This window comes from Fibrivirga algicola (assembly GCF_011742925.1).
Lineage (GTDB): Bacteria > Bacteroidota > Bacteroidia > Cytophagales > Spirosomataceae > Fibrella > Fibrella algicola.
Genome location: NZ_WAEL01000001.1, coordinates 288,358 through 749,730, shown reverse-complemented (window position 1 = coordinate 749,730; position 461,373 = coordinate 288,358). Strand labels below are relative to the sequence as shown.

370 protein-coding genes, 3 tRNA genes and 2 pseudogenes (2 of these 375 cut by a window edge) are annotated in these 461,373 nt (G+C 51.2%); 190 read left to right on the top strand and 185 right to left on the bottom strand.

Going from position 1 to position 461,373, the window contains the following annotated elements:
* Together F7231_RS03005 and F7231_RS03000 are read right to left on the bottom strand one after the other, a co-directional pair.
* Positions 1-308 carry the 5' portion of a T9SS type A sorting domain-containing protein gene (locus F7231_RS03005; protein ID WP_166690847.1) on the bottom strand. Its footprint begins 337 nt before the window's first position, so only the first 308 of its 645 coding nucleotides appear in the window; it begins with the start codon at positions 306-308; its stop codon lies off the left edge, out of view.
* Positions 309-410: 102 nt separating this feature from the next.
* Positions 411-2,288 (bottom strand): OstA-like protein, encoded by a 1,878-nt coding sequence (locus tag F7231_RS03000; RefSeq protein ID WP_310589273.1) that lies wholly within the window; start codon positions 2,286-2,288, stop codon positions 411-413.
* 71 nt (positions 2,289-2,359) lie between these two features.
* Here F7231_RS03000 and tilS point away from each other — a divergent pair, with 71 nt between their 5' ends.
* The 3 genes from tilS (at position 2,360) to rho (ending at position 9,050) form a co-directional block, all read left to right on the top strand.
* Complete coding sequence (tilS, locus tag F7231_RS02995; RefSeq protein ID WP_166690846.1) at positions 2,360-3,766, top strand: tRNA lysidine(34) synthetase TilS; 1,407 nt, start codon at positions 2,360-2,362, stop codon at positions 3,764-3,766.
* A 117-nt stretch (positions 3,767-3,883) separates the two neighbouring features.
* The gene (locus tag F7231_RS02990; RefSeq protein ID WP_166690845.1) at positions 3,884-6,175 is read left to right on the top strand and encodes an OmpA family protein; all 2,292 of its coding nucleotides are present in this window, start codon (positions 3,884-3,886) and stop codon (positions 6,173-6,175) included.
* A gap of 499 nt (positions 6,176-6,674) precedes the next feature.
* The gene (rho, locus tag F7231_RS02985; protein WP_166690844.1) at positions 6,675-9,050 is read left to right on the top strand and encodes a transcription termination factor Rho; all 2,376 of its coding nucleotides are present in this window, start codon (positions 6,675-6,677) and stop codon (positions 9,048-9,050) included.
* 116 nt (positions 9,051-9,166) lie between these two features.
* On the opposite strand, the gene ftsH is transcribed toward rho, so the two are convergent.
* Together ftsH and rsfS are read right to left on the bottom strand one after the other, a co-directional pair.
* Positions 9,167-11,200: an ATP-dependent zinc metalloprotease FtsH gene (gene ftsH, locus F7231_RS02980; protein ID WP_085414764.1), complete on the bottom strand. Its 2,034-nt coding sequence runs from the start codon at positions 11,198-11,200 to the stop codon at positions 9,167-9,169.
* A gap of 106 nt (positions 11,201-11,306) precedes the next feature.
* The gene (rsfS, locus tag F7231_RS02975) at positions 11,307-11,717 is read right to left on the bottom strand and encodes a ribosome silencing factor (protein WP_085414765.1); all 411 of its coding nucleotides are present in this window, start codon (positions 11,715-11,717) and stop codon (positions 11,307-11,309) included.
* A 114-nt stretch (positions 11,718-11,831) separates the two neighbouring features.
* On the opposite strand from rsfS, the gene F7231_RS02970 reads away from it, so the two are divergent.
* The gene (locus F7231_RS02970; RefSeq protein ID WP_166690843.1) at positions 11,832-12,602 is read left to right on the top strand and encodes a biotin--[acetyl-CoA-carboxylase] ligase; all 771 of its coding nucleotides are present in this window, start codon (positions 11,832-11,834) and stop codon (positions 12,600-12,602) included.
* A 70-nt stretch (positions 12,603-12,672) separates the two neighbouring features.
* On the opposite strand, the gene pafA is transcribed toward F7231_RS02970, so the two are convergent.
* Entirely contained in the window at positions 12,673-14,376 is a 1,704-nt protein-coding gene (gene pafA, locus F7231_RS02965; protein WP_166690842.1) for an alkaline phosphatase PafA, read from the bottom strand.
* A gap of 108 nt (positions 14,377-14,484) precedes the next feature.
* Between pafA and F7231_RS02960 the strand changes: the two genes are divergently transcribed.
* Positions 14,485-15,228, top strand: coding sequence for a fatty acid desaturase (locus tag F7231_RS02960; protein WP_229369551.1), 744 nt, complete (start codon positions 14,485-14,487; stop codon positions 15,226-15,228).
* 28 nt (positions 15,229-15,256) lie between these two features.
* Here F7231_RS02960 and F7231_RS02955 read toward each other — a convergent pair whose 3' ends face one another.
* Complete coding sequence (locus tag F7231_RS02955) at positions 15,257-16,231, bottom strand: polyprenyl synthetase family protein (protein WP_166691176.1); 975 nt, start codon at positions 16,229-16,231, stop codon at positions 15,257-15,259.
* Between the two features lie 205 nt (positions 16,232-16,436).
* Between F7231_RS02955 and F7231_RS02950 the strand changes: the two genes are divergently transcribed.
* Positions 16,437-17,411: a patatin-like phospholipase family protein gene (locus tag F7231_RS02950; protein WP_166690841.1), complete on the top strand. Its 975-nt coding sequence runs from the start codon at positions 16,437-16,439 to the stop codon at positions 17,409-17,411.
* A gap of 94 nt (positions 17,412-17,505) precedes the next feature.
* Here the strand turns inward: F7231_RS02950 and F7231_RS02945 are convergent, their stop codons facing one another.
* The gene (locus F7231_RS02945; protein WP_085414771.1) at positions 17,506-20,892 is read right to left on the bottom strand and encodes a TonB-dependent receptor; all 3,387 of its coding nucleotides are present in this window, start codon (positions 20,890-20,892) and stop codon (positions 17,506-17,508) included.
* 266 nt (positions 20,893-21,158) lie between these two features.
* Between F7231_RS02945 and selD the strand changes: the two genes are divergently transcribed.
* Both selD and F7231_RS02935 read left to right on the top strand, forming a co-directional pair.
* Positions 21,159-22,226 carry a selenide, water dikinase SelD gene (selD, locus tag F7231_RS02940; protein ID WP_085414772.1) on the top strand — a complete coding sequence of 356 codons (1,068 nt, stop codon included), beginning with the start codon at positions 21,159-21,161 and terminating at the stop codon, positions 22,224-22,226.
* A gap of 95 nt (positions 22,227-22,321) precedes the next feature.
* Positions 22,322-23,107 carry an alpha/beta fold hydrolase gene (locus F7231_RS02935; RefSeq protein WP_085414773.1) on the top strand — a complete coding sequence of 262 codons (786 nt, stop codon included), beginning with the start codon at positions 22,322-22,324 and terminating at the stop codon, positions 23,105-23,107.
* Positions 23,108-23,198: 91 nt separating this feature from the next.
* On the opposite strand, the gene F7231_RS02930 is transcribed toward F7231_RS02935, so the two are convergent.
* Positions 23,199-23,978 (bottom strand): glucose 1-dehydrogenase, encoded by a 780-nt coding sequence (locus F7231_RS02930; RefSeq protein ID WP_166690840.1) that lies wholly within the window; start codon positions 23,976-23,978, stop codon positions 23,199-23,201.
* Positions 23,979-24,314: 336 nt separating this feature from the next.
* Here F7231_RS02930 and F7231_RS02925 point away from each other — a divergent pair, with 336 nt between their 5' ends.
* The 5 genes from F7231_RS02925 (at position 24,315) to F7231_RS02905 (ending at position 31,433) form a co-directional block, all read left to right on the top strand.
* Positions 24,315-26,027, top strand: a complete 1,713-nt coding sequence (locus F7231_RS02925; protein WP_166690839.1) for a sodium:solute symporter family protein — start codon at positions 24,315-24,317, stop codon at positions 26,025-26,027.
* Between the two features lie 135 nt (positions 26,028-26,162).
* Positions 26,163-26,861 (top strand): hypothetical protein, encoded by a 699-nt coding sequence (locus F7231_RS02920; RefSeq protein WP_166690838.1) that lies wholly within the window; start codon positions 26,163-26,165, stop codon positions 26,859-26,861.
* A 302-nt stretch (positions 26,862-27,163) separates the two neighbouring features.
* Positions 27,164-29,746 (top strand): type I DNA topoisomerase, encoded by a 2,583-nt coding sequence (topA, locus tag F7231_RS02915; RefSeq protein ID WP_166690837.1) that lies wholly within the window; start codon positions 27,164-27,166, stop codon positions 29,744-29,746.
* A gap of 169 nt (positions 29,747-29,915) precedes the next feature.
* The gene (locus F7231_RS02910; RefSeq protein ID WP_166690836.1) at positions 29,916-30,638 is read left to right on the top strand and encodes an SIR2 family NAD-dependent protein deacylase; all 723 of its coding nucleotides are present in this window, start codon (positions 29,916-29,918) and stop codon (positions 30,636-30,638) included.
* A gap of 90 nt (positions 30,639-30,728) precedes the next feature.
* Positions 30,729-31,433: an endonuclease III domain-containing protein gene (locus F7231_RS02905; protein ID WP_166690835.1), complete on the top strand. Its 705-nt coding sequence runs from the start codon at positions 30,729-30,731 to the stop codon at positions 31,431-31,433.
* A gap of 17 nt (positions 31,434-31,450) precedes the next feature.
* On the opposite strand, the gene F7231_RS02900 is transcribed toward F7231_RS02905, so the two are convergent.
* The 5 genes from F7231_RS02900 to F7231_RS02880 all read right to left on the bottom strand — a co-directional run bounded on the left by F7231_RS02900 (position 31,451) and on the right by F7231_RS02880 (position 35,382).
* Positions 31,451-31,843: a hypothetical protein gene (locus F7231_RS02900; protein WP_166690834.1), complete on the bottom strand. Its 393-nt coding sequence runs from the start codon at positions 31,841-31,843 to the stop codon at positions 31,451-31,453.
* Positions 31,844-32,091: 248 nt separating this feature from the next.
* Entirely contained in the window at positions 32,092-32,808 is a 717-nt protein-coding gene (locus tag F7231_RS02895) for a helix-hairpin-helix domain-containing protein (RefSeq protein ID WP_166690833.1), read from the bottom strand.
* A 12-nt stretch (positions 32,809-32,820) separates the two neighbouring features.
* Positions 32,821-33,312, bottom strand: coding sequence for a helix-hairpin-helix domain-containing protein (locus tag F7231_RS02890; protein ID WP_166690832.1), 492 nt, complete (start codon positions 33,310-33,312; stop codon positions 32,821-32,823).
* Between the two features lie 19 nt (positions 33,313-33,331).
* Complete coding sequence (locus tag F7231_RS02885) at positions 33,332-34,297, bottom strand: OmpA family protein (protein WP_166690831.1); 966 nt, start codon at positions 34,295-34,297, stop codon at positions 33,332-33,334.
* Positions 34,298-34,608: 311 nt separating this feature from the next.
* A complete protein-coding gene (locus F7231_RS02880; RefSeq protein WP_085414784.1) occupies positions 34,609-35,382 on the bottom strand; it encodes a hypothetical protein in 774 nt (257 codons plus the stop codon).
* Positions 35,383-35,505: 123 nt separating this feature from the next.
* Between F7231_RS02880 and F7231_RS02875 the strand changes: the two genes are divergently transcribed.
* A complete protein-coding gene (locus F7231_RS02875; protein ID WP_166690830.1) occupies positions 35,506-36,294 on the top strand; it encodes a UDP-2,3-diacylglucosamine diphosphatase in 789 nt (262 codons plus the stop codon).
* Between the two features lie 180 nt (positions 36,295-36,474).
* On the opposite strand, the gene F7231_RS02870 is transcribed toward F7231_RS02875, so the two are convergent.
* The 3 genes from F7231_RS02870 to F7231_RS02860 all read right to left on the bottom strand — a co-directional run bounded on the left by F7231_RS02870 (position 36,475) and on the right by F7231_RS02860 (position 38,839).
* Positions 36,475-37,389, bottom strand: coding sequence for an SDR family oxidoreductase (locus tag F7231_RS02870; protein ID WP_229369549.1), 915 nt, complete (start codon positions 37,387-37,389; stop codon positions 36,475-36,477).
* 91 nt (positions 37,390-37,480) lie between these two features.
* Positions 37,481-38,320, bottom strand: coding sequence for a crotonase/enoyl-CoA hydratase family protein (locus F7231_RS02865; RefSeq protein WP_166690829.1), 840 nt, complete (start codon positions 38,318-38,320; stop codon positions 37,481-37,483).
* A gap of 72 nt (positions 38,321-38,392) precedes the next feature.
* Positions 38,393-38,839 carry a type I restriction enzyme HsdR N-terminal domain-containing protein gene (locus F7231_RS02860; protein ID WP_085414787.1) on the bottom strand — a complete coding sequence of 149 codons (447 nt, stop codon included), beginning with the start codon at positions 38,837-38,839 and terminating at the stop codon, positions 38,393-38,395.
* Between the two features lie 100 nt (positions 38,840-38,939).
* Here F7231_RS02860 and F7231_RS02855 point away from each other — a divergent pair, with 100 nt between their 5' ends.
* Positions 38,940-39,713 carry an AMP nucleosidase gene (locus F7231_RS02855; RefSeq protein WP_085414788.1) on the top strand — a complete coding sequence of 258 codons (774 nt, stop codon included), beginning with the start codon at positions 38,940-38,942 and terminating at the stop codon, positions 39,711-39,713.
* A gap of 116 nt (positions 39,714-39,829) precedes the next feature.
* Here F7231_RS02855 and F7231_RS02850 read toward each other — a convergent pair whose 3' ends face one another.
* Positions 39,830-41,164: a tetratricopeptide repeat protein gene (locus F7231_RS02850; RefSeq protein ID WP_166691174.1), complete on the bottom strand. Its 1,335-nt coding sequence runs from the start codon at positions 41,162-41,164 to the stop codon at positions 39,830-39,832.
* Positions 41,165-41,442: 278 nt separating this feature from the next.
* Here F7231_RS02850 and F7231_RS02845 point away from each other — a divergent pair, with 278 nt between their 5' ends.
* Positions 41,443-41,877 (top strand): Hsp20/alpha crystallin family protein, encoded by a 435-nt coding sequence (locus F7231_RS02845; protein WP_166690828.1) that lies wholly within the window; start codon positions 41,443-41,445, stop codon positions 41,875-41,877.
* A 58-nt stretch (positions 41,878-41,935) separates the two neighbouring features.
* Here F7231_RS02845 and pyrR read toward each other — a convergent pair whose 3' ends face one another.
* Positions 41,936-42,496, bottom strand: coding sequence for a bifunctional pyr operon transcriptional regulator/uracil phosphoribosyltransferase PyrR (gene pyrR, locus F7231_RS02840; protein ID WP_085414790.1), 561 nt, complete (start codon positions 42,494-42,496; stop codon positions 41,936-41,938).
* 108 nt (positions 42,497-42,604) lie between these two features.
* Here pyrR and pth point away from each other — a divergent pair, with 108 nt between their 5' ends.
* From pth to F7231_RS02820, 4 genes are all read left to right on the top strand, one after another.
* On the top strand, positions 42,605-43,165 hold the full coding sequence (gene pth / locus F7231_RS02835; protein WP_166690827.1) for an aminoacyl-tRNA hydrolase: 561 nt from the start codon (positions 42,605-42,607) through the stop codon (positions 43,163-43,165).
* Between the two features lie 240 nt (positions 43,166-43,405).
* Positions 43,406-43,840, top strand: coding sequence for a hypothetical protein (locus tag F7231_RS02830; protein ID WP_085414792.1), 435 nt, complete (start codon positions 43,406-43,408; stop codon positions 43,838-43,840).
* 338 nt (positions 43,841-44,178) lie between these two features.
* Entirely contained in the window at positions 44,179-45,108 is a 930-nt protein-coding gene (locus tag F7231_RS02825; RefSeq protein ID WP_166690826.1) for a helix-turn-helix domain-containing protein, read from the top strand.
* 108 nt (positions 45,109-45,216) lie between these two features.
* On the top strand, positions 45,217-46,098 hold the full coding sequence (locus tag F7231_RS02820; RefSeq protein WP_166690825.1) for an SDR family oxidoreductase: 882 nt from the start codon (positions 45,217-45,219) through the stop codon (positions 46,096-46,098).
* A 120-nt stretch (positions 46,099-46,218) separates the two neighbouring features.
* Here the strand turns inward: F7231_RS02820 and F7231_RS02815 are convergent, their stop codons facing one another.
* From F7231_RS02815 to F7231_RS02760, 12 genes are all read right to left on the bottom strand, one after another.
* Positions 46,219-48,486, bottom strand: coding sequence for an NADP-dependent malic enzyme (locus tag F7231_RS02815; RefSeq protein ID WP_166690824.1), 2,268 nt, complete (start codon positions 48,484-48,486; stop codon positions 46,219-46,221).
* Between the two features lie 120 nt (positions 48,487-48,606).
* Positions 48,607-49,902 carry a cation:dicarboxylate symporter family transporter gene (locus tag F7231_RS02810; protein ID WP_166690823.1) on the bottom strand — a complete coding sequence of 432 codons (1,296 nt, stop codon included), beginning with the start codon at positions 49,900-49,902 and terminating at the stop codon, positions 48,607-48,609.
* Positions 49,903-50,071: 169 nt separating this feature from the next.
* Positions 50,072-51,175 carry a hypothetical protein gene (locus F7231_RS02805; protein WP_166690822.1) on the bottom strand — a complete coding sequence of 368 codons (1,104 nt, stop codon included), beginning with the start codon at positions 51,173-51,175 and terminating at the stop codon, positions 50,072-50,074.
* A 25-nt stretch (positions 51,176-51,200) separates the two neighbouring features.
* Complete coding sequence (locus tag F7231_RS02800) at positions 51,201-51,854, bottom strand: endonuclease III domain-containing protein (protein ID WP_157510820.1); 654 nt, start codon at positions 51,852-51,854, stop codon at positions 51,201-51,203.
* 118 nt (positions 51,855-51,972) lie between these two features.
* Positions 51,973-53,178, bottom strand: a complete 1,206-nt coding sequence (locus F7231_RS02795; protein WP_229364985.1) for an OmpA family protein — start codon at positions 53,176-53,178, stop codon at positions 51,973-51,975.
* Positions 53,179-53,461: 283 nt separating this feature from the next.
* Positions 53,462-54,805 (bottom strand): RagB/SusD family nutrient uptake outer membrane protein, encoded by a 1,344-nt coding sequence (locus F7231_RS02790; RefSeq protein WP_166690821.1) that lies wholly within the window; start codon positions 54,803-54,805, stop codon positions 53,462-53,464.
* A 27-nt stretch (positions 54,806-54,832) separates the two neighbouring features.
* Complete coding sequence (locus F7231_RS02785; RefSeq protein ID WP_085414800.1) at positions 54,833-57,913, bottom strand: SusC/RagA family TonB-linked outer membrane protein; 3,081 nt, start codon at positions 57,911-57,913, stop codon at positions 54,833-54,835.
* 403 nt (positions 57,914-58,316) lie between these two features.
* The gene (locus F7231_RS02780) at positions 58,317-58,892 is read right to left on the bottom strand and encodes a hypothetical protein (RefSeq protein ID WP_085414801.1); all 576 of its coding nucleotides are present in this window, start codon (positions 58,890-58,892) and stop codon (positions 58,317-58,319) included.
* A gap of 45 nt (positions 58,893-58,937) precedes the next feature.
* Complete coding sequence (locus F7231_RS02775) at positions 58,938-60,584, bottom strand: SusD/RagB family nutrient-binding outer membrane lipoprotein (RefSeq protein ID WP_085414802.1); 1,647 nt, start codon at positions 60,582-60,584, stop codon at positions 58,938-58,940.
* 81 nt (positions 60,585-60,665) lie between these two features.
* Positions 60,666-63,860, bottom strand: a complete 3,195-nt coding sequence (locus F7231_RS02770; protein ID WP_166690820.1) for a SusC/RagA family TonB-linked outer membrane protein — start codon at positions 63,858-63,860, stop codon at positions 60,666-60,668.
* Positions 63,861-64,167: 307 nt separating this feature from the next.
* On the bottom strand, positions 64,168-64,929 hold the full coding sequence (locus F7231_RS02765) for a patatin-like phospholipase family protein (protein ID WP_085414804.1): 762 nt from the start codon (positions 64,927-64,929) through the stop codon (positions 64,168-64,170).
* A gap of 63 nt (positions 64,930-64,992) precedes the next feature.
* Positions 64,993-65,832 carry an MBL fold metallo-hydrolase gene (locus F7231_RS02760; RefSeq protein ID WP_166690819.1) on the bottom strand — a complete coding sequence of 280 codons (840 nt, stop codon included), beginning with the start codon at positions 65,830-65,832 and terminating at the stop codon, positions 64,993-64,995.
* Positions 65,833-65,994: 162 nt separating this feature from the next.
* On the opposite strand from F7231_RS02760, the gene F7231_RS02755 reads away from it, so the two are divergent.
* On the top strand, positions 65,995-68,034 hold the full coding sequence (locus F7231_RS02755) for a M13 family metallopeptidase (RefSeq protein WP_166690818.1): 2,040 nt from the start codon (positions 65,995-65,997) through the stop codon (positions 68,032-68,034).
* A 151-nt stretch (positions 68,035-68,185) separates the two neighbouring features.
* Positions 68,186-68,605 (top strand): response regulator, encoded by a 420-nt coding sequence (locus F7231_RS02750; protein WP_085414807.1) that lies wholly within the window; start codon positions 68,186-68,188, stop codon positions 68,603-68,605.
* Positions 68,606-68,673: 68 nt separating this feature from the next.
* On the opposite strand, the gene F7231_RS02745 is transcribed toward F7231_RS02750, so the two are convergent.
* The 4 genes from F7231_RS02745 to F7231_RS02730 all read right to left on the bottom strand — a co-directional run bounded on the left by F7231_RS02745 (position 68,674) and on the right by F7231_RS02730 (position 70,707).
* Positions 68,674-69,201 (bottom strand): hypothetical protein, encoded by a 528-nt coding sequence (locus tag F7231_RS02745; RefSeq protein WP_085414808.1) that lies wholly within the window; start codon positions 69,199-69,201, stop codon positions 68,674-68,676.
* 353 nt (positions 69,202-69,554) lie between these two features.
* Positions 69,555-69,983 carry a LytTR family DNA-binding domain-containing protein gene (locus tag F7231_RS02740; RefSeq protein WP_166690817.1) on the bottom strand — a complete coding sequence of 143 codons (429 nt, stop codon included), beginning with the start codon at positions 69,981-69,983 and terminating at the stop codon, positions 69,555-69,557.
* 45 nt (positions 69,984-70,028) lie between these two features.
* On the bottom strand, positions 70,029-70,238 hold the full coding sequence (locus F7231_RS02735) for a hypothetical protein (protein WP_085414810.1): 210 nt from the start codon (positions 70,236-70,238) through the stop codon (positions 70,029-70,031).
* Between the two features lie 142 nt (positions 70,239-70,380).
* Positions 70,381-70,707: a hypothetical protein gene (locus F7231_RS02730; protein WP_166690816.1), complete on the bottom strand. Its 327-nt coding sequence runs from the start codon at positions 70,705-70,707 to the stop codon at positions 70,381-70,383.
* Positions 70,708-71,238: 531 nt separating this feature from the next.
* On the opposite strand from F7231_RS02730, the gene F7231_RS02725 reads away from it, so the two are divergent.
* Both F7231_RS02725 and F7231_RS02720 read left to right on the top strand, forming a co-directional pair.
* Positions 71,239-71,700, top strand: a complete 462-nt coding sequence (locus F7231_RS02725; RefSeq protein ID WP_310589279.1) for a recombinase family protein — start codon at positions 71,239-71,241, stop codon at positions 71,698-71,700.
* Between the two features lie 31 nt (positions 71,701-71,731).
* Entirely contained in the window at positions 71,732-72,655 is a 924-nt protein-coding gene (locus F7231_RS02720) for a hypothetical protein (protein ID WP_166690815.1), read from the top strand.
* A gap of 58 nt (positions 72,656-72,713) precedes the next feature.
* Here F7231_RS02720 and F7231_RS27810 read toward each other — a convergent pair whose 3' ends face one another.
* Together F7231_RS27810 and F7231_RS02710 are read right to left on the bottom strand one after the other, a co-directional pair.
* Positions 72,714-72,911: a tyrosine-type recombinase/integrase gene (locus F7231_RS27810; RefSeq protein WP_374757367.1), complete on the bottom strand. Its 198-nt coding sequence runs from the start codon at positions 72,909-72,911 to the stop codon at positions 72,714-72,716.
* Positions 72,912-73,082: 171 nt separating this feature from the next.
* A tRNA-Ile gene (locus F7231_RS02710) sits at positions 73,083-73,156 on the bottom strand.
* Positions 73,157-73,272: 116 nt separating this feature from the next.
* Between F7231_RS02710 and F7231_RS02705 the strand changes: the two genes are divergently transcribed.
* The 13 genes from F7231_RS02705 to F7231_RS02645 all read left to right on the top strand — a co-directional run bounded on the left by F7231_RS02705 (position 73,273) and on the right by F7231_RS02645 (position 89,701).
* Positions 73,273-74,514: an HD domain-containing protein gene (locus tag F7231_RS02705; protein ID WP_085414816.1), complete on the top strand. Its 1,242-nt coding sequence runs from the start codon at positions 73,273-73,275 to the stop codon at positions 74,512-74,514.
* A 226-nt stretch (positions 74,515-74,740) separates the two neighbouring features.
* Positions 74,741-75,763: a UDP-3-O-(3-hydroxymyristoyl)glucosamine N-acyltransferase gene (lpxD, locus tag F7231_RS02700; protein ID WP_085414817.1), complete on the top strand. Its 1,023-nt coding sequence runs from the start codon at positions 74,741-74,743 to the stop codon at positions 75,761-75,763.
* A gap of 105 nt (positions 75,764-75,868) precedes the next feature.
* Positions 75,869-77,263, top strand: coding sequence for a bifunctional UDP-3-O-[3-hydroxymyristoyl] N-acetylglucosamine deacetylase/3-hydroxyacyl-ACP dehydratase (locus F7231_RS02695; RefSeq protein WP_085414818.1), 1,395 nt, complete (start codon positions 75,869-75,871; stop codon positions 77,261-77,263).
* Positions 77,260-78,051 (top strand): acyl-ACP--UDP-N-acetylglucosamine O-acyltransferase, encoded by a 792-nt coding sequence (gene lpxA, locus F7231_RS02690; protein ID WP_085414819.1) that lies wholly within the window; start codon positions 77,260-77,262, stop codon positions 78,049-78,051. The genes F7231_RS02695 and lpxA overlap by 4 nt, the downstream gene beginning before the upstream one ends.
* Before the next feature lie 133 nt (positions 78,052-78,184).
* Entirely contained in the window at positions 78,185-78,820 is a 636-nt protein-coding gene (locus tag F7231_RS02685; RefSeq protein WP_166690814.1) for an ABC transporter ATP-binding protein, read from the top strand.
* Positions 78,821-78,938: 118 nt separating this feature from the next.
* Positions 78,939-82,220, top strand: coding sequence for a DUF7948 domain-containing protein (locus tag F7231_RS02680; protein ID WP_166690813.1), 3,282 nt, complete (start codon positions 78,939-78,941; stop codon positions 82,218-82,220).
* A gap of 112 nt (positions 82,221-82,332) precedes the next feature.
* The gene (locus tag F7231_RS02675; protein WP_085414822.1) at positions 82,333-82,782 is read left to right on the top strand and encodes a DUF4920 domain-containing protein; all 450 of its coding nucleotides are present in this window, start codon (positions 82,333-82,335) and stop codon (positions 82,780-82,782) included.
* A 105-nt stretch (positions 82,783-82,887) separates the two neighbouring features.
* Positions 82,888-83,322 (top strand): hypothetical protein, encoded by a 435-nt coding sequence (locus F7231_RS02670; protein ID WP_166690812.1) that lies wholly within the window; start codon positions 82,888-82,890, stop codon positions 83,320-83,322.
* Between the two features lie 39 nt (positions 83,323-83,361).
* Positions 83,362-83,787 carry a hypothetical protein gene (locus F7231_RS02665; protein WP_166690811.1) on the top strand — a complete coding sequence of 142 codons (426 nt, stop codon included), beginning with the start codon at positions 83,362-83,364 and terminating at the stop codon, positions 83,785-83,787.
* Positions 83,788-83,869: 82 nt separating this feature from the next.
* On the top strand, positions 83,870-85,177 hold the full coding sequence (locus F7231_RS02660; RefSeq protein ID WP_085414825.1) for a metal-dependent hydrolase family protein: 1,308 nt from the start codon (positions 83,870-83,872) through the stop codon (positions 85,175-85,177).
* A 33-nt stretch (positions 85,178-85,210) separates the two neighbouring features.
* The gene (locus tag F7231_RS02655; protein ID WP_166690810.1) at positions 85,211-86,569 is read left to right on the top strand and encodes a hypothetical protein; all 1,359 of its coding nucleotides are present in this window, start codon (positions 85,211-85,213) and stop codon (positions 86,567-86,569) included.
* A 134-nt stretch (positions 86,570-86,703) separates the two neighbouring features.
* Positions 86,704-88,050, top strand: coding sequence for an MFS transporter (locus F7231_RS02650; RefSeq protein WP_085414827.1), 1,347 nt, complete (start codon positions 86,704-86,706; stop codon positions 88,048-88,050).
* A 133-nt stretch (positions 88,051-88,183) separates the two neighbouring features.
* Positions 88,184-89,701 carry a tagaturonate reductase gene (locus tag F7231_RS02645; RefSeq protein WP_166690809.1) on the top strand — a complete coding sequence of 506 codons (1,518 nt, stop codon included), beginning with the start codon at positions 88,184-88,186 and terminating at the stop codon, positions 89,699-89,701.
* 46 nt (positions 89,702-89,747) lie between these two features.
* Here the strand turns inward: F7231_RS02645 and F7231_RS02640 are convergent, their stop codons facing one another.
* The 3 genes from F7231_RS02640 to F7231_RS02630 all read right to left on the bottom strand — a co-directional run bounded on the left by F7231_RS02640 (position 89,748) and on the right by F7231_RS02630 (position 94,791).
* Positions 89,748-90,137: a thiol-disulfide oxidoreductase DCC family protein gene (locus F7231_RS02640; protein ID WP_166690808.1), complete on the bottom strand. Its 390-nt coding sequence runs from the start codon at positions 90,135-90,137 to the stop codon at positions 89,748-89,750.
* Positions 90,138-90,161: 24 nt separating this feature from the next.
* Positions 90,162-92,078, bottom strand: coding sequence for a DNA polymerase III subunit gamma/tau (locus F7231_RS02635; protein WP_166690807.1), 1,917 nt, complete (start codon positions 92,076-92,078; stop codon positions 90,162-90,164).
* Positions 92,079-92,160: 82 nt separating this feature from the next.
* Positions 92,161-94,791, bottom strand: a complete 2,631-nt coding sequence (locus F7231_RS02630; protein ID WP_157510824.1) for a PAS domain-containing sensor histidine kinase — start codon at positions 94,789-94,791, stop codon at positions 92,161-92,163.
* Positions 94,792-95,020: 229 nt separating this feature from the next.
* Here F7231_RS02630 and F7231_RS02625 point away from each other — a divergent pair, with 229 nt between their 5' ends.
* Positions 95,021-97,861 (top strand): alpha-amylase family glycosyl hydrolase, encoded by a 2,841-nt coding sequence (locus F7231_RS02625; RefSeq protein ID WP_166690806.1) that lies wholly within the window; start codon positions 95,021-95,023, stop codon positions 97,859-97,861.
* Between the two features lie 60 nt (positions 97,862-97,921).
* On the opposite strand, the gene fdhD is transcribed toward F7231_RS02625, so the two are convergent.
* Positions 97,922-98,782, bottom strand: a complete 861-nt coding sequence (gene fdhD, locus F7231_RS02620) for a formate dehydrogenase accessory sulfurtransferase FdhD (RefSeq protein WP_166690805.1) — start codon at positions 98,780-98,782, stop codon at positions 97,922-97,924.
* Positions 98,783-98,904: 122 nt separating this feature from the next.
* Here fdhD and F7231_RS02615 point away from each other — a divergent pair, with 122 nt between their 5' ends.
* The 4 genes from F7231_RS02615 to F7231_RS02600 all read left to right on the top strand — a co-directional run bounded on the left by F7231_RS02615 (position 98,905) and on the right by F7231_RS02600 (position 102,788).
* Positions 98,905-99,423, top strand: coding sequence for a GNAT family N-acetyltransferase (locus tag F7231_RS02615; RefSeq protein WP_166690804.1), 519 nt, complete (start codon positions 98,905-98,907; stop codon positions 99,421-99,423).
* Positions 99,424-99,494: 71 nt separating this feature from the next.
* Entirely contained in the window at positions 99,495-101,453 is a 1,959-nt protein-coding gene (locus tag F7231_RS02610; protein ID WP_208295515.1) for a BamA/TamA family outer membrane protein, read from the top strand.
* 203 nt (positions 101,454-101,656) lie between these two features.
* Positions 101,657-102,121: a MarR family winged helix-turn-helix transcriptional regulator gene (locus F7231_RS02605; RefSeq protein WP_085415282.1), complete on the top strand. Its 465-nt coding sequence runs from the start codon at positions 101,657-101,659 to the stop codon at positions 102,119-102,121.
* Between the two features lie 40 nt (positions 102,122-102,161).
* The gene (locus F7231_RS02600; protein ID WP_085414836.1) at positions 102,162-102,788 is read left to right on the top strand and encodes a YceI family protein; all 627 of its coding nucleotides are present in this window, start codon (positions 102,162-102,164) and stop codon (positions 102,786-102,788) included.
* Positions 102,789-103,026: 238 nt separating this feature from the next.
* Here F7231_RS02600 and F7231_RS02595 read toward each other — a convergent pair whose 3' ends face one another.
* Positions 103,027-104,208 carry a neutral zinc metallopeptidase gene (locus F7231_RS02595; protein ID WP_166690803.1) on the bottom strand — a complete coding sequence of 394 codons (1,182 nt, stop codon included), beginning with the start codon at positions 104,206-104,208 and terminating at the stop codon, positions 103,027-103,029.
* Between the two features lie 777 nt (positions 104,209-104,985).
* On the opposite strand from F7231_RS02595, the gene F7231_RS02590 reads away from it, so the two are divergent.
* Entirely contained in the window at positions 104,986-106,104 is a 1,119-nt protein-coding gene (locus F7231_RS02590; RefSeq protein WP_166690802.1) for a trans-sulfuration enzyme family protein, read from the top strand.
* 69 nt (positions 106,105-106,173) lie between these two features.
* Here the strand turns inward: F7231_RS02590 and F7231_RS02585 are convergent, their stop codons facing one another.
* Together F7231_RS02585 and F7231_RS02580 are read right to left on the bottom strand one after the other, a co-directional pair.
* Positions 106,174-106,611 carry a protease inhibitor I42 family protein gene (locus F7231_RS02585; protein ID WP_166690801.1) on the bottom strand — a complete coding sequence of 146 codons (438 nt, stop codon included), beginning with the start codon at positions 106,609-106,611 and terminating at the stop codon, positions 106,174-106,176.
* 130 nt (positions 106,612-106,741) lie between these two features.
* Positions 106,742-107,794: a methyltransferase gene (locus tag F7231_RS02580; RefSeq protein WP_166690800.1), complete on the bottom strand. Its 1,053-nt coding sequence runs from the start codon at positions 107,792-107,794 to the stop codon at positions 106,742-106,744.
* 242 nt (positions 107,795-108,036) lie between these two features.
* Here F7231_RS02580 and F7231_RS02575 point away from each other — a divergent pair, with 242 nt between their 5' ends.
* Positions 108,037-109,350: a M20/M25/M40 family metallo-hydrolase gene (locus F7231_RS02575; RefSeq protein ID WP_166690799.1), complete on the top strand. Its 1,314-nt coding sequence runs from the start codon at positions 108,037-108,039 to the stop codon at positions 109,348-109,350.
* Positions 109,351-109,395: 45 nt separating this feature from the next.
* Positions 109,396-109,863, top strand: coding sequence for a RidA family protein (locus F7231_RS02570; protein WP_085414842.1), 468 nt, complete (start codon positions 109,396-109,398; stop codon positions 109,861-109,863).
* 95 nt (positions 109,864-109,958) lie between these two features.
* Here F7231_RS02570 and F7231_RS02565 read toward each other — a convergent pair whose 3' ends face one another.
* Together F7231_RS02565 and F7231_RS02560 are read right to left on the bottom strand one after the other, a co-directional pair.
* Positions 109,959-110,762, bottom strand: coding sequence for a toxin-antitoxin system YwqK family antitoxin (locus F7231_RS02565; protein WP_166690798.1), 804 nt, complete (start codon positions 110,760-110,762; stop codon positions 109,959-109,961).
* 191 nt (positions 110,763-110,953) lie between these two features.
* Positions 110,954-111,796, bottom strand: a complete 843-nt coding sequence (locus tag F7231_RS02560; protein WP_085414844.1) for an SDR family oxidoreductase — start codon at positions 111,794-111,796, stop codon at positions 110,954-110,956.
* A gap of 109 nt (positions 111,797-111,905) precedes the next feature.
* Between F7231_RS02560 and F7231_RS02555 the strand changes: the two genes are divergently transcribed.
* Complete coding sequence (locus F7231_RS02555; protein WP_166690797.1) at positions 111,906-112,505, top strand: NAD(P)H-dependent oxidoreductase; 600 nt, start codon at positions 111,906-111,908, stop codon at positions 112,503-112,505.
* A 164-nt stretch (positions 112,506-112,669) separates the two neighbouring features.
* A complete protein-coding gene (locus F7231_RS02550) occupies positions 112,670-113,170 on the top strand; it encodes a hypothetical protein (RefSeq protein WP_085414846.1) in 501 nt (166 codons plus the stop codon).
* Here F7231_RS02550 and F7231_RS02545 read toward each other — a convergent pair.
* The 3 genes from F7231_RS02545 to F7231_RS02535 form a co-directional block, all read right to left on the bottom strand.
* The gene (locus F7231_RS02545) at positions 113,167-114,318 is read right to left on the bottom strand and encodes a cysteine desulfurase family protein (RefSeq protein WP_166690796.1); all 1,152 of its coding nucleotides are present in this window, start codon (positions 114,316-114,318) and stop codon (positions 113,167-113,169) included. The two genes, F7231_RS02550 and F7231_RS02545, sit on opposite strands and share 4 nt — an antisense overlap.
* A 136-nt stretch (positions 114,319-114,454) precedes the next feature.
* Positions 114,455-116,530, bottom strand: coding sequence for a tetratricopeptide repeat protein (locus F7231_RS02540; RefSeq protein ID WP_166690795.1), 2,076 nt, complete (start codon positions 116,528-116,530; stop codon positions 114,455-114,457).
* A 110-nt stretch (positions 116,531-116,640) separates the two neighbouring features.
* Positions 116,641-118,551 carry a S9 family peptidase gene (locus F7231_RS02535; protein ID WP_166690794.1) on the bottom strand — a complete coding sequence of 637 codons (1,911 nt, stop codon included), beginning with the start codon at positions 118,549-118,551 and terminating at the stop codon, positions 116,641-116,643.
* 198 nt (positions 118,552-118,749) lie between these two features.
* Between F7231_RS02535 and F7231_RS02530 the strand changes: the two genes are divergently transcribed.
* Genes F7231_RS02530 through F7231_RS02520 form a run of 3 tightly spaced genes read left to right on the top strand, consistent with a single transcriptional unit; the run spans position 118,750 to position 120,467 of the window.
* Positions 118,750-119,217, top strand: coding sequence for a hypothetical protein (locus F7231_RS02530; RefSeq protein WP_166690793.1), 468 nt, complete (start codon positions 118,750-118,752; stop codon positions 119,215-119,217).
* The gene (locus F7231_RS02525) at positions 119,193-119,840 is read left to right on the top strand and encodes a hypothetical protein (RefSeq protein ID WP_166690792.1); all 648 of its coding nucleotides are present in this window, start codon (positions 119,193-119,195) and stop codon (positions 119,838-119,840) included. Before F7231_RS02530 ends, F7231_RS02525 begins: the two co-directional genes overlap by 25 nt.
* A 54-nt stretch (positions 119,841-119,894) precedes the next feature.
* Positions 119,895-120,467 (top strand): pentapeptide repeat-containing protein, encoded by a 573-nt coding sequence (locus F7231_RS02520; protein ID WP_166690791.1) that lies wholly within the window; start codon positions 119,895-119,897, stop codon positions 120,465-120,467.
* Positions 120,468-120,537: 70 nt separating this feature from the next.
* Here F7231_RS02520 and F7231_RS02515 read toward each other — a convergent pair whose 3' ends face one another.
* From F7231_RS02515 to F7231_RS02485, 7 genes are all read right to left on the bottom strand, one after another.
* Entirely contained in the window at positions 120,538-121,956 is a 1,419-nt protein-coding gene (locus F7231_RS02515) for a DUF418 domain-containing protein (RefSeq protein ID WP_166690790.1), read from the bottom strand.
* Positions 121,957-121,970: 14 nt separating this feature from the next.
* A complete protein-coding gene (locus F7231_RS02510; RefSeq protein WP_166690789.1) occupies positions 121,971-123,368 on the bottom strand; it encodes a DUF418 domain-containing protein in 1,398 nt (465 codons plus the stop codon).
* Positions 123,369-123,494: 126 nt separating this feature from the next.
* Positions 123,495-124,427 carry an alpha/beta hydrolase gene (locus F7231_RS02505; RefSeq protein ID WP_166690788.1) on the bottom strand — a complete coding sequence of 311 codons (933 nt, stop codon included), beginning with the start codon at positions 124,425-124,427 and terminating at the stop codon, positions 123,495-123,497.
* 8 nt (positions 124,428-124,435) lie between these two features.
* On the bottom strand, positions 124,436-124,996 hold the full coding sequence (locus F7231_RS02500; RefSeq protein ID WP_166690787.1) for a hypothetical protein: 561 nt from the start codon (positions 124,994-124,996) through the stop codon (positions 124,436-124,438).
* Between the two features lie 101 nt (positions 124,997-125,097).
* Complete coding sequence (locus F7231_RS02495; RefSeq protein ID WP_166690786.1) at positions 125,098-126,240, bottom strand: hypothetical protein; 1,143 nt, start codon at positions 126,238-126,240, stop codon at positions 125,098-125,100.
* Between the two features lie 38 nt (positions 126,241-126,278).
* A complete protein-coding gene (locus F7231_RS02490; protein WP_166690785.1) occupies positions 126,279-126,932 on the bottom strand; it encodes a hypothetical protein in 654 nt (217 codons plus the stop codon).
* Between the two features lie 116 nt (positions 126,933-127,048).
* Positions 127,049-127,243 (bottom strand): hypothetical protein, encoded by a 195-nt coding sequence (locus F7231_RS02485; RefSeq protein ID WP_166690784.1) that lies wholly within the window; start codon positions 127,241-127,243, stop codon positions 127,049-127,051.
* A 105-nt stretch (positions 127,244-127,348) separates the two neighbouring features.
* Between F7231_RS02485 and F7231_RS02480 the strand changes: the two genes are divergently transcribed.
* The 3 genes from F7231_RS02480 to F7231_RS02470 all read left to right on the top strand — a co-directional run bounded on the left by F7231_RS02480 (position 127,349) and on the right by F7231_RS02470 (position 131,824).
* Positions 127,349-129,331, top strand: coding sequence for a pseudouridine synthase (locus F7231_RS02480; protein ID WP_166690783.1), 1,983 nt, complete (start codon positions 127,349-127,351; stop codon positions 129,329-129,331).
* 168 nt (positions 129,332-129,499) lie between these two features.
* Positions 129,500-129,901: a BlaI/MecI/CopY family transcriptional regulator gene (locus F7231_RS02475; RefSeq protein ID WP_166691172.1), complete on the top strand. Its 402-nt coding sequence runs from the start codon at positions 129,500-129,502 to the stop codon at positions 129,899-129,901.
* A 27-nt stretch (positions 129,902-129,928) separates the two neighbouring features.
* Complete coding sequence (locus F7231_RS02470) at positions 129,929-131,824, top strand: M56 family metallopeptidase (RefSeq protein WP_166690782.1); 1,896 nt, start codon at positions 129,929-129,931, stop codon at positions 131,822-131,824.
* Positions 131,825-132,012: 188 nt separating this feature from the next.
* On the opposite strand, the gene F7231_RS02465 is transcribed toward F7231_RS02470, so the two are convergent.
* The gene (locus tag F7231_RS02465; protein WP_166690781.1) at positions 132,013-133,395 is read right to left on the bottom strand and encodes a sensor histidine kinase; all 1,383 of its coding nucleotides are present in this window, start codon (positions 133,393-133,395) and stop codon (positions 132,013-132,015) included.
* Positions 133,396-133,529: 134 nt separating this feature from the next.
* Here F7231_RS02465 and F7231_RS02460 point away from each other — a divergent pair, with 134 nt between their 5' ends.
* From F7231_RS02460 to F7231_RS02445, 4 genes are all read left to right on the top strand, one after another.
* A complete protein-coding gene (locus tag F7231_RS02460) occupies positions 133,530-134,861 on the top strand; it encodes a glycosyltransferase (RefSeq protein WP_166690780.1) in 1,332 nt (443 codons plus the stop codon).
* Between the two features lie 442 nt (positions 134,862-135,303).
* Positions 135,304-136,227, top strand: a complete 924-nt coding sequence (locus F7231_RS02455) for a porin family protein (protein ID WP_166690779.1) — start codon at positions 135,304-135,306, stop codon at positions 136,225-136,227.
* A 48-nt stretch (positions 136,228-136,275) separates the two neighbouring features.
* The gene (locus F7231_RS02450) at positions 136,276-136,740 is read left to right on the top strand and encodes an SRPBCC family protein (RefSeq protein WP_166690778.1); all 465 of its coding nucleotides are present in this window, start codon (positions 136,276-136,278) and stop codon (positions 136,738-136,740) included.
* Positions 136,741-136,892: 152 nt separating this feature from the next.
* Complete coding sequence (locus F7231_RS02445; RefSeq protein ID WP_166690777.1) at positions 136,893-137,528, top strand: HAD-IA family hydrolase; 636 nt, start codon at positions 136,893-136,895, stop codon at positions 137,526-137,528.
* A 57-nt stretch (positions 137,529-137,585) separates the two neighbouring features.
* Here the strand turns inward: F7231_RS02445 and F7231_RS02440 are convergent, their stop codons facing one another.
* On the bottom strand, positions 137,586-139,220 hold the full coding sequence (locus F7231_RS02440) for a hypothetical protein (protein WP_166690776.1): 1,635 nt from the start codon (positions 139,218-139,220) through the stop codon (positions 137,586-137,588).
* Between the two features lie 732 nt (positions 139,221-139,952).
* On the opposite strand from F7231_RS02440, the gene F7231_RS02435 reads away from it, so the two are divergent.
* Together F7231_RS02435 and F7231_RS02430 are read left to right on the top strand one after the other, a co-directional pair.
* Positions 139,953-140,399: an energy transducer TonB gene (locus tag F7231_RS02435; RefSeq protein WP_166690775.1), complete on the top strand. Its 447-nt coding sequence runs from the start codon at positions 139,953-139,955 to the stop codon at positions 140,397-140,399.
* 23 nt (positions 140,400-140,422) lie between these two features.
* The gene (locus tag F7231_RS02430) at positions 140,423-140,815 is read left to right on the top strand and encodes a hypothetical protein (RefSeq protein ID WP_166690774.1); all 393 of its coding nucleotides are present in this window, start codon (positions 140,423-140,425) and stop codon (positions 140,813-140,815) included.
* Positions 140,816-140,840: 25 nt separating this feature from the next.
* On the opposite strand, the gene F7231_RS02425 is transcribed toward F7231_RS02430, so the two are convergent.
* The 5 genes from F7231_RS02425 to F7231_RS02405 all read right to left on the bottom strand — a co-directional run bounded on the left by F7231_RS02425 (position 140,841) and on the right by F7231_RS02405 (position 148,729).
* Entirely contained in the window at positions 140,841-141,866 is a 1,026-nt protein-coding gene (locus F7231_RS02425) for a bile acid:sodium symporter family protein (RefSeq protein WP_166690773.1), read from the bottom strand.
* A 156-nt stretch (positions 141,867-142,022) separates the two neighbouring features.
* Positions 142,023-144,041: a M13 family metallopeptidase gene (locus tag F7231_RS02420; RefSeq protein WP_166690772.1), complete on the bottom strand. Its 2,019-nt coding sequence runs from the start codon at positions 144,039-144,041 to the stop codon at positions 142,023-142,025.
* A 276-nt stretch (positions 144,042-144,317) separates the two neighbouring features.
* Complete coding sequence (locus F7231_RS02415; RefSeq protein ID WP_166690771.1) at positions 144,318-147,635, bottom strand: M4 family metallopeptidase; 3,318 nt, start codon at positions 147,633-147,635, stop codon at positions 144,318-144,320.
* A 30-nt stretch (positions 147,636-147,665) separates the two neighbouring features.
* On the bottom strand, positions 147,666-148,202 hold the full coding sequence (locus tag F7231_RS02410) for a hypothetical protein (RefSeq protein WP_085414870.1): 537 nt from the start codon (positions 148,200-148,202) through the stop codon (positions 147,666-147,668).
* Between the two features lie 32 nt (positions 148,203-148,234).
* The gene (locus F7231_RS02405) at positions 148,235-148,729 is read right to left on the bottom strand and encodes a SixA phosphatase family protein (protein WP_166690770.1); all 495 of its coding nucleotides are present in this window, start codon (positions 148,727-148,729) and stop codon (positions 148,235-148,237) included.
* 227 nt (positions 148,730-148,956) lie between these two features.
* On the opposite strand from F7231_RS02405, the gene F7231_RS02400 reads away from it, so the two are divergent.
* Together F7231_RS02400 and F7231_RS02395 are read left to right on the top strand one after the other, a co-directional pair.
* Positions 148,957-149,208 (top strand): YtxH domain-containing protein, encoded by a 252-nt coding sequence (locus tag F7231_RS02400; RefSeq protein ID WP_085414871.1) that lies wholly within the window; start codon positions 148,957-148,959, stop codon positions 149,206-149,208.
* 33 nt (positions 149,209-149,241) lie between these two features.
* Positions 149,242-149,670, top strand: a complete 429-nt coding sequence (locus F7231_RS02395) for a YtxH domain-containing protein (RefSeq protein WP_085414872.1) — start codon at positions 149,242-149,244, stop codon at positions 149,668-149,670.
* Positions 149,671-149,770: 100 nt separating this feature from the next.
* On the opposite strand, the gene F7231_RS02390 is transcribed toward F7231_RS02395, so the two are convergent.
* Positions 149,771-150,967, bottom strand: a complete 1,197-nt coding sequence (locus F7231_RS02390) for an alpha/beta hydrolase family protein (RefSeq protein WP_166690769.1) — start codon at positions 150,965-150,967, stop codon at positions 149,771-149,773.
* A gap of 167 nt (positions 150,968-151,134) precedes the next feature.
* Between F7231_RS02390 and F7231_RS02385 the strand changes: the two genes are divergently transcribed.
* A complete protein-coding gene (locus F7231_RS02385) occupies positions 151,135-152,010 on the top strand; it encodes an AraC family transcriptional regulator (protein ID WP_166690768.1) in 876 nt (291 codons plus the stop codon).
* Between the two features lie 23 nt (positions 152,011-152,033).
* Here F7231_RS02385 and F7231_RS02380 read toward each other — a convergent pair whose 3' ends face one another.
* Positions 152,034-152,417, bottom strand: coding sequence for a DUF983 domain-containing protein (locus tag F7231_RS02380; protein ID WP_166690767.1), 384 nt, complete (start codon positions 152,415-152,417; stop codon positions 152,034-152,036).
* 301 nt (positions 152,418-152,718) lie between these two features.
* Between F7231_RS02380 and F7231_RS02375 the strand changes: the two genes are divergently transcribed.
* Positions 152,719-154,038, top strand: coding sequence for a sensor histidine kinase (locus F7231_RS02375; RefSeq protein WP_166690766.1), 1,320 nt, complete (start codon positions 152,719-152,721; stop codon positions 154,036-154,038).
* A gap of 368 nt (positions 154,039-154,406) precedes the next feature.
* Positions 154,407-154,820 carry a response regulator gene (locus F7231_RS02370; RefSeq protein WP_085414877.1) on the top strand — a complete coding sequence of 138 codons (414 nt, stop codon included), beginning with the start codon at positions 154,407-154,409 and terminating at the stop codon, positions 154,818-154,820.
* 14 nt (positions 154,821-154,834) lie between these two features.
* Here F7231_RS02370 and F7231_RS02365 read toward each other — a convergent pair whose 3' ends face one another.
* The 4 genes and pseudogenes from F7231_RS02365 to F7231_RS02350 form a co-directional block, all read right to left on the bottom strand.
* On the bottom strand, positions 154,835-155,440 hold the full coding sequence (locus F7231_RS02365) for a hypothetical protein (RefSeq protein ID WP_166690765.1): 606 nt from the start codon (positions 155,438-155,440) through the stop codon (positions 154,835-154,837).
* A gap of 209 nt (positions 155,441-155,649) precedes the next feature.
* Positions 155,650-156,042, bottom strand: a complete 393-nt coding sequence (locus tag F7231_RS02360) for a hypothetical protein (protein ID WP_310589267.1) — start codon at positions 156,040-156,042, stop codon at positions 155,650-155,652.
* Between the two features lie 93 nt (positions 156,043-156,135).
* A pseudogene (locus F7231_RS27285) lies at positions 156,136-156,306 on the bottom strand (glutathione-dependent formaldehyde dehydrogenase); the annotation flags it as partial.
* 197 nt (positions 156,307-156,503) lie between these two features.
* Positions 156,504-157,229 (bottom strand): NUDIX hydrolase, encoded by a 726-nt coding sequence (locus F7231_RS02350; protein WP_085415286.1) that lies wholly within the window; start codon positions 157,227-157,229, stop codon positions 156,504-156,506.
* 127 nt (positions 157,230-157,356) lie between these two features.
* On the opposite strand from F7231_RS02350, the gene F7231_RS02345 reads away from it, so the two are divergent.
* The 5 genes from F7231_RS02345 to F7231_RS02325 all read left to right on the top strand — a co-directional run bounded on the left by F7231_RS02345 (position 157,357) and on the right by F7231_RS02325 (position 163,536).
* Positions 157,357-158,232, top strand: coding sequence for an alpha/beta hydrolase (locus F7231_RS02345; RefSeq protein ID WP_166690764.1), 876 nt, complete (start codon positions 157,357-157,359; stop codon positions 158,230-158,232).
* A gap of 13 nt (positions 158,233-158,245) precedes the next feature.
* Entirely contained in the window at positions 158,246-159,121 is an 876-nt protein-coding gene (locus F7231_RS02340; RefSeq protein ID WP_166690763.1) for an alpha/beta hydrolase, read from the top strand.
* 83 nt (positions 159,122-159,204) lie between these two features.
* Entirely contained in the window at positions 159,205-160,767 is a 1,563-nt protein-coding gene (locus tag F7231_RS02335; protein WP_166690762.1) for a carboxylesterase/lipase family protein, read from the top strand.
* A gap of 106 nt (positions 160,768-160,873) precedes the next feature.
* Positions 160,874-162,493: a carboxylesterase/lipase family protein gene (locus F7231_RS02330; RefSeq protein ID WP_166690761.1), complete on the top strand. Its 1,620-nt coding sequence runs from the start codon at positions 160,874-160,876 to the stop codon at positions 162,491-162,493.
* 26 nt (positions 162,494-162,519) lie between these two features.
* The gene (locus F7231_RS02325; protein ID WP_166690760.1) at positions 162,520-163,536 is read left to right on the top strand and encodes an alpha/beta hydrolase; all 1,017 of its coding nucleotides are present in this window, start codon (positions 162,520-162,522) and stop codon (positions 163,534-163,536) included.
* 129 nt (positions 163,537-163,665) lie between these two features.
* On the opposite strand, the gene F7231_RS02320 is transcribed toward F7231_RS02325, so the two are convergent.
* Positions 163,666-164,118 (bottom strand): DsrE family protein, encoded by a 453-nt coding sequence (locus F7231_RS02320; protein WP_085414884.1) that lies wholly within the window; start codon positions 164,116-164,118, stop codon positions 163,666-163,668.
* 203 nt (positions 164,119-164,321) lie between these two features.
* Between F7231_RS02320 and F7231_RS02315 the strand changes: the two genes are divergently transcribed.
* Positions 164,322-167,249: a S9 family peptidase gene (locus F7231_RS02315; RefSeq protein WP_166690759.1), complete on the top strand. Its 2,928-nt coding sequence runs from the start codon at positions 164,322-164,324 to the stop codon at positions 167,247-167,249.
* A gap of 82 nt (positions 167,250-167,331) precedes the next feature.
* Here the strand turns inward: F7231_RS02315 and F7231_RS02310 are convergent, their stop codons facing one another.
* Positions 167,332-167,628, bottom strand: a complete 297-nt coding sequence (locus F7231_RS02310) for an antibiotic biosynthesis monooxygenase family protein (protein WP_085414886.1) — start codon at positions 167,626-167,628, stop codon at positions 167,332-167,334.
* Positions 167,629-167,828: 200 nt separating this feature from the next.
* Here F7231_RS02310 and F7231_RS02305 point away from each other — a divergent pair, with 200 nt between their 5' ends.
* Positions 167,829-168,047, top strand: a complete 219-nt coding sequence (locus F7231_RS02305; RefSeq protein WP_310589278.1) for a glutaminyl-peptide cyclotransferase — start codon at positions 167,829-167,831, stop codon at positions 168,045-168,047.
* Between the two features lie 40 nt (positions 168,048-168,087).
* Here F7231_RS02305 and F7231_RS02300 read toward each other — a convergent pair whose 3' ends face one another.
* Positions 168,088-168,957 (bottom strand): CE1 family esterase, encoded by an 870-nt coding sequence (locus F7231_RS02300; protein ID WP_166690758.1) that lies wholly within the window; start codon positions 168,955-168,957, stop codon positions 168,088-168,090.
* Between the two features lie 160 nt (positions 168,958-169,117).
* On the opposite strand from F7231_RS02300, the gene F7231_RS02295 reads away from it, so the two are divergent.
* Positions 169,118-169,432 carry a thioredoxin family protein gene (locus F7231_RS02295; protein WP_085414889.1) on the top strand — a complete coding sequence of 105 codons (315 nt, stop codon included), beginning with the start codon at positions 169,118-169,120 and terminating at the stop codon, positions 169,430-169,432.
* A 42-nt stretch (positions 169,433-169,474) separates the two neighbouring features.
* Here the strand turns inward: F7231_RS02295 and F7231_RS02290 are convergent, their stop codons facing one another.
* The 4 genes from F7231_RS02290 to rpsT all read right to left on the bottom strand — a co-directional run bounded on the left by F7231_RS02290 (position 169,475) and on the right by rpsT (position 172,493).
* Complete coding sequence (locus tag F7231_RS02290) at positions 169,475-170,620, bottom strand: site-2 protease family protein (protein WP_085414890.1); 1,146 nt, start codon at positions 170,618-170,620, stop codon at positions 169,475-169,477.
* Positions 170,621-170,629: 9 nt separating this feature from the next.
* Positions 170,630-171,262 (bottom strand): HAD family hydrolase, encoded by a 633-nt coding sequence (locus F7231_RS02285; protein ID WP_085414891.1) that lies wholly within the window; start codon positions 171,260-171,262, stop codon positions 170,630-170,632.
* A gap of 101 nt (positions 171,263-171,363) precedes the next feature.
* Positions 171,364-172,062 (bottom strand): RadC family protein, encoded by a 699-nt coding sequence (gene radC, locus F7231_RS02280; RefSeq protein ID WP_085414892.1) that lies wholly within the window; start codon positions 172,060-172,062, stop codon positions 171,364-171,366.
* Positions 172,063-172,223: 161 nt separating this feature from the next.
* Positions 172,224-172,493 carry a 30S ribosomal protein S20 gene (gene rpsT / locus F7231_RS02275; protein ID WP_085414893.1) on the bottom strand — a complete coding sequence of 90 codons (270 nt, stop codon included), beginning with the start codon at positions 172,491-172,493 and terminating at the stop codon, positions 172,224-172,226.
* 239 nt (positions 172,494-172,732) lie between these two features.
* Here rpsT and F7231_RS02270 point away from each other — a divergent pair, with 239 nt between their 5' ends.
* Positions 172,733-173,128 (top strand): hypothetical protein, encoded by a 396-nt coding sequence (locus F7231_RS02270; protein WP_085414894.1) that lies wholly within the window; start codon positions 172,733-172,735, stop codon positions 173,126-173,128.
* A 143-nt stretch (positions 173,129-173,271) separates the two neighbouring features.
* Complete coding sequence (locus tag F7231_RS02265) at positions 173,272-174,195, top strand: LEA/WHy family protein (protein ID WP_166690757.1); 924 nt, start codon at positions 173,272-173,274, stop codon at positions 174,193-174,195.
* Between the two features lie 94 nt (positions 174,196-174,289).
* Here the strand turns inward: F7231_RS02265 and F7231_RS02260 are convergent, their stop codons facing one another.
* Positions 174,290-175,081, bottom strand: a complete 792-nt coding sequence (locus tag F7231_RS02260; protein ID WP_166690756.1) for a DUF3050 domain-containing protein — start codon at positions 175,079-175,081, stop codon at positions 174,290-174,292.
* A gap of 218 nt (positions 175,082-175,299) precedes the next feature.
* Here F7231_RS02260 and F7231_RS02255 point away from each other — a divergent pair, with 218 nt between their 5' ends.
* The 12 genes from F7231_RS02255 (at position 175,300) to F7231_RS02200 (ending at position 191,697) form a co-directional block, all read left to right on the top strand.
* Positions 175,300-179,256, top strand: a complete 3,957-nt coding sequence (locus F7231_RS02255) for an Ig-like domain-containing protein (protein ID WP_166690755.1) — start codon at positions 175,300-175,302, stop codon at positions 179,254-179,256.
* Between the two features lie 311 nt (positions 179,257-179,567).
* The gene (locus F7231_RS02250; RefSeq protein ID WP_166690754.1) at positions 179,568-181,880 is read left to right on the top strand and encodes a T9SS type A sorting domain-containing protein; all 2,313 of its coding nucleotides are present in this window, start codon (positions 179,568-179,570) and stop codon (positions 181,878-181,880) included.
* A 122-nt stretch (positions 181,881-182,002) separates the two neighbouring features.
* Positions 182,003-182,311 (top strand): DUF3761 domain-containing protein, encoded by a 309-nt coding sequence (locus F7231_RS02245; protein ID WP_166690753.1) that lies wholly within the window; start codon positions 182,003-182,005, stop codon positions 182,309-182,311.
* Between the two features lie 159 nt (positions 182,312-182,470).
* A complete protein-coding gene (locus tag F7231_RS02240) occupies positions 182,471-183,733 on the top strand; it encodes an AGE family epimerase/isomerase (RefSeq protein WP_166690752.1) in 1,263 nt (420 codons plus the stop codon).
* 45 nt (positions 183,734-183,778) lie between these two features.
* Positions 183,779-184,066: a YciI family protein gene (locus tag F7231_RS02235; RefSeq protein WP_085414899.1), complete on the top strand. Its 288-nt coding sequence runs from the start codon at positions 183,779-183,781 to the stop codon at positions 184,064-184,066.
* A complete protein-coding gene (locus F7231_RS02230) occupies positions 184,063-184,812 on the top strand; it encodes a hypothetical protein (protein ID WP_166690751.1) in 750 nt (249 codons plus the stop codon). The genes F7231_RS02235 and F7231_RS02230 overlap by 4 nt, the downstream gene beginning before the upstream one ends.
* Positions 184,809-185,633, top strand: a complete 825-nt coding sequence (locus F7231_RS02225; RefSeq protein WP_166690750.1) for a PhzF family protein — start codon at positions 184,809-184,811, stop codon at positions 185,631-185,633. The genes F7231_RS02230 and F7231_RS02225 overlap by 4 nt, the downstream gene beginning before the upstream one ends.
* A gap of 293 nt (positions 185,634-185,926) precedes the next feature.
* Positions 185,927-187,468 (top strand): alginate export family protein, encoded by a 1,542-nt coding sequence (locus tag F7231_RS02220; protein ID WP_166690749.1) that lies wholly within the window; start codon positions 185,927-185,929, stop codon positions 187,466-187,468.
* Between the two features lie 89 nt (positions 187,469-187,557).
* Positions 187,558-188,763: a CmpA/NrtA family ABC transporter substrate-binding protein gene (locus tag F7231_RS02215; RefSeq protein ID WP_166690748.1), complete on the top strand. Its 1,206-nt coding sequence runs from the start codon at positions 187,558-187,560 to the stop codon at positions 188,761-188,763.
* Between the two features lie 56 nt (positions 188,764-188,819).
* Positions 188,820-189,596, top strand: coding sequence for a nitrate ABC transporter permease (gene ntrB, locus F7231_RS02210; RefSeq protein WP_085414904.1), 777 nt, complete (start codon positions 188,820-188,822; stop codon positions 189,594-189,596).
* Between the two features lie 79 nt (positions 189,597-189,675).
* A complete protein-coding gene (locus tag F7231_RS02205) occupies positions 189,676-190,527 on the top strand; it encodes an ABC transporter ATP-binding protein (protein ID WP_166690747.1) in 852 nt (283 codons plus the stop codon).
* 141 nt (positions 190,528-190,668) lie between these two features.
* Positions 190,669-191,697 (top strand): zinc metalloprotease, encoded by a 1,029-nt coding sequence (locus F7231_RS02200; protein WP_166690746.1) that lies wholly within the window; start codon positions 190,669-190,671, stop codon positions 191,695-191,697.
* A gap of 92 nt (positions 191,698-191,789) precedes the next feature.
* Here F7231_RS02200 and F7231_RS02195 read toward each other — a convergent pair whose 3' ends face one another.
* The 7 genes from F7231_RS02195 to F7231_RS02165 all read right to left on the bottom strand — a co-directional run bounded on the left by F7231_RS02195 (position 191,790) and on the right by F7231_RS02165 (position 199,104).
* A complete protein-coding gene (locus tag F7231_RS02195; protein WP_166690745.1) occupies positions 191,790-192,614 on the bottom strand; it encodes an SGNH/GDSL hydrolase family protein in 825 nt (274 codons plus the stop codon).
* 81 nt (positions 192,615-192,695) lie between these two features.
* Positions 192,696-194,057 (bottom strand): DUF58 domain-containing protein, encoded by a 1,362-nt coding sequence (locus F7231_RS02190; protein WP_166690744.1) that lies wholly within the window; start codon positions 194,055-194,057, stop codon positions 192,696-192,698.
* A 37-nt stretch (positions 194,058-194,094) separates the two neighbouring features.
* Positions 194,095-195,072 (bottom strand): AAA family ATPase, encoded by a 978-nt coding sequence (locus F7231_RS02185; protein ID WP_085414908.1) that lies wholly within the window; start codon positions 195,070-195,072, stop codon positions 194,095-194,097.
* A 50-nt stretch (positions 195,073-195,122) separates the two neighbouring features.
* Entirely contained in the window at positions 195,123-196,319 is a 1,197-nt protein-coding gene (locus F7231_RS02180) for a DUF4350 domain-containing protein (RefSeq protein WP_166690743.1), read from the bottom strand.
* Between the two features lie 17 nt (positions 196,320-196,336).
* Positions 196,337-197,155, bottom strand: coding sequence for a DUF4129 domain-containing protein (locus F7231_RS02175; RefSeq protein WP_166690742.1), 819 nt, complete (start codon positions 197,153-197,155; stop codon positions 196,337-196,339).
* A 77-nt stretch (positions 197,156-197,232) separates the two neighbouring features.
* Positions 197,233-198,138: a DUF7847 domain-containing protein gene (locus F7231_RS02170; protein WP_166690741.1), complete on the bottom strand. Its 906-nt coding sequence runs from the start codon at positions 198,136-198,138 to the stop codon at positions 197,233-197,235.
* 18 nt (positions 198,139-198,156) lie between these two features.
* Entirely contained in the window at positions 198,157-199,104 is a 948-nt protein-coding gene (locus F7231_RS02165) for a stage II sporulation protein M (protein ID WP_166690740.1), read from the bottom strand.
* 257 nt (positions 199,105-199,361) lie between these two features.
* Between F7231_RS02165 and F7231_RS02160 the strand changes: the two genes are divergently transcribed.
* Both F7231_RS02160 and F7231_RS02155 read left to right on the top strand, forming a co-directional pair.
* Positions 199,362-200,069 (top strand): RDD family protein, encoded by a 708-nt coding sequence (locus tag F7231_RS02160; RefSeq protein WP_085414913.1) that lies wholly within the window; start codon positions 199,362-199,364, stop codon positions 200,067-200,069.
* 81 nt (positions 200,070-200,150) lie between these two features.
* Positions 200,151-201,353 (top strand): M20 metallopeptidase family protein, encoded by a 1,203-nt coding sequence (locus F7231_RS02155; protein WP_166690739.1) that lies wholly within the window; start codon positions 200,151-200,153, stop codon positions 201,351-201,353.
* Positions 201,354-201,409: 56 nt separating this feature from the next.
* Here F7231_RS02155 and F7231_RS02150 read toward each other — a convergent pair whose 3' ends face one another.
* Entirely contained in the window at positions 201,410-201,805 is a 396-nt protein-coding gene (locus F7231_RS02150) for a response regulator (protein ID WP_166690738.1), read from the bottom strand.
* 193 nt (positions 201,806-201,998) lie between these two features.
* On the opposite strand from F7231_RS02150, the gene rhaT reads away from it, so the two are divergent.
* Positions 201,999-203,036: an L-rhamnose/proton symporter RhaT gene (gene rhaT / locus F7231_RS02145; RefSeq protein ID WP_166691171.1), complete on the top strand. Its 1,038-nt coding sequence runs from the start codon at positions 201,999-202,001 to the stop codon at positions 203,034-203,036.
* Between the two features lie 201 nt (positions 203,037-203,237).
* Here rhaT and infB read toward each other — a convergent pair whose 3' ends face one another.
* The 3 genes from infB to rimP all read right to left on the bottom strand — a co-directional run bounded on the left by infB (position 203,238) and on the right by rimP (position 208,597).
* The gene (gene infB, locus F7231_RS02140) at positions 203,238-206,588 is read right to left on the bottom strand and encodes a translation initiation factor IF-2 (RefSeq protein ID WP_166690737.1); all 3,351 of its coding nucleotides are present in this window, start codon (positions 206,586-206,588) and stop codon (positions 203,238-203,240) included.
* A gap of 184 nt (positions 206,589-206,772) precedes the next feature.
* On the bottom strand, positions 206,773-208,017 hold the full coding sequence (gene nusA, locus F7231_RS02135) for a transcription termination factor NusA (protein WP_085414918.1): 1,245 nt from the start codon (positions 208,015-208,017) through the stop codon (positions 206,773-206,775).
* A gap of 70 nt (positions 208,018-208,087) precedes the next feature.
* Complete coding sequence (rimP, locus tag F7231_RS02130; RefSeq protein ID WP_208295512.1) at positions 208,088-208,597, bottom strand: ribosome maturation factor RimP; 510 nt, start codon at positions 208,595-208,597, stop codon at positions 208,088-208,090.
* A 150-nt stretch (positions 208,598-208,747) separates the two neighbouring features.
* Between rimP and F7231_RS02125 the strand changes: the two genes are divergently transcribed.
* On the top strand, positions 208,748-209,857 hold the full coding sequence (locus F7231_RS02125; protein ID WP_085414919.1) for an endonuclease/exonuclease/phosphatase family protein: 1,110 nt from the start codon (positions 208,748-208,750) through the stop codon (positions 209,855-209,857).
* A gap of 81 nt (positions 209,858-209,938) precedes the next feature.
* Here F7231_RS02125 and F7231_RS02120 read toward each other — a convergent pair whose 3' ends face one another.
* The 6 genes from F7231_RS02120 to F7231_RS02095 form a co-directional block, all read right to left on the bottom strand.
* Positions 209,939-210,349 (bottom strand): molybdenum cofactor biosynthesis protein MoaE, encoded by a 411-nt coding sequence (locus F7231_RS02120; protein ID WP_085414920.1) that lies wholly within the window; start codon positions 210,347-210,349, stop codon positions 209,939-209,941.
* A 120-nt stretch (positions 210,350-210,469) separates the two neighbouring features.
* Positions 210,470-210,718, bottom strand: a complete 249-nt coding sequence (gene moaD, locus F7231_RS02115) for a molybdopterin converting factor subunit 1 (protein ID WP_085415291.1) — start codon at positions 210,716-210,718, stop codon at positions 210,470-210,472.
* Positions 210,719-210,857: 139 nt separating this feature from the next.
* Positions 210,858-211,139 carry a hypothetical protein gene (locus F7231_RS02110; protein ID WP_166690736.1) on the bottom strand — a complete coding sequence of 94 codons (282 nt, stop codon included), beginning with the start codon at positions 211,137-211,139 and terminating at the stop codon, positions 210,858-210,860.
* A gap of 115 nt (positions 211,140-211,254) precedes the next feature.
* Positions 211,255-213,804 carry a prolyl oligopeptidase family serine peptidase gene (locus F7231_RS02105; protein ID WP_166690735.1) on the bottom strand — a complete coding sequence of 850 codons (2,550 nt, stop codon included), beginning with the start codon at positions 213,802-213,804 and terminating at the stop codon, positions 211,255-211,257.
* A gap of 83 nt (positions 213,805-213,887) precedes the next feature.
* Positions 213,888-215,321, bottom strand: coding sequence for a TlpA family protein disulfide reductase (locus F7231_RS02100; protein ID WP_166690734.1), 1,434 nt, complete (start codon positions 215,319-215,321; stop codon positions 213,888-213,890).
* Positions 215,322-215,407: 86 nt separating this feature from the next.
* Entirely contained in the window at positions 215,408-216,871 is a 1,464-nt protein-coding gene (locus tag F7231_RS02095; RefSeq protein WP_166690733.1) for a DUF4369 domain-containing protein, read from the bottom strand.
* Positions 216,872-216,942: 71 nt separating this feature from the next.
* On the opposite strand from F7231_RS02095, the gene F7231_RS02090 reads away from it, so the two are divergent.
* Both F7231_RS02090 and F7231_RS02085 read left to right on the top strand, forming a co-directional pair.
* Positions 216,943-217,731 carry a YdcF family protein gene (locus tag F7231_RS02090; RefSeq protein WP_166690732.1) on the top strand — a complete coding sequence of 263 codons (789 nt, stop codon included), beginning with the start codon at positions 216,943-216,945 and terminating at the stop codon, positions 217,729-217,731.
* Positions 217,732-217,867: 136 nt separating this feature from the next.
* Complete coding sequence (locus tag F7231_RS02085) at positions 217,868-218,383, top strand: hypothetical protein (protein WP_085414926.1); 516 nt, start codon at positions 217,868-217,870, stop codon at positions 218,381-218,383.
* Positions 218,384-218,493: 110 nt separating this feature from the next.
* Here the strand turns inward: F7231_RS02085 and F7231_RS02080 are convergent, their stop codons facing one another.
* From F7231_RS02080 to F7231_RS02070, 3 genes are all read right to left on the bottom strand, one after another.
* Positions 218,494-219,357: a glycerophosphodiester phosphodiesterase family protein gene (locus tag F7231_RS02080; protein WP_166690731.1), complete on the bottom strand. Its 864-nt coding sequence runs from the start codon at positions 219,355-219,357 to the stop codon at positions 218,494-218,496.
* 26 nt (positions 219,358-219,383) lie between these two features.
* Complete coding sequence (locus tag F7231_RS02075; protein WP_166690730.1) at positions 219,384-222,578, bottom strand: TonB-dependent receptor; 3,195 nt, start codon at positions 222,576-222,578, stop codon at positions 219,384-219,386.
* A 174-nt stretch (positions 222,579-222,752) separates the two neighbouring features.
* Positions 222,753-226,658 (bottom strand): PAS domain S-box protein, encoded by a 3,906-nt coding sequence (locus F7231_RS02070; RefSeq protein ID WP_166690729.1) that lies wholly within the window; start codon positions 226,656-226,658, stop codon positions 222,753-222,755.
* A gap of 503 nt (positions 226,659-227,161) precedes the next feature.
* On the opposite strand from F7231_RS02070, the gene F7231_RS02065 reads away from it, so the two are divergent.
* Together F7231_RS02065 and F7231_RS02060 are read left to right on the top strand one after the other, a co-directional pair.
* Entirely contained in the window at positions 227,162-227,350 is a 189-nt protein-coding gene (locus tag F7231_RS02065; RefSeq protein ID WP_166690728.1) for a hypothetical protein, read from the top strand.
* A gap of 159 nt (positions 227,351-227,509) precedes the next feature.
* Entirely contained in the window at positions 227,510-228,409 is a 900-nt protein-coding gene (locus F7231_RS02060) for a helix-turn-helix transcriptional regulator (protein ID WP_166690727.1), read from the top strand.
* Positions 228,410-228,434: 25 nt separating this feature from the next.
* Here the strand turns inward: F7231_RS02060 and F7231_RS02055 are convergent, their stop codons facing one another.
* The 3 genes from F7231_RS02055 to F7231_RS02045 form a co-directional block, all read right to left on the bottom strand.
* Complete coding sequence (locus tag F7231_RS02055; protein WP_166690726.1) at positions 228,435-230,285, bottom strand: cytochrome c peroxidase; 1,851 nt, start codon at positions 230,283-230,285, stop codon at positions 228,435-228,437.
* A 201-nt stretch (positions 230,286-230,486) separates the two neighbouring features.
* Positions 230,487-231,410 carry an SMP-30/gluconolactonase/LRE family protein gene (locus F7231_RS02050; protein WP_166690725.1) on the bottom strand — a complete coding sequence of 308 codons (924 nt, stop codon included), beginning with the start codon at positions 231,408-231,410 and terminating at the stop codon, positions 230,487-230,489.
* A 55-nt stretch (positions 231,411-231,465) separates the two neighbouring features.
* Positions 231,466-232,857 carry a Gfo/Idh/MocA family protein gene (locus tag F7231_RS02045; RefSeq protein WP_166690724.1) on the bottom strand — a complete coding sequence of 464 codons (1,392 nt, stop codon included), beginning with the start codon at positions 232,855-232,857 and terminating at the stop codon, positions 231,466-231,468.
* Between the two features lie 179 nt (positions 232,858-233,036).
* Between F7231_RS02045 and F7231_RS02040 the strand changes: the two genes are divergently transcribed.
* Positions 233,037-234,161, top strand: a complete 1,125-nt coding sequence (locus F7231_RS02040; RefSeq protein WP_166690723.1) for an aldose epimerase family protein — start codon at positions 233,037-233,039, stop codon at positions 234,159-234,161.
* A gap of 38 nt (positions 234,162-234,199) precedes the next feature.
* Here the strand turns inward: F7231_RS02040 and F7231_RS02035 are convergent, their stop codons facing one another.
* A complete protein-coding gene (locus tag F7231_RS02035; protein ID WP_166690722.1) occupies positions 234,200-235,036 on the bottom strand; it encodes a helix-turn-helix domain-containing protein in 837 nt (278 codons plus the stop codon).
* Between the two features lie 118 nt (positions 235,037-235,154).
* Between F7231_RS02035 and F7231_RS02030 the strand changes: the two genes are divergently transcribed.
* Positions 235,155-236,024 (top strand): 3-keto-disaccharide hydrolase, encoded by an 870-nt coding sequence (locus F7231_RS02030; RefSeq protein ID WP_166690721.1) that lies wholly within the window; start codon positions 235,155-235,157, stop codon positions 236,022-236,024.
* A gap of 306 nt (positions 236,025-236,330) precedes the next feature.
* Here F7231_RS02030 and F7231_RS02025 read toward each other — a convergent pair whose 3' ends face one another.
* Positions 236,331-236,969, bottom strand: coding sequence for a leucine-rich repeat domain-containing protein (locus F7231_RS02025; RefSeq protein WP_166690720.1), 639 nt, complete (start codon positions 236,967-236,969; stop codon positions 236,331-236,333).
* Between the two features lie 496 nt (positions 236,970-237,465).
* On the opposite strand from F7231_RS02025, the gene F7231_RS02020 reads away from it, so the two are divergent.
* Positions 237,466-239,964, top strand: coding sequence for an HD domain-containing protein (locus F7231_RS02020; protein ID WP_166690719.1), 2,499 nt, complete (start codon positions 237,466-237,468; stop codon positions 239,962-239,964).
* On the opposite strand, the gene F7231_RS02015 is transcribed toward F7231_RS02020, so the two are convergent.
* Positions 239,961-240,398, bottom strand: coding sequence for a helix-turn-helix domain-containing protein (locus F7231_RS02015; protein ID WP_166690718.1), 438 nt, complete (start codon positions 240,396-240,398; stop codon positions 239,961-239,963). The genes F7231_RS02020 and F7231_RS02015 overlap by 4 nt on opposite strands.
* Before the next feature lie 411 nt (positions 240,399-240,809).
* On the opposite strand from F7231_RS02015, the gene F7231_RS02010 reads away from it, so the two are divergent.
* From F7231_RS02010 to F7231_RS02000, 3 genes are all read left to right on the top strand, one after another.
* Positions 240,810-242,048, top strand: coding sequence for a site-specific integrase (locus F7231_RS02010; RefSeq protein ID WP_166690717.1), 1,239 nt, complete (start codon positions 240,810-240,812; stop codon positions 242,046-242,048).
* Between the two features lie 108 nt (positions 242,049-242,156).
* Positions 242,157-243,383 carry a VapE domain-containing protein gene (locus F7231_RS02005; RefSeq protein WP_166690716.1) on the top strand — a complete coding sequence of 409 codons (1,227 nt, stop codon included), beginning with the start codon at positions 242,157-242,159 and terminating at the stop codon, positions 243,381-243,383.
* Positions 243,384-243,652: 269 nt separating this feature from the next.
* Positions 243,653-244,528 carry a DUF8464 domain-containing protein gene (locus tag F7231_RS02000; RefSeq protein ID WP_166690715.1) on the top strand — a complete coding sequence of 292 codons (876 nt, stop codon included), beginning with the start codon at positions 243,653-243,655 and terminating at the stop codon, positions 244,526-244,528.
* Here F7231_RS02000 and F7231_RS01995 read toward each other — a convergent pair.
* On the bottom strand, positions 244,515-244,916 hold the full coding sequence (locus F7231_RS01995) for a hypothetical protein (RefSeq protein WP_166690714.1): 402 nt from the start codon (positions 244,914-244,916) through the stop codon (positions 244,515-244,517). The genes F7231_RS02000 and F7231_RS01995 overlap by 14 nt on opposite strands.
* Positions 244,917-245,047: 131 nt before the next feature.
* Here F7231_RS01995 and F7231_RS01990 point away from each other — a divergent pair, with 131 nt between their 5' ends.
* Positions 245,048-246,154, top strand: coding sequence for a hypothetical protein (locus tag F7231_RS01990; protein ID WP_166690713.1), 1,107 nt, complete (start codon positions 245,048-245,050; stop codon positions 246,152-246,154).
* Positions 246,155-246,159: 5 nt separating this feature from the next.
* Here the strand turns inward: F7231_RS01990 and F7231_RS01985 are convergent, their stop codons facing one another.
* Together F7231_RS01985 and F7231_RS01980 are read right to left on the bottom strand one after the other, a co-directional pair.
* Positions 246,160-247,689: a reverse transcriptase domain-containing protein gene (locus F7231_RS01985; protein ID WP_166690712.1), complete on the bottom strand. Its 1,530-nt coding sequence runs from the start codon at positions 247,687-247,689 to the stop codon at positions 246,160-246,162.
* A gap of 226 nt (positions 247,690-247,915) precedes the next feature.
* Positions 247,916-247,990 (bottom strand) — tRNA-Val (locus F7231_RS01980).
* 147 nt (positions 247,991-248,137) lie between these two features.
* Between F7231_RS01980 and F7231_RS01975 the strand changes: the two genes are divergently transcribed.
* Positions 248,138-249,517 carry a site-specific integrase gene (locus tag F7231_RS01975; protein ID WP_166690711.1) on the top strand — a complete coding sequence of 460 codons (1,380 nt, stop codon included), beginning with the start codon at positions 248,138-248,140 and terminating at the stop codon, positions 249,515-249,517.
* 150 nt (positions 249,518-249,667) lie between these two features.
* On the opposite strand, the gene F7231_RS01970 is transcribed toward F7231_RS01975, so the two are convergent.
* Entirely contained in the window at positions 249,668-254,461 is a 4,794-nt protein-coding gene (locus F7231_RS01970; protein WP_166690710.1) for a protein NO VEIN domain-containing protein, read from the bottom strand.
* Positions 254,462-256,308: 1,847 nt separating this feature from the next.
* On the opposite strand from F7231_RS01970, the gene F7231_RS01965 reads away from it, so the two are divergent.
* Entirely contained in the window at positions 256,309-257,880 is a 1,572-nt protein-coding gene (locus F7231_RS01965) for a hypothetical protein (protein ID WP_166690709.1), read from the top strand.
* Positions 257,881-258,795: 915 nt separating this feature from the next.
* Here F7231_RS01965 and F7231_RS27885 read toward each other — a convergent pair.
* The 7 genes and pseudogenes from F7231_RS27885 to ubiE form a co-directional block, all read right to left on the bottom strand.
* Positions 258,796-259,305: pseudogene (locus F7231_RS27885) on the bottom strand (DUF7149 domain-containing protein).
* Between the two features lie 945 nt (positions 259,306-260,250).
* On the bottom strand, positions 260,251-262,182 hold the full coding sequence (locus F7231_RS01960; RefSeq protein ID WP_166690708.1) for a hypothetical protein: 1,932 nt from the start codon (positions 262,180-262,182) through the stop codon (positions 260,251-260,253).
* A gap of 1,103 nt (positions 262,183-263,285) precedes the next feature.
* A complete protein-coding gene (locus F7231_RS01955; protein WP_166690707.1) occupies positions 263,286-263,981 on the bottom strand; it encodes an FRG domain-containing protein in 696 nt (231 codons plus the stop codon).
* A gap of 90 nt (positions 263,982-264,071) precedes the next feature.
* Positions 264,072-264,911: an abortive infection family protein gene (locus F7231_RS01950; protein ID WP_166690706.1), complete on the bottom strand. Its 840-nt coding sequence runs from the start codon at positions 264,909-264,911 to the stop codon at positions 264,072-264,074.
* 943 nt (positions 264,912-265,854) lie between these two features.
* A tRNA-Val gene (locus tag F7231_RS01945) sits at positions 265,855-265,929 on the bottom strand.
* 139 nt (positions 265,930-266,068) lie between these two features.
* Positions 266,069-266,824, bottom strand: coding sequence for a type IX secretion/gliding motility protein PorT/SprT (gene porT, locus F7231_RS01940; RefSeq protein ID WP_166690705.1), 756 nt, complete (start codon positions 266,822-266,824; stop codon positions 266,069-266,071).
* Positions 266,752-267,495: a bifunctional demethylmenaquinone methyltransferase/2-methoxy-6-polyprenyl-1,4-benzoquinol methylase UbiE gene (gene ubiE, locus F7231_RS01935; RefSeq protein WP_085410210.1), complete on the bottom strand. Its 744-nt coding sequence runs from the start codon at positions 267,493-267,495 to the stop codon at positions 266,752-266,754. The genes porT and ubiE overlap by 73 nt, the downstream gene beginning before the upstream one ends.
* Before the next feature lie 167 nt (positions 267,496-267,662).
* Between ubiE and F7231_RS01930 the strand changes: the two genes are divergently transcribed.
* Entirely contained in the window at positions 267,663-268,862 is a 1,200-nt protein-coding gene (locus F7231_RS01930; RefSeq protein WP_166690704.1) for a dipeptidase, read from the top strand.
* Positions 268,863-268,928: 66 nt separating this feature from the next.
* Here F7231_RS01930 and F7231_RS01925 read toward each other — a convergent pair whose 3' ends face one another.
* Entirely contained in the window at positions 268,929-270,272 is a 1,344-nt protein-coding gene (locus tag F7231_RS01925; RefSeq protein WP_310589266.1) for an MBOAT family O-acyltransferase, read from the bottom strand.
* A gap of 163 nt (positions 270,273-270,435) precedes the next feature.
* Complete coding sequence (locus tag F7231_RS01920; protein ID WP_166690702.1) at positions 270,436-271,368, bottom strand: hypothetical protein; 933 nt, start codon at positions 271,366-271,368, stop codon at positions 270,436-270,438.
* 336 nt (positions 271,369-271,704) lie between these two features.
* On the opposite strand from F7231_RS01920, the gene F7231_RS01915 reads away from it, so the two are divergent.
* From F7231_RS01915 to F7231_RS01900, 4 genes are all read left to right on the top strand, one after another.
* On the top strand, positions 271,705-273,084 hold the full coding sequence (locus tag F7231_RS01915) for a lipopolysaccharide biosynthesis protein (protein WP_085410214.1): 1,380 nt from the start codon (positions 271,705-271,707) through the stop codon (positions 273,082-273,084).
* A 128-nt stretch (positions 273,085-273,212) separates the two neighbouring features.
* The gene (locus F7231_RS01910) at positions 273,213-273,602 is read left to right on the top strand and encodes a hypothetical protein (protein ID WP_085410215.1); all 390 of its coding nucleotides are present in this window, start codon (positions 273,213-273,215) and stop codon (positions 273,600-273,602) included.
* Between the two features lie 195 nt (positions 273,603-273,797).
* Complete coding sequence (locus F7231_RS01905) at positions 273,798-278,261, top strand: CusA/CzcA family heavy metal efflux RND transporter (protein ID WP_166690701.1); 4,464 nt, start codon at positions 273,798-273,800, stop codon at positions 278,259-278,261.
* Between the two features lie 8 nt (positions 278,262-278,269).
* Positions 278,270-279,508 (top strand): efflux RND transporter periplasmic adaptor subunit, encoded by a 1,239-nt coding sequence (locus F7231_RS01900; protein WP_166690700.1) that lies wholly within the window; start codon positions 278,270-278,272, stop codon positions 279,506-279,508.
* A 70-nt stretch (positions 279,509-279,578) separates the two neighbouring features.
* On the opposite strand, the gene F7231_RS01895 is transcribed toward F7231_RS01900, so the two are convergent.
* From F7231_RS01895 to F7231_RS01860, 8 genes are all read right to left on the bottom strand, one after another.
* A complete protein-coding gene (locus tag F7231_RS01895) occupies positions 279,579-280,586 on the bottom strand; it encodes a S1C family serine protease (RefSeq protein ID WP_310589265.1) in 1,008 nt (335 codons plus the stop codon).
* Positions 280,579-281,166 (bottom strand): RNA polymerase sigma factor, encoded by a 588-nt coding sequence (locus F7231_RS01890; protein ID WP_166690699.1) that lies wholly within the window; start codon positions 281,164-281,166, stop codon positions 280,579-280,581. Before F7231_RS01890 ends, F7231_RS01895 begins: the two co-directional genes overlap by 8 nt.
* Positions 281,167-281,646: 480 nt before the next feature.
* On the bottom strand, positions 281,647-283,743 hold the full coding sequence (locus tag F7231_RS01885; RefSeq protein ID WP_166690698.1) for a carboxy terminal-processing peptidase: 2,097 nt from the start codon (positions 283,741-283,743) through the stop codon (positions 281,647-281,649).
* Positions 283,744-283,840: 97 nt separating this feature from the next.
* Positions 283,841-284,620, bottom strand: coding sequence for a BamJ family beta-barrel-assembly machinery protein (gene bamJ / locus F7231_RS01880; RefSeq protein WP_166690697.1), 780 nt, complete (start codon positions 284,618-284,620; stop codon positions 283,841-283,843).
* 217 nt (positions 284,621-284,837) lie between these two features.
* The gene (locus F7231_RS01875) at positions 284,838-285,071 is read right to left on the bottom strand and encodes a DUF4834 domain-containing protein (protein WP_085410222.1); all 234 of its coding nucleotides are present in this window, start codon (positions 285,069-285,071) and stop codon (positions 284,838-284,840) included.
* Positions 285,072-285,119: 48 nt separating this feature from the next.
* The gene (locus F7231_RS01870; protein ID WP_229369539.1) at positions 285,120-286,676 is read right to left on the bottom strand and encodes a M28 family peptidase; all 1,557 of its coding nucleotides are present in this window, start codon (positions 286,674-286,676) and stop codon (positions 285,120-285,122) included.
* Between the two features lie 25 nt (positions 286,677-286,701).
* Positions 286,702-286,956 (bottom strand): hypothetical protein, encoded by a 255-nt coding sequence (locus tag F7231_RS01865; protein WP_085410224.1) that lies wholly within the window; start codon positions 286,954-286,956, stop codon positions 286,702-286,704.
* Entirely contained in the window at positions 286,931-287,530 is a 600-nt protein-coding gene (locus F7231_RS01860) for an RNA polymerase sigma factor (RefSeq protein WP_085410225.1), read from the bottom strand. Before F7231_RS01860 ends, F7231_RS01865 begins: the two co-directional genes overlap by 26 nt.
* Positions 287,531-287,853: 323 nt before the next feature.
* Here F7231_RS01860 and F7231_RS01855 point away from each other — a divergent pair, with 323 nt between their 5' ends.
* The 4 genes from F7231_RS01855 (at position 287,854) to F7231_RS01840 (ending at position 291,812) form a co-directional block, all read left to right on the top strand.
* The gene (locus F7231_RS01855) at positions 287,854-288,159 is read left to right on the top strand and encodes a (2Fe-2S) ferredoxin domain-containing protein (RefSeq protein ID WP_085410226.1); all 306 of its coding nucleotides are present in this window, start codon (positions 287,854-287,856) and stop codon (positions 288,157-288,159) included.
* A gap of 86 nt (positions 288,160-288,245) precedes the next feature.
* Positions 288,246-288,935 carry a YjjG family noncanonical pyrimidine nucleotidase gene (locus F7231_RS01850; RefSeq protein ID WP_166690695.1) on the top strand — a complete coding sequence of 230 codons (690 nt, stop codon included), beginning with the start codon at positions 288,246-288,248 and terminating at the stop codon, positions 288,933-288,935.
* Between the two features lie 64 nt (positions 288,936-288,999).
* A complete protein-coding gene (locus F7231_RS01845; protein WP_166690694.1) occupies positions 289,000-291,018 on the top strand; it encodes an FAD-dependent oxidoreductase in 2,019 nt (672 codons plus the stop codon).
* Between the two features lie 14 nt (positions 291,019-291,032).
* Complete coding sequence (locus F7231_RS01840; protein ID WP_166690693.1) at positions 291,033-291,812, top strand: 3-hydroxyacyl-CoA dehydrogenase; 780 nt, start codon at positions 291,033-291,035, stop codon at positions 291,810-291,812.
* A gap of 103 nt (positions 291,813-291,915) precedes the next feature.
* Here F7231_RS01840 and F7231_RS01835 read toward each other — a convergent pair whose 3' ends face one another.
* Positions 291,916-292,818, bottom strand: coding sequence for an AraC family transcriptional regulator (locus F7231_RS01835; protein ID WP_085410230.1), 903 nt, complete (start codon positions 292,816-292,818; stop codon positions 291,916-291,918).
* A 173-nt stretch (positions 292,819-292,991) separates the two neighbouring features.
* Between F7231_RS01835 and F7231_RS01830 the strand changes: the two genes are divergently transcribed.
* The 4 genes from F7231_RS01830 to F7231_RS01815 all read left to right on the top strand — a co-directional run bounded on the left by F7231_RS01830 (position 292,992) and on the right by F7231_RS01815 (position 300,220).
* Positions 292,992-293,888 carry a sugar phosphate isomerase/epimerase family protein gene (locus F7231_RS01830; RefSeq protein WP_166690692.1) on the top strand — a complete coding sequence of 299 codons (897 nt, stop codon included), beginning with the start codon at positions 292,992-292,994 and terminating at the stop codon, positions 293,886-293,888.
* Between the two features lie 70 nt (positions 293,889-293,958).
* Positions 293,959-295,068, top strand: coding sequence for a Gfo/Idh/MocA family protein (locus tag F7231_RS01825; RefSeq protein WP_166690691.1), 1,110 nt, complete (start codon positions 293,959-293,961; stop codon positions 295,066-295,068).
* Between the two features lie 131 nt (positions 295,069-295,199).
* A complete protein-coding gene (locus F7231_RS01820; RefSeq protein WP_085410233.1) occupies positions 295,200-299,093 on the top strand; it encodes a PVC-type heme-binding CxxCH protein in 3,894 nt (1,297 codons plus the stop codon).
* Between the two features lie 194 nt (positions 299,094-299,287).
* A complete protein-coding gene (locus F7231_RS01815; protein WP_085410234.1) occupies positions 299,288-300,220 on the top strand; it encodes an alpha/beta fold hydrolase in 933 nt (310 codons plus the stop codon).
* Between the two features lie 83 nt (positions 300,221-300,303).
* On the opposite strand, the gene F7231_RS01810 is transcribed toward F7231_RS01815, so the two are convergent.
* The 3 genes from F7231_RS01810 to F7231_RS01800 all read right to left on the bottom strand — a co-directional run bounded on the left by F7231_RS01810 (position 300,304) and on the right by F7231_RS01800 (position 302,494).
* A complete protein-coding gene (locus F7231_RS01810) occupies positions 300,304-301,197 on the bottom strand; it encodes a sensor histidine kinase (RefSeq protein WP_085410235.1) in 894 nt (297 codons plus the stop codon).
* Between the two features lie 179 nt (positions 301,198-301,376).
* Positions 301,377-301,889, bottom strand: a complete 513-nt coding sequence (locus F7231_RS01805) for a hypothetical protein (protein ID WP_085414950.1) — start codon at positions 301,887-301,889, stop codon at positions 301,377-301,379.
* Between the two features lie 62 nt (positions 301,890-301,951).
* Positions 301,952-302,494, bottom strand: a complete 543-nt coding sequence (locus F7231_RS01800; RefSeq protein WP_166690690.1) for an RNA methyltransferase — start codon at positions 302,492-302,494, stop codon at positions 301,952-301,954.
* Positions 302,495-302,649: 155 nt separating this feature from the next.
* Here F7231_RS01800 and mutS point away from each other — a divergent pair, with 155 nt between their 5' ends.
* The 3 genes from mutS to F7231_RS01785 all read left to right on the top strand — a co-directional run bounded on the left by mutS (position 302,650) and on the right by F7231_RS01785 (position 306,563).
* A complete protein-coding gene (gene mutS / locus F7231_RS01795) occupies positions 302,650-305,313 on the top strand; it encodes a DNA mismatch repair protein MutS (protein WP_085410237.1) in 2,664 nt (887 codons plus the stop codon).
* A 163-nt stretch (positions 305,314-305,476) separates the two neighbouring features.
* Entirely contained in the window at positions 305,477-306,028 is a 552-nt protein-coding gene (locus tag F7231_RS01790; protein WP_085410238.1) for a YMGG-like glycine zipper-containing protein, read from the top strand.
* A 79-nt stretch (positions 306,029-306,107) separates the two neighbouring features.
* Positions 306,108-306,563: a YybH family protein gene (locus F7231_RS01785; RefSeq protein ID WP_166690689.1), complete on the top strand. Its 456-nt coding sequence runs from the start codon at positions 306,108-306,110 to the stop codon at positions 306,561-306,563.
* Positions 306,564-306,668: 105 nt separating this feature from the next.
* On the opposite strand, the gene F7231_RS01780 is transcribed toward F7231_RS01785, so the two are convergent.
* The 4 genes from F7231_RS01780 to F7231_RS01765 form a co-directional block, all read right to left on the bottom strand.
* The gene (locus F7231_RS01780) at positions 306,669-307,490 is read right to left on the bottom strand and encodes a lytic transglycosylase domain-containing protein (RefSeq protein ID WP_229369538.1); all 822 of its coding nucleotides are present in this window, start codon (positions 307,488-307,490) and stop codon (positions 306,669-306,671) included.
* A 37-nt stretch (positions 307,491-307,527) separates the two neighbouring features.
* Positions 307,528-308,058 (bottom strand): hypothetical protein, encoded by a 531-nt coding sequence (locus F7231_RS27205; RefSeq protein ID WP_208295511.1) that lies wholly within the window; start codon positions 308,056-308,058, stop codon positions 307,528-307,530.
* A gap of 133 nt (positions 308,059-308,191) precedes the next feature.
* On the bottom strand, positions 308,192-309,238 hold the full coding sequence (locus F7231_RS01770) for an aminotransferase class I/II-fold pyridoxal phosphate-dependent enzyme (RefSeq protein ID WP_166690688.1): 1,047 nt from the start codon (positions 309,236-309,238) through the stop codon (positions 308,192-308,194).
* A gap of 37 nt (positions 309,239-309,275) precedes the next feature.
* Positions 309,276-310,331: a dipeptide epimerase gene (locus tag F7231_RS01765; RefSeq protein WP_166690687.1), complete on the bottom strand. Its 1,056-nt coding sequence runs from the start codon at positions 310,329-310,331 to the stop codon at positions 309,276-309,278.
* A gap of 37 nt (positions 310,332-310,368) precedes the next feature.
* On the opposite strand from F7231_RS01765, the gene F7231_RS01760 reads away from it, so the two are divergent.
* A complete protein-coding gene (locus F7231_RS01760) occupies positions 310,369-311,544 on the top strand; it encodes a cation:proton antiporter (RefSeq protein WP_166690686.1) in 1,176 nt (391 codons plus the stop codon).
* A gap of 60 nt (positions 311,545-311,604) precedes the next feature.
* On the opposite strand, the gene F7231_RS01755 is transcribed toward F7231_RS01760, so the two are convergent.
* Both F7231_RS01755 and F7231_RS01750 read right to left on the bottom strand, forming a co-directional pair.
* The gene (locus F7231_RS01755) at positions 311,605-312,789 is read right to left on the bottom strand and encodes a DUF748 domain-containing protein (RefSeq protein ID WP_085410245.1); all 1,185 of its coding nucleotides are present in this window, start codon (positions 312,787-312,789) and stop codon (positions 311,605-311,607) included.
* 76 nt (positions 312,790-312,865) lie between these two features.
* The gene (locus tag F7231_RS01750) at positions 312,866-313,135 is read right to left on the bottom strand and encodes a hypothetical protein (RefSeq protein WP_085414951.1); all 270 of its coding nucleotides are present in this window, start codon (positions 313,133-313,135) and stop codon (positions 312,866-312,868) included.
* A 191-nt stretch (positions 313,136-313,326) separates the two neighbouring features.
* Here F7231_RS01750 and nhaD point away from each other — a divergent pair, with 191 nt between their 5' ends.
* The 7 genes from nhaD (at position 313,327) to F7231_RS01715 (ending at position 322,503) form a co-directional block, all read left to right on the top strand.
* Entirely contained in the window at positions 313,327-314,625 is a 1,299-nt protein-coding gene (nhaD, locus tag F7231_RS01745; RefSeq protein WP_085410246.1) for a sodium:proton antiporter NhaD, read from the top strand.
* A 148-nt stretch (positions 314,626-314,773) separates the two neighbouring features.
* Positions 314,774-316,195 carry a M16 family metallopeptidase gene (locus tag F7231_RS01740; protein WP_229369537.1) on the top strand — a complete coding sequence of 474 codons (1,422 nt, stop codon included), beginning with the start codon at positions 314,774-314,776 and terminating at the stop codon, positions 316,193-316,195.
* Positions 316,196-316,347: 152 nt separating this feature from the next.
* Positions 316,348-318,423 carry an insulinase family protein gene (locus tag F7231_RS01735; RefSeq protein WP_166690685.1) on the top strand — a complete coding sequence of 692 codons (2,076 nt, stop codon included), beginning with the start codon at positions 316,348-316,350 and terminating at the stop codon, positions 318,421-318,423.
* 85 nt (positions 318,424-318,508) lie between these two features.
* Entirely contained in the window at positions 318,509-319,750 is a 1,242-nt protein-coding gene (locus F7231_RS01730) for an N-acetylmuramoyl-L-alanine amidase family protein (RefSeq protein WP_166690684.1), read from the top strand.
* 229 nt (positions 319,751-319,979) lie between these two features.
* Positions 319,980-321,119 (top strand): molybdopterin-synthase adenylyltransferase MoeB, encoded by a 1,140-nt coding sequence (moeB, locus tag F7231_RS01725; protein WP_085410250.1) that lies wholly within the window; start codon positions 319,980-319,982, stop codon positions 321,117-321,119.
* Between the two features lie 165 nt (positions 321,120-321,284).
* Positions 321,285-321,923 (top strand): ribosome biogenesis GTP-binding protein YihA/YsxC, encoded by a 639-nt coding sequence (gene yihA / locus F7231_RS01720; protein WP_085410251.1) that lies wholly within the window; start codon positions 321,285-321,287, stop codon positions 321,921-321,923.
* A 94-nt stretch (positions 321,924-322,017) separates the two neighbouring features.
* The gene (locus tag F7231_RS01715) at positions 322,018-322,503 is read left to right on the top strand and encodes a DUF5606 family protein (RefSeq protein ID WP_085410252.1); all 486 of its coding nucleotides are present in this window, start codon (positions 322,018-322,020) and stop codon (positions 322,501-322,503) included.
* A 128-nt stretch (positions 322,504-322,631) separates the two neighbouring features.
* Here F7231_RS01715 and pfkA read toward each other — a convergent pair whose 3' ends face one another.
* The 4 genes from pfkA to F7231_RS01695 form a co-directional block, all read right to left on the bottom strand.
* Positions 322,632-323,609, bottom strand: a complete 978-nt coding sequence (gene pfkA, locus F7231_RS01710; protein ID WP_085410253.1) for a 6-phosphofructokinase — start codon at positions 323,607-323,609, stop codon at positions 322,632-322,634.
* A gap of 276 nt (positions 323,610-323,885) precedes the next feature.
* Positions 323,886-325,394, bottom strand: coding sequence for a choice-of-anchor I family protein (locus tag F7231_RS01705; RefSeq protein ID WP_166690683.1), 1,509 nt, complete (start codon positions 325,392-325,394; stop codon positions 323,886-323,888).
* A gap of 289 nt (positions 325,395-325,683) precedes the next feature.
* The gene (locus F7231_RS01700; RefSeq protein WP_166690682.1) at positions 325,684-328,491 is read right to left on the bottom strand and encodes a S8 family peptidase; all 2,808 of its coding nucleotides are present in this window, start codon (positions 328,489-328,491) and stop codon (positions 325,684-325,686) included.
* A gap of 15 nt (positions 328,492-328,506) precedes the next feature.
* Complete coding sequence (locus F7231_RS01695) at positions 328,507-332,571, bottom strand: S8 family serine peptidase (RefSeq protein WP_166690681.1); 4,065 nt, start codon at positions 332,569-332,571, stop codon at positions 328,507-328,509.
* A 176-nt stretch (positions 332,572-332,747) separates the two neighbouring features.
* Between F7231_RS01695 and F7231_RS01690 the strand changes: the two genes are divergently transcribed.
* The 5 genes from F7231_RS01690 to rsmA all read left to right on the top strand — a co-directional run bounded on the left by F7231_RS01690 (position 332,748) and on the right by rsmA (position 337,406).
* Positions 332,748-332,912 carry a hypothetical protein gene (locus F7231_RS01690; protein ID WP_166690680.1) on the top strand — a complete coding sequence of 55 codons (165 nt, stop codon included), beginning with the start codon at positions 332,748-332,750 and terminating at the stop codon, positions 332,910-332,912.
* Between the two features lie 101 nt (positions 332,913-333,013).
* The gene (gene hemW / locus F7231_RS01685) at positions 333,014-334,129 is read left to right on the top strand and encodes a radical SAM family heme chaperone HemW (protein ID WP_166690679.1); all 1,116 of its coding nucleotides are present in this window, start codon (positions 333,014-333,016) and stop codon (positions 334,127-334,129) included.
* Between the two features lie 12 nt (positions 334,130-334,141).
* On the top strand, positions 334,142-335,059 hold the full coding sequence (gene mtgA / locus F7231_RS01680; protein ID WP_198172141.1) for a monofunctional biosynthetic peptidoglycan transglycosylase: 918 nt from the start codon (positions 334,142-334,144) through the stop codon (positions 335,057-335,059).
* A gap of 136 nt (positions 335,060-335,195) precedes the next feature.
* Positions 335,196-336,533, top strand: a complete 1,338-nt coding sequence (locus tag F7231_RS01675) for a vanadium-dependent haloperoxidase (protein WP_166690678.1) — start codon at positions 335,196-335,198, stop codon at positions 336,531-336,533.
* Between the two features lie 51 nt (positions 336,534-336,584).
* Positions 336,585-337,406: a 16S rRNA (adenine(1518)-N(6)/adenine(1519)-N(6))-dimethyltransferase RsmA gene (gene rsmA, locus F7231_RS01670; RefSeq protein ID WP_166690677.1), complete on the top strand. Its 822-nt coding sequence runs from the start codon at positions 336,585-336,587 to the stop codon at positions 337,404-337,406.
* Positions 337,407-337,590: 184 nt separating this feature from the next.
* On the opposite strand, the gene metG is transcribed toward rsmA, so the two are convergent.
* Positions 337,591-339,720: a methionine--tRNA ligase gene (gene metG, locus F7231_RS01665; protein ID WP_166690676.1), complete on the bottom strand. Its 2,130-nt coding sequence runs from the start codon at positions 339,718-339,720 to the stop codon at positions 337,591-337,593.
* A gap of 213 nt (positions 339,721-339,933) precedes the next feature.
* On the opposite strand from metG, the gene F7231_RS01660 reads away from it, so the two are divergent.
* The 4 genes from F7231_RS01660 (at position 339,934) to F7231_RS01645 (ending at position 344,206) form a co-directional block, all read left to right on the top strand.
* On the top strand, positions 339,934-340,956 hold the full coding sequence (locus F7231_RS01660; protein WP_166690675.1) for an NAD-dependent epimerase/dehydratase family protein: 1,023 nt from the start codon (positions 339,934-339,936) through the stop codon (positions 340,954-340,956).
* Between the two features lie 160 nt (positions 340,957-341,116).
* Positions 341,117-342,526 carry a tetratricopeptide repeat protein gene (locus F7231_RS01655; protein ID WP_085410262.1) on the top strand — a complete coding sequence of 470 codons (1,410 nt, stop codon included), beginning with the start codon at positions 341,117-341,119 and terminating at the stop codon, positions 342,524-342,526.
* Positions 342,527-342,767: 241 nt separating this feature from the next.
* Entirely contained in the window at positions 342,768-343,352 is a 585-nt protein-coding gene (locus tag F7231_RS01650) for a hypothetical protein (RefSeq protein ID WP_085410263.1), read from the top strand.
* 278 nt (positions 343,353-343,630) lie between these two features.
* Positions 343,631-344,206, top strand: coding sequence for a porin family protein (locus F7231_RS01645; protein WP_166690674.1), 576 nt, complete (start codon positions 343,631-343,633; stop codon positions 344,204-344,206).
* A gap of 140 nt (positions 344,207-344,346) precedes the next feature.
* Here the strand turns inward: F7231_RS01645 and F7231_RS01640 are convergent, their stop codons facing one another.
* Positions 344,347-344,781 carry a Dabb family protein gene (locus tag F7231_RS01640; RefSeq protein ID WP_085410265.1) on the bottom strand — a complete coding sequence of 145 codons (435 nt, stop codon included), beginning with the start codon at positions 344,779-344,781 and terminating at the stop codon, positions 344,347-344,349.
* 87 nt (positions 344,782-344,868) lie between these two features.
* Complete coding sequence (locus tag F7231_RS01635; RefSeq protein WP_085410266.1) at positions 344,869-346,086, bottom strand: NADP-dependent isocitrate dehydrogenase; 1,218 nt, start codon at positions 346,084-346,086, stop codon at positions 344,869-344,871.
* A 229-nt stretch (positions 346,087-346,315) separates the two neighbouring features.
* Between F7231_RS01635 and F7231_RS01630 the strand changes: the two genes are divergently transcribed.
* Positions 346,316-347,488, top strand: coding sequence for an outer membrane beta-barrel protein (locus F7231_RS01630; RefSeq protein ID WP_166690673.1), 1,173 nt, complete (start codon positions 346,316-346,318; stop codon positions 347,486-347,488).
* A gap of 25 nt (positions 347,489-347,513) precedes the next feature.
* Here the strand turns inward: F7231_RS01630 and F7231_RS01625 are convergent, their stop codons facing one another.
* A complete protein-coding gene (locus F7231_RS01625) occupies positions 347,514-347,945 on the bottom strand; it encodes a hypothetical protein (protein ID WP_157510493.1) in 432 nt (143 codons plus the stop codon).
* Between the two features lie 104 nt (positions 347,946-348,049).
* Between F7231_RS01625 and F7231_RS01620 the strand changes: the two genes are divergently transcribed.
* A complete protein-coding gene (locus F7231_RS01620; protein WP_085410269.1) occupies positions 348,050-349,699 on the top strand; it encodes an amidohydrolase in 1,650 nt (549 codons plus the stop codon).
* Positions 349,700-349,772: 73 nt separating this feature from the next.
* On the opposite strand, the gene F7231_RS01615 is transcribed toward F7231_RS01620, so the two are convergent.
* Together F7231_RS01615 and F7231_RS01610 are read right to left on the bottom strand one after the other, a co-directional pair.
* A complete protein-coding gene (locus tag F7231_RS01615) occupies positions 349,773-350,696 on the bottom strand; it encodes a DUF58 domain-containing protein (protein WP_085414953.1) in 924 nt (307 codons plus the stop codon).
* Positions 350,697-350,989: 293 nt separating this feature from the next.
* A complete protein-coding gene (locus tag F7231_RS01610; RefSeq protein ID WP_085410270.1) occupies positions 350,990-351,436 on the bottom strand; it encodes a septal ring lytic transglycosylase RlpA family protein in 447 nt (148 codons plus the stop codon).
* Between the two features lie 269 nt (positions 351,437-351,705).
* Here F7231_RS01610 and F7231_RS01605 point away from each other — a divergent pair, with 269 nt between their 5' ends.
* The 3 genes from F7231_RS01605 to F7231_RS01595 all read left to right on the top strand — a co-directional run bounded on the left by F7231_RS01605 (position 351,706) and on the right by F7231_RS01595 (position 354,008).
* A complete protein-coding gene (locus F7231_RS01605; RefSeq protein ID WP_085410271.1) occupies positions 351,706-352,029 on the top strand; it encodes a DUF3276 family protein in 324 nt (107 codons plus the stop codon).
* Between the two features lie 201 nt (positions 352,030-352,230).
* Complete coding sequence (gene ychF, locus F7231_RS01600) at positions 352,231-353,331, top strand: redox-regulated ATPase YchF (RefSeq protein WP_085410272.1); 1,101 nt, start codon at positions 352,231-352,233, stop codon at positions 353,329-353,331.
* Positions 353,332-353,426: 95 nt separating this feature from the next.
* Positions 353,427-354,008: a TetR/AcrR family transcriptional regulator gene (locus tag F7231_RS01595; protein ID WP_085410273.1), complete on the top strand. Its 582-nt coding sequence runs from the start codon at positions 353,427-353,429 to the stop codon at positions 354,006-354,008.
* A gap of 72 nt (positions 354,009-354,080) precedes the next feature.
* Here the strand turns inward: F7231_RS01595 and F7231_RS01590 are convergent, their stop codons facing one another.
* Together F7231_RS01590 and F7231_RS01585 are read right to left on the bottom strand one after the other, a co-directional pair.
* Entirely contained in the window at positions 354,081-354,791 is a 711-nt protein-coding gene (locus F7231_RS01590) for a porin family protein (protein WP_085410274.1), read from the bottom strand.
* A 108-nt stretch (positions 354,792-354,899) separates the two neighbouring features.
* A complete protein-coding gene (locus F7231_RS01585; protein ID WP_085410275.1) occupies positions 354,900-355,619 on the bottom strand; it encodes a porin family protein in 720 nt (239 codons plus the stop codon).
* A 318-nt stretch (positions 355,620-355,937) separates the two neighbouring features.
* On the opposite strand from F7231_RS01585, the gene F7231_RS01580 reads away from it, so the two are divergent.
* The gene (locus F7231_RS01580) at positions 355,938-357,113 is read left to right on the top strand and encodes an acyl-CoA dehydrogenase family protein (protein WP_166690672.1); all 1,176 of its coding nucleotides are present in this window, start codon (positions 355,938-355,940) and stop codon (positions 357,111-357,113) included.
* 59 nt (positions 357,114-357,172) lie between these two features.
* Here the strand turns inward: F7231_RS01580 and F7231_RS01575 are convergent, their stop codons facing one another.
* The 3 genes from F7231_RS01575 to F7231_RS01565 all read right to left on the bottom strand — a co-directional run bounded on the left by F7231_RS01575 (position 357,173) and on the right by F7231_RS01565 (position 361,762).
* On the bottom strand, positions 357,173-357,874 hold the full coding sequence (locus tag F7231_RS01575) for a hypothetical protein (RefSeq protein WP_166690671.1): 702 nt from the start codon (positions 357,872-357,874) through the stop codon (positions 357,173-357,175).
* Positions 357,871-358,473 carry an RNA polymerase sigma factor gene (locus tag F7231_RS01570; RefSeq protein WP_085410278.1) on the bottom strand — a complete coding sequence of 201 codons (603 nt, stop codon included), beginning with the start codon at positions 358,471-358,473 and terminating at the stop codon, positions 357,871-357,873. Before F7231_RS01570 ends, F7231_RS01575 begins: the two co-directional genes overlap by 4 nt.
* Before the next feature lie 262 nt (positions 358,474-358,735).
* Positions 358,736-361,762, bottom strand: coding sequence for a serine hydrolase domain-containing protein (locus F7231_RS01565; protein WP_166690670.1), 3,027 nt, complete (start codon positions 361,760-361,762; stop codon positions 358,736-358,738).
* Between the two features lie 873 nt (positions 361,763-362,635).
* Between F7231_RS01565 and F7231_RS01560 the strand changes: the two genes are divergently transcribed.
* From F7231_RS01560 to F7231_RS01545, 4 genes are all read left to right on the top strand, one after another.
* The gene (locus F7231_RS01560) at positions 362,636-362,962 is read left to right on the top strand and encodes a DMT family transporter (protein ID WP_166690669.1); all 327 of its coding nucleotides are present in this window, start codon (positions 362,636-362,638) and stop codon (positions 362,960-362,962) included.
* A 352-nt stretch (positions 362,963-363,314) separates the two neighbouring features.
* The gene (locus tag F7231_RS01555) at positions 363,315-365,846 is read left to right on the top strand and encodes a cellulase N-terminal Ig-like domain-containing protein (protein ID WP_166690668.1); all 2,532 of its coding nucleotides are present in this window, start codon (positions 363,315-363,317) and stop codon (positions 365,844-365,846) included.
* Positions 365,847-365,973: 127 nt separating this feature from the next.
* A complete protein-coding gene (locus F7231_RS01550; RefSeq protein ID WP_166690667.1) occupies positions 365,974-366,357 on the top strand; it encodes an MGMT family protein in 384 nt (127 codons plus the stop codon).
* 12 nt (positions 366,358-366,369) lie between these two features.
* The gene (locus F7231_RS01545) at positions 366,370-370,071 is read left to right on the top strand and encodes a PAS domain S-box protein (protein WP_166690666.1); all 3,702 of its coding nucleotides are present in this window, start codon (positions 366,370-366,372) and stop codon (positions 370,069-370,071) included.
* Between the two features lie 164 nt (positions 370,072-370,235).
* Here F7231_RS01545 and F7231_RS01540 read toward each other — a convergent pair whose 3' ends face one another.
* On the bottom strand, positions 370,236-370,676 hold the full coding sequence (locus F7231_RS01540; RefSeq protein WP_085410285.1) for a WapI family immunity protein: 441 nt from the start codon (positions 370,674-370,676) through the stop codon (positions 370,236-370,238).
* 230 nt (positions 370,677-370,906) lie between these two features.
* Here F7231_RS01540 and F7231_RS01535 point away from each other — a divergent pair, with 230 nt between their 5' ends.
* From F7231_RS01535 to F7231_RS01510, 6 genes are all read left to right on the top strand, one after another.
* On the top strand, positions 370,907-371,287 hold the full coding sequence (locus tag F7231_RS01535) for a response regulator (protein ID WP_085410286.1): 381 nt from the start codon (positions 370,907-370,909) through the stop codon (positions 371,285-371,287).
* A 107-nt stretch (positions 371,288-371,394) separates the two neighbouring features.
* Positions 371,395-372,156, top strand: coding sequence for an MBL fold metallo-hydrolase (locus tag F7231_RS01530; protein ID WP_085410287.1), 762 nt, complete (start codon positions 371,395-371,397; stop codon positions 372,154-372,156).
* A 78-nt stretch (positions 372,157-372,234) separates the two neighbouring features.
* Positions 372,235-373,245 carry an oxygenase MpaB family protein gene (locus F7231_RS01525; protein WP_166690665.1) on the top strand — a complete coding sequence of 337 codons (1,011 nt, stop codon included), beginning with the start codon at positions 372,235-372,237 and terminating at the stop codon, positions 373,243-373,245.
* Positions 373,246-373,345: 100 nt separating this feature from the next.
* Positions 373,346-374,773, top strand: coding sequence for a tRNA uridine-5-carboxymethylaminomethyl(34) synthesis GTPase MnmE (mnmE, locus tag F7231_RS01520; RefSeq protein ID WP_166691166.1), 1,428 nt, complete (start codon positions 373,346-373,348; stop codon positions 374,771-374,773).
* Positions 374,774-375,108: 335 nt separating this feature from the next.
* Positions 375,109-375,402, top strand: a complete 294-nt coding sequence (locus F7231_RS27805; RefSeq protein ID WP_166690664.1) for a helix-turn-helix domain-containing protein — start codon at positions 375,109-375,111, stop codon at positions 375,400-375,402.
* A 159-nt stretch (positions 375,403-375,561) separates the two neighbouring features.
* Positions 375,562-376,488: a hypothetical protein gene (locus F7231_RS01510; RefSeq protein WP_166690663.1), complete on the top strand. Its 927-nt coding sequence runs from the start codon at positions 375,562-375,564 to the stop codon at positions 376,486-376,488.
* Between the two features lie 268 nt (positions 376,489-376,756).
* Here the strand turns inward: F7231_RS01510 and F7231_RS27800 are convergent, their stop codons facing one another.
* A complete protein-coding gene (locus tag F7231_RS27800; protein WP_374757366.1) occupies positions 376,757-377,164 on the bottom strand; it encodes a hypothetical protein in 408 nt (135 codons plus the stop codon).
* Between the two features lie 1,253 nt (positions 377,165-378,417).
* Between F7231_RS27800 and F7231_RS01500 the strand changes: the two genes are divergently transcribed.
* Positions 378,418-379,509 carry a hypothetical protein gene (locus tag F7231_RS01500; protein ID WP_166690661.1) on the top strand — a complete coding sequence of 364 codons (1,092 nt, stop codon included), beginning with the start codon at positions 378,418-378,420 and terminating at the stop codon, positions 379,507-379,509.
* A 1,371-nt stretch (positions 379,510-380,880) separates the two neighbouring features.
* Positions 380,881-382,353: an IMP dehydrogenase gene (gene guaB, locus F7231_RS01495; protein ID WP_085410289.1), complete on the top strand. Its 1,473-nt coding sequence runs from the start codon at positions 380,881-380,883 to the stop codon at positions 382,351-382,353.
* A gap of 88 nt (positions 382,354-382,441) precedes the next feature.
* Here guaB and F7231_RS01490 read toward each other — a convergent pair whose 3' ends face one another.
* Together F7231_RS01490 and F7231_RS01485 are read right to left on the bottom strand one after the other, a co-directional pair.
* Positions 382,442-383,173, bottom strand: coding sequence for a metallophosphoesterase family protein (locus F7231_RS01490; protein ID WP_166690660.1), 732 nt, complete (start codon positions 383,171-383,173; stop codon positions 382,442-382,444).
* A gap of 54 nt (positions 383,174-383,227) precedes the next feature.
* Complete coding sequence (locus tag F7231_RS01485) at positions 383,228-383,929, bottom strand: DUF2306 domain-containing protein (protein WP_166690659.1); 702 nt, start codon at positions 383,927-383,929, stop codon at positions 383,228-383,230.
* Positions 383,930-384,082: 153 nt separating this feature from the next.
* Here F7231_RS01485 and F7231_RS01480 point away from each other — a divergent pair, with 153 nt between their 5' ends.
* On the top strand, positions 384,083-384,991 hold the full coding sequence (locus tag F7231_RS01480) for a glycoside hydrolase family 16 protein (protein WP_166690658.1): 909 nt from the start codon (positions 384,083-384,085) through the stop codon (positions 384,989-384,991).
* A 69-nt stretch (positions 384,992-385,060) separates the two neighbouring features.
* Here the strand turns inward: F7231_RS01480 and F7231_RS27680 are convergent, their stop codons facing one another.
* From F7231_RS27680 to F7231_RS01465, 3 genes are all read right to left on the bottom strand, one after another.
* On the bottom strand, positions 385,061-388,840 hold the full coding sequence (locus F7231_RS27680; RefSeq protein WP_166690657.1) for a T9SS type A sorting domain-containing protein: 3,780 nt from the start codon (positions 388,838-388,840) through the stop codon (positions 385,061-385,063).
* Between the two features lie 161 nt (positions 388,841-389,001).
* Positions 389,002-390,300: a UDP-N-acetylglucosamine 1-carboxyvinyltransferase gene (murA, locus tag F7231_RS01470; RefSeq protein ID WP_085410294.1), complete on the bottom strand. Its 1,299-nt coding sequence runs from the start codon at positions 390,298-390,300 to the stop codon at positions 389,002-389,004.
* A gap of 136 nt (positions 390,301-390,436) precedes the next feature.
* Positions 390,437-391,270 carry a DUF4290 domain-containing protein gene (locus F7231_RS01465; protein WP_085410295.1) on the bottom strand — a complete coding sequence of 278 codons (834 nt, stop codon included), beginning with the start codon at positions 391,268-391,270 and terminating at the stop codon, positions 390,437-390,439.
* 65 nt (positions 391,271-391,335) lie between these two features.
* Here F7231_RS01465 and F7231_RS01460 point away from each other — a divergent pair, with 65 nt between their 5' ends.
* Positions 391,336-392,670: an MATE family efflux transporter gene (locus F7231_RS01460; RefSeq protein ID WP_166690656.1), complete on the top strand. Its 1,335-nt coding sequence runs from the start codon at positions 391,336-391,338 to the stop codon at positions 392,668-392,670.
* 121 nt (positions 392,671-392,791) lie between these two features.
* The gene (locus F7231_RS01455; protein WP_166690655.1) at positions 392,792-393,166 is read left to right on the top strand and encodes a hypothetical protein; all 375 of its coding nucleotides are present in this window, start codon (positions 392,792-392,794) and stop codon (positions 393,164-393,166) included.
* A gap of 11 nt (positions 393,167-393,177) precedes the next feature.
* On the opposite strand, the gene F7231_RS01450 is transcribed toward F7231_RS01455, so the two are convergent.
* The 7 genes from F7231_RS01450 to galE form a co-directional block, all read right to left on the bottom strand.
* Positions 393,178-393,417 carry a hypothetical protein gene (locus F7231_RS01450; protein WP_166690654.1) on the bottom strand — a complete coding sequence of 80 codons (240 nt, stop codon included), beginning with the start codon at positions 393,415-393,417 and terminating at the stop codon, positions 393,178-393,180.
* Positions 393,418-393,446: 29 nt separating this feature from the next.
* Positions 393,447-394,034, bottom strand: coding sequence for an acyl-CoA thioesterase (locus tag F7231_RS01445; protein ID WP_166690653.1), 588 nt, complete (start codon positions 394,032-394,034; stop codon positions 393,447-393,449).
* A 158-nt stretch (positions 394,035-394,192) separates the two neighbouring features.
* Positions 394,193-394,870 (bottom strand): hypothetical protein, encoded by a 678-nt coding sequence (locus F7231_RS01440; RefSeq protein ID WP_166690652.1) that lies wholly within the window; start codon positions 394,868-394,870, stop codon positions 394,193-394,195.
* 4 nt (positions 394,871-394,874) lie between these two features.
* Positions 394,875-395,285 carry a hypothetical protein gene (locus F7231_RS01435; RefSeq protein ID WP_166690651.1) on the bottom strand — a complete coding sequence of 137 codons (411 nt, stop codon included), beginning with the start codon at positions 395,283-395,285 and terminating at the stop codon, positions 394,875-394,877.
* A 381-nt stretch (positions 395,286-395,666) separates the two neighbouring features.
* Positions 395,667-396,524: a glucose-1-phosphate thymidylyltransferase RfbA gene (rfbA, locus tag F7231_RS01430; RefSeq protein ID WP_085410380.1), complete on the bottom strand. Its 858-nt coding sequence runs from the start codon at positions 396,522-396,524 to the stop codon at positions 395,667-395,669.
* A gap of 126 nt (positions 396,525-396,650) precedes the next feature.
* The gene (gene rfbB / locus F7231_RS01425; protein WP_166690650.1) at positions 396,651-397,730 is read right to left on the bottom strand and encodes a dTDP-glucose 4,6-dehydratase; all 1,080 of its coding nucleotides are present in this window, start codon (positions 397,728-397,730) and stop codon (positions 396,651-396,653) included.
* A gap of 94 nt (positions 397,731-397,824) precedes the next feature.
* Positions 397,825-398,859, bottom strand: a complete 1,035-nt coding sequence (gene galE / locus F7231_RS01420) for a UDP-glucose 4-epimerase GalE (protein ID WP_166690649.1) — start codon at positions 398,857-398,859, stop codon at positions 397,825-397,827.
* A gap of 144 nt (positions 398,860-399,003) precedes the next feature.
* On the opposite strand from galE, the gene F7231_RS01415 reads away from it, so the two are divergent.
* Positions 399,004-399,879 carry a transglutaminase-like domain-containing protein gene (locus tag F7231_RS01415; RefSeq protein WP_166690648.1) on the top strand — a complete coding sequence of 292 codons (876 nt, stop codon included), beginning with the start codon at positions 399,004-399,006 and terminating at the stop codon, positions 399,877-399,879.
* 72 nt (positions 399,880-399,951) lie between these two features.
* On the opposite strand, the gene F7231_RS01410 is transcribed toward F7231_RS01415, so the two are convergent.
* Entirely contained in the window at positions 399,952-400,566 is a 615-nt protein-coding gene (locus tag F7231_RS01410; protein ID WP_157510511.1) for an SGNH/GDSL hydrolase family protein, read from the bottom strand.
* Between the two features lie 211 nt (positions 400,567-400,777).
* Here F7231_RS01410 and F7231_RS01405 point away from each other — a divergent pair, with 211 nt between their 5' ends.
* Positions 400,778-401,329 (top strand): hypothetical protein, encoded by a 552-nt coding sequence (locus tag F7231_RS01405; protein ID WP_166690647.1) that lies wholly within the window; start codon positions 400,778-400,780, stop codon positions 401,327-401,329.
* Positions 401,330-401,827: 498 nt separating this feature from the next.
* Here the strand turns inward: F7231_RS01405 and F7231_RS01400 are convergent, their stop codons facing one another.
* A complete protein-coding gene (locus F7231_RS01400; protein WP_166690646.1) occupies positions 401,828-402,184 on the bottom strand; it encodes a hypothetical protein in 357 nt (118 codons plus the stop codon).
* 808 nt (positions 402,185-402,992) lie between these two features.
* On the opposite strand from F7231_RS01400, the gene F7231_RS01395 reads away from it, so the two are divergent.
* Positions 402,993-404,576, top strand: coding sequence for a tetratricopeptide repeat protein (locus F7231_RS01395; protein WP_166690645.1), 1,584 nt, complete (start codon positions 402,993-402,995; stop codon positions 404,574-404,576).
* Between the two features lie 258 nt (positions 404,577-404,834).
* Positions 404,835-405,542, top strand: a complete 708-nt coding sequence (locus F7231_RS01390; protein WP_085410387.1) for a hypothetical protein — start codon at positions 404,835-404,837, stop codon at positions 405,540-405,542.
* Positions 405,543-405,972: 430 nt separating this feature from the next.
* On the opposite strand, the gene F7231_RS01385 is transcribed toward F7231_RS01390, so the two are convergent.
* Positions 405,973-406,677: a hypothetical protein gene (locus tag F7231_RS01385; protein WP_166690644.1), complete on the bottom strand. Its 705-nt coding sequence runs from the start codon at positions 406,675-406,677 to the stop codon at positions 405,973-405,975.
* A gap of 269 nt (positions 406,678-406,946) precedes the next feature.
* Between F7231_RS01385 and F7231_RS01380 the strand changes: the two genes are divergently transcribed.
* Positions 406,947-407,225 (top strand): co-chaperone GroES, encoded by a 279-nt coding sequence (locus F7231_RS01380; RefSeq protein ID WP_198172210.1) that lies wholly within the window; start codon positions 406,947-406,949, stop codon positions 407,223-407,225.
* 112 nt (positions 407,226-407,337) lie between these two features.
* The gene (gene groL / locus F7231_RS01375) at positions 407,338-408,975 is read left to right on the top strand and encodes a chaperonin GroEL (RefSeq protein WP_085410390.1); all 1,638 of its coding nucleotides are present in this window, start codon (positions 407,338-407,340) and stop codon (positions 408,973-408,975) included.
* A gap of 85 nt (positions 408,976-409,060) precedes the next feature.
* On the opposite strand, the gene F7231_RS01370 is transcribed toward groL, so the two are convergent.
* On the bottom strand, positions 409,061-409,471 hold the full coding sequence (locus tag F7231_RS01370; protein WP_085414957.1) for a hypothetical protein: 411 nt from the start codon (positions 409,469-409,471) through the stop codon (positions 409,061-409,063).
* A gap of 697 nt (positions 409,472-410,168) precedes the next feature.
* Between F7231_RS01370 and F7231_RS01365 the strand changes: the two genes are divergently transcribed.
* The 4 genes from F7231_RS01365 to F7231_RS01350 all read left to right on the top strand — a co-directional run bounded on the left by F7231_RS01365 (position 410,169) and on the right by F7231_RS01350 (position 415,931).
* On the top strand, positions 410,169-413,267 hold the full coding sequence (locus F7231_RS01365; RefSeq protein ID WP_166690643.1) for a CLIPPER-2 domain-containing protein: 3,099 nt from the start codon (positions 410,169-410,171) through the stop codon (positions 413,265-413,267).
* A gap of 105 nt (positions 413,268-413,372) precedes the next feature.
* Positions 413,373-413,630 carry a hypothetical protein gene (locus F7231_RS01360; RefSeq protein WP_166690642.1) on the top strand — a complete coding sequence of 86 codons (258 nt, stop codon included), beginning with the start codon at positions 413,373-413,375 and terminating at the stop codon, positions 413,628-413,630.
* 312 nt (positions 413,631-413,942) lie between these two features.
* Complete coding sequence (locus F7231_RS01355) at positions 413,943-415,049, top strand: Nif3-like dinuclear metal center hexameric protein (protein ID WP_166690641.1); 1,107 nt, start codon at positions 413,943-413,945, stop codon at positions 415,047-415,049.
* Between the two features lie 126 nt (positions 415,050-415,175).
* On the top strand, positions 415,176-415,931 hold the full coding sequence (locus tag F7231_RS01350; RefSeq protein ID WP_085410394.1) for a zinc ribbon domain-containing protein: 756 nt from the start codon (positions 415,176-415,178) through the stop codon (positions 415,929-415,931).
* 73 nt (positions 415,932-416,004) lie between these two features.
* Here F7231_RS01350 and F7231_RS01345 read toward each other — a convergent pair whose 3' ends face one another.
* Both F7231_RS01345 and F7231_RS01340 read right to left on the bottom strand, forming a co-directional pair.
* On the bottom strand, positions 416,005-416,661 hold the full coding sequence (locus F7231_RS01345; RefSeq protein ID WP_085410395.1) for a hypothetical protein: 657 nt from the start codon (positions 416,659-416,661) through the stop codon (positions 416,005-416,007).
* Positions 416,662-416,738: 77 nt separating this feature from the next.
* Positions 416,739-417,347 carry an SGNH/GDSL hydrolase family protein gene (locus tag F7231_RS01340; protein ID WP_166690640.1) on the bottom strand — a complete coding sequence of 203 codons (609 nt, stop codon included), beginning with the start codon at positions 417,345-417,347 and terminating at the stop codon, positions 416,739-416,741.
* Between the two features lie 233 nt (positions 417,348-417,580).
* On the opposite strand from F7231_RS01340, the gene F7231_RS01335 reads away from it, so the two are divergent.
* The 6 genes from F7231_RS01335 to F7231_RS01310 all read left to right on the top strand — a co-directional run bounded on the left by F7231_RS01335 (position 417,581) and on the right by F7231_RS01310 (position 423,434).
* Complete coding sequence (locus tag F7231_RS01335) at positions 417,581-418,189, top strand: RNA polymerase sigma factor (RefSeq protein WP_085410397.1); 609 nt, start codon at positions 417,581-417,583, stop codon at positions 418,187-418,189.
* Positions 418,179-419,945, top strand: coding sequence for a hypothetical protein (locus F7231_RS01330; protein ID WP_085410398.1), 1,767 nt, complete (start codon positions 418,179-418,181; stop codon positions 419,943-419,945). The genes F7231_RS01335 and F7231_RS01330 overlap by 11 nt, the downstream gene beginning before the upstream one ends.
* 69 nt (positions 419,946-420,014) lie before the next feature.
* Positions 420,015-420,185: a hypothetical protein gene (locus tag F7231_RS01325; protein ID WP_157510514.1), complete on the top strand. Its 171-nt coding sequence runs from the start codon at positions 420,015-420,017 to the stop codon at positions 420,183-420,185.
* Between the two features lie 173 nt (positions 420,186-420,358).
* Positions 420,359-420,988 (top strand): leucyl/phenylalanyl-tRNA--protein transferase, encoded by a 630-nt coding sequence (aat, locus tag F7231_RS01320; RefSeq protein ID WP_166690639.1) that lies wholly within the window; start codon positions 420,359-420,361, stop codon positions 420,986-420,988.
* Between the two features lie 117 nt (positions 420,989-421,105).
* Positions 421,106-422,140, top strand: a complete 1,035-nt coding sequence (proB, locus tag F7231_RS01315; RefSeq protein WP_166690638.1) for a glutamate 5-kinase — start codon at positions 421,106-421,108, stop codon at positions 422,138-422,140.
* Positions 422,141-422,183: 43 nt separating this feature from the next.
* Entirely contained in the window at positions 422,184-423,434 is a 1,251-nt protein-coding gene (locus tag F7231_RS01310; RefSeq protein ID WP_166690637.1) for a glutamate-5-semialdehyde dehydrogenase, read from the top strand.
* A gap of 31 nt (positions 423,435-423,465) precedes the next feature.
* Here F7231_RS01310 and F7231_RS01305 read toward each other — a convergent pair whose 3' ends face one another.
* From F7231_RS01305 to F7231_RS01290, 4 genes are all read right to left on the bottom strand, one after another.
* Positions 423,466-424,365 (bottom strand): LytR/AlgR family response regulator transcription factor, encoded by a 900-nt coding sequence (locus F7231_RS01305; protein ID WP_166690636.1) that lies wholly within the window; start codon positions 424,363-424,365, stop codon positions 423,466-423,468.
* A gap of 21 nt (positions 424,366-424,386) precedes the next feature.
* Positions 424,387-425,010: a rhomboid family intramembrane serine protease gene (locus tag F7231_RS01300; RefSeq protein WP_085410403.1), complete on the bottom strand. Its 624-nt coding sequence runs from the start codon at positions 425,008-425,010 to the stop codon at positions 424,387-424,389.
* Positions 425,011-425,028: 18 nt separating this feature from the next.
* Positions 425,029-426,000, bottom strand: coding sequence for a polyprenyl synthetase family protein (locus F7231_RS01295; protein ID WP_166690635.1), 972 nt, complete (start codon positions 425,998-426,000; stop codon positions 425,029-425,031).
* A 179-nt stretch (positions 426,001-426,179) separates the two neighbouring features.
* Complete coding sequence (locus tag F7231_RS01290) at positions 426,180-427,661, bottom strand: xylulokinase (RefSeq protein ID WP_166690634.1); 1,482 nt, start codon at positions 427,659-427,661, stop codon at positions 426,180-426,182.
* A gap of 96 nt (positions 427,662-427,757) precedes the next feature.
* Here F7231_RS01290 and F7231_RS01285 point away from each other — a divergent pair, with 96 nt between their 5' ends.
* From F7231_RS01285 to F7231_RS01265, 5 genes are all read left to right on the top strand, one after another.
* Entirely contained in the window at positions 427,758-428,510 is a 753-nt protein-coding gene (locus F7231_RS01285) for a metallophosphoesterase (RefSeq protein ID WP_166690633.1), read from the top strand.
* A gap of 25 nt (positions 428,511-428,535) precedes the next feature.
* Positions 428,536-429,558 (top strand): hypothetical protein, encoded by a 1,023-nt coding sequence (locus tag F7231_RS01280; RefSeq protein ID WP_166690632.1) that lies wholly within the window; start codon positions 428,536-428,538, stop codon positions 429,556-429,558.
* 77 nt (positions 429,559-429,635) lie between these two features.
* Entirely contained in the window at positions 429,636-430,457 is an 822-nt protein-coding gene (locus F7231_RS01275; RefSeq protein ID WP_085410408.1) for a thymidylate synthase, read from the top strand.
* Positions 430,458-430,471: 14 nt separating this feature from the next.
* Positions 430,472-431,224, top strand: coding sequence for a hypothetical protein (locus F7231_RS01270; protein WP_085410409.1), 753 nt, complete (start codon positions 430,472-430,474; stop codon positions 431,222-431,224).
* Positions 431,225-431,263: 39 nt separating this feature from the next.
* Positions 431,264-432,685 (top strand): leucyl aminopeptidase family protein, encoded by a 1,422-nt coding sequence (locus F7231_RS01265; protein WP_166690631.1) that lies wholly within the window; start codon positions 431,264-431,266, stop codon positions 432,683-432,685.
* Positions 432,686-432,806: 121 nt separating this feature from the next.
* On the opposite strand, the gene F7231_RS01260 is transcribed toward F7231_RS01265, so the two are convergent.
* Positions 432,807-433,790 (bottom strand): glycosyltransferase family 2 protein, encoded by a 984-nt coding sequence (locus F7231_RS01260; RefSeq protein WP_166690630.1) that lies wholly within the window; start codon positions 433,788-433,790, stop codon positions 432,807-432,809.
* A gap of 451 nt (positions 433,791-434,241) precedes the next feature.
* Between F7231_RS01260 and F7231_RS01255 the strand changes: the two genes are divergently transcribed.
* The 4 genes from F7231_RS01255 to F7231_RS01240 all read left to right on the top strand — a co-directional run bounded on the left by F7231_RS01255 (position 434,242) and on the right by F7231_RS01240 (position 437,826).
* Entirely contained in the window at positions 434,242-435,171 is a 930-nt protein-coding gene (locus F7231_RS01255; protein WP_085410412.1) for a glycosyltransferase family 2 protein, read from the top strand.
* Positions 435,134-435,724: a WcaF family extracellular polysaccharide biosynthesis acetyltransferase gene (locus F7231_RS01250; protein ID WP_085410413.1), complete on the top strand. Its 591-nt coding sequence runs from the start codon at positions 435,134-435,136 to the stop codon at positions 435,722-435,724. Before F7231_RS01255 ends, F7231_RS01250 begins: the two co-directional genes overlap by 38 nt.
* The gene (locus F7231_RS01245) at positions 435,721-436,476 is read left to right on the top strand and encodes a glycosyltransferase family 2 protein (RefSeq protein ID WP_166690629.1); all 756 of its coding nucleotides are present in this window, start codon (positions 435,721-435,723) and stop codon (positions 436,474-436,476) included. Before F7231_RS01250 ends, F7231_RS01245 begins: the two co-directional genes overlap by 4 nt.
* Before the next feature lie 129 nt (positions 436,477-436,605).
* Positions 436,606-437,826 carry a glycosyltransferase family 4 protein gene (locus tag F7231_RS01240; RefSeq protein ID WP_166690628.1) on the top strand — a complete coding sequence of 407 codons (1,221 nt, stop codon included), beginning with the start codon at positions 436,606-436,608 and terminating at the stop codon, positions 437,824-437,826.
* A 78-nt stretch (positions 437,827-437,904) separates the two neighbouring features.
* Here F7231_RS01240 and F7231_RS01235 read toward each other — a convergent pair whose 3' ends face one another.
* The 4 genes from F7231_RS01235 to F7231_RS01220 form a co-directional block, all read right to left on the bottom strand.
* The gene (locus tag F7231_RS01235) at positions 437,905-439,614 is read right to left on the bottom strand and encodes a pyruvate dehydrogenase complex dihydrolipoamide acetyltransferase (RefSeq protein WP_166690627.1); all 1,710 of its coding nucleotides are present in this window, start codon (positions 439,612-439,614) and stop codon (positions 437,905-437,907) included.
* A 177-nt stretch (positions 439,615-439,791) separates the two neighbouring features.
* Positions 439,792-440,916 carry a lytic transglycosylase domain-containing protein gene (locus F7231_RS01230; protein WP_085410417.1) on the bottom strand — a complete coding sequence of 375 codons (1,125 nt, stop codon included), beginning with the start codon at positions 440,914-440,916 and terminating at the stop codon, positions 439,792-439,794.
* Between the two features lie 272 nt (positions 440,917-441,188).
* Entirely contained in the window at positions 441,189-441,425 is a 237-nt protein-coding gene (locus F7231_RS01225) for a hypothetical protein (RefSeq protein ID WP_166690626.1), read from the bottom strand.
* Between the two features lie 75 nt (positions 441,426-441,500).
* On the bottom strand, positions 441,501-442,136 hold the full coding sequence (locus F7231_RS01220; RefSeq protein ID WP_166690625.1) for a DUF4126 domain-containing protein: 636 nt from the start codon (positions 442,134-442,136) through the stop codon (positions 441,501-441,503).
* Positions 442,137-442,316: 180 nt separating this feature from the next.
* Here F7231_RS01220 and F7231_RS01215 point away from each other — a divergent pair, with 180 nt between their 5' ends.
* The 3 genes from F7231_RS01215 (at position 442,317) to F7231_RS01205 (ending at position 446,522) form a co-directional block, all read left to right on the top strand.
* Positions 442,317-444,050 carry an ABC transporter ATP-binding protein gene (locus tag F7231_RS01215; RefSeq protein WP_229369596.1) on the top strand — a complete coding sequence of 578 codons (1,734 nt, stop codon included), beginning with the start codon at positions 442,317-442,319 and terminating at the stop codon, positions 444,048-444,050.
* 51 nt (positions 444,051-444,101) lie between these two features.
* Positions 444,102-445,235, top strand: a complete 1,134-nt coding sequence (locus F7231_RS01210; protein WP_166690623.1) for an acyltransferase family protein — start codon at positions 444,102-444,104, stop codon at positions 445,233-445,235.
* A 153-nt stretch (positions 445,236-445,388) separates the two neighbouring features.
* Positions 445,389-446,522: an acyltransferase family protein gene (locus F7231_RS01205; RefSeq protein WP_166690622.1), complete on the top strand. Its 1,134-nt coding sequence runs from the start codon at positions 445,389-445,391 to the stop codon at positions 446,520-446,522.
* On the opposite strand, the gene F7231_RS01200 is transcribed toward F7231_RS01205, so the two are convergent.
* The 6 genes from F7231_RS01200 to F7231_RS01175 all read right to left on the bottom strand — a co-directional run bounded on the left by F7231_RS01200 (position 446,519) and on the right by F7231_RS01175 (position 451,732).
* Positions 446,519-446,869: a hypothetical protein gene (locus F7231_RS01200; protein ID WP_166690621.1), complete on the bottom strand. Its 351-nt coding sequence runs from the start codon at positions 446,867-446,869 to the stop codon at positions 446,519-446,521. The genes F7231_RS01205 and F7231_RS01200 overlap by 4 nt on opposite strands.
* Before the next feature lie 103 nt (positions 446,870-446,972).
* Positions 446,973-449,525, bottom strand: a complete 2,553-nt coding sequence (locus F7231_RS01195; RefSeq protein ID WP_166690620.1) for a penicillin-binding protein 1A — start codon at positions 449,523-449,525, stop codon at positions 446,973-446,975.
* Between the two features lie 204 nt (positions 449,526-449,729).
* Positions 449,730-450,242: a peptide-methionine (R)-S-oxide reductase MsrB gene (gene msrB / locus F7231_RS01190; RefSeq protein WP_166690619.1), complete on the bottom strand. Its 513-nt coding sequence runs from the start codon at positions 450,240-450,242 to the stop codon at positions 449,730-449,732.
* 47 nt (positions 450,243-450,289) lie between these two features.
* A complete protein-coding gene (locus tag F7231_RS01185) occupies positions 450,290-450,733 on the bottom strand; it encodes a DMT family transporter (RefSeq protein ID WP_085410423.1) in 444 nt (147 codons plus the stop codon).
* Positions 450,734-450,825: 92 nt separating this feature from the next.
* The gene (locus F7231_RS01180) at positions 450,826-451,335 is read right to left on the bottom strand and encodes a GNAT family N-acetyltransferase (protein ID WP_166690618.1); all 510 of its coding nucleotides are present in this window, start codon (positions 451,333-451,335) and stop codon (positions 450,826-450,828) included.
* 4 nt (positions 451,336-451,339) lie between these two features.
* Complete coding sequence (locus tag F7231_RS01175) at positions 451,340-451,732, bottom strand: nuclear transport factor 2 family protein (protein ID WP_166690617.1); 393 nt, start codon at positions 451,730-451,732, stop codon at positions 451,340-451,342.
* Positions 451,733-451,786: 54 nt separating this feature from the next.
* On the opposite strand from F7231_RS01175, the gene F7231_RS01170 reads away from it, so the two are divergent.
* Positions 451,787-452,809 (top strand): hypothetical protein, encoded by a 1,023-nt coding sequence (locus F7231_RS01170; protein WP_166690616.1) that lies wholly within the window; start codon positions 451,787-451,789, stop codon positions 452,807-452,809.
* 139 nt (positions 452,810-452,948) lie between these two features.
* On the top strand, positions 452,949-454,241 hold the full coding sequence (locus F7231_RS01165) for a 3-deoxy-D-manno-octulosonic acid transferase (RefSeq protein WP_166690615.1): 1,293 nt from the start codon (positions 452,949-452,951) through the stop codon (positions 454,239-454,241).
* Here the strand turns inward: F7231_RS01165 and F7231_RS01160 are convergent.
* Complete coding sequence (locus tag F7231_RS01160; RefSeq protein ID WP_166690614.1) at positions 454,186-456,759, bottom strand: glutaminase family protein; 2,574 nt, start codon at positions 456,757-456,759, stop codon at positions 454,186-454,188. The genes F7231_RS01165 and F7231_RS01160 overlap by 56 nt on opposite strands.
* A gap of 250 nt (positions 456,760-457,009) precedes the next feature.
* On the opposite strand from F7231_RS01160, the gene hslV reads away from it, so the two are divergent.
* Together hslV and F7231_RS01150 are read left to right on the top strand one after the other, a co-directional pair.
* The gene (gene hslV, locus F7231_RS01155) at positions 457,010-457,558 is read left to right on the top strand and encodes an ATP-dependent protease subunit HslV (RefSeq protein WP_085414961.1); all 549 of its coding nucleotides are present in this window, start codon (positions 457,010-457,012) and stop codon (positions 457,556-457,558) included.
* A 98-nt stretch (positions 457,559-457,656) separates the two neighbouring features.
* Complete coding sequence (locus F7231_RS01150) at positions 457,657-459,099, top strand: sensor histidine kinase (RefSeq protein ID WP_310589261.1); 1,443 nt, start codon at positions 457,657-457,659, stop codon at positions 459,097-459,099.
* Between the two features lie 15 nt (positions 459,100-459,114).
* On the opposite strand, the gene dacB is transcribed toward F7231_RS01150, so the two are convergent.
* A complete protein-coding gene (gene dacB / locus F7231_RS01145; RefSeq protein WP_166690612.1) occupies positions 459,115-460,650 on the bottom strand; it encodes a D-alanyl-D-alanine carboxypeptidase/D-alanyl-D-alanine endopeptidase in 1,536 nt (511 codons plus the stop codon).
* Positions 460,651-460,857: 207 nt separating this feature from the next.
* On the opposite strand from dacB, the gene F7231_RS01140 reads away from it, so the two are divergent.
* Positions 460,858-461,373: the 5' portion of an MBL fold metallo-hydrolase RNA specificity domain-containing protein gene (locus F7231_RS01140; protein ID WP_085410430.1), read on the top strand. The gene runs 915 nt beyond the window's last position; 516 of the gene's 1,431 nt are visible here — the first part of the coding sequence; the start codon lies at positions 460,858-460,860; its stop codon lies beyond the right edge, outside the window.

Below are 461,373 nucleotides of genomic sequence, written 5' to 3'. Positions count from 1 at the left end.
CCGTCTGCCTGCGTTGTGCTACGGCCAGCAGCACTTCTTGAACTGGATGTTGGCGCGGCAATCAGTAAAGCCCGGTAGTAATCCTGCATGGCTGAGTTTTTCCCCTGCGTCAGCAAATGATCCATCGTAGACATAGGTCGCGACAAAGGCAGCAATACCCGATGAGGTTTTGCCGAGGCTACTGTCGGTGCGGTTAGGGCAGCTTTTCGACCAAGCTCAAGCCGACTCCGGCCAGGCACTTGCGCCTGCACAGAAGTGGCCAACAGCAGGCCAATCAAACACCCATATATACGTAGTCGTTTTTCCATTCCTGAAAATCAATGCGTTGATCAAAGCTAACACAAACGTAAGTCGATGAAAAGACAAAGTCAACGTGATAAAAAGTAAAAAATTGTTAATCCCAGTGCTATTTACTTCTTCTGACCCGCTTTCGTTGGCAATGGTTTAAAATTAGCGTCAAATTTAATGCCGCTTTTATCCACCGGAGTACTTATCCCTTTCGGTAAAGGCTGCACCTTACCGGTTGCTGATGTAGCGGAAGGATTTGTTGCTGATGTACCCTGACTGGCGATTGGCTCTGTGGCCTTATTACCAGTCGTTTTTTGTCCACCTAAAACCTGTTCTTTCGTAGGCTTCTCGTCAATGCGCCACCGAAAATTATCCAGTTTTTTCTTATCCTCTGTAAGCAGCTTAGGGGGTGTGAGTGCTCCATCGGGACTGCCATAAAACCGAATAGTACCCACCCGCCCTTTCTTAAAATCAATGGTCATTTTACTACAATCAACGCGGTTCATTCCCGTGAAAACGTTCTTATCATCTACTACGTAATAAATGCTCTGACCGTTGCCCTCAACCACTACCCGATTTAATATTGTCTTGTCTTCAATCGCAAGAGGGGCAGCGACAGCAGTGGCAGGGCGTGGCTGCGTGACCACCTTCGGTGGGGCTTTCTGGCCAGCTTTCGGGCGCACACGGGCTGTAGCTACCGGTTTCGGGCGAATCGTATCCCGCACATTTTTGAACGAAGCCGTAATGGATCGGCCTTTTATCTGATTGAAATATTGCAGCGAATCCTGCGAAATAACAAAAGATCGCCCCCGTAGAAGCAGCGTGTTGATCCGGTTATTTTTTAGCTTGGCCGTCAGTGAATCAGCTTCCATCTGGTACGAATCGCTCCAGACAATCGGCTTTTTATAAAAGTAAATTGTTGAATCAGACACAGCATAGACCAGCGAATCGCATCGGCTCTGTAAATCCGATTTATAAACCAGTACATTTTTTTGTCCAACCAGTTTGCGTGGTTTTTTCTCTTTACTCCCGCTCGGCGTATCATACGAAAAAAGCGTGTCGGCCCGCATATATAGTGTGTCCTTGTTGACGACCGAACGCACTACGGCATTTCCCGTTACCCGCGAAATCCCCGCCTTCCCGTTGTACCGCCCCTGGTCACCCGTAATGATGGTATTATTTTCCTTGCCAACCAGCACCACATTACCCCGCGCGATGCCTAACTCGGTCTGATTGTCAAAATCCAGCGTATCACCGGTCAGCGTGTATTTTTCGGTGTACGCCGTGGCCCGTTTTCTGAAGTTAGAGATTCTGGTTACGGTATTGTAGGTGCCTTCGCGGGCAATCAGCGTCCCGTCCTTATTCACAATCTTTGTTGGCCCCTGAAACGTGGCCAGTTTGGTGCCACTGTTGTAGAGAAGCGAATCGGCCGTCAGCGTCGTTTTCGGGTTGACGAGTTTTACATTCCGGATAAACGTGAATTGCTTGATTCTGGTGTCGTAGTAGCCCTCTTCGCTGGTCAGCACGTTGTCTTTGTCGACAATGCGCCCTTTGTTGGGGTAATGGGCAATGCCGTTAGCCATGTCGTAATCAAGGCGGGAAGTGGTCAGGGTCATCTTGGTGTCCCGCAGCGATACCCGGCTCAGCAACGTCGACGAACGCGTGTTGCCATAGTAGTACATGGTATCACCCTTAACGGTAATCGTGTCACCCTGCAAAATCCGGACATTACCATACGCCTCTACCACGTTGGCCGACGAATTCTGGATGGCCAGGTCACAAAACATCAGCGCCCCTTTATGCCGAAGGCGAACATTGCCAACCAGCCGACGAGTTGCACTACCGGGGGCCTGACTCACGTCCAGTGTATCGGCATGCAAAATTTGAACTTGCTCAGGTGCCCCAGACGACGTACCTGGTGCCGCTGGACGGCCAACTTGCGCCCAACCAGACGTACCCAGCAGCATGATCGCCGCCAGACAAGCAAAAAAAACGGCCAATGGCCGCAAAAGACTATATGTTTGTGTACCCAAGTTCATGTAACTTCAACATGCAAATCTAACGTACCTGCGTGCTACCCGACCGCTTTTTAGCTTTTATTAACGAACACCGGCTATTCAATCGATCAGACCGCGTTCTGGTGGCGGTAAGTGGAGGACTCGATTCAATGGTGCTGGCCCACCTATTGCAGCAGGGCGGTTTTTCGTTTGGCGTGGCGCATGTCAATTTCGGGCTTCGGAAAGCGGACTCCGATACTGATGCAGCCTTTGTGGAGAACATGGCACGTACCTACGGGGTTCCGTTTCACCTGACCCGGTTCGATACGCTGGCTGAATCAGCCCAACGCGGTGAATCGACCCAGGTCACAGCCCGGCAGCTTCGATATGCCTGGTTCCGTACCCTGCAACTTCAGCATGGGTACGTTGCCGTTGCTACGGCTCACCACCTCAACGACGTACTCGAAACCATGCTGCTGAACCTTACCCGGGGTACGGGTCTGGCCGGACTACGGGGTATGCCTATTCAGGCCGACCTGTCTCCAACGGCACCTCGCCTGGTTCGACCGCTCTGGTTTGCCCCGCGCAAGGCCATAGATACCTACGCCCAGCAGCACAAAATAGCCTGGCGCGAAGATTCGTCGAACGCATCGACTACCTACAGCCGAAATAAAATTCGGCATCGGGTTATTCCGGTGTTGGAACAGATTAATCCGGGGTTGTTGCAGGCGCTTCCCCGTTCACTAACCCAGTTACGGGCCGCTGAGACAGTGCTGCAGGAAGCACTCACTGCCTCGTTCAACCAATGCGCCCAGCCCACCACTGATGGACTTGTGATTGATGTGGCGGCGTTGGCCCGATTGTCTGAGCCCCTTTTCCGACTGGGTGACTGGTTGCGACCCTATGGTTTCACGACGGATGTGCTAGCTCAGTGCTGGCAGGCAATTGACCCGGCCAGATACGTACCTGACCAGAACGGACAGGTCTTCATGGCTCCTGGTCACCGGCTGTTGCACGACCGTGGACAACTCTGGCTGCAACCGCTTTCCAGCACATCATCAGTACCCATACTGATTCAGGATTGGCCTACTACTCCCATTGAGTTTGGTATAGACGGTCAGTTGATTGTTGAGCGTATAGCGCGCACTGATTGGGATGAACAGTGGCCGATTGGCCAGCCTATCGCTTTATTCGACGCCGATACGCTGCCGTTCCCATGGCGACTGCGTACCTGGCAGAAGGGTGATCGATTTACACCACTAGGCATGAACGGCAGCCAGCTGATTAGTGACTTTCTGGCCGATCGTAAGATTCCCCTGCCCGAGAGGGAGCATGTTTGGGTGCTTGAGAGCGATAGCCAAATACGATGGGTAGTCGGATATCGAACCGCTCAAAACGCCCGACTGACAGCGAACACACGTTGGATTGTCAGGGTGCAATGGCAGATCAACCAACACCGGTTGAAAACGATTAATAAATAGATCCGCCTCATTTAGTCTGATAGATCAAGTTGGTTACTGGAATGTGCGTTGTATGTACTTTGGCACTTATTTTGTTAAGTGAATGGGGGGAGACCCATAGTTAAAACAGATTACCTCATGAACCGATCAACACGGGTTCTGCTATTGATAGCGGGGCTGCTGATAACGTCGCTGACGCTGCATGCGCAAAGCGGGCGACTGAAGGCCGCGAATAAGCAGTACGACAATTATAGCTACCTATCGGCCGTACGCCTTTATGAAGAGTTCCTTCGTGGTAAGCCGGGCGATGCTGCCGAAGCCCGCGAAGCCATGACCAAGCTTGGTTTTAGTTACCGCAAGTTGCAGGACACCCGCAACGCAGAACGTGTATATGGCGAACTGATTGCCAGTTACCCCGATCTGGAAAGCGAGGTCTATCTCTATTATGCCCAGGCGCTGGCTCAAAACGGAAAAAGCCGCGAAGCACAGAAAATGTATAGCCAGTATGGCCAGCGGCAAAGCAATGACCTGCGTGGCCGTACCGGTACCATCACCTATATGGACCTCAGTCGCTTTTACCTCGACTCGTCATCCTATCGCATCCAGAACCTACCGATCAACTCGCGTCAGGCCGATTTTAGCCCGATGTATTACAAAAAAGGACTGGTCTTTGTGTCGTCGCGCGACGAGGGCGGGGTTATCAAGCGGGTTTTCTCCTGGAACCAGACACCTTTTCTGGATCTATACGCCTTTCCCGACACTAACCAACTACGCATTCCGGGCTTTGATCCGGTAGTACGACCAGCTGCCACGGCGGTGCTTGGTGGTGGTGGCCCGGCAGCTGATCAGTCGATCGAAGTAGAGGCGGAGAACAAGCCTATTTCGAAGTCGGAGAAGTTTAGCCGCACCCTGAACACGAAATACCACGAAGGGCCGGTCACGTTTACACAGGATCAAAATTTCATCGTGTTCACGCGCAACAACGGCAGCAAAGGAAAATCGGCGAAGAGCAGCGAAGGTGTTCGGAAGCTAAAACTGTACTCGGCCGTATTCCGGGGAAACAAGTGGCACGACGTCACCGAACTGCCTTTCAACAGCAGCGAATATTCAGTAGGTCATCCCGCGTTTTCTCCCGACGATCAGCGGTTATATTTCGTCTCTGACATGCCAGGCGGCTATGGTGGCACCGACCTCTACGTAGTTGAGTTCAGAAACGGCGAATGGGGCACACCCGTCAATATGGGTAAAGAGTTGAATACGGAAGGAAATGAAATGTTCCCCTACGTTGACTCAGCTGGCAACCTGTATTTTGCTTCCGACGGACATGCTGGGCTAGGTGGCCTAGACGTATTCTATGCCGAATTGAAAGACGGTGTTCCTTACCGTGACGTGCAGAATGTAGGGTACCCGATTAACTCTGAGAAAGATGATTTTGGCCTGATAACCGATAAAGCACGTACCTCAGGCTACTTCAGCAGCAACCGCCGTAAAGGCGTCAGCGACGATGATATTTATTCGTTTCGTCGCTCGTGCAAGCAGTTGAACATCCTGGTATTTGATGCCAAAAGCGGAGCCCCAATCAGCGCTGCCGATGTACGCATTGTTCGGAATGGATCGAATCAGGATTTGAAAGTGACCAATACTGACGGCAAAACAGATCTGTGCCTCGATGTCAATACGGAGTACGAATTCAAAGCGGTAAAGGACGGCTACGCGCCCAACAGCATCCGCTTCTCGACCCTGACGCAGTCGAACAAACCGCAGATGAATGTATCGATCTACCTGGAGAAGAGTGAAAACACGATCATTCGGGGTATTGTAAAAACGGAGGTCAACCAGAAGCCAGCCGAGGGTGTAATGGTGACGCTTCGTAACGAAAAAGACAAATCGGAAAAATCGGTGGTAACTGGGCCCGACGGTGGCTATGAGTTTGCGGTGAAACCTAATGCGCCATTTACCATCACTGCCCAGAAAGATCGGTACGCAACCAAACGCACTACGAGTAAGGTCATCAAGGGCAAGCGGCCTCAAACGGGCGTTGTCGATTCGCTGGGTCTCTACGGCGAAGGCGACGTATTCCAGCTCAAAAATATCTATTACGATCTGAACAAGTTTTTTATCCGACCCGACGCGGCCCGCGAACTTGATCATGTAGTAGCGATCCTGAAAGAGTATCCAACTATGAAAATTGAACTCCGGTCGCACACGGATGCGCGTTCGGGCGACGCCTACAATATGCGTCTGTCTGAAAGCCGGGCCCGTGCCGCCATGGATTACATTGCCTCGCGGGGCATCAGCCCAGGTCGGTTAACGGCCCGCGGATATGGCGAAAGTGAAATTGTGAATGGTTGTACTGACGGCGTAGACTGCGCCGAGAGTGAACACCAACAAAACCGACGGACTGAATTCAAGATTCTGGCCGTCAAGTAAGCCCTTGTGTTGTGAGGTAAATTGGGAAGGCGTAGGTTCATAACCTGCGCTTTTCCTGTTTATACACGGCAGAATTACCAGCATCGCCAGTGGATAAGCCAGCGCACCGAATTCAGTAGGCATCCATCCACTGTCATCTGCTACGGGTCAACCAATCCGCCTGCCCGACCTGTTGGCCGAAAAAGCGGAAACCTTTTCACTTTTTTCTTGTTTCGTAATTAATCTGACGGATTGTTTTATATTTGTGTGCCTATGAGTCAGAGGGGTTGCTGTATTCTTCACCCTGTTCATAGCCTGCAAGCCACTACATATTCGTTGCAGATTTAACCGCCTGAGCATCGTTTTGGGCGCGGTCATCCAGACCAGTTTATTTCTCTATTTCCTGTCGTATATCCTTCAGCGTACATCATTTGTTAGCTGGTCTTAGCGGCCACTTTCCCAATTCTTCCTGTGCGTGCTCACTTTGCTCCCCGACAGCAGTCTGCGCTAACCCTTACTTATGTATACTATTGACGACTTAACGTCCAAGCTCCTCACGGAGTTACGTGGCCTTGCCGATCAGTTCGGCATCTCAGACGCCACCAAGTACCCTAAAAAAGACCTTGTTTATAAAATTTTGGATCAACAATCGCGGCAACCTGGCGACACATCGCCCGTACTAACATCGTCGGATGTAGCTACGCCCCCCAAGCGAGTAGCACGTGGCCGCAAAGCCCAGACCGATACCGACGGCACCTCTGCTATCGTAGAAGCAACTCCTGTAGCTACTGAACAGGCCGCAGTGGAAGCAACACCCAAAGCCCGGCCACAACGCGCCCGACGGACTGTAGAGTCTCCAGAGCCAGCAATGGCTGAAGCCCCAGAAGTAGCTCCGGCAACCACCCCGCGCGAGCAGTCGGCTGAAGTAGCTGTTGTTGCTGCCGATCCGGCGCCGCAGGAACCCACTGCCCAGGGCGATGCAGCCGCAGAAGGGACAGATACCCGGCGCGAACCACGCCAGCGAATGGACGGTCCACGTCAGAATGACAATCGCCAGGGCCGGCAAGATGACCGCCGTAACCAACCAGACGGCTACCGAACCGATAACCCACGTCAGGGTCGGTCGGACCAGAACCGACCCGACGGCTTGAATAGAAACCGCCCAGATCAGAGCCGCCCTGATCAAGGCGATATGCCCCGCAGAGACGAGTCGCCACGTCGGATGGACGAACGGCGCAACCAGGCGGATCGCCCACGCGATAACAGCTACGGTCGCCCGGATTCAGCAAGACCCGATTCGTCGCGCTTCGACAACGGCCGCTCAGGTCAGCCTCAGCAGCGCAATGATCGGTTTAGTAATCAGCAGCGTCCCGGTCGGCCCGATCAAGACGCTAACCGTAGCCAGCAAACCCGCCGCGAGTTGCGCGATTCGTACCGAAGTGATGCAAACCGCCAGAACCCGAATCAGTCCGTTCCCTCCTACCAGCAGCCCGTTCAGAATCGCCGACCGACCGTTCGCGACGACAATGCAACCAATTTCCAGCAGGAAACGGAAGAAGAGTTTCAAACGCCCGCCGTTGTTTCGGAAGAAGCAACCAGCTTAGCCAACGTACCTGTCGAGCAGGCCGACCAACAGGAAGCTTCTTCAGAGGCGCAACCAGTAGATGGTGAAAACACGGGGCCTGACGGACAACGTACCCAGTCGCCGCAACCCACCCGCGAGCAAGCCGAATATGCCAGCCGTATTCGTCGTCAATACAACCAGCACGTTCGGGAGTTCGACGGTATCATCGACAACGAGGGCGTTCTGGAAATCATGTCGGATGGTGGCTACGGATTCATGCGATCGGCAGGTTACAATTACCTCGCTAGCCCCGATGACATTTACGTATCGCCGTCGCAGATCAAGCTGTTTGGCCTGAAAACCGGCGATACCATCAACGGATCGATTCGCCCACCGAAAGAAGGCGAGAAGTACTTCGCCCTGCTGAAAGTAACGACCGTAAACGGCAAAACGACCGAAGAAATTCGCGACCGTATTCCCTTCGAATACCTTACGCCTCTCTTCCCGGAAGAACAGCTAAAACTCAGCACCCGGCCAGAGATATACTCCACCCGCGTACTCGACCTGTTTGCGCCTATAGGCAAAGGGCAGCGCGGCATGATTGTGGCCCAACCTAAAACGGGTAAGACGGTGCTGCTGAAAGAAATTGCCAACGCCATCACCAAAAACCACCCTGAAGTATACCTGCTGATTCTGCTGATCGACGAACGTCCGGAAGAAGTAACGGATATGGCTCGTAGCGTAAACGCCGAAGTCATTTCGTCGACCTTCGATGAGCAGGCCGACCGCCATGTAAAAGTGGCCAGCATGGTACTTGAAAAAGCCAAGCGAATGGTTGAATGTGGTCACGACGTAGTGATCCTTCTCGACTCGATTACGCGTCTGGCACGTGCTTATAACACGGTTGTCCCATCGTCGGGCAAAATCCTGTCGGGTGGTGTCGATGCCAACGCCTTGCACAAGCCCAAGCGGTTTTTCGGCGCGGCACGTAACGTAGAGCATGGCGGTTCGCTGACGATCATTGCTACGGCCCTGATTGATACGGGGTCGAAGATGGATGAGGTAATATTCGAAGAATTCAAAGGCACAGGTAACATGGAACTCCAGCTAGACCGCCGCCTCGCCAATAAGCGTGTGTACCCTGCCGTTGATGTAATGGCCTCGGGCACCCGGAAAGAAGATCTGCTGCTCGACCGTGAAACGCTGCAACGCGTCTGGATTCTGCGCAAGCACATGTCTGACATGAACCCCGTTGAATCAATGGACTTCCTCCTAGATCGGATGCGTGGCACCCGCAACAACGAAGAATTTTTGATCTCGATGAACCGGTAACGTACCGGATATAATTCGTAAAAAGCTTTACGTTGGAGCGCGAAGCTTTATACAGCCAGCACAAAAAAAGCCCAACCAGTGATGGTTGGGCTTTTTTGCTGTGTCCAGGTACGTTATCAGATACCTTCCAACGTCTCTTGAGGCTTAACAGCATCGGGAATCGACTCGGTGCCAATTTCTTCCTTAACCTCTTCTGCAATTCCCCGCTTTTTGTAGGCCTGATATACGGTGTCACGCTCAAATGGACGCTTACCGATCAGACGAACCAAGTCATCCTGATACAGAATCTCTTTTTTGAGCAGTTCCTGCGCAATGATTTCCAACGCCTCGCGGTGGTCGGTCAGCATTGTTTTGGTACGCTCATACGCGCCTTCGATGATCTTCCGAACTTCCTCGTCGATCTGACGGGCAGTTTCTTCTGAATAGGGCTTGTTGAACGAATACTCTGACTGTTTCGAATCGTAGAACGATACGTTACCAATCTTATCATTCATACCGTACATGGTCACCATGCTGTAGGCCAGCTTTGTAATCCGTTCCAGATCGCTCAAGGCGCCAGTCGAAATCTTGTCGAAAACCAGGTCTTCAGCAGCACGACCACCTAACGCCATGCACATTTCGTCCATAAGTTGCTCCGTGCGGTACAGATACTGCTCACGGGGTAGGTATTGGGCGTAACCCAATGCCGCCACACCACGCGGTACGATCGACACCTTCACCAGCGGATCTGCAAATTCGAGGAACCAGCCAGCCAGGGCGTGACCAGCTTCATGATAGGCAACGATCTCCTTTTCTTCGGGCGAAATAAGCTTGTTCTTCTTCTCCAGACCACCAATTACGCGGTCCATCGCATCCTGAAAATCGCTCATGTCAACAGACTCTTTATCACGACGGGCGGCAATCAGAGCGGCTTCGTTACAAACGTTGGCTATTTCAGCACCCGCAAAACCAGGTGTCTGAGCGGCCAATTCTTTCGGCTCAACGTCGGCCGACAACTTAATGGGCTTCAAGTGAACTTTGAAGATTGCTTCACGACCAATAATATCCGGCTTGTCAATGCTGATTTGACGGTCAAAACGACCGGGGCGTTGCAAAGCAGAGTCTAGTACGTCGGGACGGTTGGTAGCGGCCAGAATAATGATACCTGAGTCGGTAGCAAAACCGTCCATTTCTACCAACAGTGAGTTCAGCGTATTTTCGCGCTCGTCATTAGCACCTGGCATCGAGCCACGGCCACGTGAACGACCCACAGCATCGATCTCATCGATGAAGATGATACAGGGCGCTTTTTCTTTGGCTTGCTTGAAAAGGTCACGTACCCGAGCAGCACCTACACCCACAAACATTTCAACGAAATCGGAACCTGACAGCGAGAAGAACGGAACACCCGCCTCACCCGCTACAGCTTTCGCCAGTAAGGTTTTACCCGTGCCCGGAGGGCCGATTAACAAAGCACCTTTCGGAATCTTGGCGCCAAGCTTCGTAAACTTTGATGGGTTCTTGAGATAATCAACGATCTCTTTGATCTCTTCTTTTGCTTCGTCCAGACCCGCTACGTCGTTAAACGTGATCTTCACTTTGCTATCGGCATCGAACAGCGCTGCTTTCGATTTACCAATATTGAAGATCTGGCCACCCGGACCGCCACCGCCCGACATGCGCCCCAAAATGAAGTACATAGCCAGAATCATAGCGATAAAGAAACCATAGGTTGCCAGCTGGCTGGCGAAATCAGTACGCGTTTCTACGTTGTAATCGATTCGCTGGTTATCGGGCTTATCTTTTTCGATACGTTCCAAATCCCGCTTCAGCGACTCGGCCGAGGGTACTTCAAATTGGTAGTGAGGGCCTGCGCCACCACCGAAGTAGGGCTTTTCACCGTTGATGTTGCGGTACTCTGGTTTTTGCAGGGCCTGCTGCGTCAACGTTACTTCAGCATATTTATCGTTTACCACGACTACTTTCTGAACGTCATTGTTACGGGCCATACGCTCAAACTGCCGGGCCGAGGTGGCACGTACCGATGCGCTTTTACTCAGGAATGCGATGCCCAGAATGGCGGCAATCAGCAGAACCACAATCCAGCCCTGGAAATTCGGCTTTCGGGGCAACCGGGGCAATGGATTTTTATTGTTGTTGTTATCAGACATTTCGACAGGTTATACAGAAATCGGTTAATAGGGAAACACAGTACAATAGTGAATGTTTTTGCCAGTGTACTGTGAATAGGAAGACAACCAGCCAGTGCGAAACAGCTTAACGCTGCACAAACACGTCGGTTTCATTGTCAACCCAAGTCATCTCGGCATCCCCCCAGAGTTGTTCGAGATCGTAAAACGCCCGGCGATCCTTCTTGAACACGTGCACAACAACGTCCATGTAATCCAGCAGGATCCACTCACGGTTCATTTTGCCTTCACGGTTCGTTGGAAACACCCGGCTTATTTTCAATATTTCTTCTTCGATAGAGCCAGCAATGGCATCGATTTGGGTGTCGGAGCTACCAGAACAGATTACGAAATAATCAGTAATGGCATTTTTCACATTACGCAGATCCATCACTACGATGTCCTGCGCTTTTTTCTCCTGCATTCCTTTTACGACCAGATCACGGAGTTGTTCGGTCGTTAATTCAGTTAGTTTGGCTGAAACAGCGTTTTGAATCATGCTTTGCTTGTAAACTTGTGAGCGCAAACAGGTAGCGGGTACGTCGCCAAGTCAAGGAAGCCACTGCTTCTACGCACCATACGTTATTTGACTAATCTATAATCGTAACAATCATTGTACAAAATTTATCCCAAAACCCTCTTCGTTGGGCAAAAAATCGTTTATCTGCCAAGCTGTCAGTCCACCAACGATGAGGCAGCCCGGCTATTGAGCCAGGAAGACCTGCCCGAGGGCACCATTGTAGTGACTGATCAACAAACGCAGGGTCGTGGGCAACGTGAGAATCAGTGGGAAGCCCAGCCGGGCCAAAACCTAACCTTCTCGCTGATACTGACACCCTCGTTTCTAAGCGCCGCCGAACAATTCTGGCTCAACATGGCCGTTTCACTAGCCATTCAGGATACGCTGTCGCCGTTGCTTTCCGGTAGACGATTAACGATAAAATGGCCCAATGACGTCTATGTCGAAGACCGAAAATTAGGGGGTGTCCTGATCGAGAATACCCTTCAGGGCTATGTGTTGGGTCATTCGGTGGTGGGGATCGGTTTAAACGTGAACCAGGTTGGCTTCAACGTACCCACGGCTACATCGCTGTTGCTCGAGTCGCCCATAGCAGATGGGTACACCCTGCCAAGCCTACTGACGGTGTTGGCTGAACAACTCGAAAAAAGATACCTTCAATTGCGGGCGGGCCACCGAAATGTCTTGCGGGCAACGTACCTGCAACACTTATACCGGTATCAGACGCCACATACATACATGGCAGATGAGGTCCTTTTTACCGGGACGATCGTCGACCTGGACCCAACCGGACGTCTTGGCATTATGACAAAAGAGGTAATTCGCTATTTCGCCTTCAAGGAAGTCACTTTCCTGACGAACTGAGTGAATTTGAAATTGGGTATTGCTGCTGACGCAGATACGTTAGGGTGTCAGCAGCAATACCAAAGACGGTTTATTTCAGCGCGTCTTCTACAGGGTTCCCAATACAGCCGTTAGGCTCCAGAATACCCAGCAGCGCACAAACAGTAGGCGCAATATCAGCAATCTGGGTCCGGTGGAACGTTTGGCCATGTTGTACCCCCCATCCATAGATCAGAAAGGGCACATGCGTATCGTAGGGATACACGGTACCATGAGTAGTGCCCCGGTTGCGACCTTCAAACCAACTAGCCTGTAACATCACATAGATATCGCCGCTCCGGTTAGGATGGTACACATTTCGTAACATCGTTAGCTGGTTCTCAGGGAGTGGCGTGTTACCCAAATCGTGCAGATTAATCACGTTGATCACCCCCCGTTGCGCCAGCAGTGTAACCCTGATCAGCGCGTGCACTTCCTGGATCGGAATTTTTTTCTCAGCAAGCAGGGCTGTGTTGAGGTACACCTGCTGGTTGAAATACGTGAGCATCCATTGGCCGGGCCCATATGCCTTGGCCAGCGCCGCTTTCACCGATTCTCCAACCTCGCCCGCCGACTTTATATCAGCTGGAATACGGTACGACCGCGAAAACGCCGGAATATCAGCCGCACCGTGGTCGGCTGACAGGAACGCGAGCCACTCTCCTTTGCCTACTTTTGCGTCTAGCTGGTTGAAGAAATCCTGTAGTTGTAAGTCCAAACGCAGGTATTCGTCTTCAGTTTCAACGGCATGTGTACCAAAGGCGTGACCCACGTAATCGGGTGTTGAGAAGCTGACGGCCAGCAAATCCGTAATGTTGTCTTTGCCAAGTTGCTCGCCATCCAGCGCCGCCAGGGCGAATTCTTTGGTAAGCTGATCACCATATGGGGTTGCCCGCAACACTTCGTACCGGCTCTGACCTGCAACGGCAACAAACTCATGCGGAAACACCGATTTAGTATCACCCGGCAGCGACGCTTCGTAGGGTTGGTCGTCCGGTGTACTCTCTACATATTGGTCGAGCGGTAGCAGCGGCGTCCATTTCTGTTTCATGAACTGATCGGGCAATCGACGGCTGTTGTAGGCCTGCACCCAGTTCGGGAGTTCTTTGCGGTAAAACGTGCTGGTGATCCAGTTGCCATCTTTTGAGTCGAACCAGTAAGCACCGTCAGCGGCATGGCCGGCGGGCAAAATCGAGCCGCGGTCTTTTAGCGCAATACCAATGACTTTAGCCCGATTGTCAGTTGCCAGTTTTAGTTGGTCACCAATGGTCGTTACCAGCATGTTCCGGGGCGACATCTGTCCGGCTGAACCCGTGTTACCCACCGTTTGAACCGTGGTATCCTCGGCACAATACATAATCCGGCCCAGTTTACGGTCGTAGAACTCGTTGCCTACAATTCCATTAAAGGCCGGAGCCGATCCGGTGTAAATTGCCGCGTGACCGGGACCAGTGTACGTTGCCGCGTAGTGGTAGTGATTGTTCCGGCAGTTGTATCCTTGTTCGATCAGTCGACGAAACCCGCCACCAGTGGTCAATGAACTGTATTTTTCGTAATACCGATACAAGTAATCGTACCGCATCTGATCAATGACGATACCAACGACCAGCTTGGGGCGGGCCGATGTATTGGAGTTACCGGGACTCGTTGTCGGTGTGATGGATTTATTTGGAGGGGTGGCCGTTTTCGACTGTCCTACAGCCGTTGAAGCACTGAGTAAAGCAAGTAGTAATAGTGATAAAGCGGATCGTATCATGAAGTAAACCGTCGAAACTAGCTAGATATGGGTGCAAAGGTAACGAACATTTCGGCGCTGGCTACCGTTGGATAAGGTACCGAACAACAAAGCTACCGGCCTGTTTTTATGCAGCAACGAATGTCATTTAGCCCCAGTCAGATTGGCAACAAGGGCATTTGGATTGCCCTTACCATACTAACTGCCTGGGTTTGCCTGCTCGCTTATCTACTCACGTACCGTAGCCCGGAGCCATCGCTGGCGGGCATTGGTCTGAGCTGGAGCGATCCGCTGGTGTATCTATTTATCCTGGCCCAAACCCATTTGTACACGGGCGTTTTTATTACTGCCCACGATGCCATTCACGGTGTTGTAGCTCCTGACAGCAAACGACTGAATAACGCGATTGGTTGGGTAGCCACTACCCTATTTGCTTATAACAGCTACAGTAAGCTCTCCGCCGGTCATCACCTGCATCATCGACACGCTGCCACCGAACACGATCCTGATTACCACCGGGGTAATGCCAATATGCTGCTCTGGTTCACCGATTTTGCCCGCAGCTACGTGTCCATCTGGCAAATTTTGGCCATGGCCATCACGTACAATGTGCTGAAGCTGTGGTTCCCAATGGAGAATCTGATTGTTTTCTGGATGGTGCCAGCTTTTTTGAGCACGTTTCAGTTGTTCACGTTCGGCACGTACCTACCCCATCGTGGTGACCACGACAACCCACCGCACAACGCGCGTAGCCAGGGGTTGAATCACGCCTGGGCTTTCATTTCCTGCTATTATTTCGGCTACCACTTCGAGCACCATAATCAACCATACCTCCCCTGGTGGAAACTGGCAGAAGCGAGGGAAAACAGTTAGCGGAAATTATTTACGCCTGGTTAACTGCTTATTTGCTCCGTTCGATGGTGTATTGAATAAGGCCTTCCAGCGAGTTGCGGTAGGTGGATGTCGGCAGTTTGTAGAGGAGATCTTTAGCTTGCTGCACGTACTGCTGCATAGCCGTGGTGGCGTATTCGATACCGCCCGAGTTTTTCACAAACGCAATGACCTCATTTACCTGCTTTGGTTCATCGCTGTGATTCTTGATGATGTTGATCACCCGGCGCTTATCACTCCGTGCCGCTTTATTCAAGGCATAAATTAGTGGCAGGGTCATCTTCTTCTCTTTGATATCGATACCAAGGGGCTTGCCCACCTCGGCCGTTCCGTAATCAAACAGGTCATCTTTTATTTGAAACGCAATACCTACCTTTTCACCGAAAAGACGGGCAATTTCGATCATCTCGGCCGACGCGTTGACCGAACGGGCACCCATTGCGCAACAGGCAGCGATCAGCGAGGCTGTCTTTTGACGGATAATTTCGTAGTACACATCCTCGTTAATATCGAGTCGGCGGGCTTTTTCAAGCTGAAGCAGTTCGCCTTCCGACAAGTCGCGTACCGCCTGTGAGCCGATACCAAGCAGATCGACATCCCCGTTCTCGATGGAAAGCAACAAGCCGCGCGAGAGTAGATAGTCGCCCACTAGAACAGCGATTTTATTTTTCCAGAGCGCATTGATTGAGAAAAACCCACGCCGGTAGTTCGAATCATCCACCACATCGTCGTGAACCAGCGAAGCCGTATGCAACAGTTCGATCAGGGCCGCCCCCCGGTAAGTAGACTCATTGATGGTTCCACAAACACCCGCCGTCAGAAAGACGAACATCGGACGGAGTTGCTTGCCTTTACGCCGAACAATGTAGTTCGTGATCTGGTCGAGCAGCATGACGTCGCTCTTCATCAAATCCTTGAAAGTCTGTTCGAACCGGTTCATCTCGGCGGCAATCGGGGCCTGGATGTCGGCGATGGTAAGGGCCATTTCGTTAACTGTAGGGGCAATTACAACGGTTGCCCGACTGAGTGGGCTCGTGGTCGCCCGCGATACGCCAATTAGTAATGAGTGAATGGGCAAAAGTAGCTATGAATTGACGAAGTGTTGGTAAAAATTACAATCTTCGACGCCGCGCTTTAAGAATCCAGTTACCTGCTCCCCCACCCCACTGTTAACGAGGATATACGTACTTATGCCTGACCAACCAACTATTTCAGCCATTGAAGTTCATTCAAATCCGTTACCCACTTCCTGCGGACGTACCCTGGTGCTGGGGGGCGGCTCGCTTAAAGGCGCATTCCAGTGTGGTGCTATCATGGCCATTTTCGAGAATGGGTTCAAGCCCGAAGCGATCTATGGTATCTCGGTGGGTAGTTTAAACGCGTCATTCCTTGTGCACGAAGCCAACCGGCAGCACACCCAAACGGGCACAATCGACTGGCCAAAGGCTGGCCGGGCTCTGCTCGAATTCTGGATTAAAAACATTACCAGACCCGACGATGTAGCCGTGATTCGTTCGCGCTTTCTGACGGGCTACAACACGCTTTTCAGCCGGTTCGACGGCTTTCTGGATAACACACCACTGCGGAACCTGATTCGGGAGCATATCGACGTGACGGTGCTCCAGCAAGGCCCGATCAAGCTGAAAGTTGGGGCGGTAAACGTCATCGAAGGTGATATGGTCTACGCTTCTCCCAGCACGGAACATTTTCTCGACTATGTTTTTGCCAGCAGTTCGCTTCCCTTTCTAATGCCAGCGGTACCCATAGGTGGCGATCATCGAAAAGCCCTGCTCGATGGGGGCTTGCGCGAAGTGGCTCCGCTCCGTGAAGCACTCGACGATGGAGCTACTGAATTAGTGTGCGTTGCCTGCCACGCCAAGCGAATCTTCAACGAATCGTTTAACTACCGCAACCTGTTGAATCTGATGGAGCGTGTAAAGGATATTACCGTCAATCAGATTGTGAACAATGACATTGCCTGGGCCGAACGCTTCGTTGACCGGGAAAAGCTACGCGGGCACACATTCAGCCTCACCGTCATTCGGCCAACGGAACCCCTCAACTTAAACCTGCAAAAATTCACCTCCGACGATATTGGCAAGCTCATCGTTCAGGGGTATAAAGCTGGAATTGACGTACTAAAAAAGGCCCCGGTAACTTCCTAAACTACACGCTGTCTCAAGAGCTTGTTTGCGTCGCGCACAAAAAAACCCCGACCAGAGACGGCCGGGGTTTTGTATATCAGGTACGTTACGCTTCTTAGTTGAAGATATAACGCAGACCAAACTGAGCCTGCCATACGGCGTTCAGCGATACGTTTGGCGCATATGAATCGCGCAGGAGAATAGTTTTTGACACACCTCCTTCGGTAACCTGCTGCGTAGCTAGACGGTAAGTTAATGCACCGTTTGTTGCAACTGTTGCTGAAAGCGGGTTGAACGACGTTGATACGTTACCTACGCCCCATGAATCGTTGAGCAAATTACCTACGTTCAGGATATCGGCACGAAGCTGGATCGTGTTACGCTTGCCTTTCGCACCAACGTTGAAGTAAAACTCCTGGATGAATGTAAAATCAACCCGAGTCAACCAGGGGAATGCACCACCGTTGCGCTCAGCGTACTGACCGCGACGAGTCTTCAGGTAATCGTTACCGTCAATGTAGGCGTCAAGCGCAGTCTGCTGCTGGGCGGCCGTGTATGTAACAGACGAGGCAGGCGTGTTAGTTGTTGCAGCCGTGGTCACTACCAGTGGCAGGAATGTCAGATCAGATGCTTTGTTTGGTACAAAGATCAGGTCATTCGAGTTCTGTCCGTCGCCGTTTACATCCTGACCATACGTGTATGATACTTTCGAGCCGCTGTTTGATACAAGTCCTAAAGTGAAAGTAGACGAGCCACCCACTTTACCACCGTAGTTCAGACGATAATTCAGCAAGCCAACGATGCGGTGACGCAGATCGTTGTCCGAATACGTCAGGGGCAGATAGTTCTGGCCAAGAGTTGTAGGTACGTTGGCTTGAACCGTGCTACCAACGAAGGCGATATCACGAGCTTCACCATACGTATAGGAAACAAAGCCACCAAATCCTCTCACGGCTGGCTTCTCCAGTTTGATCGTCGCAATGTACGAATCACCCTGATTCGTGTTTTTCAACACGAAGGCGTTGCCAATCGTCGGGTTGATAAACCGGGCATTGGTAGCTGCTGTGCCCGTCAGACCCAGAGCTGGAAAACGTGGACGTCCATCGGGCGTTGTACCAGTTGGCGCATTAAGATTCGCGTCGATATAGCGCAAACCGTTCAACGTTTTGTTGTAAATAAATTCGACCGTACCAACCAAACCTAAAGGCAAACGCTGGTCAACAGCAATGTTCGTCTTCCAGATCTGTGGATATTTCAACTCCTGGTCTGAAGCATTAATCGCATAACCTGTCAGGCTCTGTGGGCTTGTAGCAGCAGGCAAAATACCAGCTGGCAGTTTGCTTGGATCTGTTACAAATGGAACCCGTGAATTTGTCAGGTTGAACACAGCGGTATTGATACCGTTGTTACCCAACTGATTCGAAATCAACACTTCGGGGATACGTGATACGAAGAAACCGCTACCGCCACGAATTTGCGTGGTTTTGTCACCTTTTACATCCCAGTTGAAGCCAACACGGGGTGATACCAACAAACGAGCCTTAGGGAATGAACCCGTCGTGATTTTGTAGGGGCTCCCGCTCTCGTCGCGAAATGTCAAATCGGCAACGCGTTGGTTATTAAAGGAAGCTGCGTTTGCATCATCGTAAGCATAAACATCACCACGAACGCCCAACGTCAACTTGAAGTTTGGCGTAGCCTGATACTCGTCCTGAACATAGGCACTGTACAGGTCACGATCCAGCCGCTGAAGTGGTTCTGCACCACCGTCGATCAACGAGTAACGGAGGTTATAACGGTTTACGGAAACTGGTGACGTTGTGCTGTTAGGGTTAGTGATCGAAGCCAGCGCGGCAGCCTTAAAGTCAGCAATCGAGTTGTATACATACACACCATTCGATGATGGGAAGAATACGTTGTTCGAAGTAAAATGCTCGTAAACAATACCAGCCGTCAGCGTGTGTTTACCAGCATAATAGCTGAAGTTGTCGGTGATGTTGAATGTCGAGTAGTTCAGCTTGTTATTTGGCGTAAACGGATCGAATCCAATTGACGTCAGCGTAGTACCACCTGGTGCATTCAGAATATCGATTGTTGGGAACAAGCTTGTTTTGTACGTCCGGTCTTCAACTTGCTTGTTGTAGGTAACGATCAGATCGTTCGACATTTTGCTGCTCAATGTCGACGTTAATTCAACAGCGATAGACCGTGTATTGTCAGCAATGATGTAGCCTGAACTCTCGGGCGACAATGCGTCCCGCGAGTTAGTCCGGTTACCATTACCCGCCGTGTTGCTACTGTTGCTGTTGCTAATGGGTACGTCTGACTCTGAATTATGATGCGAATAGCGCAGCGACAATTTGTGATTGTCGTTGATGTTATAGTCCAGACGAGCCAGCCCTTTGATACTCTTAACCTGGTTGTTGAAGCCGTCGAATGGCCCTAAATCCCGGTTGAAGTTAGTCTTCATAAAGCTTGTCAAGTCATCGGCTTCTTCTTTCGTCAAACGCGACGTGTTACCTCCACTCTGACCCCGGTTCAGTGACCAGGTAAGGGCAGGCGTACTGCTGTCGAACTGCTCACCATTTACGAAGAAGAACAATTTGTTCTTGATGATTGGCCCACCCAACCGGAAACCATACGTGGTTTCGCTGAGGTTTGGCGCTGGCGTGTAGGTTACACCCCCTACTGTTTTACCAACGAATTTATCAGAGCGGAATAGCGTGTAAGCCGAACCCGAGAATTCGTTTGTACCTGAACGCGTAACGGCGTTGATACCAGCACCAGTGAAACCTGACTGACGAACGTCGAACGGCGCTACGTTCACCTGAACCTGATCAAGGGCGTCAAGCGATACGGCCGTAGTACCCGTACGGCCACCAGCTTGAGCCGAACCACCTAAACCGAAGCCATTATTAAATACGGCACCATCAATGGTAATGTTGTTGAAGCGGCTATCCTGACCAGCAAATGACTGACCATTACCATACGGGTTGTATTTGGTAATGTCGTTGATGGTACGGCCAATCGTTGGCGTTGTGTTGATCGCTTCACGACCGAACGAAGAGGCGGCACCTGTGCGGTCTGAACTGAAGATGTCTGACCGGTTGGTTGTAATAACCACTTCATTCAGGCTGGTGCCTTCGTCTGTCATCCGGAAATTGGCGTCAGCAGCTGTACCCAGGTTGACAAAAACATTGTTTGTTGTCTGTTCTTTATACCCTACGAACGTAACCTTGATCGTGTATGGTCCACCTACGCGTACAGTTGGTAAGGTGTACCGTCCAGATACGTTACACGTAGTACCGTAACGGGTTCCCGACGGCTCGTGGGTAGCAACAACTGTTGCACCTGGAAGCCCTTCTCCCTTAGAATCGGTAACGATGCCATTAATAGCACCAGTTGTTACCTGTGCCATGGCTCCGCTCCCGAAGAGTACGGTCAGCAACATGCCGCTGAGCAGCATGAAAGCTGCCCGAAAGCGCAGTAGCTTTTTAAACATAGAAGTGTTTGGTTTGATTGTTAATGCAGTCAGGCCCATACGGTTGGACACAGAGATGTTTTCGGCCGCAAAGGTCAGACAAGTTTTCGTGATCAACAAGAGTACTATCTACAAAAAATGCTATAATTCGCTTATTGAATGGCATTTTTCTTTAAAATCTCCATATTTTCCAGTTTGTCAGCCTGGTAGCCTCATGTTATGTTTTTGTTAAGCCAACCCTAAGGCAAGATTTAGCGTTAGTCTACTTAATTAATCCTCAATTTTCGATGACTTCTATCTCAGAACCAACCGAGCCAATCAAACTCACTCAGTATAGTCACGGGGCCGGTTGCGGCTGTAAAATCGCGCCTAAAGTCCTCGACCGAATTCTTCATGGGCAAGCCAGCGGGCCAACGTCACCCGCTAATCTGTTTGCCACCCTGCTTGTTGGCAACGACGCTCGTGACGATGCAGCCGTTATGGACCTTGGCAACGGGGAAGCAATCATCAGTACGACCGATTTCTTCATGCCCATTGTTGATAGTGCATTCGATTTCGGACGAATTGCCTCCGCCAACGCCATCAGCGACGTCTATGCGATGGGCGGACAACCCATCATGGCCATCGCGATTCTTGGCTGGCCGATCGATAAGCTATCGCCCGAGATTGCGGGTGAGGTCATTGCCGGTAGCCGTGCTATCTGCGCCGAAGCAGGTATCCCGCTGGCGGGTGGTCATAGTATCGACTGCCCTGAGCCTGTCTTCGGGCTGGCCGTAACGGGGCGGGTACGGATCAACGACCTAAAACAGAACAATACTGCCACCGAGGGCTGTAACCTGTACCTGACCAAGCCGCTGGGCGTAGGAATTCTCACCACCGCCCAGAAAAAAGGCATCTTGTTGCCCGAACACGCTGATCTGGCTCCGCGTCAAATGGCGCAATTAAATTCGTTTGGCGCGGTGTTGGGGCATTTGCCCTACGTGAAAGCCCTGACCGACGTTACCGGTTTTGGCCTGCTCGGTCACCTTACCGAAATGGCTGAAGGCAGCGGACTCAGCGCCGAAATCAATTTCGACGACGTACCCACTCTCGACGTGATCGACACGTACCTGGCCCAAAACAGCATCCCCGGTGGTACACATCGCAACTGGGACAGCTACGGCCATAAAATTGCCGACCTTACCGACAACCAGCGCTTCGTACTGGCCGATCCGCAAACGTCGGGCGGCTTGCTGATTGCCGTAGAACCGCATTGCACCGACGAGTTTGAACGGATGGCGAAGGAAAACGGCTTTACATTGAAGTCATTCGGCACGCTGGTGGCGAAGAAAGAAAAAGTTGTTTATGTGAACTAGGGTGTCGACACGGAGATGCAGGGCATCCAGCGCATGCTTATTTCAGAGACAAGCCAGCTCTACGCCTCTGTGTCGACGCTATTTTACCCGATAGCATGAAATTGTATTACCGCGAGGTGGGCGAACCCACCGCTACCCCACTCCTCATTGTACACGGCATTTTCGGTTCGTCAGACAACTGGCTGACTATTAGTAAGACCATTGCCGCTCAGGGTTACCGGGTTATTCTGCCCGATCAGCGCAATCATGGCCAGTCGCCCCGGAGCGATGAGTTTTCGTACGTCGATATGGCCGCCGATATACACGAGCTAATCACCGATCTTAAACTTGACAAGCCTATTCTCGTTGGGCACTCGATGGGTGGCAAGACCATGATGCAGTATGTATTCACGTACCCAGGCACGTTTAGCAGCCTCGTTGTTGTCGACATTGCCCCTAAGTTCTATCCGGTCCACCATAGCGAGATTTTGCGGGGTCTGGCTGCCATCAACCTGAAAGACGTAAGCACTCGTGCCGAAGCTGACGCCGCGTTGGCTCCCTATGAGCCATCCCCGACGGTGCGGCAGTTTCTACTCAAGAATTTGTATCGGGAAGAAGTAGCGCCGGGCACGTCTCAGTTCGCCTGGCGATTGAATCTGCCCGTCATCACGCGCGAGATTCACGGGGTCGGCGAAGAATTGACACACCCACATCCCATTACTGAACCGACTCTATTTATACGTGGACGGCGATCGCCCTACATTCTCGACAGCGACTGGCCGGGCATCCTGCGCCTGTTCCCTAGCGCTCAACTAGCCACTATTGAAGACGCCGGCCACTGGGTGCAAGCCGAAAAGCCTGCCGAATTTGTGGCGGTGTTGATGGGTTTCCTGAAAGGATAGAGCGGGTAAGATAGACTACAGCACAGAGTTACACAGCATTCATTTGTCTTGTTAAAAAGTAGACCTCTGTGTAACTCTGTGTTATAATCATTTAGATGACCGTTCCCCCATCAGCATAGAATAAGCTGCCGGTCGAATACGACGAAGCAGACGAGGCCAGGAAAAGAGCCAGCGGGCTAATCTCGTCGGTGGTGCCCATGCGGGCAATAGGTAAGCGTTTGGTAAAGTGAGCCAGGGTTTTATCGTCCTGCCAAAGAGCCTGACTAAATTTGGTTTTGATCAGGCCGGGGCAGATCGCATTCACCCGAATACCATCGGGGCCCCATTCCTTTGCCAACACCTTCGTCAGCATATTCATGGCTGCTTTGCTAACGCTGTACAGCCCCAGACCTGGGTCGGGCGTGTGACCGGCAATGCTGCTGACCATAATGATGCTTCCACCACCACGCGCTTTCATGCTCGGGTAGCAAAGCTTGCTCAATTCGAACGGAGCCTTTACGTTGGCCTGCATGATCTTGTCGAAGGCCCCACCATCGGCATCCAGCGAGGGGCCAAATACGGGGTTAGAAGCGGCATTGTTTACCAGAATATCGACTCCACCATAAACGGCAATGGTCTGTTCAACCAATTGTGCCAGTTGGTCCATGTCGCCTACATGGGCCGCAATGCCGGTCGCCTCACCACCAGTGGCTTTAATATCGGCCGCCAGTGCATCGCAGGCATCCTGTTTCCGACTACTGACAACCACTTTTGCCCCAAAACGAGCATACAGGCGGGCAATGTCTTCGCCAATGCCTTTGCTGGCACCGGTAATAATAGCGACCTTACCGGTAAGGTCGAACAGGGCTTTTTCAGTTTGAGCTATACTCATTTTTGTTTGTTGATTAGCGATGATCCGGGACAACGGTGGGGTAGAACCGCTTCCTGACCACGTACCTGTATAAAGCCACGTACCTATTCATTTACCCAGACTCTCAACGTACCTACTAACTGGTAAAAATAAGGGGTGGCATCATTTATGCGTTACAGGTTCACACGCCCGAACTGACGGTTGCTGGTTCATGCGTACATTTACGCCAATCTTTCTTCCTATGCCCGCCTCATCTGATTCACCCCTGTTCGGCTCCTGGCCGCGTGCATATGCCGTGGTTATAACCGCCTTACTGCTCGAAATTGCTTTCTTCTACGGATTAATGCGCTGGTTCGCATGAGCAGTCTGGATTGGTGGGTACTTAGCAGTACACTAATTATTTTAATCGGCTACGGCCTGTACCAGAGTCGGGGGAAGCAGAATTTTGATGACTTCAGTCGGGCCGGGCAGTCACTGCCGTGGTATCATGTCGGGCTGTCGGTGATGGCCACGCAAGCCAGTGCCATTACGTTTCTATCTGCACCGGGACAGGGGTTTGCAGATGGCATGCGCTTCGTACAGTTTTACTTCGGTTTGCCCCTGGCCATGATCGTGCTCTCTATCACCTTCGTGCCCATCTTTCACAAACTCAACGTATATACAGCCTACGAATTTCTGGAAAAGCGCTTCGATGGCCGGGTACGTTCCCTTACGGCTGGGCTCTTTCTACTTCAACGGGGCCTATCAACGGGCTTATCGATCTACGCGCCCGCCATTATTCTGTCAACTATTCTTGGCTGGAATATTTACCTGACCAACCTGATCATGGGCGGGCTGGTGCTGATTTATACGGTGACGGGTGGTACCAAAGCTATTTCACACACACACCTGACGCAAATGCTGATTGTGACGGTTGTGATGGTGGTGGCGGGTTGGCTCACAGTTCGGCTACTACCTGAAAGTATGGGGCTGACAGACGCGCTACGCGTAGCCGGAAAAGCCGGGCGCCTCAACCTGATCGACACCAAGTTTGACCTGCAAAACCGATATAACCTTTGGTCGGGGCTTATCGGGGGCTTTTTTCTGCAACTCTCTTATTTCGGCACTGATCAATCGCAGGTGGGGCGTTACCTCACGGGGCAGTCGATCACGCAAAGCCGGGTGGGGCTGCTGATGAACGGGCTACTGAAAGTACCCATGCAATTTCTGATTCTGCTGGTGGGCGTACTGGTTTTTGTCTTCTATCAATTCAATGAGTCACCCCTGTTTTTCAACCAGCAGGAAACCGACCGGCTCCGCTCAGGACCATTAGCGGCCGAATTTCAGTTGCTTGACAGTAAACACCAGGCCCTGACCGCCACCCGCCGCGAGGCTGTAGCCGAGCTGGAAGTGGCCATACAGGCCAATGATGACAAGGCCGTAAGTGTAGCCGGTGAGCAGATCCGGCAAAGCGACGGAGAACTGACTAAACTGCGTAAGGATGTCGCTACGCTGGTTCAGCGCAACAACCCTACCGCCGATACCAATGATGTCAACTATGTCTTTCTACGGTTCGTGCTCGACCATCTCCCCCACGGCCTCATTGGCTTGTTGATTGCGGCGCTGTTCATTGCCTCGATGGGGTCGATTGCTTCGGCCTACAGTTCCCTGTCGTCAACTACGGTGGTCGATGTGTACAATCGAATTGTACCAGCGTCCAGCCAAACCCTTAGCGAAGTAGCCTTGTCGCGCTGGCTCACGCTGGGCTGGGGCGTGTTCTGCATCATTGTCGCGCAATTCGCTAATCTCATTGGGGGTAGCATGATCGAGATTGTGAACGTGTTGGGTTCATTGTTCTATGGCGTCATTCTGGGCATTTTCTGTGTCGCTTTTTACCTCAAATCAGTTGGTGGGCGAGCTACCTTCTGGGCAGCGGTGCTGGCCGAGGCTATCGTGGTGGGTTGCTACCAGTTCGACCTGATGGCCTTTCTCTGGCTCAACGTGGTGGGGTGCCTATTGGTCATGCTTTTCGCCCTGATCCTGAATCGGCTGCTACCCGACCGAACAGACATGGCTGTTAAAATCTCTTAACGTACCGGATCTGAATCCGCCTCCACTGATGATTCTGGGCTATTTTGCCCTTCGGGAAGGTGACGTACCCAGCGGCAGTTATACCGGAATAACTTGCCAAACCGTTATTTTTGCGCTATCCTGTTTCTACCGTCCATGCGCCTGTTTTTTACCCTACTGCTGTTAGTGCCCGCTTTATGTCAGGCCCAGACACCCCGATTTATTATTGGTAAGGTGCTGGATCAGGAGAACGGCGTAGGAGTAAATAACGCAACGGTCATCAACCCGCGCACCCAGGCCATCGGCCGTACAAATACAACTGGCGCTTTTTACCTCGACGTGAAGCCCGGCGATTCGGTCATTGTTACCAGTCCCAGCCATGGGCGGGCGGGTCTGAAGTGGGACGGCGTTACGAAAGAACCGAAACTGGTCATGAAACGGCAACTCTCCGACGACGTCATCAACCTACCGACTCTGACGGTACGGGGAAAACGAGAAGCAGAGGTTCGGAAAGAACTCGAGCAACTACTGCGAGAACCCGAAGCGCGTAAGAATCTGTCGAGCGAGCAGATTTTTAACCTGGCCCAGTCGCCGGTAACGTTGCTATATGAGTTGTTTAGTAAACAGGCCAAGGCAAGCCGAAAAGCGGCGGTTATCAGTCAGCAACACCGTAAGCGGATGCTGGCGAATTACCGGGTCGAACTCATCACCCAACGCGCCACTGACTTGCAGGGCGAGACGATCGAGACCTTCCGCGACTACTGCAATTTTAACGACGACTTCGTTCTACAAGCCTCTGAATACGACCTTACGTTCGCTGTTTTGCAGCGCTATCGGCAATATTCAAGACATTAATTAACCGGTTGCTCCTTCCTGTCTGTCTGCTGGCAAACGCGTTATACCATACCATTTACCGGCCAACGCCTCCATATATAACCTATTGATTATTAGCTATATAATAAATAATAATAAGTTAATTTGGCCGAACGTTCAACGGCACGAACGTGTTTAATAGATAGACCATTCTCCTCCCTTACAACTAGTTTTGGCCATCACGCAGTTTGCATGATATCCTAGGTTTGCGTCTATATTTGACCCGAACCGCTATATCTGGCACACAACGTGAAAGGGCTATATCATCAACTGCAGGACACTTTATGTCAAAGAACTTAGTCATTGTCGAATCGCCCGCGAAGGCGAAAACAATTGAAGGCTACCTCGGTCGCGACTTCACCGTCCGGTCTAGTTTCGGCCATATTCGCGACCTGCCTAAAGACGGTCTGGCCGTTGATGTGAAGAACGGTTTCACGCCGGATTACCAGATATCGCCCGACAAGAAGCAGCTGGTTAGTGAGCTTAAAAAGCTGGCTAAAGACGCTGATGAAGTATGGCTGGCGACGGATGATGACCGCGAGGGGGAAGCCATTTCGTGGCACCTGAAAGAAGCACTTGGCCTCAAGGCCGACACCAAGCGGATCGTGTTCCGGGAGATTACCAAGAACGCAATTCTGAATGCGATCCAGATTCCGCGTACCATTGACCTTGACCTGGTCAATGCCCAGCAAGCCCGCCGCGTGCTCGATCGGCTGGTGGGTTATGAACTTTCGCCGGTACTATGGCGGAAGATCAAAGGAGGTAGCACCGGCTTGTCGGCAGGTCGTGTGCAATCGGTAGCCCTACGGCTGGTGGTTGAGCGCGAACGCGAAATTGATAAACACAATGCCAAGTCGAGCTTCAAGGTAACAGCCCAGTTTATTGTCGATGGAGGCAAGATTCTGAATGCCGAACTGCCGAAGAACTTCGCCACGGTAGCTGAGGCCCGCAGCTTTTTAGAGCAGTGTATTGGGGCCACTTTCACGATCAAAAGTCTGGACGTGAAGCCCGCGAAAAAATCGCCCGCTCCACCGTTTACAACGTCTACCCTGCAACAGGAAGCGTCGCGTAAACTTGGCTATTCGGTAGACCGTACCATGCGCATCGCCCAGAACCTGTACGAAGCGGGTAAGATATCGTACATGCGTACCGACTCACTGAACCTCTCAACGGAAGCAGTTGACAAGGCCACGGCCGAAATTATGTCGGCCTTCGATGAGCGTTATATTCAGAAGCGGCATTTCAAAAACAAAAACGAATCAGCTCAAGAAGCGCACGAAGCCATCCGGCCAACCAATTTCGGTGATCATAGCGCCGGTGGTGACCGCGACCAGAAGCGCTTATACGAACTGATCTGGAAACGGGCTATTGCCTCGCAAATGGCCGATGCACAACTCGAGCGCACGACTGTAGCTATCAATATTCGCACGACCGGGGTGCCGACCGAAGGCTTCCCGACGGAATTGGTAGCGCAGGGTGAGGTGATCAAGTTCGACGGCTTCCTGAAAGTGTATCTGGAATCGAAAGACGACGAAGACGACGAAGACGCCAAAGGCATGCTGCCCCCCCTCACGGTTGGGCAGGAGCTTGACCTGAGCCAGATGAAGGCGTCGGAGAAATTTACCCGCCCCCAGCCCCGCTATGCAGAAGCATCGTTGGTGAAGAAGCTGGAAGAGATGGGTATCGGTCGCCCATCGACGTATGCGCCTACCATTTCGACGATCATCAACCGTGGGTACGTTACTAAGCAGGACAAACCCGGCCAGGAGCGCACCTTTCTAGAGTATACGTTGCAGGGTGAGAAAATCACTGAAACGAGTGGCAAGGAAACCTTTGGCTCTGAAAAGGCGAAGCTGTTCCCGACTAACACCGGCGTAGTCGTCTGCGACTTCCTGATGGAGTATTTCCCTGGCATTGTGGACTATAAATTCACGGCCAATGTGGAGCAGGAGTTTGACGAGATTGCCGGGGGGAAACTGGAATGGCAAACCATGCTTCAGGATTTCTACGGCGATTTCCATAAGAATATCGAAGACATTCAGGGAGCTGCTGCCGGCGTAACGTTTAAAACTGGTGCCAAAGAACTGGGTATCGACCCTAAAACCGGCAAGCGGGTATCGGCGCGCCTCGGCAAGTACGGTGCCTATGTACAGATCGGCGAATCGACCGATGAGGAAAAGCCACAATACGCCAACCTTCGGGACGGCCAGTTGATCGAATCGATTTCACTGGAAGATGCGCTGAGCCTGTTTGGTCTGCCCCGCGAAGTTGGTTTCTTTGAAGACCAGGCCATGACCATCGGCGTTGGTAAGTTCGGCCCCTATGTGAAGCATGACGGTAAGTATGTGTCGCTGGGTAAAGAAGATGATCCTTACACGATCACGGCAGAGCGGGCTACCGAACTGATTCAACAAAAACGGACGGAGTCGGCCAGCGAAGCCATTGGTGAATTTGAGGGCAAGTCTGTTACCACCGGTAAAGGTCGCTTTGGCCCTTATGTGAAATACGAAGACAAGTATATCTCGCTGGCTAAAGGCGAACAACTGGCTGGGCTTACACTGGAACGTGCCATTGAGCTGATCCAGCAGAAGCGTAGTGCCGAGGCGAACAAGTACATCAAGGAATTTCCGGAACGTCCCGAAATAAAGGTGGTTAACGGCATGTATGGTCCTTATCTGGCGGTTGGCAAGCGGAATGTGCGCCTGCCAAAAGATATTGACCCAGCGGAGTTAACGCTGGAGCGCTGCCTTGAACTGGCGGGCGAGGATCCAAAAGGCGAGCCGAAGAAAGCCCCGGCCAAGAAGGCAACGGCAACTAAAACAGCCGCCAAAGCCCCGGCTAAAAAAGCAGTAGCTAAGAAGAAATAGTACCATCACCTGGTGGTCATTGCGCAAAGCCTCGCCTGTTGGTGGGGCTTTGTTTTTTTATGTCAGGTACGTTGCCAAGGCCATAGCCATGCAATCGCTGATCGCCATAGTTCCGTAAGTTCACCGGAATGGCCTTCCAAAGCTGCGGTGAATGTTGTATCTTACTACTATGGAAAATCGTCAGAAAATCGTCGTCTTAACGGGCGCAGGCATTAGCGCAGAGAGCGGGATCGCCACGTTCCGCGATTCGAACGGCCTCTGGGAAAACCACCGGATTGAAGATGTGGCCACTCCGCAGGGCTGGCAGAAAGATCGCCTGCTGGTACTGGATTTTTATAACCAACGGCGCAAGCAGGCCTTATCAGTAATGCCCAATGCCGGACACTACGCGCTGGCCAGATTGGAGGAATTTTACGATGTTACGATCATTACGCAGAATGTAGACGGCCTGCATGAAAAAGCCGGATCGACTCATGTGCTACACTTGCATGGTGAGTTAGCCAAGTCGCGGAGCTCGATCGACGAATCGCTGGTTTATGACATTGATGGCTGGGAGATCAAACTGGGCGACCAGTGCGAAAAAGGATCACAACTTCGGCCGCATATCGTCTGGTTTGGTGAATCGGTGCCGATGATGGAAGAAGCCATTGATGTGGCGCTGACGGCTGATATATTCATTGTAGTGGGTACGTCGCTGGTCGTATATCCGGCAGCGGGTCTGGTCGACTTTGTACCCAAAACGGTTCCAATTTATGTCGTTGATCCTAACCTACCGGAACTCAAGCCACGTCCTAACCTAACGCTTATTGGCGAACCAGCCAGCGTTGGCATGACCCAACTGGCCGATCAACTACTTGCTAATGCTAAATCAGGTAAGGCAGCCATGAGCTAACCAAACTAGCTGCTCGCCCTGGCAGGTACGTTGCCTGGGCCAGTGAACAGAAATAACCGACCTCTTTTATGTTGGGCAGGTTTTACCTGTATGACACTTGTGGAGAAAACCCTCCTGGCACATCAGCTGCTCAACGACCAGTACGGTATTCAGGCCATTTACGGCTACAAAGATCCCATGCATGAGCTGGTCGGGACCATTCTGTCGCACCGAACCACGCACGACAATGAAGTGACCGCTTACCGCACGATGCGCGAACGGTTCCCTACATGGGAGGCCGTCCGCGATGCACCTTTACCCGATCTGATCGATGCAATTAAAACAGCCAATTATCCGGAAGTAAAGGCGCCTTACATTCAGCAATTGCTAACGGTGCTGATTGCTGAGCGCGGCGAAGCGAACATCGACTTTCTGGCCGATTTGTCAACAGAAGAGGCGATGCAGTGGCTGAATCGGTTACCCGGAATCGGGCCAAAGACATCGACGTTGCTGCTGCTTTTTTCCTTCCACAAGCCGGTACTGCCCGTTGACACTCACGTGTACCGGGTTACCCAGCGTATTGGGGTCATCGGCCCCAAAGTGAGCGCCGGCAAAGCGCACGATTTATTACTGGCCGCCCTTCCGGCAGATGCCGTTGAGTTGTTCAATTTTCACAAACATTTCTACTGGCATGGGCAACGTACCTGTACCTGGTATACACCAAAATGCAGTGAATGCGTACTTGCTCCCCACTGTGATTACCTCAAATCGGGTAAAACGCTGATCCTGAGCAGTACACCTTCGCGAAAGAAATAGGGCAAACGGGTATTCCGTTAAAGCGCTTTTCCCTTCTGCATTCGTTTCAGTCTGTCCTTGTGGACATCTGTCTCAGAGGCATCCGTTTGGCCAGCCAACAACAACGATTTTTCCTGTAATTGAACAGCTTGCTGCTTTCGACCCATCTGGTAGAGTAAACAGGCGCAGACACCCGTAGCATTGGCCGTTTCGGTCAGTTGGTTGGACTGTTTTACGTAGTCAGTCATGGCTTGCAGACGGGTTTCGTTCTTAACGCCGGCGATAAACGACCAGCCAATAGTGCAGAGTTTGGCATAATCCAGCCAGAAAGCGGTTGAGTCCTTTGTCTTTGCTTCAGTTGTCAGCCTAGGCAACAGGTACGTTTTTACGTATGTCTCAGCCTCCGAGGCATATCGGTCCCATTCTTTCATCGTTTGATAAAACTGAGTCTGGCATTCTGCCTTTTGCTCATCAAACCGCTCATCCTCAATTTTTTATACAGTCTTCACCAACAACGATAGGCGGGCCTCCTAGTGCCAGGAGGTATAACGTTAGCCGTCTCATACAGCGCTGTATTGTTTAGCTAGTATACGGAATCAAGTAAATCAGTTAAACAAAAATTGGGTTATCAGCATCGAAAACTGACACCAATAACCCAAGTCAACACCGATACCGGATCTTACTCAGCTACTTTTCCACCATACTTCCGCTCATAGAACGCCTGCGATTGGCTCACCCAGTTATCTCGCTCGATTCGGCCGGGGAAAAACTCGATGATCTCGTTTACCTTGTTGATGTCTTCTTTCGTGAAATTACCAACCTGCCGGAACGTGTAGATGCCAAGGCTGTGCAGCTTACGCTCTAAGAACGGCCCGACACCTACAATATCTTTCAGATCATCGGCCTCGGCGGCGGTAGCCCGGCCAATCCGGTCGAAGTTGATTTCATTGGCTCTTGCCGCAATTCGGGTCAGGACCGCATCTTCTGAGTTGGCAACCGGCATGGCGGGCGCTACAGATGCACCGACTGGCGCAGGAGCTAATTGAGTTGCCTCAGCAACGGTCGGCACTACCGTAGATACCAGCACAGGTGGTAATTCAACAGGCACCTCGAGTACTGGGGCCGCCATAGCGGGCACCACCAGGGGCTCGCTCACTACCGGCGGCACGATCGTTTCAGTACGAATCGTGTTTGCCTGTAGCCGGGGCGCTGTTGCTTTAGACCGGCGGCAATTCTCCAGTTCCGCTTCCTTTTCAGCGATGGCCGTTTGCAACGCGCCAACGCGACTATTCAAAATAAGGCGGGCGATTAACCAACCTACAAACGCTGCCAGAGCGAGCAAAAGCAGCATTTCGACACTAGCGACTAAGCGGCTAAAGGGATCTAATCCAAACATGGGTGTAAGGGGTTAAGCGTTACGTTTCTTGCGTTCAAACTCAGCCGACTGGCCTACCCAGTCGTCGCGCTCGATACGGCCCGGAAAAAACTCAATGATATCATTCACTTTGGCTACGTCTTCGCGGGTGAGGTTAGCTACCTGCCGGAACGTAAAGATGCCAATGGCATGAAGTTTCTTTTCCAGAAATGGGCCAACGCCAACAATATCCTTTAGGTCATCAGCCTCGGCGATGGTGGCCCGGCCAATACGCGCAAAATCGAGCTCACTTGCTCGGGCACGTACCCGGTTCAGAATCAACGCTTCCTGGTCTTCCGGTGCCGAGGGCACTCGCTGGCAGTCAGCCAATTCGCGTTCAGTGCTGGCCAGATCGCCTTCCAATTGCGCAATCATGCCCTTGCGGGAAATGTAGCCGATAATAAAGCCCAGCGTACCAGCAACCAGCAGCATAATCCAGTGCTGCAGGGGGACATCGGGCAAATTCAGGGGATTCATGGTAAACATAGTGCTTCAGCGGTTTCGGTTATTGAACAACAACAGTGACACGACGATTGGCCTTACGGCCTGCCTGGGTTGCATTCGACTCTTTAGGTTGCGATTCACCTTTGGCATCGACCATAATTTGTTCGCTATCGATACCAGACTTTTTCAGGCGGCTTTTCACCGTGCCCGCCCGAGATTTCGATAGCTCCAGATTTACGGCTTCAGGCCCCGAATCGTCGGTATGACCGGTTAGCACCAACTTTTTGTCTTTGTTGGCTTTCAGGTACGTTGCTGCTTCGGCAAAAAATGCCTTCGTTGACTCAGTTTGGATATAATTCGATTGGCCCATTTTGAAGTACAGGTCAATCGGTTTAAATACCGACGTGAACTTTTGAGACTCGGCCAGTGCTTCTTCGGTTTTGGGAATTGCCGTAGGGGCGCTTTCTGTTGCCGGGGTAGCTGCCGTTGCTGGTGCGGCAGCATCTTTAAACGCGAATGCTAAACCGCCATACAGCGAATCGCCGGCTGCATTGTAGGCCATTACACTTGCCTTGTTTGTATCGACCAGCACGCCGTTTGTTGCTAATTGACCAGCCGGAACCCCTAGCTTCACTAACTGCGCCTTACTATCCTCGGCTCTGGCAACGCCCAGGTTCGGGTACGTCGACGGATTCTGCTCGTCGGCGTGGTAATAGCCGTTTATGTCGAGCTGTCGACCGGGATTTGCTTTCAGGTAGTCGGCCAGCGACTGAAGCGTCTTTCCAACGGCCGACGCATTGGCTACTGCGCCTGACTTAGCAAAGCTGAAGTTTCCGGGTACGTTCAGATTCAGCTTGTCGGCATCGACGATTACCAACGAAGGAGCAGTTACGCCAGAGGCAGCAACGGTGGTAGCAGAAGCAGGATCGTCGCCACAGAGTTGCTTGATTTTACAGACGTGCCACCACGTCGAGCCGCCCATCCATAAGAGGAGAAGGACAATCCAGGGGGTTTTGTTAGTGAACATAAATGGAGGGTAATTAGAAAGCCTACCCAGCTGGTTAAGTGTAGGAAGTCAGTTAGACGAACAAGGTCGTAAATGGTCATCCAAAAATAGGTTTGTCTACCATAATTGCAACAATATCAGGGTTTTTCAGTCAGTAACGGCAACAATCACCGCTAGCCTTACCAACTAGACTTACTGGATTTAGCACCCTGATCCGGTAGTACTCTACTACGCTGAACAGATCAGACCCGGCCCGTTTCATCCCAGGTCCATACCTATAAAAAAAGCCTCCTCTGGTTGAGGAAGCTTTTACAAAAGGGAATGAAGTATGCCTAGTTATTAAGCACCTCGGAAAGCATAACATTGGCAAGAATTGCCGCACGCTCCCGGGACACAGTCATGTTGTCGCTGGTATTTACCCGCACGTTGAGAATGTGGTTATTCAGCAGCACGTGCATCGTCCGGGTCGACATATCCCAAACGGCCTTGTCGCCCAAGCCCGCGTAAGCAGCGAACCGGCTTGTATTAACCGCTGGCTTTACCAATTGAGTAGCGGCTGGGGTTACCCGAGACACGGTAGTGGCGGTGTCATTTTTGGCCGATGTATCACGCTTGGCAATCGAACCGGTCGCTGATTCAGCCGGCATTTCAGCAGCAGTACCTTCAGGAGCTGGACCGCTCAATGGCTCTTTCTCTGCCATATCCGAATCAGCAGCAGGCATGCTCATTGTAGCCGCGCCTTTACCCTGGTACATCCGGTCGAAGGCGTACTCAGCATGGTATATAGACTGATAAGGACGGGCCGTAGCGAAGGAAACGTCTACTTCGTTTTTACCCCACATAAATTTGCCGCCCTGTGCCTCATCAATGACTTCTACTTCAGTGTCGCCACCAAGCTTAAACGTACCCCGCACCAGATCTTCAGCCAGCAATGTGCTTGCTTTATCATAGAGAGCATCGTTAGAAAGCATACGGACGCCTACAACCTGGCGTGCCAGATGGGGGCTGGCTGTTCCACCAGCGTCGTTCGCATCGTCGGTATTACCGGGACGGCACGATACCATACCCAGAAGCGCAAAAGAAAATAAAATAGCTGATTGTTTCATGAGTCAATATATGTCTACCCCTTCAACCCAATTTTTTGTCAGATTGTTGCGGAACGTAGCTTAAAACAGCATGACGGATTGAACGAGCGTCACCTGCGGTTTCTGACGTATTTTTGCCCCCACATGGATGCTATTGATCGTATTGCCTTACCACCGGGACGTCAGGTGTATTTTGCTTCTGATTTTCACCTGGGTACCCCCTCCCCCGCCCACAGTCGCGAGCGTGAAGCCGCCGTTGTTCGCTGGTTAACTACGGTTGAAACCGATGCCGCGGCCATTTTTCTGGTGGGTGATGTATTTGATTTCTGGTTCGAATACAAACACGCTATTCCAAAAGGCTTTGCCCGTTTGCAGGGGAAACTGGCCGAACTGGCCGATGGTGGCTTGCCAATCACGCTCTTTACCGGTAACCATGATATGTGGATGCGCCATTATTTCACCGATGAACTGGGTATTCCGGTCTACCGTCAGCCCCGCTCCTACCAGCTAGGCGACAAGCAGGTGTTTATTGGGCACGGCGATGGTCTGGGGCCCGGCGACCATGTCTATAAACGACTAAAAAAAGTCTTTGAGAGCGAACTAGCCCAGCAAGCTTTCAAATGGCTGCATCCCGACCTGGGTATCGGTCTGGCCCAGGCTTGGTCGCGCCGCAGCCGGATCAGCAATATGAAAAAAGGCGAAGAGGTGTTTCGGGGCGAAGAACACGAATGGCTCTGGCATTATTGCCGAGAAGTAGAAGCCCAAATGCACCACGATTTCTACGTGTTCGGTCATCGCCACATTCCGCTCGACCTTGCCGTTTCGCCAACCAGCCGTTACATCAACCTGGGCGAGTGGGTTCACGCCCGCACCTATGGCGTCTTCAACGGCGACAGCCTGCGGCTGGAAACATGGAATGAAAATAAGCATTGAACGTCAGTAAACGACGAATTATAGTCCCGTAGGAACGTCTTTTAGAAACCAATGTGCATTTCTATCGGACGTTCCTACGGAATTCCACTTCCCCTGATTGGCATCGGGGGCTAGTGTATCGGTCATTCCCGCATGGTTATGACTATTTTTTTGCGACGCCAAACGCCGACTTCGTGACGCTTACTGTCCCTGTTGGCCTTCCTTCTTGCTTTCGCGGTTGGCTTGTTTGATCGACTGCCCGATCATATCCCACTGATCGTCAGTTACTTTTTCGAGGTGGCTGAATTCGCCTGCGGCCAGTACTTCGCCCCCATCGATGGTGATGCATTCGCCGGTAACGTACCCGGAAAAATCCGACAGCAGGTAAGCGGCCAGATTAGCCAGTTCATGGTGCTCACCCACGCGTTTCAGCGGAATTCGGCTGGTAGGGTCCATCATGCTGGCTAGTGGCTCGGGGAAAAGCCGATCCCATGCGCCTTTGGTTGGGAACGGACCGGGCGCAATGGCATTCAGGCGGATACCGTACTTGCCCCACTCGGCCGCCAGCGATTTGGTCATAATTAGCGCACCACCTTTAGCCACCGCCGAGGGCACAACGTACCCGGAACCGGTTGTGGCGTAGGTAGTTGAGATATTTAGCACCGTGCCTTTTATCTTATTCTCAATCCAGTATTTACCTACGGCCAGCGTAAAATAGTAAGTTCCGCGCAGCACAATATCGACAACCACATCAAATGCTTTGTACGAAAGGCGTTCTGTTGGGCTAATGAAGTTACCGGCGGAGTTGTTGAGCAGCCCATTTACTTCACCGAACCGCTCCACTGTATCGGCAATGACCTTCTCAATGGCCAGCGGATCGCGCACGTCGCAGGCAATTGCCAGAATTTGCCCGGCACCCGGCTGGTCTTTCAATTCATCGGTCAGCTCCTGCGCCGTTTGATCGAGTACCGCCTGGCGGCGGCTACAGATCGTTACGTTGGCGCCAAGTTGCAAAAAATAACGGGCCATCGACTTACCGAGGCCCGTGCCGCCACCTGTTACAATAATTGTTTTACCCTTCAGTGCGTCATCGCGCAGCATGCCTGTATTTGTCATATGAACTGGGTGAATGAGTGGCTGTGGTAGGCCGCCCGGAGCAAGGTATTTACTAACTCGCTTCGGGCGGCCTACCGCAACCACTCATTTTTTAGTAGCCTCTATTGATTTTTTTGTTGAAAGCAGCTTGTCGACGTTCAGCCGTCGCATCCATTGCTTCGGAAAAATCCATCGATTGCAGTTGCGAAGAATTCCAAACGGCTACGTACTGCAACCCGGCTTCAATCGATTTATCCATGCCGTAGTTCAGAACAGCCTTGGCCCCCTGAACGGCCAAATGCGCGTTATCGGCAATTTGCTGCGCCAGTTCATCAGCCTTGGCAAACAACTCCTCGGGCGTGTCGAGCAAATGATTCACCAGCCCCGTTCGCAGCGCAAAGGCGGCATCATAATCACCGGCCGTAAATGCCATTTCGCGGGTAATGCCTTCGCCTACAATGCGCGGTAACCACTGCAAACCGCCAATATCGGGCGTAATAGCCAGTTTGGCCTCGCGAAGGCTGAATTTAGCCGTAGCTGAGCAAAGCCGAATGTCGGCCGCTGCAATCATATTGAGCCCGCCTCCTATGCACCAGCCATGCACCGCCGCAATAAAGGGCTTAGGCGACTCGTGCATTTTCTGGAAACCAGACTGCATCTGCCGAATCATATCCATCAATTCGCGCCGACGGTCAGCCAGTTGGTTGCCGCCCACCATAGCGGCAAGTTTGGGCATCATCTGGGGCAAGTCAAGGCCATAGGAAAAGTGGTCGCCACTCCCCCGCACTACCACCGCCCGCACATCGTCCATGCCGTTGATCTCATCAATAGCCTGTGGAAATTCGGCCCAAAAATCCGGACCCATCGCGTTGCCTTTACCGGGGCCCAGCAAGGTCAACGTCAGTACGCCGTTCTGCGTGGTCGTTGAAAGTGATTGATACGTCTCTGCCATAGCAAGTAGTATGCGTGCATACTATTTTTGGTATAGGGCAAAGGTATTAATTCCCCGAAAAAGACAAGACCGCTACCCGTTAAATACCGGAAAATCGTCGAGGAAAGTGATGTTGGTGGTCTGGTGGCACACTTCACAGCAGTAGTGTGTGAGGCCATTGGTGATCACCAGATACGGTGCCTGATGCACATGGTTGTAGCGGGCTGCCTGATCGAACACCGCCTGCGTAAGGGTTACGTGCGGGGCCTTGCACTCGACAATTAGAAATGGTTTTCCTTCACGCGTAAACGCCAGCAGGTCAGTACGTTTCTGCGTCGCATTCAGCACCACCCCACCCTCCGACCGGATCAGCGATTTGGGATACTGATACTGATTGATCAAGAGATTGACCACGTGCTGACGTACCCACTCTTCGGGCGTGAGCCGGACATGCTTGCGGCGTAACAAATCGAAGATATACGGTTTGCCATTGATCTCCGTAAGTTTGTAGTCGAATTCAGGCAGATTCAGCGCATCCATACACGAAGATACTGAGCAGATGAGTGAATTGTGACTGAGCGATTAGCTCAAATCACGAAAATAACCATCGCCTCATTCAGCTGCCCTCTGATATACACACATGAAAACGAAAGAAGAGATTGTACAGAATTGGCTACCCCGCTACACCGGTACGCCTATTGATCAGTTTGGCGAGTATATCCTGCTCACTAATTTTATCAACTATGTGGAAATGTTTGCCAAAGACCACGACGTTGAGATTTACGGCATTGGCCGGGCTATGCAAACGGCAACCGCCAATAACATTACGATCATCAACTTTGGCATGGGCAGCGCCATGGCCGCAACCGTAATGGACTTATTGTCGGCCATTTCGCCCAAAGCCGTACTCTTCCTGGGCAAGTGCGGTGGCCTGAAGCGCCGCACGTTAATCGGTGATCTAATTCTGCCAATCGCAGCCATTCGGGGCGAAGGCACCAGCAACGATTATATGCGCCCCGAGATTCCGGCCCTGCCTTCCTTTCGCTTGCAGCGAGCCGTTTCGTCGACCATCAAGAAACACGAGCTCGACTACTGGACAGGCACCGTGTACACGACCAACCGGCGTATCTGGGAGCACGATGAAACGTTCAAAGAATACCTCCGCGAGATCCGTGCAATGGCCATTGATATGGAAACGGCGACGATTTTCTCGGTAGGCTTCATCAACGCCATCCCGCACGGCGCTCTCCTGCTGGTGTCAGACAATCCGATGGTTCCGGAGGGGGTGAAAACCGAAGAAAGCGACAAAATCGTGACGACGAACTTCGTTAACAAGCACCTTCAAATCGGTATCGACTCGTTGCTTGAGCTGGCTACTTCCGGCGAATCGGTGAAGCACCTGCGGTTCGAATAAGTTTAGTCTAAACCAGGATCTATTTGCTTGAACAGATTAACAGGAAACCAGGCCTTGCTAAAGGTTGATCCTAACCAAAGCCTCCTGTTAATCCGTTTAATCAAGTGAATCTTGGTCTAATTACAATAATCGCTGATCACTTTGTAGGCTGGCGTGTAACCCAGTTCACCAGACTTGGATAAATCCAGGCAACCGCCGTTTTCATCGCCTAGTCCATGACGGATAATTCCCCGCACATAGAATGCTTCGGCATAGCGCGGATTCAGTTTGATGGCGCTGTTGCAATCGAGGATAGCCCCCTTCTGATCATTCTGCGCCGACTTGATCATGCCCCGGCTGAAGTAGGCCTCGGCATAGGTAGGATTCAGTTCTATCGCTTTGTTCAGATCAACGATGGCTGCTTTCGAATCTCCCTGTTTGTTTTTGCTGACTGCCCGGCTGAAATACGCTTCTGACCGTTCAGATGATAGCTCGTTCAGTTTATTCCGCTCCTGTACCACGTTCAACAAGCTACCGAGCGTAGCACGACTGATACGTCCGTTGAACAGCACCTTTGAATCTGTATTTGTATTGTTCAGTTCGATCGCCTGGTTGAAATCCTGCACGGCCCCTTTCTGGTCGCCCAATTTGCTCCGGCAAAAACCACGGCCGTAGTACCCTTTATAGTTCGTTGCATCGAGCACGATGGCCCGGTCGTAGTCACTGTTAGCCCCCTTAAAATCGTCTAGTTTTCCTTTGGCGAAACCCCGATTCAGGAATGATTCGGCGTCATCCGGACTCAGCTCTATCGCTTTATTCAAGTCAGTGATGGCACCGGCAAAGTCATTCAGCTCAAGGCGAGACGCCCCCCGGGCTGCATACGGCTGCGATTTCTTAGGGTTTAAGTCGATCAGCTTCGTAAAGTCAGCAAGGCTACCCGAGTATTCATCGAGTTTCTGTTTGGTTAGCCCCCGCGCATACAGCGCCGCCTGGTTGGTTGGCTCCAATTCCAGTGTGCGGTTGAAATCCTGCAACGCCCCCCGATACTGTTCTAGTTTATTGCGGCTGGTGCCCCGGTTATAATAAGCCTGCGGGTCTTCCGGACTTAATTCAATGGCGCGGCCAAAATCGAGCAGAGCCGACCGGTGATCATCCTGTTTGCTTTTGCTCACACCCCGGCTCAGGTACGCCAGTGCGTCTTTCGGGTTCAGCTCAATGGCCCGATCATAATCCAGAATAGCCCCCCGGTGATCTTTCAGGTTCGCTTTGGCCAGGCCCCGGTTATAATAGCTGGGGGCATTCTCGGGATTCATGGTGATGGCCATGCTGAAGGCTTGCAGCGCACCGGTAAAATCGCCGGTCCGGCTTTTGGTTACACCGCTCTCAAAATAGTCAACGGCCGTTTGTTGAGCCAGCAGTGGTGTATGAGTAAAGCTGCCCAGCAGCGCGAATAGTAATAACGTACGACGTATCACAAATGGCGAAGTTTTATTACGGAAGTATATTTGACTAAAGAACTTTAAAATTACTCTGTGGTGGTGGGCACAACAAATTAAGTTTACTAGCGATCACTTCCACTGTCAGTATTTCCCCTTGTCTGGTATACTACCACGCTCTATTCGGCCATTATGTCATATTATTTATAGATATCAATGAATTTTCGGACAAATTGTCTTACATAGGCGGTTGGTATCAGATTTGACTAGAGATAGGTATCCTGCTTATAAATGCAGTTAAACGATAAACAACCATGAACACCATAGCACGCGTAAACTCAATGCCAACCTTGTTCGACACCTTCTTTGGTCCCTCAGTGGCAGCTCGTCCTTACATTACCCGTTATACTAAACCGGCGGTATCTACACCAGCGGTGAACGTGAAAGATACTGAGTCAGCTTTCCTGCTCGAAGTAGCTGCTCCCGGTGTAAAGAAGGAGAACTTCGGCTTATCAGTAAATCAGCAAGTGCTTACGCTGACATTTAAGAACGAGCAAACGACGGAAGAAAATAAAGACGCCTACGTACGTCAGGAGTTCAGCTTCCAGTCATTTGAGCGTAGCTTCCGCCTCCCTAAAACAGTCAATGTCGACGGTATCAAAGCTACTTACACGGATGGCATTCTGACTGTAGAACTGCCTAAAGCAGAAGAGCAGAAGCCTGAAGTAAAGCAAATCGAAATTGCTTAATTAATTATCCTCGCTTAACCAGAAACGGCAACCTTTCCTACAGGTTGCCGTTTTCGTTTTATTCCGGGTCGACGAGCCAGATCCGATCCTGCTCGGCCCCTTGCTCAGTCCACTCAACCAGCACCCGCTGCGTGTCGAGTGTATGCACACGCTGACCTACGTAATCAGGATTAATGGGCAGGTCGCGGTTGTAGAGCCGATCGATCAATACCAGCAATTCGACTTTACGTGGGCGACCAAATGCCGTCATGGCGTCCATAGCGGCCCGAACCATCCGGCCAGTCGCCATCACGTCATCGATCAGAATGACACGCTTATTCTCCAGCAAAAAAGGAACATTCGTTGTATTGGGCCGAAGCGGCGAATCCCGACGGCGAAAATCATCGCGGTAGAACGTAGCATCCAGATAACCGAGCGGCACGGTCACCCCCGGATTGGTACCCGCTAAAGTTCGGTTCAGTTCACGCACTACCCGTTCGGCGAAGTAAATGCCGCGCGGCTGCAGGCCAAGCACCACCGAATTGGCAAAATCGTTGTGGTTTTCAATCAATTCCTGACTCAGGCGGCTGATGACGATTTCCAGCAGCGGGCTGGACAACACGAGACGTTTTTGATTCATGCCTTAAAAGTAGGTTTCCGGCGGTAGTTTCTGGCTTTCAGCGGGCAATTTTATGACCTTTGCACCGGAATAATCTCTCTTCCAACGCACAGCATCCAGTTAGAACCAATGAAATTTTTGATTGTAGGTCTCGGCAATATCGGTCCCGAATACGCACTTACCCGCCATAACGCGGGCTTCATGGTGCTTGACCGCCTGGCCGCTCAACACGGTTTTTCCTTTACCATGAACCGGCTGGCCTACACGGCTACGTGGTCGCATAAAGGCCGACAGTTTGTGTTTATCAAGCCGACCACGTTTATGAATCTGAGCGGCAAGGCGGTCTCCTACTACATGAAGCAAGAGCACATTCCAATCGAAAACGTGCTGATACTAACCGACGACAAAGACATTGCCTTTGGTAAACTACGGCTGAAGCCCAAAGGCTCTCCCGGCGGGCATAACGGGTTACGCAGTATCGATGAGTTGTTAGGTACCCAGGAATACGCCCGATTGCGCATTGGCATCGGCAATGATTTCTCGCGCGGAAGGCAGGTCGATTTTGTTTTAGGGCAGTTTCCGGAAGACGAATTAATTCAATTACCGGACTTTCTGGACCGGGCAGGCAATGCAGTGGTCAGTTTTTGTACTATGGGCATACAACACACCATGAATAATTACAACCAATGATATAACTTTTTGAAGAACTTTTGAATTATATCAAGAGTGACAAAATAGAGGCAACCAAGTTTAGACACCAAATACTATTCTGTTTTTAGCCGATAAAGAGGACTAAATTTTGATATAAATCCCAAAACAGGAGAAAAATTCAAAATAAAATTCCGATACGACTCTAGTAACTACCTGACAAATATAAACTTACTGGAGAGCGGCTGTGTTCTATCACTGAACACAAAATAGAATAAAACAATGAAAACGCGTGTTATCTTTGCATCGTTGATTCTTGGATTAAGCATCACAGCAACATCTAACGCCGCTACCACCATAAACGATGATAGCCCGGTTGCTGGTAAGCCTGCCGGAACAATGCTGATTAATGGTTCAGAAAAGAAATTCAGCGCTTATGCTGATCTGAAGATGAGCCGCCTGACCCGTCAGCCTGAATGGCAGACGTGCATGGATGTTGTAACGAAATACAACGAGAACCCCGTTTCTGTGCTGAGTCTCTCAGCGGCCGAACGTGACAATTTTAAACAAGCCTCGTCAGTAGTGACGAAGCAGTTGGCTAAGCAGAAAGACGGCAATGCCAGCCTGTGGTTAAACCAGGTGAACAACACCGTCCGAATGATATCATACTTCTGGGTAGTAAGCCAGGAAGTACCGCAAATGCCTGACAATGAGTAGTTGTTAATTCTACCAATTTAGTTGGGTTATTGGAACAAGAACTAGTTTAAGTTAGTTTTTCAAGTAGAAAAGGTTAAGGGTTTAGGAATAGTCAGTAAAGGGCCGGGTCATTGATCCGGCCCTTTCTTTTTAATTAATCGGCCAGATTTAGTCTTGAAGTTAATCCGGCAAACCAGGCCATAGCTTTATTTCATGCAGCGGGTATTTGTCAACGTTTACCACCAGGTTGTGCTTCTGATGCGCTATTCCCTATCGAATCGAATTGCTTTTTGCTTATAATCGAACCGTTTATTTCCGCTAGAGGGGCTGTTATCTTTGTTTTCTACAACTCCCTACTCATGGAAAACAAGGCGCTCGACGAACTATATAGCAAATTGGCCCCTGTCAACACTGACATTCCAGGTACGTTGCTACCTACAGCTAGGCAGCAAGAGGTTGGTCATTTCAACGTCTTTAACGTAGAAGACCTGATGCGCGGTAACCGGGACAAGCCGCCAATGACGTTTGACCGTCGGGCATTCTACAAGATCAGTTTAATTCGCGGACGAAGCCGAGTTGAATATGCCGACCAGGTAATTGACGTCGATCAAAGTGCCCTGTGGTTCGCTACGTCACGGGTACCCTACCGTTGGCTACCGCAAGATTCTGAACAGATTGGCTATTTCTGCATTTTTACCGATGAGTTTTTACTACCTGCTAAAGGCGGTATGCCGTTGGACGAACTGCCAATTTTCCAACCGGGTAGTTGCCCAATCTGGTCTGTGACGAACGACGAGTACAGGGTGATTGAGGCTATTTTTCTAAAAATGAGCCAGGAAATTACATCTACGTTTTCGTACAAGTATGACCTGCTTCGCGCCTACTTGATGGAGTTAATTCTCCTTGGCCAGAAAATGCAACCTGCTTCGGCGCTGGTTCCCGCTCATAATGCCTCGGCACGGGTAGCAGCTCAGTTCACTGCTCTGCTAGAACGGCAGTTTCCTCTCGATAGTCCACAGCAGCAGCTACGGCTACGCAGGGCAAAAGATTATGCGGACCAGCTAGCCGTCCACGTTAACCACCTGAATCGGGTTCTTAAGGAAACAACGGGCCATACAACTACCAAACTGATTAGTAGCCGGGTCACTCAGGAGGCTAAAATCTTACTGAAGCAAACGAACTGGACCGTTTCAGAAATAGCCGACAGCCTTGGTTTTACAGATGTGGCGCATTTCTGTAACTTCTTCAAACGTCAGACAGGTCTTGCGCCAAGTGCTCTGCGAGCCTAACATGGTTATTTGAATTATACAGTAGATGGTTTGGCCTGCGCAACACCGCGGCTGGTCATCTGGTAGACCTTTGTAGCCTAATCAGCAATCAAACACAACCAGACAACTATGCGCGTTTTCGTTACCGGCGCAACGGGCTTTATTGGCTCAGCGGTCGTCCAAGAATTAATCGGGGTAGGCCATCAGGTTATTGGCCTTGCCCGTTCAGAGAAAGCAGTACAGGAATTGACTACTGCCGGAGCCCAAGCCCATATGGGTTCCCTTGATGACCTCGATAGTCTCAAGCACGGTGCAGCAATCTCAGATGGAGTCATTCACCTGGCCTTTATTCATGACTTTGCCAATTATGCTGCGGCAGGCGAGTCGGACCGCCGTGCGATTAATGCACTAGGTAGTGTGCTAGCCGGATCAAATCGCCCTCTTATCGTAACGGCCGGACTCGCGGGCTTTTCATTAGGCCGCCCCGCGACTGAGAACGACGTACCCACCGCCTCACCCCGCATGTCGGAACAGACGGCAATGGAACTCGCAGTACAAGGCGTTCATGCATCGGTTGTACGATTGTCACCATCGGTACACGATACCGGTGACTACGGATTCATACCTACCCTCATCGACATTGCCCGTCAGAAAGGCGAGGCAGCCTATGTAGGCGACGGATCGAATCGGTGGTCCGCCGTACATCGGCTCGATGCGGCCCATCTCTTTCGACTAGCTCTGGAAAAAAGGGCAGTGGGCGCTACATATCACGGAGTTGCCGACGAGGGCGTACCGATGCGCGACATTGCGGCTGTAGTTGGACGCCACCTGAACGTACCTGTCATTGCTAAATCACCCGCAGAGGCGATTGGCCATTTCGGCTGGATAGCGCGTTTCGCAGGAATGGACGCTTCGGCCTCTAGCATACTTACGCAACAGCAGTTGAACTGGCATCCTACTCATCCATCGCTTGTAGCCGATCTGGAGATGGGGCATTATTTTCACCACTAACAAAGCCACTACGGGTCGACCCTATTGAAAAAGTAAGAAGTTCTTCACCGTATGAACCTATTACATAAAACGCCCCGCATGTAGGTACCTGCGGGGCGTTTTATAAACAATACTACGCACCTAATCTGCTACGGCAATAGCCACCATGTTGACGATCTCACGCACTGAACTACCCAGTTGCAATACGTGCACAGGCTTGCGAAGGCCCATCAGCACCGGACCGATCTTTTCAATGCGGCCGATTTCCTTCAGCAGGTTATAGGCAATATTGGAAGCGGCCAGGCTGGGGAAGATAAGCACGTTGGCGGGCTGGTCGGCCAGTGGCGAGAAACTGTACGATTCGCGCATCAGCTCCTGATTGAACGGTAAGTGCGCCTGCATTTCCCCATCGACAATCCAGTCGGGGTGGCGGGCCTGCAACATGGCAGTGGCCTCCTGCATTTTTTCCGCGTCTTCGCCGGTAGCGCTGCCAAACGTAGAGTACGACAACAGCGCAATACGTGGCTCGATGCCGAGCCGACGTACCGCGTAAGCCGTCGTTTCGGCAATCTCGACAATCTCGGCGGTGTTGGGGTTCATATTCACCGTGGTGTCTGACAGGAAAATAGGGCCAAATCTTGACATCAGCACGTACATACCCGACACTTTGCGAATACCGGGCTGGCGACCGATAACCTGTAGGGCGGGGCGCAGTGTTTGCGGGTAGTTTCGGGTCAAACCCGAAATGAGCACATCAGCCTCGCCCGTTTCCAGCAGCACCGACCCGAAATAGTTGCGGTCGCGCATCAGGTTTTGCGCTTCGCTCAGGGTCATTCCTTTCCGCTTCCGCTTTTCGTACAACACCTGCGCAAAGGTCTCCCGCATTCGATCCTGCCGGGGGGCGCGGTGGTCGATGATGCGCGTATCGCCCAGGTCCAGGTTGTGCTCTTTAAGCGTAGCGTGAATACTGTCGGGATTACCGAGCAGGATGGGCACGGCCATTTTCTGATCGCGCACCTCCGCTACCGCCCGCAGCACCGAGAGGTTTTCGCCATCGGTAAACACCACCCGCTTTGGCGATTGCTGCGCTAGCCGCACCAGGTTACGAATAAACGAGTTATCCTGTCCCTGTCGCTGCGATAGGCGCAAATCATACTCGGCCCAGTCGCGAATAGCTGTACGGGCTACGCCTGAGTCCATAGCGGCCTTAGCCACGGCAGGGGCTACCATGGTCAGCAGGCGCGGATCCGACGGTTTGGGTAGAATGTAGGTACGTCCGAATACCAGTCCGTTGATGCCGTAGCTTCGGCTAACCGCTTCGGGAACAGGCCGACGGGCCAGTAACGCCAGCGCACGAACGGCGGCCAGCTTCATTTCTTCGTTGATTTCGGTAGCCCGCACGTCAAGCGCCCCCCGGAAGATATACGGGAAACCCAATACGTTATTGACCTGATTCGGGAAGTCGGACCGGCCCGTTGCCATGATAATGTCCGGACGCGCCGCCGTAGCTTCTTCGTAGGTAATCTCCGGATTTGGGTTCGCCATCGCAAACACGATTGGGTCGGGTGCCATGCTCCGAATCATGTCCTGGGTGACCACGCCGCCTACCGATAAACCCAAGAATACGTCGGCACCTACCATAGCGTCGGCCAGAACGTACCCGGCTGGGTGGCGGTCAGTCGTGTATTTATACTGGTTACCCACCAGATTTGTCCGGTCTTTGGTAAGTAGTCCGTCTTTGTCAAACACGGTAATACGGTCGGGCGATACCCCCAGGTGCACGTACAGATCAAGGCAGGCAATGGCCGCCGCACCGGCTCCATTGACAACCAAATTAATGTCGTCGATCTGCTTACCGGCCAGTTCAAGCGCATTCAGCAGGGCAGCGCCAGAGGTGATTGCCGTGCCATGCTGATCGTCGTGCATGACCGGAATATTCAACTCCTGCCGTAACCGCCGCTCGATCTCGAAACATTCAGGCGCTTTGATATCCTCCAGATTGACCCCGCCAAACGTTGGTTCCAGGATCTTCACCGTCCGGATAAACTCCTCGACGTTGGTGGTATCCAGCTCAATATCGAAAGCGTCAATGTCGGCGTAAATCTTAAACAGGAGGCTCTTCCCTTCCATAACGGGTTTAGAAGCTACGGCCCCAATGTTGCCCAGCCCCAGCACCGCTGTTCCGTTCGAGATCACAGCCACAAGGTTGCCTTTGGCGGTGTAGTCGTACGCTAGTTCGGGATTATCGGCAATAGCCAGACAGGGTTCAGCGACGCCAGGCGAATAGGCAAGCGATAAGTCCCGCTGATTCTCAGTTTCCTTGGTGGGTGTAATTTCAATTTTTCCGGGACGGCCCTTGGCATGATAATGCAGGGCGTCTTCGCGGAGTTTTTGTGATGAAGTGCTCATATTTTTCTAAATCAACACAGCGGCGCAGCGGGCACAGCCATATCCTGTTTCAACTGGTGCTGGTGTGCGTTGCTTCTTTGTATTGACGTTAATCAGCGTCAAAATTACATTGATCCTGCCTCAAACCTTGATTTTTTCCGAGTCCTCTACGTTTCCGAAGGCCAGTTCCATCTTGTTTCGGTCGAACGCTTTTTCATGATTCGCCAGCCAGACCGTAGCTACCCCGTTGCCGATGAAGTTAGTAATGCTGCGGGCTTCCGACATGAACCGGTCGACACCCAGCAAGAGAGCCAGCCCCTCAACCGGAATCACGTTAATGGCCGTGAGCGTACTCGCCAGCACCACAAAGCCGCTGCCGGTAACACCCGCCGCCCCTTTCGAGGTAACCATGAGAATACCCACAATGGTGAGCAACTGACTCCCGCTGAGGTGCACGTTAAAGACCTGCGCTAGAAAAATCGTAGCCATGGACAGATAGATCGTGGTGCCATCCAGGTTGAATGAATAGCCAGCCGGCACCACCAGACCCACCACCGATTTGGCACAACCCATCCGCTCCAGTTTCTCCATCAGCGAGGGCAGTCCGGCTTCTGACGAGGACGTACCCAGCACGATCAGCAGTTCTTCGCGGATATAGCGCAGGAACTTCAGAATGGGCACTCGACAGGTGTACAGAATAGCACCCAGTACGCCGAAGATGAACAGCGCCATAGTGGTATATACAGTGATCATCAGCTTGGCCAGGGGCAGCAACGTACCCAGCCCGTACTTACCAATGGTGTAAGCCATGCCGCCAAACGCGCCAATCGGCGCGAGCAGCATCACCTTATGCAACCCCGAAAAAATTACTTTCGACACCCGGTTCATCACTGCTACGATCCGATCACGGCCTTCATACCGGGTCAGCAACGTGCCAGTGAGGATTGCGGCCAGAAGCACCTGCAACGTCACGTTGTCGAGAAAAAATTGCCACCAACTAAAGGCAGAAGCCGTTTTTGTGAACTTCGAAATATCCCCCCCACCGAGCGCCGACGTCACTACGCCATCGCCCGGCCGAATTACGTTGGCAACTACCACGCCGATCAGCAAGGCAACCGTGGTAACGACTTCAAAATACAGCAGCGCTTTCGCTCCCACCTTACCAACTTTCTTCAAGTCACCCATGCTGACAATGCCGAGCGTAATGGTCAGAAAAATAATCGGGCTGATGAACAGCTTGACGGCACTAATGAAAATACCGCTCAGAAACTCACTGAAGGTGGCGCCGATGGTCAGTTCCTGCCCCATAAATCGGCCTTTCAATGGCGCATCAAGGATGGGGAGCAGGACAAGATCGGGTCGGAGGTGGCCGATCAGAATGCCCAGTGAAATGGCGGTGAGTACCCAAAACGTAAGATTCGTTAGCAGTTTTTTCATGCGTTACAGACAGTGATACAGCCACACCAGGCCACAAAAGAGAAAGAGGCAAGCCGGGGAGTTACCAGCAAGTTATACTTCAATTTAGTCAGTAGGGCTATTTGGGTTGCGTTTGGCAGGCTAGTTCACCGATTAGCGGCCAGTCTCGCTGATGATAGCCCCGCCGGGGTTAGTAGTCCCCCGCCTTGTGGTACGACTTGAGCCAGGCCCGTAGCTGTGCCGCATCAGTCAGCACAGAGAGGTCGAATTTGAGCGCTTTCACGGCCTGTTTCATGGCTTTTACGTCGGCATTGATGGCGTAGTCGAGCCCTTTTGCCGTGCCAAAGGGGGAGTTGTTACCACCAACGAGGCCGGTCAACTCCGTCTGAAGCTTCGCCAGTTTTCCATCAAGTTCCTCTACCTGCTGGCTCAGAATTTTATTGTAGTACTGCAATTGGGTGTCGGCCAGTTTTTCCAGATGCGCCTGATCAATGCGGTCGAATTCGAGCTGCAACCGAAACAACCCAAGCAAATCGCTTTTCTCATAAGCCTCCGTGACACGCTGCATAATGGCGGTCTTCCGAATTTTCTCGTCTTCGTCGAGTTCCCTGTCGGGGTGAAAGGCCTTTACCAGATCCATATACAGGGCCCGCACCGCTTTTGTCGTGTTCTGTACCTCGGCCAGCTTTTTTGCCAGGCGCGCCTGCTGCTTGTCTGATTTTGGTTGGCTAGCCTGGCGTTCGGCGGCTTCCTGCTGCTCGGCCTGGGTCCGTTGCTGCAACTGCTCGTTTATGTAGGCCTGGACCGCCTTAGGGTCGGCCAGGTCCACCGACGCATCGAACTTGATACCGTACATCAGTTCGGCCATGCGTTTCAGGGATTGAGCGCGCTGGTCGTCCGATTCGGCCAGCACGGCATCGATGCCGGTTTCGTTGTAGCGATCGTGTACCTCAACCAGGTCGTTATAGCCTTTCTGAATCAGTTCAGACGAGATGTCGGTGATGAGTTGCGTTAGTTTTCGCTGCTCGGCCCGGGTAAAGTCATGGCGCGTGTTCATCCGGTCGAACAGCCGGACCATTTCCCCGCGCAGCTTATCGAACTGCGTGTAGAGCGGAGCCAGATCGGTCTGAATCCGCAGCCGCCCTCTTTCCAGAGCAACCGTCAGGTCGGCAATCAGCTTTTCCTGATCAGCAATGCGGGCGGTAAGGCGGTTAAAATTTTTCTGATTTTTGGAAAGCGGCGTAGTCTGTTCGGCAATGGCAATCCGAACGACCTGTTGCGGGGGCTGATTCATCGGCATAAAGGTACAGTCGCTCGCCTTATCGGTGCCGTTCCACGCCCACCTGTTCGCAGTACGCCAGCACGGGGCAGGTAGAACAGTGCGGCAACGTACCCGTACAGATATGTTTCCCAAAAGGCATCAGCAGGCGGTTTATGTTGATCCACTGCGCCACAGGTACCTGCTTTTCCAGCACGGCCAGCGTTTGCTCGGGTGTCTTGGTTTTTACATACCCCCAGCGGTTGGTAACCCGGTGCACGTGTATATCCACACTAATCGCCGCCTGACCAGTTGCCACGCCAAGCGCCAGATTCGCACACTTAGGTCCAACTCCCTTCAGCGATGTCAGCACGTCAAAGTCGGCAGGTAAGGTACCGCCAAACTCGGTCATGATACGCTGGGCAATACCAATGATGGTATACGCTTTCTGATCGGGATACGTAGTGCCGTACAGCAATGGAATCAACTCTTCGGGCGACAAAGCAGCCACCTCAGCGGGAGTGCGCGCCACGTCGAACAGGCGTAACGACACGGGAATAGTTGTTTCGTCGAGGGTCCGGATGGAGACAATGCACGAGATGAGCTGTTCGAACAAGCTGTTGTATCCCTGCTCGAACAAATCGAACATGGCTGCTTTGGGGTACGTGGCGATGGCAGGCTCAATGGCAGCCAAAACGGTATCGAGGGGTAACATCGAGTTCATAAGTTGAGGTCTGATGCTTGTGGTTGCATTGCTAACTCGATCCACCCGGAATGGGCCTGATTGGTAGCAGCGCAACCACAAACGACAACCATCAAACTAACCCCAAAACCTAGGCGCTGGTTATCACCATCTCGACCCGTCGGTTTTCGGGATGGGGCTTTCCGGGGGTGCTCACAATAGGACGTGAGTGGCCATAGCCAACCGTTTCAACGCGGGTAGCGCTGATGCCCTTGCTGGTCAGGTAGTTCTTAACCGACTGCACCCGGCTACGCGAAAGCTCAAGGTTTTTATCGAAATCACCAATGATGTCAGTGTGGCCCTCCAGCCTGATAGTCATTGTCGGGTTCTCGCGCATGACGGCAACCAGCCGGTCCAGTTCAGGAAACGATTCGGTTTGCAGCTCAAACTTCGATTGGGCAAAGTAGATGTTTTTCAGCGTAATCTTCGCCCCGGCCACAATCGGCACCAGTTCGAAATTGACCGTTTTCTCTGTCAGGTTGATGCTGATGGTATCGCGCTGCCCAAAATACCCTTTGGCCGACACCGCCACATCCCACACGGTCAGGGCATCGCCGGGAATCTGGTAAGCACCGTCCTGCGGGTTGGCGCGTATTGAGTCGGGCGCGGCCGTACCCAGCGATTCAGCCCCTGAGAGCATACGGTAGGTCAATGTAGCGACTACCGGTTTCCCCGTTTTGGCGTCGCGCACTATTCCCTTGATCGCCAGCGTTGGCGTCACCTGCGCTTGCGGCTCGGGGGTAACTACAGGATCAGGGACGGGCTTGGGCTGTGGTCTTGCCGGGGCTGACCGAGGGGGCTGACGTTGCGCAACCGGCGGCTGGGTACGTTGCCGCTTCAACGGATTGATCACATGCACGCCCCAAAAGTTGAAACACGTAATACCCGGCCTGTTCCGGTCTGAGCATTCAAACAAGTCGAATGTTTTAACACCGGGATCGAGCCGTTCAAAATAGACGGCGAAATCAACTTGCTCGCCGGGATACACACTTCGACTTTTCAGACCAACCGGAATGTTATCGGCTTTAATAAACTTATACGAGCGCGCTCCACCATCGGCATACAGTCTGGAAGTAGGCACAAACTCAATGCTACTTCCCTCACGAGAGCGTTCCCGAAAATGCATGTACAAAATCGTATACTGTGCCGTCAGGTCAATACGGCTAATGTACACTGCCCGCCCGTTGGCATCATCGACCCGGGGGTTGGGTGTGCTGTATTCGACTGCCTGTGCCTGCGCGAACAGTGAAGCACAAACGCCCAAAAAGACTAAAAAACGCGTCAACATAGTGTTCATAGGCTACGTGAATACCGTAGTCAAAACGTTAGAGTCGCGATTGTAGTTTACGTTTAATGGTGAATAAAGACGCTGGCCGACATATGGTTCCACACCGGTTCATTTCCGGTTTATGGACATTACTCCCCGCCCCACTAAAGAATTAAGCAGGAATCGCCTGGTCAATTCCCCCGTGATTATGTTGGCCCTTCGGATCACAGTTTAGCACTTCCCAGCCACCCTCTTGACCCAAAAAAAGGCGAACTACCGAAGTAGCCCGCCTTTTTCGCCAGTATCAGCAGGGTTAGTAACCTGGATTCTGAATCAAGCTTTTATTGGTATCAATCTCACGCTGTGGAATAGGCAGCACCAGGTTGTTTGCGTTGTAAGGCGTAGTACCAACGCTACGGGCCGTACGCTTCAGGTCGGCAATCTGCTGACCTTCGAATGCCAGTTCAAGACGACGCTCCAGCAGGATGCCCGATAGGTCGACCGTTGTAAGGGCCGGAGCCCCGGCACGTAACCGAACCGTGTTTACATCGGCCAGCGGCGTTGCACCAATGGCGGTGCCCAGGCGGCTGTTGGCCTCGGCCCGAACCAGGTACATTTCGGCCAGCCGAATGATGGGTACGTCGCCAAAGCGGTCATTAAACTTGTTAGTAAACACGTTGTTGTTCACCGTCGTGAAGAACTGCCCCCGTGGATCGGCCGGATCATACAACTGACGGAATTTAGCCTGCACCCGAATATCGCCCCGGCCAGATACCCGCGTTGAGCCGTAGTAGGTGTTCAGCCCGTTAGCCCCGTCCTGATCGGTTACTACGATCTTGAAAATCGTTTCGGGCGACGCATCGGTGAAAGCATTGGCGAATGAACTAGCCAGTGAGAACGTACCTGACGTAATGACCCGGTTGGCCGCGTCGCGAGCCGCCGCGTAATTCTGCTGCTGCAGATAAACGCGCGCCAGCATTGCCTGGGCAGCGCCTTTGTTGGCAAAGCCTGTGCCTCCCGACTGGGTGGCTGGCAGCAATTGCTCTGCTTTTGTCAGGTCATCGAGCACCTGCGTATACACCTCGGCCACGCTGTTCCGCGTCCGATTGTCGCTTTCACTGATACTATTGGTTGGGGTCAGCACGAGGGGCACACCGGGATTCGCAGCTGGCGTACCGTCGTTGAAGCTTTTCCCGTACAGTTTCACCAGCTCGAAGTACATAGCCCCCCGAATAAAGCGCGCCTGTCCTTCGATGTTATTCTTATTAGCCGCGCTTACCTTATCGGTATTGGCCAGCACGTTATTGGCCCGGTTAATGGCGTTGTAGCCATCTAGCCAGGTGTCCCGAACGTCGGTGTTGCTGGTAGTAATCGTTTTGCGCCAGAGTTCGTCCAGTGTGGTAAACGTACCACCAAACACTACGTCGCGGTTATCGCCAAGTAATTCACCCGTATACAAAATACCGCCGCCATACAGGTTACCATCGCTAATACCATCGTAGGCACCGGTTAACGTAATACGAACGTCCTGTTCTGTAGCCAGAGCCTGAATAGCATCGATACTCTGCGTTGGCTGTACGTTCAGTCGGTTATCGCAGGCGGTAAGCACCAGGGCGCCAAAACCAACCAGCAGTCCGTTTTTGATGTATGTATTCATTATGTAAAGTTCCGTTTGTCGATTTGCTTAAAAACCAATATTGATACCGCCTGTGATGGTACGTGCCTGTGGTGCCGTGTAGAAATCGTAGCCTTGGGCAATGTTACCAACAACATCATCGGCGTTCACCTCTGGATCCCAACCAGCATACTTAGTGAACGTCAGCAGGTTCACACCCGTCACAAACACACGTACCGAATTCAGCTTAACCCGGCTGATCACTGATTTAGGCAGGTTATAGGCCAGTGTAGCATTCCGCAAACGAACGAATGATCCGTCGAGAATAAAGCGCGTAGATGGCTGCGCACCGTTGTTGAAGAACAAACGCGCCTCAGGCACGGTCGTGTTTGGGTTCTGTGGCGTCCAGGCAGCTAGCTGATCAACGGTCTGGTTGTCTTCAAAGCGACCATTAGCCGATGAGAAGCGACCTACCCCGTAGAAGTTCACTTTGTTACCCAGTACGGCATTGAACGAGAAGCTCAGGCTCAACCCTTTGTAGCTGAACGTGTTGGTAACACCACCGGTAAACTTCGGCTGTGGGTTGCCCGACACAACGCGTTGTGCCTGGTTATAGGTGCTCGTTGTTGTCCGGTCAATCGATCCATCGGCGTTTGTCGCGTTTTTATACCAGAGCGCGTTACCATTGGCAGGATCAACACCGGCATATTCTGGGGTGAAGTAAACGCCCAGCGGCTGCCCTTCAACCGCGCGGCTCATCGAGCTCAGACCACCTTCGATCACCTGACCCTGCAGATTCTTGATCTTGTTACGGTTAAAGGCACCATTCAGGCTGGTTGTCCAACGCAGGGCACCTGTGGTATTCTCGGTATTCAGTACAATCTCAAAACCGGTGTTCTCCAGGCTACCAACATTGCGGAACTGAGTGGCAAAACCAGACGTACCCGGTACGTTTACGTTCAGCAGCAGTCCGGTTGTCTGCTTGTTGTAGTAGTCGATTTCACCGTTGATGCGGTTGTTCAGGAAACCGAAGTCAAGACCAATGTCGGCCTGGTCGGTCGTTTCCCATTTCAGGTTGGGGTTCGCCAGTTGCGAAGGCCGCTGACCAGGCAGTCCGGCATAGCCGGCATCACCCGTAAACAGACCCAACTGCGGGAAGTTGTTGATCTCGGCGTTACCAGTCCGGCCGTAGCTGGCCCGCAGTTTCAGGAAGCTAACCGGACCAACGTTTTTCAGGAAGTTCTCTTCGGTAAGTACCCAACCTGCCGATACGGCGGGGAAGAAACCATAACGGCTGTCGGCACCAAAGCGCGACGATCCGTCGAGGCGGGCACTAACGCCTAACAGGTACCGATCAGCAAATTTGTAGTTGGCCCGGGCAAAGTAAGACAGGAACCGGTAGTCTGTTGCCGATGAACTGGCGTTGGTTTTACGGGCTGCACTAGCAATCTGCCGGTAGGCATCCGATGGAAAATCTTGTCCTTCAGCCAGGTTCGCGCGCGTCTGAGCCTGCTGGTACGACATACCTGCTACCCCGTCGATCACGTGCCGACTGCTGATCGTGGTGTTATACGTGAAGAAGTTGTTGGTCGTGTAGTTCTCAACCCGAACGTAACGGTTAGTAGCTTCGCCCAGTGGCGAACCGGAGTTACGCTGCGTTTTGCTGTTGTAGTACAGTTCTTCCTGCTGGTTCAGCACGTCGAGACCAAACTCCGTGCGGAACGAGAGGCCCTTCGTGATACCTAGTTGACCATATACATTACTGATGTTACGGTAGACCGTCGTGTTGAACAGCGAGTTGCCAATGTTTACAATCGGGTTGTAGTAATACGGAATGCTGATATCACCAGGAGGTGTACCGGCAGGCAACCCCGTAGCTGGATCTGTCGATGGCGTCATTGGCGGCAGGGCCACCATCTGCATCGGGTTATCAAACTGGCGATCGCCCGATAAACGTTCGTTGAGCGTGCGCGACATACCTGTATTGAAACCAATCCGGAACCGATCCGAGATTTTGTGATCGAGGTTGATACGACCCGAGTACCGCTTCAGCGCGTTACCGATCAGGATACCTTTCTGATCCAGAATCTGACCCGACACGTAGAATGTCGTTTTGTCATTACCTCCGTTGATGTTCATATCGTACTGCTGGTACGGCGCTTTCTGGTAAGCCAGATCGCCCCAGTTGGTGCTCGCTTCGTTTGCCGTGCCGAACGTACCCAGGCCCTGCGTTTTGAAGAAGTCCTCCATGTACGACGTGTATGAATCAGGATCTTTAGGATCAATCTGATCAATACGGTCCGAGTTAGCAGCCGCAATGCGGTAGAAATCAACGTATTGCTTCGTGTTCAGGAATTGCACTTTCCGCGTTGGCTCACTGCTGCCCGTTTGCGCACCGAACGTGACGTTTGTGCGGCCTGACTTACCTTTTTTGGTGGTAATCAGCACCACACCGTTCGCCGCACGCGATCCGTAGATAGCACCTGCCGACGCATCTTTCAGGATTTCGATACTCTCGATGTCCTGCGGGTTAATATCTGACAATGGGTTGGTAGCCGATGCGTTGGCCGACAGGTTATCAGTCGTTACGGGTGTTCCGTCAACCACATACAACGGCTGGTTCGATGCCGATACCGACGACGTACCCCGAATGTTCACCTGGATACCCTGACCCAGTTTACCGCTACCGGCGTTTACCTGCACACCAGCCGCTTTACCCTGAATAGCCTGATCGAAACTGGTCACGGGCTGGTCCTGGATATCGGCGGGTCGAATCTTGGCAATGTTACCCGTCAGGTCACGCTTGATCTGCTGGCCGTAGCCGGTAACCACGATTTCAGACAGTTGACGTGATTCATTTACCAGCGTAACATTGATCACCGACTGATTGCCAACAGCTACTTCCTGAGACGTTGATCCGATGAAACTGTACACCAGCGTGACATTGCCGGTTGGTATAGAAATCGAATAGTTGCCCTCAGCATCGGTTGCGGTACCCCGCGTAGTTCCTTTCACGAGTACTGAAGCACCAGGTATGGCACCCCCATCCTCCGAGGACACGATTCGTCCAGTTATGGTTCTGTTCTGCCCTAAACAGGTTGTCCAGGCAGAGCAAATGAACAATAAGCTCACAAGTAATAATTGCCTCATAAGTTTTCAATTTTTAGTAAGTTGAATTACGCTAACTAGTTTGTAACAAAACTAAGAGGCAAAATGTCTGCACACAACAACCTATTTCAACGATGCCAATTTTTCTTTTGACAAAACACATAATATCAAAATTATATTTTTACATTATACTAATCTAAGAAACATCAGCTATAAATAAGTACATAGCAGACATGAGTAGCTTACTCCTATAATTTACTCAGCACAAGTCCATTGCTGTTGTCGAATCAACTTGCCGTTATAACGAGTGAGCTAAGTATCCTGGAACTCAGCGTTAAGCTACCTGAGCACTGCCTTGCCAAACAGGTATAAAAAAGGTCTTTCCAGGTACGCCGGACAAATAGACGTACCTGGAAAGACCTGTGTTCACACATACCGAGTCTGCCTATTTAACTACATTAATTCGGTAGAAAAATGGTGAACTGTAAAACGCGCCACCCGTTATGTCGGCGGCAGTGTTAGCGGCGGTGAACGTTTTACCATCGGTGAGCTTCATGGTAGCCGTCACCTCGAACCGATCACCAATCGACACATCGTTGGCAGTTAGCTTAGTGGCCGTCAGTGCTTCTGCGCCAGTCACCGAAATAGTTGCCCGTGGGTAACCCGTAATCGGGTCTTTCGTGTAGGCCGACGCAGGAATCGACTTCAGGCTCACAATACTGGTCGTTAGAGTACCGTTGGCTGGTGTTGCATCAACGAACCGGATCGACAGGTCGTAGCTGGCGAAATTAGCCCCGCCATTTGGCGTAACCGCCTCAGCAACAAACTCCATTTTAGTACCGCCCATATTTTCTTTACTGACGGCAAACGTAGCGGCCAACACCGGGTAAGGCGTTACTGTACGCATATACCCGCCCTGCTCCAGATTGAAATCGTCCAGTTTATCAATCATCTGCGTTTTGCAGGATACCGCCAGCACCACCGTCATCAGCAGTAAGGCCAGGTTGTTGACATATTTCATGAGTACTTGATTGAAGATCAAAAATCGTAGAACATCGATTAACCATTATTTCACAAATCCCGCAGGATTGGTATCCCAGAACACAGGAACGGCCATACTCGCTTTCTGCTTCGCGTTGGCGTTGCGGGCGATAAACGAGGTTGGATAATAGAACGAACGGACAAACTGACCCGGATTTACTTCCAGCGCAGGCTGCTGATTAGCGGGCTTGCCTGTGCGGCGATACAGGTTGTACGCTTCAACGCCGTTTCCGTGCAAAGCCAGCCAGTATTCGGTGCCAATAATGTTCATTTTAGCGTCGTCGGTAGTGGCGGCATCGTAATTGGCAAGCACTTTATTGACATACTTCGTCACCTCATCGGCCCAGACGATCTTCTTGTCGGCTTCAAACGTGGCAATCTTGCCCGCCTCGCCGGTGCCGAGTGCCAGTGTACGCACATCAGCCATTGATTTTTCGATACCTGATTTCAAGAGGGCTCTGGGGTTACCCGACACACCCAGTTGCAGAGCGGCTTCGGCCAACATGAAATCGACGAATGAGCGCATCATGATCGGATGAATACCCGCCCCGCCAGCACCGGCACCCAGTGTCACCGGCTTACCCGCGTCGTCGTCGAACGAACCACCGGCGGGGTATACGCCCCAGGCCGTACGCTTCAGACCATCTGGTGGAATACCCTCGTTGCTTAGATGGTCGCGGCCCCAGTAGCCTACTGACGTGGGCAGACAGAAGTAGTCATTGTTGCCATAGTGTGCGGGTTTCTGGTTGGTAATGCACCGCAGTTCGTTTACGTCTTTCGTGTTTACGACCACCTGGCGATAGAAGTAAAAGCGCATTCGTGGGTCCGGGGCACCCTTGCTCTCATACATCGTTCCCATGTACGAGTTAGACTGGTAATCGCCACCCCCCGTAGGCGAATACTGACCAGCGTAACGCGGGTGTCGGGTATCGGGGTTGGTCAGGTTGGTGCCGTATTTGAATACGAAGTTTTGTGCCGCTGTCGAGATCAGTTTGTCGGCAGTCACCAGCGCACTAATGCCCGCCGTAGACCCTGCTTTATCGATTAATCGACGGTTCAGCAGCAGTTTCAGCTTCATAGTGTTGGCGGTACGTATCCAGCTATCAATCGTACCGGCAAAATACAGATCGCCCGGGGCTCCCGCTTTCGACTTGGCATTGAAGTTTTCGATCGCCTTATCCAGATCGGCCAGCGCGGCAGTATAAATGGTGGCACCGCTCTCCACTTTCGGGTTGAAGTTATCGGCGTTCAACGCTTCTGAATAGGGCACATCGCCGAACACATCGACCATATTGGCCAGCACCGAAGCGCGGAGCGTACGGGCAATGCCCGCATGCACAAACAACTCGTTTCCTTCGGCCAGCGGCACAATCGTTTTTATGTCGTTCAGAATGCCTGCATAGGCCGTAGACCAGGTTCCATCCTGACTACCGGGCGACACGGCGTTATCATAAATAGCCGCTCCCTGATTGAGCATCCGGGTCAGCCGCATACCCGGATCGCTCACCTGGTTGAAATGCCCGGCGTAGCTTAGTTCAATCTGGCTAAGCAGGTAATTAATATCCGTGTTTTTGGTGGTCACTGCATTTGGATTGTCCAGCAAATCCAGTTTACAGGAGCTGACAAACACAGCACACAGGGCCATTATTGACAGTTTGACTATCTTTTTCATCGTATTGCGAGAGAACAAATGAGAGATGGTTGTCATGCGCGATGCCCGGTATAATGGGCAAAGCACGGTACACCGATAAGGTTAGAAAGTCAGTTTCAGCGTGCCACCAACCCGACGGGCACTTGGACCAGTCAGGAATTCAAAACCTAGTCCGTTACCAACCCCGAGGCCCAGATTATCTGTATCGAAGTTCAGGCCCTTGGGCATGTTTATAGCTCTGTACCACAGGTTGTTGCCCGAGAACGAGAGCGAAGCTGCTTTGATAAAGGCTTTACCCAATAGGGCTTTTGGCAGTTGGTACGACAACGACACTTCCTGCAACCGGATGGTAGAGCCGTCGAAAATCCGGCCTTCGTCACCAAAGAAATACACGTTGTTGAAGGCTACGTCTGAGGCCGTTACCTGAGTGGTATTCGGTGTTCCGTCTGCTTTCACACCGGGGAAAATGAAGGTTTGCGCCCGGTCATAACCCGCTTCCAGGGAATTGTCGATCGTCAGACCACGGCCCAGCAGGGCTCCAGCCGATGACGAGTACATCACGCCACCGTGCCGGTACGACATCATCACGCTCAGCGACAATCCTTTATAACTAAAGTCATTGATCAAACTGGTGGTGAACGCAGGGTTGGGGTCACCCAGCACCACGGGCGACGTAGTGGCCTGTAGATAGCCGTTGTTGCCGATCAGCAGTTGGCCCTGTTCGTTCCGACGGAAGCCCGTGCCCTTGATGATGTTGAACGGCTGCCCAACAATAGCGTAGTTTCCCAGCGACGATCCAAAGCCGGTCACCTGTACCTCCTGTAACGTACCTCCGAGGTCGAGCACAATCGGTTCGTTGCGCGAGTAGTTCGCCGTCAGGTCCCAGCCCAGCGCACGACCACGCAGGATGGCCGCGTTCAGGCTAAGTTCAATCCCCTGGTTCCGGATCTTACCAATGTTGATCGTTGTTTGGGTAAAACCGGTAGCGGCATCGAGTGGCGAGTTGGTGATCAGGTCACGGGTAATGCGCCGGTAAGCCGTAAGGTCGAACCCAATGCGGCTGTTGAACAGCTTCCCTTCCAGGCCAAATTCCACTTCGCTATGCAGTTCGGGCTTCAAATTTGGGTTACCCAGCGTGTTGTCCACCGAGTGCGTTTGCACAGGCGTCCCCCCGTTAAGCCATCCTCTGGCACTCTGGTTCAGAATGTTGCGCGTGCTGTATGGGTTAGGAAAACCCGCCGACGTACCCACACCCGCCCGGAGTTTCAGAAAGCTCAGCGTCGATGAGCTTAATCCCTGAAACGCCGTGGTAGGGATAAACGAGATACTGCCCGAGGGATAGAATATCTGGCGATTCTCTTTCTCGACGGTTGACGTCCAGTCGCTCCGACCGGCAAAATTCAGAAACAGAAAGTTGTTGTAATCAGCCGTTAACTCCCCGAAAATACCCATCCGGGTTTGCTCCGAGGTAAAGTTCGACGCCACATTATCAATGAAATTTGAGTGACGGAACAGGTTTCTGGCCAATTGGTTCTGGCTCGTAATATTGTACTGGCTGAACCGGTCGTTCCGCAGGTTGCCGCCTACCTTCCCCGACAGGGCCAGCTTATCGTTCAACGATTTTGAGTACGACAGAATGAGGCTGTTATCCCAGATCGTGTTCTTGAAATTCAGGGTGTTGTAAAAGCCGTTTACGAACTGAACACCGCCTTTGTTGAGCTTAAACTCCTGCGTTTCGTCATACGTATCCAGACCTACTTTGTACAACAGCATCAGATCTTTCCCAAAATCGTACGTAGCGGTGGTGGCGGCAAATACCCGGTTGACCACGCCCGTTGTTTTGTAGTTTTCAAGCACCCAGCGTGGGTTCGGAATGTCGTTGCCGCTGCGGAAATAGACGGAGCTGCCATCGGTGGGGTTTTCATATGGCCAACCCATTAGATCGACCTGCCGGGGCGTGTACATTACGTTGGCCAGCACCGACGGAAAATCGTTGGCGTTGTTGCCCTGACCGGCACTGAGTGGCGGTGCAAACTGGTCGGTATTAGCAAAGTTGATAGACGTCTGCACGGTGAGCCGCTTGCTCATCTGCGCGTTGATACCCAGACCGAGGTTTAGCCGTTTCAGACCGTTGTTGGGAATATAACCACCCTCATCGTTGTAACCGGCCGACGCGTTATAGCTCACTTTTTCGCCACCCCCCGAGATGTTAAGCGAGGTGTTCGATATTTGACCTGTCCGGAAAAAATCGCTGATGTTGTTCGGAAACACCTGCATTTTGTAGGGACTCACCGACGCCACATAATCAGCCAAAGCAGCTCTTGTTGACGCCACCGACAGAAACGCGTACGGGTGATTGGTCAGCGCTGTGTTTGTGTTTTGCGACGGATAAATGGCCGCTTCTGCGAGAGTTGGGCCCCAATTGCTGAAGAAGTAGCCTAAGTTCTGCTGAAACCCACCGACATATTCATTCTGGTAAACAGGCAGGTGAGCTTTGTTGGTAAAGAACGATTGGGTTAAGGTAAACTCCGTTTTACGCGCCTTCTTGCTGCCGTTTTTCGTCGTCACCAGAATAACGCCATTCCGGCCCTGGTCGCCGTAGGTTACTGTTGCTGCCAGCCCTTTCAGGACCACGATATTCTCTACATTGTTAGGATCGAGGTCCAGGAAACGGCTCGACGATGACTGACCGCCACCGGTAAATCCGCCCCGCGTATTAGTGTTGGAGTTGAACGGAACGCCATCGACTACAAACAGAGGCTGGTTTGACCCCGTAATTGACGAATAACCACGAATGGTGATGTTGGTCCCTGTGCCCGACACCCCCGATGTAGCGGTGATGTTTACGCCGGGCACTTTCCCCTGTAATACCCGCCCTACGTCGGCAATTGGACGATCTTCAATTGATTTTTTATCGACGGCCGTAACAGCGTACCCCAATGCCCTTTTTTCGCGTACTACACCCTGAGCTGTTACTACTACTTCGCCCAGTTGCTTACTGTCACTCTCCAGACTTACGTTAATAGTGGCCTGGTTGGTCACCTCAATCTCCTGCGGGGTTGATCCAACAAAGCTGAACACCAGTTTCGCGCCCCGAGCCGGTACGCTGATCGAGTACGATCCACTTGCATCGGCGTTGACTCCGCGTGTAGTTCCCTTGATGACAATGGATACGCCAGGCATAGCTGCACCATCATCCGCCGAGGTCACTTTACCCGTTACGATTCTGTCCTGCGCCAAACTCATGGAACAGACCGAGCAAACCAATAGGAAGCTCATAAGTAGTAATTTCCTCATGTAGACTAGCTTTCGATTAAGTGTAAATACGTCAATTACTGAATCAGCAAATCTACTAATCGACAATTCACAAACAAGGGATTTAATCTACTTCGACAATCTTTTATTTTGACCTTTTGATATTATCCAAAATAATCTTCTAACTATACCTGTTATGTCTAATTATATAAATATATCTCCTGATGCTATGAAACTGAATATAATGTATATATATCACCAAAAAATCCCTATTTAATAAACACAAAAGGCAATATAAGTCCTTATGTCAGCTGAAAAGCTGATTTTTACCCGTAAAATACTTAAGTAGTTAGAGCGCGCTGGAAATAGCGTCGGCTACACGCAAAGTACGGGCATGCCGGTAACCCGCCTGAAATATTTCGCGGGCATGACGAATGTCTGAAACGCTGTAGTTGACCAGTGAGGGCGGCTCAATGACATAGTTACACAGGGCCAACCGCTCAGTGGTTTTGCTCCGCACGGATAATACCAAACTGCGCTCAATAACGCCCCGCGCCGTGCGGATGGGCTTATTGGCCGGAAACGGATTGCAGTGAGACCCGATAATATAATCGACTTTACCCAGCAACGGCTCAATGGGCAGGTTATTCAGCGCTCCACCGTCGATATACTGCTTCTTATTGATCAGCATGGGCTCGAAAATACCCGGTAAACAGCAGGAGGCAAGTACCGGGCGGATGAGTTCGCCCTCTTCAAAAATGATCAGTTCCCCCGCATTGAGGTCTACCGCCGCCACATGAAGCGGAATGGCCAGCGCCTCGAAACTATCTTTTGGAATGTACTTCCGGTACAGGTCGATGGCGGTATCGATACGCAACAGACCCATACGGGTCCAGGCGGGGCGTAGGTGGCGCACAAACGACGACGACTCAATAATTTTCAGCGATTCATCGGGCAGGTACCCTGTTGCCGTCAGCGCACCTGTGATGGCACCGGCACTTGTTCCCGACAGTCGGCAAACATCAATACCCTGCTCCTGAAGGGCTTTAATGACGCCGAGGTGGGCAATGCCCCGGGCACCCCCGCCCGATAAAACCAAGCCAATCTTCATTGAGTTACAGCTATTTCTACTACGATACTCGTCTTTCGCAAACGTACTGTACAGGCTGAAAGTTTAGCCCAGCAACTCCGCTAACGTACCCCGCTCACGCAGTTTAACACCCCGGTCGGTTTGCTCCACGGTAGCCACTTCCGTTGCTGCGTCGTGCTCGAAGACCAGTATCCAGTTATTTTCGGCAGCAGCAGTGAGCAATTGCTCCTTTTCGGTCATTGTTAGTAACGGCCGCACATCATAACTCATTACATACGGCAGCGGTATGTGCGCCGACGATGGAATAAGGTCCGCACAATAGAGCAGTGTGCGGTCACCAACGGTCAGCTTAGGCAACGCCATCTTCTCCGTATGGCCGTCCACGTAAATCAGCTCCAGTCCCGGTATGTTCAGGTACGTGTCGCCGAAAAACTGCAGTTGCCCGCTCTCCTGCAACGGCACAATGTTCTCCCGCAAAAACGAAGCTTTCTCACGGGGGTTCGGGCGAATGGCCCAGTCGAGATGTGCCGGGTGTGTCCAGTAAACGGCCTTGGAAAACGTTGGGCTAAGGCGATCCCCTACCCGCTCAACAGCCCCACCGACGTGGTCGAAGTGCAGGTGGGTCAGTAACACGTCTGTCACCTCGTTCAGCGAATAGCCCGCCATATGGATCGAGGTCGCCAGCGTGGCGTCACCGTTCAGGGCGTAATGACCAAAAAACTTTTCGTCCTGCTTCGTACCAATACCCGTGTCGACCAGCACCAGCCGGTTACCAGCCTCGATCAGCAGGCAGCGCATGGCCCAGTTGCAGCGGTTCTGCTCATCGGCAGGCACGCTTTTCTGCCAGAGTGCCTTAGGCACTACGCCAAACATGGCGCCGCCATCGAGTTTAAAAAAGCCGGTATCGATCGGTTGTACAGTCATGTTCGTCGTTGATAAGTGAGGGGCGAACTTACGGATAATTCGGCGACCGTGCCCCCGCGCCAGTTCGAAACGTACTTGTGTATCCGTTGATTTTTAGACGCCGCCCGCTTACAGAGCAGCATAGTTCCTACATTCGTTTGATTCATTAGCTAAACTCGATACATGACACCCTTGAAACACCACTTATTGCTCGGGCTTGGTCTGCTGCTGGCAGGCTGCCAGAAAAAAGAGCAGGAAACGGTCAGCCGGTCTTCATTCTTCGACAAATCGGGCATGGACACCACCGTGAGTCCGGGCAACGATTTCTTTACGTATGCCAATGGCGGCTGGGTCAAGAAAACCAAGATTCCAGGCGACCAAACCGGTTGGGGGTCGTTTTACCAGTTGTACAATGAGAACCAGCTCAAAACAAAGTCGATTCTGGAAGAAGTGGCGGGCAGCAATGCTAACGGCGGCAGTGCCGCGCAGCAGGTTGGCGATCTGTACGCCAGCGGTATGGACACGGTCACGATCGATAAGCTTGGCTACGAACCGGTAAAGGCAGAACTGGCGAAGATTGCCGCCCTCACCGACTACAAAAGCGTATTAACCTACGTGGCCACCGATGAAACCGATGCGGGAGGAAAATTCTTTGGTGTGTACGTTGGTGCCGATGACCGCCAGAGCAGCATTAATCGCATCAGCTTTAGCCAGGCAGGTACGTCGCTGCCCGAGAAAGAGTACTACGCCAAAAATGACGAAGCCACCCGCAAGGTCAGGGCCGCCTTTCTGACCTATGTGACTAAACTGTTTACGCTGGTTGGTGCCGATTCGGTGTCGGCCAGGGCCCGGGCTACGGCCATTCTACAGGTCGAAACCACACTGGCCAAGTCGCACAAAGCCCCGGCAGACCTGCGCGATCCGGTAGCCAACTACAACAAGCTGGCCGTCGCCGACTTGACTAAGCAGATGCCCGCCCTCAACTGGCGGGAGTTACTGAATACCATGAAGCTGGCAAAAGTAGACACAGTGCTGGTGGGACAACCCGGCTATTATCAGGCCCTGAACAAGCTGCTGCCAACCATCCCCATCGCCGTATTGAAGGACATTCTTGTGTTCGATCTGCTCGACGGCCATGCTGCGTTACTAAGTCGGGACTTCGAGCAGGCTAATTTCAATTTCCGGAATAAAACCCTGTACGGTCAACCCGAAATGCAGCCCCGCTGGAAACGCATCTCGGGCCGGGTCGATGAAGCACTGGGTGAAGCACTGGGCCAGTTGTGGGTCAAGAAGTTTTTTCCGCCCGAAGCCAAGGAGCGCATGCTGAAGCTGGTCGACAACCTGCAGACCGTGTACCGGGAGCGCATTAACAAGCTCGACTGGATGGCCCCCGAAACCAAGAAAATTGCCCTGGAGAAGCTCGACAAATTCGTTAAAAAGATTGGGTACCCCGACAAGTGGAAAGAGTATTCAGACGTTACCATCAAGCGCGACGATTACTTTGGCAACGTACGGCGGGCGTGGGCACACCACCAGCGCGAACAGTTCGCCAAAATCAATAAGCCCGTCGACCGGGCGGAGTGGTTCATGACGCCTCCGACGGTTAATGCCTACGCTAACCCGACCAACAACGAGATTGTCTTTCCGGCCGGCATCCTGCAATTTCCCTTCTTCGATAAAGACGCCGACGATGCCATCAACTATGGAGGTATCGGGATGGTGATTGGCCACGAAATGACCCACCTCTTCGACGATCAGGGCCGACAATATGATGCCGCCGGTAACCTCCGCGACTGGTGGACAAAAAGCGATGCCGAGCGGTTTACGGCCAAAACCCAGGCAGTTGTTGACCAGTACAATACCTATACGGTACTGGATAAGCTTCACCTCAACGGCCGCCTCACGTTGGGCGAAAACCTGGCCGACCTTGGCGGCATTACCCTGGCCTATCAGGCCTTTAAACTGACCAAGCAGGCACAGGGCACCGACAAGATCGACGGCTTTACCCCCGATCAGCGGTTCTTCCTGGGCTTTGCTCAGGTATGGCGCATCAAGGTACGCGACGAGAGCGAGCGGGTTGGCGTCGCCACTGATCCCCACTCACCGGCTAAGTTTCGGGTGAACGGCCCACTCACCAATTTTGCCCCATTCTACACTGCTTACGGCGTAAAACCAGGTCAGAAACTCTACAAGCCCGAAACTCAGCAAGCGCAGGTTTGGTAACAACGCGGTAGCAACCGTAGCGTAGCCCATAACCAGTCGTCAGCAGGCTGGCGCAAGTACCAGCCTGCTGACCTTAAATCGAGAAATGGCCGGATTTCAAACTAACGGACATCAATCCCGTTTCTGAATTCTGTATACCTATCTAGATGACATGAGCTTACAGGGCCCGATTATTCTCATCGTTGATGACGATGACTTATTGCTGTTTGAGAACGTCTTGAAAAAGATCAACCTGCCAAACCCAATTATCTATTTTAGTCATGGCCAACAAGTACTGGATCATCTGAGAGGCGAGCACAAGCCTCCGTTTCTGATTCTCTGCGATACCAGTTTACCCGGCATGACCGGCCTTCAGCTCAGGCACGAGATTGAAAGTGACGCCAACCTTAAGAGGCAGGCAATTCCCTTTCTCTTTATGGCGCATCCGGCCGACCGTACATTGGTAGAAGAGGCTTACGAGATGACGATACAGGGCATGTTTGAGATTCCGACAAAGTATGGCGAACTCGAAACGCAGTTCCGGGCGATTGTAGCCTACTGGTCGCTCTGTCTGCACCCCAACCGATATTGACCACGCTGCCACACATGAGCGATGCCGATCACAAGATGCCTCAGCCAGGTATGTGTGCTTGATAGCGCTCATTGATTGGCTCCTAGTTGGCGTAGTCGCTGGCTTAGCTGGTGGTGAATCACGTAGGCGTTGACCAGCCGGGTGTCGTAGCTATCGATGATGGATTTATAGTGATCGATAAACCCGGAACCTCGTTGCCTGGATTCAGCCAGATTGTGCGCCCGTTCCACCAATGCCGTTAGTCTGGTAATAGTCAGCTTGTAGCTTGCGATGAGTTTATCGCATTGAGCCAGTTTCTGTTGTACCCGTTGAATGTGGGCCTGATGAGCTACGCTGGCCCGACTGACAGGTTCATTCAGGATCGTTTTCCACTCCTCCTCGATCTGCTGTAGCGCCGTTGAAAAGGGAACTCCATCGAAGGCTTCTACTGGCAGTTGAGTGAAGTTGTTCTCGTCCAGGATGCGTGCTTTCAACAAAATGTAACCCTGAGCTACCAGATCGCTCAGGAAATCAAGTCCATTCTCCAGCTTGTCGAGATGGCAGGTAAACTCTCGTATCTCGCACGCTTCGTCAATTGCCGTTAGTAAGAAGACCATATAGCGAGTAGTTCTAAAGCTACATGACTATAAGTTGACGATTTCCGTTAAAAAATAGGTCAATTGTGAGATAGCGGTGCCTTTTGGCTCCTTATGAGCTAACTAATCGAGCTTTCAGGTACGTGCCGGCCGAATCGGGCTGAAAGAAAGTGTGGCCTACTAACGTCTGGCCGACTTTTCGACTGCCCTGATTTCGGTCAAACTACTGATTTATATGCTACCTCCCGGCAAATGCCTGGTAGTTGACCTCACAAACAAGCGAAGCATAAGCCGGTGAAACAAAGGCCCGGATTTGCTATCGATAGTATCGGAGTAGCATCCTCCTGGCCTCTGACCAGGCCCCACAAGCCTTTCTACGCTGGTTTGCCCTGCCTGGCGGCCACACCCTCCTGGTAGAGGGTGAATTTGTCGGTGGTCTCCAGAATCCGCCGGCGCGACCCATTCAGGATGGTTCCGTCCAGCATGTGTACTTGCATCGACCGGCCTTTGACCGCAACGATTTTATCCATGTAGAGCGGATTGACCAACAGGCTCTTGCTGATACGGATGAAGTGAGGCAATTGCTCCTCGAAATACTTCAACGTTCTGGTCACCATCAGCGGAGCATTATGGGTCGTCAGCAGAAATGTTGTGGCGTTGACTAAAAGAGGCCGCTCAAGCTTTGTTAAATGAAGCAGGGCGTAATTGTTGGCCCCCTCGCAGTGAGCGATGAGGGCTGCGTCCTGAAGGTAGCGGTAACCGGGTACTACCAAATCTGTTAGTGGTTTACTTGACTGAGACATAAAACTACAACTGCGCTTAGAAACCAACCAGCCACCCGACGTACGTCAAGGTAACTTGATCTTGCTTTTGGCGAAACGAATACCAGAATACGTGTAAAGCAGAATGGCTCCCGTCTCCATAGAGGCCTCTCCCAGCTCTCGCCCGTAGAGGCCGCTCTGATAATCCTGTACCCAGTCGATCAGTGCTGCGCAGTAGCCAAGAAAGCACATAAAACTGGCCATAAGCAATAGCAGTAGTTTTGTTTGAGGAGTCATAAGTCGTTCAGGAGGAGCACCCACCAACACGTTGAGTTATTGGACAAGAATTGAGCCACACAGTTTAGTATCTCTATTAATTTAATAGATCTTTAAAAGGACAAGGCCAGCTCACTTACACTTATCAGTACACTTACTTTATTCACATGAGCTCTTTAATCGCCCCCCACCGGGTTGGTTGGTTCAGATCGTTCATCTCGTGCTGTTGACGTTCCCGGATAGTTTGATAGATAGCCATTTTTCGACGTTGCCAACAAAGTATGTTTTGTGTTTGCTGAGCCAGCAGAGATGCCTGTTCGAGAGGGGCTGAATTAATAAGTTCTGCCCGTTGTTGATCATGAACAAGCACTAAGGCTTGCCAGGTTTTCCTCTGCTGACTGTAATACTGAGCCCACTCCAAATGGTGCTGTCGGATAAGCAGGAGTTGTTGACTAGGGCACTGGGGGGCTTCAAGCAAATCGGTGATCATATGAATAGGATAGTAGTTGGATAGATGAAGTTATAGACCCTGTGTTTATGGGAGTTAATAAGTATTAGCTACAGTCGTCAACAATTATTTTCCGGTCTTATTCTGTCTACCACTTTGATACCAGTAGCATTGTATAAATTATAGTCGGGTAGCACTTAATTCGCTGAAAGAAACGGCCGTTAACATACCTCATGGGTATACTTACCGTCTTTCACTCCACCATGATTCGTTCATGTCAAGACCACATAATGGGTTAAACTTCCTCTTGGTATTTCTTAGCCCATAAGCTAGAAAGTTATACCTTTCCCGACCAACCCATTTCGGCAGACTTCGCCGCAGGTATAGCCCGAAAAGGCAGGCCAACAAGTAGGGCCACTAAGTTTAGGTCGTCTAACTTAGTGGCCTTAACTTTTGGGACCCAATGAACCACGTTGTTTTCGGCTAAGCCCGTGTGTCGATTACTGATCAGAACCTTGATAACAAACTCGATGCTCTCCAGCGCGCGGGTGTCGATTAGCTTTTCAGGATAAAATCACCGTCATCAGCACAAATCGTCCGGCGCTCGACCGGATGCTGACCAAACTCCGACTTGGTGACACGGTGATGGTAGCTCGCTTCACCCGGCTCGGCCGAAGCCGGGATTACCTGATCACACTGATGCGTGACTTTGTGCAGCAGGGTATTCGATTTCAGGCGCTGGATCTGGGCGTTGACTCCAGCACACCGGCAGGCAAACTGGTGCTCGACATCTTTGCCGCCCTGGCCGAGTATGATCGGGAGAGCATCAATGAACGTACCCGCGCAGGTAGGGAGCTGGCCAAAGAGAAAGGTACGCACATGGGCAGGCCCGCCGGCATTGATCCGGTGAAGCTCTTGAAGGTGCGTAGAGCGATGCAGGCTGGGTTGTCGGTGGCCGAGACGGTGAACCTGACCGAGATCAGTGAAACGTCGGTGAAGCGGTACAGGAAGTTGATTCTACAGAGTCAACAGTAAAATGGAATTTTAAACCGTAAATAACCGGGCAATGGATATAGTTTTTCAATCAGGAGAGTTTATTGCGAAAGAAAATGGCTGGATTGACTTTCTCCAGCAATTAACAGGGGCATTAATTGGTGCAGGCGTTGCTCTATTTACTTTTTATGAACAACTACAATTGAATAAAAAGGCAGAAGCAGCCAAAAGAGCGCAATTTGAAGAAGACAAGTTGAAATATCTTTCTGCATTACTCAATCAAGTAGTCGCTAATACAATTGATAATGTAAGGCATTTAGACAAATTCTTACATGAACTTTCTAAAGAACCTGTATACCTTCCTGATTTTGGTTTTGTTCCCAATCATCTCGTAGAAAGACTTCTCAAGACAGCCCATCACGAGGAATATTACCACGCCTACGTTAATGCTACAAGGGAAAAAGCCGACACCGACCCGGCTCATAAATTCATTGACATATTCGAAGCATTGAGTAATTATGAAGTAGGGATGAATAATATAATAACCTCTGTTTTGAAAGCGGCTGATAGAAATAATGAGCAGCAAAAAACGTATCAACAACAAGTAGTTGAGGTTGCCAAGTCATTAAGTGAGCTGGAAATAAGATTAGCTTCGGAAAATAGATTGGCGTTACGTGATTCTATAAGGGCACTTAAAAACGAATATTTCGAATTAAGAAGCGACGATTCGAATCTTTCTAAGTTTCCAGAAGTCTTCCTGGATCCAATACGTTCTATACTGGCTATTCCTGAGCATTATGAAGACCAAGAGATAATCGAAATTGTCCAAAAAGTTAATACAGCGAAAGGCACATATAACTCAATAATAAGTGCTGCTAACCAGTTGTCACACTACATTGAGTTTCATAAAAGCGAATTACACATAGCCACACAAAAAATCGTAGTGTCGGGTCGGGTCCTTAAAAACTACGGATTTCATGCTAGTGTGCGCGAGTAACTGTAGATGAAACCAAGTATTGAAATTTTTCGGGGCAGGTATTCCACTAAAAGTTGGTTTACGCATTGAAGTAATCAAACACATTGATCTGCTCGCGTCTCCTCCGCTCGCTGAGGTGCACGTACTGCATGGTGGTCTGAATCTTGGAATGGCCCATGTAGCCCTGAAGCGTCACCACATCGCCGCCCAGTTCGATGAAGTTGGTACCGAAGGTGTGCCGGGCGGTATGCGTACTGACTTTAGTGGTCCACCCCAGATGCTCGGCAATCTTTCGCAGTAGCCGATTGGTGTACTGCTCGGTGTATGTTTCGCAGATTTAGCCAGCGGTGGTAGTCACAAAGCGAATGGCAAGAGACACGTACCTGGCGAAAATCAAAAATGCCCCGCGAACAAACTGTCAGTGACAATTGGCTGCGGGGCATTCTTGTGGGCCAGCCTGGGCTCGAACCAGGGACTTACTGATTATGAGTCAGGCACTCTAACCAACTGAGTTACAAGCCCTTGTCAGAATAATCATTTATTCATGACGGTACAAAAATACAGCTTTCGACCGAAATAATGCCCACAGGGCTTAATTTTTCGTTTTTAAGGCAGTAACGACCTGTTACCTTTAGCCTATGGCCAACAAGAAGAAAATCCTTAACGACCCGGTCTACGGCTTCATCAGTATTCAATCGCCGTTACTCTTCGACCTGGTCGAACATCCACACTTTCAACGGCTTCGGCGTATCAAACAGCTCGGCCTATCCGAGTACGTGTATCCTGGTGCGTTACACACGCGCTTCCACCACGCGCTGGGAGCCATGCACCTGATGGGTCAGGCAACGAGTACCCTGTGCAGCAAAGGCAACCAGTTGTCGGAGGCCGAATGCGAGGCGGCGCAGATTGCCATTCTGCTCCACGACATTGGCCACGGGCCTTTTTCGCACGTACTGGAATGCTGCATCCTGGAAGACGTACCCCACGAAGCCATCTCCCTAATGCTGATGCACGACCTGAACCGACAGTTTGGCGGGGCCTTGTCGCTGGCAATCGAAATGTTTGAAGGCACGTACCACCGCCCTTTCTTCCACCAGCTCATCTCCAGTCAGTTAGATATGGATCGGATGGACTACCTCAACCGCGACTGTTTTTATACGGGCGTGGCCGAAGGAGCCATTGGCGCGGAACGCATCATTAAGATGCTCGACCTGGCCGACGACCAACTCGTGGTTGAGGATAAAGGCATTCTGAGCGTCGAGAATTTTCTGAACGCCCGACGGCTCATGTACTGGCAGGTTTACCTGCATAAAACGTCGATCTGCTGCGAGTCGATGCTCGTGCAGATCCTGCGGCGGGCGCGGTTCCTAGTCCGAAATGGAGAGCGGATCGATGCCCTGCCTGACTTTCTGATGTTCCTGCGCGAAAGCATCTCTTTCGATGAATTTCAGGCCAACCCCGCCTACTTGCAGGCCTTTACCCGGATTGATGACTACGATGTCTGGGCGTGCGTAAAAGCCTGGGCCACCCACCCCGACCTGGTACTGTCGAATTTGTGCCGCATGCTGCTCGACCGTCGTCTATTCAAAATCATTTTATCGACTGAGCCATTCCAGCCCGTTCTGGTAGAGGAGATGACGCAGCAGCTTCGACGCAAGGGGCTATCAGACGATGAGTTGTCTTACTTTTTGGTGGAAGGACAGGCCACCAATTCCGCCTACCTGCCAACGGGCGACTCGATCCGGATCAAATTCAAGAATGGGCTTGTCCGCGATATCGCCGACGCCTCTGATTTAGCCAATATCGGAGCGCTATCGACCATTGTCAGGCGGCACTACGTTTGCTGGGCCCGCGAACTGGATTGGGCACTTGCTAAGTGAGTTTACTGCTTACGATTTGCCGTTTCAGGTTGCGCTGCTACACGCCGGGATGGTGCGTAGACAGTGCAACCTGAAACGGCAAACCACAAACATCAAACTCATTTGCATACGGGAAACAATAAATTGAATTAAATGACCATTTATACGAATAGTGCAATTTGTTGGCTACCTTGCGGCCCTAAGGTCTACGTAGACGAAATCCTATTCCCCGGACTATATAACGCATATGGAGTTCACAGTCAGGCAAATAGCCGCTCTGCTTAACGGTGACGTTAGCGGCAATGACACGTTAATAGTCAGCCAGTTAGCTAAGATCGAAGAGGCATCAACAGGCAGTATTTCCTTTCTTTCCAACCTCAAATACGAGTCATTCCTCTACACTACGCAGGCGTCAGCCGTGATTGTAGACCGCTCGTTTACACCTCGTGAGCCTGTTTCTGCCACGCTTATTAAGGTCGAAAACTCGTATCTGGCATTTACCCAATTATTAGAAGAATACCATCGGCTCATCAGCTATGCGCGGGTTGGTATCGAGCAGCCATCCTTTATCCACGAGAGTAGCCAGATGGGTGAGCGGGGGTATCTGGGTGCGTTTGCCTACGTGGGAAAACAGTGCCGGATTGGGCAGAATGTGAAGATTTATCCGCACACCTACATTGGCGACAATGTTACCATCGGCGATAATTCGATCATTCATTCAGGCGCCAAACTGATTGATAATACGGTAGTTGGCAAAAATTGCATCATCCACCCCAACGCGGTCATTGGCTCAGACGGATTCGGATTTGCCCCTCAGGCCGACGGTACCTACAAGACCATTCCGCAGTTGGGCAATGTGATACTGGAAGACTACGTGAGTGTTGGCTCAAATACAACCATCGATTGCGCAACGATGGGGTCGACGGTCATCAGGCAGGGCGCTAAGCTCGACAACCTGATTCAGATTGGCCACAACGTAGAGATTGGCCGGAACACGGTCATCGCTGCCCAGACAGGCATTTCGGGCTCAACCCGCATCGGCGATAATTGCGTGATAGCAGGCCAGGTTGGCTTTGCCGGTCACCTCACCATCGCCAACGGCACCAAGGTAGGCGCTCAGTCGGGCGTTGGCAAGAACATTACCGAGGAAGGTATTTCGCTGAATGGATCGCACGCATTCCTGCTGCGCGACAACATGCGTTCGCAGGCTATTTTCCGCCGCCTGCCCGAATTGGAACGGCGGGTTAGTGACTTAGAAAAAAAAATTTAGTTTCAGGTGTCATGTTCCAGGTGTCAAGTGGCGCTGCTACATGAGCAATAAGTTGATTAGCGCAGCTTCTTGACACCTGACACCTGACAGCTGAAACTTTCAACTATGAATATTAAACAGCAGACCATTCAGAAAGCCGTTTCGGTATCGGGTGTCGGGTTGCATACAGGCGTATCGGCAACGATGACCTTTATGCCCGCACCAGCCAACCACGGGTATAAGTTTCAGCGTGTTGACCTGCCCGGTCAGCCAACTGTAGACGCCGACGTCGATTTCGTTGTCGACCTGTCGCGCGGTACTACGCTGGAACAAAACGGAGCGCGTATTCACACCGTTGAACACACCCTGGCTGCCCTTGTTGGCCTTCAGATCGACAATGTGCTGATCCAGCTCGATGGCCCGGAGCCACCGATCATGGACGGTTCGTCGATCAAGTTTGTGGAGGCCCTGCAATTTGCCGGTATCGAAGAACAGAACGCCGACCGCAAGTACTTCGAGATCACGGAGTTTGTGCATCACCGCAACCCCGAAAAAGACATCGAGATTGCGGCCCTGCCCCTAAACGACTACCGCCTGACGGTGATGGTCGATTACAATTCGCAGGTGATCAACAGCCAGCATGCGTCGCTTAACGACCTGACGCTGTTTTCACAGGAGATTGCATCGTGCCGTACGTTTGTATTTCTGCACGAACTGGAAGCCCTGTACAAGCAGAACCTGATTAAAGGCGGCGACCTGAGCAACGCCATTGTCATTGTAGACCGTGACGTAGATGAGGGCGAACTCGACCACCTGGCCGAGTTGCTCAATAAGCCACGGGTGGGTATCAACCGGCAGGCGGGCATACTGAACAACCTGCAGTTGCACTACCCCAACGAGATGGCCCGTCACAAGCTGCTCGATATGATTGGTGACCTGGCCCTGATTGGCCGGCCCATCAAAGCGCAGATTCTGGCCGCCCGTCCTGGCCATGCGGCCAACGTTGCCTTTGCCAAGAAGATCAAGGGGCTGATTCAGAAAAACGCGCAGAATCAGGTTCCTCAATACGACCCGAAGCAGCCACCCGTGCTCGACATCAACCGCATCACGCAGTTGCTGCCCCACCGGTACCCGTTCCAGATGATCGACAAAATCGTTGCCCTCGATGAGAACAGCGTGGTTGGCATCAAGAACGTGACTATGAACGAGCCGTATTTCCAGGGTCACTTTCCGGGCAATCCGGTCATGCCCGGTGTATTGCAGTTAGAAGCCATGGCGCAAACGGGTGGTATTCTGGTGCTGAGCACCGTACCCGACCCTGAGAACTACTGGCCTTACCTGATTGGCATTGAAAACTGCCGGTTCCGCCGCAACGTATTGCCCGGAGACACCGTAATCTTCCGTTGTGAGTTCAGCTCACCTATGAAGCGCGGTATTGTTAAGATGCAGGGACGTGGGTACGTGAATAATCAACTCGTTTGCGAAGCCGACATGATCGCGAGCCTAGTCAAGAAAAAATGATCCAACCATTAGCCTACGTCCACCCCGAAGCCAAAATTGCCCAAAATGTAGTCATCGAGCCTTTCGCTATTATTCATAAGGACGTTGAGATCAAAGAAGGCACTTGGATTGGCTCACACGCGGTGATCAATTCGGGGTCGCGAATCGGTCGTAACTGCAAGATCTATTCGGGCGCCGTTATTGCCGGTGTGCCGCAGGATCTGAAGTTCAACGGCGAAATAACTCAGGCCATCATCGGTGATAACACCACCATTCGCGAATACGCCACCATTAGCCGGGGAACAGAAGAGCACTGGCGCACCGAAATTGGCGCCAACTGCCTGATTATGGCCTACGCACACGTAGCCCACGATTGCCGGATTGGCGATCATTGCATCATTGTCAACAACGTGCAGATGGGCGGGCACGTCCACATGGGCGACTGGGCCATCATCGGTGGGTCAAGCTCAGTGCATCAGTTCGTAAAAGTTGGCCCCCACGCCATGGTATCGGGTGGGTCGCTGGTTCGGAAAGACGTTCCACCGTTTACCAAAGCCGCCCGCGAACCCCTTTCCTATGCTGGGATCAACTCAATTGGCCTACGCCGTCGGGGATACACCAACGAGCAGATCAACGAGATTCAGGAGATTTACAGGTACGTGTTCCTGCGTGGCTTCAACAATGCCGAAGCGATGAACCGCATCGAACTCGATATTCCAGCTACCGCCGAACGCGACGAAGTACTCAATTTCATCCGCAATTCAGAACGCGGCATTATGAAAGGCCCCAGCAGTGGAAGCGGGGAATAAGCCCGGCCCTCAGAGGTAGGCTGCGGGATTTTGAATCGGGGATTGGCGTCGTTGCTGAGGTGATACTTGACCTGGCGGAGCAGCCCCCGATTCGAAATCCGAGATGCCAAACCCGCCCACATCCGACCTATACATGACCATCAACGCTGAACAGATTGGGAAGAAATACCGCCGGGAATGGATTTTCCGCGGTGTTGACCTTACGCTGTCGGCGGGTTCGAGCTACACCTTCGTCGGCCCTAACGGAAGCGGTAAATCAACTTTATTACAAGTGCTGGCGGGCATGCAGCCGGCATCGGCGGGTAAGCTAACGTACCTGCTGAATGACAAGGCGCTTGACGAAGATGACTGGTTCCGGCACATCGTGCTGGCCGCCCCCTACCTCGAACTCATTGAAGAACTGACGCTGACGGAACTCCTCGACTTCCACCGTCGCTTCAAACCGTTCAGAAACGGAGCCACTTCGCTGGACCTAATCGAGCAGATGCAACTCAGCCACGCCCGCAACAAAGAGATCAAATTCTTCTCGTCGGGTATGAAGCAACGCGTAAAACTGGGCCTCGCGTTTTTCTCCGAAGCGCGAATCGTCCTTCTCGACGAGCCCACCTCCAACCTCGACCGACAGGGGGCAGCCTGGTATCATGAGCACGTCACCCAGCTCATTGCCCCGCCCACGCAACCACCCGTACTTCTGCTGATTGGCTCCAATCAACCCACTGAGTACGATTTCTGCCCCAATGTGCTGGACGTGATGCAGTGGAAACGGTAGCGCTGGCCGTGTTATTCCAGTCAATTGTTTCTGGCACTCCGAATCCGATCGCCACGTGTTGTGCAGGCTCGGAATAGTTTTTGTAGCTTTAGGTAAGGCTTTCCCCTACCCTGCCGCTATGCGTTTTCTTCTACTCTTCCTAGTCGTTCTGGCAACGTACCTGCCCGCTAGATCGGCTCCCGCTGGCTTGTTTTCGGGCGAATCCACCGAAACGTCGGCCCGGCCGGGTGCATCCACGCCGGGTATCGTGTTTGTAGAGAACAGGGGGCAATGGGCGACCGATATTCTGTTTAGGGCAGATCTGCCGGGCGGATTCCTGTTCCTGAAAAAGAGCGGCCTGCACTACGTTTTTTACGAGGCAAAAGAGATTGCCCGCCGCCATGCAGCCCCCATTGCTACGGCGCCGGTATTACCCACCGTTCGGGCACACGGCGTTGGTGTAACCATGCTGCATCCTAATGGAGCCAGTCGGATAGAAGGCATCAACCCGGTAGGTACGTCGTTTAGTTACTTTACCGGTTCAAATCCGGCTCAGTGGGCGGGTGGCGTTCGGGGGTTTCCGGAAGTGATGTACCACGACGTATACCCGGGCATCAATTTCAGGATTTACGCCTACTACCAGACATTGAAATACGAATTTGTGGTGCAGCCGGGGGCCAATCCCGCCCTGATTCAACTGGCCTACTCGGGAGCCGATCAACTGTCGCTGACAGAAAACCGACTTCTTGTTCAAACATCGGTCAACGAGTTTCGTGAAAATGCCCCTTTCAGCTTTGTTACCCGAGCCGATAAAGCCACCGAAGTAGTTACCCGCTGGGCGCTAACTGGCCAGGTAGCCCACTTCGATTTTCCGAACGGATACGACAACACCCAGCCCCTTACGATTGATCCCGAACTGGTTTTTACCACCTTTTCCGGTTCACAGGCCGACAATTTTGGGCATACCGCCACCTATGATGGGGAGGGGAATACCTACGTAGCCGGGTCGGTTTGGGGCACAGGTTTCCCGGCCACGACGGGGGCTTTTCAGGTTAATTATGCCGGGCAAACAGACATCGGTATCATGAAATTTTCGGCCGATGGGTCTCGGCTGATCTATGCCGTGAACCTGGGGGGCAACGGAGCCGACCTGCCGCATAGCGCCGTGGTAAACAGCAAAGGTGAACTGGTTGTGATGGGCAGTACAGCCTCAGCTGATTTTCCGACGTCGGCGGGGGCATACCAGCGTACCCTCACCTCTGTGCGTGGGGGTGGTGCCTCTGTCTACGGCGGGTACCTCGACTATTTCCTCGCCAGTGACCTGTGTATCATCCGGCTCGGCGCAGACGGTAAAACACTGGTCAGCGGTACGTACCTGGGTGGCTCGGGCAACGACGGCCTCAACCTGTTTACGCCCCCGTCGGCGCATATCCGCAACTACTCCGACGAGTTCCGGGGTGAAGTCATCGTGGATGCGGCCGACGATATTTATGTAGCCAGCACCAGTCAGTCGGCCGATTTTCCCGTGACTGATGGCTCCCGGCTGGCCGGTTATTCCGACGGCGTGGTCTGTCGCCTCTCGGCCGACCTCGCTCAACTCCGCTGGTCGACCCGCATTGCCGGTAACGATGTCGACGAAGCACACGGGCTACGCCTGTCGCCCGACGGTACGATCTATGTCTGTGGCAGCACATACAGCAGTAATCTGGGCACAACCGGCAGCCTGCAACCCCGCCTCGCTGGCCTGAACGACGGTTACCTGGCCCGGCTGACCAATGGCCGTATCACGGCCCTAACGTACCTAGGTACGTCCTTCTCCGACGTAGCCGACCTGGTCGATATTGGCCCCGATAACATCCCGCACGTGCTGGGGCTTACCCGCGGGCCCTACCCGGTATCGGCGGCGGTGTACAGTAATGCGCGAAGCGGTCAGTTTGTCCATGCTCTTTCGCCCGATCTGAGCCAAACCATTTTTTCGACTGTGATCGGTACAGGGCGGGCGTTGCAGGCCAACGGATCGGTAACCGGCCCCGACATTGCCCCAACGGCCTTTCTGGTCAACTCCTGCGGAAACATTTACATTGCGGGCTGGGGCGGCGTGGTCAACTACCGCAATAACTACAACGCGTTCAGCACCACGGCAGGCATGCCCGTTACGCCCGACGCTTACCAGTCGGTCACCAGCGCCAGTAATTTCTGGATCGGTGTGCTGGAGCGAGGGGCCAAATCGCTGCTCTATGGCACTTTTATGGGTGATACCCGGCCTGCCAATGCCGTCACAAACGATGGCGATCACGTTGACGGCGGTACCTGCCGATTCGATAAAGACGGCACCATTTATCACGCCGCCTGCAGTTGCCGCACCAATCTGTTTCCGGCTACATCTACAGCCTGGTCGAAAACGCGCGGGAATTCGAGCTGCAACAACATCGCCTTCAAATTTGACACCGATAAACTGAAAGCGACGTTCGACACTTACGCAGGCACCCGCAAGAACGTTGTTGAAGGCTGCGCTCCCCTGACACTGAACTTCCAGAATACCAGCATCGGCGGGCGGCAGTACGACTGGCAGATCGTGGGCAAAGTACAATCAACCGACCCGCGGGCAACGACGTATACCTTTGATAAGCCCGGCGATTATGTGGTTCGGCTTCGGGCCTACAATCCACTGAACTGCAAACTGGTCGACTCCACACAGCAGGTGATAAAGGTCTATCCGTCGAATTTCCGGGTTAGTAAAGATACTATGCTTTGTGCCGACCGGCCCGTATCGCTCACGGCGCAGGGGGGCGTTACGTACCTGTGGTCGCCAGCCGCAGGATTAACCAACCCCGCCTCGGCCAGCATTCTGGTAGCGACTAAAACCACCACGACGTACAGCGTCTCGATTACGAATGAATATGGCTGCTCAGTAAACCGAACCGTAACGGTTAGCGCTGATAACACGTTTATCCCCACCATTCAGGTAGACGCCTCGCCCGACTGCGGCAAGCCTACCCGGCTGACATTCACCAACGCAACCGTGGGGGCCAACCAGTTTTTGTGGGTTATGGGCAACGGCGATACGCTCCGCACGCGGGTGCCGGAGAATTACCGGTATCCGCGCTCAGGTACGTATGAAATCAAAGTAACTGCCATCAAAAACGACTGTTCGTTGTCGCTGAACTACCCGATCATCTACGAGGACTTCAGCCAGATTCCGAATACGATCACAGCCAACGAAGACGGCAAAAATGATGTATTCGACGTAGGCTTTCCGGGGGCTAAACTGGCTATTTATAACCGCTGGGGGCAACTGCTCTACAAATCAGACAATTACGGCAATGACTGGGGCCGCAAAACGCCCCACGGCACTTATTTTTACCTACTCACCACACCCGGCGGCAGTCAGTGTAAAGGCTGGATAGAGGTGTTGGAGTAGGTTTCAGGTTTCAAGTGCGCTGCCAATCAACCTGATGATGACTAAGCAACATAATCGAAACTTGGAACCTGAAACTTGACCTTATATTTGTATGATAAACACACAAACACGTATGAAACTCGTTGCAACACTGGCCCTTATGCTGGGTCTTGCCATCGGCGCATCAGCGCAGGATTCCTTTCACGGCAAAAAAATAACGGAGAAAGGTGCGGTTCCAGCGGCGCAGCTAGCCGCCAAAATGGCTGACAAAAAAGAGATGCCGGCCAAGGTTGAAGGCACCGTTGAATCAGTCTGCAAAGTGAAAGGCTGCTGGATGAAGGTCAACACCGCCGACGGACAGACTATGCGCGTATCCTTCAAAGACTACGGCTTCTTTGTTCCGAAAGACATCGTTGGTAAGACGGTAGTCATGCAGGGCACTGCTGTACAAAGCATTACACCTGTCGATGAGCTTCGTCACTACGCTGAAGATGCCGGTAAGAGCAAGGAAGAAATCGCGAAAATCACCGAACCCGAAAAGGCGCTCACGTTTGTGGCCGACGGCGTGATTGTTAAAAAATAATAAACCGGTTCCAACGACCATTTCGGGGTTCGGGTCATGTAAAGCGTAGTCCATGAAGCCACTGGCGGCATCGGCTGCGCTTTTTTAGTGCTAATCCCGAATGTTATGAACCACTCACGCAAGTCAATCGCTGCCTTTCTTGTAGCAGCCTTACCGCTGGCCTATGCCTGCAAAACAGCCGACGTATCTCCAACCAACCGCATAACCTTACAAGCGTATCAATCAGGCCGCGTTCAGAATGACATTACCGTCCGCGCCGACTCGGTGAACGACAGCCGCTGTCCGGAAGGAGTTGTCTGTATTTGGGGCGGTAACGCAGTAGTACGGGCAACGCTCTCAAAAGCGGCGGAACAAAAGCAGGTACGTCTGGTGCTTGGTCCTGATCCAACGGTGGGTTACCCGCAACGGGCCGATTCAACGGGTGTTGTTTTCGCGGGTACTACATACAAAGTAATCCTGCGCGATGTTACCCCGTACCCATCGTTTACGAAGCCAAGCCAGTCGCCGACGCAGGCCATCATCGAAGTATCAAAATTATAATCGCGTTGTCGCCTGTCATTTCTGCTTCTATCGCACACCATGAAACTCACTTCGGCCTTTCTGCTTGTCATTCTCACCATAGCCTACGCCTGCAAACAGGCCGATTCGGTAGCGCCGTTGCCTGCCGGTTTTGTGGCCTTACAACCAGGTCGTCAGGTGATGACGCCAGCAGGGCCAACCGTCATTGCCGACACGGTCTATATATCGATTTGTCCCAAGGATGCAGCCTGTTTCGTTGCGGATAACGTAATGGCGTCAGTGCGAGTAATCCAGAATCAGGAAAGTAAGTCGGTGTGGTTATTTGCCGGGTTTGGCGCCTGGTCCGGGCGTACCGGCAACCGGAGCGATTCAACGAGTGTCCGGTTAGGCGACCAACTCTACAAGGTAATTTTGAGGGGGCAATACACGGGCGAAACTGACAAAGGTGTTACGGGTAGGGCTATCCTTCAAGTTGCTCCCCTCTGACGACAGAAGGATTTACATTATTCCCTATCTTCAAGGCCGTAACCCATTGGGTTGCGGTTTTTTGTACCCACAAATCAACTTCATGAGCCGTCATTACTTGTCTCTACTGCTGGGGCTTTACCTTGGCACGTCTACATTAGTCGCACAACCTACCGCTACAACAAACGCGCCGACCCGTACCCTGCTTCATTGCGGTACGCTGTTTGCCGGCACCGGCAATGATCTGCAACGCGAAATGACGATTGTGGTAGAAGGCAACAAAATCGCCGCCGTTCAGCGGGGCTATGCTACCCCAACCAGCCAGGATCGGGTAATTGATCTGAAAAACAAAACGGTACTGCCCGGCCTCATCGATATGCACGTGCATATGGAAACCGAAACCCGGCGCGGTGGTGCCAGTGACCGCTTCACCCAGAACGTACCTGATATGGCCTTCCAGGCTGCTAAATACGCCAAAACAACGTTGATGGCCGGTTTTACAACCGTACGGGATCTGGGAGGCACAGGCATCAACGTTGCCCTGCGCAACGCCATCAACCGGGGTATTACCGACGGACCACGTATTCTGACGGTCGGCAAATCGATTGCCACTACCGGTGGCCATGCCGATCCAACAAACGGTTTTCGCCGCGATCTCATGGGCGATCCGGGTCCGATGGACGGCGTGATCAACGGGCCCGATGAAGCGCGAAAGGCCGTACGCCAGCGGTACAAAGAAGGGGCTGACCTGATCAAAATCACGGCTACCGGCGGGGTACTCAGCAACGCCAAAGACGGCCAGGGGCCACAGTTCAACGATGAAGAGCTGAAAGCCATTGTAGAAACCGCGAAAGATTATGGCTACGCCGTTGCCGCCCACGCCCACGGTGCTGAAGGCATCAAGCGCGCCATTCGAGCCGGGGTGCAAACAATCGAACATGGCACTTACATGGACGACGAAGCCATTGCCCTCTTCAAAAAGTATGGCACCTATTTCGTGCCCACTATCATTGCGGGAAAAACCGTAGCCGACTCAGCCCGGATGTTTGGCTATTACCCCGCCCTGGTAACCCCCAAAGCCCTGGCCATTGGCCCGAAGATCCAGGCCACCTTTGCCAAAGCCTACAAGGCCGGCGTGAATATCGCCTTCGGTACCGACGCGGGCGTGTATGTGCACGGCTACAACGCCAAAGAGTTTGAATACATGGTTGAGGCGGGTATGCCACCAGTCGAAGCCATCCGTACGGCGCTGATGACAAATGCCAAACTGCTGGGGATGGATACGCAGATCGGCTCGATCGAAGCGGGTAAATTCGCCGATATCATCGCCGTTGATGAGAACCCCATTCAAAATATCAAGACCCTGCAAAGCGTCCGCTTCGTAATGAAAGACGGCAAACAATACAAATAGTCAGTTGCTCTGCTTCCATCAAGCTCCGCCGCCATGACCGAAAACTCTACCCTGCAGCCCGATGAACAGGAAAAGCTCCGGGAACTGACTACTCAAAGCTGGAACCTCGAACTGGCTATTTCGGGCGTTGCCATGTTTGCCATCCTGCAGCTACCCGACCTGCTCGATTCGGCCTTTGCTAGTCTGCGATACAATTTTCTGCTCAATGCCAAGGGATTAGCCAGTTTACTACCACCGTTGGCCTACAGTATGATCCGAACGGCTCTGAACATCCTGTTTGTGGCGTTTTTGGTCAACTTCGTCATGCGGGCGTTTTGGGTGGGGCTGGTCGGGTTGCTGGCCGTGTACCCGTCGGGTATACACTACGACCGCATGCCGTTCTCCACTCCCGAGATTCAGCAACGTATGGCCAACGAACTGGGGCCCCTCGACCGGTATATTCTCTGGCTCGACAAGCGGTGCAACATCGTATTCGCCCTTGCCTTTCAGTTTGTTTTTTTTCTGATCGTGGTTAGTCTGCTCTACGTACTAAGTCTGGCATTTTACTTGATTGTGCAGCCCAACGTACCTCCGGCTGTTTGGCAAAACATCAAAATTGGTATAGGCGTTGTGGTGGGCCTATTCTACGTTGCCATTATTGTGCTGAATCTGAAAAAGGTAAAAGAATCGCCGACAGGTGCCCGCTTGTATTACCTGCTGACAAGAACCACTCAGTTCTTCATGAAGATCCTCATGATGGGTATGTACCGGCACTCGTCTTACGTGACGAATACCTTCTACAGCCACATTCCTCAGAAACGCTTTACCCGTACGGCTCTCTTCTTCATGCTGGCGTTTTTCGTCGCGTTTTTCATCGAATACATCTCTGATCAAAGCCGCAACGACCCACGTATTTCCTTATTCAACAGCCGTCACCTCTACAGCGCCCGCGTAGATAGCCTGTTTGTAGATCCTGGTGCCTACGACAATCAGCGCCCTGAAGGTGAGTACGTTAATGTAGCGTCTATTCAGGCTGACGTAATCCGAGAACCGTATCTACGGCTGTTTATTGCGTACCCTAAAGCCCTCGACACACTGCTGATGGCCCTGGCCAAAGAACCCGTCGGGCTCGATACATTACCAAGGCTGGAGCGACGCCAGCAGCGCGGAATCTGGAGCAGTCAGCAGATTAATCAGTTCATCCAGCTAACTGTCAACGACTCGGTGATTCCCCGGCCCGGTCTATTATTTGGGCAGGCGGGTACGTTGCAGCAACGCGGGTGGCAAACGGTATTAGTGCCGGGTAATCTCGTTACGGGCCGTAACCTGCTTCGGGTTGGCATAAAACGCCCGAAGCAGGCGAACGCCGACGAATTAATCGCCATTCCATTCTGGTACGTACCTGAGCAGTAGCTGTATGTGCCAAGTCTCATGTGCTCCGCTAACCAGCCAGTGAGCGCCCCAGCGAAGCACATGAACCCTAAACCGCAGCGGCAGACCGCTCGATACGTCATAGTAAATCCACTGGTAACACTGCTTTCGACGGCATGAATATCATTTCCCCCGGTACATTCCGCTGGCGAATGGTTGCGCTTCTTTTTATCGCAACAACCATTAATTACATCGACAGACAGGTTTTGTCCTTTACCATGACCGACGAGCTTTTTCGAAAGCAAATGCTCGGACTAGGCCCAACGGATATCCTGACCCAGGAACGCATCGACGAATTTCGCGTAGAATACAGCAAAGTCGATTCAGCGTTTAAGTTTGCCTATGCCATTGGCCTGTTGGCAATGGGTTGGCTGATCGACCGCATTGGCACCCGGCGTGGCTTTTCGCTCGGCATTCTGGTCTGGAGCGTGGCCGCCGCCGGTACGTCGCTGATTCAGAGCCTATCGGGGCTCACGCTGGCGCGTGTCACACTTGGGCTTGGTGAAGCGGCCAACTTTCCGGCGGCCATCAAAACGGTATCGGAGTGGTTTCCCCGGCGCGAGCGCTCCTACGCAAATGGCATTTTCAACGCTGGCACCAACGTAGGCATTATTCTTACCGCCCTAGTTGTGCCTTCCCTGATTCTGAATTTTGGCTGGCGTAGTTCGTTTTTAGTTACGGGGCTCCTGGGATTCGGTCTGCTGATTTTATGGTGGTTCACTTACAGCAAACCGCAAAAAAACAACCGGGTTACGCCGGCAGAACTAGCTTATATTCAGAGCGATGCCGCTAACGAACCGCCCCTACGGGTGTCGTGGCTCCGGTTACTGTCGTTTAAGCAAACCTGGGCCTACGCCATTGGCAAATTCCTGGCCGATCCCATCTGGTGGTTCTACATGGCCTGGCTGCCCGACTTTTTCAATTCAAACGACGCACTCGATCAGCAACTCGACCTTAAATCTTTCGGCGTTCCTTTCCTGATCATCTACGTAGTTTCCGACGCGGGCAGCATTTTCTTTGGCTGGTTGGGTACCCAACTCATGAATTCGGGCTGGTCGGCCAACCGGGCCCGCAAGACGACCATGCTTATCTGTGCGCTCTGCGTAGTACCAATCGTATACGCCTCTGAGACAAACAGCCTGGTAGTTGCCATTGCGCTCATCTCCCTGGCCACGGCAGCCCATCAGGGTTGGTCAGCCAACATGTATACGTTTGCATCAGACTTATTTCCGAAGAACGTAACGGCGTCGGTGACCAGTATTGGCAGCATGTTTGGGGCCGTGGGCGGTATTCTGCTGGCCCGTTACTCAGGCGATATAATTAACACTGTTGGGTATCAACCGTTATTCATTATGGCAGGTTGTACGTACCTGCTGGCCCTACTGCTGATTCACCTCGTACTGCCTCGCCTGGAGCCTGTTTCAGACGAAGAACTCGCCCCTGATTTTACAATGGCGCGATAACTTAGCCTGTTTTTCTACTCAATTTACAAGTAATCAATCACCTATAGGCGCATATATGCGCCGTAGACTTAATTTTAGCTTATTATTAACAGACCTGTTGAACAGGCATGTCTGCTGCCCCTTATTTTGCCCCATGAATCAACTCCCATCGTCTGTCATCACCGCCGTCGGCACACCCGCCGCAGCACTCCCCGAACGAGTTCTTCAATTTGGTACAGGCGTATTGCTACGCGGTCTGGTCGATTTCCTGATCGACAAAGCCAACAAACAGAACGTATTTAATGGCTCGGTAGTCGTTGTAAAATCGACCGGAAATGATGTCAGTGAATTTGCCCAGCAAGACAACCGCTATTCTGTGTGGGTACGTGGTGTTCAGAACGGGCAAACGGTGGAAGAACAAACGGTTGTAACGGCGATCAGCCGGGTGCTGGCCGCCCAAACGCAGTGGGAAGACGTGCTGGCGCTGGCTCGTAAACCATCGCTTCAGGTAGTGGTGTCCAATACAACCGAAGTAGGCCTGCAGTATGTGGAAGAAAGCATTTTTCAGACACCACCGAAGTCATTTCCGGCGAAGCTGACGGCTTTTCTGTACGAGCGATTCAAAGGGGCGGGTGGCTCGCGCAAGATGGGTTTGGTAGTTGTGCCAACCGAACTGTTACCTGACAATGGGCTGCGCCTGCGGGATGCCGTTGAACGCACCGCCCAACACAATGAGTTGGGTAAGCTCTTCATGAAATGGCTTAAATTCCACGTCCGTTTTTGTAACTCGCTGGTCGACCGGATTGTGACGGGCAAACCGGACGAAGAAGCAACGGCCCTATTCGAGCAAAAAGCAGGCTATACCGACACCCTCCTGACGGCCACCGAGCCTTACTATTTCTGGGCCATTGAAGGAGACGACCGGGTACGGAAAGTGCTCTCTTTTGCTGAGGTTAGCCCAACGCACCTGGTTATCGACGAAGATATCAGTTTCTACCGCGAGCGTAAACTTCGGCTCCTTAATGGTGCCCACACGTTTATGACGCCACTCAGCTATTTATTGGGCAACGTAACGGTAGAAGATTCGATGAACCACCCGCTGATGGGGCCGCTCGTGACAGACCTGATGCTGAAAGACATTGCCCCCAGCGTACCCACCGATCTGGCTGGCGATGATGGTGCCGCCGCCGTCATGCAATTTGGTCAGGAGGTGCTTGATCGGTTTAGAAATCCGTTCAACGAGCACTTTCTGTTGAATATCACCTTACAGCAATCGGCCAAGATGCAGGTACGTAACGTACCCACGCTGCAGCGACTGGCCGAGGCTGGTGCGATTCCAGACCGGATGGCGCTTTGCTTCGCCGCTTTTTTGCTCTTTATGCGCGCTAACCGCCAAACCGAGGACGGTGAGTATATTGGTGAAATTCTGGTACCCGGTGGCGAACTCGTGTACCCGATTCGCGATGCACAGGCAGCTTATTTTTACGAAAAGTGGCAAGCCGTAAAATCAGGTGACAGCCAATCGGTTGCCGATTTTGTGCAGACCATTTTGGCCGACAAGAACGTATGGCAAGCCGACCTGACCACGTTGCCCGGCTTTGCCGATAAGGTGACAACGTACCTAACCACAATGCTCACGAAGGGAGTTGAGGCAGCCGTGAAACTGGTTTAAATCCGAACTGGCTGCTTGCTTGCGCAACGTTATGCGCAAGCAACACTTACGTCAGAAAGCGGCTTTTCAGCTCAGGCGTCGGCAGCATACAGGCATCTTGCCGACCAAAGAAGCGATACCGGTTTTGGGCAATAAGCGTATAGACGGCGTCGCGGACAACTCTCGGAAAGAACACCAGTGGGTAAAGCAGTTGCCAGCCCCCGCCAAGATCGCGCATGACCAGCAACCCCGCCGTTGATTTGGTATAGGCTGTCTTGTTCCGGATGTAAACGAACGTATCGAAATCGTGGGTACGTAGCCCATGCGCTTTAAGCAAGGCCTGACCGCTGGCTGACTGTAAGGCGGCAAACGTGAACCGCACCGCCGGATCGTGGCGGATTACAAATTGCACCAGGCCGTTACAGAGGTTACAAACGCCATCGAAGAGGACTGTCATTGATCAACAAGCGTTTGCTGGTGCCTAATAGTCAACTTCTAGGCCTAATGCCTGCCGGAGCTTATGTAGCGCCGGGTTCTTTTCAGCCAGGTAGTTGAATTTATCTTGGGGGGAATAGATCAGCTTCTTTACCTCAACCATCACTACCGCGTGCTCAATCTGAAGTTGCCAGTTCTGAAGGGTCTGTCGCAGGTAAGCCAGCAGATCGGGCAGCATACCGGCAAAGAGGTCTTCCTGAATGTGATTGTCGAGGTTCAGGGTGATAGTGGTGCCATCCAGCGTAAAATCGCGGTTCAGAATGATTTGTTCGCTGGCATTGTCGGTCTGTTGGCGACGTTGAGCGGCAAACGTTTTCCAGGCAGTCTGTAGGGCCACCATTGTAAATGGCTGGCTGGGGCGCTCACCGGCAGCAATCGTCACTTCGGTTTCCACAGCCTGTGGCTTGGCGCCAATACCCACTGTCGACCGTAGCCGACTTGTGGCCGGTAACGGCGTTCCGGCGGCGGGAGCCGCCGTACGGGGCGGAAGCGGCAGCACTGCCGGACGAGCCGCCGCTGCACGGGCCGCTGGCTGCGGCTGGTAATTTGCAGGCGGCTCGCTGGTAAACGTCGGCAGTTCAGCAGCTACCGGAGTTGGTGCAGGCGTTTCAGGTACGTCGGTCGGAGCAGACGTGCCTTGCTCAGGCTGCGGATTGGTCGCTAGGCCGTTACCCGACTGAGGCTGGCCGTTTTTTTTTTCGGCGATCTGTTCAGTACTGATCGCAATGCCATTGGTAGCCGAACCTGATGCCCGGTTCATACCTGTCGGCTCAGCTACTAATTCGGGCATCGCCTCCCAATTCAACAGGTCGCGCAGGCTGGCGAGCTTCATCAGGCACAGTTCAACGTGGAGGCGCTGATCTTTGGCCTGCTTGAAATTCATATCGCACTGCCCACCAATGCTCAGTCCCGACAACAGGAACGACAAGGGCGACTGGGCTGCCTGCGTCAGGTACAACTGCTGCACCCGCTCGGTTACCTGAAGCAACTGCACCGTGGCGGCGTCTTTGCAGACCAGCAGATCGCGGAAATGGCGATTCAGGCCAACTACAAACTGGTGCGCATCAAATCCTTTGCGCAGAATTTCGTCGAGCACCAGTAGCGTCTGCGGCAGGTTACCCTGCAACAGTAGATCGGTGAGCCGGAAGTAATAATCATAGTCAAGAATGTGCAGGTTGTCGAGTACTTCCCGGTAACGTAGCGTTCTGTCGGTCGAGAACGTCACATTCAGGTCAAACATCGACAGCGCATCACGCAGGCCACCATCGGCTTTTTGAGCGATCAGCTCCAGCGATTCGCCATCGGCCGTAACGCCTTCTTTCCGGGCAATGTCGGCCAAGTGCGCGGCCATGTCGGCGGTCTTGATCCGGTTGAAATCGAAGATCTGACAGCGCGACAAAATCGTGGGCAGGATCTTGTGCTTCTCAGTCGTTGCCAGAATGAAAATGGCGTACGTAGGCGGTTCTTCCAGCGTTTTCAGAAACGCATTGAAAGCCGCCGCCGAGAGCATGTGCACCTCATCAATAATATAAATCTTGTATTTCCCCGACTGCGGCGGATAACGTACCTGATCGATCAGGTTACGGATGTCATCTACCGAGTTGTTGGAGGCCGCATCGAGTTCGTGAATATTGAACGAAGCGTTCTGATTAAAGCTAACGCACGACTCGCACTGATCGCAGGCTTCTGAATCAGGCGTTAGATTGGTGCAGTTGATTGTTTTCGCGAGAATCCGGGCGCAGGTGGTTTTACCAACGCCCCGCGGCCCGCAAAACAAAAACGCCGAGGCCAACTGATTGGTCCTGATCGCGTTCTTGAGTGTGGTGGTAATATGCCCCTGACCAACAACGGTGTCGAACGTTGCGGGGCGGTATTTCCGGGCCGAAACCACAAAATTATCCATACTCAAAGATAGGGGAAAGCCCCCTAACCCCAAAGCCTAATCTATCCCCCACCCGTCAGTTCGGTTCTCTTTCAGCGTATGGCTACACCGCCGGCAGGTAGATCGTAAAGACGGCCCCCTGCCCCTGTTGGCTGCTGGCCGTTACGGCGCCGCCGTGATTCTCAACCACTTTCTGCACAATAGCCAGGCCAATACCCGTACCCTCATATTGACTACGCCCGTGCAGACGCTGAAACACCTGAAAAATGCGGTCTGTATATTTCTGGTCAAACCCGATTCCGTTGTCGACCAATGTAATGCACTCGTAAAAAGCTGCTTTTTGAACAGGTAGTACATCGTCGGGCAGATTAGCTGCGGCTACCCGATGTCCCGACAAACTGATGACGGGTAATCGCTCGTTTGACCTGAACTTGAGCGCATTGGAAAGTAAATTTTGAAGCAATTGACGGAGTTGCATTTCATCGCCATATACCGTTGGCAACTCACCCACCTGCACCACGGCCTCAGTTTCCTGAATTGTCAGGTCCAGGTCGTCGAGCACTCGCGTAGCTACCGCCTGTATCGACACCAGTTGAGCATCATCGCGCCGCGAGGCTAACCGTGAGTAAGCCAGGATGTCACGAATCAGCCCCGACATTCGGTTGGCGGCGATCTGCATTCTTACAATCAGGTCAATACCGTCGAGTCCTACCAGGCTGCCATACCGGGTTTGCAGCACATCACCGAACGACTGAATCTTGCGTAGCGGCTCCTGCAAATCATGGCTGGCTACGTAAGCAAACTGCTCGAGATTGGCGTTAGAGCGTTTCAGATCGGCAATCGTGTTTTCGAGCTGTTGCTGAAGCTGCTTCAGGGCGGTATAATCCGTGAATGTCACCAGCACCGCGTCGTTCATTTTGGTTACCATCAGATCGAGCCACACATCGATACCATCACCTTCATAGTGGAAATCGAAGCGCTTGGTTACGCCCGTCAGATAGGCTTCCCTGTAATGTGCGAATAGCCCGTTTGTCAGGTAATCAGGTAACCAACGGCTGGCCAGGTCCCCAATAATCGTAGCGGACTCCTGACCCACATAGGCGCCTAGTTGCTTGTTGGCTACTTTGAATCGAAAATCGACCAGTTCTCCCGTTTCATTCAGTACGGGTGACATGAGGGATATTCCCGTTTGTGAGGTGTCGATAACCGTACTTAGCTCTTCAGAAGCCGCCTCAACCGCCTTGGTGGCCCGTTTGAGGGCTGAGATATCTGAGAACGTCACCACGAAGCCATCGCCCAGTTTCTGGGTCGAGATACTAAGCCAGAAATCCAGGCCATCGTGGTTATAGTATACTTCAGTGCTCCCCGGCTGGCCAGATTCAGTCGTTTGCACATACAGGTCAAACAGACCGGTTTCCCAATTCCCCGGAAACATATCGTACAGTCGTTTGCCCAGCAGAGACTCAACCGGTAAACCTATAATTGACTCGCAGGCCTTGTTGACCACTACAAAGCGGAAGTCGACGATTGCCTGCTGCCGGGCCGGGTCCCGAATTGCTTCGAAAGCCATAATACCACTCTCTGACCCGTCGAGTACACTGTTGAGCAATTCCGTTTGCTGACGGGTCTTCACGGCCTGTTGTTCAACCACTTGTTGCGCCTGCTTAAGCAACGTGTAGTCGGTAAACGTAACCAGCACATCATTCTCGACGCGTCGGCTTTGCACATCGAACCAGACATCGAAACCGTCAACGTTGTAGTTGATATCCGCCCGAAGTTCTTCACCAGTCAGGTACGTCCGCCGGTACTGATCGAAGAGACCGGTTTCGCGGTAGCTGGTAAACCAGTCAGAAGCTACGGCTCCCGTTAGCGTTTCCGGTGTTTGTCCCACCAGGGCGGCCACCATCCGGTTGATCGTTTTGAAGCGAAAATCGATGATCTCATCCCCTGCCTCATTGAGGATCGGGCTGAAAACGAAGATGCCCGTTTGCGCATGATCGATGACCGACTGCAGGTTTCGGGCAGCTTCTTCAATTGTTTCGCGGGCCAGCCGGGCTTCAGTCGTATTGGTCGAAGTAATGACCAGGTAGCTCTCATGCCGGGAAACTGACAATTCAAACCATCCCCGCCGATCGGAATCGCCGTAGTACACCTCACTTTTGCGGGGTATCCCATCGGCCAGGGTAGCGCAGTACAGGTCGAACACACCGGCGCGCTTGTATTCAGGGTACACCTCGCCCAGGCTCTGACCAATGACCGCTTTCACATTCACGTTTGTCAGGTCGCCGAAGGCCTGATTAGCGGCAACAATCACATAGTCGTTGGGCTGTTGATCAGCCGTGTAAACCGGCTGAATTAGGAGCGTACCATTCTGCGACCCTTCGAGCATCGCCTGCATCTGAGTAGCCTGTTCCTGGATGGCTTTAGCCGCTTGAATCTGGTCCGACACATCGCGGGCTACACTTAAGATACCCCCGTTCATGGACTGGTGCGTAATTGTGTACCAGCCATTCAAGACGTCGTTGAACTGCGTATAAGTCTGAGAGACACCCGTCTCCAGCACTTCGGCCAGCAGCCAGAAGTGTTTCGCAAAGTAAGCTGGCCGCACCTGAGTGTCGTCGAGGAACAGCGCACCCGGTTCAAGCTTGTAGTTCGTTAGTGTCGACTGGGTACGAATAACCCCATTGACGTAAATAAACTGAAAGTTGACCAGCTCGCCACTGGGACTGTACATGGGCTTTAACCAGGAGATTCCTTCTGGCAAAACATCCAACAGTGCCGCTAAAGACAGATCGTTGGTTTGATCAGTGAGCATCAATAAAAAGTAACAAACTATGAATGGTGTAGCACACCTACAAAGGTAAGTAGGCCTGGTATAACCCGACCAATTGTGGCCTGTCCGTCATCGATATTTTAAACGCTGGTATGGGTTCGCTACCTTTGATAATCCAAAAATACAACGTATGCGTACCAAACTTTATCAACTCACAACGAGTGTTCTGCTATTTATTTTAGTGCTTGGCAGTTTTACTCCCACTCTTGCTCAACTTGTTACCACCCAGCCTGCCTTTCCGACTGCTGACCGTGAGGTAACCATAATCATTGATCTGAAACAGGCTAAAGATGGTCGGGCAGCGGGTTTGCTCGGAAAAACAACCGACATCTACTTCTGGTCGGGCGCTGGCCGTACCGAAACAGGCAACGCGTTTGAGTTCACCCCTACAGGACAAACGAATTTTAATGCGCCCTTCGCACCGGGCACCATGACCTCGCTGGGTAATGACCGCTGGCAGATCAAGATTGTGCCGCGCACGTACTACAACGTACCTGTCGGCACTCCCATTCGGCGGCTGGGTATGGTAATCAAAAATGGCGCGGGCACCGCCCAGACCGAAGATTTTTTTACGCCAATTTATGACGCCAAACTAACGGTATCGTTTGCCCGCCCCACAGCCCGATTCCTGCTGGTAGAGCCTAACGCCACCGTTCCTGTGCGGGCCAACGTGTCGGAGAAAGCTACACTTACGCTGCGGGTAAATGGCACAACCGTAGCCTCGGCGACCAATGCCGACTCGGTGGTTGCCAACGTATCAACGGGAACAGCCAACAACGTGATCCGGAAGGTGGTGGCTACGGCCCAGACGGCAACCGAAACGGCTTCCGACTCATTTTTGCTATACGTTAAGCCAACCCCAACTGTGGCGGCACTGCCCGCCGGGCTGCGCGATGGCATCAGTTACAGCGCCACCGACCCAACCAGCGCAACGCTGGTGTTGTATGCGCCCAAAAAATCGTTTGTGCTGGTACTGAGTGAGCAAAACGACTGGACACCAGACCCGGCTTCGCTGATGAACAAAACACCCGACGGTGAACGGTACTGGCTCGCCCTGACGGGGCTGCGGTCGGGTCAGGAAATGGCCTTTCAGTACCTTGTGGACGGGCAGATTCCGACCGGTGATCCGTACTGCGATAAGATTCTGGATCGGAACAACGACTCCTTCCTGACCACGACCTATGCCGGATTGAAGGCATTCCCGACCAAAGCGCAGGGGCAGATTGTGTCGGTGCTGCAAACCGGCCAAACTGCCTACCCCTGGAAAGTAGCTAACTTCACCCGCCCCGATGCCAGAAACATGGTGGTGTACGAGTTGCTGGTGCGCGACTTTACGGCATCACGTCAGTACAAAAACGTGGGCGATTCACTGACGTACCTGAAAAAACTGGGCATCAACGCCATCGAGATCATGCCGGTGATGGAGTTTTCGGGCAACGACTCATGGGGCTATAACCCCATCTATTATTTCGCCCCCGATAAAGCCTACGGCTCGAAAAACGACCTGAAAGCGTTTATCGATAAGTGCCACGAAAATGGTATTGCCGTGATTCTGGATATGGTACTGAACCAGGCCGACTACGAGTTTCCGTACGTGAAAATGTACTGGGCGGGCGACAAACCATCGGCCGACAGTCCGTTTTTCAACCAGACTGCCACGCACCCGTTCAGCGTCTTTTTCGATTTCAACCACGAGAGCCCGGCCACGCAGGCCCTCGTACAGCGGGTAAATCAATATTGGCTGCAGGAGTACAAAATGGATGGTTTCCGGTTCGATTTATCGAAGGGATTCACCCAGAAGAGCAATCCAACCAACGTGGGTGCCTGGGGCAACTACGACGCCAGCCGCGTAGCCATCTGGAAGCGCATTTACGATCAGATTCGGGTGTATGATAAATCGGCCTATGTGATTCTGGAACACTTTGCCGACAACGACGAAGAGAAAGAACTCGCCAATTATGGCATGCTGTTCTGGGGGAACCATAACTACAACTACCGCTATGCCGCCCGGGGTGTAGTGAATGGACGCGACGATAACTTCGACTGGATTTCGTACAAACTCCGTGGTTGGAACAACCCGAATATTCTGGGTTACATGGAAAGCCACGACGAAGAACGAATGGTGTATGACCTGGTGCAAAACGGGTCGTCATCAGGTACGTATACCACCAAAGACATAACTACGGCACTGGAACGCGCCAAGCTAGCCGCTGCGCTGTTTATCCCTGTTCCCGGCCCGAAACTTATCTGGCAATTTGGCGAACTGGGCTACGACGTGTCGATTGAGCAGAATGGCCGCACCGGAGCCAAGCCCATCCGCTGGGAATACGCCACCGACCCCAACCGGGCCAAGCTGCTCCGCGTGTACCAGGAGCTGATCAAGTTAAAACTATCACAACCTGCATTTCAGACTACCGACTACTCGTTTGTGGCCAACCAGCCGGTGAAGCGCCTGGTGCTGAACAACGCCACGCAGCCCGTGGTCATCATCGGCAACTTTGATGTACAGTCGAACGCCGTAGTGCTCGACCTGCCTAAAACAGGTACGTGGTACGACTACTTTACCGGTCAGTCAATTAACGCCACGGCTGCTTCAGCCTTGACCATGCAACCCGGTCAATGGCATATTCTGACCACGACTAAGCTACCCACGCCTGAGCCCAATATTGTGCCCTGGAACTTGGTTCCGCCCGCCCCGGTGGTGCTGGCAACCGAACCGCTGTTCGGCCTGTCGGTATCGCCGAACCCCACCGCCGACATGGCTGTGCTGGATTGGGAAAGTGCCTATCGCGGCCCCGTTACGGTGTCTGTCAGTGGTGTATCAGGGCGGGCGTTGCAAACGCTGACCGTACAGAAAACGGCGCAAACCCTTCGCCAGCCGGTGAGTTTGAAAGCACTCCCTGCCGGGATGTATTTCCTGAACGTGCAAACCAACGATGGCACGCAGGTACGCAAGCTGTTGAAAGAGTAGTAGTTCGTCCAGTTGCGCCTTATCTTGACGATATAGCGTAACTGGCCTTGTTTGTGTATTTCACAAAGCCCCGGCCATAGTCGGGGCTTTTTCGATGATGCGCTCCGGGTACGTATAGAGGGTGAAGCGGTCAGCTTTCAGGAAACCAACCAGCGTAATACCCGCCTCACGGGCCAGCTCAACGGCCAGGCTCGACGGAGCGCCCAGCGCAATGAGCATCGGTACGCCCGCCATCCAGCTTTTCTGCACCAGTTCGAAGCCAATGCGGCCGCTGACCAGCACAGCCTGGTTGTGCATGGGTACGTTCCCATTCCAGAACGCAATGCCCAGCAGTTTATCAAGGGCATTATGACGACCGATATCTTCGCGTACCGCCCCCAGTTGCCCATCGCGGCCAATAAGCGCCGAGGCGTGCAGTCCACCCGTATGCGCAAACGCCTGCTGCCGGGTACGTAGTTGGTCGGGCAGGGTCATTAACGTAGCGGCGTCGAGGAGGAACGTACCTGACACCGGGGCGGGGCACGATGTACGGATGGCATCGATCGATGTTTTTCCACACACGCCGCAGTTCGACGCCGTGATGCCGTGTCGGTCGAGTTTAGCCCAGTCAAGTTGCACATCGGGGTGCAGTTCAACGCGAATTACATTTCCTTTTTCTACCTCTTCCTGCGAACAATGCCGGGCCGAGAGAATCTCCGTTCGCGACTGCACGATGCCTTCGGTGAACAGAAAACCCAGCGCCAGTTCAACATCGTGGCCGGGTGTTCGCATGGTGACAGCCAGCGGCCGTTGCTGCCGGTCATTGGCCGGGCCAAACCCCAGCCGTATTTCCAAAGGCTCTTCTACAGCCAGCAGATCGGGGCTTTCGGAGAACCCTCCATTTGCAAATCGATGAACGGCAGTGGGGGCAACAAGCGGCATACACGTAGTTGGTTGAGGCAATTTATACTCGTCAATACTTCCTGCTACTATAAGATCATCTGGCCCCTATAGGTTTTACGCTAACCAAACTTTGTACTTTAGACCACTCATTCCGCCAATCCATGATCATTCGCCAGGCAACGACAGCCGATCTCGACACCCTTGTTGCATTAGCCCAACGCACCATCTACGATGCTTTTAGTCCTGACAAATACCCCGGTAACCCGGTTCAGGCCTATATCGACGAAGCTGTGACAGCGCCCGTCTACGCCAGGGAATTTACTGACCGCCGCGCCACCTTCTGGCTGGCCGAAACAGCCGAAGGTGAGGCCATTGGCTTCCTGAAACTACGCCGGCACGCACCGCCCCGACGGCTGCCGATCCGGAATGCTCTCGAAATCGTTCGTATCTACCTGCTCGATGGCCATATTGGGCAAGGGTATGGTCGACAGTTGGTGCAACACAGCATCGAGTACGCTCGTATGCAGGGTTGCGCCGCGGTTTGGCTGGGAGTTTGGGAACACAATGCTCCCGCACTTGTTTTTTATGAGAAGATGGGCTTCACTAAATTTGGCTGGCACGCTTTTCTCTTCGGTGGTGAACGTCAGCGTGACTTTTGGCTGTGGAAGAGCGTACACTAAATTAAACGTCAGGCCCGTTTCGTGGTCTATATAACGCTGTTCACCTTACTCGGCAATTCTCTATACGTCCATTGATACGCATCAACACTTTGTTTCACCTGTTTACCGGCGCCCTGCTTGTTATGCTTGCCGGAACGGGTTGCGTATGGGCACAACAAACGACCGACTCGACCAAAGCCGAGACCCCTTCTTCGTCAACAACGGCCGTTGTAGCGCGGGAATTACCCATCGATTCGCTGATTACCCCCTACGGCCTTATGTTGGCCGACAGCGCCGAGCGGGCGCGTGATAGTGTGCGCTACTCCCGCCTGAAACAACGTATGTCGAAAGGGAAGCTAACACGTGAGTTGTATAACGTTCTGTTCCGCGATGTGTACAACATTCGATCGTCGGGAGAGGTAAATCAGATCGAAGTAAACCCGTACAAGGTATATGAAGGCCGGGTCATTGGCACCATTTTCATTAAGCGGCTCGGCGTGTTCGGGTCCAGTGTATATGACACCACGCGCAACTCGGCCAACTGGGTTGAGAAAGTAGCCAATAGTTTGCACGTCAACACGCGGGAGAATGTAATTCGGCGATCCTACCTGCAATTTCAGGAGGGTGATCTGGTTAACCCTACCGTACTGCGCGACAATGAGCGACTATTGCGGAATGTGGGCTTATTCATCGACGTTCGGATTCTGGTGGTTCCCCGCCTTGGCAGTCGCCAGTTTGTTGATGTGTACGTTATTACGCAGGATGTCTGGTCGCTGCTGCCCGACGGGGGTTTCAGCGGATTCAACAATTTTCAGTTTGGGCTCGATCAGCGGAATTTTCGGGGACTCGGTCATCAGTTGTTCAACCGGATCAGCTACAACGCCACGCTGCCAGGTCAGAAAACGGAGTACCAGGGGAAATATGTAATTCCTTACATCGGCAAAACCTTTCTGACCGGGCAAGCCGATCTGGTGCTCCTTCGTGACCAGAAATTCATCTCGGCCAAGATATACCGTCCTTTTCTGAACCCCGACACCAAATGGGCGGGACAGCTCGAATTGGGCCGGTACTGGCTCAACAACCGGGTATTCGATCGCCGTGACAGCCTGCTCAGCTTTCCGCTCAATTATTACTACAGCGACATCTGGATCGGGCGGTCGTTTCCGTCGCCATTTCGGGTCAGAAACCCCGAGGATCGAGCCCGTATTGTGGTAGCCGGACGCCTCACCGCCTACGATTATACGCGTCGCCCCGAAGTAACGGCTGATAGCAACCAGTTATACCAGAATCGGCGAACGACTATTTTCAGCCTGGGGTATTCGCAGCGCAGGTACGTTCGCGACGTGCTCATCTACGGCTTCGGGCGTACTGAAGATGTACCTTACGGTAGCCTGATGTCATTAGTTGGCGGGTTTGAAGAAGCTGAACTGGGCCTGCGGAACTACGTGGGCGTCAGCTTTTCGCGGGGACAATACATCCATAAGATTGGGTACCTGTATGGCCTGCTGAATACGGGTTCCTACTTTAGAAAAGGCCGACGCGAGCAATCGGTGCTCAATCTGGAAACAAATTATTTCAGCCCCCTTCACAAGATTAAGTGGGGACAGATGCGGCATTTCTTTAATGCGCGTGTGACAGTAGGCGCCGACCGATTTAACAATGAATCGATCAACCTGAATAATAACAACAGCTTTGGGGCCGGGAGCGACGGGTTATTTGGCACCAAACGGCTCCTTGTAGGCTACGAAAACCTACTCTTTTCGCGGGTCAATATTGCCGGGTTCCGGGTGGCCTTTCTCACCTTTGCCAACCTGGGCCTTGTAAGCTACCCCGAGCGGTCGTTACTGGCCGGGCCACTCTATCAGGGCTATGGCCTGGGCTTCCGACTGCGCAACGAGAACCTAACCTTCAACAGCCTGCAGATCCGGTTCACCTACTACCCGAACCTCCCCAATAACGCCTCAGCACTGCGGTATGCGTTTGAAGGCGTGCCGGTTCTTCGTCTCCGCGATTTTGATATCAACTCGCCTCAGGTTACAGTGTTTCAATAATTTCTCCCAAGCTTTTTTCAAACGCTGCCGAACTTAATTCTTTAAATTACTATTGTATATAATGTATCGACATTATATTTGCATCAACATCTGTGAACAACAAACTCCAAACCATCTGGCTCAACGAGTTAGACGACGAGGCAGCCGCTTTAACAGATTGCGACTTTGTTGATTCAACCCTTACGCAAGCGACACCTACACGCATGAAAATTGAAGAAGAGATTAAGCAAACTCAGTTCAAATCGCCGCTTCACCGGTTGATCGTGAACCTGATGTACACGAATAACTGGCTGTGCGATAGCCAAATGCGTCTTCTGAAACCTTTCGGCCTCACGGTTCCGCAGTATAACGTGCTTCGCATTTTGCGGGGTCAGCACCCACAGCCAGTTCGTATCAATGACATCACCGAACGGATGATGGATAAGATGTCGAATGCCTCGCGGCTGGTTGATAAACTGGTGCTTAAAAAGCTGGTTGTCCGCACCGAATGCCCCAGCGACCGTCGCGCTGTTGACGTGCTGATTGCCGAAAAAGGATTGACCCTCCTGAAAAAAATCGATGAGGTACAGGATGACTGGGAAATTCAGTTCAAGGCCTATGAAGGCGAGCGCGCCGACGAACTCAACGCCCTGTTGAATGAGTTTCGAAGCGCAGCCACCGACAAATAATTACCATTTTTTAAATTCTCTACATAATATCAGAAGTACCATGAAAAACAACCTGATTCTGGCGGGTTTCGCCGCTCTTGCCCTGACTGCAACAACTGCTTTCACGGGTCCAGGTAAAACAACTAAAATTGTTGCGGCAAAAGCCGCTACGTACAAAATCGATGCCGCCAAAAGCACGCTGACCTGGAACGGTAAGAAAGTGACTGGCGAGCACACAGGTAACATCAATGTGAAAGACGGCGCCTTTGTTGTTGACGGCAATAAAGTAACGGGTGGCCAGTTTACGTTCGACATGAACAGCATTACCTGCACCGACCTGACCGACAAAGAATACAACGGCAAGTTCATTGGCCATATGAAGTCGGAAGATTTCTTCAACACGGCGAAATACCCAACATCTACGTTCAAGATCACGAAGGTGACGCCTAAAGGAGGTGACCAGTACGACATCGCGGGTAACATGACCATTAAAGGTATCACCAACGCTGTGAGCTTCCCTGCTACCGTGAAAATGGCCGGCAACCAGATTACGGCTACTGGTAAAGCCACGCTCGATCGTACGAAATACGACATCCGGTACGGGTCAAAATCGTTCTTCGAGAACATCGGTGACAAAGCCATCTACGACGACTTTACGGTCGACATGAAACTGGCGGCCAATAAGTAACAGACCTTATGATCTATCCGGCGGTTTAGCGCAAGATAGGTATATAAAGCCCCGGCAAGCGTCGGGGCTTTTTTTGTCTGCCTTGATTGCCCAAAATGGCTGGCTTATACATAGCCTTTAGGCAGCTACAGTTCAGCACGCTCTATACAATGAAGCAGGTCTCTTCGTAATCAGCCTGGTTTGCCGATTACAAAGAGACCTGCCAGTTCGTCAACAGACGGTTAGGGTGACTGATCCGTTATGGGGCAACCAGTTCTGGCAGCTTCGCGTCGAACATGGTAGCAAATAGCTGACTACTCATAATCACGCCCTGCTTCTTGGCACCATCGGCCGTTTCATAGCCCCAGGTTGCAGCTGCCATGCGTTGTAGTGGTGTACCGTGATGATTTGGACTGGCGAATCCACAATCGCCGATGGCAAAGAATACATCAAGGAACCGTTGCACCCGTTTCCACTGCATCGCTGCTCCACGGGCATGCGACAGGTAGTAGGCAGCATACGCATCGGCCATTAACTCTGTCCGCCGAGTTGCCTCCGCCGTATACTCGTCGCTAAACAGATCGAGCTGAAACTGAATATGATGCCCAAATTCATGAGCTAACACGGCTTGTGAAGCCACATCGACGTAGCCGAGGTCATTATACGCATCAATGATTCCATCGCCCATAATTATTTTGGCAGGAATTACACCGTACGGGCTAAAATTAAATGAAGATTGTGCAAAAGCATTCAGCGTAAAGATGGGATGATCGCCACGTCTATACTGAGGCACAATGTCCAGCAACAAAAGGATAATATCGGCATACTGCTCAGCAACCTGCTGACTATCGCCGTACAAAATTTTGTCAATTCGAATCACTCGTTCCCGATCCAACAGCATATTCCCATGCATGGCGGCGAGTACAATTCCGTTTGATTGAATATCCCAAAACCGCTGTAGATCTTTGAATCCCTTTACTGTTGCCTGAGAGTACTCACCATGTATGCCAAAATATTGGTTGTTTGATGAGTTTTCAAATAGCAACGCATCGTAAGTAGGAAAGTCCAACATACCAGTAACAACAGCATAAAAGAAAAGCTCAGCGTCCCAGTCAGCTAATTCTCCATCAAGCCAGGTGTCAAACGCTGTAGGGCCACATTCAGTTGGCTGCACTACTTTCATAGCCCGTTTTATTGAGGCGGCATACTCCGGATGCGTCTTTGTCAAACGAGCTACGCTTTCGTCGAAACGCTTCTCATGACCCGCTGGTAATGAAGCACGTAACTGCTTCAGCTTTGCCTTTGCCTCAGCTGAAAGACGGGACGATTGTCCTGCTTTACTGTTACTTACGGCTGGGCTAAAGCGCTGCTCTTCTTTACAACCCAAAAGCACGAGCAGCGACATAGTAGCCACTGTAAAACATAGAATAAGGTTTTTCATGATACCTGTGATTAAATGGATGGTTTAGATAACAGGTATAATGTAGTCCTTTGACAAAAAATAGCTATAGTTTGATCTCTGAATATACAGTAAAAGGTAATCGTATTTACTACGTAATAAGTGACATGAATTTGATATCAATCAAGTCAACTTTAATGTTTATTTAATTGAATTACAGTGCAGTTACACTTTCAATATTAATGCCACTTTATTACCATCAATTTATCTCGCTTACATATCATACAACACCAAAATATTCATCAGTATCTAGCCATAAATTTACATATCAACATAAATTATTTTTACCTACACGGTATCAACTATCGTAACCAGAAATTATAGACGCTGGCAAAGTTATTTCTAAAAAAAACGTTGTGTAGCAGCCTGTATGGTTAGTTAATCTTACGACGTACGGTCTATTAAATAAAGACAAAAAATATATGAGGTTACTCGGCACGAATAACGCATGTCGTTACCTGTATTTATGATTCAGAACCGAACAGGATTGGAGTTATGGTTCCTCGTCGGGGCTTAGGAGCGCCCATGTCAGCCACCCTATCAGCAGCAGGCATAACATAAATACGATACCACCTAAAAGGCCAACTTGTATGTAGATGTTCATCTGTATACTCGATTGAGCATGCATACTAAATCACCGCCAGCAGATGCCCAGCGCCGTTCTCTCCTATTGTGAGAGAACGGCGCTACTTCCGTACAAACGGTCGTAAAGTGTAGCAGGCAGTCTGACAAACCGGGTTTTTCTGTTAGTTTGCAGCTATGAAGCCTGAAACCATTGCGCTGCTCTCAACGCACTACTATGACCGTAATGCTGGTGCCCTTGCCCCGCCTATCTACCTGTCGACCACTTACGAACGCGACGCTGACGGCACGTTCAAGCATGGCTACCTGTATGCCCGGAATTCGAACCCAAACCGTGACGCCCTTGAGCGCAGTCTGACGGCTCTGGAAGGCGGTTTTGGCACTACCACTTACGCTTCAGGACAGGCCGCCACCATGAACCTGTTTCTGGCCCTTGCTCCCGGTGACCATGTGCTGGTGCCCACTGATGCATACTATGGCACCCCGGCGCTGCTGGAAGAACTGATGCATCCGTGGGGTCTGACCTACACCCGCGTCGATATGACCGATCTGGATCAGGTATGTGCCGCCATGCACGAAAATACGCGGGTGATTTGGGTAGAGACGCCCTCGAATCCCCTCCTGAAAATCGTTGATATTCGCGCCCTGGCCGACATAGCTCACGCGGGTGGTGCCATCTGTGTATGCGACAATACATGGGCCACGCCTATTTTGCAACGCCCTCTCGACCTGGGCTGCGATGTGGTTATGCACGCCACCACCAAGTACTTCGGCGGGCATTCCGACGTGCTGGGTGGTGCTCTGATTTTTAAGGAAGACGGTACGCTGTATCAGCGCATCCGGCGACTTCAATCCGTTGGGGGGGCGGTACCGTCGCCGTTTGAGTGCTGGCTGGTCTTACGCGGGATAAAAACGCTGGCGGCACGGGTACGTCTGCAAACCGAGACCGCCGGCAAGGTGGCCGAATTTCTGTCGACCCACCCAAATGTGGAAGCCGTTCATTATCCCGGTTTACCCAACGACCCCGGCCATGAGCTCGCTAAAAAGCAGATGACCGGTTTCGGGGCGATGCTGTCTGTTCAGGTACGTGGTGGGGCTGAAGAAGCCATTCGCATGGCTGCCAAGGTGCAGGTCTTCACCCGAGCCACCAGCCTCGGTGGTGTAGAAAGCCTGATCGAGCATCGGGCCAGTGTGGAGGGGCCAAACAGCCAGACGCCCCCCAACCTGCTCCGCCTGTCGATTGGCCTGGAACATGCCGACGATCTCATTTTCGACCTAAAGCGGGCGTTAGACTAAAACAGACGTCACTACAGCAAGCGGGCGGCTCAACACCGGATAGTTGAGCCGCCCGCTTGCTGTAGTGACTTAGTTGCTGGTTACCGTGACCCGATACCGTTTCCTGATTGTCCCGGTACCGTCTGTCCCTGGTTGCTTTTCGGAAAAAACCACTTGCGCCGTACCGATCGTCACGCCTTTGAGTAGAAAAACAGCTGGTCCGGATGTCGGCATAGCGGTTACACTCCCCGTTGCCGCACTAGTCGGCTTTCGCGCCACATCAACCACCTCCTGATTGTCGGACGTGGCGGTCAGTTGCCAGGTCGTATCGGCGCGGGTAGCCAGATTTACTTCGCGAATCTCCCCCACTTTCAGCCGGACTGGTTGGCCTTTTGCTCCGGTGCGGTTAGCCGTGCAAGCACTGAACAGGACCACTAAACTACATAGCAAGGCCAGCGTATAGCCGTGCTGTAGCCAGACTGGTTGGTGGTTTGTAGAGATGGTTGAGCAATTGGGCGCGTTTTTCATACAGCAGTAACTCACGAGCCTGCGCAACAGTTTTACCCATCAGGCTGGCCGGACTTGCTCACAATCCCCACTTTTCGGCACATCGTTGCCACAACGGGTTCAGGTACGTTACCGGCGGGCACAATCGCCCTTATTTCTTCGCCCAGATCAGGCCATAATCCAGTTGGGTAGGCCGGGCATCGGGCATGGGCGTCAGGCCGGCCATAGCAAACCAGCTCTGGTATTCGGCCCGGCTGTAGCAACGGCCTTTGGTCACCCAGAAAAGTTGAGCCGAATAGTCGGTAGCGGCTAGTGGGCCATCCAGCGTGTCGTTCAGAAAGGTATCGTGCACCCAGAGTTCGCCACCTGGGCGTAGAGCATCGGCAAAACGGTGGGCTAGTTGCTGACAGGTAGGCGTAGGCCAGTCGTGAAACAGGCTTGCCGCCAGTAGCAGGTCGGTTTGGGGCAGTTCATCCGTCAGCATATCGCCCGGTAGCAACGTCACGCGGGCTTTCACGGTGTTGGCCCCCGCCCGGCCACTTTGCCCAAACTCATCGAGCAGTTCGGCGGCAACAGCCAGCACCGCCGGGCGGTCAAACAAGGTGGCTGTCGAGGTAGGATTAGCCAGCAGCCACTCGTAGGTATATAGGCCCGTGCCCCCGGCAACGTCGAGCAGGTGGCCTTCCCGTTTGGGCAGGTTAGCCGCGACAATGGGCGACAGGTGACGGGCGCGTCCAGCCAAACCGAGGGTAAACTTCCGGGCGAGAGCCGAGTCATCCATCGGCGACGGTCCATCGCCTTCTTTCACAAAGGATATGCCCGTTGGTGATTCCAAAGGTCCGTCGTGGCGCAGCAGTTGTGCCATTTCCACAACGCCGGAGTCGTCTTTTTCCAGTCCCGTATAGCCCGTCAGGTTAGGCGTTTGCCCGCTGGTCAGGTAACGGCCCAGGTCGGTCAGGCATAGCCGATTCTGTTCGTCGTAACGTAGCAGTTCCATCGCGCAGAGGGCCGGAAAAAGCACCATAGCCGGGCGCTCAGCCAGAGCAAGCTGGCTGCGCAGGTCGGTCAGTAAAAGTGGACCAGCACTCAGGACTTCGAACACGTTCAGGTGATGAATGGCCGCGAGTAACAGGCGCGACCCGTACATGGCCCGTAGGTGACGGGTGATGGGAGCCGGGTCGGGTTGTTGAGAGTAGAGGAGCATGAAACGGAAATCGGTAAAAGGTTTACGGGTAAAGATAAGGGCGCATTATCCCGCCGGAACCGCACTCCGCGGCTTATCTTTTCGAAGGCCGTACCCTGCCCAAACGATAAAGTGCTGGCTGCCGTTGGCAAAAAATAAATAGCTGGCTACTGGCACCGTTACGTGTGTCAGGACTACCTTATGCGCTAAATTGATCAACGAGCGAACTACGAAAAGTAACAGACTGACAACCAGCACCCACTATGAAAATTTGTACGATTACCTGCCTTCTCCTTAGCCTATGCCTGGGTTTTCCCAGCGTATATGCGCAGGATGTGGAGGCGGGCAGAGTTGGCAAAGTTGACGCCCGCTACCTCAACGAGGTGGGGCGACTGATAAAAACCCGGCAGTTGCAGCAGGCCTTTCAGTTCATCATCGCCCAAACCAAACGAAACCGCGATGACCTGATCAGGCTCACCGAAATTCCGGCGCCTCCCTTCATGGAAGCCAAACGCGGCGTCAGCTACGCGGCCATGCTAACCGAAGCCGGTGCCGACTCGGTCTGGACCGACAAGGTCGGCAACGTGATTGCACTGCGGAAAGGAAAACAACGCAAAGGTCGCGTGGCGCTCGACGGACACCTGGACACGGTATTTCCGCAAGGAACCGACGTGACGGTAAAAATGCGGGGCGACACGCTGTTTGCCCCCGGCATTGGCGACGATACGCAGGGACTGATCATTGTTGCGTCGGTACTGAGAGCGCTGGAGGCGGCAAACATCGAAACCCAGTCCGATGTCTTGTTTATTGGTTCGGTAGGCGAAGAAGGGCTCGGCGATCTGCGGGGAGTAAAGCACCTGTTCAGCGAGCAAAGTCCCCGCATCGATTCCTGGATTTCGGTCGACGGTGGAGAGGTAGGTACCATCTCGACTATGGGGCTGGGCTCGTACCGCTACCGGGTTACCTTCAAAGGACCCGGCGGGCATTCGTGGGGGGCGTTTGGCCTGGCCAATCCGCAGCACGCACTGGGTTCAGCCATTCATTACTTTTCAAAAGCGGCCGATAAGTTTACCCGCACCGGTGCCCGTACCAGCTACAACGTGGGTCGCATTGGCGGGGGTACGTCTGTCAATTCCATCGCTTTTGAGTCGTGGATGGAAGTGGATATGCGATCAGAAATCCCGGAAAATCTGAATCTGGTCGACTCGCTCCTGAAGGCTTCAGTTCAGCAGGCGCTAAACGAGCACAACGCCATGAAACGGATGGGCCCCGCCCTCACCGTCGACATCGCGAAGATTGGTGATCGCCCTTCAGGTGAACTGGCCGAGAGTGTTCCGTTGATTCAGCGGGCCATGGCGGCCATCACGCAGTTTGGCCTAACGCCGAAAACAGGCCGGGGCTCAACCAATTCAAACATCCCCATCTCAAAAGGAATCCCCGCCGTTACCGTTGGCCGGGGTGGTAAAGGCGGCAATGCACATGCTTTAAACGAATGGTGGTATGACCATGAAGGCTACAAAGCCATTCAGGTTACCCTGCTCACACTACTGGCCGAAGCCGGCATAGCCACTCCTTAAGCATCTGTTAACCAATACAATCAACGTCAATCAGTACCCAAAACTATGTCAACTGCAGATCAAAATTTCAACGCCCTCAACCTTGAACTCCCCCCTGCCCCACTGCCCAAAGGTGTGTACAAACCAGCGCTTATCGTAGGCAACTTCATCTATGTATCCGGTCACGGACCCTACAAACCAGACGATAGCCTGATGACAGGGCGTGTAGGCTCCGAAGTAGATATTGATTTTGGGATTGCTGCCGCTCAGCAAACCGGCCTTGCCATCCTGTCGACCCTCAAAGCGGCTCTTGGCAGCCTCGACCGGGTAAAACGGGTTGTGAAAATACTGGGTATGGTCAATGCTGTCGAGACTTTTCAGGAACACCCGAAAGTCATTAATGGCTGCAGCGAACTGTTTGCCAAAATCTGGGGGGAAGAGAACGGAATTGGTGTGCGGAGCGCCGTAGGCATGGGCTCGCTACCGGGCAACATTTCAGTGGAGATCGAAGCCATGTTCGAGCTAGTAGCCTAACCCAAATTGGATTGCCCTGGCGCCGTAGTGGTGCTGACGCGTCAGCACCACTACGGCGCCAGGGCAGGTACGTTCCTTTTCGGCCCCGGGCATTGCTAGGGTAGCGTAATACGCAACATACTTCTGTCGCGGTAGGCGTACATAACCCATGCTTCGGGAATAGGAATGCCATCCATGGTTGCGGGCTTCCAGTTGGTTTCGTTTTCGCGCAACATTGGCATATCCTGCACTACCTTCCGAATAGCAGCAACCAGCCGTGGATTATTTCGGCCAGCGGTAACTTTAGTGTCGATAACCTGCCCGATCTCATTCACGATGAGCTTAACGCTGATGTTGGCGACTTCTGTATCTGTCAGAATAGGCATCAGATTTTTCGCGAAGTAGGCCTTCAGTTCATCTGGGTTACCCTTAAACTTGAGTTGCTGGTAAAAAGCCTCACAGATTTGCTCATTTCCTTCGGCGTCGTAACACATGCTTTTCTTCAGCTTCCCGTTCCGGTACAACTCCCGCCGCTTCACTGAGCCGTCGGCGTGATACACGATAAAGGGGCCGTTCAGCACGTTCATGTTGTAATCGCAGGTCAGGTACAATCGGCCATCATTGTACAGCACCTTCGATGGCCCGTGCCGCACGGCAAACAGGCCAAAGTAATTACCCTGATCGATAACCCGGTAATTATCAGTACGATACAGTATACTGTCTTTAGAAAACGTGTCGACAATGTAATGGTCTTTACGTTTTCCGATGTAGGTTACCCGTTCGTAAAATTTGCCGTAGTCTTGGTACTCCGTTGAGGAAAAAGCAGACTGCTCCGACGATGGCTGTGCCTGAACACAAGATACAGCCATCAGCAGGCCCACCAGGAGCCACCCCACTTTAGTTTTGGCAGCGTACTTCATTCGTTCACAGTTGTCAATAGCCTAAAAGAGACTTGTACAAGTAACAGGCGGCCACCTAAAAATTACCGACTGTTGCTTGTTTCCCCAAGTTACGAGTTTAACCACCTCGGCCGACCAGGCAGGCCATTTTTGCTTGTCGATCTACCAGACAGCCAGCCGACGCGATCTGGGCGTGGCCAATAAATGGTTCTTTACAGTCCGGTCATTTCAGCGCTCATCTCCCATAACCGTTTGGCATAGAAGTTATTCTGCGCGTCTTTGGTTGGCGTTTTTGGTTTACAATCGTCGAAGTACAGGCCTGTCACATGGTCTACTTCCGGCGACGAGGCCAGGTATATACTTGTGGCAGCTCCTTGCTCCGGCGTTTTTAGAAAGGGGCGGGCCAGATTAAGTACAGCGCCGAAGATGGCCCCTGATTCAGCCGCAAAGTTGGTGCTTACCGTTCCCGGATGCAGGCTGTTCGACGTGATTCCATCGTCCATTAACCGCTCAGCCAACTCTTTTGCGAACAGTATGTTACAGAGTTTCGACTTTCCATATGCCCGCATGCTACCGTATGACGCCGGGCGCGCTAATTCATTAAGCTGAAACGTGCCGGCGAAGCGATGCGCCTCCGATGAGACCGTCACTACGCGGGCGTCCTGCCCCTTTCGCAGCAGATCGAGCAAGAGGTTGGTTAACAAAAATGCACCAAGGTGATTGGTGGCAAACGTAAGCTCATACCCATCAGGCGAGTACTGCTCTTTCTCGATGTAGAGCCCTGCGTTGTTGACCAGCACATCGATGTGGTCGTAACTGGCCTGTACCTGGTTAGCAGCAGCTCGTACCGAGGCCATACTGGCTACATCGCACTGAATCAGGTCGATTTTCACGGCTGGGTACGTTGCCTGCATGGCCAGTTGCACGGGAAGAGCCTTAGTAAGGTTGCGGCAAAGCATAACGATGTCGAAGCCTTTGCGGGCTAATTCCTGCGCCGTGATTTTACCAATTCCCGAGTTTGCTCCGGTAATAACGCAGATACGTGATGCTGCCATAGTCTATATAAGGTTAAACGATACCAGATAAACTATCTGGCAGATACCGTGGTTTTGCAAACGATAGCTTCCGGCTTTTCCGGGAACTGGCTGAACACATTATTCCACTATGAGAATTGCCATCATTTCAACCTCACCGAGGGCCAACAGTAATACACTCCGCTTCTGTAAATTCGTTCAGAACGTACTGGAAGAGAGCGGCCAACATGAGGTAACTGTTGTCGACTTTGCCGAGTATGACCTCCCCTATGTTGGCACCGTCTGGATGAAGCCCGACACGCTGACCACGTTTCAAGACGCGTTTATTAGTGCCTGGGGCGAAGCTGACCTGGTCTTCTTTGCTTCTCCTGAATATAACTGGACTGCCACCCCGCAGATTCTGAATGCGTTTCACTCACTGGGTGGGCCAGCCTTTAAGCACCTGTTCGAGAACAAAGTATTTGCCATGGCCGGTATCTCAAACGGCCGCGGTGGTCGCCAGCCGGCTTTAGATATGACCACCGTGTTGAATAAGGTGATCAGTTTCACCAATAGCTTCTCCATCATTTCGCCAAAACTCTACGAATCGCACGAAACCGATAAGAACCTGGACGCAGATGGGCAGTTTGTGGGACACGAAGTATATGATCGCACAGCCCGCGCATTTATTGAGTACACGCTCACCGTTGCCCAGCGCTGGAATTGCGCCCCGGTAGCAGTAGAAGCCTGATACTAGCCGGAGTAACCTACCAAATGGGGTGTTGATCAACTTGGCTATCTAGTTGTTTATCAACACCCCATTTGTATACCTACCTGTTAGACAGGCCATTAAAACTCAGCTTAAAATCTGGTAATCCGTTAACTACGTAGATATTATATACTAGATTTGGGTATATGAAATGGCTGTCTACGCTCCTGGTCCGATTTGAACACCTCGATAGAGGGCTCAATCAATGGTTGGTAACGAATTACCGCACGCTTCTACGTCTGTTTACGGGTCTTGCCTTTCTGGAATTTGGCATCGTAAAATACCTGTCCGGGTCGGGGCCCCTCGATGAACTGACGGAGCAGGTTACCTATACTATTACTGCTGGTTGGTTATCCAGCAGCACAACCACCGCAATCACAGCTACGCTGGAGTGCGTTACAGGTATTTGTTTTCTCAGCAACCGCTTTCTTCAGTTAGGCATTTGGATCTTGACCGTTCAACTGCTAAGCGGTATGGCTCCTCTACTGCTGTTTTCGAGCGAGCGACTGATGGGACTTTCTTATGCGCCGTCGCTGGTAGCGCAGTATCTCATCACCGAAGTGATCTTAGTGGCCGTTGGTATTTTCATGGCTGCTTCCTGGACCAAAAAACAACTGGTTGCAGAAACGGAGCCAATTAGGGCTTAAGCTTTAACCATATACATTTCGGCCACTTTCGACACGGCGAAATCAACCTCGTCCGGCGTGTTGTACTTGCCAAACGAGAACCGAATATTACCCCGATCCGGATTTAAACCGGGCAAAGCGCCCAGTACATGTGAGCCCATATCCGATCCACTCGAACAGGCTGACCCGCCCGATACTGAGATGCCGGCAATATCGAGGTTAAAAAGTAACATATCACTCATATCGGTCGCGGGCAAACTTACACTCAGCACCGTATAGAGGCTCTTATCCAGATCGGCCGAATCTCCGTTGAAACGCACATCGTTGATCGAGGTCCGTAGTTGGTCGATCATCCGCTGTTTCAATCCCTCGATATGGTGGCGGTGTGCATCCATTTCGGCGTAGGCAATCTCAAGTGCTCTCGCCAATCCCACAATACCATACACGTTTTCGGTGCCTCCACGCCGGTTGCGCTCCTGGGAACCCCCGTGAATGAATGGGTGAATAGCAGCCCGATCAGTTGGGCGGGCGTATAAGAAGCCGACCCCTTTTGGACCGTGAAACTTATGCGCTGCGCCCACCAGGAAATCAGCCTTCAGTTGCTGCACATCGTGGCGGTAGTGGCCCATTGTCTGCACGGTATCAGAATGCCATACGGCTCCATACGCCTGGCACAATTCCCCTACCTGGTCCATATCCAGCAAGTTGCCGATTTCGTTGTTACCATGCATCAGCGATACCAGCGAAGTAGGATTCGCTTTCAGCAACGTACCTAGCTGGTCATAATCGAGCCGACCGTGTTCATCTACATTCAGCAGGCTCAGCTTAATCTTCCCGGATTTAGCCAGGTATTCCAGTGTGTGCAAAACAGCATGGTGTTCCAGCGGCGACGTAACGGCATGGGTGATGCCATAGGTGTCGATACTACCGCAGATTGCCGTATTATCGGCTTCGGTTCCACCCGATGTAAAGAAGATCTCAGCGGGCGCAGCGTTTAACAGCGATGCTACGGTTTTGCGGGCCTTTTCGATCGCCGAACGAACCACACGGCCATGACCGTGAATCGACGATGGGTTACCAAAATTGTCCTGCATCAAGGGCAGCATAACTTCCAGAACAGCGGGATCAAGCCGGGTGGTGGCGGCATTATCAAAATATACGCGTTGCATAGGTTGTAAGTCAGTCGTTGGGCAAAAGTACGAATACCCTACCGACTAACCGAAAAATCGGCTAACCGGGTTCAGGCGACGCTACCCATAAGTGTTGGAGCCAAACCGATTCGAACTGCCTCCGGCCTGATCTGGCTCACTCCATAGCCGGGTTGCGCAACGTAGGCAGCTTACCCGTTTCTGCTTTGCGCAACAACACCAGGTGCTGAGCCAGAAGTTTCTTCATGTCGTCGTCGGGGCAATACCTGTGGGCTAGTCCAAACGCATGCAGCGCCTTTTGCCGGTCGCCTCGTTGGGCGTACAGATTACCTAATTCCAGGTCTATCACAAAAATTTTGGGGTTCAGGCGTACCGCTTCTGCGATGTACCGAATGGCTTTTTCCGGGTTAGGCTTTGCATCGATATACAACGCCTTATATCCCTGCCCCCCCAACCACGATGCCCGTAGGTTGGGCAGGCGGAACGTACCCTGAAATACGAGCAGATTGCCCATGCGGGCCACCGGTTTGGCTTTTTGAAACACCAGATAATCGTCCTGATACAGGTTCGGGGCCAGCGCCTGTGTTGAGGTGAGCACCGTTCCGGTTAGGTGTTCCGACTGAAAGAGAAGGCTATCCTGTTCCGGTTTTTCACCAACCCAGTGTAACTGATACCGTTGTTTTTCAGACCTCGGAACTCCATACCAGATGAATGGCACTTGACCACTGGGCTGAATGTGCGTCTTGTAATACTCCACCAGTTCTTTCGACCGTTGATTCAGGTCGACGCCCTCATCGTTGAAATACCGGTAACTAGTGGCCGGGCCACCGACCAGCTCATTGAAGTATTCCCAGGGCCGCACTACGGGCCCAGCCAACAGCAGGGCCGCCGCCAGAGCCACGAGCACACCGCCCCGCAACCACCTCGATTGGCTGTCGATGGCCGCCGCCACAACCAGCCCACCCAGCACTGCCAGCAACGGCAGAACCGACAGAGCATGCCGAACGCCGCCGTAGGTCGATCCCTTCGCCAGCGCCAGCCAGAAAAAACCCGCCAATAAGGCCAGCGCGGCCAGGGGTAGCCGGGCCGCTTGAGGTAACCGTTTCAGCAGCCACAGGCCCAGCCCGCCCAGTGTCAGCAGCAACAGACCCAAGGGGAGCTTAACGGCCCAAATGCCCGGCGTGTAATAAAACGGAGCGCGACTGTAGTATAGCTTACCAAATGCGAAAGCCGAATTAGCCCGGCCCTCTACACCCGCCCTGATCGTATCGGCTAGCCCCCAGAGGTACGAAGCGGGCAACAGCTGCCAGTCGGCCAGGCGATGCAGCACGTCTTTGTACAACGGTGATCGGATGTCGTCGATCTTAGTGGCCAGCGGTCGATTGAAAAACTCGCCTACCTCCACACTGTCGCGGTACCGGAATCCGTAGAAACCCCACAGCACCACCAGCGCGCCAACCAGTACCAGGGCCACCAGCCCAAGCCGCCGAAGACGGTCGGCCAGCGTACCCCGCCCGGCCAGGGCCAGCACTCCACCCAGCAAGGCTACAGCCATGACCGTGAGCACCGCCGAATGTTTAGACGCCAGTGTAACACCTACACACAGCGACAGCAACGCCAGATCAGCCACCCGCCACGACCGAAACGCCACCACCGCCGCCAGCATCGACGTACCTGACAGCAGCGCCACTGGCAGGTCGGTCATCACCACGGGCAAGTGAGCCGCCACGGTGGGGTCAATGACCAGATACGCCAGTGTGGCCAGCGCAACAACTGGCCCCAGCACTCGGCGCAGCAGCAGCGTAAACCCCAGTAGCAACAGGCTATTCAGGGCAAACATCGCCGCGCGAGCCTGTTGCTGAATAGCGTCCGGATCATTTTTCAGGTACACACCTTCCTCGGCAAACCGGCGCTCATCCACTTTATCCTGCAAGGGACGGAAGGGCGCCAGATTGTAGCCGTTCATAAGCACAACCGTGCCTACCCAACGCTTGGTCAGCGGCGGATGCTCGGGGTTGATACGATACGAACCGGTTTTCGCATACGACACCCCCGCCATGATGTGATACGCTTCGTCGAGCGTGAAACTATCGAGGCGGGTAGCCCAGTTCGACCGCACGATGCCTGCCGCCAGCAGCGCCAGCATGATCAGCCAGAATACCCGTTGTTTACGCCCGGCTGACAGGTACGTAGGCGAGGTAATCACCTCCCCTTGTGGTAGCACTAACGACATAGTAGTTAAGCCTTTAGCTGAATGAAGGCCAAACCTACTTTTGTTTTTTAAGCACCTGCCAACCTAATTGAGCGATCGGTTTACCGTACACATAAGTTCCTGATTCACGCCTATCGCAAGGCCGTGTCTTTCCCCAGCAGGTACTTGTCCAGAAACGCCCGAATGGCTTTGTAGGCGGTGATTTCGTTTTCTTTCTTGACAAAACCATGCCCCTCGTCGGCGAAGGTGACGTACTCGACAGGTACGCCGTTCTTCTGCACGTTCGCCACTATCTCATCCGACTCGATCTTCAGCACGCGCGGGTCGTTGGCCCCCTGAATCACGATCAGCGGTTTCTTGATCCGCTGCGTGTGGAATAGCGGCGATTTGTTGTATAGGGCCAGCGAATCAGTTTCCGGATGCCCGATTTCCTTAAACATGGCATCGCGCTGTGGCCCCCACCAGGCTGGCATGGATTTGAGTGTACGCAGCCAGTTAGCCACCCCGAAAATATCGACACCAACGGCAAAGTCGTCGGGCGTAAAGGTTAGTCCGGCCAGCGTCATGTAGCCACCGTACGAGCCGCCCATGATGCCAATCTTGTCGGGAATAACGTACCCCGTAGCCGCCAGAAATTTCTTCGATTCCACGCAGTCGCGCAGGTCGGCATCGCCGTGTTTACGGTCATCAGCCGCGTAGAATGTTTTGCCGTAGCCTGATGACCCCCGGTTGTTTACCGCCAGCACCACGTACCCATTGTTGACCAGATACTGTACCAGCGGCGAGTAGTTCAGGCGCGTTTGTCCACCCGGCCCACCGTGAATAGACAGAATAGCCGGGCGTTTGTTGGTGGTCGACGCATCTTTGGGTTTATACAGCAGCGCCGGAATGTCCATGCCATCAAACGACTTGTAGCGGATCACTTCACCCGTGACCAGATCGGCCGGATCAATCTCGGGGTTCAGACCCTGCACCAGCGGTGTGGCCTTTCTGGTGCCAAAATCGTAGCTGAACAGCGTAGATGGCGTATTGGAGCTGTTTACAAAAAACAGCATACGCTGCTCGCTATCGCCGATATTTACGCCGCTCACATCACCGGCAGGCAAGCCCGCCAGGGCCACAGCCTGCCCGTTTCGCGTATCAATCAGCTTCAATTCCGTTCGCGCGTCGTTATTGACCGACACTACCCGATAACGCCCTTTGTAGGAATAATAATCGGCCGAAATATCCCAACTGGCTTTGTCGAGCGGCTCCAGTTTACCGGTTTTCAGGTCGTAGGCCGTTACGTACGCGAATTCACTGCCCGCATCGGTGCGAATGAGCAGCTTTTTTCCGTCGGGGCTGAACCCTTCCGGAGCAGCAGCGACCTCCCCGACATGGGCAGTCAGCACCTTAGTTTCTTTGGTTTGCGCATCGTACAGGCAGGCATCGCTGTTAGTGGTAGTCACTATTTTGTTGAGGGCAACGTACCTACGATCGGGCGACACATCACCGGGGAAATAGCCGCCCGGATTTTCATAGATTAACCGGGGCTTCAACGTCGCCAGGTCCATCTCGTATACATCGAAGGCCGCCTTATTCCGCGCGTTCGACTGATAGAAAAACCCCTTGCGGTCATGGCTCAACCCGGCGTACTGGAACTTGGCGTTGGGGCCGGGAGTCAGGTCGGTTACGGCGCCGTCGCGCTCGCGCAGGTAGATATGTGTGAGTTCGTTGCCTCCCTGATCAGCGGCGTACAGGATGCGACCATCGGGCAGGTATTCGAGCGAAAACAGCGATTCTGCTTTCGAGAAAGTCAGCTGTTTAGGTTGCCCACCTGCAAACGGCACTTCGTACAGATTGAAAATCCCATCCTGATTCGAACTGAACAGCACCGTTTTCTCGTCAGGCGACAGAGCGGCTCCACCGAAGCGGATTGTCTTCATAAACTGCTCGATGGTGTATTGACGAACCGCTTTGACCGGCGGATCACCAACCGCCGTAGCGGGAACGTACCCGGCGCTCAGCAGCGCTATAACGGGTAAAAAAAGAAGCGACTTCATAGGGAACAGGAGTAGGGTGAACACGTTGGCGAACAGGCTGTAAGCTACTAAACGCTTCATTCACAAGCCATCCCAATTTCGTAAGCGGTTATCCCTCCTGTGCAGGCGGCAACAGAGCCTGTAGGTATGTATCTTAGGCGCTTTGCCGAGCCAAACCATCTGGCTGATTCGCGATCAAACTAGTTCAACACAGACCGAATGATGCATCGATTAATCATACTATTCGTTGTTTCCATGCTGGCAGCCAGTCAAAGCAAGGCAGGATCACGATATAAAGATTTTGTGGTAACTGACACAGTTATCTGGGGGCTGACTACGATCGGAACGTTACAATTATTTACGAAAGCTGATGGAAAACCAGCGGCAAAAGAGGTCGTTAACCAATCGAAAATTATTGCTATTGGAAAAGATAAAGCAGGCCATCTGGTAATTGCTGACAGCAGCAAAGCCATCAAATATTATGACGAAAAGCAACGTACCTGGCAACTCATAGCAAACTATACATTTACCCTTTACGGTTTGGTTTTCACTACGGACAATCGGTGCTTTGCCATTACAGATCAAGGCATTGAAGATGTAAAAACGCACAAATTATATTTTGCGGAAAAGAATGTCAACAACCAGATAAAACAACAAACTAAATGGCGACTGCCTGCCAGTACATAGACAGGCACGATAACATATGGATAGGCTTCGGCTTTGGCGAATGGGGCGGCGAGGTCTTTATTTTTGATACAGCGACTAAAACTTTTGTTGCACCTACGTCTAATTCTGATCAGCCTGATAGGCTAGCAGGTTTATCAGGTGTCAAATCGTTCTTTGAAGATTCTACCGCTGTCTATTTAACAGCAAGCACCCAGCATATGATGATGACAGGCGGGTCAATAGTGAAATTCGACAAGTTTAAGGCTACTACTTTATTGACCAGCAGATCGCGTTGGAGCGAGCCAAAACCTGACCAGGTAGCCGGAAAACTGATGCAATTGCAGCACATGATCGCTGGCGAATACATCGGCCCTGCCACTTATAACTGGTTCAACAACTCAATTTATTTTTATTCCCAACATGGCTTTTTTCGGGGAAACAAATCGAAAAATCTTTCAGATCTTAAAAACTGGGAGTTACTAGTAAAGCCAGAACTTCAATGGCAGTCTGGTCAGCCTGACGCCGTTGGCTCGCCAATGAATGTGTTGAAGATTGAGATTTTGGCAGAAAATACGTTTATATTCTTATCACAAAATGATGGCATTGGCTACGTCTATGGCAACACAATAAACATGCTAAATTAAGTCTGTTGCCAATAGGTAGTTCCTGATTCACAATAACCACAATCCTTCCGCAACATGGCCGACGTATTTAAAATCAATGAACAGTTCGATAACATCAATTACACCAAAACCTCGCTACCTATGGGCGAGTACGAACTGTGCCGATTCGTTGGTTGTGATTTCACTAAATCAAGCTTGGCGGGCAGCGTTTTCTATGATTGCGAATTCATCGATTGCCAACTAAGCGGGATCAAGTTGGCGAAAACAGCGTTTCGGGATGTTCGCTTCAGAAACTGCAAAGCCGAAGGGCTGCACTTCGACCATTGCAACGACTTCCTGTTTGCCGTTAGCTTCGACAACTGCGTACTGACCAAGTCCTCGTTCTATAAGCAGAAGATCAAGAATACAACCTTCAAAAAGTCGATTCTGCACGAAGTAGATTTCATGGGCGCCGACCTGACCGGTTCCGAATTCGACGAGTGCGACCTGCGCCGTGCCGCATTTGAGAATACGATTCTTGAAAAAGCTGACTTCAGAACCGCCTACAATTACACCCTCGACCCTGAATTGAACCGATTAAGCCACGCCCGGTTTTCGCTGGCGGGTGTAGCGGGATTGTTAGTCAAGTATGCTATTGATATTGACTAGCGTATCACTTCACCGGCTTTACATCCTACGTGCAAGGCTGGTGGAGTAACACGCTAGTCAAATAACGTACCTAGCCTACTGCTACATTACTCAGTTGCGGCTGAGTGTCGGCACGTCGCATGGGCTGCGGCGACCAGTATGTCAGACTGCGCCAGAGCCACTCAAACGGACCGAACCGAAAATAGGTGAGCCAGATTGGCGAGATGATGAGCTGAACTACCCAAATCGCGAACACCACATAGTAGAGTTGATGGTAGGCCAGCTTGCCGAAATTACCCAGCCCGTATCCGTAGAAGAACAACGAGCACACAATACTGTGAGTCAGGTAATTGGTAAACGCCATCTGACCAACTGCCGTTAATGCGCGCATGAGCCAGGGCACCAGCTGAGAGCGGTAGACCAGCAGAAGTAAACTGGCATGACCTAGGGCCAGCAGCACCCGTCGCACGTCGTAAAGTGTATTGGGCGATATCCGGTACGTGTCAATTACCTGGCCCGGATTCAGTAACATATTGGCCGAATTCTGCACATAGAACCAGCTAATGGGCAATCCAAGCCCGTAGCCTACCAGCAGCAGCGTAAGGTAGGTTTCGGTGGAAAGTTTGTTGCTGAAAAAGCCCAACCCTAATAATGCCATTCCCAGAAACATCATACCCAGCATATCGGTAAACCCGTGAAATACATACCAAACCTCACCACCCGCATTCTCTGGCAGCATGTGCGTAAACACCGACGCATAGTTACCCCGCATTTCGCTCAACGCTTTCTTATCGGCTTTCGGGTCGGGCTTCGTGCGCCCTTCTACCCGCTCCCAGTTCGCCTTTTGCTCGAGTAGTTTGGCCGATGGTTTCTTGCCGGCTTTTTCGATTTTTGTGGCTTGCAGATAGCCAGCCCTTGCCTCCCGCATCTGCCCCTGCCACCCTTCGTTTTTAACCATGCCGATTGCCATGCAGGCAACGGCCAACCCGATCAGCCAATTGGGGCTGAGTTTGCGGAACGGATAAAGCAGCATGCCCATCAGGCCGTACATAAATAGAATGTCGCCCCGCCACAGCAGAATGTACGCATCGAACAGGCCGAAGAGAACCAGCCACAGCAGCCTTCGGTAATAGTATTCAACCACCGTTGGCCCGTCGCCCAATTCAGGCTTATTGGTCGCAAAGAGCACCATACCCGCACCAAACAACATCGAAAACAGCGCGCGCATGGTGCCTTCAAAAGTGGTTCCAACAAAGGCATAGGCAAAATAATCGCGGCTTCCGGGATCTTTAACCACCGCGGGCAGGCCCGATTCCAGATAGCCGAAGACCGGAATGTTCATCATCAGGATACCCAGCAGTGCCATTCCCCGAACCAGGTCGACAGTTTGGATACGCTCGGCGGCGCTAACGGGCCGGGGTGTTTGTTGCAGGGCCGTCTGCGTTGTCGCCCCTGCATTTAGGTCAAAAGCCGTCTCACCGGCAGGGTACGTTGGTAATGTCGTATTCATCGGATGAGGTCGGTTTAAGAAGGAACAGCACTGGTATTGGGTAAGCGGATTGGCTCTTTGCGATTATACGTCAGCGATTTCCAGAGCCATTCGGCTGGGCCACTACTGAAGTTTCGTAACCACACGACACTGAACACAAGTTGGAAAAGCCAGATTTCGGCCACAACCACGTAGAGATATTGTAGTCGGATGCTCCCGAAGTAGCTCATGCCATACCCATAAAAGAAGAAGCTCAACAGTAGCGACTGCATCAGAAAATTGGTCAATGCCAGTTGCCCAACGGCGCCAAGCGCCCGGCTAAATAGGCCATTCGTCCCGATTTGATAAAGGCACATTATAGCCCCTGCCCAACCAACGGCGGCAAAAGCGCGTTCTAACGGCGGCAGTAATTCATACAGCGGTAACGTACCTGAGCTAATGAATTTAGCATAATCAACAATCGCGGATTCGTACGAGGGTATCGACACCCAGGCTAGCACTTGACTCACCAGCAGTCCCCCCACAGCAACGGCCAGATACTGCCCGGTGGTCAACCGGTTCGTAAAGAATCCCCAGCGGAACAAAGCCATTCCCAGTAGCATCAGCGAGGTAATTTCCCAGATTTTTCGCTGGTAAAACTGCCACGCCTGCTGGTTCTGAAACCGCGGTACCAGAAAATTCCAGGTTTCGCCATAGGATTCTGAGCGTGTAGTAGCAATGGCCGTTTTGTCTTTTTCCTGATCATACGCCATCCCTTTTACCGTCCCTTCCCAGGCCGATTTATCATCTTTCTGCTCGTCGGTCAGTTTCGCCTTTTTGTTCTTTTTTTCGAGTGCCGCTACCCGCTCATACTTCGTGTATTTCTCCCGCATGTCGCTGTAATTCCAGTAGCCTTTTCCGCTAAAGAATAAGCCGGTAAGCAGGGCCGCGATCAGAAATCCCCGTCCAGACAGCCGTTGCAACGGAAACAGGAAAACAGCCACAATGCCAATATGAAACAGCAGGTCATTGGGCGATAAAAAAACATACGCATTGAAGATACCCAGTGCAAGCAACCACAGGTTACCCCGAATGTATAATTCCGGCACAGCGAATCCGGCCGTTGCTTTGGGGCGGGTTAGAAACGGCAGGATACCGGCCCCAAAAAGCAGAAAGACCAACGCAGGCATCGCATTGTCGACCAGTAGATGTGTCCATTTCAGTAACTGATAGTTACCACCATGCGGACCGCGCCACACTTGGTAAATCTGCGCCTGGGTCAGGCCAGACAGGCGCATGGTAATTGGTAGTAAGCCCAATACGGCTACGCCCCAGAGCACGCGAGCGGTCGTGGTTTCTCGCCCAATGTCCGGCTGACCGGCGTGTTGGAGTTGGTCAGTTGGCTGTACCGTATTGGCATTGGGCTCGGCCGTAATAGTAAGTTGATTTTCCATGATTGGCAGCGTTAGAAGAAGTACGTAAACCTACCATAAAGCCATGTAAAACACATACTTACACATTGGTTGAGTATTCCTAATTAGTTATCGGTTAATCAGCTGATTCAACCCGCGTTTATGTACTCACTTCAACACCCTGGCGACGATGTCAGTAAAGGTGGTAGTCTGATTTTCCCTGTCTTTCGCATATACCGACGCACGTAGTGCAAGGCGGGTATACACGTGCAGCTCTGAATCAATCAGCTCAACATTGGTCAGGCTTCCGGCAGCGGTCTTTATACCCTGATAGATCAGAACGGCACTTACAGGATCGGCGGTCGGGTCTTTTTTCGACTTATACACTTTCAGGGTGCAGTTGGTGGGTAAGGTGATTCCCTTTTCCAGGTCTTTGCGTACAATCGTGAGCAGGTCCTGCAATTGCTGTAAGGTTTCCTGCGGCCGGAAATGGTAGTACACCTTGTCTTCTGTAGTCGGCTGTTTCGAGTCAATGTAGCCCAGCATTGGCCCCACCACGCCAATCAGCGACAGGGTTTTATCGGATGGAATCACGATCGGATCGACCAGCAGAATGTTGCGCGGTGCCAACCGACCGGCAAAATACCCGGACGCCACCAGTTCAAGCAGCAACGGGCCACTTGTCGACGAACCAAGCAAGCTGATGTGCTTATAACCGGCTTTTTGCAACGCATCGTATTCGGCTCTTATCGCTGCCTGCCAGTCGCGCCAGGTCGATGTCTTGAAGTCTTCGTAACTGCGTCCGTGTCCACCAAGCAGTACCTGCGACAGGTAGAAATCAGTTCGGCCACCGGCCCAGGTACGTAGTTCGTCCCATTCGAAGGTGGTGGCCGAGTACCCGTGACAGGCAATAATTACCGGCCGTTGCGCCTGCGCCGCCGTGGGGACGGGAATGGCCCTGGAGACTAAATAAAGCTCGGGTTTGTAGATAGACGGATCGAAAATAGTGCCTCCGTCGAGCATGTCTTTCGTAATGGCCGGTTCAGAAGAGCAGGCAACGGTCATGACCGCAATAACCAGCAAGGCAAGTATCGTTTTCATAACGGTTATCAGTTGTTAAGCAGGTTCCAGGTAATGCTTGTCTGCACAAAGACCGGATACAACGTACCCGGCCCTGTCATGCCGTTACCTGTCAGCAGATTGAAACCGACTGATGCGTTAATCTTTAGCGGGAAAGCAGGGCAATACGCAAAGCCAACTTCAGGGGAGGCTAATAGCGACGTATTGGGCAGCTCACTGAATACCTCAGCACCATAACTAGCCGCGAAGTAGCCCACGTTTGCCTTGATGACCGGGCGAATCTGCCGTTTCATCCAGAAATAATATGATGCCGACAGCAACACATTATCCTGCTTGATGGCATTGGAACCGAGCGCACTACCCAGTCGGGACGTCACATAGCTAAAACCTACATACAGCCGCTGGTGCGCCAGCTTCGGGTTCGTGTAGTGAGCCGTAATGCCGTTCTCAGCGTATAGATTGATAGATTGTTGCAGGCGAATACCCACATCCAGTACCGCCCCTGACGGTTGAAGCGACCGGGTTTGCCCGAACGCTGGCACTATGGGTACCCCGGCCAACAGCCAGATAAGTAAACCTGTTATCTTCATCGCGGAAGGTAGTTACTTACATCCCATTTAAGTATAGTTTTAAGTAATAAGCACTAAAATCAAGTTCCTATTTATTAACCGTTACAGCACTTCTCAATAGCCTACCGCAGACGAGCCAACTTCATAACAACGGTATCGCCATCAATCATACCTGATAGCTGTACCAATTTCTTGGTTCGTTCACTGATTGTAAGCCGAAGCGTATCATCAGGTGTAGCATCTGATCCCATGGGTACGTATTTCACGATTTGTAGATTGTTTTTCAGGCTATCAAACTCGTAGGTGCCTCTCAGGCTTTCGGATGCGTTGTACCGATACGGATTGGGGCTGAATGCACAGCCCTGCATGCCCGCGAAATATACCCGATTCCAGGCCGTTGTATCAGTTAGCCACGCCGACGCAGAGATCGTTTTACCGTTGCGGGTAAGCTGGTCAACGCGCCAGGTTCCTTTCAGCAGCGTGTCGCTTTTGTCAGTGTAGACAAACTGCGCAATGAACACAAATGCCAGCGCAATAGGCAATGCCCGCAGTGCATGCTTCACCCAGTTCTGGCCCAGCGTAACGGGGGGTAAGTGTTCGACCAGATCCCAGAAGGCGGCTTTGAGTTTGGGAACATTGAGCAGCAACAGGAAAATCAGGCCCAGGGTAAACATGACCGAGTTGAAAAAAGCCCCAAGCGAAATCTGATAAAACAGGTTGATCAGGACAATATTGATCATCACCGGCAATAGCACTAAGACGCCCAGCAAGGTAGTTCGTCGATAGAGCAACAGGACGGAGCCACCCACCTGAATCAGGCCGATGATGACCGACAACGTATAGGAGTACCCGAAATAATACCAGGTTAGCCCGAACCCGTTGACTTCGCCCAGCGGCGTATCGAGGCGAAAATCGGGCGATTGAAACTGCGTTTTAAGAATTTTGGCGAACCCGTAGGTTGCAATTGACAGCGCCAGCCAATACCGGATGATACCTTGCAACCAGGCATGACGCATACCGCTTTCAGGGTTGCCTGCCCGCTCGCGCCGATGCCAGAGCCAGCTATATGCAATGCTGCCAAGCACCGCTACGCCAACAATACCCAGCAGCAGATACTCAAGATACGACTCGTACTGAACCATGATCGCTCGTGGTAGCAGTTCGAGACCCATCATCAGGATGTTAAGCACCGCAATAGCGGCCAGGGCACATTCGCAGCATTTAAAAAACCAGGTGGTGCGCGCGTAAGTCGGGGAGGAAAGCATAGAACTAGAGGGGTGGTCTTTGCGGCGGAATGGCTGGTTTATTTGGTCTTATCAACCGTTACCAGGAATTCCATAAATGCCTCAGATTTATCACGAAACTGGTTGATTGAAGCGGGAAACGGCTTATTGAACGTGATCGGGTTGGCGATTTGAACATAGCGGATCGGCGCTATGATGGTGGCACCGCTTCCGGTTGAATAGTTTAACTGAAGGCTGAAATTGGCCTGGTTAGACCGTATTCCGGGACCAGGCACGGTCGGCGCAACGTCTACCCGCTTGCTCAGGGTCAGTTCAGAGGGCGTGATGGGACTGGTTACCCGGGCTGTGCTGATTGTATAGAATCCCAGACTTGGTAAGCCTTTGGATACCGGTTTAGGCGGAAAACTGGCCGTATTGATTCGTCGGAAAACGAGCGACGCATTATACATGAAGCTTTCACCACCCGTCCACGAAGTATGACTAACAGCCTTGCTTTTGGGGACTTTTACCGTGGTACTGCCAGGCGTGAGCGTACCCACCACTTCATTGTTCTTTCCCATTAGCCTGATAGCCGTTATGGTAAATTCGCAGGGATACGGGCGCGGCTGGCCGTTGCTCATCAGGCAGGGTGTTGGGGCATCGGGGTCAACCATGGGCAGAAGACGAACTGGCGTTAATCCCATAAGGAGCAGACTAAACAAGAGAAGTTTCATTGCGAAGACAGGCGATACGTTGAACGATACATAAATCTATTTATCAGCTATTTATATGGCGCATTTAGCTTCTTAAACGGCTTGTTATCAATCGATCGGTAGCTGCTGCTACCGATTTACTCTGACGCGATCTCCCCTTTTTCTGGATTGAAGAGGCGGCAACGTACCCATACAGGCTCAGATGAGCGCGACCCGCGCGGGTACGTTAGCGAGCGATGCACGAGCATTGTATTTTCGCGGCCAGACTTATCGAAGTCGAACTTATAAAAGCTGGTAACTGTACCCGGCTTAAATGCCGATGGATTGGACAAAAACCTGTATCTTTGCGTCCCCGCAAAAAGCTATACGCTCAATTAGGCGTTGATGGTCAGCGAGGTTAAGCACAAACAGGCAGTTTATACAGACTGCATTTTTCAATGAAACGAGATAAAGACAGTAACGACCGCCGGGATGGTAAAGGTCGTCCAGAAGGCCGTCGGGATGACGTCCGTGGTGGATTTAATAAAGGAGACAGCCGTCCATCATTTGGTGGACCACGTTCGGGAGGCGCAGACCGCCCAGCATACGGAGATAAAAAGCCATTCAACCGGAACGGAGGATCAGATCGGCCAGCTTACGGAGATCGGAAACCCTTCAACCGTGAGGGCGGTGACCGGCCTGCTTACGGAGATAGAAAGCCATTCGCTGGCGGAGACCGTCGCGAAGGGGGCGATCGCCCAGCCTATGGCGATCGGAAACCATTCAATCGTGAAGGTGGGTCAGACCGCCCAGAGCGCAAGCCGTTCAACCGTGATGGCGGTTCGGACCGGCCAGCTTACGGAGATAGAAAGCCATTCGCTGGCGGAGACCGTCGCGAGGGCGGCGACCGGCCAGCTTACGGAGATCGGAAACCATTCAGCCGCGATGGCGGTGACCGTCCAGCCTATGGTGATCGGAATGCCGGACCACGTAAGCCCTTTAACCGGGATGGTGGTTCAGACCGCCCAGCCTACGGAGACCGCAAGCCATTTACTGGCGGAGACCGTCGCGAGGGTGGCGACCGACCTGCATACGGAGACCGCAAGCCATTTACTGGCGGAGACCGTCGCGAAGGGGGCGATCGCCCAGCCTATGGTGACCGGAAGCCATTCACTGGCGGAGACCGTCGCGAAGGTGGTGATCGGCCAGCCTATGGCGATCGGAATGCCGAACCACGCAAACCCTTTAGCCGGGATGCCCGGTCATCAGGACCACGTGAAGGCGACAGCGCCCGTTTTGATCGCCGTGACCGCGAAGGATCTGATGAGCGTCCGGAACGCAAACCATTTGCACGCGATGACCGTCAGGGCGGTGGCGCAGAGCGGTCATTCGAGCGTAAGCCATACAGCCGCGATGATCGGAGTGATGACCGTCCCCGGTTTGATCGTCGGAATGAAGGCAGTGCAGAACGGCCCGAGCGGACAAAATTCGAACCCCGCGATCCAAACGGCCCCGCTCGCCCGCGCACTACCGGCAACCGGAATGACGGACCGCGCAAGCCATTTGATCGGGACCGCGATAACCGGAACGATGAAGGAGAGGAAAAATCAATCGAGCGCCGTACTGGCCGCTACGAAAAGGCCCCGAACTACAATCTGAGCAGCATGCGGGACAACCTGCCCCGCTCACGGAAAGTAGCCAAAAATCTGGAACGCGAGCGGACAACTGATCCGAACTCGATCCGGTTGAACCGCTACATCGCCAATGCCGGCGTTTGTTCGCGCCGCGAGGCCGACGAACTTATTGCCAAAGGCGACGTACAGGTAAACGGCAACGTTGTGACCGAAATGGGCTACCGCGTAAAGCCAAACGATGTGGTGAAGTACGGCAACAAGGTGCTGAACCCAGAGAAACTGGTTTATGTGTTACTCAATAAACCACGTGACATTATCACGACAACGGAAGATCCGGAAGAGCGTAGCACGGTGCTCGACCTGGTAGCCGATGCCGGTCCGTTCCGCCTCTACCCTGTTGGCCGCCTCGACCGCAACACTACGGGTCTGCTGCTGCTGACAAACGATGGCGAACTGGCGGGCAAGCTGACGCACCCATCAAACAACGTGAAGAAGGTGTATCAGGTTGAACTGGATAAGCCCATTACAGAAGAACACTTTGAAGCCATTCGGAACGGTCTCGACCTGGAAGACGGCCATATCAAACCAGATGACCTTGCCATTGTAACGCCTGATGCTCAGGTAGTTGGTGTTGAGATTCACTCGGGACGTAACCGCATCGTTCGTCGTATGTTCGAATCGCTGGGTTATGAAGTGACGAAGCTCGACCGCACCGTTTTTGCCGGCCTGACTAAGAAAGAATTGCCACGCGGTAAGTGGCGCTTCCTGGAGCCCAAAGAAGTAGTGAAGCTGAAGTATTTGATCTAGGCTATAGGGTTTGGTGTTTGTCGTTTGACGGTGCTCTGCTGATTAGCAGAGCACCGTCAAACGACAAACACCAAACCTTTTTTAATGAACATTATAACTACATTAATAGTTGTAAAACTAAGGCATTAGTATTACGTTTAACGTCGCATCCCTACACACCCCTGACAGATCACCATGAGAGAACTGACCAACGCCGAAGAGGACATCATGCGTGTGTTGTGGCGACTGGAAAAAGCCTTCGTAAAAGATATTCTGGCCGAACTACCGCCATTGGATTCAACCGGCGAAAAACCCGCCTACAATACCGTATCGACCATTATTCGGATCCTGGAAAAGAAGGGCGTAGTGGGGTACATTGCCTACGGTAAAACGCATGAGTACTACCCGCTTATCTCGGAAGATGCCTATCGCCGTTTCCAGACCGAGCAACTGATGACCAACTATTTCGATGGGTCCCTGCAAAAGCTGGTTTCCTTTTTCGTAAAAGAACGAAACGTCAGTCTGAACGAAGCCGACGAAATCATTCAAATGCTGAATAAACGCAGCGACAACAGCCCCCCAAGTAAGTAATCAGTCACTCCTAAACTCCAGAGAGCTATGACGCCGCTTGTTGATTACTGGCTGAAAGCCAATCTATTCCTGATCCTGTTCTACGGTTGTTACGCCCTGCTGCTCCGGCGTCATACGTTCCTGGTCCTGAACCGAACGTACCTGATGGGGTCGCTGCTGCTGGCGTTTGTGCTACCGCTGGTTCATATTCCTGGCCTGACGTTTCCCTGGCCCTGGGAAACCGACGTACCTGCCTATACGGCTGTGCCGCTCGATGCCATCCTGGTGCCGGGCAATGCAACTGCCCAGATCGAAACCCCGCTCCTACCCGACTGGCCGGTGCTGGCAATGTGGTTGTTTGCGCTGGTAGCCGCAGGGTTGTTGGTCCGCACGGTCTGGCGCACACTTTCGTTGTTGCGGCTCATTCAACAATGGCCTGCCCAGCTACTCGAAGATCATACACTGGTGCTGCCCGACAACGAGCAGACGCCAACCTTTTCGTTCTTCCATTATCTGGTACTCAACCCCGACGATGCTCGGACAGAAGCCGTTCGGCAGCACGAACTGGTACATATTCGGCAACGGCATAGTCTCGATATTCTTGTGCTGGAAGTGGTTCAGGCCCTCTGCTGGCTAAACCCGGCGCTGTTCGGCTATCGGCACGCCATCCGACAGGTGCATGAGTACCTGGCCGACCGCGATGCCACCCCGCAGACACCCGATCACCGCGACGCCTACGCCCGCTTTCTGGTCAGCTACGCCTTTCATATGCCGACGGGAACACCGGACCAACATAGCCTGGCCCATTCCTTCGGCCCAGACAGGCCTGACTCACCTACCCTTAAACAACGCATTCAGATGCTGTACCAACAACACACCCGCCGCCGCGCCCTCTGGAAATACGCATTGGTAGTACCCTTGGCTACCGCCCTGCTGGCCATGACAACCAAGCCAGAACCAGCAGATGAGTTGCCATTAGACATCAGTCCGACTGCCACTGTACATGTGACGGGCCTTGTAAGAGACCACTTACGGAAACCCTTACAGGGCGCAAACGTAGTAGTGCGCAATGGACATCAAGGCACCACCACAGACATTGACGGCCGCTTTACTATCGACGTACCTGGAGGGACTGTTCTGGTCGCCAGCTTTGTAGGTTTTCAGGCGGTAGAGCTTATAACTCCATCAAAGGGGAATTATACAGCTGTATGTGTCTTGAAGAAACAAGCTGTTAATAGCAGCGCAATGCCGCAGGCGAACGTACCTGAATCGATTACTTTGCCCGCCCCGGCTGGCTCCAATGAAGTATTCACTGTAGTGGAAGAGCCGCCTACTTTTCCAGGTGGTAACAATGCACTTTACGCGTTTTTGGGAAGTAATCTCCATTATCCAGAAGAAGCACGAAAGTTAGGCATACAAGGCAACGTTTTCGTCAGCTTTGTTGTAGACACCGATGGTTCCATCGACCGGATTCGGGTATTGAAAGGCATTGGCTGGGGTTGTGATGAGGAAGCTGTACGCGTTACGTCGATCATGCCCAAATGGACGCCCGGTAAGCAGAATGGCCGTTCCGTGGCTGTTCAGTACAACTTACCTATCAACTTTATGCTGGGTTCCACCTCAACGTCAAACAGCTCTACATCAGATAGAAGCGTCACTTATTCGGCGCAGGATAGCATCAAAGTATATCAAAACGGAGCAGTTAGAATCTATTCACCTGCTAAATTTCCACAAGGAGGAAGCATTAGCTCAGCTCTCATTTTCCTTGATGATAAAGAAATTACTGAAGAGGAAATGCAACGTATCGACCCAAATACGATTCAACAAGTTGATATACTTAAGGACGCGACGACTGTATCAATCTATGGTGAAAAAGGGCGTAACGGCGTGGTGAAAATCACGACGAAAAAGAGCGTCAGTACCGAAAAGAAAAAAGACCGGTAGGTACGTTCCTGCTCAGTTTCGCCATTTGGTAGACCCGTGGCGTGACTGAGCAGGAACTAATGTTGAAAAATAGCCCATACAAGGAGCCAGTTGAATGCGAACCGGTTACCAACCGGGTAGTGTCATTTCACTACCAGCACTTGCCGCTCGTCACACCGCCGGAAAACTAACCCCGTTTAGCGTACCAATTAGCCACCTACATTTTCTACCGGCTGCGTGGTTGGCAACAGGAACAGCGTTACCCGAAACCAGCCTTCTGTCTCTTCAATTGAGGGCAAGGGGCGACCCAACAACCGGTATTTGTCAGCGATGTTGTTCAGCCCCACCCCATTCGATTCTACCCGGACGTTTCGGCGCTGCATGTTGTTTTCAATCACCAAATGCCCTTGTCCAGTTGTACGAATGCGGATGGTCAGCGGCTCGTCGGGTAGAACACGGTTATGTTTGACAGCGTTTTCCACCAGCAGTTGCAGGGTTAGCGGGGGAATCAAGGCATCGTGGTACGCAGAGTCAATACTTAGTTCGGGACAGACGCTGTCACCGAATCGAATTTTAAGTAAGTAAAAATACGATTGAATAAAGGCCATTTCAACATTCAGGGTCGTCAACTCCTGTTCTGTTGATCGGAGCAGATACCGGTATACGCTACTTAGCTCATCTACGTAATCGGTAGCCTGACGCGGGTTCTCGTCAATGAGAGCAGAAAGTGTGTTGAGCGCATTAAACAAAAAGTGAGGGTTAACCTGACTTTGCAAAGCGCGCATCTGTGACTCGGTATGTTGGTGTTTGATTTTTTGAAGCGCGAGGTCGGATTGCAGTTGCTGACGCAGGTATTGCTCGCGTTCGCGCAGGAGATCCTGTTCAGCCCGCACTTGTTGTATCACACGCTGTTGTTGCCTATATGAAAGACCCAGCGACACGCAGGCCATGTCGAGAAGAATACCGAACTGAATAAGGAACCCGGGATGAATTGGAGACGGCAAATTAGAAAAAGTTATTAATCGTTCATTATCAGCATAATAACTAATGATATAGACGCCAATAAGTTGCGTTACCCACAAGGCCAGGGTACCGGCGATGAAAAAGCGGGCCAGGAGGTCCGTAAATCGAACGTATCTAAAGACCGTGTAAAAGATTGTCAGATAGACAACCGTAATAATAAGTCCACGGATAATGTTGAGCTGAGTTTCATGCCACTGGGTTTGCCAGGCCGACGAAAACAAGTTAAAATACACTTCAGGCAAAGCCGCAATCACGATGGTTTTCTGTATAATTCGATACCCACGCAACAGGGTAGGCCGGGTTGTCAGCTTCAGAAACGTAACGGCTATTTCGAGGTACAGCCAGGCGAATATGTGCACATTGACGGTATGGATAAAAGCTGTTGAGGCATTGATAGGCTGATTATCCAAGCTAAATGACAATAACCACAGCAGCACGTAAAGCGTGTACAAGCCATATATCCGTTCCCTGCGCACAATCCATTGGATGAGGTTGGCGATTAGAATGGCCACGGTGGCTCCCAGAAAGAGCAATATCCATTGATGGTAAGTAGGTAAAAGAGAGGGCATACGTCGAAGATTGGGGATATACGAAGCTAAGTAATTATCACTTCAGCAACTACTTTTTCCGGTTCAACAGGTATCAAGTAACCGGGCAAAAAGAACAGAGATAACTTCGTTCGCAATCGTAAACACTCGCACTCATGACACCGCAACGAATCCTCTTTGCTACCATGCCCCTCGATGGCCATTTCAATCCGCTGACCGGCCTGGCTGTTCACTTGCAACAACTCGGTCACGATGTACGCTGGTACGTAGGTGGCCCCTATGGCGACCGTGTCCGAAAGCTAGGGTTGCACCACTACCCCATCGTTACCGCCCAATTTGTAAATCAAACCAACATTGACGCTGTTTTTCCTGAACGGACTGTTTTAAAAAGCCCGATAGCCCGCCTCCGATTCGACATCGACCAGTTTTTTCTGCGTCGGGGACCAGAATATGCTGAAGACATCCAGGCTATTCACCAGCAATGGCCGTTCGATCTCATTGTTTATGACTGTGCCTGCGTTGGGGGGCTGCTAATTCAGCAGTTACTCCCTGTGAAGGGCGTTAGCATGGGAGTTATTCCCCTGGCTGAATCGGATGACTACGTACCTGTCAACGGGCTAGGCCTTCAACCGGCCAATTCCGCACTGGGGCAGATGGTCCAGAGGCTGTTTCGCCGGTTCGTGCAGAATGTGCTGTTCAAGCCCTCCAATCAGCTTTATAATCAACTACGGCTGAAGCTCGGTTTACCGCCAGAGCAAGGCTTCGTTTTTGATTCTATGATCAGGAAAGCCGATCTGTATTTGCAGAGCGGAGCGCCCGGATTTGAGTTTCCGCGCCGCCGCGTCAGCCCCAACATTAGGTACGTAGGGTCGTTGTTACCCCATCAATCCAGCGGCGCGGGTTCATTTCGACTGGCTGACCGCACGCTGTATTACAAACGAGTGGTGCTGGTAACACAGGGTACATTTGAATGTGACCCGAAGAAGATCATTGTGCCAACATTGGAAGCCTTTAAAAACGAACCCGACACATTGGTGATTGTTACTACAGGCAGTTCAGGCACAGTAGCATTACGGCAACGCTACCCGCAAGCCCATATTATAATCGAAGACTTCATTGATTTTAATACTGTTATGCCCTACGCGAGCGTGTATGTAACCAACGGTGGCTACGGGGGCGTAATGCTGGCCATTCAGCACAAACTGCCAATTGTCGTAGCGGGTGTTCACGAAGGTAAAAACGAGATCGCTGCTCGCATTGCATACTGCCGCATTGGGGTTAACCTGAAAACTGAGACACCCACCTCCGTTCAGATTCGACGGGCAGTCGGCCGCGTTTTGGCCGAGCCCATTTTCAAAGAGCAGGTACGCCAGTTGAGTCAGGAATTTAGCCTATATCAGCCAAACGAACTGGCTACAGGCCACATCCACGAGTTACTGATGACCAAACCGACGACAACATTGGCAAAGGCTTATAGCTCTGTGTAGCGATCGTGAACTTGCTGTCAGAGTTACCAACGTCATCGTCATAGCCGCACTGGCAGCCCAGACGACTCACCGATTGGCGATAAACCCACAGTAACTGGTACAGCAACTGCCGGGCTCATGGGCAGTGGCAATAAGATAGTTCTAAAGTGATACATCCATTTGCACCCCGACTAAGCATCGACGCTTAAGCCGGGTGCAAATGGATGTTGTTGTTTACGCCTTCGAGTGACCGACCCGGTGGCTTACAGAGCGTCTGAGTTTCCGGTAGCCCTTCACATAACAGGTGAACCGGACCAGCTTCCCTTTTCGCTAGCCTGTTCAACCGGTTCGGGTCCCGAATTAGACAGTTCATATGAAAAGGCCACTGTAGCAAGAGAAAAGACGATCAGTTTTGTGGTGTTCAACATGAACAATGACAACAAATCGAACTCTTTCGCTTAGCATGAAAACTACCTATCTACTCCTCGCCCTGGCCATCGCGCCATTTAGCCTGTCAGCCCAGCATAAGCCCGCGGCACGCAAATCATCAAAGTCGCCTGTTCACCATTCAGCCGTCCGGCCAGCCACACGTCTCGCTCCAGTTCATGCGCCAATCACGGGGACCAATGCGACGGCGGCTAAATCAGTTGGCGTTGCAGGGGATACCCCAGTTTCTCCACCTACGCAGGTGGCCGCCAGGCCAGAAGGCACCCTGGCATCAGTTCCAGCCACTCAACCAGTATCATCGACGAAGGATGCGAAGCTGGCTCGTGTTACCAAACCAGTTCCCGGTACGCCGGCAAAAGCTAGCCCGGACCGCAGCCAGGAAAGTAGCTTCTGGGTTGGTCTCCGGGCCGGAGGTAGCGGCGCCACCATGTCGGGCGGGTCGGCCGATTCATTTGGAGGCACGACCATCGAGCCTGTCACGGGTTTCCATGCGGGCCTGGTACTGAGCTTTTGTCGGCGTGGGTTTACGATTCAGCCAGAAATACTCTACTCACAATATGGATTCAAGGTGACAGCCGGAACCGACTATGCACAAATCAAGTATAATTTGGTAGAGGTGCCGGTCATGTTGAAATACACCTTTGGTCAGTCGACTATGCGCTTTTTTGTGAATGCCGGCCCAACAGCAACGTACCTACTCAACGGTACAATCACCATTCAGGAAGGAGACGATACCAACCGGGCAAGCCTAGCTATTGGCCCTAACGATGGCCGCATCAACTACGGCGGATCGCTGGGGTTGGGCGTGGCGATGCAGGCCGGAACGGGCAGCTTTCAGATCGAGGCCCGCGGCACGTACCTGAAAACGAGCGAGGGTGCTACCAGCCTTCAGAATGCGAAACTTTCAGTGGCTTACCTGCTGCCATTGGGCAGACGATAACCGTCAACAACTATCTAACAGCCGTAGGGCTCTAAAACTAAACCTAACATGATCACGATTAACGTTACTGAACTGATAAACCGGCCGGTAGCTGAAGTATTTGCCCTGGCCGGCAATCTCGAGAATGACCTGCTCTGGCGAACGAACTTATCCCGTAGGCAGACCACACCCGGTCAACCCTACGTGGGGATGACCTTTCAGGAAGCCATGAATTATCAGGGAAGTTATTTTACGATAACGGCCGTCGTTGAGTCTGTAGAGCCTAACCGCCGCCTGACTTTCCGAACTGTAAATACCGCCACGAACATGCAGGGACAACGGCTGTTCGAGGAAGTAGCGCCCAACCAAACCCGGTTTACCTACGAACTGACGATTGAGCCGACGGGCCTTTATAAATTGCTGCCTGCCCTTACCTACGAACTGTTCAGCCAGCAGATCCTGCGCGATTTACTGACGCTGAAACGAATCGTCACCGGCCGCCCGCGCGCAGCACTCGTCGCGGTTGCAGCATGACCGACTCTGCTAGCTGGAACCTTATACATCGTTGCGTTCGCCAACGGCTTTACCGTGCCGGGTAAGCCCACGTTTATATTCAGCCCTTTTGCCAAAGTAGTCCCTCAACAACTTCAGCTAAACAAACTGACCCACAAGACGACTTCATAAAAATGAAGTATAAGCTAGTTATTTTTGATTTCGACGGGACGTTAGCCGACTCTTTCCCCTATTTTCTGGCGACTATGAATACATTGGCTACTGTCTATAACTTTCCGGCCATTGATGCTAACGAGGTAGAGCAACTCCGGGGGCTAGATGCTCGCCAACTGATGAAACGAGCCAAATTACCAGCCTGGAAGATACCGCTGATTGCTGGCTCGTTTCGTCAATTGATGAACCGCGATGTTCACCAAATACAATTGTTTGATGGCGTGCCTGAACTATTGAGAACCTTAGCTTCCCATGGTGTTAAGTTGGCTATTGTCAGCTCAAATAGCGAGGAAAACGTACGACAGGTACTAGGTCCCGACAGCGCCTCGTTGATTAGCTTTTATGGATGCGGCACCTCGCTTTTTAATAAGGGCCATAAGTTCAAACGAATTATGATAACGACAAAAACCAATCCCACGGAAACGCTATGTGTAGGCGACGAAGTGCGGGATCTCAAAGCGGCCCAAAAGGTAGCCACGGCTTTCGGTGGTGTCGCATGGGGATACACTCGTCCGGATGCACTGGAAGCTACGCCAGGCGTTATCATGTTCTATACGCCCGACGAAATTACGAGAGCCGTTTTAGAGTCTTGTTGATACCGATCGATGCCGTAGGCAAGGAGTTTCGTTTCTCTGAAGGGAGTGGCTACTGTGTCACTGGCCGGTGGTCAGCTTAACCTCCCGGAACATGAACGGGTTATCACTAACTCTCAGAGCCCTCCCGCTACGGGTCGTTACGTTTCTAAGAATCACCTCTTTGGTAAGCACATAAGGAAATTTTTCCCGGTAAGCCTGGTCAGTCAGTTGCGGATTGAAATCGGCAAAAATAGCTGGCCCCCGATAATTTTCGGGATGCTGTGAGTCGTCGATACGCAGGTTATCAATGGTAATTCGTTCCGGCATATAGCAGGTGTAGCCAAAATCGTGCTCACCTGAATAGGAGCCGCTAATCAGGGCGGCACTGATCGGCCGGCCATTGGCCGGCACAAAAACACAATTACGAATCACCAATTCGCCCTGCCAGGTACTGCCATAGTCGGGCCGCAGATTAACAAGGCTCCTGCCGCGGATAGTCGAGTTCTCAATCAGTAAGAGGCCGCTACCAATGGCATTGATTCCCATATGCCCCAGCGTTGAGTTGCGGATGGTAGCATTGGCAACGCCCTGGTGCGCATCAAACCGGGAGAAGGTACATCCATCATAAAGCAGGTTCTTACAGAAGTTTGACCCAAGAATGCCCCAGTAGTTAGTATCGTTGATATCATTGGTCTGGCTGCAATTCACGAAGGATACGTTCAGCGCACGGTTTGCCGAGAGGTCATACGTACCCATAGTAACAGGTTTTCCCGCGGCTCCAATGGTGCTGTAAGTCTTGTGTCCGGTCAGGATTGTATTTTTTACTGTCACATAGGCGCAGTCTCCTATAGTAATGAAACCTCCATAGGGCGCACCGTGGTCCGTTTCGCCCTCTATACGATGCTGTAGTCCATCAATAAGCACATTGGACCGCCTGATAGCGATGTTACGATTATAGTAGGTATACTTCGATTCGGCCTGGTTGGCGATGGTGGTGAAGCGCCCTCCGGTAACTTTCAACGGTTTCTCGTCGATGGGCAGCGCGAGCATATCTGTAATCCGGTCAAATGTCCAGATAATCGGCGCGTTCATATCGACGTTGCCGTTTTTATCTACCATAAACAGATCGGTTTGAGAAGACCCATTGTTTTGGTTGAGCCCCAACCGGATGTATTGCTTTACAGCAGCATTAGTGACCGTGATTAGACAGGGACCTGGCAAAGAGACGTCGATCTTTTTCTGATTTCGTTGAATGGATGGTATAGTTTCCAGCTTAAAAGGCCTGAGGGCTGAACCCACCGTGAAAACAGAAGCGTTACGATTCTGCACTTGCGTATCGTCAATGATAAAGGAAGCCGTATTGAAATCAGTATCCGTCCGGATGAGCGCTGTTCGTTCCTTCCCGCCAATATAATAGGTAGCGCGCTCATCGGCTTTTACTGAAAGTCCATGCAGGTTGGCAAATGCGTGAGTCGCAGCAATAGCGTCCATATCATCGGCTTTACCATCCCCTTTGGCGCCGAAATCGCTATAGCGGACCAGTCCGGCGGCCTTGTACTTACCTGTCTGCCTGGGAGAGACGTTTACGTGCAGGGCCCCGTTTTCAGTAGCGTATACCCGCATTTTGTTGTCTTGAGCTGTGATTATTACCTGCTCATGGACGTTTTCATTCTGGATTTGTGCCACCAGGGCAGCTACCGGTACGAGAAACATCAGGATCACGTATGTTATTCTGCGCGTCTGGTTAGTCGTCATTACTTTTAGAAAAGTGGCTGAAGGTTACGTTGTCCCGTTCTGTATTTATTGCCATCTATTTGCGGCTGCTCAATGGGTAATCTAAACGAGAATCGTACTCAGACTAGATCGACTGGCCTAGGCTTCTCTGTCGCTTATCCCGTTATCTGCCAGGCTACCTATAGACTGAATTTCTGGTAAAGTGGTTGATTTGGGTAACTTACTCCTTCCAGAACTGAGCCCATAGACTGTATCGGTCGGGTAGTAATTGTTTTCAGGCAAACCTCGCTCGCTATACTACTGAGCAATTTCTCATTCCTGAAAGAGGCCGATCCTTTTGGGTAGTTAATTGGCATCCCGTTGGCGTTATTATTACAAACAGTAACCATCTGTCATTTGTATAACAGACGTAAGTTTAATTCAGCTAGTTACAAGAGGTAATATATAGTGACCAGTTGTTGGAAAGCGCGAAAAACCGTATTAACTAGAGTCGTGCAAACTGCTATTTTTAACCCCAAGCGCCTCTAAAATAGCTGTGCTGTAAAGTAGGAGTGGTGTAGCCTAAACCGACCGGTCATCTACTATAACCATGAAGAATTAACCGCCTGATCAAGTGTAATGAGCAAAGAACTAGTAGCAGCTATAGAACCTTGTTTACGACTGATGTGTCATCGTAATCTCATCACCTGCGCTTTAATGGTACCTGTCTGCATGACGTTCCTAGCGCTGACTACCAGGCCTGAACCCAGGACGGGAAGCAACACAGCGAGACCTTCAGCTGCGACTAGCGCTCCTGCTTCGCTTACCGAACCTGCTTCCAGCTACATCGGTGAGGTATTTACCGTAGTGGAGCAAAACCCTGAGTTTCCGGGCGGAGAGGCAGGAATGAAAACCTTTATCTCGACTAATCTTCGTTATCCGGAAGAAGCCAGAAAGCAGCAGATTGAGGGTGATGTCTACGTGCATTACATCGTTACAAAAGATGGCTCGATTGTTCAACCCAAAATAATAAAAGGCATTGGGGCGGGCTGTGATGAAGAGGCCCTTCGGTTGGTGAAAGCCATGCCCAGGTATAAACCCGGTGCACAAAGTGGTACCCTAGTTGCAGTAGCTTACAACCAGAGGATTGAATTTCGGCTCGACGGACGTACCGATTAACTAGTCCAATCTACCTGACTCAGATGAAAACTTTCCTTTCGCTCCTTTCCTGTTCGCTCCTTTACATCACGGCGACAAAGGCACAAACCACCCTTTCCTTGACTGACCCGCTAAAAGACAGGGTCAGCACACGACTGGCTGCTCCTGTATCGATACCGGCAGTACCTGTCAGCAGAGGAATTATGTGTGATTGCGGCCCAACAAAGCCCGAAGACCAGCCGGTCGTGCTGGTAGACGGGGAACGATCTACACTAGCAAGTATGCGGTCATTGGACCTACGCACGATTGAAACAGTTGACCTGTCACACGACGAAAAATTGATTCAGGTGTATGGCGACCTGGCCAAAAACGGCGTAATCTACGTTACACTGAAAAAGCCTGCAACCAGCCAACTTAAGACACAACAACCTGATTAACAACACCTTAAAAAATACGCTCTGATTAGATGTTCGTGCTCACCTTTGCCGGTGCGGGTTTGGGCTGCCAGTTGATCATCGACTTTGCCAGAATGCTCGCCACAATCAGTTGCAGGCCGTGGTAGATCATAATCGGTAGCAGGGCAACCCCGGCAGCAGTGGGTGGGAACAGCACATTGGCCATTACGCTGCCCTGCACCAGCGATTTTTTAGATCCGCAAAACAAAGCCGTAATCCGGTCTTCGCGGGTGAAATGCAGCCACCGGCTAACCACCATAACAAAGGCGAACACCGCGAAAAACAGTACCAGCATACCCAGCGAAAGCAGCAACAGATCGAGGGCCGAGTAATCGCGAAACAGATTTAGCTCAAATGATTCGCAGAAGGCGGTGTATACAATCAGCAGGATCGTGATCTGATCAAAATAGCGCAGGGCCGACTTATACTTTTCGGAAAACCAGCCTAGCTTTTTGTTCAGCAATAGACCCAGAATGACCGGCGCAATGACCTGTACGGACAGTTTCAGAATAACGCCCTGTAAATCAAACTGTCCGTTGTCGGCACTGAGCAGCACACTCATCCAGATAGGTGTAATGAACACTCCAATCAGGCTGGAGATACTGGCGTTGAAGATGGCGGCGGGCAGGTTGCCGTTGGCAATAGACACCATCACTACCGACGACGACACCGTCGACGGGAGCGCCGCTACGTAGAAAATACCCGTCCAGAGTAGCATCGTTTCCGGCGACATCAGCAGGGCCCGCGCCCCCAGCACCAGCGCCGGGAAAACAATGAACGTGGTGAGGTGAATGAGCAGGTGCAACCGGTAATTGCGCAGGCCTGTTCTGAGCTGCTCAAAGTTCAACCGCAGCCCATAGAAAAAGAAGATCAGCGATACGCCAACGGTGGTCAGCGACGACAGCGACAGCAGCCCTGTCTGTAGGCCCGGCTCCGGCCAGAGTTTGGCCAGGCCAATCATAGCCAGTAGAGCCAGTATGAACCAGTCGAGCCCAACCCGGCCCAGTAATGCAGCGAATGACGATTTTGCCATACATAAACTAACCCGCATTGACCGGCTTTCGTTTTTTGCCAACCGGTAATTGGGTACGTCGAACCAGCTGACAACGTACCCAATTACCGACGTTTTGCCGCTGGTTACGGCCTAACCCAGCCCAGGTACGTGCCCAAACCGGAAACAAGCAGGCTCCTACCAAACGGTTATCCGTTCCTGTTCAAGTTTGTACATCTTGTCGCCCGGCTGCACGTTGAAGGCTTTATAAAACGGGGTAAAGTTCATCAGCGGCCCATTTACGCGCCACTTAGCCGGCGAATGCGGATTGGTGTTGACGTACATGCGCAGAAACTCATCTCTTGTTTTGACGCGCCAGATCCGGGCTATCGAAATAAAGAACCGCTGATCGGGCGTAAAGCCGTCGAGTTTCGCAGTGCTTTGCCCCTGCTCGGTTAGTTTGAAGGCATCGTAGGCAATGGCGACCCCGGCAATGTCGGCCGTGTTTTCGCCTACCGTCAGAGCGCCTTTTATGGGTACGTTATCCAGCACGGTAAACTTGTTGTACTGATCAATAACCTGCTGGGTTTTCGCCTTGAATTTGGCGTAGTCTGCTTTGGTCCACCAGTTAGTTACGTTACCAACCTTATCGAATTGAGCGCCCTGATCGTCGAACGAGTGTGTTATTTCGTGACCGATCACCATGCCTACCCCACCGTAATTGAGCGCGTCATCGGCATACAAATCGAAATAAGGTGATTGCAGGATGCCCGCCGGAAACACAATCTCGTTGAGCGGGGGATTGTTATAGGCCGTTACCGTGGGCGGCGTGGTATGCCATTCCGTTCGGTCGACGGGCTGCCCTACTTTGGCCAAACGGTGGCTGTACTCGTTTTTGATAGCCGACAGCCGGTTTTCAAAATAAGTCTCCCGGTTCACGCTCACCCTGGTGTAGTCTCGCCACTTGTCGGGGTAACCAATTTTCTGGTTGAAGGCATACAGCTTTTCTTTGGCCTTCGTCTTGGTGGAATCGCTCATCCAGTCGAGCCTGTTGATCCGGGCTTCAAATGCTTTTTTGAGGTTATCGACCAGGGCGGTTATTCGTTTTTTAGCTTCTTCGGAAAAGTATTTTTTTACGTACACCTGCGCCAGCGCATCACCCAGCGACCCATCAACGGCCTGGGTCATTTCTTCGGCCCGTGATTTCTTAACAGCTTGCCCGGTCAGGATCTTGGCGTATTCGAATGAGGCATCGGTAAACGGCTGGCTCAGGAACCCCGCATAGTTGGTGAGCGCGTGAGCTTTCAGATACACTTTCCAGTCATCGAGAGAAACGGCCGTCAACAGCGTATTCAGCTTATCATAATAGGCCGGCTGCGCCACGTTGACCGAGTCGGCCTGTACGCCCAGGTTGGTCAACAGCGTGGGCCAGTTCAGGGTTGGCTGTTTGGCGGCCAGCTCGGTAACCGGCAGTTTATTGTAGTTCGCCTTTACATCCCTGCGTTCAATATTCGTGCGGTGGGCGGCGGCCAGTTGCTGTTCAATAGTGTAGGTGATGGCCGCGTTTTTCCGGGCCGCAGCAGCCTTCGTACCGGTCAATTCAAACAAACGAGTGAGGTAGTTTTTGTACGCTCGCTGGATGACGGCGGTCGACGAATCGGTTTTGACGTAATAGTCTCTTTCGGGCAAGCCAATGCCTGTCTGGGCAAACTGGGCAATATTGACGGTGCTCCGTTTGTTATCGGGCCCAACGTTGAAGCCCAGGATAGAGCCGTTGCCAACTTGCTGTTCCTCGGTCACCAGCTTCAACAGAGCGGCTACATCAGCCACGGCATCGATGCGGGTCAGCAGGGGCCTGATGGGTTCGTAACCGCGCTTGTTGATAACGGCCGTATCCATGCCGGCAGCGTAGAAGTCGCCTACCTTTCGTTCAATGCTCCCCGCGGGGTTGTTGCTCGCCGAGATGCTATCAAGAATAGCCTGCAACCGAATGCGCTGCGGGTAATTCAGGAACGAGTACGAGCCAACCCCGGTTTGACTGGCCGCAATCTGGGCGGTATCATACCAGATGCCGTTGGCGTACATAAAGAAATCATCCCCCGGCTTCTTGGAAGGGTCAACGCCCGTTATCACAACGCGCTTTCTGTTGGTGATCGAATTTTGCTTACAGGCTCCTGCCAACAACAGGGTTACCAGGAGATAAACTAGTTTTTTCATGGGATGTCATGTATGGGGCAACGCAAGGCAGACCCGCTTACTCACGTCGACGGCGACAATAGAACTACACCGGTTTGAAGGTACTGCTGCGAGCGGATTATCCGGCTGCCCGTGCTATGGGCAGTATACAAAAAAATCCGCCGCGACGCTCCGGCGTTACCTGTCTGTTGCCCCGGCAGGGCAGGCCACCGGGCAGCAGGTAAATCCAAAGAGTTGCAGCGGAACTGGTTAGGTGCAGCCTTTGCTGGCAAACGGATAACGGCTAACCGCGAAACCTCACTCGCGCAGCACTTTACGCTGCACCCGCCCCTGATTAGTGTCGATACGGATCAGGTACAGGCCCGATGGCAACGTACCCAACTCGACCGACAACGTACCTGCCAACGTACCTGAGGCGCGCTGCTGTTGCACCACCGCTCCCGACGGGCTAATCAGGTCAGCGGTTTGCCAGGTAACACCCGCCGGCAGTTCCACCGCAATTCGGTTGCGGCTGGGGTTCGGATACACCCGCACCTCAGCCGCCCAATCGGGCTCGATAGCCAGCACAACGGGAGCTGCCTTTATGGTAAAGGTCCGGTCAACGGGCGTGGCGGCATAGGTCTGGCTGTTTCCTTCCTGAAAGGCCCTGATCGTTACAGAACCCGTTCCGGTAAACCGAAGCTGATTGCCCACCAGCTCGGCCGGGCCCGACTGCACCGCGAAACCAACCGGCAGGCCCGCCGACGAGGTTGCCTGTAGCGTAACGTTACCCGCCGAAATGACCTGGTCGGCAATGGTATTGAATGTAATGGTCTGGTTCACTTTTGTTGGGATCGCCCGCGCCACGTTTGAATACCAGACGGGCCATTTAGCCCCGGTATACAACGCCTGCACATTCCCTTTCGGCTTCAGTCTGTCCGCTTCGAGGTTCATCAGGACTACACTTTCCTTACCCGCCGAGTTGATCGTGCCAAACACTACCGCATTGTCGGTACGGGAATAACTGGGGAAACCGAGGTCGTTGTTCTTGTAGACGATCTCCACAGCTCCCTGTTCAATATCAGCCGACAGCACGTAGTACGTGCCCTCCGTTTCATCGAAGTAATCGAAGGCGATAATGTCTGGAGATGTTTTCGAGAACGACGGATTACCAATGCTGATTCCTTCATCCAGATCCGTAAAGAGCTTGTCGATGCGGCCTGTGGCGAAGTTCTTTTTCGAGCCGTCCCACACGTTAATCATGCCCACATCCCAGTAGTCGACCGATTTGCCGCTGGCATTCGTGAGCTTGTTAAAGGCATCGTAGATGATATACTCGCCCGAGTAATCCCATTCAAACGAATCGGCGTATGCTACCTCGCCTGTTTTTACGCCCTGGGCCGAGGTCGGGTTGTAGAGCGTAAACGTTTTCCACTGACCCAGTTCGAAACTGTACACCCAGAGTGTACCATCCTGCTTATCGGTTAGGGCAGCGAGCCGGTTGCCATCTTTCGACACCACCACATTGGCCCAGCCGGCCTCCTGCGAAATCACCGTTTCAGACGCAGGGCGGGTCATGCTCGACGCCCGTATTTTGCCATCGCTCCCCACAAATACGGCCACGCTGCCGTCGTCGGTCAGGCTGGGGCGGCGTTTCAGGGCTAACAGGCTACGCTGAGTAAAGGCCGTAGCCGGATAGGATGTGCTGTAAAGCTTTCCGTCGCTGCTCACGGCCGCCACAAAATCCTGCCCCGTCGCGCTTGGAATCGGCGTTTTCTGACTGGTTGGTGTGCTGCTGGTTTCGGTAATGCCCACGTTGTCGAAGGCCGTTTTCACGGCCGTCACCTCTGCGCTGCTGGCACCATGAAGATCCGAAGCTGCTTTAACGAGTGCCAGCCGGAGGTCCAGGAATTTTGATGAACGAGTCAGGTACGTGGTCAGGGCACGGTAATAAATTTTCTCAGCCTTGTCTTTTCCAGTAGCTGTAGCGACCTGGTAAAACGCGTAGTTAGGAATACCACTGTTGATATGAACCCCGCCGTTATCTTCGGTTGTGCTCACATATTGCGCCATCGTTTTAGGCTGATAGCCATTGTCTGACTTACCACCCTGATTGGGATTGCTCATGCTGCGTAGCGCGCCCGACGGAAAATAGCGCGATACCACCACTTCTTCGCCGATGGTCCAGTCGTCGCGGTCGATCAATACGCCAAATATGTCGGCATAGGATTCGTTGATGGCCCCGGATTGTCCGTCGTAAATCAGATTAGCCGAGTTCTGAATAACACCATGGCTCATTTCGTGGCCTGCCACATCGAGCGAGCCGGCCAGGGGTTTAAAACCTACATCGCCATTGCCGTAGAACATGTACTCGCCGTTCCAGTAGGCATTGTCCATGCCCTTACCAGTTTCGGGGTCGTTTACGTTGATAATGGAAATCACCGTGCCGCCGCTGCCATTGATGGAGTTGCGGCCAAACGTTTTCAGGAAATACTCGTAGGCAATGCCGCCGTTATACTGGGCCGAGGCGGCCGTGGGTGACCAGTTGGTGTTGGTTGCCGAAGTGACCTGCTTCACCGACATATTATCGCCGTAGGTATTGGCGGCATCAATGGTCCAGAGGGCTCCGATCGGGCTATCCGGCAGCTTCGATTTGGTGGCGCTGTACATGGCCCGCGTAGCATCGAGCAAGAGGTAGTTGCTGCCGCTCTGGTACGTTTTGAAGGTTCGCGTTACACCATTCAGGTCGCGCGCCGACGCATCTCTGGGTCCGTCGATGCTACAGGTGTTATTGAACCGCTTGAGCACCTCTCCCGTTTCGGCGTCGATCAGGTACTGCCACCGTTCGAGCAGGTTAGGGCGGATTGTCAGATCGTAGGCCAGCCGGGGCGGTAGGGTCTCGTTTACGCCCCCTGCATATACGCAGAGTTCGCCCGCTACCGCTTCCAGCCTCAACAGACCCTGCCCAAACACCTGCACGGGTGCTACTTTACCGGCGTGCCGTAGTGCCACCTTTCCCGCCTGAGCCAGCGATAGCGACGGCCGCACCGCCAGCGTTGGCGGAACAACCCTGTACTGCCCCGTCATCAGCGTCACCTCACCGGCAGCCTGGTGCACGGTCAGTTCGGCTCCGTAAACCGGCACGCCCCAGTGGGTCTGCCTCAACCGGTGATGCGTTTGACCCAGTTCGTCGGTTGTACTTTGTTTAATGGAAAATGATTGCTCGGGGTCGGCAAGCGACAGCACACTACGTACCTGGCTCAGAAACTGGTAGGTAGTTGCCTGCGCCGACCGACGAACCTGCCCATTGGCCGGGGCATGGCCGGCCGCCAGATTTTCGATATAAACGGGCAAGCCCGACACGGCGTCGCGCACAATTCTGAGTGTCAGCGACGGCATCGACAGCGGCGCGCTCCCGGTGGCCAGCAGCGTTTGCCGGCTACGCTGATCAGTAGGCAGCGGCGTTTCGGTGGCGTTCAGGCGGCGAGCCAGATCAAGGTCGGGCTGGCCGGTTTTCTGCTTGGCCGAAAAACCCCGCCCCGACACCCCGCCACTGAGTGGAAGAACGCCATCCTGTACGGGTGGCTGAGCCAGCGCACTGGCCGAAAGCAGTAAGCAAGCGTAGAGTAGTTTCATGGTAGGTGGTGTGGTAATCCAAAAGGTAAGCTATTTAAGGGTAGGCGGAATCATACCCATAAAACCGGTATAGACTTGCTCGTAGTTGGGCGGCAGGGTTTTGTCGCCGGGTGCCCAGGCTACTTTGTGGAGTTCTTTACCTTTCCGCCAGCTCACAAACCGGTACAGGTTACCCGGCTTATTGTAGGTCGTTTTGCGAATAGCGCAGCGGTCCTCCACCGACCAGAACACCTTCTTAGTATTGTCGGCGGTTTGATTGCCAATAAAGGTGTAGCTCAACTGCCCCGACTTACGGGTAAATAGCCGGCCATCGTCAAGCAGTATATAAGTGGTTTCCTTGCCCACAATTCCGCCGCCCGAGCCTACCGTAAGCACCCGACCTTTGTAGGTATCGGGTACCTCGCGCGAAGTTGTCTTTTTTGCCCGCATCACCATAGCGGGTGTTTTAGCTGTTGTCGACGTGGTCGCTTTCGTGAGCGAGTTAGGTACCGCAGCCGTGGGGACCTGAGCAACAGAAGCCGTTGCCAGTGCACTAATCAGCGTAATAGTTAGTAGCGTTGATCGCATAGGATGTTACGAATGGAAAAAGATGGTACTCATTAATAGGTTTCTTCACGAAGTGTGGCTTTCCAGCCAGCGCCCGTTTGGCGCAGCTTCACAATCAGCAGGTTCGCGTAGTCGCCGTGCTCTATTTTTTGCAAAACGGGCTTAGCGCCCAACTCTCTGGCAATCTCCAGTACTGTATTGCTATGCCCAACAACCAGCGCCGACTGCCCCCGAAAAGTACGGATCCGGCCGGTTAGTTTGGCGACCGGACTGGTAGGGTATTGTGTCAGCGGCAGCCTCTTTGACTGTGCGGTGGGTTGGGCCGTTTGACGGGTCCGAGTGTAGGGCGTCACGTAAACCGTATCCAATTTCACTCCTGCCAAACGCTGCGCCAACTTGTCGGCACGGCGCAGCCCTTCAACTGATAAACTGGTTGTGTCCGTGTCGTTAGCACGCTCAGCATGGCGCACTATGTATACAGTGGCCGTAGGGGCACAACTGCTCAGGCAACCTATAGCCAGCAGTAAAATCAATGATTGTTTCAACATATTCTTTATTGTTCGTATATACAGTTGGGGGTCATACTAACCAGTTTGTGGAAGATGTTCCCCGACCACAAGATACATCACACTTTTGGCACGTACCGCTAGATAGAACCCAACGACCTGTTTTCCAGTAGCTTACTAATATCCAGGCGGGGGAGGAAAATAAACTGGTACGCTTTTTTCAATAGGTGGGGTGTTCACATGACCCAATTCACTAAACACGCATACTCATGAAATCACTACCCGGAATATTACTTGGCGTTGCAGCGGGCGTTATTGTTGGGGTGCTTTTGGCACCGCAGAGTGGCAAAAAAACCCGCGAAGGTCTGGCTTCCGACACTGATAACTTTTTCAGCGATTTGCAGGATCAACTGCAAGATGGTTTAGAAAGCATCCGTAAACAGTACAATGAGTATGTCGAAACGGCGACTGACAAAACAAAGAGTGTGGCCGCTGACGCTAAACGTCGCGCCAAATTTTAATACTACCAACTCAACACTTAAACAAAGAAGACAATGCGTAGCACACGTGATTTCCTAACCGGCATTATAACTGGCGTAGCCATCGGCATCCTGACAGCTCCACGGAGTGGCAAAGAAACCCGCGAAAAGCTGGTTGAAGAAGCCAACAAACGTTCGGAAGACCTGAAAGACCAATTCGGAAAGGTAAAAGAGCAGGCCAACCAATATGTTGACCAGGCAAAAGACCAATTCGGAAAAGTAAAGGAGCAGGCCAATCAGTATGTTGGTCAAGTGAAAGAGCAGGCTAACCAATATGTTGGTCAGGCGAAAGATCAGTTCAACCAGGCTAAAGGCCAGGCTCAGTCGGAGTTCGACGCGAACAAGTATCAGGCACAAGCCGACTACAACAACACAGTAGACGAAACAGCTGATAAAGCAAAGTCTGGCATTAATTCTGCGAAAGAGTCGCTTAAAATCGACTAATCGCAACCCAGTACAACAGTACTGATTTACTCAACGATCTATGAAAGAACGCCCCTGGCTCTACGAGTCAGGGGCGTTCGCTTTTTAGCTATACAGTTTACTATTGAGCTTGTTTTGAACTAAAAAATTCGAACGTACCGAGTACAAAATCCAGGATACCCGTGGCGTGGGTACGTCCCGGCAGTCGATACAGGCCTACGTTGGTTGCACCCTGTTTCTGCATGGCGTCGTAAGCGTTTTGCGTATTGAAATAAAATACCGTGTTATCGGCGTCGCCATGATATAACCGCGTGGGCGTTATCGGTTTCCAGTCGTGAATGTCATTATCCTGCACCGACCGTATAAAATCTGCGTCAGTACCATTCTGCACGGCCTGCCGGAACGTATCGGTCAGCGCCTCATTAAAACTAACGTTAAGCAGCGCGCTACGGCCGTTTGCCTGTACCCGACTCGCGTACGGCTCTTTAAAATAGTACGACGCCGGCCGGTTCAGGCCGTATACACGGTCATAGGTAAGCAGTACCCACAGATATAGCCTGTTATAGTCGATACTGCCCTGGGTACGTGTATTGACAATATGCTGCATAAACGCTGGTTTGTCATAAGCGCCCGCTCCTGCACTGGAAGCAATCAGGTTGAACTCGCCCAGCGCTTCGGCTTCCAGTTTTTTCTGAAGAGCCATTGTTGCGAAGCCGCCTTCTGAGTAGCCAGCCGTATACAGTTTCTCATTCCAGTTTACGTGTTCATCGGCCAGAAACTCTTTCGTAGCGCGTAACATATCCAGCGAAGCCGAGGCCAGCGAGGCGTTGTGTTCGTACGGGTGCGGCACATTGTTCGACGCGCCATAGCCAATATAGTCAGGAGCGGCCACGATATACCCCACCGACGCAAACACGGAGCCAAACGTGTAGGCTTCGCTGCTGCTTCGGTAATAAGACGGCGCCTGATCATCGCTGCTGATCGTGCCATGCTGCATACTGATCAGTGACAGCGCCTGCGTAGTTTGCGGAACCAGTACTGCGCCCGACGCCACAATAGCGCGACCATCAGTGTTCGTGGTGTTATACGACAGGCGGTACACCTTGATGCCAAACTGAGTGAGCAACCGCAAAAATGAGGTAGCCCCGTTATAGCGTCCTTTCAACTGCTCGGGTGTATACGTACCCAGCAGTTCGGCCTTTACCAACGTGCGGGGTTTAGGCGGGGTAACTACATCGGCCGGGGCCGATTGGCGACAGGCCGACGGAGCCAGAGCTGTCAGCCCGAAAAGGGCCGATAGCAACAGAATTTTGATCATGAAACGTTGAGTGAGTGTCTTTAAAAAACACGATAAACACCCCTTCCGTTCACTATATCCTACTCATCCAGTAGAGATATAAACAAGCCAACTTGTATGCTACATCCCACGGAATGACTCACGTTTACGTTATAGATTTGGCGGCTTATTAAGCCAACCTGCTTCGTATGAACGAGAAAACGCTGCCTATTCTGCACCTGGATGATTTTGAGCAGGCTCACCAGCAGTACCCCGATGTATACGTGCAGTTATTTGCTGAGCATGTGGCGCAATACCGGTTCGTTCATACCCCCCATCGGCACGATTTTTATTTGCTCGTTCTCTTCACACAAGGTACCGGAACGCACACCATCGACTTTATTGATTACCCCATTCAGCCCGGAAGTGTGTTTTTTATGTCGCCTGCTCAGGTACACAACTGGACCTTTTCTGAAGATGCCGACGGCTACCTGCTCTTTTTCAATCCGGCGTTTTACCTGATCGACTACCCCGCCCGGAAGCTAAGCGACCTGCCGCTGTTTCATTCGCTGGCTACGCCGCCCGTTGTGTACTTACCCGAGGCCGATGCCACCGATATGACGTGGCTATTTGCGCAGACGTACCGCGAATCGATTGGCAGCAGCTACCGTCGCGAAGACGTTATCCGGTCATACCTGAATATTATTCTGGTGAAGGTGAGCGGCTTTTGCCTCGCCAGCCAGCCCCCACACCTATCGACCCACGCGCAGAGCCAGATTCGCCAGTTGGAACAGCTTGTCGACCGGTATTATGCCGAGCATAAGACCGTTCGTGACTATGCCGATATGATGGCGCTCTCAGAGAAGCAATTATACACGGTTTGTCAAACGGGCCTGGGTAAATCACTGCAAAAGCTCATTCAGGAACGGCTACTCCTCGAAGCCAGGCGCTTGCTGGTTCATACCGAGCTGTCAGTGGCCCAGGTTGCTGACCGGCTCAACTTCTTGGACCACTCGTACTTCAATCGCTTCTTTCGTAAAGCCGCTGGTCAGACGCCCGAGCAGTTTCGACGGAGTTTCCGATAACCCGGCAGGAGGCTAGAGGCACCTTAGCGAGCCGCCTCTACGTGGTGCACGTCCGGCTTTACAAAAAAGCTCAGCCAGGTACGTCGGGCCATTCTAAAAAAGGGAGGCGTCAACAAAAGCAGCGTAGGCACCAACCCCATCAGGTAGTAATCCAGATCGATCTTGAGCCAGATAACGGCAATGAAAAAGGTAATTAGGGTCCAGGCGCTCGAAAAGGCGTAACTGACAAACATGGCCGCCCAGTAAAAGCCAGGTTCGGGGCTGAAGTTCAGGTTGCAGTGCGGGCAACGCTCATGCATGTCGTCGAAATGGCGGGTGAAAGCGCTCTTCGTAACGAAAAAATCGCCTTCGTGGCAACGAGGGCACTTATTGTGGAAAACGCTGTATAAGCGGCTGTTGATTAGCATGTCAGTGGTTGATGTACCATGCAAATGTCGAGCCCCAGCAGCGTTGCTTTACGGACAAATCCCTCCATTTATGGTACAGATCGACGGCGTTTCATGTAGCCGTTTCCGTCTTTAACACGTACCTGTTACCGCACCGGGCAGCACCTTTATCTAACTTAATGAGTGCATACACTCAGGAAAAGAGCTGTGTGTAGGCAACTTGGTGCTTACACAGTTCTGCTATCACCAAGATCCTGGTTAACCTGTCGAATGCCCGTGGCAAAGCCTAGCCGATTTGTTTTGGTCCTTAATCCGCTATCGCATGAATCTGCCTTCTCCCGCTAATTCACCAACTAGTAATGAACTGGTTGACTTCTTATTCAACCGACGGGAAACGCTGCTCAACAACTGGCGTACTGCCTGCGAATCAGACCCTTCGCTTAAAAAAATAGCGGTATTGTCCCGCGAAGAATTCAATAACCTGATGCCTGCTATCCTCGACATTCTGGAACAGCGCATTCTGGGACGTACCCCCGACAATGATCCGGCTGTAACGGCTCGGTCGCACGGGTTACACCGATGGCAAAAGTCGCTGGGCCTGCCTGAATTGCTAAAAGAACTACATCATCTGTCGGAGCTATTAGTCAGCGAACTCAAATTGTTCCGCGAACTATTTCCGGGCACAAATCCAGACCTGGTGTTGCAGGCGCAGCACCAGATCATGGCCCTGATGAATGAAACAATCGGGGGCAGCATCACTAAGCATGACGAGTTGCAGCGGTTGCAGGCCGCCAACCGGGCTGCCAGTCTGGAGCAGGCCTTACTGGAAATGCAGGCCCTCTCCCGCCGGCGGGGCGATCTGTTACGCACGTCTTCTCACGACCTGCGCAGTGGCCTGGGCCTGAGTATGGGGGCTGCTTACTTTCTTCAAATGGATGATCTGAGCCCCGAAGATCGGCAACAGTACATGGATATGCTGAATCGGAACCTGAACCATGTGCAATCGATGTTGACGAACCTGATGGACTTGTCGCGTTTGGAGGCTGGTCATGAGCCCGTTCAGCTGGAATCGTTCGATGCTGCCCAATTACTAACCGAATTGGTGTCCAGCGCCCAGCCTAAAGCAACCGAACGAGCCCTTATTTTACGGGCAGAAGGGCCCAAACTGTTACCCGTACGAACAGACCGGCTTAAAATTTACCGGATAGCGCAGAACCTGATCATCAACGCCCTCACCTACACCCCGTCTACGCCCGCTCACCCTGGCCTGGTGTCAGTGTCTTGGTCAGCCGAAAACGATTGGCGGTGGGGATTCAGCGTACAGGATTCAGGACCGGGGCTTCCGCCAAACCTGATGGAGCAGTTTCATAAGCAGCTCCGACCAATTGTTGAAGAAACCAGCGTGCTTAGCCCCGAAGAAGGACAGCCCGTTGCTGTAACACCCAACAATGAGCATGATGTACCCTCAGGGCCAGCCTTGGAAGCACAAAGTCACCAGTCCCCCGATCAGGGCGAGGGCGTAGGCCTGCAGATTGTGAAGCGGCTGTGCGAGATGATTGGGGCAAGCCTGGAAATGGAGAGTATCAAAGGACGAGGCACACTCTTCAGGGTGCGCTTAAACGTACAATCACCTGATCTTTAGTTGCTTACGCAATTCGTAAAAACAACGTAAGACCATACGATCATTCATTGAGTATACAACTACTTGTCGTGGGTTGATAGATAAGCAGCAGCTTTGCTCAAAAAGTAAGTATTTCTATAGTTTTAGTAGTTTAATGCAATTAAATTAACCTAAATGAACAATTGGTCGCTTAATGCATCGTAATCCGCTTGACACGTATCGGATGGGCGCATGCTGACAAGCGCGTGTCTCCATCACAAACACCCAGTTAATTTCTCGTAACCCAGTCAGTTTCAGTTCTTCATCAACTAGTTGTCATTTTGTATAAGCCAGAGATGACATGCCCTTGACTAAACAAAACAACTCCAATAGACAGACAGCTACTTCCGATGAATCATGCCACACAAACCGTCGATTCGCCGACTATTTTCATTGCCGTTGATCAACTGAGCGACCATCACCGGTACAGACAGGCATTTACCGAGGCAGAACCTACGGCCACCCTCTATTTTTTTATGCACAGTACTGAGTTGATCGCCGCCCTGCGAAGTTACGTTTACCCCAAGCCATCGCTGTTGATAATGGACTGGGATATGGACGCCCATAAGGGGTACAATACGTTAGCAACGCTGGCTCAGACAACCGTATGGCAAACGATCCCGGTCGTTATCATGAGCAAGCCAGGACGCCCCGTTGACGTGGCCACATGTCGGCAGATCGGTTACGGATTGGTATTACCAACTGAAAGACAGGCCACTAAATTAGCCGATAAGCTCAGCGGAATCATGTATGCACTGCTGTAGCGTGGCTGATCGGGCTATGAATGGACCAGGTAATCGGTTAGGAGTTTCCATTGAAGTTTCTGGTAGAACAACCAGCCTCCTGCTGCAATTGCCGTGTTGATGATAGCCCGATCACCGGCTTCGGGTTGATGATTATTGATGGCTTCATCGCGCCCGATTTCAGATGCCGTAATGGTAGTACCCGCCCGTTCGACCCGGAAAATGCTGCGCGCTTCTTCCCTAAAAAAATGGTCTGTTGGCGCCGTATTGGCTTTTGCGGGGGCGTGGGTGGGCTGAACCGTAAAGTCAACCTGATTTTTCTGCGCGGAGTGGTCAATGACACGTACCCAGTTTTCGGGCATGGGGCCGGGTAATACGATCTTGATGTAATCGCCCACCGCTACCCGACCCACTTTGGGTTGCCCGTTCTGGTCGTGCAGTTCAAAGTCGGCGGTGAAGGTGGAAAGACCTGACCAGCCATTTACATTCAGCAACTTATCTACAGATCGGGTAAAAGCGGCGTTTGTTTCCTCGTCGTCAGCAAACGTGTTCTGACTGACATATACAACATCTTTGGTGGCATCACCCTTCGCCACCTTTGCCTCTTGCTGAACCTTGTCAGCCAACGTTTTTGGGTTCATCGGTTAAGAGCTTGGGACTAATTAACTGGTGCGTAAATGCAGTTGCCCGTGCGGCAATGCAGTGAAATGAGTGTTGGCAAGCGGCAATAGCCAACAGCGAAAAACGAACATACCTCGGTTAGCCGCCGACTTTTTTTGGTGTTGCGAGACAGTAACATGAACAAAGCCGTTGTGACAGCAGCGCCAACCAGCCCCATGCGGTTATGTTCTCAATCGCCTTTCCAGCCTTTTTCGGCGAATATAGTCGGCACATGGCCGTGGCTCAGGTCATCGATGATGCCTTCTACCACATTGCCCCAGTCGGCCAGCATGAGTGGCAACCAGTGGCCGTACTCCGACTCGCTCAAACGAAAGGCAAACCGCTGAATAACGCCCCTCAAGCCGCTGGGTAGCGACAACATGCTAAACACGGCCGTCAGGTTCGGTCGGTCGTTGGCATGTAGTATCTCAACAGTGGCCGCCTGTTGGGCGGGGCGCTCCCAGTTGACACGCTGATGGTCGTCGCCAGTGTAGTGTTTCCTGGGATGGGTAGACTCATTTGTCGGATCAGCCTCTACTCCCCAGCTATTGATGTGCGAAAAATCAGTTGGATTCGGTTTCATAGTAAATCGGGTTATTTATTCGCAGAAGGGGGGATAAGAATGGGGTTGATATAATTGTCGAGTTTGGCCGAGAAGATGTGGTAAGCATCCGATAAACAGCCACGCACAGTTTGCCGCCAGGATTCCCACCCGACCAGATCCAAACACCACAACAGTATCACCTTTTTTCATGCCTCCCATCTCGGCTGCCTGGTAGGCCGTGGGCACCACATCGGTTAGCAGTACGGCATCGTCATGGTCTATCCAGTCGGGAATGACGGTGGGGATGCGGAAGCAACTGTGGTATAAACTGGGGTCCTTCCCTACTGGCTGAGCCAGGTAGGTGAAGTAAGGAAACGGAACCGAATTAACACAGGTAGGTTGACGCAGGCAGTACGTCCAGTCGAGGCAGATCAGGCACAACCCCTGCGCTTCGTTGGCTAATTGCTACGTACCCGGCGCTGAGTGACCCGATCGGTGCGTTACACGCCGACCGATTTGAACCGATACAGGTAAGGCGCTTTATGGGGCGTACCAGCCCGACGCTCAGACAGCCGTTCCAACGTACCAGAGCCGATGAGTTTCTTGTAAAAATTGCGGGCGTCGAGCGGGTACCCCAAAATGGTTTCGTATAGCCGCTGTAATTCCGGCACGGTAAACGTATTGGGCAATAGCTGGTTAAGGGGCTGATCGTCCAGTTGTTTACGCAGCGACTGCAAAGCAACGGTAATGATGTGGTTGTGGTCGAACAGCAGGCCGGGCACTTCATCTACGGGCCACCAGCGGCATTCGTCGGTCAAAAAATCGGGCGTAGGCACCACCTTCGAGTAGTCGACAAGGGCGTAGTAGCCAATTGAAATCGTTCGCTCCGACCAGTTTACGTCCTGCACGGGCAGCTTCGTTCGCTTCCAGGTATCGGCCTGGTCATAGCGATTCGCCTCGCCGAACACATGAAACTGCTGCAAATAAAGCTCGTCCAGGCCCGTTCGCTCCTGCACCACACGCTGCGCCGCCACATCGACCGACTCAGCCTTACGGATGAAGCCACCCGGCAGGCTCCACTCGTCGGTGCCCTTCCAGCGCAGCAGCAGCACCTTCAACTGATTTTCGTGAAAACCGAAGATCACCCCGTCGATAGACAGGTAGTGAATGCACTGTTCAGATACGTCCTGATAGTACTGAACCGCCGGATGATTATACTCGATCATAAAATCAGTCAATAATAACCTATTGATGCACTGGAAAAAGTTTCTTTACGTACTTTTGACGTAAAGGTATCAGCTACCCAGTTGAGCCCCTATTCGTAGGGCCAAAACACCCAATCCCGCCTACCCAATGCGCCTCACCCGTTTACTCGCCGCTTTTCTTCTACCCCTGCTCCCGTACCTGACGGTTGCAGCCAGCATCGACACGCTCGACGTACCCAGCGCCGCCATGAAACGCATGTTGCGGGCGGCCGTAGCCCTTCCTGAGTCCTACAAAAAAACGAAAAGTAATCTACCTGTGCTGTATCTGCTGCATGGCGGCGGGGGGCAGTTCAGCGACTGGCTCAAACAAACACCCGATAAACAGTTGGTGCAGAAACTGGCCGATCAGTACAATCTCATCATTGTAATGACCGAAGGCGATCGGCTGAGTGGGTATCTCGACAGTCCCGTTCAGAAAGACAACCTGTTCGAGACGTACCTGACTAAGGAGGTTGTCGATAAAATAGACAACACCTACCGCACCATTCACGACCGAAAAGGCCGGGTTATCACCGGACTCAGCATGGGCGGACATGGGTCCCTGTATCTGGCCGCGCGGCACCCCGACCTGTACTGCGCCGCCGGCAGCATGAGCGGTGCCCTCGACCTGAACGCGACAAACTGGCGTATCACCCCCGAGTTCGCCAAGCAGATCGAGCCCGGCTTCACCCGCATTCTGGGTCCGGCAAACTCAACGCCCGACTACTATGCGGCCAATTCGGTTGTGAACATGGTGCCGCAACTGAAAGCCAGCAACCTGAAGCTGATTATCGACTGTGGCGTCGACGATTTCCTGATTGAGCCGAACCGTGAGCTGCACCGTCGGCTGGTTTACAGCAAAGTAGACCACGATTACACCGAACGGCCCGGTGCCCACACCTGGGACTACTGGCAGAATTCATTGCCCTATCATGTTCAGTTTTTTCACAACGTTCTAAAAGCCAACGGTAGCGTGGCTCAATAAACCCCCAACCAGAATGCGTAGTAAATGGCTGGCTTTTGCCTGTAGCTTCTTTCTCTCCCTTCCGATTTTTGCCGCCAAAGTCGATACCATCGACGTACCCAGCGCGAGCATGAACCGGACGTTACGGGCCGCCGTGGTGATGCCCGAGCGGTACAAAAAAGCCCGCAAACAGGCGTTTCCGGTTTTGTACCTGCTACATGGCGGCTCGGGCAGTTTCCGCGACTGGCTCACCAAAACGCCCGACAAAACACTGTTGCACCGCCTGGCCGATCAGTATAACCTCATCATTGTTACCCCCGACGGCGACCCGACCAGCTACTATTTTGATAGCCCATTGGTAAAAACCAGTCAGTTCGAGACGTTCATCTCAAAGGAGCTAGTCGAAAAAATCGACGCCAGCTATCGCACCGTCCGCGATAAAAAGGGGCGGGTAATCGCGGGGCTTTCGATGGGTGGCCACGGGGCTATGTTTATTGCCAGCCGCCACCCCGAGCTATACGCCGCCGCCGGCAGCATGAGCGGGGTGATGAACATCAATACGGCCACCTGGAAAGTAACGGCCGATTTTGCCGCCCAACGACGCGTCAATCTGGCCCGACTACTTGGCCCAGCCAAAGAGGGTGACACGCCTTATCCCGGTTATACCATGGTAACCCTGGCCAGCCAGCTCAAAGCTAATAACCTGCCGCTGATTCTCGACATTGGCGTCGACGATTTCCTGATCGAAGGCAACCGCGACCTGCACCGGCAATTAATGGCCAACCAAACCCCGCACGACTACACCGAGCGCCCCGGCGCTCACACCTGGGACTACTGGGGAAACGCCCTGCCCTATCAACTGCTCTTTTTTAATAAAATCCTGACCGCCAATCAGGTGGCCGCAAACTGAGCTTGAAGAGTGCTGTTGTACAAAACTGCACCTGATCAGCCAGTTACCCAGAAACGTACCCATTAGTCACCCTAACGAAGTTCATGAAAACATCCCTGCTTCTTCTGAGTGCTTCTTTCGCGGCACTGCTTAGTACCGCTGCGTTTATACCAGTGCCGAAGATGTTCGATACGGTAGCCGTCACCGGTGGCACTATCTCAGGTACGTTGAACAAGACCGGCGATGTGCACGTGTTTCGGGGTATTCCTTTTGCGGCACCGCCTGTTGGCATCCTGCGCTGGAAAGCCCCGCAGCCCGTCAAGCCCTGGTCGGGCATTAGGGCCTGCGCTGCTTTTGGGCCTAGCCCCATGCAGGGAGCCCCCGCCCCGTTTGGTCCCTGGAGTGCCGAGTACCTGATTGCGCCCGAACCCATCAGCGAAGATTGCCTCTACCTGAACGTCTGGACCGGTGCCAGGTCGGCCAATGAGAAACGGCCCGTTCTGCTCTGGATTTACGGGGGCGGGTTTAATAGCGGGGGCGGCAACGTGCCGCTGTATGACGGCGAAGCGACCGCGAGAAAGGGGGTCATTTATGTCAGCGCCAACTACCGGGTAGGTCCGTTCGGCTTCTTCGCGCATCCTGAACTGACCAGGGAATCGGGCACAAACGCGTCGGGCAATTACGGATTGATGGACCAGGTTTCGGCCTTGAAGTGGGTGAAGGCCAACATTGCGCAGTTTGGTGGCGACCCCAACAACGTGACTATTGCGGGGCAGTCGGCGGGGTCAATGAGCGTGAATTGTCTGGTGGCGTCTCCCCTGGCGAAAAACCTGTTTACCAAAGTCATTGCCGAAAGCGGTGCAAGCTTGGCGCGGCCCATGGCTACCCTGGCGCAGGCCGAAGAAAGTGGACTGAAGGTGATGCAGGCGCTGGGTACGTCGTCGCTGGCGGAGTTACGGGCCAAACCGGCTGCCGATATCATGCAGAAGGGACAAGGCAGCGTACGCGGGCCTATTGTGGATGGGTACGTGCTGCCCGAGCCGATGGCCGCGCTGTTTGGGGCGGGTCGGCAGAACAAGGTAACGCTGCTCACCGGCTGGAACGAAGACGAAGGCATGGCGTTTGGCCCACCCAAAAACGCGGCCGATTACAAACGGCAGATCAGGCAGCAATACGGGGCCGACGCCGAAACCCTGCTGCGGTATTACCCCGGCGAGACCGATGCGCAGGCGGCGGCTTCACAAAATAACCTTTCACGCGACCAGATTTTTGGGGCCCAGAACTTCGGCTGGGCCAACCTGGAGAGTCAGCAGGGCCGAAACGTATATGTGTACCGCTTCACCCGGAAGTTGCCCGCTACAGGCGACTATGCCCGGTACGGGGCGTTCCATACCGGCGAAGTGGCCTATGCGTATGACAACCTCCAGTTTATCGACCACCAGCTTCGCCCCCTCAACGCCACCGACGATGCACTCGCCAAAACAATGTCGGCCTACTGGGTGAACTTCATTAAAACCGGCAACCCCGACGGCAAGGGTGTTCCGCACTGGCCCGCTTACCGCGTAGCAGACAAGCAAATTATGACGCTGGGCGACAAGGTACAGGCGCAATCCATCCCCGATGCCCCCTCGCTCGATTTCCTGTTTACCCTGTTGAGTCGGCCATAACGCACAGACTACAGCGTAAAACAACAAAATTAACTTTCTATAAATCAACTCATTACTAATACGTGAACTACCCTAATCTCGCTTATAAAACCGCTTCCCCAAACCAATGAAAACTCAATCCATTTTATTTTCCCTCGCGGTGCTGGCCCTGCCGTTTTCGAGCCTGGGGCAAACACCAACCGGCACCACAACGCCAGTTATGGCGGGTAAAGGCATTGCCACGGTACAAACCGAATCGGGCAGCGTAAAGGGCTACGTTCATAACGGCACGTTCACGTTCAAGGGTATTCCTTACGCCAAAGCCGAGCGGTTCATGGCACCTACCAAACCTGACTCATGGACGGGGGTACGTAGCTCGATGACCTACGGCCCCGTTTGTCCGATGGATGCTACTACCAGCACCAACGACGAAATTGAATTTCCCTTTCATCACGACTGGGGCTACACCAACGAAAACTGCTTGAGTTTGAATGTCTGGTCGCCGGAGATCAACAAAACCAGGCAACGCCCCGTTATGGTGTGGTTTCACGGTGGTGGCTTTTCAGCAGGCTCATCGGTAGAACTACCGTCATACGATGGCGAAAACCTGACCAAAAAAGGCGATGTGGTTGTGGTTACGGTCAACCACCGCCTGAACGTGCTGGGTTTCCTTGACATGTCGGCTTATGGTGATAAATACAAAAACTCAGCAAATGCGGGTTTGATGGACCTAGTGGCGTCGTTGCAGTGGGTGAAACAGAACATCGCGCAGTTTGGCGGCGATCCCAACAACGTCACCATCTTCGGCCAGTCAGGCGGGGGTGGTAAGGTGACTAGCCTCATGAATGCGCCGTTGGCCAAAGGTCTCTTTCACAAAGCCATTGTCCAGAGTGGCAGCTACATTACCAGCTTCACGGAAAAAGAGCTATCCCAGAAAGTGAGTGCCGCTATTCTGGCCGAACTAAGCCTACAGCCCAACCAAGCCGACTCGCTGCAGACCATTTCCTATGAACGCCTGAATGCAGCCAGCAAAAAAGCCTTGCGTAAGGTGAACGAGAGCCTGAGAGCCGAAAACAGACCTTCTTTCGGCGTGGGCTGGGGACCTACGCTCGATGGTACCTTCCTCCCCTACCAGGCCTCGTCAACTGAGGCTGTGGCGCTGTCGAAAGACATTCCGTTGCTGGTTGGCTCAACTAAAACAGAGTTCGGCCCCTTCAACCCCACCAACCGCGTAGCCACTATGGAAAGCGCTAAAGCGGGGCTGCAAAAGCAGATGGGCAGCAAAACCGATACGTACCTGGCCGCCGTGAAAAAAGCCTATCCTGAAGCCACCCAGCCAGCAGATTTCATGACCGTCGACATCGGTTTCCGGGCAGGTGCCATTCGGCAGGGGAGCCAGAAAGCCGTTGCCGGCGCCGCCCCTGTTTACATGTATGTATTCGCGTGGAATTCGCCCGTCAATGACGGAATCTACAAGTCGATGCACTGCATGGAAATTCCGTTTGCATTCGACAACATAAGCCGGTGCGAAGAGATGACCGGCGGTGGCAAAGAAGCCCACGCCCTGGCCGACAAAATGAGCCGCGCCTGGATCGCCTTTGCCCGCACCGGAAATCCGAACCACAAAGGGTTGCCCAACTGGCCCCAGTACACTGCTCAGAATGGTGCCACCATGATTTTTGACAATACGAGTCAGGTAAAAAATCACCACGACAAGGAGTTACTCGAGATTGCCCAGAGCAAATAATCAATGTTGTATCCAACCAACAACCTATGAACCACCTACTTACTCTGCTTTCGCTGGTTTGCTTATCGGTAACGGCCAAACCGGTACCGAACGAGAAGTTTACTAAGGCCAGTGACGTTGTCTGGGCTTCGCCCAACGGGTTTAAGCTGACCATGGACGTATACACACCCAACACCGGCAAGAAAAGTTACCCGGTAATTGTGATGTTTCATGGCGGTGGCTGGCTTATCAACAACAAGAGCATCATGGACGAGCCGGCAGCGTACCTGGCCAGCCACAGCGAGTATGTAGTATGCAACGTAAACTACCGCCTGCTGGTCGACCAGAATAATACGGTGACAATGAACGACATTGTGAACGATGTGTTCGGGGCAGTGTTGTGGGTGAAAGACAACATCGGCCAGTATAAAGGCAACCCCGGCCAGCTGATTGTCACCGGCGACAGTGCAGGCGGCCACCTGGCTACCATGATTGTGTTGCAGGGTAACAACCTGGAAACAGATGGCTTTGCGGGCAACACCCTGGGGTTCACACCAACGTACCTACCCAAGGGCAAAACCGCCGAACAGGTTGCCAAAGCCAACGGCCTGGCCGTACAGGCAGCCATAATTAGCTATGGGGCATTTGATCTCTACGGCAGTGCGTTGAGCGGTTTCGAGAACGACAGCAATATTTTCTGGTCATTAGGCAAAGCCAAAGCCAGGGGTATCTTCGGCGCCAACCTAAACCCAACCAGCAACCCAGCCCCTTACAAACAGGTGTCGCCGCTGTATACGGTCCCTAAAGCCAGCGAACGCAAGCTCCCGCCTATGCTTTTTACGGTTGGGTCAAAGGATAACCTGACCACGCCAACCTCCGTCGAAGCGTTCATTGGCAAACTGAAAGAAGCAGGTCATACGAACATCGACTATTGGGTGTATGAAGGCCGCCCCCACGCCTTCCTCGATTCTGGCTCGAACGCGTATCTGGGAACCAGTTTTCAGAAAGATGCGCCCGAAGCCCTTAACAAAATGATCGCTTTTCTGAACAAGCACTTTAAGTAACCGAGGCTACATAGTTTATGTATCGTCAACGCGTCGGCTAGCTTCGCGTTAACAATACATAAACTATGTAGCCAACTAGTCGGCTGGGTAACGTACCTATGTCGCGACTGACTTTATACGGCAGGTCCCTTAAGGATGCATATAGGACCAGCCCTCCTGTTGACGGATGATTAGCTCGCCATTGCCGCTGGGTACGTAGCTGATGAACGGAAACAGATCGTCGCGGTTGATTTTCCGCTCCCGCATGGTGTTCTCACACATGGCCAGAATAACCCCTTTTTGCTGCAGAGCCTGCACGGCTTCTTCGTACGATTTGTCTTTTTGAAAAACGGCCACTCCCGAGCCGTGCACGACAAGTTCAACCTCTAGTTTTCCGGCTAGCCTGGGGTCACTGATGGCATTCTGAATGTTTTTCAGCGTTCCTTTTATTTTGCTCTCGTCATCAGTATTCAACTGATAAACAACCTTGTAACGCGCCTTTGTTGCTTCGGCTCCGTGAAATTCACCGGGCTTGGCCTGGGCATATACAGACGCAGTGGTACTGCCAAACAGGCAAATCGCCAGTAGTAGCATCGTTTTCATGGGTTCGTTAGAATTGGTTTAGTCAAATGTACTTGTTCTTGCCAACAGACGAGTCTCTAAACGGAAGCTTTATCCCCGGCTACTCCGGCTGAACTGCCAACTAAATGGCCTTTGAATCACCACCTTCCGTAGTTACCGATACCCGAAAAATGGCCCTAATTCGTATATTTAGACGCATTTCATATACAACCCGAAATTAACTCATGATTCGGATCGCTACGTTTTTAGTCAGTTTTATCCTGACGAATGCGCTTTTTGCGCAAACACCCAAACGCCCGCTCACCGCCGCCGACTACGACCGCTGGGAAAGTGTACGCGCAGAAAAAATCAGTAATGATGGGCGCTGGATCGCCTATCAGGTTGATCCACAAGAAGGTAACGGCCGGCTTGAGGTTGCCGATGCGTCACGAAAAGCGACTGTCCGTACATTCCCACGCGGTTATATGGCGCAATTCTCGCCCGACAGCAAGTTTCTGGTGATGCGCCTAAAAGCCCCGATAGCCGACACCCGCAAGGCGAAGCTGAAGAGGAAGAAAGCCGATGAAATGCCTAAAGACAGCCTGTTAGTGCTGAATCTGGGCACCGGCGCCACCACAAAATTGCCCAACATCAAATCATTCATGATTGGGAAAGAGGCCGGTTCGTGGCTGGCCGTGTTGCAGGATGCCAACGCCGCCAAACCAACAGCCGACCTGAGAGCATCCACCACGAAAGATACCCTCGCTCCTACTAAACCGGTATCGACCACAACCGTTGCCAATCGCCGGGGGGGTGTAACAAAAAAGCCTAAAGGCGACGACATGGTGTTGCTGAATATGGCCGATGGTACGCGCCGTACCGTATCGTTTGTGTCGAATGTGGTGATGTCGGAAAATGGCCAAACGGTTTTTTACAGCCGTGAATCGGCGCGCGACTCCCTGAAAGCGGGTGAGTCATTCATCCCCGGCGTATTCGTGTTCAACACTGGCACTGGCCAGACCATGCTGGTAGATAGCAGCTCAAAAACGAAGTTATACAAGGGATTGACTGTCGATAAAATGGGCAAGCAGCTCGCCTGGTTAACCTCGGCCGACAGTGCCGGTGCCGATGTGCGTGTATTTGCGCTTCGGTACAAAAACATGGCCCCACCTGTGGCAGGCAAAGGCAGCAAGAGCAAAGTCGCGCCCGTTGTGGCTCCCTACAAAGTCCTCGTCGATACAACGTCCAAAGCCTTGCCAAGCCGCTGGACGGTGAACGAGTTCCGTGAGCCCCGCTTCTCGGAAGACGGATCACGCCTCTATTTCTCGACTTCGCCCATCGCCATCAAGCCGTCGAAAGACACGCTTACCCCCGACGATGAGAAAGTAAAAATGGACGTTTGGAGCTGGACTGACAGCCGCCTGCAACCCATGCAGCAAAAACGACTGAAAGAAGAGAAAGAACGTGGTTACCTGACGCTGGCTGACCCAGTTACTGGCCGGGTGACACTACTGGCCAATCAGGAAATTCCAACGGTCGCGTTCGACCCTAAAGTGAATAGCCGCTACCTGCTGGGCATGAGTGACCTCCCCTACCAGGTGCAATCCTCGTGGGACCCCGGCCATACCGACGTGTACCTGATCGATACCCAGACCGGTGACAAAAAACGGATTGCCAACGACGTAATGGTGTCACAACCACGGCTGTCGCCGGGTGGCAAGTATGCCTACTGGTTCGATGAGCGTGACTCTCTCTGGCGGGCCTGGTCGATTGCTGATAACAAGCGCCTTGACCTGACCCGTGGCTTACCCAGCAAATTTTTCGACGAAGAGCACGACACCCCTAGCCTGCCCGGTTCTTACGGCTCAGCAGGCTGGACAACCGGCGACCGGTACGTTTGGATCTACGACCGCTACGACATCTGGCAGATTGACCCCACTGGGCGCGAAAAGCCGCTGAATATGACTAACAGTTGGGGCCGTACCAACAAAGTGCGGCTGCGCCGCGTAGACCTCGACCCCGATGAGAAAGATATCAACCCAAATCAGGAGTTGTGGCTAACCGGTATTTGGGAAAGTGACAAGCACGCAGGTGTATTGAAAGCAACGCCCCCGGCAAAAGGCAACGTAACTATTGGCCTGCTCGCGAGTAGCCAGCACCGGTATGCGAATCTGACAAAGGCGAAGAATGCCCCGACAATGACTTTTTACCGGGGTAACTTCACAGAGTCGACCAACATTTTTCAGACCGATACCACCTTTGCTGCTCCCGTCCAACTCACCAAAACCAACCCGCAGCAGGACAGCGTCAGGTGGGGTAACGTAGAGCTGGTGAAATGGACCGGCACAAACGGGGTACCGCTGGAAGGGCTCCTCTTCAAACCCGAAGGGTTCGACACCCCCGGCAAGAAGTTTCCGATGCTGACGTACTTCTACGAGCGTAATGCCGAAACGCTGAATGATTACCGCGCTCCGTCGCCCAGCCGGTCGACCATCAATATCCCGTATTGCGTATCGAATGGGTACGCTGTATTTGTGCCCGATATCGTATACACCACCGGCCAGCCCGGTCCCAACGCTTACGACTGCATTGTGCCTGGTGTGCTGAAGCTGCTCGAACGCGGCAATATCGACCGTACCCGGCTCGGTATCCAGGGTCAAAGCTGGGGTGGCTACCAGACGGCCTACATCATTACGCGGACAAATCTGTTCAAAGCGGCCGAGGCCGGTGCTGCCGTAGCGAACATGACCTCGGCATATGGCGGTATTCGTTGGGAAACGGGCGTTGTTCGTCAATTCCAGTACGAGAAAACGCAAAGCCGCATTGGTGGTACCCTGTGGGACAAGCCGATGAATTATATCGAAAACTCACCGCTGTTCTTCGCCAATCGCGTAGAAACGCCGCTGATGCTGATGCACAACGATGCGGATGGCGCTGTACCCTGGCAGCAGGGGATTGAGTTCTTTACGGGCCTGCGTCGCCTGAATAAACCCGTATGGATGGTGGTGTACAACGGAGAAGGCCACAACCTCACGGCCCGGCACAACGCCAAAGACCTGAGCATCCGCATGTATCAGTTCTTCGATCATTACCTGAAAGACGCACCAATGCCTGCCTGGATGAAAGATGGCCGTACTGCCGTTGAAAAAGACCGGGGTGAAATGAAGTACTAACGGATCAAAATCGATCTGCCTGAAGTACTCCCCTGTTTACTACCAGAAGCCTACTGCATCTGGTAGTAAACAGGGGAGTACTTCAGGCAACCTGAACGGCAACTTCATAATAGTCGACCATGGGTTGCCCCGCAAAATAGGGTTTCATGTTTTTCAGAACATCCTGCAAAAAACCGTTCGTTTCGGCGGCAGTTCGATCTGCTTCCGACTCCCAGAGCGTCACCATCAGGCAACGGTTGTTTTCTAAATTAACCAGGAATCGACTGTTTTTAAACCCCTGATGTTTCTTGAGGGCTGGCCCTACCGAATCACGGAAATAATCGGTTGCTTTGGTGGCGGCATCAGGCAAGAGGGTAACCTGAACAATTCGTGCATACATACTTGACGGCGTTTACAGTTAAACGATTCAGCCTATTCATTCAGACGGAACACCTGCAGCGTCCGCATCGGTAAAAACAGAAGTAAGCATATCGGATAGCTTACTTTGCCGATCAATAAATAAAGCCAATCGTGGTCAACCTAAACGAACTAGAGTACATTAACGGGTACATGCTGGCCAACGTATAGCAGACTAACCGGATCGTTCAGATTGATCTGGCAACGGGAAACGTAGTGGGCGACCTATCGATGGAGGCTATCCTTCCGGCTGGCCTCAACACGAAAGAGAACGTGCTCAATGGTATTGCTTACCGTCCGGATGAAGGCGCACTGTATGTTACCGGAAAAAATTGGCCTTCCTTGTTTAAACTGCAGGTCAGCGACTTGCAAAAAGCCCGTAAGGGGGCCAGGTTTCAGTAAGGTGGATTGACTCCGGGTACGTTGCTACCGAAAATTGTACCTATAGTTGGCGCTTGAAAAAGGCCAGCGCTTCCAGGTGGACATCGATATCATTGGGATAATCGTGCTTACCACCGTTTACTTTTAGCAGCACAATTTCGGGTTTCCCTTTCTCGCGGTACGTGTAGCGTTCAATGGTTTTGCCGTCGGCGGGGTCAGTATCGGGCAGCTTTTCCAGACTTGGCTTCCCCTTGTATTTGGCTAGGTCAGCCCAGTACGCCAACGTGCGATCGGTGGAGCGAACTGCACCCATCGTCATATTCTTACCCAGCACTACCACACCTCCGTTATAAGGGTTGGTTGAGTCGTCGGTGCCGTTGATGATCATGACCGGCACTGCCTTACCCGACGGCGTACAATCCAGATTTGTCGTATCGGGCAAGTTGGCAATGATAGCTGTAATAGCCCGGAACGCCTTAGGCATGGTCAAGGCCAGTTTGTAGGCCATGTGCCCCCCACCCGACGTACCTACGGCAAACACGTGAGTCTGATCAACCCGATACCGCTTGACAAAGTACTGAATCATACCGTTGAAAAATGCCTGCTCATTCACATTCTCTACGTTAGCCTGAGCCGGTGAAGCTTTGCGGCACTCATTCCAGTAGCGCTTGTAGCCGCTTGGGTAAACAACCAGCGTATTTTCGGTAGTCGCCCGCTGATCCATCTTCGTGGCCGATTTCATCATACCCAGTCCATCGCCACCTGAACCGTGCAGCACAAACACCAGACTCGGCCGGTTGAGCAAGCCGACTGGTTCGTTAAAATGAAAGACGCGGTAGTTACCATCGATAAGCAGCGAATCGGTGATAACCTGGGCCCGCACTGGCAGGCTGGCTACGGTTAGAAAGAGCAGTATCAATAGTCGGATCATGGGTCAATACTAGAATGTAACAAACGTAAAAGCCAAGCAGCGCACAGGTCTAACCAGTTACCGGGCAGGATAGACAGAACGAGACTGGAACTCAGGAGCCTGTCGGTTTGGTTGTCAGATACATTCCAGCTACAGCGATAACGTACCTGGAAACTAACCAATGAACAAAGCCAATCAGCCACTCCCCTTCTCTGACCTTATCAAAAGCGGCGAACCCGTGCTGGTCGAATTTTTTGCAACCTGGTGCGCCTCCTGCAAAGCGTTGAATCCCACGCTGAAGCACCTGGAAGACCGCACCGGCGACAAACTCAGCGTAGTACAGGTCGACATCGATCGGAATAAAGCTGCAGCCACTAAATTCCAGATTCAGAGCGTACCTACCATGATCATGTTTAAAGATGGCAAGGTAGTCTGGCGGAAATCAGGGGTACAGTCTATCGGCAAACTCGAAGCCTCTGTAAAGCCTTATTTATAGAGTAACGCGGTCCGCACGTCGTTGACTCGGGTCCGCGTTAGCTTATATAAACGGCTTTGGGCTGAAGCTGAGAATGAATACGATCACGGCCAGCCAGCCAAGTAGTTTCCGGCCAGTGCTGAGGGGTTCATTTTCCTCCGTTTCTGGATGATACACGCCCAGGAACCGACCGAGTACAACGGCGAAGACCATAAAGCCGATGTAACCTTCTACCGTTGGAAACATGAAGGACACCGCAAATTGAGCCACTACCACCGACAAAGCAATCAGTAGTGAGGTGATGGGCCGGTCGTTGATGCGGGAAAAAGCCAGAAACAGTGCCCCTACGTAGAGCACCAGTTTCATCAACTGATCCTGGAAGACAGCATCATCACCAGTGGCAAAATCAGCTACTTTAAAGAAGCCCAAGCCAGCATAGAATACAAATCCGACAAACAGCACGGGAGCCAGCGCGTTGAACCGCTTGCGGCCAATCATGGCGTATAGCACGTGTCCCCCATCGAGTTGCCCGATAGGAATGAGGTTCAGTGAGGTAAAAAACAGTGACAGATAACCAGCCAGCAGATAGGGGTAGTGCACCATCTCATAGGGATGCGGCAGCAGCGACTGGTCGGCCACGTAGGTCTTGAAAAACCAGAACAGCAGGTTGTCGCCTAACGCCAGCGCCGATACATTCCCTTTGTTCAGGTTCAGGGTAACAAATTCGCCGTAGCGAAGGCCGTACTTTTTGTACTCAGGGTGAATTGTAAAAATATAGTCGACCGGGGGCAGGTGTGTAAACCCGTACCATAACAACACCAATGCTACCACAAAGCCCGCCAATGGCCCGGCAACACCGATATCAAAATATTTCTGACGGCTACTTATATACTCTTTGATCCGGATGAAGGCGCCCATTGTGCCAATACTTTGCCCTAGGCCGAACCAGAACGGAATGTAGTAGGGTAACGTAACCCGGACTTTATTGGCCCGTGCTACGAAATAATGGCCAAATTCATGAACCGTAAGTACAGTCAGAAAAGGAAGCGAAAAATTGAAGCCGGCTACAAACTCCCGCCAGCCCATCGCTGTCGTTCCGGGAAAGGGAATAAAGAATCGACCAAACATCCACTCGGCACCGGCGGCCGTGGTGGTAAGCAATGTAATTAGAAATAAAGCACTATGGATGAGGTACTTACGTGTTTGCATATTGACTGATTAGGCCCCGAGTTCATCGAGGTAATCCAAAATTGTTTTGGGCGGCACTACATGAACGGCCCGGATACCTAACCCCGCGGCTGCCTGGATGTTCACCAGATTATCGTCGAGAAAAAGGGTTTCAGCAGGCTCTAATCCGGCCTGCTCCAGAACGTATCCGTAAATGTCGGGGTTCGGCTTGAGCATCCTGACAATGTGTGAATAAAAGACCTGCTCGAATATCGACTCGAGCGATGGTTGCCCTAGCTCTGCCAGCCGGGCATCCACTTCACGAATATGAATCGGATTGGTATTGCTCAACAGGAAAAGGCGGTACTTGCCTTTCAACGCCTTTATACGCTCAATACGTTCAATGGGTAGATCGAGCAAAACGCTGTTCCAGGCCGTATCAATCACATCGTCGGCCCAGCGATCGGGCTCGTCAGACTCTGTCCGCACCAGGGAGCGTACGGCAGCCCTGAACGACTCGTCATCGACAAGCCCGGTTTCATATTGCTGCCAGATACCATGTTCCTTCCAGAGGGCTTCCATTTCCTCTTCAGACCGGTTGGCCAGTTGAGCAAAATTCCGCAATGGAGCCCGCAGATCAATCGGGATGATTACATCACCCAGGTCAAAAATTATGTTTTTCATAGTAACGTTTACGCTTGTCTTGACGACTGGGAAACCAGCTTTGTTCCAAAATGACTTTCCAGTCTATAGTACTATATCCTACGACTTTTCAGACTTTATGTTCACAAAATCCCTTCATCGGCAAAGCTCAGGTACGTTCGATCGGTGACAATAAGGTGATCGAGAACGGGAATGTCCAGGAAACGACCGGCTTCTTTGAGTTTCCGGGTCAGGTCTTTATCGGCTTGTGACGGGGTTAGATTACCCGATGGGTGATTGTGCGCCAGAATGATACCACTCGCCAGGTATTCAAGGCCCACTTTGAAAATCATGCGTGGGTCGGCTACCGTGCCCGATACCCCACCCGCACTGATCTGAACGGGCCGCAGCACTTCGTTGGCCCGGTTCAGCAGCAGGATCCAGAATTCCTCGTGTTGTTTATCCATCAGGTACGGGCGCAGTTCCTCGTAGGCATCGCGCGAGCAGGTGATGCGGCGGCGCTCCTGGGGGGCCTGCTCCCGCCGCCGGCGCCCCAACTCCAGCGCGGCTACAATACTAATGGCCCGTGCTTCGCCAATGCCCCGAAATTTGGAGAGTTCTTTCACACTGCGCTTGGCCAGTTCGTGCAGGTTGTTGCCAACACCCTCCAGCACCTTGCGCGCCACATCGACCGCTGATAGTTCGGCCGTACCGGAATTGATCAGGATGGCCACCAATTCGGCATCGCTCAAGGCGGCGGTGCCTTTCAGCATGAGCTTTTCGCGAGGGCGGTCCTCTTCGGCCCAGCTTTTTATACTGCGAAGGGGCTGGTAGTTATTCATGTTGTTACGGTCTGGGATCGTTGCTCACACCGGGCCGTCGATCAGCCCTGGAACATACCCAAAGGTAAGAGTAGGGGCAACAAAAAACCTTATCCGCCAGAGCAGATAAGGTTTGGGTAATTCCGTTTATTCCGGAAGAACGAGAACCGATAAGGCTACAATTAAGCAGCAGTAGCGGGAGCCAGTTTGTTAACGAAACGAGTCAGTTTCGACTTGTTATTGGCTGCTTTGTTCTTGTGAATGATGTTTTTCTTGGCCAACCGGTCAAGTTTCGAGATCACGGTCTTCAACAGGTCGCTGGCGGCGCTGTGATCAGTGGTGCTGCGAAGCTTCTTAACGAGGTTACGGCTTGTTACGGCCTGGTACCGGTTCAACAGACGCTTTTTGGCGTTGGTCCGGATTGCTTTCTTGGTATTTTTATGATTTGCCATTGACAGGACTTGGTTCGGTTTCCGAAATCAGTCCGCAAAGGTAAGCGTTTGAGTGCATTATCACAAACAGAAGGCATATAGTTTATCTGTTAAACAGCGGAATAGAGCGAAACTCACGCCTTTGTTGCAAGCTATTTGGCAAATTGCACTCTAATCAAAATTTAATTAGGCTGTAGACTAAACGGACTGTTATTTATTCTGTCGAATCAATAGATTTGTCTCTGTAACACTTGCCTACTATGAGAACCGTAACGTTTGAATCACTTCAGGCTGACCAAGCCTGGATGGTTGTGTCTGATCAACTGAATCAGCGCAACACCCTGCTCTCACGCAGCATCTCCAAATTAGAGCAACAGCAGCAGACATTGCCCGTTGCCAGCCGGTTGATGACGCTTCGCTACCATCTCCGCCAAAGCCTTCGCCGACTCACGGCCGAGAGCCGCCGTATGCCCGCCACTACTGATCAGGCGGCCGCATTGAACCGGCAATGGTGCCATGTACACGAGTTGTATTTCCTGCTCCGCCAGGTTGACGCTGAGTTGCTCAATGCCCGCGACACCAGCGAACCACTCGACCAGTGGCTCGAGACGCTCGAAATGCGTGTGTACAAATCGGCTTTGGTTCACTTGAACTAGCCTCTCTATCCGGTCACCTCGTACTGCCTGGGTCAACACCCTATCGGTACGAGGCGACTTTACGGCTGTCCTATATTCAAACACATTGGGTCACTCCTGTTAACCATTGTCCCTAGCCGGCGTTTAGTTTATAAAGCGACGCTATGAAAAAGGGATGGTTGATTACGATTGGTGTACTGCTACTGGTTGGCATTGGTGGATACCTCTATTACAACAAGTTAAAAAGCAACGCCCAGGCCGAAGGCGGGCGTTATGATGGCACGTTAAAGCCACGGCTCGAATTAAGCCGACTCACTCTGACCAACATCACCGACGATGCTGTCTCGATGTCTATGCAGATGCTCATCGACAATCCGTTGCCAATCGGCTTCAAAGCCCGTAAGGTAGACTACACACTCTATATCGATAATGAAGAGGTAGCCAAGGATGCATATGATAAAACCATCGACGTAAAAGCACAGGATAGCACGCTGCTCTCGCTCCCGGTAAAACTGTACACAAACAAGATGCTTGGGGTGCTGAAACGCCTGGAAGCGGCAGGAACTGACAGCACCGATTACCGCATCAGAACCACATTTGATCTGGACATACCTATTGCTGGTGAACGCACTTTCACGATTAGTCAATCAGTGCGGGGCCCAGTGTTTTATCTGCCCGAGTTTAAGGTGGCCGACATTGACCTGGGGCGATTTGGCCTGAACAGAACTGATGTATCAGCCAGGCTAGTCTGCACCAATAAGAACAAAATTCCTTTCAACATCACCGACACGCATTATAGCGTTACGATCGACGGCAAGCAGATTGCAGAAGGCGATCAGCCAGAGCCTATTCTGATCAAAGCTCAGGGGTCAACGCCATTTGTTATACCCATGACCGTAAAACCCGGTGAGTCGCTCGGTTTGCTGCCGAAGATGCTGTTCAACAAGAAGAATACCCCGGTAGAGGTAGCTTTTCGTTGTAAAATCCTGGACAAGAGTAACGATCCCATGTTCAAGGAAAGCAAAATTGTGACAACGATAAAAGGCAATCTCGCTGACTTTATGAAGCTCAAAAGCCTGAACCAATAACGATTCAGGCTTTTGACGCAGGTCGTATATACCATGGACTTCAACCCGCTTTTGTGATCGACAAAACGAGTTGAAGCCCGTAGTACAATACCAGTTAGTGAGTCACCGCCACACGCTCACAAACGGCATCCCAGAGGCTAATCCGAGCGTCCATACCACGGATAGCCCAGTCGGTAGCCTCCTGCCAGCGGCCAGCATCGTCGCCACACAGTTCCGACACCATCTTCATGGCCAGATGACTGTGATGGTCACCATCAATTTCGATATGCCGTTCCAGGTAATATCGGAACGTGCGTAGTTCATCCGGAGCATCCGCATCCAGTTCTCGTACTAAATTCAGGAACATATCAGGAATAAGGTCTTCGCGGCCAAATGTGAACACAGAGGCCATAATGTGCGGTTTGCCAGTGAGGATCACATCAAACGTAAAGCGCACAAATTCCATAACGCCTTCAGGTACGTCGGTATCCTGCAGGGCCTGATGAATAGACGTACCAGCCACTACGGCGTTTACGAATTGATCGATGGGGCCAGTATCGGCACCCAGTCGCTCCATGGCAATTCGATAGAGTTCGTAATGGCTAATGTGCGAGTCGGACACTCCCAGCCATTCCGGCGCTTCATCGCTTTCTTCACCCGTCACAATTTCATTGATCAGGTATCGGGTACTACCGGCACCAACCGGCACCCAGGGCACCGATACGCTGGTGAGGTTGCGCTGCAATGCTTTTAGCAGCGACATAAAATCCCAAACGGCAAAGGCATGATATGTTGTCAGATCGCGCAGCCCGTCAAGGTCTCGCACGGTAGCATAAACAGGGTGATTGAGCAGGCGCTGACGCGTAGGTTCCAGTGTGGTAGTTAATTGCTGAAGCAGTGAATCCATGATAAAGTCATAGGTAATGTGTACCAATTACCTACGTGATGTGCAGCAAAAAGGTTTTCGGATACGCCTACATTTTGCGGCTATTTTACAGCCATACCCCAACGCTTTGTGCACTGATGACACAAATCATATACGCGTCACACTACAGTCATAATCAATCTATTCGTTAGCCTGCATCTTCACCATTACGTGGGTGTACATGTAATCTATACCGAATTATGACTCGACTTCTGCCACTGTATTTGCTGATGACCGTTTGTGTCTATATATCGGCAGGACGATCCTTGTATGCCCAACGATACTGGAATTTCAGCGTAGAAATAGCTATAGAAAAGCAAACGGCTGATTATTATCAGGAGCTGCTCCTGAAAGACATAAAAACCATTGCAAGCGAGCAAATTTCTACGGTTAACGCTAATTTCAATACACGCCAATTTCCATCGTCGCCGTCGTTTAACGGCCTATTCAATTTCTACATCGATACTATCTATATTTTCGATGGTAGTGCACAGCGCGAAATCAGCAAGCCACATAATCGGCGTGACTATAAACTTATTGTAAATGGATTTTCCGCTGAATCTTCCGGCGGCGGTTGGTACGGATCGTACAAGACAATTTACCACAACTGGAAATGGGATTATTTTGGCGGTCCCTTTGGAGGCTATGCAACCGACGGATTAACCCACGAATTTGGGCACGCCCGGGGCGCAATAGATATATATGCTCTTAAAGTTGATGCTGATAAAAACCCAGTTAACCATACTGCGTTTCAGCCCATACAATCGATTATGGATTACCCGTATGGCAATATTCGTTGGGACGAGCATACGGTGAATATTATTAATTCAACTGGATCGGCACCCATACTAAACGAAAGTTATATCACCACTGCTTTTCCAGCTAACTTAATTATAAAATCCACTGATTCCCAAGGCATACCTATCGAAAATACAGCTATCGATCTGTACCCGGTCAACTGGTTTTCCTATTCAGTCAGTCCAACTCCTTCATACAAGGCAGGCACAACAAACAAAGGCCTGTTCCGATTTCCAGTGAACCCGTTTCAGCCCGGAATTATTGATTATCCCTGGCATATAAAGTATAGTAATTTCCTGGTTAAAGCTACGTACAAAAATGACACACTTTTTCAATGGATGCCTTTGTATGACGTGCAGAATACCTTTTTTACGCAAGGGCTGGCGGCTACCTATTCCCTAACCTTTTCGTTTCCTGTAAAAGTAGTTCCTATAAAAATTACAAGTACTAATTCTTCTACCCTGTGTGTTGGCGACAGTATTCGTGTGTTTTTCTCCGCAACTGATCTTTTTAACGAGGACAATCGGTTCACCTTGCAACTAACAGATTCGGACGAAACTGTTGAAAAAACAATAGCAATAGGAAGCAGCCCACAAAACACTAATCTAGCCGGTTATATTCCTGCAACTATTCCTGGGGGCAAAGGCTATAAGCTGAGAATCGTAAGCAGTTCGCCTTATTCTGAGAGCAACTTTTTTCCGCTTTACATCAAACCACGCCCGGCAGTACCCCTTATTGCAGCGCCAACGATTACTGCCTGCCAAAGTAGTTTGGCAAATCCGCTGGTGGCCTCCGGTCAACATATCCGGTGGTATACATCACCGGTGGGAGGAAGCGGGATAGATACACTTCGCCCTTCGACAAATCTGGTTGCAACAACGTCTTATTACGTCTCCCAACAGATCGATGGGTGTGAAGGGCCCCGTGGCGAAGTATCGGTAATCGTAAAAAGCAAACCTGCCCCGCCTATAATCGCAGATAAAACAATCTGTCAGCAATTCTGCCGAACAACGAGCTCATGCGACTATCTGCTGAGCGGCTCGGCTATTCAGGGTGCCAGCCTTAACTGGTACGCAGAGAACGGTAACCCGTATGAGCAGCTTCCAGGTCGGTTTGGCACCAACTACATTATCCTGTTCGTAAACGAAGTTGGCTGGCGAATCGGGAATAATACGTTAGCGGCGAGTCAGACTCTCGACGGCTGCGAGAGTGACAGGACGCCGTTCATACTCACACTGAATAAAAATCAGGAATTCGGGCCGGGGAACGGTGATGGCAATTCATTCGCAGTGTGCCAAAACAGTGGCACCTACACGGCCGACAACTTTGCCGGGCCGGCGCCCATCGGCTTTCAGAATTACTATTATGATCCCAAAACGGGCCTGGGATCCATCACTGCGCCTGTCATCAGCACAAGTAGCGCAGCAATTTATTCATTTCAGACTGCCTACCTGTCAGATAAGGGCTGCCTTAGTCCCAAACGTACCAATGGCACTCTATACGCCGTGGTGAAGCCGCAACCGAATAAGCCAACTCTCCCGCAGGCAACAATTGTGTACTGTCAGGGCCAGGCCACCACTATGCTGACTGCTACAGCGGATGCCAACGCCAGCCTGATCTGGTACGGAACTGATTCGACGGGGGGGACCGGCTCAGCTTCCGCACCCAGACCAGTAACTACGCAGGCAGGTACGTTCCGCTATTATGTGGCCCAGTTGGTAGCTGGCTGTGAAGGCCCCCGCGCTGCGGCATTGGTTCTGGTGAAACCGCTGCCTGCTACACCCGGCGTTACACAAATCAATTTATGTCAGTTTACTAATGCAAGTCCGTTAACGGCACTTGGGTCGGGGCTCACCTGGTATGGACCAGATGGCGGTTTGCTTGGCAACACTGGTCCGACACCGGCTACTGACAAAGGCGATACGTTGGCCTATCAGGTGAGTCAGACTGTCGATGGGTGCACTAGCCTAACAGCAACACTGGTCGTTACTGTACTAACAACGCCCCCACCGGGCTTGCCAATCCCAAGGCTAACGCTTTGCCAGGGCAGTAACGCCGCCTTGCTCGAAGCAACCGGCACGAACCTTAAATGGACCGATTCAGCGGGTGTGCCATTTACTACTGCCCCCAGGCCATCCACCGCCGAATTAACAACGAACCCAGCTGGTGACGCTTATTACGTAAGCCAAACTGGCGCAAACGGCTGCGAGAGTCCACGGTCTAGTGTGCACGTGTTTGTAGTGGGGCCACCAACGCTCATGCTGGCAGGAGACACTACGGTCAACCTGGGGATCGAAACGTCACTTAGCCTGAAATTCACAAGTGTTGGCCCGTATCAGTACAAGATTTTAGGGGAAGCAAGCCAACCTCTATCCGGATCAGCGGTGAAAGACACCTCGATTATGGTGTTGCCGACCCGCACGACAACCTATCGGGTTATAGAGGTAAGTAATCGCTGCGGTGTTGGTTTGCCCGTGCGTACAGCAACTGTAGTCGTGTTGGTTCCTACAATTCAGACGCAGCCGTTAGACTCAACGACCGTATGTGCGGGCAGTACGCTGGCCGTTGGCTTTTCTACAACGGGCCAATTCAATCCGGGCAGTACGTTCCAACTGCAATTAGCTCATAACGAATCAGATACGTCCAATATAAAGTATATCAATTTAGCAACATCACAAGTAGCGGATGGCCAACTTTCAGGGACAATTCCTGCAACTGCTACAGCCGGTACCTATTTGGTACGCGTGGTAGCGACGAATCCGAAAATTCCGATTTTTGGCACAGCGAGTTCGTCATTAGTAACGATCCACCAGTTGCCCGAGGCTACGCTCGCAACTAGTTCAACCTCGATTTATGAAGGTGATGTACTGAAGCTATCGGTTACTCTGACTGGCACTGGCCCCTGGACGTTCGTCTATCGTGACAGTAGTAAAACGGAAAATAGGACGAGGGAGGTTCTGACCAATGCCAATCTGCACGTGATTGATTTGAAGCCGTTAACGACAAGTACCTTTCAACTTATATCGCTCAAAAATGAGTGTGGTGCAAGTCTGTTTCTTCCGGCGGCGGTAGTGGTGACGGTAAATCCGTTGCTAGCAGCCGAACCGGTGGTTAGCTTAGTTAAGGTTTTCCCCGTGCCCGTTACCTCTATAGTTACTGTTCAACTAGATCCGTCACTCATGCGCCAAGGTAGATCAGCCACACTTAAGCTGATCAACACAAGGGGAACTACCACCCTAAAGCAAGAAACACGTCAACTCAGTACACAGCTAAATCTGGACGAGCAGCCAGCCGGTTCTTATGTACTTCAGGTTCGTGTTGGTGAACGTCTGATCAGTAAGCATATTCTAAAATACTAACGAACGATGTTAAGAAAGGAAGGAAATGGTCAGTCAGGTTCCTCCCTTCTGGAGCATTTGGCAGCGATGAATCATTCGGTACTCTGCCGTTTCTGTTGCCTGGCAGTTGCTAGTGATACCCCAAAACAACCAGCATCATCATCCCTAAAAACCAGGTAGTTAGCAACTAATTTATAAGACGGCTCAACACTGCAACAGCGTTATTTGATGTCAATTGATTGACTTTTTAGGGAATGTTCGTCCAAATGAGGTGGTCTGTTGTGTAAGGTGACGAATGGCCCACCCCGGTAAGCTCAATTCACCACCCATCTATGAAGTCATTTATACGTTCGTTTTCAGTAGCCTTTCTTTTACTCACTACCTACCTGCACGGACTAGCCCAAGCCACAATTAGTACCCAGCCGCTCCCGTCTCCGTCGGTTTGCCCAGGTACGTTACTTGATGTCCCCTTTACCAGCACAGGTACCTTTACTGCCGGGAATACGTTTTCAATTCGGTTTACGAAAGGATCAGAATCATTTACGCTACTGACCACGGGTTTGCTGGGTAACCCGACCATCGGCCAGTATACAGCGTCGGTAAAACTACCGAGTCCGCTGGCGGCAGGTACATACCAGATTCGGGTGGTTAGCAGTAGCCCAGCTACGGTTGGCTCCATAAGTCCTAGCGCCCTGGTGGTAAAAACACAGCCCACGTCGGCCCCGTTGCTGGCTGCCCAGTCGATTGGGAATTACACCAGCCGATTTACTTCTTGTCAGAACGACACTCCTTTTTCGTTATCAAGTATAGTTGGCGAGGTGCCCGACAATTACAGAGTCCTGTACGATATAGGCACGGGGTTGGCCAGCACACATCAGAAAACGTTTGCGGCCCCATTTCTGAGTACCACTAAGGCAGGCTTAACGACCTACAACCTCCGCTATGTTGTCATTGACAGTACAAAGGGTTGTAATCCAACCGAGCAGCCGGGTACCGTATCGTATTTAGAGCGAGACGTAAAAACCCAGCCCGCCGCCCCTGCCACACCTGTCTCCTCGCTAACCTATTGCCAGTCTCAACCGGCGCTGCCACTGGTAGCTGCAGTCACCAATGCGGGTTCGGACTTGCTCTGGTACGATGCCAGTGGAAATCAGCTCACTAGCCAGTCACCAACGCCAGCCACATCACAGGCCGGAACAGCTACGTATCAGGTAAGTCAGGTGTTGGCTCAATGTGAAGGACCTAAAGCTGTGGTAAGTGTAACAGTGCGGGCGGCTTCCCCTGCCCCCATGTCGACAAAAACACGGATCGAATTGTGTCGGGGTGCCGCTACAGAGCCCTTATCGGCAACCGGCACGAACCTTATCTGGACTGACCCAATGGGCACAACATCGACTGTAGCCCCTACTCCAACAACACTCAACGCCAGTAAACTGGCCGATGGCGATGTGTACTACGTGTCGCAGACAAGCCCTAATGGCTGCCCAAGCGAACGACTAGCCATCACGGTACTAGTTCAGGCGCAGCCTACCCTGTCGCTATCTGGTGGCAAAAATATTAATCTGGGCAGCGAACTACCCTTGCAGCTTTCGTTTACCGGCAAGGGACCTTACACCTATAAAATCGTGACCAGTCCCGGTACGACAACGCTGGGGGGATCAGCCACCAAAGACACCACCTTGTTGCTATTGCCCGAGCGATCGGCCACGTACCAGATCGCGGAAGTAAGCAACAAATGCGGAGTGGGGCTGCCCGGTAGCCCTGCTACGGCTACAGTCGTAGTGGTGACCCCAACCATCCGGACGATGCCCTTACAAACGGCCGCCGCCTGTGCGGGTAATACCCTGACAGCCTCGTTTCAGACTACGGGCACGTTCAATGCCGGGAGCACCTTCCGGCTACAGATTGCCCGTACCAACCCCGACACAACCAAACTTAGCTATACTGACTTGACGATCGTACAGCAGGTAGGTACGGCACAACTGACAGGTGTGCTTCCAGCGACGGCGACATCAGGTACGTTCCTGGTTCGGGTAATAGCAACCAATCCAAAAATCCCGATCCTGGGCACTCCCAGCACCACAACGCTGACGGTGATTGGGCAGGCCTCGGCTACCCTGTCGACAAGTACACCGGCCATTCTCGACGGACAAACGGCCCGGCTTGCGGTCAGCTTTACGGGCGAAGGGCCGTGGACGTTCACTTACCGCGATAGCACCGATGTATCGGGTAGTCCCAAAACCATCACCACCACCACCAACCCGTATTCATTAACGCTGACGCCCAAACGTACGACCGCTTACCGACTTATGAGCGTGAGTAATGACTGCAGTCTGAACACCAACATACCTGGCCGGGTAGTTGTGACGGTATCACCCCTACTGGCTGTTGAGTCGCTGCTATCGAGCCAGATCAATGTATACCCGGTGCCTGCCACTAACAGCATCACGGTTCACATCGACCCCACCCTCCTCGCCCGGGGCGCTACCCTAACGCTGCACAATCAGACAGGGCGGACGGTATTGACCCAGACCACCCGGCAACCAGCGACAGAACTCTGGCTGGCCGACCAGCCCGCTGGCGCCTATGTACTGCAAATCAGCGTGGATGGACAAACCATCAGCCGCCGCCTGATCAGGCAGTAACGACTTAGTGAACGGACTTGATCCAGCTGGTATATTGATGCGCGGCTAGCCTTTGACCGGTATCGATGCACTGGTTGGATCAAGTTGTTTTCAGCCTGTCTGTCGCGCTATCACTCAACGTCATGCATGCATTTTTCCGGCTGTGGCTGTTGGTCGTCTTGCTCGTCAGCGGGATCTATCAAGTGCCAGTAGAGGCCCAGACACCCGCTTCCCAATCTACCCATCGCCCGTATCAGTCGCGCTCGCTGCGCCCCGCCCAAACCCGACCTCACTGGTACACCAATAGCCAGGGAAAGCGGGTGCAGTCGCCTACCTTTTACAGCGTGCCGCCAGCCAGAGCCACGGCCGAGTGTAGAGATGGTTCGTACAGCTTTAGCCAGTCGCGCCGGGGTACTTGCTCCCGGCATGGTGGGGTAAAGCGGTGGTTGTAGCCTGATAGCGGGTCCATTGATGCGTAAACCGAGAATTTCAACCCCTCCCCGGTTACCCGAAGCGTACATTACGCCGGTTTATTGCTGAACTTTGTCTTTCAGGGCTACACCACCACATGCAGTCCCTGCCACCGACACTGCCTGACCGTACTTTTCTCCTTGGTTGATTTTCATAAAATAGCGACCCACTGCCAAACCGCACTGATTGACCAGTGCCTGCCCTTCTGGCTGACTAACGCCTGCGATGGGCTGGGTGGCGGGTATTTCGATTACCTCACTCCCGACGGCAAATCGATTGATGCCAACAAAACAGTTGCCCGGCAAGCCGAACAGGTTTGGGCCTTTGCCTACCTCTACACCAACATCGATGCGCAGCCCGACTGGCTCGATCATGCCCTGCATGGTGCCGATTTTCTGGCCGAGCATGCGCATAATTCACAGATGGGCTGCTATACGTACCTGGACCGACTGGGCAATCCGGCGGCGACACCAGCCACGGCACAGTTGCTGGTATATGACCCCTTGACGGGAGCTCGGGTGGCGGCGGCCTATGCACAGATTCACCAGGCCACCGGCGACGATCAGTGGGCCATGTTGGCAAAGCAGACCTTCCAGGCGACCCTGCGCCACTACCAGACCACTCGCGAAGCTCTGCTGAACACCTCACCCGACCATTTGCAGCCACTCCGTCACCTGAGCCAGCCAGTTGCCTTACTCAGAGCCCTGGTCGATGCCCGATCGCTGTTCGCGACAACGGATTGGAAAGAGGCCACCGAGCCACTCCTCGACGAAATTCTGACCGAGTTTCTGGATAAACGGCACGACACCCTGCGCGAATATGTAGGTATGGGTGGCGCATTCAGCAATACCCCGGAAGGCCGACGCATTGCCACGGGACTCACAATGGATGCGGCCTCGCTACTGATTGATGTGGGTACGTTGCTGGGTAACCGGCGGCTTACACTGCAGGCTACCAACTGGAGTTTACGCACCTGCGAGTGGGCCTGGCCTAGTCGCGCTGAAGGACGAACCGAAGCCCGAACCGACGACCGTCAGGGCCTGGTACGCTGGCTCGACTGGAAAGACCAACCCGTTGCCTTTGAAGGAGACACCCAACGACTGGCGGCCGATCATCTGCTGGCATTGGCCGCTCTCACCAATGGCTATTGGCATACCCGCCACCCCGAAGCCCCCCGCTGGATCAAACGAATCTACGAGTATACGTTTCAGCACTTTCCCGATACGCGGCCAGCCACCAGCTGGCATTGGGGCATCACCAGCCAGCAGCAGCCCGTCAGCCCGTTTAAAGCCACCGCAGACACGGGCTGCTACGCGCTTGTTCGTGGCCTGGCGACTACCTGGCAGCACCTGGATCAGTGCGCCCTGCTACAACCGGTTGGGTTACGCGGTGTAGGTGTATAATCCGCTATTTTGGTATCTTGCAACTCGCCTAAACCACCTTATACTGTGCTGTATGTTGTTCATGCCTACGATGGCACTGATCCCGATGCGCTTGACCGGCGCATGGCCGTTCGCCCAAACCACTTTGAGGGGGCTCGCCGCCTGAAAGCCGAAGGCCACTTTATCGTCGGCGGAGCGCTACTCGATCCCGACGGCCGCATGATTGGGTCAATGATGCTTCTTGATTTTGCCGACGACACCGAGTTGCAAGCCTGGCTAGCCTGGGAGCCCTACGTGCAGCATAAGGTCTGGGAACGGATCGATATCAAGCCATTTCGTCAGGCTGACGTATGAAACGGTGCCACCTCCCCGTTGTTCTTCTGATTGTGGTCACCGCCTGCCAGCAACGGCAGCCCGATAGCGACCAACCATCAGCAGATTCACTGGTCAGTGAAGCATCGATCATCCAGTCGGCCACAAAAACAGCAGTGCAATCATCCACTGCCTTCCTGATCATTCCGGGCAAGCAGGTAGGACCAGTAAAAGCCAATGCTACCGAGGCCAGTCTGATTGCGTTGTTGGGAGCCAAAAACGTGGTTCGCGATACCATCTATGTAGCCGAAGGTACATACGAAATTGGCACCACCTTGTTCAAAAATACCGCCGACCAGGCTCAGATCCTCTGGGTTGATAAACGCCACGTTGCCCGGCCCGAGTCGGTATTGATTCGGCCCGCCTATGACCAGGACGCTAAGCTGATGCCTGGTGCTGCCGGCCCTGTTTCGCAGTGGCAGACCAACACAGGCATTAAGTTGGGAAGTTCGTTGCGGCATATAGAGAAGCTGAACGGACGCGCTTTTACCCTTTATGGCTTCGACTGGGACTACGGAGGACTGTCGACAGACTGGAAAGGTGGCTCACTGGCTGAGAAAGACGGCCGAACGTTTATCGGTATCGGCTTCGGCCTCCCCGAGTCGATGACCGGCGACGAGAAAAAACTGTATGAATCTGTGATGGGCGACCGAGAATTCTCGTCGGCTATGCCTGCCATGCATCAATTGAATCCTACTGTACAAAACCTGACTATTTCTTTCAAATGACACTTCCTCCTACCCTCAGAATCTACCAGCTAGATGCCTTCACTGATCAGTTGTTTACGGGCAACCCGGCGGCCGTAGTACCTCTGACCGATCAGAATGAGTGGCTGCCGGACGCCCAAATGCAGTCCATTGCCGCCGAGAACAACCTGGCCGAAACAGCTTTCTATATTCGCACCGAGACCGGTTACCATATTCGGTGGTTCACGCCTACGGTCGAGGTCGATCTTTGCGGGCATGCCACACTAGCCACCGGGTACGTTATCTTTTTTCTGGAAGAGAAGCCGACCGATTCTAGAATCATCCTCGATTCACGGTCTGGGCCCCTCACCGTTTGCCGCGAAGCAGATGGCTGGCTGGTGCTTGATTTCCCGGCCGACACGCTCGCCAAAGCGGCTGTGCAGCCACCCGCCCTACTGACCGGGCTTGTCGGTGCCAAACCACTGGAGATCCACAAGGGCAAGAGCGATTTTATGGTCGTTTATGCCAGCCAGGCAGACATTGACTCACTAGTGCCTGATTTTCGTGAATTAACGACCGTGCCAGCCCGTGGCATCATTGTTACCGCTCCGGGCGTTGATGTCGATTTTGTCTCGCGCTTTTTTGCCCCCCAATCTGGCGTCGACGAAGATCCCGTCACTGGCTCCGCACACACAACACTAATCCCCTACTGGGCTGAAAAATTGAGTAAAAATACGCTAACGGCCAGGCAAATTTCGGCCCGTGGAGGCTATTTACGTTGTAAACTCAATACTGAGCTCAACCGGGTCGATATTGCAGGACAAGTGCAGTTATACCTGAAAGGCGAACTGGCAATTCGGTAGCACATAGCCATCTAAAGCATACAAAAGCCCGGTAGCCCTGCTATCGGGCTTTCTTTTTGCCTGAAATGAGAACATTAAAATTTAACCAGATATTGACTAAAAATTGCATTATGAGCAAATAGAGGTTTAAAATTTTGAAGAATTTTACTTAAAAAGAATAATATTTGGAAAAATAGGTTTGAAACATAAGTAATATCCTGCACATTTGATGAGTGATAAGTATTAAGTAATACTACTGGCCGGTAGGGTATTGACCATATTCAGTTCCACCTTTTAACGAATCAAATACCTCAATGTACAGTGTCTACAAAAACAAGTGGCGGCTTGTTTTTGCAGGACTCCTTCTTACTGGATCTGCAAAAGCACAAATGACGCTGGTAGGGCAATTACGTACCCGTACGGAGATTCGGGACGGCCTTGGTACCCTTAATGCGGTTGGCACTCCTGCTGCCGCGTTTACGTCGCAGCGCACAGGCCTTACCTTCGGGTACAAATGGGATCGGCTTACGTTTGGGGCCAGCCTGCGCGATGTTCGGGTCTGGGGGCAAGATGCCTCGTCCATCACGGCAACCGATGGGAATAAGTTGTTCCTGCACGAAGCCTGGGCTGAGGTTGTACTGGCTAACAGTGCCGATACCACGCTGAAGTTCAAAGCGTTCGACAACCTGGCAATGAAGATTGGCCGTCAGGAATTCGTGTACGACGATGTGCGCCTGTTGGGTAACCTCGACTGGCTGCAACAGGGTCGCCGCTTCGACGCGCTGCTGTTCAAAGGCATGAAGCGGGGCTGGCAGATTGACCTGGGGCTGGCCTTCAACCAGAACACTGATGCCTTCGGTACGGCAGGTACGTTCTACACGCCGGGCAATGCGCCCACTTACATAGCCAACTCCAAAGGTAATCTGGTAGCGGTTCCCGGTGGCTTTTTGCCCACAAACGGGAAAGGCGGCGCGCCGATCCTCGCCAATGCAGCCAGTACCAATGGGCAAACGCAGCAGTTTAAGTCCATGCAGTTTTTGTATCTGAGCCGCAAGTTTGGCCAAACAAAGCTGTCGCTGCTGGGTCTGAAAGATGATTTCGCCAGGTACCGTCCCGACTCGCTGGGGGCATCGGCAACGGGCGTGGTGTACGGACGGCGGTATGACGTAGAGGGCACCAACAGCCGGTTTACTTACGGTGCCATGCTTACAGGCCTGATCGGAAACGCCTCGTCGCGGGTTGGCAAGCTGGCCTGGCAGGCATTTGGCTACCAACAAACCGGCAACGACCCAACCGGAACAGCTATCGACGCTTACTACTACGGCGGTAACTTAATGTTGCAGCGCGGTCGTCTATCGTTTGGACCGGGTTACGAAGTGCTCTCGGGGAATAATTCAGTAGCCCCCAGCGGCAAAAACAACCGCTTCGATCCGCTCTACGGCACACCGCATAAGCACTGGGGCTACATGGATTACTTCTATGTTGGCACAGGGTCACCAGTTGGTGGGTTGGCAAACGGTTTTCTGAAGTTGAAATACGTAGCAAATCCCAATCTGTTTGTAACCGCCGATCTGCACAACTTCGCGCTGGCCGCACCCACCAAAAATGGCCTGGATGCTACCGGAGGGGTACTACCCAGCCAACTCGGGCAGGAACTGGATTTGATCGTAACCTACAACCTCAACAAGTTTACCAGTCTTGAACTGGGCTACAGCCACCTGTCGGCCACCAACAGCCTCGAATACGTGAAGCGGAATACCATGGACAAAGCCCAGCATGAAGCCAACTGGGTGTACCTCATGATCAACATCCGCCCGGATTTTCTCTACGCCAAACCCGTAGCGATCAAACAGTAACTCAGGTCTACCCAGTCGACAGCCGTTCGAACAACCAACCAGATACCTGCCCGAGCAGGTTAGTTGTCGACTTTCTCCAATCATCTATCATGAACTCATTTTTTCGCAGCCTGCTGCCAGCCCTTGTGCTGGGCGGCACGGTCTGGGCAACGCTTGCTCTTCGCTCAGCCGCCGAACCCATCAAACTAGGCTTCATTCCCCTCACTGACTGCGCCCCGCTGGTGGTCGCCAAAGAGCTGGGCCTGTTCGAAAAGCACGGCGTTAACGTCGAACTATCCAAAGAGGCGTCGTGGGCCAACATTCGCGACAAAGTCCTGAACGGCGAACTGGAAGGCGCCCACTGTCTTTTTAGCATGCCTTTCTCGGTGTATACTGGCATTGGTGGCAAGGCGGGATCAGAGATGAAGATCGCTATGGTGCTGAACAACAACGGACAAGCCATCACCTTATCGAAAGATTTCTGCGGCATGGTCGGCTTCAAAGACCTGAGCCACGTGGCGGGGGCAGTTAAGCAGGTGCAGGCCCGCAAAGAGGTAACTTTTGCCATGACCTTCCCCGGTGGCACACATGATATCTGGCTCCGCAACTGGCTGGCGGCAGCAGGTGTCAATCAGAAATCGGTAGGTATCATCACGATTCCGCCGCCGCAGATGGTTGCCAACATGCGCGTCGACAATATGGAAGGCTTTTGCGTGGGCGAACCCTGGAATGGCGTGGCGGCTACGCAGAATATCGGGTTCACAGAAATTGCCAGTCAGGACATCTGGAAACACCATCCTGAAAAGGCACTGGTGGTCAATTCGGCCTTTGCCAACACGAAGAAAGAAGATCTGAAGAAGGTAATGAAAGCCATTCTGGAAGCCTGCCAATGGCTCGACAACATGGGCAACCGCAAAAAAGCAGCGCAGTGGCTATCTAAACCCTACTACGTAAACGCGCCCGTTCAGGTCATTGAAGCACGCTTGCTCGGTTCCAATGATCTGGGCTGCGACCTGGGCGTTCAGAAATATAAGGACGATTACATGACCTTCTACAACAAGGGCTTTGTAAACACTCCCCGCAAAGCACATGGCATGTGGTTTCTGGCGCAGTACGTACGATTTGGTTACCTCAAGTCGGCCCCGGATTATAAAGGCATCGCCGAAAAACTAGTTCTGGACGATCTCTACGCCGAAGTAGCTAAAAGTATGAACGTACCTGTGGCCACCGACGATATGAAGTCGTTTAAAACTACCTACGACGTGCCGTTCGATCCCGCCAACATCACCGCTTATTTATCAGGTACTAAAAAGTAGGTTTCGTGGCCTAGCCCCCAATCTTCAAAGGGGGCTAGGCCAAACTCCTGGTTACCATGAACAACATCTTCGAAAAAATTTCCCCAGTCCTCTATTTCCTCGGAAGTATGGCGTTGCTACTGGGCATGTGGTCGGCCGTGTCGCTGCTGACGAACAACGAAATTCCAACGCCGGGCATGACCTGGACCGTATTCAGCGAGATGCTTTCTGATCCGTTCTACGACTATGGTCCAAATGATAAAGGCATAGGTATTCAGCTGTGGAGCTCGATCAAGCGGGTAATGACCGGCTTTGCACTCGGCAGCCTCATTGCCATACCGCTGGGTCTCTTGATGGGCAGCAACCGCATCAGCATGAACCTCCTAAACCCACTGGTGCAGGTACTCCGCCCCGTGTCGCCGTTGGCCTGGTTTCCGCTGGGTTTGCTCGCCTTCAAAGCGTCGGACGGTGCCACGGTGTTCATTATTGCGATAACCAGCCTGTGGCCAACACTAATTAACACCGCCTTCGGCGTGTCGACCATCCCGACCGATCACCGCAACGTAGCCAAAGTGTTTGGCTTTACGGCCTGGAAATACGTATCAAAAGTGGTGCTCCCCTATGCGCTACCACACATCATTACCGGTTTACGTCTGAGCATCGGGGTGGCCTGGATGGTGATTGTGGCGGGCGAAATGCTGTCGGGAGGTATGGGAATCGGCTTTTTCGTCTGGGATAGCTGGAATGCCCTCAGCCTTGAGAAAATCCTGTCGGCCATTCTCATCATCGGAGCCGTCGGTCTGCTATTCGACAAATTCTTCAACGCATTGCAAAAACGATTTACCTACGCTTAAATGAGCTTAATGTTTGGTGTTTGCGGTTCGCCGGGGCGGTCAAACAGCAAACCCCAAACATTAAACGTCACTCCCCAACATGACTCCAAACACGCTTCCACTGATCGACTCGGCGAGTGAGTACCATAAACTCATGCAGCCTACCAGCATCGAGATTAGCGATCTGCGCATCTCGTTTCCGACTAAAGGCGGTACCTATACAGCGGTTAAAGGCATTAATCTGAGTGTGCGTAAAGGTGAGATTGTCTGCATCATTGGCCACTCGGGCTGTGGTAAATCAACCATCTTAAACGCCATAGCGGGCATGGTGAAGCCAACCGGCGGCCGCGTCTTAGCTAATGAAAAGCTCGTTACCGGCCCTGGCCCCGACCGGGGTGTTGTGTTCCAGAATTATTCGCTGCTACCTTGGCTCACAGTCTGGCGCAATGTGTACGAGGCCGTAGATTCGTGCCGACCCGACCTCTCAAAAACGGAGAAGGAAGCGCTGGTCACGGATAACCTGAAGGCGGTAAACCTCTTCACGCATAAGGACAAACTGCCGGGTCACCTGTCGGGCGGCATGAAGCAACGCACGGCCATTGCCCGCGCCTTCGCCATCAATCCCAGCATTCTATTGCTTGATGAGCCCTTCGGCGCGCTGGATGCACTCACGAAAGGAACCATGCATATTGAACTGCTCAAGCTCTGGAACCTCGACAACCGGAACAAGACCATCGTCATGGTTACGCACGATATTGAAGAGGCCATCTTCCTGGCTGATCGCGTGGTGGTGATGAATGATGGCCCCGAAGCAACCATCCGTGAAATCGTTGATATTGCCCTTCCCCGGCCCCGCCACAAAAAGGCGATCGTTCATTTACCTGAGTATATGGAGGCCCATGACCGGTTGCTAAGTCTCCTTGTGAAGGAGTTTTCGATCGAAGACGTGTAAAGTCCCGGTTTTCACTTTGTTACATTTCTTACTCGGCAGCAACTAACTACTGGGTAAGAAATTATTTTTTGTACCTAAACCTCATATGTTAATTAAACAAAATTATTCCTCTATATTGAGTTATAAAACCAACTTTAACATATGAGGAAAGTTACACTTCCAATTATTTGTTTGGCTCTGATTGGTGCCGTTTCATCCTGCTTCGATCCAGCTAGTCAATCAACACTGCCTGCTGGCGGTGACCAAAATGCCCGTCAGGGCGAATCGCCACGTGCCTGCGCCAGTATGGACGTGCTGGCCGAGAATCTCAAAGAGAACCCCGGTCTGGCTCAGAAAATGGAAGAAATTGAAAAACATACTGCGCGGTTTGCTCAGCTTAAAGGTGCCCGTAAAAGCGGTGATGTTACGGCAAATGCTGCAGTAACGGTTATCAATATTCCTGTGGTTGTAAACGTGCTATACAACACAACCAGGGAAAACATCAGCGATGCGCAGGTTGCCTCACAGATCGCTGTGCTGAACGCAGACTTTCGTAAAACGAACTCAGATATCAGTAATGTACCAACTGCTTTCTCAGGCCTGGCATCTGACATGGAGATTCAGTTCACATTACAAAACACCGTTCGGAAACAGACGAGCAAAACGTCATGGGGTACTCGCGATGCCATGAAGAGCAGCAAGAAAGGTGGCATTGACCCAACTACCCCAACTAAGGTGCTGAACATCTGGGTTTGCAACATTGGCGGCGGTATTCTGGGTTACGCGCAATTCCCCGGCGGCTCTTCAGCTACAGATGGCGTGGTTATCGGGCCTCAGTACTTCGGCAGCAGCGACATCGTAAAAACAGGAGGATACTTCAGTGCACCCTACGATAAAGGCCGCACCGCTACCCACGAGGTTGGCCACTGGCTTAACCTGCGCCACATCTGGGGCGATGCTACCTGCGGTAACGACCAGGTTGCCGACACCCCAACGCAGCAAACGGCCAATTACGGCTGCCCCTCTTTCCCACACGTTACTTGTGGTAATGGTACCAACGGCGATATGTTCATGAACTACATGGACTACACCGATGACAAATGCATGTACATGTTCTCGAACGGACAGAAAACTCGTAGCCAGGCTATTTTCGCAGCGGGTGGCGCACGGGCTAGCTTTGTTGGTCTTTAATAGCAATCAGAAATCCGAAAAATAGGGTCTCATAAAAAAAGGTCTCAGGTACGTACCTGAGACCTTTTTTTATGCGCTTATCTGTTCAACCATCAATATTTTTTGAGCACCTTAATCAGTCGGCGGCTGATAAGGTCATACCCGGTGTCGGACGGATGAAGGCCATCGTAGGTCATCTTCACCGCTTCGGGTGGGTACGGGTAGTCGTCGGTACCAGCGGTAAAGGGAATATTGGTGTAGGCGGGGTAGGTATAGTTAGTGTAGTTTCCCGTTTGCGGATCTTTCAGGCGCTTGAACTTCACAGCCTGCTTCACGTCCAGACCTTTCAGATGGTACAGGTCAATAACCTGTAACTTATCGAACCTACCTATGGAATCGAGGGCATGGGCAAACGCTTCGAGGTACTGTCCATTTTTGGGCTTGTATGACCCATAAGCGTTGTTTTTGTGATTCGTCAGGTACACAAAATCACCCCGCTGCATAGGCGTAATCAGCACGATGTGCGCCTCGGGATTCAGGCTCCGGAGCTTATTGACAATTACCCGAAACGAGCCATATACGGTGGCAGTACCGGTATTGTTCTGGTAATCGGCAAACCGGCCCAGTGGCTTCCCGCCCCACCAATCGTTTGTACCCAGAAAGACAGAATAGATATCGGCTTTCGTCAGCCCCAGCGTCTCAATAGACTCGGCAATTCGAATCGCCGTCCAGCCGTTGTGCCCCTGGTTGGTGTATTTGATATAGGGCAGTTTCTCCACCACACGGGTCATGTACCCTTTCGTAATCCGGTTACCCGTTTGGTCGAGGTGCTCATTCAGGTACGTTATCGAATCGCCGATGGCTGTCCATGTCAGTTCTTTCCGCTCAAATGAGCTTAAGACAACCACTAAGGAGAAGAGCAGGATGAGTTTTTTCATAGTTAATTTTCAGGGGGGGTGGGTGAGCTAGTTCCCTGAGCCTGTCGAAGAGCCGAGCAAAAGCAACTTACCCTGTAAGTATTAGATCATACCCCGCGCTTTCAGTTCCAGGTATTTGTTAACCGTATTAGCGGTGAGGTCGCGGGGGGCGGTGAGGATACTCTGAATACCATATTGACCCAGTTCCTTTACGATCAGCTGTTTTTCGTAGGCAAACTTTTCAGCAATGGTTTTGAGGTAAATCTGCTCTGTGTCTTGGGCGGGGGCATCGAGGAGCGTGCGTAGTTCGGTATTATCGAAGAAGACAACCAGCAGCAGGTGATCTTTAGCCAACCGGCGCAGGTATGGCAACTGGCGATGAAGGCCAGTTACGGTTTCGAAATTGGTAAACAACAGCAGCAGACCACGCTGACGTACCTGACGGCGAATAGTGGCATATAACCCGTCGAAATCGGTTTCCAGATAGCGCGTTTTTTGCCGGTACAGCACTTCCAGAATTTTCAGCATATGGCCGGGCCGACGTTCAGCAGGTACGATCTGGCCAATCCGGTCAGAGAACGTGATCAGGCCGGCGCGATCCTGTTTCATCAGGGCAATGTTGCTCAGAACGAGCGAGGCGTTAATGGCATAATCAAGCAGCGTAAGCCCTTCAAACGGGGACCGCATCACCCGGCCTTTATCAATTAGGCAATACACCGCCTGCGAGCGTTCGTCCTGAAACGCATTTACCACCAGATTCGACTGATTTGGGTCTGACCGGCGGGCGGTCGCTTTCCAGTTGATGGTGCGCAGGTCATCGCCCTGGGTGTAGGGACGTACCTGCTCAAATTCCATGCTGTGCCCTATGCGCCGGATCCGTTTGATGCCGACCTCTGTAAGCCGGTTGCTGGCGGCCAGCAGTTCGTACTGTCGCATCTGCAGGTACGACGGGTACACCGGCACCATACGCCCTTTCTCGAACTGAAATCGCCGTTTCAGTAACTTCAGGGGCGTCATCACAAACACGTTGATCGACCCAAAGCTATACTCACCCCGCCGCGTTGGCCGTAACTCGTAGCGAATAACCTTCGTTTCGTTCGGCTTTATTTCGGCCGTAAACAGCACGTCGCGGCGCTGAAACTGAAACGGAATCTCGTCGATGACCTCTACCGGCGTAGTGAAAGCGTAATGGCTCTCCAGGTAGAGTGTAATCGGATTTTCATCGCCGTTGGATAGTCGGTCCGGCATATCGCGGCGGGCAAAGAAAATAGCCTGACCACCCGCTGCTCCATCACGGAAGAGCAGTACCAGTTCGATCAACAGCAACAGTACAAAAACAGTAAAGGCGACCTGAACCAGCGAAAACAGCAGCGGCAGGGCATAGGCCAGCACGAAAGCGACTACGAAGCCCGCCAGTACGAACCAGACACGGAGCGAAATATACAGGGAACGGAGTAGCTTCATGAGCTCAGTTTAACAACAGTACTGGTCGGGATGGCTATTAGCGGGGCACCTCTACTTTCTGAAGCAATTGCGCAATTACATCGTCGGCAGTAGCCCCCTCCATCTCGCGCTCGGGTGTGAGCAGAATACGGTGGCGCAACACGGGCGCGGCCAGTTCCTGCACATCTTCGGGCGTAATGAAATCACGGCCCCGCAATGTTGCCAGCGCTTTGGCACTATTGAGCAGCGCTACAGCCGCCCGGGGCGATGCTCCCAGATACAGCGATTTGTTGGCCCGTGTGCTCCTGACAATCTGGGCAATGTAGTCGAACAGGTTATCTTCTACGTGCACCTGATTTACCTTATCGCGCATGGCATTCAGCTGATCGGCGGTCAGTACGGCGTTGATCGCAGCCATGGCATCGGTGAGATTCCGACGCTGGTGGTGGCCCCGAAGAATGTCGACTTCTTCGGCCTGTTCCGGGTAGCCAACCACGATTTTGAACAGAAATCGGTCGAGTTGGGCTTCGGGCAGGCGGTAGGTACCCTCCTGCTCAATGGGATTCTGCGTAGCCAGCACCATAAAGGGCGGCGGCAGCAGGTACGTAGTTCCGTCATTGGTCACCTGCCGCTCTTCCATGGCCTCAAACAAGGCCGCCTGCGTTTTAGCCGGGGCTCGGTTGATCTCATCGATCAGCACGATGTTGGCGAAGATAGGCCCGTGTTTAAACGAAAACTCCGCCGTTTTAGGGCTAAACACCGACGTACCCAACACATCGGCGGGCATCAGATCGGGCGTAAACTGGATACGGCTAAACTGGACCGAAATCGTTTTGGCCAGCAGTTTGGCCGTCAGTGTCTTGGCTACACCAGGCACGCCTTCGATCAGCACGTGGCCGTCGGCCAGCAGGGCAGCCAGCAGCAGATCGATGGTTTGGTGCTGGCCAACAATTACTTTACCTACTTCGGTGCGGATGGCGTCGATGGCCAGACTCAGGCCCTGAAGGTCAACGCGGGTGTCAAAAGGTTGTTCCATGTGTGGAGTATTGCTCGGTTAAGAGCATTGCGGTTTAGCGATCGACTCTCTTACGCCTTGCTCATCGCGGCGGTGTTGAACCGTTCAATGGTGGCGTTGATGGTTAATAAATCAAATTCTGACAACGAGACGGCCCGCGCTGCCTGATTCAGCATCCGGACCAGGTCCTGGGTTTCTTCCAGCGACACGCCGCTTTTACGGGCCAGCGTTTCAACAAACTCAGCGTCGAGCACCTGCGTATTCAGGAAGTACCGTTCACGCAGGTCGGCCAGAAAATACTTGATCTTCTTGCGGGCTACGTTGTCGTGGTCGTTCTGCTGGAAATACATTCGTCCCACCGTTTTGACGAACTCAAGCGACGTATTTTGTGGTAGCTGCACCACCGGAATAACGCGCTGGGTACGTTTCCCGGCAAAGAGGGCGTAGATGATCAGGCCAAACAAGCCGATGTAATACGCCCAACTCAGGGCAGGTTGTTTATAGATGTAGCGCAACAGCGACTGCTCACTTTCATTGAACCGCCCCTGCTTCATGTACTCGTCCCAGTAGGTTGGCTGAGTGGGCAGGTACGAAAACGCCTTTGTCATATAGTCAGCCGAGGCTGGAGCAAGCAGGTAATAATTCGTGAATGCCAGCGGCAGGTTATGAATGTAGAAAGAGCCCTTTCCGTGCGGAATACGCAAGAAAATAGCTTCGTTCCGGGTGTTTCGGGCCAGGACGGTAATGCCTGAATTAGGCTTCTTCACGACCAGGAAATTACGACCATCGTCGTGCCGGAAGTTATAGCCTCCCCTTCTGGCCAGACCGGGACCTACAAAATTAGAGCGCAGCGTCGAATCAGCTTTGAGGGGGTTTTTCACGTCGGCTTTGAAGCCCAGCGCCCGGCTCAGGGTGTCCGAAAAATCGTAGGCCGACAGAAACGCCGTGTTTCCGCGCGCCACGTACCTGAGCAGTTCGCGGGTATCGTATCCACCCGCCGCAAAATTTTCGCAAACAGCTACATAGTTACTCCGCAGCGGCAATCCACTCTCGGTGAACAAGTTATACGGCGGGATACGAATGATTTCGATCTTCTGCTGACGTAACAGGCTGGGCAGCAGTTCGAAGACAGCCTGGGTACCAAACGGAATTTTGTCGTTGTTCTGGTACGTGGGGCGCCAGTCGATAGGTTTGGGTTTGTAATACTCAAACAGTACAAACGCAATCAGTGAGGCCACCAGCAACAGGATGTATTTATTGGGTCGCATAACGTACGGGCGGATGGCTATTCATTAAACTGCTTGAACTGCTGGCGGATGGCACTGAACCGGTCTTCGTCGACCGGGAAATCACCGTACCACGCATACTCGAACTGGGTCGTTAGCTGCTCGAAACGGAGGCGTTTGGGATTACCCGTTAATTCATAGGCATACTGGCGGTTCGTTTTGTCGGGTTGCCAGCGAATCAGTCCGCTATCGGCCAGATTTTTCAGCGTTTGCAGGTAGAGCAACCGTACTGCCAGCCGGTAGTTTCTGTTTTCTACGGCTTCGTTGATGCGGTCATTGAAATTGATCTGATGGATGTTTTCGTCTACGGTTTCGTAGCCCAGGCCTGTGTTTTTTGCTCGCCCAGGAAAAATGTTGGCTAGCACGTCGGCTTTGTAGAGCAACCAGATCACCAGCCCGGCAATAGCCAGCAGCAGCACGTATTGCCCAACGTTACGGTACGCTTTCGTCCGCATCAGTTCCCCGACTTTAAACCAAAACCAGGCCCAGAATCGATCCCAGGGGCTGGCCGTGGGCGGCACATCGTTCCCATACTGATAGGCCCGGTCGCCCTGAATAGCGCGCAGCTTTTCGGCGTCTACCGGCCGAACCTGCACCGGAGTACGATCATTGGCTGCTGCATATACAACCGTGTCGCGGGCAACGTCAACCGAGTCGGCGTCGTTCTGATCGGGCCCGGCAGAGTCCTTGCCCTGTGTTTTTTCCGGACTGACAACCACATCTTTTGCCTTAGCCGGCGAAACGGCGGTTGTGTCTTGCGCGGAAACGGGTACCACCCAAAAGATGGTGAGCAGCAGCAGTACAAAAAGCTGTTTCAACAGCATACAGAAATAGGCTACTATACCAATAGAGCCTATTTGAGGCACCTACCGGTTGTGGTCAAACTCCCTAACGATTAATAGTCTCCTTCTTCTTCCTGGCTCCGCCGATACGTACCTGATGTAGCAGCACCCGAGCGAGATACGCCCTGCCCAATTGAATCGATCTGGCTGCTCAGGCCGGTCCCTTCCTTTTCTTCAACCAGCGAGAAATACTGGAAAGCAGTAGCCGTGGCCGTCACCCCCTGCAGGACAGCTCCACCTACTGATGCAATAGCCGTGAATACAGCCGTCAGAACGGCGACATCCTTCAACACGCCAGCGCCGAACAGCATACCCACAATAGCGGCGGGGAGGGTAAATACCATGCTCAGAATCGAAATGATGATCCACATGATGATCCAGAGCCCGAATGTTTCCCACCAATGCCCACTAATTAGTTTGAAACTGCGGCTGAAAGCCTGTCCGACATCCTGCCGTTCAAACACCAAAATAGCCGGTGCGAGTGTGAGCGCAACGGTGACGTATATACCAGGGAGGAGAAACAACGCGGAGGCGAAGCCAATAATAAATGTACTGGCAATTGACAGCATAACCCCAGCGCCAATGTAACGCTGCACCTCCGTCCACACGGCACCTACTTCAACAGGACCGTCTTTGAGTTGCTCGCGGTACAACCGGATATACGAGAACGTAACCAGACTTGTGAGCACGTAGGCCAGTAATTGAAACACCATGCCAACAAGCCGGGGACCCGAAAAAAGCGCACCATAAAAGTCCATCAGTTTATCGGGTGTGTTGATCGAACCGGCGTCGGCCATCAGCTCAGCCTGCCCCAATCCAGATATCACCCCCCCAACCAGTGCCAGCGGGCCAACAATGTAAAGAAGTGCCAGCCCCAAACCGCGAATCTGCTCTGTTACGAAGGTGAACGTAGCGTTAATTTTTTCGCCGAAATCACGGCGTTGTTCAAACTGAATCATAGAGAAGCGAAGTAGCGACTAAGCACGTTGCCGGGCTCGGTTCAATTGGATAGGATACACGATGAAATACCAAATGATAAACGCGGCCGACGTACCTATAATTAACAGACTTACCGCCGGGGGGAGCGTCATTCGGGTGACGAAGCTTTCCAGAAAACCCGCCATAATGAAGATAGGAACCAGGCCCACCGCAATTTTCAGGCCCTGTTTGGCTCCGCGTTTAAACGACTCAAGCCGAGGCAACGTACCTGGGAAAAGCAGGCTGTTGCCCATGGTAAGGCCCGCCGCACCGGCAATAACAATAGCCGATATTTCGAGCGTACCGTGGATCCAGATTTTCAGGATAGACTCAGTAAGCAGGCCCCGCTCGTAAAAAAAAGCTTGAAAAGCACCGAGCATAACCCCATTGTAGAAGAGCATAACCAACGTACCTACTGACGCCACCACACCAGCCACAAAGGCCCGCAGCGACACACCGATGTTGTTGAGCGTAATCTGGAAAAACATAGTTGCCTGGTCGCTCCCGCCGTATACGCCCAGCGGGTTGCCTTTCCGGATGTTTTCGAGCGTCATATTTACGTACTCATCGCCCAGAATCAGCCTGACAAACGTAGGGTCGTTGATAGCCGATACCCAACCAATCAGACAGGCGATAATGAAAAAAGCCGCCGAAACAGCCAGCGTGCGTTGCGAATGGTAAAACAGAGTAGGTAGTTCATTCGTCCAGAATGAAGCAAACCGTCCCCGCTCCTCACGTTTGTTCTGCATTAGGCCCCGGTGCATCTGAGCAGCCAGGCCATTGAGGTAACGCGTCACGTTCGAGTCCGGGTAAAACGTGCGCGCATACGACAGGTCGTCGGTCAGTTCTACGTAGCGAGCCGTCAGTTCGTCCGGATCTCTCGTTGGGTTCCGTTCAATGTCGGCCCACTTGTCGGTGTTCCGTTTTACAAAGGCAGCTTCACGCATACAAACCGCAGGCAGTTGAGTTCGTCGACTTAACACAATCGACTTGGGAAAGTTACTTAACTATCAGCAAAGTTGGCGGCGTTTCGTTACGAATAATCGTAAAAAAGGATGAGCCGAAACAGCCTCAACCGGTATCTTTGAACCACTTGTTTATCCGCTGAAATGCCAGACCATACACCGGCGGTCTGCTGACCATTGTGGTTCATACACCCCGGTCAGACAGGACAGTTGGCCCATTAACGTCCACAACTTTATCAATGGCTCTTTCCATACAGACCACCCAGAACGTATTGCTTGACTATGAGCCGGCCAGTATCGGTGATCGCATCCTAGCTACCCTGCTCGATTATGTCGTTTTTGCGGCCTGGGCTATTCTTACCGTTGCCGTTCCGGCCGGGCTTGGCCTATTTGGCCGAGGGCAGTCGACAGTATATTTTTTGGTAGTGGTGCTAATTCCGATTTTCCTCTACGATTTTTTCTGTGAATGGCTATTAAACGGGCAGAGCATTGGCAAAATCGCTATGAAGATCAGGGTGGTCATGATGGATGGCTCACAGCCCGGAATCGGCGCCTATATGCTCCGCTGGTTGCTTCGGCTGATCGATACCCGGGTGTTTAGCGGCATTGTAGCTGTTCTTTGCGTGGCAATTAATGGTAAAGGCCAGCGGTTGGGCGACCTTGCTGCCGGCACTACGGTTATCCGGCTCCACACCCATGTTCAGCTCAACGACGTAACCTATACCAATCTGCCTGACACGTATCAGGTACGTTTCGACGAGGTTCGCCTGTTGTCGGATCAAGATATTCAGGTTGTTCGCGAAGTGCTTCGCCGGGGCTCGATCGATGCCGCCGATCGGACTGCCAACAAGCTTAAAGAGGTACTGGGCGTTACGTCCACACTAAGTACCTACGAATTTCTAACTGCCATCATCAATGATTACCAGTACTTGTCGATGCAGGACTAACGACTGACCAGCGGCCATCTAACTTCGCTTTTCCAGGCGTTTATTTTTCAATTCTCAAGATTTAGATCCAACAGCTCATTTATGCTTTCTTCCATCAAGTCGCTGTCTGCGCAATTCGCGGCCGACACCGTTGCCATCCGCCGACACCTGCATGCTCATCCTGAATTGTCATTTCACGAACAGGAAACAGCCCGTTTCGTGGCACGTGAGCTAACGGCCATGGGTCTCCACCCACAGGAAGGAGTAGCCGGTACGGGCGTTGTTGCGCTGATCGAAGGCACTAAACTAACCACCGACGGCTCCATCAATCGGGTAGTTGGCCTCAGGGCCGATATGGATGCGCTTCCTATTCTCGAGGCAAATGACGTACCCTATAAGTCGACCGTCGACGGTGTGATGCATGCCTGCGGCCACGATGTGCACACAAGTAGTCTGCTCAGTTCAGCCCGTATCCTGACCACCCTGCGCGACCAGTTTTCGGGCACGGTGAAGCTTGTTTTTCAACCTGCCGAAGAAAAGGCACCTGGTGGCGCGTCGCTGATGATCAAAGAAGGCGTGCTTGACAACCCGCGTCCCAATGGCATGATTGGCCAGCACGTGGCCACCAACGTACCTGTGGGAAAAATAGGCTTCCGTGAGGGGATGTACATGGCCAGCACCGACGAAATCTACATGACCGTTCGGGGTAAAGGAGGCCATGCTGCCATGCCCGACAACCTTGTCGATCCGGTCCTGATCGCTTCGCATATCATTGTAGCGCTGCAACAGATTATCAGCCGTAACCGGCCGCCTGCCAGCCCGTCGGTGCTCTCATTTGGTCGGTTTGTTGCCGATGGCGTCACCAATGTCATTCCAAACTACGTGGAAATTGAAGGCACCTTCCGGTGTATGAATGAGGAGTGGCGCGAAAAAGGGCTGTCTTTGATTCAAAAAATGGCGGAGACTATGGCCGAAGCGATGGGGGGCACCTGTGAATTTACGCGGGTGAAAGGCTATCCTTATCTCAAGAACCAGCCCGAACTTACCCGGCGGTTACGTACCCAGGCAGTAGCCTATATGGGACCCGAAAATGTGGTGGATCTTGATCTCTGGATGGCGGGCGAAGATTTCGCCTTCTATTCACAGGTTGTCGACTCGTGTTTCTATCGCCTGGGGACGCGCAATGAAGCCCGGGGTATTACGAGCGGTGTACACACGCCTACGTTTGATATCGACGAGGAAGCACTAACGATCGGACCAGGCCTCATGGCATGGCTAGCCGTACAGGAATTACAAATCGGTTAACTACTGAACACCGCCAGCGCAGGCAAGGAATTAGACTCCAGCGCTGGCGGTGTTTATTACTTGACTGTAACGTCGAGCACTTCAGCCAACATCGTACTCAACGAGGTTAGCGAAGTGGGTTTAGTCAGAAAGCGATCGGCCCCATTGGCGAGACAGAAATCGTTGTCTTCCTGAGCCGAAGATGTGGAAAGAATGACAACCGGGATGTCCTGGCTGACAGGTGATTTTTTGACTTGCGTAAGTACATCACGACCTGGTAGTTTAGGCAGGTTTAGGTCCAATACCAGCAGATCGGGATGTTCATCCGTTTCATTAAGATAAGGCATTACCTGATCACCATCAGTTAATGTTGTCAATTGCGTGTCTATAGACTGTTTTTTTAGCGCCAGTTCGAAAAACGTAATATCGTCTTCGTCATCTTCTACCAGCAAAATCCGGACCGGTTGGGACATAATTGTGGTTGCAAATAGGTAACAAATCTACGAAACATCTGGCTAGATTTTGCCCTAAAGCGTAAACTCGGACGCAATCGAATCACTTTTTGTTACTTCCTGTCTCGTTTCAATACTTTTTTTAACCAAGCAGGTAGGAGCAGGAAAGCACCAGACGCCCTATTCCTTAGCTTTGGTACAAAAATTAGAAAAAATGGCTGTATTCTGGGGCGTTGTGTTGCATGCTATCGGCGGTTTTGCGTCGGGCAGTTTTTATCTACCATATAGGAATGTGAAGGGATGGGCTTGGGAAAGTTATTGGCTCATTGGCGGATTATTCTCCTGGTTGCTCGCCCCTTTTTTACTTGGCTCATTAACCGTGCCCGATTTAATGGGCGTACTGAAGCAGGCCCCTACTGATACCTTACTGTGGACTTATTTCTGGGGCGTACTCTGGGGATTTGGTGGTCTGACGTTCGGGTTGGCCATGCGCTATCTGGGTCTATCGCTGGGAATGGCCGTTACGCTGGGACTTTGTGCTGTTTTTGGTACACTTGTTCCACCCATTTATATGGGCACAATCGGGCAATTGGCCAGCACCGTTTCTGGTCAGTTTGTTTTGCTTGGCGTAGCTGTATGCGTATTAGGCATCGGAATTTGCGGGCTGGCTGGCATGATGAAAGAAAAGCACCTCACCGATGAAGAGAAAAAAGCAGTAATCACCGAATTCGATATTCGTAAAGGACTGTTGGTCGCTATTTTTTCGGGCGTGCTAAGCGCTTGTTTTGCGTTTGGCCAAACCGCTGGCCAGCCGATCGCAGAGTTAGCGGTCAAGCATGGCACCGATCCCCTCTTTATGAATAACGCAACACTGGTGATTATTCTGCTGGGCGGCCTCACAACCAACGCTATCTGGACAATCTACCTGAACATTAAGAACCGGACGTATACCGACTACACAAATCATTCGGTACCAACCTGGACCAATATCTTTTTCTGCGCGCTGGCGGGCTTCACCTGGTACTTCCAGTTCTTTTTCTACGGCATGGGCGACAGCCAGATGGGTGCATACCGCTTCTCTGGCTGGACACTCCACATGGCCTTTATCATTGCATTTAGTAGCTTCTGGGGCTTATACCTCAACGAGTGGAAAGGTGCCAATCGCCCTACAATCCGAACAATTTCGCTGGGTATTGCTACAGTGGTATTATCTACGGTGATCGTAGGCATCGGAAATTACCTCGCTGAATAACGGCTCGATTAACTACCCTAAAAAAAGGGTGCAGACTAAGCAAACTTACCGCTTAGCCGGCACCCTTTTTTAGGGTAGTTGCGCATACCCAATCGTCGTATTAACCTGCGTGTAACTACCTGAAACACAAAAATACCCAGCCTTGTAAAAGGCTGGGTATTTTTTATATGCTCCGATGAGCAATCGGCGCTCCGGTGCTGACTAGGCCAGTGTCCGTTTCACCTCTTTTACTTCGAAGCCTTCGATGATATCACCAACTTCGATATCGTTGAAACCTTTGATACTCAGACCACATTCGTAACCCGTACGAACTTCACTGACATCATCCTTGTAGCGTTTCAGCGCGCTGATTTCGCCAGTATGGATTACGATGAAGTCGCGGATGATCCGAATCTTGTGGTTCCGTTTTACAGTACCGTCCGTTACGTAACAACCAGCCACCGTACCAATCTTGCTGATCTTGAACACCTCGCGTACTTCGATGTTGCCTGTGATGACCTCTTCCTGCGTTGGGGCCAGCAGGCCTTCCATTGCATCCTTGATCTCGTTGATGGCGTCGTAGATAATCGAGTACATCCGAATTTCGATCTGCTCCTGCTCGGCGAGCTTACGGGCATTCGATGAAGGACGTACCTGGAAACCGACGATGATCGCATCGGCAGTCGAAGCCAGCAGTACATCTGACTCGGAGATCTGACCTACCGCCTTGTGAATGATGTTCACCTGAACTTCACCCGTCGACAGTTGCAACAGCGAATCTGACAGGGCTTCTACCGAGCCGTCTACGTCACCTTTTACAATCACGTTAAGCTCTTTAAACGAACCAATCGCTTTACGACGGCCAATCTCTTCGAGGGTAATGTGCTTACGGGTACGCAGGGTCTGCTCACGCAGTAGTTGCTCACGCTTATTCGCAATTTCACGAGCCTCGCGGTCCGTTTCCATTACGTTGAACTTATCACCAGCCTGAGGTGCACCGGGCAGACCAAGAATCTGCACTGGTTGCGAAGGTCCAGCCTCTTTGATCCGCTCGCCACGGTCGTTGGTCATGGCACGGATACGGCCGTAGTGGGCCCCTACCAGCATGATGTCGCCCTGGCGAAGTGTACCGTTTTGCACCAGAACCGTAGTAACGTATCCACGACCTTTGTCGAGCGTTGCTTCTACTACGTTACCAGTGGCACGGCGTGCCGGATTGGCTTTCAGCTCAAGTACTTCGGCTTCAAGCAACACTTTCTCCAGCAGTTCGTCGATACCAAGACCTGATTTAGACGAAATTTCCTGCGACTGGTATTTACCACCCCAGTCTTCAACCAGGAGGTTCATCTGAGACAGTTCATTCCGGATCTTCTCGGCGTCGGCACCTGGCTTATCTACTTTCGAGAACGCAAACACGATCGGTACACCCGCTACCTGTGCGTGGTTGATGGCCTCACGCGTTTGGGGCATGATGCTATCGTCAGCCGCGATCACAATGATAACGACGTCGGTCACCTTAGCACCCCGTGCACGCATGGCCGTAAAGGCTTCGTGACCCGGCGTATCGAGGAAAGTAACCATACGGCCATCTTCCGTTTTCACGCTATAGGCACCAATGTGCTGCGTAATACCACCAGCTTCACCAGCCGCTACTTTAGCGCGACGGATGTAGTCAAGGAGCGATGTTTTACCATGGTCAACGTGACCCATGATCGTAACAATAGGAGCACGCAGTTGCAGGTCTTCTTCAGCATCCGGCGTTTCGTCCAGACTCGCTTCGGTCTCTTCTTCAGCAGATACAAACTGAATGTCGAAACCAAATTCATCAGCAATGAACGTGATTGCTTCAGCATCGAGGCGCTGGTTAATCGACACGAACATACCAGCACTCAAACAAACTGAGATTACCTCGTTGATCGACACGTCCATCAGTGATGATAGATCGTTGGCCGATACGAACTCGGTTACTTTCAGTGTTTTTGCTTCCAGTTCCTCCTGTTCAGTCAACAGGCGGCGATCTTCTTCACGCTGGCTACGACGATCACGACGACGGTCGGCTCCCCGGTTTGTCCGCGTATTACCACCCGTCATCCGGGCGTTAGTAGCGCGGATGTTGGCCGATACCTCCTGTTTTGTAGGTACGTCGCGGCGATCACCTCCCCGCTTCTTGTCGTTACCTCCTCCCGGACGTGGCCCATTACTATTGCGGCCCTGGTTGTTGCCGCCACCCTGACCTTGTGCAGGCCGGTTCTGGTTGTTACCAGCCGGAGCGCCTGTAGCCGGGCGGGTTGTATTGGTGTTTGTATTGGCATTGCCAGTACCCTGACCTTGTGCAGGCCGGTTCTGGTTGTTGCGGTCTCCTTGCGGATTGTTGCCCTGATAGCCCGGACGATCGCCACGCGGCTGTCCGTCACGAGGGGCGTTCACTTGACCCTGGCCCTGGCTCTGACCACCTGCCTGGGGTTGTCCACCACCTGGGTTTGGCTGACCAGGGCGACGGTCATTAGCATTCGGAATACGTTTCCGCTTTCCTTTCTTATCACGGCCTGCCGCACCACCACCCTGAGGGCGGTTAAACTGCGTTAGGTCAATGGTTCCTTTTACGGTCAGACCCTTCAGTTGCACGCTGCCTTCTGCCCGAATTGTCTCGACAGGGCGAGCGGGCTCTTCAGGAGCCGGAGCAGGGCTATCTGCTTTAGGCGATTCTGCTTTGGGAACTTCAACGGCCTTTGGCGGAGTAGCAGCTGGCATTGCCGCCGGACGAGGTGCCTCAACAGGTTTAGGCGCTGGAGCTGCAGCAGCCGGTTTTTGCAGCTCAGGCTGGCGGGCTTCAACAGGCTTGGGTGTTGGAACTGCCACCGGGGCTGGCGTTGGTGCTGGTTGTGTTGGCTTCAACTCGGCTATCGGGGCAGGTGCCTCAACAGGTTTCGGGGCTGGAGCCGGAGCAACCGGCGGTGCCGGGGCTACGGGTGCTGCTGCCTGAACCGGTACGCTAGCCGGCGCGGGCGCTTTAACCTCAGGCGCCGCAACCACAAGGGGTTTCGGAGCTTCAGGCGCTTTAGCCACAACGGGAGTTGGTGCCGGAGTGCGTTCAGCCTGAACAGGCGGCGCGGGCTTCGGCGGATTGAGGTCTATTTTACCCACTACCGTCAGACCAGGCAGGCCAGACGCCGGGGCAGCCTCACGCTGTGCCGGTTGTGCAGTAGGTTTGGCAGGCTCGGGGGTACGGCCAGCAGGTGCCCCAGCGGGTGCCGTTTTTCCTCCCTCAGCTGCGTTTGGGCGTCCCTGCTCATCACGCGAGTAACGTGGCAGGTAGTCATCATCCCGACGGGCCGGTGCCTCACGGTGCGCCTCTGCCGGAGCAGGTGCGTCGGCCGATTTGCGGGTCCCGTTCAAGAGATCGTTTGCTTTAAATTCCTTCGCTAATACCTCCAACTGTTCAGTGTTGATTTTGGTATTAGGGTTTATTTCCACCTTGAACCCCTTGGCAGATAGCGTACTCGCAACAGAGGATAGTCCTTTGTTGAGAATTTTTGCCACTTGGCTCAGGCGCATTGATTTATCTTCTGCCATACGTTCGGTTTAGACCCGACAAAATTAATGGTTGTTTATACAGTGATAACAACGGTTAACGGATTATAAATCCCAAAAAGGGAGTTTCAGGTTTCAAGTTTCAGGTGTCAAGTGCGTTGAAAACTCAATAACTCCGAGAATTTGCAACGTACCTGACACTTAAGATTCGAAACCTGAAAGTTTTTTACTCAAATTCCTGCCGGAGGATATTCAAAATATCTTCAACGGTATCTTCTTCAAGATCGGTGCGACGAACCAGTTCTTCCCGGCTCAGCGCCAAGACACTCTTGGCTGTATCCAGACCAACCCGGCGGAACTCTTCGACTATCCATTCGTCGATTTCGTCTTTGAATTCCATCAGATCAACGTCTTCATCGTCTTCCTGGCCATCCGTCTCACGATACACGTCCAGTTCCAGATTAACCAGTCGACCAGCCAGTTTAATATTCTGACCACCCTTACCAATCGCCAGCGACACCTGATCGGGTTTCAGATACACCGCAACCCGGCCAGCGTCTTTGTCGATATTCATCGAGCTAACTTTGGCAGGACTCAATGCCCGACTGATGAGCAGTTCAAGGTTCTCGGTGTAGTTAATTACATCGATGTTCTCGTTGCCCAATTCGCGCACAATGCTGTGAATACGTACACCCTTCATACCGACACACGCCCCAACGGGGTCGATGCGGTCGTCGTATGACTCAACGGCCACTTTAGCCCGTTCGCCCGGTTCGCGCACAATCCGACGAATCGAAATGACGCCATCGTAAATTTCCGGAATTTCAGTTTCGAACAGCCGTTCCAGGAAAACCGGTGAGGTACGGGACAGAATGATCTTGGGCGTACCATTGTTCATGTCGACCCGGTGAATAACTGCCTTTACGGCGTCGCCTTTGCGGTAGCGATCTCTGGGAATCTGCTCACTACGGGGCAGACTCAACTCGTTGTTTTCTCCATCTACCAGAATAATTTCGCCTTTCAGAAGTTGGTACACTTCAGCCGAAATCAGGTCGCCAACCTGGTCTTTGTATTTCTGGTACAGCAGTTCTTTTTCTAAATCTTTAACACGCTGAATGAGCGTCTGGCGGGCCGTTTGTACTACCCGACGCCCAAAATCTTCTAATTTAACTTCTTCGGCCACCTGCTCGCCAACTTCAAAGTCGCTCTGAATAAGGCGGGCCTCGGCGAGGGGTATTTTATCGTAATCCCAGATATCCTCTGAGTCATCGTCAACAATTTCGCGGGTACGCCACATCTCCAGATCACCACTTTCGGCGTTGATAATCACGTCGAAGTTGGCATCAGTTTCGTATTTTTTACGAATCATTGTCCGGAAGACTTCTTCCAGAATGGCGATCATGGTGGGTCGGTCGATATTTTTTGACCGGGCAAATTCAGCAAAAGATTCGATTAACTGTCCGCTATTCATTTGGCGTATCGGGTTGGCTGAGGGGTGATTATGCGCGGCAGAACTCACCTCTCATGTATTTAGTCATTCCTTAAAATTGAATCTCTACAGTGGCTTTCCGTATCGATCCGTAGGGTATCGTCTGTATACCTTCTGGCGGCAATTCAGTCAATGCTTTGCGCTTGGTCTTACTTAGCTTAGCAGGCGGCACATCAAGTACAATTCCCTGTTCATCTACCGACTCAAGCTTGCCAATGAGCAGGGGCCCATCCGTAACCTGTACCTTTAGCAACCGGCCCACATTCTTACTGAACTGACGTTGTTGGGTCAACGGAAAGTCAACTCCTGGCGACGAAACCTCCAGATTGAAGGGTGAATCACCAAAAAAGTCTAGTTCATCCATCTGATTACCTAGTGCCCGGCTTATGCGGGCGCAGGCTTCGATGGTCATTCCTTCGTCAGAATCAATCAGAACGGTTACTTTGAGTAGGCCTCCCTGCTTGCCAGCTATCTGAATATCAACAATATAGTACTCGCCATCGTTCAGATACGGCTGCAAGAGTGCTTCGATGCGTGCGGTGTCGGTCACGGGGTTTTCCAATGAAAAAAGGGAGCCGAACTCCCTTTGCTGATCCTGTCTGATGTCGCTAAGTGGCGCAAAGATAAGGCGTTATTCAGCGAAAAGCAACCCGGCGCGGCTAGCAGGGCACTCCCTTTGTCTTACTTTTGCGCCGTCATCCCGTATCTCCACATGTCATTACAAACGCGTATCGGCCAATTTCTAGCCTTCATGGGTCGTTCGCTGATCTGGTCGCTACACCTGGGTGTGTTCTTCTACACCTTGCTGATTTATTACCTGCTGGGCTGGCTTCCACTGGAACACTGGCTGGCTAGTATGATCATGATCACGCTGCCCGTTGCCTGGTTGCTGCTCGTACTTCTGGGCCTGTTCTGGCTGTTTAGTCGCCCCTGGCGCAGCACCCTGTCGGTTATCGGGTTAGTACTTGGCTATTGGTTACTGCCCCGTACGCTGTCGGTGCATACGCCCAAAGAGGCCACTGGAAGCAACCACGCCTTTACGCTGCTCAGTTATAATGTGTCGGTATTCAACCTGGATAAGTATTACCAGGACCCGCAGAAACGTGTTCCGGCTAAAACCAGGCAAATGACAGATTGGGTAATTCGCCACCCGGCAGCGATCAAATGCTTTCAGGAGTTTTACACCAGCGATCAGACCCCTACCTTTCAGATGACCTCCCGTATGGAGAAAGCGGGGTACCGCTACCACGCTTTCGTACAGGATAAGCAGACGGGTAGCATTGGGGTGGCTACTTTCTCGCGCTATCCGATCGTTGCACAGGGTAAGCAACTGTTCAGTTCCTTCAATGGTATGGTCTGGACCGATATCCAGATCGAAACGGACACGATCCGGATCATCAATGTTCACCTTCAATCAATGGGCATCCGGGTACGTCGGGTGTTTCAGGAGGACAAAATGTCAGGGGTAAAAACAGAGACCCGAACTGTTCTTGGCGCGCTGAAAGCAGGCTTTAAGGCCCGGCAGGGCGAAGTCCGGTTCGTTGAGGACTGCATTGCCAGCAGCCCATACCCAGTGGTGGTCACGGGCGACTTCAACGATACGCCTTATAGCGTGGTGTACGAACGCCTCCGGCGCGTGTTGCCCAACGCTTTCGAGAAGGCAGGTCACGGATTCGGATTTACGCTAAATCGGGCTCCGAAGACCATTCGCATCGATAACCAGTTCTTTGATCCCCGACTGGAGATTCTCGACTTCATCACCCACCGCGAGCAGCCCAACTCCGACCACTACCCGATCGAAGGCAGGTACGTATTGAAATAAGTTTGATGATTGTGGTTTGAGGTTGCGCTACGACTTCACATAACCGGGTATTAGCAGCGCAACCTCAACCCACAAAACATCCTAAGGCGTTGCATTCACCCACACTTCACCGTCGGTGAATAGTTCCTTCTTCCAGATGGGAACGGTCTGTTTGATGGTATCGATGATGTAGCGGGTTGCTTCAAAAGCAGCATCGCGGTGGGGCGTAGCAACGCCAATCAGTACGGCCATTTCGCCAATGCGCAGCACGCCCGTTCGGTGAATGATAACGTACTTCAATACAGGCCAGCGTTCGCATGCCTGATCGGCAATCTTCTGCATTTCACGAATTGCCATTGGGCCATACGCTTCATAATCAAGCTGGTTTACCGAGCGCTGCTGCGTGTTGTTGCGCACTACCCCGAAAAAAAAATCGATGGCGCCGGCTTCGTCGGTTTGCAGGTAATGGTACGCTGAACTAAAGTCGATTGGGTCTGCGGTAAGAGCAATCATTACAACGATCAGTTATCAATTAACGGGTATCTATAAAGCTACAGCAACAGCCAATGTAGCAATCAGGCGAGGCAACGTACCTGCGCAATGGGAATTAGCCATTGATGCCTGATTATTGACCTAGCCACCGCTCACGGGCGGAATCAGGGCAATTTCGTCAGAGGGGTTAAGAACCATATCGGGTTCGGCGTATTCGCTGTTCACGGCAACCAGCACCGATTTCACGCCAGCCAGCGCCGGATATTGCTCGTGCAGGTGAGCCAGCAGATCAGCCACGCGGCCCCCCTTCGCGAGCGGAACCGAAAGCCTGTTTTGTCCGACAAGGTCGCGGGTGATGCCAAAAAGCAGCACTGTAAGGGGTTGTGTCATCATGACAAAGTAAGCAGTGGATTTATTGTCTGTCAACGTTCGATAGCTGCGGTTGAGTGCCAAAACAGGGTCAAGAAACCGAAAAAAGGCCGTCACTTGCTGAGTAACGGCCTTTTTTTCAGTTGGTACTTTATATAAACTACCGGTTATTATCCAGCTTACGTTCAGCTTTTTTCAGGCTGCGATCCGTTTTATCGAGTGCCTTATTTGTAGCGCGCTTCGTTTTTGTTTTGGCTTCACGGGTCTCGTCTTTAATATCCTGCTTTGCCTCACGGCTTTCGCGCTCAATCTTGTCACCCGCCGCATTCATGGTGCGTTTAGCCTGTCGGCCCGTTGCTTTCGCGTTTTCTTTCACATCCTGCGCCTGAGCGAAGGTTAGGGTTGTGGCCAGTAAGGCCATCAAAATAAGAGGCTTCTTCATTGTCGTTGTGCAGTTAGTGGCCCTAGTCAGCCATATTATCCACAACTGCCGCCTACTCCCGATGGTTATGAAAACTCGGTTAGGATGTCGTTAAAGTTCGCGACCGTATCCGTATTCACAACCGTTCCTCGAACAGTTTAAGGATGCGTTTATACTCGTCCATCCAGCTCGTTGGCTCCACAAAACCGTGATCTTCTACGGGGTAAGGAGCCAACTCCCAGTTTTCTTTTTTCAGTTCGATCAACCGTTGGGTCAGGCGTACAGCGTCCTGAAAATGCACGTTTACGTCGACCATGCCATGACAGATGAGCAGGTGTCCTTTCAATCCGGCCGCGTGATAGATAGGCGACGACCGACGATAGGCCAGGGTGTCAGAATACGGTTCGTTCAGGATGTTGCTGGTATAGCCGTGGTTGTAGGCCGCCCAGTCGGTCACGGGGCGCAGGGCGGCTCCGGCCTTAAATACATCAGGGGTGGTAAACATGGCCATCAGGGTGATGAAACCGCCGTATGAACCGCCATACACACCAATCCGCTTGGCATCAACGCCGTGATTTTTCACCAGCCAGTCGGCTGCATCCACGTGGTCAGTCAGGTCTTTGCCTCCCATGAACCGGTAGATGCCCGTCCGCCAGTCGCGGCCATAACCCGCTGAGCCTCGATAGTCGATATCGAGCACAGTGTAGCCCTTATCGACCAGCAGGTTATGGAACATATACTCCCGGAAATACTGGCTCCACCACTTGTGCGCATTTTGCAGGTACCCCGCCCCGTGCACAAATACCACGGCTTTCCCGTTAGCTTTCACCGGAGCGTCGGCGGCCGGTTTATACAAGCGGGCATAGATGGGTTGCCCGTCACGGGCCGGAATGGTAACCACGTCTGCACTGCGCCACGGGTACGTTCGGAAGCGCTCACTCGTGCTTGACGTAAGTTGTACTGGTGTTGCAGGTACGTTGCCGACCTGTCCCTTTCTGGTGGCTTTCGCCTTATCGCCGCCGGTCGCGCCGGGGTTGCTCATCAGATACAACTCCCAGGGCTTTGTAATCCCCGAATACCGAACCACAATCTGCGACTCATCGGGCGACAGCGTAGCGTCGTTGGCACCGGTCATGGTGGTGAGTTGGGTACGTGGCCCGCCCGTTACGGCCATGCGGTACAAATGCTGTTCGCCGGGGTGTACTTCATTGGTGGTGAGGTAAAACGTTTTCTTGTCGGCCGACAGCACCACCTGCTGCACTTCAAACCGGCCCTTCGTGAGCTGGGTACGTTGCCCCGTTTGCACGTTCATTGTGTACAGGTGCGCATACCCATCTACCTCCGACTGGTAATAGATGGTCTGGTCGTCGAGCCAGCCTAACGTACCTGCCGAAAAACCGCCGCCAATACCGGGCCCTCCGATCCAGGCTTCATCGCGTTGCCGGTCAAGGAGTTTCAGGCTGGTTGGCTTTTCAGTATCCAGCAGCATCAGCCAGCGGTCTTTGTTATCTACCGCCCGAACAACAACTACGGCATAATGCGCAGCAGGCCCTTCGGCCCATACAGGCGAGCTTACGTACACTGGTCGATTAGCCGATTTTTTCAGCTCAGCGGCCAGCTTACGGGTTGTGTCGGCTGGCGTTTTTTCAGCCGCGGCAACGGTTGTCCGACCTGCCACCGCAGCGGAGGTACTCGTCACGGCTGAGGGCATCAGGTAGTCGGGTTTATCGGTAATACCGGGCAGATTGGCCAGGCTGACCGGCAGGGCCGTATCGCGCGCGATGTCATAGACCATAAATTCTACGGCCGACAGCGGTGCGCCTACTTTGGTGCGGGCGGGTAGATCTTCAGTAAAGCCCGATTCAGTAACAAAGCTGGGGACAATGGTCGATTTAGCACCGGAAGCCGCTTTCATCAACGCAAACGTTACTACCCGGCCATTGGGGCTCAGGCTGGCGTTCATCACCGATTTGCCCTCCGTGTAAATTGTTTTGGGTCGGCGGGGCTGCTCGGCTTTGGTCGTTCGTTCGGCCTCATCGCGTTTGGCTTTACGGTCTTTCAACACGTCAAACAAGGCGAGTTGATCGCGCTTGAGCCACGATTCCTGGCTGGTGCTGCCAGGCGTTGGCCGTTTTGCACCGGGATCGAAATTGGTGAGCTGCTCGGTTAGGCCCGTCGCCAGATCAGTGCGAAACAGGTTGTTGGCGCGGGTAAACAGCACGGCTTTTTCGTCGCCCGAAAAAGTGGGGTTACTCTCGCGGTCCACGGTGTTGGTCAGGGTACGTACCTGACCCGTTTTCCGGTCGAGCAAGAAAATGTCACCGTATTTAGCGTAGAGGCGCAGCGTTCTGGCCCGGTTGTAATCTGCTTCGGCGGGAGTCAGCGTCCGGCGTTCATCGATCGATACTTTTACGGGCTTCGTCGATGGTGCGTATTTACCACCTGGGAGCGTGATTTTGTAGAGGGAATCGCCAAGCGCTTTGTCGGGCCGGCTCAGGTCATTCCAGTTGAAATAGATGGTACGGGAATCATCACTCCAGAACACGCCCGACGGCGACGTACCCACCCATTGGCGGGGGTCCTGCATGATGGTCTCGACGGTGAGCGTTGGTTTGGCAGATTGGGTTTGGGCAGATGCGGCGGAAGCAGCGCCCAACAGAAGCAAGCTGACGAAGATGTGTTTCATGCCGCAAAATAGAGCTTTTCTGACAGTGGTGTGACCCATCAGCCCACTGGCAGAAAAACTCTTGCCCTTATCCGCCGACTCGCCTACTTCCGCGTAGCCAGTTGCCTGCTCATACGCCGCTGAAACTCAATAAAGTCGCCGACCTGCTCTGTTGGCAGCGCCCGGGCCAAAATGGTTTTGTCTTTACCAAGCACATACACCGTCGGTGTCTTTACTACATCGAACTGCCTGCGAAAATCGGTTCGGAAGCTAAAATCATACCCGTTTACCCAGTTCTGAATGCCGTATTCACGAATGAACGCCTGCCATGCATCGGGGCTGTTATCTACCGCAATGGCGCAGAACTGTACGTCTTTGGTAGTCTCTTTATTTCTGGCGAATTCCAGCAGTTTGGGCATCGACTCGCGGCAATGGACGCAGGTAGGGTCGTAAAAGAACAAGACGGTATAGTCGCTTTTTGTGGCCTTCAGGTCAATCGGTTGGCGCAGGGTGTCACTCACCGTCAGGATTGGAAATGGCTGTCCGACCAGCAGCGGCTTTACCGTTTCTACGCGCTTACGGATGTTTTCGACCGTCACGGGGTCTGACGCGGGCATCACGCCCGACAAGTAATAACGCTCGGCCATGTGCACAAAAACGCCTTCGGTACCCATTACGCGGGGGCGCTCGTACTGGCTAGTGATGTACCAGATGGCGTACGAGAGCATCTCTTTATTGGCGCGCGCTTTCGACACTATAAAATCGGCGCTTTTGACGAGCGAATCGGTCACCGGCGCGGTCATCTGCTGCAAGTACTGGTCGATCTTGCGCTGAAAAATGGGGGTACGTACCAGACGATCGTCGGCAAAATCGAACGAATCCCAGAAGTGGGTCTTGTAATAGCGGTACTGGAACGTGGAGTCGACTTTACCATTCCTGAGCTTCGGCGGAGCCGGAATATCAGGTTCCAGCGATGCCCGTAGAAACTTGCGGACCAGCAGTGAATCGGATACGCTTACGGTTGCTTTCTGAAACTGAACGAGCTTGCGCTGCAATTCAGTCATCTGGCGCCGGATGGTTAACTTACCCATCTCATCGGGCCTGAACTGAGCTTGAATGTCAAGTGCTTTGCCTTCATCGGTAAAAGCAAGCATCTGCTTCTGATAGGCGTAGAAAGCTTCGTTATCAGGCGAACCGGTCACGTGCATGTCAGCAACAAAATTGGTTGTGTCGGTCTCGAACGAAAAGCGCTGGGTGCCTACCAGCAGTTCAATGGCACGCCTTTTTTTCAACGGCGTTATAGCAATATAGAGGCCCTGAGGCAGGGCGTTTTTGCCCTCAAAAGCAAACCGGCCGCTGCTATCGAGCCGGGCGGTGTCTTTCGGAATATATTGGTTGTACCCAAAGTAATGGGCCAGCACTATGGTGGTGTCGCGTAAACCGCGAATGCGCCCTTCAATCCGGAAGCCAGCGGGCGATTGGGCAAACAAAGCCGCTGCTAAGCTGGTGAAGACCAGCGTGAGTAAAAAACGATTCATGGCTGTATGGGTGTTACGTTCAGCAGGCGCTCGCATAACGTACCTGCTGAACGTAAGCCCTTACAAAAAACGGGCCATAGTTGGCCTTACCGACTGGTTGGTTTTGCCTTCACGGTCGCCGTCTTTGCCCCCCCGGTTTTAGCCGGTGTGCCCAGCGCAGCCTGTTTACGGGTGAAGTCCAGAAAATCTTCTATCTGCTCGGCAGGCAGCCCGCGGGCGATAATCTTCTTGTTCCTATCCAGCACATAGAGCGTTGGCGTAGTGGCTACATCATACTGCCGACGGAAGTCAATCTGTTGCTTGTGGTCATAACCGTGCATCCAGGTGTTGAGCTTAAATTCTTTGATGAACTTCTTCCAGTCGTCGGCCGAGTCTTCAATGGCAATCGCTACTACCTTCACCCCTTTACCGGCTGGCGAATCGGTGAATTTCTTCACTTTCGGCGCCGCTTCGCGGCAGTGACCGCAATGAGGCGCATAGAAGAACATGATCGTGTAATCGGCCGCTGCTAGGTTATTGAAGCTCAATGGACGGGCAAGGGTATCGCCCACGATGGGCATGGCAAACGTTTTACCTACCTGCAATGGCTTGAGCACCGCCACCCGCTCGCTCACCGTTTTCATCGTCGCCGAGTCGATGTTGGGCATCTGGCGGGTGAGCCAGTATTTCTCGACCATATGAATAAAGAGGCCATCGGTGCCCAGCACTTTAGGCCGCTCATACTGGCTGGTGATGTACCAGATCAGGTAGGGCTTCAGGTCTTTTGATGCGCCAGCCTTGCTGATCAGGTAATCGGCTGATTTCGCCAGCGAATCACTCTGTTGCACGGTTAATTCCTTGATGAACCGGTCTATCTTAGGCTGCAACAATGGCGTGCGCAGCATCCGGTCGTCGTTCAGGTCGAAGTTATCCCAGAAGTGATTTTTGTAGTACGCGAACTGCCAGAGCGAATCGGGCCGACCGTTGGCGGCTTTGGGCGGCGTGGGTACGTCGGGTTCCGACGAGGCCAGCAGGATCTTGGTAGTCAGCAGCGATTTGTTCTGCGCCAAGAAATCGGCCCGGTAGGCACGTGCCTGCGCCTGCATGTCTTTCAATCGCTGCGCCGACGCTTCCGTTTTGGGCTGTTTATCGGCCTGCCGCATTTCCTCGAAGAGCCCTTTCAGTTTCTGCTGATAGCCATAGAAAGCTGCGTTCTCGGGTGAGCCAGTCACCTTCATACTACCAATGAAATCGGCAGTATCGGTTTCGAAAGCAAATTGCTGTTCGGCCAGCACAATGTCGAAATAGCGCCCTTTGGGCATCACGACCAGGTACAGCCCACCGGGCAACGATTTTTTACCCTGAAAGACAAAATTCCCGTTGGCATCGACCCGGGCTGTATCTTTCGGCACGTAATGGGTGGGATCGTACTGGTAATGGGCCAGCACCACGGTGGTATCTTTTACGCCCCGAATTCGCCCCGTAATACGGTGCCCCTCCGTAGTGGTTTGGGCTAGGGTCAGCAAGGGCAGCAGGCCCAGCATCAACACAAAGAAGTTACGACGTTTCATAGCACAAAAATAAGCGTTCGGCGGCCAATCAACGGAGCCAAATCGTCTAATAACGAATCATTAACGAATCTATGTTCTACTTTCTGTCGAAAACTGCCGGGTATTTCCTTACGCCCGCCGGTTGGCTGTTGGCTTCACTGGTCGGTGCGCTCCTTTTTCCCCGGCAACGTCGACGCTTACTGCTCATTTCACTGGGGCTATTCTGGTTAGTTGGTAATAGCTTTCTGGTCAACGAGCTGGCCCGAGCCTGGGAGGTGAATCCGCAATCGGATGTTCTCAGCCGCCAACCCGGTGATACCACCACACGTGTAGCCGTGGTGCTCACTGGCGGCACGATGCAGACTCAACTGGCGGTATTACCTACCCGACCGATGCTCGCACAACAGGCCGATCGACTGGGGCAGGCGCTGTTTTTGTACAAGACCGGCCAGGTTCAGAAAATCCTAATCAGCGGCGGTAGTACAAACCTGTTTTTTATGGATACCGAAGCACTGCACGAAGGCCACGAGGGCATGAAGTTTCTCCGGCTGGCGGGCGTACCGGCCCGCGATATGATCTGGGAAACCCGCTCCCGGAATACGTACGAAAACGCCCGGTTTTCGGCCCGCGTGCTGCGCAACACTTTTCATACCGATCGATGCGTCTTGGTAACCTCGGCCTTCCACCTGCGGCGGGCAACGGCCTGTTTCATCAAAGCGGGCATTCAGCCAACGCCGTTTCCCGCCGCGTTTATTCAGGAACCCCGCACCTTTGTGCTTTCTAATTTACTGGTGCCCCACGAGCAGGCATTTGCCGACAGCATGCACCTGATAAAAGAAGTGTTTGGGTACGTTAGCTATAAGGTGGCCGGGTATATTTAGATACCTTACCGGCCCATACCCCTCCTGCCTGCCAAACCATTTAATACATAATGCACCAATAAATGAGCGCAGTTATGTAAAAAAACCTTTTTAACCCGTTTTTTGACTGACCAAACAGACAATACAATCTACCTCTATGAAACGTCCTCTTCGCCTGCCTGGCGCATCAGCCCTGCTGCTCGCCGTTTTTCTGATGACTTTCGGCTGTAAAAGCTCAACGCCCGACCCTGTTGTACTCACGTCATTACAGGGTAGCTGGAAAATCACCGGCCTCACCGTCGATCCAGCCTTCATGTATTCGGGTGTTGGCATCACCAACCTGATCACTGCTCTGCCCCTACTGGGCGAAACCTGCGTGGAAAACGCGGTGGTGACCTTCAATTCAAACGGCAGTATTTCCAACAACATTGCCACGCAGCCCACCTGCACCAACGCTACCTATACCAAACTACTGGTGAACACATTTTTCGGACCAACCACTACATATGCAGAGCCCAACGCCACCACGGCCACGCTAACAACGGGCGGGCAGGTGGTTACAGGCACGAAGACGTTCACGACCAACACCGTTACGCTGGTTGCTAAACTTCCGACCGATCCACTGGGCACACCAGTTGCCACGACGTACACAGTTGTAATGACGAAGCAATAAGCTGGTCTGGTACGGTGTGTGGCATACGTTCACCTACCTCAGCGGAGTTCTGTTACTAAAAAAGTCCCCGAAGATGACCTTCGGGGACTTTTTTAGTTATTCGACCTAACTCAGAACAGGTTCGGGTAATCGGTAATGATGCCGTTCACGCCGAGTTGAATCAGCTGGTCTATTTCGGCTTTGGTATTCACCGTCCACGGAATGATGAGCATGTTCTTCTCGCGGCAGGCTTTCACCGTTTCAGCCGTTACTGTTTTGTAATACGGGCTATAGATCGGCGGCGTGAAACCCAGCGTGGCCAGATTCTCGGCCACCGATTTTGCATTGGCCGTCAGGTATGCCAGCCGTACAGCGGGGTATTTCTGATGAATCAGCTGGAGGGGCCGGGCATCAAACGATTGAATATTCAGCCGGTTTCCCAGCTTTTTTGATTGGCAGACGGCCATCACCAGTTCCACGAATTCGGGTGGAGCGGGGTGGTACTTACCATCGGTCTCCGGGGCAGACTTTATCTCTACATTGTAGTTTGGCAGCGGCAGCTTTCTGGCTTTTGCATATGCCTCCACTGAATCGATGAGTTCGGCCAGCAGAGGTTTGTAAGCGGTCATTTTCTGTTGCTCTTTGAACTGCGCATGCGGCTTGGTGCCGACATCAAACTTTTTGATATCGGCGTAGGACAACTGATAGAGGTTAATCGATTTTTCCTCGGCAGCGGTAACCGGCGTTCCGTCCGGCTTCGACGATATGCTCGACGCCATGTAGGTATCGTGCGACACCACGACCTGCCTGTCTTTCGAAATAACCACGTCGAGTTCCAGCGTTTCAACACCCACATCGAGCGCTTTTTTCATCGCTGCAACCGTGTTTTCGGGCATCAACCCCCGGCAGCCTCTGTGGCCCTGCCGGTCAAATTTGGGTTGCGCCATCAGTGTGTTCGCGCCTAGCAGCAGGGCAAACAAGCCTATTGTTTTCATAGTAGTCAGGTACGTTCTTATCATCATTAAAAACTAAAGCGGCCACCAATCTGAATCTGAAACGGATCGCCTGACGGCGTAACGACGCCTGCTGTGTTAACCCGGTAGTTGAACTGTTGCGTAGCCTGGCTGAAAGCAGGTACGGCGGCGGTAGTAGCTGTAGCCGGAATACCGAGCGCGTACAATGCCTGCGTACCCAATGACAGATTCGTGCCCTTGTTTCTGTTAAGCAGGTTTGCCACATTAAAGGCGTCGACAGATACTTCCAGACTCCGTTTGTTAAACACCCGGAACCGCTTACTGGCCCTCACATCAAAAACACCGTAGAAGCCATTTATACCGCCGTTACGCTCCGCAATTCGGCCCGAATACGCATTAATGTAGTCTTTGATGCTCTGGCTGGCGTTCGGATTATCGAGAATAGCCTGTAAGCCTGCTTTTACGTTGGCTGGTACACCTTCGCCGTTCCGATCGAAAATGAAGGCCAGGTCATTGGTTCCAACGAAGTCGGCGTTGCTATTGGCGCCCGATAGCAGGGTGTAGCGCGTGCCCCCAATGCCCGAATAGCGGAAACCAACCGTGACGCCGTAGAAGCTGGGCAGGGTGCCGAACACGACAACTTTGTGCCGGAACTGATTATCAGAATACGTCAGGTTGCTCAGGTTGCGGGGATCATCTTTCACCGGCAGCACCAGCGTAGCAGTGTTGGCTACGTTGCCATTGTAGGACGTGTTATCCCGGGTATCGTTCCAGGTGTAGCTCGCTGAAATCTCACCATCTTTAAAGTACTGATAGGTAGCGTCGGCAACTACGGCGAACTGGTTCACCTTACCCATGCTGTTCAATTCCAGCACGCGCCCCAACCGCTTACTGATGCGTCCCTGTAACCAATCGCCCGCACCGGTGGATGGCATAGTGCTTAGCGGTACGTATACCCCCCGATTAGCTTCGTTGGCCAGCCGGAAAAACGGATCGGCAACCATGTTACGGTCAACATAGACGTAGTTATTCCGACCCGACGTCATGAAACCGGCAATGCCTACTCTTAGCTTCTCGGTGAGGTAGCGTGTATACGACAGGTTCGCTTTGTAAATAACCGGTACCTGCGCATCGGCTCCCGTCATGTTGATGGTCGGCAACTGGAAAGCAGCCAGCGACGGAATGCTGGCGTAGTTGGTGCGGTACGCCGCGAAGTCAGGCGTAGGTACGTTCGGTGCCCGCACGTCGACGGTAGCCAGGTGCTTGCCGTCGAAGGTCAGGTTGTTGATAACCACGTAGTTGTTAATATCGGAAGCAAACACGCCACCACCCATCCGCACAAAATCGGTGTGCTGGTTATTGACGTCCCAGGTCAGTTGCAGGCGAGGCTGCACCACAAACGACTTGATCTTGTTATCGGTACGCAGACCCAGATCATCCAGCACCACCTGGTTCAGGGGCGACGATGGGTAGCGCGCATAATCGAAGCGGAGCCCAGCAATCAACTCCAGACCGGGCGATAGTTTAGTAGCCAGTTGCCCATACAAACCAGCATTGAGCGTATTCCCGATCACGGCCAGGTCATCTACGAGGGGCACCTCACGGAAATAGCGATACGGTTGCAGACGATCAAATTTCTCCAGGGCAGTGCCCGTTGCGTCGGCCACGTAATGGAAACGACCGTTCACTTCACTGCCATACACTGAGTTGGCTCGGGTGTACATCAGGTCGAGTCCGAACGTGTACTGTATTTTGTCGGTGTTGTAATACAGGTTATCGACCAGTTGGATCACGTTGTTTTTGAAGCCTTCCTGCGCAAAGCGATGCCCACCCATTTGCAGGGTGGTGGCCCGGTTACTGCCCGCAATCAGTGAGGGCACGTTTTCAACAAGGTTCCGGGGAATATTAGCGGCTGGCAACTGATCACCGGGGCTGCTATTCTGGTAGGTGTACAGATGCTGTACTTTCAGCTCGTTGGTAATCCGGGGACTGATCGCCGTACGCAGGGTAGCCAGAAAGCTATTGTCCCAGTTGAAATCATTACCGTACGATTCATAAATGTTGATAGGCGAGTTATCCTGCAAGCCCAGCTTATTCAGGTCGCGGGTGTAATTGTTTCTGACAGTCAGCAGGTTTTTGGCGTTGAGCTGCCAGTCGAGCCGTAAAAAGGCGGCATCGGAACTGCGTGGCTTATCGAAGGTGCCGTACTGGGGTGCGTTCGATGTTCCGTAACTGGTCCGGGCAATGCTGACAAACTGGTCGAGAGTCGCTCTGGTCACGTTGAACCGGTTTTCATCGGTGGGCGATTGCACATCGGCAATAATCAACGGACGGGAGTCCTGCTGGTGATCCCACACCATGAAAAAGTGCAGTTTGTCTTTAATGATCGGGCCACCCAACGAAAAACCGTACTGATTTGTCGCGAATTTGTTGGTACGTTCATTACCCCGGATGTCATACCGACTTGACAACCAATTGGCGCGGGTATAGTTGAAGATACTACCTGTCAGTTGGTTGGTACCGGCCTTGGTTACCGCGCTGACAACACCTCCGCCGGTACGGCCATAGGTGACATCGTATTGGTTGGTCACCACTTTAAACTCCCGAACGGCCTCGATCGAAATCGAATAAGGGGCCCCACTCCGGCTGGTGGTTGACCCGGCCGAGGTCGGGTTCTTCGCCGTCATGCCGTCGATGGTGTAGTTGGTCGACGAGCCGAGTTGCCCGGAAATACTGCCACCCCGACTCAGGGGCGACAGATCGGTCAAGGTGGTAAAGTTACGGCCATTCACGGGCAGGCTGGCAATCGATTTGGCTGAGATCGCCGTAGCTGCACCCAGGTTGTCGATCTTGTTTTTCAGGCCCGATGCCACCACCTGCACCACTTCCAGCGTCTGACTATTATCCTGCATCGGCAGGTTCAGGCGGATGGCGTCGCCCTGATTGAGCATGTAGCCCGTCCGGGTCTGATCGCCATAGCCAACAAAGGAAACGCGAATCGTATAGGGTCCGCCCAGAGGCAGTTCTTTAAACAGGTATTCGCCCTGCACGTTGGTTACCGTGCCCGTATTAAACCCCGTTGATTCATTACGTACCTGAACGGTGGCCCCAGGCAGTGGGCTTTTCTGGGTATCGGTGATGATGCCGGCTATAGAGGCTTGTGTAGTTTGCGCCAGCGCCTGCTGCGAAAAAAAACAGGCGGCAAGGAAGATCAAGAGAAGCGGTAGTACGTGTTTTTTCATGCAGCTGAAGCGTGTTATTTCAGGCTGCAAAGAGAGCGTTTCGGTATTACCTGGTTGTTAACGGCATTTTACCAAATCAACACATTAACCTACTGTATGTAATCAATTCATTACGATTGACGAACAAACAGGCAGAAGCCATCCGGTACAGGGTAGTCAGTTACGTATCGGCCATTAGTCAGTTACAGGGAAGTATACGCTGAAGGTTGCGCCTTCACCGGGTTTACCCGATGCATGAATGACACCACCGTGGTTAGCGGCAACCTTTTCGCAGATGGCCAGTCCAATACCTGTTCCCGCGAATTCACTTTTGCCATGCAGCCGCTGGAATACCTGGAAGATGCGTTCCACATATTTTTCGTCAAAACCAATTCCATTATCGGCAACGTCGAGGCGGTGATACACGACCGCAGCCAGACCACCCAGGTTGATTCGGGTTGGCAATTCGTTGAGGGCCACACGACTGGCACTGACGCGAATAAGGGGGGCTATCCATGCTCCCTGCTCATCCACCCGCCTAAATTTCAGCGCATTACTCAACAGGTTCTGAAAAAGCTGACTCAACTGCGTTGCATCGCCCTGAATCGTCGGCAACGGCCCCACATCGATCGTAGCTTTGGTTTCTTCTATAGCCAGATCGAGGTCAACCAGAGCAGCCTGCACCACCGCATTCAGCGATACCTGAGCCGTTGACTGTTGGCGGGTCGAAATTCGGGAGTAGGTCAGCAGGTCTTTGATCAGCGTTGACATCCGGCTGGCAGCCGACTGCATACGGACCAGATAATCAGCACCCTGGCCAAGTTCATCTGCATAACTTGACTTAAGTAAGGCGCTAAAGGTTTGTATCTTGCGTAAAGGCTCCTGCAAATCATGGCTGGCTATATAGGCAAATTGCTGCAGGTTGTCGTTCGACCGCTGTAGATCCTGAATCGACATGTTTAGTTGCCGGGTACGTGCCTCTACCTGCTGTTCCAGTTGGGCTTCCTGCTGTTTCTGCTCGTGAATATCGGTAGCTGTGCCAACCCAGTTATTGATCTTCCCGGTTTCATCGCGCAGGGGTACCGCACGATTGAGATGCCATCGATAAGACCCATCTGCCCCCCGATAGCGATTTTCTACGACGTAATCCTGACCGGTCTCCAACGATTGCTGGTAGAGCTCCATCGAATGCCAGAGGTCATGCGGATGAATAAACGATTTCCAACCCAGGCTACGAATTTGCTTATCGGTTAGCCCTGTGTACTCACACAAGCGCTGGTTGTAGAACGTCATCTCACCGGATGGCGAGTTGGTCCAGGCTATGGCTGGTATAGCCTCCATCAACGCCCTGAACTGCTTTTCGCTTTCCTCGATCTTCTGCCGGGCGACCACCTGATCGGTTACTTCAGTGGCTGTTACCAGTACACCATACCGTTCGCCGGTTGTGTGGCTGAGGGCTTTATAGATGTAGTTGTAATAACCCACGTAGGGCTTGCCAAAGCGCACAATTTCGATTTGCTCTTCGGGCTGGTAGATCGTGTCGCCCGTTGCCAGCACGTGCTGCAACCGATTCATGATAGCCGTTGCCGTCAGTTCAGAAATAGCCGCCATGAACGGCTGCCCGATAATTGACGAATCCCGGCCCAGCATTTCCAGCATCCGCTCGTTCACGGTTTTGATCACCATGTATTCGCCCACAAAAACGGCCTTGGCAATAGGCGAGTTATCAATAATACTGCGGGCAAATAGCTCACTTTCTTCCAGCCGCTTCTGCGCCCTTACCTGTTCGGTGGCATCAATGGCAATGTCAAGAATCGCATACACCTCACCGTTGGCGTCCAGCAGTGGACTATAGGTAATGTTGTAGAAGTTGCTGGTCTGCACGCCGCGCTGCACAATATCAACTCTTGAGCCAAATGCCTGATACATTTGCCCTGTTGTGTACACTGTGTCAAGAATATCCAGGAAAGGCTGATTAGCCAGTTCAGGCATTACTTCGCGCAACGGTTTTCCTACGATATCAGGGCCTTTCCCGACAATGTCGATGAACACCTGGTTGGGCATTTCGACGACCAGGTCCCGCCCCACAAACAGGCCTATTCCCGCCGGAGCATTGGCAATTAGTGAGCGTAGTTTTGCCTCGCTTTCTTCCAGCGCCTTGGCCACCCGTTTACGCTCGTCAATATTTGGGCTCACTGTTCCGATGGCCATCAATTCGCCAGAGACCGGGTCATTGATGGCAACGCTGTTCCATTGAATCCAGAAAGGCTCACCCGTGCGCTCATTGACGAACCGGATCTCATGCGAGATATGCCCCTTCACCATCAGTTCCTGGAGGAGCTGTGCCGCCAGTGCCTTGTCTTCGGCGTATACACAATCCAGTATGGTCCGGCCTTCGCTGCCAGTCCAACCCAGCGATTTAATGGCCGTCAGGTTACCATACTGAACAGTACCATCTGCCCCGGCCAGTCCGATGAACTCGCCGCTATTTTCGACAAGCGCCAGGAGCTTTTGTTTGTCAACTTCGGCTAACTTCTGTTCGTGAACATCTATCACTGTGCCAATCATGCCCTCGTAGACACCCTCTGCATTGAACCGTGGGCTAGCCTGATCGAGCACCCACCGATAGAGTCCATCTTTCCCCAACAGTCGGTATGAGGCAAAGAACGGCACCTGTCTTTCATTGGCATCTATAAAGAGCCGGGATGCCTCCGCTGTATCGTCGGGGTGCGTTGCCTCGAGCCAACCAAACCCTTCTGCCTCTTGCTGGGTTTGGCCGGTAAAGTCATACCACTGCTTGTTGAGGTAGTTGCAGTAACCATCTGGTTGTGTTGTCCAGATCATAGCAGGTACGTTGTCGGAAAGTTGTCTGAAATAGGCTTCGCTCTCAACCAGCCTATTGCGTGCCAGTACCTGCTCAGTCACGTCGACGGCCATATCCATAATGGCATAAACCTCACCCTGATCATTCCGAATTGGTTGATAGGTGAAGTTGAAGTAATACGTGCCGACTACGCCGTTTACCACCAGCTCGCAAGGAGCAGCGGTGGCGTGGTAGGCCGCACCAGTGTCAAATACTTCGGATAGAATAGTCAGAAATGGGTGGCCTTCCAGCTCAGGCAGCACCTCAGCCAGTGGTTTGCCTATAACCGTATTTCCTTTCCCCCAAAAATCGATCATGGGCTGATTGGCCAGCTCAACCAGCAGGTCGCGGCCAACAAACAGGCAGGTCGCCACAGGCGCCTGCTCAATCAGCGAGCGAAATTCACTTTCACTTTTCTCGGCTTTCTGCCGGGCAATAACCTGATCGGTAACCTCAACACAAACTACGGTGACGCCTGATATTGTGCCGTCGGCTTCGCGAAATGCGTCATATACAAAGTCGATGTAGGCCCGCTCAATTTGACCATGTCGTTGTATTTGTACGGCTAACTCTTTGGCTTCAAAACGCTCGCCCGTAGTATATACAGCCGTCAATCGTTCCTCGTACCCTTGTCCGCTCGATTCAGGAAGAGCCTCAAATAGAGGTTTATTGATTACCTGCTCGCGTTGCCGGCCCCAAAACTCGAGTACGCGTTCGTTGGCCAGCTTGATCACAAATTGCGGCCCACTGAAGAGAGCCATAGCCACAGGTGCCTGCTCAATTGTTGTACGAAATAAGGCCTCACTGGTGGTTGTCTGCGGCGTTTTCGAGTCAGCAGGCATAGCCTGAACAATGCCTGCAAAGCGGAGAGGGCGTCCGTGTTCATCAAAGTAAACCTGCCCGATACTGCGAACCCGACGTACTAGGCCGTCTTCCTGACCAATGGTCCGATATATCAGGTCGCACTCACCACCCGACTGCGGACTGAGCGCCCAGTTAAATGCCTTGTCGACATGCTGTACATCGTCGGGATGAACGTAGCGCAACAATTCATCGTAACGGAGCAGCGCGTCAGTTGGGCACCCAACCAATTCGCGGCACCGTTCATCAAGGACTATAGTTCTATCCGGCAAATTGAACTCCCATACTCCAAGCTGGGCAGCTTTTAACGCAAAACCGACATCCGGTCGGTCGTTGAGCACCTGCTTTTTAGGCACTATTTTTTTACTACCCTGCATTGACTATCTGACTTAAACGCTGCTCGCTACTGTGGATATGATCTTCTCTACCTGTACTAACTAAGACCCAGTTTACTTGTTCCGATACTCCATCGAGTAATCCTGGCCTGTCTGTTTAAGTAGGTTCTTTGTGTAAATGATTAACTCAACAAGTGCAATAAGATACTTTTCGATAGACCAATGTTAGCCGTTCAATAAATTAGTCAGTCTCGGCGGTACTCGTTTGACTGCCCTATTTAGCCTACCCACTTTAAGTTATCATACCATAGACCGATTCGGCTCTTTAAGGCCACGCAACGTACCTCATGTGGCACCGTACCAAATCTATTGACTACTAAATTGATACAAGCTGTTGGTGCGACCGGCTCATTCTGTGCCCTGCAGTGTTTGTGCCATCAGCCACGCGCCTACCTTGTCGCAACCTGCCTATAGCAGACAGTTGAGCAGGTAGGCATGCTTGCCGCACTACGGATGGCCCCATCGATAAGAAGGAAAGCGCAAATATGGCCAAAGAGAAAACCAGCATCAGTCTGGCAGAAGGTCACTGTCTGTACCGCCACTTCTGTGTAGCGACCAATTTTCGGCCTACCGATCTGCACATCATGCGCGGCAGTCACTCGGCTCCTTACCGGGCTAATGGCAGGGTCTTATCTAACGTCGACTTGAGCTACTACATGGGATCAAAAAAGTAAGCAGCTACGCCCTATACACCGTGATTTGTCGGCCGATTATTAAACGTAAAAAAGAAGCGATTATACATAACCACTATTCTGATTTAAATTCCTGCAAAGAAAGCCTGCTATGTATCCAGCTACACTAGACATCCTGACTTACTCACCACCCTTTTTGCTATGCCATCGTACAGGAAATCCCTTACTCCAACCGTACTTCAGGCATCGAACGCTCAGGCGGCAAGCTGGGGGGTCGATATTCTGACGATTGGTCATGACGTTTACCCACCAATCCGAAACTACACAGCTCTTGAGCAGCCGGACCATGCTCAATACGATTGGCATGAAGGACGCACACTGACCGAATTTCAATTGGTGTACATCGCTAATGGGCAGGGTGTTTTTGAATCGGCAACCACACCCCCTACCCTGGTTGAAGGTGGCATGGCCTTCCTGCTTTTCCCTACCGTATGGTATCGATTCAAACCGCTTGATGAGACCGGATGGGAAGAATTCTGGGTAGAATGCAGGGGGCAATATATCAATTACCTGACCCAACAGGCTTGTTTCAGCCCCATTCAGCCACTTATCCGCATCCATTTCCGATCCGATTTTTCAACTGTTTTTGCTCGCCTCGTCGACAGCCTTACGTATAAAGGCGCTGCCCACCGGCAACGCGCCGATTACCAGGTAATCCAACTGTTGGGGCTAGTGTATGCGTCGGCGCTCATTGGGGACACCAGCCGCACACGCCGTGAGCAGATCGTGCATCAGGTACGTTACAGGCTCCACACTAATTGGCACGAACCGGTTGATTTTGAGCTGATAGCATCCGAATTGAATGTGAGTTACGTATGGTTTCGCAAAGCATTCAAGGAAGTCGTGGGGGTGTCGCCGGGGCAATACCACCTGAATCTCAGGCTGGAAAAAGCCAGTCTGTTACTACGGGAGACCACGCTGTCGGTATCAGACATTTCGCACCAGACAGGCTTTGACTCATTGGTCTACTTTTCCCGGATCTTTAAGAAGAAAATGAACGCTACCCCGAGTGATTACCGGCGGCTATCGGGTAACCTGTAGTAGCTGCATGACACCTACAAGCTGTTCAGAGCGATTTCAGGAAGGCGATCAATGCTCGTTTTTCGGTTGTGGTGAGGTGCAGTGGCTCAGCGGGTAAGGTCTGCGCAGGTACGTTGAAACCCAGCCCCAACCCACCCCCTTTATCGTAAAAATCGACGACCTGTTCGAGCGTTGTGTACGCGCCATTGTGCATATACGGCGCCGTTTGACCGATATGCCGTAAGGTTGGCACCTTGAAAGCGCCCACGTGAAAGTCAATGCCGGTCACGGCAGCTCGGCCCGAGTCGGGGCTAAGCCGGGTGTTGCGAAACGTGGCGGGCGTACCGATCACTTCGCCCTCGGTTCGCCGATAAGCGGGTGGCAACGTGCCGTTGTACAGCGGAAAGTAGTGGCAGGTTGCGCATTTCCCCTTCCCCATGAAGACATTGAAGCCCAGCCGCTCATTATCCGGCAGCGCCACGGGCATTCCCCGTAAGTATCGATCGCTCCGGCTATCTACGCTGATCAGCGAGCGAACGTAGGTTGCCAGCGCATGACGAACCGTATAGGCGGTGAGGCCATTGGGGTACTGTGCCGCAAATTCGGCGCGGTAATCGGCTTGCTCGTGTAGCCTGGTTACCGCAGTGGCCAGCGATCCGCCCATTTCGTGAACGTTATGAATCACGTCGTTGAGCTGCTGTTCGACCGTAAAGACCCGCATGTCGGCAAACTGAACTGACTGCAACCCGGTATTCCAGAGGGTGGGCGTGTTGCGAACCAGTTGCGCCCGTGCGTTGCCGTTCGTTGGGCCTGACAGAGCCGGGGGCGTCACCAGTCCATCCTGAAAAGCGCGGTCTGGCCGGTGGCAACTGGCGCAACTCCGGCCACTGCCAGCAACGGATAACACCGGGTTGCTGAACAGCCGTTTGCCCAGCGCAACGCGGGCGGGCGTACTGACCGGGTCGCTGTGATTAGCGAAAAAAGTAGGGTCGAAAGCGGTCGGCTCAGAGAGTGTCCGGGCCGAGGGGCGCAGTAACCGTTTGGCATCCGTGGGCGGCAGGCCAAGTGCCCGTTGAGCATCGAGGAGCAGGCCGGTGAGCGGATGCGCGTAGAAACGGATAAAGCGCAGGCGATCGAACCGGTTGAACGACCGGGCGGCCCGTAACGCCTGTTGGGCGCCGCTAATGGCTTGATTGATGCGCGTGGTCAACGCCGCATCGCGGCTGGCCAGCGGAAAGTAGGCCAGCGTTTGCCGTACCCCATCGAGCGCCACGGCCGATTCGGTCAGCGACAGCAACGCCACCGGAGAGTCGTAGCCGGTGATGCCCAGCGTTTCGATCCGAAACACCTCCTGCCGAAGCGCGTCGAGGATAAAGGCATCGGAAAGTGGGTTTTGATCAAGCAGTTTGTGAAGTTGCCTCACTGTCTGCTGCATGGCGGCCACCCCCTGCTGAATGTCGGCCCGGCGGCTGGTGTCGAACGGGAACAGACTGGGTTCGATTACCTGAAAGCCTTCAGGTTTGAGAATCATCGCGACTCCGTCGTCTATTTCGCCTTCAGGTACGTTCGGCCCATTCAGGTTCTTCGCCGACTGCAGAAAGTAGTATTCGGTGAGCGGTTCGAGGTATTTGTAGATCAGGCGGGCCTGGCGAAACGAAGCCTGCACCATCGCTGCTGGTTGATGGCCAGCGAGTTTCCGGTTCAGTTCGGTCAGGGCCGAGTCGAGGCGGGTCAGGTTGATTCGGTATTGCTGACCAACCAATTGGTGAGGTGGTGTAATCGGGGCCGGTCGGGAGATGCTGAACAGTAGCGCGCTCAACCCAATCAACAAACCAGTCAGGCACCATAGTCGCCAGTACCCGGCCAGTAGAGTTGTCAGTGAGAAAGCGATACGCATGAAATCAGCCGGTTAGCTAGCCTACAAAAATAGCCTATCCGGCGGATCTTCGCGCTGGTAGTGCTTTGATCAGTGTAGTGGCTTTGCGCGGGAGGAGCGGCACGTGTATGTTAGCGGCTCGACCAGGCATTCCCGACAGGCTAAGGGCCTATGCAAAAGCAACACGTCACCATGTCAGCAAACAGGAACGTACCTGAGCGTCTATTCAATACCTTTCACCGCCATAGCCAGCGTGTATACCGATTCGGAGGCAGTGATAAACAGCGTTTTGCGGTCTTTTCCACCGAAACAGATGTTACCCACCCAGCGCGACGGAACCGGGATATTACCCATCTTTTTGCCCGCCGGACTATACACCGTAACGCCTCGGCCCGTCAGGTACAGATTGCCTTTGTTGTCCAGGGTCATGCCGTCGGAACCCTGCTCAACGAATAGCTGACGGTTAGTCAGGCTGCCGTCTTTGGCGATGTCGTATTTGTAGGTTTTGTTGGCCCGAATATCGGCGACGTACAGGTGCTTGCCATCGGGCGAGCCGACAATGCCATTGGGTTGCTGTAGCTCATCATCCACCAGCACAGCTTCTGTTTTGCCTTCGGGCAGGTAATACACGCTCTGCTTTGCCATGGGTTGCTCTTTATGCTCCCAATACGGACGCGCATAGAAAGGGTCGGTAAAGTAGATGCCGCCTTTCGGATGCTGCCAAAGGTCATTGGGTCCATTGAACCGGCGGCCCTCGTAGTTCGCCAGCAAGACCGTCACTTTCTTGTCAGGACTAATCGACCACAGTTCGCTTTTCTGGTCGGCGCAGGCAAGCAAATTTCCCCTCTTATCAATGTACAAGCCGTTTGACCGGCCCGTTTTATCCATGTACAGAGCCAGTTTCCCGTCGGTATCGTAGCTCCAGATTTTATCATTGGGCTGATCGGTGAAGTAGATGGTCCCCTTTTTATCGACCGTTGGCCCCTCGGTGAAGGTGAACTGAGACGACACCTGTTTCAGGCTGGCCCCCGTTGCCACTACGCCAATCGAGTCGAGCGCCGACGTACCTGCCTGTTGTCCGAAGGCTGGCGCAACCAACACACACAGCGCCAGCGCCAGGCCCTGCATTTTCGTATGTAAAGTCATTAATTTAGTGAATTAGAGGGTAAATGTGTTGGTAAGCGGTTGGTTGGTGCGTAACCTACACCCGTTTCGGGTCGGGATGTATATAAGGGGCGCGGTAAGGGCGCGCTAACAGGGCATTGGCTTCGCGATCGCCGACAACCTCCCGTTTTTGCGGATCGTAGACGAGCGGACGACCTAGTTTCATCGACATATTGGCGAGGATACAGCTGGCCGTAGAGATATGCCCCTCCTCAATATCAGCAATGGGTCGGCCATTGGTTTCAATGGCGTTCAGGAAGTTGAGCATGTGCAGGCGCGTAGCCGGGGCGGCGTTGAGCTCGATCTTGGGGTTGGTTGGCTCGGTGAGGTCTTCGGGGTATTTCTCCTTTTCGTACACCACATCGAGGTGAATCTTTTTGCCGCCTGTGGGGCCTTTATCGTCTTTCGGAATAAAGTCGCACTGCATGGTGCTGCCCCAAAGCGTACCGTTCTCGCCGTAGAGCGTAAACGACCACGGATACTCCGGATTGGCGGGGCCACCCCAGGTATGATGCTGCCAGACACAGTTCAGGTCGTCGTATTCAAAGATGGCCGACTGCGTATCCGAGATATTGGATTTACCTTCTTTCTGCACGTAGATACCGCCCGTTGAGCTAATGCGTTTAGGCCAGCCCAGCTTCAGCATCCAGCGCACAGTATCGAACATGTGCACGCACATGTCGCCGGTGATGCCGTTGCCGTACTCCTGAAAGGTACGCCACCAACGCACATGCGGAATGCCGTCGTAAGGGCGTAGCGGTGCGGGGCCGGTCCACATATCGTAGTCGAGAAAATCGGGCACAGCCTGCACCGGCGGGTTACCATTGGCCCGCATGGGGAAATAGCAGCACATTTCGACATGCGATACCTTACCGAGCAAGCCCGCGTCGACAATCGTTTTCTTGGCATCGATCAGGTGGGGCGTGCTTTTCCGCTGGGTACCCACCTGCACCACGCGCTTGTATTTCCGGGCGGTAGCCACCATGGCTTCACCTTCCATCACATCGACACTAATCGGCTTCTGCACATATACGTGGGCACCGGCTTTCATGGCGTCGATCGCTTGCAGGGCATGCCAATGATCGGGCGAACCGATCAGGACAATGTCAAACTGATTGTCGGCCAGCATTTTCCGGTAGTCGCCATACTGCCGGGGCGTTTTGCCTGATTTCTGCCGCTGACTAACCAGCTTAGCCGCATCGGCCAGCATATTTTTGTCAACATCGCACAGGGCCACCACCTCAACGGGAGCCACCTGAATCAGCCGTAACAGATCGCTTTTGCCATACCAACCGGTACCAATCAGCCCAACCCGATAGGGGTTGGCCCGGTGAACGAGATCCATGCCCTGAGCCCCGAGGGCCGTCAGCGCGAGTGATGCCGTTGTTCCCTGCAGGAAATGGCGACGGTTGATGGTAAACTGATGCATTGACACTAAACGTTGATGCGGCTGACGCCGGGTCTGGTTGATAGATGACTGTCGGTCAGAAAAGGCGAGGCTGTTTTCCACTTACCCGTATATGGTAAATAATTGTTGTGCGCTGCCTTTCACCCGTAGGCCGCCTATTCCGGCCTGTCAACCGCCCCTGTATCGGGCTTATTGTGGCTATGAAAAAACTCGCTCCACTCCTCTTTTTTGCCGGTAGTATCCTGCTTTACTCCTTCCTGGTCCCCAAAGCAGGCATTGTTAAATCGGTGTTCGGGCAGCTGCCCGACGGCCGCGAGGTGAACCTGTTTACACTGCGCAATGCAAAGGGAATGGAAGTAGCTATCACCAACTATGGCGGCTACCTGGTGTCGCTTACTGCACCCGATAAGCAGGGGAAAGCCGAAAACGTATTGCTGGGGCTGGGTACGTTGGCCGACTACCTGAAAGGCAACCCTAACCTCGGGCCCATTATTGGCCGCTATGGAAACCGGATCGCACAGGGCAAATTCACCCTCGACGGCACCGACTACAAGCTGTTTACCAATCAGGCGGGCATTCATATTCACGGCGGAAGGGTCGGCTTCGACAAAAAGCTGTGGACGGCTACCCCCATCGACGGTGCCGAACCGGCACTTAAATTACAGTACACCTCACCCGACGGCGAAGAGAGCTACCCGGGTACGCTGAACGTTGAGGTGACCTACACGCTCCAGAAAGACAACGCCCTGCGGATCGATTACAAGGCCACGACCGACAAAGCCACGGTGGTCAACCTGACCAATCACGCTTATTTCAACCTGAGCGGTATGAAAACCGACGTGATGAACAACGTGGTGCAACTCAAAGCCGACAAGTATCTGCCGACCGACAGGACGCAAATACCAACGGGCGAGATCAAGCCCGTGGCCGGAACACCCTTCGATTTTACCAGGCCCATCCCCATCAGCGCGCACATCAACGACACGACGGATACGCAAATTCGCTACGGACGAGGCTACGACCATTGTTGGGTATTTACCGACCAGTCGACGAAACTAAAGCTGGGTGCCACCGTGTACGAACCTACTAGCGGCCGACTGATGGAGGTGTATACCACTGAACCGGGCGTACAACTCTACACCGCCAACCACCTGAACGGACTGGTGAAAAGTCCGCAGGGTATTCCCTACACCCGCCGCTTTGCCCTTTGCCTGGAAACTCAGCATTTCCCCGACTCGCCCAATCACCCCAATTTCCCGACCACAACCCTTCGGCCGGGCGCAACGTACCTGAGCAGTACGGTCTACAAGTTCAAGGTGCGCTAATTACGTCCCGGCTGAGCCCTTCCCCAAACACGTAGTCGTTAAGACCGGCGGCGAAACGCGCCCGGCGTCATCCCCGTGTACTTCCTGAACTGCTTACACAGGTGACTTTCATCGGTGTAGCCAAACTCGTCGGCAATCTGGGCCAACGTCAACGGACTGTACAGCAGGCGGGCCTCGATGAGCTTGATTTTGTGTTTGATGATGTACTGCTTCAGCGATTCGCCCGTCTGCTTCTTAAAAAACAGGCTGATATACGCCGGGGCGTAATGAAACACGTCGGCCAGGTGGTCGATATGAAGTTTGTCGGGCTGGTAAATATGCTGCCGGATATACATTAGGATCGCCTCTACCGAATCGTTTGCCTGGGTACTTACCGGTGTCTGGCTAAACAGGTTACGCGCCAGCATCACGAGCATACTGCGCAACAGACTGTCGCGAATGATGGCGAAGTACGGCGACTGCTCCCGTTTGTATTCTTCTTCCAGCACCATCAATAGCTGGTGCAGTTTCTGTTTCTCCTGGTTGTCTTCTACCAGCGTACCCCGACTCTGCGACGAGGTCGAGAGCAGGGTCTTTACGATTGGCTCCCAAGCCGTGTCTTTAGCGCCTTCGGGATGGGTATAGATGGAATCGTTGAAGCGGATAAAGCAGAATTCCGTTTTTTCATGGATAGCGAAATCATGGTAATCTTCCGGTCCCAACAGAAACACATCACCCTCGCCATAGCTGAACGTATTGCCGTTGATGTTGTGCAGTCCCCTGCCCCCCAGTATGAAAATAATCTCGAAGTAGGTATGGGTGTGAACCGCATGGGCCCAGGTGGTGGCCTCGAAGTGATAGATGTTGAAGGGAGTATGTAAAATGTAGCGTTTCATCAGCCAGATCAGGAGCATAAACCTACCAGGAAAGAATGAATTTGTACAAGTTATCCGGCGCTAATCTGCCGTACTATTGTCGCTGTTCACTCAGTCTACCTCTCTACAGAAGCTACCTATGAAACGCGCTGCTTTCCTAACCATCAGTTTGTTAACTCCTTTTATCTTTCTATCCCTGCAAAAGGCCGATGAGTGGGTTACGTTGCTCGATAAAGACCTGACCCAATGGGAGAATTATCTTAGCTATGAGCACAAGGCCGATTATAATGGAAAGATACCAACCGATGCATCAGGTACGCCCAGCAAACCAATTGGGTATAACAAAGACATAACCCACGTATTTTCGGTGTTGACTGAACCGGGCGGGCCTGTATTGCGGATCAGTGGGGAGAAATATGGCTGCCTGTTTACGCGTCAGTCGTACCGTAATTATCATTTGACGCTACAGGTAAAGTGGGGCACCAAAAAATACGAGCCCCGAACGACCAAACTGCGCGATTCGGGCATTCTTTACCATTCCATCGGTGAGGCGGGGGCCGAATACTGGCGGTCGTGGATGCTCTCGCAGGAATTTCAGATCATGGAGGGGCACATGGGCGACTTCTGGTGCCAAGCTAACTCGGCAATCGATATCCGCTCGTTCCAGTCTGAGGGCGTGATGAACCGGGTAGCCGACGAAAAACAGCCCTACGGTACGTTTAAAAGCGGGAGCGACGGTTTTTGCATGCGATCGGCCAACTACGAGAGCCCGGCGGGCGAATGGACGCGGCTGGACCTGATCTGTTTTGAGGGGAAAAGCCTCCATATCGTGAATGGCCATGTGGTGATGGTGCTCAACAATTCGCGTTACACCCAACCCAACGGACCCGACGTACCTATGATCAGTGGCAAGATTCAGCTACAGAGCGAAGCCGCCGAGGTATTCTACCGCGACATCCGCATCAAACCCCTCACCGCCCTGCCCATCGCCTATGCAAAGCTGTTCTGAATCCTAATCGGTTCGTTGGTTAAATAGTCAAAGCCTATAAGTGTTGATTTTGCTCTATGTCCTGCACCTTGTCGAAGGGCATATAGCAAAATCAACACGCTACCTACCAAGCACAAAAAGATTCACCTTATTCATCTCCGTCTCGCTAGTCAACAATCGCCGCAACATCCCTGCCCCGTCAGGGGCACAACAACGTAGCGTCGGTAGAAAATAGGGATAGGCTATCGTCTGTCAGCGTGCCGTACGTACGCCATATAACCCGATCACATACCTACGACGCATCAGCAACGAACCCAATGCCTATAGCTACTCGATCAGCAGGCCAAATTCCGTTTCCCGTTTGCGGAACCAGGCGGCCAGCCGATACTCTTTAGCGAACAGGGCCTCGTTTTTTTGCCTCTGAAAATGCGCGGCATACGCTTCGTACCGATCTAACTGCGGTAAGGGCGGTACCGACCGGATCGGATTGTTACGGACGTCCACTACCTCCAGATCTGCCAACCGGCTCAGCGATTCAGGCAACTGTTCCAGCCGATTGTGCTGCAGGATCAACTGCCGGAGGTTCGAAAGCCTGCCAAAGGTATCGGGTAATTGATGAATCTGGTTGAATCGCAGGTCGAGCACTTCCAACGCCGTTAACAGGCCGATTCGGGCATCGATGGTTTGTAACTGCCGAGGTACCAGCGACTCGTTTTTCTGTTCGTTTTTTTCTTCGTCCAGTTGCCTGACGAATTCCTTCGCTTCTTCATCGGGCTGAAACTTGCTCAGCAGATCGATCACCGACTGCATAGGCCTAAGGTTCGTGTTAGCGACGATCAACACCCGCAGCCAGGTCAGGGTGTACACCTCGTCGGGGAGGGCTACCAGGTCGAGATTGCTTAAATCAAGCGTATCGGATTGGCTAAGCCGAACGGCATCGATGCGTTGTTGCGCTTTGTAATTCATAGCAGGTTTAACCAGTTTGCAGGCCTTCGTTTGTCTCCCTATGACGGTGCGTAAACAGGAACTCGTCGTCATAACAAGATACGAAACTTACCGCAACGGGCGCTGAATAAGCAGCTCCAATTCGCGGCACACCAGTTCAAAATCTGCGGGGTATTGATTGGAAAAGTCCCGCCGGCAAATAAGTTACGAAAGAGTACAGCGGCGCTGATCGAATCTTAGAAACCAACGTTTTAACCAAAACAAAAAAGCACTTAGCAATAATGCTAAGTGCTTGATCTTCAATGTGGGAGTTGAGGAACAAGAACTAAGCATCATAAATATCTGATTATAAGAACATTACAAATATTATCTGATTTTTGTTTGTTAGTTAGTCATCCATATCACTACTTGAACTATAATGTCACATGAGCCCAAGATGCTAATAGGCTAGTAGTCAACAGTAAGTTAACTTAGCTTCAGTAAGCTATTATGTTAGGGCTATCTTTCTAATCTATATATGGACAAGAACATCACAGAATTAAACTTCTTCAAAGAGTTAGCTCGCAGAAACAGCCATTTAGTACATACGTTTGAAGAAGTGTACGAAGAATCAGCTACAATATTAAATAATAGAATCCCCGTCGTTTTCGCCACTTACACATTGCACAACATCCAACATTCCAATAGAATAATGGATATTATGTACGAATTCATTAACGACATTACTAAGATAAGCGATCTAGAAATAATTGTTTTATGCTATTCTGCCCTACTTCATGACATTGGTATGGCTGTATGGGACACCGAGTTAGATCAAATCAGACAAGATAAGTATGTCTCTTCAAAAGGTAACTATTCTGCGTACTTAAAATATTACGAGAATGAAGGGGTTGCTATTCAAGAGTTTGTAAGAAATATTCACGCTGAAAGATCAAGTAAATACATAAAAGATCACCTCAGCGACAAGCTACATTTACCTAACCAACCTACAAATAACTTCACAGAGGAAGTTGCTTTAATATGTCAGAGTCACACAGAAAGTATTGACTGGATAACAAAAAAATTATCCAACCACATTGTAAAAGGAGACTATAATTTCAATCCTCAGTACTGCGCAAGCCTCCTTAGGATGGCAGATATTCTTGATATAGATACGCAAAGAACTCCATATAAACTTTATGAACTAATTAATCCAAAATCTATAAGTGATGAAGAATGGAGGCAGCATTTTGTGATAAGCAATAATAATAAAATAGAGATAGACATTAAAACAAATAATAAAAAGATAGTATTTTACGGAACCTGCGACAATCCTAGTATTCACAGGAAAGTACTGTCATATATAGATTGGGTACAGCTTGAATTATCAGACTGTATAAAACTGACAGAGAAGATGGACTTAACTTATAACATAAATTTTAATCCAATAATTGAAAATAACATCACACCGAAAGGATATACATTTTCAGATCATAAGATGGCTTTAAATTTCAAAGCCATTAGCAACTTATTAATGGGAAAAAACATATACGGGTCTGAACATCTTGGTTTAAGAGAAATAGTTCAAAATGCGATAGATGCGTGTGAAGTTAGAGCAGAAGAAGAAAGAAATAGAGCAACTTTTGGCGATGATTATTACATTGCAACTATAAAAATTATTATCAATAAAAAAGAGAATACAGTCACGATAAAGGATAATGGTACTGGAATGACTATTGATACTATTAAAAATCATTTTTTGAGCATTGGGTCTTCTTACTATTCTTCAAAAAATTTCAAATTAAAAGGTTATTCATATCAGCCAATTGGAAATTATGGAATAGGATTTCTATCTTGCTTCATGCTATCACCAACTGTACGGCTAAGCACAAGATACTACCTTTCTAACGACAGGTATGACGTTGATTTAGAACACAGTAGCGAATATACTTCCATTTCTGAAAGGGAAGATATTAGTTTTTCTGGAACAGAAATAGTTTTGAATTATTCTACATTCATGGAGGCTTTTGATAATAGTATAGAGGAAGTTAGTATTTTCTTAAAAACCTATTTCATTACTGACAATTTAAACATTAAATTAATTGATTTAGATCATTCCCAAATTTATAATATAGAAAACAACTTAACTATAGATCATAATCTAGGTAAAGACGAATACATAATTGACATATCTAGATATTTAGATAATGTCACGGGACATATTATCGTTGCAATAAAAAGTAATTTTATCAAATACTCTAGTGATGCTTTTCAGAACGATACATACATATATGATAGCGAATCAGATAAGTTTATCAAATTAGACGAAAGTGTCGATTTGAAAGATTTCATTTTCAACGGAAAATTAGCTTATCTAGAAGTACCTATAATTAGTTCGAGTTATAAATATGACTATGAACAAGCGTTAGATTACTATGATGGAGATGGGGAAAAAGCTCTAAGAAGGATTAAAGAAGGAGTAAAATTAATAAATATTTTGATGAATGAAAAACAAATTAAAGAGGTAAAAACTGGCTTTATGTCTTCAAATTCATTAGTTTTCAACGATTTGCATTACGAAAAATTTCAAGAATTAGGACAATGTTCGAACTGTGAAGTAATTATAGAAAAGAAGTTTATACCGGTTTTTCACATACCGAATATACCTGAGGTTTTTATATATAATCGAAGGGTAGAAATTCCTGAATTATTTTCTTTTAGGCCATCTCGAAACTCTGAAATATTTTTAAGAAAAGTTTATATTAGCAAACACTCTTATAGGATTCCATTTGAGATGCCTTTATTCAAATTAATAAGTCTTAAAATCAATGTAATAGATAAAAGAGTACTTCCTGATGTATCTCGTAACAATTTAAACGAGTCTATTATTGAGGATTTTAATTATACTCTATCTAAAGCTATTTATCTTGGAGTATTACACAACAGTAATTTTACGATTGACCAAAAAAATCTTCTTGAAAGTTTCATCCAACTGCATTTTTCGAAAAGGTCATTTTTAGAAAAACAAGACAACTAATAAGAAAGGTCATCCTTAAGCTTTTCCAATCTTTCTTTAGCCATCTTCTCAATATCACCTTTAGGGTCTAGCAAAGTTGAGAATGCTTCTTTTGTAAGCCCTAGCTTTTCCATGCCTTGACCAAATTCCATAATGAATTTAACGAATGTCTCAAGTTTTCTATTTTGCTCTAAATACTCTTGTTCTCGAGTTGCCAGAGTCATAATAGTTTTGTTGCCTTGAATCAACGAGGAATACTGCTCTGGAAAGACAAGCTCAATCAACTCTACATCAAGTGCCTTAGCTATATCCTGTAGCTGCCGTACTGATATCTCGTTCCCTCTATTCTCTATTCGGCTATAGTTGCTCCGCTCTATGCCCATCCGCTCGGCCATATCAGCTTGTTTCAAGCCTTTACGCTCACGAGCTTGCTTAATATTATTCGTTATATCCATGTCACAATTGTAAAACTTGACAAAGAAATAGTTCTTTTAGGAATCATCTAGCTCTTTTATTGTCACATTCTAAAATATATTGTTCAAAATATTGCACATTATTAAAATCATCTCTAATATTGTGCAACGTTTATAGCACAATACAAAATGAGATGTATCAACACGCCTATTAGCCGGGCTATAGAAGGCTTTGAAGCCCAGATTGGGGTTACTGTCAAATTTGACAAGAAGTTCTACCACAGAACAGGAATCAATCAGAAGCGATGGGGTATGCTTAGAGATGGAAAGCTCAAGCCTAACTCAGACGAGCTTAAGAGCATTGCTCAAGTATTCAATGTGCCTGTAGCTGATCTCATTTAAATCACTAACCATGTACTCATACTGTACATGGTTAGTCCTATACCCTTCACTATGGCATATAGCACAACTACTAAGCAAGAACGAATCAAGCCCTTTAGGGTCATTTGTTGGAGACGTAAACAGGCTGAGAACGCACAAGGCTTCGCTCCTATCATGTTTGAAATCAAGTTCAACGGCCAAAGCAAAACCGTTCATTCGGGTATGACTTGCAAGGTCGATGAACTGAGTACAAAGGACTTTTCTATTGTTGGAAACGTACCTGCTACTCAGTTGCTCCAAAGTATGAAATCGAACTTTGAGCAAGCCTTTAGTAAGGTCAGTTTGTCGGGTGAAGTAATTGACCTGAGCCGACTTGCTGATATGGTTATGGAGCAAGCGGGCTATACGGAAAAAACACCCATGTTCCGTGAGTTACTAACTCAGCTTGTTGACCGTTACCGACAACAGACAGGCAAAGGAACTACGAAGGGTACACTAAAAGCCATTGTTACGGCTCAATATCGTTTACTCGATTACCTGAGAGATACAGGTAAATTGAACTTGCGCTTAGGCGAGATTAAGCCCGTTTTTGTTCCTGATGTCATGGCCTATATGAAGGGCAGGAACTACTCTCAGAACTACGCTAATAAGGTCATACGAGTTGCTATGCAGGTCTTAAACCTTGCTGAAGACTCAGAGCATATACCCCGTAATCCGCTCCGAAACGTTCGGCTCAAGCATGAACGGGTAAATATTGTCTATCTGGATGAAATAGAGATTGAGCAGCTAAGAGCTTATCAGTTTCATAATGATACGTTCGATCTGGTTAGAGATGGATTCATGTTCCAGATTTATACCGGATTGGCCTATACAGACCTTCACAACGTGACAAAGGACTGTATAACCGTCATCGATGGAATGACCTGCTTACGCATCAAGCGGGCGAAGACACAAGCTCCTTGTATCATTCCACTATTACCGCCCGCCCTGGCTCTCATCGAAAAATATAAAAAGTGGGGGTATTGTGAGTTTCACGGTAAACTGATTCCGCTTATATCGAATCAGAAAATGAACAGCTATCTAAAAGAGATAGCCGGTATCTGTGGGATTTCTAAACACCTCACTACACACGTTGGCCGCAAATCGGCGGCAACGTTTCTGGTAAACAACGGCATTACACCCGTTGCTCTTCAATCAATTCTGGGTCACTCGTCTTTCACCACTACCGCCAAGCATTACGCCGTGACGATGGATAGAACGGTAGTACGTGAAATGGGTGATCTCTCTAAACGCAAATTCGCTATGACATAAACAGCACCCACAAAAAAAGCCCGCTCACTATTACCAGTAGTGAGCGGGCTTGAGTCTCAGACACGGCGATTAAGAGTATCTAAAACACATTAATAACAAAAATTTCGTATGGCAAATATAGCCAAAAACTCTGTTCAAACCGAACAGATTCCAATCATCACGCGCATACGTGAATACCTAACTGAGCGGTATGAGTTCAGACTAGACATTGTTTCTAACGTTCTACAGTACAAGCCAGTTGGCGAGCCTTGCTTTCGTGAGATGAACGAAAACAACCTGCTACGAGAGCTTTATGAGAAAGGCTTTGGACGCTTCAAAGACCAACTGAAAGCTCTGCTACGATCTGACTTCATTCCAGAGCATGACCCATTCAAAGAGTATTTTGAAGGCTTACCACTATGGGACAGCACACAACCGGATTATATAGCTGACTTTGCATCTTACGTTGATGTACCTGACCCTAACTGGTTTGGGTCAATGTTTAAAAAAATGCTTGTCAGGACGGTTGCTTGCTCAATTGGTCATGCTAAGTTCAACAAGCAATGCTTTGTCCTGTATGGCAAGCAAAATGACGGCAAAACGTCGTTTCTACGGTTTCTCTGTCCGCTACCATTGCGAGACTACTATAAAGAGAATATTGACTTTGAAAGCAAAGACGGACGTATTGCATTAGGTGAAAATATTCTGATCAACCTTGATGAATTGTCTTCTCTGTCAAAATCAGATACCAACAAGTTCAAAGCCTACCTGACAGAAGAACGGGTAAAGATTCGGCGGCCCTATGCTGAACGGGAAACCCAGATACAACGGCGAGCAAGCTTTCTAGGTAGCACTAATCAAAACGAGTTTCTGACCGATGTAACGGGTAACGTCCGTTGGCTCGTCTTTGAAACCTACGGCATCAAACACGATCTGGGCGGGCCAAAGGGGTACGGGGCAAACGTTGACATTAACAAGGTGTGGGCGCAAGCCTATGCGCTGTTGAAAGACGGTTTTAAGTACGAGTTGACTCGTGAAGAACTGGAACGCTCTGAGAGCAACAACCGCAAGCACCAACGGACTACACCCGAGATTGATTTGTTAAATCATTACTTCCTGCCTGTAGATAGAGCAAAGGTTAAAGAGAACCCTAAATCGGAGTTCCTTACCGCTACAGAAATTGGGAAACGGCTCAGTATCTTGACAGAGGGGAAAGTAAGACTTAACGATAACAACATTGGTAAAGCCTTAGTACATCTGGGTTTTGAACAGATTACGGCAAGACGTCCAAACGGATTATTTCCTGTCAAAGGGTACTGGGTTTCTCAAACGTTAACCGGTTCAATAAACCAATAACTTTTAGACCTAACCTTACTACATTACTACAAGTGGAAATAAGTCTTTGATTTATAGCCTATTTGAGTGTAGTAGGGTTAGGTCTTTTCTCATCACTACAAACTTGGTTTCCCTACTACTTTTCATTCGTACCCCTACTACATAGAAAAAAGCCTACTACAACTGTTTATTTGATTATCAGATAGATAGCCCCTTTATGTAGTAAAGTAGTAGCGTAGTAGGGAGTTTTTCGAAAAGGATGTGAAGGGTTACCGCTAAAAGAAAAAGACGTGAATAAAGCCCCTCAAATCATTCAACAGGTCAAACAAATACCAATCATTGACTATCTATCCAGTCTGGGTATCATGCCCGCTCACAAAGCAGGAAACCAGTTCTTCTATTGCTCGCCAAAAACAAATGAGAAAACCCCTTCATTGGCCGTTAATCCTTACAAGAACGTTTACTTCGATTGGAGCGGAGAAAGTAAAGGAGATATTATATCATTGGTTCAACATCTAGCAGGATGTACGTTCCTTGATGCCGTTAATAAGCTTGAACCATATTTGATAGAGCCACCGAAAAACTCCTTTTCTTTTAGCGGTCAACTCTCAACGGCCACTAATGCAGGCGTTGCTCTTCTCGATGTTAAACCGCTTCAACATCAAGCCTTAATACAGTACGTTGAAAAGAGAGGAATAACGAGAAAAGTATACAGCCGTTATTTACGCGAGATTCATTATCAAGCTAACAATAAGAAATACTTTGCTGTAGGCTTTCCAAATGATGCCGGTGGATACGAAGTACGGAATCAATATTTTAAGGGCTCATTCGCTCCGAAAACGATTTCTACGTTTCAATTCGCTAATTCTGGTACGCTCCTACTCTTTGAAGGATTCTTCGATTTCCTATCTGCTTTGGAGTACTACGGTAAGACTTCATTTCCTGCTACCGTGATAGTTTTAAACTCATTGTCGAATCTCAGTAAGGCTTTACCAGACATAAAGCGATATAGCAGGGTAAGTACATTCTTTGATCTTGATAAGACCGGACGTAAAGCCCAAGAAACAATAAAGTCGGCAACTACCAACGTCACCGACTTTTCAACGCTCTATGCAGGCTTTAAGGACTTCAACGAGATGCTTTGCAGACGCTCTATTCTCCTATGACGAACTTACCACTTAGGAACTCTTCTTTAAACGTAGCATACGCTTTGGTACTTGACATGTATTCGTATACATCATCCATCTGCTTGTAAAAGCTATTGATGTAGATATTGATCTGATCTAATGTGGCTGTTACAGGAAGGTTACGACGAAAGAAGCAGTAGTAGAGCATTGAGAAATCACAACCATGCACTTCATTGAAGTCTTCAAACTCTTTCAATGAGAAATCCGCTTTGGGCATTCTCTGAGCCGTAATAGGTTCTAAGGGAATGCCCGCTTTACTTTTGAGATAAGCTTGCTGCTTACAAGCATTAGAACAAAACTGTTTGCTTTTACGGTATGGAAACTCGTTACCACATACCGTACACTGAGAGATAGCCTCTAATACCATAAATTTTACTGTTTTTATGACCGCTTATATTACGGTCTGTGACTGTTTGTTTATAGTATAATTTACGTATTTTTACTGACTATTACAAATCCAATTTACCTTTTTCTAAACTAGCTGCTACACGTAACTTCATGGTAGATATCACAACTCGGTTTAAGTTAAAAATCAACACATTGTATAATGAGTACCTAGCTCTTAGAAGTTCATCAATTCTTGAATTGAGAAAAGATCTTTTTAAATCTGAAGAATTCGCCATTGCATGTTATCACTTCGGAGAATCACTAGCAATGTATTTTTATAATAGAGATTCAAGTTCTACAGACTCAAAAGCCTATGTAGATAACTTCATCAAAGAGATAAAAGTAAACTGCTTTGAGTTTGCTCTCTTAGAGGATATTGCAAACGTCAGTAAACACGATACGTTATCACAGAAAAAATCTTATCGTGCAGCTAGTAGTATAACACAGATGAATGAGGTTATTTACTACATCACCTTTAAGGATGAATTAGGTGAATATTCACATATTGAGAAAGGTGTATCTGTCATTCTAAATGATGGCTCAACTAAAGACGTGCTTGACATCATGACATCAGTAATGAATATGTGGTATAAACTGCTTTATAAGCATAATCTTATACGTAATATTAGAGTTTACGAGCATAGTGAATCCGCAATAATTCCAAGAAATTTATCAAACAATTTAACTAAAGATATCGAAATAGTATTTTCAATAGGCTCAATTCTTTATTTTGATATTATTCAACAAAAATACAATTACACTACTTGCAAGAGAGAGCATTTGCATGTTAAAGAAAACTTATCTATTTACGTAAAGGGCGGGAACCCAAAAGCTGAAATAGAATTGAAGATTCCAATAAATCGAGTAGAACTAAATTATTTTAAGAGATTAGCAACAAAGAAGGAAAAAAATAATTTCATTAATAGAATTTCTGAAAGAGAAAATTTGATTAGCTTATTTACAGATGAGCAGAGAGATATTTTATGGTCTGACGAAGAGACTGCTCAATTCACTTCATGCATTACATACAAAGGGATAACTTTTAAACGTGACCTTAAGCTTAATAAGGCTGAAACACTGGAATACAGATCGCTTCCAAGCAGTGCACAAAAAAAGGAATATATTGATAAACTTATTGTTAAAAAGAAAGTTGTAGATGCTTTACATCAAGACGTTTTTAACAGGTGGCCAAATGATTTTAAACAAGAAAATGAATGAGACCTTTATGAGAGTGATATTACTTTACGACAAACAGCTTTTTCTAACATTGTACCCTTCCTTTCAACTAACCTTAGCCAATTATTTTTTTCATCGTTAGATAATATGACACCAGCATAAATTATTGCTCTCTTATCCCATGAACTAACAACGTCCAATCTATTCTTCATTTCTTTAACCCATGTCAAATCTTTTCTATTCATAGCTATTAAAGCCGACTCCCTTTCCCTATATACCTTTCTATAAGGAAAATTTTCAATAACTGAATTAAATGCAGGATCACAAAAAAGAGTATACACCCAAATATTTATGTATGGAATTTCTAAATATGGATTTTGTAGTATAGATTCAAATTCACTTCTATAATTGTTAGCACTAGATTCATTAATAACACTTTTTATATAAAGCACAACATGATTTATTGCTGGCATCATTTTATAGAAATTCTTCAGAACTACAGGAAGTAAACTCCTTATTTTGTAATGTTTAGCACTTTTCAATATATGCTTAACTAAGCCTAAATCTAATTTTGGATAAGATAGTGACTTCTCTAAATATTCTTGGTACGCTTTCGATCTAATTTGAAATTTACTATCAGTTGTAAGTACATCAAAATTTATTGGTTCATCGGCGTATGGTGATTCACTTATAATTTCTTCAAGCTTATCACGTATAGCTTTCTTTTCATGCCTTTCTTCATCATCTAAAAACAAGTTGTTAAAATCTTCACACGAAAGGATTTTAGATTTTTCAGATGAAAGTACTAATCTGTGTGTCAGATTTAAATAATTAGTCAACTCATGAAAAAATAAATAAGCAGAGTCAAAAGTTGCAAAAAAAATATTTATATCATCTACATACCTAGTAAAATCTTGTGTCTGACGCAAAATTTTGTTGTCAATGTCAGCCATTACAGCTTCTGCAATTATTATACTAGCATTAGGCCCGACTGGTATACCTCTTGAAACTTTCGTGTTGAGCTTCATCAAAAAAGCTTCAAGTGCTTTTGCAGCTAAAGTGCCACACTCCTCTAGGGAGTTACAAACTCTGTGGAGATATATTTGGTTATAGAAGTCTGTTATATCGCAAGTAAGCACAAAACCTTTTTTGAATTTCTCTGCTAATTCTCTATTCCTAGTAATAAATCCAGAATAGCTATTAAATTTTCTATCAAAATAGGAGCCATCCAAATCTGGATCTATCCTATAGGAGCAAGCTATTTTTTTTTCTTTGGGTATTCTAGACTTTTCTATTGCCTCTGAGGATTCATAAACTATAGCAGTATAAAGAATACTATCAATAGGATCTAGCTGATGTACTGAGCGGAAACCCCCATTATGTTTAGGAGAATGAAGAATGACGGGCGACTCAGGTATATGCTTATATATATCAATTTGGGCTAATACAGGCTTAATATTGTCCCAATCATACCTTATAGACTCAAATTCGAAAAGTTCGGGGTAAAAATCACTATCAGGAAAGCGTTCATGATGTTTCAAAGCCCATTCTAGAGAGGTCTCAGCAATTTTATACATTTTATATCAGATCAAAACCTAAATCAATATTCTACATACCTCCTTTCTGGTTGAGTAAACTTGACAAGAACGAACTTATTCAGTTTTCAAAGATTTAGAAGTTACATCACAATGTACATACAGACTTCAATAATACAGACAACTTTGATACACAACTTACAAACTGACTTACGTATAAAAATAAAACCCCTCAGAAGTCATCTCTGAGGGGTTTTTTAACTTTTCGTGGGAGTTGAGGGATTCGAACCCCCGACCCTCTGCTTGTAAGGCAGATGCTCTGAACCAACTGAGCTAAACTCCCTTCTACCGTGCCGGTGTTTCCCGTTTTGGTAATCAGCAAGTTAGCTATAAAGCTACTCTATGCATTATTGTTTACTTCTTCACATTGTGTTAGCTTTGTGTTAGTAAACGTGTTAGGAGAGAAATTAACACAACTTCTACAAACACGATGGCACAGACTACAGAACACAAAGAAGCAAGAGCCAGTGTACGGATTGTTTACCGTACTTACGACGTTCAGAAAGATGGTAGTTGCCCGTTTTTTATTTGCATAACTAAAGAGCGTAAGCGCAAGTATATTGCTACTGGAATAACCCTACATCCAAAGCATTGGGATGAGGCGAAACAGGCTATTCGCAAAAACTATCCCGATGAGTTTAAACGCGATATACAGAATAAATTAAAGAAGCTAGTCGAGAAATACGAAAATGCGGCCAATGCATTAGTTGATGCAGATGAACAACACGACGTCAGAGCTGTAGCTAACAAAGCAATAGAAGGCCGTAAACAGACCCGTAAATCAACAGTGTTGGCTTATATTGACTCTATTGTCGAAGACATGGTTAAGACACGAAAAATGGGCAATAGCATAGTTTACCATGACCTTCGTAACCAGCTCTGTAAGTTCATCACAGATGAATACAATACAAATGATATATCTTTTAACAAGGTAACAGTCAAGTTTTGCCATGAATGGGAGAGCACCTTACGGGCAACTGGCGCTACTGATAATACGTTAAGTAATCGCTTCAGAACCCTCCGAGCTGTATTGAATAGGGCTATTGCGAACGGCTATGCTAGACCGGATAATTACCCATTTTCTCGTAATGTGGCAGAAAAGCACAAATTCAGCATAGGCAAGTTTGACACCAGTAGTCAAAAACGAGCATTAAGCCGAGATACCATTAGATCAGTCGAAAACTATGAACCAAAAGGCACATTCACGGCCAATGACTTTAAGACCATTCGCAACCCAAACGCCGCCGCGAAGATTAAGAACGCCGCTATGATCGAACGGCAACTTCGGGCGAAAGACATTTTCCTCTTCTCATTCTATGTAGCTGGTATCAACTTCGTTGATATTGCAAAGCTACGCTGGAAAAATATCCAAACCGATGATACTGGAAATCAGCGAGTTATCTACACGAGACAAAAAACAGGTGGTAAGTTCTCCTTAAAACTACTTGCTCCCGCTGTTGCCATCCTAGATCGTTATAAATCAGAAAAAAATAATGAGGCTAATAGTTACATCTTCCCAATACTTGACAACACAAAGCATACTACAGCAGAGAAGATTAATAACAGATTGCATAAGGTACTTGGACAAACGAACACCGATTTAAAAGCGATTGGAACTACTATTGGAATTTCTACTCCGCTAACTACATATGTTGCTCGTCATTCCTTTGCTACCAATCTTAAACATGCAGGACATGCTAATGCGGTGATTGGGCAAGCTATGGGCCACAAAGACGAGTCAACAACTAACATTTACCTTGATTCCTTTGGCTCTGATACAATTGATTCTGCTTTAAGTTCATTACTTTAATCGCTACTTAATTAATTTTACTTAAACCCTCTTTAAGATATAAGAATGGCAGATAAGTAAAATTAACTGCAAGCGTGGTTTAACCACTTTTAATTTAAAATGAGTTAGCAGATGATAAGCTAGTTTGGAAGCGTACTTATTCCTCAAAGTCTACTCATCCCATTTAAATTTGATAACATAATTCTCATTGAATACTTTAAGTTTCTCATTAGCGAAAAGTGTTTCATTCTTTTTGAATTTGAATGGTGATTTTATATATCTTATATAAGGTTCTTCACTTAAAGGGTTTTCTACTATTAGCAAATCATATTTGTCCGGAAAATTCAAAGCTTTATTAATTTCTCCTTTACTCATGTAAATTCCTTCACTAATATTAGAGCTACCTTTGACTTCAATAAATCTAACTATCCCTTTATCAATTAACTCAAAGTCATACCCTTTACCAGCTTCACCAGTTATAAACTTGTCAGGATAAGCTCTGTAAGCATTTTCTGAAACCCATTTTATATTTTCTTCACCATACTGGTCAATAAGTTTATGAAAACAAATTAGTTCAGCTATAAATCCAATTTGTTCTTCATTCTTAGAATTAAATCTTACGTTTCGGTTTTTGTGATTATTAGTGTGTTTGTTTCTACTTTTCTCTCCATCACTAGTTGGCAGTAACTTGCTAATTCTTAACTTCAGCTCTATAACATCAAGCCCTTGCAAGACCTTTTCTGCTAATGATTGGTAATTATCGTAGTCAAGTATTTTTCCTCTAACCTTTAATTGATTATTGTTTGAGCTTGCTTGCTTGTAATGAATTACTTTATTAAAATCATTTGTTTGCTTAACGACTTCTTCTATTTCGTTAAAAAGCAATAATGCTTGAATACTTCTTCTTTCTAGTAATAATTCAGGAATATTAATCTCGTTCACTCTTAAAGAAGCTAATACATCCCTAATATACTCCTCAATTGAGAATACACTATTCTTATCTTTTAATGTAACTGAAAAGTCATTCACAACTATTGTTGTAAAGTACAACTCAATATCATTTAAAAATCCTATATTACTATCATAACTAATTGAAGAATAAGCATCAATCAAATCGAAGTATTTTTCTTTTTCAGCTTTAGAATTGTACAATAACAGCGAATAAACTTGTGAAGCAAACTCATTATGATATAGTATCTTTAAATCTTCAATTCTATTCATAAATAGAATTGAGAAATCAATCCCCGTAAAGTATCTAGCAAATTTTTTATAATCAACTTTAAACTTAATGAACAATTTGTAGATGAAATCTAGGTTTATAAGCTCATTCAATCTTGAGAAAAACTCTGTAGTGGAAGTGAAGTTGATATCTTCCTCATTCAACTTTAAAGTATGCCTCAGAAATTCATCTAATTCATGTTCATTTGTAATCTTAGATTTAAAGTTTTTGGACGATGAAATAGCCAAAGCCCTCCAAAATAACAAACTAACATCATCAATAATGTCAAGTTGCTTCTTAGCCGATACAATATCTATGTTATCATCTTTCTCAAGATAATTCAACAACCTTGGCTCTCTATTAAACTCAGGTTTTGAGTACAGATCGTGAATAAAATCATTATATTCTTCTGTCTCAATGAGCGTTGAAAAGATTTCTGCAACAGACTGACAAAACTTATTTGACTCATGCAGTTGACTTAAGGAAATAAGATTTTTATCAACTGATATATAAAAAGTATTTCGCTTTTTATGAGTAATATATTCAAAAGCCTCTAATTCAAATTCTGTTGATATAGCATTATGATTAAAACTGGTTTGAAGCTCTTGTGCTAAAATTATTTTCAATCTTTTTAATCTATTGGCTATATCATGGTTAGTATCTTTACTCATCCGAAGTACATACACAAGTCCTTTAAACCTATCTATCTCGTTCTGAAACTCATTATTGAGTGTGCTAATAACTGGTTCACTTATCAAATTGAAGCTAATATCTTTCAGCCTTTTAACACCAAATAATTTCTCAATTTTTTGTGGACCTTGCTTACTATCAATCATTGCTATTGGAAATAATTTCAAAACATTATTTCCATATGTCTTTGTTGGGATATAATATGTCTCGTTTACGGAATAATATCCATAAGTACTCCCTTTTTGACAAAACATTTTACCATCATTAATAAATAACCTATAAGAAGGATGATTGATGTCAATTTTATTTTCGTTAAAATTGCTAATGATCTCACGATATATCTTTCTTGCCGCTTTACCTTCTTTGTCTGAAATTGGTAACGAGGAAAGCATGTCATACAAAGCATAAACAGAAAATGAACTTATCTCACGATGTACACCAACGAGAACAAAATAATTCTCAATTGTACTTTCAGGTAATTCAAGGCTAGTAGCAAGTGCTAAAGCTTCAATTTTAGGCTTTTCTACAAAGGGACTAAAGTCTTCGGTAATTGTTTTTGACAAACAACATTGATCAGGTTTAACCTTTTTATCTTGTGATTCAATAGGCATCCATTCAGAAGTGGCAAATAACCATCTTGTGTAAGAGGGAAAATTCATTCCTTTTATTTGCCGAAAGTTTTTTTTGCTGACAATTGCTAATTGTGCTCCAGTATCAGGCAATATTTCATTGTTTTCTTCTAAAGTTTTCTTAAGTCTTTCATCTTTCTTTATCCATTCAAAAACTATTTCAGGTTTTGCTTTATCTATTATTTTTTTTATGTCATCAAAGTAACCAACAGTAATATCAGATACCCATGATATTAATCCTATAAGATGATTGTAATCAGTGTATATTTCACCGTGATCATTTGGTTTCCTATAATCGTAGTTTCGTAGCAAATACTCTTTATAATCGCTGTACTTTTCGGATGAGCTAGATAACACAATTTTGTTGTATCGTGGCAAGAAGACGATACCAAGCCATTTAAAATATTCTATAACTAAGTCTTGTTTTTCATTATCAAATCCAAACTCAACCTGTGAAGCTAATAGCTTAGATTTATCAAAACTGTAAAGTTTTTCAGTCAATCCATTTCCATAATATTTACCAAAGTACATTTCTCTGGCATTTCTAATTTTATTATTACTAGCTAATGTAAGCGTAGATATATGCTTTCCTAGTGGAGCAAGTGATTTAACTTTAAACTCCCTTATAAATAATTGGTATAAAAACAAATGTAATTCTTTCACCTCACCTATAGTTACATTATTTTTTGCGTTATAATGCTTGATTATAGTTTCAGAAATCTCTGCAAACGAATATTTCTTAACTTTAAACACGGCAAGTTTACTAACAATAAAGTCGACATCAGATTTTTCAAACTCTGCTAACAACAGCTTTACTAATGTAGAATTCAAAAAGCTTATATTTAAAGTTTTTGGAAGTTTAAATTCTTGCTTATCATCAGGTTGTATAAAAATGTTTGTATCCCAAGCAATTAGTTCATTTTCATTGTCAATTAGAAATGGTGGTTGTTTTGCTAATTCAAAATCAGAAGCAGACAATTTAGACTTATATACATTTAAGTTGAGAAAGTAGAAAATTAATTTTGCTAATTTCAAACAATCATTTTTATAAAGCGAAGTAAGAGAAAGATAGTGCTCTATAGAATAATGGCAAATTCCAAACTCTGAAATTATTTTTAAAACTGATTCATCATCGCTGTATTTCAATAAGTTATTAACTCTATTTCCCGAAAAAATAGTAGCAATTGGATATTTATAGAATGCTGGCGCGGGTTTATATGAAATGTATTGGTCATTAACAGTTGGGAAAATTTTACTCTGCTTGATTTTGTCTTGAATGATGTCTTTGAAACCAAATTGTATTAGTAAGCTATCTATACTTTCAAAATCTATATTTAGTAGTTTGATTGCTGAATAATCAACCTCTGTTTTATTAGAAGCTATTACCAATGATGTTTCAATAAGCAAATTAGCCAATTCCGTGATCAAAAACTCGTTATGCCCTTCTGTGTCATTTACTAGTTCGTTTCTATCAGGAGAAAGGTCAAATGTCCCATGCAAAAGCGCAGGGAATGGAAAACGTACTTTTGTTTTAAAATAACTAAAGATTACGTTTTCTGAATCTTTAAAGTCCTTATTCCATGCAATTGCTAATTCATAACTCTTACCTTTATGAATTCCTTTATTCCTTATAATATTCCAAGATCTGAATTCTTTGACGTTGGTATTTATGTTTGTGCTTTCAACGGTAACGAAAGATTTATCTTTGTAATGTCTTTTATAGATAATATTAACATCTGGACTTTCTATTTCTATAATTTCTATGTGATTTAGAAATATTAACGTTTCTTTATTAATAATTGATAGAATTTGCATTTGAACTTCATCAATAATATTTTCCTTAAGCTTAATTATAATTTCAGTTGCGAACAAATTGTATACATTTTCACTTTCATTTACATTTAGTAACTCCGGAATTCTTAGGGTTGCAATTGGAAATTCAAATTTACTATTCTCCTTAATAAAGGAAGCAATTTCGTCGTGTTCCGATATTAGATTCTGCAAAAAGGCTTTTGCGATATTTTCAGAAAATGCAAGTTTTGTCTCACCACTATTTATTATAATTTCATCTGCCCAACTTAAAATCGAACGAAAGCCTAAGCCTTTTTGTCCAATTTTATTTTGTTGCATAGTTTTGGGGCTTGCGTTGCTGTAAATAATTGATCTAACACCAGCTTCACTGAATGGCTCTCCATTATTTGAAATTATCAAATCGTTTCCAACTAGTTTTATTGATACTTTTTTTACTGATGCAGTTTCTGAAGCATCATCTGCATTTTGAAGCATTTCAAGTAACTGTCTACCATTGTAAGCTTCTACATTTCCTTTTTCATTATTATAATGTTCTAACAGATATGTTGGCGAACTTAAATAATCATTTTTGCGCTTTTTTAGTTCTTCTTCGATAAATTGTCCTAAGTTATTCATTCTTAATTTCTTCAGTTGTTAGATTAGAATATATGAAACAGAACTTTTGTTAAAACACTCTGACAGTTGCATTCAATCAAAAATAATTTTATAAATTAGGCTATAATGGTAAAGTATTAGATGCTTCAATAGATTAAATTTCGTCTCATATGGGCATATAAGATGGCCAGACTTGGTTAGCTGGTACTAAGCAACTTGGAACACATAAAGAAATAAACTAACGAGGTATTATACTTATATATACGTCTAGATGTCGAAGAGTCATACTTAGCCTATTCGAATATGCTTATTATGAGCCATCTATGAAGCTTATTCATAGTATAATTCCAATTGTTAATTGTTCCTTTCAAATATACATTAGCAGTGAGCAAAAGCCAATATAATCGTGCTCGATCTATCAAAAAGTTGTGTTAAGTTCTAATATACGATTTTCCAGATTCAGAATACTTAAATTTTATACTACTCTTTGTTCTCTTTGTCGCATAGTTATTAAATGGGCAATTTCCTAAATCAGTAGAGTATCACAAAATCTAGCTTTAAAACTTCGAAAGTAAACGATTATTGTGTTTTTGATACATATAGCTTATAACTTATGCTTCATCTGTTAAGCCTTTTCGATTGCCTTCATAGAATCATTTTCAAACTTAGCAGACACCTGACACATCCATACACTGTTCAACAAAACCATTGGTCTTAATACAGCGTAGGGCTTAATGTGCTTTTAGCCTTCTCACTCTGGTGCATGTTCACTTTGAATTTTCAATACATTATTTCATTTGTCTCGACAAAACGTCTTTAATAGTGGCTTTAGATCTGGATTAGTCATGTGTACACCGTATATATCGAAGTAGGGACCAAGTAGACTTAGGAGACAAGAATAAATACTTTTCTTGTTAGTAGACAGGTGTCTGTAATGGGCATGCATCAAATTTTGAAGAGTTATCTTATTGTCTTCAAAGTTGGTTGCTGATATGCCGTTATAATAATACTATAAATTTTACTCCAGTTTCGAAGCAGAGTGCAGGCCTATATGGACAGAGGTTCACTTACAACTCATGGTCAAAGGTTGAAACGAAGGTACCATCTTAATGTATAGCATCTAAATGAGCAAATCTAGTGGCTTCAATTTGATAATCTTGTAGTACCTGCAAGATTAAACTTTTTCTGCTATCGGTATAGACATTAATGTAGAAAGCTCAAGCAAAGGTAGATTCTATTGGTAAAAGAGGCTTCTGACCAAAAAACAGCACTTCAGGTATACCCTCCTTCACTTCTGACCTGTCAAGCGTACCTGTGCTGGCTTAGCACCATAGCAGTAACGTGCCCAACATGCTAATCTCGTGCCGGATAGGCAATGGATTACAAGGATGCGACAACCATTAATATACATTTAGATAGCTTCGACTCCAATAGAATTGATTCTGGCTTACAACTACGTATTTTGTACAAATCATAAATATTACGATATATCAGGAAAACATCGCAAAGTGATTTTAGCTAGTTATAAAATATTTATATAATATTTTAGCCTTCCAATTATTATTTAAATAAACTAAATAATTTATCTAAAAAAAGATAAACCATACCAATTATTAATTTATCCATTCATTAATATAAAGGCAAAATTTTCTTTATTCAAAATCGAACTATTTTAAAATACAATCAGTTCAGCATTCGGTACAAAATCAACAGGTGATACGTGGATATTGGTCATAAGCATTGAGAATACAAAAGTAAGCCTCTAGAATATCTACAAATCTTAAGATAGATCGTAAGTATTGCTTGCCACTCATTTGGTAAGGGAATATGATAAGAAGTAATTATAACATACCCCATATATTAAAAATATGAAATCTAAACTAGCTAATTTACATGAGCCTATGGCTCAAAGTATCATTTGTCAAATTCCAGAAAATTTAGACATTGAAACTCTGATAAGGTCAAGCCGTCCTGACTTTTCTTATAAGTATGATGGTTTTATATATTTAATCGATTTAATTATGGATCAAATGAGCAGGATAAAAGTAGATAAAAAGTCATTGAGTAAACATTATGTTGCCTTGCATTCGCAAAGTATGAAAGTAATACTAGGAAATTACCAGCTATATTTGAACTATCTGGTGTATAACAACATTATTGAAAAAAATGATTCTTACCAAGAAGGTGTATCCTCTAAAGGCTATCGGTTAAAAGAGCAGTATTTGACCCCTACAATTGAAGTAAAGTTGTCGTATAAAAAATTAATAACAAAAATTAAAAGATTTAGAATAAGATATAATGAACCGGCAACTACTAAATATCCTGAATTAATAAAATGGTTTAACGGTTTGCAAATTGAATATGAGCCAGCCATGAATTGGATTAATGAATGGTATGATAGCAAAACCATGACTAGCAATGGAAAGCGCAAAAAGACAATTTCAATGAAAGTTATACACAAGTATAATTCGTACAAACGTACTATACTAAAAGTTAAAGAGAAAGACTATAGCTTCCTAATAGATAATAGTGGATACAGACTTCATACTGTTTTGACTAATATGAAAAAAGATTTGCGTGATTATTTAAAATATAATAACAAGTCTTTAGTATGTATAGATTTGAGTAATTCACAACCATATCTAGCGCAGGTGCTTTTTAATAAAGCTTTTTATTCGTCAGAGAAAGTTTCATACGATTCAAAGATTAAGCTTACAGACCTACCTCTCTCAATACAAAGAAGAATTAAACCAGAGATAAATGGCATAATTAACATCCTGACAACTTCTTTTAAAAATCCGCTTGAAGCGAGTACAATTAATAGCCAGAGAAATTACACTTTCAAAATTGTATCTATGACCCATTTCTTGCATACAGGTTTAGAGCTAGATGAAAGATTAGGCTATAAACACGCCATTTCTGCAGTAGAGGAGAATGGACACTACAGAGTTGATATTGCATGTGATTGGCTCTGGTATGTAGAAGTAGTATCAAATGGTACGTTTTATAGATATGTCGGTGAAGCTATAAAAGAGCATTACCCTAAAAGTAAAGTAAACCCTAAGAAAATGGCACTTACCGCCTTCTTTGCAAATAATAGCGAGTATCATATTGGGTTAGAAGAAAACAAGAACATGTTCAAAGAACTGTTTCCTAATGTAGATTTGTTATTCTCTTCTATAAAAAATAATGATCATGCTACAATGGCTTTGCTTTTACAGAGTATAGAGTCAGAAGTATTCTTAAACCGAATTGCACAACGAATCTCATCTGAACGACTTGATGTGCCAATATTCACTATACATGACTCGATCTGCACTACAATTGAGAATGAAGCCTTTGTTCGATCTGTAATGACAAAGGAATTAGAAGCCTCAATTGGTAAACGTCCTAAAATGAAATCAGAATATCTAGAAATTAAGTGGACTACTAGTCATTAAAAATTGTAACATTATACTAGTAGTGTTATACACTAAAACATACTAAAAGCTTAAGTCCAGGTACAACAATTTGTTATAATTGGACAAATGCCTGACATTAAGCTACATATGATTTATATTTTATTATTATTTACTTAAATATTAAGTAATGTTCAAGTTATATAATACACAAATCTTGTTGGCAAATCACGTAGTTTAAAGCATCTTATTAAATCCTTTGAAGCTAAAGTAACGGCATATAACTTTCTTAGAAATCTTACTTAACGTAGTTTAATATATAGTAAGTTTGATTCCAAATAATGGACTATTTATCTAGATAAGATAGAACACTAACTTATATATCGTTTTGTATAGATTAATGTAAATTGTATTGTATTGTATTGTATTGTATTGTATTGTATTGTATTAAGTAATGTTTTGCACCTTAATCTTATGTTTTACCTATTTCTCATATTGTATCTATCAATCTCTCCTTATGTGCGCAAAATGATTGTTTCATTAATCTTACAGTAGAGTCATATTGAACTAATGAACTACAGCCCCAAAAAAAAACGTAGTTATGTTCTTAAGCCACAAACAACAGTAAGGTAAAGTTATTAGATGATCCAAATAAGCAGTACAGTAAGCTCAAGGAAGCGATTTATACCTTCAGGTGGTATACTAGTACCACTTGGCTTAAGATTGTGGTTTATAGCAAACATGTAATACTAAAAGTAATTGTTCCTTCGCTTTGTGCTCTACAACTTCTTATAGGCTACATTAATGCCTGTATTATAATCTTTATCTATATGGCTGGAAAATTGTACAACTCAACAGTGTCTTTCAAAAGAGACAATATCAAATTTTAATCAAGAGTACAGCGTAAGTGAGAGTAACTTATAAAGTGGTAACGGGGCTTTATCATTAGCTAGGTCACTATCGGTCAATGGACTGATAGGCCCGTAGATCGAAATAAGTAAACGGTATTTCCTCATCCATTCCTGCTAAAAATGGTTTGCCTTTCTCATTGCAAAACAAGTCGTTGTTAGTGCTGACTTTCTGGCCATTTGCCCATGCTCTATACTCTTTAGTCAAATGGGTATTCAGAAAGAACAGCCGGTCAGCTATTGCCGCATTAAAGACGAACCATTCATAGACGCTGGTAAGGACGCAATACCGTATGTCACTATTATGGGCCTCTATGCGTTCCTGAAAGTATTAAAGTAATAGTTCATGGTAGGCTTTAACGTAGAGGCTTTGGTGAGTAACCATTTCACCCTTATTAGTAGGCTTCTTTACTTTAAAACGACTAGCATCTTTACATGTATGAATGACAAAATCTGTTTTGCCTTATGGTGCTACAATATACGCTTGTTTATAATAGACCTCATTTAAGAAGTCCATCAAATGACCTTTGACGTTCTCCTCACTCTCCTGTTCATTGATTGGGTTGAATAACTTTAAATAACCAGCTTCGAAGTGGTCTATTTGTTAACGGTTGCCTACTTGAAGCCGGTATGCCTTTTAAAGCGATTCAGACAGAGATAGTAACTTAAGTTGCATTTGACGGTTTGTGCAACGGACAGTCTAATTAACTAAAGCTTTCAGCCTCATAAAAGCAAAGCTGTGGTTAAGCATTGAATCTATGCCGCCTGCGTTATGTCTTGTCATGTAGGAAGCTGAATGCAAGCCTAATATACCAACAACACAGTTATCATATACTTCTCATCCAGACGACAAGCAGTTTATTGCGAATTAAGATTAAAGGTTGTTGTTCTGATTCAGTCTGACATCCAACGCACTACTGGTTAGCGCAAAGATTGACTTCGATTTAGGAGACGCATTAACACAGTGTACGCTACAACGAACTGTTGTTTTCAAATAAAACCAAGCTAAGTAGTTCTTAAGTACAACTATCTTCATAGGCTTTCGCCCTTCAGGACATATACACACATGTGTCCTTTGGGCCTTTTCAAATACAGATAAGTAAGTCGGTTCACTACATTCCGGTCAACAGTGCTCAGAATGTTACTATAGTACGTATCTGATAGCTTTTCCATTTTTCGTCTGCATATCTAACTTTCAGCTTCTTTCGCAAGCACGTGCGCCACTTTCTATTATTTCACAATGAAGACAAGCGGGGGCTATATGAGTTGGATACATTTGATAATGAACAAACTTGGTAATCAAATAGTCCTTTTTATCTTATACTCTAAGCAACCTCCTTAGAGAGAATACGTCAAGCACAAAAAACTAATCTTTCAATCCATGCCGTCTAAGACATTTATAACAAGAACTTATAATTGTTATCATACCATTTATAAATAACATATTTCTTTAAATGCTATAAGCCTCACAAAGAACAAATTTTTATAAACAGTAAGTGTTATATTAAGTTTCTAATTCAGTGCCCTTATTTACACGTAAATAAACAGCTAAATCGTCCTCTATTTTGAATATAACCAAAACTAAAAGTTTTAAATATGTGAAGTATGAATGTTCATGCTTTTGTGTATCTTCATGATTTGCTTGAGTACCATGCAGGTAGCTATTTCTTAAATCCAAACCATTAGTAAACTCACTTCTATTTAGATTATAGTTAAAGTAACTTTGTTCAGGTCTTGTAAATAAAGAACTCTCAAAGTAGATCATATCTTCAGTCAACATTTTATCGACTTCTAATTGATAGCTAAAAGAGTAGTGATGATATGAAGCAACTTCATTCTTATACAAATCTTTTAATATTGATACCCTTTCAATATTCTTCCAAAGCATCAAACCATCATCATTTATAACAAGAATATCATTTTCTACAAGGTAATATATTTGCGGCTTAAGGTAATTTTTATAACAATCAATATTAACTTGTTCATTTGATAGCAGGTCATATAAATTACGATAGCGTTTCTCCTTGTATGGGTCTACATAAGAAAGTAAAGTTTGATCAGAAAATAATAAACGTGTAAAATTTTTAATTCTGATATTTTCACTATTAAAATAGATGTACTTATTATGAACGAGACTTGGTATGTCCTTGATTGCACAAGGTGAAGATGATATTTGTAGAAGTTCAAAATCTATAAATCCCTCTTCTACATAAAGCTTAAATTGTTTTAATACAGATTCAAATTCGGGAGCTAACAATCTTACTCTTTCAAGAAAAGAATTATTTGCTGATGGCATTAAAAGTCTAGCATTACTCGCAAATTTGTATTTTTTGCTTAATATCGAAGTGTACACATATACTAAAACCTCTTCAAGTGAAATTTTTAATTCGTCAATCAACACTTTATAATAAATTACCGTTTGACTATAAGATGATAGTTCAAGCGATTTAAAATAAAGTCCACGTCTATATGCGTTTTGTGAATGAAGCCCTAGCGTTCTTTCCAAAACACCTATGTAACTCTCCTTGCTTACAAGGTTTATTCTATACTGATTGTCTAAGAACTCAAAAAGTATATAGAAATTTAAGTAAAGAAAATATAAATCACTATTTTTTTTAATAAACTTTAAGTTATAAGAAAACTCTATAAGTTTATTATTAAGTTGTTTATTTTTTACAAATTGCGTTTTCTCAGAAAATACAACAGAAACTTCATATGTGTTGGAAGCATCATTTTTTTGTTCTAGAAAGAGCTTATTCGTCTCCGCTTTGTATCTGCGTTTAGCTTTTAGTCTAGTTTTGTCTGAAATCTTAAAGTTTATTTGATTTCTAGTACTTAATATAAGATTTATATAATTCAAGTTTATAATATCAGAATCAAGATAATTTGAAACTATATTCTCTTTTTCTAGAATCGACAAATTATTAGGTAAGTATATTTCTTGGAAATTGTATTCTTTCTGTAGTTCATACTTTGATAGTAATATTTGTGCGCTTTCGGGATATGTCAGTAAGAAAGATTTTAGTGGTTCAGAGTAATAAGATACCATTAACCTATGATGCAAAATAGTGTGTATCACAAAAGGTTCATTAGATAATATCTTAGTGATACTACCTGACGAAATATGCTTAAATATTTTTTGATTTTCAACTAACTCAAAAAATGGTTCTATGTATTCAAATAAAAGCTGGTCAAAGTAATAGAACAAATTACTGTCATTTATATTTGACATGAATTTTCCTATAATTTTTCCATAGCTTAATACCCTCTGTTTAAAGCTTAAAATGTCATTATTGTTCCATTTCCCCAAGAACATATCATTGTCTATGTATTTTTTTATATTATAAAATTCAATAATATCATTAATATCGTATGTTGATTTTAATTCACTCATTAATACAGATTCACTTTTCAATAAATATTCATCTGATGCCAAATCATTCTTCGGATAAAATGATATCCTTTTATAATCACTATTCCTCATATACGATTAGGTCGCAAGTATGGTTACGACTCCCAAATATATTCATATAATATACAACATACCCACCACGTAAATAAGTTTATTTCAAGCTTGTTTAAGAACTAAAAGTTGGTAACGGTCTAGCAAAGGTTGAAATTGTTGTTTCATGCACGTTCCATAAAACAAATGCCGACCTGTCGTTAGATACGCGGCTAGTCGGTAAGGAACGGGCACTATCTATCACCAAACATTATAAAGCACAAAACACCTAATTTCTTGGACAAGACATTCAAGCCTACAAAGAACTAATGACTAAAACACTGAACATGTACAACGTCTGTACAGCTTTATACCCATCATCCTATTGAGCATTAATCGGATTTCAAGACATGGTAATCTGCCTAAGCACACATGTCTTAACTCATTTTTGCATTACACATCGGACACTTATAGTGATTGGAATTTACCCTTGAACAAGGGATTTTTAAACCTCGGTTTTCGAAACATACCGGGCAATATAGACCATCCTCCCCTTCAAATTTGTACATTCCCCATTGTAAAGTAGGCTTAATGACATTCAACGCTCCATTTACGGGATATTGCTCATTGACTTTAACAAGTTTATTTTTCCAGTTAGTTAATGCTCCGCTTATTGACTTTGAAATAACCCAAGATGGGTCACTCATGTCAACCCCATGCAAAAAAGCATTACAAGCACCTCTATCGAAAATGCCTCTTTTTACTCCTAAGTGATGTATGACTAACATTGGATGATTTAGAGAATGCGCTAATGCTCCCCAACAAAGATAAGGGTTGATGGAAGTCACTTTACTCGCCGCGCAATACGTACCCAGACTCTTTAATTTTGTTTGGTTGGGTGGCCGTTTAGGCCTACTCCGTGAGTCCCTCGTCTGAGATAACACCCCGTCGTAGGACTAACTAACTAAGCACTCAACTAAACCAGCCCAGAGAGGCCTAAGTCACCGGACTTGTTTACCAGACGAGACGGTTACGCTCATGTAGGCTCACATTATATGAATACTCGATCAGCAAGCTGATGCTAACAGTAATATGTTTTAAATAATTTTATCAATTTCCTTACTTAAAACAAAACGATTTAAATAATTTGAAAGATTATCTAAATCTTGATAAATCGAAAATTCGTTTATGCCATACTGCTCAAGGTTTTTTTGAATAGATTTCTTTGCACCCCCATTTATCTTTAGTTTGATAAAATCAAAAGTTGGCATTAATACTTCTAATGATTTTTGTGGATTATTGGAAAATGAAAAGACTCCTCTTTGACTAATAACACGAGCAGTAATTCCTTTAGGGTAGAAAACTCCAGAAAACGTGATTGTAAAAGGATCTAATCTTTCTGTCTGGGTTGTTTCATTTTTAAAATCAAAAATAAAAACAGATGCATCTTCTTCAGAACTAAAATCAAAAGTTGCAAAAAATAAAGCTACTAATGGATTTTTTGTCCAATCAAGAAGCCTAGTTGCCAAACCATGATGTTGAGCTAGAGAGAGTCTATCCCATTGATCTATTGGCTCTCTTATTATAATATGAGAGGAATATCTCATCCAAGACCTTAATAGATAATCTTCTCTAAAGACTGAAGGAATTGTTCTTGCAAAACCTGGACGACCAATTTTTGGAATTAATTCCCATTCAAAATTCGTCTGTCCCCTAAATAAATAATTACTTCCAGAATAGTTTTCAACTATTTGATGAAACTCAAGAAAGCTATTAATTTCCAAAACTTTCATTATAATTACTTTTAAAATTATTTAATATCAATTTAAAAAAAACAAGCAAATCATTTTGGCTTGCATCCGACAGCTTACTATATCAAAATATTAAAATGGTAGTTCTTCCCAATTTGAGCTGAATCCCTCAAAATCCTCAGGTTTAGGAATTTTATCTTCTATCTTATTAATAAATCTGACCATATTTGTGACATTGTTGAATATTAAAATACTTTCGTCATAGTTTAAAACTGGATTATCGTTCGCGAAACTTCTGTTATTTCTAATATCGTTAAATGATTGAATTACAGAAATTGAGTACACTAAAATCTTTTCAGCCATCTCTGATTCAATCATCTTATTATTTCTGATATGTCTCACATACTTACCAAAAATAGCATCTAAATACTCTTCTTTACTAAAAACTACGCCATGTTGCTCGCACAAGGTTCTGACTAGCTTCATAACAAAAGTATGCAGTCGATCTAAAGCACTTTCGGGTTCGTTTCTTTCTATACTTTCTCTAATTGATTTTGCTATAAAACTAAAATCTTTATCAGAATTGATAGCCTGTATGGCATCAATATCTTCAATTATAGAGTCTCCCTTTAGTGTGCTTGCAATTCTGAAACACCTATCGATTAAATCTTTATGTGGAAATTCTGCTACACCTGACAAATCATCATATTTTTGTGGCTTATCTTTAGCAATTAACACTAGTTCATATATCAAATTTCCTACAACATGATTTGGCTCTAAATCCCAAAAGGTCCTGAGCCTATTAGCCTTGGAATTTCCTACGGCTTTGTACTTTTCATCACTTATGTCTCTTTCAACAACGTCGTGAACGAAGCTCCTGAAGGTGCTATCACTAAAATCCAAAATATATCCACCTCTCATTTGTAATAGTTTTTCTAAATCTTGCCTATCACGGTAATTAATTTTAGCCATATGTGTAAATAGTATTTTGTTTAATTTTTACCGCCTTTTCATACTCTGTCCAACGGACATTACCCTGTCGGTAGGTACGCAACATAATCACAAAGGCGCTCATTATCAACTGGTAGTGTGTTGCCCATTACATAGACTACACACTGACATGAACGGGTCACTCAACGAAACTTTGCACGTAGAAGGACTATACTACAAATATTGAAATATAGGCGATTATAGTTTAACCTATCATTCTGTTTTACTTTGTCTACTAGAGACGTATTTTAAAACAATTATAAGCAATTAGGTTAGCAGGGCAAGTAATATGCCTCGAAAGTAGGTATTAGTTTATCAATCTGTCTTATTAGGGCCATAAACGGGCTTCCTAATTATCTCTTTATATCAGACACTCCACATTAGGTTTTACAGCGAAGTGGATTTATCATCATGTAACATCTGTATTTGTACTTCTTGAATGAAGAAGCTCTATACTCTATCTATTGAAGTGTTTCTACCTGTGTAGAAGACATACTCTTAGTACAGTATAGAGTTCACTATTTCACTAACGCACTGCTCTGGGCTATTTGCATGCTCCTCCCATCAAAGTTTACGACAGATACAGCCATCTCATCTGTCTGATAATTAGTCTTTTATACTCTTATATATAAATTGCAAGTAACTTATGAATGTGTGACTTTTAAGGCGTATAGTCACTACTTCAATGAACATATGATAGTGTTAAAGAGAAGTACAGGAATGATAACCACAATAGGAAAAGTAGTTAACGTCAGTTAGTGCTAATGGTAAATATACAAGTTGGAGAAAACTCAGGTACGTTCATGAAGTGGTTAGATCATTGAAATATTCAATATGGTTAGGTTTTAATATATTGTGTTAGTAAACGTGTTAGTAAAAATAAAAAAGCCAGTCAGCAATTAAGCTAACTGGCTAATAATCAATGTGGGAGTTGAGGGATTCGAACCCCCGACCCTCTGCTTGTAAGGCAGATGCTCTGAACCAACTGAGCTAAACTCCCTTCTACCGTGCCGGTGTTTTCCGTTTTGGTGATGCAAAGATAGGGGTCTAAATGGCCCTTTTGCAAGCCCTGGGGCGAAAAAAAGTTAAACTTTCTTACAATTGACTGGCTTTCAGGTACGTTGCCGTCAAACTTTTTTTTATTCGAAATTCAGATAGAGCGTTACGTTGTGCGAGGTCAGCCGTTTGATGCCCTGACTCGATGAACTGCCTGTGCCACCGTTGAAGGCATTGGGAATACCATGCGAAAACCGGAGTTCAGGCGCGAACTTGAAGAACTCGAAGAACTGCTCGAACCCAACGCCGTATTCCACGCTGAGGTCGGTGGTGCTGGTATTGAGCCGACCCTGGCTGATGGCTTCGCGGCGGCGTACGTTCGTTTCAATGCCCAGGCTGGCACCGGCAATCAGGTACATGCGCGAGTTGGCCCGTCGCGCCGACTTATACTTGATCAGGAAGGGCAGCTCGATCCAGGTCGATTCGCGCACGTCGCTTTTCTCATTACCGCTCGCCATTGCGTAGTTGACCGACCGAGAATAGATCGACACGCCGGGATTCGACCGAAAATCGAAGTTATCGTTCAGGAAGGCATTGAACGTAAAGCCTACGCGGAAACCCGCATTGTTAGGCGAGGTAATGCGCAACGTCGAGTCGGCCGTGTTCAGGAAAGCCGGGCTGTACGTGATGTTGTAGCGCGTAAAAGGCAACGCGTAATAAAAACCAAAGTGAACGAGCTTGTCGTCGTAGTCTTCCTTATGCTTCCGCGTGTACTTGTAGGTCGACTGGGCCGCGGCTACCTGAGCGAACAGCAACAGAATGACAACTATGGCCGCGTGGCTGCGGACGGCTTTTGACCAATGTAAATCGACGCGATGCCGAACGAGAGTGGAATCCATTTAGTGTTGCTGAAACCGGCTTCTTCAAAAACCCGGATAAAATCGGGGCCATCCGGAAAAGCCCGCATCGATTCGTTGAGGTATTCGTAGGCCGAGGTGTCTTTGCTGACCAGTTTGCCAAAGAAAGGCACCACGTGGGCGGTATACACGTCGTAGAACTGCCGGAACGGGAAGGTACGCGGTTTCGAGAATTCGAGCACCATGCACACCCCACCCGGACGCACTACGCGCTGCATGTCGGTTAAACCGGCCAGCAGGTTCTCGAAGTTACGTACCCCAAACGAAACGATGGCAGCATCGAATTCATTGTCTGCGAATGGCAAACCCTGCGAATCGCCCGACCGCATCTCGATGACCTTGTCGAAGCCGCGCTCTTTCATTTTCTGCCGCCCCACGGCCAGCATCCCCTCCGAGATGTCGACGCCAACGATTTTATCCGGCTTCAGGGCCAGCGCCTCAATAGCCAGGTCGCCGGTACCGGTCGCAATGTCGAGAATGTACTTGGGGGCAAAAGGCTTCAGCAGCCGGATGGCCTTCTTACGCCACAGAATATCAATACCCGCACTCAGGAAGTGATTCAGGAAATCATACTTCGGCGCAATAGTATCGAACATTTCGCCCACCTGCTCACGCTTGCTGGTGGATTTGTCTTTGTAGGGAAGAACGGCCATAGGTGCTTAAAGAGCGAAGTAGAAAGTAAACGACAGGATGAGCGTAACTACATTCAGGGGGACATACGCACTGATTTAACCGGCTGTTTTCACGGAAAGTTTCGGGGCGTGAGGCCCATCACCGCTTCGCATTGGCTATACTTGCTTTTTCTTAACGCTCTCCCCGCATGACCCGATCTCTGTTACTGCCTTCATTGCTCGCTTCGGCGCTTTTTGTGGGGTTCACCCAGGACCCGCCCACCAAAAAAACAGCCCGGCTTCATGAGCGCATTCTGACGCTCGACACCCACGCCGATGCACCCACGATGCTACAAAAAGAGGGGTTCGATGTGGGCGTTACGCATAACACGAAGCGCGACAATTCGCAGATCGACTTTCCCCGCATGAAACAGGGTGGCATGGATGCCATGTTCTTCGCCGTGTACCTGGCGCAGGGGCAACGTACCCCGGCGGGTCATGCCGAGGCAAAACGCAACGCGCTGAACCAGTTCAGACTGATTCATGATGCCCTGAAAAAATACCCCGACATGGCCGAACTGGCTACCACACCCGCCGATGCGTACCGGATTGAGAAAGCGGGCAAACGGGCCGTTTTCATCGGCATGGAAAACGGGTACCCGATTGGTGAAGACCTGTCGCTGGTGAAAACCTACTATGACCTTGGCTGTCGGTACGTTACCCTCTCCCACTTCGCCAACAACGCCATCTGCGACTCGTCGACTGACCCCGATGGGCCGCTTCATGATGGCCTGAGCGCCTTCGGCAAACAAGTGGTGGCCGAAATGAACCGCCTCGGCATCATGATCGACATCTCGCACACATCCGACAAGACGTTCTACGATGTGCTGGCCCTGACTAAATACCCCGTCATTGCGTCGCACTCCAACAGCCGCGCCCTCTGCGATTTTCCCCGCAACATGACCGATGACATGATTCGCGCCATTGCCAAAAACGGCGGGGTGATTCAGGTAAACTTCGTCAGTGATTACCTGCGCAAACCGTCTGAACCCTACCGGCAGGCACTCACCAAAGTCAGAATGGCGAACATCGGCCGGGTATCATCGCCCGAACAGGCCGCTCGCCAACAAGCCCGCAGCGACTCAGTGAAGCAGGTCTACCGCAGCGAACGTGCCAGCCTATCCGACATCGTTGATCACATCGACCACATTGTGCAGATCGCCGGTATTGACCATGTAGGGATCGGCTCTGATTTCGACGGGGGCGGGGGCGTCAATGGCCTCGAAGACGTCAGCGAGATCGGCAACCTGACCGAGGCGCTGGTAAAACGGGGTTATTCGAAGAAGGCTATCACGAAAATATGGGGCGGTAACCTGCTGCGCGTCATGAGCCAGCAGCAGAAAAAATAGCCTTGCTTTGCGCTGGGTACGTAGCCAATGCGTGCGGTAGCAACGTACCCAGCGTCTGCATCCTGCCTAAAACTGGAAGTAGATAAACTGGGCGGGTTTATCATAGGCACCGAAGAGCAGGATGAACAACGCCACTACATAATAGACGCTCCAGCGTACCCAGCCCGGCTGATTCCGGAAGCGCAACACCCAGTTGGGAGCGCGTTGCAGGTAATGCACAACCTCCATAACCACAACGGCGATCAGCACGGCGATGAACAGATACTTCGTCTCACTCAGCAGGATATTGTTGCGCACAAAGGCCGGATCGCCCAGTTGCCGCATCGTTTCAGACCAGCCCGTACCCAGGTGCGTTACGATATAGAACGCATCTTTCACACTGCCCGCCCGGAAGAAAATCCAGGTGAAAGCAACCAGCGTAAACGTGAGACTTACCTGACCTACGCGCTTCAACAGACTGCCCGTTTCCGCCGTGGCTTTTTTGTTGCCCCGCAGCAGTAATTCAATGACCAGGTAGATGCCGTGCAGAGCGCCCCAGATAATGAACGTCCAGTTGGCGCCATGCCAAAGTCCGCTGAGCATGAAAACGATCATAACATTCAGCGCCTGCCGCGACCGGGGTACCCTGTTTCCGCCCAGTGGAATATAGACATAGTCGCGAAACCAGGTGGAGAGCGAAATATGCCAGCGACGCCAGAACTCGGTGATGTTCTTGGCAAAATAAGGCCGGTCGAAGTTGGTCATCAGGTCGTAGCCCATCACCCGGGCCGAACCGATGGCAATGTCTGAGTAGCCCGAAAAGTCGCAGAAAATCTGAAATGTAAAGGCAATGGTGGCAATCACCAGCGACGGCCCCATAAAGTCGGCCGGGTGGCTGTACACATGATCGACCAGCGGTGCCAGCCGGTCGGCAATGACTACTTTCTTGAACATCCCCCAGCCCATCAGTAACAGACCAGACACGGCGTTCTCGTAGCTAAATGATTTCTTTTCGTGCAGTTGGTGCAGGATATTCTGGGGTCGTTCGATGGGGCCGGCCACCATTTGCGGGTAAAAGAGCACATACAGCGCGTAGATGCCCAGATGCCGTTCAGCTTTCTGGTTTCCCCGGTACACTTCGATGGTGTAGCTCATGGCCTGAAACGTATGGAACGACAGGCCGATGGGCAACGCCCAGGTAATGAAGGGTATACTCCAGGAAAGGTTGAGCGTTTCGGCCAGCGTAAGCAGGTTATCAGCAACGAAATTGTAGTACTTAAAGACAACCAGTAAGCCGATATTGGTTAGCAGGCTGATATACAACGCAACCTTTCGCCGATGTCCCGTGCTTGTTTCGATCCAGATGCCCGCTACATAATCGACCAGGATGATGAAGAACAGGATGAGGATGTAGACGGGCACAAAACTCATGTAAAAGTAGCAGCTCGCCGCCAGGAGCCACGCCCACCTGTACCGATGGGGTAATGCGAAAAAGACACCGGTTACTACTGGAAAAAAGAGGAGAAAGCTAATGGAGTTAAATAGCATGGTGCAGAAAATCAGCGACGGGCGTCGATCTATATACGGCGCGAGGTTAGTTACGGGTGGCCTTGAAATCGTGTAGAATACGCATCGTATACTCCCGGCGGCACGGCCCTGTCAGGTGGTAAGGGGTATCGAAGAAACAGGAGTCAGGGTATTGGTGGCGCTCCGGCGAGCCAATCAACTTAATGTGCTTCACTTGGTTCAGCTTCGCCACGTAATGGGCGATCACCTCTTTATTGACGGCAAATTGCGACTCCGAAAAGGCCGGATACAAAACCAGCAACGTGGTTCCCCGCTGCTGCAAAGCCGCTACCATCGTGCTCATCAACCCAATCTCGGTTGTGTACGCTCTGTCGGGCAGAAACAGTTTTCCCAGCTCCGTTGACCGTTTATTATTTAATGGACTTAGCAGGTCGCCACGTGCTGAAAATGCGCCTCGAAAATAGACCGATGTGGTGTCATCAATCCGTGGATGTGCATTCGTATCCGGGCTTAAAAAAAAGTTGGTCCGAATTCGATACAGGTAATATTTTATCCGACGGACGGCATAATCAAACGGGCCGTCGAAGGTCATAAAATCAAGGGCTGGCTTGTAAAAATCGCCTACATAAAACTGCGTATAATCATCGCCATAGGTAAGGAAATACTCGGGCGTAAACAAAACAATATCGGTAGGTTTCGCAATGGCCTGTAGCTGCTTCAACATGAACGGTAAACCCAGATCGGCGTGCAGACCCATATTAACAACCGGAATGCCAAGACTATCTTCAAGCAGCTGACTATCAATACCAAAGGCAACTCCGGAGCCTCCGGCCAGTATCAGCCGAGGCTTACCCGCCAGCGCATCCAGGCGTTGATGCTTATCCACCATTGCGGCGAAATAACTCGTTGTATCTTGCTGAACAGCCTTTGTATAGAGTGCAAAGAGCGTAATGGCTAAACAACTGACCAATAGGCCTAATTTTACAAAAAACTGGATCATTTTACGCTCATTCAGGGGTAACTGGTACCACCACAGAAATTTCAGCAAATGTAAAGTAAAAGATGCTCTTCAGCTTAAGTGCTTACGGAAAGGTGACTATGGTTAGTTAATTATTTGAAGGATTCGGAAATTAATCGATCTGCCTAATGCAGGGTACCCCAGCTATCCTATAAACATGAAAACATTTTAATATATATTTTTTGGTAATAAATCAGCCTTTTAGGCGCTAATCTTACGCTTACCGGTCTGGTCTACTCCGGGAAGTGGCGATATCCGGTGCAGGTTCCTTACTTTTGCTGTTCCTACAGAACAACTCTATAACCATTTACGATAAGTATGAATACACGCCGTAATCTGACCGTATGGCTGACCGACCGGGTCAGTTTCGTCCGAACGGCGCATCCTCGTAGCAGGCAGGCTTTCAAAAATTCAGTAGCAAGCGTATTAGTGAAGGGCGGCAACATCGTGCTCTCGTTTATTCTGGTACGCATTACGCTTGGGTTGCTACATGACGAGAAATACGGTATCTGGACAGCCATCAGTTCGCTGGTTACGTTCGCTTCCTTTTTCGACATTGGGCTGGGCAATGGTTTACGTAACCGATTGGCCGAGGTCGTAGCTCAGGAAGACCACGAAACCGGACGCACCTACATTAGCACGGCCTACGTGCTATTTGCCGTTATTCAATTTGCTCTCCTGCTAGTTGCCTGCGTAGCCATTTACCTGGTCGACTGGAAATACGTGCTCAACGTCCGGCTGTCCAATTCCTACGTTAGCCTGCTGGTGCTGGTAACGCTGGCAGGGTTTTGCCTGAAGATCCTGCTCGATACCGTCTCATATGTGCTGCTGGCGCTTCAGAAGACGGCTCTCTCCAATGCTATCTACCTCATTATCAACGTAGGTCTGGTGGCTGGCATATGGGGGCTTGGCCTGGGCGGGTACAGCAATTTGTTGTCGGTCTCTATCATGTCGGCGATTGTGCCGGTGGTGGTTTTGATCGGTTTCAGCCTGTATTATTACCAGGGCGAGCTACGTGAATTTGCCCCGTCTCTGAAATCCGTCGATTTCAGCATCCGGAGTAAGCTGATGGGTCTCGGGCTGAAGTTCTTCATCATTCAACTGGCTGGTGTCGTTATCTTCTACACCGACAACGTACTCATCTCCAAGCTATTCGGCCCCAAGTCGGTTACTGAATACAGCGTTGTTTTCCGCTATTACAACGCCGTCAACTCCTTTTTCTTCGTCATTATCTCGCCGTTCTGGTCAGCCTTTACGGAAGCCTATGCAAAGAATGAACTGGCCTGGGTAAAGAAGTCGTATGCCCGTCTGAAACTGAGTTGGCTCGTTATCCTGCTGGTGGTAGGCGTTATGCTGCTGGTATCGACAAAGGTGTACCAGATCTGGCTCGGCCCCTCCTTTAAAACGTCCTGGTCGCTCAATGTCCTCATGGCCTGTTTTGTGCTGGTGTCGTGCTGGAACAACATTACCGTGACCGTCATTAACGGATTCGGGAAAGTAAAAATGCAACTGTTCACTGCCCTTGCCGGAGCCGCCATCAACATTCCTCTTTGCGTGTATCTGGGTCGGGGGTTGAATATGGGTAATAAGGGAATTATTATTGCGTCTATTATTTCGCTGTTGCTGGGTACGTTGCTGGGTACAATCCAGGCCGACAAACTGGTTTCGCGCACCGCCAAAGGAATTTGGTCTGAATAGCTTGGGCTCGATCTACCTAATGGGTACGCCAACGGGTGGTATGTCGAATCAATATAAATACCGTAGCACCCTTGCCCTGACGAAACTTTCGAACGGGTGTTGCGTTACGCAGTCAAAGAGCATCGTTCATGAAATCGGTACTGGCAATTTTATTGGTTCACCTTATGCTGGGCAGCAGTTTGCTCCCCGGCTTTGGTATCGACCAGTCGGCCAGATGGGTTGAGTTAGCCAATCATTACCAGCAACATCGCGAGACCGACGCGTCGCTGGGATTCTTCTCGTTTCTGATGATGCACTACGACGCCAGCTCGGATCACCAGAAGCACCCCAGTCACAACCACCATAACCTGCCGGTTGCGGGTCAATCGCTTTCAATCTCAACTCCTACCCCACTTCGGCTCGACGTTACGTCGGAGTCAATGTCGGTTCTTCACCTGGCCAAAGCCACCTTTTTCCGGAAGGCTGATCTCTACGCCTTTACCGCCATCCGTGCGTTGATTAATCCCCCCCGACGGTAGATCGAAGGGCTACGAAGGGTATATAATGCCCTTTCCACTAGCTTTCCGGGTTCGGCATTCTCTGCTGCCCCAACCGGCCTTCAGCCGGCAGTTCCGATCTTAAAATGTCTGTCAACCACCTGACTTAGCGCACGCTGCCTAGTCAGGTAGTGCCGCCTTACATAACGCGACACGGTTTATTCAATCGCATTTTCCATGCTGAATGCCATTATCAAGTTCTCCATCGAGAACAAACTCATTATTGGCCTGCTCACACTGGCTCTGGTCATGTGGGGCAGTTGGTCGGCTACCCAGCTTCCCATCGACGCAGTTCCCGACATCACCAACAACCAGGTTCAGGTCATCACCAGCAGCCCGTCGCTGGCCGCCGAAGATATTGAGCGCCTGGTCACGTTTCCGATCGAGGTGGGCCTGTCGAGCATTCCGAACATTACCGAACTGCGCTCATTTTCGCGGTTTGGTCTGTCGATCGTCACCGTCGTTTTCACCGATGCCACCGACGTTTACTGGGCCCGACAGCAAATTGCCGAACGGCTACAGACCATCGCGGGTGAGATTCCGCCCGGTGTAGGCACTCCCCACATGGCACCGGTAACAACCGGCCTGGGCGAAATTTTTCAGTATACGGTAGTCGCTAAAAAAGGCTACGAGTCGCGGTATAGCCTGGCCGACCTGCGTACCATTCAAGACTGGACCATCCGCCGCCGGTTGCTGGGTACGCCCGGTGTAGCCGATGTCAGTGGATTTGGCGGGCTGATGAAGCAGTACGAAATCGCGATTGACCCTGATCGGCTCCGGAGTGTGGGCATTACCATTCAGGATTTGTTCCGGTCATTACAGCAAAACAACCAGAATACGGGTGGGGCTTATATCGATAAAAAGCCCAATGCCTATTTTATCCGGTCAGATGGTCTCATCGGCTCGCCTGATGACATTGCCAACATTGTGGTCCAGTCCGGAAACGAGGGCAGTGCAACGGGGGTGCCCATTCGGGTACGCGACGTAGCGACCGTGCGCATTGGCTCGGCGGTACGTTACGGGGCCGTTACGCGCAATGGGCAAGGTGAAACGGTTGGGGCACTGGTGATGATGATCAAAGGCGAGAACTCGTCGGCCGTGATCAAGCGCGTGAAAACAGCCATTGCCGATATTCAGAAAACCTTGCCTGAAGGTGTGGCGATTGTGCCGTTTCTGGACCGGACCAAGATGGTAAACAGCGCCATCGGTACGGTTGAACGCAACCTGATGGAGGGGGCACTGATCGTAATTTTCGTGCTGGTACTGCTGCTGGGCAACTTCCGGGCGGGCTTTGTAGTTGCCTCTGTCATTCCGCTGGCGCTGCTGTTTGCGGTGTCGATGATGAACCTCTTTGGCGTATCGGGCAACCTGATGAGTCTGGGCGCCATTGACTTTGGCCTGATCGTCGACGGTGCCGTGATTATCGTTGAGGCCACGTTGCACCACCTTCACCTGCGGAAAAGCGAGCGGGTCAGTGAACGCCACCCCACCGATGCGACCAATGCGGACGTGCTGACACAACAGGAGATGGATGAAGAGGTCTTTGGGGCGGCAAGCCGTATTCGTTCGTCGGCGGCGTTTGGCGAAATTATCATCCTGATCGTGTACCTGCCTATTCTGGCCTTATCGGGCATTGAGGGTAAAATGTTCCGGCCGATGGCGCTGACGGTGGCCTTCGCCATTCTGGGTGCCTTCATTCTGTCACTGACCTACGTACCCATGATTTCGGCGCTGTTTCTGAGCAAGAAGGTAGTGCATAAGGAATCGTTCTCGGATAAGCTGATGCAGCGCATTTTTCGTGTTTACGAACCGGTGCTCATTCGCTCACTGCAATACCGCGCCCTGATCCTGGGTGCGGCGATGCTCTTGCTGGTGGCCGCACTGGTCGCTTTTTCGCAGATGGGCGGCGAGTTCATTCCGCAGCTCGACGAAGGTGATTTTGCCGTTGATACCCGCACACTGACTGGTAGTTCGCTGAGCGAAACGGTTGACGCTACCCTAAAGGGAGAACGTATTCTGCTAAAGTTTCCGGAAGTAGAGCAGGTCGTCGCCAAAATTGGTTCCGGCGAAATCCCAACCGACCCCATGCCTATTGAAGCGGCGGATATGATGGTTATCCTGAAACCTAAAGATCAATGGACTTCGGCCACTACCCGCGATGAACTGGCTGAAAAAATGGCAGAGGCGCTGTCTGTTGTTCCCGGGGTCACCTTCGGTTTTCAGCAACCCGTTCAGATGCGGTTCAACGAGCTGATGACCGGCGCGCGTCAGGACGTAGCCCTGAAAATTTACGGCGAAGACCTGAATGAGCTGGAACGACTCGCTGGCATCGTAGGAGGGCTGATTCGAAAGACTAACGGAGCCGCCGATTTATATGTTGAGCAAGTAGCTGGTCTGGCGCAGATCCTGATTAAGCTCAATCGTGATGCAATTGCCAAATATGGCCTGAACGTAGCTGATGTAAACCAGACCATTAACACTGCCTTTGCCGGGCAGTCGGCCGGGCTGGTTTTTGAAGGAGAAAAACGGTTCGATCTCGTACTTCGACTGGCCGAAGACAAGCGTCAATCGATCGACGACATTCGGAATGTATACGTATCAACGCCCAGCGGCGAACAGATTCCACTGGGTCAGATAGCGCAGGTAAGTATGGAACAGGCCCCGAATCAGATTCAGCGCGACCAGACCCGGCGGCGCATTACAGTTGGTTTCAACGTGCGCGGGCGTGATGTTGAAAGCATTGTTGCTGAATTACAGCAAAAAGTAGGGCAGCAGGTTAAGCTGCCGGCCGGGTACTCGATCACCTACGGTGGGGCCTTTCAGAACCTGGTCGATGCCAAACAGCGGCTCAGTATCGCCGTGCCAGTGGCGCTGGGGCTAATTTTCGCCCTGTTGTTTTTTACGTTCAACTCCATCCGCCAAAGCCTGATGATCTTTATGGCCATTCCGCTGGCAGCTATCGGTGGTGTATTTGCCCTTCTGCTTCGGGGTATGCCATTTAGTATCTCGGCGGGCGTCGGGTTTATTGCGCTGTTTGGTGTGGCTGTACTAAACGGAATCGTTCTTATTGCCGAATTCAACCGCCTTCGCCACGAAGAAGGCTTGACAGATATGATTGAGATTATTAGAAAAGGGGCCGAAATCCGGTTGCGCCCCGTTGTTATGACTGCCTTAGTGGCTTCGTTTGGCTTTATTCCCATGGCCCTGTCAAACTCGGCCGGGGCAGAAGTCCAAAAACCGCTGGCTACCGTTGTGATCGGCGGCCTGCTCACGGCCACCTTATTAACGCTCATTGTTCTACCCATCCTCTACTCGCTGATTGAACGAAAAACTGTGGAACAGGAGGCCCGTCAAAAGAACAAGCGTGCGACTACCCCTATCCTCAACGCAGTAGTGCTGCTGTTACTGGGTACGTCGGCAGGTTGGGCGCAGGTGGCTCCCCTGCAAACCCTGACGCTCGACCAGGCGCTGGAGCGGGCAGGCAGCCGCAATGCGCAACTGCAACTTGCCAATCTGAACGTTACGCAACAACAGGCGCTGCGCCGAACGGCTTATGATGCCGGCCGGTTATCAGCTACCGTATTGCTCGGTCAATACAACAGCCGCCGGTTCGACAACAACCTGACGGTGTCGCATACGATTCCAAACCCGGTACTGATGCGCCGCCTCGCTGACCTCAACGATCAGACAGTAGCTGGCAGACAGGCCGCAGTCGCCGTTGCGCAAAATGACCTGCGCTATCAGGTGAAAGCGGCCTATTATGAACTCAACTACCTGCACCAACGTCGCCGCTTATACCTCCAGCAGGATACCCTGCTAAGCGAGTTTGTGCAGGCGGCCAATCTACGGTTCAAAACGGGCGAAACCGGTAGTCTGGAAAAGGCCACAGCCGAGAGCCAACTGGCCGATCAGCGCGTGCGACTAGCCCAACTCGAAGCTGAACTGGTTGCCGCACGTACCCGTCTGAAAACGCTCCTGTTTAGCCCCGATGCGCTTGATATTACCGATCAGGCGCTTCCCAAACTCATGCTCCCCTACGCTACTGATAGTTTGCATTATGCGCAGGCAAGTTCAGGCGCACTGGAACGGCATCCGCAGGTACGTCAGTTGCAACAGCAGGTTCGGGTAGCGGAACAAACCCGATCAGTTGAGCAAGCCCGTTTACGACCCGATTTCCTGGTCGGCCTCTTCTCGCAAACACTGATTGGCAATCAACTAATCGATGGGCAAGAGCTTTATTTTGGGGCTGGTCACCGATTTATGGGTGGTCAACTGGGCGTTACGATTCCGTTACTCGGTAAGGCACAGAAAGCACGTATCGAGGCGGCACGCGTTGGCGAGCAGGTAGCCCAAACCGAGTTGCAAACGGGTCAGTTTGCGCTGAATCAACAGCTACAGCAGGCGGTTGGCCAATATGACCAATACCGGACAGCACTGGCCTACTACGAACAGAATGGCCTTACGCAGGCCCAGCTTATTCAAACCAATGCCCGGCGCTCTTTCCGGGGCGGCGACATTGGGTACGTTGAGTTCTCACTGGCCCTACAACAGGCACTGACCATCCGCTCGTCATACCTGGACCTGCTCAACCAGCACAATCAATCGATTCTCTACATCACCTACCTGCTTGGTAATCCCTGATAGTCTTTATGTCTTTCTTAACCAACAAGCCTAACGTGATACGGTACTACAGTAAGCTCCTGGTGCTCCTTGTCGCCATTAGTACCGCATCGTGTTCTTCTGCCGACAAACCCGAACAAACAGAGTTGGCGGCGGCCGCTACAGCATCAACTTCGACAAAGCCAGAGGCTGAGTCAGCGTCGGGTGAGATAACCGTTGCCCTGACCCAGGCGCAATACTCCATGGCTGGCATTCAGTTGGGCCAGCCTACCAACCGGAGCCTGAGTACGGTATTGAAAGCCAACGGAGCCATAGACGTACCTGCGTCTAACCTAGTATCTGTATCCGTGCCGTTTGGCGGCTACATCCGTAAAATTGATCTGGAACCAGGCATGCGCATTCAGAAAGGGCAACCACTGGTGGTGCTCGAAAACCCCGACTATATTCAATTACAGCAGGATTACCTCGATACGAAGGCTAAACTGGACTTCGCTGACCTCGATTATGCCCGGCAGGAAGAGTTGAGCCGCGAAAACGTCAGTGCCCTCAAAACCTTTCAGCAGACGCGCTCTACCCGGCAGAGTTTACAGGCACAGCTCGCTGCTGCTGCGCAACGGTTAGCCATTCTGCGCATTAACCCGGCCACGCTGACCCCCTCCCGGATGACGCGAACCATCATGGTCCCCGCCCCAACATCGGGCTACGTAACCAACGTACCTGTCAACACAGGTCGCTTCGTTAATCCTGCCGATGTACTGGTGGAAATTACCAACGTCGAGCATTTACATGTCCGTTTGAATATCTTCGAGAAAGACATTACCCAGATTCGGATCGGGCAGGTTGTCCGGTTTAGTATGGGTAGCGATGTAGCCCCAACACATCGGGGAACAATTTTTTTGATTGGTAAATCACTCTCGCCAGATCGCACCGTTGCCGTGCTGGCTCACCCTGGCGCGTATCAACCGGTGTTTATTCCGGGTGGGTACGTCTCTGCGCAAATCGATACAAAAACGCAGTCGACCCCTACCTTACCCGAAACGGCAGTTATCAATTTTGGTGGCAAATCCTATGTTTACGTACTCGATAAGAAAGAGGCGCAACCAGTAACTTACCGGTTCAAACAGGTCGAAGTACGCACGGGGGGCCGCGAAAACGGATACGTGGAAATTAGCTTACCCCCAGCTATTGACCCCGTTAAAACGCCAATCGTGCTAAATGGAGGGTATGGGCTGCTAAGCAAATTAAACAACACTGAAGAGGAAGAATAACGTAAGAAGGGCCAAACCTGCATAGGTATGGCCCTTCTTATTAATAAATTGATCGTTGTTGCCCAACTGACTAGTGCTTGAACACTTTAACCTGGTATACGTAGTTCTGCATTTGCTTGATCTGCTGTTTACGAGACAGGCGCGCCATACGGTTCTTCCGATTCAGCACTACGGCGTCGCCTTTCAGCGAGTCGGGCGAGATGGCGTTCAGCGCGTTCAGCAGAACGCTCGTTTTGACAGCGAACGTTGCGCCTTCTGACGTAATCTGCTTTGCCGTAATGATACCGATCAGATTCCCGCGCTCGTCGAGCAGCGGACCGCCTGAGTTACCGGGGTTAACGCTGATGGCAACCTGATAAGCGGCCGAATCGCCCCGAAAACCGGTACCAGAACTCAGATACCCTTCCCCGTATACGATCTCCTCGCGTGGATAACCCAGCGTATACACCCGTTCGCCCAGTTCAGACGGACGAGGTTCGAAACTATACGGCACCGGAGGTAAGGCGTGAAAGGCAGTATCCTGACCAATTGCCAGAATAGCCAGATCATGCTGAGGGTCAGCATGAACGATCCGGGCTTTGTACACCACTCCCTGTTGGCTCTGCACATATACCGAGTCTGCCCCCTGCACAATGTGGTTATTGGTTACCATAAACCCGTTCGCCGTGAGCAGGAAGCCTGAGCCAGCTACCTGACCCGGATTTTGCTGAAATACACGCCCCCGACCACTCAGGTTGTTGAGCAGTTTATTCTGCGTTTGCTGAATAACCGCCAGGTTACGCATCATCATTCCGTACTGCTGCTCCTGTTTATGGCTATTCTGATACGAGCGGTACATGATGATTGTTGCAAACGTAGTCATGATCGCCACGGCTGCCGCAATAGCCAGTGTTGAGCGGTGTGCCTGCCACCAGGCACGTACCTGCACACGCGGCTTTGCCTCAACATGCTCCAGCAGCGAGTCATCTTCCAACTGCTGGTGAACATGCATCAGTTTCTCGCGAAACGCCAATCGCTGGCCATAGGCATGCAGTATGGTTTCGATCGGTTCCTTTTTGCCTGTGTCCATATCACTCATTGTCTTTATAACTTGAAAAAAATAACCGCTTTAACCGCGTCAGGCATTTATACTTCTGCGTCTTGGCGTTATCAGCATTCGTGTATCCGAACTTCTCGGTGATGTCCTGCATCGAGAGGTGACGGATATAAAAATCTTCCAGCAACGTACGGCAGGGCTCCCCCAGTTTTGTCAGCGACTCAGCCATCTGCTCAAACTGCTGATCCCGCCGTTCATGTTCAGCCAGATCGTCAGCAAGTGACTCAGCCGGTTCATCATCAAATTGGCTGGTTCGCATCAATGGCGACCGACCCCGCTGCGCCAGTTGTTTTAACCACAATCGGCGTGCCACTGCATAAATGAACGTTTTAAGCTGACAATTCAACTCAAAGTCACCCGCCGACACTTTCTCAAAAAGCACAATAAGCGTTTCCTGATAAATGTCTTTGGCATCATCCGTCGACCCGCTGTTGTTCAAAACCAACTGCGAAACCATTGGATAGTGTTGCCGATATAACTGACTCAACGCCCGGTCAGACCCTTCCGCCAATCCTACCAACAAGGCTTCATCTGTCGACAGCAACCGTGTCGTTTCTCTCATACACTGCTTATTGGTTAATACCGAATGGGTTAGTTGGTAACCCAAAAAAAAGAGAAATATTTTTTAAAAGCGTGGGTTACCTTCTTTAGTCTATCGTATTAAGGTATGGAAAGTTAACCAATAACACTTAAACACATAAGATCATGAAAGGCTTCGCAAAATCAGCTCTGTTCGTATTGTCAATCGTTTCTCTGGCTACTGCCTGTGAGTCTAAAAAGACTGAAACGACTACCACGTCTACAGATACAACCATGACGATGTCTAGCGACACGGCTGCTTCATCAATGTCTATGGACACTACGATGGCTACTGGCACTGAGTCGACTTCAATGGCATCTGACTCAGCGAAATAAGTTTCGCTACCCGCTTACAGAAAGCCCCTCGCAACCGAGGGGCTTTTTGCGTTTCAGATTAACCGAAAACGGTACATAAAAAAACCGGGGTGTATGACCCCGGTTTTTTTATAAGCAGGCAAGAGGCTTAGTTGTTGCTCGTCAGCTTGGTCTTGTTCTGACCACCGCCAGCGATCAGGTCAGCCAACACACGACCAGCTTCTGTCAGGTACGTATCTTTTTTCTTCTTTGCCTTCGCCGTATCAGCCGTCTCTGCAGTGGTTTGTGGCGCAGGTTTTTCCAGATTAGCCACTTTCTTCTCGGCATCTTCTTTCTCTTTCTTGCGCTTAGCCTCTTGCAATGACACCGTTGTGTTCTCTTTTGCTTTCTTGAATTCTGTAACAGCCTGCGCTTCACGCTTCAGATCAGCATCAGTTTTCAAGCGTTGCTCGTACTTCTCTCGCAGACGAACTGTTAGCTTATCGTTGATATAGCTGGTTGCGTCGAAACGTGCCGATGGAATCTGATCCCAGGGCAGAGCACTTGGCTGCGAACTCTCGCCAAAATCTTCGGCCGAGTAACGCGACGGAAACTCAATATCAGGTGTCACACCTTTGTGCTGGGTGCTGCTTCCGTTGATCCGATAGAACTTCTGCGTGGTCATTTTCACCTGACCAACTTTGTCCTGCTCTTTAGGCAACATGTTGTTCAAGTCGATCAACTGTTGTACTGTTCCCTTGCCGAAAGTCTGTCCACCAACGATGATACCCCGGTGGTAGTCCTGAATGGCAGCAGCAAAGATTTCAGAGGCTGAAGCACTAAACCGGTCAACCAGTACCGCCAGCGGCCCGTCGTAGGTTACCGATGGGTCGGTATCAGCCATCACCTCCGTTTCGCCGCCCGAATCACGGACCTGAACAACTGGGCCTTTCTGAATGAAAAGTCCGGTCATGTTGATCGCTTCAATCAGTGAGCCACCGCCATTACCACGAAGGTCAATTACGATACCGTCGACTTTCTGCAGTTTCAACGAGTCGATCAGATTTTTTACGTCCGTGGTTGTACTCGATACGTCTGATTCCCGACGGCGCGCGCCTTCAAAATCACGATAGAATACAGGCAACACTACTACACCAAATTTGTAGGTACGCCCATCTTCTGTAATATCGATTACTTCCTTATGAGCACGAGCTTCTTCCAATTTGATCTTCTCACGAACGATGCGAATCTCTTTGGGTACGTCGGTAGCCAGGGCCGATGGTGATTTTACCTGGAGGCGAACCACAGTACCCTTTGGGCCTTTGATCAGCTTTACGGCATCGTCGACCTGCATGCCAACTACACTGACAACCGGACCGCTTTCGCCCTGAGCTACGCCAAGGATCTTATCGCCCGCCGTAAATTGCTTGCTGCGGAACGCCGGGCCACCAGGCACAAGATCTGTGATCTTGATGTACTCGCCATCTTCCTGCAAACGGGCGCCAATGCCCTCCAGCGATGCACTCATTTCTTCATTGAAACGGTCAGCAGTACGGGGAGCCAGATAGTTTGTGTGTGGATCGAGCGTTTCACCGAACGCATTCATGTACCACTGAAACACATCTTCGCTCTTGATACGACCCAGATTTTTGGCCAGGTTCTTGTACCGGCTGTTCATCAGATTGGCTACAGCGGTGTCAGCTTTTCCAGCCAATTTCAGCTCCAAAGCCTGATTCTTCAGCATTTTTCGCCACAGATCGTTCTGCTCCTCAACCGACTTTGGCCACTGGGCTTTCTCGCGATCAACGTTATATGTTTCGTCAGCGGTAAATGAGAACGGTTTGCTCAGCGTTTGCTTCACAAACTCACTCCGCTCGTTGAACCGCTTCCGGAACACGTTGTACATATCAAACGCGGCAGTCAGGTCACCATTGACCAATGCATCGTCGATCTGGTTCTTGTACTTCTCAAAACCGGCAATATCTGAAGACAGCAAATAGACCTTACTTGGATCCATCTCTTTCAGGTAGTTCGTCCAGATTACCGTCGATAGCGAGTCGTTCAGACGAACTTTGCGGTAATGGTAGCGTGTCAACAACTGGGTAACAGCCTGTTCCACCCGCTCCTGTGTAACAGTAGGCTTGATGTCATCGCCCGATGGGGTCCAGACAGTTGGCTGCTGACCAATAGATGCCGAAGCCGTGCGCGATTCTGGCTGAAGACTTAGCATCAGCACAGGAACCAGTGTAATCAGGTATTTTCTCATTGGCAGAACGAGCGAACCAGTGGATTTGTGACTGAGTGCCTGATGGTCCGTTTTCTTGGAACGCCCACATTCGCTCATTCACCCATTCACTAATCCACTAATTAGTTTTTACAATGTCTAACAACTCAATATCAAAAATAAGCGTTGAACCAGGTCCGATATCGGCACCTGCACCCCGATCACCATAGGCGATATCTGATGGGATAAATACCTTCCACTTCGAACCAACGGGCATTAACTGCAGCACCTCAGTCCATCCTTTAATTACTTCTGTTACGCCAAATTCGGCTGGCTCTCCGCGCTGTACTGAACTATCAAATACGTTGCCGTTGATCAGCGTACCTGTGTAGTGAACTTTCACCCGGTCGGTTGCCGCTGGTTTGGCACCTGTTCCTTCTTTCACTACTATATACTGTAAACCACTACCTGTGGTTTGAACACCCGGCTTCGATTTGTTCTCAGCCAGAAATGCCGCCCCGATTTTCTTATTCCCTTCAGCCGCTTTGCTTGATTCCGCGTTTTTGGCGGCGTACTGCTTCTGCATGTACTCCATCATAATTTGCTGCATCTGCGGCTCAGCGAGTTGAAGAGACTGTCCTTTAAGTGCATCCTCAATCCCTTTGGCGAGCACGGCCGTGTTTACGCCGGTCAGTCCCTGTTGCTTCATGCTCTGGGCAATGCTGTATCCTACGCTATAGCTGAGCGAATCCCGGCTGCTGGCTAAGACTGATTTCCTGACCCCGGCGGGCGACTTGGCAGCCGACGATCTAGCGGCCGGTTTACCAGGAGTAGCTGGTTTCTTACTCTGAGCAATGGCATTATTGGCAACAAACAGGGTCGACAAGAGGCCGACGGCAACGAAACGGGAAACAAACATGAGGGAGATAGTATGTGGTTAATGTACCAACGGTTTGGTACATAGAAAACGTGATTATAGCCCTAAAAAGTTTTGCATTTCAGGTTATATCCCGCCTAAAATAACAATTGGACGGCTAATTGTCCAAACAAGATGCGGCTGATTATCTGAATCTTAATATGAAACAAAAAAGCCCGCGTGAATAGACGCGGGCTTCGTTAATTTATCTTAAAAAAGGCTATTTCACCTCTTCGTAGTCAACATATTCACCGCCCTTCATCGACGATCCCCCTTTTCGCGTTGGAGCCGAAGCTACCCGCGTTTCACCTTCCCGCACCGGCTGGGTACGTTCGGTAGCGCGGCGTTGCTCCTTCACCAACTGCCGACCAACCAGCAAATAGAAAACGAACCGGCGGACTGGCGGCACAAAAATGATGAGCAGGGTAAAAACGAGCAGGACTTTTAACAACATAATCAACGCAGGTTTGAATAAGAATAACGCCTGTGCGTGCAGTTTAGTTTATTGGCCGTATAAGGCCTTGCCGGCAGCTTCATACTTATCGCCCGCTACCCAGAAAGGCCGGGCGCTGCGATCAGCGATGAGGCGGGCGGCCCGGGCGTATGACTGGCAGAACTTTAGCAAGTACTCGAAATCGATCGTTTCGGGGTTATCCGATACCTGATGGTAGTTCTTCATCAACTCCTCATCAAACGCCTTGAACCCCTCTGAAAGCGTAGGCGCCGGAATACCTTTCGCCGCAAAGCTCACATTATCAGACCGGTCGAACAAGCCCTGCTCAGGAGCTGGATCGGCGAAAACAGACAAACCAAACTGAGCGGCTGCCTGCTCAATCTCGGCCTTTGCGCCAGTACGGTCGAGGCCAATCACCGAAATCAGCTTCGTGTCATTATAACCCGCCCCATCGATATTAAAGTTGAATACAGTCTGCTTCAGGGGCACAAGTGGATGCTCGGCATAATACCGGCTGCCTAGCATGCCCACTTCTTCGCCAATCAGCGCCACCACGATGACCGACCGTTTGGGGCGTTGGGCCATCAGCGTTTTCGAGGCGGCAATCAGCGCCACTGTACCCATGCCGTTGTCACGGGCACCATTATAAATAGTGTCGGCAGCGGTGACCGAACCCACACCTGCCTTACCTGTACCAATATGGTCATAATGGGCGGTAAGCAGCACATACTCCGATTTAAGGGTCGGGTCTGTGCCTTCGATAATTCCGGCCACGTTTGCTGTATTGAGCATCTGAGCCGCCCGGCCCGACGTGCGCACCATTACCGACTTATTATCTTTCAGGGTAGCTAACTGCCCTTTACCGTTATCGGCCCAAATGTGGAGCAGAGGCGCTTGTCCGGTTGCTTCAGCGGGCGGCGTACTGATCTGCTCACTGTTGAAATAGCGATTTGCAAACGTCCAGGGCGTAGCAGGTGAGGCAAACAACTCAATGATACCCAAGGCGCCCCGTTCGGCGGCCAGTTTACGCTTTTCAGTCATGGCCCCAATCAGATCACGGGGCGTTTTAGCTTCAGACGACCCTACCTGGGTGATCACAAATTTGCCTTTCACGTCTTTACCCGCATAGTCCTCCGCCGTGAGTCCATACCCAACGTACACGCTTGGGGCCGTCTGATTAGCCGCGCCGCCCGATACCACGACAAACTGCTTACCAACGGCCAGTGAATCGGCGCCAAACCGGATAGTTCCGGTGGCTGTTGGCTGGGTACGTTGCAGCGCCACGTTCTGATAATAGCTGCCATTATCACCGGCGGGTTTCAGACCCAATTGCCGAAACTGCTCGGCCAGGTAACGGGCGGAAATCTGGCTCCCGGGTGAGCCCGTACGGCGACCCTGTAGTTCATCCGACGCGATAAAGCGGAGGTGTGCTTCTAATTCGGCGCGGGTTAGTTGCGACTCTGGAATCGACACCGGAACGGCTGTTACAGTAGCTACAGCGCGTTTTCCGGGTTTCTGTGGCTGAGCATTACCAGCTGTTGTGGCGGCTACAAATGCGAAAGCGGTGGCCCCCATAAGAGACCACCGACCAACTGAATAAGTCATTGATGCGGAAACAAAAATTCCCATGTTATGCAACGCCGTTTGGGTTACTAACAGGGGAATTTGGGTGAAAAGAAGAATAAGATAAAATGGCGCTAAGTGCTGAGGGGCGAGGTGCCCGTTCAATCTTGTCCATTAATGCCCGAAGTTCGAGCGTATCGAGGAAGAACCCCATCAATTCAGGTTCGGCCATTAGGGCCTCTTCAATCAGAAGGTTCTCCTCCTCGGAAGTTTCTTCGTAGACGTATCGGATGACGTCATCTTGGGTAAATGTTTTTGTCATAGCTTACAGGACGTTTGCTTAACTGCTTGCGCAGGTTTATAAGTGCATAACGCATACGTCCCAAAGCGGTGTTGATGCTGACTCCGGTTGCATCGGCGATCTCTTGGAAACTCATTTCCTCGTAGTGCCGCATAATAAGTACCTGGCGCTGTTGCTCCGGCAATCGCTGAATCAGCTCGCGCAGGTGCTCATGTGTCTCCCGCCGAATCTGCACGGCCTCCACGGAGTCCTCTGCAAATTCAAGTGTGTTGAACACATTGCTTCCGTCTTCAAACACTACGTTGGGGTAGCGTTTATCTCGCCGGAAATAGTCGATGGCCAGATTGTGAGCAATGCGGATAATCCAGGGAAGAAATTTGCCTTCTTCATTGTATCGCCCGGACTTAATGGTATCAACAGCCTTAATAAAGGTGTCCTGCATTAGATCCTCGGCAATATACTGATCCTTGACAATAAGATAGATGGTTGTATAAACCTTGTTCTTATGCCGTAAAACCAGCTTTTCGAAGGCTTTCTCACTACCACGGATGTACGACGAAATAAGCTCGCTGTCGTTAACCTGGGCTTTTTCCATTTCAGAAAGACAATTAGGTAACGTAGAGCGTTTAGTCGATAGTGTGTGTCCGGGTTAAGAATTGTGAGATGAGGCAGAATTTAATATCAAAGTAACAAATTATGCCGAAAACTTACAAGAGTTGCGTGTAACTTTTTGTAACGATAGTACAATACAGCACTAAATTAGTAAATATTCCTCTAAAACTATACCAAACTATACGTGAACTGTGAGTAAATGGATGCGTGGGGGCTCAATTTAATTGACAAAAAATCGTTGCGAGGGTTTAATTGAGAGCCGTAAACTACCTTCGCCCTCAAAAAACGAGGATTAAGCCACGTACTATGAAATTCGAAAAACACATCTTTGTCTGTACAAATCAGAAAGAAGCGCCCAAAAAATCGTGCGGCGCTGAACACGGCGCAGCCTTGCTCGACGCCTTCAAACAGGAAATTACTCAGCGGGGTTTACAAAAGCAGGTACGTGCTCAGCGAGCGGGCTGTTTAGACGCCTGTGCCTTTGGTCCAGCCTTAGTCATTTATCCAGAGGGCACTTACTATGGTAACGTGCAAGTAGGCGATATCGCTGAAATTGTAGAAAAGCATGTTGTCAACAATGAGGTAGTTGAGCGACTGGCGCTCGATTTCTAAGTTTGAGGCAGTAAAGTCAGGCTACCTCGTTGCGACAGGTCACACTGGAGACAACTTCCTGACTTTTACTGCCTTTACCTATTTTTATGTACAAGCACCTTTTTTTTGACCTCGATCATACCCTTTGGGATTTTGACCGCAACTCGTCGGAATCGATCACAGAAATTTACACAGCGCACCGCCTGAATGAGTTGGGCATTTCGTCGTCCGACGCCTTTGCCGAGACATTCATTACAGTGAACCGAAAGCTATGGCGCGATTACGACCTCGATTTGATCGGACATGAGTATATCCGGCAACATCGATTCCCGATGGTATTCAATGCATTGGGCATAGAAGACACCCAATGCTGCGCGGATCTGAACGCCGATTACCTGCGTCTACTCCCCCAGAAAGCGCACCTGACCGAGTCGGCCCGTGAGCTACTGGAGTACCTGCATGGTCGCTACCGGATGCACATCATCACCAACGGATTTGCCGAGATTCAGGCCGTGAAAATGGCGGCATCAGACATTGCGCATTTCTTTGAAGAAGTGATCACTACCCAGTCGGCGGATGCGAAGAAGCCGAACCCGCGTATTTTTGAGTATGCATTACAGGCTAGCGGCGCAACCGTTGCCGAAAGCCTGATGCTGGGTGACAATTACGAAGCCGATATTCTGGGCGCCAAAGCCGTTGGGCTGGATACAGTTTTCTATAACCCGAAAGGCGAACAGGTCGACGACCCGGCCACGTACGATATCCGCCACTGGAGCGAGTTGATGCGCATCTTGTAAGAAGCCCAAGCTAACGTTGCTGATGAGTTGGCAGTAAAGCCCGGTTGCAACGTCTTTCAACGGTATGAAAATTCTGTATGCCTTCCTGGTTACCCTACTGTCGGGTCCATTGCTTGCCCAGTCGGTCGATGTCTGTATATACGGAGGTACGTCGGCGGGGGTGATGGCGGCAGTGTCGGCTAAACGCTTGGGGAAGACAGTCCTGCTCGTTGAACCTGGCCGTCATCTGGGCGGCTTGTCGGCCGGTGGACTGGGCGCGACCGATATTGGTAATAAGTTTGCCGTGACGGGGCTGGCCCGCCATTTCTACCGGCGGATTGGGGCACACTATGGCCGGTTGGAACAATGGACGTTCGAGCCACACGTGGCCGAATCACTCTTCACAACGTACCTGCGGGAGGCTCGTATTACGCCGTTGCTTAGCTATCGCCTCCAGGCAGTGCGAAAAAAAGACGACCAGATTGTGTCAATCCGGCTAGAGCCCACAGCTAGTCGGAGCGGAAAGGGCGGCGATCTGAAAACGATTTACGCAAAGCAGTTTATCGATTGTAGCTATGAAGGCGACCTGATGGCCAAAGCGGGGGTTCATTACACCGTTGGGCGGGAAGCCAATAGCCAATACGGCGAAACCTGGAACGGCGTACAGCTACTTGATAAACACCAGTTTCCGGCGGGTGTCGACCCCTACAACGTGCCTGGCAAACCCGAAAGCGGACTGATATGGGGCGTATCGACCGAATCACTAGCCGCCAACGGTACCGGCGACCAGAAAATTCAGGCCTACAACTACCGTATGTGCCTGACCGACGACCCCGCGAATCGCCTTGCCATTACGCGCCCGGCTCGGTACGATTCCACCAAGTACGAACTGTTACTACGCCAGATTCAGCAGAAAACGCCCACCGAACTCACCTGGAACCTGATGCATTTTGTGGCGATGCCAAACCGCAAAACCGACATTAATAACTGCGGCGGTTTATCGACCGATATGATTGGTGCCAACTGGACGTACCCGGACGCGAGCTATGAAGAACGGGAGCAGATCATCCGGGCACATGAAGACTACACCAAAGGCTTCTTCTATTTCATTGGGCACGACCCCCGGATACCCAAACACCTGCGCGACGAGATGCTTCGTTGGGGCTACCCCAAAGACGAATACGTTGATAACGACCATTTTTCGCATCAGCTTTACATACGCGAAGCCCGACGGATGGTAGGCGCGTATGTGATGACGCAGGCCAACTGCGAAGGGAAAGCCACTGTTTCGGATGGAATCGGACTGGCAGCCTACACCATGGACTCACACAATTGCCAGCGCCTGGTAGTAACAGATGCTACGGGTAAGTTCATGGTGCGTAATGAGGGCGATGTGCAGGTGGGTGGATTTCCACCCTATCCCATCAGCTACCGGGCCTTAGTGCCTCAGGCGGGTCAAGCCCGTAATCTGCTTGTTCCAGTCTGCCTCTCAGCTACGCACATCGCCTACGGTTCTATCCGGATGGAGCCGGTATTTATGGTGCTGGGCCAAACAGCAGGGGCAGCAGCGGCGCAGGCCATTGAGGAGGGCGTGGCGGTACAACGGCTCGATGTGGCTCGTTTGCAACGTACTCTGCGCACCAACCCGCTACTGGATGGTAGCCGCCCCGAGCAACTGGTCGATAATGAGGACAGCACGCAGGTTAGCCGAAACGGAACCTGGCAAGTGCTCACCAAAGCCGGGCAGTATGGAAAAACTGCTTTTCTCAGCACCGACACGAAGGCTTCGGTAACGTATCGGCCCACTAATCTGAAGCCAGGCCGTTATCAGATTCACGTATATAATCCGGCTCGTCGGGGAGGCGGTGGCAATCCGGATCAGGTTGCTTACCAGACCGACAAGGCTACCGACGCGCAGGTACAGGTCTTCGATGGCACAGCAACTAAAAGTCTGTCTATCAACCAACAAGAACAAAACAATGACTGGATTAGCCTGGGTACGTACCTGATTGCTTCTGGCAAAACTCCGTCTGTGTCGTTTCGCGTCGGGGCCTCATCTGAGCCGGTCGTTGCCGATGCGGTGTTGTTTTTACCCATTCATTAACCAAATCAACAAACATGATTCTTCAACAAACAACGGCGCTGGTCACAGGTGGTGCGTCTGGCCTCGGCGAGGCAACCGTCCGGGCTTTTCACGCAGCAGGAGCCAACGTCATCATTGCCGACCTCAACCAGGATCGCGGCAACGCGCTGGTCACCGAACTGGGCGACCGGGTGCGTTTTGCTCTGACCAACGTAGCGAACGAATCGGATGTGCGGCAGGCCATTTCCCTGGCTACCGACACGTTTGGAGCCTTACACATTGTTGTCAACTGCGCCGGCATCGCCGAAGCCCGCAAGACCATCGGTAAGGTAAACGGCGAGTACGGTCCTCATTCGCTCGATGCCTTCCGAAAAACTATTGAGGTTAACCTGATCGGTACATTCAACGTAATCAGGCTGGCTGCTTTTGCCATGGAAGCGAACGTACCCAACGCCGACGGCGAACGGGGTGTGATCATCAATACAGCGTCGGTAGCGGCCTACGACGGGCAGATTGGTCAGGCTGCCTACTCGGCCTCGAAGGGTGGTATTGTTGGCATGACCCTCCCCATTGCCCGCGACTTGGCAAAATCAGGCATCCGGGTGATGACCATTGCACCGGGGCTGTTTGAAACGCCGTTGCTGGCTGGTTTGCCCGAGGAAGCCCGTATCTCGCTGGGACAGCAAGTCCCTTTCCCCTCGCGGCTTGGTCGCCCAGCGGAATATGGAATGTTGGCCAAAAGTATCGTCGAAAACCCCATGCTCAATGGCGAAGTTATCCGCCTCGACGGAGCCATTCGCATGGGGCCGAAATAAGTGGTTTGAGGTTTGTGGGCACGCTGTTGATCAACCAACTGGTGCGGTGCTATGGCAGCGCAACCACAAACCTCAAACGACAAACACCAAACACCAAACCAACCTACACTCCTCCCATTGCTTTCACGTACTGTGAGGGGGTCTGTCCGGTTACGTCCCGGAACTGGCGGTTAAAATTCGACATGGTGCGAAAGCCGCTTTCGTAACCAATCTGCGAGATAGACAAGTCACTGTTCAACAGTAATTTGCAGGCGTGGCCAATCCTGATCTCCGTTACAAAATCAACGAATGTTTTGTTGGTTCGCACCTTGAAGTACCGGCAAAATGCAGACGGAGTGAGCCCAGCTAGGTCGGCTACGGTGTCTAACTTGATGGCTTCGTGAAAATGCGTCAATACGTACGTATGCACGGCCTGCATGCGCCGGTACGCCTGAGACGAAGCACTGCCTTCGTCGGCGTCAGCGGGCTTCATAGGGTTACTGTAGTTGGCGCTTGTAATAAGCTGGGCATCAGTGGCATGGGCTAGGTCGTCGAGCAGAGCCAGGAAATCGAGCACCCGCCGAAACGTAGGCGCTTGTACAACCAGCTTTCTAAGCGCAACAATGGTTTGCTCATGGGTTTCTTCCACCCAGGTTAAGCCCTGACGCGAATTGTCGAGTAGCTGCCGGATGCGATTCATTTCCGGTTTATTGAAAAAATCGGTACCCAGGCAATCTTCGGTAAAATAAACGACCAGTCCGTGCGTCTGTAAACCAGAGTTAGGCACGAAATATTCCTGATCACTACGCCATAGATGGGGTAAATCGGGCCCGATCATAACCAGATCGCCAGGGGCAAAAGGGCGAATGGAATCACCTATAAAACGGGTACCGGTTCCCTCTTCAACCAGAAACAGTTGATAGTGCGGATGAAAATGCCAGTTTGGATCGAAGTGTGGCTCGATCAGGTCTCTAACAACGAACGAACCAATACCCGACTCAATGTCCTTTCGTAGGGCAGATTTCATAATTTAAACCTAAGAGTATGCATGAATTAACAGGATCGTAGCTTTTACTTCTGTGTAGTTGCAAAAATAAAGTCAATATTAGATAAAAGTAGGCCAACTACATAAATAGAACAAAGATAGCTTTGTAGAAATATTTCCTGAATCAGTAGTACGAACCTTATAACCAACTACGTATGAATCGGCTTGGCATGAACCTGTTTACCTGGACGATGACCATGGATGAGGACCTTTCGGGTACGCTGGCGTATCTGAAGCAAACAGGTTTTGACTTTGTGGAAATGCCAGTCGGTACTACACCCGGTGAATCGCCCAATCTGGCAAAGTGGCAACGGCTTGGCCGACAGGCATCGGCCCTGGGACTCGATGTGCAAACCTGTTCATTGCTGCCGCCTGCACTGACTCTGCTCAGTCCCGACGCGGCTGTCCGGAAAGCGGGCGTAACGTACCTAAAGCAGATCGTTGATTGCTCGGCGGCGGCCGAATCATCAATTTTGATGGGACCGTTTTTCGCAGGTTTCAAACTTTTTTCCGGGAAGCCCGCTACGGCCGACGAGTGGGCCTGGTCGGTAGAAAGCATGTATGCCATTGCTGAGCATGCTCAGACACGAGGTGTTATGCTAGCTATCGAATCGCTCAACCGATTTGAGACGTACCTGCTCACCTGCGCCGACGACACCCGGCGCTACATTGAAGCCGTAGACCATCCCTATTGCCGTGCGGCTTTCGATAGCTTCCACGCCAACATTGAGGAAAAAAATGTGGCCGATGCCATCCGAACTCTGGCTCCCTACTTGGTACACGTGCAGCTTTCAGAAAACGACCGGTCGACACCCGGACAAGGGCAGGTAAACTTTACCAACATACTTCAGACATTAGCCGATGTCGATTATTCCGGTCCGCTGGCGATTGAAGCGTTTGGCGTTAATCCACCCGAACTGGCTGCTGCCACCCATATTTTCCGGCCTATGTTCACGTCGCCCGAGCAACTGGCCAGAGACGGCTACGCGTATTTGACCGACGTACTGAAAAACAAACTAAAACACAGAATCGCGGTAAGCACAGCGGTTTAAGAAAACGCATCTGCTTTTGCACCATGCTGACGGACAACTCTACGTTTAACTCCTTTTTTACACTTTTATAATGATTAACATCGCCATTGTAGGCCTGGGATTTGGGGCCGAGTTTATTCCAATTTATCAGCGCCACCCGTTGGCCAATATGTATGCCATTTGCCAGCGAAACGTTGAGAGTCTGAACAAAATCGGCGATGCCTACGGGATTGACGTGCGGTATAGTAGCTATGACGAACTATTGGCCGATCCCAACGTCGACGCCGTGCATATCAACTCACCCATTCCGAACCACGCTGAGCAAAGCCTGAAAGCCCTGCGTGCGGGTAAACATGTAGCCTGCACCGTTCCGATGGCTACCACCGTTGACGAGTGTAAGGAAATCGTGCGGGTAACGCGTGAAACCGGCATGAAATACATGATGATGGAGACTGTGGTCTATGCCCGCGAGTTTCTGTTTGTCAAAGAAATGTATGAGAAAGGCGAATTGGGTAAGGTGCAGTTTCTGAAAGCCAGCCACCAGCAGGATATGGATGGCTGGCCCGATTACTGGCCGGGCCTCCCTCCTATGCACTACGCCACCCACTGCGTTGGTCCCGTTGCGGGTCTGCTCCGTCTGGAAGCCGACTACGTTTCCTGCTTTGGTTCAGGCACGATCCGCCCCGAGCTAGCGGCTATTCACAATTCGCCATTTGCCGTCGAGTCGGCGCACATCAAGTTCAAAAACAGCGACTTGTCAGCTTATGTGTACCGGTCGCTATTCGACGTTGCCCGTCAGTACCGCGAAAGCTTCGAGGTGTATGGCGATAAGAAGTCGTTTGAGTGGCAACTGATCGAAGACGAGCAGCCAGTAATTCATACGGCGAAGAAGCCAGAACCTGAAATTCCGGAGAAAGTAACCGTGCCCGACTACGCACACCTGCTGCCAGCCGAAATTCAGCGTTTTACCACAAAAGGTGTATACGATGCCGACGAAACGCAACACCTCTCGTTTACGCAGGGTGGTGGGCACGGCGGCTCGCACCCCCACATGGTACACGAATTCCTGACGGCCCTCACCGACGATCGCGATCCATTCCCGAACGCGGCTCAATCGGCCAACTGGACAAGCGTTGGCATTCTGGCCCACGAGTCGGCCATGCGGGGTGGTGAGATAATGAAATTACCTGACTTTGAGTGATATATGCCGGGTATTGGCCCAGAGACACTGAGTTAGAGCAGGCAAACAGCCTCGTAACCAGTGTCTATACCTTTAGTAGGCAATACCCCAACCCAACTGACCCAGTCAACTTGAAAAACGATGTATAGCTCATGGCTTTCTCACTAAACCGATCATTGCTGGTAACCGCGCTCACAACGCTGGTACTGGCAAACTGCACCCGTACTCCTTCCAGGGTTGTGAAGGAGATGGACGGTAATTCAACAACCAGTTCCCTGTCTTCGTCGGCGCGGAAGAGTGGCCCACGCCGCACGGAAATTCTGTTTCTGGGCGACAACGGCCACCACAAACCCATCGAACGGGTTCCGCAGTTGATGGCGGCGTTAGGAAGCAAGGGCATCAACATCACGTATACCGACAAGCTGGCCGACCTCAACGCCGACAATCTGGCGAAGTACGATGGCTTGTTGATCTACGCGAACTGGGACACCATTCCAAAGCCACAGGAGCGCGCCCTGCTCGACTATGTGGCGGCCGGTCATGGCGTTATACCGGTTCACTGCGCTTCTTATTGTTTCCGGAATTCACCCGAGTACGTCGACAAGGTAGTTGGCGGGCAGTTCTGGCGGCACCGGATGGATACGATCCAGACCCGGTTTACGCAGCCGAACAACGCACTGACAAACGGTTTGGCTTCGTTCAAAGCGTTTGACGAAACGTACCTGCACACGCACCTTCAGGCCGACAACAACGTGCTGGCCGTTCGCGAAATCAAGGCCGATCAGGCAAAAGACAAGCCAGGCGTTACCGAAGAACCTTACACCTGGACACGTACCTACGGAAAAGGCCGCGTATTCTACACCGCCTACGGACATGACGAACGTACCTGGGGACAGCCTGCTTTTCAAGAGTTGCTGGAACGCGGCATTCTGTGGGCAGTAGGCGATGTAGTGAAAAAGCAGCACGACGACCTGAAGCCACAGGCGTTTGCGTACAAGGCGGCTAACCTGCCAAACTACGAAAAGCGCCCTGGCGAGCAAATGGAGCAACTGCCCCTGTCGCCTGAAGAATCGATGAAGCACATTCAGGTGCCGGTCGATTTTACGATGAACCTGTTCGCGCACGAGCCTAACGTGATGCACCCGATTGCCATGACCTGGGATGATCGCGGCCGGCTCTATGTCCTGATTACCAAGGATTACCCCAACGAGCGTAAACCCGAAGGTGGCTCCGATTCGATTGTGATCTGCGAAGACACCGATGGCGACGGCAAAGCGGATAAGTTTACCAACTTCGCCGACGGCCTGAGCATCCCAACGGGTATGGCCTTTGCCAATGGCGGGCTGGTGGTGTCGCAGGCACCGCATATGCTGTATCTACGTGATACCAACGGCGACGATAAAGCCGATGAAAAGAAGATTCTGTTCACAGGCTTCGGTACGTTTGACACCCACGCCGGACCAAGCAACCTGCACTATGGTTTCGATAACTGGGTATGGGGTAGCGTAGGCTATTCAGGTTTCAAAGGCGTGGTGGGCAACAATCCAGACACGCTTCGGTTCAGCCAGGGCTTTTTCCGCTTTAAGCCTGACGGTTCACAGCTCGAGTACATGACTAACACCTCAAACAATACTTGGGGACTTGGTTTCGACGAAACGGGCAACGTATTTGGCTCTACCGCCAACAACAGCCACGGCTGGTATATGGCCATTCCAAACAAATCGTTCAATGCCCGTCCAGGTACGATGCTTGGCGGTCGCAGCACCGATACCCACAAGGATATGAAGCCTATTACCGAGCGGGTACGTCAGGTAGACGTATTTGGCGGCTTTACGGCAGCGGCGGGTCACAACCTGTACACCGCTCGGGCGTTCCCAAAAGAATACTGGAACCAGGTAGCCTTTGTTAGTGAGCCAACCGGCCACATTGTTCACCAGAACCGAATGGTGAAACAGGGTTCTGACTTCTCAGATGCCGAAACCGGTGCGGGTAGCTTCAACCTGATGGCTGGTGCCGACGAGTGGTTCGCCCCCGTATTTGCCGAAGTAGGACCAGACGGCGCTGTTTGGGTAGCCGACTGGTATAGCTACATCATCCAGCATAACCCAGTGCCACAAGGGTTCAAGAATGGATCTGGCAACGCCTACGAAACACCTCTTCGTGACTTTACGCATGGCCGTATTTACCGGGTTGGGTATAGCAAAGCACCTACCTACACGGCTCCCAAGCTGGATCGGAACAACCCGGCCAGCCTGGTATCTGCGTTGAAAAATACGAATCAGTTCTGGCGCATGCACGCACAACGTATGTTGGTTGAGCGTGGTAATAAAGATGTGGCGCCTCAGCTTTGGGCCATTGTAAATGATCCGTCCGTCGACGAGATCGGTATCAATGCCCCAGCTGTTCACGCGCTATGGACGCTCCACGGACTAGGTGCTATTTCGCCCAATGAACTGGAGAAAGCTTTGAAACACCCTTGCGCCGGTGTGCGTAAAACAGCGGTTCAGGTTATGCCCCGTACCAGCGCAGGAACAACGACGCTGTTGGCACAACGGGCTTTGTATGATGCAGAGCCACTTGTTGTGCTGAACAGTTTGCTTGCCCTGAGCGAAGCACCGGCCAGCCCGGCAACCGACGAAGCCGTATTGACCCGTCTGCGCGAGACAAAAGGAAACGATGACCGGTGGCTTCCCGATGCGTTTGCCTGTGCGTTTAACAGCAACAATGCCCGCCTGCTCCATCAGTGGCTTGGTTCGATCAGCAAGCCTGCTGCAACGGGTGCCGCTTCTGGTGCCACAGCCAGTATGCATGCCGGTATGGACCATAGCCAGCATGGACCAATGGCCAGCACAGCCGCGCCCGTAGAGCAACCAGCTACTCAGCCAACGGCGGCAGCTACGTTACGCAAAGTGAATGGCATTGATCTGATGGTGAGCAAAGTAGTAACAGAACCGCTACGGCCTACTGTTCGGGAACCAGCCCGTACGACTATTTATATCACCAACCAGGGTACTGAAGCGCTGCCAAAAGGTACAATCGTCCCGCTGAACATTCGCTTCGAGGGTAGCAATGCAGCTACCGCCGGACCCAAGGTCGATTTCATCAGCCGTACGTTCAATGCGGGTATTGCGCCGGGCGAAACAGTAGCCATTACCCGGACTAACAATGGTCCCTGGGTTGGAGATCTGTCTGTAATGGGCGAAAAAGCCGGTGACTACAACCTCGTGATCAGCATTGACAAAGATGTTACGTTTACGGATGCTGACCGTCGGAACAATAACCACACGGCCAAAATTACGTTCCGGGCTCCAGCTCAGCTGCGCACGGTAGCGCTGGAACGGGCCGCCCGCGCCTACGCCTCAACCGCCACGCCCGATTCGATGGTGATGATGTTGCAGAAAGCAACGAAACTCGACAACGACGAAGCAACGGCCCTGGTGAAAGGCTTATCAGACGGGTACCCCTTCATGCGTCGGCAACGGCCTGGCGATGGCCAGCAGCCACAGCCAGTTCTGGGTAAAAACCAGCAGACCCTGCTGGCCAGCATCAACACCAGTCTCCCAGAAGATGCCCGTCCGCGCCTGAATCGCCTGCTTGAAGCCTGGGGTATGCGTGACCCCAACGCCGACATGGACCCCGACGCGCTGGTGATTCAGATGAAGACAGTGCGTGAAGAGATGCGCTTCGACAAAAAAACCTTTAGCGTACCAGCTGGTAAAACGGTAATCATAGTGTTGGAAAACCCCGACGCGATGCAGCATAACCTGGTGGTTGGCAAGCCTAAATCAACTGATCGGATTGGTAAACTGGCCGATGCCATGATTACAGCCAAAGACGGTGCTGAGAAAAACTACGTACCTGAGTCATCGGATATTCTGGCCGCTACGGCCCTGGTGAATCCGAATCAGACGGTGCGGTTGCGGTTCAAAGCTCCCGATCAGCCTGGCGATTACCCATATCTGTGTACATTCCCCGGTCACTGGCGTATCATGAACGGCGTCATGACGGTAACAGCAGCGCCTAAAGCAGCGGCAGCAGCTAAGTAATAAGCAGTAGATACCAGTAACAGGAAACGGTTATCGGGTAGCAGATTTGGTCCAGCGCTATATGGACCATTCCGTTACCCGATAACCGTTTCCTTATTAGTAGTAACCGGTTTCCCACTGGCTCAGATAAGCCAACTGTATGTAGCTACACTGGTTCTACAGGTTGAGTATACAAACCCCTACTCAATAACGTTATGCCTTATATTCAAACGAATGACACCCGTTTTGGTGAGCCTGTAAACCTGTTTGTTCAGGACGTAGCTGGTCCATCTTCGACTTCATCATCTACTCCTTCCTCGTTCACGAGCGGAACTACTCAGCCAACCATCGTTTTTATCCACGGGTGGCCATTGAGCCACGAAATGTGGGAAAGCCAGGTCGCCTATTTCGCCGATCGCGGTTACCGTTGCGTAGCCTATGACCGTCGTGGCTTCGGTAAATCATCGAAACCCTGGGGTGGTTATGACTACGATACATTTGCAGATGACCTGAAAGCCGTTATCGATGAACTGAACCTCAACAATGTCGTACTGGTCGGTTTCTCAATGGGTGGCGGTGAAGTAGCCCGTTATTTCAGCCGTCATGGTGGTGCCAACGTAAGCAAAGCTGTTTTGGTTAGTGCCGTTACTCCTTATATGCTGCAGACCGATGATAATCCGGATGGCGTACCTCAAGATACGTTTGATTCGATGACCGAAGACATGAAAAAAGATCGGTACGCCTTCCTGGAAACCTTCGCTAAACAGTTCTACGGAGTTGGTCTGATGAGCCACCCGGTGAGCCAGGCCCATCTGAACCACGATTTCCTACTGGCATCACTGGCTTCGCCAAAAGCTACACTTGATGCGGCAGGTGCGTTTGCCACCACTGACTTCCGTGATGAGATGCGGACAATTACAGTGCCTACGCTCATCATTCACGGTGATGCCGACAAAACTGTCCCCATTGAGTCATCGGGTGAGAAGTCGCACGAGTTACTGCCTCAGGCAGAGTACAGAGTATATGAAGGGGCTCCACACGGACTTTTCGTGACAGACAGAGATCAACTCAATCAGGACCTCCTGAGTTTTGTAGAAGAAGGAAGCTATAAAGATCAAACCCAGCCTTCGTCGGCGGTGACTTACTAACCCAGTAAGGCCACAAATAAGATCGGGGTACGTAGCGAACAACTGATTGCTACGTACCCCGATCTTATTTGTGAACTATACGGCTACGTTCTTGTCTCTGCTAGATGGATTGTAGGAGCCATTGACGTTTTGGGACAACGGATTTTAAACTCGCTGCCTTTCCCTACTTCGCTTACCAGTTCAAGATGCCAGGCATGCGCTTCAACGATGCGTTGAACGTAACTTAACCCGAGGCCAAATCCTTTTACACTCCCCTGATTATTTTCGCTGACTCGATAAAACGGCTTGAAAACCTTACGCTGTAAATGCTTGGGAATGCCCAGCCCCCTATCAATCACCGCTACCATCAGACACGATCGATCACCTTCTGTCTGAATAATTAGTTCGGGCTCACCCGGACTGTACTTTACGGCGTTATCAAGCAGGTTGTGCAATACATTCGTGAGATGCAGTCTGTCGGCCATCAGGATCGGCTGCGTTGCCTGTAACCGAAGCTTCAGATAAGGGCCATGTCGCTCGGCAATCGATTTAATCAGTTCATGCAGATTTACGGCATCGACGTTTATCGCCAGTCGATCCCGGTCGGCACGCGCCAAACTCAGCATGACATCAACCTGTTGTTGTAGCCGCTGTGTTTCTTCCTGAATAATATGGATATACTTATCGGTACGCTCCTGCGAGGAACGGCCAAAAGGCGTAGCCAGAATATCAGCAGCCATCTTGATTGCTGAGATAGGCGTCTGAAATTCGTGAACAATCGTATCAAGCACCTCTTTGTGCACATACGGCATATTGTGCTCACGGGAATGCCGCCATATCAGGAAGCAAACTGTGAGCAGCAAAGCTGCTGAAGCTGCCCATACGTACCAACCTAGCCGATCAATTTCGGTGCTAAACCAAGTTGACAGCCCAAAAGCGGCAATAATAAGCAGGCCATAGTACCAGTTACGCAAAACATACGTAGCTATATTGTTCATAGGCGACCAGATTCAGGTACGGTGGTTACATAGCCCAGCCAGGCTAAACAGTAGGGCTATAGACGTAAAGTTATAAGTTTCCGTCACAAACAAGCAGTCATATTGTGTTATTAATAAAAGAAGCCCGGCAATGCGGGCTACTAATAATATACTTTACTTATAGGTTAGCCTATTAAGATTTAAGATACAGCCTCTTCCGCTGAAGGATCAGGTTCAGCAGTTGCAGGCTTACTGGTACTGGCTGGCGCAGGTTTGCGCGTGGGCGATGCGGTTGGGGCTTTGGGCCGGGCAGGTGCCTTAGGCTTGGTAGGAGTTGCTACAGGGGTAGCTGGGGGCATGGGCACTGCCTTGAGGGATGGCGTGGGCTCGGTCGCTGCTTTTTTCTCCTTCTTTGCTTTCGCCCGAACAGCGTTCTTCTCTGCTTTAGCAGCGTTCTTGATTGCCTTTTTCGCGTCTTTATGCGCTTTTTTCTCTTCTTTCTTCGCTGCTTTCTCTGTTAACTTGGCAAGTTGCTTCGATTCTTTCTCGGTAAGCTTGCTCAATCGCTTCGCCAACTTCTCAGCGGCCTTCTCGATCGCCTTTTTTATTTTTTTAGTAGCCTCTCCCGCTTCAGCTACTTTTGTTTCAACAGCAACGACGATATCGGCTGCCAAGGCCTTTGTTGGGCTTTGTTTCTTGTTACTTTTTGTCATGATCATGTAAAGGAAAATCCCTAACTAGCTACACACTGTAGGTGTCAAATAAAAGCTTAGCATTACGTCTTTGTTATCTTGTTGACGAAGTCATAGCAGATAACTCCTGCCGTAACGGCTATGTTCAAGGAATGTTTGGTGCCAAATTGAGGAATTTCCACGACATAATCTGCCTGTTCTACTACACTATTGCGAACGCCCATCACTTCATTGCCAAATACAAAGGCATATTTTGTGCCATGATTTGGCACAAAATCAGGTAGTGGGACGCTACCTGCTGCCTGCTCAACGGCCACAATCACATAGCCACGTAGCTGTAAATCAGCCACTAATGCGTCGATATCAGGCGCATGCTGCCACGAGACCGATTCGGTTGCGCCAATTGCGGTCTTGGTAATATCACGATGTGGTGGCGTACCGGTTATGCCGCATAAATAGAGTATATCTACCCTAAATGCATCGGCCGTTCTGAACACAGAACCTACATTGTTCAAGCTTCTGATATCGTCGAGCAACAGGCAATACGGGAACTTCTCGGCAGCTTTAAAATCATCGACCGATAACCGGTTCAACTCCTCAAGGCTAAGTTTGCGTGGGGTATTCATAAGGGCAAAGTAACAACAGATACCTACAGCATACGGTTATCAAGTGTAATCTGCCGGGTAGGACCTGTGCCTGAGGGTCGTCCACTGTTTTCATAAAAGCTTCCTTTACCGGCTCAAATTGGTTAAATTTGTTTAAACTACTGTAGCCAATTTTAGTGAAGACAATTACGCCCAGCAAGCCTCAAAAACCCGCCAAAGAAACACCGCTCAACAAGCAGTTCAATCAGGTAAAAGCCAAGTATCCCGGTGCGCTGCTCCTGTTTCGGGTGGGCGATTTCTACGAAACATTTGGGGAAGATGCCGTAAAAGCCAGTCGTATTCTGGGTATTACGCTCACCAAGCGCAACAACGGCGGGTCGAACGAAGAGCTGGCTGGTTTTCCGCACCACTCGCTGGACACGCACCTCCCCAAACTGGTTCGGGCAGGCGAACGCGTAGCCATTTGTGATCAGCTTGAAGACCCGGCTATGGCCAAAGGCATTGTGAAGCGGGGCGTTACTGAACTGGTGACGCCGGGGGTCTCCTTCAACGATAATGTGCTCGATACCCGGCGAAACAATTACCTCGCCGCCGTTCATTTCGGTAAGGGAGTCGACGAGTTCGGTATTTCTTTCCTCGATATTTCAACAGGTGAATTTCTGGCTTCACAGGGAAACGCGGCCTACATCGACAAGCTACTTCAAAGCTTTAATCCCGCCGAAGTACTGTATTGCAAACGCAACCGGGCCGAGTTCGGCACGCTCTTCGGCGACAAATTTCATACGTTTACGCTCGAAGACTGGGCATTCACCTACGACTTTGGTTACAATTACCTGCGTCAGCATTTTCAGACGACGTCGCTCAAGGGATTCGGTATTGATGGCCTGCCCGACGGCATCATTGCGGCCGGTGTTATTCTGCATTACCTCAACGAAACCGAACATAAGGATCTCCAGCACATTCAGCGTGTGACCCGGCTGGAGGAAGACAGGTACGTCTGGCTCGACCGCTTCACGATCCGTAACCTCGAACTCGTGGCGGCCCAGCAGGAAGGTGGTATTCCGCTGATCCAGATCCTCGACCAGACGGTAACGCCAATGGGTGCGCGTCTGCTGCGCAAGTGGCTGATGCTGCCCCTGAAAGACCGCGCCCTAATCGATGAACGACTCAATCTGGTAGCTTTGCTCCATCAAGACGACGACCTGCTCGACGCCATGCTGACGCACCTTAAACAGATCGGCGACCTGGAACGACTGGTCTCTAAAGTAGCCGTGCGGCGGATAAGCCCACGTGAAATGGTACAGCTAAAGCGATCGTTGCAGCATGTACTGCCCATTAAGGAAATGCTGATTACGGCACTAAGTCAGCATACTGATTCGTCGGGGCGGGATGCCGGCCCGCTGAAAAAGTACGCCGATCAACTAAATCCCCTCTCTTTCCTGCTCGACCGGATCGAAGCCGAACTACGCGATGACCCACCGGTGCTCTCTAACCAGGGCAATATGATCCGGACGGGTATCAATGAAGAACTCGACGAACTGCATAAGCTGGCTTACTCGGGAAAGGAATACCTGTTGCAGCTGCAGGATCGAGAGGTACAGCGTACGGGTATCACGTCGCTGAAGATTGCCTATAATAAGGTTTTCGGCTATTACCTGGAAGTAACCAACGCCCACAAAAACCGCGTTCCCGACGACTGGATTCGTAAACAGACGCTGGTGAATGCAGAACGATACATCACGCCCGAACTGAAGGTCTACGAAGAAAAGATCCTGAACGCGGAAGACCAGATTTTCAGTATTGAATCGCGGATGTTTGGCGAATTGGTAGCCGCTACGGGTGAATATGTGGCAGCCATTCAGCAGAATGCCCGCGCGATTTCAGTGCTCGACGTACTCTCTTCGTTTGCCAAAGTAGCGGTGAAAAACAAGTACGTCCGGCCCGTCTTGAACGACGGTAAAGCCCTGACGATCAAAGATGGCCGCCACCCGGTGATCGAACAGCAGTTACCACCCGGTGAACCCTACGTACCCAATGATGTGCATCTGGATGATGAAACCCAGCAGATCATTGTCATTACCGGCCCCAACATGGCGGGTAAGTCGGCCTTACTGCGACAGGTAGCCCTTATCGTGCTTATGGCACAGGCGGGCAGCTTTGTACCCGCTTCGTCAGCTGAGTTGGGTATTGTCGACAAGATTTTCACGCGGGTAGGTGCCAGCGATAACCTGTCGCGGGGCGAAAGTACGTTTATGGTCGAAATGACCGAAACGGCCAGTATCCTGAATAACCTCAGCGAGCGCAGCCTGGTGCTGATGGACGAGATCGGTCGCGGCACCAGCACCTACGATGGCGTCTCCATTGCCTGGGCCATTACCGAATACATGCATAACACGGACTGTCGCCCCAAAACGCTATTTGCTACCCACTACCACGAACTGAACGACCTGGCCGCCGATCTGCCCCGCATCCGGAATTATAATGTAGCGGTGAAAGAAGTGGGCAACAAGGTCATTTTCCTGCGTAAGCTGAAAGAAGGGGGCTCCGAACACTCGTTTGGTATTCACGTAGCGCAGATGGCGGGTATGCCCGGTAATGTCGTAAAACGGGCCGCCCAGATCCTGACCCAATTAGAGGCGTCGCACCAGCGCGAGGGCAATAAAGAGGCCATTCGTGAGGCGGGCCCGGGCAACGAGCGTGAGTTGGCACTCCGTATTATTGAAGCAGGTGACCCTAAGTCAGAGGCAATCAAAGACAAGCTCCGTACCATTGACGTGAACCGACTCACCCCGATCGAAGCATTACTGAAACTGAACGAGTTACTGAAGATGCTGGAGTAGCAAGCACTTGTAAACCAGTCGGTGTCTACGCTCGATTTACAAACAATCGTGAGTAATCCTACGTTGAATATAGGGTTGAATTACTAGTTGGTTAAACCTTGAGAACAGCATTCTGTCCAAGGTGAAACAATGTTTATTCACGCTTTAAAAACAACTTGTAGAGATGAAAACTCAACGCAATACTGCCTTAGCACTGCTACTGGCCATTTTTATTAGTTCGTTTGCTGATGCACAGAGTGTTTTCAAACGCAAATGGAGCCCCCAGGCTAAAGGCACCGCCATTGGTGCCGGTGTGGGTGGCGTCGCCGGGGCGATTATTCACAAACGCGACCGTAAAGTAGGTACGGGGGTAGGCTTAGCCGTTGGTGCCGCTGCTGGTTATGGCGTAGGTAAAGTGATCGACAATCGTCACAAAAAAGCAGCTGCGGCTGCGCGTGCTGCCGAAAATCGGGAATTTGCTGCCCGCACGGCCCGTAACGATGATAACCGCGAGCTACGCTCAGGTACGTCGAACCGCAAATCGAGTGTGGGTGCTGCTGCGCCCGTTGCGGCTGCGGGTGCCGTTGGCGCTGCTGCCCTAGCGCAGAACTCATTGCTGGCTGCCCCTGAACCCGTCACGATCCCGCTGGTCCGGAACGGCTATCTGCTAAACACAGCCTATGGGGAACCAAACACGGCTTACCCAACCTCAGAGTACCGTCGTAAAAGCTGGTAACCAGCCGATTGATAGCAAACCAACAAGTCTTTCAATGAGACTTGTTGGTACTTTATCCACAATATAAACACCATTTCCTATGAAGACGATCATCCAACTTTTCGCGCTTACACTTCTATTTGCTTCGTGCAAGAAAGGGAGCGAACCTGCACAGGTAGAAGCGTTGAATCAGCAATTTATTCAGGCCTGGAACAATAAGGAAACTGATAAGGTAGTTGGCCTGCTCGACGATAACGTCCAGTTTTTACAGGGAGAAACCCGGTTTACGGGCAAATCTGAAGTAGCCGAAAAATGGGTTCGGGCAACTTTACCAACGATTAGCAACCTGAAAACCAGCACGATCAGTACGGCGGCCGATAGTAAGATAGCTTACGAAGCAGGTACGTTCTCGGTTGATGTGCTGCCCGAAGCGCCAGGCGAACCCCGTGGCGTAGGAGAAGGAAATTTTATGCTTCTCTGGAAGAAAGGCGAAGATGAGAGCTGGAAATTAAGCTACGCTCAACTCGAAGGATTGCCCGTTCAGGCAAGACAATAAGGTTGAACTGACCTATACGGCAATGGCCCCCAATCAGAAACATACTTGATTTCTGATTGGGGGCCATTGCTATGATTGCTTGGGCGAATCAAGGTGCAGGTAATTCTATACGCCTGACAAAAAAGCCGTGTAATCAGTTGGCCGTGAGAGCATTTCCTTATAAACAAGTACCCGAAACAAGTAGTATCTGGTTTCGCGGGGTAAGGCTAACTGGTAATAATCCCGGCTGGCCTGTTTTTGCAATTGCCGTTTCACGTACCCAGGCCCCACGTTGTAGGCCGCGGCAACCAACGACCAGGACCCAAATTGAGTGTATAGCTTCCGCAGGTATTTGCAGGCAGCCACGGTCGCTTTCTGGGCGTTGAAACGTTCGTCACGTTTTCCACCAACTTTCAGGCCTAATTCCCGAGCAGTAGCAGGCATCAACTGCCAATATCCGCCTGCTCCCTTCGGCGACACTGCATGTGGGCTCAATCCACTTTCAGCCAGCGGTATATACCGAAAATCGGCAGGTATATCGTAGGCTGCCAACGTAGAATCAACCATTGGGAAAAAGGCATTAGCCCGTTTCTGCAAGGCGTCTATCTTAGGCGACTGTGGCCGGAACAACGTGAAGACGTGTTTCCAGCGCGAGACAACGTCAGCCTGATCGAATGGCATCGATTCACCACAAAAATTGACATCCAGAAGTGGAAAGTCGGTTTCGATAGGCAGCAGGCTGCTTCCATCTGGCCACGCAGGGCCGGTTAACGTAGTAGCTGGGTTATTAACAACCAGTAAGCTGGGTTGATCCCGGGTGTTTTCTTTAGGCGCAACAGGCGCAGTGGTGATGTTCGTGGCTGCCACGGCAGCGGGCCGGGCAAATGCCATCAGCAAGGAAAAACCAACTCGTTTAATCAAAACATACTCTACTTGGTGAATAGACATAACGCGTCACCAAGTAGAAATAGTGCCCTGCACGAATTTAGATTCCCTGTTCGTCCTTCATAGTCAGCGTAATACGCTCGATATAGAACCGAAAACCGGCAAAAGCAACCAGAAAAATACCTGCGATCCAGGCACCACCACCCCAACTTGCATACACCCATTTTCCTTGCTGATAGGCTTCCATAGCTGCTAAAACCATCAAAGCAATACCGAGCGTCATCAGCAAGGCATTCACTACAGCCCGATTATACGCCTTTCGCAGATCGTAAGCACCATAACTCTTATTTCGATTGGCAAAGACAATTTCATCAAGATCCAGCTCATTCAGCGTTTCATCTGACGTGACCAGGGCGTTGGCGTGCTTCTCGCGCAGGTATTGTACGGGATTGTATTCTGCTTCAAGGTGCACTTTATCGAGGGCAGCCTCATACGGCAGCCCTATCCACATAAAATGCTCCACTTCCTGACCAAACAGAGGCAGTAGAGACGCAGCTTGCGAAGGCGTAGCACCCGACTTATACAGGTGAGTACGAAGGTTATCTATCTGGGCAGGAGAAAGTGTTTTCATAGCGTTCGACAAGGGTTTATCAGCTATTTTTTCTTTGATAACGAAACAGCCTTTATTCCATACACAACGGTCAATAAATTAACCAAATAATTCATTAACGCACTCACAGATACTCTTTGCGGCGTTGTCTGCTTTAGTAGTGTAGCAGTACATCAGCCAGGGTGTTTATATCCTCGGGCTGGTGATAGGCACTAATAACGACCCGTGTATTGGCTTTATCGGCGGCGGTAGGATAAGCGAATGAATAGACGAAAATACCCTTTTTGAGCAGATAAGGCGCTAATTCGTCACGATCAGTGTAAAAAACCGGGTATCCTGCTGCTTGTCTAAACAGGCCGGTGCTACTAAGCCGCTCCTGAGCCTGTGCTACATTGCTGGTCAATTGCGTGTATGCTTCGGCATATAGCGCGTCGGCACTCAGGTATGCGTGCGCATAGGCAGGGGGCATGGGCGAACACGCACCGAAATAAGCTGTTTGTCGTAAGCTGGCCAACGTATCCGCATCGCTAAAAACAACCCCGGCCGGTAAACCCATTGCTTTGGCAAGAGAAGCCGTAACAATCAGCCGCACCTGCGGGTGGTGCTGAAGTTTAGCGGTCAACTGCGTCCAGATGCCCCGGCCACCATTCAACACGCCTATCCCGTGCGAATCATCGACTACCAGATAGCAGGGTTGGTTGGCAGGCAACGTAGTCAACCAGTCGAACGAGTATGTTTCTGACCGGATGGCATCGACCGAATTGGAGAGAATATAGGCTGGGCAGCGAGTTTTGTTCTCGCCAGCCGACCAATTCACAGATGCCGTCAGCAAGGGGTGCCATAATGCCGGGTGGGTTCCGAGAGCTTGATAGCCAGCGGCATTTGGGCCAACTCTGCCAGCCAGCCAATCGACAACGACCTGCCCGGCCAGCATACCCGACGACACCGTCAGCGCAGCCGGTGCTCCTACCGATTTGGCTAATTTCGCCTCGGCCTCAGCAAACACCTGTAATTGTAGATTTCCGTTTCGCGACGACCCAAACTGGAGGCCATAGCGCGACACCCCTTCGGCTAGTAATTCCTGCATAGCCCGATTCTGGGCCATACCGAGATACGAGGTTCCCGAGAAAAAAAGGTATTCGCGCCCTTCATGCCGGATAGTCCGGCCAGGCAACTGATCGACTGTAACGAATTGATTCACAAACGCTGTCTATTACTGTCTCAACTTTACTTTGCTGTTAGCCTACCAAGGCCGCACCCGTCCCATTTTCGGCAGCGTAACGTACCTGACCGTAGTCGAAAGTAACGCCGGTGGCAGGGTCATTCGTAATGAGTAGGGAGCCGTCCATATCTACGTAATCAAGTAAGGGTAGCAAATGCGCGATGGCCGAAATCCCCACACTCGATTCGGTCATGCACCCAACCATCACGCGTAACTCCCGTTGCCGGGCGTCAGCAATCATGCGCCGGGCTGGAGTGAGACCGCCACACTTGGTTAATTTAATGTTGATACCGTGGAAATAATCGGCACATCGGGCCACGTCCGCCTCCGTAATACAGCTTTCATCGGCCATGATTGGCAGTGGGCTGTCGGCGCGCAGCCGGGCCATTCCAGCCCAGTCGTCGGCAGGGAGTGGCTGTTCAATAAATTCTACGCCCAGATCAATTAACGTTGGCGCATAGGCCAGGGTTTGGTCGGCGGTCCAGCCACAATTCGCATCAACCCGAAAGCGAACAGGACCGGGCGGCGTCCAGTCACGCTCAGCTAAGCGAGCATCGGCTTGGTGCCGGAGCAGCCGAAGCAGCGCCAGGTCATCGTCACCACGCCCCAGTTTGATTTTGTATAACGGCCACGGCATTTCCTGCATCTTGCTAAGCATCACTTCTGGTGTATCGAGGCCAATAGTGAAGTTAGTGAGCGGAATCTGGCCAATGGAGAGTCCCCAATGCACATACAGCGGCTTTCCGGCCCGCTTCGCCATCAGGTCGTGGGCGGCTTCGTCGAGAGCACATTGAGCAAACGGATTTGTCTTCAGCGAATCGTGCAACTGTGCCCAAAGTGCTTCAGCCGAGGCCCAGTCACCAGCCTCAATCTGAGGGCGAAGCTGGCCCAGGTCAGTGATCATACGGTCAATCGTGATGCCGTAGTAAGCATTGGCGGTCGCTTCGCCGAAGCCACTAAGATCTCCATCCCGAAGTTCAACAACCAGCGTTTCCTGTACGTCACGGCTGTCGTGGGCGATGGTGAATGTGTGACGCAGACGAAGGTCGAATCGGTGTAGCAACAATTCCATGCCGTCAAATTACGCAATCGGGCCTAACTTGCCATTCATGAACACCTCTTACCTGATCATTGCCCTGAGCACCGCTGTGCTGGTATCGTACGGGTTCGACCTGTTGAGCAGTCGGTTTCGAACGCCGCCTATCCTGCTGCTGCTGCTCATGGGTGTCTTGCTCCGCCTGCTGACCAACTCGTTCAACATTCAGGTGCCCTACGTATCGCCGACGCTGTCTACACTGGGTACGTTGTCGCTGATACTGGTCGTGCTGGAAGGTGGGCTTGACCTCGACATTCAGCCTGAGCGCCTTAGCCTGGTGCGGCGAACCGGCCTCATGGCCCTTGCCTCCATTGTGCTGACCACGCTGGTGCTTGCCACGATGCTCTTTCTGCTTCTCGACGAATCGTATTACAAATGCCTGATCAATGCATTGCCGTTCAGCATTGTCAGTAGTTCCATTGCCGGTCAGGCTGTTCGACCGCTCTCCCACGAGAAGCGGGAATTTATTACGTATGAGACCTCCTTCGCGGCTATCATTAGTATCATGCTGTATAACTTTCTGATCGAAAGCGACATATCAGTATTGGGGGCCACATTTGGGTTTATTCGCGACACCCTCACAATGGGCGTAGTGTCGCTGATATGCTGTTTTGCACTGCTTTACCTGATCGGTCGGATCAACCATCCGGTTAAGTTTCTGCCCATCATTTCGGTGTTACTGCTGGTTTACGCCATTGCCAATATCTACGAACTGTCTTCGCTGCTGCTGGTGCTGATCTTCGGGTTATTCCTGAATAACAACGAATTGTTTATTCGTGGTCGATTGGCCCGAACCTTCAAGAGCGACTTGTTTGAGCAGGAACTCGATCAGTTCAAGAATCTTACGGCTGAAGGTGCTTTCATTGTCCGGACATTTTTCTTCCTGCTCTTCGGCTACGCCACCAACCTTTCCTCCCTCATCGACACCGACGCGCTGATTGTCAGTGCGCTGTTCCTGATTGTCATCTTTCTGGTGCGCTGGCCCCTGCTGCGGGCTATTTACCCCGGCGACTGGCGCCCCCTCAATTGGATAGCCCCGCGTGGCCTGATCACGATCTTACTCTACCTCAATATTCCGCAAGCGCTTAAACTTACTGGTTTCCGCGAAGGCATCCTGACACTTGTCGTAATCCTTAGTGCTATCCTGATGGCTATAGGCACTATTCGCCATAAGCCAGGGGAGGGTTGATGCATGAGGCGATACGCATGGCCGGTTTGGCTGACGTTTCAACAAGCCGCGGCTCCTTACCTAGTTTTTCTCCCGCTTCTTTGCTTCCCGTTTGGCTTTGCGCTCAGCCTTTCGTTCGGCACGGCGTTGTTTCCGTTCGGCTTTGCGCTCGGCCCGTTTCTCTTTGAAATCTTCCTTGAAACTCTGGAGCGCATCTTTAAACGTAACGTCATTGTCGAACTTCTGCTCGAAGGCCTGTACGTACGCATTGCGCAATACGCCGAACAATGTAGGCCAAATCGGGGTGTCAATATTTTCGACAGTACCCGTCAGTGGTACGCGGGTTGCTACCTGATCCCGTTTCTGATTTTCAAGCACTTCCGAACCCGCCTCAGCTAGTAATTCCGTGAAGAATCGGCCAATAGTGCGTTTCTCGCCGGGTTCTTTCAACCGGAAAATGGTCATGTCTTTCGTAAGCGGTTTTAGGTAGCCGTTCAACTTGCCACCATTCATCGCCATTTCCGAAAACACACTCATAGTTCCTTTTTCAAAGTCCAGGTTAGCGTATTCGCGTACGAGTGGATTCAGCTTTACCAGTTGTAAATCCGTAAATTTCATGTCGTAATTAAAGTCCGGCACGTCCTTCAACAGGTACATATTGGCATCGAACCGCATATTACCGCCATAGCCGGGTACGTCGCCCGTCAACCAAACAGGTGAGGGCAGCTTACCGGCTTTCTCCTCGACATTTCGAATGTTGCGCAATTCGCCATTTACCTTTAGCAAGGACAGATCGGCATTAGCTTGGGTGAAGAGCTTAAGTAGATCGACCCGGCCGTTGATGACAGCAAACCGGTTAATTTGAATTGGCAGCAGATCAGTCACTACCTGTGTCCAGTCAGCGCCTTCGCCAGTCTGGCGCGTGCTTTCATTGTTGGTGAATGAGAAGTTCAGCTCCGGATTATAGCACTCAACCTCCCCGACGAGGCGCCCTTTCAGCAACGATTTCCATTCGATAGACAAGTCTGACCGGGGAATTTTCACAAACGGCTCTTTAATCTTGCCGTTTTCTTTTTTGATAACCAGATCTTCAATCTGGTAGGCTCCGCGTAGCAGCGAAATAGTGATATCGTCGACATGACCGGTATAGTCACCCATATCGGCCAGCGTTTTATTAACGTACCTGAGTACAAACCAGGGCAACAGAAGCCGGGCCACAACGAGCAGGGCCACAATGGCAATGATAATTTTGACAGAGCGTTTCAAGACGTTGAGCGTATAGTGAGATTGGCACGATGTAGTAGCTCACCGCCCCCGACCTGCGTGCGGCGAGTACTGCTAACTACGCTTTTAAGAACGCCCAGATTGGTCTTTTGTTGAGATACGTTAGGTTGTCGTCGTTATCAAATGCCTCACGCTCAAAACAAATGGCCCGATACGCCTCGTAATGATCCCGACCTTTGAGACGCCAATAGCCATATTCGGCGAAGTACCATAGATAGAAAGGCACAACGCCCAGCTCGAGTTGCTGGCGCAGGTGAATTCGCTCATGGTTGAGCAATCGGGCCGATGGGTTGGGCCTTCGTACCAGTACAAATGGCCAGATGGTCATACCATTGACCCACAACCAGGGAATGACAAGGATCAATGAACAATTACCAGTTAGCAGTGGTCAATTAAGAAAGGAGTTGTACTCTTGCCTTCACATATAGCCAGAGGTTACTCAATAAACGCGGGCACATTGCCAAATAATTCACCGTTCGTCAAGCGCCTCCTGGGCTGTACTCCTTTGTTCCAGTTACCATGCTCACTACGTTACTACTCGTTTTCCTGATTGGCTACCTGCTCATAACACTTGAAGACGTCATTCACATTAACAAAACGGCCACGGCCCTGATTACCGGCGTACTCTGCTGGACAATTTACGCGGTATCGGAACCTGATCACCATGTCGTGGGCGAACAATTAGGCCACCACCTGATCGACATTGCCGCTATTCTTTTTTTCCTGCTTGGGGCCATGACGATCGTTGAATTGATTGATGCCCACGAAGGCTTTACGCTCATTACTGACCGGATTGCCAGCCGCAATACCCGCACGCTGCTCTGGATCACCTGCGCCTTATCATTTTTCCTGTCGGCCCTGCTCGACAACCTCACCACGGCCATTGTGATGATCTCGGTGCTGCGTAAGCTTATCCGTGACCCCGACCAGCGGCGCTTGATGGCCGGCATGACCATCATTGCCTGCAACGCCGGGGGAGCCTGGTCACCCATTGGTGATGTAACGACGACCATGCTCTGGATTGGCGGTCAGATCACCACGGCCAACATCATCAAGACTGTATTGCTCCCCAGTTCGGTCGCTTTGTTGGTACCACTCCTGATCGTAACTTTTCGCTATCCGGCAGGCAGCACCTCATTTGTCGCCACGTCCGACGAAGATGGGGCCAGCCGCCCCTATGTTAATCAGATTGCCCGCCGCGACCGCCGTCTGATGTTGTCGATTGGGCTCGGCGGCATGCTATTCGTACCCATTTTCAAAACCCTGACCGGCTTGCCGCCCTACATGGGCGTCATGCTGGCTCTGGGTGTTATCTGGCTGGCTTCGGAGATTATTCATAAAGACAAAGATGAAGCCGCCCGCGAGCCGTTGACACCGGCCTATGCGCTGCAAAACATTGATACGCCGAGCGTCTTGTTTTTCCTGGGTATTCTGCTGGCCGTTGGCGCGCTGGAAGCCACGGGTGGCCTGCGTGCTATGGCAACGTACCTAAACGAATCGGTGGGGAATCTGGACGTTATTGTGCTGTTGATCGGTCTGGTTTCGGCCGTGGTCGACAACGTACCCATTGTAGCGGCCACCATGGGAATGTATGACCTGCAAACGTACCCAACCGATAATAAACTGTGGGAATTTCTGGCCTACTGCGCTGGCACAGGTGGCAGTGTGCTGGTTATTGGTTCGGCGGCCGGGGTGGCTGTTATGGGGATGGAAAAGCTGGAATTTGGCTGGTATCTTCGAAAAATCAGTTGGCTGGCCCTACTAGGTTACCTTGCCGGGGCCGGTACGTACCTGGCCCAAATGGCGCTGTTCAACTAACAACGTTGAGGGTAACTGACCGTTCAACTGGCTTTGGTTTCCTTTCATGTAATCCTTAAACCCAGACGTTGCGCTAAGTGACATCTGGGTTTTATTTTTATAGTCTGCCAACCGGCAACTCGAATCAATAACTGAAAAGCCATTATCTATGAAACGAACCTTATGGCTGCTGGCCGCTGGTGCATGCCTCTCTGTTCAGGCCCCGGCCCAGTCGAAGAAAGCGGCAAAACCCTCGCCCGCACAGGCCGCTGTCAAGGCTGGTGCCGCCAATGCCGCAGCATCTACTGGTGTAACATCCGCCGCGGCGGCAGCTACTGGAGCCCGCATTAAGTTTACGGAATTTGACCTACCCAATGGGCTCCATGTTATTCTGCATCAGGATAACAGCACGCCACTGGTGGCTGTAACCATGATGTACCATGTGGGGTCTAAAAATGAACAGACAACCCGTACTGGTTTCGCTCATTTCTTTGAGCACCTGCTGTTCGAAGGGTCCGAGAACATCAAGCGGGGCGAATACATGAAGATCGTCAAAGGGAACGGTGGTCAATTGAACGCCAACACCAGCCAGGACCGTACGTTCTACTACGAGGTAATGCCCTCCAACAAACTGGAGTTGGGCCTGTACCTCGAGTCAGAGCGGTTGCTGCACGCTAAAATCGATCAGAAAGGGGTTGAGACACAGCGCGAAGTTGTCAAGGAAGAAAAACGCCAGCGGATCGACAACCAGCCCTACGGCTCGATCTTCACCGAGGTACTGAAACATGCGTACACGAAACATCCTTACCAGTGGGCGCCTATCGGTTCGCTCGAACACCTGAACGCCGCCACAATCGATGAGTTCCGCCAATTCTATAAGGACTTCTACGTACCCAACAACGCCATTCTGTCGATTGCCGGCGACATTGAGCCTGAGCAGGCCAAAGCACTGGTAACAAAGTACTTCGCCGAAATTCCGAAAGGCACCAAGGCTATCTATCGTCCAACGATCAAAGAGCCGGCCCAGACGAAAGAGGTACGCGACACTATCTACGACAACATTACGCTGCCAGCCGTAGTGCAGGCGTACCACATTCCTGCGCAGGGCACTCCCGATTCATACGCCGTTGAAGTATTGCAGACGATTCTGGCCGGGGGCGAAAGCTCACGGATGAACAAAGAGATCGTTGATAAGCAGCAGAAAGCCGTACAGGCTGCCGCCTTCCCCGTATCGAATGAAGACGCGGGCTTATTCCTGACGTACTCGATTGCCAACCAGGGGGTTAATCCGAAAGACCTCGAAACGGCCGTAAACGCTGAAATCGACCGGGTGAAGAAAGAACTCGTTACCGACGCTGAACTGACGAAAGTCAAGAACCAGATCGAGACCAATTTCGTGAGTCAGAATGCCCGCATTTTTGGGGTGGCCGAAAACCTCGCCAACTATAAAATGTATTACGGCGATGCCAACCTGATCAACACGGAAATTGACCGGTACAACAAAGTGACCAAAGAAGACCTGCGCCGGGTAGCCAATCAGTACCTGCGGCCCGAGAATCGTGTGGTGTTGTATTACCTGCCCAAAAAATAAGTCCAGCGTTCGAAGTACAACGTCTGGTATGCCGTTTTAGGTGACTGCATAATTAGTAGAGCATCGTCCATACGCAGCAATTGGCACGCCAAAGAAAACGACCTTCGAGACGTAGCACTTTACAGATAATGACTTTCAAGACGTCAACAAAGATGACATTCAAACATACTCTTCTGGGCCTTTCACTACTTGGTCTTTCGGCCAGTGGTTTTGCCCAGACGCTCGATCGGAGCAAACTACCTGCCGACGCTCCGGCGCCGCAAATCAAGATCGGCAAACCCGAATCCTTCGTGCTGCCCAACGGCCTGAAGGTGTTTGTGGTCGAAAACCATAAACTGCCCAGCGTGGCGGTGAGCCTCGTCCTCGACCGTGAGCCTTTATTTGAAGGCGACAAAGCGGGCGTCAGTGGCTTTGCCGGCCAGTTGTTGCGAAACGGCACCAAGACCCGCACCAAAGAGCAACTCGATGAAGAAGTTGACTTTATCGGGGCTGACCTCGGTGCGTCGCCTACCAGCGTTTATGGCCGCTCATTGAGCAAAAACGTCGGTAAGCTGTTTGAACTCATGTCGGACATGGTGCTGAATCCGGCATTTCCGCAGGCCGAACTGGATAAGCTGAAAAAGCAAACCAAATCGGGACTGGCTTCGCAGAAAGACAACCCGAACGCCATCGCCACCAAGGTTGCCAACATCGTGATGTTTGGCAAAAACCACCCTTACGGCGAGCAACAGACGGAAGAGACCGTCGACAACGTGACCATTGCTGATGTAAAAGCCTACTACAACACCTATTTCCGGCCCAACATCGGGTATCTGGCGGTAGTGGGTGACATCACCCCGGCTCAGGCCAAAACGCTGGTCGAAAAAGCTTTTGGTAGCTGGAAGCGTGCCGACGTACCTAAGCCAACCTACACGGCTCCGGCCCCGATCGGTAAAACTAAGATCGCGCTGGTCGATCGTCCTTCGTCGGTACAGTCGGTGATTAGCGTAGTGTATCCGGTGGCGCTGAAGCCGTATTCGCAGGAAACCATTCTGGCGAGCGTGATGAACGACATCCTGGGTGGCGGTGAGGCGCGCCTGTTCAACAACCTGCGCGAGAAGCATGGCTATACTTATGGGGCTTATTCGAACCTGTCGGGCGACCGGCTGGTTGGTCGTTTCCGGGCGAGTGCCAGCGTGCGTAACGCCGTAACTGATAGTTCGGTGGCCGAGATCATGAACGAGTTGAAGGCCATCAGCACCACGCCTGTAACGGCCGCCGAGCTAAAGCAGACCAAGAACGCGTTCGGTGGTAACTTCATTTTCACCCTTGAAGACCCGCAAACTATCGCCAACTTCGCTATCAACACGGCCCGCTACAACCTGCCGCAGGATTTCTTCCCGAACTACCTCAAGTATGTCGACGCGATCACTGAAGCCGATGTAGCTAAAGCCGGGAAGCAGTTTATCAAGCCCGACAACGCCATCATCGTGGTTGTTGGTAAAGCCAGCGAAATTGCTGACAAACTGAAACGCTTTGGCGAGATTGAGTACTTCGACGCCAAAGGCAACCCTGTGGCGGCACCTCAGGCAGCCAAAGCCGTGCCCGTTGGTCTTAACGCTCAGCAGGTGATCGATAAGTACATTGCAGCTATCGGCGGCAAGGACGCACTGATGAAAATTCAGGATATGACCGTTGACATGACTGGCGAAGTTCAGGGCAATAAGCTGACCATGACCCGCAAGGCTAAATCGCCCAACAAATCAGCGATGGCCTTGACAGTGATGGGCACGGAAATGATGAAGACCGTGAGCGATGGACAGACAGTATCGCGCACCCTACGCGGCAACACCGCGAAACTGGAGGGTAAAGAAGCCGATCTGTCTCTGGCACAGGGCAGCCTGTTTCCTGAACTGACTTACGCAGCCAATAAGGTAACCAGCACACTCGATGGAACGGAGAAAATAGACGGTAAAGACGCCTACAAAATCACCAATAGCATCAACGGGGCCAGTTGGACTACGTATTATGATGCCAACACCGGTCTAAAATTGCAGTCGACAGTGATGCAGCAGGGACCGCAGGGCGAAGTTGCCGCAACGACGACTTACGAAAACTACAAAGAAGTCAACGGCGTCAAAATTCCCTATATCACCAAGCTGCCTATGGGTCCGATGACCCTAACGCTTACTGTTGATAAGGTAGAGGTTAACAAAGGTCTGACCGATGCTGACTTCAAAGTAAACTAAGGTCAATCGCGTAAAAATAAATGAGCCACAGGGCGCACAGAGGCATTTCTTTGTGTTCTCTGTGGCTCTGTCTTTACATTCGTTTATGAAGTTACTGCTCCTCCTCCTGCTTCCGCTTACGACCCTTGCCCAAACCGCCCCCGTACGTGATACCCTGCTGACTGCCCGTACCCGGACTGCACTGACCAGCCTGTATTACAGCACGGGCACCGATCGCTTAGGCGGGGCAAAACGGGAGACTCTGGATTCGGGAGTGGTACTTCATATTACGGGAATAAGCGACAAGCTTTACCGGGTGTACCTGGCACCCAACCAAACCGCCTACGTACCCAGCGACCAGGTACGGGCGATACCGATCCGACCGGTAATTGACACAGCAGCCCACCTCAACGATTCCATCAACGTACCCAGGCCAGTTCCCGTACTCGCCCGCCAGAATACCCCGCCCACCCTACTAACCGGCAACTGGACCGTTTCGGGCGACAGCCTCTACGATTATGTAGCCATTCGTCTGCCCGACCGCTTGCCCTACCAGAGCCGACAAGAGGTAGCGCCCGACCGGATCGTGCTGGATGTTTTCGGAGCAGCCATCAACACCAACTGGATCACGCAGTTGCGCAGCGTACAAACAGTTGAGCGGGTCTGGTTCGAGCAGGTCGCGGATGCGCATGTTCGAATTTACATAGCGCTACGTACCCCAAAACGCGGCCCGGCCCACTGGGGATATTCACTATATTACCAGAAGACAACGCTGATGCTACGCCTACGTCGCCCACCCGAAGGTCGGCGGTTACGCGGTATGACCATTGCCGTCGATGCGGGGCATGGCGGCAGCAACACGGGGGCGAAAGGCGAACAATCGGGGCAGCTGGAAAAGAACCTGACGCTCGATGTGGCCCAGCGGCTGGCAACGTACCTGGAACGGGCCGGAGCGCGGGTTATCATGCTCCGCACTACCGACACCACATTAGGTACCGTAGAACGGGTTATGACCATGCGGAAGCTGATGCCAAATCTGCTGGTGAGCATACACTTCAACTCCTCGGGCAGTGCAAAAGTGAGGGGCGTGAGCACGTACTATAAACACGTTGGTTTCCGGCCGTGGAGCCAGGCGGTACTGACGGAGTTACTAAATCGCCTGCCCGTTTCAGAATTCGGGAACGTTGGGCATTTCAATTTTTTCTTCAACAGCCCTACCGACTACCCTAACTTACTGGTTGAAGGGCCGTTCTTAAGTAATGCCATTGATGAAGCCCTGATCGTTGATCCTGCTTTCCGAAAAAAGATGGCGAAAGCAATTGCTCGGGGCTTACGGCGTCTGCGGTGAGTGGCTACCAGGGTACGTTACCGCTTTTTTCCCGGCTGGGCAACGTTGCGCACCTATTCTCCGTACTTCCATACGGGACTTGTAGGGTAGAGCTACCTATCCCTAAAATTTGTAGTCGATCTACCCTCTATATTGAACCAACTTATTTTTAGTTTTTTTATCACTAAACCTAACAAAAACAGGGTCTCTATTACGTTCATTAAATAGCCTGTACTACCGCGCCGACCCCATGCTAACGCCATCTGAACAAACACGCTATCAGAAGCATCTGAATCTCCCCGAATGGGGCTTAAATGGTCAGTTGACCATTAAAAAATCACGCGTGCTGGTGGTAGGAGCCGGTGGGCTCGGATGCCCTGTACTGCTTTATCTGGCTGCGGCCGGCGTGGGTCGAATCGGCGTAGTAGACCCCGACATAGTAGACTTAAGTAATCTTCAGCGACAAGTACTGTATACGACCAGCGATGTAGGTCAGTCAAAAGCAAAGGCGGCCGTAGCGCACCTGCAACGCCTCAATCCCGACCTGCGTTTTGATACCCACGCACAGGCACTCGACTCCACCAACGCCCGCGCCCTGATCGACGCCTACGACGTGGTAGTCGACTGCACCGATAATTTCAGCGTTCGTTACCTGGTCAACGACTGGTGCGTGACCCTGAACAAACCTTTTGTGTACGGTGCCATTCACCGGTTTGAAGGGCAGGTAGCCATCTTCAACGCCGAACTGGCCGACGGGCAGCGCGGCCCGACATATCGGTGCGTCTTTCCGGAGAACCCCAGCCAGATGGAAATACCCAACTGCGCCGAAACAGGCGTTCTGGGTGTCCTGCCGGGCGTAATAGGCACATACCAAGCTACCGAAGTATTAAAGCTGTTGACCGGCATTGGCGAGCCGCTGACCGACAAGCTGTTGATGACTGACTTGCTCAGCCACACCAGCCGGACAATTCGGATTCGCCGCCGCGCTGATGCTGTCGAGATGGCCCGTCAGGGCATTGCTGATCGGCAGAAGCCGGAGAGCAAGGCGGGCGAAGCACCCAAAAAGATTACGGCCCGCTCGCTTGCCGATCGGTTGGAGCAGGGCGAGTCGATCTTCCTCCTCGATGTACGCGAACGCGAAGAATACGATCTCTGTCACCTCGACGGAGCCGTACTCATTCCAGTGGGAATGATTGCCGCTACCGCCGCTGCCGACCGCAAGCGCATTCCAACCGACGTACCCGTAGTGATTTACTGCCACCACGGCATTCGCTCGGCCAACGTTGCCAATTACCTCTACACGCAGGGCGGCTACACAAACCTGTACAACCTTGAGGGCGGCATCAACGCCTGGGCACAGCAGATTGAACCCGAAATGGCCACGTATTAGACTTGGTAAACCTGGCCTTAAGTTTCCCCCGTTTGCCGTTGAAACGCGCTACTGCCAGGGAAATCAGGGCTGTACCTATCCTGTAAAACGCGGACTTGGCTCTATGGTACACATCCAGCGTCTAATCCGTCGTACCTTTGTGCGTTCCAGTAAGTCGTCATCTCTATGAAAATTCATCAGGCCGAGTTCGTTATCAGTAATACAGACCCTGCCAAATGCCCCAAACCCGACCGCCCGGAGTATGCCTTCATTGGCCGGTCGAACGTAGGGAAATCGTCGTTGATTAACCGACTTGTACAGCGCCCCGATCTGGCCAAAACGTCAGGTAAGCCGGGCAAAACGCAGCTCATCAACCACTTCAAAATCAACGACCTGAAAGGCGAAACGCCTTGGTACTTAGTGGATTTACCCGGTTTCGGCTTTGCCAAAGTGCCTAAGTCGATCCGCGAACAGTTTGCGTCGATCATCACCGGTTACCTCACCAGCCGTTCCAACCTGCAATGTATTTTCGTGTTGATCGACATGCGGATTCCACCGCAGAAGATTGATCTGGACTTCATGACCCGTCTCGGCGAGCAGGAATTACCTTTCGCCATGGTGTTTACCAAGACCGAAAAAATAAAATCGGGTGGCCGTCAGTTGGCTCTGGATGCTTACCGCGAAGCCATGGCCGAAATTTTCGACACGTTTCCCCTCTATTTTGTCACCTCAGCAATAAGTGGTGAAGGTCGCGACGAGATTCTCGATTACATCGACGAGTTGAACGGGGAATGGACGCTCAACCCCACCATCAAGAAAGTTTAACTATCGGTCCCTCTTGAATGGGTTACAGATCCACCTGCCAATAGCCAACGCGCAATAGCCAGTATCTAATAAAGCCTTACCTTTGCCGCTACGTATGGAAGCACTAAAAACTATTGCCAATATTTCGGGTTATCCCGGCCTGTACCGAATCCTGAAACCAGGTCGTTCGGGTGTGATCGTCGAAGCACTCGACGCGAAAAAAGCCAAAACAATGATGGGCCCTCAGGCCCGCGTGTCAGTACTCAACGACATTTCAATGTATGTTGACCGGCCAGACTCCGCTCAGAACGAGCAGTCGGTGCCTCTGGGCGACATTCTGATGATGGTAGCCGATACCTTTGGCGATGAACTACCTGTAACGGCCAAAGCAGACGGTTCTGAGCTTGCCGACTTCATGGCGCAGGTTCTACCCGATTATGACCGTGAGCGCGTTCGCGACACTGACATCCGGAAACTGATCAGCTGGTACACCATCCTCCGTCAGTTTGCCCCTGAAGCATTCGAAAAACCGGAAGAAGCCCCTGTAGCCGAAGAAGCAACAAGCGAGCAGCCCGCTACTGACGAAAAAGCAGCCGAGTAGTAGTCTGGAAAGTCGTTTTAAACGAATAGTCCTGAGTCTGGAAAGTATGTTTTGGGAAGCGTAAGCAAACCTAACACACTCTCCAGACTCAGGACTATTCGTTTGAAATGACTTTCCAGACTTACGGTCTATACTGACAGGATTTTCACCATCCTGAGTAAGTCTTCATTAATTGGTTTGGGCAACCGAATCGTATCGCGGAACGGCGTGTAGACCAGTTCATTGTTGATCACCCCTGCCATTACGTTCTTTTCGCCATTCATCAGGCCTTCAAGAGCTCCAAGTCCCAGGCGGCTGGCCAGAATGCGGTCGTAGGCCGTGGGTACGCCCCCACGCTGAATATGACCCAGTGTAGTTACGCGCATGTCCAGGTCTTGCCCAACCATCATCTGGCTGATCTTTGCGGCCACTTCTTTTGCGCTGCCTTCTTCTTCGCCTTCAGCTACGACCAGGATAGACGATGATTTGCTGCGGGTAAAGCCCTGTTGCAGAATATTCACCACTTCAGAGATCGGCGTTAGTACCTCGGGCACCATGACCAGTTCGGCACCGCCGGCAATACCCGACTGAATGGCGATATAACCTGAGTCACGCCCCATTACTTCGATCAGGAAGATCCGGTCGTGTGAATCGGCCGTATCGCGAATTTTATCGATCGCTTCCAGGGCCGTATTTACTGCCGTATCGAAGCCAATGGTATAGTCGGTGCCGTAGAGGTCATTATCAATGGTTCCGGGGGCCCCCACTGTTGGAATACCAAACTCATCGAAGAAGAGGGTAGCGCCGGTAAACGTACCGTTACCGCCGATGGCGACCAGCCCTTCGATACCAAATTTTTGCAACTGGTCATAGGCTTTCTGCCGCCCTTCGGGGGTCATGAACTCCTTGCTGCGAGCCGACTTCAGAATAGTACCACCTCGCTGAACAATATTGCTCACCGAGTGCGAAGTCATCTGGAATATGTCGCCATTAATCATTCCATTATACCCCCGGCGAATGCCAAATACTTCAAGACCGTGGTAAACGGCCCCGCGCACAACCGCCCGGATACAGGCGTTCATACCCGGCGCATCACCCCCGGAGGTAAACACAGCAATACGTTTCATTCGCAAATCAATTTTTTCGTCAACAACAACAACAGGTAGGGATCAGGCTCGAAAAGAACCACGCAAAATTACCCGCATTTTCATATTTAAAGCCATTTAATCAGGAATTATAGCCTTTTGCACCTCATTTTCTACGAAAGTGTCAATTTGCAAACCTTATCCCTAAAATGTTCGCCTGTTTTGAATTTTAGCTCATAAAAGTGCAGCAGGAGCCAATTTTCATAAAAAAGCCGCGCCACAGTGGCACGGCTTCGGGCTAGATACAGGCGCTAATGCTTACAGAAAATCGGGCTGGTATATTTTCACCGTTCCGTCTCCTTCGCTGCTGACAACTAACAAACTACGGCCGGTCGGGCTGCTGCTGGCTGGCACAAAATGAATTCCTTCAGGCGCATCGCCGGTAGGTAGAAGCTGCCGAAATTCTGGATTAGTCGGATCACTTAGGTCATAAATGGCAATAGCGTCGGCCCGTTCCAGGGCAATAAAAGCAATAGGTCGGCCATTGACCAGCCCCACCGTTACGCCTTCTGGTTCCACACCTTTGTCGTCCGAGCGGGTATCATCATACAATCCCGCCGCAATTACTTTTTCTTCCAGCGTCTTACCCGAGAAATAAATTCGTTGGCCTGTGCTGGCACTTAAAATACTGAATCCGCGACCACCAATGCCATACAGAACGTCATAATCACCGTCACCATCCGTATCACCCAGGCTCTTAGTCACCAGCATACGTCCCAGATTAGCTACATTTTTCAGGGTAGCGCCGGTTGGGAACGCAACGGGGTCAAGCGTGAGTGTGCTGATTCGGGCTTCCTCGCTGTAGCCGCTATAATCGCGGGTGTCGCCTTCGTCAGCTGTAATCAGGTAGCTGTTGCCATTGGCCTGGAACTGAGCAATGGCGTCGGGCAGATAGAAGGTTTTAATCGGCCAGGTGGCCAGTTCAATCTTAGTATCCCGGTCGCTCGGGTCAATGGCATTGAGGGGCAGGCTCACGTCTTTGAGGCCCAATGGCACAATACGCAGAATTCCGCCCGCTACCAGATCGATCTCGGCAATGGCGTTATTCTCCTGAAGCGTAACCCATGCTTTTCTTGAGTCAGGTGAGATAGCTACATATTCAGGTTCAATATCCTGCGCCAGCGTGGCTTTAGGACCAAAGAACCGGAAACCGTTGGCCATCAGGGTTGTCTTTTGTGAATCGAACGCCTCAAACGTCAACGTTTTTACGCTGTAGTTATTCGACACGTCAATGATCGATACTGACCCTACTGGATCGATTGTATAGCCGGCATTGGGTTCACCTTCGTCGGCGGTGACGATATACCGACCATTGGGGCTATAGGTAACCATGTCTGGTAGTGCCCCCACAGGAATTGTTTTTTCAACGGCCAGGCTCCGCGTATCAACAATGAGCACGCTACCAGCAGCCTGCTTGTTGGTTGCTTCGAGGGCAATAGCCAGCTTTCCATTGCTGACAGCCACGCTATTGGCTACACCGCCCAATGCCGATACGTTAATAGGTGCCAGCTTAGTCAAGCCAGTCGATGATACCTCAAGGACTTCAACCTTGGCAACAGTCTCATTATTGACTGTGAATATCCGCTTACTCAGCGGATCATAGGCTGAGATTTCAGAAGCAGCCGTGCCCCCCAAATCTTCTGAGGCCAGTTCGCGGAACAGGCTAACATTTTCTGTGCGGGGCGCCATGTCGCCGTCGCGGTGATCACAGGAAATTAGCCATAAGGTAGCAAGGCCACCAGCCAGAAAGTAACAGGATTTATGCATGTAAACGTTGTTTTGGTAGTCTGTTGGCGCAAAGATTAGAACCAACTCAGCATCGAAACCCCTGTTCACAATATGATAACATAACCCCCTATAAACCTTCTGATTATTAGCTACTTAAAACCAATTTTACCATATTATTACCAGTGCATTAAGCAACTATTACCGCCTTGGTGCAGACTCTTATGAGAAGGGCTTAGTAACATAAAAACCTCAAGCCAATACACGCAGCGTAGCGCAAACCAGTTTCAGCTTGGTTCATGCCTCTATTTTTACCAGCAGCATCCCCCCATCAGCGTCGTATAAACCGCATACTTCGTTGACGGATACCATCGGTGAGGCGAAGTACATAAACGCCCACCGGCAAGTCGAAAACGGGGAGATCGAGCGAAAATAAGCCGTTTGAAAAGCGGTTCAGAAAGAAGCCTGCTTTCTCAAGATGCCCTGCCGAACTGTATACTTCGGCACTTACTCTTGCGGCACCCGGCCGCAGGTACCGGATCAGCAGCGTAGTGAGTACCGGATTAGGATAGGCAATAAAAGTGCTGTCATCGGCACCAAAACTCAGCAGCGAATCGGCTACGCTAGTGCTTGTCCAAGCCGAGCGGCGAACGAGCTTATCATCAGACCAGCCGACGCACTGCTGTTGCGTTACGCGCACCCGATACGTACCTGGCTGGTTGACGATCAGGCTTGCCTTTGTTGCGTTGGCGATCGGCTGCTTGTCGGTAAACCATTGGTAAGTATACTGGGTATCAGGTATGACGTCCAGCGTCAGACTGGCACCGACAGGAAGCTGAATGACCTCGTCGGTTGGCGTTACTGTCACCTTGTTGACCGTAGATTCCCGTACCGTTACCTCGGGCGAATGCCCAACGCAACCGTTTTGGGTGGCCTGAGCTTGGTAAACGCCTTCCTGCGCAATTGTTAGCGATGAACTAACGACACCTGTCGTTAATGGCGCACCATTACGGAGCCAGCTGAGCGTGGTCCCGTAATTGACCGCCGCCACCAACTGAACGAAGGGTTGACCGGGACACAAAAACTGATTGGCTGTGGCAGGCGAAACCTGCACAGCCGGGGTGAACACCTGCACCTTAACGGGAACCGACAGCCCGGTACAGCCACTCCGATCGGTGTAGCGGAGGGTGTAGGCGCCCGCTTCCTGAATGGGGCAGTCGGGCGAACTAGCTTCCAGAATCTGAACCCCGTCGCGCAGCCATTCGTATTGAACACCCGGAATATCCTCCGTTTTCAGGGTAAACGTAGTTCCAGCACAGATCGTCGTATCTGATTTGGCCAGTAGAGCCAGGCCGGGTAGCGTACATTTCACATGCCGGCGACCACTGGCGATAAGTGTAAAGGGCTGAGTTCCGCTCTGCAAGGTGCCTTTGTGGGTGACCCGAATGGTGTAGTTCTGCCCCGCCACAGGAGTAGCAATGTATACCTGCTCTACATTGTCGCGACTGTTATCGGCTTTAATAGCGGCGTCGGTCGGGCTGGCGGGATTGAGCACAAAGGGCAATGCTGTCTGGCTGCCAGCGACTACCCGCAGATCAAGGTCGTTCACCAGCTTGGGCGCACGATTATTCAGGGACGACGGCAGCAACGGGTTTACTGTTCCCTCCGGATCGGTCCAGCAAATGGTGATGACCAGCGGCTCACTACCCTGTGCCGTTACGGTAGTGGTCCAAGTCTGCCCCTGCGTAAGGGTCGATTCGTTGATCAGGTGCGCCTGGTTGGCATTCTGCACAACGGCCGCTGCGGCTTCGGTATTGAGCAAGCCCCAGCCCTGCCGGTAATCGGGGCCAATTGCGGGGGTAAGTCGGTTTGCCGTGTGAATAGCCAGTCCTTTTACGGTAGCCGACCGCAGAAACTTACCATTGGTTTGGCGGGCATATAACTCTTGTATCAACAAAAGCGAACCGGCCACATTGGCCGCCGCCATCGACGTACCTGTATTGGTACCGTAGGCCCCCACACCGTCTGATAACGTCGAGTAAACACCCGTGCCAATACCCAGTAAGTCGGGTTTTATCCGACCGTCGTCGGTAGGTCCCCAACCGCTATAAGGAGATACCAGCAGGCGGGTGGGATCATTATCACTGTTGAGCGACACTTCGGCCGCGCCAACCGTCAACACGTTTTTAGCGTTGGCTTCGCCGGGAATAACATCGTAGGCATCGTTGCGGCTGCGCGCCAGCGTGCTCTGCTGATCGGTGCTGTTCAGGTAGTAGGGCGTGTTGGCGGGGGGACCCGTTTCAGCACGTTTGTTATCGGCTGAGCGCACCATCAGCAGGCCGGGATTAGCATAAAGCAGTTTGTCTACTTCTCGGGCTTTGGTACTGTAAAAGCCAAACAGGTAATCTTCGGTAGCACTGACGGTTGTGTTGCCCCACCACTCCCACTTTCGGCTGGCGTCGATGCCGGGGCGGTTCAGATTCTGTACCCAACCCGACAATGGCCCGTAGGCATGCACCGACACCAACAGGTCGGCCGCAGCCGTCGACAACTCAGCTAAATCGTTGGTGTAGTCCCACACGGCCAGCGATGCGCCATAAGCCATGCCCCGGGCCTCGGGCACAATACCGGCCGCTATCAGCGTACCCGCCATGTGTGTAGCGTGGTTACTCAACACCGCACTGGCATTACGCATGGTGACCCGGCCCCCAAATTCGCGGTGCTCGGTCAACACCCGTCCACCATCCCAGAGTCCCAGTCTACCCGACACGAAGCGTGTGCCTCCGTTCAGAAACAGGCCGGTCAGGTTCTGGCCATACAGCGACTGGGTACGTGTGCCCTGCGCCGCTTCAGTATTATGCAATCCATACACGAGCGGATGCCCGGTGGCGTCGCCTCCCAAATCAAGTGTAGCCCGATGACTGGCATACGATTTGCTACCCCGCAACGCCGACGGCCCACCCACGTCAACCAACTGGGTCGATGGAGCAGGCCGTGGCGTGATGTATGGGGTGATATAGGTCTGCGCCTGAACGACAGCCGATGCCAGTATACTGACAATGAGCCCATTTACCAGCCCCTTACTCAGAACATGGATACGATTAACTACTTGGGGCCATGCACGATCAAAGGAAGTCAAGAGAGGTAAAGTCGTTTAGTACTTGAGCACTGCTTTCACCGCACCAACCTGGGCGGTATCAGTCACTACTTGTACAAAAAACGTACCGGCTGGCAGGCCAGTGAGGTCTAGCGTAGCCGAGCAGCGAGTCAGCACCCGGCTCATCGTTGTCGTCTGCTGTAGCACGCCGCGCGCGTCGAGCAGCCTGACCGTTGGCATTGGTCCCGAGTCGGGCGCAGCGACCTCAACGGTGAGCTGATTCCGCGTTGGATTCGGATACACCTTCAGGCTTGCCTCCAACTGAGGTTCAACCGCCAGAATAGCGACGTACAGTTCCTCAGAGATAGCATCACCACACCCATTTACATTAGCCCGGACTGAATACCTCCCGGTATTCGATGCAACGAATGTTTGCCCGGTAGCACCCGACACAGGAACGCCATTTTGAAGCCACTGATTACCCGACGCCGCATTTGACGTTAAGGTCTGCCCCGACAGCACAATCGTTGGTAACTGTGGCTGAATGATGGTCACTCCCACCGTCGACGAAGTAATGGGCGTGCAACTGCTACCCAACCGCAAGGCATATTGCCCACTGACACCGGCCGCATAGGATTGGCTCGTAGCGCCCGCAATCGCCTGTCCATTCAGCAACCACTGGTACGAAAGTACCTCGCCAGCCACCGCCGTTGTCGACGTAGACCGAAGAGTCACCGTACCGCCCAGACAAGCGGTAGTTGAAGTCAGGGCGGCCAGTGAAACTGTGGGTGATGGCAGCGTAGTCACCGTCACCGCCGTTCGTTGAGCAGCCGGGCAATCGAGTGGGCGCAGTTGCATGTCGTAGAAATAATACCAGGCCGTCCGTAGCGTATCGGTCGTGTTGAAGAGCGACCCTTTGCTGCTGGCAATCACGTCGCCGTTTTGCGCGCGCAAAGCATACGGAAAGGCGAAGCTCGACCCCGATCCGGCGGTTACCGAGTTGCTCCGGAAAATGGTAACGCCCTCTTCGTACTCGATCGTGATCTTATAATCACCCGGCTCCGGAATCGACAGGTTCAGCGGATAAACAGCCCCGGCATCATTCGGATCGTCGGCCTGTTGCCCACTGCTGAGCGTTTGCGATGCAGGTAACGTTCGGGTAGCCACCACATCGATCGTAGTGCTGGAAATGACCGTTTCGTCGAACTTACGTACCTGGAAGGTCAGTCGGCCCGGCGCACCCGTGTAGATCCGCGCCCGCTCGATGCGCAACGGTACTTTTGTGCTGATCAACGGTTGAGGGCCAAAATTGCCCGCGTAGCTACCACCCTGAAAATCGGTCTTCGCCGCTGGCCCTAATCGCCCGGCAAAATCGTTGGTGGTCACGTAGTACACAGAGCGCGCCGCCGCCGTTGTCTGATTACCTACCGCCACCAACGTACCTGAGGTGGGAGCATCATACCAGAACGCAACGCTGTTTCCTGTGTTTCGTAGGGTTACCGTCGGATCTGTGCCACAGGCAGCGGCAGAGAACGTCCCCGTAACGGTACCTACGCCAATAGTACGACTGACAACCAGTCGGTTATTGGTTGTATCCTGGTCACCGGCCAGTGCAATGGTGGCAACAAACCGGTAGGCTTGTCCCGTCGCCAGGGACACCGATGCGGGCAGATCAAACGACACGAGCGCATCGCGGTAAGCGCGTAACGATGGCACGGTGCTGGACAGCGACGCCACAAGCTGATTGGCGGCATTGATAACCTGAAGCGTGACGGGCAGGTTACGCTGCTCGGTGCCACCATTGTTTCGCACCCGAACCGCCACGTTCTGCGTGTTGGCGCAAAACGCAGAAGCCCCTTCCAGCGCAACCGCCGTTACATCGGTCTGCGGGGCAATCACCCGCAACAGGTATTCCTGCGTTTCGCCATTGCCGTAGCTGCCGCACGGTTGTACCGAAGTAGCATCGGTCGTTTCTACCGCTACAATACGCAGGCGCACCAGCGTACCCGCCGTCACGCTGGCGGGGGCCGTCAGCGTCGACAGGAACGTACCGGGGCCATTCAGCACGCCGGACGTACCCAGCAGTTCACCGGCATCGGTAAAGGTACCGTTGGCATTCCAGTCGGCATACACGTTAACTACAGCAGCCTTGGCTGCACCGCACGTACCGGTAGTCACGGTGAGCGGAATAGGCTGGCTGGGTTGTATTTCAGTAACCGCCGCCGTGGTGCTCATGAAATCAGTGTAAGTGGCACACCCTTCTGCACCTGCCTGGTTCACACCGGCGAATTGAACACGGGCAATCTTTGTATCGGCCGACGAGGTAGCGGCAGATGTGCAATACGCGGCTCCCCCGGCGCCGCTTACCAGCAGGGCATAGGCCTGTCCGGCAGTACCCGTCAGCGTGCCTTTATGGCTGATCGTCAGTGTGTAGGTACGTCCCGGAACCGGATTTGCCACATACACCTGCTCTACGTTATCGCGGATATTATCACCGGGCTTCGCCGCCTGGCTGGGGTTTTCGGGGTCCAGTGTCCAGGGCTGTAGAATGGTCTGGCCATCGCTGAGGCGGGCATCCAGATCGTTGACCAATTTAGGGGTCCGGTTATTGAAGCGGTTGGTGCCGGTAGTCGCCGTTGCCTCCGGGTCGCTCCAGCAGATGGTAGCCACCAGCGGGCCGCGTCCCGACGCAACCATTGTCACCGAGAACGATTGGCCCTGCGTGAGGGTACGTTCTTCGAGGAGGTTGCTCTTGTCTGCATTCAGGATTACCCGGGCAGCGCGTTCCACGTTCATCAGACCCCAGCCAGCCTGATAGTCAGGGCCGATACTGGCACCTACTTCGTTGGCCGTATGAATTATTAGCCCCCTTAGCGTAGCCGCCCGCATAAGTTGACCCGCATTTAGCTGCGCATAATACTCCTGAAGCAACAGGGCCGACCCCGACACGTTTGGCGATGACATAGACGTGCCGCTCAACGCACCATAGGCGAAAGAAGTCGACGACGCCGTTGAGATTACATTGACGCCTACGCCCACAATATCCGGCTTTATCCGGCCATCATCGGTTGGCCCCCAGCTACTGAACGAGGCCAGACTTACGTCGGAGGGCCGGCTGTAGCCATTGGTGATCGACGCAACGGCCCCTACCGACAGAATATTCTTTGCTGTTCCATAAGTCGAAATCTGGTCGTATCCAAACTGAGTATCACGGGGCGTCGTACTCAGCCGGTTGCCGTGCTGCACCAGATAATAACCCTGACCGGCTGGTGGCCCACCTTCAGCGTGGCTATTACCCGCCGATTTTACAATCAGGTAATAGGGTGATGCATTGGCGATACGGTCCCAGGAACGGGCGTTATCCTCGTAGAGGCCAAACTTAAAGTCCTGCGTAGCATTCAAGGTCGTATCACCATACCACTCCCATTTGTTGGTAGTGGTGCGGCTGTCGTTGTAGTTCCAGCCCGCGATTGTTCCATACGAATGGTTTGACACCAGCAGATCAGAGGCAGCAAGCGTCATCTCGCTGATATCATTGCTAAAATCCCAGGCTCTGAGATTGGCCCCCGGCGCCATGCCCTTCGCCAGCGGATTAATACCTGCTGCTGCCATCGTTCCCGACACGTGGGTGGCGTGGTACACGTTTTCGCTTTCGCGATTGGTGGTCGATGGATTATCCTGCTGAATTACGCGGCTCCCAAATTCAGGATGGGCGGCGTACACTTTTGCGCCGTCCCAAACACCCAGGCGGTTGCGCACGACTTCGCTGTTACCACTTAGGTTCACGCCCAAACTTCCGCCACTATACAGGCTATTGGTGCGGGTAGTGTTGGCGGCGCGGGCGTTGAAATCAACCATGTCGTAGAGCAGGTTGCCGGTTTGCTCATCAATACCCCGTAGCCGACGGGTAAGGCCGTTTCCAGCCGGTTCTTCAATAGCTCTCCCCTGCTTTTGCGCCGCTAAAACGGCCTTCTGATAATTGGCCGATCGTTCGGCGGTCAGGGTTTGCTGAAGAACCTGTAGTTGGTTTTTCTGAGCTACGCTATACTGCGGCAGAGGCTGAGCAAGCGCTGGCCCACCAAGCAGCAGGACAAGCCCGACAAGTCGGTAAAAATTGGGCATAGGTTTATTAATGAAGAAGTTTGTCGTCTAAACAAATCTACATGGTAATTACTGTTTATGCACGCTGTCCGTTGCAACCCAGTGCATCTTTTCACAACAATGTTCCAGAACAAATTTACCTTTCTTTGGAAAGAGTCTAAACAACCTGTATCTTCGTTACGCTTTATCACCAACGTATGAACTCATTTCAAGAACACGAATCAGAGCAGCCCGCAACGGCTACCTTCTACCTGCTTCCTCTTCTCGGACACACCCTGCGTAACACGCCCGATTGCTCGCTGAAAAAGTGCTGCAAAAAGTACAAGAAGGGTAAACGCTGCAAAAGCTGTCCGGATAAATAGAGTTCGTGGTTTACAGTTTGCTGTTCAGAATTGCAGGCCTCAGGTCAGCGTGCGTATGTTTATCCGCGCAATCATGAGCAATAACCTGTAAACGTTCCCGCATGCACCTCTACCTCCACGTTCCCTTTTGCAAACAGGCTTGCCACTACTGCGATTTTCATTTCAGTACAAACCTGCGCGGAAAACGACAACTGGTCGAGGCTATGGCGAAGGAGATTGACCTGCGGCATACGTACCTGCCTCCTGCGCCGCTGGAAACGATTTACTTTGGCGGGGGCACGCCCTCCCTCCTGACCGAAGCCGAACTCGACCACCTCTTCGAGGCAATACACCGCAATTTCACGGTTTCCCCTTCAGCCGAAATTACGCTCGAAGCCAACCCCGACGATCTGGCCGATCCCGTTCAATTGGCCCTATTTCGTCGGTATGTCAATCGCCTGAGCATTGGCATCCAGACATTCGACGAAGAGACGCTTCGGTGGATGAACCGGGCCCACAACGCCACAGAGGCTCAACTCTGCGTGCAGCGTGCCCGCGATGCCGGTTTCGACAACCTGAGTATCGACCTGATCTACGGCATCTCGGAACGTACCTGGGCTACCGATCTTGCCACCGCCATTGCCCTCGACGTACCCCACCTGTCGGCCTATAACCTGACGATAGAGCCCGACACGGCCTTTGGGCGGTGGGCGGCAAAGGGGAAATTAACGCCCGTCGATGAAAACCTGTCGGCCCTGCAGTTTACCGAGCTCGACGTTGCCCTGACTGCTGCCAGGTACGTTCACTACGAAATCTCGAACTTTGCGAAAGAAGGGCATTTTGCCCGCCACAACACAGCCTATTGGCAGCGAAAGCCGTACCTGGGCATTGGACCGTCGGCGCATTCGTACAACGGGCCAAGCCGGCAGCACAACGTGGCCAACAATGCGCGCTATGTGCAGGCACTGGCTACCGATCAGATCCCCGCCGAACGGGAAGAACTATCACAGGCCGATCAGGTAAACGAGTACCTGCTGACTGGGTTACGAACAATCTGGGGCTGTACGATCAGTGAATTAGACGCTTTACTGGGTCGTTCGTTTATGGCAGAACAGGCACGCGAACTGGCGCAGCTTTCGCAAACAGGCTGGCTGCAAACCACAAACAACGTGCTGATGCTCACCGAAACGGGCAAACTCTTCGCCGACCGCGTGGCAAGCGACTTGTTTGTCGACTAAGTTTGTAACACTATGCAGCCTATAAAAGGCGTTAATCGCCTACGAACGCCACCACAGCCGGACACCCAGCCCGTAACGCCGATGCCTCCACCAAACCGGTCCTCATCTGGACGACCTGCCTCTGGTTCTTCTGCCCGCCCAGCCAAAGCGAAGCGGTCGGCCTCGTCGCGATCGACCCTGGGCTCGGCTATCCGGCACAATTGGCTGCAAGTACGTACCTACGTGCGGCAACGACCCTGGCTCAACACAGCCTACACCCTGATTAGTCGGACAATTCTGGTGCTTTTCCTGGCCTCGGTTGCCTGGGTAGTCATCCTAAAATACGTACCTGTCTGGTTTACGCCCCTGACCATCAGTCGGAAACTGGACACGATTGGCACTGATAAATCGAGCAAGATTTACAAAACCTGGCGGCCCTATAGCGAGATCAACCGGGAAGCGGCGCTGGCTGTGATTGCTTCCGAAGATCAGCAGTTTCCCTACCATTGGGGGTTCGATTTCGACGAAATCCAGGACGCCATTAAAGAAAATCAGACCCGTAAACGACCACGCGGGGCCAGTACTATTTCGCAACAGGTAGCCAAAAACGTATTCCTCTGGACGGGACGCAGCTACATTCGTAAGGGTCTGGAAGTGTATTTCACGGTGATGATCGAGTTGATCTGGGGGAAAAAACGCATTCTGGAGGTGTACCTGAACGTGGCTGAAACCGGGCCCATGACTTTTGGTGTCGAAGCCGCCTCGCAACGGTTCTACGGTCATTCGGCCTACACCCTTAACCGCGACGAAGCCGCCCGGATTGCCGCAGTGCTCCCCAACCCGAACCAGTTCTCGATCAAAAAACCGTCGAGCTACATTCAGCGCCGCACCCGACAGATCGCCCGCCAGATGCGCGCCCTGGGTGGTCAGAAATACATCCGAAATCTGTAAGAGGCGGCAGCAGATAGGTACAGACAACAGATGCAGGAGGTGTCTGCATCTGTTGTCTGTACCTATCTGCTGCCGCCCAGGAAAAATCCTTTCTCTCCTGCCAGCGAATGCTTTATTTTCGGATGCTCGATCCATCATGAAAAAGGCATTCGTTTTCTTACTGCTACTTGGGCTGGCAGCCTGCCAATCGTCTGACCCAAAACCAGAACCTACCCTGGACTCGGCTACGAGCGTCGCCTTGCGGTGGGGTCAGATGACACTCGCACTAATGCATCAGCTTCCGTTTAACTCCCCTACCTACGGGTCACGGCTGCTGGGGTATGCCGGGCTGACGATGTACGAATGCGTGGTGAACAGTAGCCCAACGCACCAATCGCTGGCCGGGCAGTTAAGCGGGCTCACGGCGTTGCCCAAACCCGAAGTCGGACAGCCTTATAATTACCCGCTAGCCCTAAATGCAGGCCAGGCAATGATCCTGAAAAAACTAGCTCCCTTTGCGCCTGAAGCTCGCCTGCGCCGGATCGACTCACTGGCTGTCAGCATAAACGGCGAGTTGGCGGTCAACGAAAAGCCTGAGGTTGTTAGCCGGTCTTTGGCCTACGGAGAGGCCATTGCCGAGGCTATTTTCAACTGGTCGAAAACCGACGGTGGGTATGAGGGCTACAAGCAAAATTTCAATCCTGCATACGTGTTCCCACGGGGAGCGGGTTATTGGACTCCACCCACCAACGGCCAGATAATCACGGGATTTCCGCTTCACCCGGCCTGGGGTCAGAACCGCACCTTCGCCCCGGCCAATGGAACGTTACCCGTGCCGGCCATGACCCGCTACTCCACCAATCCGAAAAGCAGTTACTACCTGGGGTATCAGGCGGTGTACCTGAAAAATAAACGGCTGACCCCCTCCGAAAAAGCCATTGCCGCCTGGTGGGCCGACGACCCAACTGAGACCTTTTCGCCGCCCGGCCATTCATACAGCATCGCCAATAGTGTCGTTAAAACCTCGGGGGCTGATTTGGTAAAAGCCGCCGAAACCTACGCGCGCGTGGGCATGGCCGTGGCCGACGGATTCGTCAATTGCTGGAAAGCGAAATACACCTACCACTGCGAACGTCCCTCTACCTACGTTCGGGCTAACATTGACCCCAATTGGACACAATTCTGGCCCGAACCGCCCTTCCCGGCCTTTTATTCCGGCCATTCGGTGCAATCGGCCGCGGCCGCTACGGTTCTGGCGTCTTTGTACGGCCCCCGGTTCCGGTTCGTCGACACCTCGCATGCAGGCAGGCCACGCGATCAATTTCGCCGTATCGACTACGTACCCCGCGCGTTTAGCTCGTTCTGGGCCACTGCCGAAGAGGCGGCCCTTTCGCGTTTTTACGGTGGTATTCATACGTTGCAGGACAACCAGATTGGTCTGGAAGAGGGCAAGAAGATCGGCCAGCACATCAACGCGCTGAACTGGTACCGCTAAACACGCGCCGGTTGCTCCTGCGGTTGCTAGGGTTCTTCGTACCTTTGTCGGATGAAAGCACACCGCGCTGGCGACCCCAACTACGTAAAGCCAAAAAAACACCTCGGCCAGCATTTTTTGACCGATATGAGCGTATCCATGCGGATTGCCGAACTGCTCAGCGGGCATGCCGGTCTGGATGGTGTACCGTACAAGAAAGTGCTTGAAATTGGCCCCGGCACAGGCGTTTTGACGCAGTTCCTGTTAAAAGACAATCGCTTTGAACTCGACGTGGTTGAAATAGATACCGAATCGGTAGCGTACCTGAAACGCAACGTACCTGAGCTGAAGGGGCACATCATCGAAGGTGATTTCCTGCAAATGAAGCCCACCGATTTCTACGATGAGACGAAAGAGCCGTTTGCCGTGATTGGCAACTTCCCCTACAATATTTCGAGCCAGATTTTCTTTAAGGTGTTGGAAATGCGTGACCGCGTGCCGGAAGTGATCGGCATGTTGCAGCACGAAGTAGCCATGCGGCTCGCCTCCGGCCCCGGCAATAAAGACTACGGAATCCTAAGTGTATTTCTTCAGGCCTGGTACGATGTTACCTATGAGTTCAAAGTTGGCCCGGAAGTATTTAACCCACCGCCAAAAGTGCATTCGGGGGTTATTCGTTGCCGCCGCAATGGCAAGAGCGACCTCGGTTGCGATGAGCGCAAGTTCACACAGGTAGTAAAGCACGGATTCAACCAACGTCGCAAAACGCTGCGCAACGCCCTAAAACCCCTCGGCATCACCGAAGCCGCCGCCGCCAGCTCCTTCATGGACAAACGCGCCGAACAACTCAGCGTCGCTCAATTTGTAGAGCTAACGCTACTGATGATGGCATAGGGTTAGATTTAGTTTGACGTTGCTCCGATAACTAGCAAACCTGTTAGTTAATGAAGCAACGTCAAACTAAATCTACGTCGCTGGTTCTCGTTCCAGATGGCTTTTTACGCTGTTAGATGAGGCTTCTTCTAATGGATTTGTCAGTTAGCAGCGCAACATCAAACGACAAACATCAAACCGCTTTTTAAGATACCGTTCCTCCGTTCCAAACCGATTTGCTCGGTGGTAGCATAGCAAGAGCACCGTCGGCGTCTTCGGCCATTAGAATCATGCCCTGCGATACGTGGCCCATCATTTTGCGGGGAGCCAGGTTCGCCAGAAACGTCACCTGCTTACCAATCAGCTCTTCGGGCGTGAAGTGCTTGGCAATGCCGCTCAGTATCTGGCGACCGCCCATACCATCTTCTACCTGTAGCTTTAGCAGCTTATCACTTTTCGGCACGCGCTCGGCCTCGGTAATGGTGCCAATGCGAATATCGAGTTTAGCAAAATCATCGTACGTAATTTCCTCTTTCAGGACGGGCACAGTCTTCAGCGCCGCTTCTTCGAGAGCTTCGGGGGTTCCGGTTGTTGGTGCATCGGCAGGCAACGTACCTGCATTTTCGGTTGCGTTCATCTCTTTTGTCTTGTTCAGTTTGTCGATCTGCACCTGAATAAAGTCGTCTTCCAGCTTGGCAAACAGCAACTCGGCTGGGGCCAGTTGAGAGCCTTCTACTAGCAAGTCGATACGGCCGGCGTTTGTCCAGTCGAGCTTTTCGAGCAGGCCCAGTTGCGCGTGTAATTTCTGGGCGGTAAATGGCAGGAACGGCTCGCACAGGATGGCCAGATTGGCAGCCACCTGCAGGGCCAGATTCAAAATCGTGTTGGCTCGCTGCGGGTCTGTTTTCACCACTTTCCACGGCTCAGTTTCGGCAAAATACTTGTTGCCTAGCCGCGCCACGTCCATCAATAAGCCCAACGCCTCGCGGAACCGGTACTGTTCAATAGCTTGTCCAATCCGGTCGGGATACTGCGCCAACTCGTCCATTAGCGTCTGATCGATAGCCAGTTGCGCCTCGTCGGCCGGAACAGAGAACGCAGGTACGTGGCCCTCGTTAAACTTGTGAGTCAGCACCACGGCGCGGTTCACGAAGTTGCCGAATATACCTACTAGTTCAGAGTTGTTGCGCGTTTGGAAATCCTTCCACGTAAACTCCGAGTCCTTGGTTTCGGGCGCGTTGGCCGCCAGCACGTACCGGAGCACATCCTGCTTGCCGGGCAGCTCGTCGAGGTATTCGTGCAGCCACACCGCCCAGTTGCGCGAGGTACTGATCTTGTCGCCCTCCAGGTTCATAAACTCGTTGGCAGGTACGTTATCGGCCAGAATCAGGCTCCCTTCGGCCATCAGCATGGCGGGGAAGATGATGCAGTGGAAGACAATATTGTCTTTACCGATGAAGTGAACGAGCTTGGTCTTGTCGTCTTTCCAGTACAATTCCCAGTCACGCCCCTGCTCGGCGGCCCATTCTTTGGTCATGGAGATGTAGCCGATCGGAGCGTCAAACCAGACGTAAAGCACTTTCCCCTCCGCATCGGCTAGGGGTACTTTAATGCCCCACTCCAGATCGCGGGTCATAGCGCGGGGACGCAGCCCTTCCTTCAACCACGACTGGCATTGGCCAAACACGTTGGTTTTCCACTCGGTATGACTGTTGACGTACTGCTCAATCTGAGGCTGCATGCGGTCGAGGGGCAGGTTCCAGTTTTTGGTCTGCCGCTTCACCGGTTTAGAGCCTGATAGCGTTGAGTGGGGCTCGATCAACTCGTTCGGGCTCAGCGCCGTACCGCATCGTTCGCACTGATCGCCGTAGGCATTCGGATTGGCGCATACAGGGCATGTACCTACGATGTAGCGATCAGCCAGAAACTGATTGGCGACCTCATCAAAATACTGTTCGGTCACCTCTTCGTCGAAATAACCCTTGTCGTAAAGGGTCGTAAAAAACTGCTGCGACGTTTCGTGGTGAACCGGATTCGAGGTGCGCGAATAAATGTCGAACGAGATACCAAACTGTGCAAACGAGTCTTTGATCTGCGTGTAGTATTTATCGACCACCTGCTGCGGCGTACTACCTTCTTTCTTGGCCTTGATGGTAATGGGGACACCATGCTCATCTGTACCCGAAATGAAAGCTACATCTTTACCCGTTCCACGGAGGTAACGCACGTAGATGTCGGCTGGTAGGTAGCAACCGGCCAGGTGGCCAATATGTATGGGTCCGTTGGCGTAGATGAGCGCCGCCGTAACGGTATAGCGTTGTGGATTTTCGAGCATAAAAGGCCATTTGACGTTTGTGGTTTGATGTTTGCTGTTGCTTCGCTACTGAGCAGCGCAACAGCAAACGTCAAACCACAAACGTCAAACTAGTTTTCATTGGGCTGCAAAATTAGCAATTCAGCGGCGGTTGTTGTTATGTTTACACACGAACCCGTCAATCACTTCCCTTCCCGGCAGTAGTAGGGGTCAACATAGCCCACCCACGTTTGAATGACCTCATCATTACCTAACTCAACGCTTGTTACCGGAGCTACCGGCCTGATTGGCTCGCACGTGGTGCGTTATCTGCTCTCGCTGGGAACAGTTGTGTCGGCGTTGTACCGCGCTCAGAATGGCTACGGCCTGCTGACCGATGTGGCCGATCAGATCACCTGGCTCGAAGGCGACCTGCTGGATATTCCAGCCCTCGAGATGGCCATTACACCCGGATGCGATGTCATTCACTGCGCAGCGATTGTTTCCTTCGTGCCCAAAGACCGTGCCCGGATGGAGCAGGTCAACGTAGAGGGCACAGCCAATCTGGTGAATGTGTGCCTCATGGCGGGCATCCGGAAACTGGCGTACCTGAGCTCGGTTGCCGCGCTGGGGCGGCCCGAATCGAAACACAACGTACCTGGCCAGCCAGTGACCCTGACCGAAGAGCAGAAATGGGAAGAGTCGCCGCTGAATTCGGCCTATGCCAAAACCAAATACCGGGCTGAACTGGAAGTATGGCGCGGCGCGGCAGAGGGACTGGCAGTGGTGATGGTAAATCCAACCATTGTACTTGGCGAAGGTGACTGGACTCGCAGCAGCACGCAGTTGGTTAAATACGTGTATGATGAGAAGCGATTTTACACTGAAGGCGATATCAACTACGTCGATGTACTCGATGTGGCCGAAGCCATCGTGAAACTACTGCATAGCCCGGTGGTTGATCAGCGGTTTATTCTGAATGCCGGTGCCATGCCCTACCGCGACTTTTTGACGCAATTGGCCCAGGCTTTGGGCAAACAACCACCCAGCATTGCCGTGCCGCCGGGGCTGGCAAAAATCCTGGCGTCGCTGGAATCTGTACGTTCATGGCTCACAGGTACGTCGCCGCTTATTACGCAGGAAACGGCCCGTAGTGCCAGCCATCGATATTACTATCCAGGCCAGCTAATTACACAGTCAATTGATTTCCAGTACCGCCCGCTTAGTGAGACAATTCAACGCATTGCCGGGCAAGTGAAGCGTATACAAAGTATTTGAACCGGGCTATTGAAGTTTGTGTTTTTCTCTATATATTTCATAACAACATCGGATAAATCGCGCCCGTGGTGCGTCCCCTATCCCGTGCGGTACGACCTTCGGCTTACGTATTCCGCTTTCCGCAAATCGTAAGTGGTGGTTCGTGAATCGACACAGCTACATGGAGCAAGAGTTTGACGAACGGGCTGGCGACATCAAAGAGAGCATTCAGCGCTTTGAGCAGATGCTCGCCAGCGAAGAAAATTTTTATTTCGACCTCGACGTTTACGAACGTCTGGTTGAACATTACCTCAATGAAGGTGATCTTGAGCGTGCCTTTAAAGCGGCCGAATCAGGACTCGCCAATTTTCCCTATGCCCTGGAATTGATGCTCGATCGGGCGCAAATCCTGGCTAATTTTCAACGTTTTGACGAAAGCATAGACCAGCTCGACAGTGCTGGTTTGTTTAACCCCGGCGATCTCGACGTGCAGTATATGCGCGGCACCGTACTGAACATGGCCGGGCGGTTTGAGGAATCGATCGAAGTATTGACCGATATGCTCGATCGGACCGATGACCAGGACGATGTGTTCTTCCAGATGGCCCAGAGTTACCAGAACTGGGGTAAGTTCGACGAGGCCGTAGCGCATTACAAGAAAGCCATCGACCTGAATCCGAACAACGAAAGTGCGCTATACGAACTCTCGTTTTGCCTCGATATCAACGGCGAACTGGAAGCCAATCTGCCTTATTACGAAGGGCTGATTGATAAAGATCCGTATTCGCATAATGCGTGGTATAACCTCGGCATAGCCTACAGCAAACTTAGCCGTTTCACCGAAGCCGCCGAAGCGTACGATTATGCCATTGTTATCAAGGAAGATTTTGCGTCGGCACATTTCAACCTGGGTAATACGTACATGAACCTTGGCCAGTTCGATCGGGCCGAAGCCGCTTACCGGCTGACCCTCAAGTACGAAGAACCAACGGCCGATACGTATACGCATCTGGGCGCCAGCCTGGAGCGTCAGGACCGCCTGCCCGAAGCGATTAAAGAGTACCGTGAAGCCACCAAGCTCGATGCCCTCTGGGATGAAGCCTGGTACGGCATCGGCGTGTGCATGAGCGAGTTAGGTAAGTGGTACGAAGCCATTCCGTTTTTGCAGAAGGCGATCAAGCTTAACGATAACAATGCGGATTACTACGTTATTCTGGCCGAAACGGAATACAAAATCGGCAACGTCGTTTCCAGCATTGAAGCGTTTGAGAAGGCTTCGGAGGTCGACCCGGCCAACGCGGATGTGTATTTGATGTGGTCACTAATTCCGTTTGATCAGGGGGATTACGACAAAGCGTATGGCATTATCCAGATTGGTCTGGCCGAATTACCGCAGGAAGCCGATCTGTATTACCGGGCTGTGGTATACCAGATCTACGCCGGCAACTACCGCGACGCCCTGCTGAACCTGGAGACCGCCCTCACCCTCGACTACGACACGCACGTGCAGTTATTCGAGTTCTTCCCAGAACTGGAAAAGCAGAAGGCGCTCTACAAGATCATTCAGCAGTATCACAAAAAAGAAGAGTAAGCCGACTTGCAATCGACCAGCCAATAACGGGCAGTTAATTGCGCATCGGGTACATCAACTTTTTGTTATCCCAACTTCATTTGGTATGAAAAACTAAACGGAGTTGGGATACTTAGTTTAGGGGCTCTTCATGAAAATAGTAAGCTAGGTTACTACCAGTTTGTTGATGCCTAAAATGGCTAAAGACAACTTTACTTGTAAAAATGAGTAGTATATTATTAAGAACGAAACTTGGCTCGTTATGAGAACCTACTTCTTTGTCATAGCCCTTAATACCATTCTCTTTGGGCAGTGTACTAAACCTGAATCAGCAACACCCCGCGTCGATTATGACAAAGAATCGATCAAACTGATGAGTGAGGTAGCTCCCCAAATCAGCGGTCAATGGACGATGCAAGAAGTTGCCATAAGTCATAAAAAAGGAGATTATTACCAGCAGCAGGCGCAAATCACGAAAGACACTGTGTTGAAAGATATAGCGACACTCACAATTAAGCCTGTTTCCAACTCTCGGTTTTCTCCCCGACAAGCTCAACATCCTGAGTTTGAAGGGAACATACAGTATGGCGGTAAAACCTATCCAATCTATTTCTTTTTAACAGCCAGCGCTGGGCGAATTGATAAGAAAACTGGCCCCCAGGCTTCTATCTTATTTGAATATAGTTTTCCAAGCGGCTCTCGTTTAATTGAAGCTGAAGAATCGTATTTGAAAAATGCGGGGATCGTTAACACCAATTATTCAGTGGAAGTCGTCGACAGTCAGCCAGCGATGATCTGGAGAGGTGGCAAAGGGGTAGATCAAATAAGATTAGAAAAAAATAGATAATCTAGGGAAAAGTCAGAGACTTTCCACAGAATGGTGCAGTGGTGGAAGGTACTTTCGATAGGCCGAAACGTTCATAAAGAGCGTTGGTGCGAAAGCGCTGCCAGAGCAAGGCTTTACCTGCTGACTACAATGCAGTTGTAAGGCTGACTCCTGATTCGATTTAATTATCACAATTACCCCTTATATAATAGCTTTCTGTCGAAATGTTAAAAGACCTTAACCACTTCTGACCTTGTTTTTATAGCACTAACTTTCTGCCAATAAAACAACATACGGTTATGAAAAGGCTTTTACTGGTAGCAGGTTTTTTAGTGCCCTTATTCGGATTTTCTCAGTCGCCAAGTGATCAAAAACAAGGCGAATTGTTAGGCCAAGGTCATCTAAGCGCAGGTATCAATGTAGGGGGCGCTTTTGGGCCTATTTCTAGTGGAGACACCAAGTATTTAGCTCCTCATATTCAATATTTTCTCAAAGATGGCTGGTCAATTGCTCTAGAGGGTCGCCACAATGCAAACGGTAACTTTTCGCGCTATACAGGCCTTGGTCTATCAAGTCGTTACTATTTTGTTCGCGACAGGCGGTTAGCCTTGTTTGGTCAAGCAGGAGCCAGCCTCGGTCAAAGTAAATTCTCCGGTCAGGCCTTAGAGGCTGCTATCCAATATCTACCAACCACCACTTACAATTACGAGCGAAGCACGGCTTGGCAAACATCCGCCGGATTAGGCGTTCACTTTCGAATAGCTAAACGTTGGGCTTTAGAAGGTATTGGAGAACGAGCTTGGACAGAACTTACTAAAACGTTATCCCATCAAAGGTGGCAGGGAAGTGTTGGCATTAATTTTCTCATGAAATAGACTTTTCCCTAACAAAATTAATATTACTACAATGTGTGAATAATCTCGTTATATAAAATTAGTTACGCAACGTCTCTCCGTAAAACACAAAAAGGCCAATTCTGGCCTTTTTGTGTTTTACGGAGAGACAAGACTATCTCTTACTTCGCTTTATTGGTAAAGTCAACTACCGTTACGTCGGCTAGCCAGGCGCCTACTACGCCGCCGAAGGCTTTGTGGGCAGGGTGTGGCAGGTACGTGTCGCGGTCTTTCTCGTTGTCGAACGTCAGGATGAAGGCGTGGGTCAAGCCCTTGTCCAGTTTTTCAGGACTATTGTTGGTGCCCCACTGAAAGCCTTTGATTTCTTTAATCTTCGACGGAAGTGCTTCGAATGCAGCGACGATCTCGGCTACTTTCTCCGGCGTAGTTTCGGGCTTGAATTTGAACAGAACGATGTGTTGAACCATAGATTTAGCAGCGACGGGCGTTGCAGTTTGTTTTTTAGGGGGGCGGGGCGTATCCGTAGTTGGCTGAGCCGCAAATGAGGCGACCGACAGCAGCGTAGCCGCGCACAAAAAAGCGATTGATTTTACCATAGCAGGATTGGTTTTTGGGTAAAGAAAAGACCAATAAGGTTTTCAGAAAAACCTTATTGGTCCGGGATACTACTCGTTTTTGGCCGATTACGCCAGCTTAGCCTGCAACGCCTGATCCAGCGCGTCGAGGAAATCTTCCGTATTTAGGTAGTGCTCGTTGGCCATCAGCTTGGTACCCTGCGGATATACAGACAAGGCCAGGTCTTTGGTCATTTTACCACTTTCAACCACTTCAACGCAAACGGCTTCCAGCGCGTTAGCGAAATCGATCAGCGGTTGGTTGTCGTCGAGTTTACCACGGAAGGCCAGACCACGCGTCCAGGCGTAGATCGAAGCGATTGGGTTGGTGCTCGTTTTATTCCCTTTCTGGTATTCGCGGTAGTGACGCGTAACGGTTCCGTGGGCAGCTTCCGCTTCCATCGTCTGTCCGTCGGGTGTAACCAATACCGAGGTCATCAGACCCAGTGAGCCGAAGCCCTGCGCTACGGTATCCGACTGTACGTCGCCATCGTAGTTCTTGCAGGCCCACACAAAGTTACCGTTCCACTTCAGCGCCGACGCCACCATGTCATCGATCAGGCGGTGTTCGTATTCTACTTTACCAGCGTATTCGGTGTCATAGATTTCCTGGAAGATATCCTTGAAACGACCGTCGTATTTTTTCAGGATCGTGTTCTTCGTCGACAGGTACAGCGGCCAGCCTTTCTGCATGGCTACGTTCATACAAGCGCGGGCAAACCCACGGATCGACTCATCGACATTGTACATGCCCATGGCCACACCAGGAGCTTTGAAGTTGTACACGTCGAACTCTTGTACGCTACCGTCTTCACCTTCGAACTTCATCGTCAGCTTACCAGGACCGGGTACTACAAAATCGGTAGCGCGGTACTGATCACCAAAGGCGTGACGACCAATGATGATTGGCGCTGTCCAGTTAGTTACCAGGCGGGGTACGTTCTGCATCACGATTGGCTCGCGAAAAACGGTACCGTCCAGAATATTGCGGATCGTGCCGTTGGGCGACTTCCACATTTGTTTCAGGCCAAACTCTTCAACGCGCTGCTCATCGGGAGTAATTGTTGCGCATTTGATACCTACACCGTACTGCTTAATGGCGTTAGCGGCATCGATCGTTACCTGATCGTTGGTTTCATCGCGGTATTCGATGCCAAGGTCAAAGTATTTGATATCAACATCAACGTAAGGAAGAATCAGCTTGTCTTTAATAAACTTCCAGATAATGCGGGTCATTTCGTCGCCGTCCAGTTCAACTACTGGATTAGCCACTTTAATTTTTTCCATTGTACTGCGGTTAGATGCGAGAATAATCAATACAGACTGGGCGTAAAATTACTACATCTTTATGGGTTTGGCTCTAACCAGTTGGTCACAAAAACACCCTACCCTCGCGGCCCGGCATAGGCAGCAGCCAGCAACAGAACCACTCGTTTCGCGGGGGGTCACAGTTTCTACTGATTTATTTACTTACTACATTTACCGATCTATCCCCCATGTAAACTCACCCGCCAGTATGATTTGTAGAGCTACCGTTCTGCTACTGTTACTCTCGCTGCCTCATCTAGCCACTGCGCAACTGTTTTTCACACCCGGCTATGTGGTTACAACAAAAGGCGACACCCTGCGCGGCGAAGTGCGGGACAGAGACAATGCCTCGGTCTGGTTTAGGAGTAAACAGGATGGAAACGACAGACAGTATACGCCCGAAACAATCAGCGCCTACAAAGCGGAAGGCCAGCCCGCCGTCAGATCTGCTAAGTGGCTCGACAATGACGTACCCGTACAAACCTTCGTAAAGGAAATCAGCACTGGCCGCGTGAGTCTATTTGAGTTGATCAAGCCCGAAGAACGGTTAACCCATGCGATTCGGCTACCCGATGGAGCGTTTATACCTCTTCGAAAAAGTATGGCGCTGCTCATACTTAACCAGCACCTGACTGGCTGTAGTGACCCAGCAGTTAAACGTCTTCTATCTATTCAATTGTACTATTTCAGCCGGAGTTATTTTGAGCGAGTTATCACTGCTTATAATCAGTGTATCGAACCGCAACGGTCGGCTCCTGCCGTCAGCCGAAAACTGGCGTATGAAGCAGGTATATTGGCTGGCGTCGCCGCAAATTCCTGGTTTTATGGCGCTAGTCAGGCAAGCTTTAAGCCCATTTGGAACCCCAACGGTGCCTACAGTACCCAATACACGGGTGTAACGGGTCTTTTCTTTACACTCGCTCCCCGCAAAAAACTTTCCCTCGGCGTTGAGGTTCAGTACACATCGGTTCTCACGGAGAAGACTGTTGCCATTAACAATACACTCGACCCTACCGATTCACGGACGCGCTTTTACTCGTTTAAGGAGCAATACTTTACCATGCCTATTACTGCCCGGTACGTGATCACGTCTGTAAAATCGGTGCGCTTATACGCCAAAGCGGGCGGTTCACTAGCCTACAAATTCAACGTAGGGGGTGTATATAGTGGCGATAACCTCACGAACGTACCTATCCCGATCAAATCGGGGCTTGGTCTTGGCTACCTGTTGGGGGCTGGAGCCGAGCTACCCCTCACCAACAAGCGGCATTTGCTGATCGAGTTGCGGACGGTGCCCCACATCGTTTTGGATAACGTTACTCGGCTGGGTACGTCACGGTCTTATCAACTTACGGTGGCGCTTCCCCTCATTAGTCGGTAGATGCCCGTGTAACTGCATCTTGCGTTTACCTGAAGCGTAAGGTTTGATTTCCGGCTTTCAGCACCAGTTGGGTGGCGGTCAATTCATCTATTTTCCAGAGCGTACCAGTCAGAAAGGGGTGTATGCTACAGGAAACAGTAGCACACTGAGGAGTAGGGCTTTCGTCACCTAAAAACTCGATTTGGGCGTTGATCGTCCTGAACCGAGACGGCACGCAACACCCACCAGATCGCTTTTCGGTACCGTACAACAACGTACCCAGCCGGGTAAATTCAACCTGAATTGGATACTGAAGCGTCGTTCCATCAACGCTTTGCTGCAGCCAGGTACGAGCTAATAAGTCGGGAGTCACCAACTCACCTTTTGTCCCCTGACAAGCCATAACAACCCACAGCAGCCCTACAATCGCCTTTTTCATTCGCTCTTTTTTCAGCAATGAGTCTAAAAGGCGTGCCACCGTTGGAAAGTCCGGGTCAACTATCAATTTAGCCATTGACAAAACACCTATCACATAGGGCATTTCCCTATCTTGTCTGAACCAACCAATCAGAATACACCTGTATGCGAAACACTTACCTATTTTTTGCCTTACTCCTGCTCCCTGCGCTGGTGATAGCGCAAAAACAAAAAAAGCAACCGTCCCTTACCCCACTTGACAAGCTAAAGGCCGAGGCCGTTGCGTCGGTAGAGGCCCGCAAGGATCAGGCCCAGCAGATCAATGACATGCTCTTTAGCTTTTCAGAACTGGGTTTTCAGGAAACCGAGACGTTTACGTACCTGACCACGCTGCTTGAGAAGGAAGGCTTTACCATCCAGAAAAACATTTCGGGCATGCCTACCGCCTGGATCGCCACCTGGGGCAGCGGCAAACCTGTCATCGCCATCGGTTCCGACATTGACTGTATTCCGAAAGCTAGTCAGAAGCCCGGCGTAGCCTACCGCGACCCAATCGTTGATGGAGCACCGGGCCACGGCGAAGGGCATAACTCGGGCCAGGCGCTGAACATCGTGGCCGCACTGGCTGTGAAGAAGCTAATGGAGCGCGACAAGATTTCAGGTACGTTGATGCTCTGGCCGGGGGTAGCCGAAGAGCTGGTGGGCGCCAAAGCGTTTTACATCCGGGATGGCTATTTCAAGGATGTCGACGCCTGTATCTTCACCCATGTAGGCAGTAACCTGGTTACGTCGTACGGCGACGCAGGCAACAACGGCCTTATTTCGGTTCGGTTCACGTTCGAAGGATCAGCAGCCCATGCCGCCGCAGCACCCTGGCGTGGTCGGTCGGCGCTGGATGCGGTAGAGTTAATGAACATCGGCTGGAACTTCCGCCGTGAGCACCTGGAGTTAACCCAGCGTTCGCATTACGTGATCTCCGACGGAGGCGACCAACCCAACGTAGTACCGTCGAAGGCGTCGGTTTGGTACTATTTCCGCGAGCGTAGCTACCCAAAAATTCGCAGCCTGTTCGAAACCGGTCTGGCAATGGCAGAGGGGGCAGCCAAAATGACCGACACCAAATTTACCTACGACATTCTGGGGTCGGCCTGGCCGGGGCATTTCAACAAGCCGATTGCCGAGGCCATGACAGAAAACATCAGAAAAGTGGGACTGCCCGCCTGGTCGCCTGAAGATCAGATGTTGGCTAAAGCCACGCAGAAAGAAATGATGGCCCGTAAGGTAGAAGGATTGGCCATGAAACTCGACAGCCTGAGCCTGCCAGCCAACACGGCCCCAACTATGATGATGGGCGGACAATCGTTTGTACCGCTGACGGGTGGTTCCGACGACATTGCCGACATTGCCTGGTCGGTACCCACCGTTGTTCTCCGATACCCCAGCAACATTCCGGACTTGCCCGGCCACCACTGGAGTAACGCCATTTCGATGGCTACGCCCATTGCACATAAAGGCGTGGTAGCTGGTGCCAAAGCTGAGGCTATGACCCTGCTCGATCTGCTGCTACGGCCCGATCTGATTCAGCAAGCAAAGGAGTATTACGTTAATGAGCAAACGAAAGAGCTGAAATATACCTCGCTCATTACGGCTAAGGAAAACCCGGCGGTTTACCTGAACGAGAAAATCATGACCGATTTTAAACCGAAGTTGAAGGCCTTCTATTACGACCCAACCAAGTACAAGACGTACCTGGAACAACTAGGCATTAAATACCCCACGCTTCGCGACGATCAGAAAGCAGCGGCGGGCAAGTAGGGAAGTCGGTTTTTACCCCCAACTCCCCTGAGGAGAGTTGGGGGTAAAAACCGACAAGAAAACACAACGCCACCTATCGCATCTTCGTGCGCTTCACCAGATACGCGCTCAGGATGGGCTCGAAGCCTTCGGCGATGTCGGCCTCGATGAAGTCAATTCGGTACTGGGCGCAGCGCATTTTCAGCCCTTGCAGGTAGTCGCTCACAGCCTGCTTATAGGCATCACGTACCTGATTTGGCTGTAATTTTACGCGAGCTTCCGTCTCTAAGTCGATAAACTCATACGGGCGGTCTTCAAAAGCAAACGCCTGTTCGGTTTTGCGATCGGTGACGTGAAAAATGAGCACCTCGTGCAGATTATGGCGCAGGTGTTGCAGGGCCGAGAACAGGGCATCCTGCCGGGCAGGGTCGGCACCGGCGGTGTCGAACATATCGCTGAAGAGAACAACCAGCGAGCGCTTATTTATTTTTTCGGCAATCTCGTGAATCACCTCGGCGGTGCTGGTCCGGCGGTTGGGCTTGGGCGATTGCAATACCTGATCGAGCAGTGTGAAGATCTTGTGCACGTGACCCGGCGTTGATTTCACGGGTGTCTGCACCTCCATCTCGCTCGAAAACGTGCACAGGCTTACCGCGTCGCGCTGCTTCTGTAGCATATACGCTAAGCTAGCCGCCCCCATCGCGCTGAAGGTGACCTTCCCGTAGTCTTTTTCGGGGTAATACATCGACGACGACGTATCGATCAGCAGGTGGCAGCGAAGATTGGTTTCCTCCTCATACCGTTTGACAAAGAGCTTATCCGTTTTACCATATACCTTCCAGTCGATGTAGCGCGTGCTCTCGCCGGGGTTATAGAGTCGGTGTTCGGCAAACTCGACCGAGAAACCGTGAAATGGCGATTTATGTAGCCCGGTAATGAAGCCCTCCACTAACTGACGAGCCAGAAATTCGACGTTTCCGAATGAACGTACCTGCGATAAGTTGAGTGTGTTTGCCAAAGCCTGTAGCACCGGAGCTAGAGCTTCGGTAGTCAATCGTTAACTTACTAATGGGTACCGAAGTTGGAGCGGGTACGCCCGTCCGGTTCGACACTACACTTTCAACGTCTAATATCCACAATCCAGCGTCGTTTACAAACAAAAAACCTGATTCGTGAGTCTGGCGTCCTACTTAGGGAATTGCAAAAAGGGGGCCAGCCCGTGAATCAGGTTTTTAAAAATCGGACTGTACTCGTCCGCACGGATAATCCGGTACAGGTATAGTCTACGTCGTTTCGCAGCTATCCCCGCCGTTACTGCACCGGCATAAGATCCGGCAGCAGGGGCGAACGCCTATCAAGCGTTAGCGATTGATCGAGCAGCGCCACCATTTTGGTGGTATTCACTACCCGGAGAGTAACATTGGCCACGCCCCGTCCGAGCATGCCAATGGCTTTGGCGGCGGCGTACGTCATATCGACTACGCGGCCTTTTGTAAACGGCCCCCGATCATTGATCCGGATGATGACCGACTGCTGGTTTGCCTTGTTGGTTACTTCAACCAGCGTATTAAATGGGAGATACCGGTGAGCCCCCGTAAAAATGTGTTGTTTAACGTGCTCACCGTTACTAGTTCTACGCCCACTAAACTTATTCGCATAGTAAGACGCTTTACCTTCCTGCTGTATGAGGCCCTTCTCAGGGGCCTCTGTCGGATGGATACTGCCCGAAAACAGCAGTAGGGACATTAGTAAACTCATACAGTTTTTGGTTAGTGTAACAATAAAAAGAAGACTTACCGGAAGAGGATCCCTAACGCCTTCTTTCACCAAAAAATGCAATTCCCTTAATACAAAGATAGGCATAACCACTTAAAAAGCAAAGCCTTGCCCCCCGGACCGCATTTGGCCGTCTGTGCTTTGTGACGATTGCGAGCCAATGTTTACCTAAAATTATTTTGCGGCTTGTTTATTATTCTACTACCATTCACTGTACTTTGGCAGCCAATAGCGTTTAACTTTTTTCACAAGTGGAGGACAGAGATAAGGAGAAAATTTACTCAAAACGGGTGCGGGCAGGCAAGAGAACGTACTTTTTCGACGTGAAAGCGACTCGAGCCAACGATTACTACCTCATCCTGACCGAGAGCCGTCGCCAACCCCAGGGCGACAGTTTCAGCTACGAAAAGCAGAAAATGTTCCTGTATAAAGAGGATTTTGCTAAGTTCATCGAAGCGCTACAGGAAACAATCGACTATGTAAAAACCGAGCTAATGCCCGATGTTGACTTCGCTCAGTTTAATCAGCCCGAAGAACTGAGCGACGACCTCAGTAGTAGCCTAAAATGGGAATAGTCCTATTTCACGGATAAGTGCATTACAAAGCCCCGGCACCCAGTCCGAGGCTTTTTTGTTGTACTTTTGCGAGTCGGATCGATCGTTCCAGGTTGGTAGCCCATACCCTCGACAGGTAGCTGGCTTATCAAAGTAACTGTTCAGACTACAGACTATTAACCTGATACGACTTTTCAGACTATTTAGCTATAGACTACTTACATGGGACTTCAATGTGGCATTGTGGGCTTACCGAACGTTGGTAAATCCACCCTATTCAATGCGATTTCGAGCGGTAAAGCCGAAGCCGCCAACTACCCTTTCTGCACCATCGAGCCGAACGTCGGTGTGGTGACCGTGCCCGACCCGCGCCTCGATTCGCTCGAAACCCTGGTCAATCCACAGCGCGTGGTGCCTACCATCATCGAGTTTGTCGACATTGCCGGTCTGGTAAAAGGGGCTAGCCAGGGGGCTGGTTTAGGAAATAAATTCCTGGCTAATATTCGCGAAGTCGACGCGATCGTACACGTAGTCCGCTGCTTCGAAGACGATAACATCGTGCACGTAGAAGGCCGGGTAGACCCTGTTTTCGACAAAGAGATTATCGACGCCGAGCTACAACTCAAAGATTTAGAGTCGGTCGACAAAAAGATTCAAAAGGTTGAACGCAACGCCAAGTCAGGTGATGCTAAGGCGAAAGCCTCACTTGAAGTGCTGAAGCAGTACAAGACGGCGCTGGAACAGGGCAAGAGCGCCCGCACCGTTCAGGTAACACCCGAAGAACAGGAAGAAGCCATTGGCGACATTGACCTGCTCACGGTGAAACCGGTACTGTACGTAGCCAACGTAGACGAAGCTTCATTACCCGACGGCAATGCCTATTCGGACAAGCTGCGCGAAGCGGCCAAAGCCGAAGGAGCCGAAGTCGTTATCATCTCGGCAGGTATCGAATCGCAGATTGCAGAAATGGAAGATGCAGAAGAGCGTGAACTGTTTTTGAGCGAGTATGGCCTCACTGAATCGGGCCTGAGCAAACTCATACGGGCGTCTTACTCGTTATTGGGTCTCATCACCTACTTCACCGCCGGTGTGAAAGAAGTACGTGCCTGGACCATCCGTCGCGGCTGGAAAGCGCCCGCTGCAGCGGGTGTCATTCACACCGATTTTGAGAAGAAATTCATTCGCGCACAGGTGATCAAACTGGCGGACTTTGAGCAATTGAAATCTGAATCCGCCGTTCGCGAGGCAGGTAAACTCTCGGTTGAAGGCAAAGAATACGTTGTTCAGGACGGCGACATCATGGAATTCCTGCACGGAGCATAAATAAAAACGGTTACTGTTTATTGTTACTGTTTCGCTGCTAGACTGGCTGGCAACGCAACAGTAACCGATAAACAGCGAACGGTTAACAGTAAAAAATGGCTCGACCAAAAGCATTTGCGGAACAGGATGCCCTACACGCGGCGATGGAGACCTTCTGGCGCAAGGGGTACCACCACACGTCGATGCAGGATCTCGTTGACTCGATGGGCATCAACCGCGCCAGTCTCTACGATACCTTTACCGATAAGCATACGCTGTATCTCAACGCGCTGGAACGGTATCGCGACCTGAACTGTGCCGACATGGCCGAGGCTACGGCCGGAGCCACAACTGCCCGGGCCAAAATCCGGGCTATTTTCGACAAGGCAATTGCCGAAACCCTCGACGATCAGGAACACAAGGGATGTTTCATGACCAACGCCACACTGGAGATGCTTCCTCATTACGCAGACGTCCAGGCGATTGTGGCTGACAATTTCGTACAGTTGGACGCTACCTTCCGCCAGATCCTCAGCGCAGGTATTGCTGATGGCGAACTCAACGCCGACCTTGCACCCGACCGGCTGGTGCCGTTCCTGATGAGCCAGTTATCCGGTATTCGTGTGCTGGGGAAAGCCATACCCAACGGCACCATGCTGAATCAGGTAGTAGAGCTCGCACTTTCGGTATTACACTAACCCATGTTACCTGCCAACAAAGAAAGCCCGACCAGTATGACTGGTCGGGCTTTCTTTGTTGCAACCTACAGCTTACCGTGGACGGATCGGCAGTTTACGATCACCAGGCTGGTACTGGCGGCCAATGCCGAAGTTATAACCAAGGCCGACAGTGATCATCTGATTACGCAGATCGGTGGCGTTCAACCCAATATTGGTGATGCCGTGAGTGTACCGTGCATCAACCGTGAATCGCTGCCGGTCACCGGTCCGGAAGTTAGCCTGGAAGCCAGCCGTCAAGCCTAGGTCAGCCGTACGATACAGGTCTGTGGTAACCGTTTTAACGTCTTTACCATCAGCCGCTTTTTCGCGGGTGAACGCATTGAGGCGAAGTGCCGGCACAATACCCGCGTATACGTTGGGCCGGAAATTACCCGACCGATTCAGGAAATAGCGAGCCGTAATTGGCAGTTCCAGGTAGTTGACGCGGTTGGTCAGTGTAGTAGAAACCGACCCTAAATTGTAGGTGGACTGAGCGCCCCGTTGTGAATACAACAAGTCAATAGCGGCCCCAAAACGGCTGATATCACTGTAAATGAAGCCAACACCAGCCGATAAACCTGGTAATAACTTGTTCGCATTTGGGTTGCTATTAACCAGAAGTCGTTGATCGTTCCCAACAAAGTTGGTGAGATTAAGGCCTACTCGCGGGCCAAAACTCCAACGCTGACGTGATTGACTGTAGCCAACGGATTGAACGAAAAGTAGTGTAACGATGAGTAAAGCGTAACGTGCGTTTTTCATAACAAAGTGATTGATGGTTTTGGACTGACTGCTAATTGTCCATTGAAGTAATTAGCAATTGATCCATTGTAGAATAAAAAATAGTCACTAAAAAACATAAGAAGTGGCTTACCGGGGCCGAATTGGCAGTTTACGATCACCAGGCTGGTACTGACGACCAATACCGAAGTTGTAACCCAGGCCAACGGTAATCATCTGATTGTGCAGGTCATTGGTAGCCACAGATATATTCGGCAGACCGTATGTGTACCGGGCATCAACCGTGAATCGCTGACGATCTCCTGTGCGGAAGTTGGCCTGAAAGCCAGCCGTCAGTCCTAGGTCACCTTTCCGAAACCGATCCTGAATATCACCTTTGCTCGATGCGCTGCCAACCTTAGACGTTTGATTGGCGTTCAGCATAACCGCGGGCACAATACCCGCATATACGTTGGGCCGGAAATTACCGGAACGATTCAGGAAATAGCGGGCTGTAATGGGTGCTGCCAGATAGTTGAGACGGGTGTTCTGAATTGTTTCAATGTTATTGGTAATGTATTTTGTCTGGCTACCCTGCTGAGAATAAAGAACATCAACGGCAAAACCAAATCGGCTGATGTCACTATACATGAAGCCTACACCTGCTTCGACGCCCGGCAACAATCGGTTAACAGTTACATTACTTACATTATTAGGTACGCCATAAGTAGCAGCGTTGTTACCCGCAAAATTGGAAAGATTTAAACCAGCCCGAGGGCCAAAGCTCCAGCGCTGGCGCGATTGACTGTAGCCAACCAACTGAACAAAAAAGAGGGCAATAAGAAGGAAAGCGAAACGTGCGTTTTGCATAATAAAGTGATAGACAGATTCAGTCTGGCATTTTTATTCTTTCAAATATCTCATAATCAGTCAATTAAAAACAAGTAATTAAGTAGCGCCAGACATGAATTATGAAATTTCTACGTTGACTGATTGAACCGATAACGGTGCATCGGGTGCTTTGTTTCAAAAGAACGAATAGTTTTTGTGAACGGCCCTGTTTCCGTAGCTTTGAGAGAACAGGTTAAACTGATTGCATCTACGCAATAAGCGGCTGATTGGTTTACTCCGCATGATCGCTTTACAGACAGGCAGTCAGCCAGTCAAAGAACTCATCAACTGACCCATATGAAACGCCCTTCCCTTTATTTCACGGATGAGCACGAGCTGTTTCGGCAGAGTGTTCGGCAGTTTATCGCTACCGAGGTAGTGCCCAACACCGAAGCCTGGGAAACAGCCCGGCGTATTCCCATTTCTATCTTCCAGCGAATGGGTGAACTGGGCTTTCTGGGCCTCCCCTTCCCCGAAGCTTATGGCGGCTCCAATGCCGATTTCTGGTTTTCGGTAGTGTTTCTGGAAGAATTGGCTCGATGCGGCATGGGCGGTTTCACCACGGCGGTCAGCGTTCACGAGTACATGGCGATCAACCACATTGCCAAAGCAGGTAGCGAGTATCTGAAACAAACGTACCTGGCCCCCGCTATTGCCGGTCAGAAGGTAGCTGCACTCGCCATTACCGAGCCCGATACCGGCTCCGACGTGTCCGCCATTCGCACAATCGCCCGCCGCACTGACGATGGGTACGTTATTACGGGCGCCAAAACGTTCATCAGCAATGGCACCTATGGCGATTTTGTGACCCTGGCCGTGAAAACAGCTCCGGAAAAAGGCACTAACGGAATTAGTTTGATCGTAGTTGATCTGGACAGCCCCGGTGTGTCGCGGACGAAGCTTAACAAAATGGGATGGCACTCGTCAGACACCGCCGAAATCCGGTTCGACGAGGTACGTGTTCCCGCCCAAAACCTGATTGGGGTTGAACATTCGGGCTTTTATTACCTAATGGAAAGCCTGCAACTCGAGCGACTGGTAGCGGCAATTATGGCGGTGTCGGGTGCCGAACTGGCAATCGACTGGACGCTTACGTACCTACAGGAACGCGAAGCATTCGGGAAACCGATCGGGAAGTTTCAGGCCATTCGCCATAAGATCGCTGATGTAGCTACCGAGGTAGAAGTCGCCAAACAGTTTGTGTACCACACCTGCTGGCTCTTCATGCAGGACGAGGGTGTAGTGAAGGAATGTTCGATGGCAAAACTGTATACTTCTGAAATGCAGAAGCGAGTCATCGACACCTGCTTACAGTTCTTCGGCGGCTACGGCTACATTGAAGATTATCCAATCTGTCGCGCCTACCGCGACGCTCGTGTAGGAACCATTGCGGGCGGCACATCGGAGATCATGCGCGAGATCATCGCCAAAATCGTGATCGATGCCGTGGCTTATAAACCCGCCTATTCGTAGCTGCAATCCCTAACTCGAACGGCGTACCGCCTCACGAGGTTGGGTTCATACCGCGCCAATCAGTTCAGAAACGCCCGTTCGGTATTAATGCTGTGGCGACCGGGTACGTCCATATCCAATCGAGGCAACAACGGCTGCTCGTCGTTCATGACGCAGAACGAGCACGTATCCGTGGTGAACAGGGCAGGTACGTTCGGTACCAGGGCCGCAACCCGTCTGCCTTCGCTACGGCGATGCCCTTTCCGGGCCACTTTACCTGATCTAACCGACAGCTTTCCGGGGCTGCTTTTAGCCACAACCGATGATGCCTTCGGAGTAGTAGCAACCACTTCCGGCGTACCCAGGTCTTTCGGGTCGATCAGCACCGTACCAGGCTCGATAGGCTGATGAGGTACCGCCTCTACCCGAGCCCGTTGTAGCTTCGCGGTGTTGACAATTAAATAGACAGATGCCGCCAGCACCAGTAGCACTGAGGCCGCCAGGCTCGTTACCCAAAGTGGCATCAGCCGCCGGGGTGTGGCCGACTCCTGCACCCGCTCCTGCAGGGCCAGGTGCAGATCGCGTGTTTGCGACTTCAGGCTGCCACCTACCTGTTGCAAGGCCTCAAGGCCGTCGAGGGCATCGGCGTAAAACGGGTTTTCGAGCATCAGGCGCTCTACCCGGTGCCGGGCGGGGCCACTTAACTGGTCGGCCTGATAGGCCCGCAGGTCATCAAGGGAAAGCTGATCGTTTCGTGTGTGTATTGATGGATGGCGGTTCATTTCTGTAAGATCAATTTCAGGTTACGGCGACCATTTTGCAGGTAGCTTTTCACCTGCTTTAAGTCATACCCAGTCAGATCGGCTACGTCGGCGTAACTTTTCTGTTGCAAATAAAATAAGTCGATGCACACGCGCTGCGGGTCGGGCAGGCGGTGCAGGGCATCGGGCAAACGGCTGAGGTGTCGTTCTATATCCAAGGCCGCATCGTCGTCGTCGGGCCATACAGCCATCGATTCGGTGATGGGGCGGTCCTCGTCGATCAAATCGGTGTCACCACCAACGCCCACCCGCACCCGCTGACTACGCAGGTGCATGAGACAGTAATTACGAGCCACCGAATGCAGCCAGCTTTTAAAGTTGGTGACCTCATGCCGCCGCAGATCAACGATCAGTTGCTCAAACAACTGCATCACGGCGTCTTTGCTATCGGCTTCGTCGCGGAGGTATTTAAAGCACACCGCGTACACCAATTCCATATGCCGTTCATACAGCTCCCCGAGCAATTCCAGATCACCCGTAGCCTTATAGGCTGCAACGAATTCGGCGTCGGTAGTGGGGCGTGCCCGATTCGGCTTGCTCCTGAATCGCTTAAAAAACATACACACGGAGCTGTTTTCCGGTTAAACAACAAAGACAATACATTGATGCCAAACCGTCAATTTTTCCATAAAACTACTGGTACGCGGATTTAACGAGCAGAAGCGATGGTAACGGTTTTTTTGATTTAGCGGATTACTCAACCTTATCGGAGCCTATCCATTTTTGATCAAAAAATCCGTGACCATCGCTTCAGTCCGTTAAGCCAGCACGGTCCGCCGCTGCGGTACTTATTATCTGTTCCGCGTACTACTTATCCGTGTACTATAAATTCCTGGATGGATTGCCTTTCTGGATAGCGCGGTAGAACGCGTCGGCGACTCCGGTACGAATACCTAGTTCGGTGACCTTATTGTTGTTGCGCGTGGGGTAAACGCGGTTACAGAGAAACACGTAGTTCAGGCCAACGGCCGGATCAATCCAGGTGAACGTACCTGTGTAGCCCGAATGGCCGTAGCTCGACGGACTAGCCAGCCTGGGCGCGTTGCCATTGTATTTGTAGGCCGCTTTCTCGAAGCCCAGGCCACGGCGGTTGCCCAGTTCGGGGAATTGGTAACGCGTGAATTCAGTGATGGTTTCGGAACTGATAAATTGCTGACCGCCAAACGAACCGTGCTGCAGATACAGTTGCGTCAGCTTCATCAGGTCATTGGCCGTACCAAATAGTCCCGCATGGCCCGACAAGCCGCCCAGCATTGCCGCGCCCTCATCGTGCACCCGGCCCCAGATCAGCGTTTTGCGGAATAGCGAATCATACTCCGTCGGCACAATGCGGCTGAGCGGGTAAAAGCGGCGTGGATTATAGGTCAGCGTAGTGGCTCCGAGCGGGCGGTACAGGCTGTCTTTCAGGTACGTCTCGAACGGCACACCTGTAATCCGCTGAACGATCTGCGGATACAGGTAAAACGACAAATCGCTATAGACGTACTCTTTCTTAGCGTTGAGCGGCGAATCTTTGATCTGGGCGAAGACGGTTTTGGCGTATTTCCGATGCAAAAACAGGCTATCCGTTACCTCCACCGGGAATTTGTTGGAACGCTCAGCACTAAACGTATTCTTCTTGAACGTGCCATCCGGGTTCTTGGTCGATTGCCAGAACGGAATCCACGCCTTTAGTTTCGATTGATGCGTCAGCACATCGCGCCAGCGGAGGGTGTCTTTATTCGATTTTTTATAGCCGGGCAGGTACTCGCCCATCGTACCGTCGATATTGAATTTTCCTGCATCCACAAGCCGCATCAGAGCAGGAGTCGACGTGCTGATTTTCGTAACCGACGCAAAGTCAAACAGATCGTCGAGTTTAGTAGGTTGCGCGTCACCACCAAGGCTGGTGTCATAGGTGTGTTTGCCGTACGCCTTGCGGAAAATGACTTTGCCGTCTTTGGCCAATTGCACGACACAACCGGGAAACGCTTTGGCCTGCAGGCCCACGTTCACTACTGAGTCGACCTGCTGTGCCAGGTACGCGCTGCTGATGCCTACTTCTTCGGGAATCGTGTATTTCAGGCGACCAATGGGCTGTATTGTCACGCCATCGCCTAAGCGATAGGTCTGATTTACCGTAACCGGCAATCGTCCCGCCGCGCCGATTGCCCCAAAAATCAGCTGAGCCGACAGGTCTTCTGTGTGGTTGGTTAGTTGGTAAGGCATCACAATCGCCTGCGCTTTATCGATGTCAGGAAAGCGGTCGAGCACATATGGATTGCCAAATACCGACACAACGGCTTTGCCCGTGTTAGTCAGTTTCTGCACCAGTTCGGCAGTACGGGCCTGCATGCCGTAGTTAGCACCAGGCCGAATGTTGTTCAGGTGTACACCCACCAGAATCAGATTGAATTGATTGAGCGAATCGAGCAGGGTGGCGATTTGAGCATCGGTCGACTTCGACGAAATCACGTAAGGCGTTACGGAGGTGTAATCGCCCAGACGGCTCTGAAAAACGGTTGGCGCAATGGCCTCCACCGATACCGACGCAATGCGAAGCGTGTCGAGGTGTTGCAGGGGGAGAACTGCGCGTTTGTTGGTCACCACCGTCAGGCTCGCCTCGGTAAGCCGCCGGTTCAACACCTCCGACTCTGGCCGGTTCAGGTCGGCCAGCAGGCCATCGAGCACAATGGGGCGGTAGTTGTTCAAGCCAGCCCAGTATTTGGCAATCAGCATTTTACGGCAACGCTCTGCAATCGTCTGCGTCGATAGTGTGCGCTCGTCGACGGCTTTGCATATTTCGGCCACTGCGCGGGGAATGTTCTCGGTAAACTCCAGAATGTCCATACCCGCCTCAAGTCCGCGCCGGTCGGCCAAACCAGAGGGGAAGAACTTGGTCATGCCTTTCATGTTCATGGCGTCAGAGAAGATCAGCCCACCAAAACCCAGTTCATCTTTCAGCAACCCGGTCACAATAGCAGGCGAGAGCGTCGAGGGTCGGTTGCGCGTCGTATCCAGCGAGGGAATGCTCAGGTGAGCTACCATCACACCCGCCGCCCCTGCTTTGATCAGTTCCTTGAACGGATACAGTTCCAGGCTATCCAGTTGCTCGCGGCTTTTAACAATTAGCGGCAGGTCGTAGTGCGAATCGGTTCCGGTATCGCCATGACCGGGAAAGTGCTTAATACTGGTTAGCAACCGGTTATCCTGCATACCGCGCAAGTAGGCCAGCGCCTTACGTGTTACGGCGTATTTATCTTCGCCAAACGACCGGAAGTTGATGACGGGGTTATTCGGGTTGTTGTTGACGTCGGCAACGGGCGCAAAGTTGACGTGCATCCCCAACCGGCGGGCCTGCCGGGCCAGATCGGCGCCCATCTGATAGATTAGTCCTTCGCTGGCTTTTGGCATCCCTCCCAGCGTCATCTGGTACGGATAGCGAATGGTGCTGTCTAACCGCATGGCAATACCCCACTCGGCATCCATTGCCACGAGCAGCGGCACCTGCGAGGCCGTCTGTAGCCGGTTACTGAGCTTAGCCTGCCGCATGGGGCCACCCTGAAAAAATACTACGCCGCCGAGTTTCCAGGTACGTACCAGTTCGGTCAGCGAGTCTTCGTAGGTACGCGTCCGGTTCGAGTAGCCCGCCACCATAATGAGCTGGGCAACCTGCTGTTCCAGCGGCATATCGGCCATTACAGAGTCGGCCCAGCGTGTAGAGCGTTCGGTATTACGCAGAAACGTAGGTACCGTAACAGGCATTGAAAGGGGTTTACGAACAGGCGCGGTGGCTGTCTGGGCAAGAAGTTGAACAGAAACGGTCAGCAAAAAAAGTAAACTCAATAGAGTCTGGCGAGAGGAAGTCATTCAGATGAAGATCAAATTGGCTTAGTCAAAAGTAATCACAAAAGGTGGTATGACGGGGATCAGCGACAGGCTGTCAACTAAGGGTCAAGTGCAAAATTGTCAGAGTGGGCTTTACGTATTGTTGGCAGAACGTACATTGCCGGGTCTACAAGTAGCCTTTAGCTCCTCCTTCCTGATCAAATTGACTGACTTCCGCAAGCAGGCAATCGGCAAGACGTACTGTTAACGGTCCGTGAATTTGTCAGCCATCCTGGTGGGTTCCCGGCGAAATCGCCGGAGCTATTGGCTTAGTTACAGCACGCGTTATTGACACCTTCGGCCAGTAACTTTATCCTTCGTAGTGATGTAGGCTAAGAGACTAAGAAACGAATCACCAGGTAGTGTTGGGCGAAGTGGCCAGAGAAAACTACCAATCACTTACGCTTTGCCTCCTCAACAGGGCTTTCCTATGGAACCTAATCTGCCTGCGCTTGGCCCTGTAGCGCCGAAGTTCCAGCTTCGGTGCTACGAGCTTACTCTTGGAGTAAAAGTTGCAGAAAACAGTCAACTCATTTTTTACAAGAAAGCCTTGGCCTAGTCGGTACCTTCATATTTACAAAAGCTGACCAGTCAATCACGCAATACACTCTACATTCTAATAAAACAATAAGGTTCTATCCTGAATTTAAGCAGACACTATTTGCCTTCCTAAAAACAAAACCGACTACTGTCCTAGTCTACAGCAAGGCCGTTGACCAGAATAAATTCTACTCACGAATTGCACTAACCCACCTATTTTGGCATCGGCCTCTTCAGTAATCCATAAGCCGCTGCTAATACCTGCATGAAAACTGAATAACCTTTCTCAACTTTTGCGACTAAAAAACATATAAAATGAATTGGCTCATCGTCATCATTGCCGGACTATTTGAAGTTGTCTTTGCTTTCTGTCTGGGAAAAACAAAAGAGGCTACAGGAAACGAACTGTATATGTGGTACGCAGGGTTCATTGTGGCCCTCACGATCAGCATGGGACTTCTAATGAAAGCAACTCAAACGTTACCAATCGGTACAGCGTATGCAATGTGGACAGGAATCGGCGCGGTGGGGACGGTTTTGGTAGGTATTCTGGTGTTTGGCGAACCAGCAACTTTTTTGCGACTGCTTTTCATTGGCACGCTAATCGGGTCTATCGTCGGATTAAAAATCGTTTCACACTGAAACTGATAGCTAACAGACAGTAAGCATAGCACCCCACTAACACCACCTATTTAGAAGGTGGTGTTAGTGGGTCGAAAATAGGTTAGTGTCGAATAAACTGTAGTATGTCAAACCATATTTCGCGGTAGCAGGCTCCCACTATGGACAGTTTTACTAGACTTTTATTAGTATAGATATCAAACAAGTAACTGTACAATTTTGACTATATTCTGAGAAAATAATCATAAAACATAATCAACTATTTTACGACTGACTTTTTAAAATTTTTAGTATAGTATATAAGACTACAGTCAATCTTCTTCATCCGTTAACAATTGAAGCAACTGAAAACGATTGGTTAGTTTGACTGAACATGACGAAACGAAAAATTTTATTAGTTGCACTGCAACTGCTGATAGCAGTTACGTATGCATCGGCCCAGGGCTTAAAACTCAACAAGCTTGAGTATTTCGAGGCACAGGGTGTCAATGTCCTGGTATACAATAACCTGTTTACCGGGGGGTTCAACGATGAGAAGAATGCTGGGATCGAGTTGATTCATCACGGCGTACGAACCGCACAAGGTGGTGCCGTACGGCTGTCTAACACACCGGAGCAGTGGGACCTGGTGCCCAACGTATCGAATCGAAAGGTGAATGCGGCAGCCCAAACCATTGAGGCTACTTTAAAGTATGCCGATTACGATTTTGAGTCCCGGGTGGTGGTAACGGCTAAGGGCAAAGGGGTTGAGATTGCCGTTTACCTGGATAAACCCGTCCCCAAAGCCCTTGAAAAAAGTGCCGGGTTCAATCTGGAGTTTCTACCCTCGCAATATTGGCAAAAGACCTATTTGATGGATGGGCGGTATAACCGGTTTCCGCGGTACGTTGTAGGAAACACGGTCACTAAACCAAACAGTGAAAAACCCAAGCAATTCAAGGGCTACAAAACGTCGGACGACAGAGGAACCGGCAAATACATTGACCCGCTTCCTCTCGAAACTGGCCGCACCCTCCTACTGGCGCCCGATGAGCCGGAGCGTCTGATAAAAATCACGTCAACAGAGGCTGATCTGATGCTTTTTGATGGACGTATGCTGGCCCAGAATGGCTGGTTTGTCGTTCGTAGCTTATTACCAGTTGGTAAAACAGGTAAGGTGTTGAGCTGGACCGTTGAACCGAATGCCATTCCGGGTTGGGTGCGCGAGCCGAATATCGGTTTCTCTCAAGTGGGTTACCTCCCGTCACAAGCAAAAGTTGCGGTAATCGAACTCGACAAAAAAGATAAACCGCTTGCCGTTTCATCCCTGTATAAAATCGGCGACGATGGCAAAGCGGTCAAATTATTTACCGGTAAAATTGCTTCCTGGGGTGACTATTTTAAATACCACTATGTAAAGTTTGATTTCTCGTCGGTCAAAGCGCCCGGTATCTATTACATCCAATATGGAGGCATCAAAACCAATAATTTTTTGATCCAAGATAACGTCTACGATAAAATCACCGATGCTACCAGCGACATATGGATTCCAATCCATATGGATCATATGTTCGTCAACGAAGCGTACCGGGTATGGCATGGTGAGCCCTTTAAAGAAGGATATCGGCAGGCACCACCAAACACGGACCACTTCGACCTGCATGCGCAGGGACCAACAACTGACACGAAGTATAAAGCCCTCGAATCAATCCCGGGGTTAAACGTTGGCGGTTTTTTCGACGCGGGTGACTTTGATATCGAGACCGGATCGAATATTGGCGTGGTGCAAAACTTCGTACGTACCTGGGAATCGTTTAAACCCTTACGGGACCAGACGTTTGTTGACCAGAAACAACGGTATGTTGATTTGCACCGGCCCGATGGCAAGCCGGATGTATTACAGTTTATTGAGCACGGCACGTTGAACCTGGTAGCCCAGGCCGAGATTGTGGGCCACATGACCCAAACGCTCTCGAATGCGGTACTCGACAATTACCATCACCTTGGTGATGCCGCATCATTGACCGACGGGCTTCCGTATAACCCTACCCTGGGACCTTACGAAGTAGCCGCCGACGGCCGGTCGAGCGGGGTGAAAGATGACTTATGGGCATTTACCAGCCGAAACCCCGGACTTGACCTAAGTGCAGCAACGATGTTTGCCGCAGCAAGTCGGGCGCTTAAGGGGTATAATGACGATCTTTCAGCCAGAGCATTACAGCAGTCAAAAAGACTCCTAAAAGAGTCAACAGAATTAATGGCCAATCGGTCGCAGGATAGCTTAGGCAGGCGGGGACGGGGGGTTGATGTTGGCACGAATCTCCAACTGTACATATCGACCGGCGAGAAAGAATACATTGATAAATTTCAGCAAGCTTTATGGCCTGCCCTGGATCGCAATGTTACGTTCGTCCTGCTGACCGCTTTAGATGCCATACCGCACCTTGACGCAGCGTACAAGGCAAAACTCCAGCCGTATATTATTAAGTATAAAGCCTATATCGATAACCTGGAAAAAGATAATCCATACGGTGTGCCCATTGGCCTCCGTAACTGGGCAGGTAGCGGCGATGTGGTAAACTTTGGTACTACCGTTTGCTTCGCCAGCAAATATTTCCCGGATATCATCAGCGAAAGCTACGCGTATAAGGCCGCTAACTACCTGTATGGCTGCCACCCGTATCACAATTATTCATTAGTAGCAACGGTGGGCGCTACCCGTCCCAAAGCTGTATTTTACGGCAATAACCGGGCTGACTTTTCTTTTATCCCGGGTAATCTTGCACCAGGCCTGTTGTTCAGACAACCCGATCATTTTGAGAACTACGACGACTGGCCATTCTTCTGGGGACAGAATGAAGGCACGATTGGCGGCAACACCAGCTATTTAATTTTTGGATCAGCCTTCAAGAATTTAGTGAAATAAACCGCTTTGAATCAGCTCCTGGTGAAATACAAAGCCCTTTAAAACACGTACCAGTCACGCTTACAACGCCCGTTTGGCCCTGTCTTTGCAGACTATGCCAAACGGGCGTTCCGTTGTATATTTACGTATGGCGACGAAACGCACTATCACTACTGCCGACGGCTCCGTAGCCGACCCTCCCCGCGATTATTTCGAGGATGTGTATGCCGTGGTTCGGCAGATACCCCTGGGGCGCGTAACCACCTATGGGGCCATTGCCCAGTACCTCGGCTTACGAGCCGGTGCCCGCATGGTGGGTTGGGCGCTGAACGGTTGCCATAACCGACCGGACGTACCTGCCCAGCGCGTTGTGAATCGATTGGGTGTACTTTCGGGTAAGAATTTCTTTGGCTCACCCACCCGTATGCAGGAGTTGCTCCAGGCCGAAGGCATTCAGGTTGTCGATGACACCGTAGTGGACTTCAACACCCGCCTTTGGGACCCTTCCCTCGACTTAACTGACCGTGACTAAGCGTACCCACCTATGATCACCACCCAACCCTTCGACGTACGTAAAACCGTTGACCAACTCAACCTGATCGGCCTCACCGTTGAACATGACGGCTCGGTGTCGTACGTTAATCCGTACGCCCTGCGCGTAACGGCCTGGTCTATCGATGAAATCGTTGGTCGAAACTTCTTCGATGTGCTGGTCCCGCCCGACGATCGGCTGGTACTGGAACAGGTATTCAGAGAAGCGCTGGAGCGCGGTGGCTTTCCGGAACAACGCGAAATTCAGCTCCTTACCAAGAGCGGATCGACCCGAAACGTTCACCTTAACTCGTTTATTCCGAGCGGCACCGGAGGGCGGACAGACGCGTTTACGATCATTGGCGAAGACCTGACCAGCAAGCGGCGGGTTGCTTCGGCACTGAGCAACACCAATGCCCAGTTGCAGGATCTGGTCGATAATACCAGCGACCTCATCCAACTCATTACGCTCGACGGCAAGTTCATTTTTGTGAACAAAGCCTGGCGTGAACTGCTGGGCTACGGTGCCGATCAGATCGCCTCGCTGACACTGAATGACGTGCTGCACCCCGATTATGTCAAGAGCACCGTCGATCGGTTGCAACGGGTGCAGGAAGGCGAACCTAACCCCTCCTTCGAAACCGTTTTCCGCAGCCGCGATGGCCGCACGCTGTTCCTGTCGGGCAGCGTCAACTGCCGGTACGATCAGGGGAAACCGACGGCGTTTCGGTGTATACTGCGCGACATCACCCAGAAGATCAGGGCTGAAAAAGCCCAGCGGCTCTACTACAGCATTGCCAGCTGGACGCTGAATATGCCTAACCTCGACGATTTCTACCAGCGCGTACACCGCGAGTTGGGCAACATCATCGACGCCAGCAACTTCTTTATTGCCCTCTATGACCAGAGCAAAAAATACCTGACCTTTCCCTACTATGTCGATGAGTCGTTTCAGGGAAATATGCGGTTCACCAAAAAGCGCCTCGGCAGCGGCCTGACCGAATACACCATTCAGGCCAACAAGCCCCTTTTCCTGCGCGACACCGACATTCTGCACCTGGCCGACGAGCACCATATCGACCTGTATGGCCAGCAGCAACCCAAACTGATGCTCACGGCGCCACTGCGAATTGGCGACGAGATCACGGGTATCATCGGCGTTAAATCCTACAACGACCCCAACCTCTACGGTCCACGTGATCTGGAACTGCTCGAATTCATTTCGGGGCAGGTCGCGCTGGCTATCGCGCGCAAGCAGGCCGAAGCAGCCCTGAATAAGCAGACTGCCCGCCTGAACGCCATCTTCAATAGTAGCACGTACCTGATCTGGTCAGTCAACAAAGCGCTGCAACTAACGTCATTCAACCAGAACTACGCCAGCCTGATTCAGCAATTGACCGACGAGCAGCCAAGGCTCTTCATCAGCGCTGAAAAGCAGGGGTGGCGGGGCGTTGGCGACGACAACCAACGCCTGCTCGACGACCGCTACAAACTGGCGTTCAAGGGGCAACCGCAAAACTTTGAAATGCGGTTTGATCTGGCTGGTAAAGAATCGTGGCTCGAATTACATTTGAACCCAATCCTGCTCACGGGCGGCGTAATCGAGGAAGTGTCGGGTATTGCCCGCGACATTACCAATCGCAAAGGTGCGCAGCTGAACCTGGAGCGTAGCGAAGAGAAATTCCGGGGTATCTTCGAAAACCTCCAGGATATCTATGTCCGGGTCGACCGGCATGGGCAAATCACCATGGTAAGCCCATCAGTATTCAAGCGCAGCGGCTACACCCCCGACGAAGTGATGGGCCAGAGCGCTCTGACTTATTTTGTTGACCCCGGCGTGGTGCGACGGGCGCTGTTTAAGCTGGTACGTACCCGGTCGGTGCGCAACTTCGAGGCTACGTTACGCCGGAAAGACGGCTCAGAGCGGCAATTCATGTTCAACATGCTCTTGTTGAAAGATGAGGATGGACGTTACTCGGTCATTGCCGCCCTTGCCCGCGATATCACCGAGCTAAAACGGCAATCGGCCGAACTGGTAAAGGCAAAAGACGAAGCCGAGCGGTCGCTAAAGGTGAAAGAGCGTTTTCTGGCCAACATGAGCCACGAGATACGTACCCCCATGAACGGCGTAATCGGCATGGTCGATTTGCTCAATGACACGGTACTCAACGATGAGCAACGCGACTATGTCCGCACCATTCGTCGCTCGTCTGAAACGCTGCTCAACATCCTGAACGATATTCTTGACCTGTCGAAAATTGAGGCGGGCAAAATGGTACTGCACGAAGCACCGGTGGCGCTGGGCGAAGTATTCGAGAAACTCATCGCGTTGTTTGGGCAACAGGCCAATGCCAAACGTAACCGACTGTTCTACACCCTGAGTCCGGACCTGCCCAAATACGTCATTGCCGATCAGACACGCATGCTGCAAATCTTATCGAACCTGACTTCCAACGCCCTGAAGTTCACCGAAGACGGCACGGTGGAAGTAGCCGCGGCGCTGGTGAGTAAGCGGGGAAAATTCAACCGCATCAAGGTAGAGGTACGCGACTCAGGCATTGGCATCTCGGCCGAAAACATCGGGCTGCTCTTCAACTCGTTTAGCCAGGTCGACACGTCATCGCGGAAGACATTCGGTGGCACCGGCCTTGGTTTGTCTATCTCGAAAGAACTGGCCGCCCTGATGAAAGGTGAGGTGGGCGTTGAATCGACGGTGGGCATGGGTAGCACGTTCTGGTTTACACTCGAACTGAAAGAAACGGCCATCAGCCCGACACAAAGCCAGAGTGAAGCCGCCGCCGACATGAAAGTGGCCGACTTCTTTACGGACTACCACCCCGTTATTCTGCTGGTCGACGACAACGCCGTGAACCGGAAAGTAGCCAGTGAGATCCTGCGCAAATCGGGCTGTGTAGTCACCACGGCCTCTAGCGGCCCCGAAGCCATAGAAAAGGTAGCCGCCGGTAGTGGACTGGGCGACAACCGTTTCGATGTCATCTTCATGGACATTCAGATGCCCGATATGGATGGCGTAGAAACTACCCGGTACCTCCGCGACCAGTACGCGGCCCTGCTGCCCCCGGTTGTAGCCATGACCGCCTATTCAATGCGTGAGGACCGCGAACGATTCCTGAGCCAGGGCCTCGACGACTACATTGCCAAACCCATTCGCGCCCAGGGACTGATCAGCAAGGTGGCGGAGATCCTTAAAAAAACTGGTCGTGGTCAGGTAAGAACCACCGAAGTTAGTAGCCTGCCAACGCCCGAAACGATCGCCAGCCCCGCACCATCCCCTGAGCAACGTACCCAGCTCGCCGTTGCTCTACCGAATGGCCAGCCCGCTACGGCCACCTTCGATGCCAGTTTGTTGCTGCCCTATGCCGACGTACCTGTCATTGACAACGATATTCTGGAGCAACTGCGCGATATCGGCGGGGCCGAACTGGTCGAGAGCGTGTTTGATGATTTCGTAACGGAAGCAACCGAACTGGTTACTGAGTCGCTTACAGCCTTTGCGGCAGGCGACATTGCAACGGTGAAGAGTCACTTGCATACCCTAAAAGGCAGTGCCGGTACTGTGGGCGTATCCCGGCTGGCGCGTATTGCCCGAGAAGCCGAAGGAAAACTTAAAGTACAGGATACAAGTCAGTTGGCGCAGGAATTAAAAGCACTGGAAGCCGCTTTCGCTGAGTTTATGGCCACCCCGCAACCCTAACTGGTACTTCAGCGGCGGACCATGCGGAATAGAGATTAAAGGGCTTGTCGCGGAGTTTTGACTTGAAACAGATTTATACCACCCAAATCAGAAATCCGCAACAATCATTTTAAATCAACCCAATCTGAACGGCCCGCCGCTGGGATACCATTAAATAGTAAGATCTAGTTACGTACGGGAAACTGATTCAATTGTTTTTCCAGATCACGGATAGCCTGACTAAGCTCATCCTTGTTAGGCGTTACGGGTAACCAATACGTTTTCGAGTGATCATCATGCCAGTTTGGCGATGCATCCTTGTTCATACCGATCCGAAAAACGTAGTGCTCCTTGCCATCCGACAGGTTACAGAAACTCAGCGATGGCTCAATAAATGTCAGTTTTGGCGCCAGTTCTGCGTTATCAATAACAGACTGCATCCAGTCATGCAGCATTTCGAGCTCCCAGGTTGACAGGAAAGTCAGCGTGCGGGTCGACTGCTGCGCCCCTTCTTTAGTCACCATACTGACGATAAGCCAGTTGCGATCTAAAAAATCAGCCGAGTCACTGTATTCATAATCCAGTACATTCAACTCAAAATCACCCTGTGGCCCTGTTAGTTTCATCGCTTTTGATTAAAGATCTAAGAGAAAATCCCGAACTGGATTACCATCCCGCCCCCATTCAGCCGTTAATGCCTATGGATAAGATAGTTTAAAAAGTTGAAATTACCAAAAAGTAGGTACATTACCTACACTCGTACATAAAATTTTCTCTAACCGATTTTAGGTTTTGGTGAAATAGGCTGAGCTTTTTGCGCTAATTTCACCCACCGAAAACATCCCCTACGCACCGCATGGCTTCCTCAAAACGTGTCCTGATTGCCGAAGACAGTTCTGTCATTCAAAACCTAGCCCGTAAGATTCTGGAGTTTCAGAACTACGATATTACGGCGGTGAAAAACGGCGAGCAGGTACTGCAGATTCTTGACAAAGAAGACTTTTCGATCTTGCTGCTCGATATCAACATGCCCGTGATGGACGGCATGGAATGCGTAAAGCAAGTTCGCGCTTTAGGTGATCAAACCAAGGCAAACGTGCCCATCGTGGCTATTACCGGCAACGCCCGGAACTACACCGAAGAAGAGTTCAAGTCGGCTGGTTTCAACGATGTGCTGGTAAAGCCCCTCAATTTCGACCGCCTCGTTGAGGTGGTTAATCAACTCACAGATAAATAAACAGTCTTCTGTTTACTGTCTTCCGTTTTCTGTTGCGCGACCGATTCAGGCCCCCTCAACCAGCTATGCAACCGAAAACAGCAGACGGTAAACAGTAAACTAGCATCATGGTCGTTACCCTTCTCGGCACAGGTACGTCGTCGGGCGTTCCGATGATTGGTTGCCAGTGCGCCGTCTGCCGGTCGGTCGATTTTCGCGACAAACGGCTACGGACATCGGCGCATGTGCTGGTGGCGGGCAAGAGTTTTGTGATCGACACAGGCCCTGACTTTCGGCAACAGGTGCTTCGATTGAATCTTCAGCAGCTCGACGCCGTCCTGTACACCCACGAGCACAAAGATCATACGGCGGGCCTCGATGAAGTTCGCGCCTATAATTTTCGGAGCGGGCAAGACATGCCGGTCTACGCCCGGGCGAGTGTACTGCAGCAATTGGAGCGGGAGTTCGAGTATATTTTTGCCGAGTTCAAATACCCCGGTATTCCCCGAATTACGACCACCGAGATCACCAGCGAGCCGTTTGAGGTAATGGGCGTACCCATCATTCCAATCAATGTACTGCACCATAAGTTGCCTGTTTTTGGTTTCAGGATCGGTGATTTCACGTACCTGACAGACCTCAATTCCATCAGCGACAGCGAGCTCGAAAAAGTACAGGGTACCCGCGTGCTGGTGCTGGATGCCCTACGTCAGGAACCCCACCTCTCCCATTTCGCCCTCAGCGAGTCACTCGCGCTTATCGAACGCATTCGTCCTGAACGAACGTACCTGACGCACATCAGCCACCAGATGGGTCTCCATCGTGAGGTGAATCAGCAACTGCCACCCGGTGTGCAACTGGGCTACGACGGTTTACAAATCCGCTTGTAGCCTGTACCACTATTTCGGGTCAGCAACGGGCAATCAAATACCCGCATAATTTGTTGTTTGTCAAACAGCTTTCCTGTTATGGCCAACGCAGTTATTCCCACCCGAACGTTTACCAGTACCCAACTCGACCAGTACCGCCAGGTTGGCGATCCCCCTGCCGATGCCGTTATTGCCACCGTAGTGGCCGAGGGTGGTCGTGAAGGTGTGGCTACGCTGATGCGCTGGCTGGCTGATAACACTACCTTCGACACCAGTAGTCAGCCTGAGGCTGTTCAGCAGTTTTTCAGCACGTTCTCGCACTTGCCCCCCTGGGCCAATACCGATCAGATGCGCCGTGGCATGGCGTTTTACCAAAAACATATCGGTGTGATCGGACTGATTCTTGGCACATTCTCGCTCCCCTACACATACCTGGGGGCCAACGGCGTGCAACTACTCTGGCTCACCGACCGCATCCGCACAGATACCGCACGCCGCCTACAGGAAACGGGTGAATGGGTGTTTGCCGTAAATGACCCTAAAAACTGGGGGGCGTCTGACAAAGCAATCAGGTACACCCTCAAAATCAGACTGATCCATGCGGCTTCGCGCTGGTTTGGCCTGCATACAGGTCGCTGGAACATGGAGTGGGGCATGCCGGTTTGCCAGGAAGACATGCTGGGAACGATCGGCTCGTTTAGTTACATCGTGTTGCGGGGGCTCCGGAAAATGGGGATTAGCCTGACGAGCGACGAGGAGGATGATTACATGCACCATATCAACGTGGTGGGTTACCTCAATGGCGTGGCCGACGAGCTGTTGCCCCGAAACCTGCGTGAAGCCTACCTGCTTGATAAGCTGATCGTAAACCGGCAGTTCACGCCTTCTGAAGCGGGCACCGGCCTGACCAAAGCCCTGCTCGATACTATCGGTAAACAGGCAGGCAGTGAAAACGCTCGGAACCTCGCCGCTGCCCAGATGCGTTTCTTCCTCGGCAACGACCACGCCAATGCGCTTGGTATTCCGAACGTACCTGTCGAAGCACGACTGATGAGTGTTGTCAGCCGCCTGCCAATTTTCCCGAAATTGATACCGTCCGCTATTGGTTGAAGTTTGTCGTTTATGGTTTGATGTTGCGTTGCGTGAGCACGTAATGCCAGATCAGCAACGCAACATCAAACCATAAACGACAAACTTTAAACTAGTTTTGATCCACCAGCTTGAACCCATTGTGGCCCTTGCCACGGCTCCCGGCATTGGGGCTATTGCCGTTATCCGCGTGTCGGGCGATGGTGCTATTGCCCTTACCAACCGCCTCTTTCGCGGTAAAGACCTAACTGAGCAGGCTAGCCATACGGCCCATTTCGGTACGTTGCGTTCGGCCACTGATGCCATAATTGATGAAGTGCTGGTAACAGTGTTCAAGAGCCCGAAGTCGTTTACGAAAGAAGACGTTGTCGAGATTTCGTGCCACGGGTCGGAATACATCATCCGCCAGATACTGAGTGAGTTAGTGCAGGCGGGCGCCCGTCTGGCTAAACCGGGCGAATTCACGCAACGGGCCTTTCTGAATGGGCAGTTCGATCTGGTACAGGCTGAAGCGGTAGCCGACGTTATTGCCGCCGACTCAGCCGCCAGTCACCGTGCGGCGCTGAGTCAGTTGCGGGGCGGGTTCTCAAAACGGCTGAAAGACCTCCGCCAGCAACTCATCGACTTTGTGGCGCTTGTTGAACTGGAACTGGATTTTGGCGAGGAAGATGTCGAGTTTGCGAAACGCGACCAGTTGCGTGGACTGATGCAGACCATCCGGGCCGTCATTCAACCGCTAATCGAATCGTTCTCGGCCGGGAACGTGATTAAAAACGGCGTGCCAACGGTGATTGTGGGTAAACCCAACGCCGGTAAGTCGACCTTGTTGAACGCGCTGCTGAACGAAGAAAAAGCCATCGTCTCTGACATTCCCGGCACCACCCGTGACGTGATCGAAGACGAGTTGTTCATCGACGGTGTGCGCTTTCGCCTCATCGACACCGCTGGCCTGCGCGACACGACCGATACCATCGAGGCCATTGGCGTGGCACGTACCCGGCAGCAAATCGATAAAGCCGCCCTGGTCGTTTACCTCTTCGACGGCACCACCACTACCCCCGATGAGCTACAGGAAACCATCGCCGAACTGGCCGAATCGGGCAAGCCTTATGTTCTCGTAGGCAATAAGTCCGATGCTACTCCCGATGCCACGCGCCAAACGCTGGACGGAAGCCTGTATACCCTGTCGGCTACCAGCACCGTCCCTGGATTACCGGCGGGCAACGTACCTAGCTCACCCATCATCTGGATTTCGGCCAAAGACGCGCAGATCGACGCCCTGAAGACAGTACTTTCGGCCCGCGCCCGCACCGATTCGGCCATGCAGGCAGGAAGTTCGGTAGTAACCAATGCCCGTCACCTTCAGCATCTGATCGCAACTGACGACGCACTGGCCCACGCTATCGCCGCCATCGATGCAGGTACCTCGGCCGACTGGATTGCCATGGATCTTCGCATCGCCCTCCGCGAGTTGGGCGAGCTCACCGGCGAAGTCACCACCGACGATCTGCTAGCCTCCATTTTTGGCCGGTTTTGCATTGGAAAGTAACGACTCTTTTTAAGCAATTAGTATCACCTAGATAAAACCCCTCTAAAGCTCTAAAAGAGGGCTTTTTCTATATCTTATAGTGTTGGTTTAGTAAGATATGAAAGCTGTATGTTACGTTTATTTTTGTACCTTAGTTGTACTTCGGGTTGTAAACGAAACGACATCAAGCCAGAAAAGGCGAAATGATGGCACATTCTGACACAACTTGACACGTGTTGACATAGACTGACATCTCCTGACACGATGAGTACCAATATCAGAGTTACGCGAATATGCGCCCATTGTGGCAAGACATTCGAGGCACGAACGACTGTCACAAAAACCTGTAGTGATACATGCGCTGTCGAGCTTATAAAGCTCGACAGCGCTCAGCCAAAGTTGAGATTAGTAACCAGCAAACTGAACAGATTCGGTTGCAACCAATCGCTACCCTACGAGCCGAGGAATATCTAATCGTTGATGAATCGGCCAGGCTGGTACGCATTAGCCGCCGTACTCTTTATAGGCTCATAGAACGGGGGGAACTACCTGTCACGAAACTCAGAAGCTTCACAGTAATACGTCGAGCTAATATTGATAGATTGTTTGAGACACCCACACCAACACAAAAAACAAGCGCTGCATCTTAAAGTTGCAGCGCTTAATGAGATTCTTAGCTCTACCTCTGAGACTTACCTCTCCATAAAAGAATAAATGAGTGGAGAAGACTGGATTCGAACCAATGGCCAAGAATGGACTCTTTATATAACCTAGTATATTTAACTAAATACTGTAACAAAGGTAACAAAATGAATGGTTTTCAATCTGAGGCGTACAAAAATTATCTCGAATCACATACACGACTTAATAATTTTACCAAGATTTTTACTGTTGCTATTGATTTTCTATATAATTCAATAGAGGATGAGATTGAGCTTTCTGAATTAATAAACGACTTAATACTTAGATCAGGAGAAAGGTGGACGCCAAGAGTCATAAAATCCCCACAGATTGAATTAGAAAATTTAAAAAATGACTTAATTAAATCTGCAATAATTTGGGTCTATTCCGCTTTCGATGTTTACTTTAGACAAATTGAAGGGATTTTATCAACACATTTTGAAAAACAAGAATCGAATTCTGACGAAGATGAAGATGACGATGACTATATTAAAAGAAAAACACATAAAGTAACAGAGCTATATACCAAATTAAATTGGGACATAAGTGAAGTTGAAGATTTAATTATCGTTTTGAAATTTTATGATGCTATAAGGCACTCAGTTGCACATGAATCAGGAAAGCCCAGCAGGGAATTAATTGAAATCGCAAACGATAACAGATTTAAAGAATCAATTCGGAATTGGAAGACTAAGTTTCCAAAAAAGTCAATCTCACCACCGCCAATTGTGACAAACGTTGCAATTCAGCTTAAGCCACATCATTCAATTTTATATTCAGAAACATGTTTGAGAATTGCAAGCGATATTAATAATAAACTTTTTACAATACTTGGTGAAAAGTATTTTATTAATAAAATTATTAAAATACACTTATTGGAAGTCGGAAAACTAACAGAGCCAGAATGCCAGAACCTAACTAGGTACTTAGTATATCATCTTAAAAATGACTACAACATTTCCGTTAAGCCATATGAGAAAGTCTTCACTGATCTTTCTACTGAAAAAATAGCAAAATACAAAAAAAGATATCATACTTTAAAGAACATCAACTAATACTCTATTTTGCAATTTCGGCTAGCGAAAATATGTTGTACAGTTGCACTTCTATACAACTTTAATAATGGAGCCAGCACCGTAAAGCGATGTGGTGTTAATTGCATAGTATGAGATAATTTAAAAGAGAGTAAATCGTGTAATCTTGGATCGAGATGCTTAAAAGCCAAAGCAAATGTGGTTAATAAGCATCCTGTAACAACAGAGAAGGCTTGTGCTACTATACAGCACAAGCCTTCTCTGTTGTTACAGGATGCTCGAAGCAGGATCAGTATGGGCTTTTGGGCACATATGTTTTATTCCCGTTACTATTAATGTAGTATTGGCCACCGCGTGAACCTGTCTGAATTTGCCGCCCCTGACCGTAATTACTTGACTCTGGCGAATAATCACGCGCTCGTGTTCCCTGTTGCTGGGTATAAGGGTTAGTATTTCCTTGGGTAGAGAAGTTATCTAAATTGGTCGAATTCGCTTCAGTCTTTACGTGAGGCTGTACATACGTTCCATTGCTACGGGTGTAACCTTGCTGATAACGCGTATTCGAGTTTGTCGTTGATGGCGTACTATAGCTATTCAGGCTTGACCCTGTAGAATAAGTCGGAGTCGAGTAAGTGCTAGGCTGAGTAGTGGGGGTAGAGTAATATGATTGAGCAAAAGATGCGAAACCGGTAAGCATCGCAATAGCCAAAGTAAAAATTCCCTTTTTCATTGTATTTATAGTCTAAGTGATTTTTTAACACCGGTGTGGGCTAAAAGCAGCTTAATGTAAACCAAAACATCCGGAGTATAAGACTATTTTACTAACCGGTAGGTGCTTGACATATTGACCAAAGCGTGAAATCTTACCTTGAATTGCTATCAACCAAATACGCAAATCACGTTACGGCATATTCAGAGAACAGGGTGACCCGATTGCTTTCATTTATCCCCCCTATGCTCGCGTGCGAGGATTCTGTATACTCTTTGATAACCAGACAGTTACCCATTTCACAAATGACCCTGCACTGGTTACTACTCGCTTATATTTTTCAAATCAGTAGAGTAGGCCGGGTTAGCACCCTGTTTGCACATCCGACTACCTAATGGGTCAATACCCCCCGGGGTGCATTGAGTCTGTGCCAAAATTCGCCACCCAGTGGATTAACGAAGACGAAGGGGAGATACAAATAGGCTTTTACGTGTAATGAAGCCACTTTTTCGGCCAGTTGATTTATGTTGACCATATTTTTTCTGCCTGCTATAGAACACCCTTAGTACGCTGGGAGTGTACCCAAGCAGTAACGAATGTAGCAGCTGACTGTAGTGGTTAGATTTATTTTTGTTGACCAAAAAAAGATTCTGGCTACTACTATTTTGCCTGCTATTGTCAGAGCATTCCCCAGCAAACAGGCAAGAAAGAAACCTTGCTAACTGGCTTGTATCACTCCAAAATATCACATGCATCATCAATTCATCTACCATTGAAATCGAAGCAGGAAACGCAATCAGCAACGCCCTCAGATCGTACTGCCAAAATTTGCACTAGCAGGTAGACCCAAGAACAGAGAATGAACTGTCGACACTTAACGAAGAATTAGAAGCTCTTGACTTTCATCTGGCAGAAGAGAAGCATTACTTAATACAGTTTAATCCATCATTCAACGGCACGTTGTTTCTGGTATCCCTATATCACTACCAGGCAGTGCTTGAACAGAGGATTGAGTCAACACAAAATTTCCACTATGAGAACCTTTCCGTGGGGGCTCGTCGCAGCCAGACAAGAGGTAGCAGCCACCGACACATAATGGCTATCAATTGGGTCTGACATCTGCCTGTATTAGTACTACTTATTAGAGACAGTAGTAAAGCCAGTCTAACAAGTTACTCAGATTAACGAAAACACCCCGACGTTGGCCGGGGTGTTTTCGTTAATCCGTACTTTCGTAGTCTATGCTCACATTAAAAGACAGCGAAAAGTCGCCTCTACCCAAAAAATACAGGTCAATAAATAATCTGTGCGCCGTTATATATGACCAGTTTACAAGCGTTGTCTCCGACAGCCATTTTCTTAAGCACTATACAGTTGAGTTCCCTATTGATCCAGCCAATCAAAAATTTGTCAGTGAGTTCAATGCTGGAGACGTTCACGCTCTTGACTTTCTCAAAGAGAACGGTCTAAATGGTGAATTGACAGAAATATTAACCAAACATATCTACTTTTCCATTATAGCCGATTTTGCCAACTTCATGTATGAATCATTAAGTTGTGCCCAAAGAGGAAAGATGGCAGTAGCATATGCTTTACTTCGCAAACCCTTAACTGATGAACTTTTAATTCTCGAACAACTTCTTACAGACAGTACAAACTTTATTGACTTATATTTTCATCTGGGCGATCCCAAACTTTATGACCCAAGTCGAGCAAACCTTGACCGCAGACAGATAATCCAGAATGTTTTTAAGAAGTCCCGGCCATTGAGCGCATTCGATAGCGATACTGTTTTTGCTCTAAGATATGACAAGGAAGCTGCGACTGGAATAAACGGTATAACAAACCACGCTTTGCACATAGTAACTAACCACAAAGCATACCCTACTGATAATCAAAGTTTTAATTTTATTTTCTCAGTTAAAGAAGATTATAAGCGCTATTGGGAACATTACTACCAGTTTGTTCCGTACCTGCTCATATATGCCGCTCACGTTGTTGATGAACTAGTATTTAGCTGGATGCCAGAATACAGTGCTCTTAAAACCGTTAGGTCTTTTCAGCGCCTAATCGGTATCCTCAATTTAGTCTACCCTAAAAATCTTAAGAAAAACAGGGAAAAGCTGGCAAAGGATTTGAATGCAATCGCTACAGAATTAAATGGACCTTGTGAGCAATGTGGTTCGTTGAACACCTTTCAAGAAGCGGATTTCGTTTTGTTTTTTAATCAACAACTTCTGCTTTGTCCATACTGCTTCCACAATCACTTGTTTTCCTCGAGCTTCCTTGATCGTATTGATTTAATACTTGATACAGTTCATGGGAAAAGGTAAATAACAACATGGGCGCCCAGAATAAGATCCGGCTTGCTGCTGCGGGCTACGATCCGACCTGACACCACAAACAGCAGTGGATGTCAAGGCGGTATATGAATATGTGGAAAGACATACTGAAAGTGAAGTAATGATACTGTGGTCAGAAATTGAGCTTGAGGTCTTAACGACCAACACGTACAGGCAAAACGTTTCCTATTATACAAAGCGCCTTAGTTGGACCTCTTCTGGCAGGCTGAAAGCGGATTCTGATTTGGCAATTACGTCATGGTGGCGTACCACATTTGTAGTCCGGCAACTTCTTCATTCAGGCATTAATAAGTAGTGGAATACCATTTACGCCCTTGATCACCGACCCCGATAATTGAGCATATCCCTTTCGCGGCACACTCAATGGACTGATTAGCAGATCAGAGCAGGCTCCAGGTATTAGATTTTTTTAAGTAGTACCTTTCTTAGGGTAACTAGCTTGTAGAGTATTATAAGTTACTTATATTCAGTTCTTAACCAATAATTAAGGTACCTGATCAAGTTTCACTTTTCAAAGGACTTGTTGAGCAGGCGAATTTTTCGCTATATAACTGGTTACCTTTATTAGGCCGTGTGGAAAAGCACGAGCATCCGTTTGCCTCATCGTTATCCTCCACCCGGCGGTTAGATGAAAAAACGAAAAAAGGCGCCTAGAAGGGCGCCGATTCTCGGAAAACGCGGACCAGTTAATGAGCCTGAGAAACTTCGTAACTGGTTTGCAGTGGGGTTAGATGTAATTGGGGTTGGCGTTGCGATCGCCAGCTTAATTTACCAAATTACGCACTAACACCTTTTGGGTACTTTGCATTTTAGCACTCTGTAAAAGACCTGCCCTGTTAGAAACAGGGCTTTTTTGTTTACTAATGATTGCTACTGTTACTATTTCACTAGTAACAGTAGCAATCATTACGTACTGCAAATGTATTTCATAAAATACTTCGATACTACATTTAAAGTTCAATCATTACAAACAGCACATTAATACTATGCCATCAATCTACAGATACAATCTTTAGTTACAGCACATCACTAATTTGCAGGAACTCTGTTAACTATAAATCAAACATCTTTCATTATCAGAACTGTACCTTCATTACATTACTCTAATACAATGCATTATTTGAGCACTATTTGTACCTCGTTTTATAAAATTAAAATATAAATACCTATTTCACAGAGCATTAACGTATAAAATAAGCTGTATTTACTTTCTGTATTGGGAAGTAAACGAGCGACCGGGCCTGATTTAACAATATCGTCAACAGTTAACAATTCCATTACCTAAGTTCCGGCAAATAGTAGTACTTTTGTCCGGCAAATAACACCCCCTGCTTATTTGCCATGAGCTTAGACACCAGCAAGTTTCTGTACGAAGCGCTCACCTACGACGACGTACTGTTGCTCCCCGCCTACTCGGAGGTCCTACCGAGAGATACCAATACCACCGCTCAGCTTACCCGCACCATCCGCCTGAACGTTCCGCTCGTTTCAGCCGCAATGGATACCGTCACCGAATCTGATTTGGCCATCGCCATGGCCCAGGAAGGTGGCATCGGCATGATCCACAAAAACATGAGCATCGAACGGCAGGCCGAGCAGGTCCGCAAGGTGAAGCGCTCAGAAAGTGGCATGATCATCGACCCGATCACCCTTACTGCCGGCTCAAAGCTGTCGGATGCCCACCGGATCATGCGGGAGTCGAAAATCGGCGGTATTCCGATCGTCGATGAAGACGGCAAGCTAATTGGCATTCTGACCAACCGCGATCTCCGTTTCCAGCGCGACCTGACGTTGCCCGTTACCGATATCATGACCAGCGAGAATCTGATCACCGCGAAGGTCGGCCTGACGTTTGAAGACGCCGAAAACATGCTTCAGGAATACAAAATCGAGAAGCTGCCGATCGTCGATGAAGCTTACAAACTCGTTGGTCTGATTACGTATAAAGACATTCTGAAGCGTAAAAGCCACCCCAACGCCTGCAAAGACGAACTGGGTCGCCTGCGCGTTGGCGCGGCCGTTGGCGTAACGCCCGACCTCATTCAACGCATCGAAGCGCTGGTAAAAGCCGGTGTCGACGTAGTAAGCCTGGACACCGCACACGGCCACTCACGGGGTGTGCTCGACGCGGTTCGGACTATCAAAACGAAGTTTCCTGCGTTGCAGGTTATTGCCGGCAACGTGGCGACGGGCGATGGAGCGAAAGCGCTGGCCGATGCCGGTGCCGATGCCGTGAAAGTTGGGGTTGGTCCAGGGAGTATCTGCACCACCCGGATTATTGCCGGTATCGGCATGCCCCAGTTAACGGCCGTTTACGAATCAGCTAAGGCGCTGCTGGGCACGGGGGTCCCGATCATTGCTGATGGCGGTATTCGGTTCTCAGGCGACATCACAAAGGCCATTGCCGGTGGTGCCAGCACGGTGATGATCGGTTCCTTACTGGCCGGTACCGAAGAAGCACCCGGCGAGGTTGTTCTGTTTGAAGGCCGCCGTTTCAAGAGCTACCGCGGTATGGGCTCTGTTGAAGCTATGGAAGAAGGATCGAAAGACCGCTATTTCCAGGATGCCGAAGACGATATCAAGAAGCTTGTTCCTGAAGGGATTGTGGGTCGGGTGCCGGTGAAAGGCAAGGTAGCCGAAATCATCTACCAGATGGTAGGTGGTCTGAAAGCCGGCATGGGCTATTGCGGTGCCGCCGACGTTGCGGCTTTACAGCAAGCCAAATTCGTAAAGATCACTACGGCCGGTTCGAAAGAAAGCCACCCGCACGACATCCAGATCTCGAAAGAAGCACCGAATTATTCGTCAAAGTAGAGTCTGGCAATTCATTAAAAGAGGGAGTACTGAGTCTGAGAAGTCGTTGCCTTGAGGCAACTTCCCAGACTCGGTACTCCCTTTTAGTCTAGAAAGAAATAATCCGGCTGCTTAACCCGTTGGTGGTTACATCAATTTCCCGGAGGTACGGCCCCGCATTAACGAGCTTCAGCTCAGGCGTGTGCGGGTCAAGTTGAATATAGGTCGACGGAGTGACCAGTACCGTTGTGTTGGCCCGCATTACGGTTGCTTCCGTATGATAATGTCCGCTGATTACCTGCATCCGGCAGGGCAGGTCTTCGGTGGTTTCAATCCACTGATTTTGCTGGCGGAACGGGTACTTCGTGTCCATAAACTGCGCATGAGCCGGCAATACGGGATGATGGCAGAAAATCAGTACGTTGTAGCTAATCACGGCCAATTCATCGGCTATCCAGGCCCATTGCGCATCGGAGAATACCCCTTTTGATGAATCGAGGAATAAGGCAGGGTAGCCGTCGAGCGGCGCGGCGCTGTAAAGTTCGGTGCCCGTCAGGTGATGGGTCAGGTGGAGTTCCTCGGCCATCATCACTGAGTCGTCGTGGTTTCCGGGGATGGCGTACCACTGGCAGGGCAGATCGTTTTGCAGCTGCTTATAAATCCATTTATAGATTTCCCGCACGCCCACGTCGAAACAGAGATCACCACCAATTACCAGACAGTTGGGTTTCATCGCCCGAACAGCATCGAGTGCCCTCAGGAAATTGGCCCGTACATCAATGCCTGCCGGCGTTTCACCCTCGCCAGCAATGTGTATATCGGTAATAAATGCGATTTTCATAATCGGAGCGCTCTACCCTACATGTAAATTGTAAAGGTAACGGACAGCCCGAACCTACGAAACAGCCATACCCGCTGATTTAGATGCAAATTTTTGTTTGTAGTAACGAACAGTACGGCTGATAAGCAGGCCACCCAGCACCGATGGCGCAATCCAGATGAGTGTAGTTGTCCATTCCGGGGCATTGGCGGGCATCAGTCTGGGTACGTTGGTGACCGCTGCCGCCGTAAATGTGGCAATATACGAGCCACCCATCCGGACGAAATGCTGAAAGTACCAGCCCATTTTTAGCGACGGCCGCTGCGCCTTCCGACTATCCTGCCAGGCGAACTGGCTCGTCAGTACCCCGAAAAACGTGAACACAATGGGCAGGAACGAAAGACCCCGCTGAGTGAGCAGGTACGTGCCAAACAGAATCATGGCTATGCCCACCAGCAAAGTTCCGTAGGTAAGTAGTTTGTCGAGCACAGTTTGCTGGCCGTTCTTTGCTTTGGTTGCCCGCCATCCAGTGAAGCACATGTAGAAACTGAACACGGCGATCCCAGTCAGAAACAAACGCATCATCTTAAAGGGCTGAAGTCCGCAAAGAAGCAATGCCGTAACCGCTACGGTGATCATGCAGTAGACATACACCAGCCCCGACCGGTTGTGCAGTCGACCGCCTTTTTGTACAAACATGGGAATGAGCCCCACCACCAGGGCAGTAAAGCCAGCGGCGATATGGGTAATCAGCAGCAAGGTCAGCAGCGTTTTCATAGCGTGAAAGTCGTTTCGATTGATGACACAAACGTATGGACAGACCACACCCAAAGCACGCTTTTTGGGGCGTCTGGCAAGGTTTGGGGCAAACGGTAAGCTAAAACCCAATACGTTACTATCTTAGTAGTTTCCTAAACCATCATCCTATTCATGAGCTATTCAAGACGAAGTACCCTGCTGGTAACCAGCTTACTATTCGCGAGCCTGTTGGGTTGCACCGAACAAGCCATTGACCAACAGCCAACAACAGCCAACGCCCGCCAAAGCGCGATTACCCCCCTGGCCATTGGCGTCTGTGATGCGCCGTTCGATGAAGTAGCCGTGGTGGCAGCGGGCTGGCGCAAAACGTTTGAAGACGACTTTTCGACCGACCTCAGCAAATGGACGATCTGGACCGGTGGTGCCTATAACGCCGAGGCTCAGCTCTATCAGGCACCGAACCTGCAACTGGCAAACGGTATACTGTCTATCGTTGCGAAGCGCGAAACCGTTGTTGGCCCCACCCTGCCCAGCAACCCGACACCGTCCAGCTTTTCGTTCACGTCCGGCCGCATTGAGAGTAAGGCCCTCGTGTCGGCAAATGCAACTACGCCGAAGGTGCGGATCAGCGCCCGCATTAAACTTCCCACCGGATATGGCATGTGGCCCGCATTCTGGGCATACGGCGACCCCTGGCCCACCCAGGGCGAAATTGATATTATGGAAGCGCGGGGCAACGAGCCCTACAATTTTTCGACCAACTACTTCTACGGTCGTAAAGCAGGTGTAGCCCTTTCCGGCGATTTCTCGCGCGTAGTTACCAGCAATGTTAGCCTCACCGACTGCTGGCATGTGTATGAGCTGATCTGGCAGAAAAGCCAGCTCGTATACATGCTGGATGGGCAGATTGTCGACACCAAAACGGGTGGCTATATCGGCAGCTTATTTGGCAAATCGGAGCGGGTCATCCTTAACTTGGCCGTCGGTGGCTATTTCTTTGGCAATCCACCACCCACCGCCAGCCAGATCGTTACCGGCACCATGCAAGTCGACTGGGTGAAGGTGTTCACGTCGAAATAACGAATGCTTTACAGGTGTTGCTTCGCTGGTGATCCCTAAACAAACATTCGCCAGCGAAGCAACGCGCCTTTACTCAATTAATAAGCGCCCCTCAACGGCCCCGTCGGGCGAGATAACGCGGTAGATGTAGATGCCTTTTGTCAGCACCCGCAGCCCCACATCCGCCGACTGCTGAAAGGTGCGTCGAATCTGTTCACGGCCCAGCACGTCATACAGCACCAGCGCGTGTATACCCGGCAGGCTGGTTTCAACACGTACCTGATCGGTGGTGGGGTTAGGCAGGACCGTGATCACCGGACCACGCGCCGGGTCGACGGCCAGCAGCGGAATTACGGTAACGGCAACACTTCCCGAGAACGTACCTGAACCACAGCCGTTTGCTACACCAGCCAGTCCGTAGGTTGCCGTTTTATCGGGTTTCACGGTCAGTTCGAACGGCGACACGGCAGTTGTTCCGGTTTGTCCATCTGCAAGCGTAAAGGTGTAGGGCGGTGTTCCGGTGAAGGTGAGGCGGAGCGTTGTGCTGGTCGTCTGGAGAATACTGAGGTCACCCGAGGCTGATAGAACGGCCGTAGGCGACACGTTCACCGCAAAGGCAGCAGTGGGCGTTACGTCTACTTTTTCAGCCTTGTTTCCAACAACGCGTAACCGATACCCAGTACCTGCTGGCTGATTGGCCGGAATGGTATACGTCAGGCTATTCTGCGTGCCATTTCCCACTTCCAGTGGCGCCGAAAAGCTACCCGAGGCATCGGAGAGTTGCACCAGGTAGCCCGATGAGTTCAGAAACGCCCCACCCTGAACTACCGACAATGAACCGCCCTGCCCCGCACACAGGGTTGTTGTGGAGAAGTTTTGTACAGCCAGCGTGGGTATTACCGCAACTGGCTGCGCGGCCGAAACGGCCCCTACTCCGCATATGTTGCTCAGGCTAGTTACCTGATAGCTTGTTGCCTGCGCAATAGACAACGACCGCACCAGCGAACTGGCTGTTACCGAGCGCAGTGTATCGCCGTTCAGACTGTACTGCCACGGTCCTGAACCGGCGAAAGCGAGCGTAACACTCACCGGATTGCCATACACCACTTCGGCGGGTGCGCTGAGCGTTACACCGGGCAGGTTCAGCACCGAGAATGACGCCGATGTATCGGCCGTGCTGATGTTATTGTTGCGCAGCACCCGAATCTGATAACCAGTACCTATCGGGGCCGTAGCGGGTATGGTAACGCTGGCTGTAGTAGACGCAACCGTTGCAAGTACCTGCGGATTGGCAAATGATCCATTGGCGTCGGATAACTGAATAGTGTAGTTGTTGACCCCCAAATTCCCCTTCGACACCTGAAAACTTACCGGCATAGCGGCCCCCGCGCACACTTGACTACGCGCCGCGGTCAGAGCCGTAACCTGACCAACCGGCACAGCCAGGTCTGTCTCCCAAACGCCACGGCCATGAGTAGCCACTTTTAGCTTGCCACCGGCATAGTCCAGGTCGAGATCGTAGGGCGTTGCATTGGGCAGCGCCGAGCCGTACCGCACCCACTCGCTCATGCTGTTGTCCTTGTAGTACACACCCTGATCCAGCGCCACGTAGAGCGCTTCATCGGTGCCCTCCTGCATGGCAATTGCGTTGGCGGCGATACGCGGCAGATTCGCTGTTAGTTTAGTCCAGGTACGTCCGTTATCCGCCGATTTCATCACATGATAGGTCGACTCGGCCAATACATAGCGTGACACGTAAATGGTTTTAGGATCGCTTGGGCTTACGACCATGGACGAAATGTAAGCATCGAAGCTATCGCCAAGCACACGCTCCCAGGTAGCGCCTCCGTCTGTGCTGCAATAGAACCGGTAGCTGGCGCCTGTTTTGAAGGTTCGGACATAGATCGTTTTCACATCTGACGGGGCCACAAACACATCCTGAATGGTTTCACCAGTTTCGAAGGTCTTCACGTTTTCCCACTGCGAAAGGTAGTTCTGCTCATTTTTTCGCCATAGACTATTCGACCCAAGAAATAGTGTTTTGGAAGCCTGGTGATAATCGAGCGGAGTATAAAAGCTGGTGTTTTCGCTAGTGATGCCGGTAGGTGTCAGGTACGTAGTAAAGCCATTGGCCACGCGCAGTAGGTAGCCATTTTGCGAGGTGGCATAGTACACGTTAGGGTTGGCATCGTCGATAATACAACTAATGCCATCGCCCCCGCCAACCTGCTGCCAGGTACCGTTGGTAAACAGTTTAGAGCCGTTGTCCTGGAGACCGATCAGCATACGGTCGGAAACCGTAGCCGACTGCGCCAGAAAGTAGATCTGCGACACGGCAATGTTGTTGAAAAACTCGTAAGGTGCCCCCCGCTTCCCGGTAGCTCCATTCAGGCCACCGTCTGAGGTAACAAATAATCGATTGGTGACTGGCTGAAAGGCAAAACTGCTGACATCGGAGTGCACATCGCCGGCCTTACTGCTCGACCAGCCGTGCCGGTATTCCCAGGTACGTCCCCCGTCGAACGAAGACATAAGCGCCACCATACCCACGTGCATTTCGCTGGTGTCGGCCGGCGATACCCCCAGCGACTGGCACCAGTAAAGTTGGGTATCGTCCCGATCTTCCTGATTGGTGGCAAATCGACTGCCTTTGGGTACAATCACCCGTACCGCACCCGTAGCGGTATTCAGGCGATAAAGGCCCGCATGCTTCGATGTCCCCTGCCCGTTGAGCAGGTACAGATAATCGGGAGCGGCATCGGTCACGGCCAGTTCCACCCGCCCGCTGGGTCCTGCGTCGATCACGGAGGGCAGATCAAGCTGGGTAAACGTCTTTCCCCCGTCGGTCGAACGCAACGTTTGCTCACGGCCAGTGCCCCCCACATACACGACCTGCGAATCGCCCGGCTTTAGCTCAATGTCGGTGTAGTTCGCCAATCGCTCGGCGATGGGCGTGACGGCTTTCACCCAATTCAGGCCACCATCCAGCGAATACAGAACAGCATTCTGGCAGATGACCAGCAGGTGATTATCGTCGGCCGGATCGATCACGATGTTGGTAGCCCGGCCAATTGCGGTTGTTGCCCCACTGCTGCCCGGCTCATACTGGATTCGGAAGGGAAAGTGCGCCCAGGTGAGCCCCCCGTCAGTCGATTTCTGAATACCGTAGCCTACTGTACCCCCCGTAGCTGCTGCGGCAAACCAGCTACCGGTAGTGATGACAAGCTGCGGTGTACGAGTCGAAACGGCCACGTCGGTCACAATCAGGTTGTTGCCCTGATCGAACAGTGGTTTCCAGGTTACTCCCCCATCGATGGTTTTCCAGAGCCCCCCCGTAGTTGAATTACTCCGGCCCGGCGAAGCGCTGTAGATCGTTTTGGTATCGGTAGGGTGGAATGCAACGGCGCCAAGCCGCCCCACATTGTAGCCATTCAGCAGGTGACTGCTGTTATTAAGCGATGTTGTGGGTGCCGTAAAAGGCCCAAGTTCTTTCCAGACCGGGTTGGCGGCCTTCCGCGCCCGACTACTGGCCTGACTTTTTTCGAATCGGTTTAGTTCGCTGGGTACGTAGGCGGGATCGTAGGAGCCGTCGGGCCCCAGGTGGCGCAGTCGCCACTGTTCCCAGCGATAAAACTTGGCTTCGTCTTCGTTCTCTTCAAATTCCGGCTCGGGCAGTGACTTACGACGGGCTTTACGAATCGCTTTTTCTTTAACTCGTTCTTCCGTTTCCCTAGCCTTGTCAAACTCGGCTTTCACGTCCTGATACCGGACGTGATCATCCTGCATCAGTAATTGGTAGGGGCGTTTCTGGGCGCATACGGCCTGCATACCAGCCAAAAAGGCTAGTAAAAAAAGTAGTGGGTGCTTCACGTAACGGGTTGGGATAGAGTATCGAAAGTTACTGTATATCGGCGTGCTGCCTACAGAATTTGATTAAGCGTTAAACACGCCTCCCCTCCTATCGCCAACGCATTAAAAAAGGCCATTCCCTTACGGAAATGGCCTTTTAGATAGACGCTAACGTACCTGGCTTAGAGCCGGATGATGTCGGCACCGATGGCGTTGAGGCGCGTGTCGATGTTCTGATACCCCCGGTCAATCTGCTCGATATTATCGATAATGCTGGTGCCGCTGGCCGACATGGCGGCGATTAGCAGCGATACTCCCGCCCGGATGTCGGGCGACGACATGCGAATGCCACGAAGCTGCTGGTGTCGCCCAAGCCCCACGACAGTGGCGCGGTGCGGATCGCAGAGAATAATCTGTGCGCCCATTTCAATCAGCTTATCAACAAAGAACAGGCGGCTTTCAAACATTTTCTGGTGAATCAGCACCGTGCCGCTTGCCTGAATGGCCGTAACCAGCACAATACTCAGCAGGTCGGGCGTGAAGCCGGGCCAGGGGGAGTCAGATACGGTCATCATCCCACCATCGAGGAAGGTCTCAACCTGGTATACTTCCTGAGCAGGTACGTGGATGTCGTCGCCCCGGAACTCAAGCTGAATACCCAGTCGCTTGAAAACGTCGGGAATAATGCCCAATTCAGGAATCTGGCAATTTTTGATCGTCACCTCCGACTGCGTCATGGCGGCCATACCGATAAACGAGCCGATCTCGATCATATCGGGCAGCATCGTGTGCTCGGTGCCGCGCAGCTCTTCCACACCCTCAATAATGAGCATGTTGGAACCAACGCCCGAAATCTTAGCGCCCATCCGGTTCAACATCTTACTCAGTTGCTGCAGGTAAGGCTCGCAGGCGGCGTTGTAGATGGTAGTCGTTCCTTCGGCCATGACAGCGGCCATCAGCACGTTGGCGGTACCCGTCACCGACGCTTCGTCGAGGAGCATGTACGCACCCTTCAACTGGTCGCCTTCTACGCGGTAGAAGTCGCCGTCGAAATGGAATTTGGCACCTAGTTTTTCGAAGCCCAAAAAGTGCGTATCTAACCGGCGACGGCCAATTTTATCGCCACCCGGCCGGGGAATCCGACCCTGCTTGTAGCGAGCCAGCATAGGCCCCAACAGCATGACCGAACCGCGTAAGGCCGCCGCTTTTCGCTTATAGGCATCGGTATTCTGAAACTCAAGGTTGACATCGCTGGCCACAAACCGGTACGAACTTTCACCGATTTTGGTCACCCAAACCCCCATATCGCCCAGCAGTTCGATGAGTTGATTTACGTCGCGAATGTTAGGAATGTTGTGGATCGTAACGGGTTCTTTCGTTAGCAGTACCGCACAAAGAATTTGCAGCGCCTCATTTTTAGCGCCCTGCGGTACTAATTCGCCTGAAAGTCGACGACCACCGGTAATTTTAAAAGATGCCATTTTTCAATTATCAATTAACAATGATCAATTATCAGCAATCAGTTACCAGCAATCAATGACCAATTGCAGGCTCCATCGACGACCCTAGTCGATCGGGCGAAGCCTGCTACTTGCTCATTGACACCTGCTAATTGACTTATCTGCCCCGCCGCCGGTTGTTGCCACCGCCGTTGGAATTATTCGGATTGTTGCCCCCCCGGAAGTTTCGATTGCCGCCACCATTCGGGTTGTTGGGATTATTACCACCGTTGTTACCACCCCGGAAGTTTCGCGGTCCGCCGTCACGGTTCGAGTTATTGGAGCGATCCTGCCGGTTGCGCTGCTGCTGCGGTTGGTAGTTGCCGGCATAGGGCTTCAGTTGCGGCTGGCGACCCAGTTTCTGCGGCTGATCTTCCGTGCGCTCGCGCGGCGACCCCTCAACCAGTCCCTCATTCCGGATAAGCTGAATGTCATCAGCCAGTTTCCCTTTCGAAATGTCGAGCAGGCTCTGGTAAATTGTTTCGTCCTCTACCGTCTCCTTATTCCAGGCCATGTAGAAGGTCTTCATCAACCGGGTCAGGTACGAGACAAAGGCGCGCTTCTCTTCCGGGTCTTCTGTGTTGATGGCCCGTTCGACAAGCAGATTTATGTTTTGCCCGAAGTGTTTGTACTTCAGGTTTTGGTACTGATACTCAATCTTCTTGGGCTTCTTACCCAGCACCTCAGGCGAGGGCGGCGGAAACGGACTGTCGACATCCAGTTTAAACTCCGAAATGATGTACAGATCATCCCACAGTTTATTATAGTAATCCTGCCCGTCTTTCATGCCGGGGTGAATTTGCCGCATCAGCTCCACTAAGATATGCGCCTGCCGGGTGCGCTTCTCGCGATCTTCGATGGTCAGTAGGTACTTGACCATTTTCTCGATACTACTTCCGTATTCTTTCAAGCGAACGTCTGATTCTTGTGTAAAACAAAGGTAAGCAGTTATCAGTGATGAACTATTGCCTAACCATCCAACATTGATAACTGATAACTGTTCATTGCCCCCTGGTCATGTCGCTCCGCGCCGATTTATCCGATACCCTCCGCCTCAGTATTCCCATTGTCATTGCCCAGCTTAGTACCGTGCTCATGGGTGTTACCGATAACCTGTTTGTGGGCCGATTATTGGGTGCCATTCCGCTGGGAGCAGCCGGGCTGGCCAATTCCATGTCCTTTTTGCTGTCAAGTATCGGCATTGGTGGACTTACGGTAGTGGCGGCACTGGTATCGCAGGCCAACGGCCGGGGCAATGCGGCCGACGTGCACCGCAGTTACCGAGCTGGAATTCGGGTGGCGTTACTGCTAAGTGTGGCGCTAGGTGTGGTGGTAGTTATGGTGGCGCTGAATTTTGAGTGGCTGGGACAAAGCAGCGAGGTCAACAAACTGGCGCGGCCCTTCATGCTCATTTTGAGCGCGTCGAACGTACCCCTGTTTATTTTCATCGCGGCGCGCCAGCTCTGCGATGGTCTTCGGTTTACCCGCGTGGCCATGACAGTCACCATTGCGGCCCTCGTGCTAAACGCCCTGTTCAACTACATTTTTATTCTCGGCATTGGCCCCTTTCCCGAACTGGGTACGCAGGGGTCGGCCGTGGCTACGTTGCTGTCGCGGGTGTTCATGGCGGCCGCCATGCTCTGGTACATTCGGCGATCGGTCAACTTTCGGGCCTATTTCAACCCCGAGTTTCTGCGCCTGCCCATCGCCGATGACGTGCGCACCATCCTGAAACTCGGTTTACCCAGCGGACTTACATTCTTCTTTGAAATCGCGCTCTTCACGGCGGCTATGGTCATCATTGGTTGGCTGGGTGCCGACCGGCTGGCAGCGCACCAGATCGCCATCAATATGGCATCGTCGACCTACATGATGGCTACGGGCATTTCGTCGGCGGCGGCTATTCGGGTGGGGTCGGCCCTGGGGCGGGGGGATCAGGCCGGTATCCGGCGGGCGGGGTTAGCCGCCTTTATGCTGTCGATCCTGCTCATGGGTGTTGCGGGTGTTATCTTCCTGCTGTTCAACAACCTGCTTGTCAATCTGTATATCACCGACGCACCGGAGGTAGCCCGCATTGCTGCCACGCTGGTGTTTATGGCTGGCTTTTTCCAGCTTTCAGACGGCGTACAGGTCGTTGGCATTGGCGCATTACGCGGCTTATCTGACGTGAACGTACCCACGCTTATTACTTTGTTTTCGTACTGGCTGGTTGCCTTGCCCACCAGCTATTTGCTGGGGTTCACCTTCGGCTACGATGCGGCGGGCGTGTGGGTAGGTCTGCTGGTAGGCCTCAGCGTGGCTGCCCTGCTGCTCACCATCCGCTTTTTCCGGCTCGCCAGAATGGCCCTGTAACCAATTTGCTTACCTTGCTGTCGGTTCACTATAAAACAGCATGCGTTCACTAGCTGGGTGCATTTTGGGGTTGCTCGTTCTGGCGGGGTTGCAAAGCTGCTCGCAAAAATGTAGCTGCCCCGTGCCTATACCCTACCCATCGACCCTTTATGGCACCGACTGGCAATGGACGGCATCGATAACCCCATCGGGCCAGCAAACGCCGACGTCAACCGGCGAAACACGATTGATCCGGTTTTTCAATGAAAACGGTAGCGAATTTGTGTCGCAGCAGGTAAATGGCGTGGTTGTCAGATCAGCCCGGTGGCGCAGCAGCCCGGTGAGCAACGAGGGAGAGAGAACCCTTATTTTTTCGTTATCCGACGGCACCTTCCTCAAAGTCCACCAGTTGCCTTATGCCAACAGCCTACGCCGGATTGAATGCACCGATTATCTGGCGGCCCTACCTACCTCGGCAGATCCCTATATTCATCAGTATCAGGCTAGAGACCAATAGTCGATACGTACCTACGCAGCTCGCAGTTGCGCCAGAAGCTGGTCGCGGCTGGGGCGCTGGTTCTGAACAGTGTAGTTTAGCCCTTCCAGATCAAGTGCATCCACAAAGGCTGCGTAGTCGTCAACGGTAAATAAGCACAGGTTATCAAACGGTTCATTGAACGGTTCAACTTCCGTTTGCACCGCTTTTTGCTGAAGGGCGCGGTAGGGATCCGGCTTCAGATCGTCTTGCTTGAGAATAAAATACCACATAAGCATGTAACCCGTCAGTTGCCGATTGGTTATTGCTGGCTAGTTTGCAGACCCGGCCCCAGTACACACCGTTCGCTGACTAACTGAACCATGTTTTCCGTCAGCAGCATCCGGGTACGTTCATTGTCGAAGTGCTCGCTGTAGGCCGCCCGGAGTTCCTTGCGTTTGATTGCTTCCAAAAAACGACGGGCATCGTCGGCCGTTTCGAGCAGCAGCGGCGGCACTTCAGTGGGTGAACCAACATCGTTCTTAGCTACCATTGTAAAGTATGACGTGTTGGTATGCTTCACCGTACCCGTTTTCACATTCTCGGCAATGACCTTAATGCCAATCACCAGTGAGGTACGTCCTACGTAATTGACCGACGCCATCAGTGACACCAGTTCACCAACCTCGACCGGCTGTCGAAAATTAACCCCGTCGACAGAGACCGTTACACAATACTCGCCTGCATGTTTGGCAGCGCAGGCGTAGGCCACTTTGTCCATTAGAGACAGCAGGGTACCTCCATGAATTTTACCACCAAAGTTGGCGTAAGCCGGAATCATCAACTCGGTTAAGGTAGTGCGTGAAAAGCTGACACCTCTGGCAGGTACGTCTGTACTAGATGAATTCATGTAGAAGATAATTGATAGCCTGACAAAAGTACAAAAGCCAGTAACCTCATCAGTTACGTACCTGTGCCACACAGGCCATCCAACAGAAAGCCGTTGGTTGACAAGCGGATCATTACCCTAACATAACCATCTATATATCAATAGCTTATATCGATAATTTACGCAAACTGAATATAATTCTCCTTGTCGAATTTACTAACCCATAACCCTGTTGCTACCAGGATAGAGAACAGTACGCTCAGTAGCTGGTCCATATTTGAGAACAAATCATACGTTTCTTTAGACGCCTCTGTCAGATATACAGAGAATATGGATGTCATAAACGTACCCATTCCGTAAAAAAGAAAACCGGCACTAATCCAGAATGAAGTGTGAAGGAGTATTTTCCTGACCCTATTTTCTGACAGGATTCGGTTAAAATAGGTAAGCGACAGGATGATCATGATCAGTCGCAGGGTTGGCCAGCTTACACTAGTTGGGCCATCCGTCACGAAGTTGACTAATGCCACCAGAAAGCCGAGAACGGTGATCCATACGGTTATCCGCCGCGAGAACATATGGCTGGTAAAACTCAGATAATAGAATTGGCCAACGATGAGGATATCGAGGATAATGGCCCCATTGATCTCACTATGGTTGTTCTTAACCAGTAGGGCGTAATACAGGAAGACCAATTCCTCCAGAAAACGGACGATAAAATAGATCGAGATAACTAGCAAAGGAACCGTCAGGAACTTCCGCCTGTAGCCAGCGAAGGCTACAGGCAGTAGTAAAAAAAAGTGGGAGCAGAAGTCCAGCGGATAGGCAAAAAACTGAGCTTTAAGACTCTGTATCATACCCTTACAGGCTACCGGGCGGATTGCCACAGTGTTGAGGGCAAACGTGTCCGTCGCCTAATGCATCGCCGTCACCAGCATCTTTCTGGCCGGTAGGATCCTCGAAAATATCAGTTCCATCGGCCCGAACGCCTACAATTACCATGCGCGCGATCAGTTCGCCCTGTCCGTCGTCAACGATGTTTCCATCTTTGTCTTCATGCGTTTTGCCATAGTACACGCGAATACCTACGCAGTCTTTACGACCCAGTAGCTTGTTTATTCGGTTGATGCCAAAGAACTCAGCTCTGGCAAATGAGTCTGGTTTATGGCCTCGCTCCTGCTTGTATCGTTTATAACGGGCCGTGCGGGAGCGGGCATCATGCCCACTGAGGAAGCGACCCACATCACCGTGGTATTTCTCTCTGTCAGTCATTGATTAAGGAGTGGTTCAATTTGACCGGAAAGCTACCAAAAGGCCCACTATTTGCCAGCACCTTTGTCGTTTGTATTGATTTATCGGAAAGTTTATTGCCTTTTACCGAGCCGAATGCGTAGAACTACGTATTCGTATACGGGTTTATGCGCATTATCACCAGGGGGCTAAAAAGGGGTGATTCTGCGCTTACCAGCCGCCACAGTCCGGCTTACCTTTGACGCTGTAATAACAGGTTAGTTTTCCGGCCATGTCCACTATTACGATAAGTTTCCATACGTATTCAGTTTTCTCATCTCATAGGTTAGGTAAGAAAAAGCCGGAGCACTTGCTCCGGCTTTTTTTCTTTATCAGTACGATGAGTCTGTGTACGCTGCGTACTTAGGCGATACCAAGCAGGTATTGGCCATAGCCACTTTTGACCAGTGGTTTGGCAATCTCGATCAGTTGTTCTTTCGAGATGAACTTCATACGGAAGGCAATTTCTTCGATACAGCCGATCTTCAGACCCTGCCGCTCTTCGATTACCTGCACAAACTGGCCAGCCTGCATCAGTGAGGCAAACGTACCTGTGTCGAGCCAGGCGGTCCCCCGGTCGAGTACACCAACTTTCAGCTTGCCGCGCTCCAGATAAACCCGGTTCACATCGGTAATTTCCAATTCACCTCGTGGCGACGGCGGAATATTCTTTGCAATCTCAACTACGTCGTTATCGTAGAAATACAAACCTGGCACAGCGTAATGCGATTTCGGATTGTCGGGCTTCTCTTCAATCGAGAGCACGTTGAACTCGTCGTCGAACTCAACTACGCCGTAACGTTCGGGGTCCTGCACCTGGTAGGCGTACACCACGCCGCCATCAGGGTCGTTGTTGGCTTGCAACAGCTTCGACAGACCGGAGCCGTAGAAAATATTGTCGCCAAGCACCAGCGCGACCTTATCGTTGCCGATAAACTCTTCGCCGATGATAAAAGCCTGCGCCAGTCCGTCGGGGCTGGGCTGCACGGCGTACGTAAATCGGCAGCCAATGCGCGATCCGTCGCCGAGGAGTTTCTCAAAATGCGGCAGATCATGCGGCGTGGAGATAATCAGAATGTCCTGAATACCCGCCAGCATCAGTATCGACAGCGGATAGTAGATCATCGGCTTGTCATAAACCGGCATGAGCTGCTTCGAAACAGCCAGCGTAAGCGGATGCAAACGGGTGCCGGACCCACCGGCGAGTATAATTCCTTTCATAGCTTTAAGTCTGGTGAGTCGGTTGCAAAAAAAGTACCAGGCCTGGAAAGTCGATGTAGTGTTGCAGACGTACAAAGCTGACTTTCCAGACTTGGTGCTCGTTTATAACTAGGCCTTTCAGATGCGTTAACGATTCGCGTACATATCCTGATAATACCCCTGGTAGGCTCCCGACGTAACGTTGTTGAGCCACTCCTGATTGGCCAGGAACCAGTCGACGGTTTTATTCAGGCCTTCTTCAAACTGGAGTGACGGTTGCCAGCCCAGTTCATTCATGATTTTATTGGCATCGATGGCGTAGCGCAGGTCATGCCCGGCGCGGTCGGTTACATACGTGATCAGTTGGGCCGACGTACCTGCGGGCCGCCCCAACTTCTCGTCCATCACCTGGCAGAGCAGGTGTACGATGTCAATGTTTTTCCACTCGTTAAACCCGCCAATGTTGTAGGTTTCGCCCAGCCGCCCACTATGGAAAACGGTGTCGATAGCCCGGGCGTGATCGACCACAAATAGCCAGTCGCGTACGTTCTCACCTTTACCGTAAACCGGCAGTGGCTTGTTCTGCTGGATGTTATGGATCATTAGCGGAATCAGCTTCTCCGGAAAATGATTGGGGCCGTAGTTGTTCGAGCAGTTGCTTAGCACAACGGGCATTTTGTAGGTGTTTCCGTAGGCCCGGACAAAGTGATCGGAAGCAGCTTTCGATGCCGAATAGGGCGACTGCGGATCGTAGGCAGTTTCTTCCGTGAAGAACTCATCAGGATTATGCAGCGAACCGTAGACTTCATCGGTCGAGACGTGGTAAAAGCGCTTACCTTCGAAGGCAGACGCGCCCCCGGCCGTTTCGGATGCCAGCCAGCTTTTCTTGGCGGCGTTCAGCAGGTTCACGGTGCCTACTACGTTGGTCATTACGAACGACATGGGGTCGGTAATCGACCGGTCTACATGCGACTCGGCGGCCAAGTGAACAACTCCCGTTGGCTGATACTGCGCAAAGAGCCCATCGAGGAAGGACGCATCGGTGATGTCGCCCCGCACAAAGGTGTAATTTGGCTCGTTCTCAATGTCGGTCAGGTTGGCGAGGTTGCCTGCATACGTGAGCGCATCGAGGTTTACGATTCGATAATCGGGGTATTTGGTAACGAACAACCGCACCACGTGCGATCCGATGAATCCGGCCCCGCCGGTAATGATGATGGTTTTCATGAAAATTTAAGTATCAAGTGTCAGGATGCAGATACGCTACTTATAGCTCCCAGATCGGTGAATAAGCAGCGCATCTGCATCCTGACACTTGATACTACTTTAGTTTTTGCTGCCAGCGCCAGGCATCACGCAGGGCATCGGCGAGGGTACGTTTTGTCCGGAATCCTAAACCTTCTGTCGACTTGGTAACATCGGCATAAATCTGTTCAATATCACCGGCGCGGCGTGCACCAAGTGAATAGGCAAGTTTGATGCCGTTTACCTCTTCAAAGGTATTGATCAGTTCCAGCACCGAAGCCCCACGCCCGGTACCAATATTAAAAATGTCGTAGAAAGAAGCGTCTGATTTTTCCATCAGCAGCCGCACGGCGCTCACGTGCGCGTCGGCCAGATCCATCACGTGAATATAATCGCGAATGGCGGTGCCATCGGGCGTGTTGTAATCATTCCCATGAACGGTCAGGCTAGCTCGCTGCCCTGAGGCAACCTGTAGCAAATACGGCACCAGATTGGCGGGTACTCCGCGGGGTAATTCGCCAATCAGGGCCGATGGGTGAGCACCAATTGGGTTGAAGTAACGCAATGAGATTGCCCTCACTGGCATGGTAGCCGCTACGCAATCACGAATAATATCCTCGCAAATCGCCTTGGTGTTGCCATACGGCGACATGGCCGGCAGGCGGGGCGTTTCTTCCGTAACGGGCAGCTGCTCGGGTTGCCCATAAACGGTGCACGAAGATGAGAACACCAGATTTTGCACACCAAACTGCGGCATCAGTTCCAGCAGCAATAGCAGCGAATCCAGGTTGTTGCGGTAGTATTTTAACGGGTTTTGTACCGATTCGCCAACGGCTTTGGAAGCCGCGAAGTGAATGATACCAGCTATTTTCTCCCGACTGAATACGTCGGTCATCGCGGCCCGGTCGTTGCAGTCAATCTGATAGTAGCGTACCTGTCGGTTTAGAATAGCCGTTAATCCGTCGAGTATACTTGGTTCCGAATTGGAGAAATCATCGACGATGATTGGTTCGAAACCAGCTTCTACCAGCGCGACAACGGTGTGTGATCCAATAAAACCGGCACCACCTGTTACCAGTATTTTTAGGGGTGTGATTGGGTTAGCGTCCAAGATCGTTTTTTGTAATTTTTTGTTGTTACTTGCAAAGAGGGCCTGTGTAGCATCGCTCGTAAAACCGGGCAAAACTAACCAAAACAGCCTGGTTTCTCAATCACTTATTTAGCCTAAGTATCGCCGCTATACGTGACAACGCTTATGAACGACAACGAAATCAAAGCCCTGATCTCTTTGCTCGATGATGACGACGCCGAAATAACTACCCATGTGGAGGGGCGCATCCGGCAAATGGGCAGTACCATTATCCCGTTTCTTGAAACCGAGTGGGAAGGTAGTTTCAACCCCCTTTTGCAGAAACGAATCGAGGAAATCATTCATGATTTGCAATACACATCTGTTCTGGACCGGCTGGCGGCCTGGAAGGAAGGGGGGGCCATGGATCTACTTGAAGGTCTCTGGATCGTAGCTACTTACCAATACCCTGACTTGTCGCTAGATAAACTTCGGCAAGATCTGGAACAACTGTATTACGATGCCTGGCTGAAGGTACAGACCGACGTTCATCCGGCCGATCAGGTGAAGGGATTGAACGGCGTGTTTTATAACGAAATGAAGTTTGCTCCCAACACCAAGAACTTCCATTCACCCGCCAATTCCATGATCAATCAGGTACTGGAAACCCGCCGGGGAAACACCATTTCGCTCTGCCTGATCTATATGATGATTGCCCAAAAACTGGGCCTGCCCATTTATGGCGTCAACCTGCCAAATCTATTTGTGCTTACCTATAAAGCGCCAAATGGGGTGCAGTTTTATATCAATGTGTTTAACCGCGGCCTGATCTTTTCTACTAAAGATATTGATCACTACATCGGGCAACTCAACCTCAAACCAGCCCCGATTTTTTATCAGCCTTGCTCAAACGTCGATATTATTCGTCGGATGCTCAGAAATCTGATGCTTTCTTTCGACCGTAATGGCGATAAAGTACGCATGCAGGAAGTAGAACAAATGCTCAATTCCCTCAACGACGAGGCCGACAACCTGCCTCTTTCCGACTTCACACAACGGTAAAATAAAGGTCAGGTTTCGTGTACGCTGCTTGTCGACCATACGGTGGATAGTCAGCGTACGCGAACCTGACCTTTATTTCAACATCGCCTCGGCTATGGGGAGGGCCTTCTCCGCCCATAGTTTCATCTGTTTTCCGGAATAGTGCAGGCCATCGTCGGCAAACTGAGTGGCATCCCCTGCGGCCTGCCGTGTCAGCGGTGTAATGTCAACGTAGGCTACGTTCGCTTTTTCGCATTCCTGCCGAGCTACGGCATTGAAGGCATCAATCTGCCCGGCAATCATTGACCGGTCGCGGCCCGCGGCAAATGGCGACGCCCCCCAATCAGGAATAGACAGTACAACCACCCGGCCAGGTCGATTACCGGCGTACTTAACGGCTGTTTGCACCAATTGCACAAATTCAGTCCGGTACTGATCAATGCCCTGACCACGGTATTGATTGTTAACGCCGATCAGCAACGTCACCAGTTCATACTCTTTTCTGTTGTCCGATGCAGCAATAGCCGCGCGTAGTTCAGCGGTTGTCCAACCGGTGCGGGCAATAATATCCGGGGCTTTTATATCGAATCCGCGCCCCCGCAAAAATCCGGCCAACTGTACCGACCACCGATCTTTTTCCTGAACGCTTTCGCCAATGGTATACGAATCACCGAGTGATAAGAGCGTAGAGTTACTTATTTCGGGCATAGTGTTTACTGAAGGGGAGGTAACTGTACCACAGGATAAAAAAGTAAGTAATAACAGCCCACAATGTAGAAAGTGGCCGATGGTTTGCTCTATAAGAAGGTTTAGTAGCATAGTTATAGTTGGTAGGAAGGTCAACAGCTAGTTGTTACAACGCTGGTGAAAAGCCTATACCTTATCCCATTTATGTTGATTTTACAGCCTCATTTGCCCCATGCCCGATCTGGATCTTACCATGAGTCGACAAATCAGTGCGCAAATTATTGCGTATCTGGTCGGCAACCTACCAATTGATGATTTCGCTACATGGGTATACAAAACACCCGCATTACGTTCTCTACTATCCCCTGCCGACTACGACGAGCTTATGTCAATTGACTTTCACCAGACAACAGCCCCTTCCTTATTGGATAACCTGCTCCGTGGTTACATTGATTGGGCACAGTACGAAAAAGAGCAGCTGTCGGAGTTGCTCATGGCCATCATCTGGAAAGACAATGCGCCTGCTGCACTCATTCAAGCTAACGAGCTGTATACGCAAGGTTTTACGTTCCTGAAAGTACTGGGCAATGACTATGGACTTACCGTACGCACTGCCTACGGCGATGCCCCCAGTGTAAAGGCGGAAGACGACACTCTTTTGCTCACCCTCTATCCTAAAGCACGCGAGGAAGCGAAACGGCTGCTCACCTGCCTGGTTGACGGGCGTATTGCGTTCACCGGCACCTATACACCGGATGGCACTCCGGAATTTACCGAGTTATAAAAAAACATTCGGTTGACGCCGAGTTGCTTATGCTTTTCATGACAGGCCGTCAACCTACGACCCTCTAGTTTCTAGATCGGCCCCTGTTGTGCTTATTGCCTGTCCCCTCCGGGTACCATTGTTTAGGGGTAGAGCGCCGTCTTCAAAAGAGCGGCAAAATCAACGCCCGTTTACTACGCTGGCAACCTGAACGACTATTATGGTTCGCAGGAACGTACCTGACAATCCCTTTTGCTCGACTAGTTATATTCCACACTGCCAGTTAAATGCTGTTCACGATTGGGCAACTAGTGCCCGGTTATAAACGCATCCTGAACTATAGTGATTGATCTCGATAAAAGGGATTGAGCACATGCCGCTGGCTTATTCAGTGACCCCAATTGATGTATTACCCTATTGAGCAAGCGAGCCATCAAAAAAAATGGGTTTTGCGAGCGCCTGCGGTGTTAATCGTCTGCGCTGGCAAAACCCAACTATCAACTCTGGCACTACCCCTATTTATTCGGCCGCTTTAAACCGCAACCGGGCGGTATGCACTTCGTCGCTGTTACTTGTTTCGGAAAGTGACAATTTGGCATTCATCAACTGCTTTGTCAATTCATCATTCAACCGTTTGTCGGCAGAGAAGACAGTCGGATTTACCAGCTTATTGTCGTTGGCAAGGCGGAATTGAATAACAACTACCCCATTACCAGTAGCCTGCTGCATGGCAGATGGGTAAGTTAGTTGATTGGCTAGCTGTTGTTCGATGCTGGCCTGTGGCTTTGCCTTGCTGATTTTTTTAGTTCCAGGGTTGGCAAAAGCCCCAACGGTAGTGACACCGAGGATAATCCATGAGCAAATAAGCGTTTTCATGATCTAAGGCTTTTAAAGTGAATAAATGGACCAAACCCAGTCTGTCATGGCACTCGCTCGAATAAGTACACTGTACACTATCGTATTGACTACTGCTGGCTGACTGATATGTAATATTACGCAGATATTACCTTAATGTTATCCCTATGTTATGAGCTAAATGCTACTTCTGAACTCTCAGCTTATTATTTTTTTGAAAGTACTTGAGCCAACATTCTTATTATCAATGCTATATGCATACAGACAGAGTTTATACAAATGTATTTAAACTTAACAATTTATTAATATTGGCAGACATAATTCGACTATAATCAGGCTAGTCTACGCTGTCAAACTGCGATATTCATCCACTTCATACTGGTTTCGCTCTTTTTGCTGTCGATCTATTTCAGCCCCGCCGATCGATACAGGGCCTTGCGAAAACAGGACTCGGGCCATGTCTGAGTGAAGTAATTAACGACCTGGTGTCACTTTCTGCACAGACTAACCGTAGAACTTATTTCGTACTAATACTCAAAAAAAGACCAGCCTATAGCTGAGTAGCAAACTTCCCAAATTATATATTTAGCCCCTGTAAAGCCCATGAACGGGCAAATTCTCTGCCCTCCTGTATATGCCCACCCGCTGGTGTTTACTTGCATTGATATTGGTCCATGTGCAAGTTCTGTCTGCGCAGGTTAATCGATCCCATTTTCGACAATTGTCGGAGAGCGAACAGTTTATCTATGCCGATGCGTACTGTGTCAAGCATTGGTTTGACTTTTACGACCTTAAAAAACGGACGGCGGCTATAACGGATTACAGGGTTATGCAGGAAGAGGCAAAGGGACAAAAGACAATTTGCCTGCTTAGGCTATTCTGGTTTCGGAACCAGCTTGACGGCCACTTAACCGCCAACGTTACTCAGGCTCAGCAAGCACTGGCCAACCTGGATTCACTGCTTGGTTACATTCACGGCCACCAGCCCGATCTGCTTATCGAAAAAGTAATCTGTCAGTTGGAGTGGTGCATGGCAATATTGGGCCACAAAAGCAGGATGGATGAACGTACCCGACGCATTTTGGTCTATGATGTGGCGGTAGAATGTCTGGCAGTGTTAGAAAAACAACCGGCCTCGGCGCTCCACCCTTATTATGGTGTTTTCGATATCGATTACCATTTACTGTGCATGAGTACCTATTTCTTGCGCATCAATGAAATCGAACTGGCCAAACGCATGTCGCTTTTATGTCACCGGTTAGCGCATCCTGTTTTGTCATCGAAGAAAGGCCACGAACGCGATTACTATCATTATAAGTGGATCAGTTCTATCAACCTGGGCGGTTGCTATCTTCAGGAAGGAAACGTAACTGAAGCACTTGGCTGGTACCAGAAAGCGTATGATCTGGGCAAGGAACAACTTTCTGAAATCAGAGAAGCGGTGGCGGGGGGCTACATGGGCTCAGTCCTGCACAAACAGGGGAAGACTACTTTGGCAGTAGCGCCGCTGCAACGTGCCGTACTTGTAGCCAGGAAAGTGACTGACACAGAGTCAGAGTATAACGCGATTGCGCCTTTGGCCGACGTGTATTTAGCCTTAAATCAGTATGAGAAAGCCTTTTACACGTTAAAGCGGGCTATCACATTGTATCAAACTCTTACTTCCAGAGTCATAGGCAAACCCGATAGCATAGATATGGCGCCTTTGTTTGCTGGGTTAGGGGACGTTTACCAACACCGGGGCGATGTACGAAAAGCATTATTCTACAGCCAGCTTGCTAACCGGCTGGAAAAGAGACGCCGACAAAATGACGACACGCGTATTTTCCGTCGAAAACAGGAAAAAATAGAAGCGGATGTCTACCGGGCCAGAGTCAACCAACTCAACGCCGACCGTGGTCAGGCTGTCTGGCTGCGCAATGTGGCAATAGGTACGTTGGGGCTGCTCGTGGTACTATCCGCAGTTTATCTTAGTTACCAACACAAACGCAGGCGGGCGGCGGAACACAAACTAGCGCTTATCGATCAGGAAGCCCGAACCCGAACTGAGCAGTTTACCCAAGTCCAGCAGTCACAGAAAGCGGCCACCAAATCTATACCTGACAAGACGTTACCCCAAATTGCGGAGTTGATGGAACTGGCCATTCTGACCGAAGCCGACTGGGAACGCTTCCGGCAACTCTTCGATCAGGTGTACCCGAATTACCTGCTTCGGCTACGCCAAAAACACGCCACACTCACCCCCGCCGAAATCCGAATCATCTGCCTCAGTCGGCTAGCATTGTCAACGAAAGAGATGGCCGACATGCTGGGCGTATCGACGGATACGGTTGTTAAAACCCGCTATCGAATTCGCCGGAAAACAAACCTGCCAGAAGGCACCTACCTAAGCCACGCCTTCGCCAACGTGTAAGCCCTCATTCACACAGTACACTACACTTTGCTGGCTTATTCTCACAACTACGGCTCAGTAAGACTAGACACACGTGGCCCATTGTACCGTAGTCACCAACCAGATACAAATTGTCCGGCTAATTGTCCGGCTATATGATCAGGCTATATAGGTCGATGAAGCTATGTTCATGTCCGTAACAGACGAGATGGTAGTTGAGCGTCCTAAACAGCCCGCCGCCGCCCGTCTGTTGCAGTAACTAAACAAATCCATTCCATCATGAAAAAGCTTACACTTACCCTCATTCTCCTGCTTGCTGTATGGTTATCTGCTGCTGCCCAGACCATGCCCACGGTCGACGACGTGATCAACAAATACATTGAGGCTATAGGCGGGAAAAATGCGCTGATGAAAGTTGAAGACGTGACTTCTCAAGGCTTGTTGCAGTTCAATGACACTCAGGCAAAAATCATCCTGAAGCGTAAGATGCCCACGAAGGCGTCGACAGTAATTACGGGCGATAAAGGCCAACTCCTGTACAAAAATGTAGTTGATGGCACCAACGCAGTCGACATTACCCAGCAAGGCTCAAACCGGCAAAGTAAACAGGCTACCCAACTTTCGCTGATGTATAATCGGCTTTTCCCTGAGTTGGTGTATAAAGAAGAAGGAATCAATTCGACCCTTGCCGGCAAGGAGCAGATAGACGGCCGAGACGCCTACAAAATTATCAGTACGTTTACCAACGGTACCCCGTTGTGGACAGCTTATTACGATGTTGCTACCGGATTGAAAGTACAAAGCATCACGGTATTTGAGCCAAACCGTACGGCAACCCTCAAAACAAGCGACTACCGCGCGGTGAATGGCGTAAAAATTCCGCACCAGTCAACGTATCAGGAAAATGGCGGCGGTGTATCGCAGACGAAGATAACCTCAATACAGGTAAACAAAGGCATCAGCGATGCTGAGTTTGCCATCCAGTAAGTGCTTCTCGCCTACAGTAGAAAGACACCGCTGCTTGCCCTACTGTAAGCTAATCCACGAGGTGTTCGTCCTTCCTGGGCGACGTAAGCCAATAAAGGCATCAGTGTAATCAAAAGGCATGACGTTGCTAACGTCATGCCTTTTGATTACACTGCCCACCCACTCTAGCTGGTCTGCCTCTGGGTATGTATAGCCGATGGCTTCCTCACACAGCCTCGGCCCAGGTACGTTGACCTACCTGAATATGGAGGCATACTGGACATAGAGCCCCACGACGGATAAAGCACCAAATTCATTACGGTACTTTCTTTAAGTCGACCCGTTTGGTAGCGTCCATTCTACATTTCGAGCCTGTCTAACCCGCCATCGGATTCAGGTCTTTTCAAGACGCCAAAACCAGACGGCGGGCTGGTCTAAAGGTGGCTATTTCTTAGCACACAGCCTCGTTCAGGAGTTGCTGGGCAATCGGGAGCAATGTTTCCTGTTCCGGCACAACGCGTTGACTTTCCAGCCGAAATGCAGCCGGGTTTGGTAGGTTATAGCGACGAATCAGATCAAGTTTTAACCGCTCGAAGGTTGTGCCCAGTGTACGCTGGGTACGTTCGCGCAATTGCCAATGTACCATTCGACCACCCGGGGCCTGATCATTATAGAGTGTAAGGCGGTACTGATAAATCGACAAATCAGCTGAGGTAGTGTAATGAACGAACAGGTAGCCCTCGTCGGGACGAAGTGGCATAAGGCCAACCGGCTCCAGGGTCAGTGTTGCAGCCAGGTCGTTCCAGCGTTGCTGGCCTTCGGTAAGGGTGGCGTTGAAACGCGGCAGGGCAAAATCAACGATTTCGTCGACTTCATCAAGCAGTGGGTCGACCGGTAGCTCAGATTCATAGTCGATTCGGGGGGGCGGTCCGCTGATTCCGGTTGCTCTCTTGGGAAAGCCTGCCATAAGTGTACCTTTGCCCCTCCGAAAATGAAGGGTAGCTTCGTAGTGGCGTTTCAGGTCGGGCAGATCGGGACAGAGCTGACAGTCAGCAAACCGGCGCCCAACAGCCTGTAAATACGCCAAAACGACATACTGTTTATACTCGGCATCAATCCGATGTTGTGTCAGCCAATCGTACGGTAACGTAGTCATACGCAAAGAGAATTGACAAAGTGAACGAGTTTTCTTTTTTACAAGATATGGCAATAACGCATTTACACCATATAAAGCGTAGCTCAATCAACTCTTTTGCCAAATAATCGACCTAGGTACGTTTGAGACACACGCTGACAGATCGGCCCTGCAACTTTGTCAGGCTTTACGGTTTGGCATAAAGGTTGACCATCAGCGGATTGTCTGATTAGTCTTAATCAAAACAGTTTTAACAACCTTAATCATCTCTTATCGCTATGACCACAGCAATGGAAGACGTGAAAGTAAAGCCCCTCGCCGACCGCGTGGTGGTTGAACCGGCCCCGGCTGAAGAAAAGACCGCCTTTGGTATCATCATTCCTGATACAGCCAAAGAAAAACCCCAGCGTGGCACTATCGTCGCTATCGGTACAGGCAAAAAAGACGAACCCCTGACAGTTCAGGTGGGTGACACGGTTCTCTACGGTAAATATGCCGGCACCGAGATCACTATCGAAGGTAAAGAGTATCTCATCATGCGTGAGTCTGACATCTTCGCTATCGTTTAACAAACCAGTTTATCTGTCCTGAGTCCACAGTACTCCGTTGCGAGGCCATGAACCAACAAGGTAGTGAGCCAGACAACCAAAGACGATAAACCCACTCAAACTAAAAAAAATCATGTCTAAAAGAATTCTTTTTGATACAGAAGCCCGCGATAAGATCAAGAAGGGCGTTGATACGTTAGCCGATGCCGTTAAGGTAACACTGGGTCCTAAAGGCCGTAACGTTATTCTTGACAAGAAATTTGGCTCACCAGCCATCACCAAAGATGGTGTAACGGTAGCTAAAGAAATCGAGCTGAAAGACGCCATGGAGAACATGGGTGCTCAGTTGGTGAAAGAAGTAGCGTCAAAAACCGCCGATTCGGCTGGTGATGGTACGACTACCGCCACTGTACTGGCTCAGGCTATCTACTCGATCGGTGTGAAGAACGTAGCGGCGGGTGCCAACCCAATGGACCTGAAGCGCGGTATTGACAAGGCGGTACTGGCAGTAACAGCCAATCTGTCAGAGCAGGCTCAGACAGTAGGTGATGATTTCAGCAAAATCGCGCAGGTAGCTACTATTTCGGCTAACCACGACGACGAAATCGGCACAATGATCGCTGAGGCGATGAAGAAAGTAGGTAAAGAAGGTGTGATCACGGTTGAAGAAGCTCGTGGTACCGAAACGGAGGTTAAGACCGTTGAAGGTATGCAGTTCGACCGCGGTTACCTGTCGCCTTACTTCGTAACCAACACCGAGAAAATGGAAGTTGAACTGGAGCGTCCGTTCATCCTGATCTCGGAGAAGAAAGTATCGTCGATGAAAGAACTGTTGCCAGTTCTGGAGCAGGTGGCTCAGACGGGTCGTCCGCTGCTGATCATCGCCGAAGACGTTGACGGTGAGGCCCTGGCTACACTGGTAGTAAACAAAATTCGCGGTGCCCTGAAAGTGGCTGCCGTTAAAGCTCCTGGCTTCGGCGACCGTCGGAAAGCCATGCTGGAAGATATCGCTATCCTGACCGGTGGTACAGTTATCGCTGAAGAGCGTGGCTACAAACTGGAAAGCGCAACGGCTGAGTATCTGGGCCAGGCTGAGAAGATCATCATCGATAAAGACAACACGACTATCGTTAACGGTGTTGGTGGCAAAGAAGATATCGCTGGCCGGGTTAATCAGATCAAAGCACAAATCGAAAACACAACGTCTGACTACGACCGCGAGAAGCTGCAAGAGCGTCTGGCCAAGTTGTCGGGTGGTGTTGCCATTCTGTACATCGGTGCTGCTACCGAAGTAGAGATGAAAGAGAAGAAAGACCGCGTTGATGATGCCCTGCACGCTACCCGCGCTGCCGTTGAAGAAGGTATCGTAACCGGTGGCGGTATCGCTCTGATCCGCGCTATCGCGTCTCTGGATGCGGTTAACACAATCAACGAAGATGAGAAAACAGGTGTGAATATCATCCGTGTGGCCCTGGAGTCACCACTTCGCACGATCGTTGCCAACGCTGGTGGCGAAGGTTCGGTAGTAGTAAACAAGGTGAAAGAAGGTACAGGCGGATACGGCTACAACGCCAAAAACGACACGTTCGAAGACCTGTTCGCTGCTGGTGTAATTGATCCGAAAAAAGTAACGCGTCTTGCTCTTGAGAACGCAGCCTCTATCGCCGGCCTGTTGCTGACGACTGAGTGCCTGATTTCTGACGAGCCAGAAGAGGCACCAGCTGGTGGCGGTCACGCCCACGGCGGTGGCGGCATGGGCGGCATGATGTAATTGCCCCTTTGCTTTTCATGCAAAACGCCCCTGACTTGACAGTCAGGGGCGTTTTGCGTTTATTAAAGTGCTGTCAGGCTACGGGCTACTGGGTAGTCAACACGGTCTGCCCACCGGGATAAGATACATCGATGTTATCCTCGGCGGTGATAAACACCCGCTTTGGCTCGGTAATGACGGTAGCGCTCATTGTGGCCCTTAATGCTTTGGATAATAGCCCTGATGACGGCGTAATCTGACCCAATTTCTTGGCTGACTCATTGCTAGCCTCCATCCAGACTACATACACTTCTTTGGGTGGGCTAAGTCGTTTTGGCTCAGCCAGATTCAACACGTTCACGTTGATCACGTAGTTGCTGTTTCTGTCCTTCTTGACATCGACCTGGCCAGTAGCACCGGGTACAATCGACGAGTTGATGAAGTTCATTTTCCGCCCGCAAGCGGTCACGATGAACGTGAGGCAAAGAATGGCGACAAGTAGGTTGATCGTTTTCATACGTTCCATAAGTTAGTTATCGGATAGATAGACTACCGGTTTAATAACCCTGGACAAACGAATGTGATTAATAAAAATGAGCAGAATGCCCTTAGAATTTAGTAAGCCAAGCCTGTTCGTACTACAGAAAACCACCCTATCCTCACAGTGCCCTCCCTCCTAATCGGGTTCAGATACGTTGCGGTACTGGCGGTCCGTCTGCGCATACGTACCTACGAGTAGCGCATACGTACAGGTTAGCCTGGTACAATTATTGAGGACTGTCGGTGCTTTATTTTTAACTGAATCGGATCGAAAATCAATGCGGTGGTGCCTCTAATCGTCTCAGAAAAAAGACGGTTTATTTCAGCCGGCACAGACCATATCATTCATCATATATGCCTGATAAACAAGCACTTAATACCGTTATATAACATATAAATATTGTATATCATATTAACACAGTAACATACAATAAAGTATGTGGGCTCATTATTGATTTAGCATTAGCGCTCCTCAGTTCGGCTAACCAGATGTTGCTCAGGTATGACTATTGTCCCCGGCGTTGGCTGGGGTCTTGCCCCGGCCAGTCCTACAGTCACCGCACTGAATTCAACAACAATGCCATTCTTTTTTAGACGGCAGCAATTAGGTGGTTGACGCGCAAGCGCTCAGTCTATGCTGTTGCTGGCCCCCCTGTTCATTCACCAGCATTCTTATGACAGCACTTTACGTCCAGTTTTTTACCCGGGATGCCCGCAACGACGTCAACCCCCATAACGAGTCTTATGCCACCCGGAAAACCGAAGCGACGCTGACAGCCACGCTGGCCATACTCTTCGTCCTCCTTCTAAGTTCGGTCGGGTACAGCGACCGGCTCCCTCTTGTGTGCGCCGTAACTACTACGGCCACCCCAGGCAGTTGCAACGCCGCCACAAACACGTACGCCGTATCTGGCACCATCAGTTTGACCGCTGATGTAGCCGGGTCGCTGACTATTACTGATGGTACTTCCACCACAATCGTAGACGTTGAAACGGGGGTTAGTTCGATTGATTACACGCTGGCGGGTTTGCCATCAGGTACCGGTTCGCACACGGTGGTAGTTAGCGTCCCTTCGTGTGGGACAGCAACCGCTACGTATGCCGCACCGGCAGCCTGCTTCGAATCACCTTGTGGGTTGGCTGTATCCGTTATACCCGGCCTGTGCGACCCAGCCACTAACAGTTATGTTCTTTCTGGCACTATCACCGCCACCAGCGTACCCACCAGCGGAAGCTTGACAATCAGTTCAGGTGCCTTTTCGACGCGCGTGCTGTCGCTACCGGTGGGCAATGCGTCAGGTACGTTCAGCTATAGCGGGCTTGTGAGTAACAGCCAGACATACACCGTTACAGCCAGCTATTCCGATACCGCCTGTTCGCCCGCCAGTCAGGAGTATATAGCCCCAGCGGCCTGTTCAATAGCCCCTCCGTGCTCCATCAGTGCCACAGCTACGGCAGGCCTCTGTCAGACCGCCACCAATACCTATTCAGCCACGGTATTAGTCAGCCTGTCGAACGCGCCAGCTGGCACAATTACGGTCGATATACCTGGCGTCGATCCGATTACGCAGGTCATAGCGGCCAACACACCGTCGTTCGCAGTTGTACTGGGCGGGCTCATCTCAGATGGCACCAGCCACACAGCCACCATCAGTTTACCAGGCTGTGTTACTACAACGGCCCTATTCACAGCGCCAGTGTCCTGCTCGGTAGCGCCGCCCTGTTCGCTAAGCGCTATGGTAACGGCGGGCGTCTGCCAGCCAGTTACTAATACCTTCAGCACTACAGCGGTAGTAACGATACAAAATCCCGGAGCAGGCCAATTGACGATTACCGACGGCCCAGCCAGCCTGACCTTTGCCACAACGGCCGTTAGCACCGCCACCTTCCGAGCCATTCTGGATGGACTTGTGGCTGATGGAACAGTTCATACGCTCACCGCCACACTACCCGGCTGTGGTGCTATTTCGACCACTTACGCCGCCCCCGTCTCCTGTTCAACTGCGCCCCCCTGCGCCATTGATATCGCTTCTGCGACGGCAGGCCTCTGTGAGACCGCTACCAACACTTACTTGTCTACGGCGGTGGTGGTACTCACGAACGTAACAGCGGGTACCCTGACGATTACCGATGGTCCGCAAACCGCCACATTGGTAACAACGGCGGCCAGTTCGGCCACGTATGTTGTTGGCTTCCCCGGCCTGGTTTCTGATGGCACCCTGCATACTATTCGGGCAACCCTGCCCGGCTGCTCGTCAGCAATGGCTACGTACACCACCCCTACCGCCTGTTCCGTAACCCCTGTCTGCTCACTTTCCGCATCGGTGAGCGTGGGTACGTGCGCCAGTGCCACCAACGCCTACTCGGCTACCGCTACCATCGTGGCCCTGAACCCAACGGGGGGTAGCAGCCTGTCGGTTACCATCGACGGGCGAACGCTTGTATTCTCAACGACTGCCCTAAGCCAGAATACCTTTGTAGCTACCTTCCAGGGACTACAATCAGATGGGGCGGCGCACCTGGCGCTGGTAACTCTACCTGGATGTAGTACCATTTCGGTACCCTTTACAGCTCCGGTGTCGTGTTCGGTGGCACCGGTCTGCTCGCTGAGTGCGGTAGTCAACACAGGTTTGTGTGCGGAGGCGACTAATACGTATTCGAATACAGTTATAGTCACTGTTACAAATCCGACAGCAGGTACGTTGACTGTGACCGACGGGCCCCGGAGTGTCACTTTCACCATACCGGGATCACCTGGCACCCTTAGCGCGTCGGCTATATTTAACGGACTGCTATCTGATGGCTCATCACACACTATCACGGTCTCCTTACCCGGTTGTAGCAGCCTGACTACGACTTACACCGCACCGGCGTCCTGCACAAGCGGAGCGCCCACCTACGTCCTTGCCAAAACAGTTGATCGCAGCCGGGTTAATCGGGGAGGCACAGTTACCTATACCGTTTCGCTGACCAATACGGGTAATACGACCGGTACGAACCTGACCATCACCGACCAGTTTAGCACATCGGGGGTTAGTGTTGCAGGCAGTGCCACAACTACGACAGGTACGTTCAACGCTGGCACGTGGAGTATCCCTTCGCTGGCACCCGGCCAGGTAGCCATATTGACAATCAGCGCGCAACTCAATGTAGAGGGCCTCATCTACAACACGGCTACTGCACCCAATGGAATCAGTGCTACTGTTTGCACGACTGTGCCGTATACTGTTTGCCCCAGTAGCCCGTTTCAGGTCAATTTATCGGTGGCGGCAGGTCAGCCGTCCTACCAGTGGACCAAAGATGGTCAGCCCATTGCCGGAGCAACCAGCAATACACTGTCGGTGACTGCCCTGGGCGAGTACAACCTAACCGGTTCGGGCGGGTGTCCCTTCGTGGTTGCAGCCATTTCGCCACTTCCCAGCCTAACGGCCATTGCCGTGGCGGCTGGCTGCTCCGACGCGACTCCCCTCAATGATGCCCGGATCACCTTGATTGGCAGCAGCGCCAATGCGGTTAGCTATAACATCACCAGAGGCAGCAGCTTCACAGCAACAACCCCTTTATTTACCAGCAATCAGGCGCTGGCGCTTGTAACAGAAAGCGCACTGGCAACGGGTCTGGCAAATCCAGGCGCGGTGGCTGGTCAGCCATATACCATTCGGGTTTATTCGGCAGACAGCTGCTTTACCGACACCGTTGTACTCCTACCAGCGGCCCAATGTTCCTGCCCGGGTCCGGCCTGTTTACCACTTGTCGGGCAGCGAATTCGCTAACTAGACGAGGCGATTTCCCATAAAATTCAGTACCGTACGAAAGCCACGCAACTTTTCTGGCTGGCTTCCGTACGGGTGATGAATGCACAATCGCCTCTTATAGTCATGAAAACACTCACCTCCTCACTACTCCTGGGACTTGCCTTATTGGCAGGTTGCAAAAAGAGTGACAACACTGTCACCCCGGACACTACAACGGCCGTTAATTTCCCCGAGCTAGTTGCGCCCGGTACCTGGACGATCTCGTCGTATACAGAACGTACTGAAGACAAGCTGAAAACGCTTGGCACGATCACCATCAGGTTTACCAGCGATGGCAACGCTGTGGCAACGCTCGGTCAGCAGAACACAACAGGTACATAGCTGTGGGGTGGCAACAGTTACTACGGCACACCCGCCACCTCGAAAACCGTTACCCTCAATTTCGGCACTACCAAACCCTATGACCGGGTTAGCCAGACCTGGACTATCGTTGAGACAAAAACGAACATCATTCGTCTGGACCATAGCAACCCCGCCGAAGATAAGCACATCACACTGAGCCGATAAGCCATCAGTCAGTGCTCAGAGCAAGTTTAAACGGATCATCACATAGCTAAAAATCAAGTAAGGGCTGCCACATAGGTGCAGCCCTTTTTTTGATAAAAGCAGTTACCGCTGCCCTACCTTTGTGCCATGACAACGCCACTGATTCGTGACCTGATACGCTACCTCGACGCCTGGGCACCGCCTGCCTATCAAGAATCATACGACAACGCCGGGTTGATCGTGGGCGACCCGAATGTACCTATCACCGGCGTCCTCGTTTCGCTCGATACCACCGAAGCCATTGTCGATGAGGCCGTTGCCAAAGGGTGTAATGTTATTGTGGCCCACCACCCAATTGTGTTCAAGGGGCTAAAAAAAATAAATGGCAAGAACTACGTAGAACGCACGGTGATCAAAGCCATCAAACAGGATGTCGCCATTTTTGCCGCTCACACTAACCTGGACAGCGTAGCCGGGGGCGTCAATTACCACATAGCCAGTCGCCTGGGCCTTGAAAACGTACAGATACTGGCCCCAAAATCGCAAACACTCAGTAAGCTGGTCGTGTACGTACCCGACGCTGATCTGTCCGGTGTGTTGGCTGCGGTGTACGAAGCGGGTGCTGGCCACATTGCCAATTACGATCACTGCTCATTTCGGGTAGGAGGTACAGGTACGTTCCGACCGCTCGACGGGGCAAAACCAGTCGTAGGCGACGTGAATAAGGATGAAACCGTGAGCGAGCAGCGGCTGGAAGTGGTTTTGCCAACGTACCTGGAAGGGGCAGTGGTACGCGCGATGCAGCAGGCGCACTCCTACGAGGTAGCCGCCTACGACCTCTACGCACTGAGCAACACAAACCAGACCGTGGGCGCCGGAGCAGTGGGCGATCTGCCTACCGACATGACAGAAACGGACTGGCTCGGCTACTTGAAGAGCAGCATGAATGCCACAGTGATCCGGCACACAGCCCTGCGCCATAAGCCGGTCAAGCGGGTGGCGATCTGTGGTGGGGCGGGTAGTTTTCTGCTACCCGATGCCATTCGGGCCGGCGCCGACGCGTTTGTCACAGCTGATTACAAGTATCACGAGTTCTTCGATGCTGACAACCGCACGGTTATTTGCGACATTGGCCACTACGAAAGTGAGGTATTTACCAAAGACCTGATTGCCCAGCATTTGAGGCAGAAATTCACTACCTTTGCGGTAATTTTAGCAGATACTGACACCAATCCGGTTAGGTATCACTTTTAATGTACAACGTATAATCGGTCTGCCGTTGCAGTACACTGCACGCTGGGTGTCGTAGTGCTCCCAACAACCTTTTTCATTGTACATTATACATTGCACATTGTTCATTAAGACAACACAATCCTCCGAATGGAACTAACGGTAGCGCAAAAGTTAGACGCACTTCTTAAACTGCAGGCCATTGATTCTCAGTTAAATGATATTCGCAAAATGCGGGGCGATCTACCCGAAGAAGTTCGTGACCTCGAAGACGAAATTGCCGGGTTCGAAACACGTGTCGGTAAATTCAATACCGAAGTAAGCTCCCTTCAGGAAGAAGTAGATCGCCACAAGGGTATCAAAAAAGACGCCGACAAACTGATTGCCCGCTACAAGGAGCAGCAGATGAACGTGCGGAATAACCGCGAATTCGACGCCATCACGAAAGAAATCGAATTGCAGTCGCTGGAAATGGAATTATCGGATAAGAAAATTGCCGAATCACAATTCCGGATGCAGAGCAAGCAGGAAGAGATCAACACCACCCAGCAGTCACTCAACCTTCGTAAAGAAGATTTGAAGATGAAAAAGCAGGAGTTGGATCAGTTGGTTGCCGAAAGCGAAGCCGACGAGAAATCCCTATCGATCGAGCGCGATGAGCAGGCGAAGAACGTAGAAGCCCGCCTGTTGCTTTCGTACGACAAGATTCGTAACAATGCCATTAATGGGTTGGCGGTTGTAACAGTGCGTCGCGGTGCGTGTGGTGGCTGCTTCAACGTAGTGCCTCCCCAACGGCAGGCCGACATCAAAGACAAGAAGAAAATCATCGTTTGCGAACACTGCGGCCGTATCCTGGCCGACGTTGATGCTATTGTTGAGCCAGTGGCCGTTGGCCGGGGCCGGTAGCCTCATTCTCGCGTAACGCAAAAAAGGCCCGTAGCATCTGCTACGGGCCTTTTTTGCCTACTAACTACGCTGACTAACCCGGGCCATGCTTGCCTTTCGGTGGCGCTTGCAGGTTACCGTTCACGTCGAAATGCAGTTCGCTGGTTACGCCATTCAGTGTGTACCGAACGTCGTAGAACATTACCACACCTGTGGTTGCATCAGTCACAACCTCGGCACGCACGAGCGTATAGCCCGCAACATTGTCGGTCATGTATTTCGTGACTGGTGCGGGTAGTTTGTCCGCCGTAATTACCGTGCGAATTGGTGGCGTACGGTCACCTTTGGGCCCGCCTGGTCCACCGCCGCCTTTAGGCCCGTTTCCGGGACCAGCCAGCACCGCACCGGCCGCATCGAAATGAAGCTGACGTGTTTTACCGTCGAGCGTAAACTGAAGTTCGAAGTACGTGGCGCCATTGCGATCAATTCCCTTCTCGGCTTGTACAAAAACAGCGGCTGGGTACGTTTTTGCCAAGTAGTCCAATGCCGCTGCGGGTACTGTTTCTTTGGCCACTACGGTTTCATTACACGGCTTACCCGTCACAGCCGTAGCATTATTTGGATTACCCAGGCGGGCCAGTGAGGCAATGATCGCAGTCTCGTCGGTTTGCGGATCAACCGTGGCGTTTTGCTGGGTACAGGCAGCAACAGCTACCAGCAACGCAAAACCTAACATCAATTTGTGTAGCATACTAACTAGTGGTTATAGGTTTGAAAAGTAAAGGGTACGCGTAACTCCCGGCCAGTTGGTAACCAGACGGGGTAAGGTCAGGACCAGAGCGTGTAGGTTGGTTCAGTAATGAAGGTGTGTAGCTCACTGGCAAGCAATTCGTGGGCAACTGCACTCAACTGATCGGCCGTTTCGACCTGAAACAGCTCATCGCCACCCGCCAGGCATTGACTTACATTAAATAAGGGTACTTGCCATTCAGCGCATGCCTGGCTATAAACCGAATTGGCTAACTGTAGCAGTTGCTTCTCAAGGCGTTGTGTATGCGGTAACGGCGACAGGATGACAACCTGCCGATTAAAAACACGTACCTGAAGCAGCAGATCGGCTAGTTGTGCACGCAACGAGTTTAACGGTGCAATACGGACGCCGGATAGTTTAAATAGAGCCTGCATCGCTACCCGTCGCACGGGCTCAGTCGGGAGCCAGTTCAGTGGCAGATCGAACTGAAGCAGGATGAGATCGTACTCTGAAAGCCGCAACCTGGGCAACAATCGATTGGCTTCGGGTAGCGTGACAGCCCGAAAATCGACCCTGACCGATTGTCTGGCCGCTTGCAACCGTCTGACAAATTGAGCTACGTAGCTTTTACCATCGGGCAATCCTGGCCCGCAAGCCTGTTTACCACCCAAAATAAGTACGTTCATAGTAGTTGTGTGCGTGTCTGTGACTGATGATTACTGAGGAGTCAAGGCGGTGACCTCCTCAGTTAGTTGTCCTTACGTTCACGTTTGGTCAGACGTTGCACCAGGGCTCAGTATATTTTTTGAATTTACTGAGTCGATAAAAAGTTATGTGTTTGGGACTTACGTGCAACAGTTGCGGTCTATCAGGCGTAGTATGTGCTATGTAGTGTGTCTCATTTAATCTGCCAACGCTCGTGTTTTTCCGACGCCGTTCCTCTTTCACCGATAACGACCTGCTCAGTGTTATCGAAGCTTGCCGAACAAACGACGTTCGGGCACAGCGAACGCTATTCAGGCAGTATTACAGCTACGCTAAAAGCGTTTGTCTGCGTTATATGGCCAACGTCGATGAAGCTGATGATGTGCTGAACGAGAGCTTTCTGAAGGTTTTCCAGCATCTGGGCTCCTATGATACCTCACTGCCCTTCAAGGCCTGGCTCCGTACGATTGTGGTGAATACAACAATCAGCTATCACCGCAAACATCACAAGCTCGACACGGTTTCGTTATCACCAGTGGCGGGTAACAGCCCTCCCCCCGATCTCCCCGTTCACGAAACGGCGGTTGACCAGTTGGCCGCCGAAGAAATTTTGGCCCTTGTGCAGCAGTTGCCCCCCATTCACCGAACGGTGTTCCTGATGCACGTAGTCGATGGCTACAGCCTGCGCGAAGTAGCCGATAACCTCAACGCCAATGAGGCAACCGTACGATCTCATTTTCTGCGGGCCCGAGTTCGCCTGCAGGAATTAGTTACGACTGCCTCTTCATCCTCAAAACGCTCGTCGCAATACTATGAAAACTGATCCGTTTGACGACGCTATCCGCCGAAAGCTTGAAGGTGTCAACCCACCTTTCCAGGAAAAAAACTGGACACAGTTTCAGCGGTTTATGGGCCATCAGGGGTTTCCGCCCTCGCTGTGGCAGACGCCTACCCGGTGGCTCCAGCCAGCCCTGATGGCGGCGGCCGTTACGGGTGTGGTCATCAGCACGGTCTGGCAATACCGCACCACCCAGTCATTGACCAACCACGTTCAGACGCTGACAAAAACGGTTGAGCGTATGGAGCAGGTGCAGATGCAGTTGCAACAATCCGTCGCGGCAATGGCCAGTGCGCCTGTTCGCACAGATACTGTGTACCTGACACAGTCGGCCTCTGGCGAATTGCTGGCCACGGCAGGCTCCAACCCCACCTTGGCGCCTGGCACAACCTACAGCGTTGCGCCAACCCGCCAACAGTTCACCGACAACAGGTTAAGGCTAGCCACTGATGGAGTAGTCACCGGGCGGGTGGTAACCCGTACTGGTCGACCAACCGGTCAACAGCAGCAATCGACTACTCTGTCACCCGTCACTCCAGGTACGTCTGGCGATCAACTGACCATGAATAGGCCAACTCCATCGGGAGATCGTACGGGTATGCGACAACCGCAGGCCAGTACCGATCAGCCACTGGTTGGTACACCGGGGGCAACTGGTGACCGAATAGCAGCCGAGCGCTCGACTTCATCGGGCATCCCCACTACCGGAAGGCAGCCACGCTACACAACTGATCGGTCGACCGCCGTTTCGGTTCCACCCGAGGCCTCTGGCGGATCGGTATCAGGCCAGGCTACTCAGTCAGGTACGGTAGCGACCAACAGCCGGTCTATTGCGCAGCAGTCAACTAAATCAACTACTCGTTTAGCTACACCGAATGACCCAACTCTCTACGCTACTTCAGTAACTAATGCGGCCAGTGCCGAAACAGCCGCCGACAACCCGTCTATCACTGCCTCAGGTCCGTTGGCGGCGGTACAGCCGTTGACGCCGCTTGCCCTGACAGATCCGGCCGGGGCCCTTGCTGAAAGCTGGCAGCGACACCTGCGCCGGGTACGTTACCGGTCGCCGTATACTACCACCCTAGGCGGTACGGCAGCGGCAGCGGCTCCCGAAAAAAACACCGTGCCCCTACCCATTACGTTTCGCGTAGGGGTTGGCGGCGACTTGGCCACAACGCAGTCGGGAGTGGGTGCCTATGCAGAAGCCATTCTGGCTAATCGGCTAACCATTGGTACGGGAATAAGCCAGATCGCGTGGGTAGGCGACGAGTATTCGAGTGAGCGGCAGTTCATGGCGCAGACAAAGCGTGATTTCCGCCGTGATTACCCCGGCAGTACGAAGCCTGTCCCCCTTGGCCCCGGCAAACCGCACGAAGTAATGAACATTAGCCGGTCAGCCCAGAGCCTGGTGGTGCCTATTCAGATTGGCTACCGGTTCAACGTCGCTAGGCAGTTTGTACTCACGCCTACTGTTGGCTTAAACCTGAGCATAACGCCAAGCGAATCCGCCAGTTTTGAGTATGACAGGCCAATTCCCTTCGAAGACGTTTTGCATAATGTAGCGGTAAAGCGGCCGATAGGCTGGTACAGTAACGCGACGATTGGCCTAGCAGCCGAGCGCAAATGGGGCCATTTTGTTGGCCAGGTCAGCCCGGTCGTTCTACTGCCTGTGCGTGACCCGACGGCTAGTCTGAATACACTGTCTGCAGGCCTTCGCGGACGGCTATTTTACCAATTCTAGGCTGACTTCGTTTGCCCTTTTGAACAAAACCCTGTAGTTTAGTAGACTTTAACTGTAACTAACCTACATATGAATCGTACCGACCTCTTAAAACTGCTCAGCTTTGTGCTGGTTTTGCAACTAGTTTTTACCGCTATGCGCTATTTTGGCGGCTATGAAGTTCCTCCTGTCGTAACAAGTGGGGTAACAGCAGGGGTTTTATCCGTTTATTTTGCCCGGCAGCGCCGGAAGACCAAGTAACCCACTCGAGGCCACGCAACAGTCTTGCTGCGTGGCCTCGAGTGTAAACATTGTGGTTGGTTTAGGGGTCTGTCAACTCCATTAATCGTCACTAAACTTAACCGCTTGTCAGCTTGTTGGTTAGGCGAAGTTTTCTATAACTTTGCTGAACTAGGGTATCCCTTTCGGATTTCATGAACAAGCTGACCGCCGACGACCTCATCTACGGTTATATCAACGGCATCTTCCCGATGGCCGACGCCGACGGTACGCTTTATTGGTACTCGCCGGATCCGCGTGCCATTATTCCGCTCGATGCCTATAAACCGGCCAAGTCGCTCCGCCCGACATTAAACAAACGCCTGTTCGACATTCGTATCAACGCTGACTTCGAGCAGGTTATGCGCCACTGTGCCGTACCTCGTTCCGAGGATGACAGTACCTGGATTTCAGACGAGATCATTGATGCCTATACCGAGCTACACCGCATGGGCCTGGCTCACAGTGTAGAAACGTACATTGATAACCGGTTGGTGGGCGGCCTTTACGGCGTAGCAATTGGTTCGGTTTTCTTTGGTGAATCTATGTTTCACCTGGTACCTAACGCATCGAAAGTGGCGTTTCATCACCTGGTTCTAATTTTGCGGGAACAGCACTTTCAACTCCTTGATACGCAATTTATCAACGACAACGTGAAGCGCTACGGAGCTATCGACATTAGTAAGCGTGATTATTCGGATTTACTAAAGAAAGCACTCCGGCACAAAGCTCGGTTTACCGAATCGGCGGTTGAGCATCTGTTCAAAAGCCACGCAGACGATTGAAATTTGTTTGCGTAGCAAAAGTCATTTGTAGTCATTTGTAGTCCCTGACTGCGTTGTCATGTCTGTTCCAGCACTTCATCGCAGCGTAGTCAGGGACTACAAATGACTTTTTCGTAAATGGCCTTTCCTATTCTTGTTATAAAATTTGGTACGGCTTCCATCACCCTGCCAACGGGTGAGCTGAATAAGCCCGCCATGATGGACATTGCCCGCCAGGTGTCGGCCCTGCGCGATCAGTACCATATCGTGCTGGTTTCGTCGGGGGCAGTAGGCGCAGGCCGTGGGCGTATTGGGAACTACCGGGGCGACATCAGCCAGCGAAAAGCCGCCGCCGCGGTGGGTAACCTACTGCTACTCAACCTTTATAGCCGTTTCTTCGACGTGTATGGCATTACGGTAGCCCAAAGCTTGTGCGAGCGCCACCACTTTGCCAACCGCGATCAGTTTCTGCAACTGAAAGACACCTACGAAGAACTGTGGGAAAGTGGCATCATTCCGATCGTGAATGAAAATGACGTGGTGAGCAACCGGGAACTGAAGTTTTCGGATAACGACGAGTTGGCAACGCTGCTGGCTGTAGGTTTTGGCGCTGAAGTACTCATGCTCTGCACTTCAGTTGGCGGCCTGCTCGACCCTGACGGTAATTTGATCCGGCACGTCCCCCGTCTGACTGAGGCCGTTTTTGGCGTGGTAAGAACCGATAAATCGTCGATGGGATTGGGCGGCATGGCTTCTAAACTAACCTTTGCCAAACTGGCCACGCGCATGGGAATCCGGGTGGTGATTTTTGGTTTAACGGAACCGGAAAGCATTCGGAAGGCGCTGGACGGCAGCATTGGTACGCAGATCGAGCCCCAACCCATGACGCTGTCGGCCCGGAGTCGCTGGCTCGGAAGCGGTAGTCTGGTGGTGGGCCGGGTACGTGTCGATGCGGGTGCGGCCACGGCCCTGCAACGCCGTAGCAGCCTGCTGGCTGTGGGGGTTGCCGAAATACTCGGCGAGTTTTCGGCGGGCGAAGTCATCGAGATCGTCGACGAAACCGACACGGCCCTGGCCGTAGCGCAGGCGCGCCTCTCCTCGTTTGATCTGGCCAATCTCCCCTCACGCCAGAATGTAGAAGTGGCTAATGCCAACGACATTGTACTTTTGTAGCGTACCGCTGGCGAAAGCAACGTACCCGAAGCCTCTTTAGATCATGAATCCAATTACCCCCCTCCTACAGGCTACCCAACAGGCATCGCTGGCTGTTCGGCGGTTGAGCAGCGACCAAAAGACCGCCCTACTCAACCGGCTGGCCGACGTGCTACTGGCTCACACCACGACTATTCTAACCGAAAACCAGCGCGATCTGGACCGGATGCCTGATACCGATAGCAAGAAAGACCGCCTGCGCCTTACCGAGGGCCGCGTGGCCGATCTGGCGGCGAGTTTACGGCAGGTGGCACTGCTGCCCGACCCGGCGGGGGTTGTTCAGTTGGAACGCGAACTGGAGCCGGGGCTGACCCTAAAGAAGCTGGCCGTGCCGCTGGGTGTGGTGGGCGTTATTTATGAGTCGCGACCCAACGTGACCGTCGATGTAGCATCGCTTTGCCTACGGTCGGGGAATGGTTGCGTGCTCAAGGGTGGCAAAGAAGCCGACTACTCGAACCGGATTCTGGTGGAGCTAATTCAGAGCGTGCTGACTGAATTTAACGTACCTACCGAAGCCGTACTGCTGCTTCCCCCCGACCGGGCAGTGGTGAACGAATTGCTGACCGCCACCAGGTATGTCGACATCATCATTCCGCGCGGCTCTGAGTCCCTGATTCAGTACGTGCGCACGCATTCGCTGATTCCGACCATCGAAACCGGGGCGGGAGTTTGCCACACCTACGTAGAACAATCAGCCGATCTGGCGATGGCCGCGCGGATTGTGGTGAATGCGAAGGTATCGCGCCCGTCAGTCTGTAACTCGCTCGACGGCGTGCTGGTCGATGAAGCGGTTGCGGGTACGTTCCTGCCAATGCTGATCGACGAATTCACGAAGTACCAGGTCGAGGTATTTGCCGACGACACGGCTTTCGGGATTCTGGAGCGGGCGGGATACCCGTACCTGCAGCACGCCCAACCCGCCGATTTCGGTCGCGAATTCCTGGATTTCAAATGTGCGGTTAAGGTCGTTTCGGGTATCGACGAGGCGCTATCGCACATTCAGGCGTATTCGTCGAAACATTCAGAAGCGATCATTTCCAGCAATCAGACATTGGTCGATCAGTTTCAGCGCGAGGTAGATGCGGCAGCGGTGTACGCCAATGCGTCGACGCGGTTTACAGACGGCGGCTGTTTTGGACTGGGTGCCGAAATCGGCATATCGACCCAGAAACTACATGCGCGCGGACCCTTTGCGCTCGAGAAACTCGTGACCGAAAAATGGGTCGTGACCGGCACCGGACAGATTAGGGGCTAGATCTGGCGCAACAACGTACCTGCGCTACCAGCTATTTCAACCCCGCTACCAGGGTATCGTTGTATTTACGAGCTACCGGCACCGTGAGCTGGCCGTTGAGCAGGTGCAGTTTATACCCCTGTGCATTGCCCGACACCCGCTCGACTTGATCGAGGTTGACCAGGAAAGAACGGTGGCAACGCACAAATGGCGTGCCGCCGCCAAGCTGATTTTCAAGTCGGCTTAGGCTGCTGCGCATTAACTCTTTAGCCAGGTCACCTCGTTTCAGGTAAAATACCGTGCAGTAATTGTCGCTCGATTCAATAGCCAGTAGCTCACTCCGGTTCAGGGTCAGGCTGTCTTTCTCGTTCTCAGCCACCAGGGTAACCAGTTGTCGTTCCAGGGGCCCATTGTCTTGCAGAACCGGCCTTTCCTGATTGAGCATGGGCTCGCTCAGCGGGGTGGCGGGTGCGGGCTGTTTGTGAACAACCAGATGAGCCGCCTGTTGCTCGTATTTCCGAAGCTGCACAATGTAGTTGGTCGCTACCACGCCGATCGTGGGAAAAATACCGATCAGGAACGTCATACCAATGGATAATAGCCACCCGCCCTGCAATGGCCAGCCCATCAACCAACTCATGTACAACCGATTGGCAATGGCGATACAAAGGATCATGGTTAAAATCTTGGTCATTTCGCGACCTACCGTCCAGTGATCTTCGCCGAAATAGCGGGGCAACTGCCGTGTGCCTTCGTTGAAAAGGAGCATAACACCGCTAGTCACCGCGCCAAAGCCCACTACTTTAAGCACTTTATCGGTGGTTTGCCATTCGGCAATGCCAAAGGGTTGAAACAACAACAGAAACCCAGCTACAAATGCACCGACGATCCACTCAGTGCCCGCAGAATCAAGAACCGGATACGGTTGTCGGAACAGTTTGAACAGGTTCATTGCTGGCTGGATGATAGGCGTTTAGAATGGTCGCCACTGTAACACCTGCTCTACAAAGCCCGGAATAGCGGGTGGATAGGCAATGGCCATAAATAGCACACCGAATAGGCCGCCATACATGTGCGCGTCGTGGTTGATACCCGTATCGCCCCGCCGGGCCGAGTAATATGAATAGGCCAGGTACAGAAAAGCAAAGATGAATCCCGGAATGGGTACGGGGATAAAGAAGAAGTAGATAGGCGTTAGCGGGAAGATCAGAATGGTGGCAAAAATGATAGCCGACACCCCGCCCGACGCCCCCAGCGAATTATAGCCGGGGCTGTTTTTGTACTTCATCAGCGTCGGAATGTCAGAAATAACAATGGCGATCAGGTAAAAGCCAACCAGTACTGCCCCGCCCAGATCGCCGAAGAGCTCACCAAAGATACGTTCAACACCCTGCCCGAAGAAGTAGAAGCTAAGCATGTTGAAAAATAGGTGGCCCATGTCGGCATGTAAGAAACCCGATGTAATAAGCCGGTGGTATTCGCCCCGCTTCGCCACAGCGTAGGGATTCATGATCCAGCGATCCATCAGCGAGGGGTTGTTCCAGGCCCACAGACTGATGGCAACGGTAACGGCAATTAAAAGCAGGGTTACTGACATAGAGTTGATGGTGGCGGTTTATGACTCCCGCTCAACGAGTTGATGGGCAAACGAGAGCAGTACATCTTTGCGGGCGGGGTCGGCCGTGATCTGCTCCAGATTGGTGAACCCTTTGGCAAAGTAATCGGCAATGCGGGCTTCGGTCAATTCCCGAATACCCAGTTGATCATAAATGGCGGTGATCGCTTCTACTTTCTCTGACTTGTCGAATTCCGACCGGCTTAGCCAGTCCAGCAAATCGAGACGTACCTGGCCTTCGGCGCGTTCGAGCGCTTCAATCAGCAGGAAGGTTTTTTTGTTGGCAATAATGTCGCCGCCTACCTGCTTGCCAAACTTGGCCGGGTCACCGTACACATCGAGCAGGTCATCTTTCAACTGAAACCCGATGCCAATGTTCACCCCAGCATCGTAGAGGTGCTGCGTACTATTGGCGTCAGCGCCAGCCACAATCCCACCGACTTCCATGGCGAAACCCAGCAGCACCGACGTTTTGAGCCGAATCATATCGATATATTCGGCTTCGGCAACCGTTTCGCGGCTTTCGAAGTTCATGTCCATCTGCTGCCCTTCGCACACCTCGGCCGCCGTTTGGCTAAACCGGGTCAATACCTGCCGCAGGTACGTTGGTTCTACGTCGAGTAGCTGCTCATAGGCTTTCACCAGCATCACATCGCCCGACAGAATGGCGATGTTGGCGTTCCACTTTTCATGTACCGTAGGCTGGCCACGCCGCAGCGGGGCCTGGTCCATGATGTCGTCGTGCAAGAGGGTGAAATTGTGGAATACCTCAACGGCAACGGCTGGCTTCAGCGCCTTCTGCCAGTCGTCGGTGAAAAGCGAGGCGGTCATCAGCGTCATCAGCGGACGCATCCGCTTGCCGCCCAGGCTCATGATATACCGGATTGGATCGTACAGTTCGGCCGGTGACTGGCCGTAGGGTGTTTGCTCGAATTGGCGGTGTAGCGCGTCGGCTAACTGAGTGGGGGTCATTGTAAAAGAACTGGGTTCCCGGTTCGCATTTGGCCGTTTACGGCGCTGTCAATGGCAAAACAGTAATCCAGTGAATAGGCTTGTTTGCCCAAAAGTAAGCAAGAACGGGCAGTAAATGACCGCTACTGGTCAACGCATCTGTACGGTCGAGGCGCGGGCCGGTAGCGGTCATTCACGGGTTATTGCTTCTCCAGAACGGCCAGCCAATTGGCATAGGCCTCCTGGTACGCCTGCTGAACGCGTGCGTCGGGCTCGAGGGTGCGCACAAGGCTCAGACCGCTGAAGGCCTCATCGCGGTTGGCGTAATGACCCAGTCCGAGGCCAGCGCCACGAGCTGCGCCCTGCGCGCCGTCAGTATTGTAGAGTTCAACGGCCGCGCCCGACAGGTTGGCAAACGTGGTGCCGAACAACGGACTCAGGAACATGTTGGCCTCGCCCGCCCGAACGGTTTTCAAGCCAACACCCACCTGCTCCATCACTTTTATGCCGTAATACAGGGCAAAAACGATGCCTTCCTGCGCCGCCCGCAGCATCTGAGGTAGTCCGTGGCGGGTCAGGTTCAGGCCCTGGAAAGTGGCTCCCAGCTCTCGGTTCCCCAATACGCGCTCGGCCCCGTTTCCGAACGGCAGACACACCAGCCCGTCGGCTCCAACAGGCGCTTTCTGGGCCATGTCGTTCATGCTGCCGTAGCTGAGGGTTTTCTGAAACAGCGTGTTCCGCAACCAGCTATTCAGGCTGCCGGTGCCGTTTACGCAGAGCAACACCCCGTAGCGCGGGGCCTCGGGTGTGTGGTTTACGTGCAGGAATGTGTTCACACGCGACTGTGGATCGTACTGCGCCTTGTCGCTAACGCCATACACTACACCCGACGTACCGGCGGTGGCCGCTATTTCGCCCGGTTCAAATACGTTAAGCGACATGGCATTGTTGGGTTGGTCGCCCGCCCGGTAGGTTACGGGCGTACCCTCGGCCAGCCCCGCTTCGGCGGCGGCGGCGGCGGTGAGGCGACCCTGCTCGCCGAAGGTGGGGCGTAACGCAGGCATCAGCGACGAATCGAAGCCGTAATACTGCATCAGGAACTCGGCAGGCTGGTTTTCCAGAAAATCCCACAGAATACCTTCCGACAAGCCTGAGGCCGTGGTGACAATGTCACCTGTCAGGCGGGCGGCCAGGTAATCACCGGGGAGCATGAAGTGGGCTACATTGGCGTACACGTCGGGCTGGTTTTCTTTCACCCAGGCCAGTTTAGCGGCTGTGAAATTACCCGGCGAGTTCAGCAGGTGGCGTAGTACCCGATCTTGACCCAGGGCGTCGAACGCGCGCTGCCCGTAGGGAACGGCCCGGCTGTCGCACCAGATAATGGATGGTCGCAACACGTTCAGATGGGCGTCTGTTACCACCAGACCGTGCATCTGGTAGGAGATACCGATAGCCAGCACGTCGGTGGGTTTGGCACCGGCAGCGTCCATCACCAGTCGAATCGCCTGCGTAGTGTTGTGCCACCATAAGTCGGGTTGCTGTTCGGCAAAGCCCGGCTGCGGCGCGTCGATCGCCATTTCGGTTTCAGGGAAGAACGCCGACGCAACCGCCTTGTTGGTATCGGCATTTACCAGGCTGGCTTTTACAGACGAACTACCGAGATCAAGTCCAAGAAGAAACATTGGGGGAAAGTAAGAAGGATGAACAATGAAAATATAGGTACGTTACGCAGAGCTTCGGCTCAGAAAATGTTATTTTCGGCTGATTATACCCTTTCGATGCACAAACAAGCAGTATTTATTGGAGATGTTCACGGCCGCCATCACTGGCAGAGTGTCGTAAAAACCTGGCTTGACCACGCCGATCTGATCGTTTTTCTGGGTGATTACCTTGATACGCACGACCCACGGATGACCTCGGAGCGAATCAATGCCAACTTCAGGGCGATCATTAAATTGAAGCAGCAGCACCCCGACAAAATTAGGCTACACCTCGGTAACCACGATTTTTATTATTTCTACAATAACCCCCTCTACATCGGGTCTGGATATCGGGAAGACATTGCCGATGAGTGGCACGACCTCCTGCAGAAAAACAGGGACCTGTTCAGGCTTGCCTCCCGGTTTGATCAGACCCTGGCGAGCCATGCCGGCTTCACCAACTGGTGGATCAAGCAGTTCCAGCACACCTATGAGAAAAAAATGCGGCATCCGCTCGATATGAACGACCTGGTGCCCGCCCTCAACACCTGTCTCAAAACCGTTTCGCCCGATCAGTTTACCAACCTGATTGCCACCGTAGGCCTGAAGCGCGGCGGTTTTTCGCCATCGGGTGGACCAATCTGGTGCGATCAGCGCGAACTACAGGCCGACCCACTCGTCGGATTTAATCAGACAGTGGGTCATACGCCGCAGCAGGGTGGCCGCTACACCCAAACCCTGGCGTCGGGCGGGGAATGGCTAACCTTTAACGACCTCGGCGAATCACTGATTACGCAGCCGTTCGTCTTGCTCTACGAGAATGCCGACTGATACTTTCAGTCACCAACCACACGGTATGACCTCATCGAAAAATCCGTTTCTGCTCGATCCAACCAAGAGCGGCATCTTTTATATCACCCTATTTTTTTCGCTGATCGGGATCGGGTTGGTTCTTTACGACAGCCTGAATGGACACTATTCAATAGTAGGGAGCGTAGCTTCGTTTCTGGCTTTTTTTGTCGCTTTTCAAAGTTGGAAAGCGGCTGATGACACGTCGCGGAAAACCGATGAGGCCCTTGCCCAGATGCACGCTGTCCTGGCCGAAACGAGCAACATTGCCCAAACCAGTTATGAGATCGATCAGCAGATCAAAGCCGCCGTGGGTACCATTTCCGACTCTACACGGGCGTTGTTTAAAGGGTATCGGCAAATCCTGATCGAGATCAGCAGCTTTCTGGATGAAGCCGATAACAGCGACTGCGTGATGATTATGACTGCCAGCGCCGCCATTGGTAAACTACAAGTAGCCTATAACCCGCAACTTCACGATAATCTGCAGGAATACAGACGGCTCACCGACGAGATACATGACCGCTTAATTGCCCGCGTTCGGGATGCGCGTGAGTTTTATTTAGCCGCCCTCGACACAGGCACCGAACCCACATCCGACGAGCATAACAGCCTGTACCACTGCTACATCGCTCCTTCCTGGTCTATCTACAGACCTGATACGCCCCTACCCGATGCTGTTTGGCAGGAACAGCGACAGTTGCATCAGGCGGCCCTGCGCGAGGTTCAGGATACATTCGATCTGTTTTCCGACCACCGCCTACAGCGAGAAGCAGGTGTTCATCCTATTGTGGCCCTCGAAAGTCTGCCCTTCCAGGTGATGATCCGAATTAATCGGGAGGCGAAAGAGCCGTATAAAGCACTTATCATTTTCATCGGTCAGTACAACATGGATAAGTCGCGTGATGCCCGCGCCATGCTAACGGCTGATCCTGAACTGGTGCGAACATTTATCAGTATGGTCGAGTCTATTTCGGGCTTAGACCAAACGGAGTCCTATACCCGGCTTCGGCAAAAACTACCACTGTAACGTACCTGACAAGGCCGCCGGTTGTGCGTTGTACGCGCGGCTCTTCGTACCTTCGTGCCCTCATTTCAGTTATTCTCATGCAGCAATACCACGACCTGCTTCGCCATATATTGGCCAACGGTGCGCGTAAGACCGACCGCACCGGCACCGGTACCCTTAGCGTATTTGGCTATCAAATGCGCTTCAACCTGCAGGACGGGTTTCCGCTGCTGACCACCAAGAAAGTACATACCAAGTCGATCATCCATGAATTGCTGTGGTTTATCAAGGGCGACACCAATATCAAGTATCTGAAAGACAACGGCGTCAGTATTTGGGACGAATGGGCGGATCAGGACGGCAACCTCGGTCCGGTCTATGGCAAGCAATGGCGCAGTTGGCCCGATCCGTCGGGCGGGAGCATCGACCAGTTGTCGGACGTACTGCGGCAGTTAAAAAACGCGCCCGATTCGCGGCGCATGATCGTTACCGCCTGGAACCCGTCCGACATTCCGAACATGGCGCTGCCGGCCTGTCATGCGTTGTTCCAGTTCTACGTGGCCCCGCCCGACGTTGAAAAGGGCGAAACCCGCAGTAAGCTATCCTGCCAGTTGTATCAGCGTAGTGCCGACGTATTTCTGGGTGTGCCCTTCAACATTGCGTCGTATGCCCTGCTCACCATGATGGTTGCGCAGGAATGCGGGTATGATGCGCACGAGTTTATCTGGACGGGCGGCGACACGCACCTGTACAGTAACCATTTAGAGCAGGTCGAGACACAGTTATCGCGGTCGTTCCGGCCTTTGCCAACCATGCGGCTCAACCCGGCGGTTACGTCTATTTTCGATTTCACCTACGGCGACTTCACGCTGGAAAACTACGATCCCTGGCCGGCCATCAAAGCCCCGGTGGCGGTGTAGCGTTCTGTTTTTCCATGACTATCCTGCTCCTCAAGGTAACACTCATGCCGCTTGTGATCGGGCTGGTCACGCTTGTCAGTCGGCGGTGGGGGCATCAGGCTGGCGGGTTAATTGCCAGTTTGCCGTGGATCGCCGGGCCAATTCTGCTGTTTCTGATTCTCGAACGCGGTAAAGCCTTCGGCATTCAGGCCGTACCGGGCATCCTGATCGGCATTGCGGCGCTGGTTGGTTTCTGCTACTGCTACGCCCGGTTAGCTCCCCACTTGAGCGGCATCTGGACCTTGCTGATTGCTTACGCCGTTTTTGTTGCCATTGCCCTGCTATTCACCACCATCGATCTGGCCTTACTGCCGAGTTACGGCATTGTGATGGGTAGCGTGTTGCTCACGTTGCGCCACTTTCCAAAACCGGCCATAGCGACAACGGCCATAAAACGGTTGCCGTATGACCTACCTATTCGCATGGTCGTGGCCACGTTATTTGTGGTGGTCATCACCGGTCTGGCGGCGGTGCTGGGTCCAACCTGGAGCGGCATTCTAACGCCATTTCCCATTATCACGTCGATTCTGGCGGTATTCACGCATTACCTTCAGGGAAGTAGTTCCTCCATCATCACGCTGCGGGGCATCGTGATGGGCCTGCTGGGCTTCACCACGTTTCTGTTTCTTCAGGCTTTTTTTCTGCCCCGGTTTTCCATTGCCGAATCGTTTTTCTTCGCTTTACTCATCAACGGAACGATCAATTTCATTGTCAGCAAATCCGCGTAACCCGCAGTGGCTGCAACACCTTACAGGAACAACAACCCCATGCGCATTCATCTGCACACTAATGCCCCTGCAGCAGCGGCCGTTATCTGGCCCATTCTAAAAGGTCAGCCATTGCCCAACATAGCTCAGGCGGCACAGGGCGATTTCAAGGGCGACCTCCACGAAACTCAATTACTTTACGCCGCCGACGGACAGCGGAACTGGCTGCTGGGTTTAGGCGAAACGCCAACCAGCCAGGATTACCTGCGTGCTTTCCGGAAACTGACCTACACACAGAAAGGCAAACTGCCCGACGTAGTAACTACAGACGTCAGCGGCCTGCCCACAGACGTTGTTGAGGCTATTGTGCTGGGTACGTTGGCAGGCGGCTACAACCTGAAACTCTACCAAACCACTACGCCGGAACTGGCTCCCTTCTACAGCCCGGTAGGTACGTTTCACCTGGCTGTAGCCGAGACGGACCGGGAAGCCGCCCAGCAGGCCATTGACAAGGCCCTGATTATCTGGGATGCCCAGCGAGCCATGCTCGATCTGATGAACGCCCCCTCGAACTACAAGACCCCGCAGGTACTGGCCGACTGGGCGGTGGCTTCGGGCCGGGAACATGGCTACAGCGTAACTGTGCTGGACCACGACGAACTGGCGCGACAGGGCTATAACGCTCTGTTGAGTGTGGGACAGGGCAGCGAAAATCCGCCGATGCTGCTCGTGCTGGATTATAACCCCGAACACGCTACAGGCTCGACCGTGGGGCTGGTCGGCAAAGGAGTGACATTCGACACGGGAGGCCTCTCCATAAAGCCATCGGCCAATATGCACCTGATGAAAAGCGACATGGGAGGCGCGGCAGCGGTGCTGGGTACGTTGGAAGCAGCCGCCCGACTGAAACTACCCCGTCGCGTGGTGGGCGTAATACCAACCACCGAAAACGTGGTAGATGGCATGGCCACCAAACCCGGCGACGTGATTACGTCGTACCTGGGCAAGACCATCGAAATTATTGATACCGACGCCGAAGGCCGCGTGATCCTCGCCGATGGACTGGGCCACATGGTTCGCCACATTCAGCCCGACGTACTGATCGATCTGGCCACGCTGACGGGTAATGTCATTGCCGCGTTGGGCTATCAGGCCGGTGGTTTGTTTACGCAGAACGATGAGCTATCGACACAGTTACAGGCCGCAGGTGATCGCACCGGTGAACGACTATGGCGACTGCCCCTCTGGGATGTCTACAAAGACGACCTGACCTCTGACGTGGCGGATGTAAAAAATTACAGTGGCAAGCCAATCAACGGTGCCATTGCTGCGGCCAAGTTTTTGGAGGTATTCACCGAGAAGCACCCCGCCTGGGCCCACCTCGACATTGCCGGCATGGCCTTTGCCGATACGGAATTCGGTCAGCAAAAGAACGCTACAGCCTACGGCATCCGGCTTTTGATCGATTTCCTCAGTCGATAAGCGTAGTCTGGAAAATCGTGTAGGGGTAGTACCGAGTCTGGCTAGTCTGTAGGAAGCGTAAGCAACACAAAGCAGACTAGCCAGACTCGGTACTACCCCTACACGACTTTCCAGACTACGCTTATAAGTACAACACCCGGTATTTGACCGAGCCGTAGAGACGCCAGAACACCGATAAGAATGGAGTGGCCAAGGCCGTCAGCAGTACTTCTTTTGCAGTTTCCCACGTACCTGATTCAGAGGCAGCGGGCCAGCGCTCGACGGCCAGCCAACCGGTCAGGCCGACGTACAGGAACAGGCTGACTGCCAGCAGCGGAACGTACCCGGCCACCGATGCACCTGCCGCCAGCACCAGACAGACAATTGTTGTGTAATAGCGCAGTACCATCATTTCGTCGCGCGGCATTCGTTGCCGGAACAGATCGGGGTGTCGCTTGTAGAGCAGCGCATCATAGCGATTCCGTCGTTCGTTGGTCAGCAATGCGTAGCGGTTAGCGGCTCGAAACGGTCGAACAACGGTTGCTTCGGGACACTTTAGGATGGGAACACCTATTTCGAGCAGCTTGAACTGAAGATCGGCATCGACCCGCCAGGCCAGATCAAACGATTCTTCAAAACCTCCCACCCGACGGAGCGCTGCCGCCTGACAGAAACAGTTTGCCGTTAGGAAATCGCTTGTTTCGACAACCCGATTCATCGTTCGCCGAGCACCGGCCTGGTGGACAGGTCGGCTTGTGCGTACGGTGCCTGTCACGACCTGCGCGCCCCGCATAAACATCCGCTGGGCAGCCAGCAGCCAGCCTGGCTGCGGCAGGCAATCATCATCGGTAAACGCAATGAATTGCCCACGGGCTGCGCGCCACCCTCGGTTGCGGGCCGCAGCCAGCCCCGTCGCACGTGGTTGCGCCAGGTACCTCGCTTCAATATGGCTGGTTCGCGCAAATGCCGCCACTAATGCCGCTGTTTCTGCCTGATTGGCATCATCGACAATTACTACTTCAAACTGCTCACGCGACAACTGTTGCTGTCCAATTGCCTGTAAGCAGTTAACAAGCTCAGCAGGCCGATTTGCAGTGGGTATCACGATCGTGAAATAAGGACTCATAACGTTGATAGGAATGGCTTTAATGCACTGTGCACAATACGCATGCCGAATTTGTCATGAGTCGACCAGCGCACAGACTAGCTGGCCAGGAAACCACTCAAATTTTAGTCAACGGTACGCCTTTTTACTTAAGGAAACTAACCTATCAGACTATGATGAAAAAGACCCCGCCAGGGTGTGGAATTTCTGTCTCATAACTGACCTTTTAGTACCTGATTTTATACACCCGGCCGGTTGTTTTGCTCGGGTACGTGGTGGCTAGCCGACACTAAGCCGCTCCGTCACATTACTGACCGGATAGAAAGCCCGACTTCATAAAGTGATATTTTTGAGCTAAAATTGCAGACTTATTTTTTTTCGGTGGAAGCGCATGCACTCGATACTCAGTTAGCAAAAACGGAGTTATAGCATGTCAGGCAGAAAATAACTGCTTTTCCTTAAACGGTCTTTTATGAGCGGCTTGTCCGTAATTATTCTCACTCACAACGAGGAAAAACACATCGCCCGCTGTTTAGCCAGCCTGCAACCAATAACCAGCCAGGTCTTTATCGTTGACTCGTATTCAACCGATCGCACCGTTGAAATCGCCCGATCTATGGGTGCGGTAGTGGTGCAAAACCCCTGGTCGACCTACGCTGTACAGTTCAACTACGGGATTACCCACACGCCCTTTCGTACTGACTGGCTGATGCGAATGGATGCCGACGAATACATTTTACCTGAGCTTGCTACTGAAATAAACGAGCGGTTGGCTACCGTGCCAGCGGATGTCAGCGGCATTTATGTGAAGCGCCGGGTTATGTTTATGAACCAATGGATTCGGCACGGCGGCTACTATCCGATCTGGCTGTTGCGGCTATGGCGGCAGGGGCAAGGTATATGCGAGCAAACGTGGATGGATGAGCATATTAAGCTCGACAAACAACCCAGCGGCCCGGCCAAAACCATTCAATTCAATCACGATCTGGTTGACCACAACCTCAATAACCTAACCTGGTGGACGCAAAAGCACAATAATTACGCCACCCGTGAGGTTATCGACCTGTTGAACATCCGGTATAATTTTGACGATACTGCCCGGGTTGCTCCCCGCTTATTTGGTGCGCAGGAGGAACGTAAACGGTATCTAAAAGAGAAATACGCCACGCTGCCTCTCTTCACCCGCCCGATCATCTACTTCCTGTTCAGGTACGTTGTTCAGCTCGGCTTCCTGGACGGACGCAAGGGATTTGTCTGGCATTTCTTACAGGGCCTTTGGTATCGCTTTCTGGTCGACGCCAAACTGATGGAGGTCTATAACAGAGCTGGCCACGACAAAGGAGCCATTATTGCTTACTTCAAAGATGAGTACGGAAGAGACCTTACAACCGGCGTACGATAATCTGGGCAAAACGGACCTGTCGCGGTATAATAACGATTGGTTTCGGCCCGGCCCCCGCTGGAAGATCCTGCTCTGGCATTTCACCAACGCCTGGCTTTTCAATTCTTACGCCCCCCTACCTTCTGGTTTGAAAGTCCGTTTACTGCGGGCTTTTGGTGCAACCGTTGGGGCGGATGTTACGATAAAGCCGGCCGTCAACATCAAGTATCCGTGGTTACTTTCCATTGGCAGTCACGTCTGGATTGGCGAAGGTGTCTGGATTGATAACCTTACGCAAGTGACCATTGGCAACCATGTTTGTCTATCTCAGGGAGCCATGCTGCTCACCGGGAACCACGACTACCGGTCAGCTACATTCGATTTAAAGGTTGCGGCTATTGATCTGGAAGATGGAGCCTGGATTGGGGCGAAAGCCACGGTTTGTCCAGGTGTGCGAGTGGCTTCACACGCCATTCTGGCGGTTGGTTCTGTGGCTACCCGAGCCATGGAGTCATACACTATTTACCAGGGTAACCCGGCGGTTGCTGTTCGCAAGCGCATCATTAACTCATGACGGTATCGATTATTACGGTGGTGTACAACGGAGCCGAAACGATTGCCGAGGCCATTGAATCGGTATTGGCCCAGACGTACCCGTCTATCGAATACATCATCGTTGATGGGGCTTCGACAGACGGCACGCAGGCGATCGTAGAACGGTACGGCGACCGAATCAGTCAGTTTATCTCTGAACCTGACCAGGGCTTGTACGACGCTATGAACAAAGGCATCCAGCGGGCCACGGGCGACGTTATCGGCATCCTGAACGCTGATGACTTATACCGGCACACGGATATCATCAACCGGATTGTCGCCCTATTCGAGCAACACGAAGCAGATGCAGTATACGGGGATCTGGTTTATGCTCAACGCCACGCCCCCGACAAAGTCACCCGGTACTGGCAGGCAGGTACCTACAAACCAGGTGCCTTTCTGCGGGGCTGGATGCCCCCCCACCCCACCTTCTTCGTACGGGCCAGCGTATACCGGCAGCATGGCTATTTCACAACCAGCCTGCGATCAGCGGCCGATTATGAACTCATGCTGCGGTTCGTCCACAAGCACCAGATTCGGGTCGCTTATTTAAACGAGGTGGTAGTAGTGATGCGACTTGGTGGCGTCAGTAACAGCAGTCTGATCAATCGGCTTCGCGCTAACCGTGAAGATCGGGTAGCGTGGCAAATGAACTCAATCAGGCCTGGTCTGTTTACTTTATGGCTAAAACCACTCCGTAAAATTGGGCAATTCCTGCAACGAAAGCTGTAGGCCGTTTGATAAGCGCAAGTTAAACATTGAGTAACCAGGCTTGTCCTTAACATAAAAAGTACAATTTTTGTAGGCTGAGTATTAGTTCAGTACCCAGTAACAGCTTCCCATTCAGCAACAGAATTTACTATGAATCCTGACCTACTACTTGCCTACATACAGCAGAAGCTGGCCGAGGCCGCCTTTCAACAGGGGCTTTACCACGCGATAATGGCTTTTCTGGTAGCTAGCTTCGTAGCTGTGGTGTCGATTCCGGTGATCATCAAAATTACCGAGATGAAATCGCTGATGGAAAGTCCCGACGATGCCCGCCGGGCCCACAAGGTACCAACTCCCACCTTTGGTGGTGTCGCCATCTTCGCGTCCGTTCTGATTAGTTACTTCGTGTGGCCAATCAATGACCAGCCCGATCTTTACTGCACGAACCTGTCGATTGTAGGCGCGTCGATTCTGTTTTTCATCGGTATGAAAGACGACCTCGTAGGCATTGATCCAAATAAGAAAATTCTGTTCCAGTTACTAAGTGCTTCCAGCCTGATTTTTCTGGGCGATCTGAAACTGGATTACCTCTATGGCATCATGGGCTTTCACCACATCGCCGATGTAGTGAGTATCCTGCTTACCTGCTTTGTTTTTATTGCCCTCACCAACGCCATTAACCTTATTGACGGGATCGACGGACTGGCGGGAGGTATTGCTACTATCGCATCGCTGACGTTTGGCAGCTGGTTTCTGCTCTCAGAACACTATGCCATGGCTACTATGGCTTTTGCGCTATCGGGCGGTCTGGTTGGCTTTCTGCGGTTCAACTTTTCGAAGACCAGCAAGATTTTCATGGGCAACACAGGGTCACTGCTGATCGGCTTTTTTCTGGCCTTCTTTGCCGTGCGCTTCGTTAATCTCAACGCTGCTTATCGCTTCGAACCACGCGCCTTCTTCAACGCACCGATTATCGCCATTGTGGTGCTGATCATTCCTATCTTCGATACGTTGCGCGTATTTATGGTGCGGCTGCTCAACGGCAAGTCACCTTTCTCGGCCGACCGAAATCACATGCACCATATTTTGCTCGACAACGGGTTAACGCATGCCGGGGCTACCGTTGTGCTATGTGGGGCATCGTTGTTGAACACGCTGCTGTTTCTGTTCCTGCACCAGAACATTTCGAACTCGCTGTCACTGATCATTTTGATTGCTTCGTTTTTCGGTTACCTGTTCATGGGCTCACTCCTGAAAATGCGGGCTGTTTTCATGTCAACACATCCACGTCGTCGCATGGCTGCGCTTCGCCGCGAATTTCAGAGTGCCGTGACAGGCCGCGATGGTCGCCGCATCACCGATCTGCTCTAAGCCGCTATTAACTTTAACCAAAAAGGCCGCCTCAGACTAGTCTGAGGCGGCCTTTTTGGTATTAGAGGTACAACGTACCTACACGAGCATCTTCATCGGATCTTCCAGGAAGCCTTTCAATGATTGCAGGAAAGCTGCCCCCGTTGCTCCATCCACCACGCGGTGGTCGCACGAGAGGGTCACCTTCATGACGTTGGCTGGTTTCGGCGTTTCGCCATCGAATACCACCGTTTGCTTAATGGCCCCAACGGCCAGAATGCACGAATCGGGTGGGTTGATGATGGCGGTGAACTCCTCAATGCCAAACATGCCCAGATTAGATATGGAGAAGGTACTTCCCTCCCAGTCTTTAGGCTGTAATTTTTTCTCTTTTGCTTTACCAGCCAGCACCTTCACCTCGCCCGCAATGGTCGAGAGGGTTTTCTGGTCGGCGTTCCGAACCACAGGAACTAGCAGGCCTTCATCAACGGCTACCGCTACACCGATGTTGACGTAGCTGTATTTCCGGATTTTATCACCCAACCACGATGAGTTCACGTTCGGGTGCTGTTTCAGCGCCAGGGCCGATGCTTTGATCACGAAATCGTTGAACGACACCTTGGCCGTTGCAACTGCGTTTACCTGACCGCGTAACGCCATTGCCTTGTCCATGTTGATTTCCATGGTCAGGTAGAAGTGCGGAGCCGTAAACAGGCTTTCGCTCAGGCGGCGGGCAATCGTTTTGCGCATCTGGCTGACAGGTACGTCTTCGTACTCGCCAGCAGGAGCAGCGGCAGCGGGCTGAGGAGCCGGCGCTGCCTGCGCGGGAGCGGGTTGTGGTGCCGGAGCAGCTTGTGGTTGTGCAGCCGGTTTTGCGGGGGCAGCCGCCTGTGGGCTAAACGACTCTACATCGGCCTTCACGATACGCCCTTCCGGACCTGTACCGTGAACCTGCTGCAGGTCGATGCCTTTCTGTTCGGCAATGGCTTTGGCAAGTGGCGAGGCTTTTACCCGACCATTGGTATCATGACCATTCTGTGCCGGAGCCGGTGCCTGTTCGGCTGGTGCTTCGGCAGCAGCCGGTGCGCTTGCCGGTGCCTGATCAGCCGGAGCAGCATCGCCGCTACCATCGACCAGAACTTTGAAATTGGCGCCTTTTTCACCGACAACCGCAATGACGGCATCAACAGCTACGGAGTCACCTTCTTTCACGCCAATGTAAAGGAGTGTACCTTCTTCGTAGGCTTCCAGGTCCATGGTGGCTTTATCGGTCTCAACCTCAGCCAGCACATCGCCTGACTTTACGGTATCACCTTCTTTCTTATGCCATGCCACAATGGTGCCTTCCGTCATGGTGTCACTCATCTTCGGCATCCGGATCACCGTGGCGTTTACCGCTTCAGCCGGGGCGGCCGATATGGCTTTCGGATCAGCCATATTGGTATTTACCTGTGTTGTGTCGGCCTCTTTAGGCGCTGGGTTATCAGCAGGCTTAATTGTTTCTTCTGCTTTGGGCGCCGCCTCAACACTACCGCCTGAGTTTCCGGACAGCAATGCCTGAAAGTCTTCACCCTGCTGCCCGATTACAGCAATAATGCCATCAATGGGCACAGCCTGGCCTTTTTCTACGCCGATAAAGAGCAACGTACCTTCATCGTAGGCTTCCAGGTCCATAGTGGCCTTATCGGTTTCAACCTCAGCCAGCACATCACCCGACTTTACGGTGTCGCCTACTTTTTTATGCCATTCTGCGATCACACCTTCGGTCATGGTGTCGCTCATTTTGGGCATTCGGATTAATTCTGCCATATACAATCAAGGAGATTCAACGTATCAACAACGAAGTGCCAAAATTAGCTTGAAAAAGTTAGAGGTTTGACGTTTAGCGTTTGAAGTTGTGCGACTAAACAACCAATTGGTTATTGAGCAGCGAAACAGCAAACCCTAAAGGTCAAACCTCTCTCTTTATAACGACCTATAAACAGTTTACACCCACTCCCACCGGTGGCGGGGGCGACGGCCTGTTCCGGGTGTTTGGCGCAGGAAACGGGGACGACGGAATCGAAGCACCATCAACCCCAGCAGTTTTGGCACAGGCTGGCCTTTCTGCTCGCGCGTCAGGTCAGTAGACCCGGTAATTGGATCGATACTGGCATAGCTCGCCGCGGCCAGTAAGATCTCGGCCAGTGACGGTGCGTTTAGGAACGATTCGCCGGTGCGCGGGCCCCAAGCCGGGTCGATCTGGTCGATACTGGCCAGTTCGTTTTCTTCACCGATACCTACAACCGACGAATTTTTCGTGCCGGGTAACGCCCTTAGTTTAGCGGGCAACGGGCGGGTCAAATACCCGATCACGTCGCTCGAAAGCAGCATCTTATATTGTTGAGGATTTGTCAGCAGCTCTTTATAGGCAAGCACGCGGTACAGGTAGGTGCCGGTTTCGCGATAGAGCTTCAGGCTGAAATAATTGTTTTCGCGTTGCTGAACCATACTCCGCTGCACGTGACCCAGTCCGGCATTGTAGGCGGCAGCTACTAACGCCCAGGACCCCAGTTCCTGATACAGATCGCGCAGCAGGTGGCAAACGGCAACCGTTGATTTGGTTAAATCATACCGCTCGTCGATATCCCCGTTAACGATCAACCCGAGCTCACGGGCTGTCTGCGGCATCATCTGCCAATAGCCTGATGCTCCTTTTGGCGACACACAATCATTGACCAGCGCACTCTCGGCTAATGGGATGTACCGAAAATCGGACGGGATATTGAACTTACGGAGAATGGGGTCAATAATAGGAAAGAATACAGCTGCTCGTTTCCGGATGATGTACAACTCCTCACGTTGCGACTGGCACTGCATCAACGTACGCATCCACTGACGAGACACATACGAATTATCAATAGGCACGGCCTCGCCGCAAAAATAGATGGGAACGAACCGACGGGTTGTGTCGGCGTTCAGTTGGAGGGGCGTATTTAATCGACTGGAAATCGCCACCGGGTTATCGGACTGTCGGCTGGAGTCGGCGAGCTTGCTCGGGACGGCCAGCACGGAAACACTGGCCGGTCCGGCGAGTGTTATCAGAGCAGAGAATCCTACGGTTTTTATCAAAATGAATCGTATTTGTTGACAATCTAAAGCATTTGAGCAACTACCGGTAGCCGATATAATGCAAAAATGACAGACTGCAAAAATACTTAATTTTGACCCCAGCTCCTAGTAGTTGCTCTGCGAATTATCCAATGGCCAAGTAACTAAGTCTCGGAAAAACCCAATTTTATTGGCCTTAGAACGAGTTTAAGCTACTTTTCAACCTGCTATAGCCGATCAAGCGACTCAATTAAATTGATTTAGCGGATCAGGGAAAATTACAATTTGATCCATCAATCTACACCCTCATCATTGACCCATTTTCGCTCTCCAAGGCCATCTGTATCGGGTTCTGCTCCCTCGCCGTCACCGTCATTCTGGGCTTCGTTGGTCACTAGATTTGGATCTAAATTTACCTGTTGAGTGCCTTCGGCTTCCGTATCGCCATGCTGCTGATTCCGGGCCATTGTGCCCACCACACCCTGATTCTGGTCGATTCCGGGTTCGTATTCGTTTGGTTTATCTTCCATACCTGTTGGTTATTTACTCCAGCCAATAACCCCGGGTCTATGTAAAGGTTACGAAAACTTAGCGTCAGCCATCAACTAGTGCCGACCATTGCTGTTTCGCGGAAACTGGTCGAGCGGGTTCCCTGGCTCTTTAGGTGGAGTAACCTGTGTAAAACGAAGCCGCCGCCGCGCCAGTAATCGCACAACCAAGAAGATGAGCAGACAGACAATAAGGGCAAACGTGAAAAGGGGAAGCAACACCGTCAGGATCGACAGCCCAAGTGAGGCTGCGTTTTCGCCTGTAGCCACAATGGGGTTTGCCAGCCCGCCCGTGGTTGTTACTGAACCTAAACGCAGCAAACTGGTGCCGGCCTGTACAATACCCGCCGCACCGCCGCCCAGCATGAGACTCATGGCCCACCGGGTCATTTCATCGTTTATGTGTATAAACGAGGTCGACAGGAACGTGCCTGCCACAATGGCCACGGGCATGGCAATGGTGTCGAGCATGTTGTCGAGCCAGGGAATGTAGTAGGCCCCCAGTTCAAAGGCGGTGGCAATTGACAACCCAATAATGGCGGGCCAGCTACTAATAAATTCATAGCCCGGCATGGTACCAATCAGGCCAAGTTTTGTACCCAGAGCAGCCACCAGCAAGGGCACAAATATTCTAAATCCGCAACAGGCCGCCAGGCCTAGCCCTACACAGGCGCTCAATATCCAGTCTATCATGATCACACAGGAGAGTTAGTTTCCTGAACTTGATAACTCAATATTGCTGTTAGTGGTGAGACGAACGAACTGTTGTGTCGAAATATTTTTCCAGTGAGCGACGAAAAGAAGAGCCCCGGGACGCCGACCGCCGGAGCGCCGGTAACCGGAGCACCAGCCGCCGCCCCCCCGGCCGGACGCCTGTTTGATATAGCGATCCTAAAACGACTCTATGCCTTTGTGCGACCCTATCAGGGCCGTTTTTATTTGTTGGTGGGCGTTATTCTGCTGGGCGCCCTCCTGGCTCCGGTTACGCCGCTGCTTATCAGACGCACGATTGATACCCAGATTGCCAGCGCCGACTACTGGGGGCTAACCGCCATGCTAAGCCTGATGGTCGGCGTACTGGTAGTACAGGCATTTATTCAGTTTGCCAACGCGTACCTCTCTGGCTGGATGGGTCAACACGTGATTCGGGACATTCGGGTGCAGTTGTACAACAAAATTCTGGGGCTACGACTGAAATTCTTCGACAACACCCCTATTGGCCGACTGGTAACCCGCACCATTTCGGATATCGAGACGCTGGCGGATGTCTTTACCGAAGGCATGGCGGCCATAGCGGGCGATATTCTTCAGCTCATCCTCATCATCGGCGTAATGTTTTACACCGACTGGCGGCTGGCCAGCATCAGCCTGTCGATGGTGCCGCTAATGTTATTGAGTACCTACATCTTCAAGGAAAAAATTAAGGCTTCGTTCAATGAGGTTCGTACGGCGGTGGCTAACCTCAACGCGTTTGTGCAAGAGCATATCACCGGCATGAACATCGTGCAGATCTTCAACAGCGAACGCATCGAGGCCGAGAAGTTCCGGGAGATCAACGACGTACACCGCAAGGCCAATATCCGGTCTATCTGGTATTACTCCATTTATTTCCCCGTTGCCGATATTCTGGCGGCGGCGGGTACGGGTCTGGTGGTCTGGTATGGCGCCCGCGAGATTCTGAACGAGCAGGTTACGTTTGGTACCGTCACGGCTTTCGTGATGTTCATCAACCTGTTTTTCCGCCCCATCCGGATGCTGGCCGACCGGTTCAATACCCTGCAAATGGGCATCGTGAGCGCCGACCGGATTTTGACCCTGCTCGATAGCGACGACTATACCGTAAATGACGGCGACTATGCCCCCGCCAAACTCAGTGGCGACGTGTCGTTTCAGAATGTCTGGTTTGCTTACAACGACGAGAACTACGTGCTGAAAGACATTTCGTTTGAGGTACGTACCGGCGAAACGGTAGCCTTCGTGGGCGCAACCGGTGCTGGCAAATCGTCGATCATCAATCTGCTAAGTCGTTTCTACGACATCAACCAGGGCCGGATCACCATCGATGGCCGGGATGTACACGACTACGAACTGGCGGCCCTGCGTCGGCAGATCGGCGTGGTATTGCAGGATGTGTTCCTGTTTTCAGACACCATCGAAAACAACATTACGCTGGGCGACCCCTCCATTACCAGGGCGCAGATTGTGGAAGCCGCCAAACTGGTGGGCGTTCATGAGTTCATTATGCGGCTCCCCGGCGATTACGACTATAACGTGCAGGAACGCGGTGCTACTCTCTCGGTAGGGCAACGGCAGCTTATCTCCTTTGTGCGGGCTATGGTGCAGAACCCGCGCATTATCGTGCTCGACGAAGCTACCTCATCGGTCGATACGGAAACGGAAGAGATGATTCAGGAGGCGATCAGTAAGCTAATGCGTGGCCGGACGGCTATCGTTATCGCGCACAGACTGAGCACTATTCAGAAAGCCGATCAGATCATTGTGGTCGATAAGGGCGAGATCAAAGAGCAAGGCACCCACGAACAATTGCTGCAACAGGAAGGGTTTTACGCCAACCTGTACCGCATGCAGTACAAAGAAGTTGCCTAAGTTGAGACGGCACGGCTATACAGCGAGGCCCTACGGCGAGTAGCTTTGCGTATGGGCTTGTTAAAATTACTACTGGCGGCGATGGTCGTCTTCGTTCATGCAGGACCGCTTACCAGCTTCCCGACTATGGGGGGCAGTTTAGCCGTTCAAACGTTTTACATCATCTCGGGGTTTTATATGGCCCTGATCCTGAACGAAAAATACGTTACCCAGCCCGATGCGTACCGGCTCTTCCTGACTAACCGGGTACTTCGTTTGCTGCCGCTCTACTACGTGGTGGTTGGCCTCACCTTGCTCACGGCCCTCATCATGGTAGTCACCTTGGGGCAGGCTGAACTGGAGTCATTTCAAGCCCTGCGCAAGCATTATCCTCATCTGTCGGCCTCGACCCTGGCGCTGGTGGCCTTCACCAACGTTACCCTCATTGGGCAGGATTGGCTCAGCTTCCTGTCGGTAAATCCGGCTACAGGTACGTTGGTTTTCAGCAGTGATTTCAACCAGGCCCCCGTAGACCTCACCCGTTTGCTCCTGGTGCGCCCCGCCTGGACGGTTGGCCTTGAGATTACGTTCTACATTGTGGCCCCGCTGATCGTTCGCCGCCGAACCTGGGTGCTGCTACTAGTCATTCTCTTATCGGCCGGAATTCGGTTTGCCCTCCGCCGGTATGCCAATTTCGACAGCATGGCCTGGAGTTACCGGTTTTTTCCCTCAGAACTGATGTACTTTGTGGCCGGTGCCCTCTCTTACAAGGTATACAGACGCCTCAATGTCAGCAACGTACCCGCCTGGATTTATCAGCTAGCCCTGATTATAACGTTGCTTTACACCTTCTTTTTTGGCTTGGTTCACAACCAGCTAGTCGACTTGGGCTTACCCGGTGGAGTATCATCGGCGTTGTATCGGCTCACCATCATTATCACGCTTCCGTTTGTGTTCCTCTACACGAAGCAGAATCGGCTCGATGCTAAAATCGGCGAGTTGTCATATCCGCTGTATATCCTGCACTTTCTGATCTGGGAGATTCTACGAACCTGGAACATTGGCGGCGACTACATCAATCTCTACACACTGGTGATCGCCTTGGCCGGTGCCTATTTGTTGACCAGACTGGTAGGCGACCGCATTGAACAATTGCGTAGGCGGGTGTTCGAGCAACATTCCCGGGTACGTCCGGCCACCGTGTAAGTGCGCAATGGCCGCGGTGCAACGCGGGCCTGAGACACCCCGATCTACGTGCTCGGTCTTTTTAGCAAACGATTGACCGGATGCACTGAAATAAGATTACCAACTAAGTTAAGTGAATATATTAGCGACCATTACGAATAACTATGGTACGTTATGGGACTGCTCAGGATCTTACTGGCAGCGATGGTCATCTTCGTTCATGCAGGACCGCTACCCGCCTTTCCTACGATGGGCGGTAGCCTTGCCGTACAGACCTTCTACATCATTTCAGGCTTTTATATGGCCCTGATTCTGAACGAGAAGTATGTTCATCAGTGTCACCCGTACCGGCTATTTATTATCAATCGGATTCTTCGGCTGCTTCCCATCTATTACGTCGTTTTCAGCCTGACCCTACTTACAGCTATCGTCATGGTAGCTACGCTCGGCGAACCGAAACTCGAATTTTTCCGCGCCCTACGCGACTCGTCCGATCAGTTGTCTCCGTGGACAAGTGCGTACCTTATCGTAACTAACCTGACCCTTATCGGGCAGGACTGGCTCAGCTTTCTAACTATCGACCCCGAAGCAGGTACGTTGGTCTTCACCAGCAACTTCACGCAGTCAGGACTCAATCTCAACAGTTTTCTGATTGTGCAGCCCGCCTGGACAGTCAGCCTGGAACTCATGTTTTACATGGTCGCTCCGTTTATCGTCCGCCGCCGAACATGGGTATTGTTGTCAATCATGCTTGTGTCGATAGGCATTCGGTATGTGCTGCGGCACTATGGCCACTTATACAGCATGGCCTGGAGTTACCGGTTCTTCCCGTCGGAACTGCTTTATTTTGTTGGCGGGGTCTTAGCGTATAAAGGGTATAGGCAGCTCAAAACCAGCAAACTTCCCAGCTGGCTTTACCCGCTTTCGGCGCTGGTTGTGCTAATGTATACGCTTTTCTTCGGGCTATTCCATCAGTGGCTCACGGACCTTGGGTGTCCAGACGGAATTTCGTCGGCGCTTTACCGCCTGACAATCGGTGTAAGCTTACCATTTCTGTTTGCGTATACGAAGAACAGTCACTTCGACAACCGGATCGGCGACTTATCGTATCCGCTATACATCGTTCATTTTCTGGTTTGGGAAACGCTGTCCGCCTACGCTATCGGTGGAGCGTACAGTAACCTATATACCCTGGCGATCGCCCTAGCGATCGCGTACACCATAAACCGGCTGGTCGGCGAACCTATTGAACGGGTTCGCCAACGTGTTTTCAGCCAGCAATCGGCTATTCGTCCCTCGCTGGCTTAATCCAGCTTGTCGGCCAGATCAGCTTCTTCATCGTCAGGTCCGGCTCCGGTGGTCCCCTGAGTAGTTACTTTTTGCGGCTCACCGACTGACGGGGCTACCGGCGGAGCACCAGCGATACCCGTACCACTACCATCCAGCGCATAAGCCAGGGCATTGGCCAGGTCGTCGAGCGGTTCAGTACCTTCTTCAGCCGTAGGTTTTTCCAGGCCCGACGGGTTTACGTCTTCAGGTACGTTGGTCGTATAGTCTCCCGTCTGATCTATCACCTGCTCATCGGCGTTGGGGTCGTTTTCCATCCCCGTAGGTACGTTACGGAGATCGTTAGAATCACTTTGTGGGCTTTCCATAAAAAAACGGGCTTACTAGTTGGCGTTTATACGTCGAGATGGCATACTCTACCCCTCAACACAGTAAACGCCAAACAGCAAGCCCGTTCAATAAACCTCTACCCTACGGTCTTCGGATTCCGGTTGTATCGGCCGGTTCGGGAACGATAACGGGCGGCGGTACAAATAGCGAATCGGTTCCGTCGCCGCCAGCGCCCGTTGAATCGGCAGGTACGTCCTCTTCAGAGCCGTCATATTCGTAGGCGCAATCCTGATACTGCTTCTGGATGTCGACAGTTGCTTTAGGAAATGGTCCCTGCAAATTTCGGAAACGCGGATCAGCGTATACCTTTTCCAGGAAGCCGCCTACCAGCGGAAGGGCCGTTTTGGCTCCCTCGCCCAGATCGGTAGACCGGAAGTGAATACTGCGGTCGTCGCCGCCGACCCAGGCACCAACAACCAGCTTGTCAGAAACACCCACAAACCAGCCGTCTGAGTTGTTCGAGGTAGTCCCGGTTTTGCCGCCCATCTGGTGGTTATGTTTGAAGAGATCGAACGACCACAGGTTTTGCGAGGTACCACCCCGCTCCTGCAAACCGCCCTGTAGCATATACAGCATCAGGTAGGCCGATTCCGGGCTGATGGCCGGCCGGCGCTCCTGTTTGAACGACTCGATCTCAGTGCCGGTCCGGTCTTCAATGCGTTGTACAATCATTGGTTTAGTATACTGCCCTTCGTTGACAAATGAACAGTACGACGCTACCAACTCATAAAGCGACACATCTGACGAACCTAGCCCTACCGACGGTACAGCCGCCAATTTGCTGGTAATGCCCAGCCGGTGGGCGTATTCAACCACGCGCTCCGGCCCAACCATATCGGTCAACTGGGCGGTAATGGAGTTAACAGAACGCGCCAGCGCACGCCGGAGTGTCATGTTCGAGTACGAGAAGCCACCGCCGGAGTTTTTAGGCTCCCACACTTTCTCCTCGCCATTTTCGCGGTACGGCTTCCGAAATGGCTGGTCGCGAATCCGGTCGCAGGGCGTCATATTGAACGCCGTATCGTCGATGGCGGTGGCGTATACGAAGGGTTTGAATGTTGACCCCGGCTGGCGACGACCCTGTTTGACGTGATCATACTTAAAATAATCATAGTCGAGGCCACCTACCCAGGCGCGGATATGGCCCGAATGGGGGTCCATAGCTACCATGCCCGCTTGCAGGAACTTCTTGTAATAAGCAATGGAGTCGTACGGCGTCATGTTGGTCCAACGGGGTCCATCCCAGTCGAAGACTTTCATGCGCTGCTTTTTGACCTTCATATAATACGTAACCGAGTCGGGGTAGAGCTGGAATCGCTTCACCAGCCCTTTATACCGCTCGGTACGGCGGGCAACAGAGTCAATAAAACCGGGCAACTCGTCACCGTTTTCATCGGTCCATGGGTTGCGGCCGCTCCAGTGATTGTTGAAGGTCTTCTGAAGCTTCTTCATCCGCTCCTTCACCGCATCCTCGGCATATTGCTGCATCCGGGAGTCGATGGTCGTGTATATTTTCAGACCGTCGGTATACAGGTTATAGCCGTTCTCGTTGCGCTCCGACCATTCCGTAACGAATTCAACTACCGCATTTTTGAGGTAACTGGCCGGGCCGGCATACGGATTCTCGGGCGTGTAATCGGTTTTCAACGGCAATTCACTGATCGAGTCAGCGGCCGATTTAGACAGAAACTTGTACTTGGCCATCTGCCCCAGCACGACATTGCGCCGGGTCAGCGAATTTTTGGGATTGCGAAGTGGGTTGTAGCTCGTAGTTGCTTTTTGCAACCCAACCAGCACCGCCCCCTCCTGGATGTTAAGACTGTCGGGAGCCTTGTTGAAAAATGTGCGGGCGGCTGTTTTCAAACCGAATGAGTTCTGGCCGAAATCGACCGTATTAAAATAATAGGTCAGGATTTCCTCTTTGGTAAAATTCCGCTCGAGGGTCAGGGCCATCAACCATTCTTTCGACTTGTATACGATCTTCCGCAGAAACGGAACCCGGTTCAGCACGCCATCGCGGGTACGCCGACGGGTCTTAAACAGGTTTTTGGCCAGTTGCTGCGTGATCGTTGAGCCACCACCATCGCGGCCAAGACTAAACACCGCCCGGCCAATAGCGCGGGGATCGATGCCGCCATGATCATAAAAACGAGCATCTTCCGTAGCAATAAGGGCCTGTGTCAGGTGCTTCGGAATGTTTTTGTACTCGATAGGCGTCCGGTTCTCAGCATAAAACTTGGCGATCATCTGCCCGTCGAGCGAGTAAATTTCCGACGCCTGACTCAGCTTGGGATTCCGGATCTCCTCAACCGTTGGCATGGCACCGGTGAGGTACAGGAAATTGGTTTGCAGCACAAACACATACCCGATCAGGAAAAACAGGAGGTATAAGCTGTATTTGGCCAGACCACGTGCGTAAGGGTAATACCAGCTGTCGGGATCGATGTATTGATGAACAAAAGCCCGGAACTGTTCGCGACGGGCCATCAATTTATCTCTCCATGTTTCTACGCGCTCTTCGCCAACGATGCGAACAACATGACCTCCCAGCTGTTTTCGCCGGGTACGTATCCGTCGCCGAAATTCGCCAAACGCGTGCCGAACCGACCGAAGTCGGTTTATTTCTTCACTCATACATCAACGGTTGGTACTAATAGGGCTTAATGGCTACCCAATGAGCAGCCAGTGATGAGCAAAGATAACGCAATGAAGGCCTATTTTAGTAAAAAGCCCCCGACTTCAACTGGTTGAAGTCGGGGGCTTTCTTTAAGTTTCAGGCTTCGCTACTCCTTATGAGTAAGGCACTGGCAATGCGGCCTAAACCATGAAACCTAAAACTTATTTCTTCTGAAACGTCATGGCGACACCGTTCATGCAGTAACGCAGGCCGGTTGGCTTGGGTCCGTCGTTGAACACGTGACCTAGGTGGCCATCACAAACGGAACACACCACTTCATCACGCTCCATGCCGTAACTGTTGTCTTTGGCTACTTTGACCGCGTTTTTCGAGATTGGCTCGAAGAAGCTAGGCCAGCCGGTGCCGGATTCGAACTTGGCTTTCTCGGCGAACAACGGGTTCTTACAGGCAGCGCAGTAGAAAGTCCCTTCTTCATGCACGTTCAGCAACGGGCTGGTGCCGGCACGCTCGGTGCCGTGCTCGCGCAGCACAGCGTACTGATCGGGCGTCAGGATTTTTTTCCACTCAGCATTCGTTTTTACCACCCGCTTACCACCGGGGGGTGTCTGCCCCTGCTCATACAGGGCATCTGTTTGCTGGGCGGATGTATTGGTCTGGCAAGCCAGTGAAATAACTATAGCAACTGCCGTTAGGCTACTGAGGATGAGTTTCATGGATTTCAATGTGAATCTGTCTATATATAAACGTCAAACACTGAAATTCAGTTTTTCACTACCAGCCAAACCCCGGCCAGAATAAGCCCGATGCCCAATAAACGCCAGACGTTGGCCGGGTGCTGGGTAAAGCCTAACAGGCCGTAGTGATCGAGCACTACGGCAGCCAGCAGTTGCCCCGCTACGCTTAGGCTTACGAGGTTGGCAGTGCCAATGCGCGGTACCGACAGGATCACGGTGGTTACATAAACGGCCCCAATTACGCCACCGGTCCATTTCCACCACGATAGTGAGCGTAACGTGGCCATTGGCGGCACGGCCCCGCTGGTGGTCAGGTGCACGATCAGCAGCGTAATGAAGCCCGTACCAAAGGAGATAAGCGAAGCCATCAGCGGATTATTCAGGGCCAGCCGCAGGTTCGAGTTTACACCAGCCTGAATGGAAATAGCGATGCCCGTTAGAAAAGCAAGGACAAGAAAGAGGTAATGCATTGGCTTAACTGGATAGTGAACAGTGTAGTACGATGAGGGAGATGGTGATCAGCAGACAAAGCAGCAGGTCATTGTCCATACTTTGGTATATACTAGTCAGTAGCGAGCCGTTCCCACCACCGAACGTAATCATCCTGCTCGAAGGGCGCGAAGTTGTTCGCCAGCAGTACGGCCTGCGAGGCAGCGTTGGTCAGGGTCGTTTCAGCGGTGACACGGTCAACACCCGGCTGAGCGAGTGCCCAGGCGGTCATGCTCCCCACAATTTCGGTCATATAGCCGCGACGCTGAAAGGCTGGGTACGTGCCGTAGCCAATCTCAACGGTCTGCTCATCGTCGGGTGCTCCTTTGAACTTCGTATCGGCCACAAACTGGTTCAGGTTACGGTCGAGGGCCACCCAAATTGTATCGTACAGGAATTGGCGCGATGGGTCCTGCAAAAACGGAATGGTAAACGCCCGAATAATACTGAGCAACGGTTCTGTCACCTCGCGGTGGCCGGGCAGTACACCCATAGCCTCTTCCAGCAAGGTACCACCAGCGATGTGCAGATGTACCTGGTCGAGGGTCAGCGGAATGAGCGTTAGTCGGGGCGTTTCCAGCATACACTTAATTGATAAACCAGACCCGACGAATCAGCCCTTCTTTTACTTCGTAGATCGCCGTAGCCTGCCCCTCAGCGGGACCACGGCCGGTTACTTTTTCCTGATCGATGACGTGATTTCCCTGCACAATCCGACTCGACACAGTGGCTCGGTTGTTGGGAAACCTCCGGAACAGCTCACCATACGATTTTTCCAAAGCGGGCTTTCCCGCCATCATCAGCTTTCCAGGAAAGCGAAAAATTTCGATGCTATCTGAATAAGTGGCTACAAACGCCGACAGGTCTTGGGCGTTGTAGGCATCTAACTGCCGCTGCACCACATTGACGGGCGATAGCTGCTGTGCCTGCGCCCCGGAAACAAGGCCGATCATCAACAGAAAGACGAGTATTGGTTTCATGAAGGTAAATTTACGGGGCGCTTTACGTAAACCGATACGCCCGACACGTCGATTATGCCCATCATCACCCGGAAAAAGCTGGTTTATCCGATTCGCTCTACCCTGCGAACGTACCTGACGCAGTACAATCGCGAGCATAGCTTACCCATTCAATACACCGATCTGCTGCGCTACGACAATTCGGCCGCGCTTTTCGATAACCGTAACCGGGATACGCTTTGGGAAACGGTGTACTTCCCGGCGTCGGAGGCCAACGAAATGCTGGGGTCACTAAAACAGATCTACGCCATTCTGAAAGCCGACGGCGATATGTCGGTGACGGGGCACCTTACCATCGACCGGGTCGATCTGTGTTGTTACGGCAACACATCGCCGTTTCGGGTGCGGGTACGTAACCTGGTGAATGATAACTTCGATTATTTCTACATCAAGAATGCTGATGCGTCGCGTATCTACGGCCTTGAATTAGAGCACATTCTGTCGCCAAACCGGATTAGCTACCTCACCAGCGGACAAACGCTGATTGAAGAACACATTGCGGGTATTCCGGGCGATATGTTTTTCGAGCAGCGCATCAACGAGGAAGGGCTCAATCCAGTCCGCCTCTGCAAGGAGTTTGTCAAGTTCAACGAGCGTTGCTTTGTGCGGTTACTGGGCGACATGCATTCCAGCAATTTCGTGATCGACATCACCCCCGATTTCGACGAGGTGTATTACCGCATCCGGGCCATCGATTTCGACCAGCAATCGTACGAGGGGCGAAAGTCGGTGTATATGCCACAGTATTACCGGCAGAATCAGCCCATTATCGACCTTGGCACTACGGTGTTGACACCCGAAAGTGTGCGGCAATACCAGATCGAAGAGCGATCGCTGATGGCTGGGCGGCTTCGCGTTGAACAGAGCCGGATCGGTGACCTGATGGCCGCCATGCGTTTCGACCTGATTGCACCGGAAGAGAACGTAACGCAGTTGGTCGACTCGCTCAACCGCCACTACAACGTGACCAGTTTCGACGGGTGCCGCACCATGGGCGACATTGTCTGGCGCAGCCTAGAACTAGTAACAATGCATTGATAATGGGCTGTTTCAGTGAACTAAATTTCATTTATGATCCGTAGATGACAATTCACGAAGAACTAGAACCCCGTAGGGATGACCGATATCCTGGTCGTGGATGACAATCCACGAAATCCGAGAACAAAAAAATTTCTGAATGCAGTTTCTATATAACCTCTCGATTTTCCTTTACTCAGTCCTGATCAGGCTGGCGGCGCCCTTCAACCGAAAAGCACGCTTACTGGTGGACGGGCGCAGGCACTGGCGGCAACCCTTTATTGATAAACCACTCGACCCAACGCGGCCAGTGGCATGGTTTCATGCGGCTTCGCTGGGTGAGTTTGAGCAAGGGCGTCCGGTGATCGAATCGTTTCGGGCAATGTACCCGACCTACCAGGTTGTGTTGTCTTTTTTTTCGCCGTCGGGCTACGAAGTCCGTAAAAACTACGCCGGGGCCGATGTGGTTACATACCTGCCCGCCGATACCGCCGCCAACGCCCATGCCTGGATGCAGCAGGTACGTCCGCAGATCGCCTTTTTTATCAAATACGAATTCTGGTACCATTACCTGCAGGCCCTGAAAAAAGGCAACGCTGAGGCGGCAGGCCGGGCAGTTCCTACCATCTCGTTCTCGGCCATTTTCCGGCCGGGCCAGCTTTTCTTCAAACCATACGGCGGTTTTTATCGCAACCTGCTAACCTGCTTCGATCATATTCTGGTGCAAAACCAAGAATCGGTCGATCTGCTCACCAGCGTGGGCATTACACGCCTTACCCTTGCCGGCGACACCCGCTTCGACCGGGTAGCGCAGGTAGCGGCCACCAAGCGGGCCATTCCCGAAGCCGCCGCATTTGTAGGTGCTTTCAACGGGGCCGCTACCCCAACGCTCGTAGTTGGCAGCGCATGGGCGGCTGATATGGCCGTGCTGATTCCCATGTTGAACGCATTTACAGACCCGCTCCGCGTGATTATCGCCCCCCACGAAATTCACGATGCCGAAATTGACGGCTGGCGGGCGCAGCTTACCGCGCCATCGGTACGGTTCTCTACGCTGGGTACGTTACCTCCCGTCGCCGACGCCCGGTATTTGATCATCGACAACATCGGCATGCTCACTTCCCTGTACCAGTACGGCACTATGGCCTACATTGGTGGGGCATTTGGCAAGGGACTGCACAACTGCCTCGAGGCCGCCACCTTTGGGTTGCCTCTTTTCTTCGGGCCCAACCACCGTAAATTTCAGGAGGCCGTTGATCTGGTGCAGCAGGGCGGCGCGTTTCAGGTACGCTCGTCAGCTGAGCTGACCGAGGCCTTCACCCGGTTATATACAAACGCCCCGGAACGCGAGCGCGCCGGGGCTGTTTGCCGGAATTATGTAGTGAACAATGTGGGGGCTACGGAATTAGTGCTGCAGGTGGTGAAGCAGTTGCTTTCTCCTCCAGCAGTTTGATGAAATACCCGCCTACAACCGACCGCGCCTGAAAGCCAACTTTGTGGCCGTTGGTGGTTTCGTGCCAGTCGTTGAGCGGTACACGTTGTGGACTCTCGGATGCAAAACGTAGGACGGGCTTGATCAACGCCTCGAACTCAGCCGGATCGTTGGAGAGCGTGGCTGTCCAGACAATCCAGTCCGACTTAGTATAGGTACGTCGGCTGTCGAGAGGCAGGCCAAACGCCTGCTGTTTCGTCAGGTAGAATGCCAGTTCCTGCTGCGCCACTTCCTGCGGGAAAATACCCAGGCCCAACAGTTTATCCCAAACCAGATTGTATTTCTGGCTCCATGTATCCGGCGCACCAAAGGCCAGCGTGTAGTGGTCGCCAGCCGGGTCTTTAGCCAGATCCATCCAGCGAAGGGCCAGCGAGCGGGCCAGCGCAATGTACTCGGCTTCGGTAGCCTTATCGCCCATTTTCCCGGCCAGGTAGCCGTAGCTGGCAATACCCATAATGGCCTTGATGCTGAGGTTGGCATTGCGCGCCAGGTGACCAGCAAAATCGTCGGTGCAGAGTTGGTTCGTTGGGTCGAAACCGTGTTCCTTCAGGTACGTTACCCAGGTGGTCAGCACGGTCCAGTGGCGGCGGGCGTAGTTGGCGTTACCTTCCACGTGCGCCAGCGCGGCCGTCAGAATCAGCATATTACCGCATTCCTCCACGGGCATGTCTTCGTGGTAGGTTTGCCCGTTGGCCACGGGATACGTACCTACGTCGTGCGCGGCAAATGGCTTGGTCCAGCGGCCACTTTCCGAATACTCGAAAATAGGCTCCATCATGCCTTTCAGCAGAGTGGGGTTGTATTTTAGGAAGAGCGGAGCCGATGGGTACGTTACGTCGACGGTTCCGATAGACCCGTTGGAAAAATTCTCTTTCGAGAAAAAGAGTGGTTGCGTCGCCGTTAGACCGCCGGGGCTAGCTACCAGTTTGTGCGCCGAAATGGCTTGTCGGTAAGCTAATACACATAAATCAGCGTAGGTAGCACCACCTGCCTGAAGCGCATCGGCCTGCAGTTGCTGATCAAAGTCTGTGCAGCTCGTCATCAGGGTTTGATAGTCCGCTTCGGCATCCTGCAGCGCCTGCTCAAACGTGGTGTTGCCGTAGCGCCGCCACCAGGCATTGAGTGGTTTTCCAAAGTATTCGATCGATTTTATATCATCGTACCCCACCAATAAATGCCGTTCAACTGCAGTTGTCGAGACCGTGCCTAAATTGAATGAGGTAGCCAGCACGACCGTATTGTCGGTGATAAGCGAAGGCCGGCCACCATCACGAATGTCTGATACTCTCCCTTCGCGCTCAAACTGGTTCATAGCACCTGCCAATGTGCTGATCCGATGGCTGGTTACCAGGTCGTCACCATCGGTTGTAGCCGGAGCTGCCACGTAGAGGAAGCCCCAGTCGATGCGCGTATTATCACCTTTTTTGCCCAAAATAGCCTGTTCAGCTGTGCCCACGCGCATCCAGTTCAACACGGGTTGGTTGCCCGAACGGCCCGCCTCGGTGCGGCCACGACGCCAGGTGACTGGCTGGCCGGGGGCATCGATAGCTACGTCGGAGGCGGCATCCTGATACAGTTCAACCTGATGAGCCTGCCCGTCGACCGACCGGATGCTATAGGTGATGTACTGCACCGGACGCGACAACACATCGAGGTTGGTCAGCAGTAGCGGGGCCGTAAAAGCGACAGTCAACTCTACCCCTGCCGCCTCAAACGTATAGGTCGACTGAGTGGCCGATATAGAGCGGGCTGTCTGCGTAGCTTGATTTTGGTTGACTACCTGCTCCTGAAACAAACCAACATCAACAAAACCGGGACCGGCAAAATTCTGGCTGTGAAATGCAATTATGTTCCGGCCGGGGCGCAGCAACTCAGCAATTGGCCGATTGATGGTAGTCAGCTCATGGTTGGGAGCCACACCGCAGGCCCCAGACACCCGTTCGCCGTTGATAAATAGTTCATAATTGTCATTGAACGCAGCCGTGACTAGCAGCCGGCCTTCAGGAATCTGTTCGAGAGTGACCTCGCGACGTACCCAGATGTTGTGGCTTGTCCAGTGAGTGCGGTCAACAGAGCGTGAGCCAAACGGCGCTTCGCCTGTTTGCCAGTGGCTGTCGTCGAAGCCAGGATGCATCCAACTGTCAGAGCCCGGCGACTCGGTCCGGTACCGGGCTATATACGCGTCGCGTTGCCCCATCGGGGCCACTGCATCGCCCACAAACGTAGGATTCCCCATGAACCGAAATACCCGGCCATCGACTCGGATGAGTCCATTGAGCGCATGAGGTCGACCTGTCCAGTGGCGGGTAGGCTGTTGGTGAAGCTGATCTCCGAACGACCAGATGCTGGTGTATGGATCGACTGTGATCAGCGGCGTGGCAGGTGGGTTAAGCGCGGCACTGGCCGCACCAGTAAGCCTAGACGAAAGCAAATCGGCTTTCCGGCTTCGAGGCTGTGAAAGCCCTATATGAAGACGCATATTTAAGTATATATTACAAGTACGGATGTTGCTACAAATGTATCATTCCCACTAAAGCCACATTACCTATAGAGTATATTTTTTTATCGAATTAATCCTACCCTAGCTTGGGCCAACAGAAGCGCTACCGGGAAGCTGACTACAAATTTTGGGCCATTCGTAACTAATGTTTATATGAACATTAGTTTGTAAATTTTCAACAGTGAACCAAGCAACGCTCAAAACTGTAAGCCAACAAACAGGAACACTGATTAAAATGACCATTCATGCCACAACCGTTGTTGGAATTCGCCACAACGGACAAGTATCACTTGGTGCCGACGGACAAGCCACAATGGGTAATACCGTTGCCAAGAGTAATGTAAAAAAAATACGTCGCCTGGCCGGTGGCAAGGTTTTAGCGGGGTTTGCCGGCTCAACCGCCGACGCGTTCACCCTGATTGAGCGCTTCGAAGAAAAACTCAGTAATTACAATAACAACCTGCGCCGAGCGGCCATTGAGCTGGCTAAAGACTGGCGCACCGACCGGTTCCTGCGCAAGCTGGAAGCCATGATGATTGTGGCCTCGCAAGATGATCTGCTAATTATTTCGGGTACCGGCGATGTGCTCGAACCCGACCACGACGTAGCGGCTATTGGCTCGGGTGGCGTATACGCCCAGTCGGCCGCATTGGCCCTCAAAAAGCACGCCTCGCAGCTGACCGCCGCAGAAATGGTTGCCGAAAGCCTGCACATTGCTGCCGACGTGTGCATTTACACGAATCATAATCTCGTGATTGAGCACATTGATCCCGTTTAATAAGGCGGCGTGTTCAACAAACTCATAACCTGAGCGTTATGAGAGTACCTGTATATGTCGATTGAATGCTACGTTTACCACGATTATCGCCCGAAAGAGTGAATCGCAGAATTGCGTTCAGCTTTGTGGTAGCTATCATTCTGATCAGCGTAGGCTTCGCATTGTCGTTTTACAGCTACACCCGGTCACAGAAGGCCAACGATCGCATTGCCTATACCTTCCGCGTCATCAACACACTAGAAGACCTGTTCTCGATAGCTAAAGATATCGAGACAGGGACGCGTGGCTATATGGTCACTCACGATAGTGTGTTTTTAGAACCACGTACCGCAGCCCTGTTACAGGTTCACCCCAAGCTAATCCTATTCAGAAAGCTGGTGGCCAACAATTTCCAGCAACAACGAGCAATTGACACACTGGCGACATTACTCGATGCCGAAGTTGATATCTCTACCCGGCAACTTCAACTCAGTCTGTACACACCCAATTCGGTTGTGAGGGCTTACTTGCTGACGAGTAAAGTCAGGATGGATGCCATTCGGCGACACGTTGCTGTCATGATAGCTCGGGAACAGGCGCATATGCTGAATTGGAGCGAAGATGCCCGTAAGTCGTTTCAAAATACGCTCGTACTCATTTTTGCCTTATCGCTGCTCACCTTTGCCACTCTGCTGATCTCCTACAACCTGCTGGATCGTGAGTTGCGTCGCCGGGCCGAAAATGAGGCGCAGTTACGGCAATATGAAGCTGAGCTCCAGGCTAAAATTCACCAGTTGGAAGTCTCGAATCAGGAGTTGGAACGGTTTGCTTTTGTGGCGAGTCATGACATGCAGGAGCCATTACGGAAGATTCAAACCTTCGGTGACTTGCTGAACCAGCAATACCCGCCCCAGGTCGACAGTAACGGGCGCCTGTACCTGAGCAAGATGCTGACGTCGGCTGACAGGATGTCGAAACTGATTCGGGATCTGCTTAATTTCTCCCGGTTGCGCAATGAACCAGACGCATTCGAACAGGTCTCGGTTGGTGACCTGCTTGCCCGGGTACTGGTCGACCTTGAGTTGCCGATCAAATCTAGTAACGCAACAATTACCGTGGGTACTATGCCCGTATTGGAGGCGGTTCCACTTCAGTTGGAGCAGTTACTGTCAAATCTGATCAGTAATGCCCTAAAATACAGTCGGCCGGGCGTGAATCCAGACATCACTATCACAGCCGAAATCATCAGCGGAAAGACGTTTCCTGGTCTGATTACCGACCAGACGTACTACCAGCTTCATGTGATTGACAATGGCATTGGTTTCGATGACAAATACCTCGATCGGATTTTCGATGTGTTCCAGCGCCTGCACACCAAAGGCAGTTACGAGGGTACGGGCATCGGGTTAGCTATCTGCAAACGTGTTGTTGCTTACCACAATGGCTACATAACGGCGCGGAGCAAAGAAGGCGTTGGCACTACGTTCGTTATCATTCTGCCCGAAACACAGCTTAAACCGTTACCGCAAGACCCGGAACAGGAGACCGTTATCGTGGGATAAGCACCAGGGCATTGGCTACAGGCCAACCAGCAGCGTAAACAGCCGCTCGATCTGTGGTGTTAGCGCTCCGTATTTGCCTTCAGCGTATTTATTAACCATAAATGAGAAGCACATCAGCGTACCATCGGTGGCGGTGAAATACCCCGCATAGGCCCGCACCCCTTCAATTGTTCCGCTCTTGGCCCGCACGTTTCCTGCGGCTTTAGTGCCTTTTGCCAGCCCCCTCACCGTACCTGTTTGCCCCACTACCGGTATACTGGCGTAAAAAGCCGGGTACGCTGCTTCGCGGGTCATAGCGGCCAGCAGACTAGTCAGGTTGGTAGTAGTCATGGCTCCCGTTGTGGAGAGGCCACTGCCATCGCGCGGACGGAAGCCGGCCATTGTTACCCCCTTTGTTTGCCAGAACCCCGTGACGGCCGAGATCGATTCGGGCCAGTTGGCTGGCACCTGTCTGATCTGCCGAGCCGCCGACCGCATCAGTGCCTCAGCGTATAAGTTGATACTCTGAAAGTTGGTTTCGCGCACCAGATCGCTTAAGGGGGGCGACAGGTACCGGGCCACTTCGATGCGCGGCGACTGGTTGTTTTTCAATGAAACGGGACTCCCAATGCCCCGATAGGTGCTGGCCGAACCTGCCACACGAACGCTGTCGCGGCGGAGTTGCTCTGTAATGGCGTAGGCCGTGAAATACGCCGGATCGGGCATGGCTCCTTTTACGGCGAAGTCGGTGCTGTTGGCCGGAATAGTACCGTCGAGAGTAGCCATAGTTTGGAAAGGTGCGCCGTAGATGTTCACTTCATCGCCCGAGTTGGCGGGGCCGGTGGTTACCCGGTTGTTGAAGCTAAGGTTTGGCATGGCCGGGTCCGTGCGAAGAACCGACGCCGGGGCCGTTAGCGACGGGCCCGCTTTAAAATAGATTCGATACAGGTTCTCGTTAAAATTTAGTCCGAACAGGCCAGCACCATAGTAATTCCCCAGGTCGCTGAAGGGCCAGCTATCAGGAATTGGCTGATCCGTATAATAGCTCGCATCGCCAATTATCGCCCCATCGATCCGCCGAATCCCTGCCCGACGTACTTGCCACGAAATATCTTTTAATAAAGCCGCCCACGCTGGATAGCCGGTGAAACGCCCACTACCTAGCGAAGGGTCGCCCGTTCCGCGTAAGTATAAGTTACCCTGTAGCGTGCTATCGACAATGACGCCGTCATATTCGAGGGTAGTGGTATACGAGTAAGTACCACCAAGCGTGGCCAGGGCTGTGGCAGTGGAAACCAGTTTTAGCGTCGAGGCGGTAGACAGACTAATCTGGTCATTCTGACCGAAAATCACCGCTCCATCGTTCACTCGCCGTACCGAAAGGGATACAATTCCGTTACTGGCCAGAGGGCCCGTCTGAAGCGAAACGGCCCAGGTACGCAGGCGTTGCAGGGCTACGGAATCGGGTGAAAGCTGTACCTGAGCCCAGGCAGATCCGGTACCTGGCAAGGTGGCCAATATGACAAAAATACTTAAAACAGAACGGGTAAGCAGCGTGTACGCGTGCGGCATGGCAACTGTGGGGTGGTTAGGCTGTTCAGGCCTTTTTTGTAGCTTTGCAAAGCTAAGGGAATTCAGCATACCGTATTTGCGTTATAGGAAAGCCCTTTTTAACCAGCCCGATGACTAATCGAGCCGACCCGGCATACGTCCCCTTTTGAGGTTACGTCTTGCCTGAACGAGTCGGCGATGACATAAATAATACGGTAAACACCACGCATGAAATTAACATTTTGGGGAGCCGCCCAGCAGGTAACGGGCAGTATGTACCTGCTGGAATTAGATGATGATTACCGCATTCTGATCGATTGCGGTTCTGACCTGGAGCGCTCGAACGGACAAACTCCCCCCGTAGAACAACCCGCTACTACTGGTTTCTTCCCATTCGAAGCTTCCAGTATCAACGTTGTGTTGCTGACCCACGCCCACATCGACCACTCGGGCAACTTGCCTAACCTCTACCGCGAAGGCTACGAAGGCCAGATTCTGTGTACCGAACCCACCTTTGCCCTCACTGATATTCTGCTGAAAGACGCTGCCTCGCTGAACCAGCGGAAAATCAACGAACTCAACGGCAGTAAAAAGAAGAAAGTACTCGATAAACAGGTAAAACTTCAGAAAGAGTTATTTCTCGACAAACAGGTTCGGGAAAGCATGGAGAGCGTAGTAGCCCTGCAATTTGGCCGTAAATTCCGCATCACCGACTCGTGCAGTGTTACGTTTTTGCCCGCTGGC

Coding starts and splice junctions, on each gene's coding strand:
- F7231_RS02990 (WP_166690845.1), top strand. CDS start 3,884: ATGAACCGATCAACACGGGTTCTGCTATTGATAGCGGGGCTGCTGATA.
- rho (WP_166690844.1), top strand. CDS start 6,675: ATGTATACTATTGACGACTTAACGTCCAAGCTCCTCACGGAGTTACGT.
- ftsH (WP_085414764.1), bottom strand. CDS start 11,200: ATGTCTGATAACAACAACAATAAAAATCCATTGCCCCGGTTGCCCCGA.
- rsfS (WP_085414765.1), bottom strand. CDS start 11,717: ATGATTCAAAACGCTGTTTCAGCCAAACTAACTGAATTAACGACCGAA.
- pafA (WP_166690842.1), bottom strand. CDS start 14,376: ATGATACGATCCGCTTTATCACTATTACTACTTGCTTTACTCAGTGCT.
- F7231_RS02960 (WP_229369551.1), top strand. CDS start 14,485: ATGCAGCAACGAATGTCATTTAGCCCCAGTCAGATTGGCAACAAGGGC.
- F7231_RS02955 (WP_166691176.1), bottom strand. CDS start 16,231: ATGGCCCTTACCATCGCCGACATCCAGGCCCCGATTGCCGCCGAGATG.
- F7231_RS02950 (WP_166690841.1), top strand. CDS start 16,437: ATGCCTGACCAACCAACTATTTCAGCCATTGAAGTTCATTCAAATCCG.
- F7231_RS02945 (WP_085414771.1), bottom strand. CDS start 20,892: ATGTTTAAAAAGCTACTGCGCTTTCGGGCAGCTTTCATGCTGCTCAGC.
- selD (WP_085414772.1), top strand. CDS start 21,159: ATGACTTCTATCTCAGAACCAACCGAGCCAATCAAACTCACTCAGTAT.
- F7231_RS02935 (WP_085414773.1), top strand. CDS start 22,322: ATGAAATTGTATTACCGCGAGGTGGGCGAACCCACCGCTACCCCACTC.
- F7231_RS02930 (WP_166690840.1), bottom strand. CDS start 23,978: ATGAGTATAGCTCAAACTGAAAAAGCCCTGTTCGACCTTACCGGTAAG.
- F7231_RS02925 (WP_166690839.1), top strand. CDS start 24,315: ATGAGCAGTCTGGATTGGTGGGTACTTAGCAGTACACTAATTATTTTA.
- F7231_RS02920 (WP_166690838.1), top strand. CDS start 26,163: ATGCGCCTGTTTTTTACCCTACTGCTGTTAGTGCCCGCTTTATGTCAG.
- topA (WP_166690837.1), top strand. CDS start 27,164: ATGTCAAAGAACTTAGTCATTGTCGAATCGCCCGCGAAGGCGAAAACA.
- F7231_RS02910 (WP_166690836.1), top strand. CDS start 29,916: ATGGAAAATCGTCAGAAAATCGTCGTCTTAACGGGCGCAGGCATTAGC.
- F7231_RS02905 (WP_166690835.1), top strand. CDS start 30,729: ATGACACTTGTGGAGAAAACCCTCCTGGCACATCAGCTGCTCAACGAC.
- F7231_RS02900 (WP_166690834.1), bottom strand. CDS start 31,843: ATGAAAGAATGGGACCGATATGCCTCGGAGGCTGAGACATACGTAAAA.
- F7231_RS02895 (WP_166690833.1), bottom strand. CDS start 32,808: ATGTTTGGATTAGATCCCTTTAGCCGCTTAGTCGCTAGTGTCGAAATG.
- F7231_RS02890 (WP_166690832.1), bottom strand. CDS start 33,312: ATGTTTACCATGAATCCCCTGAATTTGCCCGATGTCCCCCTGCAGCAC.
- F7231_RS02885 (WP_166690831.1), bottom strand. CDS start 34,297: ATGTTCACTAACAAAACCCCCTGGATTGTCCTTCTCCTCTTATGGATG.
- F7231_RS02880 (WP_085414784.1), bottom strand. CDS start 35,382: ATGAAACAATCAGCTATTTTATTTTCTTTTGCGCTTCTGGGTATGGTA.
- F7231_RS02875 (WP_166690830.1), top strand. CDS start 35,506: ATGGATGCTATTGATCGTATTGCCTTACCACCGGGACGTCAGGTGTAT.
- F7231_RS02870 (WP_229369549.1), bottom strand. CDS start 37,389: ATGACAAATACAGGCATGCTGCGCGATGACGCACTGAAGGGTAAAACA.
- F7231_RS02865 (WP_166690829.1), bottom strand. CDS start 38,320: ATGGCAGAGACGTATCAATCACTTTCAACGACCACGCAGAACGGCGTA.
- F7231_RS02860 (WP_085414787.1), bottom strand. CDS start 38,839: ATGGATGCGCTGAATCTGCCTGAATTCGACTACAAACTTACGGAGATC.
- F7231_RS02855 (WP_085414788.1), top strand. CDS start 38,940: ATGAAAACGAAAGAAGAGATTGTACAGAATTGGCTACCCCGCTACACC.
- F7231_RS02845 (WP_166690828.1), top strand. CDS start 41,443: ATGAACACCATAGCACGCGTAAACTCAATGCCAACCTTGTTCGACACC.
- pyrR (WP_085414790.1), bottom strand. CDS start 42,496: ATGAATCAAAAACGTCTCGTGTTGTCCAGCCCGCTGCTGGAAATCGTC.
- pth (WP_166690827.1), top strand. CDS start 42,605: ATGAAATTTTTGATTGTAGGTCTCGGCAATATCGGTCCCGAATACGCA.
- F7231_RS02830 (WP_085414792.1), top strand. CDS start 43,406: ATGAAAACGCGTGTTATCTTTGCATCGTTGATTCTTGGATTAAGCATC.
- F7231_RS02825 (WP_166690826.1), top strand. CDS start 44,179: ATGGAAAACAAGGCGCTCGACGAACTATATAGCAAATTGGCCCCTGTC.
- F7231_RS02820 (WP_166690825.1), top strand. CDS start 45,217: ATGCGCGTTTTCGTTACCGGCGCAACGGGCTTTATTGGCTCAGCGGTC.
- F7231_RS02815 (WP_166690824.1), bottom strand. CDS start 48,486: ATGAGCACTTCATCACAAAAACTCCGCGAAGACGCCCTGCATTATCAT.
- F7231_RS02810 (WP_166690823.1), bottom strand. CDS start 49,902: ATGAAAAAACTGCTAACGAATCTTACGTTTTGGGTACTCACCGCCATT.
- F7231_RS02805 (WP_166690822.1), bottom strand. CDS start 51,175: ATGAATCAGCCCCCGCAACAGGTCGTTCGGATTGCCATTGCCGAACAG.
- F7231_RS02800 (WP_157510820.1), bottom strand. CDS start 51,854: ATGTTACCCCTCGATACCGTTTTGGCTGCCATTGAGCCTGCCATCGCC.
- F7231_RS02795 (WP_229364985.1), bottom strand. CDS start 53,178: ATGAACACTATGTTGACGCGTTTTTTAGTCTTTTTGGGCGTTTGTGCT.
- F7231_RS02790 (WP_166690821.1), bottom strand. CDS start 54,805: ATGAATACATACATCAAAAACGGACTGCTGGTTGGTTTTGGCGCCCTG.
- F7231_RS02785 (WP_085414800.1), bottom strand. CDS start 57,913: ATGAGGCAATTATTACTTGTGAGCTTATTGTTCATTTGCTCTGCCTGG.
- F7231_RS02780 (WP_085414801.1), bottom strand. CDS start 58,892: ATGAAATATGTCAACAACCTGGCCTTACTGCTGATGACGGTGGTGCTG.
- F7231_RS02775 (WP_085414802.1), bottom strand. CDS start 60,584: ATGAAAAAGATAGTCAAACTGTCAATAATGGCCCTGTGTGCTGTGTTT.
- F7231_RS02770 (WP_166690820.1), bottom strand. CDS start 63,860: ATGAGGAAATTACTACTTATGAGCTTCCTATTGGTTTGCTCGGTCTGT.
- F7231_RS02765 (WP_085414804.1), bottom strand. CDS start 64,929: ATGAAGATTGGCTTGGTTTTATCGGGCGGGGGTGCCCGGGGCATTGCC.
- F7231_RS02760 (WP_166690819.1), bottom strand. CDS start 65,832: ATGACTGTACAACCGATCGATACCGGCTTTTTTAAACTCGATGGCGGC.
- F7231_RS02755 (WP_166690818.1), top strand. CDS start 65,995: ATGACACCCTTGAAACACCACTTATTGCTCGGGCTTGGTCTGCTGCTG.
- F7231_RS02750 (WP_085414807.1), top strand. CDS start 68,186: ATGAGCTTACAGGGCCCGATTATTCTCATCGTTGATGACGATGACTTA.
- F7231_RS02745 (WP_085414808.1), bottom strand. CDS start 69,201: ATGGTCTTCTTACTAACGGCAATTGACGAAGCGTGCGAGATACGAGAG.
- F7231_RS02740 (WP_166690817.1), bottom strand. CDS start 69,983: ATGTCTCAGTCAAGTAAACCACTAACAGATTTGGTAGTACCCGGTTAC.
- F7231_RS02735 (WP_085414810.1), bottom strand. CDS start 70,238: ATGACTCCTCAAACAAAACTACTGCTATTGCTTATGGCCAGTTTTATG.
- F7231_RS02730 (WP_166690816.1), bottom strand. CDS start 70,707: ATGATCACCGATTTGCTTGAAGCCCCCCAGTGCCCTAGTCAACAACTC.
- F7231_RS02720 (WP_166690815.1), top strand. CDS start 71,732: ATGGATATAGTTTTTCAATCAGGAGAGTTTATTGCGAAAGAAAATGGC.
- F7231_RS02705 (WP_085414816.1), top strand. CDS start 73,273: ATGGCCAACAAGAAGAAAATCCTTAACGACCCGGTCTACGGCTTCATC.
- lpxD (WP_085414817.1), top strand. CDS start 74,741: ATGGAGTTCACAGTCAGGCAAATAGCCGCTCTGCTTAACGGTGACGTT.
- F7231_RS02695 (WP_085414818.1), top strand. CDS start 75,869: ATGAATATTAAACAGCAGACCATTCAGAAAGCCGTTTCGGTATCGGGT.
- lpxA (WP_085414819.1), top strand. CDS start 77,260: ATGATCCAACCATTAGCCTACGTCCACCCCGAAGCCAAAATTGCCCAA.
- F7231_RS02685 (WP_166690814.1), top strand. CDS start 78,185: ATGACCATCAACGCTGAACAGATTGGGAAGAAATACCGCCGGGAATGG.
- F7231_RS02680 (WP_166690813.1), top strand. CDS start 78,939: ATGCGTTTTCTTCTACTCTTCCTAGTCGTTCTGGCAACGTACCTGCCC.
- F7231_RS02675 (WP_085414822.1), top strand. CDS start 82,333: ATGAAACTCGTTGCAACACTGGCCCTTATGCTGGGTCTTGCCATCGGC.
- F7231_RS02670 (WP_166690812.1), top strand. CDS start 82,888: ATGAACCACTCACGCAAGTCAATCGCTGCCTTTCTTGTAGCAGCCTTA.
- F7231_RS02665 (WP_166690811.1), top strand. CDS start 83,362: ATGAAACTCACTTCGGCCTTTCTGCTTGTCATTCTCACCATAGCCTAC.
- F7231_RS02660 (WP_085414825.1), top strand. CDS start 83,870: ATGAGCCGTCATTACTTGTCTCTACTGCTGGGGCTTTACCTTGGCACG.
- F7231_RS02655 (WP_166690810.1), top strand. CDS start 85,211: ATGACCGAAAACTCTACCCTGCAGCCCGATGAACAGGAAAAGCTCCGG.
- F7231_RS02650 (WP_085414827.1), top strand. CDS start 86,704: ATGAATATCATTTCCCCCGGTACATTCCGCTGGCGAATGGTTGCGCTT.
- F7231_RS02645 (WP_166690809.1), top strand. CDS start 88,184: ATGAATCAACTCCCATCGTCTGTCATCACCGCCGTCGGCACACCCGCC.
- F7231_RS02640 (WP_166690808.1), bottom strand. CDS start 90,137: ATGACAGTCCTCTTCGATGGCGTTTGTAACCTCTGTAACGGCCTGGTG.
- F7231_RS02635 (WP_166690807.1), bottom strand. CDS start 92,078: ATGGATAATTTTGTGGTTTCGGCCCGGAAATACCGCCCCGCAACGTTC.
- F7231_RS02630 (WP_157510824.1), bottom strand. CDS start 94,791: ATGTACAGTCCCAGTGGCGAGCTGGTCAACTTTCAGTTTATTTACGTC.
- F7231_RS02625 (WP_166690806.1), top strand. CDS start 95,021: ATGCGTACCAAACTTTATCAACTCACAACGAGTGTTCTGCTATTTATT.
- fdhD (WP_166690805.1), bottom strand. CDS start 98,782: ATGCCGCTTGTTGCCCCCACTGCCGTTCATCGATTTGCAAATGGAGGG.
- F7231_RS02615 (WP_166690804.1), top strand. CDS start 98,905: ATGATCATTCGCCAGGCAACGACAGCCGATCTCGACACCCTTGTTGCA.
- F7231_RS02605 (WP_085415282.1), top strand. CDS start 101,657: ATGAAAATTGAAGAAGAGATTAAGCAAACTCAGTTCAAATCGCCGCTT.
- F7231_RS02600 (WP_085414836.1), top strand. CDS start 102,162: ATGAAAAACAACCTGATTCTGGCGGGTTTCGCCGCTCTTGCCCTGACT.
- F7231_RS02595 (WP_166690803.1), bottom strand. CDS start 104,208: ATGAAAAACCTTATTCTATGTTTTACAGTGGCTACTATGTCGCTGCTC.
- F7231_RS02590 (WP_166690802.1), top strand. CDS start 104,986: ATGAAGCCTGAAACCATTGCGCTGCTCTCAACGCACTACTATGACCGT.
- F7231_RS02585 (WP_166690801.1), bottom strand. CDS start 106,611: ATGAAAAACGCGCCCAATTGCTCAACCATCTCTACAAACCACCAACCA.
- F7231_RS02580 (WP_166690800.1), bottom strand. CDS start 107,794: ATGCTCCTCTACTCTCAACAACCCGACCCGGCTCCCATCACCCGTCAC.
- F7231_RS02575 (WP_166690799.1), top strand. CDS start 108,037: ATGAAAATTTGTACGATTACCTGCCTTCTCCTTAGCCTATGCCTGGGT.
- F7231_RS02570 (WP_085414842.1), top strand. CDS start 109,396: ATGTCAACTGCAGATCAAAATTTCAACGCCCTCAACCTTGAACTCCCC.
- F7231_RS02565 (WP_166690798.1), bottom strand. CDS start 110,762: ATGAAGTACGCTGCCAAAACTAAAGTGGGGTGGCTCCTGGTGGGCCTG.
- F7231_RS02560 (WP_085414844.1), bottom strand. CDS start 111,796: ATGGCAGCATCACGTATCTGCGTTATTACCGGAGCAAACTCGGGAATT.
- F7231_RS02555 (WP_166690797.1), top strand. CDS start 111,906: ATGAGAATTGCCATCATTTCAACCTCACCGAGGGCCAACAGTAATACA.
- F7231_RS02550 (WP_085414846.1), top strand. CDS start 112,670: ATGAAATGGCTGTCTACGCTCCTGGTCCGATTTGAACACCTCGATAGA.
- F7231_RS02545 (WP_166690796.1), bottom strand. CDS start 114,318: ATGCAACGCGTATATTTTGATAATGCCGCCACCACCCGGCTTGATCCC.
- F7231_RS02540 (WP_166690795.1), bottom strand. CDS start 116,530: ATGTCGTTAGTGCTACCACAAGGGGAGGTGATTACCTCGCCTACGTAC.
- F7231_RS02535 (WP_166690794.1), bottom strand. CDS start 118,551: ATGAAGTCGCTTCTTTTTTTACCCGTTATAGCGCTGCTGAGCGCCGGG.
- F7231_RS02530 (WP_166690793.1), top strand. CDS start 118,750: ATGATGCATCGATTAATCATACTATTCGTTGTTTCCATGCTGGCAGCC.
- F7231_RS02525 (WP_166690792.1), top strand. CDS start 119,193: ATGGCGACTGCCTGCCAGTACATAGACAGGCACGATAACATATGGATA.
- F7231_RS02520 (WP_166690791.1), top strand. CDS start 119,895: ATGGCCGACGTATTTAAAATCAATGAACAGTTCGATAACATCAATTAC.
- F7231_RS02515 (WP_166690790.1), bottom strand. CDS start 121,956: ATGAATACGACATTACCAACGTACCCTGCCGGTGAGACGGCTTTTGAC.
- F7231_RS02510 (WP_166690789.1), bottom strand. CDS start 123,368: ATGGAAAATCAACTTACTATTACGGCCGAGCCCAATGCCAATACGGTA.
- F7231_RS02505 (WP_166690788.1), bottom strand. CDS start 124,427: ATGAAAACGATACTTGCCTTGCTGGTTATTGCGGTCATGACCGTTGCC.
- F7231_RS02500 (WP_166690787.1), bottom strand. CDS start 124,996: ATGAAGATAACAGGTTTACTTATCTGGCTGTTGGCCGGGGTACCCATA.
- F7231_RS02495 (WP_166690786.1), bottom strand. CDS start 126,240: ATGCTTTCCTCCCCGACTTACGCGCGCACCACCTGGTTTTTTAAATGC.
- F7231_RS02490 (WP_166690785.1), bottom strand. CDS start 126,932: ATGAAACTTCTCTTGTTTAGTCTGCTCCTTATGGGATTAACGCCAGTT.
- F7231_RS02480 (WP_166690783.1), top strand. CDS start 127,349: ATGAAACGAGATAAAGACAGTAACGACCGCCGGGATGGTAAAGGTCGT.
- F7231_RS02470 (WP_166690782.1), top strand. CDS start 129,929: ATGACGCCGCTTGTTGATTACTGGCTGAAAGCCAATCTATTCCTGATC.
- F7231_RS02465 (WP_166690781.1), bottom strand. CDS start 133,395: ATGCCCTCTCTTTTACCTACTTACCATCAATGGATATTGCTCTTTCTG.
- F7231_RS02460 (WP_166690780.1), top strand. CDS start 133,530: ATGACACCGCAACGAATCCTCTTTGCTACCATGCCCCTCGATGGCCAT.
- F7231_RS02455 (WP_166690779.1), top strand. CDS start 135,304: ATGAAAACTACCTATCTACTCCTCGCCCTGGCCATCGCGCCATTTAGC.
- F7231_RS02450 (WP_166690778.1), top strand. CDS start 136,276: ATGATCACGATTAACGTTACTGAACTGATAAACCGGCCGGTAGCTGAA.
- F7231_RS02445 (WP_166690777.1), top strand. CDS start 136,893: ATGAAGTATAAGCTAGTTATTTTTGATTTCGACGGGACGTTAGCCGAC.
- F7231_RS02440 (WP_166690776.1), bottom strand. CDS start 139,220: ATGTTTCTCGTACCGGTAGCTGCCCTGGTGGCACAAATCCAGAATGAA.
- F7231_RS02435 (WP_166690775.1), top strand. CDS start 139,953: ATGACGTTCCTAGCGCTGACTACCAGGCCTGAACCCAGGACGGGAAGC.
- F7231_RS02430 (WP_166690774.1), top strand. CDS start 140,423: ATGAAAACTTTCCTTTCGCTCCTTTCCTGTTCGCTCCTTTACATCACG.
- F7231_RS02425 (WP_166690773.1), bottom strand. CDS start 141,866: ATGGCAAAATCGTCATTCGCTGCATTACTGGGCCGGGTTGGGCTCGAC.
- F7231_RS02420 (WP_166690772.1), bottom strand. CDS start 144,041: ATGAAAAAACTAGTTTATCTCCTGGTAACCCTGTTGTTGGCAGGAGCC.
- F7231_RS02415 (WP_166690771.1), bottom strand. CDS start 147,635: ATGAAACTACTCTACGCTTGCTTACTGCTTTCGGCCAGTGCGCTGGCT.
- F7231_RS02410 (WP_085414870.1), bottom strand. CDS start 148,202: ATGCGATCAACGCTACTAACTATTACGCTGATTAGTGCACTGGCAACG.
- F7231_RS02405 (WP_166690770.1), bottom strand. CDS start 148,729: ATGTTGAAACAATCATTGATTTTACTGCTGGCTATAGGTTGCCTGAGC.
- F7231_RS02400 (WP_085414871.1), top strand. CDS start 148,957: ATGAAATCACTACCCGGAATATTACTTGGCGTTGCAGCGGGCGTTATT.
- F7231_RS02395 (WP_085414872.1), top strand. CDS start 149,242: ATGCGTAGCACACGTGATTTCCTAACCGGCATTATAACTGGCGTAGCC.
- F7231_RS02390 (WP_166690769.1), bottom strand. CDS start 150,967: ATGATCAAAATTCTGTTGCTATCGGCCCTTTTCGGGCTGACAGCTCTG.
- F7231_RS02385 (WP_166690768.1), top strand. CDS start 151,135: ATGAACGAGAAAACGCTGCCTATTCTGCACCTGGATGATTTTGAGCAG.
- F7231_RS02380 (WP_166690767.1), bottom strand. CDS start 152,417: ATGCTAATCAACAGCCGCTTATACAGCGTTTTCCACAATAAGTGCCCT.
- F7231_RS02375 (WP_166690766.1), top strand. CDS start 152,719: ATGAATCTGCCTTCTCCCGCTAATTCACCAACTAGTAATGAACTGGTT.
- F7231_RS02370 (WP_085414877.1), top strand. CDS start 154,407: ATGAATCATGCCACACAAACCGTCGATTCGCCGACTATTTTCATTGCC.
- F7231_RS02365 (WP_166690765.1), bottom strand. CDS start 155,440: ATGAACCCAAAAACGTTGGCTGACAAGGTTCAGCAAGAGGCAAAGGTG.
- F7231_RS02360 (WP_310589267.1), bottom strand. CDS start 156,042: ATGAAACCGAATCCAACTGATTTTTCGCACATCAATAGCTGGGGAGTA.
- F7231_RS02350 (WP_085415286.1), bottom strand. CDS start 157,229: ATGATCGAGTATAATCATCCGGCGGTTCAGTACTATCAGGACGTATCT.
- F7231_RS02345 (WP_166690764.1), top strand. CDS start 157,357: ATGCGCCTCACCCGTTTACTCGCCGCTTTTCTTCTACCCCTGCTCCCG.
- F7231_RS02340 (WP_166690763.1), top strand. CDS start 158,246: ATGCGTAGTAAATGGCTGGCTTTTGCCTGTAGCTTCTTTCTCTCCCTT.
- F7231_RS02335 (WP_166690762.1), top strand. CDS start 159,205: ATGAAAACATCCCTGCTTCTTCTGAGTGCTTCTTTCGCGGCACTGCTT.
- F7231_RS02330 (WP_166690761.1), top strand. CDS start 160,874: ATGAAAACTCAATCCATTTTATTTTCCCTCGCGGTGCTGGCCCTGCCG.
- F7231_RS02325 (WP_166690760.1), top strand. CDS start 162,520: ATGAACCACCTACTTACTCTGCTTTCGCTGGTTTGCTTATCGGTAACG.
- F7231_RS02320 (WP_085414884.1), bottom strand. CDS start 164,118: ATGAAAACGATGCTACTACTGGCGATTTGCCTGTTTGGCAGTACCACT.
- F7231_RS02315 (WP_166690759.1), top strand. CDS start 164,322: ATGATTCGGATCGCTACGTTTTTAGTCAGTTTTATCCTGACGAATGCG.
- F7231_RS02310 (WP_085414886.1), bottom strand. CDS start 167,628: ATGTATGCACGAATTGTTCAGGTTACCCTCTTGCCTGATGCCGCCACC.
- F7231_RS02300 (WP_166690758.1), bottom strand. CDS start 168,957: ATGATCCGACTATTGATACTGCTCTTTCTAACCGTAGCCAGCCTGCCA.
- F7231_RS02295 (WP_085414889.1), top strand. CDS start 169,118: ATGAACAAAGCCAATCAGCCACTCCCCTTCTCTGACCTTATCAAAAGC.
- F7231_RS02290 (WP_085414890.1), bottom strand. CDS start 170,620: ATGCAAACACGTAAGTACCTCATCCATAGTGCTTTATTTCTAATTACA.
- F7231_RS02285 (WP_085414891.1), bottom strand. CDS start 171,262: ATGAAAAACATAATTTTTGACCTGGGTGATGTAATCATCCCGATTGAT.
- radC (WP_085414892.1), bottom strand. CDS start 172,062: ATGAATAACTACCAGCCCCTTCGCAGTATAAAAAGCTGGGCCGAAGAG.
- rpsT (WP_085414893.1), bottom strand. CDS start 172,493: ATGGCAAATCATAAAAATACCAAGAAAGCAATCCGGACCAACGCCAAA.
- F7231_RS02270 (WP_085414894.1), top strand. CDS start 172,733: ATGAGAACCGTAACGTTTGAATCACTTCAGGCTGACCAAGCCTGGATG.
- F7231_RS02265 (WP_166690757.1), top strand. CDS start 173,272: ATGAAAAAGGGATGGTTGATTACGATTGGTGTACTGCTACTGGTTGGC.
- F7231_RS02260 (WP_166690756.1), bottom strand. CDS start 175,081: ATGGATTCACTGCTTCAGCAATTAACTACCACACTGGAACCTACGCGT.
- F7231_RS02255 (WP_166690755.1), top strand. CDS start 175,300: ATGACTCGACTTCTGCCACTGTATTTGCTGATGACCGTTTGTGTCTAT.
- F7231_RS02250 (WP_166690754.1), top strand. CDS start 179,568: ATGAAGTCATTTATACGTTCGTTTTCAGTAGCCTTTCTTTTACTCACT.
- F7231_RS02245 (WP_166690753.1), top strand. CDS start 182,003: ATGCATGCATTTTTCCGGCTGTGGCTGTTGGTCGTCTTGCTCGTCAGC.
- F7231_RS02230 (WP_166690751.1), top strand. CDS start 184,063: ATGAAACGGTGCCACCTCCCCGTTGTTCTTCTGATTGTGGTCACCGCC.
- F7231_RS02225 (WP_166690750.1), top strand. CDS start 184,809: ATGACACTTCCTCCTACCCTCAGAATCTACCAGCTAGATGCCTTCACT.
- F7231_RS02220 (WP_166690749.1), top strand. CDS start 185,927: ATGTACAGTGTCTACAAAAACAAGTGGCGGCTTGTTTTTGCAGGACTC.
- F7231_RS02215 (WP_166690748.1), top strand. CDS start 187,558: ATGAACTCATTTTTTCGCAGCCTGCTGCCAGCCCTTGTGCTGGGCGGC.
- ntrB (WP_085414904.1), top strand. CDS start 188,820: ATGAACAACATCTTCGAAAAAATTTCCCCAGTCCTCTATTTCCTCGGA.
- F7231_RS02205 (WP_166690747.1), top strand. CDS start 189,676: ATGACTCCAAACACGCTTCCACTGATCGACTCGGCGAGTGAGTACCAT.
- F7231_RS02200 (WP_166690746.1), top strand. CDS start 190,669: ATGAGGAAAGTTACACTTCCAATTATTTGTTTGGCTCTGATTGGTGCC.
- F7231_RS02195 (WP_166690745.1), bottom strand. CDS start 192,614: ATGAAAAAACTCATCCTGCTCTTCTCCTTAGTGGTTGTCTTAAGCTCA.
- F7231_RS02190 (WP_166690744.1), bottom strand. CDS start 194,057: ATGAAGCTACTCCGTTCCCTGTATATTTCGCTCCGTGTCTGGTTCGTA.
- F7231_RS02185 (WP_085414908.1), bottom strand. CDS start 195,072: ATGGAACAACCTTTTGACACCCGCGTTGACCTTCAGGGCCTGAGTCTG.
- F7231_RS02180 (WP_166690743.1), bottom strand. CDS start 196,319: ATGCGACCCAATAAATACATCCTGTTGCTGGTGGCCTCACTGATTGCG.
- F7231_RS02170 (WP_166690741.1), bottom strand. CDS start 198,138: ATGATTCAGTTTGAACAACGCCGTGATTTCGGCGAAAAAATTAACGCT.
- F7231_RS02165 (WP_166690740.1), bottom strand. CDS start 199,104: ATGCGTGAAGCTGCCTTTGTAAAACGGAACACCGACAAGTGGGCCGAC.
- F7231_RS02160 (WP_085414913.1), top strand. CDS start 199,362: ATGGCTCTTTCCATACAGACCACCCAGAACGTATTGCTTGACTATGAG.
- F7231_RS02155 (WP_166690739.1), top strand. CDS start 200,151: ATGCTTTCTTCCATCAAGTCGCTGTCTGCGCAATTCGCGGCCGACACC.
- F7231_RS02150 (WP_166690738.1), bottom strand. CDS start 201,805: ATGTCCCAACCGGTCCGGATTTTGCTGGTAGAAGATGACGAAGACGAT.
- rhaT (WP_166691171.1), top strand. CDS start 201,999: ATGGCTGTATTCTGGGGCGTTGTGTTGCATGCTATCGGCGGTTTTGCG.
- infB (WP_166690737.1), bottom strand. CDS start 206,588: ATGGCAGAAGATAAATCAATGCGCCTGAGCCAAGTGGCAAAAATTCTC.
- nusA (WP_085414918.1), bottom strand. CDS start 208,017: ATGAATAGCGGACAGTTAATCGAATCTTTTGCTGAATTTGCCCGGTCA.
- F7231_RS02125 (WP_085414919.1), top strand. CDS start 208,748: ATGTCATTACAAACGCGTATCGGCCAATTTCTAGCCTTCATGGGTCGT.
- F7231_RS02120 (WP_085414920.1), bottom strand. CDS start 210,349: ATGATTGCTCTTACCGCAGACCCAATCGACTTTAGTTCAGCGTACCAT.
- moaD (WP_085415291.1), bottom strand. CDS start 210,718: ATGACACAACCCCTTACAGTGCTGCTTTTTGGCATCACCCGCGACCTT.
- F7231_RS02110 (WP_166690736.1), bottom strand. CDS start 211,139: ATGAAGAAGCCTCTTATTTTGATGGCCTTACTGGCCACAACCCTAACC.
- F7231_RS02105 (WP_166690735.1), bottom strand. CDS start 213,804: ATGAAACACATCTTCGTCAGCTTGCTTCTGTTGGGCGCTGCTTCCGCC.
- F7231_RS02100 (WP_166690734.1), bottom strand. CDS start 215,321: ATGAATCGTTTTTTACTCACGCTGGTCTTCACCAGCTTAGCAGCGGCT.
- F7231_RS02095 (WP_166690733.1), bottom strand. CDS start 216,871: ATGAAACGTCGTAACTTCTTTGTGTTGATGCTGGGCCTGCTGCCCTTG.
- F7231_RS02090 (WP_166690732.1), top strand. CDS start 216,943: ATGTTCTACTTTCTGTCGAAAACTGCCGGGTATTTCCTTACGCCCGCC.
- F7231_RS02085 (WP_085414926.1), top strand. CDS start 217,868: ATGAAACGTCCTCTTCGCCTGCCTGGCGCATCAGCCCTGCTGCTCGCC.
- F7231_RS02080 (WP_166690731.1), bottom strand. CDS start 219,357: ATGAAAACAATAGGCTTGTTTGCCCTGCTGCTAGGCGCGAACACACTG.
- F7231_RS02075 (WP_166690730.1), bottom strand. CDS start 222,578: ATGAAAAAACACGTACTACCGCTTCTCTTGATCTTCCTTGCCGCCTGT.
- F7231_RS02070 (WP_166690729.1), bottom strand. CDS start 226,658: ATGCAGGGTAGTAAAAAAATAGTGCCTAAAAAGCAGGTGCTCAACGAC.
- F7231_RS02065 (WP_166690728.1), top strand. CDS start 227,162: ATGGCCAAAGAGAAAACCAGCATCAGTCTGGCAGAAGGTCACTGTCTG.
- F7231_RS02060 (WP_166690727.1), top strand. CDS start 227,510: ATGCCATCGTACAGGAAATCCCTTACTCCAACCGTACTTCAGGCATCG.
- F7231_RS02055 (WP_166690726.1), bottom strand. CDS start 230,285: ATGCGTATCGCTTTCTCACTGACAACTCTACTGGCCGGGTACTGGCGA.
- F7231_RS02050 (WP_166690725.1), bottom strand. CDS start 231,410: ATGACTTTACATACGAAAATGCAGGGCCTGGCGCTGGCGCTGTGTGTG.
- F7231_RS02045 (WP_166690724.1), bottom strand. CDS start 232,857: ATGCATCAGTTTACCATCAACCGTCGCCATTTCCTGCAGGGAACAACG.
- F7231_RS02040 (WP_166690723.1), top strand. CDS start 233,037: ATGAAAAAACTCGCTCCACTCCTCTTTTTTGCCGGTAGTATCCTGCTT.
- F7231_RS02035 (WP_166690722.1), bottom strand. CDS start 235,036: ATGAAACGCTACATTTTACATACTCCCTTCAACATCTATCACTTCGAG.
- F7231_RS02030 (WP_166690721.1), top strand. CDS start 235,155: ATGAAACGCGCTGCTTTCCTAACCATCAGTTTGTTAACTCCTTTTATC.
- F7231_RS02025 (WP_166690720.1), bottom strand. CDS start 236,969: ATGAATTACAAAGCGCAACAACGCATCGATGCCGTTCGGCTTAGCCAA.
- F7231_RS02020 (WP_166690719.1), top strand. CDS start 237,466: ATGGACAAGAACATCACAGAATTAAACTTCTTCAAAGAGTTAGCTCGC.
- F7231_RS02015 (WP_166690718.1), bottom strand. CDS start 240,398: ATGGATATAACGAATAATATTAAGCAAGCTCGTGAGCGTAAAGGCTTG.
- F7231_RS02010 (WP_166690717.1), top strand. CDS start 240,810: ATGGCATATAGCACAACTACTAAGCAAGAACGAATCAAGCCCTTTAGG.
- F7231_RS02005 (WP_166690716.1), top strand. CDS start 242,157: ATGGCAAATATAGCCAAAAACTCTGTTCAAACCGAACAGATTCCAATC.
- F7231_RS01995 (WP_166690714.1), bottom strand. CDS start 244,916: ATGGTATTAGAGGCTATCTCTCAGTGTACGGTATGTGGTAACGAGTTT.
- F7231_RS01990 (WP_166690713.1), top strand. CDS start 245,048: ATGGTAGATATCACAACTCGGTTTAAGTTAAAAATCAACACATTGTAT.
- F7231_RS01985 (WP_166690712.1), bottom strand. CDS start 247,689: ATGTATAAAATTGCTGAGACCTCTCTAGAATGGGCTTTGAAACATCAT.
- F7231_RS01975 (WP_166690711.1), top strand. CDS start 248,138: ATGGCACAGACTACAGAACACAAAGAAGCAAGAGCCAGTGTACGGATT.
- F7231_RS01970 (WP_166690710.1), bottom strand. CDS start 254,461: ATGAATAACTTAGGACAATTTATCGAAGAAGAACTAAAAAAGCGCAAA.
- F7231_RS01965 (WP_166690709.1), top strand. CDS start 256,309: ATGAAATCTAAACTAGCTAATTTACATGAGCCTATGGCTCAAAGTATC.
- F7231_RS01955 (WP_166690707.1), bottom strand. CDS start 263,981: ATGAAAGTTTTGGAAATTAATAGCTTTCTTGAGTTTCATCAAATAGTT.
- F7231_RS01950 (WP_166690706.1), bottom strand. CDS start 264,911: ATGGCTAAAATTAATTACCGTGATAGGCAAGATTTAGAAAAACTATTA.
- porT (WP_166690705.1), bottom strand. CDS start 266,824: ATGGATTCCACTCTCGTTCGGCATCGCGTCGATTTACATTGGTCAAAA.
- ubiE (WP_085410210.1), bottom strand. CDS start 267,495: ATGGCCGTTCTTCCCTACAAAGACAAATCCACCAGCAAGCGTGAGCAG.
- F7231_RS01930 (WP_166690704.1), top strand. CDS start 267,663: ATGACCCGATCTCTGTTACTGCCTTCATTGCTCGCTTCGGCGCTTTTT.
- F7231_RS01925 (WP_310589266.1), bottom strand. CDS start 270,272: ATGAGTTTTGTGCCCGTCTACATCCTCATCCTGTTCTTCATCATCCTG.
- F7231_RS01920 (WP_166690702.1), bottom strand. CDS start 271,368: ATGATCCAGTTTTTTGTAAAATTAGGCCTATTGGTCAGTTGTTTAGCC.
- F7231_RS01915 (WP_085410214.1), top strand. CDS start 271,705: ATGAATACACGCCGTAATCTGACCGTATGGCTGACCGACCGGGTCAGT.
- F7231_RS01910 (WP_085410215.1), top strand. CDS start 273,213: ATGAAATCGGTACTGGCAATTTTATTGGTTCACCTTATGCTGGGCAGC.
- F7231_RS01905 (WP_166690701.1), top strand. CDS start 273,798: ATGCTGAATGCCATTATCAAGTTCTCCATCGAGAACAAACTCATTATT.
- F7231_RS01900 (WP_166690700.1), top strand. CDS start 278,270: ATGTCTTTCTTAACCAACAAGCCTAACGTGATACGGTACTACAGTAAG.
- F7231_RS01895 (WP_310589265.1), bottom strand. CDS start 280,586: ATGAGTGATATGGACACAGGCAAAAAGGAACCGATCGAAACCATACTG.
- F7231_RS01890 (WP_166690699.1), bottom strand. CDS start 281,166: ATGAGAGAAACGACACGGTTGCTGTCGACAGATGAAGCCTTGTTGGTA.
- F7231_RS01885 (WP_166690698.1), bottom strand. CDS start 283,743: ATGAGAAAATACCTGATTACACTGGTTCCTGTGCTGATGCTAAGTCTT.
- bamJ (WP_166690697.1), bottom strand. CDS start 284,620: ATGTTTGTTTCCCGTTTCGTTGCCGTCGGCCTCTTGTCGACCCTGTTT.
- F7231_RS01875 (WP_085410222.1), bottom strand. CDS start 285,071: ATGTTGTTAAAAGTCCTGCTCGTTTTTACCCTGCTCATCATTTTTGTG.
- F7231_RS01870 (WP_229369539.1), bottom strand. CDS start 286,676: ATGACTTATTCAGTTGGTCGGTGGTCTCTTATGGGGGCCACCGCTTTC.
- F7231_RS01865 (WP_085410224.1), bottom strand. CDS start 286,956: ATGACAAAAACATTTACCCAAGATGACGTCATCCGATACGTCTACGAA.
- F7231_RS01860 (WP_085410225.1), bottom strand. CDS start 287,530: ATGGAAAAAGCCCAGGTTAACGACAGCGAGCTTATTTCGTCGTACATC.
- F7231_RS01855 (WP_085410226.1), top strand. CDS start 287,854: ATGAAATTCGAAAAACACATCTTTGTCTGTACAAATCAGAAAGAAGCG.
- F7231_RS01850 (WP_166690695.1), top strand. CDS start 288,246: ATGTACAAGCACCTTTTTTTTGACCTCGATCATACCCTTTGGGATTTT.
- F7231_RS01845 (WP_166690694.1), top strand. CDS start 289,000: ATGAAAATTCTGTATGCCTTCCTGGTTACCCTACTGTCGGGTCCATTG.
- F7231_RS01840 (WP_166690693.1), top strand. CDS start 291,033: ATGATTCTTCAACAAACAACGGCGCTGGTCACAGGTGGTGCGTCTGGC.
- F7231_RS01835 (WP_085410230.1), bottom strand. CDS start 292,818: ATGAAATCTGCCCTACGAAAGGACATTGAGTCGGGTATTGGTTCGTTC.
- F7231_RS01830 (WP_166690692.1), top strand. CDS start 292,992: ATGAATCGGCTTGGCATGAACCTGTTTACCTGGACGATGACCATGGAT.
- F7231_RS01825 (WP_166690691.1), top strand. CDS start 293,959: ATGATTAACATCGCCATTGTAGGCCTGGGATTTGGGGCCGAGTTTATT.
- F7231_RS01820 (WP_085410233.1), top strand. CDS start 295,200: ATGGCTTTCTCACTAAACCGATCATTGCTGGTAACCGCGCTCACAACG.
- F7231_RS01815 (WP_085410234.1), top strand. CDS start 299,288: ATGCCTTATATTCAAACGAATGACACCCGTTTTGGTGAGCCTGTAAAC.
- F7231_RS01810 (WP_085410235.1), bottom strand. CDS start 301,197: ATGAACAATATAGCTACGTATGTTTTGCGTAACTGGTACTATGGCCTG.
- F7231_RS01805 (WP_085414950.1), bottom strand. CDS start 301,889: ATGACAAAAAGTAACAAGAAACAAAGCCCAACAAAGGCCTTGGCAGCC.
- F7231_RS01800 (WP_166690690.1), bottom strand. CDS start 302,494: ATGAATACCCCACGCAAACTTAGCCTTGAGGAGTTGAACCGGTTATCG.
- F7231_RS01790 (WP_085410238.1), top strand. CDS start 305,477: ATGAAAACTCAACGCAATACTGCCTTAGCACTGCTACTGGCCATTTTT.
- F7231_RS01785 (WP_166690689.1), top strand. CDS start 306,108: ATGAAGACGATCATCCAACTTTTCGCGCTTACACTTCTATTTGCTTCG.
- F7231_RS01780 (WP_229369538.1), bottom strand. CDS start 307,490: ATGTCTATTCACCAAGTAGAGTATGTTTTGATTAAACGAGTTGGTTTT.
- F7231_RS27205 (WP_208295511.1), bottom strand. CDS start 308,058: ATGAAAACACTTTCTCCTGCCCAGATAGATAACCTTCGTACTCACCTG.
- F7231_RS01765 (WP_166690687.1), bottom strand. CDS start 310,331: ATGGAATTGTTGCTACACCGATTCGACCTTCGTCTGCGTCACACATTC.
- F7231_RS01760 (WP_166690686.1), top strand. CDS start 310,369: ATGAACACCTCTTACCTGATCATTGCCCTGAGCACCGCTGTGCTGGTA.
- F7231_RS01750 (WP_085414951.1), bottom strand. CDS start 313,135: ATGACCATCTGGCCATTTGTACTGGTACGAAGGCCCAACCCATCGGCC.
- nhaD (WP_085410246.1), top strand. CDS start 313,327: ATGCTCACTACGTTACTACTCGTTTTCCTGATTGGCTACCTGCTCATA.
- F7231_RS01740 (WP_229369537.1), top strand. CDS start 314,774: ATGAAACGAACCTTATGGCTGCTGGCCGCTGGTGCATGCCTCTCTGTT.
- F7231_RS01735 (WP_166690685.1), top strand. CDS start 316,348: ATGACATTCAAACATACTCTTCTGGGCCTTTCACTACTTGGTCTTTCG.
- F7231_RS01730 (WP_166690684.1), top strand. CDS start 318,509: ATGAAGTTACTGCTCCTCCTCCTGCTTCCGCTTACGACCCTTGCCCAA.
- moeB (WP_085410250.1), top strand. CDS start 319,980: ATGCTAACGCCATCTGAACAAACACGCTATCAGAAGCATCTGAATCTC.
- yihA (WP_085410251.1), top strand. CDS start 321,285: ATGAAAATTCATCAGGCCGAGTTCGTTATCAGTAATACAGACCCTGCC.
- F7231_RS01715 (WP_085410252.1), top strand. CDS start 322,018: ATGGAAGCACTAAAAACTATTGCCAATATTTCGGGTTATCCCGGCCTG.
- pfkA (WP_085410253.1), bottom strand. CDS start 323,609: ATGAAACGTATTGCTGTGTTTACCTCCGGGGGTGATGCGCCGGGTATG.
- F7231_RS01705 (WP_166690683.1), bottom strand. CDS start 325,394: ATGCATAAATCCTGTTACTTTCTGGCTGGTGGCCTTGCTACCTTATGG.
- F7231_RS01695 (WP_166690681.1), bottom strand. CDS start 332,571: ATGCCCAATTTTTACCGACTTGTCGGGCTTGTCCTGCTGCTTGGTGGG.
- F7231_RS01690 (WP_166690680.1), top strand. CDS start 332,748: ATGAACTCATTTCAAGAACACGAATCAGAGCAGCCCGCAACGGCTACC.
- hemW (WP_166690679.1), top strand. CDS start 333,014: ATGCACCTCTACCTCCACGTTCCCTTTTGCAAACAGGCTTGCCACTAC.
- mtgA (WP_198172141.1), top strand. CDS start 334,142: ATGCAGCCTATAAAAGGCGTTAATCGCCTACGAACGCCACCACAGCCG.
- F7231_RS01675 (WP_166690678.1), top strand. CDS start 335,196: ATGAAAAAGGCATTCGTTTTCTTACTGCTACTTGGGCTGGCAGCCTGC.
- rsmA (WP_166690677.1), top strand. CDS start 336,585: ATGAAAGCACACCGCGCTGGCGACCCCAACTACGTAAAGCCAAAAAAA.
- metG (WP_166690676.1), bottom strand. CDS start 339,720: ATGCTCGAAAATCCACAACGCTATACCGTTACGGCGGCGCTCATCTAC.
- F7231_RS01660 (WP_166690675.1), top strand. CDS start 339,934: ATGACCTCATCATTACCTAACTCAACGCTTGTTACCGGAGCTACCGGC.
- F7231_RS01655 (WP_085410262.1), top strand. CDS start 341,117: ATGGAGCAAGAGTTTGACGAACGGGCTGGCGACATCAAAGAGAGCATT.
- F7231_RS01650 (WP_085410263.1), top strand. CDS start 342,768: ATGAGAACCTACTTCTTTGTCATAGCCCTTAATACCATTCTCTTTGGG.
- F7231_RS01645 (WP_166690674.1), top strand. CDS start 343,631: ATGAAAAGGCTTTTACTGGTAGCAGGTTTTTTAGTGCCCTTATTCGGA.
- F7231_RS01640 (WP_085410265.1), bottom strand. CDS start 344,781: ATGGTAAAATCAATCGCTTTTTTGTGCGCGGCTACGCTGCTGTCGGTC.
- F7231_RS01635 (WP_085410266.1), bottom strand. CDS start 346,086: ATGGAAAAAATTAAAGTGGCTAATCCAGTAGTTGAACTGGACGGCGAC.
- F7231_RS01630 (WP_166690673.1), top strand. CDS start 346,316: ATGATTTGTAGAGCTACCGTTCTGCTACTGTTACTCTCGCTGCCTCAT.
- F7231_RS01620 (WP_085410269.1), top strand. CDS start 348,050: ATGCGAAACACTTACCTATTTTTTGCCTTACTCCTGCTCCCTGCGCTG.
- F7231_RS01610 (WP_085410270.1), bottom strand. CDS start 351,436: ATGAGTTTACTAATGTCCCTACTGCTGTTTTCGGGCAGTATCCATCCG.
- ychF (WP_085410272.1), top strand. CDS start 352,231: ATGGGACTTCAATGTGGCATTGTGGGCTTACCGAACGTTGGTAAATCC.
- F7231_RS01595 (WP_085410273.1), top strand. CDS start 353,427: ATGGCTCGACCAAAAGCATTTGCGGAACAGGATGCCCTACACGCGGCG.
- F7231_RS01590 (WP_085410274.1), bottom strand. CDS start 354,791: ATGAAAAACGCACGTTACGCTTTACTCATCGTTACACTACTTTTCGTT.
- F7231_RS01585 (WP_085410275.1), bottom strand. CDS start 355,619: ATGCAAAACGCACGTTTCGCTTTCCTTCTTATTGCCCTCTTTTTTGTT.
- F7231_RS01580 (WP_166690672.1), top strand. CDS start 355,938: ATGAAACGCCCTTCCCTTTATTTCACGGATGAGCACGAGCTGTTTCGG.
- F7231_RS01575 (WP_166690671.1), bottom strand. CDS start 357,874: ATGAACCGCCATCCATCAATACACACACGAAACGATCAGCTTTCCCTT.
- F7231_RS01570 (WP_085410278.1), bottom strand. CDS start 358,473: ATGTTTTTTAAGCGATTCAGGAGCAAGCCGAATCGGGCACGCCCCACT.
- F7231_RS01565 (WP_166690670.1), bottom strand. CDS start 361,762: ATGACTTCCTCTCGCCAGACTCTATTGAGTTTACTTTTTTTGCTGACC.
- F7231_RS01560 (WP_166690669.1), top strand. CDS start 362,636: ATGAATTGGCTCATCGTCATCATTGCCGGACTATTTGAAGTTGTCTTT.
- F7231_RS01555 (WP_166690668.1), top strand. CDS start 363,315: ATGACGAAACGAAAAATTTTATTAGTTGCACTGCAACTGCTGATAGCA.
- F7231_RS01550 (WP_166690667.1), top strand. CDS start 365,974: ATGGCGACGAAACGCACTATCACTACTGCCGACGGCTCCGTAGCCGAC.
- F7231_RS01545 (WP_166690666.1), top strand. CDS start 366,370: ATGATCACCACCCAACCCTTCGACGTACGTAAAACCGTTGACCAACTC.
- F7231_RS01540 (WP_085410285.1), bottom strand. CDS start 370,676: ATGAAACTAACAGGGCCACAGGGTGATTTTGAGTTGAATGTACTGGAT.
- F7231_RS01535 (WP_085410286.1), top strand. CDS start 370,907: ATGGCTTCCTCAAAACGTGTCCTGATTGCCGAAGACAGTTCTGTCATT.
- F7231_RS01530 (WP_085410287.1), top strand. CDS start 371,395: ATGGTCGTTACCCTTCTCGGCACAGGTACGTCGTCGGGCGTTCCGATG.
- F7231_RS01525 (WP_166690665.1), top strand. CDS start 372,235: ATGGCCAACGCAGTTATTCCCACCCGAACGTTTACCAGTACCCAACTC.
- F7231_RS27805 (WP_166690664.1), top strand. CDS start 375,109: ATGCGCTGTCGAGCTTATAAAGCTCGACAGCGCTCAGCCAAAGTTGAG.
- F7231_RS01510 (WP_166690663.1), top strand. CDS start 375,562: ATGAATGGTTTTCAATCTGAGGCGTACAAAAATTATCTCGAATCACAT.
- F7231_RS27800 (WP_374757366.1), bottom strand. CDS start 377,164: ATGCTTACCGGTTTCGCATCTTTTGCTCAATCATATTACTCTACCCCC.
- F7231_RS01500 (WP_166690661.1), top strand. CDS start 378,418: ATGCTCACATTAAAAGACAGCGAAAAGTCGCCTCTACCCAAAAAATAC.
- guaB (WP_085410289.1), top strand. CDS start 380,881: ATGAGCTTAGACACCAGCAAGTTTCTGTACGAAGCGCTCACCTACGAC.
- F7231_RS01490 (WP_166690660.1), bottom strand. CDS start 383,173: ATGAAAATCGCATTTATTACCGATATACACATTGCTGGCGAGGGTGAA.
- F7231_RS01485 (WP_166690659.1), bottom strand. CDS start 383,929: ATGAAAACGCTGCTGACCTTGCTGCTGATTACCCATATCGCCGCTGGC.
- F7231_RS01480 (WP_166690658.1), top strand. CDS start 384,083: ATGAGCTATTCAAGACGAAGTACCCTGCTGGTAACCAGCTTACTATTC.
- murA (WP_085410294.1), bottom strand. CDS start 390,300: ATGGCATCTTTTAAAATTACCGGTGGTCGTCGACTTTCAGGCGAATTA.
- F7231_RS01460 (WP_166690656.1), top strand. CDS start 391,336: ATGTCGCTCCGCGCCGATTTATCCGATACCCTCCGCCTCAGTATTCCC.
- F7231_RS01450 (WP_166690654.1), bottom strand. CDS start 393,417: ATGTGGTATTTTATTCTCAAGCAAGACGATCTGAAGCCGGATCCCTAC.
- F7231_RS01445 (WP_166690653.1), bottom strand. CDS start 394,034: ATGAATTCATCTAGTACAGACGTACCTGCCAGAGGTGTCAGCTTTTCA.
- F7231_RS01440 (WP_166690652.1), bottom strand. CDS start 394,870: ATGATACAGAGTCTTAAAGCTCAGTTTTTTGCCTATCCGCTGGACTTC.
- F7231_RS01435 (WP_166690651.1), bottom strand. CDS start 395,285: ATGACTGACAGAGAGAAATACCACGGTGATGTGGGTCGCTTCCTCAGT.
- rfbA (WP_085410380.1), bottom strand. CDS start 396,524: ATGAAAGGAATTATACTCGCCGGTGGGTCCGGCACCCGTTTGCATCCG.
- rfbB (WP_166690650.1), bottom strand. CDS start 397,730: ATGAAAACCATCATCATTACCGGCGGGGCCGGATTCATCGGATCGCAC.
- F7231_RS01415 (WP_166690648.1), top strand. CDS start 399,004: ATGAACGACAACGAAATCAAAGCCCTGATCTCTTTGCTCGATGATGAC.
- F7231_RS01410 (WP_157510511.1), bottom strand. CDS start 400,566: ATGCCCGAAATAAGTAACTCTACGCTCTTATCACTCGGTGATTCGTAT.
- F7231_RS01405 (WP_166690647.1), top strand. CDS start 400,778: ATGCCCGATCTGGATCTTACCATGAGTCGACAAATCAGTGCGCAAATT.
- F7231_RS01400 (WP_166690646.1), bottom strand. CDS start 402,184: ATGAAAACGCTTATTTGCTCATGGATTATCCTCGGTGTCACTACCGTT.
- F7231_RS01395 (WP_166690645.1), top strand. CDS start 402,993: ATGCAGGAAGAGGCAAAGGGACAAAAGACAATTTGCCTGCTTAGGCTA.
- F7231_RS01390 (WP_085410387.1), top strand. CDS start 404,835: ATGAAAAAGCTTACACTTACCCTCATTCTCCTGCTTGCTGTATGGTTA.
- F7231_RS01385 (WP_166690644.1), bottom strand. CDS start 406,677: ATGACTACGTTACCGTACGATTGGCTGACACAACATCGGATTGATGCC.
- F7231_RS01380 (WP_198172210.1), top strand. CDS start 406,947: ATGGAAGACGTGAAAGTAAAGCCCCTCGCCGACCGCGTGGTGGTTGAA.
- groL (WP_085410390.1), top strand. CDS start 407,338: ATGTCTAAAAGAATTCTTTTTGATACAGAAGCCCGCGATAAGATCAAG.
- F7231_RS01370 (WP_085414957.1), bottom strand. CDS start 409,471: ATGAAAACGATCAACCTACTTGTCGCCATTCTTTGCCTCACGTTCATC.
- F7231_RS01365 (WP_166690643.1), top strand. CDS start 410,169: ATGACAGCACTTTACGTCCAGTTTTTTACCCGGGATGCCCGCAACGAC.
- F7231_RS01360 (WP_166690642.1), top strand. CDS start 413,373: ATGAAAACACTCACCTCCTCACTACTCCTGGGACTTGCCTTATTGGCA.
- F7231_RS01355 (WP_166690641.1), top strand. CDS start 413,943: ATGACAACGCCACTGATTCGTGACCTGATACGCTACCTCGACGCCTGG.
- F7231_RS01350 (WP_085410394.1), top strand. CDS start 415,176: ATGGAACTAACGGTAGCGCAAAAGTTAGACGCACTTCTTAAACTGCAG.
- F7231_RS01345 (WP_085410395.1), bottom strand. CDS start 416,661: ATGCTACACAAATTGATGTTAGGTTTTGCGTTGCTGGTAGCTGTTGCT.
- F7231_RS01340 (WP_166690640.1), bottom strand. CDS start 417,347: ATGAACGTACTTATTTTGGGTGGTAAACAGGCTTGCGGGCCAGGATTG.
- F7231_RS01330 (WP_085410398.1), top strand. CDS start 418,179: ATGAAAACTGATCCGTTTGACGACGCTATCCGCCGAAAGCTTGAAGGT.
- F7231_RS01325 (WP_157510514.1), top strand. CDS start 420,015: ATGAATCGTACCGACCTCTTAAAACTGCTCAGCTTTGTGCTGGTTTTG.
- aat (WP_166690639.1), top strand. CDS start 420,359: ATGAACAAGCTGACCGCCGACGACCTCATCTACGGTTATATCAACGGC.
- proB (WP_166690638.1), top strand. CDS start 421,106: ATGGCCTTTCCTATTCTTGTTATAAAATTTGGTACGGCTTCCATCACC.
- F7231_RS01310 (WP_166690637.1), top strand. CDS start 422,184: ATGAATCCAATTACCCCCCTCCTACAGGCTACCCAACAGGCATCGCTG.
- F7231_RS01305 (WP_166690636.1), bottom strand. CDS start 424,365: ATGAACCTGTTCAAACTGTTCCGACAACCGTATCCGGTTCTTGATTCT.
- F7231_RS01300 (WP_085410403.1), bottom strand. CDS start 425,010: ATGTCAGTAACCCTGCTTTTAATTGCCGTTACCGTTGCCATCAGTCTG.
- F7231_RS01295 (WP_166690635.1), bottom strand. CDS start 426,000: ATGACCCCCACTCAGTTAGCCGACGCGCTACACCGCCAATTCGAGCAA.
- F7231_RS01290 (WP_166690634.1), bottom strand. CDS start 427,661: ATGTTTCTTCTTGGACTTGATCTCGGTAGTTCGTCTGTAAAAGCCAGC.
- F7231_RS01285 (WP_166690633.1), top strand. CDS start 427,758: ATGCACAAACAAGCAGTATTTATTGGAGATGTTCACGGCCGCCATCAC.
- F7231_RS01280 (WP_166690632.1), top strand. CDS start 428,536: ATGACCTCATCGAAAAATCCGTTTCTGCTCGATCCAACCAAGAGCGGC.
- F7231_RS01275 (WP_085410408.1), top strand. CDS start 429,636: ATGCAGCAATACCACGACCTGCTTCGCCATATATTGGCCAACGGTGCG.
- F7231_RS01270 (WP_085410409.1), top strand. CDS start 430,472: ATGACTATCCTGCTCCTCAAGGTAACACTCATGCCGCTTGTGATCGGG.
- F7231_RS01265 (WP_166690631.1), top strand. CDS start 431,264: ATGCGCATTCATCTGCACACTAATGCCCCTGCAGCAGCGGCCGTTATC.
- F7231_RS01260 (WP_166690630.1), bottom strand. CDS start 433,790: ATGAGTCCTTATTTCACGATCGTGATACCCACTGCAAATCGGCCTGCT.
- F7231_RS01255 (WP_085410412.1), top strand. CDS start 434,242: ATGAGCGGCTTGTCCGTAATTATTCTCACTCACAACGAGGAAAAACAC.
- F7231_RS01250 (WP_085410413.1), top strand. CDS start 435,134: ATGAGTACGGAAGAGACCTTACAACCGGCGTACGATAATCTGGGCAAA.
- F7231_RS01245 (WP_166690629.1), top strand. CDS start 435,721: ATGACGGTATCGATTATTACGGTGGTGTACAACGGAGCCGAAACGATT.
- F7231_RS01240 (WP_166690628.1), top strand. CDS start 436,606: ATGAATCCTGACCTACTACTTGCCTACATACAGCAGAAGCTGGCCGAG.
- F7231_RS01235 (WP_166690627.1), bottom strand. CDS start 439,614: ATGGCAGAATTAATCCGAATGCCCAAAATGAGCGACACCATGACCGAA.
- F7231_RS01225 (WP_166690626.1), bottom strand. CDS start 441,425: ATGGAAGATAAACCAAACGAATACGAACCCGGAATCGACCAGAATCAG.
- F7231_RS01220 (WP_166690625.1), bottom strand. CDS start 442,136: ATGATAGACTGGATATTGAGCGCCTGTGTAGGGCTAGGCCTGGCGGCC.
- F7231_RS01210 (WP_166690623.1), top strand. CDS start 444,102: ATGGGCTTGTTAAAATTACTACTGGCGGCGATGGTCGTCTTCGTTCAT.
- F7231_RS01205 (WP_166690622.1), top strand. CDS start 445,389: ATGGGACTGCTCAGGATCTTACTGGCAGCGATGGTCATCTTCGTTCAT.
- F7231_RS01200 (WP_166690621.1), bottom strand. CDS start 446,869: ATGGAAAGCCCACAAAGTGATTCTAACGATCTCCGTAACGTACCTACG.
- F7231_RS01195 (WP_166690620.1), bottom strand. CDS start 449,525: ATGAGTGAAGAAATAAACCGACTTCGGTCGGTTCGGCACGCGTTTGGC.
- msrB (WP_166690619.1), bottom strand. CDS start 450,242: ATGAAACTCATCCTCAGTAGCCTAACGGCAGTTGCTATAGTTATTTCA.
- F7231_RS01185 (WP_085410423.1), bottom strand. CDS start 450,733: ATGCATTACCTCTTTCTTGTCCTTGCTTTTCTAACGGGCATCGCTATT.
- F7231_RS01180 (WP_166690618.1), bottom strand. CDS start 451,335: ATGCTGGAAACGCCCCGACTAACGCTCATTCCGCTGACCCTCGACCAG.
- F7231_RS01175 (WP_166690617.1), bottom strand. CDS start 451,732: ATGAAACCAATACTCGTCTTTCTGTTGATGATCGGCCTTGTTTCCGGG.
- F7231_RS01170 (WP_166690616.1), top strand. CDS start 451,787: ATGCCCATCATCACCCGGAAAAAGCTGGTTTATCCGATTCGCTCTACC.
- F7231_RS01165 (WP_166690615.1), top strand. CDS start 452,949: ATGCAGTTTCTATATAACCTCTCGATTTTCCTTTACTCAGTCCTGATC.
- F7231_RS01160 (WP_166690614.1), bottom strand. CDS start 456,759: ATGCGTCTTCATATAGGGCTTTCACAGCCTCGAAGCCGGAAAGCCGAT.
- dacB (WP_166690612.1), bottom strand. CDS start 460,650: ATGCCGCACGCGTACACGCTGCTTACCCGTTCTGTTTTAAGTATTTTT.